Here is a 331,531-nt window from a genome sequence, read left to right on the forward strand (position 1 = left end):
CAGTCCGGCGAATCCAGGGCAATCACCGGCACGTCCAGCGACGGCAGACCGGCCAGCAGCGCCTGCTGGGTCAGCACCGCCACGGGCGCGCTGTCGCTCAACAGGTAGGCAATGCGCTCATCCGGGTGCGCCGGGTCCACCGGCACGTAGCCCACACCGGCCTTGAGCACCGCCAGCAGGCCGACCAGGGTATCCAGGCTGCGGCGAGCGACCACGGCCACGCGGTCATCCGGGCGCACGCCCAGGCCGATCAGGTGATGGGCCAGCGCATTGGCCTGGCGATTCAGCTCGCGGTAGCTCAGGCGCTGGTCGCCCACTTGCGCGGCAATGGCATCAGGCTGCGCAAGTGCCTGACGCTCGATGCGCTGGTGGATCGTCAGCACGGTTTCCTGATCGAGGTGATAGTCATTGAAGCGTTCCAGCAGCCGCGTGCGCTCCTCGACGGGCAGGATGTCCACACGCTCGACCGGTGTCTGCGGTGCCTGCTCCAGTGCTTCCAGCAAGTGCTCCATGGCACGGTTCAGGTAGGCACAGATATGCAGCGGGTCAAGGCCCGAGGTGGTTTGCGCGGTAAAACTGAAGGCTTCGCCCAGATCGTCGACGCTCACCACCAGCGGGTAGTTGCTGCGCTCCCGCGCATGCAGGACTTCGATGCCCTGCCAGGTTTCGCCGCCCGTCTGCGGCGCGCTGTGGCGGTAATTGAGCAAGGCATTGAACAAGGGCGTGGGTGCCGCAACACCGCTGCATCGCTGGGCCAGAGCCAGCGGCGCATGTTCATGACGCATCAGCGTGGTCAGGCGTTGGTGGGTTGCGCGGACGGCACTGCGCACGTCCTGTGCGTCCACATCCAGACGCAACGGCAAGGTGTTGATGAAGATGCCCAGCGCCCGCTCGGTGGCCTCGGCTCCCAGCAGACGCCCCATCAGCACCGTACCGAATACCACACGCTGGCGTCCGGTCAGGCCGGCCAGAACCCGTGCCCATCCCAGGTGGAACAGGCTGGCCACACTGATCCCGAGCGTGCGCGCCTGGCTGCGCAGACGCCGGCACAGCTCCAGGTCCAGCGTCAGGGTGTATTCCTCGATGTCGTCGCCGTCACCGCTGAGGTCTTGCAGATCATAGGCCAGGGTCGGTTCATCGACGTCGCCCAGCATCTCGCGGAAGAACGCCTCGTGCTCCTGCTCGCTGACACCCAGCAGGGCCTGCCCCACGTAGTTGCGAAACGGCACCGGGGTGCCCAGCAGACCGGCCTGGCCACTCAGGCAGGCCTGTATTTCATGACGTACCACTTCCAGGGCGCTGTGGTCCATGGCGATGTGGTGGAATTGCAGGGTTGCCCTTACCCCCTGCTGACTCTCGGTTTCGTCGAAGACCAGACGAATCAGCGGTGCCTGGCCGAGGTCCATGATGGCCTGGGCGCTTTCAGACAATGCGCCGACCTTGAGTCCGGCATGCCGCCAGACGACCTGAACCGGGGTTTCAACCCCTTCCCAGTGAACCGAAGTACGCAGGATGTCATGCCGTGCGATCACGGTTTGCAACGCCACGGCAAAGGCGTCCAGACGCTCGCGGTCGGCAAAGGCAAACTGCACGTGCATCACATAGGGATCGCCATGGCTGGCCGTGACATGGTGATAGAGAATGCCCTGCTGCAGGGGGGCCAGCGGATAGATGTCCTGCACATTGGCTGCGCCGCCGGGAACATGGGCGACCAGACGGTCGATGGCGTCCTGATCCAGCGATACCAGCGTCAGCATTTCGGGAGTGATTCGTGTGCAGCCCGAAGGAATGCCGTTTTCCGGCAACGTCGGGGCGCCACGCTTGCTGCTCAGGCACTCGCCCTGCTCGATCAGCTCGATCAATGCCGGCTTGTGCTCGCGCAGATGCTCCACCAGGCCTTTGTCGGTCAGTGCGCGGCGGTTGCCCTGCACCACCAGCTGCCCGTCCTTGACCGACAGGTTGATGTCATTGGCCTTCAGTGTCGCCAAGAGTTCGTTGATGCTCACAGGATAATCTCCATGCTCTCTGTGATGGCTGCATAGCCGGCCAGCGTAGGTTGTTCGAACAGCGCCCGGACATCGGCTTCGATGCCTTCCTGGCGCAGTCGGGCGGTCAGGCTGACCGCCAGGAGCGAATGACCGCCCAGTTCAAAGAAGTTGTCGTGCCGCCCTACCCGCTCGACACCGAGCAGCTCGGCCCAGAGCTGTGCCAGCAGTTCCTCCATCTCACCCTCAGGCGCTTCGTAGGGACGTGTCAGCACCGCGTCGGCACCCGGCGCTGGCAACGACTTGTGGTCCACCTTGCCGTTGGGGCTCAGGGGGAAGGCGTCGATGTGTACATACAGGGCCGGGACCATGTAGTCCGGCAACTGCGCCCGCAACGCTTCGCGCAGCGTCTCGACCGGCAGCAAGGTACCGGTGTAGTAAGCCACCAGCCTCTGGCCGCCCGGCTGCTCGTCGCGCGCCAGCACCACGGCCTGATGGATACCCGGATAACGGGCCAGGCATGCCTGGATCTCGCCCAGTTCGATCCGCAAGCCATGGAGCTTGACCTGATCGTCGTTGCGCCCCAGGAACTCCAGGTTGCCGTCCGCGTGCTGACACACCAGGTCACCGCTGCGGTACAGGCGGTCACCGGCCACGAACGGGCTGTCGATGAAGCGTTCAGCCTGCGCCTCCGGCAGGTTCCGGTACCCTCGGGTGACACCTGCGCCACCGATGTGCAACTGACCGATCACACCCAGCGGCACCGGCTGATCGTGTTCGTCCAGCACGTACAGACGGGTGTTGCAGATAGGACGCCCGATCGGCAATACGGTCTGCGGCACCGGCGCCTCCGGCTCCAGGGTCCAGACGCTGCAATCCACGGTGGCTTCGGTCGGGCCGTAGACGTTGTGCAGGCGTACCCCCGGCAGGCGCTGGCGCACGCGCTCGGCCAGGGCCATGGTCAATTCGCCACCACCGCAGAAGACATCGGTCAGGCTGGTGCACTGACTGCTTTCTTCCAGATCGAGGAACTGTTGCAGCAAGGCCGGTACGAACTGCACCACACTGACCTGCTGCTCGCGGATCACGTGCATCAGGTAAGCCGGATCGCGGTGCCCGTCAGGACGGGCCAGCACCAGCGGCAGGCCCGCGCACAGTGGCCAGAACAGCTCCCACACCGAAGCGTCGAAGCTGATCGGTGTCTTGTGCAACAACGCACCCTGTGCTGTCGGCGGGCACAGACTGGAACTCCAGTGGATCAGGTTGCCGACGCTACGGTGCTCGACCATCACACCTTTGGGCTGCCCGGTAGAACCGGAGGTGTAGATCACATAAGCCAGGTGATCCGGCGTCAGGCCGTCGATGCGTGGATTTTCGGCGCTCTGCAGGTTCCAGGCGTGGTCGTCGAGGTCTACACGCGGTGTGCGTTCCTCATTGAGCAGCGTGCGGGTCGCGGCCTGGACCAGTACCGCGACAGGTGCGCTGTCCTCGAGCATGTAGTGGATACGCTCGCGAGGGTAGCCCGGGTCCAGCGGCACATAGGCACCGCCCGCCTTGAGGATGGCCAGCAGGCCGATCACCATGGATGCACCGCGTTCGACGCAGATCGCCACTCGATCATCGGGTTTTACCCCCATGCCGATCAGGTGATGAGCCAGACGGTTGGCCTGCTCGTTGAGGGCCTGATAGCTCAGTTGTACGCCTTCGGCACGCAGCGCCACGGCCTGGGGCATACGGGCGACCTGTGCCTCGAACAGCCCATGAAGCGTGTGCTCCAGGTCGTAGTCCTTCGCCGTTTCGTTGAAGTTGACCAGCAACTGCTGGCGCTCGTCGTCATCCAGTACCGGCAGGTGTTGCAACGACAGGCCGGACGAAGATTCCAGAGCCTCGACCAGCCCGCTCAAGGTCTGCTGCACGTAACGGCAGATTCTCCGGGCGCCGACCTGAGGCGTCACCGTCACGGACAGGCGCAGTTGCTCGCCCAGATCGTCGACGTTCAGGCTCAAGGGATAGTTGGTGTTTTTCTCGCTGGCGAGAATCTCCAGACCACGCCATGCATCACGTTGCGCATCCTGACGGGCCTGCCCGGCGCTGTGGCGGAAATTGAGGATGGCGCTGAACAGCGGCAGAGGCGCGGCAACACCGCTCCAGCGCTGCGCCTGGGCCAGAGAGGCATGTTCGTGGCCGAGCAGTGCCGCAAGCCGTGCATGGGTGGTGCGCGCCCCTTCCCGCACGTCGATGTCAGTCAGATCGACCCGCAGCGGCAGGGTATTGATGAACATGCCCATGCCACGGTCCGCACCTTCCCCGCCCTGCAGACGGCCGATCAGCACCGTGCCGAACACCACCCGGTCCTTGCCGGTGGTCGCGGCCAGCACCCGGCCCCAGGCCAGATGGAACAGGCTGGCAACGCTGACACCCAGTTGCCGGGCCTGGCTGCGCAGACGCAGTACCAGGTCGTCGGGCAAGACCTGTTGGGCCTCTTCGATGCCCTGTCCATCGCCCTGAACGTCATGCAGGCCGAATGGCAGGGTCGGTTCGTCGATATCGCCCAGTTGCTCGCGGAAGTAGGCTTCGTGCTCCGCCTCACTGACACCCAGACATGCCTGGGCCACGTAATTGCGATAAGGCACGGAAGGTTGTGCTGGCTCCGCTTCACCCCGCAGGTGGGCAAGGATTTCCTCACGCATCACTTCCAGGGCCGTGGCATCCACCACAATGTGATGGAATTGCAGCGTGGCCTGCAGGCGCGGGCTGGCAGGCTCCCGGCTGTAGATCAGGCGGATCAGCGGTGCCTGGCTGAGGTCGATACGTGCCGAACGGGCTTCGGCCTCGATCTGCGCAAGCGACACCTCTTCAAGAGGCAGTTCGGCATGACGCCAGACCACCTGCTGCGGGACTTCCAGGCCATCCCAGACCACGGCGGTACGCAGGCTGTCATGACGTGCAATGACCTTGCGCAGGCCTTCGGCAATCGTGTGCAGACGCTCCAGACTGTCGAAGGTCATGCGCAATTGCAGCAGGTAGGGGTCGCCCTGATCCGCCGTCAGGTAGTGATAGAGAATCCCTTCCTGCAAGGGGGCCAGCGGGTAGATTTCCTGCACATTGGCAGCACCGCCGGGGACCGTGTCGACAATCCGGTCAATGGCGGACTGCTCCAGTTGCGACAGGCTCAACATGTCCGGCGTGATCCGCGTGCAGCCTGCCGGTACGAGGTTGGCCGGCACCGCGATTTCGCGCCCCGTGCCGACGGAGGCCGCCAAAGCCGCCACGGTCGGTTGCCCCAGAAGTACCCGCACGTCGGCGCTCAGACCGGCGTTGCGCATGCGCTCCACCAGGCTGACGGCCAGCAGGGAATGACCGCCCAGTTCAAAGAAATTGTCATGCCGCCCGACCCGGTCGACACCCAGCACCTGTGCCCAGAGTCCGGCGATGGTGGTTTCCGTTTCGCCTTGCGGCGCTTCATAGGCCTGACGGGCCAGATCTTCCTGGGCCGGGTCCGGCAGTGCACGGCGATCGAGCTTGCCATGGCTGGTCAGTGGCAGGGTTTCCAGGCGGATGAAAGCCAGCGGCACCATATAGCCCGGCAAACGTGCCGTCAGAGCCTCGCGCAGTGCATCCACCAGCACCGCAGCGCTCTCGGTGAACCACGCCAACAGGCGTTCGCCACGCACCAGCACCACCGCATCCTTCACGCCGGCCTGAGCCGCAAGGGCCGCCTCGATCTCGCCCAACTCGATGCGCATGCCGCGGATCTTGACCTGATCGTCGTTGCGACCCAGGTAATCCAGGGTGCCGTCGGCATTCCAGCGTACAAGGTCGCCGCTACGGTACATGCGCGCCTGCGCCTGGCCACTGAACGGATCGGTGACGAAACGTTCACGGGTCAGGTCCGCCTGATTCAGGTAACCCCGGGCAACACCCGAGCCGCCGATGTACAGCTCACCGCTGACACCCACCGGCACAGGCTGCAACTGCTCATCCAGCACATAGATATGGGTGTTGGAGATTGGCCCGCCGATGTGCAGCGACCCGCCGACCTGAACCTGCCCCGAGGTCGCGACCACGGTGGTTTCGGTCGGGCCATAGTTATTGATCACGGCAAAGCCCGGATCACGGTCGAACTGACGCAGGCGGTCACCACCGATCAACAAGGTGCGCAAGGTCGGGTGCTGGCGCGACCGCCGGAACGCCTGCTCGGCCACCGGCGTGGGCAGGAAACTGACCTGAAGCGGCTGCTCCAGCCACCAGTCGAGCAGTTCATCCACATGCTCGTTGCCTACATTGGCCGGCGGCAGATGCAAGACCGCGCCCACACAGAGCGCAGGCCAGACTTCCCAGACCATGGCATCGAAGCCGAAACCGGCCACGCTGGCGGTGTGGCTGCCTGCATGCAGATCGAACGCCTGGCAATGCCAGTGCACCAGATTGTTCAGGGTGCGGTGTTCGACCATCACCCCCTTGGGTTGCCCGGTGGAGCCGGAGGTGTAGATCACATAGGCCAGATGCTCGTCGTTCAGGCCCGGCACCTGCGGATTGCTGTCGGCTTCCTGATGCCAGGCGGCCTGATTCAGGTTCACCTGGGGCACGTCCCCGACCAGTGCCTGGGTCGCATCATCGACCAGCACCACACGCGGTGCGCTGTCCAGCAGCAGATAGGTGATCCGCTCGCCCGGATAGGCAGGGTCCACCGGCACATAGGCCGCACCGGCCTTGAGTACCGCCAGCAGGCCGACCAGACGGTCCGGGCTGCGGCTCAGGCACAAGGCGACACGCTCGTCCGGCTGCACGCCCAGGCCGATCAGGTGATGAGCCAGTCGGTTGGCGCGGCGGTTGAGTTCGGCATAGGTCAGGACCTGAGCGCCCTGGACAACGGCCTGGGCTTCGGGTCTGAGAGCGGCCTGGGCCTCGACCATCGCATGTACGGTCTGCCCCTGCGGAAAGGCTTGTGCGCTGGCATTGAAATCGACCAGCAACTGGCGGCGCTCGTCCTCCTTGAGGATCGACACACCGGTCAGGGGCACGGGAGCGGCCTTTTCCAGAGCCTGAATCAGTTGCGCCAGCGTGTGCTGCATCCAGCCCACCACGCGCCCGGCACCGATACCCTCCAGCGCCAGCACGTGCAGGTCAAAAGCGTCGCCCATGTCGTCAACGCTCAGCGTCAGGGGGTAGTTGCTGCGTACGTCGCCACCCAGCACCCGTACGCCCTGCCACGCGCCTTCACCGTCGAGCGGTTTTACATTGGCGCTGTGGCGGTAGTTGAGCAAGGCACTGAACAGCGGAGAACCCGCCGCAACGCCGCTGCACCCTTGCGCCAGCACCAGCGAAGCATGCTCGTGGGCCAGCAGGGCCGACAGGCGCGAATGCACGCTCTTCACGGCTTCGCCTGCGTCGGTCCCCGTATCGACCCGCAATGGCAAGGTGTTGATGAACACGCCAAGCGCCCGGTCGGCCCCCTCGCCGCTCTGCATGCGGCCCAGTAGCACGGTGCCGAAGACCACGTCACGACGGTTGGCAAGCACACTCAACACCCGCGCCCAGGCCAGGTGCATCAGGCTGGCCGCACTCACGCCCTGCTGACGGGCCTGCTCACGCAAGCGCAGGGCCAGGTCCTTGTCGAGTGTCAGGCGGGCTTCTTCGATACCGCTGCCATCGGTCCTGACATCCTGAAGACCGAAAGGCAGGGTCGGCTCGTCAATGTCTCCCAGCATCTCACTGAAAAACGCCTTGTGCCGGGCATCGTCCCCCATCCGCACACGGGCCACATAGTTGCGGTAAGGCACCGGCGCTTCCAGATCGGCCTGCTGACCGAACAACAGCGCCTGCATTTCAGCGCTGACCACCTCCATGGCCGCGTTATCCAGCACCAGATGGTGAAACAGCAGGATCGCCACGACCTGACGATTGTCCGGGTCATCGGCATGCACCAGACGCATGAGCGGTGCCTGGGACAGTTCCAGCCGATGATGGCGGGCATCGAATTGCCGATGCAGGCGCTCAATGACCGAGATCTGCGGATCATGAGCCTCGAAACTGACCGGCTGCACGGTCAGCCTGGCCTTGCGCCAGACCACTTGTTGCGGTTTTTCCAGCCCTTCCCAGACCACGGAAGTGCGCAGGATGTCGTGACGGTCAATGACCTGTTGAAGCGCATCGGCCCAGGCTTGCAGGCGCGCCAGGCTGTCGAAGGCCAGACGCCATTGCAGCAGATACGGATCGCCCTGGGTGGCCGTCAGGTGGTGATAGAGAATGCCTTCCTGCAACGGTGCCAGCGGGTAGATTTCCTGGACGTTGGCGGCACCGCCCGGCACGGTGGCGACAATGCGGTCGATGGACGACTGGTCCAGATCGGTCAGGCTCAGCAATGCCGGGGTGATCTGCGTGCAACCCTCAGGTACGCGATTGGCAGGTACCGTCACGTCCTGAGCGTTGCCTTTGCAGGCGGCCAGAGCGGCCACGGTCGGTTGACCGAGCAGTACATGCACATCGGCCTGAAGCCCGGCCTTGCGCAGGCGGTCCACCAGGTTGATGGCCAGCAACGAATGGCCGCCCAGCTCGAAGAAGTTGTCGTGGCGGCCTACCCGCTCCACGCCCAGGACTTGCGCCCAGATGGCGGCCATGGCGATTTCCACCTCGCCCTGTGGCGGCTCGTAAGCCTGCCCGAGCAGCGCCGCCGGATCAGGGTCCGGCAGCGCACGGCGGTCGAGCTTGCCGTTCGGGGTCAGCGGCAAGGCCGTCAGGTACGTAAAGGCACGGGGCACCATGTACCCCGGCAAACAGGCCCTCAGGGCCTGACGCAATGCTTCGGAGTCTACGGCATCGCTTTCGGTGAACCAGGCCAGCAATTGTTCATCGCGCACCAGTACCACGGCCTCTTTCACGCCGGGCTGGCTGGCCAGCACCGATTCGATCTCGCCCAGTTCGATGCGGATACCGCGGATCTTCACCTGATCGTCGTTGCGTCCCAGGTAATCCAGGGTGCCGTCGGTGTTCCAGCGCACCAGGTCACCACTGCGGTACATCCGAGCCTGCGGAGCCGGGCTGAACGGGTCGGCAACAAAGCGCTCCTCGGTCAGTTCGGGACGGTTCAGATAACCACGGGCGACACCTACGCCACCGATGTACAACTCACCGGTCACGCCCACCGGCACCGGTTGCAGGTGCTCATCGAGCACGTAGGTCAGGGTGTTGGCAATCGGGCCGCCGATGTGCAAAGTGCCGTCGACCAGCACCCGGCCCGAGGTCGCGACCACGGTGGTTTCGGTAGGGCCATAGTTGTTGATCACGGCAAAGCCCGGATCACGGTTGAACTGGCGCAGGCGGTCACCGCCGATCAGCAGAGTCCGCAGGGTTGGATGAACGTCGTCCTGGCTGAACGCGTATTCGGCCACCGGCGTGGGCAGGAAGCTGACATCCAGCGGCTGGGAACGCCACCAGGTCAGCAAGGCGTCAATGTCTTCCCCGCCCTCCAGGACCGGCGCCAGATGCAGGGTCGCACCGGAACACAGGGCCGGCCAGACTTCCCATGCCATGGCATCGAACCCGAAACCGGCCAGGCATGACGCATGCCCTCCTTCGCCCAGTGAGAACGCCTCACAGTGCCAGGTCACCAGGTTGGCAAGCATCCGGTGCTCCACCATGACCCCTTTCGGCTCACCGGTGGAGCCCGAGGTGTAAATCACGTAGACCAGATTGTCGCTGCTCAGGCCTGAAACCTGTGGATTGGCAGGGGCACCGTACTTCCGGTCGCAATGATCCAGCTCAATCACGGGCTGGGACAGCGACGGCAAGCGCTCGATCAGAGCGGACTGGCTCAGCACCACCACCGGCTTGCTGTCACCCAGCAGATAGGCCAGTCGCTCACGCGGGTGCGCCGGATCGACCGGTACATAGGCGGCACCGGCCTTGAGAATGGCCAGCAGCCCCACCAGTGTTTCCAGCCCTCGGCGGGACACGATCGCCACCCGGTCGTCCGGGCGCACGCCCAGTTCGATCAGGCGCAACGCCAGGCCATTGGCGCTGTGGTTGAGTTGCGCGTACGTCAGGCGTTGCCCCTGATGTATCGCGGCCACGGCGTCCGGGCGAACCAGAGCCTGATGTTCGATACGCTGGTGGATCAGTTGCCCGCCGTCGAAAACGGCCTCCGTGCTGTTCCACTGGCTCAATTCTCGGCGTTCGACGGGAGTCAGCAGGTCAAAGTCAGCGACGTGCAGGTCGGGGTTTTCAAGACCCTGCTCCAGCACCTGCAACAGACGCTCGGTAATGGCCTCGACTTCGACGCCCTCGAACCAGGCGCGGTGATAGACCATGTGCAGGCAGGCGGTGTCGTTGTAACGGTTGGTACGCATGTGGATGGCCAGCGGGGTCGCTTCATAGCCATTCGAGACCTTCACCGTCTGTGCCTGAGCCTCACCGTAACCGTAGTCATGGTCTTCCTGTTCGTAGGAAACCGAAACCTCGAACAATTGAGGCCGCTCTTCCCGCGAGACGCCCAGCGAACGGTTCAGCTCGCTCAAGGGGAAACGTTGATGGCGGAAATCCCGCTTGAGCGAATCCCGCACCTCACCGATCAGCGCCTCGAAAGTCAGCCCCCGGGAAAAGTCCATCCGCACTGCGCTGACCTGGGCGAAGTGGCCCAGCGTAGCCTTGAAACGTGCGCCGATACGGTTGAGCAACGGCAGACCGACCACCCAGTCGTCGCGTTGGGCGGTACGAGAGAAGTAGACATGCAAGGCCGCCAGCAACACATGAAACGCCGATGATCCCGAACGCTCGGCCAATTGCTTCATGCGCGTGTGCAGCGTCGCCGGAAAGCTCTGGACCCAGATGTGGGACGGAGCCGGGTCGGTGATCCGGCGATTGTGATAACGGGACACCAGCAGCGGTTCCGGCAAGTCACGATATTTTTCCAGCCAGTAGGCCTTGTCCCGCTCGTAACGGGGCGAGTCGTGATAACGCGCATCGTCTTCGATGAACTCGCTGTAGGACGGGACTTCGGCCTCAATGCTCTCACCACGGACCAGCGCCGTGTAATGCTCGCCCAACGCCTTGAGCATCTGCCCGAAAGCCCAGCCATCCATGATCAGGTGATGAGCCATGCAGATCATTCTGTGATGATCGGCGGCCAGACGAATCAGGCAAAAACTGAAGAGAGGACTGCCCTCCAGTGCATAAGGACGCTGCATGTACTCAAGAATCAACTCATCGGCAGCGCCTTCCGGGTCGGGGCGGTCGCTCAGGTCATGCACCGGCATCGGTACTGGCATCGATGCTGCATATGTTTGCAGAGGCAAGCCGTCAGCTCCGGCTCCCGGCAGCAATACGGTGCGTAATCCATCATGGGCTGCTACCAATTGTTCCAGGGCACGCTGCAGCAGAGTCGGGTCCATCGGGCCGGTGAGTTTCAGGTAGCCGCCAATGTTATAGAGCGGCGAATCCCCGCGGCTGATCTGGTCAAGCCAGATATCACGCTGGGCAGCGGTTAGGGGGAAGACGTCAGCGGCTGACATGGGTCCAGGTCCTTCTTGGCAGTTAAGCCGCGGATTCAAACATTGCCCCGGTAACCTGTATGTCCCCTGAAACCCGGACAATTCCCTGCGGCCCTCCCCTGTAAACACGCTTCGCCCCCGGCCCTGCTGGCTCCGACCTTTCCATTCAAGTCGCTGGCTAAACGCCACCGTCCGGTTGCGTGGCACTCTTGTCCCTGTTTTCCGCTACAGACGTAGGACAAAGCCCTGAGGTTGAATAGCTGATACCCTTACTGCGACTTTCGCTTGCCAATAACCAACAAAGGACTCGGCCACGGGACAACCCTTAGTACGGTCAGAATCAAGGAAGATAAACACATGAAGCTGAAGTACAGCCTCGATCCACGCTTCTACGTGCAGTTGGGCCACCTGATCTCCAGCACGGGCAGCGCTGACTTTGCCGGACAGATGCTGCAACTCATCAACGGACTGATGCCGATCCACGGTCTGGACCTGAGCGAATGGACCCTGGACATGAGCCGGGCCAGCGTCAGCCGGATAGACCGCCTCGGCACGGCCGGCCAGCCACATGACTCGGCTGCGGCGAACGACCTGCGCCATCCGCTGCTGCCCAGCATCATGCAAATGGAAGCCCCGCTGCTGATCCAGCTCAAGGCCTCCCTGAGCAAACAGAACCCACAGGACAGCGCTCACCAGTGCAATCTGGTTTCAAGCAGCGGCGAACGTCGCTGGGTCATCTGTTTCTATCGTCTGCCAGGGGTAAAAGCCTTCTCGCTGGCCGAACTGTCCATGCTTAAAAGCCTGTCCGATACCTTGTTGCCTCTGGTCGAGCATCATGCGCAGCTCATGGCCCTGCCCACGCCCCCAGGGAGTGGCGCAATACAGGACGAACTCGACACGGGCTCCTTGCATCAGGCATTCAGCGGGCGCCTGGCACAGGACGCCATCACCCTTTCGGCACGGGAACAGGAGGTCTGCCTGGGCCTGTTGACTGGCGGCACCGTGCCGGAAATGGCGCAACGCCTGAAGGTCAAGAACAGCTCGGTGGAGACCTACCTCAAGCGTGCGACCGCAAAACTGGGGATCAGCGGGCGGCATGGTCTGGCCCGCTGGATGGCCGGGGCGTGACGGCTCAGGCGTCGCCTTCGGCCAGCAGACGAAGATCCACCACACGAGAAAGATAACGCAGCGCCTTGAACCGGCGCTCATAGTGATCTTCGTTGCCATAGATAAGCTCGACATACAGGCTGTCGATGATTGCCATGTAGCTTTCCGTCAGGATGCCACTGGCCCTGGGGGAAACCTGAGGGGATGACCTGGCAAGGGCAGCCTGAAAGGCATGGCGGATACTGGCCAGATAACTCTCGAACCCGCTCATCACCGGCTGCCTCAGGGTCTGCGGCGGATAGAACGCCGCTCGAAGCAGGAACCGCAAGGCGTTGCTGGTGGTGTAGCGCGTCTTCAGGTTGGCTAGGTATTCCTGGCCGGCCGTTGTGGATTTCTCGCCTGCGAACTGTGCCTCGACGTAGTGATGCTCGGCTTCCAGTGCCAGCACCAGAACCACGCCAAACAACTCGTCCTTGCCCTTGAAGTGGGCATAAAGCGAAGCCTTCCGGATACCTGCCCCGATGGCGATATCGTTCAGCGATGCCGCGTCGTAGCCGTGTTCGGCAAACTGCTCCAGCGCAATCAGGGCAACGCGCTCGGCTGCCGGGCTGAGGGAAAGGTTATCCGGGGTTGTCGCTGTCATCAGTGCCCTGCCAGTTGAAACGATGCGTGGGGATTATTATGCAGACTGAGCCGGGTCAGACCGAGAACGACCAGTGCGCAGAGCGTCAACAGCGCAGCCCATGCCGTCGGCCCCTGAACCAGAACCAGTGCCGAAACGGGTGTGGCACTCGAAGACACTGAAAGTTGAATGGCCCCCAGAAGTGCCGCCGTGGAACCCAGGGATGTCTTTTGCGATGACATCACCAGCGACATGAGCGTGGACTCGGCAATCCCCAGACCAAACAGGGCGACGGCCATGCCCAGAGCAATCCCCGTCAGGCCAACGCCGCTCAGGACCGCCCCCAGCGCAATGACCGCACCTGCCGCCATGCAGCCAACCCCGATCAGACTCAACCGGCTCAGCCCCATACGACCTGCCAGCCTGCCTGCTGTCATCGCCCCCAGCAGCACGGCGATCCCGGTCGCGCCGAACAGGATACCAAAGGCTTGCGGAGCCAACTCGTAAATCTCTTGATAGACAAAGGTCGCGCCACCAATGTAGGCAAACAGAAAGAAAAACACTGCGGCCACGGCCAGTGTGGGCCTGAGGAAACACGGATCCCGGGCAATCGAAAGGTACGTGCGACAGACTGAACGGAAGCACAGGGGTTCACGCTTCTGTGCCGGGAGTGTTTCCGGCAGGTTCAGCCAGCTGTTGCACAGCACCGCCACGCCACATGCGGCCAGCGTCAACATCACGGCACGCCAGCCGGACCAGGCATCTATAACCCCTCCCAGGGCCGGTGCCAGAATGGGGGCAATACCCTCGATGGTCATCAACAGCGCGAACAATCGGGTGGCCGTGACCCCATGGCTGACGTCACGCACCATGCTCATGATCACCACCAGCGTCAAGGCACTGCCCAGGCCCTGGGCAAAACGAAAGGCAATGAGGGTTTCAAGGGTCGGGGCTGCGGCAGCACCCAGTGAGCACAGCACGAACAGCAATAACCCGGCGAGCAGAGGCTTGCGCCGACCATACGCATCGACCACCGGGCCAAAGAGTAATTGCCCCGCCCCCATTGCCAGCAGGAAAAAGGTCAGGGTCAGCTGAACACGGGTAAAGCTGGCCTCGAAGTCCCTGGCGATCTCGGGGAGGCTGGACAAATACATGTCGACGGCCGAAGGCCCCAGAGCACCAATGACACCCAGCCCGATGGCCAGCTTGAGAGGAATGCGATCCGACGTTGAAGGTTCCATAAGTATCTCGATCTAGCTACCTACCGGTCGGTAGGTTTGCGATAAAGCCTAATGACTCGAACCCCCTACGTCAACTCAGGTAGACTCGCCCCTTTTTGGGGCAGAGCTGATACATGCACATCAAGAGCGAACGGGCCGCCACGGCATGCGGATTAGCCGCCATCCTCTTGTGGAGCACCGCTGCGGGTCTGATCAGAAGTGTCAGCGAACATTTTGGCCCGCTCGGTGGAGCCGCCCTGATCTACAGCCTGGGCTCGATATTGTTGGTGACGCTGCTGGGACGGCCACGTCTGCGCTCGACCCCCAGGCTTTATCTTGTGCTGGGAAACGCGCTGTTCGTTGCTTATGAAGTCTGCCTGTCGCTCTCGCTGGGCTTCGCCCTCGACAGCACCCAGGCGATCCAGCTGGGCGTGGTGAATTACATGTGGCCCTGCCTCACCGTCCTGCTCGCCATTGTGATGAATGGCCAGCGAGCACGCTGGATCATCGTGCCCGGCACCGCCCTGGCGTTGGCCGGGCTCGTATGGGTCGTGAGCACCAACGGGGTTTCCCTGCCCGGCATCGTGGCCAACGTCGAGTCCAACCCGCTGAGCTACAGCCTCGCGCTGGGCTGCGCCATCACTTTTGCGCTGTACTGCAATGTCACCCGCCGCTATGCAAGCGGCAAGAATCTGGTCACCGTGTTTTTCATCCTGACGGCCGCCGTGCTGTGGCTCAAATATGGCTTGAGCACGGAAACACTCCCGCCCTTCAGGCTGAGGAGCAGCCTGGAATTGCTCGCGGCAGGCATCGCCATGGCAGGCGGCTACGCCTTGTGGAACATCGGGGTTTTGAAGGGAAATCTGACACTGATGGCTACAGCGTCCTACGCCGGGCCTGTGCTGTCGTCAGCCTTTGCCGCAGTCTGGCTGGGCGCCACATTGACGGCCCAGTTCTGGCAAGGCGCCCTTCTCGTCACGACAGGCTCGCTGCTCTGCTGGTACGCGACCCGCCCCACTGCAAACAAGGAATGAGCCACAACGGGCAAGACGACAATCAAGCCCCCTTGCCCTTCACCACCTTGTCAGTGTCAGCAGGTGGCTCGATGCCCCAGTCGCCGTGCAGGTACCAGTCCTCACCGAACATCTCCGCCGGGTGCATCGTACGATCAGAACCGTTGCCACAAGCCAGAGCGTGGGCTGCGCAATACTGATCACAGCCCCAGCAGATACGCTCGGGGTGTCTGGGGTTCAGAGGAAAGGGTTTGGCCATGGCATCGTTCCCCAGCCTGCAGATGGGAGGGATCTTCACATTACATGACAAAGAGAGCGGCCCCTTGACCGGGATCAAGAGCGAACCACTCTCAGGCCGGTCACGCATCAGCCAATGGGGTATCAAACTTTTGCAGGAAAGGTCTGCCTTACAGCAAGAACACGTCTTGCTTATTAACTCCGTTAAAGATGAAAGAGGCTTTTGACACCCCTTTCACTTTAATTTGACTTCTGCCCCGATAACGTTATGTCCATGGCCTTTTCATGGGCACTTGGGGCTGTGCCCGTGTAGAAAAAACATTTCCGGCGCATGCCTATGAGGTATTACCGGACAGGCCAAAACTACCGGAGTGATCGGAAATATCCAGCCAGCTGCCACGGGTTTTAAACCATAAGAATCGAGAGTTCCGTCATGCGCATACTGGTTATCGAAGACCACAAAGACATTCTCGCCAATATCACCGAGTACTTTACCCTTAAAGGGCATGAAGTCACCGGTGCGCTGGACGGACTGACAGGCTTCCATCATGCCGTCACCGGCCATTTTGACGCGATCATTCTGGATCTCATGCTGCCTGGCATGGACGGGATTCTTGTGTGTAAAACCCTGAGAGAAAACACCCGGCACCAGGTCCCCATTCTGATGTTGACCGCTCGTGATGCGCTGGATGATCGCATCACCGGCTTCAATGTGGGGGCCGATGACTACATCGTCAAACCCTTTGCATTGTCCGAACTGCTGGCCCGCGCTGAATCCATTTCACGGCGTTTTACCGGCATGAAACAACGCATGTTGAAAATACATGACCTGACGTATGACCTGGACACACTGGAAGTCAGACGAGCAGGCAAGTTGCTCAAACTGAACCCCCACAGCATGACACTTCTTGAACTGCTCATGCGCAAAAGCCCGGCGGTAGTAAAGCGTCAGGAATTCGAGCAGGCCATCTGGGACGGCAATACACCTGAATCGGACAGTTTAAGGACCAACATTTATATGCTTCGCAAGATCATCGATAAATCCTTCGATGTCCCCTTGCTGCATACGGTTCATGGCATGGGTTACAAGTTGCAGGGGCCAAGAGCGCTATTGCCCGGTCCCACGCCTGAGAAACGTCAGCACTGACAGACATTAAAACCCGCAAACCTCCGAAAAAACATCATTTGACGCCCTTCTGAAGCCCCCTAGACTTATCAATCAAGTCGCTCGACCATTTTCAAGAAACAGAGACAACCATAAAACCATCCATTATTGATTCATCGCTGGGCATGCTGTTTTGTTATTCCTTTCGTTCTTCAGGAAAACAAATTCCAGAAACGAAGGAAATGACAATGAAGCGCGTGCTTGTGGTCTATTTCTCACAAACGGGCCAATTGAAACAGGTGGTAGATGCCTTCATTCGCCCCGTTCTTGAGAGTGTGCACGTTCGGGTAGACATTGAAAGACTCGACCCGCTCATTCCTTATCCGTTTCCCTGGCCATTCATACGGTTTTTCGATCAGTTTCCGGAAACCGTCCATTTGTGCCCGACGCCTCTGCACCCCTTCGGGTTCGATATCGATACGAAGTATGACCTTATCGTCCTTGCCTACACCGTCTGGTTTCTCTCTCCCAGCCCACCGGTCACCGCCTTTTTGAAGTCCCGGGAAGGACAGATCATCTTGAGAGGTACCGCCGTCATCACCCTGATCGCCTGTCGAAACATGTGGTTGCAGGCGCAGGAGCAAGTCAGGCACCTGCTGCTTCAGGCCGATGCCCGCCTTCTGGACAATGTGGTCATCACCGACAGGGGAAGCACACTTAAAACACTGGTCACGACACCTCGCTGGATGTTGACGGGCAAACGAGAAGCCTTCTGGAGAATCTTTCCGCGGGCCGGTCTGAGAGACGAGGACATCGCCGACATGCAACGGTTCGGCAAGGCATTGCTTCCCGCCCTGCTACGAGGCGATACAGAAAGGAATCACCCCCTGCTGGAAGGCCTGAAAGCCGTATATGTCGACCCACGATTGATCGGCAGCGAGAAACTGGCCCGACGATCGTTTCTGATCTGGGGAACGTTATTTCAACAAGCAGGACCTCAAGGACATCCCCTCAGGAAACTGACAGCCCTGTCATATGGCATTTTCATGCTCTTGATGGTGGTCACGGTCATTCCTGTCATGATCGGCTTCAGGTCACTGATAAAACCCATGCGCCAGCCCGCACTCGAGAAGCAATGCCGCTACTTTGAAGCGCCTTCCGGCTCCAGCGACTTTCGCATGAAGGAGCGGTCATGAACGCATCTGTCTACATCAACCGTGTGGCCACCTTTCTGCCTGGCGCCCCTGTCTCGAATGATGAGATGGAGGGAATTCTGGGCCTGGTAGACGGAAAAAAATCACGCATCCGGGAAAAGATACTGCACAGCAATGGCATCCAGAACCGTCACTATGTGATCGACCGCGCGACAGGGCTACCCACCCTTAACAACGCACAACTGACAGCCGAGGCCGTACGCAATCTCTCGCTTGAAGAAGCCACATCACGACCACTGGAACTGCTGTGCTGTGGAACCAGCACCCCAGACCAGATATTGCCGAGCCATGCGTCCATGGTGCATGGCGAACTGGGTAACCCACCCTGCGAAGTGGCCTCTTTCAGTGGCGTTTGTCTGTCCGGGCTGTCGTCCATGAAATACGGCTATACGTCCATCCTCTCCGGCCTTGTGCATCGGGCTGTTGCCACCGGCTCCGAACTGAGTTCCACGTTCATGCAGGGGAAACACTTCCAGGAAGAGTCCGAGTCCGCCATTCTCGAACTGGACGCCCGTCCGGAAATCGCCTTTGAAAAGGACTTTCTGCGCTGGATGCTATCGGACGGGGCCGGGGCCGTTCTGTTGAGCGACCACCCTGATCCACAGGGCATATCATTGCGCATCGACTGGATCGAGATGATGTCCTATGCGAATCTGCTTCCGGTCTGCATGTATGCAGGCGCAATAAAAAATGAAGAGGGAACTCTCACAGGATGGCGGGAGTTCGACTCATATAAAGCACTGGGAGAGCAGTCGGTATTCTCCATCAAGCAGGATGTGAAACTGCTCAATGAACACGTGGTGAATATCACGGTCGCCCGGGGTCTTCAGGACATTCTGAAAAAACGGGCTCTAACACCAGACGAAGTCACCTGGTTTCTGCCTCATTACTCCTCGAACTTCTTTCGCAAGAGAATCTATGCCTCCTTGCAATCGGTGAACTTCGAGATTCCCGAAGCGCGCTGGTTTACAAACCTGGAGCGCATCGGAAACATTGGCGCGGCCTCCCTTTACTTCATGTTGTCGGACCTTATCAACAGCCATCGACTGGACCGTGGAGACGTCATTCTCTGCTTTGTCCCCGAAAGCGGACGATTCTCGACAGGGTTTGCAAAAATGACCGCTGTTTGAATGGGCCAGTGAGCGCACAGACAAGGAGATGACATGAACAAGCCCCCTTCCACAGCAACGGGAGAACAGACCGATATCTCCGGTATACCGCTATTGAATATGATCACCGGCGCCTGGACAGCCCAACTGATCCATGCAGCCCTACAGCTGGGTGTGATCGACGCCCTGCACGGCGGCATTCGCAGCAAGAGCGATCTGGCCATCGCACTCGGTACAAAAGAAGAGAAACTGTATCGTTTGCTGGGTGCGCTCGAAGCCCTGGGACTTGCCACCGGGTGCGCCGAAAATGCGCTCGAACTGACCGAGACGGGCCACTTGTTGCGATCCGACAGGGTCGATTCACTGCGGCCGCTGGCTCTCCTTTTTGCTCAGGACTGGCATGTCAGCACCTGGGAGCATCTGGCTGACGGACTGACCCTGAATGAACCGGCATTCGATCATTTCATGGGGATGCCGTTATTTGAATATCTCCAGAACTCCCCGAATGACAGGGTTCTGTTCGACCAGGCGATGGACAGCCTCTCCACACTCTGGGGGCCGACGCTCGCCGGGCATCTGGACCTTTCCCGGGCGACCTCCGTTATCGATGTCGGGGGCGGGAGAGGTTTGTTTCTGGCTGAAATTCTGCTGCGGCACCCTCAATTGAAAGGCTGCCTCTTCGACCTGCCCGAAGCCATCGAACAAGCCCGAAAGGCCCCCAGCCTGCAAAATGCCATATCCCAGGACCGCTGCGAGTTTGCTGAAGGCTCATTTTTCACCGGATTTCCCGCCCAGGCCGATGCCCATGTCATGAAATTCATCCTGCACGACTGGGGCGACGAAGAGGCCCTGAAGATTCTTGAAAACAGTCGGCAGGCACTGGAAAAGGGCGGCGAGCTTTTTATCGTCGATCAAGTCATCGATCCGACGCGAGAGTCCCCCCTCACCCGCCTCAGCGATATTGAAATGCTGCTTTTTGGCAGCGGGAAGGAACGTACGGCTGAGGAGTTCACCCGACTGCTCGAACGTGCCGGTTTCATGCTGGAGGCCATCTGTGAGACCGCCACGCCCTTTTCAATCATCCAGGCAACACCGGCCCCGGCAGGCCCGTCAACAGAAACGATCGGAAGACAAGGAGTGCTCACGGGCTGAACAACCCTTCTCAATCGGCACATTAAAAACGCAAAAAAAAACGCCACTCGTTTGAGTGGCGTTTTTCTGTATTTGGAGCGGGAAACGAGACTCGAACTCGCGACCCCGACCTTGGCAAGGTCGTGCTCTACCAACTGAGCTATTCCCGCTTGGTGATGGCCGCCATTCTATACGGTATCTTTTATTCGTCAAGCCCTTGATTCAAAAAAGTTATTTCTTTTCGGCAGTGGTCTTCAAATGAGGCCATGCGGCTTTCAGGTATTGCACCATTGACCACAGCGTCAGCCCTGCCGCGATCAGCAACAATGCATAGCCGATGACGACCCAGAATGTGACGGCAGGCGGGTTGGCCAGAAGGATAACCAGTGCCAGCATCTGGGCGGCCGTTTTCCATTTGCCCATGTTGGACACCGCAACCTGCGCACGGGCGCCGATTTCAGCCATCCATTCGCGCAGCGCCGAAATGACGATTTCGCGACCGATGATCACGGCAGCCGGCAGTGTCAGCCACAGGTTGGCATGCGTCTGTACCAGCAGCACCAGCGCCACGGCCACCATCAGCTTGTCCGCCACCGGATCGAGAAAGGCACCGAACGGCGTGCTTTGCTCAAGACGGCGGGCCAGATAACCATCGAGCCAGTCTGTCGCAGCGGCAAACGCAAAGACGGTACTGGCCGCCATGTAGCTCCAGTCATACGGCAAATAGAACAACAGGATGAAGATTGGAATCAGTACAACGCGCAGAACGGTAATCAGATTAGGGATATTCATCGGCACAACTGGCTACGAGGTGAAGGGGCATTCTACTCGCTGTGCAGGTTTGCATAAATCGACTCTGCCAGCTTTTTGCTGATTCCGGGTGCTTTTGCTATTTCATCGATGCTGGCACGGGACAATTCCTGCAATCCACCGAAATGTTTGAGCAGGTCGCGACGCCGTGTCGGCCCCACACCGGCGACCCCTTCAAGGGTCGATGTGCGACGCGTCTTGCCACGCCGGGCGCGGTGCCCGGTGATTGCAAAACGGTGCGCCTCGTCCCGGATCTGCTGGATCAGGTGCAAGGCGGGCGAATCCCCCGGCAAGGTGAATTCATGGGCGGCATCATTGAGGTACAGCGTCTCGAATCCGGCCTTGCGGGTGGTGCCCTTGGCAACCCCCAGCAGGATCAGGTCGGGTACCGCCAGTTCGTTCAGGACATCACGTGCCATGGCCATCTGCCCTTTGCCGCCGTCCACCAGCAGCACATCGGGTAACTTGCCCTCACCATCCTTGATCCTGCTGAAGCGTCGGGTCAGCGCCTGGTGCATGGCCGCATAGTCGTCCCCGGCCGTGACACCCTCGATGTTGTAGCGTCGATAATCCGACTTGAGCGCACCTTCCGGCCCGAAGACGACACAGGACGCCACCGTCGCCTCGCCACTGGAATGACTGATGTCGTAGCACTCGAGACGTTGCGGCGGCTCATCGAGCTTGAGCACCTGTGCCAGCGCCTCGAAACGCGAGGCCACATGCTGACGATTGGCCAGACGTGCCGTCAACGCCTGCTCGGCATTGGTGACGGCCAGTTGCTGCCAGCGCGCCCTCGTTCCTCGTACCCGATGGCTGATGGTCATTTCGCGCCCTCGAGACGCTTCGATGGCCTCGATCAGGGTTGGAAAATCCTCATGGACGACATTGACGATGACTTCGCCAGGCAGCTCACGGTCGACGCCTCCCAGAAAGTACTGGGCCAGAAAGGCGGACATGACTTCTCCCACCTCCTCCTCGATGCCGACCTGCGGGAAGAAGTTCTTGCTGCCCAGCACCCGCCCGCCCCGCACGCTGATCAGATGCACACAGGCGCCCCCCGGATTCACGAACGCCGCGACGACATCCACGTCCCCTGTCCCGCCTTCCATGCTTTGCTGATCCTGAACCCGACGCAGCAAGGCAACCTGATCCCGCAGCTCGGCAGCCCGCTCGAACTCCAGAGACATGGCCGCCTTTTCCATCGACGCATTCAGTTCATCGGTCAAGGCATTGCTGCGCCCTTCGAGAAACATCACCGAATGGCGTACATCCTCGGCGTAGACCTCCGGTTCCACCAGCCCGACACAGGGGGCCTTGCAGCGTTTTATCTGATATTGCAGGCACGGCCTGTTGCGGTTCCTGTAATAACTGTCTTCACACTGACGAACCAGAAAGGTCTTCTGCAACAGACTCAGGCTTTCCCGGATGGCTCCGGCGCTCGGATAAGGGCCGAAATACCGACCCTTGGCCTTTTTCGCTCCGCGATGAATGCTCAGGCGCGGAAATGCCCCTTCCGACATGAAGACATACGGATAGGACTTATCGTCGCGCAGCAGGATGTTGTAAGGAGGCCGCCACTCCTTGATGAGGGTCTGCTCCAGCAGCAGGGCCTCGGTTTCGTTGGCCGTGATGGTGGTTTCAATCTGGGCGATACGGGCAACCAGGGCGCTGGTCTTGGGCGCGTGCCCGGTCTTGCGAAAGTAGCTGGCAAGGCGTTTCTTGAGGTTCTTGGCCTTGCCGACATACAGGAGCCGTGCCTCGGTATCGAACATGCGATACACACCGGGACGGCCACTGCATGTTGCAAGAAACGCACTTGAATCAAAAGGTTGGGTCATGTTCAGGCGCTGGCATCAACCATGCCGTGACGTACAGCCAGTAAAGCGAGTTCAACATCACTGCTGATCGAAAGCTTCTCGAAGATACGGTAACGGTAAGTATTGACCGTCTTGGGTGACAAGCACAGCTTGTCGGAAATGGTCTGGACCTTCTGGCACCCGACGATCATCAGGGCAATCTGGATTTCGCGTTCGGACAGCAGATCGAACGGCGAGTTGTTGACTTGCGGCTGAAAGGACTTCAACGCCAGTTGCTGAGCGATCTGCGGGCTGATGTAACGCTGCCCGGCAAAGACCAGCCGGATGGCCTGGACCATTTCCGACAGCCCTGCCCCTTTGGTCATGTATCCGGCGGCCCCGGCCTGCAGCAATCGGGTAGGAAAAGGATCTTCCTCACACACGGTCACGGCCACGACCTTGATTTCCGGGTGGCTGCGCAACAACTTGCGAGTTGCCTCGAGCCCACCGATACCGGGCATCTTGACGTCCATCAGGACGACATCGGGCTTCAGTTCCCGGGCTTTCTTCAGAGACTCTTCACCAGACTCAGCCTGACCGACAACCTGCAAGCCATCTATATCGGACAGCATGCGTGTGATGCCTGTCCGAACAAGATCATGGTCATCGACAACTAGCACCCTAATCAAGCAGACACCTCGCCCAACAGTCATAACGAATGCCAGACACCATAACAAAAACCATGAGTCAGACCTAGTGCGCTGTCTCGACACGAACCGCGCCACTGCGCGCCTGGGCGATGCGACAGGCACGGTTGCACTGAAACGTTAATGACAATGACACTGGATATGAATGACTCGTGATCGACAGGTGGACAGCGTTTCCCACAAACTATCACTAACCTCTTAAGACACCAGCATTTTTTCTCGAAAACGCTCAATTGGCAGATATGCCGTCAGTTCTTCTCACCGTCCAGCGTTTTATTGTGGACTGTGTAGGAAGCCGACAACTCCGCCATGGTGGTCGTCAACCGGCTGATTGCATCCTGATCCTCCTTGAGCAGTGTTCTATAGCTGCCCAGCACCTTTTCCTCTGCGGTGCTGAGATTGTCGAGCGGCGTCGGCGTCGGTGTTCCGGTCAGGATATAGAGCACATCGACGCCCTTGGCAGCGACGGCAGCAAGATAATCGGCCTTGGGCGCGCGATCGCCACTCTCATATTTCCCTTGCGCATTCGCCTCCACGCCACCTATTTCTCCGAAGGCACGCTGAGAAAGCCCCAGACGTTCTCTTTCTTTCCTTAAGCGAGACCCAATTCCACTCATTTGAATGCGCAACCTTATTGACCCTATCCTTACGAATGGTAAAATTCAGACAAATTTAAACTTATTTGAACGGTTTTGAACTATGCCCGGAATACGCACCGCCGCACAAGCCAAGGCCTGGCTCGATCAACAGGGAAAATCGGTTCAAGAATTTGCCAGGGAAAACAACATTGATCCGGCAACCACCTACCAGGTACTGGCCGGGCGCAAGAAGGGACGTCGTGGTGAATCCCATAAAGTAGCTGTTTTACTGGGGATGAAGGTTGGCGTGATTCCGTCACAAGACAGCGAAAAAGAACAGCCGGCAGATTAAGCAAGCATCGGCCACTCCAGAAAACCTCAATCGCTACCAAAGCAATCCGACCTCAGCCGTCTACTTTTCCGACAGAGCCTGTCTACGCATAGATAACGATTTAAACCACCACATCAGTGGCCTGAGCGTTTTCAATGTTTACAGGTTACACCGCGTTCAATCCCGCCGATTGAATTTTCCAATTGAATCAGAGCATTCGCCTGCGGTAAGCTCCGATTCACTTTCTGGAGACACCTCATGTTGCCATTCGCGTCATCACAGCCCTTGCAGACGTCCAGCGTTGATCGCCTGGCCGCGGGCATTGCTGTGCAGGCCGGGTCGGTTGCTGTCTGTCTGCCAGTCAATTTTTATTATGGGTATTGGTTTAGCCACTGGCGCGCCTGATACCCGAAAGGCGCCCGGATTCAAGGGACGCCAACCAGAGAACTCTCTACCCCCGGTCGGCTCCCCGACCGGGGGTTTTGTTTTTCCGGGCCACTGAAACCCGAATGAATCCACTTGAGGACTACGACATGAACAACACTTTCTATTACCGCAACGACATCGACTTCGCCTGGCGATTTAGCAACCTCCGTTCGGGACAGCCAGCCGCCTCCGATCGGTCACTGCCAGGTGGCAATCTCAAACGCATGGCCAGTCAGGCCAATTGTCGAACACCCCAATAGGGTCTTGAGCGGGAAGATGCCCGCCAGCCCAGGAAACCCGATCATGAATTCGTCCGTTGCCGTAAAACCGTCCGACCTGTCCAGCGCCACTGTCACCCTGCTCGACAACACCCCGGCCCCCACGCGCCTGCCCAGCACCCTTGAGCTGAAAAATCGCCTGCCACTGAGCCCGGCCCTGACTGAACAGGTCGCCGCCCATCGTCGTGCCGTGCGTGCGATTCTCAACGGGGATGATTCCCGTCTTCTGGTCATCGCAGGCCCTTGCTCCCTGCATGACCCACGCTCGGCGCTCGAATACGCCGAACGTCTGGCCAGCCTCTCAGCCGAAGTCAGCGATCAGATGCTGCTGGTGATGCGCGCCTACGTCGAGAAGCCCCGCACCACGGTAGGCTGGAAAGGCCTTGCCTACGACCCTGCGCTCGATGGCAGCGATGACATGGCCGCCGGCCTCTCGCTTTCACGCCATCTGATGCGCGAGATGCTTCTCATGGGGCTGCCGATTGCCACGGAGCTGCTGCAACCCATGGCTGCCGGCTACTTCGATGACCTGCTCAGTTGGGTAGCCATTGGTGCCCGGACCACCGAATCCCAGATCCACCGGGAAATGGCCAGCGGCCTGCCCATGCCGGTCGGCTTCAAGAACGGTACCGACGGCGGCGTGGCGGTCGCCAGTGACGCGATGCGCTCGGCCGCCCATCCGCATCGCCATTTCGGCATCGACCGTCAAGGTCACCCGGCGATCATCGAGACACAAGGCAACCCGGACACTCATATCGTCCTGCGCGGCGGCCATCGCGGCCCCAACTACGACAGCCAGAGCGTCGCCCTGGTCCGCGCCAGCCTCGAGAAACATCGCATTGCGTCAAGGATCATGGTCGATTGCAGTCATGCTAACAGCGGCAAGGACCCGTTGCGCCAGCCTCAAGTCTTCAATGATGTGCTTGAACAACGCTTGCAGGGCGACACATCGCTGATCGGCATGATGCTGGAAAGCCACCTCTTCGAGGGCTGCCAGCCACTGAGTGAAACGCTTCAGTACGGGGTTTCGGTGACCGACGGCTGCCTGGGCTGGGAAGGCAGCGAGCAACTGTTACGTCAGGCAGTGGACCGGTTGCGCTACAGGTAATCGGTTCGCGATGAACTTTTATCAGGAAATGCAGCCTTGATTCCGGTAGGCTCTTTCTTTTTCTGACAGGAGACACTTTCCCATGGCTAAAGCCACTGCCCGCCACATCCTTGTTTCGAGCGAAGAGAAATGCAACGAACTCAAGGCTCAGATCGAAGGCGGCGCTGATTTCGCCGAGATTGCCAAGGCCAACTCCAGCTGCCCTTCGAGCCGTCAAGGCGGCGACCTGGGCTCGTTCGGTCCAGGCCAGATGGTCAAGGAATTCGACACCGTCGTGTTCAGCGCACCCGTCAACGTCGTGCAAGGCCCGGTCAAGACGCAGTTCGGTTACCACTTGCTGGAAGTGACCAGCCGCCAGGACTGATTCCGGCGCGCTGATCAAGTACATCGAACGGCTCATCTTCGGATGGGCCGTTTTCATTTGCGCAGTCAATATTTGCGGTTACAAAGCCTGCTGCTATCCGGTACCTTGGCGAGCGATCGTGAAAAGACCCAGAAGCCGAGCGCTGTCTGGCATCCCCCTCTTCAACCCTGATATTCGCTCGCGGACATCAGTCAGGATTCGAGTCATGCGTTTTGTCCGCTCACTGCTGATCGCTCCGATAATGGTGCTGGTCACGGGACTTCAGGCCTTGTCTGCCGCACCCCAGCATGCCTTGACCGTGTACGGCGAACCACCGCGCTATCCTGCCGGCTTCCAGCACTTCGACTACGTGAACCCTGATGCCCCCAAAGGCGGCAGCATGCGCCGCTCGGCCCAGGAAATCGGGCAGTTCGATCACCTGATGCCGTACACCGACAAGGGCATCGGCGTCTCGCAGATCAACGGCATGCTGTACTCCCCGCTGGCCGTCAAATCACTGGATGAGCCCTACACGGTATACGGGCTGGTCGCGCAGCAGATGGAACGCTCGGCGGACGGCATGTCCTTGCGCTTTTATCTTGATCCAAGGGCACGCTTTGCCGATGGCACCCCCATCACCGCCAACGACGTGAAATACACCTATGAGTTGCTGATGACTCAGGGCAGCCTGCAATACCGCACCCAGTTCGACGCAGTCAAAGGCCTGGAAGTGGAGTCCGAGTCCCGGATCCGCTTTGACTTCAAGCACAATGAGAACCGGACCCTGCCCCTGGACCTGGCCTCATTGCCGGTGTTTCCCGAGCACTGGTGGAAAACCCGCGACTTTGCCGGTGGTGCGGGCTTCGAGATCCCGCCGGGCAGTGGCCCCTACAAGATCGCCCATGTCGATCCGGGACGCAGCATCACCTTCGAGCGCGATCCGGACTGGTGGGGCAAGGACCTGCCGGTCAGCAAGGGCCTGTACAACTTCGACAGGTTCAGCATCGAGTACTTCGGCGATACGGATGTCGCCCGCCAGGTACTCAAGGGCGGAGCCTACGACTACAACCGTGAATACTCGGCCACCGGTTACTCGATCCGCTATGACGGCCCGGCAATGGAGGAAGGCCTGCTGCAGAAGGCTCACCTGGCCAGGGGCGCGGTCCAGAATTCGCAAGGGTTCGTGTTCAACCTGAACCGCCCCATGTTTCAGGACCGGCGCGTGCGTCAGGCGCTGTCGCTGCTCTGGGATTTCGAATGGACCAACCGGCAGATGATGCGCAACATGTACATCCGCCAGAACAGCTATTTCTCGAATTCGACACTGGCCGCCACACAACCGCCCACAGCCGCCGAACTGAAGATTCTCGAACCCTTGCGCGGCAGCATTCCCGACGAAGCCTTTACTACGGTCTTCAAGAACCCGAAAACCGATGGCACCGGGTTCATTCGCGACAAGCAATTGCAGGCACTGGCCTTGATGCAGGAGGCCGGCTGGAAACCCAAAGGCGATCAACTGGTCAACGTCCGGGGAGAACCGTTCCGCTTTACCTTCCTCAACGGTCAGCCGGGGTTCGAGCGTCTGTTGCTGCCTTACAAACGCAATCTGGCGCAGATCGGCATTCAGTTCGATGTCCGCCGCATCGATGCGGCCCAATACTTGAACCGTGTCATGGCCCGTGACTACGACATGATCGTCACCGGCTATACGGTCTCGACATCGCCCGGCACGGATCTTTACAACAGCTTTGGCTCCGGGGTCGCCAACGACCCGGGGTCCACCAATTACATGGCCTTGCAGGACCCGGCCGTGGACACCTTGATCGACGGGCTGACCAAGGCCGCCGACCCGGTGACGATGAGCAATTACGCCCACTGCCTGGATCGGGTCCTGCAATGGAACTACTACTGGATTCCCAACTATTACCCGCCCGGCGCCTCGACCGTCTGGTGGAATCGCTTCGGTATTCCCAAGGTCCAGGCCAGCAACAGCGAAGCCATCGAAACCTGGTGGGAAGTCAGCCCGACACCGCTGAACAACGAGCAATTCGCCGCCAGACGCGGCGCTTCGGCACTTGTTTCGGAGATGAAGTGAATGCTCGGTTATATCCTGCGACGCCTGCTCCTGATCGTGCCCACGCTCCTGTGCATCCTGCTGGTCAATTTCTTTATCGTGCAGGCCGCCCCCGGCGGGCCGGTGGAGCAAGCCATTGCCCGCCTGCAAGGTCTGGGTGGTGTCAGCGCAGGCATGACGGCAGCCGAAACGAGCGGCACTGGCCAGTCCAGAGCGTCCCGTGGACTTGACCCCAGACTGATCAAGGAAATCGAGCGCCAATACGGTTTCGACAAACCGATGCATGAGCGGCTATGGCTGATGCTCAAGAACTACGCGCAACTGGACTTCGGCAAGAGTTTCTTCCGGGGCGCGACGGTCACGGACCTCATCCTGCAAAAGATGCCGGTGTCCATTTCCCTCGGCCTCTGGGCGACACTGCTGACGTATCTGGTGTCCATTCCACTGGGCATCCGCAAGGCCGTCCGCCATGGCAGCCCGTTCGATATCTGGAGCAGCACCGCAATCATCATCGGCTACGCGATGCCGGCCTTTCTGTTCGCCATGTTGCTGGTGGTGGTGTTCTGCGGCGGAACATCACTGAACTGGTTCCCGGTACGCGGCCTGGTATCGGACAACTTCGACCAGCTCTCGACCCTCGGCAAAATGGCCGACTACTTCTGGCATCTGGTGCTGCCCGTCTCGGCACTGGTCATTGGCGGGTTTGCCACCCTGACCCTGCTGACCAAGAACGCCTTTCTCAATGAAATCACCCGCCAGTACGTCACGACCGCCAGAGCCAAGGGCATGAGCGAACAGCGCGTGCTGTACGGCCACGTCTTTCGCAATGCCATGCTGCTGGTGGTGTCCGGCATCCCTCAGGCGTTCATCAGCGTGTTCTTTGCCGGTTCACTGTTGATCGAGGTCATTTTCTCCCTCGACGGCCTGGGGCGCATGAGTTACGAAGCCGCCGTATCGCGGGACTATCCGGTGGTGTTCGGTTCGCTGTTCATCTTTACCCTGTTCGGCTTGCTGATAAAACTGGTGGGCGATATCGGCTACACCCTGGTTGATCCTCGAATCGACTTCAGTGCGAGGAATGCCTGATGCCCGGTCTTTCTCCTCTGGCTCGACGTCGCCTGGAACGCTTTCGCGCCAACCGCCGGGGCTGGTGGTCGCTGTGGCTGTTCTGCGCCCTGTTTGCACTGACCCTGGGAGGCGAGCTGATCGCCAACGATAAACCGCTGGTGATGAGCTATCAGGGCGAACTCTACTTCCCCGCCTTCAAACGCTATACCGAGCAGGATTTCGGCGGAGAACTGCCCTTTCAACCCGATTACCGCTGCGAATACGTGCAGAACCTGATTGCCGGTGGCCAAGGCTGGATGCTGTTTGCACCGATTCCATTCAGCGCCGACACCCCCAACTATGAACTGTCGGTCCCGGCCCCGAGCCCGCCTTCGTCCGTCAACTGGATGGGCACCGACGATCAGGCACGCGACGTATTGGCGCGGGTCATTTTCGGGGCACGGGTTTCGATTCTGTTCGCCCTGATCCTGACGGCCATCAGCGCCTTGATCGGTATCGCTGCCGGAGCCTTGCAGGGTTATTACGGTGGCTGGGTGGACCTGATCGGCCAGCGCCTGCTGGAAGTCTGGTCAGGCTTGCCGGTGCTGTACCTGCTGATCATCCTTTCAGGTTTCGTCGAGCCCGACTTCTGGTGGCTGCTGGGCATCATGGCGCTGTTCTCCTGGCTGACGCTGGTGGACGTGGTACGTGCCGAGTTCCTGCGCGGGCGCAACCTGGAATACGTCAAGGCCGCTCGTGCCCTGGGGTTGAGCGACCGTACCGTCATCGTGCGCCATATCCTGCCCAATGCCATGACCGCGACCTTGAGTTACCTGCCCTTCATCCTGACCGGCGCCATCTCGACCCTGACTGCACTGGACTTCCTGGGCTTCGGTATGCCGGCCGGCAGCGCGTCGCTGGGCGAACTGATCGCCCAGGGCAAACAGAACCTGCAAGCCCCCTGGCTGGGACTGACAGCCTTCTTCGCACTGGCATTGATCCTGACGCTGCTGGTGTTCATTGGCGAAGCGTTGCGCGACGCCTTTGATCCCCGCTCCTGAACCGAGGCCTTGAGATGTCCGAAAAGTTGATTGAGATCCGGGACCTGAACATCGCGTTCAGCGGGCAAAAGGCCGTCAGTAACCTGAGCCTGGACATCCGGGCCGGCGAATGCCTGGCACTGGTGGGAGAATCCGGTTCGGGCAAGTCGGTGACGGCACACTCGATACTGCAACTGCTGCCCTCCTCCGGCACGACCACGACCGGCAGCATCACCTACCGGGGCCAGGAATTGATCGGGGCCAGCGGGCAAACATTGCGCGAGCTGCGTGGCAATCGCATCGCCATGATCTTTCAGGAGCCCATGACCTCCCTGAACCCCTTGCACACGGTTGCCAGACAGATCGGTGAAACCCTGCTGCTGCACCGGGGCATCAGCGGCCGCGAAGCTCAGGCACGCATCATCGAGCTGCTGGAAATGGTCGGTATCCAGCATCCGCAAAAACGCCTCAAGGCCTATCCCCACGAACTGTCCGGCGGCCAGCGCCAGCGCGTGATGATTGCCATGGCCCTGGCCTGCGAACCGGAACTGTTGATTGCCGATGAACCCACCACGGCGCTGGATGTGACCGTACAGCGCAAGATTCTGTTGCTGCTCAAATCACTGCAACACCGTCTGAACATGTCGCTGCTGCTGATCAGCCATGACCTGAACCTGGTTCACAGCATTGCCCAGCGCGTATGCGTGATGTGCGCCGGAGAAATCGTCGAGCAGTCCGATTGCCAATCCTTGTTCAAGTCGCCGCAACATCCTTACAGCCGTCTTTTGCTCGATGCCGAACCGGCGGGTGAACCGCTGCCACGGGATACCCGTGAAAAGGTGCTGGAGGTCGAGAACCTGCATGTCTGGTTCTCGCTGGCAGGTGGCATTCTGCGTCGTCACAGGGAGTACCTGAAGGCCGTCGATGACATCAGCCTGAGCATCGAACGCGGCAAGACGCTGGGCATAGTGGGAGAGTCCGGCTCGGGCAAATCGACACTTGGTCAGGCCATCCTGCGCTTGCTGGAGTCTCGTGGCAGTATCCGCTTTCAGGGGCAGGCACTGGACGGGTTGAGCCAGAAGCAGATGCGCCCCTGGCGCAAGGAGATGCAGGTGGTCTTTCAAGACCCCTACGGCAGTCTCAGCCCGCGCATGTCCGTGGCGCAGATCATTGCCGAAGGCCTGGAAGTCCACCGGCAACTGGATTCGCAGCAGTGCGACGAAGAAGTGATTCGTGCCCTGGAGGATGTCGGCCTCGACCCTGAAAGCCGCCATCGCTATCCCCATGAGTTTTCCGGCGGTCAGCGCCAGCGTATTGCCATCGCCCGGGCGCTGGTGCTCAAGCCTGCCTTGATACTGCTCGACGAGCCGACCTCGGCGCTGGACCGTACCGTACAGAAACAAGTCGTTGCCCTGCTTCGCGAACTGCAGGAAAGACATGGCCTGACCTACCTTTTCATCAGCCATGACCTGGCCGTGGTCAAGGCTCTGGCCCATGATGTCATCGTCGTCAAGGATGGCAAGGTCGTCGAACGGGGTGCCAGTCACGATGTTTTCGATGCGCCCCGGCATCCGTACACCCGAGAGTTGCTGGCGGCAGCGCACCCAGAATAACAACAGGCATTCCCTCAGGCCGTACGCCGGGGCCAAATGACGGAACATCCCCATGAAAGACAACACGCTCAGCGATTACCGAAACATCCAGCGTCTTGCGACCCGCTCACTGTTCGAGATCATCGAACAGTGCAGTGAAGGCACCGTGATTGTCGATAAAGAGGCGCGCATCGTCTGGATCAATGAGCGCTATGCCCGTCGATTTGGCCTGCAGGATGCCAGCCTTGCCATTGGCCAGCCCTGCGAAAGCGTGATCCCCGGAAGCCTGTTGCGTCAGGTTGCCAGCAATGGTCAGCCAATCCTGCTGGACATGATGGACACGGCAAAGGATCCACTGGTGGTCATGCGTCTGCCGATTCATGACAGCGCAGGTTCCGTGATCGGTGCCATCGGCTTCGCCCTGTTCGATCAGTTACAGACGCTGTCGCCCTTGCTCAAGCGCTACCTGAGCATGCAGCAGGAACTGGCCACCACCCGCTCGCTGCTCAAGGCCCGACAGGCAAAATACAGTTTTGCGCACTTCATCGGCATCGGCGAAGCCACGCTGGAAGTCAAACGCCGGGCCCGACGCAGCGCCAGCACCGAATCACCGGTCCTGCTGCTGGGCGAGACCGGCACCGGCAAGGAATTGCTGGCCCATGCCATCCATAACGCATCGCCACGATCCGACAAACCCTTTGTCAGCATCAATAGCGCTGCCATCCCTGAAGCACTGCTCGAAGCCGAATTCTTCGGTACCGCTCCCGGAGCCTTTACCGGCGCGGTGCGCACAGGCCGGTCGGGCAAGCTGAAAATTGCCCAGGGCGGCACGCTGTTTCTTGACGAGATAGGCGACATGCCACTGACCTTGCAAAGCAAGTTGCTGCGGGTGTTGCAGGAAAAGGAATACGAACCCGTCGGTTCAAATGAAGTGTTCCAGAGCGATGTGCGCTTCATCGCCGCCACCTCCATCGATCTGGAGGGTGCGATCAAACGCGGCGAGTTTCGCGCCGATCTCTACTATCGCTTGAACGTGCTGCCCATTCAGGTACCGCCCTTGCGCGAGCGCCTGGAGGATTTGCCCGTCCTCAGTGAAAGCATTCTCGAAGAGCTGCACAGCCAGCATGAGCTTGAAGACGCCGCCCTCAAACTGCTGGCGCAGCATGCATGGCCCGGCAATATCCGCGAACTGCGCAATGTCCTGGAGCGTGCAGCGCTGCTCAGCGACGATCTGCAACTCTCCGCACGGGACATTCACGCGGCCATCGGCACCCTGCTCCCGATCGGCAGCGGAAATGGTCGGGAAACTCGCCCCCAGGTCCATGAAACCTTCAGCCAGGCCCGCCAACGCTGTGACCGGCAATTGATCGAGACAACGTTGCTGCAATGCGAGGGTAATGTGGTGCAAGCGGCCAGCCAGCTCGGGCTGGGGCGTTCGACGCTCTACAAGAAGATGGCCGTGCTGGGGATTGCCGAGTCTCCATAGAGAGACAGGCGTCTCTGGCTGGAGACACCTGCCTTTCAGCGGAATTTATCCGGCTCTGAACGAAATGCCTTGCCTGTGGGACCGGATTTATCCGGGAAGGGCCATGCATCTGCATCGTCAGGAAGAATGTCTTCCCGGATAAATCCGGTCCTACAGGTCTCCATTTCGGGACACCAGCTGACCCACAACCTTTAAATTTTCTTATATTTCAATAAGTTGCTCATATGGCACGAATCCCGCTATAGCTCTGCGGCGGCCTGACCGCGCCCATAAAACAATAACAACAGGAGACACCCATGAGCGTACTCATTGCCCTGGCGGCGCTCGCGCTATTGATGCTCGCGGCATACCGAGGCTACAGCGTCATCCTCTTTGCCCCCATCGCCGCCCTCGGTGCGGTATTGCTGACCGATCCTTCGGCGGTGGCACCGGCGTTCACCGGGCTGTTCATGGACAAGATGGTCGGTTTCATCAAACTCTATTTCCCGGTGTTTCTGCTTGGAGCCGTGTTCGGCAAGCTGATCGAACTTTCCGGGTTTTCCCGCGCGATTGTGGCGGCCGCCATCGGCGTCCTGGGCACGCGCCAGGCCATGCTGGTGATTGTGCTGGTCTGCGCCCTGCTCACCTATGGCGGGGTTTCACTGTTCGTCGTGGTGTTCGCGGTCTATCCGTTCGCTGCCGAAATGTTCCGCCAGAGCAATATCCCCAAACGCCTGATTCCGGCGACCATTGCGCTGGGCGCATTCTCCTTCACCATGGACGCCTTGCCCGGTACGCCGCAGATCCAGAACATCATTCCCACCACCTTCTTCAACACGACCGCCTGGGCCGCGCCATGGCTGGGCCTGATCGGCACCCTGTTCGTGTTCGGTGCCGGCATGCTCTATCTGCAACGCCAGCGCAACAAGGCCATGCGCGCCGGAGAAGGCTACGGCCAGGTGTTGCGCAACGAGCCGGAAACGGCCGCCGATATCAAGCTGCCAAATCCGTGGCTCGCGCTATCGCCCCTGGTGGTTGTCGGGGTCAGCAACCTGCTGTTCACGGGCTGGATTCCACAGTGGTACGGCAAGACCCACACCCTGGCACTGCCGGGGATGACGACACCCATTCAGAGCGAAATTGCCCGCCTGACCGCGATATGGGCCGTTGAGGCGGCCCTGCTGACAGGGATTGCCATGGTGCTGGCATTCGGTTTCGGTGCCATCCGTACCCGGCTGGCCGAAGGCAGTAAAAGTGCGGTCAACGGAGCGCTGCTGGCCGCCATGAACACGGCCTCCGAATATGGTTTCGGTGCCGTTATCGCCTCATTGCCCGGTTTTCTGGTGCTGGCCAACGCCTTGAAGGGCATCCCCGACCCTCTGGTCAATGAAGCCATTACCGTCACGCTGCTGGCCGGCATCACCGGTTCGGCCTCGGGCGGCATGAGCATCGCCCTGGCCGCCATGTCAGACAGCTTCATTGCGGCCGCCCATGCCGCCAACATCCCGCTGGAGGTCCTGCACCGGGTGGCCGCCATGGCCAGCGGCGGCATGGACACCCTGCCCCACAACGGCGCGGTCATCACCCTGCTGGCCGTGACCGGGCTGACCCACCGCGAGGCCTATCGAGACATTTTCGGTATCACCCTCATCAAGACACTGGCGGTTTTCGTCGTGATCGCAACGTTCTACGCCACAGGCATCGTGTAAGGAGCCGATTATGAATCTGCAAGGCAAAACCGCACTGGTCACCGGATCTACCAGCGGCATCGGCCTGGGCATTGCCCTGTGCCTGGCCAAGGCCGGTGCCAACCTGATCCTCAACGGTTTCGGCGACGTTTCGACAGCCGTCGGCCAGGTGCAGACGGCGGGTGGCCAGGTCGGCTATCACCCGGCGGATGTCAGTGACCCGGCACAGATTGCCGACATGGTTGCGTATGCCGAGCGCGAATTCGGCGGGGTCGACATTCTGGTCAATAACGCCGGGATTCAGCACGTCGAGGCCGTGGAAGACTTTGCGGTCGAGCGCTGGGACGCAATCATCGCCATCAACCTGTCCTCGGTGTTTCATACCACGCGCCTGTGCCTGCCCGGCATGCGCCGCAAGGATTGGGGGCGAATCATCAATATCGCCTCGGTGCACGGGCTGGTGGGATCAAGCGGCAAAGCCGCGTATGTGGCAGCCAAGCATGGCGTGCTGGGCCTGACCAAAGTGGTGGGCCTCGAAACGGCCCGCAGCCAGGTCACCTGCAATGCCATCTGCCCGGGCTGGGTATTGACGCCGCTGGTGCAGCAACAGATCGACAATCGCCAGGGCGATCCGGATCAGGCTCGACAGGACTTGCTGGCCGAGAAACAACCTTCTCTGGATTTCGTCACCCCGGAACAACTGGGGGAACTGGTGCTGTTCCTGTGCAGCGAGGGCGCCGTTCAGGTGCGGGGAGCCGCCTGGAACATCGATGGCGGCTGGCTCGCCCAGTAGGAGCGAATTCATTCGCGAAAAACCAATCCACCCAACACAACCCAGTGCCCGAGAAACCGCCTTCCCGAATAAATTCGGTCCCACAAAAGATGCGCCACCCGTAGGAGCGAATTCATTCGCGAAAAGCCAATCCACCCAACACAACCCAGCGCCTGAAAGACCATCTTCCCGAATAAATTCGGTCCTACAAAAGATGCGCCACCCGTAGGAGCGAATTCATTCGCGAAAAACCAGTCCACCCGACACAACCCAGCGCCTGAAGACCGCCTTCCCGAATAAATTCGGTCCCACAAAGGTCATCATTCGTCCTTTTCGTCCACCAACCCCCAATCCGACATCTTCGCCGAACTGGTCCCCACTGGCGCAGGCGGAGGTGTTGTCACCTGGGTCACGCCTTCACCGTGCAACTTGAGACGCAGGCGTACGTTGTTCTGCGAATCGGCATTTTTCAACGCCTCTTCTTCGCTGATCGCGCCTTCCACTGCCAGGTTGAACAGTGCGGTGTCGAAGGTCTGCATCCCCAGGCTACCGGACTTCTCCATGATGCCCTTGAGCTCCGTCAGCTGGTTACGCTGGATCAGGTCGCGGATCGTCGGTGTGCCCATCATCACTTCCACCGCGGCACGTCGCTTGCCATCCGGGGTCTTGACCAGACGCTGGGAAACGAACGCCTTGAGGTTGTTGCCCAGGTCGTGCAGCAGTTGCTCGCGGCGCTCTTCGGGGAAAAAGTTGATGATCCGGTCCAGGGCCTGGTTGGCGTTGTTGGCATGCAGGGTCGAAATGGCAAGGTGCCCGGTATCGGCAAAGGCCAGCGCATGCTCCATGGTCTCCCGGTCACGAATTTCGCCGATCAGGATGACATCCGGTGCCTGACGCAAGGTGTTTTTCAGCGCAGCGCGGAAACTGCGGGTATCGACCCCGACTTCGCGCTGGTTGACGATGGATTTCTTGTGACGATGGATGAACTCCACCGGGTCTTCGATGGTGATGATATGCCCGCTGGCATTGCGGTTACGGTAATCGATCAAGGCCGCCAGCGAAGTGGATTTGCCCGAGCCGGTCGCACCGACGAACAGCACCAGCCCGTGCTTCTCCATGATGACGTCGAGCAGGACCGGCGGCAGGTGCAGGTCCTCGAAACGCGGGATATCCAGTTTGATATTCCGGGCAACCAGCGAAACCTCGTTGCGCTGCATGAAGATATTGATCCGGAAACGTCCGATACCCGCCAGCGACACCGCCAGGTTCATTTCCAGCTCACGCTGGAATTCAAGCTTCTGCTCCTCGTCCATGAGCCCCTGGGCAATCACGGCGACCTCGCCGGGCTTCAGGGTTTCAGTGCCCAGCGGCTTGAGCACGCCATTGAACTTGGCGCACGGCGGCGCTCCGGTGGAAAGATAAAGGTCCGATCCGTCCTGGCTGGCCAGAATCTTCAACAACGCCGGAAAATCCATAATCAACACCGCACAAAAATAAGAGAAAACACGTGGCTGCCTAAACGTGACGACAAGGACATAATGGCAGCCTTTTTCGACAGGTGATAATGCGACATGAAAGCCCAAGCCCGCCACATTCTGGTGAAAACCGCCGAAGAGGCCGAACAGCTCAAGCTGCGTATCGCCAAGGGTGAGGCCTTCGATGTGCTGGCAAAGAAGCACTCCACCTGCCCGTCAGGCAAGCGTGGCGGCGATCTCGGTGAAGTACGGCCCGGCCAGATGGTCGGAGCCATCGACCAGGTGATCTTCAAGAAACCGCTGCGCACCGTACACGGCCCGATCAAGAGCAAGTTCGGCTACCACCTGGTCCAGGTGTTCTACCGGGATTGATGCACCTCCGGGCTGCGCTCGCTCAAGGCAAGCGTAGCCCGGATGCCCGTGCTGTCACTTCGGCGCAATCGCCTCATCCACCAGCACCTGGGCTTCAGCCACCAGACGCTTGAGATGATCTTCGCCGACAAAGCTTTCCGCATAGATCTTGTAGATGTCCTCGGTGCCTGACGGACGTGCTGCGAACCAGCCATTTTCGGTCATGACTTTCAGGCCGCCAAACGACTGATTGTTACCCGGCGCGTGGCTGAGAATGTTCTGGATCTTCTCTCCGGCCAATTCCGTGGACTTGACCTGATCCGGCGACAGCTTGCTCAACAGCGCCTTCTGCTGCGGGTTGGCCTTGGCATCGACACGGGTCGAGAACGGCTTGCCCAGTTCCTCGGTCATGGTCGTGTACAGCTCGCTCGGATCACGTTCTTTGCGCGCCGTGATTTCGGCCGCCAGCAGGGCCGGGATCAAGCCATCCTTGTCGGTGGTCCAGACCGTGCCGTCGCGACGCAGGAACGAAGCACCCGCGCTTTCTTCGCCACCGAAGCCCAGCGAACCCTCGAACAGGCCGTCGGCAAAGAACTTGAAGCCCACCGGGACTTCATACAGGCGACGCCCCAGACGGGCCGTCACGCGGTCGATCATGCCGCTGCTGACCACGGTCTTGCCCACGGCCGCATCAGCGCGCCAGTCCGGGCGATTCTGGAACAGGTAGTCGATGGATACGGCGAGATAGCTGTTCGGCGTCATCAGCCCGCCGGTCGGGGTCACGATACCGTGGCGGTCATGGTCCGGGTCGCAGGCAAAGGCCACCTGATAGCGGTCCTTGAGGCCGATCAGGCTCTGCATCGCATGGCTGGAAGACGGGTCCATGCGAATCTGCCCATCCCAGTCCACGCTCATGAAGCGGAAGGTTGGATCGACGAACTTATTCACCACGTCCAGGTTCAGGCCGTAGTGTTCGCCAATCGCCGACCAGTAGCTGACCCCTGCTCCGCCCAGCGGATCGACACCCAGACGCAGACCGGCATTGCGGATGGCGTCCATGTCGATGACGCTCTTGAGGTCCGCCACATAGGTGTTGACGTAGTCATGGCGATGAGTGGTATCGGCGCGCAGGGCCTTTTCATGGCTCATGCGCGACACACCAACGACCTTCTCGGCCAGCAACTCGTTGGCCTTGTTCTCGATCCACTTGGTGACGTCGCTGTCGGCCGGGCCACCGTTGGGCGGGTTGTACTTGAAGCCACCGCTTTGCGGCGGGTTGTGGGACGGCGTGATCACGATGCCGTCGGCCAGCCCGGACGTACGGCCACGGTTGTAGCAGATGATGGCATGGGACACCGCCGGGGTCGGCGTGTATTCGTCACCGGCGGAGATCATCACCTGCACGCCATTGGCGGCCAGCACTTCAAGGGCCGTGGCGGCGGCAGGCGTAGACAGCGCATGGGTGTCGGCCCCCAGGAACAGCGGGCCATGGATGCCCTTGGCCTGACGATACAGGCAGATGGCCTGGCTGATGGCCAGGACATGCCATTCGTTGAAGCTCAACTCGAACGAGGTGCCACGATGGCCGGACGTGCCGAAAGCCACGCGCTGGGTTGTAATCGATGCATCAGGCTGCCCGGTGTAATAAGCGGTGACCAGTCTCGGGATATCGACCAGTAACTGCGCAGGAGCCAGCTTGCCGGCGAAAGGACTGAGACTCATACAACCTCCACGGAAAGGGGGACAGGAAATTCGGTTATGGCGAAAACGCCCATGGTGCGGCAGTTTACTGGCAGTTTGACCGGAATGCTTGGCTATCGCTCCCTAAGTGACTGAGTTTTCTGGCTGCCACCAGGCCGGAAGCAGACGTTGCACCTTGCGTTCGGCAAAACGGTCATCGATCAGCATGACTACTCCACGGTCACTCTGACTGCGGATCACCCGACCGGCAGCCTGCACAACCTTCTGCACTCCCGGATACAGGTAGGTGTAATCGTAGCCACTGCCGAACAGAGCGGCCATGCGCTGCTTGAACTGTTCGTTGACCGGATTCAACTGGGGCAACCCCAGAGTGGCGATGAACGCCCCGATCAAGCGCTCTCCCGGCAAGTCGATGCCCTCTGCGAACGCCCCGCCCAGGACGGCAAAGCCAATTCCCTTGCCGGTCAGGGTAAAGCGTTCGAGAAAGGCCTGACGCTCGCTTTCGCTCATGCCCCGCTCCTGTTGCCAGAGTTCGATCTGCGGCCAGCGCTGACGCATCAGCCCGACCACGTGTTGCAGGTAATCGAAGCTGCTGAAAAAGGCGAGGTAATTGCCCGGCCGGGCCAGAAACTGCTCGCCCATCAGCGCAACGATGGGGGCCAGCGAAGCCTGACGGTGGGCGAAACGGGTCGAAATCCGGCTGACGATACGGACATCCAGTTGCTCGGGATGAAACGGCGACTCGACATCGATACAGACCGTCTTGTCCGGCAATCCGAGAAGATCGGCGTAGTAGCGTTGCGGCTGCAGCGTGGCCGAGAACAACACCGAGCCAAGTGCCGCGCTCAGGCGTGGAGCAATGAACCGGGCCGGCACCACATTGCGCAGGGTCAATCGGGAAAAACGGCGCCTGGCACCTGGGTCCCGCAGAGTGATATCGAAAATGAAATGCTCATCGAACAGCTCGGCAATGCGCAGAAAACCGATGGCATCGAAATAAAAGCCTTGCAGCGCACTGTCCACGGCCTGTGGGTGGTCATTGAAATAATCGCCCATGGCCGCCACGCACAGGTTCAGGCTGTTGAGGAATTTTTCCGGAAGGTCGGCACAGGACCGATAAGCCCCCTCCTGCTCCTTGTGCAAGGCATTCCATTGGCGATTGAGCCGTTGCAGGGCCTTTTGCAGAGGCTGCGGTGCGCTTTGACGCAGGCTATGGAGTTGCTGCTGATCGAAACCGGCGCTGTACATGTGGCGGGCGCGTTCGACCATGTTGTGTGCTTCGTCCACCAGCACCGCGACACGCCACTGATTGAACTGCGCCAGACCGAACAGCAAGGCACTCAGGTCGAAATAGTAGTTGTAGTCGGCGACCACCACGTCCGCCCAGCGCGCCAGCTCCTGGCTGAGGTAATACGGACAGACCTGATGGGCCAGCGCGACTCGGCGGACGCCCTCCCGGTCCAGCCATGGAGAATTCAATGCCGCGCTGCGTGCGGCAGGCAAACGGTCATAGAAGCCCTTGGCCAGCGGACAGGAATCCCCATGGCACGCCTTGTCCGGATGCTCGCAGGCCTTGTCGCGTGCGACCAGTTCCAGCACGCGCAACTGGAGCTCAGGCAAGCGGCGCCCGATCACCTGCAAGGCATCCAGCGCCAGCTGGCGGCCTGGCGTCTTGGCCGTCAGGAAGAACACCTTATCGAGCCGCTGATTCGGCATTGCCTTGAGCATGGGAAACAGCGTGCCGACGGTCTTGCCGATGCCGGTCGGAGCCTGAGCCATCAGGCAGGAACCGGTGCTGACCGCCTTGTAGACCGACTCGGCCAGTACACGCTGGCCGGTGCGGAACGCCGGGTAAGGAAAGGCGAGCGTCTTCAAGTGCCGGTTACGCGATGCCGTGTGCGCCAGCTCCTGCTGCGCCCAATACAGAAACATCTCGCACTGCTGCTCGAAGAACGCGCCTAGCGCTTCGCGGCTGAACACCTCGCGAATCACGGTTTCCTGCTCGCTGACGACATTGAAATACACCAGCGCCAGCGCGACCTCGTTCAGCTCCAGTTGCCGACACAGCAGCCAGCCGTAGATTTTCGCCTGCGCCCAGTGCAATTGACGGTGATTGGCAGGCAAGGCATCGAGTTCGCCCCGGTAGGTTTTCACTTCATCCAGTTGATTGAGCGCAGCGTCGTAGCCATCGGCCCGGCCCCTGACCGTCAATTCCCGATACTCGCCGCTCAGTGACAGCTCAGCCTGATAGGCCGCCCCACGACGCCCCGCCACGGTACGGTGCCCGGCAATACCCTCCTGGGCGGTAGGCGAAGGCGTGAAGCGCAGGTCCAGATCCCCGGTCTTGGCCGTGAACTCGCACAATGCCCGCACGGCCACGACATAACGCAATGGCTCTGCGTCGGCTGGAGCGGGTTCGAGATGGGGGCCGGGAGGTGTTATCAGGGTCACTGCGCAACAGCTATGGGTTACCGATACTGGATAGGCATACAGATAGCAGCCTTTAGCCTCCCCTGGCAAATACAAATGGATCGACGGCTATTGCCGCGCCTGCCTCAGGGCTTCGGCCAGGCAGTCGAGCGCACGGGGCACGTCCTGGTTCCAGTCGACGGCATAACTGATGCGCAGGTTTTGCCGATGCAGCCCGTGCAGGCTGAACAGCTCGCCCGGAGCAATGACCATGCGCTGTTGCAGCATGTTGTCGAACACCTGGCGCATGTCCACAGGGTGCACGCTGTGAGCCCATATGCCACAGCCCCCTTCAGGTTGCTCATGGCACAGCAACGACCCCAGGTGCCGGTCCAGCAGTTGCCTCAGCATGTGCATGCGCTGCATCAGCAATGCCTTGAGTTCAACCAGATGAGTATCCAGACGTCCGCCATTGAAGAGTCTGGCAATGGCCTTCTGGCGAATGGGTGCCAGCTCGAACGAGCGCAGCAGAAAGGCCTGTTGCCACTGATGATCAAGCGCCTTGCACAACAGATACCCGTAGGGCGCCTCCGGCCCGAGCAGCTTGTCGAAGCTGCCCAGAATCAACAGGCGCTGCGGGTCGATCAAGTCACGCAAGGGGGGTGGCCTCGAGATGAAATCCAGCTCACCCTGGCTGTCGTTTTCCAGCACCCAGACCCGATAACGATTGAGCAACCGGGCCACGGCCTGAAGATTGTGAGCGGGCAAGCGGCTGCCCCGTACCGGATTGAATTGTGACGACATCAGGGCCAGGCTGATGTTTTCCGTCAACAGCACTTGATCCAGCTCGGTCAGGTTGATGCTGTCCGCCTCGCCCAACGGCATTTCAACGACCCGGATCCCGGAAGCCTGCAACAGACGTAACAGGTTCCAGGCGCAAGGCGACTCCACCAGTACGGTCGTGTCCCGCAGTTGCAGCACATCAATGATCGCCATCAACACGCCTTGCATGTCCGACCCGACATACACGTTTTCAGGGTGCCAGCAGCGCTGGGCATCCCGGGTATAACGAGCCGCCAGGGCCGCGCGCAGCTCAATGTCACCGAACGGCTGAAACCCGAAATTCAGCGGCCTCGGATAATGCCGGGACACATCGCGCTCCATGCCTGGCAGCGGACTTTCCATCGACTGCAGCAAGGTCGGGTCGTCATGGGCCGAAACCCATACGCCACTGCGCCGGGCATTGCGGTAAAACGCCTCCAGCAGGTTGCCATCATCCAGTGTCGACGCCTGAAAGGCATCGCCGTTGCCACGGGGCAAGGTGTAGTAACCCGATTTGGAGACGGAGCACACCCGCCCTTCCTTCTCAAGCAGCGAATAGGCGCTTTGTACCGTGGAAATCGAGACGCGAAGACGCCTGGCCAACTGGCGCAGGGAAGGCATTTTCGTCGTGGAGTCGGTCTGAACCTCATCGATCAGACGAACGAGATAGCGGTAGACCGCCTGATAGGCAAAATCCGTTTTTTTCATGGGAAACAGTCCGGCGCTTGGCCAAAGGATTTTCCTGGCAATGGCGACAAGGCCGATACCGGTCCATCGGTACCGCCATGTCGCCGAACAGAGGACTCAGCGTCCGGAGAGCACTTCAGCCACGGCTTCACCCGTTTCGGGGTCGACCGTCATGATCCGGCGCTTGTCCGGATCTGCGGCGCGAACCCTGGCGATGAGTGATTGTTCATCGTTGAAATCCACCCGCTGCTTGCCGTACAAGCTTTGCAAGCCCTTGAGGCTCAAGCCACTGATATCGACCAGCCACTGGGTGATCTGATCGGGCGCCGTCAGGCCGGAGAGCACCTTATGCAGGTCCGGCAAGGCCACCAGCATGCCCGGGTGGCAATACCGCAGAAACGTTTCCAGACCCCGTCCGCGATCCACGAAAGGCGAAAAGATCATGCAGATCAATTGCGCCTCGCTCAGGCCAAAACCTTCCTGGGCGTAACCTGCCGCCAGCTCACGGCGCGACTCGATACGCTCATAGCCCTCATATGCGCTCATCGCCTTGTCGATCAGCCGGGCCGGCATCTGTTTCCTGCGCATCAACAGGCGGGCCAGCCCCAGGTATTCGGCAATACCGTCGGCATACCGGCGCTCTTGCAGGTATTGAGCCTTGAGGCCCCGCATATGGGCCATCAGCAGCGGGTTGGCGCAATCCGACTCACTGAAGCCGAATGCCAGATCATCGAAGCGGAACCCCAGAAACTCGGTCAGCAGGCTCCAGTGGTCCTCGACCTTGCAACTGATCAGGTCACAGATGCTGATAAACGCAGGCACGATGGACTGGCCGGGATAAGCGATGGAACGGGTCGAGCGGGTGACTTCCTCCCCCTCACCATACAGCTCGTGATAATAAGCCTGCCCGATCGTGTCGATGGAACGGAGAACGCCATTGAGGTTCTGACCGGCCCAGTTGCCCTTGCCCTGGCCCGTTCGCTGGGAAAGCCGCATGACCCAGGTGGTGTAGTGCTTCTGCTCCTTTCGGGAGTCGCCACTGACCACGGCATCCACCCCACCGTCCCAGCTGGAGGCCCGCCCCAGAAACTCGGCAAGCTCCAGGTAACAACGGTTGCAGAAGGTCGTCCGGCCATCGCCAGCCGATAGATGGCCCGCCAGCAGCATGTCTGAACGGTTCTGCTCACGACCGGCACTGGAAAGCGGCAAGTCCGGCTCGAATGCCTGGATGTACTGATTGTCGACCACCAGCATTTCGACGCGAGGGTCGTCATACAGAAACAGGGCCGAATACGTGCGATGAATGTTGTCCATCACGGCCTGCGTCATGCCCACATGGCGCATATTGGCCACGCGCAGATTGAAGGTGCCAGGCGAACGGCCTGCAATGCTCAACTGCGCCGCTCTCAGGAAAGCCAGTGTATAGGCACTGTCCTTGCCCCCCGAAAAAGCGATCAACACCTTGAAACTGGAGATTCTTTCTATACCGCCCGCCGCGACGATCAATCGTTGAATCAACAGTTGCAATGCCGTTCGTTCGGCCCGCGAGAAATAACCCAGCAAGCGTTGCAATACTTGCTGATAGACATAATTCATTGCTTGTTCGTGAATGGAACTCATGCTGTTTCACCCACCCGACGATCAAGGCATAACATCATGCACGGGAGGTATTGGATATCAGGCTGGCAAGCGCACTTATAATCGACCATGACTCATTCCCTGAGTAAGAATTACCCCGTCATTATGAGTTTCGGAAAAACAATTACAAGGTACAGATCCCTGTTGAAATCGAGACACAGAAGCCCGACAAGTGAGTCGGATAAACATAACGTTTAAAACATCAAATTCGAGCAACGCCCCATAGCGCTGCGGGCTTCAAGACCGGAAAGGCAGCCCCCCATACAACCGGCATGCCTTGCCACCTCAAAAGACAATCGAGATTAACACGCTAAAAACAGCACCTTCCAATACCTGAACTTAGACAGTGAAATTAAACATCACGAATAAACACGAGCCTGAATCAAACAACACTTCACGAAACAAAATGTGCACTTATTTCGATGATGAATACCGCGCCCCTTTCAACCCGTTATCTTCCCGTTACTTTCTTGACCCTCAACAAAAAGCCTTCCTGAAAAGGAAGGCTTCATGGCTACGACTGTCGGACTTTCTCTGCAACTAGGCGGGTTCAATCTCCAGCACCGCACGACCGCCAATAGGACAGCCATCCATGTAACGGTGAGCCTGAACCACTTGCTCGAACGGGAAATTACGGGTCTGCAATGGCACCAGCACCCGGTCCGCCGTCAACTGGTTGATCTCGCGCAAGGCACGCTGCAAGGCCTCGGCGTCCGGCATGATGCCCAGTTCGGGCTTGCCGGTGAAATTGCCCAGGCAATGCACGAAGAACTGAATGTTCTTCTGGAACGCCGCACACGCCGGGAACGGTGTCTGGTTGCCGCCTTGCAGGCCATACAGCACCAGACTGCCACGTGGCGCCAGAACGTCGCCCATGATCGACATCTGCGGGCCGCCAAGCCCGTCGAATACGGCATCCACGCCACGGTTGTCGGTGTACTTGTTGATGGCCATCAACAGGTCCTGCTCCTCGGTGACCACCACCTTGTCGGCCCCTTGAGCCAACAGGTAATCGCGTGCATCGGCGGTCTTGGTCGCCGCGATGACGCGAGCCCCCAGCGCCTTGCCAAGCTGGACGAAACACGGCCCGGCACAATGACTCGCATCGGTGACCAGCACGGTCTGACCGGCCTTGATCCGGGCCAGATCGACATACGCAAAGTAAGCGATCAGGAACGGCGTGTAATGCACGCTGGCTTCAACGGGGCTCAGCACATCCGGGTAACAGGTCAATGCCGAACGCGGCAATACGATGGACTCGCCATAGACCGGATGCCGGTTGGCATCGGCCGCCGGAAAACTGGCGACCTTGTCGCCCACGGCCAGATCAGTGACGCCGTCACCGAGCGCCGTGACGATACCGGCCATTTCATAACCCAGGCCGGCAGGCAGACGCGCCTGGGTGGAAGCAAGATTTTGCCGCCAGAGAACGTCATACCAACTGACACCGATCGCCTGGACACGCACCTGCACCTCGCCGGGTGCAGGCAACGCGTCTGGATGCTCTTCGACCTTGAGCACCTCAGCCGGGCCAAACTGGTGAAAACGGATCGTGCGGGACATTTAGAACCTCGCCTTGTATACCTTGATGCCGTGAACTCTATCCGGGCTCTGCCGACAACACTATCAGTGGCTATTAATAGTCGACATGCCTGTCATCGATTGTGCTTCATGGGCCGTACGATATCGCCGATGTCCATGAAGGCTCATGTACTCATGGGCGGCCATTGTTGGCATGTAGGCGAAACATTGCAACCTGTGTGGGCATTTTGCCCGTCACGATGAATTTTCAATGCGTGAACCCGGCGTTTGCCCGTACTATCGCACCCTCTCAAAGTCTCTCATCGACACATGGACCGAGATCTTCCGTATGAATCGCAATGACCTGCGCCGCGTCGACCTCAATCTGCTCATCGTTTTCGAAACCCTGATGCATGAAAGAAGCGTGACGCGCGCGGCCGAAAAGCTGTTTCTCGGGCAACCAGCCATCAGCGCCGCGCTCTCACGCCTGCGCGGGTTGTTCGACGATCCATTATTCGTGCGCACAGGTCGCAGCATGGAGCCCACCGCCCGTGCCGCCGAAATCTTCGAGCTGCTCTCCCCCGCGCTGGACTCGATCTCCACCGCCGTCAGCCGTGCATCCGAATTCGACCCGGCGACCAGCACCGCCGTGTTCCGTATCGGCCTGTCCGACGATGTGGAATTCGCCCTGCTGCCGACCCTGCTCAAGCGCCTGCGCTCCGAAGCGCCAGGCATCGTGCTGGTGGTGCGACGTGTCAACTACATCCTGATGCCCGCCCTGCTGGCCTCGGGCGAAATCTCCGTTGGCGTCAGCTACACCCAGGACCTCCCCGCCAACGCCAAGCGTAAGGTACTGCGCCGAAGCAAGGCGCAACTGTTGCGCGCCGACACGATACCCGGCGCCCTGACCCTGGACGACTTCTGCGCCCGCCCCCACGCCCTGGTGTCATTCGCAGGCGACCTGAGCGGCTTCATCGACGAATACCTGGAAGCCATGAACCGCAAACGCCATGTCGTCCTGGCCGTCCCGCAGTTCAACGGCCTCGCCACCCTCCTGACCGGCACCGACATCATCGCCACCGTCCCGGACTACGCCGCCCAGGTACTGACGGCAGCCGGTGGGGTTCGTGCAGAGGATCTGCCTCTGGAAACCCGCACATTCGAGCTGCACATGGCCTGGCGCGGCGCGCAGGACAATGATCCGGGGGAACGGTGGTTGAGGTCGCGGATTCAGATGTTTTTTGGGGATCCGGACAGCCTTTGAAGATTACTCAATGTGGCGCAGCAGGAGCCACTCGCTAATTTCTCACTCGGCGCTACTCTTTTAAAAAAGAAAATGCGCTCTTCAGTGAGCCTGCCAAAAAGCACTTTCAGACGTCATTCACGTAGTGAGAGGCTTCATTCATGAATCGCAAATTGCGTGTGTTGTTTATCTGCCCGACCAATGCGGCTCGCTCCCAAATGGCAGAGGCACTTCTGCGCCATGCTGACCCGGAACATTTCGAGGCTTTCAGCGCCGGGATTACGCCCACAGAAATCGATATCAGAGCACTGGCGGCCCTTCGGGAAATCGATATCCATGATCCAGACTTACGTAGCAAATCGGTCGATGAGTTCGCAGGCGTCCCATTCGATTACGTCATCAATTTGTGCGAAAACTCAGCTCATGAGTGGAAAAGTACCCGTGATATGGCAGAGCAGTTGACCTGGCATTTTGAAGACCCTGTCACAAGCGAAAAGCCGAATGCCTTTAGAAGTGTGCGCATTGAAATCAGTGAGCGCGTCAAGATGTTCATACTGGTGAAATCCAAGAAAGCCTGAGCACAGGAAACAGGCCATTCATTGCGGGCTGTTCGACGGCATCAGCAACTGCTCACGCACCTGGCGAGCCAATGACGCAGGCAAGGCAACGTAGCCCAAATCGCGCGCGCTGTTTTGCCCGTTGGCCAAGGCCCAGGCAAGGAAAGCACGAGCGCGCCGGTCTCCACTTGATCGGGCTTGCCCATTCAACAAGGCCAATACCGTGGCGACAATCGGATAACTGGCCTCGCCCGGTGCATCGATAAACGATGGTTGCGTGTCCTGACCGGCCTGCCAGGGCACTGCTTGCGTGGCCGCTTCGACGGACTTCGCACTGGGCGTGACAAAGTATCCGTCACGGTTCTTCAATTGGGCGAGCTGCAGCCCGCTGGCTTCGGCCTGCACCCGATCGAGATAGCCAATGCTGCCAGGTGTAGAAACCAGTGCCTGCGTGACACCGCTACTGCCCCTCACGGCAGAACCGACTGGCCAGCGTACTACCGCGTCCACGCCGACCGAATTACGCCATTCGGCGTCCTGTGTCGCGAGATATCGAGTCAATGTGTAAGTGCTGCCTGAGCCTTCGATGCGATGGATGGGCTGAATGGCCTCGTCGGGTAATCCAATGCCGGGGTTCAGTACGGCAATAGCTGCGTCGTTCCAGCGGACGATACGACCACGGTAAATGGCAGCCACTGTCACGCCATCAAGCCGCAATGCACCGTTCAGTCCGGGCACGTGGGTAACGATGGCGATACCACCTGACACGACGGGAATCTGGATCAGGCCATATCGGGCAAGGTCTTGCGAAGAAAGCGGCAATTCACTGAGAGCGAAGTCCACGGCCTTGGCTTGTAGACGCAGTAGACCACCCAGAGAGCCAATGGCCTCGTAGTCCAGTGCAGCACGCCCCAGCAGGTCACTCTCGAGTCCGGTATTGCCTGAGTAGAACTCTGCGCCTACCGATGCGCCACGGTACAGTTTGAGCCACTGCTGGACCAGCGGAAGTACGAAAGTGGAACCGGCCCCCTTTAACAGCGCCTGCCCGAACGCATCCTGTGCCAGGACCTTCGGTACTGCGTAGCCACTTGAGACGACGAAGCCTGCCCATTGCAAGAACCGGCGACGTGTAACCCTTTGCTTGCGACAGGCATGCATGACGGGCCTCAAACAGGCTTGGCGAATACGCCAGCCGATTCATGATCAACGTTCTGTGCCGCCTCGGGATAATCCTGCTCTCGCGAGACGGACAGGCGTTCGTCAGCGATGCGCTGCACCAGATTGAGGGCACGCTCTGCGCTGCCCAGCAAGGTCAGAATGACACCCCGCTCGTCCCAACCCAGCCTTTGCTCTTCCTGCAAGCAGCGCTCACGCAACTCGGCAATTGCCCCCGCATGGGTCTGTGCCAGGCGGGCATCTTGAGGCCTGTTCTTTACAGCGGGCTCTACGATATCGAGGATCGACGTGACAATGGCCTGCCCGTTGCCAGAAAACAGTTGGCGTTCAATACGGCGCGTGATCTGCGACAGGGTCTCCGTCAGACTTGCACTGAAATCCTGCTCCTCGATCAGGCTCGCAAGCAGGCGGGTCTGATGGGCACTCAAGTCGTTCTTGAACATCTGCGCCGTGTAAGCGCGGATTTCCTGACTCAGGCTGTCAAGTGCCTGCTCATGTTCAGCCACGTTCTTCAGCGCACTGTGTTCGCCCCGGGCAGCGATCAACAACAGGCCTGCGCCTTGGGTATAGCGCGCCAACTCCTTGCTTGCGGCCGCCACGCCTGTGCTTACATCATTCAACGCGGCACGTTCAAGGTAACGCGGCATGGAATAGTCTTCTTCGTCGCTGCGACTGGCACCGATACGGGAAAGTATGCGATCGAACACCCCGATGAACGGAAACATCAGGGCCGTATTGAACAGATTGAAACCAATGGAGTACAAGCCTACGGCCACCGGCACGAGCGGGAAGCTCTCCTTGCCATCAATCATCACCGACCTGGCCACGTCCATACCAAACAGGCTCATTCCCCACTGCAAGAGATCCACCGACAGAAAGAACAGCGGAAACATCACTGCCACGCCAATGAAGTTGAATGAAATATGCGCATAAGCCGCACGCTTGGCATTCTTCGACAGGTTCAACGACGCCATCCAGGACGTGACGGTCGTCCCCAGATCCGCGCCCAGTGAAAAAGCCACGGCCGTTTGCCAGTCCAGAATACCCGCCGCCCCCAACCCCATGACGATGCCGATGGTCGCCGAGGACGAGTGGATCATTGCCGTAATCCCTGCCGCCGTGAGCACGCATACAGCCAGACCTGCGTAACTGTCGGCCTGAAGGCTTGAAATGACCGCCATCACCTCGGGCAGGTTACGCAAGGGCTTGAGGCCACCGGTCAACAGGTTCAGCCCGTAAAAAATCAACGCAAAACCGATGACGGCAAGCGCGATATTCCGGGTCTTTTCGCTCTTGCCGAACACGTAAACCAGTGCAAACAGCCCCGCAAAGATCAATCCCAGGGGGCCAAGGGGCATGGCAATCAGCCCATTTCCCAGAGTCGTCCCGATGTTGGCTCCCATGATGACACTGATCGCGGGACGCAACCCAACGACACCGGCGTTGACCAGACCGACCACCATGACCGTCATCGCAGTGCTCGACTGCAAAACACCGGTGATCATTGTGCCAGCGGCAAGCCCTTTTACAGGGGTGCCCGCCAGCTTCGCGAGCCAGGCCCGCATACGGTTGGCTGCCAGATTGTTTATCCCGTCGGACATGAACTCCAGTCCGAGCATGAAGATACCCAAACCGCCAATGACGGGTACCAGCAGTTCCTTGAAGATGTCGATTTCCAAGACAGTTCTCCAATAGACGAACACTTGCCGGCGCAGACCTCTGCCCACCGGACAGCCAATACCGGCAGGTGCGCAGGGTTCAGTCTTGAACGCTAGAGGCAGAATGTGACGTATCGGTGACACTCACCCTGACGTTTCAGCCAGGGCGATAGCCGGTCTTCAACGCCCCGTCACAAGAGCGTATGCCGAGACATCCCGCAGCAGCATTCAACCCCGTATCCATTGGATATTTGCAATGCTCACGAGCGAAGAAGAGGCAAGGCGAAAACAGACGAGAAACGGTCAACACCCACGATCAAGCAGAAAACGACTTACGCCCACCAACCAACCTTCGCCACCAAGGCTCTCGTGCCGAATCAGCTGGCACCGGAACCAGCTCAGGCAAATCACGCAACTTCACCCATAACTCGCCATGCCATTGCAGCGCACCCAACACATGGCCCTGCCAACGCATCTGATACAACTGAGGCTGGTCGCCAGCATCCATCATCCGGGCATCGAGCGCTGGCAGCACTTCCTGAGCCAACCAACGACGCAACGCCCTGTTTTCCGGGACGTAGTGATGCACCAGCAGCGCAAAGACACCCGACTCGCTGATCATCAGGCATTTCTCCCACTGCCCATGGGTCAATAACCAGGCCGTACGACGCTGGTCGGCATCGAGTTTGAAGGTGGCGCGCTCGTCCAGTTGCTTGCCCATCAGACGAGCCAGATCCGACAAGGGAAACCAGACCTGAGCGTCCAGCATCACGGCACGCAGCATGCGATGGTGACGAATAAAGACCGTGGGCTCGAAGTGATCTGTGCAGGGAGGTGACGGGTATGGAAGGTCCATGGTGTGAAAGCTCCTTGTGAGAAAAAGAGCTGCCAGAGACGTCGCTAAACGAATGTGGGTGGCAGCTGTGCGAAGGTTAGCGAACCGGCCTTTTACTCGCACACACCGGCAGACCCGAAGGTCTCCGACGCACAGCCGCCATGAAACAACCTCGTGCCTGAAAGGCATGAAAGTCGTATGACGCATATTGCGAGTACAGGTTCGGATCGCTAAATCCGGTCACTGATTTGGCAGCGACGCAGCACCCTAAACCTCTGAACGGGCACTCGCAAGCGGTCAGGATTTTCTAGGAAATTTCACTCAAGGGAAAGGGAATATGCTTGGGGGTAGAAGTCTTTTGGACTGCGTGAGGGCGGGAGAATTGCAGGGATTGAGAGTACGTGAGGCTTTTCAGATTGGGATGTTTTTCGGCTTTGGTTGAAGGCAGGAACGCGCAGAGCCTACCTTTTCATCGGTTAATGTCAGCAGACTTTTTCAACAGAGTCGGCTGGGAACTGACGCTTGCCAATGACCATAATCGACCCATTGAGGTCTTTCGTTTTTACCCAGATAAGAGTTTATATAACCTTATGAACCTATCAGCAATCTTGCTCTCAGGATTTGGGATCACTTATGCGTACTGACCAGACAAAGCTACTCGCGCTTACACTGCTTGAAATCAAGACGTTGCTTGCCGATTACCTAGGCAGAGATGTGGATGCTCCTATGAGCGTCCGTGTCGCGGCGCATATGGCCTATGCGCTCCACAATGAGGCGGAGGCTGTGTACAACAACGCAGATTTTGAGATCGCCGATGCAAGCTTGAAAATTTATGCAATCGATCAGATTCTGGGCGTCACTGATGGTGCCTCATTGTTGGACAGGTTTAACGTTGATACCAAAAACATTTTGAATAGCGGTCAACCCAGATGACCGCTTCTGGCCAAAAGCTGCCTATAGCAACGCTTAGGAGTGACTATAAATTGCAGCTACCGCACTTGAAATACACCAACAAGATTACAGCAGCGGTTTGCATGGCCTCACGCTTACCGTAGCACCGCTCCAGGCAATTAACTCCCTGATATCGTGAATCATCTGGAGTGTCTTCTTTAACCATCTGGACATCATTCCACGCACTTTTTGGGGGTGATACGGATATCTTCAGGCAGGTTTTCACTATTTTGCACTTCGGTGCTCAACACTGGTTCTTTGCGTGCGCTCAGCTCGATAGGGTATGGCCCGGTATGCGCTAGAGCAGCTTGTGTTTGAGCGATAAAAGCTTCGTCGCTTCGTGTATAGAAGATCCACTCCCGTTGGTGTCCACCAGTCACCGTGCACACCCACTTCGCTAGCCCTTTATCCTGCACCGCCAGCAGTATCAGCCTCTCCATTTCATCCATCCGGACACGGTCTCTGGGCGCCGGTATGACGCCCTTGGAGGAGTATTTCCAGGTGACCCTGATTTTGAAAGGTAGCGCCCGTTTATCAGTCGCCGATATCGAATCAACACCCTTATAGGCCATAGGAATGGGTGTATCTGGAAAATCAGATGCCTGGTAAGTATTGTCGTCAAATTCGGCTATTTGCACCTGTCGGGAATAAACGCCGGTATCGTCGAGAAGTGCTCGGAGAGCCTCCCTCTTGCTGGCTTCTCGATCAGCCACACAGTTATCGTATGCCACGCTTTTAGTCGGCCCCGCATCCAGGCATGGGTCGCGCTCGACCGGTGGGAGCGAATTGGATTTGGAGCTGGAGCAACCAGAGATGAGTACACTTGCTAGCGCCAACAACCAGAGCCGGTTATGGACGCCCATCTTGCGCCCCAAGCCCAGAGGCTTTGGGCCGGAGAGTTCACAGCCTTGGCGTTGTTTGCAAAACTTTGCTGTGACGTACCGCATGCCATGGCCAGACTCCATCAAGGAGCGCTCGGACTTTTCAGTGACCATCGGTGTTTTTCCTTCAACTCGTGACCTCGTCCTGAAGACCGGTCTTGCCAACTAAATGCTAAGCCCGCGCAAGGTGCAATGGCTCATTTGTGGCCCCGATTCTGCCAGAGGGCTTCAGTGGTGGCGATAGAATTGCAGGAGGTGAGAAGCAAGTGAGGCTTTTCAGATTGGGATGTTTTTTCGGCTTTGGTTGAAGGTAGGAACGCGCAGAGCCTACCTTTTCATCGGTTAATGTCAGTAGACTTTTTCAACAGAGTCGACCGGGAACTGACGCCCGAGCTAGAGATACCTGACGATTGCCCTAACCTATCTTCCGAGTCTTTTGAGAGTTGACATAAGCTAGATCCTAACCCAGCCTGCAAAGGCGAACAGGGATCGCTCGCATCAAAAGGAGTCGTAATTTATGAAGAAAATGCTTGGGATACACTGCGGCCTCGAATTCATATGCAGTACAAACCCCCACCTCAGGAGAGAAACCATTGCCAGTCGCTGCCAATGTCGGTGACAAGCTCGATACCAGCCCACTCACAACTCGCCTTGCCTCAAGCGGTAGTTCAATGGTGGTAGCTTATTCGACGTACGATCCGAGCTGTGTAGGGATGCCTGCTCACGGCCCTAACTTCTGGTACACAAACTAATTTAAATAAAACACAAGTGCGGATGATACCCATCCTTATGCGAGAGCTATTAATCAATGAGATCAACATGGATGATTTATCTGTATATAGGGACAGGATTAAGTTCAGCAACTTGAATCGTCAACTTTTTTGGGAGCGAAAAGATGTCGGCGAGCTGAAGGTAACGACTCTAAAGTCCGCAATCAGCAATCGATTTGAAAGCGTGACGGTAGACACTCATTCACAAGAGATGGATATTAATGCCTTAATCCCACTTGCTAAACGCCACGCTAGCGGGGTCGCGGTTACTGCAGACAGCCCTGGAACTCTAGCATGGGATGCAAACAGAGTCTGTCGGGAAATAAATATCCCGGTCGTCAGCGGCGGCTACTTTCACCAATACTGCGTTGCAAACTACTTCTGCCCCTTTACTGAGACTGACTTTGAAACTGACGATGAACTGGCGTCCAGATGGACTCGTCTTCCAAGCTCCGTAATGCCCAGCTATGGGCCTACAAACATGGCTCTCGCCTCCATTCTTTGCTCAGCTCTTATCTCGGGTTTAATAGGCACCATGCCAAAAGGCAACAAGATTATGCAGTGGAACTCTTCTGTCCACCCTCATGAAATAAGGCTGTCTGCATGAACGACTGTATCTTTTGCAAAATTGTTGCGGGAAGCAGTCCTTGCCACAAAATTTGGGAAGACGAAAAACATTTAGCATTCCTTTCAATCTACCCTAACACGCCAGGCTTCTCAGTAGTTATTCCAAAGGCCCACTGCTCTAGCTATGCTTTTTCAGCATCTGACGACGACCTTTCCCAGCTAGTACTGGCGTCCAAAAAAGTCGCCCTGCTACTCGACGCCACTCTGGAAGGAGTTGGAAGAACTGGGTTTATCCTGGAAGGGTATGGGATTGATCATTTACATGCCAAGCTTTTCCCTATGCATGGCACTGGAAGTACAAGCGACTTCAAGCAAATCAGTTCAAAAGTCGATAAGTACTTCGATAAATATGAAGGCTATATTTCCTCTCATGACTGGCAACGGGCCGATGATAACGCCCTTGCGGCGCTGGCAGCCAAAATAGCAGCAAAACGAGAGTAATTATGCCCTCTTGCCCCTAATGGTTGGATTCCGGTGCTTAGGCTCTGTACGAAAAGTCGGCGAGCGAAGGTCAGGCAAGGCAAAAACAGGCGAGGAAGCGGAATTTACGGGTTGTAAATGAGCATTCCGAGACCGTTTCAACGCAGCATCACCGAGTATCAAGACATTTCGTACAAAGCCTAACCCGCATCAGAAGCGCCTCATCGAGTCTCACTTGCTGCTGTGCCTCCGAACGATTGAGGGCTCTTTTACGGTTCCTCACGAAAACCGAAAGCACCTCAATCACCCAGAAAGCTCGCCTGTAATGCTTTGCCGCAAGATTCTGGAAATCCCCCCCATAAACACTGAGCCTATGCCCCCCTCTCATCATTCCCAATGATAATAACCTTCGGTTTATTCGATTCGTTAATAGAACCCCCTCACAACAGAATCCGCCCATCTCACATTACCGGCGGATTTTTTCATGTCTCAGTCTTTTTCTCATTTGCGCTATCCCCTCACCGCCCTTGCCTTGATTGTGATAAGCGCCTGTGGACGTGCGCCTGAGGCCACCATGGCCCCGGCTGCCGCCAAGGTGAGTGTCGCCAAGGTGCTGGAGCAGCCGATCAACGAGTGGGACGAGTTCACCGGCCGCCTTGAAGCACCGGAAACCGTCGAGGTGCGTCCACGGGTGTCCGGGCAGATCGATCAGGTCGCGTTTACCGATGGTTCGCTGGTCAAGAAAGGCGATCTGTTATTCCAGATCGACCCGCGCCCGTTCCAGGCCGAGGTCCGCCGTCTTGAAGCCCAGTTGCAGCAGGCCCGCGCCGTCGCCACCCGCAGTGAAAACGAAGCCCAGCGTGGCGAGCGTCTGCGGACCAACAATGCGATTTCCGCCGAGCTGGCCGACTCGCGTACCACGTCGGCACAGGAAGCCAAAGCCGGTGTCGCGGCGATTCAGGCGCAACTGGATGTGGCCAAGCTAAACCTGAGCTTTACCCGTGTCACGGCACCGATCAACGGTCGCGTCAGCCGTGCGGAAATCACCGCCGGCAACATCGTGACCGCCGATGTCACGGCCCTGACCAGCGTGGTGTCCACCGACAAGGTCTATGCCTATTTCGATGCCGACGAGCGTGTGTTCCTCAAATACACAGAACTGGCGCGCAAGGGCCAGCGTGGCCAGACCACACCGGTCTATCTGGGCCTGTCCAACGAGTCCGGCAACCCTCACCTGGGCCAGATGAACTTCGTGGATAACCAGGTCAACCCGAGGACCGGCACCATTCGTGGTCGTGCCGTGTTCGACAACACCGACGGCAGCTTCACACCGGGCCTGTATGCACGCCTGAAACTGGTCGGCAGCGGCACCTATTCGGCCATGCTGATCAACGACGAAGCCGTCGGCACCGATCTGGGCAAGAAGTTCGTGCTGGTGATGGACAAGGACAACAAGCCGACCTATCGCTTCGTCGAGCTGGGGCCGAAGGTCGAGGGCCTGCGTATCGTGCGCAGCGGTCTCGGCAAGGACGACACCATTGTCGTCAAGGGCTTGCAGCGCGTTCGTCCCGGCCAGCCGGTGGACCCTGAAGTCACGCCCATGGCCTCCAGCGAAACACTGGCTGCCCTGCTCAAACAACGCCAGGCCCTCGAAGCCAGCAACCTGCCACAAGTGACGCCCAAGGCGGCCGTCAAAATCGCCAGCGCAACTGCGCCTCGCGGCTAAGGTATTCGTCCGATGAACTTCTCCAAATTCTTTATCTCGCGACCGATCTTCGCGGCAGTGTTGTCGCTGTTGATCCTGATCGCCGGTGCGATCTCGCTGTTCCAGCTACCGATCAGTGAATACCCGGAAGTGGTTCCGCCCACCGTCGTGGTACGGGCCAACTTCCCCGGTGCCAACCCCAAGGTGATCGGTGAAACCGTGGCTTCGCCACTGGAACAGGCCATCACCGGCGTCGAGAACATGCTGTACATGTCCTCGCAGTCCACGGCCGACGGCAAGCTGACCCTGACCATCACTTTCGCGCTGGGCACCGACCTGGACAACGCTCAGGTGCAGGTGCAGAACCGTGTGACCCGGACCGAGCCCAAGCTGCCCGAGGAAGTGACCCGCATCGGTATCACGGTGGACAAGGCGTCTCCGGACCTGACCATGGTTGTCCACCTGACCTCTCCGGACAACCGTTACGACATGCTGTACCTGTCCAACTATGCCGTGCTCAACATCAAGGATGAGCTGGCACGTCTGGGCGGTGTCGGTGATGTGCAACTGTTCGGCATGGGTGACTACTCGCTGCGTGTCTGGCTGGACCCGAACAAGACCGCTTCACGCAATCTGACGGCCACCGATGTGGTCAACGCCATTCGTGAGCAGAACCGTCAGGTCGCAGCCGGTCAACTGGGTGCGCCGCCCTCCCCGAGCGCCACCAGCTTCCAGATGTCGATCAACACCCAGGGCCGTCTGGTCAGCGAGGAAGAGTTCGAGAACGTCGTGGTGCGCGCCGGTGCCGATGGCGAGATCACTCGCCTGAAGGATGTTGCCCGCGTGGAGCTGGGTTCCAACCAGTACGCCCTGCGCTCGTTGCTCAACAACAAACCGGCCGTGGCGCTCCCGATCTTCCAGCGCCCCGGTTCCAACGCCATCGATATCTCGAATGACGTACGCAGCAAGATGGCGGAGCTGAAAAAGGGCTTCCCTGAAGGCATGGACTACAGCATCGTCTACGACCCGACCATTTTCGTGCGCGGCTCCATCGAAGCGGTGATCCACACCCTGTTCGAAGCGCTGATTCTGGTTGTACTGGTGGTGATCCTGTTCCTGCAGACCTGGCGCGCCTCGATCATTCCGCTGGTGGCTGTACCCGTCTCGCTGATCGGTACCTTCGCGGTCATGCACATGTTCGGCTTCTCCCTGAACGCCCTGTCGCTGTTCGGGCTGGTGCTGGCCATCGGGATCGTGGTGGACGATGCCATCGTCGTCGTGGAAAACGTCGAGCGTAACATCGAGCTGGGGCTGAACCCGGTGGAGGCCACCCACAAGGCCATGGGCGAAGTGACCGGGCCGATCATTGCCACGGCACTGGTGCTGTGTGCGGTATTCGTACCGGCGGCATTCATTTCGGGCCTGACCGGTCAGTTCTATAAGCAGTTCGCCCTGACCATTGCCATCTCGACCGTGATCTCGGCGTTCAACTCCCTGACCCTGTCGCCTGCCCTGGCCGCCGTTCTGCTCAAGGGCCATGGCACGCCAAAGGACAAGTTCTCGCTGTTCCTCGACAGACTGCTCGGTGGCTGGCTGTTCCGCCCGTTCAACCGCTTCTTCGAGAAAGCCAGCCATGGCTATGTCGGCACGGTTGCCCGCGTCATCCGCAGCAGTGGCATCGCGCTGCTGGTCTATGCCGGCCTGATGGTCATGACCTGGATGGGGTTCTCCAGCACGCCGACCGGTTTCGTACCGAGCCAGGACAAGCAATACCTGGTTGCCTTCGCGCAACTGCCGGACGCTGCCAGCCTTGACCGCACCGAAGAAGTCATCAAGCGGATGTCCGACCTGGCGCTGCAACAGCCGGGCGTGGAAAACGCTATTGCCTTCCCGGGCCTCTCGATCAACGGTTTCACCAACAGCCCCAACAACGGCGTGGTGTTCGTGGCGCTCAAGGATTTCGACCAGCGCAAGGACCCGAGCCAGTCGGCCAATGCCATCGCTGGCGCACTGAACGGCAAGTTCGCGTCCATCCAGGAAGCGTACATGGCGATCTTCCCGCCTCCACCGGTACAAGGTCTGGGCACCATTGGCGGTTTCCGTCTGCAGATCGAAGACCGTGGCAACCTGGGGTATGACGAGCTGTACAAGGAAACCCAGAACGTCATCGCCAAAAGCCGCAGCGTGCCGGAACTGGCCGGCCTGTTCACCAGTTACACCGTGAACGTGCCTCAGGTCGATGCCGCCATCGACCGCGAAAAGGCCAAGACCCACGGCGTTGCGATCAGCGACATCTTCGACACCCTGCAGGTGTATCTGGGTTCGCTGTATGCCAACGACTTCAACCGCTTCGGTCGCACCTATCAGGTCAACGTCCAGGCTGAGCAGCAGTTCCGTCAGGATGCCGACCAGATCGGTCAGCTCAAGGTGCGCAACAATCTGGGTGAAATGATCCCGCTGGCGACCTTCGTCAAGGTCAACGACACGGCCGGTCCCGACCGCGTGATGCACTACAACGGTTTCATCACCGCCGAGATCAACGGTGCCGCCGCGCCAGGCTACAGCTCCGGGCAGGCCCAGGCCGCCATCGAGAAACTGCTCAAGGCCGAGTTGCCGAACGGCATGACCTACGAGTGGACGGACCTCACCTACCAGCAGATTCTGTCGGGCAATACCGCGTTGTTCGTCTTCCCGCTCTGCGTATTGCTGGCGTTCCTGGTACTGGCCGCCCAATACGAAAGCTGGAGCCTGCCACTGGCGGTGATCCTGATCGTACCGATGACGCTGCTGTCGGCCATTGCCGGGGTGATCATTGCCGGTAGCGACAACAACATCTTCACCCAGATCGGCCTGATCGTACTGGTGGGCCTGGCGTGCAAGAACGCGATCCTGATCGTCGAGTTCGCCAAGGACAAACAGGAAGAAGGCATGAGCCCGCTGGCTGCGGTCCTGGAAGCCTGCCGCCTGCGTCTGCGTCCGATCCTGATGACCTCGTTCGCCTTCATCATGGGGGTCGTGCCTCTGGTGATCTCCAGCGGTGCCGGTGCCGAGATGCGTCATGCCATGGGTGTCGCGGTGTTCTCGGGGATGCTGGGCGTGACCTTCTTCGGTCTGCTGCTGACCCCCGTGTTCTATGTGCTGATCCGTAACTTCGTCGAACGCCAGGAAGCCCGCAAGGCCGCCAGGGCACAGAAACTGAACACCTTGTCCGCGGAGATGCATTGATGAGCGCACTGAAACTCTTCGCTCCGAGCCTGCTGGTACTGGCGCTGACGGCCTGCGCCGTCGGCCCTGACTACAAGGCTCCCGAGACGGCACCGGCAACACTCGCTTCGGCAGCACAAGGCAGCTACGACCATGCCAAGGTCGATACCCTGTGGTGGCAGCAGTTCGACGACCCGACCCTCAACAAGCTGGTCGCCCGGTCGCTCAATGGCAACCGGGACCTGCGCGTAGCCTTTGCCCGCCTGAAATCGGCACGGGCGATTCGCGACGACGTCAGCAACGATGCCATGCCGGTGATCACCAGCCGGGTCAGCAGCGCCCAGGGCAAGGGTCAGCAACCGGGAACGACCGAGCGCCGCGTCAACAGCGAGCGTTACGACCTGGGGCTGGACATGGCCTGGGAACTGGACCTGTTCGGTCGCATTCAACGCCAGCTGGAGGCCAGCGAAGCCGATCAGGAAGCTGCCGAAGCCAACCTGTATCAGCTCCAGGTGACGTTGATCGCCGAAGTGGTCGACGCTTATGGCCAATTGCGCGGCGCTCAACTGCGTGAAGCCATTGCCCGGGACAACCTGAAGAACCAGCAGGACTCCCGAGGCGTGACCACCCAGTTGCGCGATGCCGGTGTCGGCAACGAACTGGATGTGGTGCGCGCCGACGCCCGGCTGGCAGCCGTCGAGGCCAGCGTGCCTCAATTGCAGGCCGAGCAGGTGCGTCAGCGTAACCGCATCGCAACCCTGCTGGGCGAGCGCCCGGAAAGCCTCAGTGTGGACTTGAGCCCGGCAAAACTGCCGGCCATTGCCAAGGCCTTGCCGATTGGCGATCCGACTCAGGTCTTGCGTCAGCGTCCGGATATCCGGGCTGCCGAGCGCCAACTGGCCGCCTCTACCGCACGAATCGGCGTGGCGACGGCCGACCTGTTCCCACGGGTCAGCCTGAGCGGTTTCCTGGGCTTTACCGCCGGACGCGGTTCGCAGATCGGCTCGTCAGCCGCCAGAGCCTGGTCGCTGGGGCCGAACATCACCTGGGCCGCTTTCGATCTGGGCAGCGTCCGGGCACAGATCCGTAGCGCCGATGCCGATGCCGAAGGCGCGCTGGCCAACTATGAGCAGCAAGTGCTGCTGGCGCTCGAAGAGTCGGAAAACGCTTTCAGCGACTACGACAAACGCCAACAGCGCCTGCTGGCCCTGATCCGTCAAAGCGAATCGAGCCGTGCGGCGGCGAAGCTGGCGTCGGTGCAGTACCGCGAAGGCACGGCAGACTTCCTGGTGCTGCTGGATGCCGAGCGGGAACGTCTGGCAGCCGAAGACTCCCAGGCTCAGGCAGAAATCGAGATGTACCGCGGTATCGTGGCCATCTACAAGGCCCTGGGCGGCGGGTGGCAGCCGCAGGCCTGATCCCGCCTGCCATCGGCTCGATCAGCCCCGTCCTCCATGAGGGCGGGGCTTTTTTCATCCCGAGCATCCCGGTTCCGCATGATTGACGTTTGACAGCAGCCGGTCACTGTCCGAAGCTGCAAGCCGCCAAGCATTGGATACCGGTATGCCCAGACTGCCTTTACAGGGCTCATCGCCTTCCCCTACTTCTAATCGACGTCGCACCCTGATCGGCATTATTGCCGCCCTGTCGCTCGTGGCACTGTCATTGACCTTGTGGTCAGGGCGCAACCCGCCTGCCCAGCCTGCGGCGAAGCTGAGCCACACCTATGCCCAGGCACTGGAGCAGGCCCATGCCGGCAAACCCGGTGCGGCCCGCATGCTCTATCAGCAACTGGCGCGCAAGGACCTCTCGCCGCCACACCGGATCGCCCTTCTGGCCGAACTGAGCAATTACCCCAGTCCCCAGGCACTCAAGCTGCTGGATGCCAGTCTCAAGAACTCATCGGCCCAGGTGCGTCAGGCCGCGATTGAAACGAGCGTAAAACTGATCCCCGACGGGCAACGCAGCCTGCTGCTCGGCCCACTGCTCGAAGACAGCGAGCAATCCGTCAGATTCAGCGCAACCCGTGCATTGCTGGGGCTTTCGCCGGATGACCTGGGGTTGTACTTCGCCGTACTGCAACAAAGCGCCGAAGCCTATCAGGAAGCCTTGAAAACCCAGCCCCAGACCGCGCAGAACCAGTTGCAACTGGCCAGGCTCTACCTGCAGACCGGTGATCTGGAACCGGCCATGTCCGCCTTGCAGCGGGCCATTACCCTGGAGCCCGACAACCTGGAAGCGGCCCTGGCGCATATTGAACTGCTGGACAAGAAAGGCCAGGCGGATCAGGCCCGAAGCCTTTTCGCCAGACTGTTGGAACGCCATCCGGAATCGGCCCTGCTCCAGCATGCCCTGGGCATATGGCTGCGGGATCATGGACAAGACGAGTTTGCATTGCTGAGTCTGGCCAAGGCCTCCGAACTCGAGCCTGCCAATAGCGATTACCGCTACGATCTGGCGGTAGTCCTGCACAATCTGGATCAATTGGAAGCGGCACAAAAACAATTAGTGCAAATACTCCAGAACGATCCCGCCGACCGACGGGCACGCGTGCTATTGATTCAATACTGGAAAGAAAACGGCCAGCTACAGAATGTACAAGTCCTGCTCGCAGAGCTTGAACAGCAGAACCCTGACGATCCAGCTCTGCAACAGGGCCTGTAGCTCTTCACCTTCAAAACAGGCCTGAAACGCTCCTTTTCGACGAGAATGAATGAGCGTTTCAGGCCTGTTTTCAACCCGATCCCGACAGTTTCAGACACTCTTCGCACATCGCCTAATATCAGAAATAACTTACAGTGCTTTGCGTTTGATAACACAACGCGTGATAGACATCGCCAACAGATGAATGCAATTTCATTTAATGATTTTCAAGAAGAGTGTTTTCTAACTCGTCAAAAACGTGCATCATTTACCGGCGACCTATTATAACTACCCATGCCACCGGCCTCACGGACTGACTGGAACACTTAGTTTCATCATTGAGTACGCCGGGTGGGGTAGAGAACCGAATGAGCGAATCGACCAAACGTTTTTGTCTTATCGCTTTATTGGGCTGCCCACAGCCATAACACCGTTGGAGTATTTTATTTGTCCAGACTTGCCGAGTTTCGAGCAGCAGAAAAGGCCCTTCAGGAACAGCTGGCCCAGCTGGAGTCCCTGAAGAACGACGCCGGATTGAAAAAGGAGATTGAATTCGAGCAAAAGCTCCAGGACCTCATGGCCAGCTACGGCAAAAGCCTGCGCGACATCATCGCCATCCTCGACCCTGCCAGCTCGACCACACTGGTTGCAGCAGCAGGCCCCAAGCGCCGCCGCGCACGCGTCGTGAAGGTCTATCAGAACCCGCACACCGGTGAACTGATTGAAACCAAAGGTGGCAATCACCGCGGTCTCAAGGCCTGGAAAGAACAATACGGTGCAGAGACTGTCGATTCCTGGCTGCGCGCCTGATCGCATTTTCTCGCTGTACAAGCCCTGCACCTGCAGGGCTTTTTTATTACCCGACCGACACACTCAACATTATTCCAATTCTTGCAAAAGCGAATCCACGTCTCTGCATGAATCGGTATAAACCTGTCGAATTCATATACATGATATCTACTTTAGTGGGGGCTCCCACTAACAGGTCGTATTCCACTTCCCTCTTGCACGTTAAAATAATGACGCCAATAAAAATGCCCTCACCACTCAAAGCGGCGTACAGCACACCGTGATAACTTGAAAAATCTGATGATTATTCAGCATCCCGACAGCCTGCATGTTGACCTATAACAAAACATTAAATTTTGTGAAGTGTGTCACTGCCCTGCAACACTTTTGTACGACATGACAACGATTCGGAAAGCGCCCTTTGCACTCCCGGGCTGCTGTTTGGAAGATCCCTTATTCTTGAATTGTGTATGGCATGTATCGGCGCTCAACGCGACATGACCCCGGCTTGCGGACAGCGCTGGCGACGGGACGACGCAACGCTTCACATTTTTTTCACACACTTTCTTACAAGATGAAGGCCGCTAAAGGAATAGCGCCCCATGCCCGCTTCGGCGGGCTTCTTTATGCCCGCCAGAAAATCAGCCCTTACGGAGCCACATCGAGCTTCAGGCTGTCACGAATACGCAGCGCCTCATCCTTGTTCGCCGCATAGCCATCAGCCGACCCTGCATAGGACAACGACCAGGCCATCTCCTTGCTCGCAGCCGCCACCAGCGTCTGGGTCAACACATGGACGCCGTTCTGGGTGACCGTGCAGGTCGTTTCCAGCGCAGGAACGACACTGAGCTGGCTCTCACGCACATGCGTGCACACACTCTGCAAGCCGCCGCGTGCGAAGTTGACCTGAACGGACTTGCGCATCTCCAGCAACACCGCCTGGACATTCACCTCATGCCCCGGTGCCAATCGAGACTGCGTCAGCTCCATGACCATGCTCGGATTACCGGCCTGATCGTTTTTCACGGCGCGCTGTCTGAGTTGCACGGAAGGCTGATCGGCCTGAGCAGTAGCCGGAAGCGATTCGACCTCCCATCCCGCCGGCCAGACAATCATTGCATCGGCGGCATGCACACCTGACGCCCCTGACAGCAGGCACAGGCTTATGAACAGGGATCGGCATGGCGAGAAAATCATGGTGAAGCTACCTGGCAAAGAGGGCCGGAAATTCTGAGCCTGCCGGCAGCCCGGGGCAAGAGGTGAATCGCGATCGACTGACCGGATCAAGGGAAGGTTTGGCACTCGCCGCCCTGCCCCGTATCATTTGGCATTAATTTGAACACTCTGTTGGAGATCCCCATGAGCCTGCAAGCACTCAACACCTTCCCTGGCGTAACAGCCACCCCAGAAGCAGCCACCCAACGTTTCGTGTTCAACCACACCATGTTGCGCGTCAAGGACGTCACAGCCTCCCTGGATTTCTACACCCGCATCCTGGGCTTCAGCCTGGTTGAGAAGCGTGACTTCCCGGAAGCCGAGTTCAGCCTGTATTTCCTGGCCCTGGTGGACAAGGCTCAGATCCCTGCCGACGATCAGGCCCGCCATGAGTGGATGAAATCGATCCCGGGCATTCTGGAACTGACCCATAACCACGGCACGGAAAACGATCCGGCTTTCGCTTACCACAATGGCAACAGCGACCCGCGCGGTTTCGGGCATATCTGCATTTCCGTGCCGGATGTACACGAAGCCTGCGAGCGCTTTGAAAAACTCGGCGTGGACTTCCAGAAACGCCTGGCCGACGGCCGCATGAACAACCTGGCCTTCATCAAGGACCCGGATGGCTACTGGGTGGAAATCATCCAGCCAACCCCGCTGTAACGGCAATCCATCGCGGGCAGGCGCGGCTGCAGGAGCGAATTCATTCGCGAAGAAGCCGTCTATTCGCAACATCTTCATCGCCGGGAAGAATGTCTTCCCGGATAAATCCGGCCCCACACAGCACAACAAAAAAAGCCCCATGATCGCTCATGGGGCTTTTGCTTTGCTCAAACCCGATCAGGCCGGAGCGGAAGTGCGGATCAAGTGATCGAAGGCACTGAGCGATGCCTTGGCACCCTCACCCAGCGCAATGATGATCTGCTTGTAAGGCGCAATCGTGACGTCACCGGCACCGAAGATGCCTGGCACCGACGTCTCTCCCCGCGCATCGACCACGATTTCGCCACGCGGCGACAGCTCGATCGTGTCCTTGAGCCATTCGCTGTTAGGCAGCAGACCGATCTGCACGAAGATGCCTTCCAGCTCGACCGTCACGTCCTCGCCATTGACGCGGTTCTTGTAGCGCAGGCCGTTGACCTTCTCGCCGTCGCCGGTCACTTCGGTCGTCTGGGCGCTGGTAATCACGGTCACGTTCGGCAGGCTGTTCAGCTTGCGCTGCAAGACCGCATCGGCGCGCAGTTGCACATCGAACTCCAGCAGGGTCACGTGGGATACGATACCCGCCAGGTCAATGGCCGCCTCGACACCCGAGTTACCGCCACCGATCACGGCAACGCGCTTGCCCTTGAACAGCGGGCCGTCGCAGTGCGGGCAGTAGGCAACGCCCTTGTTCCGGTATTGCTGCTCGCCTGGAACGTTCATCTCCCTCCAGCGGGCACCGGTGGCGAGAATCACGGTCCTGGCCTTGAGGCTCGCACCGCTGGCGAACTTCACTTCATGCAGCTCGCCGGCCTTGCCTGGAATCAGCTTGTCGGCACGTTGCAGGTTCATGATGTCGACGTTGTATTGCTTGACGTGCTCTTCGAGCGCCACGGCCAGTTTCGGGCCTTCGGTGTGCTGTACCGAGATGAAGTTCTCGATGGCCATGGTGTCCAGCACCTGACCGCCGAAACGCTCGGCGGCCACGCCGGTACGAATGCCTTTGCGAGCGGCATAGACCGCAGCCGCCGAACCGGCAGGGCCACCACCCACCACCAGAACGTCAAAGGCATCCTTGGCATTGAGCTTTTCAGCCTGACGGGCACCGGCACCGGTGTCGATCTTGGCGAGGATTTCTTCCAGGCCCATGCGGCCCTGACCAAACAGCTCACCGTTGAGGTAGATGCTTGGAACCGACATGATCTTGCGTTCGGTCACTTCATCCTGGAACAGCGCGCCGTCGATGGCGACGTGCTTGATGTTCGGGTTGAGCACCGCCATCAGGTTCAGGGCCTGCACGACGTCCGGGCAGTTCTGGCAGGACTGGGAGAAGTAAGTCTCGAAATGGAACTCGCCTTGCAGGGCGCGAACCTGTTCGATGGTTTCCGCGCTGACCTTGGGTGGGTAGCCGCCGGTTTGCAGCAACGCCAGGACCAGCGAGGTGAATTCGTGCCCCATCGGGATGCCTGCGAAACGCAAGCTGATGTTTTGACCGGGGCTGTTCAACGAGAACGATGGCGTGCGCGCATCGGTGCCGTTGTCTTGCAGGGTGATGTCTTTGGAAACACTGAGTACATCGTTCAGCAGGGCCAGCATTTCCTGGGATTTGGCGCCGTCATCAAGGGACGCGACGATCTCGATGGGGCGAGTAACCCGCTCCAGGTATGACTTCAACTGGGCTTTAAGATTGGCGTCCAACATGTGGCGACTTCCTTTTTACGAAGATAGAAAAAACAACGCCCAGGCGATGACCGCCCGGGCGTTTTTTGGGGCGATGCGGTTTACTTGCTCAAGAGCTCATGGCCCCTAGCCGATTCATGCGACTTAGATCTTGCCGACCAGGTCCAGCGAAGGAGCCAGAGTGGCTTCGCCTTCTTTCCACTTGGCCGGGCAGACTTCGCCTGGGTGAGCGGCAACGTATTGAGCAGCCTTGATCTTGCGCAGCAGCTCGGAAGCGTCACGACCCACACCACCGTCGTTCAGTTCGACGATCTTGATCTGGCCTTCAGGGTTGACCACGAAAGTACCGCGATCCGCCAGACCGGCTTCTTCGATCAGCACGTCGAAGTTGCGGGAGATTTGCAGGGTCGGGTCACCGATCATGGTGTATTTGATCTTGCCGATGGCTGGCGAAGTGTTGTGCCAGGCAGCGTGGGCAAAGTGGGTATCAGTAGAAACGCTGTAGATTTCAACGCCCAGTTTCTGGAACTCGGCGTAGTTGTCAGCCAGGTCTTCCAGTTCGGTCGGGCAGACGAAGGTGAAGTCAGCCGGGTAGAAGAATACGACAGACCATTTGCCTTTGAAGTCAGCATCCGAAACGTCAACGAAAGCACCGTTCTTGAATGCGGTGGCTTTGAACGGTTTTACTTGGCTGTTGATGATAGGCATCGGTAAATCTCCTGATGGGTTGTGAATTCGATGGAGTGAAGCTTACGCACGATTAGTGACAAAGGCTCATTGGCAAACCTGATGCCACTCATTACTTTTCGCTATGAGCGCAGCTTATTAATAGAAGAAACCTTCAAGTCGCTCATGTCATCGAGGGTGCCGATGAACGGCACCGAGTCAATGTAGCGCATTGCAGACTTCATGTCCTTCCAGCCTACATAGGCCATGAGCGATTTAAGGTCCCACCCGCTGCGATGCGCCCAGGTTGCAAAACCGCGGCGCAGCGAATGGCTCGTGTAGTGATCGGCGGCGATGCCAGCGCGCTCAAGGGTCTGGCGCAACAGTGGAATAATGCTGTTGGCGTGCAGCCCCTCCTCCCCCAGATTGCCCCAGCGATCGATTGCCCTGAATACCGGCCCGCGCACCAGAGCCGAGCAGTTGATCCACTCGATATAGGCCTGCACCGGGCACAGGCGCTGCAAGGCCGGGGTCTGGCAGGTTCGCCCGAGATTGTCCCGGTCGCCCTTGCTGCGAGGCAGGTAAAGACTGATCCCCGAACCGGCAACGGCCTTGATGCCCTCGACGTGCAGACGACATAACTCATCACTGCGAAAGCCGCGCCAGAACCCCAGCAGTATCAGTGCCGCATCACGACGACAGCGCAACAGTCGAGGCTGGTCGTGACCCGCCTCAGCGTTGGCGGCTTCGGCGTTCAACCAGTCGATCACCCGCTCCAGGTCTTGCAGCTGCAAAGGCTCTGCCTGCTTCTCCTGGGCAGGATGCAGGGCACGAATGCCTTTGAGCACCTTGCGCACCACCGGAGCCTTGGTCGGATCGGGAAAGCCCTGGCTGTTATGCCACTGCGCCAATGCAGACAGCCGCAGCTTCAAGGTATTCACCGACAGCGTCGCTGCATGAGCCGCCAGATAACGGGCCACACTTTCGCTGGTGGCAGGCAGGAAACCGCCCCAGCTCACCTCGAAATGCTCGATGGCGGCCCGGTAACTGCGTCGGGTGTTGTCCCGCGTCGCCGCTTCGATGTACCGATCGACATCACTCATGGCCTTGCACTCTCCCCTGTACTGCCCGGAACGCCCGAACAGGTCTGACAGGCGCATGACACGGGATAATACGCCAATATCACAGGTTAATTAATTCAGGATTTTGCTCTTTTTCAAAGCCAACTATAGTATGTAATTACAGAGTACATACCACAGTACGAAATCGTAGGAGAAATCATGGCTCGCGGCGGCGTAAACAAGGCCTTGGTGCAGAAGGCAAGGCTTGCACTGCTGGCTCGGGGCGAGCACCCCAGCATCGATGCAGTCCGTATCGAAATGGGCAACACGGGGTCCAAGACGACCATTCACCGCTATCTGAAAGAGCTGGGCGAAACCGACACGCCGCCTCCCTCCATCAATGACGAATTGAGCGAACTGGTCAGCCGGCTGGCTCAACGCCTCGAAGAACAGGCCCAGGAACGTCTCGATCACGCACAGGCCGGACACGACGCCCGCCACAAGGCCATGCAACAGGAACTGACATCCGCACAGCAGCGCATCGATGACCTGCAGGTTCAACTGGCACGACAGGCAGAAGCCCTGGAACAGCAAGACGCCACCCTGCTCCATACCCGACAGACACTCCAAGGCGAGCAGACTGAAAACATCAGACTGCGGCAAGCCAATCAAGACCTGGAATCAAGGCTGCAAGACAAGGACGAACAGATTCGTTCGCTGGAAGAAAAACACCGGCACGCCCGCGAGGCGCTGACCCACTATCGCGATTCGATCGCGCAACAGCGCGCGCAGGAACAACAACGTCACGAAGGCCAGTTGCAGCAGGTTCAGGTGGAACTGCGCCAGGCACGACAAAGCCTTGTGCTGCACCAGGAAGACATCACGCAACTGAACCGCGACAACGAGCGGCTACTTGCAGAAAGCCGGAACGTGACAAGGGAGCTGGACAACCACAAGGACCAACTGAGCAAAGCCACTCATCAGGCCGCCAACAGTCATGAACAGTACCAGCACTCGCATAACCGCTGCACCGTGCTAGAAGAACGACTGCGCACCAGCCAGGACGAAAACGCAGAACTCAAGCAAACCCTTGTCGACACCCGACAGCAGAATCGCATGCTGGAATTGCTGTTGATCAAGAAGGAAGTCGCGCTGGAGAACCTGCGCGAAACCACGGAAAAACCGAAGGCCGAATAAAAAGGCTCGCCCCTGCCGCCGACAGAGGCGAGCCTTCAAAATCGGCTACCAGTTATAGGTCGCCCGAGCGTAGTAGAACGCGCCGCTATACCCATACGGCGAGAAGGTGCTGTAAGCCAGGTTGCCGCCACTGGACGCAAACGCGTTCAGCTTCTCCGGGTAGACATCGGTCACGTTGTCGCCGCCCACCGTGAACACCCAGTTCTTGAGCTTGTAGTCCACGGCCAGATCCAGCAGCCAGGCCGCACTGAAGGTCTGATCGTTGACCTTGTCGGCCTGATAGCTGGTGAACTCGCCATAGCGCACCAGATTCGAGTGCAGCGTCCAGTTGCCGAACGTGAAATCGTTGGCCAGGGTGAGTTTGTGTTGCGGCGTGGTATCTCCCAGCAGACCGATGCGCTCGCGACGATCCACCCGGACAAGGTTCACGCCCAGTTGATCGAGTACCGCCGGATTGGCTTTGACGTCGGTCACCTTGGTGTGGTTGTAGTTGTAGCCCAGGGTGCTGCTCCAATCCACGCCGTTATCGAACTGGTAGCGGTAATTGGCAACCAGGTCGATACCGTCGGTGCTGGTATCGGTGGCATTGGTGAAGTAACGGACGCTGGTGTAGTTGATATCACCGACACCATTGGCCTGCAGATAGTTGATCGCAGCGTTGTTGAGCACCAGGTTGGAAGACAGCGAGATACGGTCACGGATATCGATACGGTAGACATCCGCCGTCACGGTCAGATGGTCCAGCGGCTTGAGCACCAGCCCCAGGCTGTAGTTGCGCGACTTCTCCGCCTTGAGGTCTTCTGCGCCCAACAGTCGGGCCACATTGCTGCTGGCCGGGAAAGTACCCGCCTCCTGAATGGTGCTGCCGATCAACTGCGACGAGGTGTAGGTGAAGTTCTGCTGGGCCAGGGATGGCGCACGGAAACCTGTCGAGATACTGCCGCGCAAGGCAACCTGCGGCGTGAAGTCGTAGCGCGCCGAGAGCGAGCCGCTGACATTGGAGCCGAAATCACTGTAGTCCTCATGACGCACGGCCGCCGAAACACCCAGCTTTTCCGTGAGATTGGTTTCCAGGTCCAGGTATTGGGCAAAGTTATGCCGCGAGTAGCTGCCCGCATCCGCCGCCCGGAAGCCGCCCAGCCCGGAACTGCCCGTCTGGAAATAGGATTCCGCCTGCCCTGCTTCGATCTGATAGCCCTGGCGCAGGTACTCGGCACCAAAGGCCACCGACACCGGATACGGCAACCAGCTGGCGCTGAACTCACGCGACAGATCCAGGCTGAGCTGCTTCTGATCGTTGGTCAGGGTGCCGTTATAGAACGAGCGCGGCGTGTTCAGGCCCAGCGAGGTATTGATGGTCTTGGTACGCAGTTCGTAAGAGTTCTTGCCGTAGTTGGCCGACAGGTCGTAATGCCATTCGTTGGCCAGCTCGCCACGCAGACCGGCGACCAGCGAGGTGTCTTCCAGGGTGCCGCGAATCAGCGGCAAGTAACCATTGGGGAAAATGGCCGGATTGTTGTTCGAGGCATTGCTGGCCCGATAGAACGCCGCCGTTTCGCCACGACGCTTGCTGTAGCCACCGAAGCTGTAGAACTCGGCGGCGTCGCTGAAACTGTACCCGCCATTGAATTGCAGCTTGCCCTCTTCGGTTTCCGGTTCGCCCTGGCGGAACACGTGCTGGCCGTAGGTGGTGGAGCCGACACTCGCAGCCCGGAAGTCATTGCCGGCCCGATCGGTGTAATCGTTGTTGGCACCTTCGCCGGACAGATTGAGAAACCCGTTCTCGCCCAGAGCAAAGCCGGTGTTGCCCGACACGTTGCGCTTGATCCCGTCACCCTTCTTGTACTGGCCGTACTGGGTAGAGATCGAGCCGCCATGGTCGCCCTCTTTCAGAATGACGTTGATCACCCCGGCAATGGCATCGGAACCATAGCGAGCCGAGGCCCCGTCGCGCAGCACTTCGATGTGATCAATGGCCGACAGCGGAATCGCGTTCAGGTCGGCAGGTGCCGAACCACGCCCGACAGCGCCCCCCAGGTTGACGAAAGCCGACGTGTGACGGCGCTTGCCGTTGACCAGCACCAGTACCTGATCCGGCGACAGACCACGCAATTGCGCAGGCCGGGTCAGTTCGGCACCGTCGACCAGGCTGGGGCGTGGAAAGTTGATGGACGGAATCAGCCGCGCCAGCACCGCTCCCAACTCCCCCGAGCCGGAACTGCTGCGCAGGCTGTCGCCTGAAATGACATCGATAGGAGACAGGGATGCACTGGCAGTGCGCTCCTGAGCCCGGGTACCGGTCACGATGACCGTGTCGAGCGTCTTGCTGTCGTCTGTGGCCTCTTCGGCCAGCGCTGCTGCACTCCAGGTTCCGGCAGTCAGCAAATTGGCTGACAAAATGGCCGAACCCAGCACGTGTCGTTTAAAGCTCCCCATACCGCTCCCCTTTAAATCCCTGACCCGAGGCGTCTCTGCCTGGGTGACAACGAGCGATCCGTGCGGTGGACGGTGGCGATCATCGATATGTAATTAAGTACCTCGGTGGCCCGATGCCTTATAGCTTAAGGCCATTAAGTGTAAGTTTTTAAATACCAAAATTGCATAAGAAGCTACAAATGCGTTTGCATGGGCAAATGACAATTCACTCTGCCCGCTCTACCCGACAAAGCGCAAATACATGAATTGAAAAGTATTTTCTGGAGGACTTGATCGGGTTGCGCTTCGCTTATCCGGGAAGACATTCTTTCTGACGGCGCAGATGTTGTGAATGTACAAGCCTCTTCCCGGATAAATCCGGCCCTACCCGACCGACAGCGCAGTGGGCAAGTCTTCAGGGCGCAGGGTTTGGTTGTCCGACGTGAATCGCTTCGATCCCGGCGATGACTTCATCGGACAGCGACACATCGATGCTCGCCAGGTTGACGGCCAGTTGCTCAAGGGTGGTTGCACCGATGATATTGCTGGTCACGAACGGGCGACCGGTCACATAGGCCAGGGCCATCTGTGCCGGGTCCAGGCCATGCTGACGTGCCAGCGCCACGTACTGCGCAGTAGCCCGCACGGCCTGAGAATTGTTGTAACGCTGGAAACGCTCGAACAGCGTCAGGCGGCCGTCGGCCGGGCGTGCGCCATCGAGGTATTTACCCGCCAGCACACCGAACGCCAGTGGCGAATAGGCCAGCAGCCCGATCTGCTCGCGAATGGCGATTTCCGCCAGGCCGACCTCGAAGCTGCGGTTCAGCAGGTTGTACGGGTTCTGGATGGAAACCGCACGCGGCAGGTCGTGGGTTTCGGCCAGATGCAGGAAGCGCTGGGTGCCCCACGGGGTTTCGTTGGACAGCCCGAAATGGCGGATCTTGCCCGCCTTGACCAGATCGTTCAGCACCGACAGCGTTTCTTCGATCTCGACCGCCATATCATCCGGGTCATGCTGATAGCCGAGCACACCGAAGAAGTTGGTCTTGCGATCCGGCCAGTGCAGTTGATACAGGTCCAGATAATCGGTGTTCAATCGCTTGAGGCTACCCTCCAGCGCAGCCGTGATATTGGCACGGTCCAGACGCGGATTGCCGTCGCGGATGTGCTCCATGCGGCCCGGCCCGGCCACCTTGCTGGCCAGCACCCAGTCCTTGCGATCGCCGTACTTCTTGAAGTACTCACCGATGATGCTCTCGGTTTTGGTGTAGGTTTCTCCGCGTGGCGGCACCGGGTACATTTCGGCGGTGTCGATGAAGTTGACTCCAGACTCCTTGGCCAGGCGAATCTGCTCGAAAGCCTGAGCCTCGGTGTTTTGCTCGCCCCAGGTCATGGTGCCCAGTGCGATGGCGCTGACCGAAATATCGGTCTTGCCCAATGAACGAAATTGCATCGATGACTCCGTTTTATCCAGGTGAAAACAAACGCACTCCGGCGCCCGGCAAAGAGGCCCTATAAAACGCCCTCAGACCAGGTGCCGCAAGTGTTTTATTGAGTGAGTCCATTACCGATAACCCTGGGCCTGAAGGTCGAACAACGCGGCATAGTGCCCGTTCGCAGCCATCAGACCGTCGTGATCGCCCCGCTCCAGCACTCGTCCCTGCTCCAGCACGACGATATGTTCGGCGTTGCGCACGCTGGAAAAGCGGTGAGAGATCAACAGGGTCATGCGCCCTTTGGCGTATTCGCGAAAACGATCGAACACTGCTGCTTCGGCTGCCGCATCCAGTGCTGCGGTCGGCTCATCGAGAATCAGAATGTCGGCGTCGCGGCGCATGTAGGCACGGGACAAGGCGATCTTCTGCCATTGCCCGCCGGACAACTCCTGCCCGCCCTTGAACCAGCGCCCCAGCTGGGTTTCGTAACCCTTGTCGAGTTGCGCGATGAACGAAGCCGCCATGCCTTGCGTTGCCGCATCACGCCAGCGCGCCTCGTCATGAAACGCGTTGATATCCCCCACACCGAGGTTTTCGCCCACCAGAAACTGATAACGGATGAAATCCTGAAAGATCACGCCAATGCGTGTGCGCAAGGCGTCTTCATCCCAGAACTGCAAGTCACTGCCGTCGAGCAGGATACGCCCGTGATCGGGCCGGTACAGGCGGGTCAGCAGCTTGATCAGCGTGGTCTTGCCCGAGCCGTTGGCCCCCACCAATGCAACGCTGCGGCCAGGCGCGAGGTGCAGGTCGATATTCTCCAGCGCCGGATGACTGGCCCCCGGATAGGTGAACGTGACCGCCTCGAAGCGCAGCCCATCCCCCGACAGGACACCGGCCGTCAAGGTACCGGAAGGTGCCTGGACCGGCTGCGCAAGGTATTCATAGAGATCCGCCAGGTACAGACCGTCCTCATACAGGCCGCTGATGGCCATCAGACTGCTGCTCACCGCTGTCTGCCCTTGCTTGAACAGCACCAGGTACATGGTCATCTGCCCCAGGCTGATACGCCCGTGCACGGTATCGACAATCACCCAGGCATAGGTCAGGTAGAACGCGGCGGTGCCCAGCAACCCCAGCAGAAATCCCCAGCCGTCGCGGCGCACCGTCAGTTGACGGTCTTCGGCATACAGACGCTCGAACGTGTCCCGATAGCGCTTGAGCAAGAGCGGCGCAAAACCGAACAGCTTGACCTCCTTGATATGCATCTCATTGGAGAGCAACGCCTCGATGTAATTCTGCCGACGGGTTTCCGGAGCGCGACGGGCAAACAGACGGAAGGCATTCCCTGAAAAGTGCGTCTCGGCAAAGAACACCGGCAACGCCCCCAGCACCAGAATCACCAGAGCCCAGGGCGAAAAATGAACCAGCAGGACAGCGAAACTGATCAGGGAAATCAGGTTCTGGATCAAGCCGAGGGATTTGGTCACCAGCGCCAGCGGCCTTACCGAAGCCTCACGCCGGACCCGGACCAGCTTGTCGTAGAACTCCGAGTCCTCGAACTGCAACAGCGAGAGGGTCTGGGCCTTTTCCAGAATCAGGGTATTGACCTTCTGCCCCAGTTGCACACGCAGCAAGGACTGTTGAACCGACAAGGCCCGCTGCGCCCCGGCCAGAAGCGCCAACACGCCGGCTTCGAGCAGAACATAGTGCAGAACCGGCCAGAGTGGCGCATCGCCCATGGCCGCATTCACCTGTATGGCCGCGAGTACCGAATCGACGATCCGCTGCCCCAGCCAGGCCGCCAGTGCAGGCAATAACCCCGCAATCAGAGTCGCCAGCACAAGGCCCAGGGACAAGGCTCGGGATGTGGTCCAGACTAGCTGCGAGGCACGGATTGCCTGTTGCAGGAATGAAGTCAAACGACGGGCAAGAGACATGCGTAAAAGAACCCTTGAAACAGGAAGGGTCGAGACAGGCCTGACATCATGAAACAGCCCGATCCCACCCGTGAAAGACAGGAGGCACAGCATGCACGACGCTTACGACCTGCAACGATTCGTCGAGGCCCAGCAGCCGCTTTTCCAGCAAGCCCTGAGCGAGCTGGAGGCCGGAAAAAAACGAAGCCACTGGATGTGGTTTGTATTTCCGCAAATCAAAGGCCTGGGGCGAAGCAGCATGGCGCAGCGCTATGCTATCAGCGGCCTCGCCGAGGCACAGGCTTATTTACAGCATCCTCTGCTGGGGCCTCGCCTGCTGCAATGCGCCAGGGCCATCGCACCTCAGGTACAGCGTTCGGCACGGCAGATCTTCGGCTCCCCGGATGACCTGAAACTGCACTCCAGCATGACCCTGTTCACCCTCGCGGCGCCGGACCAGCCCGTCTTCAGGGACGTTCTGGACACCTTTTTCGATGGCGAACAGGACGCCATGACACTGGAGAAACTGAAAGCCTTCCCGTGACGTATCAGACACCTGCCGAAGACCTCTGGATGCAGCGCTCACGCCGCTCATCGACCCGCTCGGCGAACCAGGCTGTCGTCAGCTTGCGGGTAATTTTCGGGCTCTTCAGGACAATACCGGGCAAGACCGCACGCGGCAGTGTCTTGCCCTCCTGCTTCTCGGCCAGGGCAAAGACCCGGGTGTACAGCCGGGTCTCCTCGAACTCGAAGCTGTCTCCCTGCTTGAGCTGATTCCATATCTGCGAGTTGCTCATGTCCAGGCGCGCGCCCAGCGTCCGGACCGCAAGTTCCGTAGAGCCCGGCGAAGTCGAATCGTAGCGGATCAGGTCGCCGTCGAGCGCCAGCTCTATGCCCGAAGTGATGCTGACCGCATTCTGAAAGGCGGCATTGCGACTGGCGTACCAGCCTGCATTGAAATCCGCAAAACGGTAGATCGATTGCGTGTAGCTCGCCGGATACCCCAGCAGATGGGCAATACCGAAATACATACCTCCCCGGCGGGTAAACACTTCACGCCGGATGGAACCGTCCACGGGATAGGGGTAATGGGCCGTCTGCTTTTCAGCGAAGGCAATGCTGACCTGCATCGGGCCGCCGGTGCGCACAGGGTTGAGGCTGCCGAACAGCGTTTGCCCCAAGGGCACCATGCCGATGAAATCATCGAAAATGGCGCTCAGCTCCTTCTCGGTCCGTGCCGTTTTCAGCCGGGCAGCATAGGTCTTTCCGTCCGGCGAGCGTATCCGCAGCGCCGCATTCACCAGTGCTGCCGGAATATGCAGCCGGGAAGCGCGTCGATCGATCTCTGCACGGGCGATTTTCGCCATTCCCGGAACCGTCGGGTCGACCTGATAAGTGGACTCTTGCTCGGTTACCGCCAGCACGGAACACAGATTCTCGGTACTCAGATCAATCCGCTGCGCCACAAAGGCCGCGTAAATGTCGCTTGCCCACCCCTGACGATCCGGGGTCTTGGCCGGCATCAGACGCAGGATCTGCGCCCGCGCCTGATCCGGGCTCAACTCGGGGTGTTGAGCCCGCTGGCTGCTGCAACCTGCAATCGCCAGCAATGCCATGCTCATCATGAGCGTTCCAGACTTCATTCCATTCAATAGCCAACCCTCACACTAGAACACAGACCACTCGATCCTCGCGCTCAGTTTTTCCAGCGCAGCCATACCGACCAGTGAATTGCCTGCTGCGTTCAATTCCGGGGACCATACACAGACAGAAAAACGCCCGGGCACGACCGCGACAATACCGCCACCCACGCCGCTCTTGCCCGGCAGCCCGACGCGGTAGGCAAAGTTGCCGGCCTCGTCGTACAGGCCGCTGGTGGCCATGATCGAATTCAGTTGCGTGGCCTGACGGGCCGTCAGGATCTGCTCACCGCTGTGCGCACAGAACCCCTGGTTGGCCAGAAAGCCAAAGGCACGGGCCAGATCGATGCAGTTCATGCTCAAGGCGCAATGATGGAAATAGCTGCGCAACACGTCCTCGACGTCACCATGGAAATTGTCGAAAGACTTCATCAGGTAGGCTGCGGCCGCATTGCGTGAGCGGTGCTGGTATTCGGACTCGGCGACCTTGGCATCGGAAATGATCGAAGGGTTGCCACACAGGCGTCGCACGAAATCACGCATCGACAGCGCCGGAGCAGCGAAACGTGCCTGGTTGATATCACAGATCACCAGCGCCCCCGCGTTGATGAACGGGTTACGCGGCCTGCCCCGCTCGAACTCCAGTTGCACCAGCGAGTTGAAAGGCTGGCCGGAAGGCTCATGCCCCAGGCGCTTCCAGATGTCTTCCCCGGAATGCCCGATCGCCTGCACCAGGCTGAACACCTTGGAAATGCTCTGGATCGAAAACGGCGTGGCGGCATCGCCGGCAGAGAACACCTCGCCGTTATTGCTGTAGACAGCGATCCCCAGTTGATCGGGGCGAACTTCACCCAGTGCGGGGATGTAATTGGCAACCTTGCCTTGCCCCAGCAGGGGCCTGACTTCATCCAGAATCTCGTTCAGCAGGTCTTGCATGTACGCACCCCTTGTTTTGGGTGCGCACACTACACCAACCATCGAAAACGAGCATCCCTCACGAGGGTCAACGCACGGTGATTTCCGCAGGCGGCAAAAACACGCCCTTGTCCACCAGATCCGCGACCTTGACGGCATGGGGAAATATCTTCTTTTCCACGAACAGGTCATCGACCGTCTGCAAGGCCTGGATGTCCCTGTCTTCGACCGGCACCAGGGATTCCTGCCCCCAGGCCTGCAAGCGTTGTGACACGGGCAAGGGAATATCGTTGACCCGGGCGAAGACCTCGGCATAACGATCTGTATTGTGACGAGCCCAATCGAAGGCCTTGGCCAGGCGTTGCAGTACGTCATTGATCGCCTGCCTTCTGAGGGGATCACCCAGGACTTCATCGGAGGCGGTGATAAACGTCAGGCCGGTATTGATGCCTTCGCCACTGAGCAAGACCCGCGCGCCCTGCTCTTCGGCAAAGGCCTGATAGACCCCGAATGTCGCCCACGCCTCGATCTTGCCTGCGTTGAAGGCGGGCAATGCATCGGTGGGCATCACGAAACCGATATTCACGTCAGCTTCATTGACGCCGGCATTGGCCAGGGCACGAATCAACAGGTACTGGGAAATGCTGCCGCGGGCCGATGAAATCACCACATTGCGCCCTTTCAGATCGGCCACGGTGCGGATCGGAGAATCCCTGGGCACCAGAATCGCAATGCCCCGTGACTGACTGCGTCGCACACCGACAATACGCAATGGCGCGCCTCCCGTTGCTGCCGCCAGCACCGGTGTGTCGCCCGCCGGAGCCAGGTCCACCGCGCCTGCACGCAAGGCCTCGAACAAAGGCGCAGCCCCCTGAAAGTTGGCCCATTCCACTTGGTAGGCAATACCGTCGAAAGCCCCGGAAGCCTCGACCACCGTACGCAGCCCCTTGGCCTGGTCGCCCAGTACCAGCTTCACTTTTGACACGTCCACCGTCGCAGCTGAAACCGCCGGTTTGTCATGGTCATTACCGCAACCGGCCAGCGCACTGACAATCAGCAAGGCCATCAAACCTCGAAACCACTGAGCAAACCTCATGGCACATCAATCCTTGAGCAATATGGGCGGGGAAAACTCAGTGTCTGTAGTCGGTATCACTGCGTTCAAGCTGACGGATCAATGCATTCCAGTGCCTCGCTATACCGGGGCCATGGCCATCCTTGAAGACCCTGGCTTGGGCCTCCACCGTGGCGACCACTACGGCAGGCGGAAAGATCAGCTCGGCATTGCCGGCAGCCTGGGCTGCGATCTGGATGTTGCAGGCATACTCCAGCGTATGCAGTTGATGAAAGGCGTGCTCGACGCTCACCCCGGCAGCCAGCAGGCCGTGATTGCGCAGAATCATCACGCTCTTGTCACCCAGATCGGCCACCAGCCGTTCACGCTCGTCCAGGTTCAGCGCCACGCCTTCATAACCGTGATAGGCCACCCGCCCCGAGAACCCCAGCGAATGCTGGGAGATCGGCAGTAACCCGTCCTTCTGCGCCGAAACCGCAATGCCGTCGCGAGTATGGGTATGCAGCACCGCCAGCAGATCGGGACGCGCACCGTGAATGGCACTGTGGATCACGTAGCCGGCGTAATTGATGCCCAGCCCGGTGGGGTCATCGACGATGGTGCCGTCTATATCGACCTTGACCAGATTCGAGGCGGTGATTTCATCGAACAGCAGGCCAAAGGCATTGATCAGAAAGTGTTCGTGCGGCCCTGGCACCCGTGCGGAAAAGTGCGTGTAGATATGGTCGGTCCAGCGCTTGAGCGCGGCCAGGCGATAGGCCGCCGCCAGCTTGACGCGCACTTCCCACTCCTCGGGCGAAACCCGATCCCGGACACTGGCTGATTTTTCCGCAGCCCCTGGCTGGACGGGTAACGCGCTGACGTTGCTCATGGTGTCGCTCCTGAATGGCATTGAAACCTGTCGGGCCAGACTAAGCGCATAGCAAAATCATTAAAAAGCACATTTTCTTCTAAGCTAATTATTAAAAAATAGAATATTAAAAACGATCTTTATGCTTCCATTCACGCTCAAAGCCTTGAAAGGATGCTGCCCCCATGAGCACAACGCCACCGAATGGATTGTTCAATCGACGCCGCTTCCTGAGCGTCGGAGCCATGACGCTTGGAGCTGCAAGCCTGGGCATTGCACCCCGGTTGTTCGCGCAAAACGACGCGTTGTCCGGCCTGACCCTGGAAGTCGCCACCTATCGAGGGGGTGATTCGTATTTCAATGAAGACGCCGGAACCGACAGGACGCCTTACAACGTTCGTTTCTCGGAATTTCCCGGTGGCAACCTGATCGTTGAAGCCCTGGCTTCGGGCAGCCTGGATATCGGCTCGATGAGCGAAATTCCGCCGATCTTTTCGATACAGAGCCACCGCCAGCCTCGACTGATCGCGGTGATCGAAGGCGACGTCAACAGCCAGGTATTCCTGATTCCCAAGAACTCCCCCGTGGAAAATGTCGCTCAGTTGCGCGGCAAGCGGGTCGGCTATATCAAGGCCACCACCGCCCACTATTTCCTGATCAAGGCCCTCAAGGAACAAGGCCTGACCATGGCCGATATCAACGCCATCGCTCTCACGCCACAGGACGGTTTCACCGCCTTTCAGAGCGGCCAGCTGGATGCGTGGGTGACCTACGGGACCTTCGTGCAACTGGCGAAATTTCGCAGTGGTGCCAGGGTCTTGAAGACCGCGCTGGGCTACCTCTCCGGCAACTACCTGATGGCCGCACGCCCCGCCGCCCTGCAGGATCCGTTGCGCAGGCAGGCGATCGGCGATTATCTCCAGCGCCTGAGCCGGACACTGGAGTGGATCAACGAGCATCCACGGCAATGGGCAGAAAAATCCGCACGCCTGCTGGGAGTCGATCAGGCGATCTTCCTCGACATGGCCGAAAACCGCAGCCAGCCCTGGAAATTGCGGGCCATCGACGACCAGGCCATCGCCTCGCAACAGGAGGTGGCGGATGTGTTCTTCAATGCCGGGGTCTTGAATGAGCGGATCGATGTCAGACCGATCTGGGACAGGGAATTCAGGCTGGTGTAGCCCTTGCGGCAACCCCTGCGCGGGCAAGACAAGCCTGCCCGCGACAGAGACAACTCAGCGCGACACTGGCGTGCGCATCGTCACGAACTCTTCCGCAGCGGTCGGATGTACACCGATGGTGTCATCGAACACCTGCTTGGTCGCACCGGCTTTCAGGGCAATCGCCAGACTCTGGACAATCTCGCCCGCATCCGGCCCGACCATATGGCAACCCAGCACGCGATCGGTGCTGGCATCGACCACCAGCTTCATGAACGTGCGTTCCTGATCGTCGGTCAGGGTCAGCTTCATGGGCCGGAAGCGGCTCTCGAAAATCTGCACCTGATACCCGGCCTCGATGGCATCTTCTTCAGTCAGGCCGACCGTACCGATATTGGGCAGGCTGAACACGGCGGTCGGGATGTGGTTGTAGTCCACCGGGCGATACTGATCGGGCTTGAACAGGCGTCGTGCGACCGCCATGCCTTCGGCCAGTGCCACGGGCGTGAGCTGCACACCCCCAATCACATCGCCGATGGCCAGAATCGAAGGCTCGCTGCTCTGGTAATACTCATCGACCTCGACATAGCCATGCTTGTCCAGCTTGACGTCGACGGTTTCCAGACCGAGGTTGTCGAGCATCGGACGACGCCCGGTGGCATAGAACACACAGTCGGTTTCCAGGGTGCTGCCATCCTTGAGAGACAGCAACAGGCTGCCATCGGCCTGCTTTTCGATACGCGCGATATCGCTGTTGAAACGGACGTTCATGCCCCGCTTCACCAACTCTTCATGCAAGTGGGTGCGCACACCGCCATCGAAACCGCGCAGGAACAGTTCGCCGCGGTAGAGCAGCGAGGTGTCGGCGCCCAGGCCATTGAAGATCGAAGCGAACTCTACGGCGATGTAGCCGCCGCCCACCACGACGATGCGCTTGGGCAGCGTCTTGAGGTAGAACGCCTCGTTGGAGGTAATCGCATGTTCGCGTCCCGGTACGTCCGGCACCTGCGGCCAGCCACCGGTCGCAATCAGAATGCGTTCGGCACTGAAGGTCTGACCATTGACCTCGACACGTTGCGGTCCTGCGATGCGAGCGTGGCCTTCGAGCAGGGTGACGCCACTGTTGACCAGCAGGTTGCGATAGATGCCGTTGAGGCGATTGATTTCACGGTCCTTGTTGCCGATCAGCGTGGCCCAGTCGAATGTCGTCTCGCCCACCGACCAGCCAAAGCCTCTGGCCTGCTCGAAGTCTTCGGAGTAATGCGCTCCGTACACCAGCAGTTTCTTGGGAACACAGCCCACATTGACACATGTGCCGCCCAGATAGCGGCTTTCGGCCACGGCCACCCGCGCACCGAAACCGGCAGCGAAACGCGCCGCCCTGACGCCGCCGGAACCGGCGCCGATGACAAAAAGATCGAAGTCGTAAGCCATTACTGTCTCCTTAGCGATGGAACAGCATAACCGCTGGGTTCTGCACGTAAAGTGGCTACGCTCGGTCATGCGGCGTTAAAAACCGGCTCGTGCGCGATAGAAATGACAAAGCCACCCGAAGGTGGCCTTGTCCTGCAGCATGAACGAGCGTGAATCAGTAAGCCTTGCCCGTCTTGTAGAAATGCTCGAAGCAGAAGTTGGTCGCTTCGATATAGCCTTCGGCACCGCCGCAGTCGAAACGCTGGCCCTTGAACTTGTAGGCCAGAACGTTACCTTCGGCAGCCTGTTTCATCAGGGCGTCGGTGATCTGGATTTCGCCGCCCTTGCCTGGCGCGGTCTGTTCGATCTTCTCGAAAATGTCCGGCGTCAGGATGTAACGACCGATGATCGCCATGTTCGATGGCGCGTCTTCCGGCTTTGGCTTCTCGACCATGTCGGTGACACGGAACAGGCCCGGCTTGATTTCGTCACCGGCAATGACGCCGTACTTGTTGGTTTCCTGCGGATCGACTTCCTGGATCGCGATGATCGAGCAGCCGTAGTGGTTGTGCAGCTTGACCATCTGGGCCAGTACACCGTCGCCTTCCAGGTTCACACACAGGTCGTCCGCCAGCACCACGGCAAATGCTTCCTTGCCGATCAGGGGACGACCGCTGAGGATCGCGTGACCCAGGCCTTTCATTTCAGTCTGGCGAGTGTAGGAGAAGCTGCACTCATCGATCAGCTTGCGAATGCCGACCAGGTATTTCTCTTTATCCGTACCCTTGATCTGGTGTTCCAGCTCGTAGCTGATGTCGAAATGGTCTTCCAGAGCACGCTTGCCGCGACCGGTAACGATGGAGATCTCATTCAAACCAGCGGCGAGCGCTTCTTCCACACCGTATTGGATCAGTGGCTTGTTGACCACCGGCAGCATTTCCTTGGGCATGGCTTTGGTCGCTGGCAAAAAGCGAGTACCGTAACCGGCTGCTGGGAACAAGCATTTCTTGATCATAAAAGTCCTTGGTAAGGGCTGTGGGTGTTAGCGGCGCAGTCTAATCAGGCGGCGGTCACCTTACAATGCCCCGCCACTGGCCGTCCGATGCCATGGTAGAGGAATCCATGGGCAGATAGTTCCGCAAAATCATAGATATTGCGACCATCGAACATCACCGGCATGCGCATCAGACCGCGCACCCGGATGAAATCGGGCTGACGAAACTGCTTCCATTCGGTCAGCAGAACCACTGCATCCGCCCTCTCGACACAGCTGTACAGCGATTCGCTCAAGCGTAGCTGACCGCTGTGCACCGCGCCGGAATAATATTCGGCCACCGGTCCCATGGCCGCGGGGTCCGTGGCCTGGATCTTCGCCCCCGCCGCCAGCAAGGCATCGATCAGCACCAGGCTGGGCGCTTCGCGAATGTCATCGGTGCCCGGCTTGAACGCCAACCCCCACAAGGCAATCGTCCGTCCGTGCAGGTAGCCGCCAAAGTGTTGATGCAATGCCTGGAACAGCAAGGTCTTCTGCGTGGCATTGCGCTGCTGGACGGCGCGCAGTATCTGCGGCTCGAAGCCCTGTTGCTCGGCCGTGCGAATCAATGCCCGTACATCCTTCGGAAAACAGGAGCCGCCATAGCCGCAACCGGCGTAGATGAAATGCGTGCCGATGCGCTTGTCGCTGCCGATGCCGCGACGCACCTGTTCGATGTCCACACCGAGATGGGCACACAGGCCGGCCATTTCGTTGACAAAGGATATCTTCGTCGCCAGAAACGCATTGGCGGCGTATTTGCTGAATTCGGCGGCGCGCACATCCATGACCAGCGCACGCTCGCGATTGCGCAGAAAAGGTCCGTACAGGCGCTGCAACAGCTCGGCGGACTCCGGCTCCGAGCACCCCAGGATGACACGGTCCGGCCTCATGAAGTCTTCGATGGCCGCCCCTTCCTTGAGGAACTCGGGATTGCTGGCCACCGCGACGCGCGCCTTCAACCCTCGACGAGACAAATGACCATTGATTCGCAAGGCCACGGTTTCAGCCGTGCCGACCGGCACCGTCGACTTGTTGACCACCAGACAGGCCCGGCTCAGGCAGTGCCCCAACTGGTCCGCGACCGTCAGGACATGGGACAGATCCGCTGTGCCGTCCTCATTGCTGGGCGTCCCCACGGCAATGAAAATGATCTCGGCTTGCCGGACGCCCTCTTCCAGGCTGGCGGTAAACCCCAGCAAACCACTGTTCATATGCTCCCTGAGCATGGGCTCCAGGCCCGGCTCGTAAATGGGACATTCTCCTCGCCGCAAGGCGGCCATTTTCGGCAGCCGGGTTTCGACACACATCACCTGATTGCCCATTTCGGCAAAACAGGCCGCCGTTACCAGCCCTACGTATCCGGCACCGATGATGCATAGACGCATGTGTCGCCCCTCCTCCACTGGGATTCGCGACAATTGCAGCGCAAACCGATTGCAGCCCCGTGATGAGATGGCGACAGACACATGACAGAGGATTTATCATGCAATGCATGGCGGAACGATGGCACGCACCGTCAGTCCAACCCTCGTATTGCACACTCCCCCAGCCTTATCTTGAAGCGAAAAACATGATCAGAGTTCTGTCCATTATTGCTGTACTGGGCTTGACCGGCTGCGCGACCGCCTCCAATACCTACCTGAAGGATGGCAAGCAAGGCTTGAGCATCGACTGCTCGGGCGAGGCCATGTCATGGGCCAGTTGCTATGAAAAGGCCGACGCCTCGTGCGCGGGCACCGGCTATGAAATCGTCGGCACCGATGGCACGCCACGTCCATCGGAAAGCGAGAAAACCCTCGGGCTGGACGTCGGCAACTACAAGAGCCGCAGTGTCCTGGTGGTCTGCAAGTAAGCGCCGGACTCAGCCCGAGATACAGGCTTCGGCGGATTCCTGCACATCCCGGAAACGGACAGGCAGGTTGGACAGGCGCTCATAGACCTTGATCGTGCTTCCGCCGGAGCGCTTCTCGACATCGACGACCGCCGCCGGGGCGCTGTTGAGCTTTTGCGCGACGATCAGCCGCAAGCCGTCGTGATGACGCTCAATAATCGGTGGCTCGCGGCTGTCGCCTATCTTGCCCACGAAACAATCGGCGTATTTCTGAGGGTTCTTTCCGGAAATCACGTTCAGGGTCGCAGGCGAATGCTCGATATCTTCGACGGTTGCGCATCCGGTCAACGCCAGCGCCAGGACTACAAGGGCCAGTTTCATGGCATCGCCTCCAGATTCAAAGGTGCTACGACAAGCACAACCGCAATTAGATCCCTGCTGGCACACTTTTTATGAAAAAGACGGCAATTAACATGCAATCAAGGGTAAATAGCGTGCCCCTCATGCTATCGTTTTGATTTTGCAGAAAAAGCCTCACTTCGGAGACACCCATGAAATTCGTACACCAGCGCGAGCACTTGAACGAGGACGATCTGGTCGTCATCGAATGCTCGCAAACGTGCAATATCCGCCTGATGAACGATGCGAACTTTCGCAGCTTCAAGAACGGTGGACGCCACACTTATCATGGCGGTGCTTTCGACAAGTTTCCGGCCAAGATCACCGTCCCCAGCACGGGCTTCTGGAACATCACCATCGATACAACCGGGCGCAAGCCAGACACCAAAGTGGTGCGCAAGCCGCAATTCACTCATTCGATCAAGATCGTCCGCCGCTCGGCCTCGCGCCTGAGCTGATGCCCAAGGAGTCCCTGTGACCAGTCCTGCCAGAACGACCAAATACGCCATCAGCTACAAACTCAATGGCGAACGCCGTTTCGAGTTCGCCCACTTGCAGTCCGCCTCGGTCGAGGAAGCCAGGGCTGAACTGGAAAAGATGCATGGCCAGAGCGGCGACCAGATCACCGACGTGAAAGTCAGCAAGGCGCTCTGAGCCTTGCCCGATGCACCTGACGGCCTGTCAGAGACAGCCGTCAAGGCCTCCTGAAGTACGCGATTTGACCGGACAGACCGCACGGTGCAGGTTCAGTGCGGTATTGATGATGCCAATGTGGCTGAATGCCTGGGGGAAATTACCCAGCATATGCCGGTGACGCGGGTCGTACTGCTCGGCCAGCAGCCCCACGTCGTTGCACAGGCCACATAACCGGCCGAACAATGCCTCGGCCTCCTGCTCCCTCCCCTGCAAGACATACACATCCGCCAGCCAGAACGAGCACACCAGAAAGGTCCCTTCCTCACCCGAGACGCCATCGTCACTGCGCTCGCTGTCATAGCGCAGCAACAGGCCATCCTGCATCAGTGTCTGCTCGATACGGTCCACGGTCGCCACGACCCTGGGATCGTTGGCAGGGAGAAACCCCGTCAGGGCGATCTGCAACAGGCTGGCATCCATCTCGGTCGCGCCATAGGTCTGCACAAAACAGCCCAGTTGCGGGTTGAAGCCATTGAGACAGACATCGGCATGGATCTGGTCCGCCACGCTCCGGTAATGCCGCGCCAGCTCCTGCTCCTCTTCCGTGTCGGCGGCGTGGGCCATTTGCGTGGCATTACGGTCGAAGGCCACCCAGGCCATGACCTTGGAATGGGTGAAATGGCGCGGCTCGGAGCGGATCTCCCAGATACCGGCGTCCGGCAAATGCCAGACACGCTCCAGAAAAGGCATCACCACCTTGGAAATCGCAATGCTGCGGGGATGCCGGGGCATGCCGCCCTTGAGCGCCTGAATCATGGCATCGGCCACTTCGCCGTAGACATCCAGCTGCCTTTGGGTCGAGGCCGCATTGCCGATGCGCACCGGTTGCGAGCCTCCGTAACCGCTCAGCCAGGGCAACTGATGCTCCATCAAGCGCCGCTCACCGCCCAGGCCATACATGATCTGGATCTGCTCGGGATTACCGGCCACCGAACGCAGCAACCAGTCGCGCCACTGTGTCGCTTCCTCGAAATACCCCAGGTTCATGAACGCCAGCAGCGTCATGGTCGCGTCTCGCAACCAGCAATAGCGGTAGTCCCAGTTACGCTCACCGCCCAGTTGCTCGGGCAATGAAGTCGTCACTGCCGCGACAATGCCGCCCGTGGGCTGGTAGGTCATGGCCTTGAGGGTAATCAGCGAGCGCTTGACCCGGGCCGTCCAGGGACCGACATCGGGGCAGCGGTCGGAAAACGTGCGCCACCAGGCTTCCGTCTGCTCCAGCGCCTGCTCGGCATCGACGCCGGGCAGTATGGGGTCGTATGACGGCTGATAAGCCAGGGTGAACACCTTGCGTTCCCCGGCCGAAACCTGAAAGTCACTGCCGGTGTGATGGTCATGGGGCCGCAGGGAAACCGGGCTGCGCAACACCAGCATTTCAGGCCCGGCCACCGCTGCCAGAGTATGCGGGTCCTTCTTTTCGACCCAGGGCACCGTACTGCCGTAATCGAAACGAATGGCCAGATCCATGCCGAACCGGACCTGCCCCTCGAGACCGGCCACGATCCGCACGACCTGATCGCCACCGCCCATGGGCATGAAGTCGATCAGCAAAGCGCTGCCGGTGGCAGTCTTGAACAGCGTTTCCAGGATCAGGGTTCCGTCACGGTAACGTCGCTCGACAGACTTGACTTCACCCTCCGGCGCGATCTTCCAGCGGCCATTGTCGCTGTCCCCCAGCAATGCCGCGAAACAGGCCGCCGCGTCGAAACGAGGGAAACACAGCCAGTCCAGCGAGCCATCCCGTCCGACCAGGGCAGCCGTCCGGCAGTTACCCAGCAATGCGTAGTCTTCAATCAGTGCAGCCATCCGAAAATGTCCGTCCTTACCGTAAACCTGTATGCCGGGTGCAGCCGGTCTCAACGTGCCAGGATGTAACGCTCGACAGCCAACGCCCAGCCGTCCTTCACATTGCTTTCGGTCACCCGGTCTGCCTGCCGTCGCACACTGGCATCGGCCTGCCCCATGGCGATGGACAACCCCGCCCGCTGGAACATCGCAACATCATTGTCGCCATCCCCCATGGCGGCCGTATGAACAAGCGCCACGTCCAGATAGTCGGCCAGGGTCGCCAGGGCGTCGCCCTTGTTGGCCGCCAGAGCCGTGACATCGAGGTAATAGGCCTGGGAGCGTGTTCCCTGGGCCAGCCCTTCGATCAACGGGTTAAGCTGCCCCTCCAGAGCCTCGATCAACCCGAAATCGGTGCCGGACGCCACGATCTTGTCGATGCGGTCCAGATACGGCTCGAAACTGTCGACCTGCACCGGCGCATACCCCAGGGCATGCCTCTCATGTGCGACATAAGCGCTGTCGGGGTCGAGCAGCAGCCATTGATCGTCGGCAAAGACCCAGACCGCAACGTCGTGACGGGCAAACAGTTCCAGACAAATGCGCGCAGCCTGCGGGTCGATGCGGTAGGCCGCCAGCAGGCTGCCATCAGGCTTGACGATCGCCCCGCCATTGAAGGCCACCGTGGGCAAGTCGAGCGCCAGGGCTTCGATGATGTGCCGCATCGCCCTCGGCGGACGGCTGCTGGCCAGCGTGAAATGCACACCGGCCTCACACAGCCGCCTGACCGCCTCGACAGTGCCCGGACTCAGGCTGTGATCGGGTTGCAACAAGGTGCCATCGATGTCGGACAGCAGGAAGCGAACGGAAGGCAGTGGACGTTCAGTCATCGATCTGCCGCCATTCACGCCCGTCGCGGGCCAGCAGGTCTACCGCGGCGGCAGGCCCGTCTTCTCCGGCCTTGTACAGCTGCACGGCGGGCGCTTCGGCCCAGGCATCCAGAAACGGCTGCACAGCGCGCCAGCCATTCTCGATATTGTCGGCTCGCTGAAACAGCGTCTGATCCCCGGTCAGGCAGTCGTAGATCAGGGTTTCGTAGCCGGTCGAGGGTTGCATCTCGAAAAAGTCCTTGTAGGCGAACCCCAGCTCGATGTCTTCCATTTCCAGGGTCGGCCCCGGACGCTTGGCAAACAGGTCGAACCAGACACCTTCGTTCGGCTGGATCTGGATCCGCAGGTAGTTGGGCTTGAGCCGGTCAACCTCGGTATCGCGGAACTGCGCATAGGGCGCAGGCTTGAAGCAAATGGCGATTTCGGTATCACGCGAACTCATGCGCTTGCCGGTGCGCAGATAGAACGGCACACCGACCCAGCGCCAGTTGTCGACCATGACCTTGAGCGCCACATAGGTTTCGGTCGTACTGTCGGCGGCGACACGGTCCTCTTCGCGATAACCGACAACGTCCCGGTCACCCATACGCCCCTGGGTGTACTGGCCGCGTACCGAATTGGCCAGAGCCTCTTCCCGGCTCCATGGACGAATCGCGCCGATGACCTTGGCCTTCTCTCCACGTACCGCATCGGCACCGAATGCCGCGGGAGGCTCCATGGCAACCATGGCCAGCAACTGAAACAAGTGATTGGGAACCATGTCCCGCAGAGCACCAGTGTGCTCGTAAAAACTGCCGCGGGTTTCGACACCCACGGTTTCGGCAGCTGTGATCTGTATGTGATCGATGTAATGGTTGTTCCAGAAAGACTCGAACAAGCCATTGGAAAAGCGGCTGACCAGAATATTCTGTACCGTTTCCTTGCCCAGATAATGGTCGATGCGATAGATCTGCTTTTCGCCCATCACCTTGAGCAAGCAGGCATTGAGCTCAACGGCGCTGGCCAGATCGGAGCCGAACGGCTTTTCGATCACGACACGCCGAAAAGCGCCCCCGGTTTCCGCCAGCAGGCCGGCAGCGCCGAGCCGCGTGGCAACCTCGCTGAAAAAGCGAGGTGCCGTAGCGAGATAGAAGACAGCATTTTCAGAGCCGGAGCTCTTGATCTTGCTGGCGATATCCCGATAAGTCGAATCATCGAGAAAATCACCCTGAACATAGCTGATGCGCCCGGCCAGCTTCCCCCAGAGTTCGGGGTCCAGCGCTGGCGCACCCTCTTCGGCCACCTTGCCGGCGGCCTCGTCGCGAATGAAATTCTCGAGCTTTTTTGCAAAGTCGGTGTCACTGATCGCATTGTGATCGACACCGACAATGTGCAGCCCTTCATCCACCAATCCGTCACGCGCCAGGTTGTAAAGCGCTGGCATCAGCAGGCGCTTTACAAGGTCACCATGAGCACCGAACAGAAACAGTGTCGTGGCCGGGGCAACCTCCGCCTTTTGCGCGGCCTTGCCGCGTGACAGACCCATTACTTGGGTTCCTTGTGACCACCGAAACCGAAGCGCATGGCAGAAAGCATCTTGTCTGCGTAAGAACTGGTCTGACGCGAACGGAAACGTGCAAACAGCGCACTGGACAACACCGGTACCGGCACGGCCTGCTCGATGGCAGCCTCGATGGTCCAGCGACCCTCGCCACTGTCAGCCACGGAACCGGAGAACGCATCCAGTTGCGGGTCCTTGGCCAGCGCATCGGCTGTCAGGTCCAGCAACCAGGACGACACCACGCTGCCGCGACGCCAGACTTCGGCGATATCGGCAGTGTTGAGGTCGAAGCGCTGCTCGGGCGGCAAATGCTCGGAGTTCTTCTGCTTGAGCAGATCGAAGCCTTCGGCGAAGGCCTGCATCATTCCGTACTCGATGCCGTTATGGATCATTTTCACGAAATGCCCCGAACCGGCCGGGCCTGAGTGGATATAGCCACGCTCGGCGCGGTCATCGTCAGACTTGCGATCACGGGTGCGTTCGATCGAACCATAGCCCGGGGCCAGGGTGGCGAACAACGGGTCCAGGCGTTCGACGATGGCGCTTTCGCCGCCGATCATCATGCAGTAACCACGCTCCAGGCCCCAGACACCGCCGGAAGTGCCGACGTCGACGTAGTGCAGACCTTTTTCAGTCAGCTCCTGGGCACGACGGATGTCGTCCTTGTAGAAGGTGTTGCCGCCGTCGATGATGACATCGTCGGCTTCCAGCAACTGGCTCAGCGCCTGAATGGTTTCTTCGGTCGGAGCCCCGGCCGGGAGCATGACCCAGACAGCACGTGGTTTTTCGAGTGCAGCCACCAGTGACGCGAGGTCATCGGCTGCCGTCGAACCTTCGTTGGCCAGGGCAGTGCGCGATGCTTCGTCGCGGTCATAGACCACAGTGGTATGGCCATCAAGCATCAATCGCCGTGCGATGTTGCCGCCCATGCGGCCCAGCCCAACAATCCCAAGTTGCATTAAAAGGTGCTCCTCATCTGTAAAAAGTTGCCTCACTTTCTTGATCCGGCACGCGATCCAGTGACACATGCAGGTTAGTCAAGAAAGGTCAGACATCGGTTCCCCAATGAAGGGGAGGCAGCACTCAGACCGCCGTTGTCGTGCATTTTGTCGCTAACGGGAACGGTTCGCGACAATTAAAAATAAAAAAGTTCCATTTCCGGGCAAAAGAATTCAAAATCGGTGCCGATAGAGAGGCAAGCAGCGGCGAGTCGGGGATCGATAGTCATTGCCAAGGGCCTTTCTGAGGTTGAATCCGCCATTTGCGAGGTGAGCAATGGGCACTGTACTACCAGCACTTGCACCACAAACCCTGTACGTCACTATCCGTCGCGACGAACTGCGCGCCCTGAAAGAAGAGCGTGAGCAGTTGCAGAACAAGGTCGCTCACTTGAGCCTGCTCCTGCAACAAGCCCAGCTGGCCGCTCCCGGCACAGCCCTGCAAGCCTGACAGGCTCGCATCCCCGTACTTCCCCGCCCAGTGGCAAGCCAGATCTCCGGCTTGCCCGCAGCAAGTCTCCCTTAAAGCGTTTTTTGCCAGAACATCGCACGGCCCATGTCAGGGTTCAACTGATAGCCGTCGAAGCCCTGCTTTCTATAAACGCCCTGCGCAGCCTCGTTGCCTTCGAGCACTTCCAGTGTCAGCTTGCAGCAACCTCGTTGACGGGCTATTTCCTCGACCTTGGTCAGCATTTTCTGACAGATACCCAGGCCACGGTAGTCGGACAGAACCACCACGTCATGAATGTTGACCAGTGGGCGACAGGCAAAGGTCGAGAAACCTTCAAAGCAGTTAACCAGCCCGACAGGCTCACCGGCAATGAACGCCAGTACGCTGAAAGCATGGGGACGCTTGGCCAGTTCGATGGCGAGCTGCTGACGAGTATCGACCGATAACGATTCACCACCCCCCATCACATCTTCGGCATAGTGATTCAAGACGAACCCAATCGCATCGGCATGGACCGGATTGGTGTAGCTCGCTTGCAGTACCAGCACCTCTGGGGCTTCCATTTCCAACCTCTTTATACGTCGACACAGTGTGATTCCATAAGGCAAGCACGCAGACAGGCAAGCCAAAGGCGTTCGATTCTATCGCGCCTTGGTCCAAAATGTTCCAGCGGTCACGTAGGAAATTTCTACCGCCGCCCAACGATAGAACGCCCCTCGCCCTCGGAAGAGGCATACAGCTCTTTCTTCGTCGTGAAAATGCGCAAAACCATTGCATTTTTCTTCCCGTTTTCCTGAGCCGATGACCGCTCATCGAACAATCCGACGACCGGTCACCCTCCTCTTTTTCCTGCCTGCCAGACGCACCAAAAAAACGCACCCTTATATCTTCAGGCTCATAAGGCCATCAGCAATTTGTCGCGAACGCCCATGCCAGACATTTCCCCGTAAAAAAGTCGAAACTTCTCCAAAACGGGTGGGTCATCTCCATAGAGCGCCTATGCTATGGGCTGACCATTGGCATTGGACTCATCCGTCCGATCTATCACTGCGTAAATCATAAACGGGTACTGATCTTGCGTAGTGCTTGTGTCGTCAGCCATAGGAAATGGCCAATAACAACGTCAAGTGCTGCACCAACACTGTGTTGAATGGGAGAAAACGATGATTAGCGCCGCGGTCAAAACCCAGAAGGGAGAGAGTTTTAATCAGCTGGCCAACGAGCTGACTCATCTGTCGTCATTAGCGGGTCCTACTGTTCCACTGCTGCAACTGCCCACCTCAACGTCACAACCCACTCTTTCCCAGGTCAACAGACGCAAGGTGCTGTTCGTGACCTCGGAACTGGCCGACCTGGTGAAAACCGGCGGGCTGGGCGACGTATCGGCGGCACTGCCACGCGCCATGCGCCATCTGCATGACGTTCGCGTGCTGATCCCCGGTTATCCGCAAGTGTTCAATAGCGGCAACCCGATCCACGTCATCAGTGAACTGGGGGGCTATGCCGCCTTGCCATCGTGCAAGATCGGGCGCATGGACATGAAGGACGGGCTGGTCATCTACGTCCTGATCTGCCCGGAGCTCTACGAGCGTGAAGGCACGCCTTATGGCGACAACAACGGCCGCGACTGGTCCGACAACCATATCCGCTTCGCCCGCCTGGGGCTGGCAGCTGCAGATTTCGCGGCCGGTGCCGTCAAAAGCCAGTGGTGCCCGGAGCTGGTCCATGCACACGACTGGCCGGCAGGCCTGGCCCCGGCCTACATGCGCTGGCGCGGACAGAACACACCCAGCATTTTCACCATTCACAACCTGGCCTACCAGGGCACGGTCAGCACCGCTTCAAGCCGCGAGCTGGGCATCCCCGACGAAGCCTTGAGCAGCAATGGCATGGAGTTCTACGGCAAGCTGTCCTTCATCAAGGCCGGCATGGCCTATGCCAGCCACATCACGACCGTCAGCGCGACCTATGCCAGGGAAATCACGACCCCGGCCTTTGGCTGCGGCCTGGAAGGCTTCCTGCAAAGCAAGGCCGACAAGGGCCAGCTCAGCGGAATCCCCAACGGCATCGACGCCAGCTGGGATGCCACCACCGATGAGCACCTGATCTGTCACTTCGCGCCCAATGAATGGCTGCGCAAGGAAATCAACGCCGATTACGTTCGCGAGCTGTTCGAGCTTGATCCCTCGACCGGCCCCCTGTTCGCCGTGGTTTCGCGACTGGTGTACCAGAAGGGACTGGACCTGACCATCGGTGTGGCCGAACACATCGTCAATCAGGGCGGACAGATCGCAATCATCGGGCGCGGCGAACCGGAAGAAGAAGACGCCATGCGCGCATTGGCCAGCCGTTTTCCCGGACGCATCGGGGTGCGTATCGGCTTCAATGAAACCGATGCCCGCCGCATGTTTGCCGGCAGCGACTTCCTGTTGATGCCCTCTCGCTACGAGCCATGCGGCTTGAGCCAGATGTACGCCCAACGCTTTGGTTCTCTGCCGGTTGCCCGCAATACCGGCGGTCTCGCCGACACGATTGAAGATGGCGTCACCGGTTTCCTCTTCAACGACTCCACCATAGAAAGCTACACCGAAGCCCTGAATCGCTCATTCAAGGTATTCGCCAATCCGGAGCTGCTCAACGCCATGCGCTGCCGTGCCATGGCCGCGCCATTCAACTGGCAGCAGGCTGTCGAACCCTATGCCGAGCTTTATCAGGACCTGTTGAAGAAGAATACGGCGGCTGCGGCTTACTACTGAGGAGAAGGGGCCACTGGATGCCTTTGCGTACAGACGATAACAGGTGCCACGGCGCCGTTCTGTTAGACCCTGAACACACGCGGTTTTCGATCTGGGCACCCGATGCCGGCCACGTAAGCGTCGAACTGGAAAATGGCCAGTCACTGGCCATGTCGGCCAGGCCCGATGGCTGGTTCGTGCTCGAAGCCCGCTGCAAGGCGGGCACTCGTTACCGTTACAGGATCGACAAGGGTCTGGAAGTTCCAGACCCCGCTTCCCGTGCACAGGCCGATGGCGTGCATTCGCACAGCATCGTGATCGATCATGGGGCCTATCAGTGGCAGCACGATCAATGGCAGGGCCGTCCCTGGCATGAGGCCGTGATCCAGGAACTGCATGTGGGCGTGCTGGGCGGTTATGCCGCCATGGAGAAATACCTTCCACGCCTTGCAAGGCTGGGTGTCACGGCCATAGAACTGATGCCACTGGCTCAATTCCCCGGTGATCGCAACTGGGGGTATGACGGCGTGCTGCCCTATGCGCCGCAGTCCTCCTATGGCACACCGGAACAACTCAAGCACCTGATCGATACGGCCCACGGCCATGGGTTGATGGTGATTCTGGATGTCGTCTACAACCATTTCGGGCCAGACGGTAACTACCTGGGCTGCTACGCCAAGGACTTCTTTCGCAGCGATGTGAAAACGCCCTGGGGCGATGCCATCGATTTCCGACGTCCACAAGTGCGTGACTACTTCATCGACAACGCCCTGATGTGGCTGCAGGACTACCGCTTCGACGGTCTGCGTCTGGATGCGGTACACGCCATCAACGATGACACCTTTCTTCCGGAGTTTGCCCGGCGGGTGCGGCAACGCATCGACAGGGAGCGGCATGTCTGGCTGACCCTGGAAAACGAATTCAATCAGGCCAGCCTGCTGGAGCAAGGCTTCGATGCCCAGTGGAACGATGACGGCCACAATACCCTGCATGTGCTGTTGACCGGCGAAACCGATGCCTACTATTCGGATTTCGCCCAGGAGCCGACGCAAAAGCTGGCCCGCCTGCTGAGCGAAGGTTTTGTCTATCAGGGTGAGGCGACCCGGCACGGGCATTGTCGGGGTGAGCCCAGCGGTCACCTCGCACCCGGTGCCTTCGTCCTGTTTCTGCAGAATCACGATCAGATCGGCAACCGCGCCCTGGGTGAGCGCCTGTCACAGCTTTGCCCGGCCCCGGCCCTCAAGGCGGCAACGGCTCTGCTCTTGCTATGCCCCATGATCCCCCTGATGTTCATGGGTGATGAATGGGCAGCGAGCGAGCCCTTCCTGTTCTTTACCAGCCACCACGGTGAACTGGCCGACGCGGTGCGCGAAGGACGACGCAACGAATTTGCCGACTTCGCGGCCTTTGCCGACCCCGAGCGCCGTGAGCACATCCCCGATCCCAACGACCCTCAGACCTTCGCCGACTCGCGCCCGGCCCTGGATGCACTGGAACTGGAAACCGACAAGGGCAACGACCACCGTAACTGGCTCGCTCTCTATCGGCAGTTGCTGGATATCCGCCATGACAAGATCGTTCCGCGTCTGCCGGGCAGTCGCGCTCTGGGCTGTGAAGTGCTGGGCCAGGGGGCCATCAGCGCTCGCTGGCTCATGGGAGACAACTCCGTTCTGCGCATCGACCTCAATATCAGCGGGCATCCGGTAGTGGCGCCGCGATGGGATGGCGCTACGCTTCTATTCGCCAGCCTGCCACATTCGGCAGAACTTTCCAGGCAAGGCACCCTCAATCCTTACTCGGCCATTGTCAGCCTGGCAGCAAGTGATGTTCTGGAGAAACGGGATGAGTAATGAGCAATTGGAGAGACTGGCCAGCGAAGCTGGCATTTCGGTGCATTGGGTCGATGCCAATGGTCGTCCGCAGGTCGTCAGTGACCAGGTGCTGCGCAAGGTGCTCGAAGCACTCGGCCATCGGACAGACAGCAGCGAAGCCATCGATGCCAGCCTGCAACAGTTGCAGAACGCCCTGCACGGTGCCAGCGCCCCGCCACTGCTGACGGTCGATCATGGCAGCAACCTGGACCTGTCGACATGGTTCGAGCCTGAAACCCCCTTTGTCCTGCACATGGAGGATGGCTCGCGACTGGCCGCCCGACTGACCGGCAATGCCGAACTGCCCGCCCTGGCGAACATCGGCTATCAACAGCTGGATATCGCCGGCCAGCACCTGACCATTGCTGTCGCCCCCAAAACCTGTTTCAGCATGGCCATGGCCACCGATGCCCACACCCCGCGTGCCTGGGGCCTGACCGTGCAGCTGTATGGCCTGCGTCGCGAAGGCGACGGCGGATTCGGCGATACCCAGGCGCTGGAAACCCTGGTGCGTTCGGCTGGCGAGCGAGGCGCCGATGCTCTGGCAATCAGCCCCATACACGCCATGTTTGCCAGCGACCCGCACCGCTACAGCCCCTACTCCCCCTCAAGCCGCCTGTTTCTCAACAGCCTTTACGCCTCACCGGGCATGATCCTGGGCGAGCGCGCCTGGCGTCAGGCCATTGAAGAGGCCGGTGTGGGCGATGAACTCAAACGCCTGGAAGACCTTCCCCTGATCGACTGGCCTGCGGCGGCCAGCGCCAAGTGGAAAGCCTTCCACACGCTGTACGAATCGTTCAGCTCCGGCGCTCATCCGCTGTTCGAGGACTTCAACAGCTTCCGCCACAGTGGCGGCGAAGCGCTTGAAAATCATTGTCGCTTCGAGGCCTTGCGCGCCGAATGCCCGAACATGGGCATCAGCGACAATTGGCATGACTGGCCGGACGAACTGAAAAACCCTCGCAGCGATGCGATTGCCCTGTTCGCCGCAGCCCACGGCCCGCAGATCGGCTTTCATGCCTTTGCCCAATGGCTGATTGCGCGCAGCCTGGAGCGTGCCCAGATCGCCGCCCGCAGCAGTGGCATGAGCGTCGGCCTGATCGCCGACCTTGCGGTGGGCGCAGACGGTGCCGGCAGCCAGGCCTGGAGTCGACAGGACGAGTTGCTGTCGGCCCTCACCGTCGGCGCACCGCCGGACATCCTCAACCGCGCCGGGCAAAGCTGGGGCATCTCGGCCTTTTCTCCCGAAGGTTTGAAACGCAATGGCTTCCGGGCTTTCATCGAGATGCTGCGGGCCAATTTCGCCCATGCCGGCGGCCTGCGCATCGACCATGTCATGGGCCTGCAACGCCTCTGGGTCGTTCCTCTGGGGTCGCCCCCCAGCGAAGGGGCCTACCTCAACTACCCTCTGGACGACATGCTGCGCCTGCTGAGCCTGGAGTCCTGGCGTCACAAGGCAATCGTGCTGGGCGAGGACCTGGGCACCGTTCCCGAAGGCCTGCATGACAAGCTGTCGGCCCGGGCGATTCTCGGGATGCGCGTTCTGCTGTTCGAGCAGCACAACGGGCACTTCAAACCTATCCTGGACTGGTCCAGCGAAGCCCTGGCCACCACCAGCACCCACGACCTGCCGACGCTGACCGGCTGGCTGAGCGAACTGGACATCGAGTGGAACGCACGCCTGGGCCATCTCGACGAACAAAGCGAGCGCCATTGGCGCGAAGAGCGCGCCCGTGAATACGATGGCCTGCGCCGGGCCTTGAGCCAGAACAACGACAACCTGCCCGCCGACACCGATGACTTCACCCGGATCATCGATGCCTGCATCCGTTATCTGGGCCACACCCGGGCACCGCTGGTCCTGTTGCCCCTGGAAGATGCCCTGGGCGTCCATGAGCAGGCCAACCTGCCCGGCACCATCGACAGCCACCCCAACTGGCGGCGTCGCCTGCCCGGCGACAGCGCCTCGCTACTCGACCATGAAGACGCTGCACGACGACTGGAGCTGCTGTCCCAATCCCGGCTGCAGGCTGCGGAGCGTGACCGATGACGATCCATGCAGGACCACTGCGGGCCACCCAGCGCCTGCAATTCCACAAGGACTTCACCCTCGACGATGCCGTCCCGCTGGTCCCCTACTTCGCCAGCCTGGGCATCAGCCACCTCTATGCATCGCCGCTGCTCAAGGCCCGCGCCGACTCCATGCACGGCTATGACGTCGTCGACCCGACCCTCATCAATCCCCAACTGGGCGGCGAACCGGCGTTGCGCCGTCTGGTGCAAGCCCTGCGCGCCAACGGCATGGGGCTGATCCTCGACATCGTGTCCAACCACATGGCCGTCGGCGGCTCGGACAATCCCTGGTGGCTGGACCTTCTGGAATGGGGGCGCGGCAGCCCTTATGCGAACTTCTTCGACATCCAGTGGAATTCGCCCGACCCGTTGCTCGAAGGCCAGTTGCTGCTGCCGTTCCTGAGCAGCGACTACGGGGCGATGTTGCAGGCCGGTGAGATCCCGTTGTGCTTCGATGCACAACATGGCGCATTCCATATCGAGCACTACCAGCATCACTTCCCCATCAACCCCACGACATACGGCCCTCTGCTGCATGCCTGCGCCCACCCGCAACTGACCGAGCTGGGCCAGCGTTTTTCTGCACTCAATCAATATCCCCAGGCCTATGAGCGTGCCCGTCAGGCCAAGGCCGAGCTGGCAGAACTGGCCAGGACGCCGGAAATCCTGCACGCCATCGAACAGGGCATTGCGCAGTTCGACTCGCGCCAGCCCGAAGGTTTCGAGCGATTGCATCATTTGCTGGAGCGTCAGCATTATCGGCTGGCCAGCTGGCGTACCGCAGGCGACGACATCAACTGGCGGCGCTTCTTCGACATCAATGAGCTGGGTGGCCTGCGGGTCGAGCAGCCGGTGGTCTTCGAGGCCACCCACGGCAAGATTTTCCAGCTGATCGCCGAAGGCCTGGTCGACGGCCTGCGCATCGATCATATCGACGGCCTGGCCGACCCGCGTGGCTACTGCCGCAAGCTGCGCCGCCGGGTGCAAGGCTTGCTGAGCCAGCGCCCGCCCCATGCGGCGCTCGACCACCTGCCGATCTTCGTCGAAAAGATTCTGGGCCCCGACGAGCCATTGCGCGATGACTGGAGCGTGGACGGCACCACCGGTTACGAATTCATGAACCAGGTGTCCCTGCTGCAACACGATCCCAGGGGCCAGCCCCCCCTGGCCGATCTCTGGAGCCAGCAGACCGAACGCACCGCGGACTTTACCCAGGAAGTCCTGCAAGCCCGCGATCTGGTCCTGCACGGCAGCCTTGCAGGCGATTTCGAGAATGTGGCCCAGACCTTGTTGCAAGTGGCGCGCAGCGACCTGATGAGCCGCGACCTGACCCTGGGCGCCATACGCCGCGCATTGCTGGCCCTGGTGGTGAACTTCCCCATTTATCGCACCTACATCAGCGTCTGCGGGCGCTCGGAACAGGACGAGCATTTTTTCCGGCAGGCCATGCAGGGCGCACGCTCGACCCTGAACGAAGGTGACTGGCCGGTTCTGGACTACCTGCAACGCTGGCTCGGTGGCGAACCGTGGCGAAAGCGACCCCGCGGACACTTGCGCACTCTGCACCGAACCGTCTGCACACGCTTTCAGCAACTGACCTCCCCCGTGGCTGCCAAGTCCGTAGAAGACACCGCCTTCTACCGCTCGGCCGTGCTGTTGTCGCGCAATGACGTGGGCTTTGACCCGCAACACTTCAGCGCGCCGGTGGAAGCCTTCCATCAAGCCTGCCAACAACGTCACGAGAAATTTCCGGACAATCTGCTGGCAACGGCGACCCACGACCATAAACGCGGCGAAGACACTCGCGCACGTCTGGCCGTGCTCAGTGAATGTGCGGGCTGGTACGTTGAGCAGGTCGAACGCTGGCGACAGCTGGCGATCCCGCTCAAGGGCGAAGAGCCCATCATCAGTGCAGGCGATGAGCTGATGCTCTATCAAGCGCTGCTGGGAAGCTGGCCACTGGAGATGGAAAGCGGGCAGGAATACGAAGCCTATGCCCAACGCATGGTGCAATGGCAGGAAAAAGCCCTGCGTGAAGCCAAGCTGCAAAGCAGCTGGAGCGCGCCCAACAGTGCGTATGAAGGCGCTTGCCGGGACTTTCTCCAGAACCTGTTGCTCGCTCCCGAAGCCCTGGCCCTGCGTCAGTCACTGGGAGCGACCGCCAATCGCATTGCCACGGCGGGTGCCCTCAACAGCCTGGCACAGACCCTGCTCCGTCTGACCGTGCCGGGCGTACCCGATCTGTATCAAGGCACCGAATTCTGGGATTTCAGCCTGGTGGACCCGGATAACCGCCGTCCGGTGGATTACGCCGCACGCCGACAGGCACTGGCTGAAGCCGGGGACATGGCCGGGCTGCTGAACCACTGGCAGGACGGCCGGGTCAAGCAAGCGCTGATAGCGCAGGTACTGAACCTGCGCGCCAGACATTCAACACTGTTCAGCCAGGGGGAATACCTGCCCCTGCAGGTGGCTGGCAGTCATGCAGAGCATGTCGTGGCTTTCGCTCGTGTATGGGAGGGCGAGCGCGCCATCGTTGTTGTACCACGCACAAGCAGTGAACTATTGGGCACTGCGCAAACTCCATTCATTACTGCTGCCAATTGGGGTGATACACGAATCATTCTACCGTTCGCTGATTCATATCCAGAATGGAAGGGCCTCTTTTCTGACGTCGTAGTTATAAATGACAGGGAAATACAGCTCCGTTCAGCGCTCAAGGAATTTTCTGTGAACCTGCTTATTCAAACTATGTAATACCTGGGAGTGTCGAGATGAGTGCCGACGAAAAAAGAATTCGCGAATTTGCTTATCAGATATGGGAATCGGAAGGAAAGCCCGCCGGACAGGAAAAGCGCCATTGGGAAATGGCCCGTAAACTGGCAGAGGCCGAAGCACTGGCCCCGGACAAGACCATCGCCAGCAAGGCCAACAAACCCAAGCTGCCCAAGGTCGATGCGGCCCCCAAGACCGCCTCGCCGAAACCGGCCGTAAAGGCAGCCCCGGCAGCCAAACCCAAGGCAGCGCCGAAACCCAAGCCCCCTGCGGCGTCCACCCAGGCAGAACAACCGCCCAAGCCTGCGGCGAAGAAACCACGAAAGCCATCGGCAACCTGAAACAGCAAAAGCCTGTTACTTGCTTACTGCCGCAGGCACCGCGCCAGACACGCGCGCGCCCTGCGGCACATCCGGCATCTTTATTCCGCAGTATTGAGGCCGTCAGGCTTCGATAGCGGTTCTGGCTGCCCGGAAAAACCATCGGTCAGGAAACGTCATGAATACAAAGTCCAAAACCGTTAAACGCGACACGTCAGCGACTCATGAAACACCGACCGGCCCCACTTCACGCATTCGCGAAGGACTGCCCTTCCCCCTCGGCGCCAACTGGGACGGTCTGGGTGTCAACTTCGCACTGTTTTCCGCCAATGCAACCAAGGTGGAACTGTGCCTGTTCGATTCCAGCGGCGAAGAAGAACTGGAGCGTATCGAGCTGCCGGAATACACCGATGAAATCTTCCACGGCTACCTTCCCGATGCACACCCCGGCCTCATCTACGGTTATAGGGTCCATGGCCCTTATGACCCGAAGAACGGTCACCGCTTCAACCCCAACAAGCTTCTGATCGACCCTTATGCCAAGCAACTGGTCGGCAAACTGAAATGGTCCGAAGCCCTGTTCGGCTACACCATCGGCCACCCGGATGGCGACCTGAGTTTCGATGACCGCGACAGTGCGCCTTTCGTGCCCAAGAGCAAGGTCATCGATCCGGCCTACACCTGGGGCCGCGACCAGCGAGTCGGCACCCCATGGGACAAGACGATTATCTATGAAACCCATGTGCGCGGTTTCACCATGCGCCACCCCTCCGTGCCGGACGAGCTTCGGGGTACGTTTTCCGGGCTGATGGTTGAAGAAGTGATCGAGCACGTGCGCAAGCTGGGCGTGACCTCGGTCGAACTGCTGCCCATCCATGCCTTCGTCAACGATCAGCATCTGTTGCAGAAAGGCATGACCAATTACTGGGGTTATAACAGCATCGCGTTCTTCGCCCCGGACCCACGCTACCTGGCCCACGGCAAGATCGCCGAGTTCAAGGAGATGGTCGCGCACATGCACCATGCGGGGCTGGAGGTCATTCTCGATGTGGTCTACAACCATACCGCCGAAGGCAACGAACTGGGTCCTACCCTGTCCATGCGCGGCATCGACAACGCTTCCTATTACCGGTTGATGCCCGATGACAAGCGCTTCTACATCAATGATTCCGGTACCGGCAACACACTGGACCTGAGCCACCCCTGCGTGTTGCAGATGGTGACGGACTCCCTGCGTTACTGGGCTTCCGAGATGCATGTCGACGGCTTCCGCTTCGACCTGGCAACCATTCTGGGCCGCTATCACGATGGCTTCGACGAACGTCACAGCTTTCTGGTCGCCTGCCGCCAGGACCCGCTGCTACGTCAGGTCAAACTCATTGCAGAACCCTGGGATTGCGGCCCCGGCGGCTATCAGGTCGGCGGTTTTCCACCGGGCTGGATGGAGTGGAACGACAAGTTTCGCGATACCGTGCGAGCCTTCTGGAAAGGCGACGACAATCAACTGGCCGACTTTGCCGGCCGCATGACCGCCTCGGGCAACATGTTCAACCAGCGCGGACGCCGTCCTCAGGCGTCGGTGAACTTCATCACCGCCCACGACGGCTTCACCCTTCACGATCTGGTGTCCTACAACGACAAGCACAACGAGGCCAATGACGAAAACAACCAGGACGGCAGCAATAACAACCTGTCCTGGAACCATGGCGTCGAAGGCCCCACCGACAACCACGAGATCAACACCCTGCGGCTGCGCCAGATGCGCAACTTCTTCGCCACCCTCTTCCTGGCTCAGGGCACCCCCATGATGGTGGCCGGCGACGAGTTCGCCCGCACCCAGCATGGCAATAACAACGCCTACTGCCAGGACAGCGAGATCGGTTGGGTCAACTGGGATCTGGATGCCGATGGCAAGGCGCTGCTCAAGTTCGTCAAGCGCGTGATCAAGCTGCGCCAGAACTATCCGATCCTGCGTCGAAGCCGTTTTCTGGTGGGTGATTACAACGAAGAAATCGGTGTCAAGGACGTCACCTGGCTGGCCCCTGACGGTAACGAAATGAGTGTCGAGCAATGGCATGACGGGCATGCACGCTGCCTGGGCATGCTGATGGACGGGCGCGCCCAGGAAACCGGCATTCGTCGCCCAGGAGCCGATGCCACCTTGCTGTTGATGGTCAATGCCCACCATGAGGGCGTCAACTTTACCTTTCCACAGGTCCCTGAAGGCACCCACTTCACCTGCCTGATCGATACGTCCCAGGAAGACCTGCGCAGCAAGGAAACATTCGACTTCGGCTCCCGATACACCGTCACGCCACGTTCCCTGTTGCTGTTTGAACTGCAGCGCGAAGACCCGTCATGACCCTGACCCTCAGAGAGTTTCTCGACTGGCGCAAGCACGGTTATCCCGGCACACGGGCACTGGGTGACGGTCTGCAGGCGCTGGTGAACGAAGGCCTGGACCGGCTTCCCTTGCCAGCCGGTGGCAGAACCCTGGAGCGCTGGCAGGCTCTGGCCTGCGTGGCGGCCCATGACCTGGGACTCTGCAAACTCTATGAGGGGCATACCGACGCCCTGGCCATCATGCAGGAATTGAACGCCCCGGCCGTGGAAGAAAAGACGACCTGGGGCATGTGGGCAGCCGAACCGCCCAATGCCAGGGTCGGCCTTCAGTGGCAGGAGGGCTCGCTACGGCTGGAGGGACGCAAGGCCTGGTGCTCGGGAGCGGCCGTACTCAGCCATGCACTGATCACCGCCTGGGATGAGCACGATCGGCAGCAACTGGTGGCGGTCCCTCTCGATCAGCCCGGCATTCATGTCACCGCCGAGGGATGGCAGGCCATTGGCATGGGCGCAACCGGCAGCGTCGACGTTCAATTCAGCCAGGCCTCGGGATGGCTCGTGGGCGACCCCGGCGCCTACACCGGGCGCCCCGGCTTCTGGCACGGCAGCCTGGGCATTGCGGCATGCTGGTACGGCGCCTCATGTGCCCTGGCACAACGCCTGTTGTTGCAGGCCGGCAAGCGGGAAGACCCCCATGCACTGGCGCATCTGGGGGCCATCGATGCCGCCTTGCACAGCGCCGGTCAGGCGCTTCACTGCGCAGCCGACCACCTGGACCGGCTGCCGGGCGAGCATGCCGAACACCTGGCCCGGCGTTGTCGTGCCACGGTCGAACACTGCGCCGAACAGGTCATTCTGCATGTCGGTCACGCCCTGGGAGCAAGTCCGTACTGCCGGGACGCACACTTTGCCCGCCTGATGGCCGACCTTCCGGTCTTCCTGCGCCAGAGTCACGCCGAAAAGGATCTGGCCACCCTGGGCAGACTGACCGCAAAAGCCTTGAATGCCCCCTTGGGGAAAGCCTGGCGACTATGAGACAGAAACTGATCACTGGCCGTGGCACCAGCCTGCGAGCCTGGAACGCCTCACAGAAACTGGCCGCCGTGCCGGCCATCAGCGCCGACCTGCTGGTGCCCCCCCACGCCAGGGCAGTCATCGTGGCGCCCCACCCGGATGATGAAGTGCTGGGTTGTGGCGGTCTGATGCACCAACTGGCCCAACTGGAGCGCAGCCTGAAACTGATTTCCGTCACCGACGGCAGTGCCAGTCATCCCGGTTCGACACTCTGGCCTGTCGAGCGCCTGAGTGTCATCCGCCCCCAGGAAAGCGCCGAGGCCCTGCATCGCCTCGATCTGCCCATGCACAGCCTGAAATGGGTACGGGGTGGCTTCACGGATGGCAACGTCGCCGATCAGGAAGAGCGACTGGCGAATTTCATCCAGCGCCACCTGTTGCCCACCGATGTGGTGTTTACCACCTGGGCCGGCGACGGGCATGCCGATCACGAAGCCGTCGGGCGCGCCTGTGCCCGTGCCTGCGCCGTGACAGGTGCCCTTCTTCACGAAGTGCCGATATGGGCCTGGCACTGGGCGAACGCCGAGGATGAGCGCCTGCCCTGGGAGCGCGCCCGAAAGGTCCTGCTGGACCCCATGACCATCGCTCGCAAGCGTCATGCCGCCCATGCCTTTGCCAGCCAGTTGCAAGGCGACCCGCTGATCGGACTTGAGCCGATACTGCCTGCCGGCGTGCTGGAGCGCTTGCTGCAACCTTTCGAGGTGGTCTTCCTATGAGCGTCACTTCTCACTATTTCGACGGGCTTTTCCAGAACAGCGACGATCCCTGGGCGTTCAGACAGCGATGGTATGAACGACGCAAGCGGGCCATGACGCTGGCAGCCCTGCCCCGAGAGCGATACACCGCGATTTTCGAGCCCGGTTGCGCCAATGGCGAACTGAGCGTCGAACTGGCCGGTCGTTGCGAGCACCTCGTGTGCTGCGACACTTCCCGCCGGGCCGTGAACCTTGCCCGCAAGCGGCTGGCTTCGCTCAGCCACGTCGACGTACTGCACGCCAGCCTTCCACAGCAATGGCCTGCGGGACAGTTCGACCTGATCGTGTTCAGCGAGTTGGGCTACTACCTCGACAGGCAAGACCTGCATCGATGGATCGACCGGGCCCTGGCCTCGCTCACCCCGTCCGGCCAACTGCTGGCCTGTCATTGGCGACCGGCCATCGACGGCTGCCCGCTGAATGCCCGGCAGGTCCATGGCATTCTGGCCGAGCGCCTGCAGATGCACCGCTTGCTCACCCATCGTGAAGATGATTTTCTGATGGACCTGTGGAGCCATGACGCCACTTCCGTGGCCGCGCTGGAGAAACTCGGATGATTGGCATTCTGTTGCCCGTGCATAACGAGGAAAGACGGCTGGGTGCCTGCCTTGAAAGCCTGCTGCAAGCCAGCAGGCACCCCGGCCTGAACGATGAACCCGTGACGATTCTGGCCGTGCTGGACAGCTGCACCGATCACTCGGCCGATATTGCTCAGGAATACGGTATCGCCACACTTGATCTGAGGGTACGCAATGTCGGACGGGCACGGGCGGCGGGCGCTCGTTACCTGCTCGCACAAGGTGCCCGCTGGCTGGCCAGCACCGATGCCGACAGCAGCGTGGCCACCGACTGGCTGGTGGAGCAACTGGCCCTGAACGTCGATGCCGTCTGCGGCACGATCACTTTGTCAGCCCGGGACTGCGACCTGTCTGCCGCGACACAGGCGCTTTTTGAACGGGACTATCGGCATCAGGACGGGCATCGACACATTCACGGTGCCAACCTGGGGGTCAGTGCTTCGGCCTACGTGCGGGCAGGCGGTTTTCCCTTCTTGAGCTGCCATGAAGACGTACAGCTTGTCCGCCAACTGGAACACAGCGGCGCTCGTATCGCCTGGAGCTGCAAGCCGCAGGTCACGACCAGTGCCCGTCTCGATGCCAGGACCCGAGAAGGATTCGGTGCCTATCTGCAATCTCTCGAGAAAATCGCCGACAAGCCCTCTCATTGATGATGTGCCGTCTGCATGCCGGCATGATCGTAGTCGTCCACACCCAGGGTGCTGGAGAAGAAACGCACCGCTTCGGCGCTGAGGTTGCGATGGATATCTTCCCGATCCACGCCCTCGCGATCGGTACAGAGCGCCGCCATGGTCGCGCGCTGCTCATCACTGCAGGGTGCCATGAAGACAAAATGCCCTGCTCCGGCCAGCAGTTTGTAGTCCAGGACTTTCGGCAGCTTGCGCGCCAGGGCCTCGGCATTCCTGTCGATGGCCAACAGCTGGTCGTCATCCCCCGCATACATCAGCACCGGCACCTGAACATCACTTAATGTGTGACGGCCAAACATCAGGCTCAACGGGGCCATGAGCATCAGGGCACCGACGCGCGGATCGGCCTGGGGGTGCAGGTCATCGCGGTCGGCAACCAGCTCGCCCTGAGTCTTGCAGGCATCGCGGTCATCGGGACGTTCCAGGCAGTACTGGCGCAGGCGCTTGAGGTCCGGCTGTGCACCGGCCAGGATCAGGGCCGTTTCACCGCCAGCCGAATAGCCGATCACGCCGACCTGACGGGCATTGAGATAAGGCGACAGCATCGGATCAAGCAGCACGGCGCTGATGGCTTCGGAAATCTGCAGCGGACGGCCGTAGAGATTGCTCAGGCTGCCAAGGCGGCTGTGATCCCGGTAGTTGTCGCCTGGATGCATCACGGCCACCACCACAAACCCTCGGCGGGCCAGCGAAGTCGCCAGATCATGCATGCTCAGTGGGTTGCCGGTATTGCCATGGGACAGCAACAGCAGCGGAAAACGCCCCATGGCAATCGGCGCTTCCTCCCCGGCCTCGACCCGGTAGCCCTGAAGGTCACTCATCTGCTCCGGCCCGGTGGACGGATAGAAGGCAATGGCCTGCATCAACTGCGAATCCAGAGGATCGGGAAAGCTCAGCTCGTGAAAGCCTGCGCTCCACTCCTCGTCGGCCCGCGCCTGCACCGAAATCAGGCTGTTGAGCAGAAAAACCAGCATCGTTGCACAAAGACGTACCATTGGCAGGTTCATCCTTTGTCGTCCTGAGTCATCCATTTCTGCGCACATGACGAGCTTCATGCTCCCGCGCCCCCCGCTCTCGCCAATAGTGAGAGTCTTGCAATGCAAAATAGTGCATAAGCCGGGCCAGACTATTTACCCAAGGCTGTGACCGACTGAGGGCCATCTTACTGCCGGTCGCTTCCCGCAACCTGTAAGGAAGCTGTCAAGGTTTCAACTTGCTGCGTATGAAAAACACAAAACCCCACGACCTGGCGCACACCGGTGCGCAGGTCGTGGGGTTCAGGGAACGCGCGGGGCGATCAGGCAGCAGCGAACAGATCTTGCTCGATGTGCTGCTGCGCAGCCGTCATGGCCTTGGCGCGAGGCTCTTCGCCATAGGCCAGACCGTGAGCACGCACGAACTGAATATCGGTCACGCCGATGAAGCCGAACAGCACCTTGAGCAGGTCTTCATGGCCTACACCGCTTGGCTGACCGGCATGCAAGCCACCCGCGGTGGACACAATGATGACCTTTTTGCCACCGCACAGGCCTTCAGGGCCGGCTTCGCTGTAGCGGAACGTGCGACCGGCAACCGTGATGCGGTCAATCCAGGCCTTGAGCTGGCTTGGAATCGTGAAGTTGTACATCGGTGCGCCGATCACCACGACATCGGCCTTCAGAAACTCCTGCAAGGTCGCCTCGTTTGCCGCAACTTCCTGCTGTTGCGCAGCATCGCGAGCTTCAACCGGCGTGCCAGCGGCCGCCAGGGTCGCGGCCGAGAAATGGCTCAGGGCCTCGCTGGCCAGATCGCGATAAATCACCTGGCTGTCGGCGTCGGTCGCCTGATAGGCCTGAACGACACTACGGCTGAGCTGACGTGAAGCGGAGTGGTCGCCAAGAATACTGGAATCGATGTGCAGAACATTCATAACGGACTTCCCTAATTGAGAATCGCCACACGGCGATCAATGGCGAGAATCCTATACACAATCTCAATCATCGATTAGTCGGCAAAAACGCGATGCTTCGTTCTATTTTCAGAACAGCGACTGTCTCCCAGCTCGTTCTGCAACGTCTTGAATGTCTCATCCAGGGCATCCAGCAACCCTCTGACGGCAGGCAACAGACCGCGACGCGAGGCAAATACGGCATGCACGATGCCGCACTTGGGCGGGTATTCGGCAAACAGCTCTACCAGCCGCCCCTCCTGCAACGCCTCTCGCACGAGAAGCTCCGGAAGCTGCGCAACACCGACGCCATGCAATGCGGCCTGGCGAATGACCTCAAGATCGGAACTGACCAGCCTGGGCGTATGCCGCACCTCCGCATACTGATCCGGCCCGGTGATCAATACCCAGCGATGTTCATGGGTCGATGAAGGAAGGTCCAGGCTGGGCAAGGCCTCCAGTTCGTCCAGAGTGGGCGTGGCGGACAACCGGCTGGCCAGTGCCGGGTGCGCAACCAGTCGCTGGGCGCTGTGCCCGAGGATCTTGACCACCAGCCCCTCATCCTCCAGCGGCGGAAAGCGCACGCGCAAGGCGATATCGATGTTTTCCGCCAGCGGGTCGACACGCCGGTTGGAGCTTTCGAGGTGCACATGTACCTTGGGGTGTTCCACCATGAAACGGGCGATGGTTTCACCGACACCCATGGCCGCCAGCCCTGGCGGGCAACTGATGGCCACCCGCCCCTGAGGCTCGGCTCTGGAGCGCGCAATGGCCTCTTCGGCCGCCTCGGCTTCCACCATCATCGCGACACAGTGGCCGTAGTAATCGCGCCCGCTGTCGGTCACGGCAAACTTGCGCGTGGAGCGCTGAATCAACCTGACACCCAGACGCTCCTCAAGCCCGGCCACCCGGCGACTGAGCTTGGACTTGGGAATGCCGAGCTTGCGGCTGGCAGACGCAAACCCCTGGCACTCGACCACCTGGACGAAATAAAACAGATCGTTGAGATCAAACACCCGGCCATCCTCGGTATTGCAGGGCCGCCAGTATGGCAGCGGTCCACTGGCCGGGACAGCCCGCGGCTTACTCCCCTGTCAGGAACGCCAGCACCGGTCGGGTAAATGCCTCACCCGCCTCGACACTCGACAGGTGCGCGGCATGCAGTTCGATCATCTGTGCGCCCTGGATGCGCTCGATCAGGAAACGTCCGTCCGCCGGAGTCGTCACCTCATCCTGAGTCCCGCACACGACCAGCACCGGCAGTTTGATCGAGGCGATCTCGTCACGGAAATCGGCATCGCGCACCGCTGCGCAGTTGGCGGCATAACCCTGGGGCGAAGTCTGTGACAGCATGCTGACAATGGCCTCGACGGTGACCGGTTCGGCAACGGCAAACCCGGGCGTGAACCAGCGGACAATGGAGGCATCACGCAATGCAACCATCGCGGCCTTGCCATCGCGCAGGACGGTTTCGATACGCGGGTTCCACACTTCAGGCGTGCCGATCTTCGCCGCTGTATTGCACAGCACCACCCGCTCCAGACGCTCCGGCGCATGGATGGCCAGCCACTGGCCGATCAGGCCGCCCATGGACAGACCGCAGAAATACGCCTTGTCGACATGCAGCGCATCCAGCAACGCCAGGACATCGCGGCCATTGCGCTCGATGCTGTAAGGGCCTTCACTGACCTGAGAGCGGCCATGGCCCCGCGTGTCGTAGCGCAATACGCGGAAATGCCGGGTAAATGCCGGCATTTGCGTGTCCCACATGTGCAGATCGGTGCCCAGCGAGTTGGACAGCACCAGCACCGGCGCATCGGCCGGGCCTTCCAGCAGGTAATTGAGTTCACCTTCAGCGAGTTGCACGGCAGACATTCCAGGCTCCTGACCAGATAAAAGATGCACAGTAGTCACAGAGGCAGGCGTAAACAATCCGCTTATCGATTATTCGTGCGAATATCGAACAACTTGAAACGAGGGTTATCACCACCATGCAAACCGAAGACATTGCACGTTTCTGCCTGGACCTGCCGGGCGCGCGGGAAGATTACAAATGGGGCGGCGTACGGGTGTTTTCCGTGGCTGAGAAGAAGATGTTCGCGGTGATGGACCTGGCAGGCCAGGGGTTGTCCTTCAAGGTCGGGCCGGATCTGTTTCTGGGGTACGTCGATCGCCCTGGCATACGCCCGGCCCCTTATCTGGCCAGGGCCTACTGGATCAGTGTCCAGCAGCCCCATGCCCTGAGCGACGAGGAAATCAGGGACCTGCTGACCCGCTCCCATCAACTGGTGGTCAGCAAGCTACCGAAACGTCAGCAGGTAGCGCTGAAGCTGTGAAAGCACAGGCTTGAACCAGCCCTGTTCAAGAAAGAGCCAGTCGACCCACAGCACCTGATGCACCAGTACGATCAGCCAGAACAGCATCTGGAAAGACAGCTTACGGGTCTTGTGCCGGAAAACCTGCTGCGCCAGCAAGGCTCCCGGCCAGCCGCCCAGCAGCTCGGAGGCATGCAGCACGTTCTCCGGGGTACGCCAGCCACCATTGCCGGCCTGACGCTTGTCATGCCGGTACAGCAGAAACGCCAGCAGGCTCATCACCGGATAAGCCGCCAGCGCCACGAAGAGGCCAGCCTTGAGCCAGAGCATGAACGCGCCATAGGCAGGCAGTGCGCACAGCAGCAACAGAATGCACAGCTTCAGGCGCAGCGACTGGATCGGCGCCCTGCCCCGGTTTGCCGCCTGCGTCCCGCCCCGCTGGCGCCTGGACGTCATGCCTTGGCTGCCGCCCAGTCGATCCAGCCGAACTGCCAGGTGGCCAGAATCAACAAGCCAAAGCCGATGCGATACCAGGCAAACACGGCATAACTGTGCGTGGCGATGAACTTGAGCAGGCCGCGTACGGCAATCATGGCGAAGATGAACGAAACGACGAAACCGACCGCGAACACCGCAAAATCATCGGGGCGGAACAGTTCACGGTACTTGTAGCCCGAGTACACGGCGGCACCCACCATGGTCGGCATGGCCAGGAAGAAGGAAAACTCGGTCGCTGCCTTGCGCGACAGCCCGAACAGCAGGCCACCGATGATAGTCGAGCCCGAGCGCGAAGTGCCCGGAATCATGGCCAGACACTGTGCGCAGCCCACTTTCAAGGCATCGCGCCAGGTCATGTCATCGACCGTTTCGGCACGTATCACATGCTCACGGCGCTCGGCCCAGAGCATGACAAAACCGCCGACAATCAGAGCCACCGCCACAGTGATGGGGTTGAACAGGTAGTGGTGAATCAGGTCGGCAAAGATGACGCCCAATACCACGGCCGGAAAGAACGCGATCATCAGGTTGATGGTGAAGCGTTGCGCCTGTTGCTGTTTTGGCAGGCCAACGACCACATCGAGGATCTTGCGCCGAAACTCCCAGACCACGGCCAGGATGGCACCGAGCTGGATGATGATATTGAATGCCATGGCCCGTTCGCCGCCAAAACCGATCAGGTCGGCCACGATGATCTGGTGCCCCGTACTGGAAATCGGCAGAAACTCCGTCAGCCCTTCCACAACACCCAATATCAATGCCTGCACGGCAGTCCAAAGATCCATCATTCCCCCATGAAGCGATGCCTGCGGCTCGCCCGTCAGTGTTGTTGTGCAAAAAAGGTTGTCACTATGAGCATCCAAACCTGAACAATGCTTGAAGAGGATGCGTAAAAACGCCGAGATGCTAGCAGACCTGCGCGTGCAAAGGCTCCCTGTCTTGCGCATAAGCGCTTACAATCCCGCGCCCGCCCACCACAACCACTTTCAGGAAGCCGCCATGTCCGGACTTGAACTCTTCGCCGCCGCCCTCGGCGTGATAGCAGTCTGGCTTACAGTGAAGCAGAACCCATGGTGCTGGCCCATCGGTCTGGTGATGGTGGTGATCTATATCTGGATCTTCTTCGACGTGAAGCTCTACTCGGACATGCTGCTGCAGGTGATCTACGCCGGCCTTCAGGTTTATGGCTGGCTGCAATGGACCCGGCACGGCAACGGGAGGCCGGTCCGGGCCGTGACGGTTCTGCAGGGAGGGCCAGTGCTCGGCGGCCTTGCGATCGGGGCAATCATCAGCCTGGCACTCGGTGCCTCCATGTCTCACTTCACGGATGCGGCACAACCCTGGCTCGATGCGGCCCTGACCGGCTTCAGTCTGGTGGCTCAGGTGTGGATGGCGCAAAAGCGGGTTCAATGCTGGCCGTTGTGGATCGTGCTGGATGTCATTTTCGTCGGCCTGTTCATCTACAAGGGGCTGTACCTGACCGCAGCCCTGTATGGGCTTTTCACCCTGCTGGCGGTTCAAGGCTGGCGTGAATGGCGCAACGATCTGGTGCTGGCGCGATGAAAGTCCTGGTACTGACCGGCCCCGAGTCCAGTGGCAAGAGCTGGCTGTCGAACGAAATCAGAAACCGTTTCGGCGGGGTGCTGGTGGGCGAATACGTCCGTTACTTCATTGAGCAGCAAGGCCGCGACACCTTCTACAGCGATATTCCCGACATCGCCCGTGGCCAGCTGGCCTGGGAAGATGCCGCACGGGCAACCGCCCCGCCACTGCTGATTCTCGACACACACCTGCTGAGCAACCTGCTCTGGAGCAAGGCTCTGTTCGGTGATTGCCCGCCGTGGATCGAGCAGCAACTGCTCGGCAGGCACTATGACCTGCATCTGCTGCTGTCTCCCGAAGGTGTCGACTGGGTCAATGACGGGCAACGCTGCCAGCCGCAATTGAGCGAGCGCCAGGCTTTTTTCGAGGACAGTCGTCAGTGGCTCGACTGCCATGCGCAGAGCTACCAGATCATTGGGGGCAACTGGACAGAACGCCGCGAACAGGCACTGGCTGCCGTCAGCCAGTTGCTGACTGGCTCAACGGATCTGATGCTTGTGCAACAACCGGTAGAAGGTCGGCCGCGAAATGCCTAGCACCTTGGCAGCCACACTGAGGTTGTCACTGTGCCGGGTCAATACATCGCACAACGCCTGCCGCTCGGCGCGCGACTTGTAGTCATCCAGCGTCCCCATGCTGCTGGCAATATCCTCTTCCCCCAGCAATCCCAGGTCGGCCGCTTCGATCTGTCGCCCTTCGGCCAGTACCAGCCCACGTCGCACCCGATTGGCCAGCTCACGGACATTGCCCGGCCAGTCATGCTTGCCCATGGCGATCAGGGCATCCTGGCTGAAGTTGCGTGCCCGCCTTCCGGTTTCCTGACTGTAGAAATGCGCGAAATGGTTGGCCAGCATCGCCAGGTCTCCATGCCTTTCCCGCAACGGTGCGGTGCCCACCTGCAAGACATTGAGCCGGTAGTACAAGTCTTCGCGAAAGCGCTTTTTGCGGATGGCCGTTTCAAGGTCCACATGGGTGGCGGCCAGTACCCGGACATCCACGGCAATCGCCTCGTTACCCCCGAATCGCTCGATATGCCTGTCCTGCAACAGGCGCAGCAGATGAGCCTGGGTCTCCATGGGCAGGTCGCCGATATCGTCCAGGAACAAGGTTCCGCCATCCGCTGCTTCGATACGTCCGATCTTGCGCTCCAGGGCACCGTTGAAAGCGCCCTTTTCATAACCGAACAGCTCGGCGTGCAGCAGATGCTCGGCAATGGCACCGCAATTGACGGCGACAAAGGGTTTGTTCTTGCGCTGAGACTGCATGTGCAATGTTCGTGCAACCAACTCCTTGCCTGTGCCGCGCTCTCCCCGGATCAGCACAGGAGACTCGGTAGGTGCCAGCTTGCCCAGCAAGCGTCGCAGCTCCCGGATCGGGCGGCTTTCACCGAGCATTTCATGATCGGCACTCGACACCTGTGTCGCCCCCTGCGCCCGCAACCGCGCCATGCCATACGCCCGCCCCAGGGTGACCTGCATGCGGGCGACATCGAAGGGCAAGGTATGGAAATCGAAAAACCACTCGCAGACAAAGTCCCCGATTTTCTCGCGACGCAAATCATCCGGAGCCAGAACGGCAATCCATTGGGTATTGCTGCGGCTGATCAGCTCCTTGACCACTTCGGGATGATCGAAGTGGTCGGGCATGAGACGGATCAGCCCGACATCACAGCGCATGTTCAGGGCCGCTTCGAGCGAACTGCTGTCTACGGCCCATCCGGCCGCGTGCAGGACGGGGATCAACTGATGGCAATCGTCACTGGGATCAACTATCAACAAACGTCGTGTCGGGGGCGATTCATGCATATAAGGTTCCTTGGCGCCCGGCGTCTGGTTTTATTTATAAAAATGTTTATAAACAGTGTGTTGACGAGCCCGAATGTTACGTTAGCAAATATTTGACACACCCTTGTATCGATTGAGTCTATGTTCAATAACGGAAAGGAATTAGTCCTGGTTCATCGGTTTAACCTTTCCTCTTAGTTCCCTCGATATTTCACGGAACCCCGTAAAAGTTGCCGCAGATCAACCCCGTTAAGTCCTGGATGTAAAAAAATTGAAAATATCGAACAAGCGGTGTGACTCAGGCCACCCTGTTTGTCATCAACACAGGTAACCAGCCGAACGGTAAAGCCCGCCGACGTGACTGAAACTGATATGGGCATTTTGAGGAATTGAAAATGAACGCCCCCCTGCGCTTCAACGATGCACTTCTGATCGCTGGACACGCTTTTGAACCTTTCCAGTGTGTTGCCTGGGCAGCCCAGGCCGGTGGAGAACTCAGCCTGACCGTGATCGATCGCACCAGCGCATTGATCGGCCGTAAACAGATCCCGAGCAGCACCTATTCCGACCCGGCCCAACTGGCCAGTGCGCTGGAACAGGCCCGCGCCGAAATCAGCAATGACGGCTACAGCCTCAAGCCGTGGACCATGCCGGCCTGATAGCGTCGCCTTTCGCGAGTGAGTTCGCTCTCATCAAATCCGTGGGAGCGAATTCATTCGTGAGAGCCTCGTGAAACTGAAGAAAATCTATCGCCTCCAATGACGTCTCGCGAATGAATTCGCTCCTACAGTTTGCGTGCCGAGGGAGCCAATTCATTCGCGAAGCTCTTCATCGATATGCCGATAACCGGCACCCAGCCTGTTCGCCAACGCCCGCGCACGTCCCAGCCTGATCGGCCCCTTCTCGATATCGATCAACAGACTCTCGCACTCGAAACCTGCACAGGGCGGCATCTCCTTGACCCGGCCATCGGTCAGGATCAGCACGCGCTGGTGCTCGGTGGGATAGCGCTTCTTACGCTGCTCCAGCCATGTGATCGCCTGTTCGATGGCGGCAAAGAGTGGCGTTCCACCGCCAGCGCCAAGCGCATCCAGCCAGGGCTGCAACGCCGCCGAAGCCTTGAACCCCTGATACTGCCAGCGCGGAACATTGCCGCTGGCCGTCAGCAGCGCCAGTCGTGTGCGACGGCGGTAAGCTTCGTCGAAGGCCTGGGCCAGCACGCCCTTGGCCTGACTCAAGGCCTGATGACGCAACGTCGAGGCCGAGGCATCGACAATCACCAGCAACAATTCCATGGGACGGCTGCTGCGAGGCTGACGCACCAGATCGTGACGACGTTGCGGACGTCCGCGTAATAACGTGGAGGCCCAGACGATGACTCCATCCATTCCGGAGCCTTGTGCGCCATGTCGCCCCGAACTCAGCCTGCCTGGACGGGGGCTGGCATCCGCCCCCGGCGCAGAACGAGGGCGGATGCCTAGGGCTTTTTTGGCCAGCTCGGCACTTCACGACGCTCCCCGGTCGGCACGGGACGAGCCGGTAACTCCCCCCAATTCCCCTGCCCGCTTTCAGGCCGTGGATCTTGCCGAGGGGCCTGGCCGGAAGGCGGCGTCTCAGGGCTTTGTGCCGGTGGCGTGGCGTTACGTCGCCGATGACGCAGGGCAAACTCGGCCACGGCATCGATATCCTGCGCCTCGATCTCACTCACGCCACGCCACGCTGCATGTGCACGCGCCGCACGCAGCCAGACCAGATCGGCACGCATGCCATCGACACCCGCGGCAAAGCAACGCTCGGTAATCAGGCCCAGCGCCCGATCATCCAGCTCAATCGCGGCCAGACGGGCACGGGCCTGTTCGCAGCGCTGTTTCAGAGCCACTTGCTGCGCTTGCCACTGCTGGCAGAAAGCCTGGGGATCGGCATCGAAATCCAGACGGCGGCGGATGATCTGACTGCGCTCGGCCGGCAGCGTTTGCCCGCTCAGCGCCACGTTCAAACCAAAACGATCGAGCAGTTGCGGGCGCAATTCGCCCTCTTCCGGGTTCATGGTGCCAATCAGCACGAAACGCGCCGCATGCCGATGAGAGATACCATCGCGCTCGATCTGGTTGATACCACTGGCAGCCACATCCAGAAGCAGATCGACGAGATGGTCAGGAAGCAGATTGACCTCATCCACATACAGGACGCCGCCGTCGGCCTTGGCCAGTACGCCGGGCGAGAACTGCGCACGCCCTTCGGACAATGCCGCATCCAGATCCAGCGTGCCGACCAGGCGCTCTTCAGTCGCGCCCAGTGGCAGAGTGACGAACTGACCACTGGCCAGCAGATCCGCCAGACCACGCGCCAGCGTTGACTTGGCCATACCCCGCGGCCCCTCGATCAGCACACCGCCGATGCGTGGATCGATGGCCGTCAGGCACAACGCCAGTTTCAGATCGTCGGCGCCCACCACAGCCGCCAGGGGGAAATGCGGAGTGTCGGTCATGCTTGGGTCAGGCACAGTCATCAGTTCTCTTCTATATCCAGCAACAGGTCTTCCAGCGCTTCACGATAATCGCCCGGTTCCTGCCAGAGCCCGCGCTGCTGAGCCTCAAGCATGCGTTCGGTCATGTCCCGCAGGGCATCGGGGTTGTGTTGCCGGATGAATTCGCGGGTCGACGGATCAAGCAGGTAGGCATCGGCCAGCAATGCATATTGATGATCATCGATCAATTCGGTGGTGGCGTCGAACGCGAACAGAAAGTCCACCGTCGCCGCCATTTCAAAGGCGCCCTTGTAACCATGGCGTTTGACGCCTTCGATCCATTTGGGATTGGCCGCACGGCTGCGTATGACGCGGTTCAGTTCCTCTTTGAGGGTACGAATCCGTGGCAGGTCCGGCTGGCTGTGGTCGCCATGATAGCTGGCGGTCTTCTGACCGCCGAGGCTTTCGGCAGCCGCCAGCATACCGCCCTGAAACTGGTAGTAATCGTTGGAGTCCAGCAGATCATGCTCGCGGTTGTCCTGGTTCTGAACCACCGCCTGAACCTGCGACAGTCGCTGCGCAAACTGCTGCCGGGCCGGCGTGCCTTCGTCGGCCGCACCATAGGCATAGCCGCCCCAGTTCAGATAGACCTCGGCCAGATCTTCGCGACTCTGCCACAGACGTCCGTCGATAGCGCCCTGTACACCCGCGCCATAAGCACCGGGCTTGGCACCGAAGATGCGCCAGCCTGCCTGCCGTGCCGCTTCTTCCTCGCTGAGCCCAGCGTCCTGAAAGCTGCGGCGCTCTTCACGCACACGGGCGGCCAGCGGGTTCTGGTCGTCCGGTTCGTCAAGAGCCGCCACGGCCTGCACCGCAGCATCGAACAGACGGATCAGGTTGGCGAAGGCGTCGCGGAAGAATCCGGACACCCGCAGGGTCACGTCTACACGCGGACGGTCCAGCAGGCTCAGCGGCAGAATCTCGAAGTCATCGACCCGCTGGCTGCCCGTCGCCCAGACCGGTCGCACGCCCATCAAGGCCATGGCCTGGGCGATGTCGTCGCCACCGGTGCGCATGGTTGCCGTGCCCCAGACCGACAGGCCGAGCTGACGCAAGTGATCGCCATGGTCCTGCAAATGACGCTCCAGCAGCAGGTTTGCCGACTGGAAACCGATCCGCCAGGCCGTGGTGGTCGGCAGGTTGCGAACATCCACCGTGAAGAAATTGCGGCCGGTGGGCAGCACATCCAGCCGTCCGCGACTGGGCGCGCCACTGGGGCCGGCGGGCACGAATCGCCCGCTCAGGGCATCCAGCAGGCCGCGCATTTCGCCGGGGCCGCAGGCATCGAGACGAGGCGCGACCACTTCTCGCAAATGCTCAAGGATCAGCTCCAGCTCTTTATTGGCTGGCACCTCTTCCATGACGTCGCCCCGGACAACACGCTCGATCAGGGCAAAGGCATAGAACTCCAGACGCTCCCGCGTATCGCCCGCCGTGCGCCATGGGTCGGCACTGACGGCCTGTAAAGCCGCCGGGCGCGTTCCGGTCCAGGGCTCGGACAGCTCGCAATCCAGCGGATCGAAGCCCAGCCCGAAAGCCTTGGCCAACGCCCGCAGCAGACTCGACTGTGCACCGCGCCCGTCACCTCGAGGGATACGCAACAGCGCCAGCAGCGTGTCGATCCGCAGACGCCCCTCCGGTGACTGACCGAAGACATGCAGGCCATCGCGGATCTGCGACTCCTTCAAGTCACACAGGTAAGTGTCCAGGCGCGGCAACCAGATGGCGGCATCAGCGTCGCTGTCGGTTCCTTCATCCAGAGCCAGCTCGCGATCGAGATGGGTCTCGCGCACCAGCTTGAGGATATCGCGCTGCAGTTCGATGGCCCGACGCGGGTCGAGCAACTGGGCTTCGTAGTATTCGTCCGCCAGCAGTTCAAGATTGCGCAGCGGACCATAGGTTTCGGCGCGGGTCAGCGGCGGCATCAGGTGGTCGATGATCACCGCCTGGGTACGACGTTTGGCCTGGGCACCCTCGCCCGGATCGTTGACGATGAACGGATAGATATTCGGCATCGCGCCCAGCACGGCATCGGGCCAGCAGTCCTGCGACAGGCCGACGCCCTTGCCCGGCAGCCACTCCAGGTTGCCGTGCTTGCCCACATGCAACACCGCATGCGCACCATAGGCCTTGCGCAGCCAGAAGTAGAACGCCAGATAACCGTGTGGCGGCACCAGATCCGGGTCGTGATAGACCGCGCTGGGATCGACCTGATAACCACGCGCCGGCTGGATACCGACAAAGGTCAGGCCGAAGCGGATACCGGCAATCATCATTCGCCCGCTGCGGAACATCGGGTCGCTCTGTGGCATGCCCCAACGGACATTCACCGCCTCGCGACTGAACGGCGGCAAGGCGTTGAACGCTTCCAGGTATTCATCCAGTGCCATGCTTTGCTGGCAGGGCCGCAGATCGAGGCTGTCCAGATCGTTGGTGACACCGCCCAGCAACTGATGAATCAATGCCGTGCCGCTTTCGGGCAAGGGTGCCAGCGGATACCCCTCGGCCTGCATGGCGCGCAGGATATTCAGCGCCGCCGCCGGGGTGTCCAGCCCGACTCCGTTACCGATCCGGCCATCGCGGGTCGGGTAGTTGGCCAGAATCAGGGCCACGCGCTTGTCGGCATTGGGCAGGCGCGCCAGTTCGATCCAGCGCCGGGCCAGTTGCGCGACAAAGTCCATGCGCTCGGGATGGGCGCGATAGCACACCACATCCGACTGGCTGCGCTCACTGCGCCAGGCCAGATCCTTGAAACTGACGGGCCGACTGATGATTCGCCCGTCCAGCTCCGGCAAGGCGATGTGCATTGCCAGATCCCGCGCACCAAGGCCTTGCTCGCTGGCTTGCCAGCCGGGTTCGTTATCCTGGGCGCAAATGGCCTGAATCACCGGTACATTGCGACGAAACGGACGCAAATGTGGCGCTTCCGGGCTGGACTGGGCAAACCCCGTGGTGTTGAGGATCAGTTCGGCTTCGACCTCGTCCAGCCAGTCCTCGACCTTCGTCAGGCAACCCGGCTCCTTGAGGCTGGCCAGCGCAATGGGCAAGGGATTCAAGCCTTCGGCCTGCAAGCGCTCACAGAACACATCGATGAAACCGGTGTTGGCTGCCTGCAAGTGAGAGCGATAGAACAACAGCGCCACCACCGGCTGCCCGGCGCTCCAGTCGGCCTGCCAGTCCGCGAGTTCCGCACCCGGCTTCTGCGGATGGTAGATCGCCGTACGCGGCAAGGGCGCAGGTTCTGACCATGGGTAATCGCGCTCAAGCCAGGTACTGGCCAGACAGCGATACAGGTCCAGCGCATTTTGCAGACCGCCCTGACGCAGAAACTGCCAGAGCCGGTCCCGTGCGTCGGCAGGCACCGTGCTCAGATCGCTCAGTTCAGGGTCGGGACGGTCGTCGCCGGGCACCAGAATGACCTGCACGCCACGGGCCGCCAGTTCCATCAGGCGTTCGACGCCATAACGCCAGTAGCCGATGCCGCCGTGCAGGGAAATCAGAATGACTTTGGCGTGACGTAGCACGTCATCGACATACAGATCCACCGAGGCGTGGTTCTGCACCTGCATCGGGTTGGCCAGTCGCAGGCTCGGGTAATCTTCGGGCAACTGCTGCGCGGCCTCGGCCAGCAGCGCCAGACTCGAATCGCCGCTGCAGAGAATCACCAGCTCGGCCGGGGTCTGCCCCAGGTCGGCAATGCTATCGTCGGGTACGAAACCGCCCGGCTGGGTTCTCAGCAGGTGCATGGATCAACCGGCAATCGCAGCATTGAGCTGGGCTTCCAGCGCCGCGGCATCCAGTTCCTGGCCAATCAGCACCAGATTGGTGATGCGCTCTTCATCGGCACGCCATGCACGGTCGAAATGCTTGTCGAAACGTGTGCCCACACCCTGGATCAGCAGGCGCATCGGCTTGCCGGGAATCGCAGCGAAGCCCTTGACCCGCAGAATGCCGTGCTTCACCACCAGTTGCGTCAGGGCATCGAGCAGCAGGCTTTCATCGGCTTGCGGCAGTTTGATGGAAATCGAGTCGAAAGCATCATGATCGTGGTCGTCATGATCATCATCGTCGTGATGGTCATGGTGAGTCTTGCGACCATCGATATGCAGTTCCGACTCGGCACCGACGCCCAGCAGCACATTGATCGGCAGACGGCCGTTGCTGGCTTCGATGACCTTGACCGCTGGCGGCAGTTCTTCGGCCACTTCGGCGCGCACGGCTGCAAGGCCGTCGGCATCGATCATGTCGGCCTTGTTGAGGATCACCAGATCGGCGCTGGCCAGTTGATCAGCGAACAGTTCATGCAACGGGGATTCATGGTCCAGATTCGGGTCAAGCTTGCGCTGGGCATCCACCTGATCGGGGAACGCGGCGAAAGTGCCTGCCGCGACCGCCGGGCTGTCCACAACGGTAATTACCGCATCGACGGTGCAGGCATTGCGGATTTCCGGCCACTGGAAAGCCTGAACCAGCGGCTTCGGCAGTGCCAGCCCCGAAGTTTCGATCAGAATGTGGTCCAGGTCGCCGCGACGTGCCACCAGCTCGCGCATCACCGGGAAGAACTCTTCCTGCACCGTGCAGCACAGGCAGCCGTTGGCCAGCTCATAAACCCGGCCGGTCGCCTCCTCTTCAGTGCAGCCAATGGTGCATTGCTTGAGGATTTCGCCGTCGATGCCCAACTCACCGAACTCATTGACGATCACGGCGATACGACGCCCTTCGGCGTTATCGAGCATGTGGCGCAACAGCGTGGTTTTGCCCGAGCCCAGAAAGCCGGTGACGATGGTGACGGGAAGTTTGGCCAGTGTTTTCATCGGATGCCCTTTGGCAATACGGCGGGCAAGCAGGACGAGAGCCGGGCACAAGGCACGGATCGAATCGCCACCGGATCACCCCGCCCGGTTGTAGTGAGAATTCGTGGGCCTGTGGCCCGGTTCGAGGCAGGTCTCCTGGCTCACGGCGGCGTGTCGACAGCATGGCCGACCGGCATTCATCGCGCCTTCCCGCTTGCGCAGTGGCCGTGCGATAAAGATCACCGTTTACAGTTGCGGGGGCAGCTGCGGCTTGGACCGCATTCCCGTCTTAGGCTTTGTACGAAAAGTGGCTGTGCTCGGTGATGCTGCGTTAAAAACAGGCTCGGAATGCTCATTTACAACACGTAAACTCCGCTTCCTCGCCTGTTTTTGCCTTGCCTGACCTTAGCTCGCCGACTTTTCGTACAGAGCCTAGCTTTACCTTCTTCGCGGGTAAAGAACCTCAAGTGCGCAAGGCTACGCAGTGGTCGCAGGCAGGTCAATCGTTCAGATTGACGTTCAGTGGCCGCCCATGCTCTCCTACACAACTTGTTACGGGTGCCCCTCACGGGGTGAAACGGGAAACCGGTGCGCTCAGAACCCTGAGTCAGTCCGGTGCTGCCCCCGCAACGGTAAGCGAGAGAAGGCCAGAACCACTGTGCTGCGGCATGGGAAGGTGGCCTTGAAGGTGAACTCCACGCCCCTCGCGAGCCCGGAGACCGGCCCGCTACTGACTCAATGACAAACCCGCGGTGGGCGGGCGCAGTTGAAGCCTTCTGACCGTCGTCAGCAGGCTTTTGTGCGCATGGCCATCTGCAGAAACCAGAGGGAAGCGCCATGTCGACCATCAGCAGCAGCCATTCGGCCAGCACCACGTCCACCCAGACCCAACGCCTGACCGCCGCCCTCAGCGCCGCGATCCTTGGCGCCTGCCTGGTGTATTTCGCCGGTTTCTCGCACATTGCCGCCGTTCACAACGCCGCCCACGACACACGTCACAGCGCCGCCTTCCCCTGCCATTGAGACCTGACGCCATGTTCAAGCGAATCGCCCAGACGGCAGGCTTCACCGGCCTGTTGGCGGCCCTGCTGTTGACCCTGCTGCAAAGCTTCTGGGTCGCGCCCCTGATTCTTCAGGCTGAAACCTACGAAAAGGCTCCCGCCGAACATCTACACGAGCATGCCGAAGGCACCGCCGCGCACAGTCACGACGATGAAGCCTGGGAACCGGAAGATGGCTGGCAGCGCGTACTCTCCACCACCGGTGGCAATCTGGTGGTTGCCGTCGGCTTTGCCCTGATGCTGGCCGCCCTCTACACCCTGCGTGCGCCGGGCCGCACCTCTCAAGGCGCGCTCTGGGGGCTGGCCGGTTTTGCGGTATTCGTCCTGGCCCCTACGCTGGGCCTGCCACCCGAACTGCCCGGCACGGCAGCCGCCGACCTGAACCTGCGTCAATACTGGTGGATCGGCACGGCCGCCTCCACCGCCGCGGGTCTGGCCTTGCTGGTGTTCGGCCAGAACGGGCTGCTCAAGGTGCTGGGCGCAGCCATTCTTGTCGTACCTCATCTGATCGGCGCGCCACAGCCTGCAACCCATGAGAGCCTGGCTCCCGAAGCCCTGGAGTCGCAGTTCATCCTGGCGTCGCTGCTGACCAACGCACTGTTCTGGATTGCTCTGGGCCTGATCAGCGCCTGGTTGTTCCGTCGCAACAACACCGACCTGCATGCCTGAGTCTCTGGTAGCGGGGATCGGGTGCCAGCGTGGCTGTACAGCCACGCTGTTGCTGGAGCTGATCGAGCGCAGCTTGCAGGCCCATGGCCTGGATATCAGCGCCATCACCGCCCTCGCCTCCACTGATATCAAGCAGGACGAACCGGGCTTGCTGGAGCTGGCTGAAAGGCTGTCAGTCCCGCTGATCTTTTTCAGCGCCGACCAACTGGCAGCTTACGAACCTCAGCTCACTCATCGTTCGCCCAAGGCTTTCGAGCATACGGGTTGTTACGGCGTTGCTGAAAGTGCGGCCCTGGCGCTGGCCAGCCAACCGGGCAAAGGCCCGGCCACCCTGGTGATTTCACGCCAGAAAAGCCCACAAGCGACATTTGCCTTGGCATCCGGCCCTGCTCCGGGTTGATAATCCGCCGCTCATTCACCGCGCCCGACACTGGAGAACCCATTGACCGTCTTTTTCATCGGTGCAGGTCCTGGCGACCCGGAGCTGATTACCGTTAAAGGCCAGCGACTGATCCATTCCTGCCCGGTCATTATTTATGCTGGCTCATTGGTTCCAGTGGCCGTTCTGGAAGGCAATCGGGCCGTTCAAGTGGTCAATAGTGCCGAGTTGCACCTGGAACAGATCATCGCCTTGATGAAATCTGCTCATGCACAAGGCCAGGATGTGGCCCGCGTCCACTCCGGCGACCCGAGCCTGTATGGCGCCATCGGTGAGCAGATTCGCTGCCTGCGCGAACTGGGTATTCCCTTTGAAATCATCCCCGGTGTGACTGCCACTGCCGCCTGTGCGGCGCTGCTCGGCAGCGAACTGACCCTGCCGGATATCTCCCAGAGCGTGATCCTGACTCGCTACGCCGACAAGACGTCAATGCCGGCAGGCGAAGAACTGGCGAGCCTGGCTCAGCATCGAGCCACCATGGCCATTCATCTGGGGGTCAAGAATCTGCAGAAAATCGTCGATGAGTTGATACCGCATTATGGTGCGGACTGCCCGATAGCCGTGGTTCATCGTGCCAGCTGGCCGGATCAGGATTGGGTTCAGGGGACGCTGACCGACATTGGCGAGAAGGTACAGGCGAAGGGGTTCAAGCGTACGGCGCTGATACTGGTGGGACGTGTGCTGGCCAGTGACACGTTCAGCGAGTCATCGCTGTATCGTGCGGGGCATGCGCATTTGTTCAGACCGTAGGACCGGATTTATCCGGGAAAGCATTTTTTCTGCCAGCGCAGATGCGGCGAATGTATCAGGCTCTTCCCGGATAAATCCGGTCCTACAGGTTCCGCCCTACTGCGGGCTTTTCGTGTTTGAAAAGCGAAAGAAGGCTCTTTGCCACGATGGTACAGACACCGCAGAACAACACGCTCCTCGTCAGGAAACATATCCGGATTTTGTTGTGTGGCGAGTATCGGTTCCGCCTTTACGGCGGGCCCCTTTGTTTCGGCAAAGGGGCGAAACCATTGGCTCCGGTTCGGCCCCGCCTGACGGCGGGGTTCCCTTGCTCCGGCGTTGTTACATGGGGCCGCGCCGATGGACCATTCCTGGCCTGGCGGCGCTTGCTCGGCTCCTGCCTCGCACCCCACTCCACAACACCTCCACTCGGCCTTCACCAGCGTCGCAGCCGGTGGCGTCTGGGCTTTGTGTGTTTGAAAAGCAAAGCAAATAAGAGCCAAAGAATGCTCTTTACCACGATAGTGCGGACACCGCAAAACGCGACGTTGGTGACGGCTGAGTGGAGGCGGTGATCCGGTGGGAATTCTGCAGGGATGCAGAATTAGCCGCACTGGGCCATGGATGGCCCATTGTGGCGACCGCCGGATCAGCGCCGGAGCGAAGGGACCCTGCCGTCAGGCAGGGCCGAACCCGGAGCAATGGTTTTGCCTACTTTGTCCGAAAACAAAGTAGGGCGCCGTAAAGGCGCAAGGCGGCATCAAGCCGAACGAACCATCCAAGAACAGGTACGTTTCTCTACTGTGGGCATATCCGGATTTTGTTGTGTGGCGAGTATCGGTTCCGCCTTTACGGCGGCCCCCTTTTGTTTCGGCAAAAGGGGGGAAAACCATTCGCTCCGGTTCGGCCCCGCCTTGGGGCGGGGTTCCCTCGTTTCCGGCGTTGTTCCATGGGGCCGCGCCGATGGGCCATCCCTGGCCTGGCGGCGCTTGCTCGGCTCCTGCCTCGCACCCCACTCCACAACACCTGCACTCGGCCTTCACCCACGTCGCAATCGGTGGTGTCTGGGCTTTCTGTGTTCAAAAAGCAAAAGCAAAGAAAAGCTAAAAAGCTCTTTGCCGCGATGGCGTGAACACCGCCAAACGCGACGCTGGTGACGGCTGAGTGGAGGCGGTGATCCGGTGGGAATTCTGCAGGGATGCAGAATTAGCCGCACTGGGCCATGGATGGCCCATTGTGGCGACCGCCGGATCAGCGCCGGAGCGAAGGGACCCTGCCGTCAGGCAGGGCCGAACCCGGAGCAATGGTTTTGCCTACTTTGTCCGAAAACAAAGTAGGGCGCCGTAAAGACGCAAGGCGGCATCAAGCCGAACAGACGATTCGCGGATAAATCTGCTCCCACACAATCCGCTCCTACAGAAACAACTTAGTAGTAGGCGTTTTCTTTCTGGGTATGGTCAGTCACATCGCGCACGCCAGACAGCTCAGGAATACGCTCCAGCAAGGTACGCTCGATACCTTCCTTCAGGGTGACATCCGCCTGACCGCAACCCTGGCAACCACCGCCAAACTGCAACACGGCGATATTCTGGTCGTCTTCCTCGACCACATCGATCAGCGTGACCTGACCACCGTGGCTGGCAAGCCCAGGGTTGATCTCGGTTTGCAGGTAGTAGTTGATACGCTCGTTGATCGGGCTGTCGGCATTGACCATCGGCACCTTGGCGTTAGGGGCCTTGATGGTCAACTGGCCACCCATGCGATCCGTGGCGTAGTCGACAACGGCATCGTCCAGAAAGGCTTCGCTGAAGCCGTCGATCCAGGCGGTGAAGCTCTTGAGGCCGATGGCCTTGTCTTCAGGTTTTTCTTCGCCCGGCTTGCAATAGGCAATGCAGGTTTCAGCGTACTGGGTGCCAGGCTGGGTGATAAACACGCGGATGCCTATGCCCGGGGTATTCTGCTTTTCCAGCAGATCGGCCAGATAATCGTGGGCAGCATCGGTAATAGTAATAGCGGTCATGTACGTTCCTCGCAGACTTGTCGGCAGTTTACGCCAATCGGGTGCGCCATACAAAGTCCCAGTATTTTTGTCAGGAAAGAACCACCGATGGCCGTTCCGCCTGCCGAGCCTCCAGGCTGCGCCTCATTCGACGGTACAGCCCCTTCTCGATCCACTCATAACTGCCCCACGCCCCTATGGCGATGATGGGGACGCAGAACGCAAATACCAGATACGGACTCAAGGCAAAACGCTGCGCCATGAGCAAACCGCCATACAGCACCAGCACATGCAGCAGGTACACCGAGTAGGAACAGTCACCCAGCGTCTTGAGCAATCGACTATTGCGCATGTATGGCTCAAGCGAGATGGCGCACAACACGATCAGGGCGCTTGGCAGTCCCCAGTTCAGCAGGCGCTGATCGTTGCCCAGGTGATGAATCGCAAGCAATGCCGCCACGATCCCCGCCACGGGTAGCCATAGCCCTTCCTTGATCAGGCCCCGGCGATAAAGCATGCCAATGCCGATCCCCAACAGGAATTCATAGACGATATCGTTGCCGTAGAACCGGCTGATCAACCCGCTGCGGGCCAGGATCTCGGTCACGACAAACAGGGCAGCAGCAATAATCAATGGCCGGTGGCGCTGCTCGAACAGAAAGACCATGGAAAACAGCACGTAGAACAGCATCTCGTAATTCAGTGTCCAGCCAACGTTCAACGTGGGATACAGGCCATAACCGCCGGGGTTTTCCGAAGGGATGAAGAACAGCGACAGCAGGAAGTTCTGCCAGCCGATGACCTGATGCGGCAGCCAGGGTGCCGCTACCAGCAGCAATAGCCCCATGGCGGCGGTATACAGCCAGTACGCCGGAACGATGCGGATCAGGCGGTGCAGGATGAAACGCCCGGCAGGCATGTCGCTGTTGTGGGTCGAGAGGAAAATCACCAGCCCGCTGATGACAAAAAAGATATCGACGCCCACCGCACCCTTGGAAACAAAGAATTCGCCAACCGGACCGCTGGCCTTGAAATCGAAAAAAATCTGCATGAAGTGATGACACACCACGACCCATGCGGCAAATGCCCGCAAAGCCTGAACCGAAATCAACATCCACGAACCTCTTGTCACCCGCCTTCAACCAACGTCCGGTCCCGAAGCGGGCCAGACACGCATGAGGTCGGACAGTGGGATGACCAAAAAGATCGGAGAAACTTCGTTTCGTTCAGGAAACAGTAGTGGCTGCAGGCCACGTCGTACGTGGCCTGCAACGTGATCTACAGGTTTTCGTAGCGGTTCATGTCCAGCACACCGGCTTCTCTCGGCTCGGTTTCCTGGATGTAGCGATTGAGGTCATGGAACCAGGTCCAGAACATCGGATGGGTGCGACGCACACCCCAACGCTGGACGATCCGTTCAAAGCTGGCCGGGTCACGCGCCTGCTGCATGGACTCGACAAACGCTGGCACTTCGCTGGCCGCGATATTGAACATGAAGTTCGGATAGCTGCTCAGCACACCGGGATAAATGGTCAGGGTGTCCAGCCCCGGCTGATAGCGATAGGACTCGCCCAGCAGGAATGCCACGTTGCTGTGGGCCCGGTTGCGCAACATGCTGTAGACCATGCGCTTGCCGGTAGCGTCTTCGATACGCAACATCGTCGCTTCGGACAACTGGTCAATGACCTTGAGGCCTGCGGCGGGTCTCGACACCAGACGACTGAGAGCCTGTTCGGCCTGAGCGAAGCCCGGGCTGATACCAGCGCGCGAACAGTAAGCGCCCTGACAGCGATTGATCGGATCAGGCGCAGCATTGAGCGTGCCGGCACGCTGGATCAGCTTCTGCGCGAAATCCTGACGGGGGCGATGTTCGTCGAGCTTCAGACCGCTGGGCGTATCGTCATCGATATGCTGGTAATCCAGCCACATCTTGACCTTGCCAGAGTTCTGATACAGGTCGTCGAGCATTTTCTCGCGCTTGTCGGCGGGCATCAGACGCAGGAAGTTGATCTCGGCACCGTTGCGGATCAGGTCGAAATACAGCCGGGTCTGGGCCTGATGGGAAATATTGCCGTAGACATCGAAGTTCACCGCCAACTGGTAATAGGTACGCTCCAGCAACGGGAAATCGAACAGCCACAGTGAATGCGGCACATCACCGATCAACCCCTTGTTCACCGAGGCGCTGTCAAAGTGCCGGAACACGGTCAGCAGGGAGTTATCGTTGCCGGACCAGAGCGTGGACCAGCTTGGCGGCGTCATGCTGGCATAGCTGTCGCGGCGCAGGTTTTCATAGGCATTGCGACGGTCCCGGTAGGACAGCCACAGGCTCAGGATGCTACCGACTTCATCGTTCTGCCCCGGCATGGCCAGCAGTGGCGTTGCACGTCCACGGTACTGGGCATCGACGATGTAACGATCATGACCCGGCTCCTGGAACAGTACCCAGAAATGATCGCGAATCACGTCGGTCGCAATCTGGCCACGGCACACCGGGCCACGAATGAAGGTGCGCACGAAGTATTCGGCGTTATCGAGCATGAACTGATAGCGCGCCTGCGCCGGAATGGCCTCGAAGGTCAGGAACGGGTTGGCACGATGCCCTGGCCCGTAACCGGGCAACGAATCGACGTGCCAGTTGGCGGTATAGAACAGCTCCTTGACCCGTTGCAGCTTCTGTGGGCCCAGCGCGTAGGTGATATGAGTCTTGTGGACGATCACGCCCTGCACCGGTATCAACCGGTAATAGAAGTCATTGCCCGGATCGTCATTGGGACGACGGGTAGCGATCAGGTCGACCGGTTTGCCGCTTGGCGTACGGGATCGCACCCACTGGAAGAAATGCCCGGTATCGCCGCCTTCAAAATAGACGTGCGCCAGAAACAGGTGCTCGTACAGCCAGCGCCCCACCAGAGTTTCCTTGGCACCGGAACGGTTGAGCAAGGCTTCCCACTCGGCAATCTGTGCCGCTTCGGCGACAGTGGGCATGACGGGCTGTTGTTCCACCGGAGCACCGGCCGACAGCCAGCGCTGCAAGGTCTGATACTCGGCGTCGGTCAGCCCTGTCACCGCCAGAGGCATGCCCCCGGTGGGATGCGCCTTGGCGTAGGCATTGAACTCTCCCGGCAGCGGACACAGGTTTTCCCGGTTCAGGCCCAGCACGATATCGTCGGGGATCTTGCTGTTGGGCGGTAATGGCGCACTGCGCCCCAGTTCCAGCATGCGTGCCATCAAGGCCGCCTGGCTGCCCTGGGCATCGAGCACCGAATAGAAATCCTTGCGCCGCCAGGCCTCGGTGCCACTGGCATCGTAGAACAGCCGCGTAGGGGCCATTGCCGTGCTGCGCTCCCCCTGATAGACCGGGATCTTGTTGGCCCCGCGACTCACCCCTTCTCCACTGCCCAGATTCAACTGACAGGGTGCATCGTTGCAGGCATGGCAGGCCACGCACTTCTGGGTCAGGATCGGCTGGATATCCCGCACGTAGGAAATATTGGGCTGAGGGGGCGACGCGACGCCCTGTGCCTGGACAGCGCAGCACCATAACAGCAGAACGAGGCTTAGCAATGAGCGGTGCGGCATATCCTGGGCCTTGAAATGAAAAACGCGCAATTCTACAGCGGATAACGGGCACCAACATGAGCTATTTTCATGAAGGAACCCCATCAACACCAAAAGCGCTCCGGTTTGATATGATTCCGGCCTTTCTGTATCGGCTTTTCAAGGTAGCCCCATGTCTGACCGCAGCGCCCGCCAGCAAGCTTTTCTCGACGCACTGAAACAGAGGATCCTGATCCTCGATGGCGGCATGGGGACCATGATCCAGAGCTATCGGCTCGAAGAAGAAGACTATCGTGGCAAACGCTTCGCCGACTGGCCAAGCGATGTCAAGGGCAACAACGACCTGCTGGTGCTCACCCGCCCGGATGTCATCGGTGCCATCGAGAAAGCGTATCTGGACGCAGGTGCCGACATTCTCGAAACCAACACCTTCAACGCCACCCAGGTTTCCCAGGCCGATTACGGCATGGAATCGCTGGTCTACGAACTGAACGTAGAAGGCGCGCGTCTGGCCCGCAAGGTCGCCGATGCAAAAACCCTCGAAACCCCGGACAAGCCACGCTTCGTCGCCGGCGTTCTGGGCCCGACCAGCCGCACCTGTTCCCTGTCGCCTGACGTGAACAACCCCGGCTACCGCAACGTGACCTTCGATGAGCTGGTGGAAAACTACACCGAAGCCACCCGCGGCCTGATCGAGGGCGGTGCCGACCTGATCCTGATCGAAACCATCTTCGACACCCTCAATGCCAAGGCCGCGATCTTCGCCGTGCAAGGGGTATTCGAGGAAATCGGCTTCGAACTGCCGATCATGATTTCCGGCACCATCACCGACGCCTCTGGCCGGACCCTGTCGGGCCAGACCACCGAAGCGTTCTGGAACTCGATCAGCCACGCCAAGCCGATTTCCGTGGGTCTGAACTGCGCCCTGGGTGCCAGCGAGTTGCGCCCCTACCTGCAGGAGTTGGCCACCAAGGCCAACACCCATGTTTCCGCACACCCGAACGCCGGCCTGCCCAACGCCTTCGGTGAATACGACGAACTGCCCAGCCAGACGGCAAAGATCATCGAAGAGTTCGCCCAGAGCGGCTTCCTGAACATCGTCGGCGGCTGCTGCGGCACCACCCCAGCCCACATCAAGGCCATTGCCGAAGCGGTGGCCGGTTACGCCCCGCGCCAGATCCCCGACATTCCGCGCGCCTGCCGCCTGTCGGGCCTGGAACCGTTCACCATCGATCGCCAGTCGCTGTTCGTCAACGTCGGTGAGCGCACCAACATCACCGGTTCTGCCCGTTTCGCCCGCCTGATCCGTGAAGACAACTACACCGAAGCCCTGGAAGTCGCCCTGCAACAGGTCGAAGCCGGTGCCCAGGTGATCGACATCAACATGGACGAAGGGATGCTGGACTCGAAGAAGGCCATGGTGACCTTCCTCAACCTGATCGCAGGCGAGCCGGACATCTCTCGCGTGCCGATCATGATCGACTCCTCCAAGTGGGACGTGATCGAAGCCGGCCTCAAGTGCATCCAGGGCAAGGGCATCGTCAACTCCATCAGCATGAAGGAAGGCGTCGAGCAGTTCATCCATCACGCCAGGCTGTGCAAACGCTATGGCGCGGCCGTGGTGGTGATGGCCTTCGACGAAGTGGGCCAGGCCGATACCGAAGCGCGCAAGAAGGAAATCTGCAAACGCTCCTACGACATTCTGGTCAATGAGGTCGACTTCCCGCCGGAAGACATCATCTTCGACCCGAACATCTTTGCCGTCGCCACCGGCATTGAAGAACACAACAACTACGCGGTGGACTTCATCAATGCCTGCGCCTACATCCGTGACGAGCTGCCTTACGCGCTGAGTTCCGGCGGCGTCTCCAACGTGTCGTTCTCGTTCCGTGGCAACAACCCGGTGCGCGAAGCCATTCACTCGGTGTTCCTGCTGCATGCGATCCGCAACGGCCTGAGCATGGGTATCGTCAACGCCGGTCAGCTGGAGATCTACGACCAGATCCCGGTCGAGCTGCGTGAGCGGGTCGAGGATGTGGTCCTCAACCGCACCCCCGAGGGTACCGACGCCCTGCTGGCCATTGCCGACAGCTTCAAGGGCGATGGCAGCGTCAAGGAAGCCGAAACCGAAGAGTGGCGCAGCTGGCCGGTGAATCAGCGCCTTGAGCATGCGCTGGTCAAGGGCATCACGACCCATATCGTCGAAGACACCGAAGAATCCCGCCTGTCGTTCTCACGCCCGATCGAAGTGATCGAAGGCCCGCTGATGTCCGGCATGAACGTGGTCGGCGACCTGTTCGGCTCGGGGAAAATGTTCCTGCCGCAGGTGGTGAAATCCGCTCGCGTGATGAAACAGGCCGTGGCGCACCTGATCCCGTTCATCGAGCTGGAAAAAGGCGACAAGCCCGAGGCCAAGGGCAAGATCCTGATGGCCACGGTCAAGGGCGACGTCCACGACATCGGCAAGAACATCGTCGGCGTGGTACTGGGCTGCAACGGTTATGACATCGTTGACCTGGGCGTCATGGTGCCGGCCGAGAAGATTCTTCAGGTGGCCCGCGACGAGAAGTGCGACATCATAGGCCTGTCCGGCCTGATCACGCCGTCCCTGGACGAGATGGTCCATGTGGCCCGTGAGATGCAGCGCCAGGATTTCCATCTGCCTCTGATGATCGGCGGTGCGACGACCTCCAAGGCACACACCGCCGTCAAGATCGAGCCCAAGTACAGTAACGACGCAGTCGTCTATGTCACCGACGCCTCCCGTGCCGTGGGTGTGGCCACGCAGTTACTGTCCAAGGACCTGAAAGCAGGCTTCATCGAGAAGACCCGTCTCGAATACGTCGAAGTGCGTGAGCGCACCTCGGCCCGCAGCGCCCGCACCGAACGCCTCAGCTATGGTGCAGCGGTGGCGAAAAAGCCGCAGTTCGACTGGAGCAGCTACGAGCCGGTCAAACCGACCTTTACCGGGACTCATATCCTGGAAGACATCGACCTGGACGTACTGGCCGAGTACATCGACTGGACGCCGTTCTTCATTTCCTGGGATCTGGCCGGCAAATACCCGCGCATCCTGACCGACGAAGTGGTTGGCGAAGCGGCAACCACACTGTTTGCCGACGCCCAGGCCATGCTGCGCAAGCTGATCGACGAAAAGCTGATCAGCGCCCGTGCGGTGTTTGGCTTCTGGCCAGCCAATCAGGTCAACGACGACGATCTGGAAGTCTACGGTGACGACGGCAAGCCTCTGGCGAAGCTGCATCACCTGCGTCAGCAGATCATCAAGACCGACGGCAAGCCGAACTTCTCCCTGGCCGACTTCGTGGCGCCCAAGGACAGTGGCGTGACCGACTATGTGGGCGGCTTCATCACCACCGCCGGCATCGGTGCCGAAGAAGTGGCCAAGGCCTACCAGGACAAGGGCGACGACTACAACTCGATCATGGTCAAGGCTCTGGCCGACCGTCTGGCCGAAGCCTGCGCCGAGTGGCTGCACCAGCAGGTGCGCAAGGAGTATTGGGGTTACGCCAAGGACGAGCACCTGGACAACGAGGCGCTTATCAAGGAGCAATACGTGGGCATCCGCCCTGCTCCAGGCTACCCGGCCTGCCCGGACCACACGGAGAAGAGCACCCTCTTCGCCCTGCTCGATCCGCTGCCCGAAGGCACACCGGCCCACACGCCGGGCAAGAGCGGCGTGTTCCTGACCGAACACTACGCGATGTTTCCGGCAGCTGCTGTCAGTGGCTGGTACTTCGCCCATCCACAGGCGCAATACTTCGCCGTGGGCAAGGTCGACAAGGATCAGGTCGAAAGCTACACCGCTCGCAAGGGTCAGGACCTGAGTGTCACCGAGCGCTGGCTCGCACCAAACCTGGGTTACGACGAGTAATCCCCACGCAAAACTGTAGGAGCGAATTCATTCGCGAGAGGCCCGTGAAGCTGAAGGAAATCTATCGCCTTCAATCGGTTCTCGCGAATGAATTCGCTCCTACACGCTTTACTTCGTGGCAGGCGGAACCTGCGGCAACATGTTCTTCAGGGCGAACGGCGAGTCATCATCGCTCGACGCCCTCTTGAACGCCTGCATATCGAGGTGATAATTCTCGACTTTCGCCGCCTCCAGAAAACGCCTGGTATCCGCCGGCTCGACCAGCTGTAACACCCGCACGCTGCGCTCACCGATTCCGGCGCGAGTCCGGACGTCGGCCGTGTCGTAGTCATGCAGCAGAAGCATGGCCCAGCCTCCGATGGTGAAATGCCCGGTCGCCACTGCGCTCAAGCGACCATTCAACTGCGCCTGAAGCGAAAGAGTCGTGCCATTGATGGCGCTGAAGAAAACATCCTTGCCCGGCTCACCGCCCTGTTCGCGCAATGCGTCCATGGCCCCAAAAGCCATCTGCTCGTTCGCGGCCCAGATCAACCGGATATTCGGATAACGCTTGAGCAGCACCCTGGCCTGCTCCTGCGCCCGGTCCCGACGCCAGCCGCCCAATACGATCTGACGCAGGTGAATGTGCGGATATTCGGCCAGCGCCCGCCGCATTCCCTGCTCGCGCGCCAATGAAACGGGGGTGGAGTTCGTACCGGAAAAGGCCAGCATCTCGACAGGCTGACCATCGGCCCGCTCGGGATAAAGGCTTATCAGGCGCTTGGCCGTCAGGTAACCGCCCTCTTCGTCATTGCCCACCAGACTGCCGATGAAATCCGGGTATCGAACCGACATGTCGCCCAGTATCCGCCGCTGATCCCCCGTCAGCGTATTGTTGACGGCCAGCAGCTTGACCCCGCTCCCCACGGACAAACGCAGGATCTCGGGCGCTACATTCAATTCATTGGAGAACACCAGATAATCGGGGCGCGCCCTGGGCCCCTGAAGCGTTTCTCGCGCCATATCCAGCAGCTTTCGGGTGTCACGATCGGTGTACAACACCTTGAGTGACATGCCGGTGGCTCCGGCCGCCGACTGCATGACCCGCTCATAGCTTTGCCAGTAGCCATCGGAAGCAAAGCCAGGGCTGAGAAAGACAACGGAAGCGGCCAGGAGCGAGCCACTCCATAAACCGCCGAAAACGGTCAGGCAGAAGAAGACAAAACCATTCATATGCATTGAGCCTTGAACAAAACTGCTCTCGATATGAATGGCTATCGGCTGCCCTCCCCAAATACTGGAGAGCAGGACCTTCAAACCTGGCTACAGGACTATTGCCCACTGACCCAGAAGACAGCGGCTCCTACCGCCAGAAGAATGAGAAAGAAAATGGCCCAGGCATCCACATGGCTATCGGTTCGGGTGGTTTTCGGGTGTTTGCTCATCGCATCGCCTCTTGTCGGTTTTATAGGTGATTGCATATGAAAAGACAGGTCGCGCCCCTCATCGGACAACGATCAGCAGTCAGTAAAGTCCACACTTGACCACACATCAAGCAGGGATTTGCTCAAAGGCCGACTTGCTTATCGCTTTTAACGATTTGCATATATATAAACATCACTTTTACCGATATCCGCAAACTGGTATCTTCGCCACCGCTCCGCCGGGAGTGCGCGGCCGTGCGCGCAGAATTGTCTAGATGACGCAAGGCTTCGTCGCGAACTAGTGACGCGATCACTGACGCAGCAACCCTTGCTTCATTACGAAGCCTGAGAACAGGACCTATATGTACGTATACGACGAGTACGATCAGCGGATCATCGAGGACCGCGTCAAGCAGTTCCGTGACCAGACCCGACGCTACCTGGCGGGTGAACTGAGCGAAGAAGAATTCCGCCCTCTGCGCCTGCAGAACGGCCTTTATGTCCAGCGTTTCGCACCGATGCTGCGCGTTGCCGTTCCTTACGGCCAACTGACGTCGCGCCAGATGCGCATGATGGCCAAGATCGCCCGCGACTTCGACAAGGGCTACGCCCACATCAGCACGCGCCAGAACGTGCAGTTCAACTGGCCTGCACTGGAAGACGTGCCGGATATCCTTGCCGAACTGGCCACCGTGCAGATGCACGCCATCCAGACCAGCGGCAACTGCCTGCGCAACGTCACCACCGACCAGTTCGCCGGTGTGGCCGCCGACGAAGTCGTCGACCCGCGCCCATGGTGTGAAATCGTGCGTCAGTGGACTACGTTCCACCCGGAATTCGCCTACTTGCCGCGCAAGTTCAAGATCGCCATCAACGGTTCGACCAGTGACCGCGCTGCCATCGAAGTGCACGACATCGGCCTGGAGCCGGTGCGTAACGCTGCCGGCGAGCTGGGCTTCCGCGTACTGGTCGGCGGCGGCCTGGGCCGTACGCCGGTCGTGGGCTCCTTCATCAACGAGTTCCTGCCCTGGCAGGACCTGTTGAGCTACCTGGACGCGATCCTGCGGGTCTACAACCGCTACGGTCGTCGTGACAACAAGTACAAGGCCCGGATCAAGATTCTGGTCAAGGCCCTGACACCTGAAGTCTTCGCCGAGAAGGTCGAAGCGGAAATGGCTCACCTGCGCGGTGGCCAGACCACGCTGACCGAAGCTGAAGTCCAGCGCGTCTCGAAACACTTCGTCGATCCGGACTACAAGGCCCTCAGCGATCAGCACGCCGAGCTGGCTGCCCTGGATGCACAGCACCCTGGTTTCGCCCGCTGGCGTACCCGCAATGTCCTGGCCCATAAGAAGCCTGGCTACATTGCCGTGACCCTGTCGCTCAAGCCAACCGGCGTGGCCCCTGGCGACCTGACCGACAAGCAGCTGGACGCCGTTGCCGATCTGGCCGACCGTTACAGCTTCGGCCAGTTGCGCACCTCCCACGAGCAGAACATCATCCTGGCCGACGTCGAGCAGTCGCAGTTGTTCACCCTCTGGAGCGAGCTGCGCGAAAACGGCTTCGCCACCCCGAACATCGGCCTGCTGACCGATATCATCTGCTGCCCTGGCGGTGATTTCTGCTCCCTGGCCAACGCCAAGTCGATCCCGATTGCCGAGTCGATCCAGCGTCGCTTCGACGACCTGGACTACCTGTTCGACATTGGCGAGCTGGACCTGAACATTTCCGGCTGCATGAACGCATGCGGTCACCACCACGTTGGCCATATCGGCATTCTGGGCGTGGACAAGAAAGGCGAAGAGTTCTATCAGGTTTCACTCGGCGGCAGCGCCAGCCGTGATGCAAGCCTGGGCAAGATCCTCGGCCCGTCCTTCGCCCAGGAGGCAATGCCGGACGTGATCGAGAAACTGATCGACGTCTACGTTGAAAAACGTACCGAAGACGAGCGTTTCATCGACACCTACCAGCGTATCGGCATTGACCCTTTCAAGGAGCGCGTCTATGCAGCGAATCATTAAGAACAACGAAGTCATCGACGAAACCTGGCACCTGCTGCCCAAGGACACGACCTTCGACAGCCTGTCCAACTGCGACGACCTGATCGTTCCTCTCGCGCTGTGGCGCGAGCATGGTCATGCACTCAAGGCCCGCGACGGCGGCCTGGGCGTATGGCTGGACAGCGATGAAGAAGCCGAAGAGATCGGTGCCGATGTCGAGCACTTCCAGGTCATCGCCCTGAACTTCCCGGCCTTCACCGACGGTCGAAGCTATTCCAACGCACGCCTGTTGCGTGATCGCTATGGCTACAAGGGCGAACTGCGGGCGATTGGCGACGTGCTGCGCGACCAGTTGTTCTACCTGCGCCGTTGCGGCTTCGATGCGTTCGCCGTCCGTGCCGACAAGGATCCCTACGATGCCCTTGAAGGCCTCAAGGACTTCTCGGTGACGTACCAGGCGGCAACCGACGAGCCTTTGCCGCTGTTCCGTCGTCGCTGATACAGCCAACGGTCTGAAACGAAAAAGCCCGGCCCTCTTCTGAGGGCCGGGCTTTTTCATGCCTGCATGAGTCAAAGCGTATTTCTGTGGAAGCGGATCGAGTGGCGCATTATTTCCGACAGCACAGATGCCGTGAATGTACGAGCCTCTTCCCGGATAAATCCGGTCCTACACCCTCACGAAATATCACCAGAACCGTTGCTGAGTCAGGCGATTCCACCAGCCCGTGACCAGACGGTCCACCGAGGACTCTGCCGCCAGCCCGACACGCTCCTGCAAGCTCTTGCGCTGGGCATAGTGCAGGTGAAACACCTCGGCATCCCTGGCACGTTCGGCCAGGTACTGGTCACTGGTCTTGAGCTCGTCGATCAGTTGCTTCTCGAGGGCCGCCATGCCCAGCCAGACCTCACCGGTTGCCACTTCATCGATGGACAATTGCGGGCGATAGGTGGCGACGAAACCTTTGAACAGGTCATGGGTGATGTCCAGATCCTGCTGGAATTTTTCACGACCCTTTTCGGTGTTTTCGCCAAATACGGTCAAGGTGCGCTTGTATTCGCCAGCGGTCAGCACTTCAAAGTCGATATCGTGCTTTTTCAGCAGGCGGTTGACGTTGGGCAACTGGGCCACGACGCCGATGGACCCCAGAATCGCAAACGGGGCGCTGATGATCTTGTTACCGATGCAAGCCATCATGTAGCCGCCGCTGGCCGCCACCTTGTCGATGCATACGGTCAGCGGGATGCCCGCCTCACGGATACGCGCCAGTTGCGATGAGGCCAGGCCATAGCTGTGAACCATGCCGCCGCCGCTTTCCAGACGCAGCACCACTTCGTCCTTGTCGGTGGCCAGGGTCAGCAGCGCGGTGATTTCATGGCGCATGCTTTCAGTGGCCGAGGCCTTGATGTCACCATTGAAATCCAGCACGTAGACCCGTGACTTCGGCTCGGGCTCGGCCTGCTTCTTTTCTTTCTTCAGGGCCTTGCCCTGCTCCTTGCGCAAGGCTTTCAGGCGAACCTTGTCCAGCAGCGACTGCTCCAGATGCTCGCGCAAACCTTTATAGAAGTCATTGAGTTTGGTGACCTGCAATTGCCCGGCGGTCCTGCGACGACCTTTTCCACGTACGGATGCGATGGCGACCAGTACGATGACAATGGCGACGACCAACGTGACCGTCTTGGCCAGAAAACTTGCGTAATCGGCAACGAAATCCACAGATACTCCTCACTTGCGTTGCGCCCTTTCCAGTCAAGGGCCGCGATGGCCCAAGCATACCGAGGCGCCTGCCCGATCACCAGCACACGGCTTGATGAGACTGTGTTGCAAAGCATTAAAACGCCAATTTCAAACGCCCGTATGTTTTTTCGTTGACAGGTCCCGGCCATCCCTCATAACCTCGCCAGACCTTCAACGTACCGAGACGACACGGACGTGGGCAGCATTTACCTGATACGACATGGCCAGGCTTCATTCGGTGCAGACGATTACGACGTCCTGTCGCCTGTCGGCATTCGTCAGGCTCAGGTACTCGGCAATCATCTGGCGCAACTGGGGCTGAGCTTCGATCGCTGCCTGTCGGGCAACCTGAAACGTCAGAAAGACACTGCACACACCGCTCTCGCACAACTGGCCGAAGCCGGCCTTGAGCCCCCAGCCCTGGAAATCGACAGCGCCTTCAATGAATTCGATGCCGAAGGTGTCGTTCGTGCGCTGATACCGGCCATGCTGCCCGAAGAGCCCGAGGCGCTGAATATCCTGCGTAACATTGGCCACAACCCAGCCGAGTTCCAGCGCCTGTTCGCGCTGATCATCAGCCGCTGGCTCGGTGGCGAACACGACATGCCGGGCATGCAAAGCTGGCTGGCGTTCGTCGCAGATGTACAGGCAGGTCTGAACCGAATCATCGAGGCAGCAGGCAAGCATGAACGCATCGCCGTGTTCACCTCCGGCGGCACCATCACCGCCTTGCTGCACCTTGTTACCGGAGTGCCTGCACATCAGGCCTTCGAGCTTAACTGGCATATCACCAATACCTCGCTGCACCAGCTTGAATTCAGTGGCAGCAAGGTGACCCTGGCTTCCTTCAACAGTTACACCCACCTGCAACTGCTGAAGGCGCCGGAGCTCATCACTTATCGCTGAGCCCGGCACACCGCGCCCCGACCGGCGCCAGAACCAACCACAAAAGGATAAAACCATGACCTCAGTAGCCGACGCCGTCCAAACCATGAAAGCCAAGTTCAACCCAAGCGCCGCTTCGGGCCTGGATCTGGTTTTCGGTTTCAACATCACTGACGAAGACAAGCACTACGCCCTGATCGTCAAGGACAGCACCTGCGAACTGCAGGAAGGCGAAAACCCTGACGCCAACGTGACCCTGGTCATGGACAGCGAAACCCTCAAAGGCATCGTCAGCGGCGAGACCGATGGCATGCAGGCATTCATGGGCGGCAAGCTGCGCGCAGAAGGCGACATGATGCTGGCCATGAAACTGAGCGAGCTGTTCCCGGTTTAAACCGACGAGAGCACGTCAGCGCCGCACATGAAAAACCGAAGCTTCAGGGCTTCGGTTTTTTTTCGCCTGCAATCAAACCGGCTGATCGAATGGCAACACGCTAGCCTATAAGGCGGCCGCAGGGTTGTTCAGGAACACCTTGCTCATTAGATTGGCCAATGATGCTGGCAGACCATAATAAGCAGAAGGGACCCGCATGACACTCACCGACCAGTCCACTGATGTCCGCCCCGGTGAAGAGCTGGACGCACGCCTTATCGATCCCTGCCTGAAAAGCCATATACCCGGCTTGAGCGGCCTGCCCGTGATCAGCCAGTTTCCGGGCGGAGCCTCGAATCTCACCTACCTGATACGGTATCCCGAACAGGAATTTGTCCTGCGCCGCCCCCCCTTCGGGCACAAGGCCAGGTCGGCCCACGACATGGGCCGCGAGTACCGCATTCTCAATGGCCTCAAGGATGCGTTCCCCTACTGCCCCAAAGCCTATCTGCACTGCACCGATGACACCCTGATCGGCTCCGATTTCTATGTCATGGAACGGGTCAAGGGCATCATCCTGCGCTCGGACCTGCCTCCAGCATTGAACCTGAATGCCGGGCAGACTGAAGCATTGTGCAAAAGCTTCATCGACAAGCAGGTGGAACTGCATCAAGTCGACTACCAAGCCTGCGGTCTGGCCGATCTGGGCAAACCTCAGGGCTATGTCGAGCGGCAGATTCTGGGCTGGAGTGATCGCTATGAAAAAGCCATGACGCCCGATGCTCCGGCCTGGGAAAGGGTCAAGCACTGGCTGGCGGAAAAGAGGCCTGCCGATCACCCGAAACCCGCCATCGTCCACAACGATTACCGCTTCGATAACGTGATTCTCGATCCGCAGAATCCCATGCGCATCATCGGTGTGCTGGATTGGGAGATGACCACACTCGGCGACCCGCTGATGGACCTGGGTAACACCCTGGCCTACTGGATACAGGCTGACGACCCTGCCCCGGTCCAGTTGATGCGCCGCCAGCCCAGCAATGCCCCCGGCATGCTGACCCGTCAGCAGTTCGTCGACTACTACGCCGAACGTTCAGGCATCCGTATCGATAACTTCGATTTCTATTACACCTACGGCCTGTTTCGTCTCGCTGGCATCGTGCAACAGATCTACTACCGGTTCTTTCATGGCCAGACTCAGGACAAGCGCTTCGCGTCGTTCATTCACATGAACGCGCTACTGGAGCGCATGAGTCTGCAAGTGATCGATAACTCCAGCCTTTGAGTGCAGTGACCCAAGGAAACCACCATGTCCAGAACCCAGTTATTCGATCTTGACGGCAAGATTGCCTTTGTCTCCGGGGCCAGCCGTGGCATCGGAGAAGCCATTGCCCGGCTGCTGGCCCGACAAGGTGCCCATGTCATTGTTTCCAGCCGCAAGCTTGACGGGTGCCAGCAGGTCGCCGAAGCCATTATCGCCGAAGGCGGCAAGGCGACAGCGATGGCGTGCCATATCGGCGAGATGGAGCAGATACAGAGCACCTTCGCGCAGATCCGCCAACAGTTCGGCCGCCTGGACATTCTGGTCAATAACGCGGCCACCAACCCACAGTTCTGCAATGTGCTGGACACCGACCCCGGTGCCTTTCAGAAGACGGTGGACGTGAACATTCGCGGTTATTTCTTCATGTCGGTGGAGGCCGGCAAGCTGATGCGCGACAACGGTGGCGGCAGCATCATCAACGTGGCTTCGATCAATGGCGTGTCACCGGGCGAATTCCAGGGCATCTATTCGGTGACCAAGGCAGCGGTCATCAACATGACCAAAGTCTTCGCCAAGGAGTGCGCTGCCTTCGGTATTCGTTGCAATGCCTTGCTGCCCGGCCTGACGGACACCAAATTCGCCTCGGCACTGGTCAAGAACGACGCCATTCTCAACATGGCGCTGGCACAGATCCCCCTCAAGCGCGTGGCCGATCCCGAGGAAATGGCCGGTGCGGTGCTGTATCTGGCCAGTGAAGCATCGAGCTATACCACGGGCGTGTCGCTGAACGTCGATGGCGGCTTTCTTTCCTGAAATACCACGCTGTCACCGTAGGAGCGAATTCATTCGCGATGACGTCATTGAAGGCTATAGATTTTCTTCAATTTCACGGGTCTCTCGCGAATGAATTCGCTCCTGCAGGGCTGCTCTCAATACAAATAGAGAATTAAATTTCCATAATTTGAATTTGTAGAATATATTTTCCGAAAACAATAATCCTTCATGGAGACTGTCATGCGGAAAACCCCTCTCGCTGCGCCACTGGGTATTGGTCTGATCGGCACCGGCTTCATGGGACGCGCCCATGCCCTGGCCTTTCGCAATGTCAGTGCCGCCTTTGAACTGCCCGTTCAGCTCCGCCTGTCGGCACTGGCCGATGCCGACAGCACACGTGCCGAACAATGCGCCCAGGCCTGGGGGTTCGACCGCAGCCATGGCGACTGGCAACAACTGATCGATGATCCGCACGTCCAGATCGTGGCAATCACCACACCCAATCATCTGCATTACCCCATGGCCATGGCGGCCATCGCTGCGGGCAAGGCCGTGTATTGCGAAAAACCGCTGGCGGTCAGCCTTGAGCAGGCCACGGAAATGTATCGCAGCGCCAAGGCGGCCGGTGTCGTGACCCAGGTGGGCTACAACTACCAGCACAACCCGATGATCGGCCTGGCCAGGGACATGATCGAAGCTGGAGAACTGGGAGAGATCATCAGCTTTCAGGGCGAATTCAGTGAAGACTTCATGGGCGATCCGGCCTCTCCGTGGTCATGGCGCTGCGAAGCCGGGCATGCCGGTGGCGCACTGGCCGATCTGGGCAGTCATCTGCTGGCCATGGCCCGCCACCTGCTGGGCGATGTCGAAGCGGTATGCGCCGACTCGAATACCGTGCACCGCCAGCGCCCGGCCACCTCCGGCAGCCGCGAACTGCGCCCCATTGCCGTGGACGATCAGACCCACGCCCTGCTGCGCTTTGCCAGCGGCGCACGGGGCACCTTCAGCAGCAGTTGGCTCAAGCATGGCTACAAGAATCATTTGAGCTTTGAGATCAGTGGCACGAAAGGCACGCTGGCCTTCGATCAGGAACGCTTGAACGAACTGCGCCTCTATCGCCCGGGAGCAACCGGTCGCGATGGCTTCCAGACACTGCTGGCTGGCCCGTCGCTGCCGGGTTATGCCGCCTTCTGCCCCGCTCCGGGCCATCAACTGGGTTACAACGAACTCAAGGCACTGGAAGTGCATGCGCTGATTCAGGCCGTGTGCGGTCAGGGCCAGCGCGGCCCGGATTTTGAAGAGGCCTGGCAGATCGAGCGACTGGCCGCCGCGATTCGATTGTCAGCGCGTGAGCAGCGCTGGGTCGGGTCAGGGGAGATTTGAAAAACCCCCTTCGACCATTGTCTGAATCGGGGCACACATAGGGTAGAATGCGCGGCCTTCGGGCAGCCATTCTGCCCCCCTGCCCTATAAGCCGTCCCGACTATGCCTTTTGAACTCAGTGTCGACCTGACCACCCTCGCTGTTCTGATCGTTGTTGCCTTCATCGCCGGTTTCATCGATGCCATTGCCGGCGGTGGCGGCCTGCTGACCACACCCGCCCTGATGACGGCCGGGCTGCCGCCGCACATGGTACTGGGCACCAACAAGCTCAGTTCGACCTTCGGCTCTGCAACAGCCAGCTTCACGTACTACCGGCGCAAGCTTTTTCACCCTCGCCAGTGGGTCCACGCCTTGGTCGGCACGGCCGTGGGGGCCGCGCTCGGTGCGGTGATCGCTCACTATATGCCCGCCGAATGGCTGAACCAGATGCTGCCTTTGATCGTGTTCGGCTGCGGCCTGTACCTGTTGTTTGGCGGCACGCCCAAGGCGCCGCTGGACAGCGATGCCCCGATCAGGAAGAAATGGCAATGGCCCCAGAGCCTGACCCTGGGTTTCTATGACGGCGTGGCAGGCCCCGGCACCGGCGCCTTCTGGACCGTCAGCACCCTGCTGCTGTATCCGGTGGACCTGGTTAAGGCCAGCGGCGTGGCGCGCACCATGAACTTCGTCAGCAATGCCGTGGCCTTGTCGGTGTTCATCTTCTCGGGTCAGGTAGACTTCGTCATCGGCCTGTGCATGGGTCTTTCGGTGATGCTGGGTGCCTACTTTGGCGCAGGCACTGCGATCAAGGGCGGGGCCAAGTTCATCCGCCCCGTCTTCATCATCGTCGTACTCGGCCTGACCGTCCGCCTAGCCTGGCAGCACTGGTTCGGGGGCGCCTGATCGCCGGGCCAGGTACAACTCGATCAGATAGCGCGCAATCGAACGATTGGCTGGCAAGGGCGGCAGGTCGTCAATGCGGAACCAGCGCGCATCTTCGATCTCGTCGGCCTGGGGCACGATGTCGCCACTTTCATACTCGGCATGAAACCCCAGCATCATGGAGTGCGGGAACGGCCAGCACTGGCTACCCACGTAGCGAATGTTCCTGATACGGACCTGCACCTCTTCCATGACCTCCCGGCGCACACAATCCTCGGCCGACTCGCCGGGCTCGGCAAAACCGGCCAGGGTGCTGTAGACGCCCGTGACGAAGCGCGGTGAACGAGCCAGCAGGATTTCATCGCCCCGGGTAATCAGCACGATCATGCTGGGTGAAATGCGCGGGTAGAACCTCAGGTCGTCATGCTCGCAGTACATGGCACGCTCGCCGGGAATCTGCACCGTGGGCCGACCACAGGCCCCACAAAAACGATGTTCCCTGGCCCAGGTGCCGATCTGCGCGGCATACCCCAGCATCCGGTAGACCGCAAAATCGCCTTGCAGCATGAACTGGCGCAACCCCTGCCAGGTACATCCCTCGACCTCGACCGCCTGCTCAAGCACCACCACATACACCGGCTCGCCATCGAAGTGACCGATGCCATGCTCGCTCTGTACCGGCAGTTCCAGACGCCTGACCCACTCTCTGGGAAACATGACGCCGTTGTCGTCTAACAGGAAGCCCTGACGGCTGTAGACCACGGCACAGCCACCTTCAGCTCCCGTATCCAGAACGGCGGTTGTCCAGCGCTCGGGGCGTGTCATGAAAAAACTCCTCTGGTCACTCGCAAGACTCTTTGCTCTTCAATTGTCGAAAACCGGCTTCTGCTTGCTCATGTGTGCAGCCATGGCCAGCTTGAGGTCTGCCGATTGCAGCATGGCCGAGTTCCAGATGGCAACGTGTTCAAGGCCATCATCGATGCGATGGTCGCGCATGTAGTCGATCATTTTCTTGGTGCCCTCGATGGCGATGGGCGACTTGTCGGCGATGTCACGGGCAATCGCGAAAACGCCCTCCAGCAGGCTTTGCGCGTCGGCAAAGGTGCTGTTGACCAGACCGATACGCCGGGCCTCTTCGGCATCGACGTTACGCCCGGTATAAGCCAGCTCCCGCATCATCCCGTCCCCGATGATCCGGGGAAGACGTTGCAGGGTGCCGACATCGGCTGCCATTCCCATATCGATTTCACGAATGGAGAACAGCGCATCCTGAGCCGCATAGCGCATGTCACACGCGGCTATCAGGTCGATGGCCCCGCCCAGGCAATAGCCATGAATCGCTGCGAGCACCGGTTTACGGCACTTGTCCACGGCGGTGAATGACGCTTGCATCTGCTGGATCTTGCGCCTCAGCAAGCGGGCATTGCGTCCGACATCCGCCCCCATCCGGGCAGCCAGCGACGCCAGCAGCGCAAGATCGATACCCGAGGAAAAATGCTTGCCCGCACCACTCAGGACAACGACACGAACCTCGTCGTTATCGTCAATCCACTGAAAGACCTCGATGATCTCGCGCCAGAAGGCCTCATTCATGGCATTGACCTTTTCGGGCCGGTTGATCTGCACATGGGCGACGTGATCGGTCAATTCCACGAGAAATGTTTGGTAATCGGACATGGCATTCTCCTCAGGCATGCTTCTTGTTCGGGTGGCCGGACTATAACAAGCCAATAATGGCTCTCGTAGAAGGCTTTTATGACATTTAGCGGACCTTGAGGCCGATGTCCTGCCCTCTGGCCGTTGAAAAAGTATGAACCGCCACACTCGGCTGAGGTCCAGATTCACTGCCTGTCATTCGGAATCAAGAGGGCATGTTTTGGATAACTTAAAAGCGGCAACCGGCATCGAAGGCCTGGATGACATCCTTTCGGGAGGCCTTTCACGCAATCACGTTTTTCTTCTCGAAGGGGAACCGGGAACCGGCAAGACCACCGTCGCATTGCAGTTTTTGCAAGCGGGTGCAGAAGCGGGCGAAACCTGCCTTTACATCACGCTTTCGGAAACCGAACGAGAGCTGCGCGAGGGTGCCCGCTCCCATGGCTGGAAACTGGACGAACATATTGAAATCTTCGAGCTGGCCCCACCCGAAAGCCTGCTCAATGCCGAGCAGCATCAGAGCCTGCTGTACTCTTCCGACCTCGAACTCGGGGAAGCGACCCGGCAAATATTCGAGGTGGTCGAACGCATCAGACCCTCGCGTGTGGTCATCGACAGCCTGTCGGAGATCCGCTTGCTGGCGCAGAGCTCGTTGCGATACCGACGCCAGATCCTGGCGATCAAACATTACTTTGCACGCTATGACGCCACGATCATGCTGCTCGACGACCTGACGACAGAGTCGCTGGACAAGACCGTACACAGCATCGCGCACGGCGTCATTCGACTGGAAGAGCTGACGCCGAACTACGGTGCCGAACGACGACGCCTGAAAATCGTCAAGTATCGCGGTCAGAAGTACCGTGGTGGTTTCCATGATTTCACCATCCTGGAAGACGGTATCCATGTCTTTCCCCGGCTGGTCGCGGCCGAGCATCGCAACGAGTATGTCCGCTCGCAGATCAGCAGCGGCATCAAGGAGCTCGATGACCTGCTCGGCGGTGGCATAGACGGCGGTTCCAGCACGCTGATTCTCGGCCCGGCCGGCACAGGCAAGACACTGATTGCCCTGGTGTTCGCAGCCGAAGCCGTGACCCGTGGTGAGCGGGTCGGCCTGTTTATCTTCGATGAAGAACTGAGCCTGCTGTTCGACCGGATGAAAAAGATAGGAATCGATCTCCAGGCCCTTCAGGACACCGGCAGCCTGTGGATCGAGCAGGTCGACGCTGCCGAGCTGTCTCCAGGCGAGTTCTCCCATCGGGTCCGGCGTTGCGTGGATAAACAGCAGATCAAGACGGTGGTCATCGACAGCATCAACGGCTATCAGGCTGCAATGCCAGAAGAGAACTCTCTGGTTCTGCACATGCATGAACTGCTGCTGTACCTCAACCGCCAGGGTGCCTCTACCTTCATGACAGTGGCCCAGCATGGACTGGTCGGCGACATGCAGGCCCCGGTCGACATTACTTATCTGGCCGACACGGTGATACTGTTGCGCTATTTTGAAGCGCTGGGCCAGATTCGCCGTGCCATCTCCATTATCAAGAAACGCACGGGCACCCATGAATCAACGATTCGTGAGTACCGGATCAGCAGGAATGGCTTGAAAATAGGCCATCCACTTGCCGCCTTCCAGGGCGTCCTGCGCGGTGTTCCCAGTTATTTTGGTGAAAGCCAGCCATTGCTCAAGGATGAAGACGAGTGAGCACCAGCCGGTTGTTATCGGAGCGGGCAATCATCCTGGCTCCCCGAGGGCGAGACAGTCAGATCGCCGTGATGATCCTTGAGGAAGCGGGGTTTCGCTCCGCTGTCGCTCGTGACCTTCATGAGCTGGCCCAGGAGCTGAGCACCGGGGCAGGACTGGCCGTCATCGCCGATGAGGCCCTGCGGGGTGCGGATATCGACACTCTGGTCAGCCTTCTGGCCAACCAGCCAGCCTGGTCCGACCTGCCCATCGTGCTGCTGACGCACCATGGGGGGCCGGAGCAGAACCCTTCGGCACGACTGGGCAACCTGCTGGGTAACGTCACCTTTCTGGAACGTCCTTTTCATCCGGCCACACTGGTCAGCCTTGTGGCCACGGCCATACGCGGTCGGCGACGACAATACGAAGCCCGGGCGCGCATGGAAGACCTGCTGGAAAGCGAGCGACGCCTGCAAAACGCACTCAAGGCGGGTCGCCTGGGGTCCTGGCAGCTGGAAGCCGGTTTTCTGGTCCTGACCTGTTCGGCGATCAGCAAGTCTCACTATGGCCGTCATGAAGACGAAAGCCTCACCTATGACGACTGGCTGGAAGCGGTCTACCCGGACGATCAGCCCCGGATGCAGTCCACCTTGCAGCGCAGCCTGGATACCGGGGTCGATTTCATCATCGAATACCGCAATGTCTGGCCTGACGGCTCGATAAAGTGGGTCGATGTCCGGGCCCGGGCGATTCGGGCCAGAAATGGCCAGGTCAGCTCACTGGTCGGCGTGACCTCTGACATCTCCGAACGCAAGGAAGCGGAGACCCAGTTGAGGCGCCTGAACGAAACCCTTGAACAGCAAGTCGAGGAGCGTACTTCGCAGCTGCGCCACAAGGAAGAAGTCCTGCGCCAGTCACAGAAAATGGAAGCCGTCGGCCAGTTGACCGGCGGCATCGCCCATGACTTCAACAACATGCTGACCGGCATCATCGGCAGTCTTGAACTGATCCGCAGACGCCTGGCACGAGGCCGTACCGAGGACCTGGACAACCTGATCGACCTGGGCGTGACCTCTGCCAATCGCGCCGCCGCCCTCACCCATCGCCTGCTGGCCTTTTCCCGTCGCCAGTCACTGGACGCCAAGCCGGTGGAAATGAACCAGCTGGTCAGCACCATGAGCGAGCTGATTCAACGCAGCCTCAACGAAAGCATTCGTCTGGACATGCAACTGGACGAACAGCTCTGGGTTGCCGTGGCCGATCACAATCAGCTGGAAAATGCCCTGCTCAATCTGGTGCTCAATGCCAGGGATGCGATGCCCGACGGGGGGTTGCTGCTGCTGGAAACCTTCAATCAGCGGCTGGACAAGGCCTTCACCAACGCCCATGAAAACCTTCTGCCGGGCGACTACATCGTCCTGAGCGTCAGCGATAACGGATGCGGCATGCCTGAAGCGGTGGTCAGCCGCGCCTTCGATCCGTTCTTCACCACCAAACCCATCGGCCAGGGTACGGGGCTGGGGTTATCGATGATTTATGGCTTCAGCAAGCAGTCCCACGGTCATGTCGCCATAAAAAGCGAAGTCGGCCGGGGCACGACCGTGCAACTGTTCCTGCCCCGTTTCCAGGGCGATCAACCCGAACAAGAGCTGCAGTACCAGAGTGATGCCGTCTATGCCAGGGACGGCGAAACCGTCCTGATCGTCGAAGATGACCCGGCCGTGCGGGCCCTGGTCTGCGAAGTGCTCAGCGAACTGGGCTATGCCTATGTCGAAGCAGGCGATGCACGCGGCGCGGTACCGGTCCTGGAATCAGGCCAGCGCATCGACCTGCTGATCAGCGACGTGGGCCTGCCCGGCATGAACGGTCGTCAACTGGCGGAAATCGCCCGTGAACTGCGGCCTGAACTCAAGGTGTTGTTCATCACCGGCTATGCCGAACATGCCGCCGCACGTTCGGGCTTCCTGGACACCGGAATGCAGATGATCACCAAGCCTTTTGCCTTCGACCACCTGACGTCCAAGGTGAGGGAAATGATCGAGGCCTGATCGGGCCATACCGCCGCTCAGGCCAGCAGGTCGTGGATCTGCGATTGCAGGCTTTCCATCGTGAACGGCTTGGCCAGGATCGGTGCCTTCGCCGTGATCGGGCTGCCTGAATCGAGGATTTCCGCCGGATAACCGCTGATGAAAATCACCTTGAGTTCAGGCCGTAGCCTGACTGCCGGCTCGGCAATCATGACCCCGGAAATCCCGCCTGGCAGACGGTAGTCCGTGATCATCAGGTCCAGATGGGGTTTGGTCGCCAGGATCTCGAACGCCTGCTCACCGTTTTCCGCCTGCAAGACCCGATACCCCTCGCCCGACAGATAGTCGGCCAGCAACATCAGAATCAGGGGTTCGTCTTCGACGATTAGTACGACGTTTTCTGCATCAGCGCTCATGAAACTGCCTTTGATCTTTAAATAGCTGCCAATACGACCACGGCACTCTCCAGAGGTTGCGCACATTTGCGCAAAACCTGTGGGACCGGATTTATCCGGGAAGACGGCGGCCTGGGCGATACCTTTCTGCCGGGTGTACGGCCTCTTCGCGAATGAATTCGCTCCTACCGGGGTGGGACCGGATTCATCCGAGAAGGCGGCCTGGACGATACCTTTCTGCCGGGGGTACGGCCTCTTCGCGAATGAATTCGCTCCTACCGGGGTAGGACCGGATTTATCCGGGAAGGCGGCGGCCTGGACGATACCTTTCTGCCGGGGGTACGGCCTCTTCGCGAATGAATTCGCTCCTACCGGGGTAGGACCGGATTTATCCGGGAAGACGGCGGCCCAGGCGATACCTTTCTGCCGGGTGTACGGCCTCTTCGCGAATGAATTCGCTCCTACCGGGGCAGGACCGGATTTATCCGGGAAGACGACGGCCTGGGCGATACCTTTCTGCCGGGTGTACGGCCTCTTCGCGAATGAATTCGCTCCCACCAGGGTGGGACCGGATTTATCCGGGAAGGCGGCGGACCGGACGATATATTTCTGTCGGGCATACAGCCTCTTCGCGAATGAATTCGCTCCCACCGGGGTGGGACCGGATTTATCCGGGAAGACGGCGGCCCGGGCGATACCTTTCTGCCGGGTGTACGGCCTCTTCGCGAATGAATTCGCTCCCACCGGGGTGATCAGGCGATATGTCCTTACAGAGGCAGGCAGATCCGGAACATCGACCCCTTGCCCTCTTCGCTTTCAACCAGGATCCGACCGCCGTGGGCAATGACGATCTGCTCGGAAATGAACAACCCGAGCCCCAGGCCGGCCACCGCATGGTTGGCGGCTACCCGCTCGAACTGCTGGAAGATACGCGTCTGGTTTTCCTCGGAAATCCCGATCCCCTGATCGCGCACGTCGACCCGGGCCTCGCCATCGACACAGTACACGCGCATCTCGATCGGCTTGCGGGCGCCATAGCGCAGAGCATTGGTCAGCAGGTTGGCCACGACCTGCTCGATACGAAATTCGTCCCAGACGCCAATGACAGGCTCATCGGCCAGCAGGGTGACCGTGGATTCCGTTGCCGCAATCTGGGCAGAGAAATTTTCCAGCAACTGGGAGACCAGCTCGGTCAGGTCAAAGGGGTTGGGCCGGATCGACAGCTTCCCGGTACGGATGCGCGATACGTCGAGCATGTCCTCGATCAGGCGGATCAGGCTCTGGATTTGACGCTCATCACGCTCGACCATGCCGCGCAGCTTGTCCAGCGTGAACGCGGCAGCGTTGTCCTTGGCCAGATGCAACTTGCGCAACTGGGTTTCCAGGATCAGGCCGTTCAGAGGCGTACGCACCTCGTGGGAAACGATGGACATGAAGTCATCACGCATGCGGATGGCATGCTCAAGTTCCCCCTGAGTCACCTGCAGGCGCTTGAGCAAGGTTTCCTGCTCCAGACGGCTCTGCTCCAGCGCCTCGACCTGTTGCTTCACGGCCTTGCGCTGACGGTACAGATCGACGAACACATTGACCTTGCTTTTGACCGCGTGGATATCCAGAGGCTTGTGCAGGAAGTCCACTGCACCGCTTTCATAGCCCTTGAAGGCATAGTTGAGCTCACGCCCCGCAGCGCTGACGAACACGATGGGAATGCTTTTGGTCTTCTCGGTGCCGCGCATCATCTCGGCCAGCTCGAAGCCATTCATGCCGGGCATCTGCACATCGAGGATGGCCAGAGCGAATTCGTGTTGCAGCAGCAGAGACAAAGCCTCGTCGGCAGACAAGGCCTTGAACACCACGCGGTCCTCGCGCTTTATCAGCGCTTCCAGCGCCAGCAGGTTTTCCGGCAAATCGTCGACGATCAGCAGTTTTGCCTGAATTTCATTTAGCATGCGCTTCGTTCCAGCTCGACCAGCAGTTGGCCTATGTCATTCAAGGACAGAAGGTAATCCGGCGACTGCAACGCCAGAGCCGCCTGCGGCATGGTGCTCGCCAAGGCCTGTTCGGGATCCTGAATCACGGTGAAACCACCGTGCTTCTTTATGTTTGCCAGACCACTTGCACCATCGTAATTGGCACCGGTCAGCAGTACGCCAGCCAGACGCGAACCAAAGGCATCGACAGCCGAATCGAACAGGATATCGATGCTGGGGCGCGAATGAAACACGCGCTCTTCCTGGCTCAATGACAAGCTTCTGTCCGTCTCGACCGACAGGTGATACCCGGCCGGCGCAAAATACAATGTACCGGGCACAATGGCTTCCTTGTCTTCGGCTTCCTTGACCGGTATCGCCAGACGATTCTGGAACACATGGGCCAACTGGCTGCGCCGTTCCTCGGGCAGATGCAGAACGGTGATGATCGGCAGACCGAAGCCCCGCTGCAAGGCGCCGAATATGTTCAACAACGCCTCCACGCCCCCTGCCGAAGCCCCGACCACAATGGCATCCACACGGGGCAAGTCGCTATCGGTCGACGCGCCACTAAAAGTCGTTCTCATGATTTTCGGTAGATTCGCTCAGGTTTGACCAGCGTCTCGAAAGCATCGCTATAGGCGGAAAAATCCAGGGTTTCCTTGCTGCCCAGCGCCAGGAAACCGCGATGGCAGAGGGACTCATGAAACAGTCCAAAGGTCCGATCCTGAAGCTTCTTATTGAAATAAATCAATACGTTACGACACGAAATGAATTGTGTCTCGGAAAACACGCTATCGGTCGCCAGGCTATGGTCGGCAAAGGTGACATTCTCGCGCAGGGTCTTGTCGAAAATCGCGTAGTCGTAGGCCGAGGTGTAGTAATCGGAAAGATCGCGCAAGCCACCGGACTTGCGGTAGTTTTCGCTGTAGGTACGCACGCTCTCCATGGAAAAGATACCCTGCTTGGCTTTCTCCAGAGAACGGGGATTGATGTCGGTCGCATAGATGATCGTACGCTCCAGCAGGCCCTCTTCCCGCAACAGGATCGCCATGGAATACACCTCCTCCCCCGTGCTGCACCCCGCAATCCACACCTTGATCGAGGGATAGGTTCTGAGCAGCGGCACGACTTCCTGGCGAATCGCCAGAAAATGCGAAGGGTCCCGAAACATCTCGCTGACCGGAATCGTCAGGAACTGCAGCAATTGCATGAACGCCGCCGGGTCGTGCAGCACCTTTTCCTGCAAGGCCGAGATGGTGCCGCAATCGAACTGACGCAAGGCGTGATTGACCCGGCGCTTGATCGAGGCGCCGGAGTAATCACGAAAGTCATAACTGTATTTCAGATAAATCGCATCGATCAGCAGTCGCAGTTCGATTTCAGCATTTCGATCAAGAACCATGACAAGACCTGAAAGGGTAAAACGATTGGGCCACTTTCACTCAGATACGTTCCATTTTCGGTAGCCAGACACGAATCAGCGAAAACAGTCGGTCCAGGTCGATCGGTTTGGCCAGGTAGTCATTGGAACCCGCCTGCAGGCACCGCTCCTGATCATCCTTCATCGCCTTGGCAGTGATCGCGATGATCGGCAGCTTGCGCCAGCGAGGGTCCTTGCGGATCTCGATAGTCGCTTCGTAACCGTCCATCTCCGGCATCATCACGTCCATCAGGACCAGATCGATATCTTCCACCTCGTTGAGCCTGGCAATGGCCTCAAGACCGTTACGGGCAATCTCGACCACCGCGCCCTTGTGCTCCAGGGCGCTGGTCAGGGCAAAGATATTGCGTACATCGTCATCGACCACCAGGATCTTGCGCGCCTCGAACACCTTGTCGCGGCTGCGTGCAGTCTTGAGCATTTTCTGGCGTTCGTTCGACAACTGCGACTCGACCTTGTGCAGGAACAGGGTCACTTCATCGAGCAGGCGCTCCGGCGAACGGGCTCCCTTGATGATGATCGAGCGCGAATACTTCAGCAGCTCGGCCTCCTCGTCCCGGGTCATGTTGCGACCCGTGTAGACGATCACCGGCGGGAAGGAACGGATTTCCTCGGTGGACATGCGCTTGAGCAGTTCATCACCCAGCATGTCCGGCAACTTGAGGTCGATGATCATGCAGTCGTAGACGTTTTCGCGCAGCAGGTCCAGAGCCTCCTGGGCAAAGCCCACGGCCGTGATCTCGATGTCGTCGTCGCCGATCAGCCGTGCAATGCTGTCACGCTGCAAGGCATCGTCTTCCACCAGCAGGATGCGCTTGACCTTCTGGGTCAGTTTGGCTTCGAGCTTGGCGAAAACGTCCTTGAGTTCTTCGCGGGTGGTCGGCTTGATGGCATAACCGATGGCCCCCATGTGCATGGCGGCTTCCTGACGGTCCTCGACAGAAATCACATGCACCGGGATATGGCGGGTGGGTGCCAGTTCCTTGAGCCGTTGCAATACGGTCAGCCCCGAATGATCCGGCAGGCGCATGTCCAGCAGGATCGCGTCAGGCGTGAAACGGGCTGCCAGGTTGAAGCCTTCGTCGGCAGCGTGTGCGACCAGGCACTGGTAGCCCAGTTCATGGGCCAGGTCATAGAGAATCTGCGCGAACTGCACTTCATCTTCGATGACCAGAATGCAGCGCCCGGTAAAGGGAGCCTTGTCACGGTCGTCGGCAAAGGGCGGCGGCGGTGTGAAGGGCAAGGGTTCGGGCACAGGCGGCGTGACCACCGGCAACGTGACAATCGGCGATGACACGATGGAGGTTCGCTCGCCGCCCTCGTCCTCGCCTTCCTGCTCGACATACTGCTCCGGCAGCACCAGCGTGAAGATGCTGCCCTGTCCCGGTGCGCTGGTGACGCTGATGGAGCCCCCCAGCAGCGCGGCCAGATCGCGGGAAATCGACAACCCCAGACCGGTGCCGCCATAACGGCGGTTAGTGGTGCCGTCAGCCTGGCGGAAGGCCTCGAAAATGCTTTGCTGGTGCTCCTCGGCGATACCGATCCCCGAGTCGCGCACGGTAAAGACGATCCCGGCTCCCGGCTGGCGGGAGACAATCATGCTCACGGCACCGCTTTCGGTGAACTTGATGGCGTTGGACAGCAGGTTCTTGAGGATCTGCTCCAGCCGCTGACGGTCGGTGAACAGCATGGTCGGCGCACCGGGTTGCAGCTCTACGCTGAAATCCAGGGCCTTTTCTGCGGCCAAAGGCTGGAACAGGCTGCGCAAGCCTTCCACCAGACGCTGCACGTTGCTGTTTTCCGGGCGGACTTCCAGCTTGCCGGCCTCGACCTTGGAAATATCGAGAATGTCATTGATCAGGTTCAGCAAATCATTGCCGGCCGAGTAGATGGACTCGGCGAACTTGACCTGCTCTTCGGTCAGGTTTTCTGTCGCGTTTTCCGACAGCAGCTTGGCCAGGATCAGTGAGCTGTTGAGTGGCGTACGCAACTCATGGGACATGTTGGCCAGGAATTCGGACTTGTATTTGCTGGAACGCTGCAACTCATCGGCACGGGCCTGCAATTCGACCTGGGCCTGACTCAGCTCTTCGTTTTTCTGGTCCAGGGCATCGCGCTGATCCGCCAGTACCTGGCCTTGCTCGGCCAGTTGCTCATTGGTCTGCTCAAGCTCTGCCTGCTGGGTTTCCAGGTGAGCCTGGGATTCCTTGAGGATTCGCGATTGCTCTTCGAGTTCTTCGTTGGCCGTGCGCAACTCTTCCTGCTGGACCTGCAATTCTTCATTGAGCTGCTGGGTCTCGGTCAGTACCTCCTGCAGACGCTGGCGGTAACGGGCCGCTTCAATGGACGTGCCGATGTTGTCAGAGACCAGTTCAAGGAATTCAATGTCCTTCTCGGTCAAAGGCCTCAAGAAGCCCAGTTCGACTACGCCATTGACCTGATTGTCATTGCTGGTCGGCACAATCGCGACGCTCTGCGGCAAGCCCTCGCCCAGCCCCGAGCTGTACTTGAAGTAATCGGCGGGCAGGTCATCGAGCCTGATGATCCTGTCCTGCTGCACAGCCTGCCCGATGACGCCTTCGCCACTGTAGATCGTCTGTTCCTGCTGTTCGTGCTCACGGGAAAGACCATAGGTCGCGACGCGCACCAGGCCGCCATGCTCCTGACGCATGTAGACCGCTGCCACCACAGTCCCCAGGTACTGGGCGAAGAATTGCAGGATATTGCGCCCCAGGGTATTGAGCGTCAGTTGTCCCAACACCTGCTCGGCCAGCTCACTCTGGCCATTACGCAACCAGGCGACCTTGTGCAAACGCTCGGCGTTTTCTTCAATCTGCTTGATGTTTGAACTGTAAGTATTTGAAAGAGAAAGTAAATCACGCCGACCGACATACGCCAGAATGCCGCTGACCGTCAGGATGAAGAACAGGTACAGAGCCACCGACCAGATGGTCGTACGGGTCACGTCGGCATTTCGGGCCAGGCGCAGTTGCTGTTCCATGGCGACCGCCTGATCGTACTCGATACGGATTTCATCGGTAATACGCTTGCCACGCCCGGATCGGGTCGCTTCCAGATAATCACCGTTCTGGCGGCGCAGCTCGATCATTTCCTGTGCAAAGCGATCCCATTCCTGCTGCAGGGCGGAGAGACGCCGGAAGCGGTCAAGCTGAGTCGGGTTATCGGCCACCAACCCTTCCAGCCCCTTCAGCTCGGCCCTGAGTACCGGTCTGGCGACTTCATAGGGGTCGAGAAAGTGCTGTTCGCCGGTCAACAGGAATCCCCGCATGCCGGTTTCCATGTCGATGGACAGTTTCATTGAGCGGTTGGTGCTGTTGATCACCCGATCCGTGTGCTCGACCCACTGGATCACCGAAAGCAGGTAGCTGATCAGCAGCGCAAAGAACACTGCGCTCAAAACGCCAACCGCCAGCGGCAGACTGATGTTACGGGTCAATAACTTGCGAAAGCGCTGCTCATCGACAACAGACGTCCGGATCATGAAAAGTCCCTGGCGATATCTCAAAACGATAGAGTTTGCCGCAATGGCAAGAAAAAGACTCAGTTTTCTCACATAGAGGATTGAAATTTCACACATAAATAGGCGATAAGCTCGCCCATATCTAGCGAGTAAAGCCTACTGGCAAAGGATAGCTATTCAAATCGATGTCAGATGGAACTTCTGGTTGTGTTTTATTTACTGATGGAAGGAACGGGCAAAAGGTCGACGGGGATCGGTCAAGCGAGTCATCTTCTCGGGACCGCATGATCCGGACACCGTGACTTTTCGTACAAAAGCCCGCAGGCCGCGCTCATGCGCCGCCTTCACTACCATTTTTTAGGAAATCGCCATGCCTGACGCAGCCAACACCATTCTTGTGGTCGAAGATGACAGTATCGTGCGCATGCTGATTGTCGATGTTCTTGAAGAACTGGAGTACCACGTCATCGAGGCTTCCGATGCTCAGGAAGCTCTGGTTCATATCAAGGACGAGGCCATCCGTATCGACCTGCTGATGACCGACCAGGGCCTGCCCGACATGAGAGGGACCGAACTGGCCAGGCAGACCCGGCAACTGCGCCCGCACCTGCCCATCCTGTTCGCCAGCGGCTACTCGGAAAACATTGAAGTCCCGGCGGATATGCACGCCATCGGCAAACCCTTTTCCATCGATGAATTGCGCGACAAGGTAAACAGCATCCTTGATCAAGAATGACGTTCCACACCAGCAGACGCTACCGCAAGCAAAAACCCGACTGTTGATCATTGGCTATGTCTGGCCCGAACCCCGTTCCTCGGCGGCCAGCGGCCATGTCATGCAATTGATCCAGTGTTTCCTCGAACACGACTGGGAAATCACCTTTGCCAGCCCGGCTTCGGAAGGCGAGCACAAGGCCGACCTGAAGAGCCTGGGGATCGAAGAAGTCCCCATCGAACTCAACAGCAGCAGTTTCGATGCCTTCGTCAGCGAACTGCAGCCTGACGTCGTGCTCTTCGATCAATTCCTGATCGAGGAGCAGTTTGGCTGGAGGGTCGAAAAACATTGCCCTAATGCCTTGCGGGTGCTGGAAACCTCAGACTTCCAGAGCCTGCGTCACACGCGCCACCAGATTATCAAGGATCACTTGAATTCATCACCAGAAGCCGATGATTTCAAAGACATTTTCGAGATGGATAATAGCCGTCTTTTTGAGCAAATTGCCGTCAGCGACCTGGCCCAACGCGAAGTGGCCTCCCTGTATCGCTGCGACCTCAACCTGATGATCTCGGATGTAGAGATCGAGCTTCTGAGCAGCCAGTTCGGCGTTCCAAAGTCGCTGTTGCACTGGTGCCCGCTGATGATCGATGGCGTGCCGGACAACCCGATCCCCTTCGAGCAACGGGAACACTTCCTGTGCATCGGCAACTTCCGTCACGCGCCCAACTGGGACGCCGTGCTCTGGATGAAGAACGCCATCTGGCCCCTGATCCGCCAGCAACTGCCCGGCGCACAATTGCACATTTACGGTGCCTACACGCCGCCCAAGGCCACGGCCCTGCATAACGCATCTCAAGGTTTTCACATCATGAACTGGGCGGAAGATGCCCTGAAAGTGATGGCCGATGCGCGCATCTGCCTGGCACCGCTGCGCTTCGGCGCGGGCATCAAGGGCAAGTTGCTGGATGCCATGTTGTGCGGCACACCGTCCGTCACGACCCCGGTGGGTGCCGAAGCCATGAGCGGCAACCTGCCCTGGCCCGGCACTGTCGCCAGCAGTGCGACCGATATCGCCCAGGCGGCGGTACGCCTGTATCAGGACCAGAACCTGTGGAACGAAGCACAAGCGGCCAGCCGGACACTTCTGCAGGAGCGCTTTCAGCACCGGCAGCACTGCAAGAGCCTGATCGAGCGCATCGAAACCCTGCGTCAGGACTTGCCCCGGCATCGGGTCGCGAACTTCACCGGGGCCATGCTGCGCCACCATCAACACAAGAGCACCCAGTACATGGCCCAGTGGATCGAGGCCAAGAATCGCAAGGACTGAACTACAGCGGCTTGCGCAACAGATAAGTGTCCATGATCCAGCCCTTGCGACTGCGCGCTTCGTGGCGTAGCCGCTTTATCTGTGCGCACAGCGACTCATCAAGCCTGCCGGACAGCACCATTTCGTCCGGCGTGCCCAGGTAAGCGCCCCAGTAGATATCCAGTCCCTGATCGACAAAACGCTCGAAGGTGCAATGCGCATCGAGCATGACCACCACGTTCTCCGGTTCGTCCCGGGCCATGTCGGCCAGTCGCCGCCCGGTGGTGATCCGGATCGGTTCGCCAATACGGTTCAGGGGTATCCGGTGCCGTGCCACCAGCGCCTGAACGCTGGTAATCCCCGGAATCACCTGATACTCGAAAACTTCCCGCCCCGACTCCAGCACCTGATCGAGAATTCTGATCGTGCTGTCGTACAACGCCGGATCGCCCCAGACCAGAAAGGCACCGACCTCTCCTTCCTGCAGCTCATCGGCAATCAGGCGCTCGAACAGTACGGCCCGCTGTTCATGCCAGTGTTCGATCCCCCGCGCATACCCCTGAGGATCATCTTCGCGCTGAGGATCGCGGACCTGTACCAGCCGGTACTCATCGTTCCGGATATAACGCTGACAAATGTCCGTTCTCAGACGCAGCAGGTCATCGTCGGCGTAGCCCTTGTCCAGCAGAAAGAACACCCTGGCGCGGTTCAAGGCGTTGATGGCCTGTACCGTGATCTGTTCGGGATCTCCGGCACCTATACCGATCAGCAGGATCTGTTTCATCGGGCAGCGACTCCGGGTGTTTGTGCAAAGCGACTGGGCATGAGCGGGACACTTGAGGCACATTAGCAGGCTGGCACCTTCTGGAAACAGCCAAACCATGACAAAAACAACAAGAATCACGGACCCTTCCTACGAACTGATGGACGACCATAACGGCCTGTCGATCATCTATCGCGAACATGGTTTCCCCTGCCCGCTGGTGCGCTGGCATTTTCACAAGGAATACGAACTGCACCTGATCGTCGCCAGTTCCGGAAAGGTGTTCATTGGCGATTACATCGGCAACTTCAACCCCGGCAGCCTGTTTCTCACTGGCCCGAACCTGCCCCATAACTGGATCAGCCAGGTTCATGAAGACGAAGTCGTGCCCCGGCGCGACATGCTGGTCAACTTCACTGACGAGCTGCTGGAAAGTGGCAATCAGGTGTTTGCCGAACTGAAAAGCCTGACCCCGCTGCTGGAGCGCGCCCAGTACGGCATCGAATTCCGTTGCAAGCGCACGATCCGGCAGGCCATGAAACTGATGCAGAAGATTGCCGACTCCAGCGGCCTCACCCGGCTGGGGCATTTCCTGATTCTTCTGGAGTTGCTGGCCGCCACCGATGACTTCCAGTTGTTATCGGGCACACCCGCCTCGCACCTGGCCGACGAACACAGCGTAGACCGAACCAACCGCGCCGTGGATTACATCTTTGCCCATTACGCCCGGGAACTGCCCCTGGAAGAAGTCGCCGATTATCTGGGCATGAAGCCCACGTATTTCTCACGGGTGTTCAAGCAGGCCACCGGGCGATGCTTCGTGGAATTCGTCAATCGCCTGCGCATCAGCAAATCCTGCGAACTGCTGGCCGATGGCGACAAGCCGGTCACCGATGTCTGTTTTGAGTCGGGTTTCAATAACATTTCCAACTTCAATCGCCGCTTCCAGCAGCTTAAAGGCATGACGCCATCCCATTACCGGCGTCTTGCCGTCCAGCGCCTCACCGAGCAAAACCTGTACTGATTCACCCTCCCGGCTGCCTCGTCGTCTACGCTGAATCTGCATTGCAGCTTGGCCGAACGTCGTTGCTGTGCGTTTTTCAGTATCGTTCCACTGCAAGAAAGTATCAGTTGCAGTGCGGTGCAGGATTTGTCATCGCACGCCGGGGCCGTTGTAATCAGCCCACATCTTCCCACCTCCGGAAGAGACAAAAACAATAACTGACCTTCTGTAGCTCTCCGAGCATGGAAGAGGAGTGATCAATGAAGACCCCAGCAAAATTTCTGATTGCCAGTTCCGTCCTCAGTACCTGTTTCATGCTCGGCGGCAACGCCGTAGCAGGGACCGTGACCATCGCCACGGTCAACAACAGCGACATGATCCGCATGCAACGCCTCTCCAAAACCTTTGAAGAACAGCACCCTGATATCAAGCTCAACTGGGTCGTACTGGAAGAAAACGTTCTGCGTCAGCGCCTGACCACGGACATTGCCACCAAAGGTGGCCAGTTCGACGTGCTGACCATCGGCATGTACGAAGCCTCACTGTGGGGTGCCAAGGGCTGGTTGACCGAGATGAAGGACCTGCCTGCCAGCTACCAGCTCGATGACGTATTTCCGTCCGTGCGCGACGGCCTGTCCGTGGACGGCAAACTGTTCGCCCTGCCGTTCTATGCAGAAAGCTCGATCACTTATTACCGCAAGGACCTGTTCCAGAATGCGGGCCTGACCATGCCCGAACGTCCCACCTGGACCCAGATTGCCGAGTTCGCCGGCAAGCTCACCGACAAGTCGAAGGAGCAATACGGCATCTGCCTGCGTGGCAAGGCCGGCTGGGGTGAAAACATGGCCCTGATCACGACAGTGGCCAATGCCTACGGCGCCCGCTGGTTCGATGAACAATGGAAACCCCAGTTCGATCAGCCCGAGTGGAAAGAAGCCCTCAACTTCTACGTCAACACCATGAAACAGTCCGGGCCACCGGGCGCATCCAGCAATGGCTTCAACGAAAACCTGGCGCTGTTCAACAGCGGCAAATGCGCCATCTGGGTCGATGCCAGCGTGGCGGGCTCTTTCGTGACCGACAAGAGCCAGAGCAAGGTCGCCGACCATGTCGGCTTCACGTACGCACCTCATCAAGTGACGGACAAAGGCGCATCCTGGCTTTACTCCTGGGCACTGGCGATCCCGACCAGCGCCAAGAACAGCAAAGACGCTGCCGCCTTCACCCAATGGGCCACATCCAGGGAATATGCCGCTTTGGTCGCCGAAAAAGACGGCGTTTCCAACGTACCGCCAGGCACCCGCGCATCCACCTACACCGATGAATACAAGAAAGCCGCACCGTTTGCGGACATCACCCTGAAATCCTTGATGGCCGTCACCCCCAAGACGCCGACCCTCAAGCCGGTGCCTTACGTGGGTATACAGCTGGTGACCATTCCCGAGTTCCAGGCCATCGGCACCAGTGTCGGGCAACAGTTTTCGGCAGCCCTGATCGGCCAGACGACGGTCGATAACGCCTTGAGAACCGCACAGAGCGCGACAGAGCGAGACATGAAGCGGGCCGGTTACGCGAAGAAGTAGTCCTCACGACTCAAGCCGAGGGGCCATGCGCCCCTCGACTCCCGCTGACAGGCGTATCAAGGTTCGGAGCTCTTCATGAAAACCTCAGCCACTCAACCTCGCCCGGAGCTGTCCGGCGAAAACCCTACAGCCAGAAACCGTCGGCTCAAACCCGGCTGGTTTCTGGTCAGCCCTTCGGTGGCGCTATTGCTGGTCTGGATGATCGTGCCGCTGGGCATGACCCTCTATTTCTCGCTGATTCGCTACAACCTGCTCAGCCCCGGTGAAAACGAATTCGTCGGGCTGGAGAATTTCGAGTATTTCGTCACCGACAGCGGCTTTCTGCCCGGCGCCGGCAACACGCTGCTGTTGGTGGGCAGTGTGCTGGCCATCAGTGTGATCCTTGGGGTGCTGATTTCAGCCCTGCTGGAAGCCAGCGACTTCTTTGGCCGTGGCATCGTCCGGGTTCTGCTGATCTCGCCGTTCTTCATCATGCCGACGGTCAGTGCCCTGATCTGGAAAAACCTGATTTTCCATCCTGTTTCCGGCGTATTGGCTGCCGTATGGAGATTTTTCGGGGCGCAGCCCATCGACTGGTTCGCCCACTACCCCATGCTGTCGATCATTATCATCGTCTCCTGGCAGTGGCTGCCCTTTGCCATCCTGATCCTGATGACCGCCATGCAGTCGCTGGACCAGGAGCAGAAGGAAGCCGCACGGCTCGACGGTGCAGGCCCGATTGCGATTTTCTGGCACCTGACCCTGCCCCATCTGGCCCGCCCGATTGCCGTGGTGGTGATGATCGAGACGATTTTCCTGCTGTCGGTGTTCGCGGAAATCTTCACCACCACCAACGGGGGGCCGGGGTTCGCATCGACCAACCTGGCCTATCTGATCTACATCCAGGCGCTGCTGCAATTCGATGTGGGCATGGCCTCGGCGGGCGGTCTGATTGCCGTCGTCATCGCCAATATCGCGGCGATCGTCCTGATCCGGATGATCGGCAAAAACCTCACCGACAAGTCATGAGGGCCTTGCCATGATGACGCTCAAACAATCACGCCGCCTGCAAAGCCTGCTGCTCGGAGCCTTGTGCTGGCTGATCGCCGCACTGATATTCTTCCCGATCTTCTGGATGGTACTGACCAGCTTCAAGACCGAGATCGACGCCTTCGCGACACCGCCGCAACTGTTCTTCACACCGACCCTGGAGAACTACCTGCACATCCAGGAGCGCAGCGATTACTTTCACTTCGCCTGGAACTCGATTCTGATTTCCTTCAGCGCCACGACCCTGTGCATGCTGGTGGCCATTCCGGCGGCCTATTCCATGGCCTTCTTCGAGACCAAACGTACCAAGAGCACCCTGTTGTGGATGCTCTCGACCAAGATGCTGCCGCCGGTGGGCGTGCTGATGCCGATCTATCTGCTGGCCAAGACCTTCGGCCTGCTGGATTCGCGTCTGGCGCTGATCATCATCTACACCCTGATCAACCTGCCGATCGTGGTCTGGATGGTCTACACCTACTTCAAGGACATTCCGGGAGAAATCCTCGAAGCCTCGCGCCTGGACGGTGCCAGCACACGTCAGGAGATATTTCGAGTGCTGATGCCGATCTGCAAGGGAGGCCTGGCATCGACGGCGCTGCTGTCCCTGATCCTGTGCTGGAACGAGGCCTTCTGGTCCCTGAACCTCACCTCTTCCAGTGCTGCGCCGCTCACCGCACTCATTGCCTCGTATTCAAGCCCCGAAGGGTTGTTCTGGGCCAAGCTCTCGGCCGTTTCGACCCTGGCCTGCGCGCCGATCCTGATTTTCGGCTGGATCAGCCAGAAACAACTGGTGCGCGGCCTGTCGTTCGGCGCCGTCAAATAATCCGGATTCAAGAATAAAAACGGAGTTCGTCATGGCTAACCTCAGCATCAGAAATCTGCAAAAAGGCTTCGACGGTCACCAGATCATCAAAGGCATCGATCTGGAGGTGAAAGACCGGGAGTTCGTGGTCTTCGTCGGTCCCTCGGGCTGTGGCAAATCAACCTTGCTGCGCCTGATTGCCGGGCTTGAAGAAGTCACGTCCGGAACCATCGAACTCGATGGCCGCGAAATTACCCAGGTCACCCCGGCCAAGCGCGACCTGGCCATGGTGTTCCAGACCTATGCCCTGTACCCGCACATGACGGTCGGCAAGAACCTGTCTTTCGCGCTGGACCTGGCAGGAGGCAACAAGGCCGAGATCAAGAAGAAGGTCGATGAAGCCGCACGCATCCTGGAACTGGGTCCCTTGCTGGAGCGCAAGCCCAAACAGCTTTCCGGTGGTCAGCGCCAGCGGGTCGCCATTGGCCGGGCCATCGTGCGCAATCCCAAGATTTTCCTGTTCGACGAACCGCTCTCCAACCTCGACGCCGCCCTGCGGGTGCAGACCCGGCTGGAGCTGTCGCGTCTGCACAAGGAATTGCAGGCAACCATGATTTACGTGACCCACGATCAGGTCGAAGCCATGACCTTGGCCGACAAGGTGGTGGTACTCAATGGCGGCAAGGTGGAACAGGTCGGCTCGCCACTGGAGCTGTATCACCACCCGGCCAACCTGTTTGTCGCGGGTTTTCTCGGCACACCGAAAATGGGCTTTCTCAAAGGCCGGATCAGCCGTATCGACAGCCAGGGCTGCGAGGTCGAACTGGAGGCTCGTACGCGTATCACCCTGCCGGTCATCAGCAGCGGGCTGAGCGTGGGCGACCCGGTCACGCTGGGGGTTCGTCCCGAACATCTGGACATCGCCCGTCACGGCGACTGCACCTTGCAGGTCATCGCCGATGTGAGCGAGCGCCTGGGCAGCGATACCTATTGCCATGTGCGCACCCGCTCGGACGAAGCCCTGACCATGCGCATCCGTGGCGACCTGGCCAGCCAGTACGGCGAAACCCTGAACCTGCATCTCGACAGTGCCCACTGCCACCTGTTCGACGCCCGGGGTCTGGTGATTGCCAAAGCCTTGCAGGCTGCCGCCTGAGTATTGGAGAACCCTGCCATGAAACTGAACAAACAGAACCTGTCGCAACTGGCGGCCGATATCGCCCGTCCCGTCTACTCATCCGAAGACACCCGGCAAGGCATTGCCCATATCGGTGTCGGCGGTTTTCACCGGGCGCATCAGGCGTTTTACACCGACGCCCTGATGAACAGCGGCGAAGGCCTGGACTGGAGCATCTGCGGCATCGGTCTTCGCCCTGAAGATCGTGGCGTACGCGATGCGCTGGCGGGCCAGGACTATCTGTACACCCTCTATGAACTGGGTGATACGCCGGACACCGAAACCCGGATCATTGCCGCCATCAGCGGCATGCTGCTGGCCGAGGACGACCCTCAGGCCCTGATCGACAAACTGTCCAGCCCCGAGATCCGCATCGTCTCACTGACCATTACCGAAGGCGGCTACTGCATCGACGACAGCAATGGCCAGTTCATGGCTCATCTGCCTCAGATACGCCACGACCTTGCTCACCCCAACGAACCTCGTACAGTGTTCGGTTTTCTCTGCGCCGCCCTGGCCCGACGCCGTGCAACCGGCATACCCGCGTTCACCTTGATGTCCTGCGATAACCTGCCCCACAACGGTGCCGTGACCCGCAAGGCATTGCTGGCCTTTGCCGCCCTGCGCGATGCCGACCTGCATGACTGGATTGCCGGGCAGGTCAGCTTCCCCAATGCCATGGTCGATCGCATCACGCCCATGACCAGCTCGGCCCACCGCCTGAAACTGGCCGACGAGAAACAGATCGACGACGCCTGGCCGGTGGTGTGCGAACCCTTTGTGCAGTGGGTGCTGGAGGACAAGTTCGTCAATGGCCGACCGGCCTGGGAAAAGGTCGGCGTACAGTTCACCGACGACGTGACACCTTACGAGGAAATGAAGATCAAGCTGCTCAACGGCAGCCACCTGGCCCTGACGTACCTGGGCTTTCTGAAGGGCTATCGCTTCGTCCACGACACCATGAACGATCCGCTGTTCGTCCGTTACATCCGCGCCTACATGGACCTGGATGTCACACCGCAACTGGCCTCCGTGCCGGGCATCGACCTGGAGGGCTACAAGGACACGCTGATCGAGCGTTTCTCCAACCAGGCCATTGCCGACCAGCTGGAACGCGTGTGTTCGGATGGCTCTTCAAAGTTCCCCAAGTTCACCATTCCGACCATCAACCGTCTGATTCTCGACCAGGGCAATCTGGAGCGGGCTTCGCTGGTGGTGGCCGCCTGGGCCTTGTACCTCAAGGGGGTGGACGAGAACGGTACGACCTACAGGATTCCCGATCCACGGGCCGAGTTCTGCCAGGCACTGGTGGCCGATGACGTGCTGCTGACCCAGCGACTGCTGGACGTGGAAGAAATCTTTGGCCTGGCCATCCCCCGCTCTGCCGAATTTGTCGCCGCCTTCGAGCAGAACCTCAATAACCTGCGGGATCTGGGCGTCAGCGGTACGCTGGAAAAAATCCTGGCCAAAGTCCCTTGAGAGGCTGCCATGTTTCTGGGAATCGATTGCGGTACACAAGGCACCAAAGCCATTGTGCTGGACAGCGACAGCGGCCGGGTTCTGGGCGAAGGCTCGGCTCCCCACAGCCTGATCAGCAACGCCCATGGCCGGCGCGAACAGGATGTGCAGCAGTGGATTGACGCACTGGAGCAGGCCACCGGCAGCGCACTGACTCAAGCCGGTATTTCAGGCCAGCAGATCAAGGGAATCGGAGTGTCCGGCCAGCAACACGGCCTGGTGTTGCTGGACGCCGACGGTCAGGTACTGCGCCCGGCCAAACTGTGGTGCGACACGGAAAGCACACCTGAAAACCAGCGCCTGCTGGACTCTCTGGGGGGCGAACAAGGTTCGCTGCAACGGCTGGGGCTGGTCATTGCGCCGGGCTATACGGTGTCCAAGCTGCTGTGGACCCAGGAGCAGCACCCGGATCTGTTCGAGCGCATCGACAAGATCCTGCTGCCTCACGATTACCTCAACTACTGGCTGACCGGACGTTGCTGCACCGATCATGGCGATGCCTCGGGAACAGGGTATTTCAATGTCCGCAGCCGGGAATGGGACCTGCCGCTTCTGGCGCAGATCGACCCCACGGGGCGCTTGAGCAAGGCGCTTCCCGAACTGCTTCCGGCTCACCACAAGGTCGGCACACTTCGGGACGACGTCGCCCGGCGTCTGGGACTGAATCCGGACGCGGTGGTCTCCAGCGGCGGTGGCGACAACATGATGGGGGCCATCGGCACCGGCAATATCCAGCCGGGGCTGATCACCATGAGCCTGGGTTCGTCCGGCACCGTCTATGCCTTCACAGATCAGCCAAAAGTCAGCGAACAACCCTCCGTGGCGACCTTCTGCTCCTCGTCCGGCGGCTGGTTGCCACTGATCTGCACCATGAACCTGACCAACGCCACCAGCGCCATCCGTGAACTGTTCGCCCTGGATATCAACGGTTTCAATCAGGCCATCGCCCAGTCCCCCATCGGTGCGGACGGCGTGCTCATGCTGCCGTTTCTCAATGGTGAACGCGTCCCTGCCCTGCCCGATGCCACCGGCAGCATCCTGGGCCTGAACAGCACCAACCTGACCCGGGCCAACCTGTGTCGGGCCGTGGTGGAAGGTACCAGCCTGGGCTTGCGCTACGGTCTGGACCTGCTGAGAGCCAGCGGTATCAAGAGCCAGACCATCCGCCTGATCGGCGGCGGCTCGAAAAGCGCGATCTGGCGCCAGATCATTGCCGACATCATGAATACGCCAGTCATCTGTACCGAATACGCCGAAGCGGCAGCATTGGGCGCGGCGATTCAGGCGGCCTGGTGCTGGTCTGGCGAGAACGGATCGGCAGCGGACCTGCAAACGCTGTGCGAACGCTGCGTGAGGCTCGACCCTGACAGCGAAACCCGTCCCATTGCCGAAAATGTGGTCGCTTACGAGCGGGTCTATGCCCATTATCAACAACAATTACGAGCAGTCTGACCCTGCCTTTTCATGGAGCACTTATGTTTCTCGTCTGTGGTGAAGCCCTGTTCGACCTGTTTACCCGAGCGGACAGCAATGGCCCGCTCAACAAACTGGGTCTGGAAGCCATTGCTGGAGGCTCACCGTTCAACGTGGCGATAGGACTGCGCCGTCTGGGGGGCGATTCGGCTTTTTTTGCCGGCCTCTCTACTGACTACCTGGGCCGGCGGCTACGGGCCGTGCTGGAACAGGAAACGGTCGCCCCCGACTACCTGATCGATTTCGACGCCCCGACAACCTTGGCCATGGTCGCAGTAGGGTCTGATGGCTCGCCCACCTACAGCTTTCGAGGCGAAGGCTGTGCCGACCGGCAGTTGCAACTGGAGCACTTGCCAACGCTCAATGAGCAGGTACGCGGGATTCATGTCGGTTCGTTCTCGCTGGTGGTGCAGCCGATTGCCGATACCCTGCTGGCACTGGTCGCCCGGGAAAGCAGTCGCCGCCTGATTACCCTGGACCCAAACGTGCGACTCAACCCCGAGCCGGACATAGAGCGCTGGCGCACCCGGATCCGGGCCTTTGCCGATCATGCGCATATCATCAAGGTCAGCGACGAAGACCTCCATCTGCTCTATCCAGGCCGCGACCCGCAAGACATTGCACAGGACTGGCTGAGCCAGCGTTGCCAGTTCGTCGTGCTGACCCGGGGTTCACAAGGCGCCAGCATTTTTACCCGTCAACATGGGAGCTGGTCGGTTCCGGCACAGAGCGTTACGACGGTCGATACGGTGGGGGCAGGCGATACGTTCCAGGCCGCTTTGCTGACGTTCCTTATCGAGCGTCAGCTGGACAGCCCGGAAAGCTTGCCGTCTCTGTCGCGGGAGACGCTTGATGAAATGCTTGGGTTTGCGGTCAGGGCAGCGGCGTTGACCTGTACGAAAGTGGGTCCGGATTTGCCGTATCGGCATCAGTTGTGATCCTTGAGACCGCCTTGCGCGATGGACATCGGTAGGAGCGAATTCATTCGCGAAGATTCTCCGGCCAATCCGAATATGCTCTCTGACGAGGAGCGTGTTTGTTACTGGGTGAATCGTTCGGCTTGATGCCGCCTTGCGCCTTTACGGCGCCCTACTTTGTTTTCGGACAAAGTAGGCAAAACCATTGCTCCGGGTTCGGCCCTGCCTGACGGCAGGGTCCCTTCGCTCCGGCGCTGATCCTTCACCAACGTCGCGTTTGGCGGTGTCTGCACTATCTCCGCAAGAAGCTTTTCTCGCTTTTGCTTTTCAAACACAAAAAGTCCAGACACCGCCGATTGCGACGCTGGTGAAGGCCGAGTGCAGGTGTTGTGGAGTGGGGTGCGAGGCAGGAGCCGAGCAAGCGCCGCCAGGCCATGGATGGCCCATCGGCGCGGCCCCATGGAACAACGCCGGAGCAAGGGAACCCCGCCGTCAGGCGGGGCCGAACCGGAGCCCATGGTTTCGTCCCTTTGCCGAAACAAAGGGGCCCGCCGTAAAGGCGGAACCGATACTCGCTACACAGCAAAATCCGGATATGTTCCCTGACGAGGAACGTATTTGTTACTGGGTAGATCGTTCGACTTTATGCCGCCTTGCGCCTTTACGGCGCCCTACTTTGTTTTCGGACAAAGTAGGCAAAGCCATTGCTCCGGGTTCGGCCCCGCCTGATGGCGGGATCCCTTCGCTCCGGCGCTGATCCGGCGGTCGCCACAATGGGCCATCCATGGCCCAGTGCGGCTAATTCTGCATCCCTGCAGAATTCCCACCGGATCACCACCTCCACTCAGCCTTCACCTACGTCGCGTTTGGCGTTGCTCACACCACCGCGGCAAAGAGCCCTTTTCGCTTTTCTTTGCTTTTGCTTTTCAAGCACAAAAAGCCCCGACACCACCGATTGCGACGTGGGTGAAGGCCGAGTGCAGGTGTTGTGGAGTGGGGTGCGAGGCAGGAGCCGAGCAAGCGCCGCCAGGCCATGGATGGCCCATCGGCGCGGCCCCATGGAACAACGCCGAAACGAGGGGACCCCGCCGTCAGGCGGGGCCGAACCGGAGCCAATGGTTTCGCCCCTTTGCCGAAACAAAGGGGCCCGCCGTAAAGGCGGAACCGATACTCGCTACATAGCAAAATCCGGATCTGCTCCGCCTCATGGACGTCTTCGCGGATAAATCCGCTCCTACACATTGGTTTCGGTAGGAGCGGATTTATCCGCGAAAAAGCCCCGTCCAATCCGGACATGTCCACTGCAGAAAAATGCCTTCCCGGATAAATCCGGTCCTACAGGAGTGTGGCTGACGGAACGACAGCACAGCATCAGCCATTGACTGTTTCCCTCGTCGATGGTCAGATGCGCGCCAGTTTCAGGTGTCCCCTGCCGCCGAGCACGGGATTAAACGGGAAGCCGGTGCGTCACACCCCAAGTGATCAGTCCGGCGCTGCCCCCGCAACGGTAAGCGAGCGAAGCATTCGACACACCACTGTGCCACGGCATGGGAAGGTGAATGCCTCATGACCCTCGCAAGCCCGGAGACCGGCCTGCAACCTTGTTTGGCAAACCCGCGGTGGGCGGGCGCAGGCCGGTCTTTGCGGGCTTCATTGTGCCTGCAATTCCCTATGCGTTGTTCCCTCCGGGATTCATTCATTCCTGTCTGGCTGGAATCGCATGTCCCGTTCTTCCCTGCTTCACTCCCTGGCGACTCACTCGCTCCGTATCAGTCTGCTCCCCTGCCTGGCGCTTTCGTCACAGGCACTGGCCGCTGACGAACAGCCTCTGGCCCTGCCCTCTGTGGCAATCACCGACAGCGCCGATGCACCGGTGACCGATCTGGCGACGCCGACACCCGCCGGCTCACGCCTGAAACTCACGGCCCTGAAAACACCGGCCAGCACCAGCAGCCTCGACAGCCAGGTCATTGAAAACCGCAACAACCTCACCGTCCAGGAAGCTGTCACCCGCTCCCCCGGCATCACCAGCATCGCCACGCCCGGCGATGGCAATACCGCCTTGTCCGCACGCGGTTTCACCGGGCATTCGTCGGTCATGACCCTGTTCGACGGTTCGCGGCTGTACACCGGTTTCGGCAGTCAGACGTTCCCGGTCGACCCATTCATGGTCGAGCGCATCGACGTGATCCGTGGCCCGGCCTCGGTGCTGTACGGCGAAGGTGCCACGGGCGCAGTGATCAACGTGGTGCCGAAAAAGCCGTTCGAGGGTGAAATCCGCAATCGCCTGCGCCTGGGCTACGGCTCCAATGACCGCCAGCAACTGGGCCTGGACAGCGGCGGCTCGCTGAGCGATACACTGAGCTATCGCCTCACCCTGAATCAGCAGGAAAGCAATGGCTGGGTCGATAACGGCAACTCCCGCAGCCTCGCGATGAGCGCAGCCTTGCGCTGGCAAGCCACTGATGACCTGAGCTTCACCTTCGCCCACGAGCGTGGCGACAGCGAGCCGATGAGTTACTTCGGCACGCCACTGATCGACGGCAACTACCGCGACAGCCTGCGGGACAAGAACTACAACCTGCGCAATGCCGTACAACGCTATAACGATGAATGGACCCGCCTGAACACGGATTGGGTCATCAGCGACACCGTCAGCGCCAGCAACCAGCTTTATTACATCAAGAGCCGTCGCCACTGGCGCAACGCCGAAGTCTATAGCTGGGACAGCGCCCAGGGACAACTGCTGCGCAGCGACTATCTGGAAATCAAACACGATCAGGAACAGGTCGGCGACCGCCAGAGCTTCACCTTCAATCATTCGCTGTTCGGCCTGGACAGCCGCACGGTGGTCGGGGCCGAATACAACCGGATTCGTTTCGACGTCTCCAACAACTCGCCTTACAACGATGTCGGCGGCGATTTCATCGACCCGTGGAATCCGGCACCCGGCGATTTCCAGAGCCAGTCGCCGTTCCTGCCGCTGAGCGAAAGCACCACGCGCACCTTTGCCATGTTTGCCGAAAACCGCCTGCAACTGTCCGAGCGCTGGTCGCTGGTCACGGGTATCCGCCGTGATCAGAACCACATCGACCGTACCGCCATGCGTACCGACACCCGTAGTGATCGCAGCCTCACGGGCGGTAACTGGCGCGCCGGGCTGGTGTTTGCCGTGACCGACCAATTGTCTCTGTATGGCCAGTATTCAACCAGTGAAGACGGGGTCAGCAACCTGATCAGCATGACTCCGACCCAGCAGCAGATGGACCTGACCGAAGCGAAGCAGACCGAGTTCGGTCTCAAGCAGCAATTCTGGGACGGCCGTGGCGAATGGACCCTGGCGGCGTATCACATCGTCAAGAAAAAGCTCCTGACCCTCGACCCGATAACCCGCGTGACGCAACAAGTTGGCCAACAGTCGTCCGACGGTCTGGAAGCCTCGCTGGAACTGGCCCTTGCCCAGGGCTGGCATGTGTCGGCCAACGCATCGGTGGTCCGCGCCGAATATGACGATTTCGACGAAAGCGTTTCCGGGCAGGTCGTGTCCCGCGCCGGCAATCATCCGACCGATGTTCCGCGCCGCACTGCCAATCTGTGGGTGAGCAAGGCCCTGAGTGAGGACCTGGACGCCGGCATGGGTCTGCGTTATGTGGACGAGCGCTATGCCAACACCGCCAATACGACTACAGTGCCGGGCTACACGGTACTGGACGCCAATCTGGGCTGGCAGGTGCGACCTGACGTGCGTCTGGGCCTGCAACTGAACAACCTGCTGGATCGTCGCTATGCCGCGTCCCAGTACAACAGTGGTCAGCAGTGGTTGATGGGGCAACCCCGCTCGTTCTTCGTCACGGCTGACTACAACTTCTGATCCGAGTGGCGACAGGCACAACGCCTGTCGCCAGTCTGTCTGGAAACCGAGCATGTCTACATTCCATATCGACCGCCTGCACTGGACGCCCCCGCATTGTCAGGGCCAGCCCTGGCAGCTCGACGGTATCGAACTGCGCATCGAGGAAGGCGAGTTCGTCGGTCTGATCGGCCCCAATGGCAGCGGCAAGACCAGCCTGCTGCGTTGCGCCTACCGGTTCAACGAACCGGACAGCGGCTCGCTGCAACTCGACGGACAGGATATCTGGCGGCAGACACCACGCTGGAGCGCACAGCACATTGCGGTGATGTTGCAGGAGTTTCCGCAGGAGTTCGGCCTGACCGTGCAAGACGTCGTGGCCATGGGGCGCACGCCGCATCAAGGCTGGTTCGACAGCGAAAGCGCCGGTGATCTGGCCCTGATCAACGAAACCCTGAGCCAGGTCGGCCTGCAAGGGCTCAGCGAACATTCGTTCGCGTCCTTGTCGGGTGGCGAGAAACAACGGGTATTGCTGGCCCGTGCGCTGGTACAGCAACCGGGGCTGCTGATTCTCGACGAGCCGACCAATCACCTCGATCCCCGCTACCAGCTGGAACTGCTGCATCATTTGCGGCAATTGAAACTCAGCACGCTGGCCAGTTTTCATGACCTCAATCTGGCCGCAGCTTTCTGCGACCGGCTGTATGTCATCGACCACGGTCGGATCGTGGCCAGCGGCACCCCGACCGAAGTCCTGACCGAACAGAGACTGCTGAACGTGTTCGGCGTCCATGCGCTGGTGGATACCCACCCACTGGCCCCTCACCCACGCATTACCTGGATCAGCCCATCATGATTCGAGTCCTGGCCTGCCTGATGCTGCTTGCCGCCCTACCCCTGTATGCGGCAGCCGATGCCTTCCCCCTGACCGTGCAAAGTTGCGGGCGCGCAGTGACGTTCGATCATCCCCCTCAACGGGCCGTCAGCCACGATATCAACCTGACCGGCATGCTGCTGGCCCTGGGTTTGCGCCAGAACATGGTGGGCTATACCGGCATCACCGGCTGGAAAACCCTTGATCCGGCCCTGCGCGAAGCGTTGAACGGGCTGCCTGAACTGGCCGAACGTTACCCCTCGGTGGAAAACCTGCTGGACGCCAATGCCGACTTTTTCTTCGCCGGCTGGAGCTATGGCATGCGCGTCGGCGGCCCGGTGACGCCGCAAACCCTGCAACCATTCGGCATTCCCGTCTATGAACTGAGCGAGTCCTGTTCGCGGATCATGGCCCAGCGTGAAGCCAGCCTCGATGACCTGTATCGCGACCTGCATAACCTGGGGCAGATCTTCGCCGTACCGGACCGTGCAGAAGCTTTGATCAAGCAGTTGAAACAACGTGTGGCACAGGTCACGGCCCGGCTGAGTCAGGTACAGCAACGGCCACGGGTGTTCGTGTATGACAGTGGCGAAGACCGCCCTGCTACATCCGGCAAGCTGGGCATGCCTCAGGCTCTCATCGCGACCGCTGCCGGCAAGAACGTCATGGACGATGTCGAGGCCAGCTGGACGCAGGTCAACTGGGAGAGCGTGGTGGAGCGCAATCCGCAGGTGATCGTGATCGTCGATTACGGATCGACCTCCTGGCAGCACAAGCGCGACTTTCTATTACAGAACGCAGCCTTGAGCAGCGTCGAGGCCATTCGTCAGAAGCGCTTCGTGGTGCTGCCTTATGTCGCCGTTACACCTTCGGTCAACAATGCCGAAGCCATCGAAACGCTGGCGGCTGCGTTGCACCCCGAACTGTTCAATGGGAAAAAACAGTGAAGCCGATCCGCAATGTGATCGGCTATCGCTGGCTCATCGCTGGCCTTCTCGTTCTCTTGATAGTGTCGTGCCTGCTGGCTCTGGGCTTCGGTCCGGCGCGAGTGCCGCTGGGCAAAGTGCTGGGGATTGTCCTGCATCAGAGCGGATTCGATGCTGTGGTGGACTGGAGCCAGGGGCAGGCACAGATCATCTGGCTGATCCGGGCGCCTCGGGTATTGCTCGGCGCTTTAGTGGGGGCCGGCCTGGCGCTGGTCGGTACAGCCCTGCAAGCCGTGACCCGCAACCCGCTGGCCGACCCGCACCTGTTGGGCGTCAGTTCCGGCGCGGCCCTTGGGGCGGTGATTGCGGTGCTGTATCTGGGAGAGTTTGTCGGCGCATTCAGCCTGCCGCTGGCCGCCTTCATCGGCGCGCTGGGCAGCATGTTGCTGGTGTTGACGGTCGCCAGCCGGCATGGACGCCTGGAGAGTGAACGCCTCTTACTGGCCGGGGTTGCGGTGTCTTTCGTGTTGATGGCGCTGGTCAACCTGCTGCTCTACACCGGCGACCAGCATGCGGCCAACTCCGTGATGTTCTGGATGCTTGGCGGTCTGGGGCTGGCACGCTGGGAGTTGCTGTGGCTGCCAGCGGCTTGCGTGCTGGGCGGATTCATTGTCCTGTTGTGCCTGACACGTGCACTCAACGCCTTGATGAGCGGTGAACAGACAGCTGTGAGCCTGGGCTTCAACACCCGGCATGTGCGCTGGCAGGTGTTCGTCAGCACCTCCCTGCTCACCGGCGTTCTGGTGTCGCTCTCCGGGGCCATTGGCTTCGTCGGCCTGATGCTGCCGCACATGGCCCGCCGTCTGGTGGGTGCCGAACACCGCAGACTGCTACCGGTCAGCGCCCTGCTCGGAGCATTGTTCATGATCTGGGTGGACGTCGCCGCCCGCTCGCTGATTGCCCCGCAGGACCTGCCCATCGGTATCGCAACGGCAGCGATCGGGGGCGTTTTCTTCATTGTGTTGCTGCGCAAGCGACAGTGACACTCGGACACCTGCCTGTCATCAAACCAGACAATCTCTCCTCTGGGCTCCAAAAAACAACAGAGTCTTCCAGGTTCATGACACGGCTCAACACATTGGTACCAAACACTCTGCAAACGCAGGATGTTTGATACCTCCATATTCAGTTATGAAAGAAGAGGCTGTAGCATCCTGTGGCACGCAGGTAATCGAAACTGCGCAATACTCCAGTTGGCGTATCGTGGCGGAGATCGATAGATATGGCACATTCACTTCAGTACCAGGTGTCAGACTCCATTCGTAACATTGAAGTCGAAGTCGGCAAGCTGCTTGATCTGGTCATCATGCTTAAAGAAGCTGGCAACGAAGATCTGTCGACAAAAGTCGGATTCCAGGCCCACAAGCTGCTTGAAGTGGCTGTGGCGCTGAGGATGGCGCTGTCGGATTGAATTGCAGGGACCGCAAATCCCTTCTTTTACCCTCAAGAGAACTCATCGTTCAGGAGCACATCTGCCCGACAAGGCGGAGTGGCTGCTCTATTGCTGTCATCGGTCAACTGTCTCTTTTTCTTCCTTGAAACTGTTTGTATAAAAATTGACGCAAACATCACTTTGCCATTACTGTTGCCGCCTCAGGCAGCATCATGCTTAGCCAACGGTTTGAATTTTCAAGGGAATGTCTAGCATGCAGGGCGCGCTGCTTCGTACGGGTAAAAGTGACGAATTCATTGCTGTAGGCGAAACCGGGCAATCGGTATACAAAACAGCCTTGCAGCTCATCACTGCTCTCACTCGTAAAGACCCCTCCCTTGCCAGATTCCTTGCCGTGCCAAAAAGCAACGAGCAAGGCAGCATCATTGACTGGTATAGCCCGGTTCCCGGCGATGTAGTGCCCTGGACCTCGGCAAGCGCAGAAGAACGCGACGACGCACGGGTTCAATTGCTTCGTATAAAGGACGTGATCGCCGAGATGAGCCAGGCCTTGGTACAGGCCGGAAACAAGGTTGAGCAAAGAGATCAGATCATCTTTGGCAAATTGCTGGGACTTGTCCCGCATGTACCTGCCGAAAGCTATCTGTATCTGGTCCAGACCACCCGGACCAATACCAATGGCAATAACGAACTCTATATGCAGCCTGTGCTGACCTTTTGGGGGTTCGTAGAAAACGAAGCTGATCGACACCGTGAACCGCTGCACTTTCTGACAGCCAATACGACGCCCCCTACCCAATCTTCCCCCTTGTCGGGTCAGACATCCGCCGCAAGTGGCGCGTCATTGCAGAGGCCACCCGCAACCGGTACATCCAGTCCCCAAAGTGCGCTGCTTCGTACTGGCAAAAGTGATGAGCTCATCGCGCTGGGCGAAACCGGCCAACCGGTCTACAAGTCCGCCTTGCAGCTTATTTCAGCCCTCAACCGCAAAGATCCCGATCTGGCCAGGTTTCTTGCTGTGCCGAAAAGCAACGAGCAAGGCAGCGTAATTGACTGGTATAGCCCGGTTCCCGGTGATGTGGTGCCCTGGAGTGCGGCCAGCGAGGACGAACGTAACGCAGCACGCGCTCAACTCGCGCGTTTCAAGGAAACCATCGCAGGGATGAGCCAGGCTCTGGTGCAGTCTGGAAGCAAGAACGGCCAAAGCGATCAGATCATCTTTGGCAAATTACTGGGACTGGTTTCCCACGCGCCTGACGAAAGCCATGTGTATCTGGTCAAGACCACCCGCACCAATGCCAACGGCGATACAGAATCCTATATGCAGCCAGTGCTGACGTTCTGGGGGTTCGTGCGCAGTGAATCTGACCGGCAACGTGAGCCTTTGTACTTTTTGGCTCCGCGACCTGCAGGTACGTCTCCTTTACCAGACTCGCCTTCCCCTGCAAATCTGGCCACACCACAGATAACAGCATCGCCCGTTGTCCCCACCCTCCCATGGTGGCGTCGCTTCTGGTGGCTATGGCCACTGCTGTTGTTGACGCTGGCCCTGCTGCTGTTCGGCCTGCTGCGCGGTTGTGTGCCAGCTGCAACGCTGCAAACTGGTGGTCTGACACCTCTTGGTACGGACACTTCCACGACAACCCATGACATCAGTTCGGGTAATCTGCCTGCGGGTAATGTCATCACCAGCGGCGCGACACTGCCTGCCTCCGGGGCAGCCGTCGGTAACCCGCTGCCGCCAGTGCCACCCGTTGAACCCGCATCAACCACCGCGCCAACATCACCAACACCGCCAGCGTCCGAACCGGCTGTCAGCGACCCCGTTGCGCCCGAATCAGCAGCAAAACCGGAACTTCCGGCCGAGCAGCCAACCGCCGGCAGCGCTCCGACACCACCGGGCATACCTGGAGAACCGCTGAGCATTCCAGCGGATGTAGCCGAAGGCCCTGCCTCGTTCCTCAACGGTAATTACCGTGCAGGTGCCGGCATCATGGACGCCAAGACCTCAAAACCATTGCGTCTCCAATATGCCTTCGAGAAAGGCAAAGGCAACGTCACGATCCGTCGTCCTGATGGCGTGTCCTGTACAGGCGCGGTCAATGCGGCGATGAATGGCGGCAATCTGGGCATCAACAGCCAGGATCAGGCCAGTTGCACCGATGGCAGCCGCTATGACATGCCTCAGGTTTCCTGCAAGCCGGGCGCCCAAAGCATCGCTGATTGCCAGGGCAACTACGGCAACACTCAATTTCCCATGTCCATGCGGCGCGAATAAAGGCTGGACCCATGCTGCCAGAACTTACGCAATTTGAAGAAACCGTCCATTTGATCAATGACAGCGGACTCCAGTTCATGGACTTCGCCGTCAAGCTTGATCTGCGTAACGAGCCCGCCGGGCGCTTTGCCAGGATGGGCAATACACTGATCGCACGCCTGCTGCAGAATCAGGAAACCAAGCAGTATTTCCATTTCGGGCCAGTGGGCACAGCCAGTCAGTCTGGCGAGCGACTGGCACAGTCACAGGCGCAGGAGCGTCTGGTCAGCGAAGTCGATGACGAAGACCTGACCTTGAGCATGCAAACCAGCCTCAAGCTGCTGGATGGGCTGTGGCTGCCCGTACCGTTTTTCCGCTTTCTGCCGCCAGAACGCTATGACGAAGGCCCGACCAACTGGGCCCGGGCGCGTCTGGTCGAACTGGAACAAGCCGATGTAGACGGCAATACTCACCGCCTGACGCTGGCGTTCGACACCCGCGCCATGGCATCCGCCGCCGGCATGCAATACCTGGCCCCCACTCGGGACGATATCAATGCCGGTTCGTCTTTCCGCCTGGCGTGCCATGCTCGTCAGAGCCGCTGGTTTCTGGACCAGAAATGGGTACAGGACTGGCTGGCGGAAATCTATCGTGAAGGCAACAAGCACCGCCCCACGGAAGACATCGACGAAGAGCTGGTCGAGCAGCGCCATATTGGCCACTACCTGAACCTGTTGAGCCTCATGGCCCGACCGATTCCCGAGCAACGCACCAGCGAACCGGCCCGCATCGAAATACCCGAGGTCAAACTCACCGCCAATGGCGTCGACTCCATCGATCCGCCCATTCCGGTGGATCTGGTGCTGGACGTGGGGAACTCACGCACCTGCGGCATCCTGATCGAGAATCACGGGCAATCCGGCGACGGGATGAAGCACAACTACATCTTGCAGATCCGCGATCTGGTACGTCCGGAACGGGTTTACAACCAGCCGTTCGAAAGCCGGGTGGAGTTTTCACAGGCCGCCTTCGGCAAGGAAAACTTCTCGGTTCAGAGCGGTCGCCATGATGCGTTTCAATGGCCCACCATTGCCCGTGTCGGTGTGGAGGCCGGGCGTTTGTCCGGGCGTCGTCGTGGTACTGAAGGCTCTACCGGCCTGTCCAGCCCCAAACGCTATCTCTGGGATGAGAACGCCTACACACACGGATGGCGCTTCAACAATTCCTATGTGCAGAGCGACAGTGAACCCAAAGCCACTGCTGCTCCCTTCTCGCACAAGATCACCAAGCTGGGCCAGGCATTTTACAAGCTCAAGAACGAGGACGACCGACTGCCCGCGTTCTCCCCGCAATACTCGCGCAGCTCGCTGATGACGTTCATGCTCGCCGAGGTCTTGACTCAAGCCCTGTCGCAGATCAACAGCCCGGCGCAACGGACCCGTATGGGTCACACTCAACGACCGCGGCAGTTGTCCAGCATTACCCTCACCGTGCCGCCGGGCATGCCGCAAGTCGAACGCTGCCTGCTCAATGACCGGTTGTTGCAAGCCCTGGCACTGGTCTGGAAATGCATGGGCTGGCATGAAGGCGACCTCGACCCGAGCAAAGCCAAAGGTCTTAATTCGTCGGTGCCTGCCCCACGCGTTCCCCTGCCACGTGTGAAAGTGGAATGGGATGAAGCCACCTGCGGCCAACTGGTCTACCTGTACACCGAAATCCGCGAGAACTTTGCCGGCCATGCCCAGGAGTTCTTCGATACCCTGGCGCGCCCAGACAAGGCCGATCGGGAGCGGATCACACTGGCCAGCATCGACATCGGCGGCGGAACCACGGACCTGGTGATCACGGATTACGCACTTGAGCGCGGTGCCGAACAGGCGAGCGGCAGTAACGTTTCGATCATTCCGGAACAACGCTTTCGCGACAGTTTCAAGGTTGCCGGGGACGACATCCTGCTGGATATCATTCAACGCTTCGTACTGCCTCCGTTGGAACAGGCCCTGAAAGACTTTGGCGTGGTATCGCCCCGCTCGCTGCTTTCACGCCTGTGTGGCGATGAAAGCACCAGCGCCCAGGACGCGATCCTGCGCCAGCAACTTAACCTGCAAGTCTTCGTGCCTCTGGGGCTGCGCCTGCTCAAGGATTACGAAGCATACGACCCGGAACTGCCAAGCCCGGCTCATGACTACAGCTTCGCAGAGCTTCTGGAAAAAGACGCGATCAGCGAGCGCATCCGCGAATACGTGGCCGGTGGCGTACGTCGTATCGACGGCGGTCGCGATGGCTTCGATCTTGGTCAGGTCATATTGCGCATCGACTTGCCAGCCATTCATCAGGCCTTCCTCAAAGGCCAGATCAACCTGATCAAGATTCTCGATGCCCTGTGTGAAGTGGTGTTCCAGTACCCCTGTGACGCATTGTTGCTGACGGGCCGCCCTTCACGCCTGCCAGGCGTTCAGGCTTATATCCGCCGCAAGGTGCCACTGCCGCCAGGGCGCATCGTGCCCATGAACGGTTATCGCACCGGTGGCTGGTACCCGTTCCACCGCAATGGCCAGATTGACGACCCCAAGAGCACCGCAGCCGTGGGAGCCATGCTGTGCCTGCTCAGCGAGCAGCGCAAAGTGTCGAACTTCTACTTCAGCGTTGGCCGCCTCAAGCCGTACTCGACCATGCGCCACATCGGCAAACTGGACGAAAACAACCTGGTCATCGACCACGACCTGCTCTATCGGGACGTGATCAGAACAGACTCGCAGGGCAATGAATCCCTGCAACTGCACGACCCGCAACTCGACGGCCCGCAACTTCGGGTCCTGGGCAAGACCCGACTGGGTTATCGCCAGTTGAATGCCGAGCGCTGGGTCGCCGCACCGCTGTACCTGATCGAGCTCACCGAACGAGGCACTCGCAAGCTGGTCGGTAAGCCGACCACTGACGGCAAGGAAGCCTGTCTGCTCTTGCGCTTCCGCGTAGAAAGCGCGGACGCAGACCGCAGCGACGCCGACATCATCGCCGAAACGCTGGTGATAGACGACAACATCGAAAGCAACGTCCTGGACCAATCCTTCGACCGCAAGGACGTGAGGCTGCAGCTCTACACCATGTTGAGCGCTGAAGGCGGTGCCTCCAACTATTGGCTCGACAGCGGGAGCGTGAGTCCGAAATGACTACCCTGACCAGCGAACAGATTCAACTCGCACACGCATGGACCTCCGTACACAAGGGCGCAGGCCTGGCCTTGGACTGGGTGGCGGAAGTCGCCGAAAAAGTCGAGGAAGTGGCGAATAAGGCCGACTCCCTCAGCCGTGATCTGTACCGTGCCCGCAATCTGGCCCGCAGCCTTGGTCGCGTGTCCGCCACCCCTATGGGCATTGGCTTCTTCGGCTTGTCCCAGGCCGGCAAAAGCTACCTGATTTCGGCTCTGGCAGCCGACAGCAAAGGCCAGCTCCTGACCCAGTTCGGCACTGAGCCACTGGACTTCATCAAGCACGTGAACCCGGTCGGTGGCGGCAAGGAAGCCACAGGGCTGGTCACTCGCTTCACCCGCCGGGCAGAACCGAGCCAGGATCCACAATTCCCTGTGGAACTGCGCCTGTTCCGCGAGGTGGAAGTTGCCATTATTCTGGCCAACGCCTGGTTCGAGGACTTCGACCATCAGCGCCTGAACAGCCAGATTACCGATGCGCAGATCGACGCCCTGCTGCAACGTTTCGAAGAGCACTCGGCGGCCGCTCCGACCCCGGGCGTCAACAGCGATGATGTGGTCCTGCTATGGGACTACCTCGAACACAACTACCCTAACGCTGTGCGTCCGTTGAATGCCCGCTACTGGCCTCGTGTGGTCAAGCTGGCACCGCGTCTGTCGGTTCGTGAACGAGCCCAGTTGTTTTCCCTGCTGTGGGGCGGCATCAACAAGATGACCGAAACCTATGAGCAACTGGCAACCGCCCTGCATCGCCTCGGCCTGGCCGAAACGGTTTTCGCCCCCCTCACCTCGCTGGTCAGCCAGCGCGATGGGCAGATGGTCCAGACCAACAGCATTATCAACGTGGACATCCTCAGCCGCCTGGGTGGTAGTGGAGATGGTGCACTGGAGGTCCGCCCCGCCGTTGAAGGCAGCCTGCGCGCCCCCGTATCGGTCAGCAGGGCCGAACTGGCAGCGCTTACCAACGAGCTGATTTTCCGATTGGACAACGAGCCGGCCAACGCCATCGTCAACAGCGTCGATCTGCTGGACTTCCCGGGCTATCGCAGCCGCCAGAAGCTGATGAGCATCGATGAAGCCAGCGAAGTGGACAGCAGCGGCGCAACCAACAATCCGGTTGCCAAACTGTTGCTGCGCGGCAAAGTGGCTTACCTGTTCGAGCGCTACACCAATGAGCAGGAAATGAACGCACTGGTCATGTGTACCAGCAGCTTCAAGCAGAGCGAAGTGGTCAGCGTAGGCCCCGTGCTCAAGAGCTGGATCGACAAGACCCAGGGCAGCAGTGCGCAGCAGCGCGATGGTCGCAACGGGTTGATCTGGGCACTGACCATGTGCGATGGCTTCATCGGCGGCGCGCTCAACGGCGAGACCGTACAGTTCCCGGAATCCTGCGACAACATGCTCAAACTGACCATGATCGAGCGCTTTGGCAACGAAGAATGGATGAAACAGTGGGGCAGCGCGCCGTTCAAGAACACCTACCTGGTTCGCAAGCCACGCTTCAAGACGAACTTCATCGATCTGGCAGCGGATGGCGAAGAGATCGGCTTCAACGAGCCGTCACAGTCGGCCTTGCAGGCCTTGCAAAAGGCCTTCGGCAACAGTGAACTGGTCAGACGCCATGTCGCCGAACCGCTGGATGCCTGGCAAGCGATGCTGAAGATCAACGATGGCGGCATGAGCCGTTTCAGCTCGGCTTTCACGCCTGTCGCCAATATCGACTTCAAGCTGGATCGTATCAGGGAGCAACTGGACGACCTGATGGTGCAGTTGCTGCCACGACTGGAAGAGTATTACGAAGCCGGTGGCGAAGATGAACGCGCCAGGAAAAAAGCCATTGCCAACCTGATCGTCCGCCCCTTCGCCACCACCAAGAACGGTAAATACGTACTGGGTGAACTGCTCGCCTACATGGCGGTGCCTGAAGAGCAACTGCGCGATCTTTACCTGAACGGCGACTTTGACAGCCCGGCCACCGAAACCGCTGAGGCAGCCCCGGTCAACAACGAACCGGAAGTCGAATACGACATTTTCGGAGAGGCCGTTGCCCCTGCCGCCGATACGCCGCCTGCGGCTGTGGCTCCACCCCAGCACCAGAGCCATGAACACCGCTTCGCCCGGGCAGCGTTCAACCTGTGGGCGACACACTTGCGCGGCCTCAGCCGTCGCCAGCATTTGCTGGACATGCTGGAGTTGCCCGCTGAAGCCATTGCCTTGCTGGTCAAGGAGCTGGTGGTCTGCGCAGAACGCCTGGATCTGCCGCTGCAACTCAGCCAGGCCTTGCTCAAGCGTGCTCAGAGCGGTGTGCGCAGGGAAAACCTGGTTCAGCGTCAGGTACTGACCGCACAACTGCTGCTCAATGATTTCGCGGCCTGGTTCGGTCACACCGCAGAGCCTGCCAGCCAGCGACCGACAGGTCTGCTGGGCACGAAACAGCCGCTCTTCTCTTTCTACCAGAAGGAAATGCCAGGCCGCTTCCCGCTTCTGGCACCGCAAGCCGACGATCAAAGCGTCATTTTCGCCGACGACTGGATTTCCGGCATTGCCATCCACACCCAGAACAACGTGGGCCATCGCAAGGGCAAAGAAATCACACCCGAGCAGAATGAGGCCCTGGGCCGTGTCATCCAGGCCTTCAAGACGAGATAACTCATGTCCATCACGATCAAACTTTCTCCACTGGCCACTCCCGTTCCCGGACATGCTTTTCTCCAGGTGCGCGGCTGGGAACAGGATGCTGGCAATCTGGAATTTGCTATCCAGCGCAATCAGGATGACTACTACCTGCAACACGACCGGCAATGGGGCAATGCTCCCTGCTGGTTCGCCCAGCACTTTGTGGAAGATGCCGATGGCGACTCGATCAGCTATCAGGCAGGCCCGGAAATCGTCGATCCGCTGCTGCTGAGCTCGGTTACCAGTATTTTCAATTTCCGCCTGCGCAGCCCTGACGGCAGCGTTGAAGATGAAAACCCAATGCGCCTTGCGGCCGGGTTGAACTCATCTCTGGCGGGCAGTTCGACAGGCGCGGGTGCCGCAGAAAGCACCGTCAGCCTGACACCGCCTCAAGAGCCGCCACCGCCGGTTATCGAGCCTGTCGAAGCGGAGCCGCTGCCAGAGCCCATGGCCGAGCCAGTGCCGCCCCCACAGCCTGCAGCAGCCAAAAGCCGGACAGGCCTGATACTGATCGGCATCCTGGTGTTGCTGGCCATCGCCGTCGGTCTCTGGTTCTGGCTCAAGCAACCGGCAGCCCCTGAACCCGTCGCCGCCCCGGTTGCCCCTCCTCCCGTTGCGGCCCCCACACCTCCTGTGAGCGCAGTGCCTTGCAGCGTCGAAGCATTGAGCAGCGAAACTGAACTGAACTTTGTCCAGGCCTGCATCAAACAGGCACCGGACAGCGCCACGCTGCTCAAGGTCATCGATCTGGCCAAGACCAACAAGCAGTGCGGTGTGGCCCAGCGGCTGTACGCCAACCGCGCTCAGGCCGGCAATATCGAAGTCGCTCAGGCCTATGCCCGCGAGTACGACCCCAAGTACCTGCAACCCAGTGCCTGCTTCACGGCCCCGGATAATGCCACCGCCGCTTACTGGTACGAGACCATCCTCGGTTATCAGGCCGACAATGCCGAAGCCGCCGAACGTCTGAAGGAGCTCAGGCCGTGACCCTGCGCCACGTTTCCCTGAGCCTCGCCGCCTGCCTGTGCCTGAGCACAGGCTACGCCATGGCCGCTGACAAGCCACTGCTCCAGGAGGGCAAGAAAACCCTGTTCCAGCGGGTACTCACCACGCCGGGATGCCATTTGAGCCCGGCCGCCGGTGCCGCCCCGGGAGCAGAACAACCAGCCTTCAGTCGCTTCTATGTCTATGAACATGCCACTGCCGGTAACGCAGAATGGCTCAAGGTCGGACCAGACAGTTTCGGCAAGACATCCGGCTGGCTGCCTGCGGCCTGCACCGTGGACTGGAAGATGCAGTTGACCCTGGCTTTCACCAATCCGGCCAACCGCGACCGCCTGATGTTCTTCAAGGAACGCAAGACCCTTGAAGGCATTCTCGACGCGCCGGACCCGGTCAGTCATGTGGCCCCGTTGCGCGCCAAGCTCAAGCAGAACACGCTTGCGCCGGGCGTACTGGCCCAGGAGCCGGAATACTTCATCGACATGCAGAAGCAGTTCTATCTGCTGCCAGTGCTCAGTGGCGAAGAAGTCATGACCGAGGCCGGTTTCCGGACCCGTATCCTCAATGTGGCATCGGTCAGCAAGGCAGATTCCGCGACAGCCGGGCAACCGGGACAGACAACCGCTTCCCAGAGTCAGGGACCAGCCGCCGCCAACGCCGCCAGCCAGCTCAAAGAGTTCAGTGCCGCCGTGGTGTTCGTGATCGATTCGACCATTTCCATGGACCCTTATATCGAGCGTACCCGTGAGGCCATCAGCAAGGTTTACGCTCAGATCGCCAAAGAGAATCTCGGTCGTCAGGTAAAGTTCGGTCTGGTGGCATTCCGCTCCAGCACTAAAGCGGTGCCGGGGCTGGAATACGTGACCAAGATGTACGCCGACCCCAACACCGTGAAGGATGGTGACGACTTCCTGGCCAAGGCCGCCGACCTCAAGCAGGCGAAAGTATCGAGCAAGAGCTTCGACGAAGACTCGTATGCCGGTGTCATGCAGGCGATCGAGCAGGTTGACTGGAGCCCTTTCGGGGCTCGCTATGTGGTCCTGATTACCGATGCTGGCGCTCTGGAAGGCGACGACAAGCTGTCCAAGACTGGTCTGAATGCCGAGCAGGTTCGTATCGAAGCCAGCAACCCTGGCGTGGCCATCTACACCTTGCATCTGAAAACCCCGGCCGGGGCCAAAGACCACGCCAAGGCCGAAGCCCAGTATCAGGCACTGTCCACTTACACCGGGACCAACACATCGCTGTACTACCCGGTAGACGCCGGTGATGTGAACACCTTTGGCAACAAGGTCGATGCACTGGCCGGGGCCATTACCCAACAGGTGAAGGCCGCTTACATGGGGGATGATGCCATTGGCAGCGCCATGAACGCCAAGGCATCCCCCGCCGAGCAGAAGATGCTCGATGACGCGGCCCTGATTGGCCATGCCATGCGTCTGGCCTATCTGGGCGAGAAGACCGGCAGCCAGGCTCCTCCGGTATTTCAGGCGTGGATCGCCGACCGGGACCCGATCAAGCAGAACGTCCCGACCACCGATGTCCGGGTATTGCTGACCAAGGCGCAACTCAGTGACCTCAGTGACGTACTGAAGAAAATCCTTGATGCCGCCAACGAAGGGTTGATCTCGCCCAGCGAGATGTTCGATCGCCTGCGTTCGGTTGCCGCCACCATGGGCACCGACCCCAATCAGCTCAAGCAGAACGGCACGGCCAAGCTCTCCGAACTCGGCGTGCTGGGGGAATACCTGGAAGACCTGCCCTACCACAGTGAAGTGCTGAATCTGGATGAGGAAACCTGGAAAAGCTGGGACGGCCTGGCGCAGGAGAAATTCATCCGCACGCTGTCGACCAAACTCCGCCATTACCAGGTGTACAACGCGGATGTCGATCGCTGGGTATCCCTGGCCGAAGGCAGCGACGCTCGTGAGAACGTTTATCCCGTACCGCTGGAAATGATGCCCTGACATGCTTCGGATCAAGGGACTGAAAGTACAGCGAGGAAGCGGAGCCGATGCACACCGCGTGCATCTGCCCGAACTGACACTGGCGCGTGGCTCGGTGCTGGCCATTACCGGCGAAAGCGGTTGTGGCAAAAGTACACTGCTCGAAACCCTGGGCCTGTTGCTGGCTCCCGAAGCACTTGAGCAGTATCGCCTGGGGGGCCAGGATATCGCCGCCCTGCTGGCCGCCGATGATCAAAAGGCACTGGCCGATGTGCGTGCCCGGTCACTGGGGTTCATCCTGCAAAATGGCGGGTTGCTGCCATTCCTCAAGGTGAGGGACAACATCAGCCTGCCAAGACGCCTGCTGGGTTTGCCGCACGAAAGCGACCATGTGGAACAGGCCATCGCCGCCCTGCACCTGGGGTCCTTGCTGGACAAGCTGCCTCAGCAGTTGTCCATCGGCGAACGTCAACGAGTAGCCTGTGTTCGCGCCATCGCCCATCAACCACAGCTCCTGCTGGCCGACGAACCCACCGCAGCCCTGGACCCGCACAATGCCCGACAATTGTTCGAGTTGCTGCTGGGGCTGGTGGACGAATTGGGCCTCAGCGCATTGGTGGTGTCCCATGACTGGGAACTGATAGACAGCTTTGGCCTGCCGCGCCTGACAGCCACCAACCTTCCAGGAGAGGCATGCTTTGAACCGGCCCGCTAAGCGTCTGGGCCTGTTGGCAGGGCTGGCGTTGGCCGACCTCTGGCATGACCGCAAAGTGTCCCTGTGTATCGCTGCATCGCTGGTGGCCGTGATTGCCCCGCTGTTATTACTGTTCGGGCTCAAACATGGCGTGGTCAGCCAATTGCAGGATGAACTGCTGCGCGACCCACGCAATCTGGAAATCAAGCTTCTGAGCAGTGGCAACTATAACGAGCAATGGTTGCACGAACTGAAACAGCGCCCCGAAACGGGCTTCGCCATCGGCCTGACCCGCTCACTCAATACCCAGGCCGACCTGATCGGTACCCAGGGCCGTTTTGTCGAAAATGCCGAGACCATCCCGACACGTGAAGCCGATCCGCTGCTGAACATGCCCGCCAGCGCCCTTGCACCCGGTCAGGTGATTCTCAGTTCGGCCGCTGCCGAACGCCTTTCCCTGGGCATCGGCGACACTCTGCGCCTGAGGGTACAACGACGTCTGGACGGAGCCTCTGAAAGGGGCGAAACCGTCCTGACCCTGACCGCGATTCTTCCCGCCGCCAGCTTTTCGCGCCCAGCCGCCTTCATACATCCCGACCTGCTGCTGCAGCTGGAGCGTTTTCGCGATGGTTATGCCGTCAATACGCTCGGCGCGACTAGTGGTCAGCCGACAGATCAACTGGTGCCCCGTTATGCCCGCGCCCGCCTGTATGCACGGGATATCGACAGCGTTGCTCCGCTGGAACGCTGGCTGAACGCACAACACATTGAAACCGGCAGCCGGTTGGCCGATATCGAAAATGTCAAAGCGATCAACCACGTATTGGGCGTGATCTTCGGGGTCATTGCCGGAGCAGCCTTGCTGGGTTGTGTGGCGTCTCTGGTCGGAGCCTTTCTCGCCAACATCGACCGCAAGCGCCGCAGCCTGGCCCTGTTGCGACTCCTGGGGTTCACCGGCCCGGCCGTTGCAGGCTATGTGGTCCTGCAGGCTGTCGTGCTGGCACTGACAGGCTATATCGGCGGCCTGTGCTGCTACCTCGTGGGCAGTCAGACCTTCAATCAGTTACTGGGTGGTCAACGTATCACCGGCAGTTTCGTTTGCCATATCACCCCCTGGCATGGCCTCGCAGCGCTGGCGCTCGCCCTTGTGGTGGCGGCACTGGTCGCACTGGTCGGCGCCGCCCGGGCCATCAGAATCCAACCTGCGGAGAGTCTGCGTGAACTCTAGACACTGGCGCCACCTGCTGTTTGTGCCACTGGCACTAGCCAGCCTCCAGGCTTCGGCAGCCTGGGAGGAAAAACTTTACAACCCCATGCCTGAAGCCGAAGACGTGGTGTTGCCCATGCCTTGCGATGGCTCCATGGTGTTTCGCAAAGTCTTCATTCCTCTGGCAGGCCCTCTGGACGACTACCCCATCAATATCGGGGGAGACAACAGCGAATGGGGCTATGTGGAACAGACCCATCCGGCCTTCATTGCGGGCAGTTTCACCGCCGAGAAAGCGGCCAAATCGCGCTACTACCTGTTGGCCAAATACGAGATGACCGACCTGCAGTATCGCGCCCTGACGCAGGCAGAGTGCCCGACGCCCTCGAACAAGCAACGGCTTCCGGTCGTGTCTCTGAGCTGGATGCAGGCCATGGAAGCCGCCGACAAATACAACCTGTGGTTACGTCAGAACGCAGCCGACAAGCTGCCGAAGGAAGACGGCGTGGCCGGGTTCGTGCGTCTGCCGACCGAAGTGGAATGGGAGTTTGCCGCGCGGGGTGGCCTGAATGTCAGCACGGCAGAATTCCGTGACCTGCGCTACCCGATGCCGGACGGGCTGAACGCTTACGAATGGTTCGCCGGCGCGCAATCATCCAACGGCCAACTGCAACTGGCCGGCCTGCTCAAACCCAACCCGCTCGGGCTGCACGACATGCTCGGCAATGTCGATGAAATGATGTTCGAGCCGTTCCGGCTGAACAAACTTGACCGCCAGCACGGTCAGGCCGGTGGCTATGTGGTGCGCGGGGGTGACTATCGCACTGCACAGGGTGAATTGCGCAGCGCCTTGCGCAAGGAACGCAACTACTACGAAAGCAAGGCGGCGGCCACCAGCAAGACCACAGGCCTGCGCCTGGCACTGGTGTCCAGCACCCTGACCTCCCGCGAGCGGGTCAGCAGTATCGAGAGCAGCTGGAAAAAGCTCGGCACCGGCAGTGGCGAGTCCACTCAGGGTAACGACAAGAATACCGTACAGGCACTTGGCACCCTGGCTTCGGGCGTGGCCGACGAAGGTTTGAAAGAGCAGCTCAAGGCGCTGGAAAACCAGTTGCGTGCCAGTAACCAGCAGCAGGAAGAAACCCGTGATCAGGCAATACGTGCCAGCCTCAATCTGGGCGCTTTCCTGTGCACCAAAATGCTCGATGACGGCAAATACCTGGACTTCCTGCAGAAAAACTACGACCTCAACTGCTCAGCCAGCGAGCAGGACAGCAGTTGCCCGATGCGCAAGGCCAAGCTCGACGAGCAGAAAGACCGTCTTCACAAACTCAGCCGTTACTACGCCAGCAGTCTGGTGGACTCCGGCACGCTCTATGGCGAACCGCTACTGGCCAGACAAGTTCCGGTCATGGGTGAAATCGTCGCCCGTAACGAACAACTCAAAGAACTGAAACCTTACCTGCAGACCCATTGGGTCAATCAGCAGGCCTTTCTCAAGACACAGAAAATCGACACCGATGCCTGGCTTGGCCGCTGCAAAGCCGTCAGTCAGTGATCCGAAGCGCGTTTACCACCAGGAGCAGCAGCATGAAACAAGTATGTGATTATCTCCCCAAGGCCATTGCGGGCCTGTTCTTGTCCGTCAGCCTGGTGCTGGGCGGTTGCGCAAACACCGGCAGCAGCATGCTGGGGTCATCCGGCCCCGCACCTGACCCGCGCCTGACCCAGAGCACAGACGCCAAGTTCTTCTCCACTTCGGGCCTGACAGCCTGTGCTGGCGGTGCCGGGGTCGGCATTCTGGCTTGTGCCGTGGCCAGCCCCAATGACAAGGTCAAATGCATGGTGGTCGCAGGGATCGCGGCCTGCGGCGTGGCCATGGGAGCCAACTATTACTACGACTATCGCCGTAGCCAGTACTCCGACACGGCACAGCGCCTGCAACTGATGAATGACGAAGTGAAAGCCGATACCGAAAAAGTCGCCGTGCGTACCGCCACCCTGCAACAGGTGATCAGCGACGACAAAGAGCGTATCGCGAGTATCCAGAAATCCATTCAGAACAAGACGGTGGACAAGGCCAAGGCACAGCAGGAAATCGCCAGCATCGACAGCAACCTGACGCAAATGCGCAAGGATCTGGATGGCATGCGTACCAAAGTGACCGAATACCAGAAGACTGCGCAGCTTGAGCGCACCAATGGCGGCGGTAACAAGGTCACTGAAATCGACGGCGAGATCGCCAAGATGAACACCAAGGTCGCCTCCCTGCAGAAAGAAGTGGATGGTCTGTACAGCCAGCGCTCTGCTATCACTCTGGGTTGAGGTGAAGATGATCATTCGAGCATTGCTGATCAGCTCGGGTCTGCTGCTGTTGGGTGGTTGTGCCACCCAACCGGGTAGCTGCGACTCGAACAATACCGAAGCCAGCCTGATCACCAAGATGAACTGTGATCACTCCGGTGGTTACAGCGATCAGATCCGCCAGCGTGAACAGGCTCTGGTGGCCGCACGCAACGAAAACGCGGCTTTCCATGAGGTGTACGACAATCTGGTGGCCCAACAACAGGCCACGAGCAAAAGCCTGGCCGAGCAACAAAGCAGGCAGGCCGCGTTGAATACCTCCATGAGCAAACTGCTGGGCCAGCTCAAGGCTCGTCACGCCAACAAGACTCAGGTCCAGCAACAGATAGGCGATCTGGAAAAACAGATGGCTGCCCAGAAAAAGCTCACCGCCAGTGCAGACCCGGCCGTGCTTGAAGCACGCAAGCAGGAACTCAAGGCCCTGCAACAAAAGGTCTCCAGGCTGCAACTCAGCCTCGGCTACGAATGATCCTTTCTTGAGGCCCTTCGGGGCCTCGTCCTGTTTTGGACCCGTGCCATGCAACGCATTACCCGCGACGCCACATCCGCGCCTCCAGAGCAGCTACGCGATCTGGAAAGCAAGGTCGAACTGCTGCACCGTCACTTTCCGCCCAGTGTTGCCAGCCTCTATGCCATCCCGCGCACAGGCCCTCAGGACTCGTTGCAATGGTGGTCAGAACTTGGCGGCCAGCCGCTGCCCTATCACAGCCTTGATATCACGGCACAACAGGCATTACTGGCTCGCTACGAACAGCGCCAGCAGGCTATCCGGCGTCTGGTCGATGAACTTGGGGCACGTGGCAAGATCGACGAATCCCGGGCTCTGGAGACATTGATTGCGGCTCCGGACCTGAACAACCTCTATAGCCTGAACGACGAACCGGTGGTTGTCCGCTGGGGGCTGTCACCTCAATTGCCCCCCGTCGCTCCCCTCTCCCCGGCAGCGTCTCCGGTGCCTGCGCCGTCCCCCCGGACACCATCGCGTCACTGGTGGTTGCGCATTCCCTTGTGGCTACTGCTACTGCCTTTGTTGCTGCTGTTACTGTGGTTGCTCTGGACCTGGCGTGGCAGCCTGTGGAATCTGATTTACCCGAGCCGGATGGAAAGTTACGCCTGCACGGCAGGGGCTCCGAAACCGGACTTTGTCGTCGTGCTGGATACCTCTGGCTCGATGAACATCAACATCAACGCAACGGCTGAAGACGAAGAATGGCTTTTCAAGGTCGGTGACAACCTGCCGGACAACAATCCGAGAAAGGCCCGGCTGATGGCCGAACCGACCCGCATGACGATCGCCAAGCAATCCTTTGCGAGCATGATCGATCAACTGCACCCGGACATCGATACTCGCCTGATCACCTTTCAGGGCTGTAACAGCACGGTCGACCAGGGAGTGTTCAGCCACAATGCCCGCCCCCGACTGATTGCCGGGGTCAACCGGCTTCAGGCGGATCAAGGCACACCGCTGGCGGCCAGCCTTGCACAGGCTGCCAGCAAGGTCGATGGACGCTTCAAGGATGCGGTCGTGGTGATGTTTGTCGATGGCGAAGACGGCTGTGAGCAGAATGCTTGCGAGGTGTCTGCACGTATCGCCAGCCAGCAGCCCAGATTGCGAGTGAACGTGGTCAATATCAGCGACAGCGCCCTGTCCAATTGCATCGCAGAGAACACGGGGGGCCGTGTTTACGCTGCCAAGGAGCCTGCCGAGGTTCAACGCATGCTGCGTGAGGCCATGGATGAAGTGTCCAGCCAGCCGAACTGCCAGAACGAACACAAGCCATAACGCCCCAGGCAGACCTGAAGCGGCTCACACCGCTTCAGGCTGCTCCCACCTCAGCTCCTGACGTCGAAACGATCCAGATTCATCACCTTGGTCCAGGCCGCCACGAAGTCGCTGACGAACTTTTTCTCGGCATCGGCGCTGGCATAGACTTCCGCGATGGCTCGCAATTGAGCGTGTGAGCCAAAGACCAGATCGACACGTGTGCCGGTCCATTTCACTGCACCGGTCTTGCGGTCACGTCCCTGGAAGGTGTCGTTGGCGCCCGAGGTGGCATTCCATACTGTCCCCATGTCGAGCAGGTTCACCAGAAAGTCATTGGTCAGCGCCCCTGCACGCTGGGTCAATACCCCATGCGGGCTGTTTCCGGCGTTGATGTCCAATACCCGCAAACCTGCCAGCAGCACTGTCATTTCCGGAGCGGTCAGGGTCAGCAGTTGCGCCTTGTCCACCAGCAGCGCTTCGGCCGATACCCTGTAATTGCCCTTGAGGTAGTTGCGGAAACCGTCGGCAACAGGTTCGAGGAAACCGAAGGACTCCACGTCCGTCTGTTCTTGCGAGGCGTCGGTTCGGCCCGGCGTGAACGGCACCTCGATCATATGCCCGGCCTTGCTGGCGGCCTGTTCGACGCCTGCATTGCCCGCCAGCACGATCAGATCCGCCAGGGAGATTTTCTTGCCGCCGGATTGCGCACTGTTGAATCCGGCCTGGATCCCCTCAAGGGTTTTCAGCACCTTCGCCAGTTGCTCGGGCTGGTTGACAGGCCAGTCCTTCTGCGGAGCCAGACGAATGCGTGCGCCATTGGCGCCGCCGCGCTTGTCGGAGCCCCGGAAGGTCGAAGCCGATGCCCATGCCGTGGACACCAGTTGCGACACCGACAGGCCTGAAGCCAGGACCTTGCTCTTGAGTGAGGTCACGTCAGCCTCATCGACCAGGGCGTGATCGAGTGCAGGCAACGGGTCTTGCCAGAGCAGTTCTTCGGTGGGCATTTCCGGCCCCAGATAACGCGCCAGCGGCCCCATGTCACGGTGGGTCAGCTTGAACCAGGCACGGGCAAAGGCATCGGCCAGTTGATCCGGGTTGGCCAGAAAGCGCCGGGCGATCGGCTCGTAGATCGGGTCGAAGCGCAATGCCAGGTCGGAGGTCAGCATGGTCGGGGCATGACGTTTCGAGGGGTCATGGGCATCGGGGATGGTGCCCGCGCCTTCGCCGTTCTTCGGTCTCCATTGATGTGCGCCTGCCGGGCTCTTGGTCAGTTCCCACTCGAAGCGGAACATGTTTTCCAGGTACTCGTTGCTCCAGCGTGTCGGGGTCGAGGTCCAGGTCACTTCCAGACCGCTGGTGATGGTGTCGCCGCCCTTGCCGCTGCCAAAGGTGTTCTTCCAGCCAAGGCCCTGCTCTTCAAGACCTGCCGCTTCAGGCTCGGCCCCTACATGATCCGCAGGACCTGCGCCATGAGTCTTGCCAAAGGCATGACCGCCCGCGATCAGGGCGACGGTTTCTTCATCGTTCATGGCCATGCGGCCGAATGTTTCGCGAATATCCTTGGCCGACTCGACCGGGTCCGGATTGCCTTCCGGGCCTTCCGGGTTCACGTAGATCAGGCCCATCTGCACCGCTGCCAGCGGGTTTTCCAGATGACGCCCTTCGCTGTCGGTCCGCTTCTGTTCGCGGCCATGCAGGTCAGGCTCGGCCACCAGCACGCCTTCGCCTTCCGGTTGCGCCTCCTTGCCATAGCGCGTGTCGCCGCCCAGCCAGGTTTTCTCGGCGCCCCAGTAGACATCCTCTTCAGGCTCCCACACATCCGGACGACCGCCGGAGAAACCGAAAGTCTTGAAGCCCATGGACTCCAGCGCAACGTTGCCGGTCAGGATGATGAGGTCGGCCCAGGAGATCTTGCGGCCATATTTCTGTTTGATCGGCCAGATCAGGCGACGCGCCTTGTCCAGGCTGACGTTGTCCGGCCAGCTGTTGAGAGGCGCAAAACGCTGCTGACCGGCACCCGCGCCGCCACGGCCATCACCGGTGCGGTAGGTGCCAGCACTGTGCCAGGCCATACGTATGAATAAAGGACCATAGTGGCCGAAATCCGCTGGCCACCACTCTTGCGAGTCCGTCATCAATGCCAGCAAATCCTTCTTCACTTCAGCCAGATCGAGGCTCTTGAACGCCTCTGCATAATCGAAGGCCTCTCCCATGGGGTCAGACAGGGATGAGTGCTGGTGCAGGATCTTCAGATTGAGCTGGTCCGGCCACCAGTCGCGGTTCGTGGTTCCGCCACCGGCAGCGTGGTTGAACGGACATTTGGATTCAGTTGTCATGTCTTTTCTACCTCGAGATCTTCTGCATCTTTCTATCAGGGCGCAGCCTTGACAGGTGATGTCTATGGCATAGGCAAGACCCGACCGGGCCCCGCTCTCACGGCGAAACATGCTGCGATTACAGTTACCACAGCAACACTTAAGCCTAGACGACTACTGAAGACAATCTTTTGATACTGATCTGACAGACAACAAAAAACCCGCTGCCACCTTCATCAGGCGACAGCGGGTTCGGGGTGATGCCGCTTACTGGTTGTCAGGCAACGCGTAAGCGATCACATAGTCGCCACGATCGGGCGACTGACGTGCACCACCGGCGGTGATGACGATGTACTGCTTGCCGGTCCTGGGCGAAACATAGGTCATAGGACCACCCTGGCTGCCCACTGGCAGACGGGCTTTCCAGGCTTCCTTGCCGTTGGAGGAATCAAAGGCGCGCAGGTAGTAATCCTGTGTACCGGCAATGAACACCAGACCACCCTGAGTCGACAGCGTGCCGCCCAGGGTCGGCATGCCGATCGGCAAAGGCAGGTTCATCTTGATGCCCAGCGGGCCGGTGTCTTCGACCGTGCCCACTGGCACTTGCCAGGCGACTTTCCGGGTCTTCATGTCGATGGCACTCAAGGTCCCGAAAGGCGGAGCCTGGCACGGAATACCGGCGACCGACAGGAAGCGGTTCTTGTTCACGGCATACGGCGTGCCCTTGAGCGGCACGGCCCCCATGCCCGTGTTCAGCGCTTCACCGCCGGACGAGGCCTTGGCATCCTTCTCTTGCGGAACCATCTGGATCCACAGCCCCAGACGCATGTCATTGACAAAGATGAAGCCGTGCACCGGGTCAGTCGAAATGCTGCCCCAGTTCAGCCCGCCCAGCGACCCCGGGAAGCTCAGCGAAACATCAGTGCCCGGCGCGGTGTACAGGCCCTCGTAACGCATTTTCCTGAACGAGATGCGGCACAGCATCTGATCGAATGGCGTGGCTCCCCACATGTCCGATTCCGTCAGGTGTGGCGCGCCGATCTGTGGCATGCCGACCGACAGCGGTTCGGTCTTCGAGTACGGCTCGTTCGGGATATTGGACGGTTTGACCGGGATTTCCTCAACCTTGGTCAGTGGCTGGCCTGTAGCGCGGTCCAGCACGAAGATCTGGCCGGCCTTGGTGCCGATCACCACCGCAGGCACCTTGCTGCCATCGGCCTTGGTGAAGTCGATCAGGCTTGGCTGCATCGGCAGGTCAAAGTCCCACAGGTCATTGTGGACGGTCTGATAGACCCACTTCTCTTCGCCTGTGGTCGCGTTCAGGGCCAGCACGGAAGCGCCGTATTTGTGATCCAGCGCGGTACGTTCCACACCATAGATGTCGGTGGACGAACTGCCCATCGGCAGGAATACAGTGTTCATCGCCGGGTCATAAGACATCGGTGCCCAGCTGTTAGGGGTGCTGCGCACATAAGTACTGCCGGCCGCGGGTGCGTTCCTGTCTTCAGGGTTACCCGGGTCGAATGCCCAACGCATCTCACCGGTCACCACGTCAAAACCACGAATCACACCACCCGGCATGTCCGCCTGAACGTTGTCGGCCACGCGACCACCGACCACGACAGTGGTACCCGCCATCAGCGGCGCGGAAGACAACTGGTAATACGCATCGGGAACATTGCCCAGACCGGCTTTCAGATCGACCTGACCGTTGTTGCCGAAGCCCTGGCAGAACGCGCCGGTATCGGCATCGACGGCAATCAGGCGTGCATCAATGGTATTGGTCAGGACGCGACGCTGGCAATTGGCACCCGCCGCCACTGCCACAGCCTTGGCAGGCGTACTGCCATCTGTTGGCTGAACCAGAGCTGCAGTGGCGTCGAAATAGGCCAGGCCACGGCAACGCTGCCAGACCGCCGCCTTGGCGTTGATCTCGTTCTTCCACAGTTGTTTGCCGGTGTCGGCATCCAGCGCGATGATGTTGTTGTGCGGCGTGCAGATGAAGACCTTGTCGCCCACCTGTAAAGGCGTCATCTGATCTTCCGCACCATTGCCATTACTGATCGCAATGTCACCGGTGTTGTATGTCCACGCAGGCACCAGTTTCGAGACGTTGCTGCGGTTGATCTGATCCAGCGCCGCAAAGCGGCTGCCGCCTTCGTCGTTACCGTAATGCTCCCAGTTCTTCTGGGCCTTGGCCGGATCAACGCGGGTCAGGCCCGGGCCGTTCCCGGTCGGCGAAACCGAGGCATGGGGTACGAACATACCCGCACCGCCGGCAATCACAGCAATAGCCAGTACGCCACTCAGGACATAACCCGCACGGCCGCCCTTCAGGCCATTGGCCTTGCGCAGAGTCGGGTACACCAGTGCCACCAGCAGGCTCAGAACGCCCAGGGCGAACAGCCGGGAAATCAGCGGCCAGAACACCAGCCCGGCGTCGGCCAATGCCCAGATCACGGTGAGCACCATCACCGCCGCGAACAGCCAGGCACCGGCCAGATGCTGTTTGAAAAGCAGAATGCCCGATGCGATCAGAGCAATACCGGTCAGCAGGAAGTACCAGCTGCCGCCAAGAGTGACGAGGTAACTGCCACCGGCTCCGAAGAGCAATCCGAATAACAGCACGCCGAAAGCGACGACCCAGAGGGGCCAGCGACTGACGGATGCCGAAGGTTGAGAGTTAGTCATGTTGCATGATCCTGCTGACGCATGAGCGCATGTGGGGAAGTTTGAAAACAATCGGGGGCAGAGTCTTTCAAGCCGCATTCAGGACTCAGGTCATGGGCAGGTTTGCAAGAACTGTGCACCGTAGCGGCATGTCATCGAGGGCCGCAGAAATTATTAACTAAACGGTTAATTTACTAACGATAACAAAAAAAGGACGACCTGCGTCAAATTGTCATCCTTTCCAAATGAGAAAGACTCTTACCCAAGAAGCAACAATCAAGGCGAAACTACTCAGTCCGCTGACAAGAAGTGCGCAATCAGACTGATGTCTACATCGATAAAATACATCACGTCATGATATAAAAGCCGCCCCTTCTCTTCACCGATGAGACGCCGCTTCCATGGCCGACGCCCTCCCCAAGCAGGATTTTGAAACCCTGTCCGAATTCCGCTATCAGTTGCGGCGTTTTCTGCGCTTTTCCGAAGAAGCTGTGCAAACCTGCGGTGTGACGCCACAGCAATACCTGCTCATGCTGCACACCCAGGGGTTCAGCGGACGTACCTGGGCCACTGTCGGCGAGCTGGCAGAACGCTTGCAGATCGTGCCTCATGGGGCCGCAGCCTTGGTCAAGCGCTGTCAGAGCCTGGGCCTGGTTCAGAGCCAACGCAGCGAAGAAGACCGCCGCGAAATGCAAGTCAGCCTGACCGAAAAGGGAAACGAGGTTCTGACGCAACTGGCCTTTCTCCACCGGGAAGAACTCAAATCGGCGGACAGGCGTTTCCGCGTCCCTTTCGAGCAGGAGTGAGCCGTGTCAGCCCCCGAGCACACCTCCCTTTCGGCACGCTTACGCTCGCTCTGGCCTGCTCCCCACGTCATTGATGCCCGAGAGAAATTACGGGCCAGTGTTGGCGCGGCGCTTGGCGTCCTGCTGGTTGCTTCACTGGCAGCCCTCTGGCTGCACGACGCAATCGCCATGCAGCACAACCTGCTGGCCATGGCCATCGTCGCCCCCATCGGGGCCAGTGCGGTGCTGATATTCGTGATGCCCTCAAGCCCCTTGGCACAACCCTGGTCCGTGGTCGGAGGCAATACGATCTCAGCGTTTGTGGGCATTGCCTGTGCCAAATGGATTCCCGATGCCACTCTGGCCGCGGCCCTCGCCGTCAGCCTGGCGATCATCGCGATGCTGGCAACCCGCTGCCTGCATCCACCGGGGGGCGCAGCGGCCTTGCTGATGGTCATCACCGGCTGCGATCAATTCAAGTACGCACTGAGCCCCGTGATGCTCGACTCGCTGTTGCTGATAGTGGCAGGCGTGCTCTACAACAACCTGACCCGCCGCCCATGGCCTCATGTCCAGCAGGTGAAAAAAGATACCCCTGTCAGCCGTTTCAGCGAAGCGGATCTGGACGCGGCTCTGGCCCACTACAATCAGGTGCTGGACGTCAGTCGCGACGACCTCCATGCATTGCTGGAACATGCAGAAGCATCAGCCTATCAACGGAAGATGGGAGAAATTCGTTGCTCGGACGTGATGAGCCCTGCACCCATTGTCGCTCGCCAGGAAATGACCCTGCGTGAAGCATGGGCACTGATGCGCAAGCACAAGATCAAGGCATTACCCGTGATCGACCGCCAGCGTCATCTGATGGGGATCGTGACCGTAGCGGACTTCATGAAGCAGATTGATCTGGATGCTCACGAAGGTGTGAGCTGGCACTTGCGTGCTCTGCTGCGCCAGACACGCAGTAAACAGCCAGCGAGCATCGTCGGGGAAATCATGAGCCGCACCGTGCGAGTTGCCAGCGTCAATCGTCTGCTGACCGACCTGGTGCCCGTTTTTTCAGAGAGCGGTCACCGGCATGTCCCGATCATCGACGAGCAGCGGCATCTGGTGGGCATCATCACCCAGTCTGACTTGATCAAGGCGTTGTATACGGCGGTACGCGCCTAGGCTTTGTACGAAATGTCTTGATACTCGGTGATGCTGCGTTGAAAACGGTCTCGTGCGCGAGTCCGATCGGAATGCTCATTTACAACCCGTAAAGTCGAGCGCGACTCCGACCGTTCCTCGACCGTTTTCGCCTTGCCTGACCTTCGTCTCAAAACTTTTCGTACAGAAGCCTAGCTTCAAGTCAGATGGGCAACGTCGTTCAATTCGAGTTTTGATTCACAAAACTGCTGACTGCACGTACCACCGAGTTCGCCCCTTCCTGAATATCCTGGATGACCTGGTCGGCATTATTGGCGAGTGTCAGGGCTTCATTGGCCTGCTCTGTGCTGCGAACGATCACGCCCACGGCACCTGAAGCGAGGCTCTGGTTTTCCTTGACCACGCTGACAATCTCTTCCGTTGCCTTGGTCGTACGGGACGCCAGTTGACGAACCTCATCGGCCACCACGGCAAAACCTCGTCCCTGCTCCCCAGCACGAGCCGCTTCGATGGCTGCGTTGAGAGCAAGCAGGTTGGTCTGCTCGGCAATACTGCCGATGGTTTTGACGATGGCACCAATGACCTGGCTCTGAGAATCGAGCGCCTCAATACCCTTGGTTGCCTCCTGCATGGACTGGGTCAAACGGTTCAGGACCTCAACCGTATTCTTGATGACTCCACGCCCTTGCTGGGCCGTACCGTCGGTCTGGACAGAGGTCCGATAAGCCATATCCGACGCCTCGGACACTGCCTTTTCACGCTCGACCTGATCAGTGATGACCGTTGCGAACTTTGCAATCTTGTACAGTTTGCCGTTCGCATCGGTAATGGGGTTGTAAGACGCTTCAAGCCATACGTCACGCCCATATTTGTCAACGCGCTGGAAGCGATCGACGATGAACTCGCCTCGCCGCAACCTCTCCCAGAAGTTTTTATACGCATCCGAAGCTGCCTCTTCAGGCAGGCAAAACATGCTGTGATGTTTGCCTTTGATCTGCGCCAGCTCATACCCCATGGTCTTGAGGAAATTTTCATTGGCGCCGATCACGATCCCTTCGAGGGTAAAATCGATCACCGCAGTAGAACGGTGCAGCGCATTGACGAGCGCCTCGTTTTCCCGCGAAGCCTCGATCGTGCGCGTCAGAACGCTCGAATAGAGAGTGACCTGCTCAATGCCACCCGTCTCATTTCTGAAAGGCACGACAATCGTTCTGAGCCAGACCTTGGCGCCCTGCTTATGATTCAGCCGCAGCGTGCCGCTAAAATGCTTCCCTTCCCGAATCGCAGTAAGCGCCCGCTTCTGATGAGCGTCATTGCTCAGCTCTGGCGGACTCAGGTCTATAAGACTGCGCCCAAGCACTTCGCTTTGTGAATAACCAAGCTCAGCCTCAAAGAGAGCGTTAATGGATTGCACCTTCCCTCGGCCATCCAGTACAGCTGCGACAGTTTCCAGATCCAGAACCTGGCCTGCTTGCTCATGCATCGCGAGGCGAAGTTCCAGTGCCTTGTTGGCCTTTTTCAAATGTGAGTTAAACATGATGTGTATCCGAGGAGGGTTACCAAATGCATCGGGTGCCAAGCAAGAATCTTTAGAGGGTCAATAGTGAAGAAATCCGGTATCCGACACAAAGAAGCCAGGCGTTTTTCCTGGCTCAAAGAAGGTCAGAATCTGACTATACGGTTCCATTCACCAGACCGCCCGAATCACTCTCAAACGCTGGTCTTGTGTCCTGTAAAAAGGGTCAGTCGAGCTCGTCGGCCAGCGTCAGAAACGCCTCGGCAAGCTCTCTCAAGAAGTCGGCATCCAGCGGAAGCTGAATCCGGTTCTTGGCAACGTTTGCCGCCTCACCGCCATACATGATGCTGATCGCTTGGTGATCAGACATCACCGCAAGCCTGTCAACCGGGATCTCTATTGGCTTCCCTTTATCTCGAACGGCCCAGAACATCTCTGGCTCTGAAAACTCAAGCCGGAATCCAGGCGGCTGCCTTTTAGGTCCCATAAATCGCTCCATCGATTTTTAGAAGCCGCGAGTGTATAGGATTTGATGGGGGACGGCATGTGCCTGCCAGCTCAGTTTTTACACATGACCTGTGGAGCTGCTGCTGGCTCGAGTTTTCTGGGGACGACAATTGGAATGCCAGGAAAAGAGACGAGCTCGATAACGCCGAATACACACATGGGCGCTTCGCCGCCTTCCCCATTGGATCGAGTGCCGACCCCGACCAGCGCTTCGTAGTCCTTTCCTGGCTCCAGCTTGAATACCTGTGCCTGACTGCTGCAAACGGAGTACGTGCTGCCATAGCCACCAATGCTTGCGCCCCACGTTGCCAGCTGAAATGGCACATCCGCTCTGACGCGATACTCCGTCACAACTTCCTTATATACACCCTCGCCCATCCGAATCGAGGGAACGTACTGAGCCAGACCGGGTGCAACTCTTTTCGGCATACCTGTATCCGCCGATTTCAAGGGGTACTGAGGGTAATTGATGTTCGGCGCCCCACTGCTCACAAAACGCCCGGCGCTCGCCATTCTGTGACGGGTAACAGGCGCACAACTGCCCGTTATGCTGTCGCCGGACACAGAGGAATTCGTGATCACTCGAAGACGTGCAGTGCTCTCTGACGGAGCTGGCTCTTCATAGGGAACAGAAGGTGTTCCGGAGCAACCGGCAAGTGTTACAGCAGCAAATGATGCAAAAGCAATAATCCGCATGACGGTGTCCTTCGTGCTCACGCATTCTCCTTCCCCCCGAAAACCGGCGCCATGTCAGGCCAGCGATCGATCAGGGCCCATAAATCACACGCATGAAAAAGCCCAACCTTTTCAGATTGGGCTAAGTCATTAAAAATATGGTCGGGACGGAGTGATTCGAACACTCGACCCCTAGCACCCCATGCTAGTGCGCTACCGGACTGCGCTACGCCCCGACTAGGCGTGAAACACCTTCGCAAGCTGCGAAAGCGATGAGGAATATACCCTAAGCTTTTGAATTATGGAAGTATCTTGATTCTTCGTTTTATGCACGAAGAATAACCAGAACCTCTTCCAGCTCGGCAATCATCTGCCGGATCATCTGCTTGTTGTGCTGGGTATCGTCCTTGACCTCTCCACTGGAAAGGCGCAACCGGGCTCCACCGATGGTGAAGCCCTGATCGTACAGCAAAGCGCGGATCTGACGGATCATCAGCACGTCCTGGCGCTGATAATACCGGCGGTTTCCGCGTCGCTTGACGGGGTTGAGTTGAGGAAACTCCTGCTCCCAATAGCGCAGAACATGCGGTTTTACCGCACAGAGCTCGCTGACTTCACCAATGGTGAAGTAGCGTTTGCCCGGGATAGGCGGGAGCTCGTCGTTATGACTTGGTTCCAGCATAAGCCTCAACTCGGGCCTTCAACTTCTGCCCTGGACGAAAGGTGACCACACGGCGAGCAGTGATCGGAATCTCCTCGCCGGTCTTTGGATTTCTACCAGGCCGCTGGCGTTTGTCGCGCAGGTCGAAATTGCCGAATCCGGACAGTTTCACCTGCTCGTTGTCTTCCAGAGCGTGCCTGATTTCCTCAAAGAACAGCTCAACCAATTCCTTGGCTTCTCGTTTATTCAGGCCTAGCTCTTCGTACAGACGTTCGGCCATCTCAGCTTTCGTCAGAGCCCCCATACGCGCTACTTCCTTAACGTGGCGTTTAACCTTTCCTCAAGCGAAGTGAGGATTGCAAGTGTTGTTGCGTTTACCTCATCGTCAGTAAGAGTGCGCGATGGATGCTGCCAGGTCAAGCCAACTGCAAGGCTTTTTCTATGCGGATCAATGCCTTTACCCTGATAAACGTCAAATAGCCTGAGGTCCGTAAGCCATTCGCCTGCATTTTCACGGATAACGTCAAGAACTGCGCTTGAATTGACATCACGATCAGCCAGCAGAGCCAGGTCACGACGCACTTCGGGGAAGCGCGAAAGCTCATGGAACTTCGGCAGGCGGCCTTTGGCCACTTCACCCAGTACCAGCTCGAACACGAACACGGGACGATCAAGCCCCAGTGCCTTTGCCAGTTCAGGATGGATGGCGCCCAGGAAACCGACTTCACGACCGTCACGCTCGATACGGGCCGTCTGGCCAGGATGCAGGGCTGGATGCTGGCCCACGGAGAACGTGAACTCATCCAGTGCACCGGCAAAACCAAGAACCGCTTCAACATCCGCTTTCACGTCGAAGAAGTCGACTGCATCACGCCCTTGCGCCCAGCCTTCGGGCAGACGGCTGCCACAGACCACACCTGCCAGCATTGGCTCCTGCTTGAGACCTTCAAGCTGGCCGACGAAACGCAGACCGCTTTCAAACATGCGGACGCGATCCTGCTGACGATTGAGGTTGTGTTGCAGCGCCTTGACCAGACCCGGCCACAGCGAAGAACGCATGGCTGCCATGTCGTTCGAGATCGGATTGGCCAGCAACAGCGGCTCTACGCCAGGGTTGAACTGCTCGAACAGCTTCGGATCGATGAAGCTGTAAGTGATCGCTTCCTGATAGCCACGTGCAACCAGCAGACGACGCAGTTCTGGCAGATCGCCACGCGCTTCAGCCTTGGCCTGAGGGGCCAGACGAGCTTGCGGGTAACGAACCGGCAGATGGTTGTAGCCATACAGACGGGCCAGCTCTTCGATCAGGTCGACTTCAAGGCTGATATCGAAACGATGGCTTGGTACTTCGACAGCCCACTGCCCTTCGGCTTCGCGGCTCAGTTTCAGGCCCAGCGCCGTCAGAAGACGTTCGATTTCAGCATTTTCAATCACCAGACCGAGCATCTGCTCGACACGGCTTGCGCGCAAGGTGACGGTGGCAATCGAAGGCAGGTGCTGTTCGCTGACAGCTTCAATGACCGGACCGGCTTCGCCGCCAGTGATTTCCAGCAGCAGGCCAGTGGCGCGCTCCATGGCTTCACGGGCCAGTTGCCAGTCCACGCCGCGCTCGTAACGGTGCGACGCATCGGTGTGCAGGCCATAGGAACGAGCCTTGCCAGCAACCGAGATAGTGTCGAAGAAAGCGCTTTCAAGGAAGATATCGCGGGTTTTGGTGGTGACACCGCTGTGCTCGCCACCCATGACGCCGGCAATGGCCAGAGCGCGCTGGTGATCGGCAATGACCAGAGTGTCGGCACGCAGGCTGACTTCCTGACCATCGAGCAGGACAAGCTTCTCGCCCTCCTCGGCCATGCGCACACGAATCCCGCCATTGATTTCGGCCAGATCGAATGCATGCAGTGGCTGACCCAGCTCCAGCATGACGTAGTTGGTGATATCGACAGCCGCATCGATGCTGCGCACGTCCGAACGACGCAGGCGCTCTACCATCCACAGCGGAGTAGGACGCGACAGGTCGACGTTACGGATCACACGACCCAGGTAGCGCGGGCACGCCGCCGGAGCCAGCACTTCGACAGGGCGGACTTCATCATGCACGACAGCAACAGGAGCCACGTATGGACGAGTGACTTCGGCAGCATAGAGCGCACCGACTTCGCGAGCCAGACCGGCCACCGACAGGCAGTCACCACGGTTGGGTGTCAGGTCGACTTCGATGCTCGCATCGTCCAGCTCAAGGTAAACGCGAATGTCCTGGCCGACAGGCGCATCGGCAGCCAGCTCCATCAGACCATCATTGCCCTCGCCCGCTTGCAGCTCGGCCGCGGAACACAGCATGCCGTTGGATTCGACACCACGCAGCTTGGCCTTCTTGATCTTGAAGTCGCCCGGCAGCTCGGCGCCGATCATCGCAAAAGGAATCTTCAGGCCGGGACGCACGTTCGGCGCACCACAGACGACCTGGAAGGTCTCGGTACCATTGCTGACCTGGCAAACGCGCAGCTTGTCAGCGTCAGGGTGTTGCTCGGTGCTCAGGACTTCGCCCACCACCACACCCGAGAAGACACCGGCGGCCAGCGTGACGCTATCGACCTCAAGACCGGCCATCGACAGACGAGCAACCAGCTCGTCGCGGGAAACTTGCGGGCTTACCCAGCCACGCAGCCATTGTTCACTGAATTTCATCCTGCTCTCCTAATAGATTCGTTACGGGCATGCGACCTAGCGAAATTGCGCCAGGAACCGCAGGTCGTTGTCGAAGAACAGGCGCAAATCATTGACGCCGTAACGCAGCATTGCCAGACGCTCGACACCCATGCCGAAAGCAAAGCCCTGGAACTCTTCAGGATCGATGCCGGACATGCGCAATACGTTCGGATGAACCATGCCGCAGCCCATGACTTCCAGCCAGCCAGTCTGCTTGCAGACACGGCAGCCTTTACCGCTGCACATCACGCATTCCATATCGACTTCAGCGGACGGCTCGGTGAACGGGAAGAACGAAGGACGGAAACGTACAGCCAGCTCCTTCTCGAAGAAGACGCGCAGGAACTCTTCGATGGTGCCCTTCAGATCCGCGAAGTTGATGTCGCGATCGACCAGCAGGCCTTCGATCTGGTGGAACATCGGGGAGTGGGTGATATCCGAGTCACAGCGATAGACACGACCCGGACATACGATACGGATCGGCGGCTGTTGCGACTCCATGGTCCGTACCTGCACCGGCGAGGTGTGGGTACGAAGCAGCATGTTCGCATTGAAATAGAAGGTGTCATGCATCGCACGGGCCGGGTGATGGCCTGGGATGTTGAGCGCCTCGAAGTTGTGGTAATCGTCTTCGACCTCAGGGCCTTCGGCAATGCCGTAGCCAATATGGGTGAAGAATTGTTCGATACGTTCCAGAGTTCGGGTGATCGGGTGCAGACCGCCAGAGGTCTGACCGCGGCCCGGCAAGGTCACGTCAATGCATTCGGCCGCGAGCCTGGCAGTCAGTTCTGCCTGCTCAAACGACGCCTTGCGGGCATTGAGAACCTCTGTGACACGCTCCTTGGCAACGTTGATCAGGGCACCGACTTGCGGACGCTCTTCTGCCGGCAGGTTCCCCAGGGTCTTCATCACCTGAGTCAACTCGCCTTTCTTGCCGAGGTAGTGAACCCGGATTTGCTCCAGGGCATTGATATCTTCAGCGCTTTGCACAGCCTCAAGAGCTTGCGAGACCAGCGCGTCCAGGTTTTCCATGTACAGACTCCAGATACGAAATAGGGGAAGAGCCAAAGGCTCTTCCCCTATTTATGACGTTCAATACCGGACCCGGAAACCGGAGCCGGTGATTGTCGGGGACTTAGGCCAGAGTGGCTTTAGCTTTCTCGACAATCGCAGCAAACGCCGCTTTTTCGTTCACTGCCAGATCAGCCAGAACCTTACGGTCGATCTCGATGGACGCCTTTTTCAGACCAGCGATCAAACGGCTGTAAGACAGACCGTTGGTACGAGCACCAGCGTTGATACGAGCGATCCACAGAGCGCGGAACTGACGTTTTTTCTGACGACGGTCACGGTAGGCGTATTGGCCTGCCTTGATTACCGCTTGCTTGGCAACACGGAATACGCGTGAACGCGCGCCGTAGTAGCCTTTAGCAAGTTTCAGAATTTTCTTGTGACGCTTACGGGCAATGACGCCACGCTTTACACGAGCCATGAGTTACTTCCTCTATTCTTGATCAAAATTAACGAAGGCGCAGCATGCGCTCGACTTTTGCCACGTCAGACGGATGCAGCAAGCTGCTACCGCGCAGTTGACGCTTACGCTTGGTCGACATTTTGGTCAGGATGTGGCTCTTGAAAGCGTGTTTGTGCTTGATGCCGTTAGCAGTTTTCAAAAACCGCTTAGCTGCACCACTTTTAGTCTTCATCTTTGGCATGTTCGGATACTCCGCATTCAATTGATAAACATAACCGCAAGGCCTGCCGTGCCCTGGTGGTTACTTCTTCTTTTTCGGGGCGATGACCATGATCAGCTGGCGTCCTTCCATCTTAGGATGCTGTTCGACGGAACCGTATTCGGCGAGGTCAGCTTCAACCCGCTTCAACAGATCCATACCCAGCTCCTGGTGGGCCATCTCACGACCGCGGAATCTCAACGATACCTTGGCCCTGTCCCCGTCACTCAGGAAACGTACCAGGTTGCGTAGTTTTACCTGGTAATCCCCTTCCTCCGTCCCTGGACGAAACTTGATTTCTTTAACCTGGATCTGCTTCTGGTTTTTCTTCGCCGCAGCAATCTGTTTCTTCTTCTCGAAGATCGATTTGCCGTAGTCCATGACACGGCAGACCGGAGGTACTGCGTCGGCAGAAATTTCTACCAGATCCAGCTTCGCCTCTTCGGCGATACGAAGCGCTTCATCAATGGAGACGATGCCAATCTGCTCGCCGTCAGCGCCAATTAACCGAACCTCGCGGGCCGAGATATTCTCATTGATCGGGGCCTTGGGTGCAGCTCGTTTATCTTGTCTCATTTCACGCTTAATAATAATTACTCCGAATCTTGGCGACCACGCCGGGAAACCGCTTGTGCGAGGAATTCAGCGAATTGGGCGACCGGCATTGAACCGAGGTCAGCGCCTTCGCGTGTACGCACAGCGACAGTTTGCGTTTCAACTTCCCGATCTCCGATGACGAGGAGATAAGGAACCTTGAGCAAAGTATGCTCGCGGATTTTAAAGCCGATCTTTTCATTTCTCAAGTCAGACTTGGCACGAAATCCGCTTTGAGCCAGAGTTTTTTCGACTTCGAGAGCAAAATCTGCCTGTTTATCAGTGATATTCATGATCACCGCCTGCGTCGGAGCAAGCCAGGCCGGGAATGCGCCTTCGTAATGCTCGATCAGGATACCGATGAAACGCTCGAAGGAACCCAGGATGGCACGGTGCAGCATGACCGGATGCTTGCGGCCGTTGTCTTCCGAGACGTATTCGGCGCTCAGGCGGATCGGCAGGTTGAAGTCCAGCTGCAAGGTGCCGCACTGCCAGACACGGCCCAGGCAATCCTTCAAGGAGAACTCGATCTTCGGACCATAGAAGGCACCCTCGCCCGGCTGCAGGTCATAAGGCAGGCCTGCGCTGTCCAGAGCGGCAGCCAGTGCAGCCTCGGCGCGATCCCACAACTCGTCGGAACCCACGCGCTTTTCAGGACGTGTCGACAGTTTGAGCTCGATATCCTTGAAGCCGAAGTCGGCATAGACATCCAGGGTCAGCTTGATGAAAGCCGCCGACTCGGACTGCATCTGATCTTCTGTACAGAAGATGTGCGCATCGTCCTGGGTAAAGCCACGCACACGCATGATGCCGTGCAGCGCACCCGAAGGCTCGTTACGGTGGCACGCACCGAACTCGGCCAGACGCATGGGCAACTCGCGGTAGCTCTTCAGGCCCTGATTGAACACCTGCACGTGGCAAGGGCAGTTCATCGGCTTGATCGCGTAGTCGCGGCTCTCGGACTCGGTGGTGAACATGTTGTCGGCGTAGTTGGCCCAGTGCCCGGACTTCTCCCAGAGGGAGCGGTCGACCACCTGTGGAGTCTTGATCTCCAGATAACCATTCTCGCGCTGCACCTTGCGCATGTATTGCTCGAGCACCTGATACAGGGTCCAGCCTTGCGGATGCCAGAACACCATGCCCGGTGCTTCTTCCTGGGTATGGAACAGGCCAAGGCGCTTGCCGATCTTGCGATGGTCGCGTTTTTCCGCTTCTTCAATGCGCTGAATGTAGGCAGCCAGCTGCTTCTTGTCTGCCCAGGCGGTGCCGTAGACACGCTGCAACTGCTCATTCTTCGCATCGCCGCGCCAGTAGGCGCCGGACAGCTTGGTCAGCTTGAAGGATTTGAGGAAACGGGTGTTCGGCACGTGCGGACCGCGGCACATGTCGACGTATTCTTCGTGGTAGTACAGGCCCATGGTCTGTTGGTCAGGCATGTCCTCGACCAGACGCAGCTTGTAGTCTTCCTGGCGAGCCGTGAACACTTCGATCACTTCGGCACGCGGAGTCACCTTCTTGATGACGTCGTAATCTTTCTCGATCAACTGCTGCATGCGCTGCTCGATCGCCGCCATGTCGTCAGGCGTGAACGGGCGCTCGTAGGCGATATCGTAATAGAAGCCTTCGTCGATGACAGGGCCAATGACCATCTTGGCGGTCGGATACAGCTGCTTGACCGCATGCCCGACAAGGTGAGCACAGGAGTGGCGGATGATTTCCAGGCCTTCCTGATCCTTGGGGGTGATGATCTGCAGGCTGGCATCGCCCTCGATGAGATCACAGGCATCGACCAGTTTGCCGTCGACCTTGCCGGCCACGGTGGCCTTGGCCAGGCCTGCGCCAATGGAAAGCGCGACATCGGCTACGGAAACCGGATAATCGAATGAACGTTGACTGCCGTCGGGAAGAGTAATAGTGGGCATGGCGCCTCCTCTCCTAGTGGTGACCCCTACCAAAGGTCACGTGGGTTGGGATGAGCCAGTACGTGATTCGGTGGTATGCCTGCCTCACAGTGGCAGGAGCCTTCAGGCCAACCTTCAACCGAACCAGATGACTGGATTGTACAAAAACCTGCCTGTATCACGCCGATGACCAACAGGGTCACAGGCTGCGAAAAAGCGACAGGAGGCGCATCCTAGCACAGCTCGCCCACTTGACACGTACATCCTGCCCTCATATTCCAAAAACAGGGCAAATTTGCAGGCTGGCTGAACTGGAGCCTTTCAAGACCGTCTGAATAAGTCGAGTTCCTGTATGAACCTTCCAGTAAAGGAGAACACCATGAAGCGCTTACACCTTTTGCCTGCCCTGTTTGCCTGCGCTGCCCTGACGGGACCGTTGACGGCCCAGGCAGCCATGGACAATGCGACACGTGCGACCTTCACTCAGGAATGCGTCAACGCCGCGAAGCAGCATAATCTGGACGACAAGACGGCCAAGACCCATTGCGAGTGCGGCGCACGCCAGGTCGATGCTCATTTCTCGGACAAGGAAATCGCGACCCTCAACTCAAATGCCGCGCAAAACCCTGCATTGACGTCGAAACTCCAGAAACTGGTCGCCGAAAACTGCAACCAGGCAAAAAAATAAATCGCCCATAGGCAGATTCAAGCGCCCTCATCGATAACGAACAGAATATTCGACACCGATCCCTGAAAGCCCCATGAAACGGGGCTTTCATCACGAATCAGGCCTCTTCTCCCTCCGCAGCCGGTTACGGCATATCGACGCAAAAGCAATATGATGCCCTGCATCTTCTCGACGTTTATTCAAAGTTCCTACCTAAACAGCTCTCTTTTCTTACATTTCGACTATTATGCCTCTGTGTGCCCAGTTGGCCTGAGCAGCACGTTCTACTGAAAATTATGTTCTTGGAGATACACCATGTCTAATCGCCAAACCGGCACCGTAAAATGGTTCAACGATGAAAAAGGCTTCGGCTTTATCACTCCACAAGGTGGCGGTGACGATCTGTTCGTGCACTTCAAAGCAATCCAGGCCGACGGTTTCAAAAGCCTGAAAGAAGGCCAGACCGTTTCTTTCGTTGCTGCCAAAGGCCAGAAAGGCATGCAGGCAGAAGAAGTCACCGTGGTCTGAACCACCTGACTTGAAAAAAACCCGTCATCGACGGGTTTTTTTATTGCTCGAAGAAATACCGGCATCACCCGCAATTGACACGGACAACCTTGCCAGTGGCGTCTGTATTGATATTCACCCGCTCAGACCGGTATTCCAGCGTAACCATGTCGTTAGGCCCGATGATACGAGCCTCCTGCGATCCGGACTTGTTACGCACCTCGGAGAGCAATCCGGCTGACGCCTGCTGACCGACAGCGAACTGCGCCTGCGCTGCATCACATCGACCATGCCCGGCATGAGTCCCGGAAGCCGGGGCCGCTTCAGGCTTGTCCCCTGATGACGAAGTGCTGCATCCTGCCAGCAGCGTCGTCGCGACGGCAAAAGCCAATGTTGCAAATTTCCGGGGCATATCGCCTCCTCTCCCAATGAATGAATCAGACCTTGTGCGACCGCATCCCACTGCATTGGTTGCAGAAACAGGGTAAAACACGCCGAAAGTCTGCCCCAGAGAGGGCGTACATGCGCAGCCGAATCGTCACAAAACGTTTATTCGCACAGGCTATTAATAAATCGGCATGATGCGTAAGTAGAAGTGCCAACAGGCACCGGGAATGGTTTACTGGATACCGCGTCCGGGCATTCGGCAACGTTCAGGACGATACGTTGCTTTTCACACAAGGCGAGACAGACATGACAGTCATATCCATCGATGCGGACATCAAGGCCAGATGGCCTCAGGGACACTGTTCACACAGCCCGGGCACGGCCGAAGAACTGGCGATCATTGCCGTCGATCTCTTGATCAAGGAACTGGGCACCGAGGGTGCCCGAACCTTTCTCGGCCAGGTGCTCAGCAGATACTCGACGGAGGACGTGCCCGAGGTATCTTCCTGACGCAGCCCGGCTCGCACAGGCGCCTTATTTCAAGCGCGCCAACCGACTGGCCAGCAGATCGAAAAAGCCCTGGGCATCGCCGTTCTCGACCCAGAACACATTCGGCGACTGCTTCAAGGTCCCGTACCAGTCGGCGACCGTCTGACCGAAGCCGATACCTTCACGACTGTCGATTGCAAGATGGATGGAGCGGCCCGAGAACAAGTCGGGCTTGAGCAACCAGGCAATGACGCTCGCATCATGGACAGGCCCGCCGGGCAATCCGTAATGCTCCATGTCCAGTTTGACGTACTCATCGAGAATACCGCCCACCAGCTTGCCCGCCTGATTCCCCAGGGCGGCGATCTTCTGGAGTCGCTGTTCGCTGGTCAGAATCTTGTGGGTCACGTCCAGCGGCACATACGTCAGCTTGACCCCGCTGGCCAGTACGATCTGCGCAGCATGAGGGTCGGCGAACAGGTTGAACTCGGCAACCGGGGTGATGTTGCCACCATTGAAGTGCGCCCCGCCCATGATCACGACTTCCTTGATGCCCTGCGTGATCTCGGGAGCCTGCACCAGCGCCAGCGCAAGGTTGGTCTGTGGCCCCAGCATCGCGATGGTGATGCTGTGTGGTTCGGCCTTCTTCAAGGTGTCGATCAGGTAATTGACAGCACTCCCCTCGGCCAGCCCTTTTGCAGGCTCATGAATCGGCACACCGGGCAAGCCTTCCTGACCGTGCACGTTTTCGGCATAGATCGGTGTGCGCACCAGAGGTTTTGGCGCACCGGCATAGACCGGCACATCCTCACGCCCTGCCCATTCGCGGGCAAGCCGGGCATTGCGCGAGGTCTTGTCCAGACGCACGTTGCCGGCCACCGTGGTGATCCCAAGCACGTTCAGCTCTTCCGGAGACGCCAGCGCCAACAGCAGCGCCACCACGTCGTCAGCCCCCGGATCGGTATCGATGATCAGGTTACGTCTTTCGGCTGCCTGTACGGCAGCAGCACCTAGAATGGCCATAATCGACAGACTCCACAGTAACTCTCTCGTCAGCTTCAATAACTGCATCGTTGACTCCCTGTTCAAGACTTCCTTTTTAAAACACTACGCCCGCCACCAGAGCAACATTGCTGTACGGCTGGCATTCCCCGCTGCGAACGATAGCCTTGGCCTTGCGGCTCAAGACCTTCAACTCTTCATGACTGACCCAGTGCTGCTGCCCCAGCTGCGCATCGAGCGCCAAGGCTTCGATCACTTGCAGCCCTGGTGGCTGGACTTCAAGCATTTCACTGGCCAGCACATGGCTTTCGACCTGCATTTCCGTCAGCACGACATCCAGCACACTGGCAAAATCCGGCACGCCCTGGGTCAGTGCCAGGTCGATCAATTCGACACCCGCAGGCACGGGCATGCCGGCATCGACGATCATGAGAATATCGCCATGCCCCAGCGAGGCAATTACACGGGACAAGGCGATATTGAGGAGCGGTGTCTTTTTCATGTGTGTTTGAATCCCTGCACGTCATGGATCGTCGGTATCGAAGGTTGAGCACCGGCGCGGGTTACAGACAGCGCAGCGGCAGTCTGAGCGAAGCGGATTGCATCGGACTCACTCTTGCCTTGCGCAAGGGCCGCTGCAAAACCACCGACAAAGGTATCACCTGCTGCCGTCGTATCAACCGCCTTCACCCGCAAGGCAGGCATATGCTCAAACCCTCGCGCACTGGCCAGCAGACTGCCCTGCTCGCCCAGCGTGATAATGACGTTGCGCGCTCCTGCCGCCAGCAACGCTGTCGCCGCCTTCTGCGCCGAGGCGGGAGAATCCACGGTCATTCCCGTCAGCCCCTGGGCCTCGCTTTCATTGGGGATCAGGTAGTCAATCAAGCCATACCACGCTTCAGGCAGTGCTGCTGCGGGTGCCGGGTTGAGAATGACCGTCTTGCCCAGCTCACGGGCACGATAGAGGGTGTAATGGACTGTTTCCATCGGAACTTCGAGCTGGCAGATGACCACCTCGGCAGCCATCAGCAACTCGTCGAAGAGCTCGACCCGGGAAGGCGTCAGCTGCGCATTGCCACCCGCAACGATGATGATCGCATTCTGGCTGCTGTCATCGACCACGATCGACGCAATGCCGGTGGACACCCCAGAAACCGAAGTGACCGCCCGGCAATCGATGTCCTCGGCCAGTAATGCATCGCGCAGTTGCTCGCCATAGGCATCGTCACCCACGCACCCCACCATCGCCACACGCCCGCCCAGACGCGCCGCCGCCACGGCCTGATTGGCACCCTTGCCGCCGGGCACCGTGACAAAGGTTTCACCCGAGAGTGTTTCGCCGGGACGCGGCAAGCGTGGGGCGCGAATCACCAGATCCATGTTCAGACTGCCGACTATCACTATTTTTGCTTGCATGGCTCATTCGCTCGGCGCTGCATGTCAGCGCATTTCATTGAAAGCAGGGTTCGGTGGTGCCGTGGACTCGCGCACCACGACATCGGGGGTTACCAGGCGCTTGCAAGGCGTAGCAACCGAAGGGCCGACGATTCTGGCCAGCAACATGTGCGCCGCCGTCTCGCCCAGTTGCATGATCGACTGCCCGACAGTGGTCAGCGCCGGGTAGACATAGCGGCTCATCTGGATATCGTCGAAGCCGATGACCGAAAGATCCCGAGGCACCGAAATGTTTCGCTCTGCCGCTGCGCGCAATACGCCAATGGCAATCACATCGTTACCGGCAAAGATGGCGGTAGGCCGCGAGCCGCTCAGTAGGCCGACAGCCGCTTCATGGCCTGCCGAACTGGTGAAGTCACTGTGTCGCGCCCACTCTGGCACAAGCGTGATGCCGGCCTCCTGCATGGCCCGTCGATAGCCGGCAAAACGCATACCGGCAACCGCCGCATTCGCCGGCCCGCCGATGCAGGCAATACGGCGATGCCCCAGTTCAAGCAGGTGCCGGGTCGCCAGATAGGCCCCCTGCTCATGATCGATACGGACCATATCGGCAGCGATACCCTCAAGCTCGCGGTCGACAATCACCAGTGGCGTGCGCACCTCAGCCAGGCCACCAGCAACACTCACATCGCCTTCTACCGAAGAGACAATCAGACCGTCGACGCGTTTCTCCAGTAAAACACGCAGGTAATTGCGCTGTTTTTCCGGGTTGTCGTCCGAATTGCAAAGGATCACGCAAAAGCCATTGCGCTCGCAGTGATCCTCGATCCCCCGCGCCAGCTCGGCGAAATAAGGGTTGATGCCATTAGGGATCAACAGTCCGATGGTCGAGGTGGTCTTGGCCTTGAGCGAACGGGCAACGGCACTGGGCACGTAGTCCAGCTGTGCAATGGCGGCCTCGACCTTGAGCCGCACCGGATCGCTCACCGGACGGGTCTTGTTCAGCACATGGGACACCGTGGTATAGGAGATCCCCGCCAGCGCAGCGACATCTTTGATGGTTGCCATGTCAGCCCTGCCGCCGTGCCCGATGACTGCGATAGGTATCCAGCACCACCGCAATCACGATCACCGCCCCTGTGATGATGCGCTTGGTAGGCTCTGTCGCACCGATCTGCGCCAGGCCTGCGGCCAGGACGGATATGATCAGGACGCCAAAGAAGGTGCTGATGATCGAACCGCGCCCGCCCATCAGGCTCGTGCCGCCAATCACCACTGCCGCGATGACCTGCAGCTCCAGCCCGGCTCCAGCATTGGGATCGGCCGCTTCAAGGCGGGATATCTGAAACAGCGCGGCCACACCGGCCAGCAGACCCATCAACGAAAACACCAGAATCTTGTAAGGCTTCGGGTTGATCCCCGCCAGACGCACAGCCTCTTCATTGGTGCCGATGCCAATCAGGTAACGGCCGAACACTGTCCGGGTCAGTACCGCCTGAGCGATGAAGATCACCAGCAATGCGATGATGAACGAAGGCGATATGCCGAAAGCGACAGGGTTGGAAAGCCAGGCGAAGGCATCCCCGATATAGGCCGTGCGCGAGTTCGTCATCTGGTACGCCACGCCTCGCGCCATCTCCAGCACGCCCAGCGACACGATGAATGACGGAATACGCCATGCCACGGTGATCGAACCGGTAATGCTGCCCGCCAGGGTGGCACAGGCGATACCCAGCAGAGCAGCGGGAAACACGCTCCAGCCCCACCCCAGAATCGCGACGCTCACCGCCGAGGCGGCCAGCGCCAGAACCGAGCCGACCGACAGGTCGATACCGCCGATGATCAGCACCAGTGTCATGCCGACCGCCAGGACCATCAGGTCCGGGATCTGGTTGGCCAGGGTGCTGAAGGTCTGGTACGACAGAAAGTGATCGCTCAACAGCGAAAACAACACAATCATCGCCAGCAAGGCACCCGCCAGACCAAGGTACGTGCCGAGGCCGAAATAATTGCCGCCACGCCGGGCCGGTAAAGGCAGCGCCTGGGAAATAGAGCTTTTCATGGGTCATTCCTGGGCGCTGCTTCGGTCAGCAACGCATCACGTTTTTGATAGCCGGCAAAAGCGGCGGCAAGCAATTGATCCTGAGTCCAGTGATCGCGCTCGAAAGTCTCGATCAGGCGACCGGCCGACAGCACGCCAATGCGGTCACAGATCAACATGAGTTCCCGCAGGTCGCTGGACACGACGACCAGCGCCCGCCCCTGGCGTGTCAGTTCGCCCAACAACGCATAAATATCGAACTTGGCCCCCACATCGATACCGCGTGTGGGTTCGTCGAAGAGCATCACCGGGCAGTCCCGCTCCAGCCAGCGGCCTATCACCACTTTCTGTTGGTTGCCACCGGAAAGCTCCGAAACCGGCTGTGCAGGGCTGGAGCTGCGGATACGCATGGCTTCGACCTGCCGCTGCGCCAACGCCAGTTCGTCACGGGCGCTGACCACTCCGCCCCGGGCGATGACCGACATATTGCCCAAGGCAATATTGGCGCTGATCGACTGCGACATCAGCAGGCCTTCACCCTTGCGATCCTCCGTGATCAGTGCAATGCCATGCTCCACAGCATCCGCCGGTGAGCGGATGTCTGCCTTGCGCAGCGGCTGCCCCACCTCGATGCTGCCGCTATCGGCCTTGTCAGCCCCGTAGATCAGTCGCAGAAGCTCGGTTCGCCCAGCACCGATCAGGCCGGAAATGCCAAAGATTTCACCTCGACGCACCTGGAACGAAACATCCTGCACCTTGCCAGCGCGTCCCAGCCCCTTGACCGACAACGCGACCTCGCCGATCTGTCGAGGCCCCATGTCGATATGTTCACCCAGCTCACGCCCCACCATCAGGGTGACCAGTTGTTCGCTGTCATAACGGGCCATCGGCTCGACACAGACCAGCTTGCCATCACGCAATACGGCAATGCGCTGGGCAACACGAGCCAGCTCTTCCAGGCGGTGAGAGATGTAGATGATCGAGACACCACGCGCTTGCAGACGACTGACCTGCTTGAACAACATCTCGACTTCCCGCGACGTCAACATCGCAGTAGGTTCGTCAAGAATCAGCACATGGCAGTCGCCTGTCAGGTTACGGGCGATTTCCACCATCTGCTGATGACCGATTCCCAGATCGCCAACCAGCGTATCCGGGTCGATGGCTTCCAGCCCGACCTGAGCCATGGCTTGAATTGCCTTTTCCCGCAGGCGCTTGCGATCGATCCAGCCCAGACGCCGCGGCATGTCGTCCAGAAACAGGTTCTCGGCCACGGTCAGTGTTGGCAGCAGATTCAGTTCCTGCATGACCATGCGTACACCCAGCTTTTCGGCCTGTGTGCGGTTTGCCGGCTGATACGGTTGCCCCTGAAAATGCATGGCTCCCGCATCCGGCACCACCAGCCCGCCAATGATCTTCGACAAGGTGCTCTTGCCTGCGCCGTTCTCACCGGTCAAGGCCAGTACTTCACCGCGCATCAGTGCCAGGTCAATATCGCCAAGCACCGGCTGGGCGTAAGTCTTTCCGACACCGCTGACCGACAGAACAGCATCCTGAGCAGGTGCTGACATAGCGTTCTCCCAGAGCCCGCCGCAACCGGACGGGCACGTCATTGAGCGGATATCAGGGTTTGGTAACCAGCTCGACAGGCGTTTCGATCACGCCATTGACGCTGTCGACCGGCTGTTTCCTGACTTTCTTCAAGGCCGCCTCGATACCGAAAACTGCCTGTCTGGCCGCAAACTGATCCGCAGTGGCCAGCACACGACCATCCTTGAGCATCGGCTTGATGGCATTGATATTGTCGTAACCGACCACCATCACCTTGCCAGCCTTGCCCGCTGCGCGGACTGCCGACACCGCGCCCAGTGCCATGCTGTCATTGCCTGCCAGCAAGGCCTTGAGGTTCGGGTACTCATTGAGCATGGCCGAGGCCACAGCGTTGCCCTTGTCGATCTCCCAGTTCCCGGACTGCACGGAGACAACCTTCATCTGCGCAGCTTCCATGGCGTCCTTGAAACCGGCAGAGCGCTGCTGGGCATTGGTGGTGGTCGGCACACCTTCAATGATCCCGACTTCATCGCCCGCCTTCAGTTGTCTGGCCAGGTACTCACCCACCAGACGAGCCCCCTTGCGGTTATCCGGGCCTACGAAGGGCACTTCGATGTTCTTGCTTTTCAACACGGCCGCATCGAGCTGGTTGTCGATATTGATGACCTGGATACCGGCGTCCATCGCTTTCTTGATCACCGGCACCAGCGCCTTGGAGTCGGCTGGCGCAATGACCAGAGCGTCGACTCTGGAAACGATCATCTGCTCGACGATGCGAATCTGGCTGGCCGTATCGGACTCATCCTTGATGCCGTTGGAAATCAGGTCGAAATCGTTGGCGTGTTCTTTCTGATAGGCCTTGGCCCCGTCTTCCATGGTCAGGAAGAATTCGTTGGCCAATGACTTCATGACCAGGGCGACCTTGGGCTTTTCGGCCTCCTGGGCCTGTACGGAAGAGAGAGGGGTGACCATCGTGGCAGCAGAAAAAATGGCGGCGGCGAGAAGACGTCCAGCAAATGGCAGCTTCATGGGTTCATCTCCGATCTTGTGATTATTGTTCGGGCGAACGACGCAGGGTCGATCAATCCGGATCGACACGCAAACGTTTGCGAGAGAGAACTATGGGAAAGCCTTCAGGTTTTGTCAATGAAGGCAAAAGCTGTCATTGCCGATGGCATGCGGGCAAAAAACTCATGGAAAGCCAGACATTACGCCGGTTTATATACAGAGCGTGATATATCGCTGAACTCAAGTAATTGATCCTACATAAAAAGTTGCGAAAGATCAGACAGTGAAATACTGTATATCCGAACAGCAAATCAAGGGGTCTTTTTCGTGGCAAAACAATCCGCAACAGCGTCCCCCGAACTTCCGGGCTCCTACGAACGCCTCGGCACCCGGATACAAAAGATCATCAATTCCCCTACAGCACAGAAAGCCAAGGCGGCCTTGATATTCCGACTTCCCGACGAATCGGAAGAAGACTGGGCTCAGCTTCTGGAAGAGATCGCAGAGAACGATAATGTCACCCTCGCCTGGCGCGATGACGGTGGCGTGCAAATATTCTGGACTGTGCCGAAGGAAGACTGAAGGCATGACGATTCGATTTTCCGCCCTGCTCTGCACCACCCTGCTCACCCTCGTTCCACTGACCGTACACGCCGATGCACCTCGCACCTTCAGCGAAGCCAAGAAAGTCGCCTGGGGCCTGTATGCCGCTCAGGCGACTGAGTTTTATTGCGGCTGTAAATACACCGGTAACCGGGTCGACCTTGCAGCGTGCGGTTATGTGCCACGCAAGAACGCCACTCGCGCAAAACGTATTGAATGGGAACATATCGTGCCGGCCTGGCAGATCGGCCATCAACGCCAATGCTGGCAGAACGGTGGTCGAAAGAACTGCGCCAAGAATGACGACAGCTATAAGCGTGCCGAGGCCGATCTACACAATCTGGTGCCCAGCATCGGTGAGGTCAACGGTGACCGGAGCAATTTCAGCTTTGGCTGGCTACCCGAGCAGAAAGGCCAATATGGCTCCTGCCTGACCCAGGTGGACTTCAAGGCGAAGAAGGTCATGCCGCGCCCTTCGATACGCGGAATGATTGCACGGACCTATTTCTACATGAGCAAACATTACAACCTGCGTCTGTCACGCCAGGATCAACAGCTGTATCAGGCCTGGGACAAGACCTATCCGGTTCAGGAATGGGAGCGTCAACGCAACCAGCGTGTAGCTTGTGTGATGGGACACGGCAACGAATTCGTCGGTACGGTCAACCTCAAGTCCTGTACCTGAATCACTCATTCGGACAGTTTCCGACGCTGTTTTCCTGCATATGGATAAGGCTGCTGGCCATCCGTCGGACAACTGTTTTTTTGGATCCAAAACGATGTAATTTTCTTCTGCGCGCACTGCCTGAACACTGTGTTCTACAGCCTTTCAATGCCTGGCTTCACGCAAAGGACATTGACGGTTTTCAGGCAACGCCCAGAGACGGCTGTCCGATCCAGAGCCCCATGAATTGATTGCAGACCTGTATCGATCTCGAAATGAAGTAGCACTACTCCGTGCATGAAGCACATCCAGGCTACCGGTACTTCACAAGTACTCATTTTCCAGATGGCGTACCTTCGCGCCCAACAGGCAGGCAAGCATGAATACTCAAACGGAATTTGAAATCCACTATCAGTTCGAGGGCGAAGCCCGCCACTTTCTGCATCAGGCCCTCAGACTCAGCCAGAGCGACGCCTTGCATTTCGCCACGCTGCATGCCGGCGTAGGCACGGTCAGCGACAATGTCGCAGCAGGCCCCTTGCGGCTCGCGACCTTGCAGGCACAGGGTTTTGGCGTAACACAGGTGCACTGGAAAAAATGCTCTGAAAGCATTTAGGCATCAGAACGATGCCAACAGACCGACAGCCCTTTCAACAGGCATCTGAATGAAAAACCGGCCCTGATGGGCCGGCCTCATACATCTCAAATGGCAGCATACTCGCCTGTGCCGTCAGGCCAGGGTGTGAGCAGCTCAAAACCTGTATCGGTCACGGCCACCATGTGCTCCCACTGAGCCGACAATGACAGATCGCGGGTCAACACCGTCCAGCCATCCGCCAGGGTCTTGGTGCCCGGTTTTCCGGCATTGATCATTGGTTCGATGGTAAACACCATGCCCGGCTTGAGCTTGAGCCCCTTGCCCTGAACGCCATAGTGCAGCACCTGCGGTTCTTCATGGTAAGTACGACCGATGCCATGCCCGCAATATTCACGTACCACGCTGAAGCCTTCGCGGTGAGCCACCGTCTGGATGGCATGCCCGATATCGCCCAGCGTTGCGCCGGGGCGCACGGCATGAATACCGGCACGGGTCGCTTCGTAAGTGGTCTCGACCAGCCGCCTGGCCAGCGGGCTGACCTCACCCACCAGGTACATGCGGCTGGTGTCGCCATACCAGCCGTCCTTGATGACAGCCACGTCGATATTGACGATATCGCCGTCCTTGAGAATGTCGGTCGGCGAAGGAATGCCGTGGCAGACGACTGCGTTGGGAGAAATGCAGGTGGTCTTGGTGAAACCGTGATAGCCCACATTCGCCGGGATGACTTTCAGCTCCTTGACGATGTACTCGTTGCAGATGTCATCGAGGGCTTCGGTGCTGACACCGGCCTTTACATGGGGCGCGATCATGGCGAGTACATCCGCAGCCAATCGACCAGCGATACGCAACTGAACCAGATCCTGCTCGGTCTTGAGCGTAATACCGCGACTCATGAAGCCACCTTCTCAACCGAAGAAATATCGAAAACCTGACGCGTCAGTACAGTGCCGCCCGCAGCCTCGGCCCGAATCAGCATCTGACAGATTTCACTGTAATCAAGTGTTGGATGAAGTTCGGCCAGCATGCCGATCCGCATCCAGTGCTCGGCCTGAGCGTTGATGGAACGGCTCAAGGCCACGCTGGCCGAGCGGACATTGGCATGCATGTGTTCGGAAATCTTTACCAGCCCCATGGATCACCTCATATGGAATATACGAAGCATATATGTTTCATATATTCACAAGCAACCCTGGAAGCCTTCTGCCATGAATCGTCATCAGGCAATGACGGCAGCCCGGTGATCATCGCCACAGTGAGTTTCGGCATTGATCATCGCCCCTTGCGGCTCATCGAAATGGAACTGACGCAAGGCTGCGGCCAGCGCAAGGAAATCTTCACGCTGCATCTCGTTGGCCAGGCTCGCATTGAAGAATTGACCGGACATTGAACCGTGTAGTGCGTTCAGGGACATGACGACCTCTATTTATATACTGTTGTTATATACAGTATTCGCATCACCGCCCTGGGCACAAGACTGCGGGCGACGAGCGGTCATGCTCACCGTACGGAAATCAGCCCCCGGCCAATGCCTGCAGGCGCTGCCAGTCGTGCAGAGGAATGTCGATGCCGACAGACAGACTCTGGACGCGCCGGGCGTATCGGCGCTCACCAGGCATTCTGGACTGTCCTGCACCGTGCAATTGCCTGACAAGTTCTTCGCTACGCTGCGCGAACGACTGACCCGCTCCCCTGTCGGGATCGATCACGATCAGCAACTGCCCTGTCCAGGGTGTCTGGGCTCCGGGGTGTCTGGACCAGTCGAACTCGAACGAAAAATGCCCTCCCGTCAGCCCCGCCGCCAGCAACTCCACCATCATGGAGAGTGCCGATCCCTTGTGACCGCCGAATGGCAGCAGTGCCCCGCCATCGAGAATGGCCCTCGGGTCCTCGGTAGGCTTTCCGCTGCGATCCACCCCCATCCCTGCGGGCAGCATCCGCCCTTCCCGCGCCGCGATCTGAACATCGCCATGGGCAATGGCACTGGTGGCCAGGTCGAAGACGATTGGATCACCGTCTGCACGGGGAGCCGCAAAAGCAATAGGGTTGGTACCGAACAATGGTTTTTCAGCGCCATGGGGCACGACGCAGGTCATGCTGTTGACGAGACTCAGCGCGACAAGCCCCTCTCGGGCGAATGGCTCGACATCCGGCCATAACGCGGCGAAATGGTGAGAGTTGCGGATGGCCAGGATTGCGATACCGGCCTTCCGGACCTTTTCAATGAGCCGTGAACGGGCCGCAGCCAGGGCTGGCTGGGCAAATCCGTTCGCGGCATCGACCCTGATGAAAGCATCAGCGACGTCCTCGACCACAGGCACAGCCTGACCATCGACCCAGCCACTGGCCAGCGACGAAAGATAACCCGGAATGCGAAAGATCCCATGGCTGTCGGAGCCATCGCGCTGTGCACTGGCACAGTTCTCGGACAGCACGCGGGCGACGTCTGGCGAGGTCCCGTGCTCAAGAAATATCCGGCGCAGCAGATCTACCAGTTGTAGGTATGAAACTGTTTGAACCTGTTCATCGCCACGCGCTTCAGACATCTGGAACTCCGCTATCAGGATTGAAAAGGGCCGCTTCATGACAACTGGAAACCGTGCCAAGTGCAACGCCGGAAACATTGATGGTTGTCTGACATCAATGAGAGCCGATCACATTCACGATGAAATAAGCCTCTGTCTGATACTCAATAGCCATACATTGTTCTCTCCAATGGAGATCAAGAGGTAGAATGCGTCAACGGTAAAGACCGGAGAGCCAATGAGCGCCCCAATCCTCAGCGAAGCAGAATATGACGCAATCACCGATGCCGCCGCGCACTGGTGCATGCGGCTGCACGCCGATGACTGCACGGACGCCGAGCGAAAGGTCTTTGCCCACTGGTTCAACGCTCATCCCCAGCACGCCATCGAATATGAAGCGATGCTGGAGATATGGGACATTTCCGAACAGGTCACGCCTGTCAATCCGGCACCTGTGATCGAGCTGAAACCCCAGACACCAAAACCGGCGCCCTACCGTTCACGCTCCCGGCGCCACTATGCCGTTGCTGCTGCCATTGCTGTCCTGGCCATTCCTCTGGCAGGCATTATCGGCTGGAACCAGGGCTGGCTGCCCAACGCTTACGACACTTATGAAGCCCAGGACGCCACCCGGGTCGTCACCATGGCCGATGGCAGCCGTGTGGAACTGAACCTGGGCACGCAACTGACCTACGCCAACTACAAGGATCGACGCAGTGTCACCCTGAGCAAGGGCGAAGCGTTCTTTGAAGTCAGCCATGACAGCACTCACCCGTTCGTGGTCAGCGCCGGTCAAGGCAGTGTCAGGGTGACAGGTACCCGCTTCAACGTCTGGATGTATCAGGAACAGGTGCGGGTCATGCTCGTGGAAGGTTCTGTTCAGGTCACCAGCGATCGCACCCTGCCCGGCACCGGTTATCCTCTGGCACCTGGCATGCAGGCCAGTTACAAGCCCGGCGACTCTCAGCCAAGAATCAGCGAAACCCGTGCAGGCGATACCAGCCTGGCGTGGCGTAATGGCAAGCTGATCTTCAATGACATGCCATTGAGCCAGGCACTGCCCCTGATAAACCGCTACCTGCCGACACCGATCCTGCTGGCCGACAACGCCACAGGCACGATTCGTCTGGGCGGCAGTTACAACACGCGTGACATGTCGAGCCTGCTGGCCTCCCTTCCCAAGGTGTTGCCGGTGTTCATCACGCAGAATCAGGAAGGCAAGCCGGTCATCAACAGACGCCAGTCGACAAGCCCCAGCAGTTGATTCCCTCCGAAACATGATGACTTCTTAATGTAAATGCGAAGCATTTTCACATTTTTTTGAGTAATCTCTCGCTATTATCCCGCCCGACTCACGAGAAACGCCCCAAAACAGGGCGTTTTATCCGAAATATCCGCGACGTCGACACGATCACATCGCTGAAAGGGCGCCCTCTCTACTCCATCGATATTAAGTTTTTATGTTTTTTTTCCATATCGATATGAGTTTTTTTAACGCTCGTTCGTCCTAGTAAATGAGTCTCGTTCAAAAATCCAATGAGTCGCGCTTGAAAAAGCCTGAAAAGGAGTTTGCGCATGTTCAATCGGCAAGGAATTACAACCCGCACGATGCTTCGGCAGACGGCCGTCTCTGCCCAGGCAGAATCCGCCACCCCGGAGACGGATCGCCCCAGCAATGAACATATAAGACTGCTGCTGAAAAGCTTCGGGTTGCGCACAAGCCTGGTCAGGCTCAAGGTGCTGGATGCCCTGCTCGCGGCCAATGACGAAGGTCAGCCGCTGGGGGTCCGGGGTGTACACAGCCAGTTATTGCGCCTGGATGTTCCGCTGTCGTTTCTCAGCGTGCGTGAAGTGCTCAAGCGTCTGTGCGACGAAGGTGTGATCAATCTCAACTCCGACAAGACCTACAGCCTGCACCCTCGCGCCTGGGAATGGTTGAACGAATCGAACAAGGATGACGTTCAGTGATTCCTGACGCGAGGAGCGCCACGATCAGCGCTTGACCTTACGTCGCAGAATGCCGTTCAGAATCACCACGACGACAGCGACGCTTATCGCGATGTACTGGAAGGTCTTCTCGCTAAGCACTCCACTGTTCTGCAAATGCGTCAGGCCCAGCATGATCGCCAGCACGGTCAGGGCAATCAGAATGGAGTAAATCAAACGCTGCTTGTTGGTCATAACGGTTTCCTGAATTCTTCATGGACAGCATCGGCTCTGCGCAAATGCGTGCATATGGTACGCCGATGAACCGTTTCTGGCACCGCCCCCCACTCTCTCCTGCGGTCTCTCTGACAGACACTCGGCACATTTGAACATTGCCGTGTGGATTTCACATGGTTTAATGCCGCCCTTAAACGTCGTTTAACGACCGTTCATGACTTGCCAAGGAGTTTCAACATGCCCCATGAAGGCAGCCTTTTACAGGCCGCAGTCGTGTTCCTGCTCGCCGCTGTATTGACCGTTCCACTGGCCAAGCGCCTGCAACTGGGTGCAGTGCTTGGCTATCTGTTCGCCGGAGTCATCATCGGCCCTTCGGTGCTCAAGCTTATCGCCAACCCTGAAAGCGTCAGCCATATTTCCGAGCTCGGGGTGGTTCTGCTGCTGTTTATCATTGGTCTCGAGTTGTCCCCCAAACGCTTGTGGGTCATGCGCAAGGCGGTCTTTGGCGTCGGCATGGCGCAGGTTCTGCTGACCGGCCTGATCATTGGCTGCGTAGCATTGCTGGCGTTCGAGCAGCCCTTGAATACCGCCGTGGTCCTGGGGCTTGGCCTGGCGTTGTCCTCCACCGCCTTTGGCCTGCAAAGCCTTGCCGAACGCAAGGAGTTGAACAGCCCGCACGGGAGACTGGCCTTTGCCATTCTGCTGTTTCAGGACATCGCGGCCATCCCGTTGATCGCCATGGTGCCGCTGCTGTCCGGCACCACCCACGAACATGACCTCAGCAGCCACGAGAGCCTGCGCCACGGCCTGCAGGTACTGGGCAGTATTGCGATCGTGGTCATCGGCGGCCGCTATCTGCTGCGCCCGGTGTTCCGCATCGTGGCCAAGACCGGCATCCAGGAGGTCTCGACCGCCACCGCCCTGCTGGTGGTGATTGGTACGGCCTGGCTGATGGATCAGGTGGGCGTGTCCATGGCTCTGGGAGCCTTCCTCGCCGGTCTGCTGCTGGCCGACTCGGAATACCGGCACGAACTGGAAGCCCAGATCGAACCCTTCAAAGGCCTGTTGCTCGGGCTGTTTTTCATCAGTGTCGGCATGGGAGCCAACATCAGCCTGTTGCTCAGTGAGCCGGTGCTGGTGATCGGGCTGACCCTGCTGCTGATTGCACTCAAGTTCCCGCTGCTGTTTTTCATCGGCCGCATGGCGGGCGGGCTGAACAAACAGAGCGCCCTGAGCCTGGGTCTGGTATTGGCGGCAGGCGGTGAATTCGCGTTCGTGGTGTTCAAGATCGGCAACGATCAGGGCCTGTTCGAGGCAAACCTGTACGACACGCTGGTGCTGACCATCACGCTGTCCATGGCCTTGACGCCCCTGCTCTTCATGGCGCTGGAACGCTGGATCAGGCCGAAGAAAAGACCGGTCGATGTACCGGACGAATATCGCGATATCCAGACCGATACCCCGCGTGTGGTGATTGCCGGCATGGGGCGCATGGGCCAGATCGTGGCGCGTATTCTGCGGGCGCAGAATATCTCCTTCATCGCACTGGATACCGCAGTGGAATCCATCGAGTTCTCGCGCAGCTTCGGCAATGTGCCCGTTTTCTATGGCGACCCGCTGAAGCCGGAAATCCTTCGGGCTGCCAAGGTCCATGAAGCGGAGTTCTTCGTCATCGCTACCGATGACCCCGACACCAACATCAAGACAGCCGAACTGGTACGCAAGCTGTACCCGGACATGAAGATCATTGCACGGGCCCGTAACCGGCAGCACGTTCACCGCCTGATCGACGTAGGTGCCCATGCGGTACGGGAAACCTTCTACTCCAGCCTGGAAATGAGCCGTCAGACCCTGGTGGGCCTGGGCTTGAGCCAGGCCCAGGCCGATGCCCGCATCAGCCGCTTCAAGCGCCACGACGAACAGGTACTGGCTGCGCAACATCTGGTGTATGACGACGAAGCCAAGGTCCTGCAAACCGCCCGGGAGGCCAGGGCGGAACTGGCGCAACTGTTCGAGGCGGACCGCAAGGACGAGGAATCGGAAAAACCTCTGGCCTGACGCGTTACCAGCCACCGCCCAGGGAGGCATACAGCCCGACCAGGGCCTGAGCCTGGGTGGTGGAGCTTTGAACCCATTGTTCCTGAGTGGCCAGCAGCGTGCGCTGCACACTCAGGACATTGAGGAAGTCCACCGCCCCTTCGACATACTGGCGTCTGGCTGTGCTCAGGGCGATACGGTTCTGATGCACCGCCTCTTCCAGCTTGCGCTGCTGCAACTGGCTGGCGTTGTACAGGCTCATGCTGTCATCGATTTCCTGCCAGGCTCGCAACACGGTCTGCTGATAGGCCAGCGCCGCTTCCTGTTCCTGCGCCTGACGCAAATGCAACATGCCGCGCAAACGCCCTCCTTCAAAGATCGGCAGACTGATCTGTGGGCCGATGCCGAACTGGCGCGAGCCCCAATTGCCAAAATCCGACAACTGCAAGGCCTGCATTCCGACATTGCCCGACAACACGATACGCGGATAGAAGTCCCCTTCGGCCACTCCGATACTGGCAGTGGCGGCATGCAATCGGGCTTCGGCACGACGGATATCCGGGCGGCGCTCGGCCAGTTCGGAAGGCAATCCCACCGGGACACTGGCAGGAACGGCCATCATCGGCACCGGCTTTTCCAGTTCGGCCTGAAGGGCACGGGGTGTTTGCGCCAACAATAAACCCAGGGCATTGATCAATTGCGCCTGTTGCTGCTCAAGAACAGGCAGGCGTGACTCGACGGCCGCCACTTGTGCTGCCGCTTCAGCCACATCCAGATCTGTGGCAACGCCGCTGCTCAGACGCACTTGTGACAGTTCCAGGCTGTTGCGCGACAAGTCCAGATTCTGACGGGTCACGCTCAGGGTGTTCTGCACGCCCCGCAGTTGCAGGTAGTCGCGTGCCACTTCCGCCTGCAAGGCCAGCAGTGCCGCACGCCGGTCGTTTTCCGCAACCTCGACGGTGGCATCCGCCGCCTCGACTTCACGCCTGACACGCCCCCAGAGGTCGATCTCCCAGCTGGCACTGATGCCGCCATCCCACTGACTGAAAGCCGACTTGCCTTCGTGACCCGAAGGATCGTTCAGGCCTTCACCGCTATTGCGCTTGCGTTGATAGCCAAGGTTGCCCCCGACATTGGGTACCTGTTCGCCCGCAACCACCTGCCGGGCCGCCCGGCTCTGGGCCAGACGTGCCCCTGCGATTTGCACATTCAGGTTGGAGGCCGAGGCACGGTCAATCAGGGATGACAACTGCGCATCCTGAAAGACTTCCCACCAACGAGCCTTTACCGGCGTCGCTTCAACCCGGCTGGCCGCCGTCTCGCCCTGCACCGGCAGCCACTGGACTTCGCTACTCGACGGACGCTGAAAGTCCTGTCCGACCTGACACCCCGCCAGGGCCATGCAGATCAAGGCCAGACGGCTTACCGTCATTGAACGACTCATAAGGCACTCACCTGCTTGTCCTGCCCGACTGACTGCGTATCGATACTCGCTTCCACGGACATACCGACACGCAGGTGTCCCGCCAGCACCTGGCCGGGGTCCAGCACAATCTTCACCGGAATGCGCTGCACCACCTTGGTGAAGTTGCCGGTTGCGTTGTCAGGACGAATCGCGGCAAAGGTGACACCGGTGGCCGGCGCGATACTCTCGACATGCGCCTTGAGCACTTCGCCCGGATAGGTATCGATGCGCACCTCTACCGCCTGGCCCACCGTGACGTGGGTCAACTGGGTTTCCTGGAAGTTGCCCACGACATAGGCATCCTCCAGCGGCACGATCGAAAGCAGCTTGCTGCCCGGATTGACGTAGTTGCCGACCCGTAGCGCACGCTCACCCACCATCCCGTCCACCGGCGCAACGATACGGGTATAGGACAGTTGCAGACGCGCCTGATCACGGGCGGCCTGTGCACGCTGCAAACCGGCTTCGGCACTGTGCTGCTGAGCCGTCAGAATATCGACCTGCTTGCGCTCGGCCGCCAGTGAGGCGGCAGCGCTGGCATGCTGGGCATTGGCGGTATCGATGCGATTGCGAGCCTGCTGGGCGTTCTGCACGGTCCCGGCTCCGGCACCGGCCAGGTGCTCATAACGGGTTCGCTCCTGCTCGGCGAACTTCACCGCAGCATTACTGGCGACCAGTGCGGCCTGAGCCTGGGCAATCACGGAAGTCTGACGCTGCAACAAGGCCGAGGCCTGTTCAAGCTGCGCCGCTGCCGTCAGAACACCCGCCTCGGCAGACGCCAGAGCGGTCTGTAAATCCCGGTCATCGATCTGCGCCAGTAACTGCCCGGCCTTGACCCGCTGGTTGTCCTCCACCAGCACCTGGCTGATGAAGCCCGAAATCTTCGGCGCTACCACGGAGTAGTCGGCAGAGATGAACGCATCGTTGGTGGTCTGCCGCGAGCCGTTTCCCGTCAGCGTATAAATGCCGAGACCGGCAAGCAGAATGGCAACGCCGCACAAGGTCAGGGTCTGTTTCGAAGTCATGTTCATGAAAGTGTTCTCGACGTTGAATTCAGTTCAAGGCACGTGGCGGATAGACCCGTGTCGGCATCAACGGGATCAGCAGGATCAGCGCGAAAGCCAGCCAGCCCATGCAGAAATAAAGGTCGGCGCTGGTCAACACCACCGCCTGTTCGTGCAGGCGATGGCTCAGGGAAGCGATCGAGTCGTCCGTAGCCAGCCACGGCGAATTACCCAGCCGGTCGACCAGCATGCTGGAGTGAAAATGCTGACGGGCGGTGGTCAGTGCCTCCAGCACACCGGTCGCCACCACCGCTGCCAGACCTCGCACGGTGTTGAACCATGACGAAGCAAAGGGACCGTCGGGGGGCGCGATACCACCGGTTGCCTGCATCAGCAGCGGCAGTACCGCCATGGGCTGAGCGACGATCTGCAACAGCTGCAAGGCATAGAAATTGTCGCGAATCCACTCCGACGTCATGTGAGTGGCCAGCGCGCAATACAACGCCAGCAATCCCAAACCGATCGCCAGAACCCAGCGGCAATCGACCCAGCGGATATTGCAGAGCGCGGCCACCAGAGGCAGCGCGAGCAATTGCGGCAGCGCCACGATCAGCATGAGCGGCGCCGTCTGCAGAGGACGATAACCATGCACCTGGGCCAGATAGGAAGACGGAATCGAAGCCACCGCCGTCAACACCACCAGCACACCGCCCAGCGTCAGCAAGGCGTGAGACAGATTGCGACTGCCCAGCATCTGCAGCTTGAAGAACGGCACGGGCGTGAACCATTCATTGATCATGAACGCCACCAACAGCACCAGACCGCCACCCAGCAAGGCACAGATCAGGTCGGACTCGAACCAGTCCAGCCGGTTGCCTTGCAGGATACCGATCACCAGAGCGGCAATCGCCGGTCCACCCAGCACAAGGCCGCGCCAGTTGAATTCCCTGAAACGCTCCAGACGCATGGGGTCCTGAGGAATCCCGTGAGCGACAGCCAGCATCGCGACCAGACACGGCGGGATGACTTGCCAGAAGGTCCACTGCCAGTTGAAGTGCTCAGTCCACAATGCCGCCAGCGGGGTTCCGAGGCTGGGACCAAAGGTGGCGGTCAGCGCATAACCGGCCAGGCCGTAGAGTTTGATGTTCGGCGGCAGAAAACGCAGCGCCACGGTCATCAGCATCGGCGGCAGGCAACCGGACGCCAGCCCTTGCAGAATGCGCAATACAAGCAGGCTGGGGTAATTCGGTGCCAGCGGGCACAGCAGCGCCAACACCACAAATACGCTGATGGCCCCGAGAGTAAAACGGCGCAGGGACAGGGTGACTGCAAACCAGGGCGCAAAAGCCATTGCCGCCACGGACGTTGCCGAATACCCGGCAATCAGCCAGGTCGCCTCATCCGCGCCAATGAACATGGCCCCCCGGATGTCCGCCATGGCCGTACGGGTAACCCCTTCGTTGATCCCCGCCACCAGCACGGCCAACAGAACCCCGACCAGACCGATCACGACCTGCAGACCGAAAGGGGCCGCAACAGGCCTTGCGGCCTGCGTTGTGATTGAGGAAAGGGATGACATAAAGCGGAGATTCCGGAGCGATTGAAAACCCCGGCAGTTTAAAAAGGACCGTCGCTCAGGAAAATTGACATTTCGGCAGCGTATAAATGCGCTGGACGCACGAATGCATCTGCATCACTGCGCGAATGTAGATTATTCAGGGAGGCTTCCCGGATAAATCCGGTCCTGCACAGAGCGTACAGCGCTATTCAGCGTAGGGGCTGTCCCAATAACGTTTGTGCATGCCGAGCTTCTTCTTGAGGCCCTTGGGCAAACGTTTTTCCTGCTTGCTCAACTTGTAGGCCAGCAACTTGAGGGCGTTGCGCACGAAGGACAGGGGCCACAACAGGAAACGTCGCTTGCCCAGAAAGGCCAGCTCCGACTTCACGTAACGCATCCCCTCACCCGCAATGCCACCGAAGGTTTCATAAATCCAGGACTCGCGAGACTGGAACACGCCAATGTCGAAGTACCGACAGAACTCCTCGCGCAGGCTGTAATTGTGGGAATGCCGACACACCGCCGAGCCTTCGTAAGCGACCTTCCAGCCATCGATCAACATCTTGGCGGTGACATACATGTCCTCGGACAGGATCACGTGCCGAGGGAAACCGCCAATCGCCAGCAACGCCTCACGGCGGTACGCCGCAAAGGAGTTCGACATGAACGGGGTCTTGATCCCCAGCCTTGCGGCATCGTCCAGGGTCTTGATCTGCGAGGTCGGCGGGTAGTTGAACAGCCGTGCGTGCTGCGCCAGCAGGTTGGCATCCTTGTGGGGCAATTGCCGCCCGCACACGGCTCCGACCCTGGGGTCAGCGAAAGGCAGCAGGATATTGGCGATGGCGTTGACGTCTTCCACGTAGGCGTCCTGGGTCATGTAGACGTAGACGTCATAGTCGGGGTTGAGCTCGACCATCATCTGCCGGGTGCCGCCGTGGTTGAAGTCCTTGCTGTCGATGCGGATCACGTTGGCGCATCGCGACCGCGCCAGCTCCAGCGTGCCATCCGAGGAGCTGGAATCGACGATCAGGGTATCGAACACAGCGGTCTGGGTAACCAGCGAGTCCAGCAGGCGCTCCAGATCCTTGCGCCCGTTATAGGTCGGAATGACACACGCCACTCTCAAAGACGGCATAACAATACTCCAGAGCAAAATCCCGATGCCCAACCTGTCAGCGTGTTTGAGGGTAGCTCATGGCTCGCCGGACGACCATTTGAATGAATGTGCTCAGCCCAGCACTTCGCTCAAGGGGATGAAATTGACCCAGTCACCCTCAGCAACGGTCGTGCCCTCCCGAACCTCGATCAGGCCGTCCGCCCAGGCCGCGCTGCGCAACACACCGGAGCTTTGATTGCTGTAAGCCACGGCACGGCCCTGCTCCAGACGCCCGCGCAGGTATTCGCGGCGATTGCCGGGCTTGTGCCAGACAAACCCGGCCGGGACCGGAAACTGCATGGGCGTGACGTCCGCGACGCCTTGACGACGCAGCAGATAGGCTCGTGCCAACAGCGCGAAAGTGACCAGCGTGGAAGCCGGATTACCGGGCAGACCGATCACCGGCACGCCACGGAAATGGCCGAAGGTCAGGGGTTTGCCCGGCTTGATGGCCAGCTTCCACAAGGACAGCTCACCCTCTTCACGCAAGGCGTGACCGAGAAAGTCCGCCTCACCGACGGAAACACCGCCCGTGGACAGAATCAGATCGACGCCCTTGAGCCCTGCCAGTGCGGCACGGGTCTTGTCCAGGTCGTCCGGCAGGATGCCGGCATCCACCACCTCACATTCAAGGCGCTTCAACCAGCTGCACAGCAGCACACGATTGCTGTTGTAGATCTGCCCGGGCCCCAGGGGTTGACCAGGCTCGATCAGTTCGTCGCCCGTGGACAGCACAGCCACCCGGACACGGCGTACAACCTCCAGCCCATCAAGACCCAGAGATGCCGCAAGTCCCAGCTCGATAGGCCCCAGACGAGTCCCGGCCGCCAGCACTTTGTCGCCCGATCGTGTTTCCTGCCCTTGAGGACGGATGTTCTGCCCGGCCTTCAATGGCTCGGTAAAGCGGACTCGCTGATCCGGCAGGACTTCCGTGTTTTCCTGCATCTCGACGCAATCGGCCCCCTCCGGCATGGGAGCGCCGGTAAAGATACGCGCACAGGTTCCGGCAACCAATGGTTCGGGAGCCTGCCCGGCAAAGATGCGCTGGCTGACCGGCAGCGGCTCGCCCGTCCAGTCGGACAGGCGCAGGGCATAGCCATCCATCGCGCTGTTGGGCCAGGGCGGCAGGTCAAGGGTGGACACCAGATCCACCGCCAGCACGCGGCCTTGGGCCTCTGCCAGCGGGACCCGCTCACGCTCGGTGATCGGTGAGCTTTCGGCCATCTCCATCAAGCGTGCGATGGCCTGTTCGACAGGCATCAGGGCCTTTGGCGCGCTGTTCATGCCCGCTTACCCTCGGGTCGCGCAGGGTTCGGCCTGCTTGAGGTGAGGCACGAAGTTGCACGGGCGGAAGCGCGAATCCAGTTGCTGGGACAGAATCCCGTCCCAGGCCGTGCGCACGGCATTGGTGGAACCGGGCAGACAACAGACCAGCGTACCGTTGGCCAGACCGGCCAGCGCACGGGACTGAATGGTCGACGTGCCGATATCCGGCACGGAAATCTGCCGGAACAACTCACCGAAGCCATCGACCTGCTTGTCCAGCAGGCAGCTCACCGCTTCGGGCGTACTGTCGCGCCCGGTGAACCCCGTGCCGCCGGTAATCAGCACCACCTGGACTTCATCATCGGCAATCCAGGTCGCAACCTGGGCGCGGATCTTGTACAGATCGTCCTTGAGCAATACACGCTCGATCAGGCTGTGACCGGCTTCGGTCAGACGATCGACGAACATCTGGCCCGAAGTATCGGTTTCACGGGTGCGGGTGTCGCTGACGGTCAGGACGGCAATATTCAGGGGTACAAAAGGTGTGTCAGCCTTGGCTTTCATGGCCTCGATCCGGTTGTGAAGGAAACAGGCCGGTGTTATATCACAGCACTCCTTTTGACTGCCCGGTGAGTCTTCCATGAATCTGTGTTCCACCCTGCCCTCGTGCTCGATTCTGTTGCTGGCCGGAGGCCGTGGGCAGCGCATGGGCGGGCGTGACAAAGGCCTGGTCGAATGGCAGGGCGAGCCCCTGATTCAGCACCTGCATCGCCTGACACGGCCTCTGACCGACGACCTGATCATTTCCTGCAACCGCAATCTGGAGCGTTACGCCGCGTATGCCGACCAACTGGTTCAGGACGATGACAGCGAGTTCCCGGGACCGCTGGCCGGCATCCGCGCCGCCCTGCCTCTTGCCCGGCACCCTCACCTGCTGGTACTGCCCTGCGATGCACCACTGATCGACAGCGACCTGCTGCGAGCCCTGCACAAGAGCGCACTGGAACACCCCGACCAGCCGGTCATGGTCCGCGAAGGCGAGCACTGGCAACCGTTGCTGTGCATCATCCCCACCGCCCAGGCCGCCGTTCTGGAAAGCGCCTGGCAGAACGGTGAACGCAGCCCGCGTCGGGCCATGCAGGCACTGCATCCTGTGGCTTTGCAACTGGAAGCGGGCGACCCGCGCCTGGCCAACCTCAATACACCCGATCTGCTGAGCCAGATCAATGATTCCCGATGCATGTGACTATTCATGGAACTTGCAGAAGGTGTATACGTCTGAGTGTCATTAACCAAGAATCCATCTGGAGACACAGTAATGAAACAACGCACCCTTCCTGCTGCCTTTCTGCTTGCACTGGGTATTGCCTCACTTGCCGGCTGCGCATCCCCCACTGTGATCACCCTGAACGATGGCCGTGAAATCCAGTCCGTGGATACGCCTCACTACGATGAAGATTCAGGCTTCTACGAGTTCAAGCAACTGGACGGCAAACAGACCCGAATCAACAAGGACCAGATCCGTACCGTCAAGGACCTGTGATCTGAACCCCTGAAATACAAAACCCGCCGTCGGCTCGCCAGGCGGGTTTTTATTGCCCTTCTTTTCAGGCTCTACCACTCCAGGCGCAGCCGACTCTCGAACTCACGGGGCTCTTCCGTAACCGGATCGATGAAGCGCAGCCCTTGCGCCAGCAACTTCAGCGGTTTGTCGTAATCATCGACCGCATCCCTGATGACGTCAGGATAGAACGGATCATTACAGATCGCCGCCCCCAGCGCCGCCATGTGCACCCGCAACTGGTGCTTCTTGCCTGTCACCGGGTACAACCCGTAACGCCATAATTCCCCGTTGCGCTCGCAGACTTCGATGCGGGTCTGGGTGTTGCTGGTGCCCGGCCCTTCCTGCATGCGGAAAAACGGCTCGCCATCCACCAGCCGGCTCTCATGCACACGAGGGAACTCAAGACCGGGCAACGCAGGCGCAATGGCTTCGTAGCGCTTGTCGATCCGTCGGGTGGGAAACAGTGCCTGATAGGCCGAGCGGCTTTGCCTGTTGGCCGAAAACAGCACCAGCCCCGCGGTATGCCGATCGATGCGATGCAGCGGCACCAGGTCCGGGTTGCCCAGCCGGTGAATCAAGCGCCTCAGCAGCGTTTGCTCGACGTATTCGCCCGCGGGTGTGACAGGCAAGAAGTGAGGCTTGTCGGCCACCACCAGATGTTCGTCCGCGTAGAGAATCGACTCCACGACCGGAATCGGCGTTTCGTTCGGAACTTCGCGAAAATAGTGGATCTTCAGCCCTTCACGATAAGCCAGGTCAGGCGCGATAGGCTGGCCATCGGCGTCCAGCACCCTGGCCCTGGCAATGCGATCCAGCCATTGCTCGCGGCTGATGGCGCTGAACCGTGCGCACAGGCAGTCGAGCACTGTCGTCCAGGGGCCGGGCGGCAGGTAAAGGGTGCTGGCCTGGTTATGTGCAGCGACGAAAACGGACTCGGACATGCGCGGGGCTGAACCTTCATCAATCGGGAAAAGACAGGTCGGCATTATCCCTCAAGGGCCTGCCGCCTGCTATCAGGGCGATAACCGCACAAAATCACCGCAACGCTTGCGATAGACACTGCGCCACTTTTAACCATCTGGTACATTTTGCCGAAAATATGCCCGCCACGGGCAATGGCGCCAAAACAAGAGACATACCGTCATGACCCAGATTGAAAGAAAGTCCGTTCTCGCCGGCCTGATCGGCTCGGGCATCCAGGCCTCGAGAACCCCGTCGATGCACGAGCATGAAGGCGATGCCCAAGGGCTTCGCTATCTGTATCGACTGATCGACCTCGACGCACTCAAGCTGGATATCCATGCCCTGCCCCGTCTGCTGGAAGGCGCCCGGACCAGTGGCTTCACCGGGCTGAACATCACCTTCCCTTGCAAACAGGCCGTCATTCCTCTCTTGGACGAGCTGTCCGATGAAGCCCGCGGCATCGGTGCCGTGAACACCGTGGTCTTCAAGAATGGCAAACGCATCGGGCACAACACCGATTGCCTGGGTTTTGCCGCAGGTCTGCAACGCGGGCTTGTCGATGCGTCACGCCGGCATGTGGTGCAGATGGGGGCTGGAGGTGCCGGTGCAGCGGTGGCCCATGCCTTGCTCAGTGAAGGCGTAGAACGCCTGAGTGTCTTCGAGGTGGAACCCGAGCGTGCTCAAGGGCTGGTGGACAACCTCAACCGGCATTTCGGTGCAGGCCGGGCGCAGGTGGGACTCAATCTGGCGGCGGCGATGGCCGAGGCCGACGGTCTGGTCAATACCACTCCTGTGGGCATGGCCAAACTGCCAGGCACACCGCTGCCGGTAGAGCTGCTGCGCCCGGAACTGTGGGTGGCGGAAATCATTTATTTCCCGCTGGAAACCGAACTGCTCAAGCATGCGCGAGCCTTGGGCTGCCGCACGCTCGATGGCTCGACCATGGCCGTGTTTCAGGCCGTGAAGGCGTTCGAGCTGTTCAGTGACCGCCCCGCCGATGCCGAACGCATGATGGCGCACTTCCACAGCCTGTGAAGATCAGCGCTTGAGGTAACGCAGGACAGCGTCGCAGATCATCGCCTTGTGACGCTGTTTGACTTCATCGCTCCACAGTTCGATCTGGAAGATCTCGCTGAAGGTATGGCGGTTGGAGATGCGGTAGAAGCAGAACGAGCTGACCATCAGGTGCAGGTCCACGGGATGAACCCCTTCGCGGAACAGCCCCATGGACTCGCCACGGCGCAGAATATCGTCCAGCGCCTGAATGATGTTCTGGCTTTTCGCCTGGATCGAGTCGGACTGCTTGACGTTCTCGCCGTAGTGAATGTTTTCGATGCAGACGATCCGCACGAAATCGACGTTGCGGTCATGGTGGTCGAAGGTGAACTCCACCATCCGGTGGATGGCCTCCACCGGATCGAGCTCGCCCAGGTTCAACTGGCTTTCGGTCGTGCGGATATCGCCGTAGAGTTTTTCCAGCACCTCGACGTACAGCTGCTCCTTGCTGCCGAAGTAGTAATAGATCATCCGCTTCGAGGTCTTGGTGCGCTCGGCGATGGCATCGACACGCGCACCGGACAGCCCATAGGCCACGAACTCGACGATCGCCGCCTGCAGAATATCCTCGCGGGTCTTCTCCGGATTGTTCTTGCGGCTCTTGCGCAGCACATCGACAGGTTCGATGGCCGCGGAGTCGGCAGTTTTTTTCATTATTCGCTCACGACCACGGTTTAAACGCGGATTATGAAGCTCGTAATGGATAGAGGGAAGCTGCGAAACACTCATGTGCCGCGCAGCCTGGCATCCGGATCAGAGACGCGCCTGACGCACCGCCACGTTACGGGCCTTGGCCATGGCCGCCAGCCGCACCGGAACGTTGGCCGCGCCATAACCGACGTAACCGTTCTTGCGTTGCAGTATCTCGAAGAAGAAACGCCCGTCGAAGGCATCGGTATAGACGTGGAACAGCTCTCCGCCCTGGGCATCGCGATCGTACAGCACGTTGTAATACGCCAGCTCGCTGAGGAATTCGTCGTCGAAATCGAAGCGCGCGGCCAGGTCGTCGTAGTAGTTGAGCGGGATGTCCAGCAGAGGCACACCCGCCTCCTTGGCACGCCGAACCTCGGCGAAGATGTCTTCGCACGAAAACGCGATGTGATGCACGCCCGAACCACGGTAACTCGACAAGGCATGGGAAATCGCCGTGTTACGGTTTTCCGAAATGTTCAACGGCAAGCGGATCGTGCTGCAACGGCTGCGCAATGCACGACTCTTGACCAGCCCGTAAGGGTCCGGCAGCACCACTTCGTCGTCGGCCTCGAAGTCCAGCAGGCTCTTGTAGAACAGCACCCAGCTGTCGAGGCTGTCTGCCGGAATCGCCATGGCCATGTGGTCGATGCGTTGCAGGCTGCCCTGCCCTCTGGTCTGCGGATCGACGACAAAATCGATGTCGTAGATCGACTGGCCCGGCTCGGCGTTTTCGACCAGATAGATCAGGCTGCCATCGGGCGCGCGCACCGACGGAATCTCCCGCTCGTTCGGCCCGACCAGCCCGCGATAGGGCTGCCCCTTGAATGCCCGTGAGCGCTCCAGCGCCTTGTGGCCATCCTCGACTCGCAACGCCGTGGCGCACACCGAAGGCCCGTGAGCCTCGAAAAAACCGTGAGCGAAGGAGTACGGCTCGGCATTGAGCACAATCTTGATATCGCCCTGCCCCAGCAGGCTCACGGCCTTGGAGCGGTGCTGGCCCAACCGGGCAAACCCGAGTCGTTCCAGCCAGCCGGACAAGCGGGCGCCTTGCGTTTCATCCACCGCGAATTCAAGGAACTCGACACCGCTGTAAGTGCTGGCGGGCGGCGGGTTGAACAGAATCTCGGACGCCACCGGCTCTGCCTCCCGGGCCAGTAGCTGGCGGGTTTTCTCTTCCAGATAAAGCAGAGAGCGGAAGCCGTCAGCGGCATTGGCACGGGTCGGGGCGGCCCGAAAACCGTCGTTGAACACTTCCAGCGACAGAGGACCGGTGTAACCGCTGCGCAGGATCGGTGCCAGGAAGCCCGGCAAGTCGAACTCGCCCTGTCCCGGGAAACAGCGGAAATGCCGGCTCCATTCCAGCACGTCCATGGCCAGGATCGGTGCATCGGCCATCTGCACGAAAAAGATCTTGTCGCCGGGAATCTGCGCAATGGCGCTCGGATCGCCCTTGAGCGAAAGCGTATGGAAGCTGTCGAGCAATACCCCCAGCGCCGGATGATCGACCTGACGCACCAGGTTCCAGACCTGTTGCCAGGTGTTCACGTGACGCCCCCAGGCCAGGGCTTCATAGCCCACCCGCAAGTTACGCGCACCGGCACGCTCGGCCAGCAGGCTCAGGTCATCGAGCAGAATGTTTTCATCGCCCACCGAGTCGGCGGCGGCATTGCTGCAGACCAGGACCAGATCGGTCCCCAGTTCCTGCATCAGGTCAAACTTGCGCTCAGCCCGATCAAGGTTGCGCGCCAGGCGGTCGCGGCGGCAGCCTTCAAAATCACGGAAAGGTTGAAACAGTGTGATGGCAATGCCCAGGTCGGCGCAGATCTGCCTGACGTTGCGCGGGCTGCCGTCGTAATACAAAAGATCGTTCTCGAAAATCTCGACACCGTCAAAACCTGCGGCGGCAACGGCTTCTAGCTTTTCCGGCAGAGTACCGCTCAAGGATACGGTGGCAATTGAACGCTGCATGCTTTCTGCTCCTGGATGAGCACAACCTCTTCGGGTCGCGACTGGATAGCACCGCATTCTCGGCCTGACTCGGCCTCATTCAGGGGTGCGAGTAAAGTATTTCCCTGTCAAAATGCCAGATCAACATAAAGTGTACGAACCGGTTAGTTTTGCGTTCGATTATCGCACACAAGCCATATTCCTCGATTGACGCTGTTTCGATCAGTGCTCACCATCTGCCACACATTGCAGGATGACCCCGTGGTCAAGACATTGCCCGTTTCTCGTTTTACAGCAACAAACCCATAACAATTTCAAGAACAGGAATATTGCTCATGTACACCCTCCTTGCGCGCTCCATCTTTACCCCGCCCTGTCACATCCGGCCTGCGAATCGACGATCCCCGTCGGTCGTGCCCACGACCCGATCCACCGACGCCTGAATTAATCCAGCGCACTCGAAGGGCTCAAACCTGTAAAATTGCCGGCCCGTCGAATCGTCCAGAAGAAGCCAGCCTGTCAATGGCTCAACGGCAGAACGATTCAACGACCCCGATTTACACGTACAGCGCCTGAGTCGAGTGGACTTCAAGTCCGACTGTAGCGAACTGCACAGTCTAGGAACGGATGGTTAGAACATCATGATCAACACCCAAACCAACCCTATCGTCCGGGCGGCCCGGGCGGGCATCGGCGAAAAGATTCGTGGCGCCATGGCGGTGGGCAAGACCCGCTGGGGCATGCTTGCCCTGGTCTTCTTCGCCACGACCCTGAACTACATCGACCGCGCAGCCCTCGGTGTCATGCAGCCGATCCTGGCCAAGGAAATGAGCTGGACGGCGATGGACTACGCCAACATCAACTTCTGGTTCCAGGTCGGCTATGCCGTGGGCTTCGTGCTGCAAGGCCGGTTCATCGACCGGGTCGGCGTCAAGCGCGCCTTCTTCCTGGCGGTCCTGCTGTGGAGTCTGGCCACAGGCGCCCACGGTCTAGCGACCTCCGCCGTCGGCTTCATGATCTGCCGTTTCATTCTGGGCCTGACCGAAGCCGCCAACTACCCGGCGTGCGTCAAGACCACTCGCCTGTGGTTCCCGGCGGGTGAGCGCGCCGTGGCGACCGGTATCTTCAATGCCGGGACCAACGTCGGTGCGATGCTGACCCCGGCCCTGTTGCCCCTGATCCTCACCGTATGGGGCTGGCAGGCGGCATTCGTGGCCATGGGCTCGCTGGGCCTGCTCTGGGTCATCATCTGGCGCCTGAAGTATTACAACCCGGAAGAGCACCCGACCGTCCGCAAGAGCGAACTGGACTACATCAATCAGGAAGCCGAGCCCGAGCCGGTCAAGGTGCCCTTCTCGAAGATCCTGAAAATGCGCGGCACCTGGGCGTTCGCAGTGGCGTATTCGCTGACGGCACCTGTGTTCTGGTTCTACCTGTACTGGCTGCCGCCGTTTCTCAATCAGCAATACAACCTGGGCATCAGCGTCACGCAAATGGGTATCCCGCTGATCCTGATCTGGCTGACCGCCGACGTCGGCAGCATCGGGGGCGGCATCCTGTCTTCCTGGCTGATCGGACGCGGCGTCCGTGCAACTACTGCACGTCTGGTTTCGATGCTGATTTTCGCCCTCACCATCTGCAGCGTGGTATTCGCGGCCAACGCCAGCGGTCTGTGGATTGCCGTACTGGCCATTTCCCTGGCCGTGGGTGCGCATCAGGCCTGGACAGCCAACATCTGGAGTCTGGTGATGGACTACACGCCCAAGCACATGATGAGCACCGTGTTCGGTTTCGGCGGGATGTGCGCAGCCATCGGCGGGATGTTCATGACCCAGCTGGTCGGTGCCGTGCTGACCGCCACCACCAACAACTACAACGTGCTGTTCACCATGATCCCGGCCATGTACTTCATTGCCCTGACCTGGATGTACTTCATGGCTCCACGCAAGGTGCCCAAGGTCAGCGAATAATCCTCTTCGCGATCCTTGGTGGGACCGAATTTATTCGGGAAAGCGGTCTTTCAGGCACTGAGTTGTGCTGGATGGACTGGCTTTTCGCGAATGAATTCGCGCCTACGGGTGGGGTGTCCTTGGTGGGACCGAATTTATTCGGGAAAGCGGTCTTTCAGGCGCTGAGTTGTGCTGGATGGACTGGTTTTTCGCGAATGAATTCGCTCCCACCTGTGTATCGCGATTGCTATCCCGCCTTGCGTTGCTGCCAGGCCGCAGCCAGCCCACTGAGGCAGATGATTGCAATACCGACCTGAGCAATAGGCGCAGGTACATGTCCGAACACCAGAAAACCCAGCAACCCGGCAAACACGATCTGGCAGTAACTGAAAGGTGCCAGTATCGCCGGTGCCGTGACACGGAATGCCTGGGTCAGCATCAAATGCGCCCCCATCCCACAAGCCCCCAGTGCCAATAGAAGCGGTAAGTGCTTGAGTTCCGGCGTCTGCCAGAAGAAAGGTATCAAGGCACTCATCAATACTGTATTGAACAGACCTGCAAAGAAGTTGCTGGCCGTCGGGCTGTCATATCGGCTGACCAGACGAGTCAATAGCTGGTACAGCGCAAAGCATGAGGCCGAAGACAGCGGCAAGAGAATCGCCGGGGTAAACAACTCCCCGCCGGGGTGGACGATCACGATCACCCCCACAAAGCCCAGAATCACGGCAACCCACTGACCGCGAGTGACCTGCTCACGCAATAACGGCACCGACAAGGCCGTCACCAGCAACGGAGCGAGAAAGTTGACAGAGGTCGCTTCGGCCAACGGGATAAACATCAGGCTGGTGGTGAACAGCAAGCTGGTGCCCAACAATGCCAATGCCCGTATCACCTGAATCCCCGGTCGCCTGGTACGCAACCCCCTCAATCCGGCCGATGGAATGAAAATGAAGGCCATGAGCAGCGTATGGACCAGATAACGCGCCCAGACCACCAATGCGATCGGATAAAACCCGGACAGATACTTCGATAGCGTGTCATGGCTGGCGAACAGAAAGGTCGCCAACAGAATCAGGCCAATCCCCTTGAGTGGCTGGTTGACGCCAGACAGGGGCGTACTGGTAGTGCTCATCGGGCTTCCTTACTCAGGCATTGGGCTGAAGAATATTTCGGCGCGTTCCGCTTGCACAGGAGATGCAACCAGATTTCAGGAAGCATTGCAGCCCCCACTGAAGCGTCTCGAAAAAAATGTTCTAACCAGTTAATTTATGGTCGATAATCGCACCGATTTGCGTTTCCCCAATTGCAGCCACTGCCTTGGCCTTTCACTATCAGAGCCAGCTTTACTGCCCAAATAATGATAAGAAGGCTCTCTCATGCGTTTGAAATCTCACTGCAAAATCCTTTGCGGCCTGTCTGCGGCCATCACCTCCAGCCTCACGCCAACACTCACCCATGCCGCTGGTTTCGTAGAAGATGCCAAGGCTGGCTTGAACCTACGCAACTTCTTTATCAACCGCAACTTCGTCGACCCGGACAACGCCCAGCACGGCGCTCAGGAGTGGACCCAGAACTTCATTCTCGATGCTCGCTCCGGTTTTACCGAAGGGCCGGTCGGCTTCGGAGTGGACGTATTGGGAATCTACTCCGTCAAACTCGACGGCGGTAAAGGCTCCGGCGGCACCCAACTGCTGCCGATCCACGACGATGGTCGTCCCGCCGATGATTTCGGCCGACTGGGCGTGGCTGCCAAGGCACGCTTTTCCAGAACCGAACTGAAAGTCGGCGAATGGATGCCCGTACTGCCTATCCTGCGTTCCGACGATGGCCGCTCCCTGCCCCAGACCTTCCGCGGCGGACAGATTACCTCGAAGGAAATCGACGGCCTGACACTCTACGGCGGCCAGTTCCGGGGCAACAGCCCACGCAACGATGCCAGCATGGAAGACATGTCCCTCAACGGCCGGGCAGCCTTCACTTCCGACCGCTTCAACTTCGGCGCGGCCGAGTACAGCTTCAACGAAAAACGCACCATGGTCGGCGTCTGGTACGCCCAGCTCGAAGACATCTACCACCAGCAATACTTCAATCTGGTCCATAGCCAGCCACTCGGCAACTGGGTGCTGGGTGCCAACCTCGGCTACTTCAACGGCAAGGATGACGGCCAGTCACTGGCCGGCGACCTGGACAACAAGACCTGGTCGGCCATGCTCTCGGCCCGCCATGGCGGCAACACCTTTTACATCGGCCTGCAGAAAGTCACCGGCGACAGTGCCTGGATGCGTGTCAATGGCACCAGCGGCGGCACCCTGGCCAACGACAGCTACAACTCCAGCTTTGAAAACGCCAAGGAGAAATCCTGGCAGTTGCGTCATGACTATGACTTCGCAGCACTGGGTGTGCCCGGCCTGACCCTGATGAACCGCTATATCAGCGGCGAGAACGTGCATACCGGCACCATCACCAATGGCGAAGAATGGGCTCGGGAATCGGAACTGGCTTACGTGTTTCAGGAAGGCTCGCTCAAGAACCTGTCCGTCAAATGGCGCAACTCCACCATGCGCCGTGACTTCAGCACCAATCAATTCGACGAAAACCGCCTGATCGTCAGCTACCCGCTGTCGCTGCTCTGACAGAAAAGGCTGCCGGGGATCATGTCTCCGGCAGCCCGCCCCCTCACGCCTTGTTCAAGGACTCCACACCCATCTCGTCCCACACCTCTTCGGCCAGATGGAACGTCGCATTGGCGGCCGGAATGCCGCAATAGATCGCACTCTGCATCAGCACTTCCTTGATTTCCTCACGGGTCACGCCATTGTTCTTGGCGGCCTTCAGGTGCAGACGCAACTCGCCTTCGCGGTTCATGCCGATCAGCATGGCAATGGTGATCAGACTGCGGGTATGACGCGGCAGGCCAGGACGGGTCCAGATATCCCCCCAGGCATGGCGGGTGATCATTTCCTGAAACTCTTCGTTGAAGGGGGTCAGCTTCTTCAGGCTGTTATCGACATGGGCATCGCCCAGTACGGCACGACGAACCTGCATGCCGGCCTGATAGCGTTGTTCTTCGTTCATTGCGTGATCCTTGTGTGTTCAGCCACGGCACGTTCGACCCAGCGTCGAGCCTGGCCCAGGTAATGGGCAGGATCGAGCAGGCGATCCAGTTCCCGGGAAGAGAGTTGCGCGGTGACCTGCGGGTCCTCGCCCAGCACCTGGCGCAGATGTACGCCCGACTGGACGGCACGTCGGCAATTCTGTTCGACCAGATGATGGGCGGCATCGCGCCCGATACGTTGAGCCAGTGCGATACTGACGGCTTCGGCCAGCACCAGCCCCCGGGTCGACTCAAGATTCGTCAGCATCCGCTGCTCGTCGACTTCAAGCCCCGGCACGACAAGCAACGCCTGTTGCAACGCACCGGACACCAGGCAGCAGAGTTCGGGCAGGGTTTCCCATTCCGCATGCCACAGGCCAAGGCTGCGCTCGTGTTCCTGAGGCATGGCCGTCAGCATGGTGGCGACCAGCCCCGGCGCACGGGTCGCGGCACCGATCATCACCGCGGCACCCACCGGATTGCGTTTATGAGGCATGGTCGAAGAACCGCCCTTGCCAGGTGCAGACGGCTCGAATACCTCTCCCACCTCAGTCTGCATCAACAGGCTGATGTCACGGCCGAGCTTGCCCAGACTTCCGGCAATCATGCCCAGCAGACTGGCGAACTCCACCAGACGATCACGCTGGGTATGCCAGGGCTGCTCCGGCACATTCAGTTGCAGCTCTTCGGCCAAGGCTTCTGTGACGGCAAAAGCCTGATCGCCCAGCGCCGCCAGACTGCCGGAAGCGCCTCCGAATTGCAGGCACAGCAAGCGCGGTCTGATTTCCGTCAGACGCTGGCGGTGACGGGTTACAGCCCCCAGCCAGCCCGCGATTTTCATGCCCAGCGTCACCGGCGTGGCCTGCTGTAGCCAGGTCCGCCCGGCCAGAGGCGTCTGCGCATGACGCTGCGCCTGCCCGGCCAGTTTTTCGGCCAGTTGCCCGAGGTCACGTTCCAGCAGTTCGAGGGCACGGCGTACTTGCAGAATCAGCCCGGTGTCCATCACGTCCTGGCTGGTAGCGCCCATATGCACATAGCGCTCGGCTTCGGGGTTACCCGCGGCAATCTGCTTGCCCAGAGCCTTGACCAGAGGAATCGCGGAGTTGCCCGCATTGCCGATCGCGAGCGCCAGCGCATCGAAATCGAACAGTTCGGCACGACAACTGGCCACGATATCGGCCACCACGTCCTGAGGAATCATCCCCACTCGGGCCTGCGCCTTTGCCAGCGAAGCCTCGAAATCCAGCATGCCCTGTACTCGCCCGGCATCGGAGAAAATCCCGCGCATGTCGGCCTGAGTGAAACAGGCATCGAAAAGTTGATTGCTCGGTCTGCTCACATCACCGCTCCAGAATTGAAAAATCAGGTGGCATCCGCATGGCTGACCCAACCCTTGATCACGATTGCCAATGCCGCCAGGGCAGCAGGAATGACCAGCGCGGTCAGGACCTGCTCGAAGTTCCAGCCCAGCCCCAGCAGGGTTGCACCGGCCCAGGCCCCCAGGATCGCGCCAAAACGACCAATGCCCAGCATCCAGGAAACGCCCGTGGCACGGCCCTGGGTCGGATAGAACCGGGCAGCCAGCGAAGGCATTGCCGATTGCGCACCATTGATGCACATCCCGGCCACCAGCACGAGGCTCGCCAGCAACGCGACATTGCCCAGGCTTTGCCCGACCAGCCAGGCAAACACACCGGCCAGCGCATAGGCCGCTCCAATCACCTTATGGGGATTGAAACGGTCCATGGCCCAGCCGACACCCACCGCACTGAGCACGCCGCCAAACTGGAACAGGGCGCCAATGAACGCCGACTGCTCCATGCTCGCGCCGCTGTCGCGCATCAGGGTCGGCAGCCAGCTGGTCAGCAGGTACACGATCACCAGCCCCATGAAATAGGTCAGCCACAACAGCAAGGTGCCTGCACTGTAGGTGCCGGAAAAAACCACTTTCAGCACATTGCGGCTGCTGACGCTCTTTTGCTCCGGAACACTGAACTCCCCTGCTCCCGCCACTTCCAGAGGTGCGATGGGCGACAGCACCTGGCGAATCCGCTCGACGCCCCGATTGCGCACCACCAGAAAGCGCGCCGACTCCGGCAGCCAGAGCATCAACACCACGGCCAGCAGCAACGGCAGAATCCCGCCAAGCATCAGCAGGCTGTGCCAGCCCAGGCTGGGAATCAGTTTTGCCGAGACAAACCCGCCGCACGCCATGCCCAGGTTGAAACCGCAGAACATGCTGGTGACCAGCAAAGACTTGAGGCGTTCCGGGGTGTACTCGGACAACAGCGTCGTCGCATTGGGCATGGCCGCGCCAAGTCCCAGCCCGGTCAGCAAACGCAGAATCAGCAGTTGATCGATATTCGTGCTGTAAGCCGAAAGCAGGCTGAAAAGCCCGAACAGAAAGACCGCGCCCACCAGCACGATCTTGCGTCCGAAACGGTCGGCCAAGGGGCCTGATCCCAAGGCACCGAACACCATGCCGATCAAGGCTGCGCTCATCACAGGTCCGAGGCTGGAGCGTTCGATGCCCCAATCCTGACTCAAGGCCGGGGCAATGAAGCCCATGGCCGCCGTATCCAGACCGTCGAGAAAAACGATCAGAAAGCACAATGCAACAATCCGCCACTGATACCCCGACAGCGGCTGGCTGTTGATGAGAACCTGCACGTCGAGCGTGCCCGTGGCGGGCCCGCGAGCTGAAAGCGTCATGGATGTTTCCTTTTATTTTTATAGAGTCGCCAGTCAATGCTGGCGCCATGCAACGCACGCAAGGAGCTGGATCAGAAGTCGAAGAACACGGTCTCCCCTTCACCTTGCACATGAATATCGAAGCGGTAGGCCAACTGACCGTCGACGCTGCAACGCCGGGCAATCAGGGTTTCCCGACGTGACGGCTGCTCGATCAGGTTCAGCACGGGATCGACCGCATTGGCCTGCGGCTCGTCATCGAAATACAGCCGCGTCTGCAGGTGAATATTGATCCCGCGTGCAAACAGCGAAACGTTGATGTGGGACGCCATCGGCACACCCGCGGCATTGCACACGACGCCAGGCTTGATGGTCTTGATCGTCCATACGCCATCGTCCCCTGTCGCCGTGCGGCCAAAGCCGTTGAACAGCTTGTCCGGGTCATAGGCGCTGTCATAGGCCCCCGTGTGATCGGCCTGCCAGAACTCCAGAAAGGCATCGCGAATCAGGTGGCCATTACCGTCGTAGACATTTCCCAGCAATAGAATGTGTTCGCCTGGCGCGCCGGGCCTGGCCATCTCGTTCCAGATTTCCAGTTCGCGGGTCGGGTTACCGGCGATTTCCAGCGCCAGACCGATATGGACGTAAGGGCCAGCGGTCTGCGAAGGGGTTTCCTGCAACAGTTGAACGGGCATGTCAGGATCTCCTCAGCGGTTTTCGAAGTGAGTCTTGCGCTGGCCGCGCAGAACGATGTCAAAGCGATAAGCCAGACAATCCATCGGATTGCCCATGCCGAGGTCGAGTCTGGCAATCAGGCTCTGGACCGCGTCGGGATTGGCAATCGACTTCACGATCGGGCAGATCGGGATCAGCGGATCGCCCTCGAAATACAGCTGGGTAATCAGGCGGGTGGCAATCGACGGACCGCTGACCGAGACGTGGATATGCGCCGGACGCCAGTCGTTGGGGCCGTTGCGCCATGGGTACGGGCCGGGTTTGACGGTGCGGAAACTGTAATTGCCATCACTGTCGGTCAGGGTACGCCCCACGCCGCCGAAATTGGGATCGATGGGTGCCAGATAGCTGTCGCGCTTGTGGCGATAGCGGCCACCGGCGTTGGCCTGCCAGATCTCCACCAGCGTGTTCGGGACCGGTTTTCCGTACTGGTCACAGACCCGGCCAGCCACGATGATGCGCTCACCGATGGGCAAGCCGCCATGGTTGAAGTTGAGCAGCAGATCGTTGTCGTGATGCCCGAACTTCAGGTGCGAAAAATCCGGACCACTGGCTTCGGAAACCGACTGAGGAATGCTCACCAGCGCCTGACGCGGTGAACGGACGATCGAGGTTTTGTAATCGGGTGTCAGGGCCTTGGGATGCCAGTTACGGTCCCGAGTGACGAAGCGGCTATTGTCCGCGACAGACATGGCGTTCTCCTTGTTCTTTTTATGGAGGGCGCAAGCGTCGATCACTTGCGCTACAGGCTGCGGCGAAGTGTCGCGTGACAGTAAACAATCGAAAATTGAAAATAATCGCAACATCCATAACCAAATGGTTATGTGTAACGTCCTTCGCGATAGGCCTCCCCGACCACGCGCAACTCATCGACGCACCACTGGGCAGCCCGGGACAGCGGCAAGGCCGGATTGCTGCACAGCCCCACGGAGCCGCCGGGCTCGCGAATCCCCATGTCCAGCTCCACCAGTGTTCCACTCTGCAACTCCTGCAGCACGGCATCCAGCGGAGCAATCCAGATCGCATTGCTGCACTGCACGTAACGTCGGCTAAGGCTCAGTGACAGGGTTTCCAGGCGCTGCCGCGATGGCTGGATGCCGTATTGCACAAACAGGCTGTCGGCGAACTTGCGGATGGTGGTGCCGGCCAATGGCAGAACCAGCGGGAAATCCTCCAGGCTTTCGCGCCTGAGCGGTGCGGCCAGCAAGGGATGATCGCTGCGCACCACCAGCGTCATCGATTCGTTGTACAGATGCTCGAAGGTCAGGCCCTGGATCTGTGGGCTGTCGGTCATGCGGCCGACCACCAGATCCAGCTCCCCGACCCGGAGCTGCGACAACAGATAAGCGCTGGGGCCTGTCATCACACTGACGACCAGAGCCGGATGCCGCTCATGCAAGCGGCCGATGACTTCCGGCACCAGCAGGCTTTCGGCGGTCGACAACACGCCCAGGCGGGCCGTAACGGTGTCGTGTTCACCCGAACGCAGGCTGCTGACGCCCTCGCGCAAGGCCTGCACGCTCGGCCCGGCAAAGCGCATGAATGCCACACCGGCTTCGGTCAGGGCCGCACCGCTCTTGCTGCGCACGAACAAGGTGGTTTCCAGCAGGGTTTCCAGCTCCTTGAGGCTTTTGGACAAGGCCGGCTGACTGATTGCCAACACATCGCAAGCCCGCGCCAGACTCCCCTGACGCGCCACTTCAAGGAAGCACACCAGATGACGAAACTTGATTCGGGTATCGATATTCAACGCACGACGGGCCTTCTGCAAAGGGAAATGAGCAGGTTCACTGGCTCAGGAAAAACGCGACCTGCTCACTGTCGAAAGGCCAGTCCAGTTCCGCACCGGTATCGATACGCCGCAGTACGGGAATCCGCAGGCCATAGTCCTCGAACAGGGACTCGTTTTCAGCGATGTCCACCAACTCGACCAGCAGGCCATGCTCGACCAGTGGAAGCAGAATCGCTTCGGCGACTTCGCACAGATGGCAACCCAGGGTTCCGAACAATTGGCATTCGGGAGGCATGAAAACATCCTCTGGAACAAAAAATGAAATGGGTAACAGACGGGCCATTCTAGGCGCTACATGAAATGTTTTCGAGCGACGCGAAGGAAGCGGCTACTGCAATGACCGGGGCTGCTGTCGCCAGTCGGGCTGCCTGAAGGCCTCTTGCGCCCCGGACATTTTCATTGAAATCCGGTCGAGCAGCTTCTCGGCATTGTATTGGGTGGTCGTGCTGCTGATGGCGATGAACAACAGGCCCGCCACAACGGCCGCAGAAGGAATCCGTGCGCTGGCATGACTCTCCAGACAGATCAGGAACACGCACGCGGCAAGAGAGCCCAGCAAGGCACCGGCGACGGCTTCGGCCAGAGGGTGAATGAAGGGAGCAACGCAGTAGAGGCTGAACAGCCAGCCGAGCAACAACCCCAGCCCGGCGGCAGGCCAGCGTAATCGGTGATGAACCTGCCTGGCCAGCAGGCTTGCCCCTACGGTCAGGACCAGGCTGGTATTCATGGCGTGGCCACTGAGGACATAGATCCCCAGGCTGTCCAATGCAACGCCCCAGCCCTTGAACAGGATTTTGCTGGCCACCACGATCGAGTACGTCACCAGCAGGGTCAGGCCCCACAACAAGGCGGCGGCTCTGGATCGAGTGGTCCACAGCCAGCCTCCAATGACCAGAGCGGCCGGAAGCATGACGCTAATCCCGCCATAAGGCGTCAGCGCCTGTAGCCCCATCGGCACGTCTCCTGATCATGACCATTAAATAGACGGCACATCACACCAGAAACCATGCCCGGTCGCCAGACATGATTTTCTATGACCCCACCATCCGGGCGTCGGATCTGAAGCGCCGTTTAGCGAACGCATTGGCACGGTCGAGCACCGGTTTCTCGAAACAGCGATAGCCCACCCAGCCGTAACACACCACGGCCGCCATCATCAGCGAAGCGAAGAACAGGTTATCCAGATAGCTTTCGGGCCAGGCGCCCACCATGCCCCAGACACGACCTATCACGCCCAATACCAGCAAATGCGAGAGATAGACGGTGTAGGACATGTCGCCGACAGCAATCAGGAATCGGGGCATTGAGATCTTCTTGCGTCGCTCCAGCAAGGCCAGCGTCAACACAAGAGCGCCGAAGGTGATGCCGACGGCGAACATCCGGAACAGCCCCTGGCTGTCGTATAAGCGGTAGACGCCGATCAACGGAATCCCCACCAGCAATGCAGCACCCAGCAAGGCCCAGACACTCGAAGTCGGTAGCTTTGCGCTGTGCGGCCCGTAAAAGAACAGCGCCAGCGCCACGCCGATGATGAACTCCAGGGAATAGGGATGCAGGATGATTTTCAGCGCCGGGGAATAGTCCTGCCAGTCATCCAGGGCATTGAAGACAACGATGATCAACGCCCAGATCGACAGCATCAACGGCAGGCTGCGCTCCCGGAACAGCAGAAACCCGGAAAACACCAGATAGAACCACAGCTCGAACAACAGCGACCAGGCCACCATCACCAGCAGAACCTTCTCGTTGGGCAGCAACAGGAAGGACATCAACAGATTCGACGAACCATGACCGCTGTTGACCATGCCGGGCATCACCAGATAGACACCCAGCGTGATAAAGAAATACAGCCAGTAGGTGGGATAGATCCGCGAGACACGGTTGAACAGGAAACGCTGAGCTTCGACGCCATTCTGAAAACGCCCGCGGCTGACGATCACCATCACGAAACCGCTGATGACAAAAAACAGGTCGACGCCCAGTTGAAAGAAATCGATAAAAGGCGGCAGAAGAATATCGCCCCCGGAAAACCTCGCCTCCAATGACATCATATGGAACAGAACGACGCCCAACACCGCCACGCCCCTGAGCCCTTGCAGGGAATACAGCCGCTCCATGCCCTTCTCCATCACTGACCGACACTGCCGCCCGGTAACGCAACATCCCATTACCGAGCCTACGATTCGATAGAGAGCATAGCCAAGCGTTTCAATTATGAAACCCTTCGGCCTCTCTCCTGCACGGCAATAGAGAAGCCAGTCAACGGAAAGAAGGCACAATCCACCCAGATCCTCGACAATGCATGATCTTGAATGACGGTCCATCGCGCACCAACATAAGTCAGACGCTATGCTCATTCGCGCCGGGCAAGTGCAACAATTGAAATGAACCTTCGGGAATTCACTGTACTCGAACCCCTATAACGCCACTGACGGAGAAAACCATGGCTCGCCAAACAGCACAGAGTGCCCAGGAAATATTGATGGCCGACTTTCAGACCCTGGTCGCCGACACCGAGAAGCTGCTTGAGCACACCGCTACCCTGGCAGGCGATCAGGCAGACGAACTGCGCAGCCAGATTCACGAAAGCCTGCTGCGTGCCCGGGAAACCCTGAAGCTGACCGAGGAGTCCCTTCGCGAGCGTGGAAAGGCAACGATTGTCGCCACCGAAGATTACGTCCAGAACAACCCGTGGCAGTCGGTGGGAATCGCGGCAGGTGTCGGGTTCATTCTCGGTCTGCTGGCGACAAGGCGCTGATCCCATGAGCCTCGGAACCGAATCGGAATCGCCCAAGGCCAACCAGAGTTCTTCGCCACGGCGTCTGGGTGCCGCCTTCCTCGGCCTGTTGCACAGCCATGTCGAACTGTTCGGCATCGAATTGCAGGAGCAGAAAGCCCGCACCCTGTCACTGCTGCTGTTCGCCGGGCTGGCGCTGGTGTTTGCCCTGTTGCTGCTGACCGGGCTGTCGGCCCTGTTACTGATCATCCTCTGGGACAGCTACCGCCTGGCCGGCATCATCGGCCTGTGCTGTTTCTATTTCCTGGCGGCGCTGTTCTGCGGCCTGCGCCTGAAAGAAGCCATCTTCGACGAGTCTTCGCCTTTCAGTGCAACACTTGAAGAACTGGCCAACGACCGCGAGCGACTGATGCCATGAATGAACCGAAGTCGCACAGCGGCAATACCCGACGCGAATTGCGCAAGGCGCTGATCCGGCTGCGCATGGAAATGCATCGTCAGGAAATACGCCATGAATCGGCGCACCTGCTGCAACCCTTGCAACGGGTGCGCGGTCTGAAAAACGACTGGCAAGGCGCACTGGGCATCAAGCATGCGCCATTGTGGGGAGTCGGTGCCGTCGCCCTGCTCGGTTTCCTCGGCGGCAAAGGGGCCAGAAGCGGACGAGTCAGTACCTTGAGCCGCATGATCAAACTGGGTGTCACCCTGCTGCCACTGCTCAAGGTGGCCTTGCAAAACCGCACAGACAAGCCCTGACCTCTTCTTTGGCTGCATTCTTGCAAACGGCGACAAAAGGCCTCCCCGGTATATCCGGGGCAGGCCTTTGTGCTGCAGACGTGATGCCACTAAGGAGGGCCATGTGATAAAGGGGCAACCACTTGCCTGCTTTCAGCCATTCATCGATACCGCGACTGGCCGTATTGCGGGTGTTGAAGCGTTGGGACGACTGTCCAGGAGCGATGGTCAGTTACATTCGGTCGGTCCATTGTTCTGTGATCCGAAAGTGCCTGCCGCCGATCTGCGTCGCCTTGACCGGCTCATCCGTGACAATGCCCTGAGCCGTTTGCACGAAGCCCCCGACGACTGGTTTCTGAGCCTGAACATTTCACCCCGCTGGATCAGTCGCCTGCGTCCGGGTCAGGCGCTTCCCAGCCTTGAGCAACTGCATCAACACAACATTCCTCCCGAACGGATCGTGTTTGAAATCACCGAAGTCGACGGCGACCCTCAGCGCCTGGCCGATGTCGTGAAACGCTATCGCGAAGCCGGTGCCCGCATCGCCATCGATGATTTCGGAGCCGGTTACTCGCAACTCGATCGCGTCCTGGCCCTGCAACCGGACATTCTCAAACTCGACATGCGACTGTTTCAGGCAGCAGCAAGGGGCGGCCCGAGCAGTGATGTCGTCAAGGCCCTGGCCCTGATGGCAGAAAAGACTGGCTGCTGGATCATCGCAGAAGGTGTGGAAACCGAAGCCGAACTGGATTTTGCCCTGGAATGCGGCTCACGCTATGTCCAGGGCTACCTGTTCGCCAGGGGCGAGCCGGATTTTTTTGCCGCCGATGCCTTCGTCCGGCAATTTGCCGGACTGCGTGATCGCTATGTGCTGCAAAAGGTCGCCGAACGTGCCCGGCTGATGACACTGCGCAAGCAGTTGGTCCAGCTGATGCACCTGCTGCAACACTGGGCAGAGAAGAAACTGCCCGTCAGCGAGTTGCCACAGTTGCAGGACTATCCATGGCTGTTGCGCTTTTATCAGTGTGACCGTCACGGCACCCAGCTCACCCCTAATCTGGAGTGGCTCAATGGTGGCTGGCATGCCGACAGCCGCTACCTGGGGCATAACTGGTCATGGCGTCCGTATTTCTACCATCTGCTGGCAGAAGGCTGGGACGAACGGCGGCTGACCCTGTCCAACACCTATCGCGACGCGACCAGCAACCAGTATTGCCTCACGGCCGGCCAGTTCTTCGACAACGGCAATCGCCTGTTGCTGATCGATATCGATGCCGCCGGGATGTGACAGGCCTTGCGGTCAGGGTGCCGAACCGGGAAGCTAGGCCTGTCTCAAGAATAACGGAGTGACCGCCTTGGATTGGCAGACCCTGCTTAACCGCGAACGACTTGGCAAACCGCTGCACAGTCCTGAAGAACTGGGCCGCAGCCCTTTCCACAAAGACCATGACCGCATCATCTTTTCGGGTGCGTTCCGACGGCTGGGGCGCAAGACACAAGTCCATCCCGTGTCGAGCAACGACCATATTCATACGCGCCTGACCCACTCGCTGGAAGTCAGTTGCGTCGGCCGTTCCCTGGGCATGCGCGTCGGAGAAACCCTGCGCAGCGCCCTGCCTGACTGGTGCGACCCCAGCGATCTGGGCATGGTGGTGCAATCAGCCTGTCTGGCCCATGACATTGGCAACCCGCCATTCGGCCATTCGGGCGAAGACGCGATTCGCAACTGGTTCAATCAGGCGGCCAAACGCGGCTGGCTCGATGCCATGAGCGAGACGGAGCGCAACGACTTCCTCAATTTCGAAGGCAATGCCCAAGGGTTTCGTGTCCTGACCCAACTGGAATACCACCAGTTCGACGGCGGTACCCGCCTGACCTACGCCACCCTGGGCACCTATCTGAAATACCCCTGGACAGCCCGGCATGCCGACTCTCTGGGCTACAAGAAGCACAAGTTCGGGTGTTATCAGAGCGAACTGCCGATCCTTGAGCAGATCGCCCACAAACTGGGCTTGCCACAACTTGAAGATCAACGCTGGGCACGCCATCCGCTGGTTTATCTGATGGAGGCGGCCGACGACATCTGCTACGCCCTGATCGATCTGGAAGACGGCCTGGAAATGGAGCTGCTGGACTACGCCGAAGTGGAGTCACTGCTGCTTGGTCTGGTCGGCGACGACCTGCCCGAAACCTATCGCCAGTTGGGTCCGACCGACTCGCGCCGTCGCAAGCTGGCCATTCTGCGCGGCAAGGCCATCGAACACCTGACCAATGCGGCAGCCCGTGCGTTCGTGGAACAACAGGACGCCTTGCTGAGCGGCACGCTGACGGGCGATCTGGTGGAACACATGCACGGACCGGCCAAACGCTGTGTATTGAGCGCCAAGGACATGGCCCGCAAGAAGATTTTCCAGGACAAGCGCAAGACACTGCATGAGATCGGGGCCTACACCACGCTGGAAATCCTGCTGAATGCCTTCTGCGGGGCGGCTGTCGAACAGTTCGGCGGTCGCACGCCTTCGTTCAAGAACCGGCGCATCCTTGACCTGCTGGGCAACAGCGCACCGGACCCCAAGGCGCCCTTGCACACCTCGTTCCTGCGCATGATCGACTTCATCGCCGGAATGACCGACAGCTACGCCACAGAAATGGCCAGGGAAATGACCGGACGCTCGGGGCAGATCTGATCACTGGCGAACCGAACACATGACTCAAGGCCGGGTCATGTGTTCACCACTCAAGCGCACACAACAACTTCAGAAACGCCCTACATATCAGCCAAAAATGTCCTATCGCCCACTTTCCTCAAAGCCCCTAATAATCCCGGCACTGTAACGGCCGTCCCGGCCCCTTATCCCCCAGCCCACGAGGCTCTCTGCCGCCTTGCCGGAACCCCCATGTTTAAAAACGACCTGCGAATCCTGCTGGTAGAGGATCACCCCTTTCAGTTGATCGCCACCCAGATCCTGCTGAACAACCAGGGGTATTTCCTGCTGACACCCGCACTGAATGCCCTGGAAGCCATGACGGCCATGGAGCGCAGTCTGGAGCCCTACGACCTTCTCCTGTGCGATCAGTGCCTGCCCGACCTCATGGGGTTCGAGCTGATCGAGCGTGCCTGCCTCAAGGGGTTCATCCGGCAGGCCATTCTCCTGAGCGGGCTGGACCCGCTGCAGTTGCAAGAGCTGGAAGCGCAGGCCCTGCAGCGCGGGCTTCCTCTACTCGGCTGTCTCAGCAAGCCCTTGCATGGCCCGGATCTCTCCCGACTGCTGAAAAAGTTGCCTGCCGGGCACTGACAACCAGCCCCTTCAGATGGAACTACACGCCTTCACCAAAGAAACAAGCGGCCCTGTGCCGCCCAAAACGCCTTCAACCTGTAGGTTAAAGATGTTTCCGGTGAAGGATAATTCCCAAACAGAATAAACAACATGAAACTCGATAACCAACTCACACACTAGTACAGGCTGCACTTTTTAATTACCTGAAGCCCGGCGTGGGCTTTTACGTACTCCGATACTCTAATTACTGTAGGAACTTTCCTATATATAGCTGCCGACCGGGTCTATTCATGTGCCTGCCCGAACATCTGAGCTAAGGTGCGCGCTTTATTCGCTGCTTGTATGGATTGAAATATGAACTCAGTTTTTATCATCGACGATCATCCCATTATTCGCCTGGCCGTCAGGATGCTGCTGGAAAACGAAAACTATGAAGTGGTCGGCGAAACCGATAATGGCGTGGACGCCATGCAGATGGTTCGCGAATGCACACCCGATCTGATCATCCTCGACATCAGCATTCCCAAGCTCGACGGGCTGGAGGTGCTGGCCCGCTTCAACAGCATGGGCCTGTCATCGAAGATTCTCGTACTGACCTCACAGACCCCCAACATCTTCGCGATTCGCTGCATGCAGTCCGGGGCCGCGGGGTATGTATGCAAACAGGAAGACCTGAGCGAACTGCTCAGTTCGGTGAAGGCGGTATTATCCGGCTACAATTACTTTCCCAGTCAGGCATTGACCCCGGCCATTGGCGAAGATGGCCAGCCCAGCGAAATCGAACTGTTCAAACTGGTAAATGATCGCGAACTGATGGTACTGCAGTTATTTGCCCAGGGCCGTTCCAACAAGGAAATAGCCAAAGGCATGTTTCTCAGTAACAAGACCGTCAGCACTTACAAGACGCGACTCATGCAGAAACTTAAAACGAAGACCTTGGTAGAACTTATCGAGATGGCAAAACGCAACGCGCTAGTGTGAGAACCCGGATGCCCAAGCGCCTTAAACATTTTCTGATAATGGCAACAAGCATATGCCTGGGCTGGAGCTTCCATTCCGACCTCGAGGCAGCAGTCCCCTACACCCTGCTCGGCCGCTCCAGTCCGGCTCACATGGACGTGAAGCTCGACAACACACAGTGGCAATGGATTCGCAACAAGCGCGAGCTGGTGCTTGGCACCTCGGCACCGGACTACCCCCCCTTCGACATCACCCTTTCCGGCAACGACTATGAAGGCGTTACGGCCGATTATGCCGGCATCCTCTCCCGGGCACTGGACGTGCCTGTCAAGGTCCAGCGCTTCGACAGTCGTGCGGCGGCAATGGACGCCCTTACCCAAGGCCGAATCGACCTTCTGGGCAGTGCCAACGGTTTCGAGGCGATGGACAGCAACATCAGGCTGTCACAACCCTACGCTGTGGACCAGCCTGTCCTGGTGACCCGCACAGGTGAAACACGCCCGCTGACCGAAGGGCTGAAGGGCATGCGCCTGAGCATGGTCTATCACTACTTGCCGAACGCCGCTGTCGAGGCGCTGTACCCCGACGCCATCCTGCAGACATACCCTTCTTTCCAGAGCGCGATCAATGCCGTGGCTTTCAATCAGGCCGATGTCTTTCTCGGCGACACCATTTCCACCCGGTATGTCATCAACAAGGGGTATCTGAACAATGTGCAAATGGCCAATTTCGGCAAGCACGAAGCCAATGGCTTCAGTTTTGCCGTCAACAACGACAACACCCCCTTGCTGGACATCGTCAACCAGACACTCAAGGCCATTCCGGTCGATGAGCGTATCGACATAGCCAAGCGCTGGAACGCTGGCAGCGACCTGATGCCGACCGATCAGAAGCTGCAACTGACGCAACGCGAGGAGCGCTGGATTGCCCGGCACCCGACCGTGCGCGTGGCCGTCAACGAAACCTACGCCCCGCTGACATTCTTCGATACCGGTGGAAACTTTCGCGGCATTACCGCCGACCTTCTGGAGCTGATACGCCTGCGCACGGGCCTGCGCTTCGAGGTCGTACGCGCCTCCGGCTCAAGCGACATGATCAATCAGGTCATCCAGGGGCATGCGGACATGATCGGAGCCATGGTGTCGAGTGATGCACGCGAGGCGCAGCTGAGGTTCAGTCGCCCCTATATCGACAACTCGTTCGTCCTGATAACCCGCAAGGCACCGGATGCCCCGTCCTATCTGGAGCACATGAACAACAAACGTGTTGCGATCACCCAGGGCAGCCCGCTGTTGCCGTGGTTGCAGCGCGAGTTCCCCGGGATTGCCGCCGTGGAGATCGACAACCCTTTCCAGGCGCTGGACATGCTTGCCATGGGCCGGGTGGACGGGGCGATCACTTCATTGCTCAGCGCCAACTACTTCCTGTCTGCCGGGATATTCGAGGATAAGCTGCAAATCACGGCAACGGTGGGTGAAGATCCGGCGCTGATCTCCATGGCGGCTTCACGCGATGCCGTCGAACTGAACTCGATTCTCGACAAGGCCCTGTCCAGCATTGCGCCACAGGATATGGCCGTCATCAACAATCGCTGGCGTGCCTACCCTCCGGCCGGGGTCGACTGGCACCACTATCAGGGGCTGATCTATCAGATCCTGATCGGTGCCAGCCTGATCCTGCTGGGCCTGCTGGCCTGGAACGCTTACATGCGACGCCAGATCAAACAGCGGGAAGCGGCAGAACGGGCCCTGAACGATCAGCTCGAATTCATGGGCGCCCTGGTCAACGGCACGCCCCACCCGATCTATGTCCGTGACCGCCAGGGCCTGCTGCGCATGTGCAATGACAGCTACCTCGACTCGTTCTCGGCACGCAAGGAAGACATCATCGGCAAGAGTGCGACCGAAGGTGTCCTGAGCAATGAATTCGAGGCACGGGAATACGCCGCCGATTACCAGCGCGTCATGGCCAGCAACACTGCACTGATTCTCGACCGGTCCCTGCATATCGGTGAACGCCAGTTGACCATTTACCACTGGATCCTGCCGTTCCGTGACTCTCTGGGCGAAGTGCAGGGCATCATCGGTGGCTGGATCGATATCAGTGAACGCCGCCAGTTGATCGAGGAGCTGCAGGCGGCCAAGGAACAGGCTGACAATGCCAGCCGGGCCAAGAGCACTTTTCTCGCTACCATGAGCCATGAAATCCGCACCCCCATGAATGCCGTGATCGGCATGCTGGAACTGGCCCTCAAGCGTGCAGACCAGGGCGCTCTGGACCGTTCCGCCATCGAAGTGGCCTACAGCTCGGCCCGAGACATGCTGGAGCTGATCGGGGACATTCTCGACATCGCCCGCATCGAATCCGGACGGCTGACCCTCAGCCCCGAACGCGCCAATCTGCGGCAACTGGTGGAGTCGGTCACCCGTGTATTCGATGGCCTGGCGCGGCAAAAGAACCTGAGTCTGCAACTGGCGCTCGACAGCCGGATCAATACCGATGTGCTGATCGATCCCCTGCGCTTCAAACAGATTCTTTCCAATCTGATCAGCAATGCAATCAAGTTCACCCATGAGGGCACGGTCACGATCACCCTGCTGGCCGAACATGATGCAAATGCACAGCAGTTGCTCCTGAACGTGACCGTTCAGGACAGCGGCATCGGCATCGACGCCGAAGACCTGCAACGCCTGTTCGAGCCTTTTGCACAGGCCGACAACAACAGGCAGATGGCCCGTGCGGGGGCAGGCCTGGGGCTGGTCATCTGCCGCAGCCTCTGTCAGATGATGGGCGGGGCACTCACCCTGAGCAGCGAGCCCGGCCAGGGCACGCAGGCACACATGACACTCAGGCTGACCACTCTGGAACCGCTGGCTTCCTCCCCTCCTCCGGCTGAAGAACCATCCCGGCTTTCCGAAGCCCTGCATATCCTGATCGTCGACGATCATCCGGCCAACAGGCTGCTGCTCTGCCAGCAACTGGGCTTTCTCGGGCATCGTTGCGAAATGACCGAACAGGGGGCTCAAGGGCTTGAGCGCTGGCTTGCCGAGCCATTCGATCTGGTGATTGCCGACTGCAACATGCCGGTCATGAATGGTTACGAGCTTGCCCGTGCAATCAGAGCCCGCGAACAGGCAGAAAACCTCTCGCACTGTACGGTCTGGGGATTCACTGCCAATGCCCAGCCTGAAGAAATCCAGCGCTGCCTCCAGGCAGGAATGGATGATTGTCTGTTCAAGCCCATCAGCCTGAACGCCCTCAGCGAGCGACTGGACAACGTGCCCCGTCTCCCCCCCTCTTCTGCCACGCTGCCCTTCAGCATGACCAGCGTCAGCAACCTGACCGCAGCCCGTCCGGAAATGGTCCAGCGTCTTCTGGAGCAACTGCTGCGCAGTAGCCAGGAAGACCGTCAGTCACTCGCGGATCTGATGCTCGAAGGCAACGGCAAGGAGATTGGCGAGATGGCACACAGGATCAAGGGCGCTGCGCGAATCATCAGCGCCTCACAGGTCATCGAGGCCTGCGAAGCGCTTGAGGAAGCCTGCAAGGTCGCCAGTGACGTCGTGGTGCTCGAAGCCTGTCACCGGGAGGTCGACAGCGCCATGCTGGCCCTTGAGAACGCATTGATCAGACAGCAGAGCCTGGACTCGGAAGCTCAAGCCTTACACGACTTGCGTCGCTCATAAGTGCTCCGATAACTTCCAGGCGCAGCATTGAAGAAGTCGCGAAACCGTTTCTGAAAATGGGGAAGGCTGACGAATCCCGTGGCCATGGCGATTTCCGTTATGGACCTGTTGGTCTGCAGGACCAACTGCCGGGCCCGGGTCAAGCGCAGCTCAAGATAGTATCGGGAGGGCGTCGCGCCCACGAAGCGGAAGAAGCGGCGCTCCAGCTGACGTCTGGAAATCCCGGTGCATGAAGCCAGCTCCGGAATGCTCAAGGGCTCCTCGATGTTCTGTTGCATCAGTTCCAGTGCCAGTTTCAGGGATTGCGGCAAGGTCGGGTCCTTATCGACCGAAACCGAGGAAATACCGGTCACCAGTGGATGCTCATCACACCCCAGAACCTCTTCAATGGCTTGAGTCAGCTGATTGCCCTTCAGAAGACGGACAAGCTCCAGCATCATGCGCAGAGAACTGCTCGCCCCTGCACATGTCGCCCGGTCATGATCGATGACATGACTGCGGTCGCAGATCCGCACATTGGGAAAAGCATCCGCCATGGCAGCGCGTCCGTCCGGGTGAAAGGCGCATGCATACCGATCCATCAACTGTGCGTCCGCCAGAAAGTAGGCACCGTTCCACAACCCGCCCAGAATCGCCCCGCCAGCTACCGCGGCCTCAAGCTTGCGTCGCAGACAAGGGCTCATCGTCAGATCCACCCGCAATCCGCCGACAACCATCAGCAGGTCCAGCCGCCCGCGTAACGCTTCCAGCTCCAGATCGGTCGGGATGGCAATGCCGAGATCACTCATGGCGCTCTGCCCCGCCAATCCGACCCTGACGATGTCAAACACGGGGTCATCACTCATCAGGTTTGCAGTCACAAGCACATCCATCGCGCCCGCAAAAGACATCATCGAAAAATTGTCCATCATGATGAACGCCACGCGAATGGCCTTACGCCTGCCGGCCTCTCCTTTCTCCGGGGATGAATAAAGCCTGTTCTGACTCTTGAGCACACTTTCAAAAACATAGGTCATGACTGAAAGCCTTAAACCGGGCGGTGAAACGTCAGCATCCCTTGCCTGTCAGAGAGGTGACAGCAACAAATCCAGCAATGCGGCGCAATCGGCGCGGCCAGCCAGACCTGAAACACACGCCTCCAGCGCTCGACTTCGGGTCATGCCCAGGCTGTACTGGCTATAGGCGCGGTACTTTTCAAGAAGCTCTTCTGCAGAAAGCGGGTTTTCCGGGTCGCCTTTCGCGGCGGTCGTCGGACTGGTGAAACATGTGCCGTCCTTGAGCCGGACCGTTACTCGCGACAGAATTTCCTCGGGGAACCTGGCGGAAAGGTCCGTGGCCTCACCAATGACGATGCGATCGCTGATGCTCAGGATATCCGGGGCATGAATGGACGCTCCCGTGACCTCTCCCGCACTCAGGCGTCCTCGCGCAATCAGCGCCGCCAGCGGAAAAGCCAATGCATATTGAGCCTCGTCGGCGGATTGCGGGCGATGCCCCTGCAAACGCATGGACTCATGAAAGGTTTCGACCTCAACCGCTTCGACAGCTTCAGGGATGATGTCCGGGTGCGCGCCCATCAATGCCGTCATGGCGGTCAACGCAGGTTGTGCCCACCGACAGACCGGCCAGGGTTTGAAGTATTGCCGATCGATTTCCCAGCGTTGACCGATATCCTCCCAGAACCGGGCGACATTGCCCGATGCCACGGTTGCAGCCGGAGCGCCGGTCACTCCGGCACGCGCCATCAACAGCGCACTGATGCCCGCATAGGCACCCGCACCGTGGGCATCTCGCAGCATCGACGGATGATCGATCAAACGCATCATGGGACACCGAGGGCCAAAGTATTCGGCGATGCCCAATGCATGATGAAAAGTGTCTTCATCCAGACCGAGCAGCCTCGCCCCCGCACAGACGACACCGATGCCTGAAAAGGCGCCAGACGCATGGTATTCCGGCGCTGTCGCCATGAGCGACTGACCCGCCCTCAATGCCGTCTCATAACCGATGGCCAGCACACTCGACAATTCCTCGCCACTGATCGTCTTGCCTTGCGCGCGGAACGCATCGACCAGCGCAATGATCGCGGGAACCACCGTTGCGCCAGCGTGGCCTTTCGAGGTGAAGTGGCCTTCATGGGCGTCCAGGCTATCGATACTGAATCCACCGGCGTAACCCGCGCCATGCGGATGCACGGCCCGGCCATCGAACCACAGACGACTTGCCAGCGAAGTGGCCGGAAAATGCTCAACAGCAAAGTCCTTCAACATCTTGCTGGTCTGGTTTTCTCTGGCTCCGGCCGCAACACCGATGATATCCAGCAGACAGATTTCAAGGCGCTTGCGCGTCTCGATGGGGGCTTCGGCGAACTTGAACTGCTGAACAAACGAGTAAAGTGACATGCATGCTCTTCCATCAGGGATGCAAGACAAAGGTTGCCCGTACAGAGCAACCTCTCGCCGGTGGAAAGGGAGGCTATTTCTTCGCTGCCTCCCGGGCATCCGCCAGCCAGCCGTCATAGGCCGCACGATGCGCAGCAATCCATTCGGCCGCATGCCGTTTGATATCGGCCGGAGTATTTTCACCCTTGTGCATTTTCAGGTTCTGGGCACTTTCGTCTTCGGTCGTGATTTGCATCTCGGAGAGAAACTTGACGGCCGCCGGGTTCTTTTCGGCAAACTCCTTGCTCAGAACCGCACGAATGGTGTCGATCGGGAACCCCAGATTCTTTCCCTTGTAATCGGTGTCGACATCGTTCTTCCCGCCAGGAAGATCCGTGTAAGGAACACTGAGCCAGACGACATCCCTCCCCTCGACCAGCACCGTCGAGATCCATTGCGGCACCCAGGTGAAGTAGAGAATGGGTTTACCTTCCTGATAACGGGAAATGGTGTCGGCCATCAGCGCGAAGTAAGACCCCCGATTATCCGTGACGGTCTTTTCCAGGCCGTATGCCTTCATGTGATGCTCGACCATGACCTCGCATCCCCAGCCCGGGTTGCAACCGGTCATGTCAGCCTTGCCGTCGCCGTTGCTATCGAACAGCTTGGCAATTTCCGGCTTTTTCAGATCGGTGATGGACGTGATGTTGTATTGCTCTGCCGTTTTCTTGTCGATCATGTAGCCCTGCAACACACCCGGCATGATATTGCCGACCTTGACCAGAGTGTCGTCACCTCCCGCCTTGGCATAAAAGGCGGCATGCAGTTTCTCCCATTCATGCACGGTAAAGTCGGCATCGCCATAGGAGAGCGCCAGCATCATGGCCGGGTAGTCGGTTTCCTTGGGCTGCTTGACGTCATAACCCAGTTCCTTGAGACCGGCCATGGCGACCTCGCCCCGAAAACGCTCTTCGGCAATCGTCGGGAAAATAGGCGTGACGGATGTGCCTTTACCTGGATTCTGTACGGGAGCGGCAAACGTGAAGACAGGGGCCAGAGCCATGGCGAGCAGCGCCGTCAAACAGAGTTTTCTTGCTTTGGAATTGCAGCGTTCGGAACTCATCGTCATCTACCTTGCATGGTTGAATAAGGGCAGGTGCTCAGCGTGGAAGTCATTACTTCCGGACCTCTCAACTTTCTTTTAAACGCGCTACAGGTGAGGAGGTTTCAGTCTTTTTTTTAAGTTTGAAAAGCAGCCCTATCGGCCCGGTCTGATACCAGTGCTCACCCTTGACGGCTTTATTGCTGCGCTCGCCCATGGCCTGGGTCAGGCGATCAAGGAAGATGGCCAGCAGCACGAGTCCCAGGCCTCCCACGGTCGCAAGCCCCATGTCCAGACGACCGATGCCGCGCAGTACCATCAGGCCAAGCCCTCCCACGGAAATCATCGATGCGATCACCACCATTGACAGCGAGAGCATCAACGCCTGATTCAGACCGGCCATGATCGTGGGAGCCGCCAGCGGCAACTGCACCTTGACCAGCATTTGACGCCGGGTGCACCCAAAGGCCCTGGCCGCTTCCACCTTGTCCTCCGGGACTTGCCGGATACCCAGGTTGGTCAGCCTGACCAGAGGTGCAATCGAGAAAATGATCGTGACCAGCACGCCCGGCACGTTGCCGATACCGAACAGCATCACGACAGGGACGAGATAGACAAAGGCCGGTAGCGTCTGCATCGCATCCAGAGCGGGACGCAGCAGCTTTTCCAGTCGATCGCTGCGGGCGCAGAGAACCCCCAGGGGAACACCGATCACCACGCAGAAGACCAGTGACGTGAGCACCAGAGCCAGCGTTGTCATCGCGTCGTTCCAGACCCCGATCAACCCCAGCAGCGTGAGCGTGGTGAAACACAGGACACCCACCCTCTTGCCCCCGATCTGCCAGCCCAGCAGTGCGGAAAAGACTATGAACACGGTAGGCGGGATGGAGAGCAGGCAATACTGAATGCCATTGAGGATCTGATCCACGGGCCACCGGATGGACCTGAAGACCTCCCGGAAGTTGTGAACCATGTAGTTGAGAACGACCTCAACCCACTGACCAAGAGGGACAGTGAAGGTCTGGAACGGATCTAGAACATTGAAATCGGACATATTGGATACCTGAGTTTCCGAGCCTGACAAAGCGCACAGCGGGCACTATGAATGGCGGCTCATTGTCTGCAGTAACTGACTCTTGGAGATGGTGCCCTTGAATACGCCTTGCTTATCCAGGACCGCCACGGGGTGTGGCTCATTGGCAACGATATGAAGCACATCCTGCAGAGGCGAATCGGCGCGCAATGTCGGCCGGGCTCTGTCGTCGTGACGGGGATACTCGTCGCTGATGCGTGCAACGTCGCCGGCCCGAAGGATCTTCGAGGCATCGAACCCCTTGAAGAACGCCCTGACGTAATCATTGACCGGATTGCACAACAGTTCCTGGGGCGAGCCGATCTGCACAACGCGACCACCTTCCATGATCGCGATCCGATGCCCGATCCGGATGGCCTCTTCGATGTCATGGGAAATGAAGATGATGGTGCGATGCTGTTCGGCCTGCAGCCGGATCAGCTCGCCCTGCATCTCGCTGCGAATCAGCGGGTCAAGCGCCGAAAAGGCTTCGTCCATCAGCAGAATCGCAGGATCGTTCGCCAGCGCACGGGCCAGGCCGACACGCTGCTGCATGCCTCCGGACAACTGATGCGGGTAGCTGTATTCATGTCCGGTCAGGCCCACCTGCTTCAAGGCATCACGTGCCCGGGCATGTCGCTCTTCCTGACCGACACCGGAGACCTCCAGGCCAAAGGCGGCATTGTCCAGCACACTCATGTGCGGCATCAGCGCAAAGGACTGGAACACCATACTCATGTCCTTGCGCCTGACATCCAGCAGCGCTTCATCCGAAAGGCCGGTAATTTCCTTGCCATTGAGATGAATCGTGCCGGAAGTGGGCTCGATCAACCGGTTGAAGAGTCGAACCATGGTCGACTTCCCGGAGCCGGACAGCCCCATGATGACGAAAATCTCCCCTCGCATGACGGAAAATGTCGCATCGAAAACACCGACCACCTGCCCGGTCTTATTGAAAATCTCGTTCTTGTCGGCACCCTGCCCCAGCATATCCATGGCGAGTTTTGGCTGCGGGCCAAAGACTTTATAGATATTCCTTACCGAGAGTATTTCGTCAGCAAGACTCATAATCCCTTCCCTCTGCGAACGCTATGAAAGACCTGAAAACAGACATGGCTGTGTTCAGGTCAATGTAAGAACCTGTAAGAGCGGCAGTTGGAAGTTCTAGAAAAGAAAAGATAGGACATTAAAAACAACCTCTTATTATTATTTATAATTCGTTTTTTTCTGTGGCCAGAGCCTTGATTACAAAGTTATTACCTTCATCCCGGGACGTCTAACAACATTTCGTCCAGTCAATCAATAACCTTACGTTATCGATAATCACGACGCAGTCTCCCACACAACCGCCCCCCTTCGTCCGGCCTGACACAGCCCGTTGCTGTCATCGGGCCTGACCATCGGCTATTCTAGGGCCGCCGGATGCCTGACGCGCCCGCCTTCAACGTCCAGACCCGCCTGCCGTACTCCTAGAGATTCGATACCCTACGTTATGGTTAAGCACATAGATCCTGACAACACATTGCTGAAAATGCCTTCTCTCAAGGCCGTCAAATCCTTTGTTGCTGCGGCCAAATACCAGAGTTTCACCCGGGCTGCCGAAGCGCTGTGTGTCACCCAGGCCGCGATCAGCCGTCAGATCCGGGAGCTTGAAACCTATCTGGGCGTCGAACTGTTCAGAAGGGTCGGTCGGGCCGTGGAGCTCACCGAAGCCGGTTCGACCTTCTTCGATGCGGCCCAGCTGTCGTTCGTCAACATTTCCCAGGCAGCGAAACGCGTACGGACTTACAAGGAAGGAAAATCCGAACTGACCCTGTGCTGCTCCCCGGCCTTTTCGGCGCTCTGGCTGTCGTCCAAACTTCCCGCGTTCTTCAGTCAGAATCAGGACGTTGACCTGAACCTGATCAGCACCCAGAACTTTCTTTCAATGGAACCGGGTGTCGTCCCCGACATTTTCATCACGAAATTCGCCACCCTGAAGAACGGTTACCGCAACTACCCCCTCTTCCACGACCTGATCTACCCGGTCTGCACGCCCCGGTTCCGGGATGAACACCCGGAACTGGCCACTCTGGAAGGCTTGCGTGATGCCGCGCTTCTGAACCTGAGCCCTTATGGACGATCCCAGGTAGCGGAGCATATCGACTGGGGCGTATGGCTGGCCTTTCATGACATGGACATCGAAAAGCGCCTGAGCGACCGCCCTCATATATTCAGTGCAAACGACTATAACGTCGTCATCAACATGACCCTGGCCCATCAGGGAGTGGCGCTGGGCTGGAATCATCTGGTCGCCGACCTGATCGAACGCGGCGCGCTGGTTCGCCCCATCGAGCATGAGTTCGTTCACAAGGACTCCCAGCATTACCTTGCCTTCAAGGAAGACAAGGAAAGCGACCCTGCCTGCTGCAAGTTGCGGGACTGGCTGCTTTCGCAGTTCGCCTGAACGGCTCTGCCCAAGGCGTTTGCGGTCTTCAGCGCACATTGACGAGCAGAATGACTGCCTTGATCAATAACATTTGTTTATGCATTGCCGTACATAAATGTTTCTTGTTGCCACGCCTTTTCTACACGTAACCTTCATAAAAGCCTTGAAGAGCTCACCATCGCCCCGAAAAAGACTTGCCTGGCGACAAATCAAGCAAGCAATCGATACCGGGACGAACCGTATACGTTGCGCTCTCATGCACATGCCTAAACACAATGATTATTAATGGCTGCCATGGCTTCGGTCTGACCGACCCGGCAAATCGCTAATGGAGTGCGTGAAACGTGAATACTCATTCAGTCATTTCGAAACTCATCGCGCAACGTAAACCCCGTCATGCCTTACCCGGCGCGCTGTACAGTGATCCGGATGTCTACAAGAAAGACCTGGACCTGTTATGGCATCGCGACTGGATCTTTGCCGGGCATACGTTCGAGCTGGAAAAGACAGGCCAGTACCTGTCGCTTCAGATCGGCGAATACCCGGTGGCCGTGGTACGCAGCGCCAACGGCCAGATTCAGGCGTTTCACAATGCCTGCCGGCATCGCGGGGCAAAAGTCTGTGCAGAGCCCAAAGGCAAGGTCGCCAAACTGGTGTGCCCTTATCACAAGTGGACATTCGAACTGGATGGTCGCTTATTGTTTGCCGGTAACATGGGCGAGGATTTCGACAAGTCCCAATATCACTTGAAGCCGGTGCACTGCGAAATCGTCAACACCTATATCTATGTGTGCGTTGCCGATGTCGCGCCAGATTTTTCCGCCTTCAGAAATGCCGTCACCCCCTTCCTTGACCCGCACCTGCTGGACGACTGCAAGGTTGCGTTCGAGTCGAACCTGATCGAAAAAGGCAACTGGAAGCTGGTCTTTGAAAACAACCGCGAATGCTACCACTGCGACGGTACGCATCCCGAACTGATGAACTCCTTCGTGGAAAACCTCTCGGTGGCGGGTGTCGGCGGCGCTGATGATCCGGAGCTGACAGCCCATTGGGATCGCTGCGAAGCGGCAGGCTTGCCGAGCCGGCTGGTCATGGATGAGAACGGTCGTTTCCGCATCACCCGTATCCCCCTTTCGGCCGGAGCCGTGAGCTACACCATGGACGGCAAGCCCGCCGTTACCCAGCGGCTCGATAACAGCGGCGAACCCGATATTGGCGCCTTGCTGTATTTCAATTACCCCTCCACCTGGAATCACTTTCTGGGTGACCACGCATTGAGTTTCAGAGTGCTGCCGCTCGGTCCGAATGAAACCCTTGTCACGACAAAGTGGATTGTCAAGAAGACCGCTCAGGAAGGCGTCGATTACGACCTGGAACGACTGACCAAAGTGTGGCTGGCCACGAATGACCAGGACCGTACATTGGTAGAAGGCGCACAAGTCGGTGTCAATTCGCCCGCTTATGTGCCCGGCCCCTTTTCTTCCCAGGCTGAAAATGGTGTCTGCCAGTTCGATGACTGGTATTGCGAAACAGTACAGAACAGGCTGGGCGAACACATTGAATTGAAGTCGGTTATCTGATCAAGTTTCCGGCTCGTTAGTAATTAAAGTAGAGGTTCTATCAAGGGTCTCTAGGCTCTGTACGAAAAGTCGGCGAGCGAAGGTCAGGCAAGGTAAAAACAGGCGAGGAAGCGGAGTTTACGTGTTGTAAATGAGCATTCCGAGCCTGTTTTTAACGCAGCATCACCGAGCACAGCCACTTTTCGTACAAAGCCTAAACACCCGCATCACATGTTGTTTTCTTCGACTTGGCTTATTCAGGTTTACCCACACGGTCATTAACAGACCGTCTTATATAAACATCACACTTAATGGCGTTATAGAGCCGTCAGGTTCATGCGCCCGTTGATCTTCAGATCACTTATATTCGGAGACATTGTCTTGAGATTCGAAGGTATCTACACGCCCGCGGTAACACCGCATACATCCTCAGGTGAAATAGAGTGGAGCGTTTTCGGAGAAGTTCTGGAGTCGCTGATCGAAGCTCAGGTTCACGGAATCATCATTGGTGGTTCAACAGGTGAATACTACGCCCAGACAACGGAAGAACGCCTCAAGCTGGCCGCCTATGCCAAAGACGTGATCGGTTCACGTGTACAACTGATCATCGGCACCGGTGCCATCCGCACAGAAGATGCCGTGTTGTTCGCTGAAGACGCCAAGGCGCTCAAGGCCGATGCCATTCTGGTCACCAGCCCGCCCTATGCACTGCCGACCGATCAGGAAAACGCAATCCACGCCCTGACCATCGATCGTGCAGCCAACCTGCCAATCATGCTTTACAACTACCCAGGCCGCATGTGCGTCCAGATGAACGAGGAGTACCTCGCTCGCGTCGGCAAATCGAAAAATGTCGTCGCCATCAAGGAAAGCTCCGGCGACATGGGCCGCGTGCACTTACTCGCCCGCGAATTCCCGCATATCGGCCTCTCCTGCGGCTGGGACGATCAGGCCCTGGAATTCTTTGCCTGGGGGGCCAGAAGCTGGGTCTGTGCCGGCTCCAACTTCCTGCCCAGGGAACATGTGGCGCTGTATGAAGCCTGCGTGCTGGAAAAGGACTTCGACAAGGGCCGGAAAATCATGTCGGCCATGATGCCGCTGATGAACGCCCTCGACGGTGGAAAGTTCGTGCAATGCATCAAGTTCGGCTGCGAATTGAACGGCCTGAAGGTCGGTGACGTACGCGCGCCTCTTCGCCCTCTGAACGAGGATGACAAACGCAGCCTGCAAACCATTATCACCAACGTCAAACGCACCGTCGCACACATCACATCGGGAGCCAGCCATGCGTGATCTTCTTACAGCGGCTGAATACGCTGCCATTGCCCAATCGATTTCATTGCCGACCAATGCCTTCATCAACGGCGCTTTCAAACCTGCCATCAGCGGCAATACCTTCACCACCACCAATCCCGCAACCGGCAAAGCGCTGACGGAGGTGGCAGCCTGCTCATCCGAAGATGTCGACTATGCCGTCAGCAAGGCAAAGGAAGCGTTTGAAGACGGGCGCTGGCGCCTGCTCTCCCCCGGCGAGCGCAAGGCCGTTCTGCTGAAGTTCGCAAAACTGCTGGAGCGCAACCGTCACGAGCTGGCGGTGCTGGAAAGCCTGGACAGCGGCAAGCCGGTGCGTGAATGCCAGCTGGTCGATGTGCCGGACACCGTTCACACCCTGCGCTGGCACGCCGAGTTGATCGACAAGCTCTACGACCACACAGCGCCAGTGGGCAACGACGCACTGACTCTGGTGGTACGCGAGCCTATCGGTGTCGTGGGTTGTGTCCTGCCCTGGAACTTCCCGCTGCTGATGCTGGCCTGGAAGATCGGCCCGGCGCTGGCGGCCGGTTGCTCGATCATCGTCAAACCTGCCGAACAAACCAGCCTGACGACCCTGCGTGTCGCCGAACTGGCCTTCGAGGCGGGCGTGCCCGCTGGCGTGCTCAACATTGTGACCGGCACAGGCAAGGACGTCGGCGAACCGATCGGCCTGCACAAGGATGTCGACATGGTGAGCTTCACCGGCTCCACGGCAACCGGCCGCCGCTTCCTGCACTATGCCGCCGACTCCAACCTGAAACGGGTGGTGCTGGAATGTGGCGGCAAGAACCCGGCAGTCGTGATGCCGGATGCCGAAGACCTGGACCTGGTGGCCGAACATGTGGTCAACGGCGCGTTCTGGAACATGGGGGAAAACTGCTCGGCGACGTCACGGCTTCTGGTCCATGAGTCCGTGAAGGACGAACTGCTCCAGCGCATGGGAGCCTATATCCGTGAATGGAAAATGGGCGACCCGCTGGACCCGCAGAACCGTGTAGGCGCTCTGGTTAGCCCGGATCATTTCGAGAAGGTGAAGTCGTATCTCGACCATGCGACCTCGACAAGCCTCGATGTCGTGTATGGCGGCGATACTCAGGACGGTGCCTTCGTACAGCCCACCGTGATTGACGGCGTCGACCGTGACAGCCGGTTGTTCCAGGAAGAAATCTTCGGGCCGATCCTTTCGGTCACCGGCTTCACGTCGCTTTCCGAAGCCATTGCCCTGGCCAACGATACGGCCTATGGCCTGGCTGCCTCCGTCTACACCGGCAATTTGCGCAACGCCATCAGGCTGGGCCGCGAAATCCGGGCCGGGATTGTCACCGTCAACTGCTTTGGCGAAGGCGATGCCTCGACGCCTTTCGGTGGCTACAAGGAGTCGGGGTTCGGCGGTCGCGACAAGTCGGTGTTCGCTCACGACCAGTACACCGAAATCAAAACCATCTGGATCGATGTTTCCGATCGGTCGGTTGACGAGACAGTAAAATGAGCACCCATACCATCAGGCGCCTGCCAGTAGACACTGGAGTATCAGGCTGGGAAGCGATTTCTGGACGCACGACTGCGGTGCACAGGCTTGATGGAAACGTGTCGGCGGACTGGCTGATCATCGGTGCGGGCTTTGCGGGTCTTTCCGCAGCCCGCAGGCTGTCTCAGCTACGGCCGGATGACCGGATCGTCGTGGTCGATGCCCATGAGATTGCCAAGGGGCCGGCGGGCCGGAACTCGGGCTTCATGATCGATGTGCCCCACAGCCTTTCTACAGGGGAATACTCGGTGGCCGGCGAGTCGGCGACAGCGCTGGAGATCGCGCAAAACCGTTTCGCCATTGGCTTTGCCAGGGAGGCTGCACAGGAGTACGGCATGTCTGCCGAAACCTTTGACCCATCGGGAAAGATCAATGCCGCTGCGACCGAGCGCGGAATGAAGCTGAACCGCAACTATGCTCAGTCGCTCAATGGCATTGGTGAACCCTATCAGTTGCTGGACGCGAGCCAGATGCGCGAAATAACCGGCTCGACGTACTACCACGGAGGGCTTCATACCCCCGGTGCCGTGATGATTCAGCCAGCCCAGTACATCCGGGATCTCGCCAGAGGTCTGGGCGACAGGATCACCCTGTACGAGCGCTCGCCCGTGGTGGAGCTGTCGCGCCAGGGCAACACCTGGCTGGCCCGCTCCCATCGCGGTCGGGTCAGCGCGCCCAAGGTGATTCTGGCAGTCAACGGGCATATCGAGGATTTCGGGCATTTTCAGGGCCGGTTGCTGCACGTCTTCACCTATGCCTCGATGACCGCTGCCTACAGCCACGACGAGTTCAGCCGGGAAGTGACGGGAAAGCCTCACTGGGCCTTGCTGCCGGCCGATCCGATGGGTGCGACGCTTCGCAAGATAACGTCGAATGGTCTGTCGCGCCTTGTCATCCGGACCCGGTTCACGTATGACCCCAGCATTCAGGTCACCCCGCGACGGGTCACCGCGGTGGCTGAAGAGCAACGGTTATCGCTCGATGCACGGTTTCCCGAACTGAAAGGCCTTCCCATGGAGTTCAGCTGGGCCGGACGGCTTTGCCTGAGTCGCAACAATGCCCCGGCATTCGGTGAAATAGAGGAAAACCTCTACTCGGCCTGCTGTGAAAACGGTCTGGGGACGGTAAAAAGCACGCTGGCCGGGGTCATGGCTGCCGAGCTTGCCACGGGAACGGCCTCGCCCTTTCTGGAACGCTTCAGTCAGTCACCCGGCCCCAGCAAGCTCCCGCCGAAGATTCTGACGCGCCTGGGCGTAAACTCGGTTATAAGCTGGCAGGCATTGCGCGCAGGACGAGAAGGTTAGGCCCTTCCAGGCCTGTCATGATCAAGCGGCCATGAGGAATGCATGGCCGCTGCATCGATCTGGAGCAAGATGATGAACGGATCCGGTTAATAGAGTGGATGAGACAGACTGTGACTGAAAGACGTCAATTCAGCAGCGCAATGCGGGGCAAGAACCTGCGCTACACAGGCGAGATCGGTAACGAAGAAAAACAACAGACACGTGTCGCCTTCCTGCTGCTGGAGCATTTCTCGCTCCCGGCCTTCACGCAAGCGCTGGACATCATTGTCACGGCCAACCTGCTTCGTCCCGGACTGTTTTCCTCTCGCACCGTCGGGCTGAGTGGTGAAGAAGTCGTCAGCGACCTGGGCCTGGTGATACGCCCCGATGAAAGCCTCAGTGCCTCGATCACCCAGAACACCGATCTGTTGATCGTATGCGGCGGCTATCGCACGGAACTGAAGGCCTGCAGTGAACTTATCGAGACCTTGAAAGCTGCCGCCGAACGGGGTGTCACCCTGGCCGGACTCTGGAACGGTGCCTGGTTCCTGGGCGCGGCGGGCCTGCTCGAAGGGTATCGCTGCGCCATTCACCCCGAGCACCGCCCGGCATTGGCGGAGATTGCCAAACTGAGCCACGTCACGAGCGAAGCCTATGTGCTGGACCGCAATCGCCTCACGGCGTCCAGCCCCAACGGGGCCTTCAACATGGTGCTGGAGTGGATCAAGGGCCTGCATGACAAGGCACTGGTAGAGGGCATCGAAGACATCCTGGCCTTTGAAGAGTCCCGTTACAGACGCGTCAAGCCGACACGACACCTGTCGGTGAGTGCACCGCTGCGGGAAGTGGTAAAGCTGATGGAGGCCAACCTGGAAGAGCCCCTGGAGCTGGAGCAACTGGCCGTCTACTCAGGAAGGTCCCGCCGCCAGGTGGAGCGTCTTTTCAAGGAGCAACTGGGCACGACGCCGCAACGCTACTATCTGGAACTGCGCATCACCGAGGCCCGCCGCCTGCTTCAGCACACCGAACTGTCACAGCTGGAAGTGCTGGTGGCCTGTGGGTTCGTCTCGCCGAGCCATTTCAGCAAATGCTACAGCTCGTTCTTCGGGTATCGCCCCTCCCGGGAAAAACGCCTGATCAAGTGATGAGTCCATGGTTTCCGGACCAGCCAGGGTGGGCTGAGCGGTAGGAGCGAATTTATTCGCGAGAGGCCAGTACATTCCATGCCGATCCAGCGTCTGGAACAATGCTTCGCGAATGAATTCGCTCCTACAGAAGTGAAAAACCACGCCTCCATTCCGTCATTACGGCCCGAAAAGCCCGCAGAATCAGCCATACCGCAGCACAGTATCAAGAAAACTGATGCTGTGAAGCCGGTTGCTGTTTTTGTGATTCTGCCGCCATAGACTCCATTCGTGCCCGACCCCAGGGTCGGTTCCAACAACTATAAAAAGCAGGTGGATACACGAATGAGCAAGCCAGTATCGTTCGAGGACCTCCCACTGGGCCGTTTTCATATACGGACCGTATTGAGTGGTACGGGAGGCCAATTCAGTGATGGTTTCGTGCTTGGAATCATCGGCATCGCCGTCAGCATGGCGGCCGGCCCCTTGCAGCTCAATGCCCTGTGGATGGGGTTGCTGGGCGCCGCATCATTGGCGGGCCTTTTTCTGGGCAGCCTGATTGCAGGCCCTCTCGCAGACAAATACGGACGCCGGACCATTTTCGCCTGGGACATGCTGCTGTTTGCGATCATTTCAGCCTCCCAGTTCTTCGTCAGCTCACCGGAACAGTTGCTGGTGCTGCGACTGCTGCTAGGCCTTGTGCTCGGCTTCGACTACGTCGTCAGCAAATCGCTGGTGACCGAGTTTGCACCTCGCCGCTACCGTGGCCGGTTGCTGAGTATTCTTGCCGTGGCATGGGCCGGTGGTTATGTGGCGGCGTATCTGGTGGGCTTCGCTGTCCGGGATATCGGGCCTGACGCCTGGCGCATCATGCTGGCCCTCAGCGGTATTCCAGCCCTGCTCATCCTGCCGCTGCGTCTGGGTGTACCTGAATCCCCCATCTGGCTGATGGCCAAAGGGCGTACGGAAGAAGCGGTAGCGATCGTTCGCAGCAAGTTCGGGCCGAACGTGAGCCTGCCGGAACCGGTTGCCGTGCAGCAGAAAAAAGGGGGCAACTGGGCTGATCTGTTCAGCAAGCGCTGGCGCAGGAACACGTTGGTAGGCGGCGTCTTCTATACCTGCCAGGTCATTCCGTTCTTCGCCCTGGGTACTTTTTCCCCGCGGGTACTGGAAGCCCTGAACGTGGGAGACAAGTTCGTCGGCGGCCTCGTGTACAACGTCCTGTTGATGCTGGGCGCCCTCCTCGGTCTGATGTGCATCGACCGGGTTTCGCGCCGCGCCTTTCTGGTGGGCACCTTCTACTTGAGCGCCTTGGGGCTGGGTGTGCTGGCGTATGGCGGTTTCGGCCCGATGGGCACCATCCTGGCCTTCGGATTCTTTGCCTGCGTGCTGGCTGCCGCCGTCAACCTGGAGTTCGTCTACCCCCCTGAACTGTTTCCGACACACCTTCGTGCCTCCGGGATCGGTCTTGCCGTGGCGTCGAGTCGCTTCGGCTCAGCCTTTGCCACCTTCCTGCTGCCCATTGCCATGCAGCACTTCGGTGTACAGGCCGCCCTGGGCGTCTGCATCGCGGTGCTGGTTTTTGGCGGGGTGTTCTGCCATCTGTTCGCTCCGGAAACCAGCAAGGACGACTTGTCCAGCGTCACCCCGGAGACCGTCAGTGCAGATACTGGTTTTACGGCGGCGTTCACAGCCTCGACAGTCGCCCAGGAAGGGAAGAAATGATCGACAATCGAGCCTTCCCGACCTGCTAGCGAGCCCGGACCAGAATGCCATCCAACACACTCATCGACATGTACGCCGTTCAAGTTTTCATTGCCGTCGCAGAGGAAGGCAGCATGTCCGGTGCGGCAACGCGGATGGGCATCTCACAGTCCGGCGTTTCGCAAATGGTCAGGCAACTGGAGGAGGAACTGGGTGTGATCCTTGTCGATCGCTCCACTCGCCCCTTGACGCTTACACCGTTCGGCGTTGCGTTGCGCAATCGGGGCTCGGTGCTGAATGAGGAGATTCTGCACCTCAAGGCCCAGGTCGTCGATGCCGGTCGCGGTGTGAAGCCGGACCTGAAAATCGGCCTGGTGGATTCGTTCGCCGCCACCTGTGGCTCGGCCTTTACCAAAAGGCTGCTGGGCAAGGTATCGCAACTGTCGATCCGGACCGGTCTGAGCCCGCAACAGGGGGAATCCCTGTTGCGGCGCGATCTGGACCTCATCGTGACCAGCGACCCGCTCATGGATGCCAACGACGTGATCCGTTACCGGCTGTTTTCGGAAAAATACTTTGTCATCACACCTGCCGAGGTGCACCGGAACATCGCCAGCATCGATGACATTCGAGCAATGGCCAACGCGCTGCCGGTGGTGCGCTTCAACCGTGGTTCTCAGGTGGGGCAGCAGATCGAGCGGCATCTTCGCAGCCTGAAGATCCGGGTTCCCAATCGCCTGGAACTGGATAACGCGGACGCCCTGACGTCCATGGTTGCAGAAGGGATCGGCTGGGCCGTGACCAGTCCGATGTGTTTTCTCCAGGCCTCGGCCTGGTGGGACAAAGTGAATGTACACCTGACACCTGAACTCGGGCTTGAGAGGTCGCTGTACCTGGTCGCCCGTCGAAACGAATACGGCGCTTTTTTCACCGACGCCTGTGAAACAGCGCGCGAAGTCGTTCTCAACTCCTTTCTGCCAAGGCTACAGGCCATGGGCAATGGCGTTGAGACGTTAGTCTCTTTTGATGAAGGAAATCCCCATGAATACTTTTGAACACAACGATGCCCGACAAGAACGTGACTATGTGGGCAATGTGCAGATCCCGGGCGACAAGCTCTACGGCGTCAACTCGGTGAGGGGCTTCGAGAACCTCGGCGTTTCGCCCCTGAGCGTTGCCCACTACCCAGCGTTTCGCGATGCCTTTGCTCAGTGCAAATGGGCGGCGGCCCTTGCCAACCTCGACAGTGGCATCCTGAACAGTGAAACATCCAGTGCAATCATCCAGGCGTGCAAGGATGTCATTGACGGGAAATGCGACGACTCACTGATTGTCGACCTTATGGAGGGTTCCGGTGGCACCTCCACCAACATGAACTTCAACGAGGTCATTGCCAACCGTGCGCAACAGGTATTGGGCCACCCGGCAGGCACGTATGAAGTGGTCCATCCCAACGACCACGTGAACATTTCGCAGTCCACCAACGACGTGTATCCGGCTGCGATGAAGATCGCCACCTACGCAATGATGGGACCACTGATCACCGAGGTCGAAAAACTGGCCGGGCAGTTCGATCAGCAAGCCGAGCAATTTGCCGACGTGCTTCATCTGGGGCGAACCTGCCTGCAGGATGCCCAGCCCATGCGTCTGGGCCAGCTGTTTTCCGGCTATGCCGCGTTGACCCATCGTCTGGCGGCAGAACTGCGTCATGTACGAGACAAACTGCGCACACTTCCCCTGGGCGGTACAGCCATCGGTACAGGCTTCGGTGCTCCGGCGTCCTACAGAGCCTCTGCCTTCCAGCATCTGGGAGCCATCACCGGTGTCGAATACCTGGCCCCCTCGAACTCCTTCGACGCCATGCAGAACATGGACGTCTTTTCACGGGTCTCCAGTGAACTGCGCACCTGCTCGGCCTCCCTGGCGAAAGTTGCGGCCGACCTGACCGTCCTGTCATCGGGACCGGTGGGCGGCATTGGCGAATTGAAACTGCCCGAGGCCCAGGCCGGGTCTTCGATCATGCCAGGCAAGGTCAACCCTGTACTGCCCATGGCAATGATTCAATTGAGCTTTGCCGTGATCGGCAACGATGTGGCCGTGGCACAGGCCGTGCAATATGGCGAACTGGAGATCAACCATTTCGAGCCTGTCGTGGCCTCGCGAGTCTTCGACAGCATCACGCTGCTGACCAATGGCATTCAGCGTTTCCGCGAGAAGTGCGTGGCAGGCATTACGGCCGATGCCGCACGCAACGCGCAACACCTGACCGAATCCATGGCGGTCGCCACGGCGCTGGTGCCCACGCTGGGGTATGCGCAGGTCAGCAAGCTCGCTCGCCAGTCCGTAGCGGAAGGCCGCTCCTTGCTGGCCATTCTGGAAGAGTCCGGCGTCCTGTCCCGTGCCGACGCGATGGCGGCCATCGATAAAGCGTCCTACCCGGTCTTCGATCACTGACGCCGGTATCAGGCGGTAGCCCGTCGGCTACCGCTTTCCGTGAGTTACCTGACCCGAGACACGTCATCGCCTTTCATTCAGTGCTATCGAGCCGGCGTTAAAACGCTTTTTTCGATTACTGGATATTTCACAGGCAGTGTATGACTTGATGTAACCGAATTAATTCTGATATCAACACGCCGCTTCGAGTGCCAGCGGAATGGCACTCATGTTTTTGATGACTGAGGGAAAAGATGAAAGTATTGAGAAGCCCGTTGTTTGCAGGAATGCTGTCCTTGTTGTCCATGTCGGGTACCGTGGCACAGACACAGGCTCAACCTGAACTGCCCCATGTTGCAGTCCTGGCCACAGGCGGCACGATTGCAGGAACGGCTGAAAGCTCGACCCAGACCACCGGCTACAAGCCCGGTGTTCTCAGCGCAGAGGCCCTGCTCAAGTCCGTTCCATCGCTGGGCAAGGTCGCCCAGGTGACGGGCGAGCAAGTCGCCAACGTAGGCAGCGACGACATGGACAATGAGATCCTGTTGAAACTGGCCAAACGCGTCAATGAACTGTTGAGCGACAAGGAAGTGTCGGGCGTCGTGGTCACCCACGGGACCGATACCCTCGAGGAAACCGCTTATTTCCTCAACCTGGTGGTCAAAAGCGACAAACCCGTTGTCGTGACCGGCTCCATGCGCCCTGCGACAGCCATTGGTGCCGACGGACCCAGCAACATTCTCCAGGCTGTCACCGTTGCCGCCTCCCCCGAAGCCCGTGGCCGGGGCGTGATGATCGTCCTGAATGACCGGATCGGATCGGCTCGCTACACGACCAAGAGCGACGCCAATGCTCTGGACACCTTCAAGTCCGTGGGCAGCGGTTATCTCGGCACGCTGGTCAACCAGCAGCCTCTCTTTGAAATGCGCCTGGCCAAAAAGCACACCACCGATACGCCATTCGACGTTTCAAAGCTGAACGCACTGCCGAAGGTCGACATCATCTACGGCTATCAGAACGACAACGGCTACATGTTCGATGCCGCCGTCGAGAACAAGGCCAAGGGCATTGTCGTCGCCGGCGTGGGTGCGGGCAGCGAATCGCGCTTCATCCGTCCCGCCATCAAGAACGCAATCGACAAGGGTGTGGTCGTTGTACGCTCCACCCGCACCGGCGGCGGCTTCATCCCTGAAGATGCAGCCTACTTCGGATTGCTCGGCGACAGCCTGAACCCGCAGAAAGCGCGAATCCTGCTGATGCTGGCCCTGACTGTCAGCAGCGACCCGGCCAGAATCCAGGAAATGCTTCACACCTATTGAGTCGGGACGGGGCGACATGTCACGCCGTGAGGCAGGCAGAACCACCGCTTAACTGGTAGACTGCGCCCCGAAATTACCTAAGAGGATTGCTTCATGGCCACTAACCGCTCCCGTCGTCTGCGCAAAAAGCTCTGTGTAGACGAATTCCAGGAATTGGGCTTCGAGTTGAATCTGGAGTTCAAAGAGGGCCTGGATGACGAGGCAGTTGATGCCTTCCTCGATGCTTTCCTGGCTGAAGCCATGGACGCCAACGGTCTGGATTACGTCGGTGGCGATGACTACGGTCTGGTCTGCCTGGCAGAGCGTGGCTCCGTCAGCGAAGAGCAACGCGCTGCTGTAGAGGCGTGGCTCAAGGCTCGCAGCGAAGTGACCAAGGTTGAAGTCAGCCCGCTGCTGGACGCCTGGTATCCGGAAAAGCCGATCAACCCGGCTGCCTGATATCGATGTTCCGAAAGTGCCCCGATTCGTCGGGGCATTTTTTTGCGTGCAATGTCAGTGCCCATCCCTCTCTGCCAACCTGTCTGCAGCCTTTCCCTCCCGCAAAAAAATCCTGTTACAACCTTCTGCCACACCCCATGCAAGTCCGGCTTCGGGCATAATGCCGCCTTATGACAGCGCGGGCTCTGTGTTATTCGCCTTTGATCTTTATGCGCTCTATATTTTTTACCGAGGGAATTCATCCATGCCCTCTTTGTGTTCCCCTTCTTTGCTGTAGGGTGTCATTTGATGATCAAATCCTTGCGTCCCTTGTTGCTTGCTTCATTTCTCCTGCCGCTGGCACTTCCTGTTCATGCCGCCGCCATCAACACCACCCTTCCGCCCAAGGTTCAACAGGCCCTCAAGGCCAGCAAGCTCAACGACAACGCGTTATCGGTAGTCATGCTGCCGCTCAACGGTCCAGGCACGCCGACCGTCTTCAATGCCGACGTTTCCGTGAACCCGGCATCGACCATGAAACTGATCACCACCTATGCCGCACTGGAAATCCTGGGCCCGACTCACCAGTGGAAAACCGAGTTCTTCACCGACGGCACCCTGAGCAATGGCGTCCTGCAAGGCAACCTGTACCTCAAGGGCGGCGGCGACCCCAAGCTCAACATGGAAAAACTCTGGCTGCTGATGCGCGACCTGCGGGCCAATGGCGTGCAGCAGGTGACGGGCGATCTGGTCCTGGACCGCAGCCACTTCGTGCAGCCTCAGCTCCCGGAGTTCAACGATGACGGCAATGACGACAACAAGCCTTTCCTGGTCAAGCCCGACTCGCTGATGGTCAACCTGAAAGCCCTGCGTTTCGTCACCCGCAACGATGACGGCAAGATCCGGGTTTCCGTCGAGCCTCCTATCGCCACTATCCGTATCGACAATCAGGTCAAGGCGCTGCCCTCCAAACAATGCACGGGCGATGTACGCTACAACCCGGTTCCGCAAGCCGATGGCAGCGTCAACGTGACCGTCAGCGGCCAGTTGGGCAATGGTTGCAACTCCCAGACCTACCTTTCACTGCTCGACCATCCGGCCTATGCCGCCGGTGCCGTACGGGCCATCTGGCAAGAGCTGGGCGGCACTATTCAGGGCAGGGATCGGGTCGATGTCGTCCCTGGCAGCGCCAAGTTGCTGGCCAAGGCTTTCTCGCCGGATCTGGTGGAAGTCATCCGGGATATCAACAAGTACAGCAACAACACCATGGCGCAGCAGCTGTTCCTCAGCCTTGGACAAGAGTTTCGCAATGACGCCGATGGCGACGATGCCAGAGCCGCGCAACGGGTGATCCGCCAATGGCTGGCGAAAAAAGGCATCACTGCACCGCATCTGGTCATGGAAAACGGTTCGGGGCTGTCACGGGCCGAACGGGTCAGCGCCCGTGAAATGGCAATCATCCTGCAAGCCGCATGGCGCGGTCCGTATGCTGCCGAATTCATGAGTTCCATGCCCCTTGTCGGCATGGACGGCACCATGCGCAAACGCTTGAAACGCACGCCACTGCTGGGTCAGGCTCATATCAAGACCGGTACGCTGAACACTGTCAGGGCCATTGCCGGTTTCAGCCGCGACAGCAATGGCAATACCTGGGCCGTCGTGGCCATCCTCAACGACCCACGCCCGTTCGGTGCCTCGTCGATTCTGGACGAAGTGCTGGTCGATCTCTATCGCCAGCCCAAGTTGACCAACAACACGGTCTCGATCCTTCAGCCCTGAACATAAAGGCCCGTCTTGAGGACGGGCCTTTACTCAACGATCGCAAGCTCCGGCTCTACCCTGTCCCTGCCCGCCTGCTTGGCGGCATAGACACCGGAGTCGGCGCGCACCAGCAGCGCATCGATCCCCTCTCCTTTCTGCCAGCTGGCAATCCCGAAACTGGCCGTGACCTGACCCACGACATCGACGGGCTGGTTGCGCAAGGCTTCACGCAATCCCAGCGCCAGTTGATAGGCCTGAGCCGCCTGGGTGCCGGGGCACAGCACCATGAACTCCTCCCCGCCCATGCGACAGAACACGTCGTCGCAACGCAAACGCTGGCTGATTCGTCGGGAAATGGCCTGGAGTACGGAATCCCCCACCGCATGCCCGTACTTGTCGTTGATGCGCTTGAAGTGATCGATGTCCAGCATGATGACCGACAGGTCCCCGCCATGCCGGTCGATGCGTGCCAGCTCGGCATGCAGCCGCTCCTGTAGATAGCGGCGGTTATAGGCCCCTGTCAGCACATCGGTCACGGACAGTGCCCGCAGTTCCTGCTCGACACGCTTGAGATCGGAGATATCCGAAATGAATCCGTGCCAGAGCGAGCCGCCATCGGGCAGACGTTCCAGGGTGGCAGCCCCCCTCACCCAGCGCAGCCCCTTGCCGGGCAGCTCGACACGGTATTCCTCGCTCCAGGGCGTGGACTGCTCGGCGCTGATACGGATCGAGTCCCGGAGCCGCACGATATCGGCCGGATGGGTACGCCTGAGCAACACCTCGGCATCCTGCAGCAAAGCCTCCTCGCTCAGCTCGAACAGTTCGCACATGCCCACACTGGCATAGGTGAAACGCGAACTGCCATCGGCAGCCTGCTGGTACTGATAGATACCGCCAGGGACCTGTGAACTGAGCTTTTTCAGCAATTGGTCCCGTGCTTCAAGGGCTTCGTAGACACGCTTGTGCTCCGTGATATCAATGCACACGGCCAGGTAACCGATCCATTGGTCCTGATCATCGCGCACCGCCGTGACCAGCATGTTGACGACCAGCGTACTGCCATCCTGGCGCTGGAACGTCCACTCACGGGAAAGATGGTTGCCCTCTTCCGTCGCGTCGACAAACATAACTTGTGCCGCCGGGATCGTCTGGCCAGAACCTTCACTCAACTCCCGGGCGCGGGCCTCCAGCTCGGCGGGTCGATGCATGTCCTTGAGACAGAGCTTCCCGAGTACCTCCTCATCCGAATAGCCCAGCATTTTCTGTGCGCCGACGTTGAAGGTACTGATGACCCCGTTGAGGTCAGTGGCAATGATCGCCACCTCCGTTGCAGCGTTGAGCACATTACGCAATTGCCCATGGGTGACCCGCAATTGCTGCTCTCGCACACGCAGCTCGCGGGTACGCTGGTCCACCAGCAGCAAGGCCCGCTGGCGCTGGCTGATCAGGCTGTACAGCAAGGCACTGAGCATCAGGCTCAGAAGCCCGCCCAACAGCGCCACGCTACCCGCCATGGATTGATTGCTCTGCAGAAACGCTTCGGTAGGCCGTACTTCCAGCAAATAATCACGATCCCCCATGCTCAGCAAGGTGCTGACATGCAGTTCACTGTCCGCCGCCACACTGGGAGACTGATACAACAGATCGGGATCCCCCTGCGAACTCAGGTCGAGCATGCTCATGGCCAGGTTGTCCTGGCTCGGCAATCCCTCATTCATCATCTGGTCAAGGCTGATGATCGCCATGACAAAGCCCTTCAGCTCGGAAGGCGGCCCGCCAGCCACAGGCTTTGGCAAAGAAACCGGAGCCATCAACAGAATGCCTCGGGTATCGGACCGGTTCAGACTCACCAGCTCGACACGCGGGGTGGCGACGATCCCGCCCAGCATGCGCGCCCGCTCGATGGACTCGTGCCGGATCTGTTCGGAGTACACATCAAAGCCGAATGGCGGGGGTTTCCTGCTGATGGTCTGAATGAATAGCACGGGGAAATATTCATCGCGCGCGGCAGCCGGCCTGAACTGGCCGTTCTGATCCAGCTCGCGTATGGAAAAGCCACTCGGCCCGTGCTTGCGCGCACGCTCTTCGAACGCTTCGCGCTCGGCCTGTGTGACCCGCGGAGTCCATGTATAGGCCTGGGTGCCCACCAGCATGGGTTCGACGAAACCGTCGAACTCGGAGCGAAGCACCTCATCGGAATAGAGAAAGAAGCGACGCAACGCCTCAAGCCTGTTGGTCTGGCCGTCCAGCCGCTCCTGAATGCGACTGAAGCGTTCGCCCGCCAGCAGATCGAAGCGTTGGCGCAACTGGCGCTGGTACAACTCGAAATTGGCCAGCGCCAACATGATCGTCAGTGCGGCACCGGCGGCAAACGCCAGCACCGCAACCAACCATGCAGAGGCCTGTTCACTGATAAAACCCAGAATCCTGGGCCGGAACTGCTTGGACGCCATACCTAGAACCCGTGACGCTGGCCGTGGTTCTCTTATAGCTATTCGCTAGTAGTTTGCCTAGCCCGAATAAGAGAATCAGCTCACACGCGTCATGATCTTCCAGGCACGGTGGATCTTGCTGTTACGGGCAAAATCCTGATCAATGGTCTGGGCGGTGATTTCCTCGATGGCATAGCGTTGCCCCAGATTCTCGTCCAGGACGAACTTGCGGAAGTTGTTCGAGAAATACAGCACACCCCCTGGTGCCAGACGCGCCATGGCCAGATCGATCAGTTCGACCTGATCGCGCTGCACATCGAAAATGCCTTCCATGCGCTTGGAGTTCGAGAAGGTCGGCGGATCGATGAAGATCAGGTCGTACTCTTCACGGCAGCTCTGCAACCAGGCCATGACATCACCCTGCTCAAGCCGGTTCTTGTCGGAGAAACCATTGAGCGACAGGTTGCGCCGTGCCCAGTCCAGATAGGTCTTGGAGAGGTCGACACTGGTGGTGCTGCGCGCACCGCCCCTGGCCGCATGCACGCTGGCCGTTGCGGTATAGGAAAACAGGTTGAGGAAACGTTTGCCTGCTGCTTCACGCTGAATGCGCATGCGCATCGGGCGGTGATCGAGGAACAGACCGGTATCCAGATAATCGGTCAGGTTCACCAGCAGCTTGACTCCGCCCTCGTTGACCTCCTGGAACTGGCCCTGGGCACTCTGACGCTCATACTGCTTCGTACCGCTCTGACGCTCACGGCGCTTGATCACCACCCGGCTCTTGTCGACATTCAGCGCCTGAGGGATAGCAGCCAACGCATCGAACAGGCGGGCCGAGGCCTTTTCCGGGTCAACGGATTTTGGCGCAGCATATTCCTGGACGTGAACCCAGTCGTGATACAGGTCGATGGCCAGGGAGTATTCGGGCATATCGGCGTCATACACGCGATAGCAGTCGATCCCTTCGCGACGCACCCATTTGCTCATCTGTTTGAGGTTCTTTTGCAGACGATTGGCGAACATCTGCCCGCCTTCACTCAAACGAGCCTGTTCGACCACCACCGGAGCCGGTTTGATCGGGTTGCCATTCTTGTTGAGCTTCCTTTCGACGGGCGCTTCAACCTGCGCCTCGCGCTCGATCTGACGCTGCTCGGGGGTACGACGCTCGCCCGTGACGAACTGATCCGGCAAGACCTTGATGAGCAACAGCTTGCAGGGCAAGGCACCGTTCCAGAACGAGTATTGCTTGTGGCTGCGGATGCCCATGCGCTTGCCCAGGTCAGGCGCGCCAGTGAACACCGCGGCCTCCCAGTTCAGGCAGGACTGACGCAGACGCTCGCCCAGGTTCTGATAGAGATACAGCAGGCTTGCTTCATCGCCCAGACGCTCGCCATAAGGCGGGTTGCAGATCACCAGGCCTTTCTGGTTCTGATCCGGACGCGGCTCGAAAGTCGCCACCTCGCCCTGATAGACCTTGATCCAGTCACTGAGACCGGCACGCTCGATATTGTTGCGGCCCGGCTGGATCAGACGCGGGTCGGCTTCGTAGCCACGAATCCACAACGGCGGCTTCGCAAGCCCTGCCGCCGCACGCGCCAGCGCCTCATCGTGCAGCTTGCGCCACAACGCAGGGACATGGCCCAGCCAGGCCGAGAACCCCCAGCGCTCGCGCTTGAGGTTGGGCGCGATGTCAGCGGCAATCATCCCGGCTTCCACCAGGAAGGTGCCTACACCGCACATCGGGTCTGCCAGCGCGCCACCTTCGGCGGCGATACGGGGCCAGCCGGCACGGATCAGAACCGCTGCCGCCAGGTTTTCCTTGAGCGGAGCCGCGCCCTGCTGCAGTCGATAACCGCGCTGGTGCAGACTGTGGCCGGAAAGGTCCAGGGACAGAATCGCCTCGCCACGATCCAGACGCAGATGCACACGCAGGTCAGGGTTGATCTTGTCCACCGACGGGCGCTGGCCGTCAGGGGTACGCAGCTTGTCGACAATCGCATCCTTGACCTTCAACGCACCGAAATGGGTGTTGTCGATGCCCGAACCATGGCCGCTGAACTCCACAGCCACCGTGCCATCGGCTTCGAGGTGGTCCTGCCAGTCAACGTGCAGGACACCTTCGTAAAGATCATCGGCGTTTTTCATCGGAAAACGCTTGAGCACCAACAGCACCCGGTTCGCCAGACGCGACCACAGGCAAAGCCGGTAGGCGGTCTCCATGTCGGCCATGCCACGAATGGCGGATGTATGTTCGCGTGTTTCCTGCAGACCAAGCGCGGTGGCTTCCTCAGCAAGCAGGCCTTCGAGGCCTTTGGGGCAAGTGAGGAAAAGTTCGTAGCGATCCGACATGAGTATTCCAGGGCCTGAGCCGTCAGCGGCGGGCAACGCATTGCCCGACCAGATTTAAAACAGGCGCCTTTCATGGAGAACGCCTGCGTGGCACATGATTTGTGCCGATCCACCGTATAACCTGTCATGTCATGACGGCAGTTATATCTTTGTAAAAAGTGAATATTGGACCCTACGGCGTAGGTAATAAAAAGTCACATCATGACCCTTCGTCGAATAGAGCCCCTATGCATTACGCCATCACTCGCATTGGCGAGACTGTCTCACGCCAGCCTGAAACCCGCGGGTCAGTAGGGTTGTGAGATGAATCAAATTTGTAACACGCACGCCCTTATCGCTCTACAGACCTAAATGTGACGTGCTTATGACAAAACGATCATTCACACCATCATGCACTTTGGTTAGAAATCACCTCAGGTCATCACTGCAACGGTAATGACACCAAGGCCCGCGACGCCGGCAGCGGGCACCAACGGCAGAACATTCTGCCCGACCTCGACATGAGGTCTTCAGGGATATAACAGTCAACAGACGAGGGCAATACCCTATGAGAAGACTTAAGCGTGATCCGTTGGAAAGAGCATTTTTACGCGGATATCAATACGGCGTTCATGGTAAATCCCGTGAGCTTTGCCCTTTTACTCTACCGTCAGTACGTCAGGCATGGATCAATGGCTGGCGAGAAGGACGCGGCGACAACTGGGACGGTATGACCGGCACTGCGGGAATCCACAGACTCAACGAACTTCACGCGGTCGGATAAGGTAATCTCCGACCAGTCCATCAAAATTTTCTACTGACCATTTACACCTATACCATGCGCGCCCTATCCGGGCGGCGGGCTACGGCCCAGGGGCTTCTTTCCGAAGCCCCTTTTTTTCGTCGTCAATCCGCGCGGGGCATCGCCGCAATCGCATCCACCGACTCACGAATGAGCGCAGGCCCCTTGTAGATGAAGCCGGAGTAGATCTGCACCAGACTCGCGCCAGCAGCGATCTTTTCCGCCGCGTGCCGACCTTCGGTGATACCACCGGCAGCAATGATCGGCATGCGCCCGGCCAGCTCGCCAGCCAGTATCTTCACTGTATGCGTGCTCTTTTCCCGAACCGGCGCGCCGGACAACCCACCGGCCTCATCGGCATGCGGCAGGCCTTCAACGCCTTCACGGCTGAGCGTGGTGTTGGTGGCGATGACGGCATCCATGCCCGACTCGATCAGGGCAGAAGCCACCAGAACGGTTTCTTCGTCGGTCATGTCCGGGGCAATCTTGATCGCCAGCGGTACACGCTTGCCATGCACCTGTGTCAGTTCCTGCTGACGCAGGCTCAGCGCTTCGAGCAACTGCTTGAGCGAATCGCCGAATTGCAGGCTGCGCAGGCCCGGCGTATTCGGTGAGCTGACATTGACGGTGATATAGCTGGCGTGGGTGTAGACCTTGTTCAGACAAATCAGGTAGTCATCGACCGCTCTCTCGACGGGTGTGTCGAAGTTCTTGCCAATGTTGATGCCGAGCACGCCCTTGTATTTCGCAGCCTCAACCCGGGAAACAAGGTTGTCCACGCCCAGGTTGTTGAAGCCCATGCGATTGATGATGGCCTCGGCATGGGGCAGGCGGAAGATACGCGGTTTGGGATTGCCCGGCTGCGGACGCGGAGTTACGGTCCCGATCTCGACGAAGCCGAAACCCAGTTGCGCAAAACCGTCGATGGCTGCACCGTTCTTGTCCAGCCCTGCCGCCAGCCCCACCGGGTTGGGAAACTCCAGCCCCATGACCGTCACCGGCAACTGCGCCGGTGCCTTGCTCAGCAGGCCATTGAGGCCCAGTCGACCACCGGCACCGATCAAGTCCAGAGACAGGTCGTGGGAGGTTTCCGGAGAAAGTTTGAAGAGTAACTGGCGGGCCAGGTTATACATGGGCGGGCAAGGCTCGTGGGAAGCTGAATTCAGGGCGCAGATTATAGACATGTGCCAGCCTGCACGCGAGGCAAGCTTGCATTTCCAGCGCAGGATTGTGCTGCCATCCCGGCCAGCTCGCCCTCGATCTGTGCGCTCCGCTTCAAGGCAGTGCACAAACCGCCCCTTCCTGTGCTTCAAAAGCCCGAAACGACCCCGTCCGCGACTTGGCACAGCCGCTGCATGACGCTGCACAGGTAATTTCACAAGGTGACAGCCCTCAACGACGAAGGCTGCACTTCCCGAGAGAACGGGACCGGACAAAGGCGTCCTCGTCAGGCAACTGACGGGACGCCTTTTTTGTTTGCGCAGCATTTATCGAGCACGACCCTGTCGTTCACTCGGAGGCAACATGGCGAAACTCAAACTGGTGATGATTGGCAACGGCATGGCCGGGGTGCGAACCCTTGAGGAACTGCTGAAGCTGAACGAAGCACTTTACGAGATCACGGTCTTCGGAGCGGAACCACACCCCAACTACAACCGGATTCTGCTTTCGCCGGTACTGGCGGGCGAGCAGACCTTCGACGACATCGTGCTCAACGACCTGGACTGGTACACGGAACACGGCATCCAGCTAAGGCTCAACCGCCGGGTCGTGAAGATCGACCGATCCAGGCGTGTCGTCACCGCAGACGATGGCACCCAGGCCCACTATGATCGCCTGCTGATTGCCACCGGCTCGCGCCCTTTCATCCTGCCGATCCCCGGCAACACACTCCAGGGCGTGATCGGCTATCGCGACATTGCCGATACCCGGTTGATGATCGATACAGCCACCACCCACAGGCGCGCGGTCGTCATCGGTGGCGGGCTGCTGGGACTGGAAGCAGCCAACGGCCTCAGGTTACGCGGCATGGACGTGACCGTGATCCATAACGGCCAATCGCTGCTGGAGCGACAACTGGACAGAACCAGCGGCCAGATGCTGCAGGCCGCCCTGGAACAACGCGGCCTGAAGTTCCGCCTCAACGAACAGACCGAAGCCCTTCTGGGTGACGAGCAAGGCCAGGTTCAAGCCGTGCAATTCAGGAATGGTGACGTGATTGCTGCCGACCTGGTGGTCATGGCCGCCGGCATCCGCCCCAATATCGAGCTGGCCATGCAGTCGGGCCTGCCGTGCGATCGCGGTATTCTGGTCAACGACACCTTGCAGACCTATGACCCCCGCATCTATGCCATCGGTGAATGCGCCAGCCATCGGGGCATCGCCTATGGCCTGGTGGCACCGCTGTTCGAGCAGGCCAGGGTCTGTGCCAATCACCTCGCACAACTGGGCTTTGCCCGTTATCCGGGTTCGGTCACCTCAACCAAGTTGAAAGTCACCGGTATCGACCTGTTTTCCGCGGGAGATTTTCTGGGCGGCGAAGGCACCGAAAGCATCACGCTTTCAGACCCCATCAGTGGCGTCTACAAAAAGCTGGTCATCAAGAATGACGTGCTGATCGGCGCCTGCCTGTATGGCGATACCGCCGACGGCAGCTGGTACTTACAGCAGATCCGGGAAAACCGTGAAATCGGTGCCATTCGCAATCATCTGATGTTCGGCGAACAGGTCCGCGACGAGGCCGCATGCGCATGACAGCGATCGAACCACTGGCTACGCAAATCACCGCCTCCACCTGCTGTTACTGCGGCGTGGGCTGCGGCGTATTGATCGAGCACGACGGGCAGAACATTCTCGGCGTCAGCGGCGACCCGGACCATCCGGCCAACTTCGGCAGATTGTGCAGCAAAGGCTCAAGCCTTCAGCTCACCGGTGATCTGGCGGCCCGGGCACTCTACCCGGAACTGCGCCTGGGCAAGGGACTGGCACGCAACGTCACCGATTGGGACACGGCACTGGAACACGCTGCCAGCCAGTTCGCCGACGCCATCGAGAAACACGGCCCCGACAGCGTGGCGTTCTACATCTCCGGCCAGCTACTGACGGAGGACTACTACGCCTTCAACAAGCTGGCCCGTGCCCTGGTAGGCACCAATAACATCGACAGCAATTCCCGACTGTGCATGTCATCGGCCGTGGTCGGTTACAAGCGCAGCCTGGGCGCCGATGCCCCGCCATGCAGTTATGAAGACATTGAACTGAGCGATTGCGTGATGATCGTCGGCAGCAATATGGCCTACGCCCACCCCGTCCTGTTTCGTCGCCTGGAAGAAGCCAAAAGCCGTCGCCCCGAGATGAAAATCATCGTGATCGACCCTCGACGCACAGACACCTGTGAGCTGGCGGATCTGCATCTGGCAATCCAGCCGGGAAGCGACGTGGCGTTGTTTCACGGCCTTCTGCATGTACTGATACGCGAAGGCCTGATCGACCGGCCCTTCATCGAGGCACACACCCAGGGCTATGCCGCTCTGGAAGACCTGATTCAGGATTACTCCCCGGCGAGCGTTGCACACACCTGCGGCATCACGATCGAACAATTGCAGACCTGCGCACAATGGATCGGTCAGGCACCGGGTTTTCTGTCGCTGTGGTGCATGGGGCTGAACCAGTCCACGGCGGGCAGCGCCAAGAACAGCGCGCTGATAAACCTGCATCTGGCCACAGGGCAAATCGGCCGCCCCGGCGCAGGTCCCTTCTCCCTTACCGGCCAGCCCAACGCCATGGGCGGTCGCGAAACCGGCAGCCTGTCCAATCTGTTGCCAGGCCACCGCGAAGCTGCCAACCCACAGCATCGCGCAGAAGTCGCCGCGTATTGGGGTATCGACACATTGCCAGCGACTCCGGGCCTGTCCGCCATCGAGCTTTTCGAGCAAGTGCAGGCAGGCAAGATCAAGGCACTCTGGATCGCCTGTACCAATCCAGCACAATCGCTGCCCGACCAGCAGAAAATCAGACAGGCCTTGAATACCTGCCCGTTCGTGGTCCTTCAGGAAGCCTTTCGGACCACCGAAACGGCGACCTTTGCCGACCTGTTGTTGCCCGCCGCCAGCTGGGGCGAAAAAGAAGGCACCGTCACCAACTCCGAGAGGCGCCTGTCCAACGTACGCAAGGCCATTCCCGCTCCGGGCCAGGCACGTCCGGACTGGGCGATCACGATCGATTTCGCCCAACGCCTGGAACGCAGGCTACGCCCCGATGCGCCCTCCCTCTTCGACTTCAGCACGCCACGGCAATTGTTCGACGAGTACAAGGGGCTAACTCAAGGACGCGACCTGGACATGTCAGGAATCGACCGGGCACTCATCGACCGTAACGGCCCGCAACAATGGCCCTTTCCTTCGGGAGCCAGCACAGGCACCGCAAGGCTGTATGCCGATGGTGTATTTGCAACGACATCAGGCCGTGGGCAATTCATCAGTGATCCTTATGTGGCCCCCAAGGAATTGCGTGATGAGAAATACCCCCTGACCCTCAATACGGGGCGTCTGCGCGATCAGTGGCATGGCATGAGCCGCACCGGCACAGCGGCACGCCTGTTCGGGCATGTCGGCGAAGCCATGCTGGACCTGCACCCTGAAGACATGAAGAGGTACAACCTGCTGACAGGTGATCTGGTCCATTTGAAAAGCCGGCGTGGCAGTCTGGTCCTGCCCGTAAGCCGCGATGATCGGGTTCAGCCAGGCCAAGCGTTCCTGCCCATGCATTGGGGAGACCGGTTTCTCAAGGGCGGAATCAATGTATTGACCCAACCGGCATTCGATCCGCTGTCCAGACAACCGGAACTCAAACACTCCGGCATAAGCATTGAAAAAGCGCACTTGCCCTGGCAGTTCTTCGCCCTGGTCGAAGGTGACGTGCAAACACGCCTGACAGCACTGCGCCCGCTGTGTGAGGCATTCGAGTATGCCAGCCTCGGGCTGATCGGCCGCGAGCGCCCTGCCCTCGTGATACGGGCCGCCCACGCCCATGCCCCCGAACAGGCACTCCTGCGGGACATCGATCGTTTACTGGGACTCGATGAAGGCCCGGTGATGAGCTATGAAGATGCCAGACGCTCTATCGGCAAACGGATCCGCCTCGATGACGGCCGTATCACCGCCCTGCGCCTGGCCGGCGAAACCCTGGCGCAGCACTGGCTGCAGAACCTATGGTTGCAAGGCCGGGTCGATGAACAGCTCAGGCGCTGGATGCTGGCTCCCATCAGCACGGAGCCGGGCAAAGACAGCTCTCGACGCGACAGGATCCTGTGCAACTGCAAGAACGTCAGCCAGAACGCAATCATGGAAGGTATCGACCGAGGCCTGGACCTGATTCAGCTGAAAGCTCAACTGGGCTGCGGCACGCAATGCGGCTCCTGCGTGCCGGAAATAAAAAGGCTGATCAGCACGGTAATGGTCACCGAGTGAGACCGCCCTGCCAAATTGCAGGCAAAGAAAAGCCCGGCCTGAGCCGGGCTTTTCAGTCAAGCAGGCTAATTACTTAGCTTGTGCTTCAACTTCTGCTTCTACGCGACGGTTTACTGCGCGACCAGCTTCAGTTGCGTTGTCAGCAACTGGACGGGATTCGCCGTAGCCAACCGAGTTTACGCGGTTAGCACCAACACCGTACTGGTTGACCAGAACTTGTTTAACGGCGCTTGCGCGACGCTCGGACAGTTTCTGGTTGTAAGCGTCAGGACCGACGGAGTCAGTGTGACCTTCAACAGTGGTGGTGGTTTGTGGGTACTGTTGCATGAAGTCAGCCAGGTTCTTGATATCACCGTAGCTGTTAGGCTTGACGACAGCCTTGTCGAAGTCGAACTTGACGTCCAGCTCGACACGAACGACTTCAGCAACTGCCGGGCAGCCATCAGCGTCAACAGTTACGTTGGCTGGGGTGTTAGGGCACTTGTCGACGTTGTCGCACACGCCATCGTTGTCGCTGTCGGAGCAGACTTCAGCAACTGGAGCAACAGGAGCTGCTTCAACTTTCTTGCTGCCGCCACCGAAGTTCACGCCGATACCGACGCTAGGAGCCCACTCTGTCTCGCCCTGGTCGATGTTGTACTGGGCTTCAACGCCAGCACGAGCATAGAAGTTGTCGGTGAAGTACAGCTTGGCACCGCCGCCAACGTTGGCGAAGGTGGAACCGTTACGACCGCCACGGCCAGTCTGACCGATGCTTTGATCGGAGAAACCTGCAGACACGTATGGACGCAGCATGTCGCCTGGGTTGTTGAAGTGGTACAGAGCGTCCAGGGCGGTGTTGGAGCCCTTGATGTTCTTGCCATCATTGCCACGTGCGTTGTGAACTTCGTCGTAGCCCAGACGCAGTTCAACGTCGTCGGTCAGGAAGTAACCGATCGAGCCGCCGAACAGGTTGCCGTCGTTTTTGAAGTCACGAGAGCTGTCGAAGTATTGCTTCTTGGCAAAGCCCTCGATCTCGACTGCGCCTTGGCCTTGTGCCAGCACGCCGAACGAAGTCGCGGCAACGATAGTACCAATGGCCAAGCCCAAGGTGTTTTTCAGTTTCATCCGTTAAATCCCCATCTGGTGATTGTAAAGCAGACCCCTGTGTAGCCGGGGCAATTCGTCGGCAAGTCTAGCAGACCCTGCCAGTTCGTTAGAGATATTTGCTCCGAGTTAAGTTTCGGCAATGCCCGCAAATTTCTCACGCAATTTATCCAATGCCCGCTTGTAGCGCATTTTCGTTGCGCTCAAGCCCATGTGCATTATGTCTGCGATTTCCTGAAACTCCAGTTCTGCGACAAAACGCAGTACAAGGATTTCCCGGTCAATCGGGTTCACATGCACAAGCCAGCGATCAAGACCGCCCCGCTCTTCGGGTTTGGGCGTCTTTTCTTCAGACGCTTCCTCAAGCGGGTCCAGACTCAAAGCGTCCATCAAGCGACGCTTACGCCGTTCCTTTCTGTACTGAGTGATGCATTCGTTGTAGGTAATGCTGTAAAGCCAGGTTTTGAATTTCGATTTGCCCTCGAAATTCTTCAATCCATACAAGACCTTAAGCATCACCTCCTGACAGACATCATCAGCATCGCGATCGTTCCCTAAATAACGTGCACAGACGTTAAAAAGTGTTCTCTGGTAACGACGCATCAACTCTTCGTAAGCCCGCGTCACGTTGAAAAGCTCAACGTGGGCGCGCGCGACCAGCTCCTCATCAGAGAGCTCGCGGGGGTCATAGCGCGTCGAAAGCGGTAGGGGTTTATTCAAAACGAGTCTTGCCGACAGTCAGTTCAATGTCCGCCACTGCCCGGGTCCCGGCAATTTGTGGCGGCATAGATTAGCAGGTTCGCCGATTAACGGCTGCTTACTCTCTGCTCGAGAAGAATTTTGTTGGAAAACGAAACCAACTCCCCCTCGTCCGTCAGCAGTGTAGTCTTGACCGTACCGATTTCCTCGATTTGCCCCTCTATTTCGCCCACCTGCACCTGCTGGCCGACCTGATAGAGCTCACGCACATAGATGCCAGCCAGAATCTGACCCGCGATTTCGCGGCTTCCCAGACCCAATGCCAGCGCAATCGCCAGACCAACGGTCAACAGACCGATCACGATCACGTGATTGAGCAGGTCCGTCTTGACCTCAAGCTGGCTGATCGCGACAGAAATACTGATGATGATGACCAGGCCCTGAGCGATTCGCCCAAGCCCGGACGCATAGTCGACGCCCACACCCTCGGCAGCGCCACGCACGACACCATTGACCAGTTGTGCCAGAAGCACGCCCACCAGCAGCACCAGAGCCGCGCCAAACACCTTCGGCAGATACAGCGCCAGCATGTCCAGAGTGGCCGAGACACGCTGCAGGCCAAGGGACTCCGCGGCAGACACCAGGAAAATCAGCAGCACGAACCAGTAGACGATCTTGCCGATCAGGGTGGAAATCGGCACTTTCACGCCGGCACGGCTGATCAGCTTTGTCAGCCCGGTGCCGCCCATGAGGCGATCGAGACCGAGCTTGGCCAGCAATTTCGATAGCAGGGCATCAAGCAGCTTGGCGACCACAAAACCCAACAGCACGACCACAAGGGCACCGAACAGGTTGGGGATGAAGTTTGCGACTTTGGTCCACAATGCAGTCATTGCAGCAACCAGGCTCTGGGTCCAGAGATCCAATTCCATGTTCAATCAGCCTTATCGACAGTGCGGGCAGCAGGTTTGGGACGGCGGGAAACAGGCGAGACGTGCGCGGAGCCGTTATTCAGGGCAATCATCATGGCCTGGGACCAGCGCCCAAGCAGCCCGAACAGCACACCGGCACCCACCTGACGGTTGGCGGTTTTCAGGACACGCCCAAGGCAGGCGTCATCATCCCGGCTTGAAGAGGATGATTTGAGCATGTCACGCAAAGATTCTTCGAACGGATCGTGCATCAGGCACCTCACGCAATGTCAGTGAGAGACGCCACCCGTTTCGGGCGAGTCACAGGTGACAGGGGACTGGCGTTAAAAAATTCTGCCGTCATAGCCAGCGCAAGCGTCTGAACAACCACCACTGGCCCACGGCGACCAGAACGATCAACAAGCAGGCAAGCAAAAAGCCATAAGGATTGTCGGAGCCGGGTATGCCGCCCACGTTTATTCCCAGCAACCCCGTCAGAAAACTCATGGGCAGAAAAATACCGGTAATGATGCCGAAGCGGTACATGGTGTGATCCATGCGCTCACGCAGACGCCGGTCTTCGGACTCCAGCAACAGCCCTACCCGTTCGCGGGTCAGCTCAAGCTCTTCCAGGTAGCGGGTCAGGCTGTTGTTCAGCTCATTCCAGTAATCGCCATCGTCATCGACAAACCAGGCCAGCCTGATACGCGACAACTGACCATAGATATCGCGCTGAGGAGCCAGAAAACGGCGCAACCCCGCCGCGCGGCGACGAATCTGCAATAGCTGGCCATGTTCAGGGCTATACCGCTCATCGGCGTCGGTCTTTTCTTCTTCGTCATCCACCGATTCGGTCAGGTCGCCGACCAGATCCTGCACCTTTTCGGTCAGGTACTGCGCCAGATACAGCGTCAGTTCCGAAGCTGTTTTCGGCCCCTTGCCTTCGTTCAGCAGCTCAATCAGCTCCTCGGTGGCACGCAGGGGGCGAAGGCGCAGGGAAATCACCCGCTGCGCGGCGGCAAAGATCCGCACCGAGACCATGTCCTCCGGCTCGGCTCCCGGATTGAGGTTGACTCCACGCAGGAACAGCAGCAGCTCCTGATCCGGCAAGGACAGCAAGCGCGGCCGGGTGTTTTCCTCAAGTAACAGTGTGCAGGCAAACTCGCTCAAGCCACTGGAATTACGCAACCATGAGTGGGTCTGCGGATGACTGCGATCCCAATGCAGCCACAGGCTTTCATGGGGCTGTATCTGAAGTTCATCGAGCTCGGTCCGGGCAATGAAACGCGCCCCACCTTCACCATCCAATACGAGGGCATGGACCAGCCCCCACTGCGCGTTGGCTTCATCGAACATGCTTGCTTCGCTTATTCCGGCATTTTCAAGGGGGATGGAGAGACGATCACGCCATTGTTATCGGCATACAGGTAATCGCCCGGTCGAAACGTGACGCCCGCAAAGGTCACCGGCACATTCAAGTCACCGATGCCGCGCTTGTCGGTCTTTTTCGGATGACTGGCCAGCGCCTGAACACCCAGGTCGGTCTGTGCGATGACATCGACATCGCGAATGCAGCCATAGACCACGATACCTTCCCAACCGCTCTTGGCCGCCTTGTCGGCCAGCAGGTCACCCAGCAAGGCACAACGCAGAGAACCGCCGCCATCGACGACCAGCACCTTGCCTTTGCCGTCGAGCGCAACCTGATCCTTGACCAGCGAGTTATCTTCAAAGCACTTGATGGTCACGATCTCGCCACCGAAGGAATCCCGGCCACCAAAACTGCTGAACATGGGTTCTACGACTTGTACCTGTTCCGGATAGGCATCGCACAAATCGGGGGTCGAATAATGCATGGCTAACTCCTGTCAGTGAGAAAACGGAATGAGAACACTTTGATGCTCAAGGCAGCATAGTGGCTTTGATCCCGGTCGCCTCCCCATACAAACACAAAACCAGACTATTGCCCTACCGCTTCCTGCAATGAAGGAAGCTCGCCGGATACGGAGCGCTCCTGCAACCAGTCGAGCACCCGCGGCCAGACCTGTTGCTGTGCGCCCTTGCTGACCAGCATCTGCACATGACCGAAATCTTCGTTGAACCCATGCTCACGACCCAGGCACAAAAACTGTCGATGCTCCGACCCAAACTGATCGAACAGCATCCGGCAGGCCCAGACCGGATCCTGGTGGTCTCCCACCGCTGCCACGGCCAACAGTGGCACATCGACCTTGGGCAACCCGGCCCACCAATTGGTCTCGCGATCACCGAAACGCCCGAACAGACCATGCCAGCGCATGCTCTCCAATACGACGCCAATGGGCTCGTCTTCCGGCCCCCGCTTGAAACGCGGCCCGGAGATGTGCTCAAAAGGCTTGAGCAGCAAACGCCCGGACCATTGCACCGGCGGAATCTTCAACGGCCAATAGGTACGACTGACCTGGCTGCCGAAAAGCGCCACCGAGGCTGCACCTTCCGACCCGAGATACTGGCCACCCAGAGCGGCCGCCAGTGTGGTGCCTCCCAGCGAATGACCGATCCAGTGCGGCACCTGCCCGCTCTGCTCTCGAACGAACGCTGCAATGGCCGGTAGATCGTACCGGGCATAATCGGCCACACGGTTACGGCGGTAATTCTGGTTGCGAGCGGAAAGACCGTGACCACGCATCTCGGCAATCCAGACGTCATAACCGGCACGCGCCAGAAATGGCCCAAGACCGATCCCCTTGGGCGAATACCAGAAACGGCGGTTGGAAAAGCTGCCATGCACCAGAATGACCGGAACACCACGTACATCGGGCTGGTTGACCAGCCCCAGACGGGTAACAGCCAGTTCTACGCTGGGATCGGGGCTGTTGGCGGGCTTCAAACGATAGACATCCTCGACCAGATCACCACGACGCTCGGCACTGATCAAGGCAACGGGAAAAAGATTGCTGCTGCTTTGCATATTGCTCTTTATCTAAGGTTCAAAGGCATCGGGTCGCCTCTGACAGACTGGGTGAAACTGCAGGTTCGGATGTTTTACGTAAAAAGGGCGGTTTCCGAAAAAACCGCCCTTTCCGAAACGCCTGAAAACCTGGGTTCTGTACGAAAAGTTTTGAGACGAAGGTCAGGCAAGGCGAAAACGGTCGAGGAAGCGGAGTTTACGGGTTGTAAATGAGCATTCCGAGACCGTTTTCAACGCAGCATCACCGAGTATCAAGACATTTCGTACAAACCCTAGACGGCTCAAGACGCTATTTCATCACATCAACAACCTCTCAGGCAGAAGCCTGCCCTTCCGCGAGGAAGAACCAGGTTTCCAGCACCGAGTCCGGGTTCAGCGAAACGCTCTCGATCCCCTGCTCCATCAGCCAGCGAGCCAGGTCCGGGTGATCCGAAGGGCCTTGACCGCAGATACCGATGTACTTGCCAGCCTTGTTACAGGCCTGGATGGCATTGGACAGCAGTTTCTTGACCGCCGGGTTGCGCTCGTCGAACAGGTGCGCAATGACCCCGGAGTCACGGTCCAGCCCAAGCGTCAGCTGGGTCAGGTCGTTGGAACCGATGGAGAAACCGTCGAAATACTCCAGGAACTCTTCGGCCAGAATCGCGTTGGACGGCAGTTCGCACATCATGATGACGCGCAGACCGTTTTCACCGCGTTTGAGGCCATTGGCCGCCAGCAGGTCGATGACCTGACTCGCCTCGCCGAGGGTACGCACGAACGGCACCATGATCTCGACGTTGGTCAGGCCCATGTCTTCGCGCACACGCTTGAGCGCACGGCACTCCAGCTCGAAGCAATCGCGGAAATTCTCGCTGATGTAGCGTGAAGCGCCACGGAAGCCCAGCATCGGGTTTTCTTCTTCCGGCTCGTACAGCTTGCCGCCAATCAGGTTCGCATATTCGTTGGACTTGAAGTCCGACAGACGAACAATGACCTTTTTCGGTGTGAAAGCCGCCGCCAGGGTGCTGATGCCTTCGACCAGCTTGTCGACGTAGAAATCGACCGGGTCGCTGTAACCGGCAATGCGCTTGTCGACGCTGTCCTTGATCTCGGGCGGCAAGCCGGCGTAGTTGAGCAACGCCTTGGGGTGCACGCCGATCATGCGGTTGATGATGAACTCCAGGCGCGCCAGGCCGACACCGGCGTTGGGCAACTGGGCGAAATCGAAGGCACGATCAGGGTTGCCGACGTTCATCATGATCTTGAACGGCAGCTCAGGCATGGCGTCGACCGAGTTGGTCTTGATGTCGAAGCCCAGCTCGCCTTCAAAGATGTAACCGGTATCGCCCTCGGCACAGGATACGGTGACGCCCTGCCCGTCCTGCAACAACTGGGTGGCATTGCCGCAACCCACAACGGCAGGAATGCCCAGCTCGCGAGCGATGATCGCTGCGTGGCAGGTACGGCCACCCCGGTTGGTGACAATGGCGCTGGCACGCTTCATGACCGGCTCCCAGTCCGGGTCGGTCATGTCGGAAACCAGCACATCTCCCACCTGGACCTTATCCATCTCGGACACGTCCTTGATGATCCGGACCTTGCCCGCACCAATGCGCTGACCGATGGCACGGCCTTCGACCAGGACTGTGCCGGTTTCCTTGAGCAGGTAGCGCTCCATGACATTGGCCGAGGTGCGGCTTTTCACGGTTTCAGGACGCGCCTGAACGATGTAGAGCTTGCCGTCGTCACCGTCCTTGGCCCACTCGATGTCCATCGGTGCCTTGTAGTGCTTCTCGATGATCATCGCCTGCCTGGCCAGTTCGCTGACCTCGGCGTCGGTCAGGCAGAAGCGCGCGCGTTCGGCAGCGTCGACATCCACGGTCTTGACCGAACGACCAGCCTTGGCTTCGTCGCCATAAATCATCTTGATGGCCTTGCTGCCCAGGTTGCGGCGCAGAATGGCAGGACGGCCAGCGGTCAGCGTGTTCTTGTGGACGTAGAACTCGTCCGGGTTGACCGCGCCCTGCACCACGGTTTCACCCAGACCATAGGCACCGGTGATGAACACCACGTCACGGAAGCCGGACTCGGTATCGAGGGTGAACATGACACCCGCCGTGCCGGTCTCGGAACGAACCATGCGCTGAACGCCGGCCGACAGGGCCACCAGCTTGTGGTCGAAACCCTGGTGCACACGGTACGAAATGGCGCGGTCGTTGAAGAGCGAAGCGAACACTTCCTTGGCCGCACGGATCACGTTATCGACGCCGCGGATATTGAGGAAGGTTTCCTGCTGGCCGGCAAAGGAGGCATCGGGCAAGTCTTCTGCAGTGGCCGAAGAACGCACGGCCACCGCCAGATTCGGATTGCCTGCCGACAAGGTGTCGAACGCAGCACGAATCTCGGCATTGAGCCTTTCGGGGAACTCGGCTTCCATGATCCACTGACGAATCTGCGCGCCGGTTCTGGCCAGTGCGTTGACGTCGTCGACATCCAGAGCGTCCAGGGCGGCATGGATCTGATCGTTCAGACCACTCTGCTCAAGGAAATCACGGTAGGCCTGGGCTGTCGTAGCGAAACCGCCGGGCACCGAAACACCAGCGCCTGCCAGGTTGCTGATCATTTCGCCGAGGGATGCGTTCTTGCCTCCCACGTGCTCTACATCATGGACGCCGAGCTTATCGAGGGAAACTACGTACTCTACCAAGGTGATCTCTCCACTAACGGTGTGTGTTGTTGGGAAAAGCTCATGCACCCGGGCCACGGCAGTGTGGCGACGGGCATTTTTTGGCCGGACCTGAAGCCGGAACCTTGAAAAAAGGTGAGAATGCAGACCATCAGGGCCTGCAAGCGCGCCTATGATATCCAAGAATCGTCACTAGCTTAAGGCCAAAGGCGCAAATGAAACGATCCGCTTTCTTCATCTCAGACGGTACAGGCATCACGGCTGAAACGCTGGGCCAGAGCCTGCTGGCACAGTTTGAAAACATTACGTTCAACAAGTTCACGCGCCCCTACATCGACAGCGTCGAAAAGGCGCTGGCGATGGTACAACAAATCAACAATGCCGCCGACAGGGACGAGGTACGGCCGATCATCTTCGATACCATCGTCAATCAGGAAATTCGCGAGATCCTGGCGACCTCCAACGGGTTCATGATCGATATCTTCTCGACATTCCTGGCCCCGCTGGAACAAGAGCTTAGTTCACACTCCTCCTACTCGGTGGGCAAATCGCACTCCATCGGTCACAACTCCAACTACATGGAGCGCATCGAGGCCGTGAACTTCGCCCTCGACAACGACGACGGCGCACGCACTCATTACTACGACAAGGCCGACATCATCCTGGTCGGCGTCTCACGCTGCGGCAAGACCCCGACCTGTCTGTACATGGCCATGCAATTCGGCATCCGCGCCGCCAACTACCCGTTGACCGAAGACGACATGGAGCGCCTGCAACTGCCGGACGCCCTCAAGGCCCACCGTAACAAACTGTTCGGCCTGACCATTGATCCAGATCGGTTGACAGCCATTCGTCATGAACGAAAGCCCAACAGCCGCTACTCCAGCTATGCCCAGTGCGAATTCGAGGTGCGGGAAGTGGAAAGCCTGTTCCGCCGGGAAAACATCGCACACATCAATTCCACGCATTTCTCGGTGGAAGAAATCTCGGCCAAGGTGCTGGTGGAAAAAGGCATGGAGCGCCGATTCAAATAGCCGGGCCACCGAGCACATGCCCGACACCCCCGTCGCAAAACGCAAAACGCTCGCTGACATTGCTGGCAGCGAGCGTTTCTTTCAAGGTCCAGTGGCGTTAGCCACATGAGTCACTCACAGACCGACCGACTTCAAGCCTTGACGAAGGCCTTCACCAGCATCCTTGCACCAGGCTTCGACCCCCTGAGGGACATTGCCTTCAAGGGGAAGATATTGCCCGTCACCGCCATGAACCTTGCCTTCCCGGCCATAGGCTTCAAGCTTGTCCCCGCCAGTGGTATCGACACCCCCTGGCACACCTGCGACATACGCCACCATCTTTTTGGCGTTTTCGCTGCTATCGGCTTTCAGGAAGCCTTTATCGACGCAGTAATTCACAAGGCCTGAGGTATTGCGGGCTGTGTCATACATCTGCTTGATCGCCGCAGCGTCAGGGCCTTCGGCCTGTGCCAGGTTGAATACGCCAAGAGTGCCCAGCATGATGAACATTGATGCGGTGTTTTTCATATTGATTCCATTCAATAGTTAACATAACAAAATCACAAACGCCTACCCCCTAAAGCGCAGGCAACTCAATATTATTCTTGGACAGTACAGAAACCGCCTTATCTACAAAGCCAAGCGGAAGATCAGTTGGCGCCCCATACATATCAACTATTCCAACTTCCACAACACAATCCACAAGATAAGAGAACTCCTCTATATCCTGCACGGGTATTGACGCAGCAAGATCCGGAGGCATTTCATCCCCTCGTCCATTCAGCGCCAACAATGCTCCATTCCGCTCCCACTCACCAAGGTTACCGCTCTCCGGGTGGCTAACAAGATGGGCTATCAGCTCATCAATCGACTCATGTCGAATCAGCTTTGCATTGCAATAGGTTTGCAAACATTTTGAAGCATATAGCTGCAAATCTCTCGCAGACAGTTTGGAAAGCCTTTGAGAAAGCTCTAAATTTTTCATTCGCTCCCACACGCCCCCATTACACTCAAATTGAATTTCTTTACCAAGGGATTACAAACAGAACAAGGTGGCTTATGTGTCCCGTGTATACCGCTCTTGCTACCTCGTCCACGCACATTTGCCACCGATATTTCAGCGCCATCGAGATTCAAACCTTTATTTCTGGCTCTTGCGATTGCATTTACCTCAGCGCATTGAGCATCGAATTCATTTGGAGGTATATCCTTCAGCGCATTAGAAACCTCTGAGTTTGAAACACCGCCTTGGTTTCGTCCAACGACCATACGACCGTCTTTCGTTTTTATGACTGCAACAGTGTTTGGGCGCTGAGACGCTGGCAAACTTTGCGCCTTGTCGGCAAGACGGCTTGCAGGAGTTCTAACTACCCGGGCTACTCGGGCTAACACACCCGTCAACCCCAGCGGATCAACCCACCCTGTAGGGTCAGGAGCATATTGATAGAGGTTGATTCCCCCCGCATACCCAATCGGATCCTTGCTGACAAACCGCCCCACCCTCGGATCATAGTACCGATAGCGGTTGTAGTGCAGCCCCGTCTCGTGATCGTGGTACTGACCCTGGAAGCGGATCGGGTTGGTCAGGCCGAGTTGTTGTGCGCTGGCTGAACGCTGTTCCTTGATCTCACCCCATGCCTTGTACTGAGCGCTCCAGGCGATATTGCCGTCCTGGTCGGTGAGTTCCTGAGGCGTACCCAGGTGGTCGCACTGGTACCAGGCCAGGGCGTCGAAGGGCTGGACCTCGGGTTTGTGGTGCCACAGCGGGTCGTCGTCGAAATCGTACGGGCCGCTGTAGTCCGGCAGGTCGAGCAGCTGGATCGGGCTTTGGCGCAGGGCCTGGGCCACGGGGATGAAGCTGCCCGGTTCGTACAGGTAGTGCACGGTGCGACCGGTGCCGCTTTCGTGCTGCGCCGGGCTGCTTTCCCAGGCCAGGGTGTCGCCGTCCCAGCCGTACAGGGTGAAGCCGCAGCCCAGTTCCCGCTGTTTACGGCCATATTCGTTGCGGTTCCACTGGGTGCCCGCCTCGGGACGGTTCCGGGTGTGGGCGGTCGAGTGCTTGTACAGGCGTCGGCCCAGGGCGTCGTAGGCGTAGTCCACCGCCAGGCGAGCGTCGTCGAAATGCACCAGGCGGTCGAACAGGTCCCAGGTCAGGCGGCTGTAGGCACCGTTGTGCCAGCGTTGCACCTGGTTGCCGCGGTCGTCGTATTCGTAGTGGGTGCCGGCGTATTCACGCAGCAGGTTGTCGAGCAGCTGGCTGCGTTTGGGGTCCTGGTCCAGCGGGCGGCGGATGTCGGCGACGGTGTCGTCCAGCAGGTTACCGGCCGGGTCGAAGGCGAAGGTTTCCACGCCCTGACGGCTGATGGCACTGAGCAGGCGGCCCACCGGGTCGTAGCGATAGGCCAGCGGGCCGCGGCGGCTGTCGTTGATGTCGGTCAGTTGCCCGGCGGCGTCGTAGGTGTATTCGCGCTTGAGCAGCGTGGACTTGTCGTCCGGACGGCCCAGCAGTTGTTCCGTCAGGCGCCCGGCCGGGTCCCATTGCTGGGTCTGCAGCAGGCGGTTGCCCTGATGGCGGGCGATCTCGCGGTGCAGGTCGTCGCGTTCGTAGCCGATCAGTTCGTGATCGTCGAGGCGCAGGCCCAGCAGGTGGCCGCTGCCATAGGTCAGCCAGCTGACCCGGTGCCCGTCCGGACGCACGGTGGCGATGCGCTGGTTGAGCACGTCGTATTCGTGCTGCCAGATGGCGACTTGCGGTTTGTCCAGACCCAGGTAGTGCTGGTGTTCGCGCAGCAGGTTGCCCGCCGGGTCGTGGAACCATTGCAGGCGGCTGTCGGTGTTGCGGGCCTGGATCAGGTTGCCATTGCCGTCGTAGGCAAAGGTTTCGGTCTGGGTCTGGTCGCCCAGGCGCGCCGTGCGCTCGATCAGGCGGCCCATGGGGTCGAAGCTCAGGTCGATGGCACGCTCGCCGGTGACGGTACTGGCCAGACGCCCGGTGGCCGGGTCGTACTGGTAGCGGGTCACCCGACCGTCGAAACCGGATTCGTCCAGCAGACGCCCCACCGGGTCGTAGTGGAAGTGGGCGCGGCGTTCGTTTTCGTTTTCCAGGGTGGTCAGGCGGCCCAGCAGGTCCCAGCGGTAGCGCAGGGTCTGTTCGGCGGCATCGACCCGTTCGGCGATCAGGCCCGCCGCGGTGTAGGTCCAGGTGGTGCAGCGTTCCAGGGCATCGACATGGGCCAGCAGGCGGCCTTCGGCGTCGCGCTCGAAACGTTCTTCGGTCGTGTCCGGGTGGACGATCAGCGCCAGCTGCCCGGCCTTGTACTGGTATTCGATGGTGTTGCCGGCCGCGTCGGTGAAGGCGACCAGTTGCCCCAGGTCGTTGTATTCCCAGGCGCTGGTCTTGCCGGAGCAGTCGGTGTATTCGACCAGTTGCCCGGCGTCGTTGTAGGCCAGGGCCTTTTCGTTGCCGTGGGCGTCCTTGATGGCGGTGGGCTGGCCGTTGCCGTTGTAGGCGTATTCGGTGGTGTTGCCCAGCGGGTCGACGGTTTCCACCAGGTTGCCGCTGTCGTCATAGGAGCGCTGCCACTGCCCGCCTTCGGCGTCGCTGATCTTGATCAGCTGATCCTGGTCGTCGTAGGCGTAGTGCACCACGGTCTGGTCGGCGCGGATATGTTGCAGCAGGTTGCTGCGTTCGTCGTAGGTGTAGCGGTCGGTGCTGCCGTCGGCGTGGACGTGGCGCACGACGTTCTTGGCGTCGTCGCGGAACAGCCATTCGGAGCGACCATCGGGGTGGCGGATGCGGTAGGTGTAGCCCTTGATGTCGTAGTAGTGCCAGGTTTCATGGCCCAGGGCATCGGTGACGTAGGTCAGGCGGATGTTTTCGTCCCACTCCAGGCGGGTGTCGAAGCTGCCGTCGTCGGCCCATTCGCGCACGGCCCGGGCGTCGGCCCCGCTGCCATCCCACTGCAGGTTCAGGCCCCGGCCGGTGCGGTCGGTGTAGCGCACGATCAGGTGGGACTGGTAGTGATACTGCCAGGCGGCGCCGTGTTCATCCTGGGCCTGGACCAGATCGCCATAAGCGTCGTACTGGTAGCGACACAGCTGGCGCAGGGGCTTGCCGTCCTTGATCTCCCACAACCCGATCAGGCGGCCCTGTTCGTCGAGCATCGTGCCCAGGTGCAGGTGCACCTTGCTGATGTCCCCTTCCTGGTAGGTCAGGATATCCGACAGGACGCGGGCGTCGCCGTGACGGTGCTCGTAATGCAGCATGACGCCGGTGCCGTTGCGCAGTTCGATGCGGGTCAGGCGGTACTGGCGACCGTCGCGGACGTAGGTTTCCTTGCGTTCGAGGCCCCGGCACAGCACCAGTTGGTCCTCGGCCGCACGCACCACGGTGAAGTCTTCGATGGCGTCGTAGTGGAACAGGCCCACTTCGGGCAGCGGGCAGGCATGGCTGCGGCCGTCGGCGTCGTGGAACAGCAGGCCGTCGCGCTCCTGGGTCAGGTCGAAACGGGTGGTGAATTCGGTGACCCAGCGAGCGCCCAGAATGCCCTGATCGTAGGCGGACAGGCGTGAGTTGTAGAGGCGGGTCCAGATGATCGGAAACGGACCGGGCAGGCTGAAGTCGGTGTGGTTGAAGGTTTCCGACCCCAGGGCGAAGCTGATGCTGTTGCCCGTGAGTGCACAGACCTGGTTTTTCTGGCAGTTGGGGTGACCAGTGGCGGCGGCCTGTCTGTTGGTGGCCCCCATCTGACCATCCGGTAGCTGATGACGCGCCTCGGAAGTGCTATTGGCCTTGACGCTGCTGCTCTGGCCATGGGATTTGCGTTTGCGGAACGCCTTGACCGCCAGCGACAGGTTGCTCAGCAGCCAGCCAATGGAGTGCTTCGCCCCCACATCGCCCAGCTTGTTCAGCTGGGTGCGGATTTCCGGTGCCATGGTCCGCAGGGAAGCCGTGTGGGTGAGCACCAGTTTTTTGGCATCCTCGGGCAGCAGGTTCTTCGCGGCGCTGTTGGCCATGCCCTTGGCGACGGATTTATAGGCGCTGGACATCGCTCCGAAGATATTGCTGAAAGCAGCCTTAGGATCGTTGAGTACCTGACTGGCCGCTGCACTGGCCTGCTGCCGGGCGGCCTTGCGGTCCCCCTGGGTATCCAGCTTGCCGTTGACCAGCGCCTCCAGGCCATCGGCGATTTCACCGACGACCTTGGCCCCCATGTCACCGACATCGCTCAGGATACTGCTCAGCTTGGCCTGCGCCTGGGTCACGAAATCATCGAGGGTGCCGACGATGGTGGCGTTCAAGTGCCCGATGATCACTTCGATGAGCGAATCGCCCAGCAGGGCCTTGGCGCTGTTGCGCAGTTCCTGACGCACCAGGAACAGGGTCGGCCGCAGGCTCATGCGCGCCGCCGCCATGGTCGGGGGTGCAGGCAGCACACCGATCAGGTTGATGCCCAGGCTGGCCCACATGAACAGGTCGCGCTGCTTGCTCTGGCTCAGGGTGATGATGTCGCCCACCGCGTCCACCAGCGCCATGATATTGCCCACCACGGGCAAGGAGCCTGCAACGGTCTTGAGTCCTTCCAGGGTCACCGTACCGCCGCTGATGGATTGCAGCCAGGCATCGAAGACCGCAGCCCCTGTCCCGACGTCCTTGATGTCGATGGTGTTGAGCGGTACCACCGCCACCTGGGCTTCGCGTTTTTGAGCGGCCTCGGTCATGACAGCACCTCAGTCATCAGCAGGCCAGAGACGTTCAGGGTATTGGGTACCTGAAGACTCACGCCATTGAACGTCAGTCTGAAACGGGGCTGATAGGCCGGTGAGAACATCCCTTGTTCCTCTTGCATGACGAGAACATAAACGTACAAGGATCGTCATCCAGACTGTCCAGGCACGCCAAAATACTGAATATGAAAATCCTGTCGGCCACTGCTCTGAATGACCGACAGGAAAAAGGGTGATGCATCAATCATGCTGCCCAGGCAGCAGGCAAGTGCACGAGACTGATCGGTATACTGTTTACCGCGCGTAAAGTCGAGCGCGATTGTAACCGGGCCTCATGTTTTTTCCGACCTGCCTGATCGATGCTCATCGGGTTATACAAGAAATGTCAGGTCACGATCTCAGGAACCCCAACTGTAGGTACCGGAAGTCCCGCAGATTTCGTGGGTCCAGCTGATATCGCGATAGTTGAAATGCACCTCTTCCATGTGCATGGATTGCTCAGTCGTCGGGTTCTGGATGTCGTGCATGTAATCCCTGATAGAGACAATGACGGCATCTTTCAGAACCGTGGTGTAGTAGTGCTCCTTATCACTTGTCCGTGTCGGACGATACCAGCGGAGCACGACTTCAGTGAGGCGTTCTCCTGAGCTCAAAGCCTGCTGCAACAATGGGGAAGACTTGTCGAAGGTCTTGGTGATGATCAGTGGCTTGGGCAGTTTCTGTCCCGCTGGATGACCGGAATTCAGGTTATACGCCGTGCTGATTTCGTGTTGAAAGGACTGGACAACGATCTTGTCCTGAAATATATCCTCGAAATCGTTGCCCATGGATTCCACCGTGGAGTTACCTTTGGTGATCTCGCCTGATTTGGCACCGATAATGGACATGTACACAGATGCGGCCATAAAAACACTCTCATGATTGAAAAATACAGAACCGAAAGGCGCAATTGCACCTGACGGGCGTCCATGAGAGTCAAAAGCTATGCCACATAAAAAATATCAATACAAATCAATAAGTTAATAAGATATCACGTCTCTTCTGACGATTTTTCCCTGGAAAAACCACCTGATGTGCGCAAGCCACTGCGCACCTCTGCGCAATATCCTGTACGACCGTTTCAGCGGTTGAACCCAAAGGCCTGCATTGAAACAGACAAGATCGTATTTGCTTTTAGATGAGCAACTTTTTGCACACACCGACAAGAGTAAAAAACTTCATCGCGAACATGTTTTTGTTCACGGTGAAGTTATTCAGGGCGTAAGGAAAGTATCAGGCGTGTCAGGGCTTCAAGGATCAACCATGCAGCCCTGGAAGGCAGCGACGCCACCAGGAAGCCTGTCCGCCCAAAGCCTCGCGCAAACCCTGGGAGGTCACGGATCGCGTCGAAGGGTCGAAGGCCAGGGCTGACCGCAAGGCTGGCCAGCAATGCCTGGGGAGATGACGAGGAATCGACAGTTGCCGGTCCAGCTGTTCGTCGCGGGCCTGGGTAGAAGGCAGCCGCTTGAACGGATGCTTGCCGCCTGCAAGCTCATAGATCAGACAAGCCACGGCATACACATCGGCCGAAGCCGACAGCGGTTGCCCTTCAAGCAGCTCCGGTGCCGCATAGCTGGGTGTCCAGGCGTTGAAACGGCTGCGGCTCAGGTGCGGAAGACCGGGCAGAACACCCTCCTCTGCCTGGCTGAGCCCGAAGTCGAACAGACGCACACCCTCCTCGCTCAACATGACATTGCTGGGTTTCAAGTCGCCATGCAGGACACCCCGCGCATGGCTGCACGCCAGGGCATCAAGCAATGGCAACACGATTTCTCGCAGCTCACTCCAGGGAAGTCCGGTGGGCCGCTCACACAGCAGTTTGTCGAGGGTAAGCCCTTGCATCAATTCCATGGTGATGAAACTTCGCTGGCACCCGGTATCGACCTCGAAGCTGTGGACACACACCACATTGGGGTGACGCACCCGCCGGGTCAGGGCGAATTCACTGTAAAGCAAGGCACTGGCATCCGGGGACTCGGCAAACTCCTCGCTCAGGATCTTGAGCGCAAGATAGGGCGACGCATCGCCGAACTGCTCATGCAAAAGGTCCCGGGCGCGATAGACAACCCCCATCCCGCCAGCCCCCAGAAGCCGCTCAAGACGATAGCGCCCCGCCAGGACTTCGGGCACACCGCCGACCGGAGCCATGGGCACGTCAGGCCTGGAGCGGCTTTTCCGGGTACGGCCTTTTCCTCGAGACCGTGTTGCCGGTTGCGGTGCCTGGGCGTTGGCATTGGCGAACGCGAAGTACGTCAGGTTGTTCGCCTGCTCCTCGCTCATCAGGATGCCGTCCAGCTCTGACTTGAGATCACTCATTGGCGGATGACCACTGCGGTAAGATTGTCCCGTGCCGAACCGCTGAGCGCACCGTCGAACAGACGCTCCAGGGCCACATGAGGTGACGCCAGACTCAAAGCGTTGCCCAGTGCATCGCTGGTCAAACCCTGATACAAACCGTCGCTGCACAACAGGAAGGCATCGCCGGGATAGACCTCCAGCTCCAGCACATCCAGCGTCAGCTGTTCGCTGGCACCGACCGCCCGTGTCAGGGCGGCAGCCGAAGGATGAGCCCGCGCCTCTTCGGCACTCACCTTCTGCTCATCCATCAGCCTCTGTTGCAATGAGTGATCCCGGGACAGTTGATACAGGCGCTGCCCACGCCACAGGTAGCAACGACTGTCACCGGCCCAGATGCAGGCCCCGCGATTACCGTCGATCAGGAGCGCCACCACCGTACTGCCCATGACGGTGTCCTGCTGCCCGGCAGTCACTGTCAATTCCAGCCCCAGCCTCCGGTTGACCCAGTGCAGGCACTGACGCAACGAGGTGAGCCGGTCGTTGAAGCTGGCCTGGTGCTGAAGCTCTGCAAGGCTGGCAACAATCAACTGACTGGCGACATGGCCTCGTTGATGGCCGCCCATGCCATCCGCCACGACCCAAAGTCCCTGCTGCGGGGAGTCAAGAAAAGCATCTTCGTTGCGCGACCGAACCTTGCCAGGATCGGTGCGCGCAGCACTGCGCCATGAACCGGTCGCCTGCATCAAAGTTGCACCGGCATACGGAAGCTGCGCAGGACACCCATGTCGAACGGATTGGGGGTCCGCTGGCTCAACAGCAGGTAGTTGGCGCGCAACCCACCCACATCGGCCTTGAGTACCAGCACGTCACGCCCTGTCAGGTATTCGGTCTGCATCAGATCGAACAGACGGAACAGGGACCATGGCCCGGTATCCTTCTCGATGCCGATGGGACGTCCGGCCATTTTCTCCAGTACCAGGCTGGCACGCCCTTCCTGTGCATCGGTCGGCCACTTGAAGGTCATGGGGATGATCGGACCGTGACGGTAATCCATCTGCTGATTGCCGAAACGGAACTCTGCGCGGCTCACGGAAGTGTCGAGCGTATAAGGCTCAAGCTTGAACTGGACTTGCGGCTCGGCCGGGTTCTCCGAGAAGAAGCTGCGGCGAATCACCTGCACCGCTCCCATCTGGTCGAGATAGACCTTGGAAACCGGCAGGCTGTGACCGTCGATGCTGCGCAGGCGATAGCTGCCCGGATCACCACTGACGAACGGACGCATGTAAGTCTCGAAGAAACGCTCGACAACCCCCTGGGTCTTGAAGAAGTCACGGAAATCGTTGATCGCCACATCGCTGGCACTGTGTGCGTTGAACGGGTAACGCTCGTTGATGGTCTTGTCGTAGACGCTGTACAGCTCGTTCTGATAACGCTGGCTCAGGTAGTCATAGGAATCATTGAGCACCATGCGCCAGGAGTCCTCGGCCAGCAGGCTGAACCAGGCGCTCACTGGACGCGGCAGCCGTGTCGCAGCATTGCGCAGATTGCTCAAGGCATCGCGCTGGCCGGTCATGCGGGTTTTCGCCATCTCGAAAGCCAGCTGTTCCGGCTGACTGGCTCGCGCCAGGCTGGACAACTGCAATTGCAGCTCATTGAGCGACTGCAAGACCGGTGTCAGATCCGCTGCCGGGCCATTGTTCTCATCCAGCAGACGATGCAGAGGCTCGAAACGGCGTTGCAGCGATTTCTTCGCAGTATCCGGCAGGTTCTTGGCCAGAGCATCCTTGGCCTTGCTGGTGGCCGCCGCAGCGACCTTGCCCAGTGCGCCGCCCTTCTCTGCCACCTTATCGACGGCATCCGTTACGTCACCAGCCGCCTCGACGATCGCAGGGAAGCGGGTGTTTTCGCGGACTTCCATCAGCAGTTGCAGCACAGGCGAATTGGACGATGTCAGACCGGCCACCAGATCGGCCGCTTCACCGGCATCGTTGAAAGGCAACAACCCGACCTGACCGACCGCTTCACTCCAGTAGTTGGCGTAATCCCGGAAGTAAAGCTGCTCCAACTCCACCATCAGGCGACGCATGTCCATGTCGCTGATACCGGCGCCTTCGCCCAGAACCCAGTTGTCACGCAGGATATCGTTGACCAGGACATTGCCCTGTACAGAGAAGTACTGCTGATAACCCTGCTGGGTATAGAACCCCGGAATCACATAGTCGGTCCCGAAGAACAGCCCGCCCTGTGGCCCCATGTGCTGGCTCAAGCGGTAATCGGGCAATGTCCGGGCCTGTTCGCGCAGGACACGATAGACCACCGCCGCCAGCGACTCGCTGCGCAACACGCGACGGGCCTGCTCGACCAGCGTTTCATTGAGCGGATAGCTGAAAGGCAAGGCCAGCAGACGCTCAAGATGCGCGTTCAAACCATTTTGCAACGCGGTATTGCCGGCATGACGTACCGACCATTCGGTGGCCACCCAATCCTTGAGCCAGGCGGCGTCCCGACGGTCCTTCATGCCCAGCATCAGGTAGGCTCGCAGGCTGTTCAGCAGGCGCTCACGGTCGCGGATGCTGGCGTTGATCTTGCCTTCCAGCAGCGACGCAACCCGAGGCAACAATTGCGCTTCGAGCTCACGCTCGTAAGCCTCCTGCACAACAGGACTGCTCTCCTCCCCCTGATACAGACCGACACGCTCATGAAGCGATACATCGCCCTTGGGCGGGAACACCCGGGTGGCTTCGTAGCGGGTGTCCAGGGTATTGAGAACCGCGGCGGCGTCGTTGCGCGAAGCAAGTACCGAACGCTGCTGTTTCCAGGTCTGACCGAGGTCGCGCAGGCTTTCCAAACGTTCATAGTTGGCCGAGAACCCGCCCGCCCAGGCAATGCCGAACAAGGCCAGGGCGCCCAGTGCTCCCACGTACATGGCACGCTGCCCCCAATGAATCCGGCTGCGCTCGCGCTTGTCCAGACCGGCCAGATCGGCTTCAGGGAAGATCACCCGGCTCAGCAGATGATGAATGAAACGGGCACGCCCCGTTCTCAGGGTCGGCAGGACACCCGAGGACATGCCGAGGCTCGCACCGATGCTGGCGGTATTCGGATCAAGGCTTTCCGTCAGATAAGGTGCGCTGGTCAGGTAGAACCCGCGCAACTGGCTGGCTCGCTGATAGCGGTTGCCGGTGAAGGCCATGTCCACGAACAGGCACAGGTTTTCGCCGATCAGCCCGAGCTGATGCGGGAAATCGAGAATGCGGCCACGACGCTGGGTATCGCGCTCCTGGTGCATTCGCATGATCACCTGGCTGTTCAGGCGACGCAGAAGCTCCTCGAACTCCTGACGCAACACGGCCACGTCAGTACCGTTCTGCTCCTTGCGAAAGCTCGTCCCCAGAACCTGATCACTTTCTTCACGGCTCAACTGGTCGAAGAACTCATCGAAGCCCAGCAGTTTGTCAGCCTTGCTCAACACCAGATAGACCGGCACATCCACGTGCAACTTCTGATGGATTTCCTGCAGGCGCGAACGCACTTGACGCGCCAGTGTCTCGAGGCCCTGCTCATCGCCGGCCAGCAACATTTCCACAGGAATCGTGACCAGCACGCCATTGAGCGGACGACCGCGACGGCGCTTGCGCAACAGACCCAGCAAGGTATTCCAGGCACTGCCGTCGACTTCGGCATCCTGCTGGGTCAGGTAACGTCCTGCCGTATCGACCAGCACACCATGATCGGCAAAGTACCAGTCGCAATGACGGGTGCCGCTGGTGTCGCGGGTCAGCTTGCGCTCGAACTTGTTGAGCGGAAACTCAAGCCCGGAAAAATCGAGCAGACTGGTCTTGCCGCTGCCCTGCGGGCCGATCAGCAGATACCACGGCAGATCGTTGCGCCACCGCTCGCTGCGGCCACGGTACAGGCTTGAAGCCTTGAGGGTACGCATCGCTTCGTTGAAGCGGCTGCGCAACTCCTTCTGCTCCTCATCGATCAGCTCTTCGCGGCGCAGTCGCTCCTGACCGTCTTCGGTCTCCTCGACTTCCTTCTTGCGGATCCCGGCACGCCAGCTGACAAAGACCATGGTCAGGCCCCAGCCGAGGAACAGAACGCTGATGGTCAGCAGGCGCGAGGTCGCGCTTTCCCAGAACTTGTAATCATTGACCGCCAGCAACGGGCCTGCGAACCACACCAGCAAGGCCACGAACATGACCAGCAGCAGCGTCCAGACCCATGTCTGGCGCAGGAATGCACCGGTTTTCTTGAAAAAGTTTTTCATCACACATCCCTGTATTACGGCTTGGGCTGGACCACTGGCAGGTCAAGTTGTTGATAGGGTTGCAGAACCGTTTCGCGTTGCTCGCCCAGCACCCACGCGAAGCCCGAATACATCACAACCAGACAGACGAAAGTGAACAAGGCAACCATCCACCAGGGCACGATGCGTACCAGGCTGTGGCGCTTGTCAACGAGCCCTTCCCAATGCGGCGACAACTCACGGGGCGCGTCGCCCCGCAACTGACGAATCTGTCGATACAGCGCATCGCGAATGCCTTCCAGGTCGAGCATGCCGCGTGCCATCACACGGTATTTACCCTCGAAGCCCAGGGACAGGCACAGGTACATCAGCTCCAGCATCGGCAAGTGCTTGACCGGGTTTTTCGACAGGCGATCCAGCAACTGGAAGAACTTTTCCCCACCGAAGGTTTCATTGTGAAAACTGCTGAGCAGGCTCATCTGTGACCATTCGCTTTCGTCGCCCCATGGTGTGGTGACGACCGCTTCGTCGACGACGGTGCACAGCACGTAACGCGCCGTCATGACCTGGCTGCTTTCCGCACCGTTGTGCAACGCCCGCACTTCAAACATTTTCAGGCCGTTGCTCAGGCGCTCATTGAGGCTGTACAGGTCTTCTCGCGTTTCGCTGTGCTTGAGACGCACCACATGCGACAGCAGATCCGAAGCCGCAGCCACCAGTGCATTGAGACTGACATTGAAGGCTTCGGCCGGTCGCAGGCGTGCCGCGTAGATCATCCGCTCTTCCAGTTGCTCGAAGCGCGGCGGCGCAGCGAAATCCGTCAGAGGCGTCTGCGCCGGCCCGTGGCCCTGGCGATCGAGCAGGACGGTCTTGTCATCCTGAGAGTGTTCCATGTCCTTGATCATGTCGGTCAGTTCCTGATGGCCCAGAATTTCAGTTCAAGCTCGGCGAATTCACCGGACATGTGGAAGGCGAAGCCACCGGAACGCTCCAGTTGCTCAACGTCATCGGAACTGAGTTCGAGGATGAAATAGGTTTTGTTCGAGTGAAACGGGATCTGCCGCGGCGCGACGGGCAGCGGCTTGACCTTGATGCCCGGCAGGTGCAGGTTGACCAGTTGGCGAATGCGCTCAACCGGCCCCACCTTGAGGTGCGCAGGCAGGCGATGACGCAGCTCTTCGGAATCGCAGTTGGCGCTGACCGCCAGCACGAACGAAGCAGAAGCCAGCAACTTGTGGTCGTGCAGAGGCGACACGATGATCCCGTACTGACGGGTCTGAAGCACCAGCTCCAGCGCATGCTGTTCGAGCACCATCGACAGCACCTGGCGAATGGCATCCATGAGCTTGCGAAAGCTCGCGCCCTGATCACTGTGCTGATAACGGCTGTCCAGACGCGGGCGCTTGTTGTCGCCGAACGTGGCCAGATCACCGAGCATGGTCAGCAGCGTGCGGTACAGCTCTTCGGGGTGAACCTGATCCAGCCCCAGGTAATGCCGAAGCAGCATTTCGGTCCGGTTGATCAGTTGCAGCATCATGAAGTCACCGACTTCCGCGCCGCCCACCTTGCCGTTGGAGCGAATCCGGTCGGCAATGGTGTCGCCCCGGTGACCGAGCATGCTGATCACTTCCTTGAGGCAGGACAGCAGATAGCCGGACGCATGGGTATGAATGAAGGTCGGGACAAAGTCCTGATCCAGGGTAATCACGCCATCGGGCGTGGAATCCAGGACCTCACAGATCTTGAGCTTCACATAGGCCTGATCGCTCTGCTGCTCACCCAGCAACAGCTTGAAATCGGGGCGGCCGCAACGGATCTGACTGCTGGAGTCATCGCCGGCATTGGAGTCTGCCACTTCGGCTTCATAGGCGGTGTAACGGGCCAGGACGTCGGATTGTTCCGGGCGACGCGATTCGATGTGATTACCGGTCACCAGCGGCAATGCCAGGTAAATCGGCGTGTTGCCTGTATTCGGCGGAACGTCCAGAGCCAGAGGCTCGATATTGCCGCTGAGCTCGAAGAGGCTGCCGTCGGGCAGCACGCCGGAAGCCTGGCTGATGACCAGCTTGCCCATGTTGAGAAACTGAAGGTCGATTTCCAGGCCCAGAAATCCCCAGTTGTAGCTGCCCAGCAACTGAGTGCGCGTCTTCATCTGGTAGTCGTAATAACGATCGTTGTGCTGGAAGTGCTGCGGGCGCAACAGCATGCCTTCCTGCCAAATGACTTTATGTACATTCATGATTATCGGGCCGCCTTGGCGAGTGTCGCGCGGGTGCTGCGGATACCGGCCTGATCGAATGTCAGGTCGGCCTGGGTCAGTTCCATCGGAGCAATGTTCAACACAAAGCGCCATTGGGTTTCCGACAGATCACGGTAGGCCGCCAGCACACCGACGTAACGCCCCTCTTCGATGTTGAGCTTGAGGTCGACGGTTTCGCCCGGACGCAGCTCCAGCTCTTCGCTGACCAGCAGATCCGGTGCCAGGGACTCCTTGGCGCGGTCATAGATGCTGAAAAAGTCGGCGTTCTCGAACGCTACCGGGTGCTTGAGCTCATACAGGCGGACCACCACCGGCGAAGGACGGCCATTGAGGTCCGGGTTGAGCCGGTCAGTAGCCGTCAGCCGCAGGTCCAGCTTGGTCATGGTCGAGTACGGCGACATCGAAGAACAACCTGCCAGCAGCACCAGGGCAGTCAACGCAGCCAGCGTCTTGAGCAGCAGGTTTGAGCAACGAGACATGTGAATCATCCTTGGTGTTCCGTGTGTAGGGTTGAAATCAGGCGGATCTGTTCTTCATAGGCCTGGGCGAAATCACGGGCGAGCAGACGTTCGCTCCAGTCATCGTCCTGGCGCAGAGCCTGGTGGTAACGCTTGTAGGCTCTCCAGCGGCTGCCGGACGTCGCCAGCAGGGGCTTCGCATCACGCTCGAAGCGCAGCGCCAATTGCTGGGGGGCGAAGTGTTCGAGGGTGCCGCGCACCGCCGCACGGCTGGCGCTCAGCAAGGCCACCTGATGGGCCTGCAGATCGCGGAAAGCACGCGAGACGGCCTGCTCGGCCGGAAGCTGGCCCGGCTTGTGGTCCTGCAACAGAATGCCCAGCGCTTCACCGGCATCGATTGCAAACTTCAAGGGGTTCTTGCTGCCGCCCTGAACGGTGGTCAGGGCCAGACGCAGTTCATTCTTCAGTTCGCTACGGGTACGCAGGCTCTGTTGCAGGCCACCGATGCTGTGCTTGAGCAAACGGGCCGCCTGGATGGCCAGCGCCTCGCGACCGTCATGGTCCATGTGCTTGAGATCGACGCCCAACGCAGCACCGAACTGCTCCCAGAACACTTCGCTCTGACGCGTGACCTGGGCAGGCTGCACGGGTTTCGGTGCCTCAGGCTGGGGGACCAGCTCCGGAACCATCAGCCGCTCGGTATCGATCTGTGCATAGTCTGCGCGCTGACGAGGCTCATGAACGGGCTGGCTGAGAGCGGCCAGGTCATCGATCTCGAAAGAACCTCTTTCCTGCTGGCTGAGGGCAACCAGCGGGTCCAGATCCAGGAAGGCATCATCGGGAATGATGCTGCCGGCAGGCTGCGGCTGCCCGACTTCAACGCTGTAGCCGACAGGGTCGCGAACCAGCCGGGCGCGAATCTCGAAATCGCCCAGGACGTAGACACTGCCATGTTCGATGCGCTGGGGGACGCCCTTGCGCAAGCGTGCGCCGCTCTCGCTGTCCTGAATGCCGTTGCTGCTGGTGTCGGTCAGGTAGAACGAACCTTCCTTGAAGCTGATCAGCGCGTGATGACTGGACAGATGACGCTTGCGGTCCGGGATGACCCAGTCACAGTCCTCGCTGCGCCCGATGACACCACCCGCCGCATTGAACGTCTTGCTGCTCGATTCGGTAGGCACGAACTGTTTGGTATTCAACATTTCGAAAACCAGTTCCATGATGATGCTCCTTGCGGTCACTTCCCGCGGTTGGCCGCCTGCGGATCACCCAATGGGCGATAGGTGTTGTCGTTGAATTTGTAATTGCCGCCACAGCCGTAAAGGCCGCCGCAGACGACCAGAATCAGCAGGATGGCTTGCCAGGGACGAACAGACATCAGAGGAACTCCATGGATAGACAATGCATGAAGCCTCGACACCCTGGAGGGGTCGGGGCTCGCATGAACGAAAGAAAAAAGGGGAAAGTCATGCCTGGCTAGCTCTCGAAATCACCGAGGTTGATATTCAGCCGCCCCAGGCGATACAGCAGCGTGCGTCTCGGCAGACCCAGCTCACGGGCGGCCAGGGTCTGGTTGCCGTCGTTCTTGCGCAGACAGTCGAGCAGCAGATGGCGCTCGACCTTCTCAAGACGCTCACGCAGATTCAGGCCCGACTCCTCGGGCGAGGCTTCCGGATTCAACGAAAAATGCTCGGCCAGCAACTTGCCGCCTTCACACAGCAGAACCGCCCTTTCCACCAGCCCCTTGAGCTCTCGCACATTGCCGGGAAAGCTGTAACTGCTCAGGTGATTGAGCGCTGAATCGCTCCAGGTCACGAAGTCACGCTGCAGAAAGGTGCAGGCCTTTTCGGCAAAGTGGCGAGCCAGTTCCAGAATGTCGCCCTCGCGCTGCCGCAGGGCCGGCAACTCGATGGGGAACTGCGCCAGACGGTAATACAAGTCCTCGCGGAACTTGCCTTCGCTGACCATCACGGCCAGATCGCGGTGGGTCGCGGCGATGATGCGCACATCGATCTTGTAGGTGTCATTGGAGCCCAGCGGGCGAATCTCGCCCTCTTGCAGCACCCGCAATAACTTGGCTTGCAGGGACAGCGGCATATCGCCGATTTCATCCAGCAGGAGTGTGCCGCCGTTAGCGGCATCGAAAAGCCCTGCCCGGTCGCGGTCGGCTCCGGTGAAGGCCCCTTTGCGATAGCCGAACAATTCGCTTTCCAGCAGGCTCTCCGGAAACGCCGCACAGTTCTGCACAATGAACGCCTTGGAGCGACGCGGGCCGTAGTCATGAATCGCACGCGCCACCACTTCCTTGCCGGTACCGGTTTCACCACGCAACAAAACGGTATAGGGGCTGTGCAGCACCTTGCTGATCAACTGATAGGTCTTGCGCATGACCGGGCTGCTGCCGATCAAGCCATAACCACTGGTGCTGATCCCCGTACCGGTCAAGGGTGCAGGCTCGCCCGCCGGACGACGCAGGCGTTGGAGCAGGTCCAGCTGGGTGAGGACGAATGTTCCCAGTTGTGCCAGCGAGTCGGCAAACACCTGCAAGTCCACATGGTCGCGGCTCGCACACAGCAACAACCCCTCGACCTCCTTGTTCAGGTTGACCAGAGGCACGCACAGCAGCGATTGCCAGGGCTCGCCATACTCCGGCAAGAAGCTGGTTTCGTGCAGGCTGCCGCTCAACTCCATGAGGCTGATCACACGGTTCTGGCACAACGAGAATTGCAACAGTTGTTCACCGTTGTAATCGGCCGACAGGCTGGAGGCGGCCCGTGGCTGCACAACACCGGCCAGGCACTCCGCACTCAGGCCTAGGCAGGTGTGAGTCGCATCGAGCAGATACAACTGGGCGAGTTCGCATCCGGCCAGCTCAGCCACGCCGCGAACGAAATCGTTCAACAGCGCTTCTCTGTCCGCAGCACGGGACAGGCAGGCAAACTGCGCCAGCAATGCCTCGGCATAGATCAATGGCTGAGGGATTCGTGTGAACATCACGCCCACCTCAGACGAACTCACAGGTCACGCTGGAGTCGCTGTCGAGGGTAGCGTGGACGTGCTTGATCTCCTCTCCCCGGGCCATGGCTTCAAGCAAACGGTCGGCCACCAGTGGCAGCAGGTGCGAGTCCAGCAAGTGGTCAATCAGGCGTGCGCCGCTTTCACTCTGGGTGCAACGCTCGGCCAGATGATCGACCAGTGCCTGGCAATGACTGAAAGCCAGTTGCCGACGTTGCAGGCGCTCGCCCAGTCGCTTGAGCTTGATCTCGATCAGCTCGCGCAGCACGGGCCCGCCTACCGGGTAGTAAGGCACCACACGCATGCGGGCCAGCAAGGCCGGCTTGAAGTGTTTGCTCAGAACCGGGCGAATGGTTTCTTCCAGGGTTTCGGCGCTTGGACGCTCGCCGTTTTCGCACAGCGCACTGATGCGATCACTGGCCAGGTTCGAGGTCATCAGAATCAGGGTATTGCGGAAATCGATCTCGCGCCCTTCCCCGTCATTGGCCACGCCCTTGTCGAAGATCTGATAGAACAGGTTCAGTACATCCGGGTCTGCCTTCTCGACTTCGTCGAGCAGCACGACCGAATAAGGCTTCTGCCGCACGGCCTCGGTCAGCATGCCGCCCTCGCCATAACCCACGTACCCCGGAGGCGCGCCGATCAGACGGGAAACCGTGTGTTTCTCCTGGAACTCGGACATGTTGATGGTGGTGATGAAACGGTCGCCACCGTACAGAAGATCGGCCAGCGCCAGCGCCGTTTCGGTCTTGCCCACGCCGCTCGGACCTACCAGCAGGAACACACCGACCGGTGCATCCGGCTTGTTCAATCCCGCTGCGGTGGCACGCATGGCACGGTCCAGACTGCGGACAGCCTGCTCCTGGCCACGGATGCGCTCCCGCAGGTCGGCGGCAAAGCTGGCAACCTTGACGTTATGCTCACGGGCCAGCTGGGAGAGCGGCACCCCGGTCCAGGCACTGATGACTTCGGCGACCAGACGCGGACAGACTTCAAAGCTCACCAGGCGCTCATTGACCTGGGCAGCGCCAAGCGCGCGATGGGTTTCGCCCAGCTCGGCTTCGAGTGCATCGATGTCTGGTACATCAGAGACAGGAAGCTCCAGACCTTCTACCGACTCACCCTCGTCCGGCGCGGAAGCGGCTGATACAACCTGCCTGGCTTCACGGGCCCTGGCCAGTTGCTGGCGCAGATCCAGGACACGCTCGGCCAGCTCACGCTGCTCTTTCCAGAGTGCCGCCAGAGCGGTTTCCTCCTGCTCTGCCTCCAGCAAACGGGCTTCCAGTGCCTCCAGAGCCTGCTGATCGATCGCCAGCCCCGACTCCGCGTCACGACGCAAGGCCTGACGCTGACGTCCACCTTCGGCCAGCTCGCCACGCAAACGCTCAAGGCTTTCCGGGGCGGCGGCCAGGCTGATACGAACCCGTGCACAGGCGGTGTCCAGCACATCGACAGCCTTGTCCGGCAACTGGCGACCGGCCAGATAGCGTGCCGACAGTTCGGCAGCGGACACCACGGCATCATCGCGCAGATAGATACCGTGGCTTTTCTCGTAGACCTGCGCCAGGCCGCGCAAAATGGTCACCGCTTCCTGCACGGTCGGCTCATGCAACTGGACCGGCTGGAAACGACGGGCCAGCGCCGGGTCCTTTTCGAAATACTTCTTGTATTCGCTCCAGGTAGTCGCGGCGATGGTGCGCAACTCACCTCGCGCCAGCGCCGGCTTGAGCAGGTTCGCCGCATCGGAGCCACCAGCCGTGCCACCGGCACCGATCAGAGTGTGCGCCTCGTCGATGAACAGGATGATCGGTTTCGGCGAAGCCTTGACCTCATCGATCACACCCTTGAGACGACGCTCGAATTCGCCCTTGACGCTGGCACCGGCCTGCAACAGACCCATGTCCAGAGACAACAGCTCAACACCCTTGAGCACCTGCGGTACTTCGCCCGCGGCGATACGCGAGGCCAGGCCTTCGACGATGGCGGTCTTGCCCACACCGGCCTCACCTACCACGATGGGGTTGTTCTTGCGGCGGCGGGCCAGGATATCGACCATCTGACGGATCGCACTGTCACGGCACAGCACCGGATCGATCTTGCCGTCACGGGCCTGCTGGGTCAGGTTGTGAGTGAAGCGCTGAAGCAGCGATTCCCCGGAAGCGACGGGCTTGTGATCGGTCGATTCCGGTTTCTGCGACAGCGCAAAATCCTTGAGACGGTCGATATTCAAACGGGCCAGCATCGGCTGGTAACGGCTTCCGGCGTAACGCATCGGGTTGCGCAACAGTGCGAGAATCATCGCGGCCTGCTCGACCTGCGTCTGGCCCAGCTCGAGGTTGGCCACCAGCAAGGCGTCCTGCAGCCACTGAACCAGCTCAGGGGCAAATACCGGGTTGCGCGAAGCCGTGTGTTCGACCCGGGACTGCAAGGCCGCGCTGAACTCTCCCGCATCCACTTCGGCATCCTGCAGCGCGCGGGCCAACAACCCTTGTGGACGTTCCAGCAAGGCCAGCAACAAGTCTTCGACAAGAATCTTGCTGCCTCCACGGGCCACACAGCGCTCGGCGGAGCTTTCCAGATCCCGGCGGGTTTCGGCGTCCAGCGCCCGAATGAGTTGTTGCAGGTCTACATTGATCATGATCATCGATCCTTAATGAATTTTGCTGCCCAGGGTGACAACGCCGTCGGCCTTTTCACGGCCAAGCCAGCTGGTCCAGCCCAGGCGACAATCGTTCTGCTCACCGATGCGCAGCTCGCGGATTTCTTCATGCCGCAATACCAGGCGGATGTCGTAATCCAGAGGGTCGCGCAGCGTGAAGCGCACCAGCGCGCACAACGGCTGGTAGCCAAAACCGATTGGCAGAAACTCGTGAAAACGTTGCCAGTCCAGCTGGCTGATATGAATGCGGAACTTGCCGCTGCGGTCGCGAACCGCCTCGCCCAGCACCAGGTCTTCGCCCAGCAGACTGTTGGCCAGCCCCAGGCGGTTGCGCTGTTCTTCGAGAATGTCCACCCGGCGCTCGATACATTGCTCGATGACCAGGTCCGCGTGCTTGAAGTAATACCGCAGCACCGCTTCGATGAGCGCCGCCGAGTGAGCCCGCAGGCTGAGCAGGCCCAGGTACGGCAACAGACGTTTCCAGTTCAGCTCCTTGGCCTTGCGGATGTCTTCGCCACCCAGGCCGATCAGGGCGAACAGGTGCGAGGAAAACGGGTCGAGTGCGCCACTCTTGAAACGTGCCCGGTAGCGGTACTTGCGCCAGATCGGCAGCAGCAGGCGCTGCAGGCGATGGTGGAACAGGTCCAGGAAGTTGCGGATGGGATTGCCGTCTTCGTTGTCTCCCAGAGCCTCTTCGCCATAAAACGCAGGCAGAGGCGAACCCGAGCCGAACAGCCCGATCAGGTTGAAACGCAGGCGCGCATGCATCCGGCCGCGCTCCTCGAAGAACTCCACGCGATCGACATCGCTGCCAGGAAAGCCCAGGCTCGGATTGGCCTGAAACTCCACATGGTCATAGAGATCGTCCTCACTGAGTTCCGGATGCCAGTCGCGCAGCCGCTCGATCACCAGCAGCACGGCCTGGAACAGTGAGTACTCGCGTATTACACGGGACAGCCCGCTCAAAGCAGGGGCTGCAACCCCATACGTGGCGTCCATTGGTACACCTCTCCCTGGGTGCTTTTCACGCGCAGCTCGTGGTACGAGTTGAGACTGGCGTAAAGAGCAAAAAACTCGTTAAGAACCGATGCGAAGACGAACAGGTCACCCTCTCCGATGTAGCCTTCCGGATCGATGGTCAGTTCGGTGCGAAGGCCTCGCAGTGGCAGCCCCCGATGCAGCCTGTCCACATGCTCGTGACGGATGGACTTGAGCCCGCCCAGCAGACGCTTGCTGACCTTCTCGGCGTGCTGGTCGTAGTAGCGCGGCAAGTCATAGGTTTCGAGAATGACTTTCAGCGCATCGACGTTGGCCAGCGACAGGTAGTTGAGCGACATGTTGCTGATCAGCTTCCAGAGAAAGTCGCGGCTCAGGGGCGGCGCGTAACTGGAAGTGACCGGCGTGATGTTGCGAAAGCCAAGAAACTCCGGCGTTTCTTCCGAAGGCTGGTCGATGTCCCCCAGCTTGAGTCGGCGAGCCAGGTTCTGGTTGGTGCAGGTCAGCTCGATGGACAGCGTTTCATGGGTTTCGGTGTCGCGGATACCGAAGCTCAGGTAGGTGTCGAGCCCGTCATGCAGCAGCGAGGAACGCTGACGGATGCTGTAGTGGGGACGGCTTTCAGGCACATCGAAACTGGGATCATGCTCGAATGACTCGAACGGTACATATTCCTGATACCCCAGCCCGCCCGGCTTCCATCCGGTCACGGTTTCCACCGAAAACACACCGCAGTTTTCAAGGTCGTACTCGGCGGGCAACAACAGGTATTCGTCCTGCTTGCCATCCAGACGGATCGGCAAGGCATCGTGCTTGAACAGATTGACGATCGGCGTGCAGTACAGCTTGACGTTGTCCAGTGTCGGTCGCAGACGCTGGATACCGCTGTTCTGGATATCGAAACGTATTTCCAGGCCACGGATCTGCTTGAGGGTTTCTTCCGGCAAGGACTGAAGCAGTTCCAGGCCATTGAGATCGACAAACAGGAACTTGTCCTGGAAGGCAAAGTATTCCTGCAGGTAGCGGTAGCCCCGGAACGTGTTCAACGGGTAAGGGATCAGGGCTTCCTCTTCGGCGAACCCCACCGGCTGCACACGGTTGCCCGGCAGGCTGAAAGACATCGCATCGCCGTTGGCCGCCGTGAACGGCTTGCCGCCGCTGCCCAGCGGCACCAGCTGGATACCGCCCAGATTGCGCAGCAGGCTCACGTACAACATCTGGCTGATGTAGCGTTCGCCCGCCAGATGCAAACGCAGACGACTCAGGTCCAGCTCACCGAGATGACCGTCACAGCTCATTTCCAGACGCAGGCTCAGCAACGCCCCGTCGCCCTTGACCGAATAATTCAATCCGGTCAGGTCCAGCGGCAACACTTCGGTGGGGTAACAGGTACGGAACCGGCAACGCACGTCGTCGATGGGCTTGCTTTCCACCGGCGTGTCGCGCTTGACCAGCATGGCCGGGCCGGACTGCATCAGCGGGTCGAACTGCAGGATGCTGAACGCCGGCAGCGGCCGCATGTAGTTCGGCCACAGCAAGTGCATCAGGGAATGACTCAACTCCGGCAATTCATCGTCGAGCTTCTGACGCAGGCGACCGGTCAGGAACGCAAAGCCTTCGAGCAGGCGCTCCACATCCGGGTCCCGACCGGCCTGCCCCAGAAACGGAGCCAGGGCCGGACTACGCTCGGCGAAACGGCGACCCAACTGACGCAGAGCGGTGAGTTCGCTTTGGTAGTAGTGATTGAAAGACACTGCGGGCTACCTGTTTATCGTATTGGCGATGTTGTAGGCATCGTTGAAAAATCCATTGGGCACCATCGTCGGGATCAGCGAAATCGAACCTGAAACCCTGTCCGGGAAGCGGACGGGCTGCAAGCGACGATGAGAGTTCCCGTTATATGACGTCGTCTTTCCCTAGCTGACCCTGACTTGACCGCTGCCATCCAGGCGTGCGGAGAAACTGACCTGACGCTTGATTCCGTCCACCTCAAGCAGGCCTTCGATATTGAAAGCAAGCTTGAGCTGATCGTGATCCCGCGGCAGAGAAACGACGCGTACGTTCGAGAGACGCGGCTCGTAGGCTTCGATGAAGACTTCGATGGCCTGACGTGCCTGGCTCAAGGCATCGTGCAAACTCAGACGCATGTCGTTGAGATCGGGCAGCCCGTAATCGGACAGCGTTTGCACGCTGCCCGCACGGGTGCTGAGCATCTTGCCCAGATGGGCAGCCACCGAAGACATGGCGGAGACTTCACGACTCCAGCCAGCGCGCTTGTCGGCTTCGCCGCTCAAGCGTTCAAAAAGGCTGCCGTATCCTGGCATGGCTCAGCTCCTGCTTACTCTTTGTCCAGCTTGCCGACCAGCGACAAGGTGAAGTCAGCGCCCATGTACTTGAAGTGCGGACGCACGTTCAGGTTCACGCGGTACCAGCCCGGCTCGCCTTCAACATCGCTGACGATGATCTGGGCGGCACGCAGCGGACGACGGCCACGCACTTCGGCACTCGGGTTTTCCTGGTCGGCCACGTACTGACGGATCCACTTGTTCAGTTCCAGCTCGAGGTCGGTACGCTCTTTCCAGGAACCGAGTTGCTCGCGCTGAGCACTTTCAGGTAGTGAGCCAGGCGGTTGACGATCATCATGTACGGCAGTTGGGTGCCGAGCTTGTAGTTCAGCTCTGCCGCCTTGC

271 protein-coding genes, 2 tRNA genes, 3 pseudogenes and 3 riboswitches are annotated in these 331,531 nt (G+C 59.4%); of the genes and pseudogenes, 130 read left to right on the forward strand and 146 right to left on the reverse strand.

Annotated elements, in window-relative coordinates:
- Together ACIPY9_RS09500 and ACIPY9_RS09505 are read right to left on the reverse strand one after the other, a co-directional pair.
- Nucleotides 1-2,006: condensation domain-containing protein (locus tag ACIPY9_RS09500; protein ID WP_400699866.1), on the reverse strand; the 2,006-nt coding region annotated here is incomplete at its 3' end.
- Nucleotides 2,003-11,494, reverse strand: coding sequence for an amino acid adenylation domain-containing protein (locus ACIPY9_RS09505; RefSeq protein ID WP_400699867.1), 9,492 nt, complete (start codon nucleotides 11,492-11,494; stop codon nucleotides 2,003-2,005). The genes ACIPY9_RS09500 and ACIPY9_RS09505, both read right to left, overlap by 4 nt.
- Before the next feature lie 336 nt (nucleotides 11,495-11,830).
- On the opposite strand from ACIPY9_RS09505, the gene ACIPY9_RS09510 reads away from it, so the two are divergent.
- Nucleotides 11,831-12,601: a helix-turn-helix transcriptional regulator gene (locus ACIPY9_RS09510; RefSeq protein WP_400699868.1), complete on the forward strand. Its 771-nt coding sequence runs from the start codon at nucleotides 11,831-11,833 to the stop codon at nucleotides 12,599-12,601.
- A 4-nt stretch (nucleotides 12,602-12,605) separates the two neighbouring features.
- Here the strand turns inward: ACIPY9_RS09510 and ACIPY9_RS09515 are convergent, their stop codons facing one another.
- Entirely contained in the window at nucleotides 12,606-13,223 is a 618-nt protein-coding gene (locus ACIPY9_RS09515; RefSeq protein WP_400699869.1) for a TetR/AcrR family transcriptional regulator, read from the reverse strand.
- Complete coding sequence (locus tag ACIPY9_RS09520; protein ID WP_400699870.1) at nucleotides 13,223-14,443, reverse strand: multidrug effflux MFS transporter; 1,221 nt, start codon at nucleotides 14,441-14,443, stop codon at nucleotides 13,223-13,225. Before ACIPY9_RS09520 ends, ACIPY9_RS09515 begins: the two co-directional genes overlap by 1 nt.
- A 113-nt stretch (nucleotides 14,444-14,556) precedes the next feature.
- Between ACIPY9_RS09520 and yddG the strand changes: the two genes are divergently transcribed.
- Nucleotides 14,557-15,456, forward strand: coding sequence for an aromatic amino acid DMT transporter YddG (gene yddG / locus ACIPY9_RS09525; RefSeq protein ID WP_400699873.1), 900 nt, complete (start codon nucleotides 14,557-14,559; stop codon nucleotides 15,454-15,456).
- A 22-nt stretch (nucleotides 15,457-15,478) separates the two neighbouring features.
- On the opposite strand, the gene ACIPY9_RS09530 is transcribed toward yddG, so the two are convergent.
- Entirely contained in the window at nucleotides 15,479-15,694 is a 216-nt protein-coding gene (locus ACIPY9_RS09530) for a DUF3079 domain-containing protein (RefSeq protein ID WP_400699876.1), read from the reverse strand.
- Between the two features lie 411 nt (nucleotides 15,695-16,105).
- On the opposite strand from ACIPY9_RS09530, the gene ACIPY9_RS09535 reads away from it, so the two are divergent.
- From ACIPY9_RS09535 to ACIPY9_RS09550, 4 genes are all read left to right on the forward strand, one after another.
- Nucleotides 16,106-16,819, forward strand: a complete 714-nt coding sequence (locus ACIPY9_RS09535) for a response regulator transcription factor (RefSeq protein ID WP_400699878.1) — start codon at nucleotides 16,106-16,108, stop codon at nucleotides 16,817-16,819.
- Between the two features lie 143 nt (nucleotides 16,820-16,962).
- A complete protein-coding gene (locus ACIPY9_RS09540) occupies nucleotides 16,963-17,973 on the forward strand; it encodes a dialkylrecorsinol condensing enzyme (RefSeq protein ID WP_400699881.1) in 1,011 nt (336 codons plus the stop codon).
- The gene (locus ACIPY9_RS09545) at nucleotides 17,970-19,121 is read left to right on the forward strand and encodes a beta-ketoacyl-ACP synthase III (RefSeq protein WP_400699883.1); all 1,152 of its coding nucleotides are present in this window, start codon (nucleotides 17,970-17,972) and stop codon (nucleotides 19,119-19,121) included. Before ACIPY9_RS09540 ends, ACIPY9_RS09545 begins: the two co-directional genes overlap by 4 nt.
- A gap of 153 nt (nucleotides 19,122-19,274) precedes the next feature.
- A complete protein-coding gene (locus ACIPY9_RS09550; RefSeq protein WP_400699886.1) occupies nucleotides 19,275-20,252 on the forward strand; it encodes a methyltransferase in 978 nt (325 codons plus the stop codon).
- Between the two features lie 73 nt (nucleotides 20,253-20,325).
- Here ACIPY9_RS09550 and ACIPY9_RS09555 read toward each other — a convergent pair.
- The 5 genes from ACIPY9_RS09555 to ACIPY9_RS09575 form a co-directional block, all read right to left on the reverse strand.
- Nucleotides 20,326-20,401, reverse strand: a tRNA-Gly gene (locus tag ACIPY9_RS09555).
- Between the two features lie 61 nt (nucleotides 20,402-20,462).
- Complete coding sequence (pgsA, locus tag ACIPY9_RS09560) at nucleotides 20,463-21,023, reverse strand: CDP-diacylglycerol--glycerol-3-phosphate 3-phosphatidyltransferase (protein ID WP_400699888.1); 561 nt, start codon at nucleotides 21,021-21,023, stop codon at nucleotides 20,463-20,465.
- A gap of 32 nt (nucleotides 21,024-21,055) precedes the next feature.
- Nucleotides 21,056-22,879 (reverse strand): excinuclease ABC subunit UvrC, encoded by a 1,824-nt coding sequence (uvrC, locus tag ACIPY9_RS09565; RefSeq protein WP_400699890.1) that lies wholly within the window; start codon nucleotides 22,877-22,879, stop codon nucleotides 21,056-21,058.
- A gap of 2 nt (nucleotides 22,880-22,881) precedes the next feature.
- The gene (uvrY, locus tag ACIPY9_RS09570) at nucleotides 22,882-23,526 is read right to left on the reverse strand and encodes a UvrY/SirA/GacA family response regulator transcription factor (protein ID WP_400699892.1); all 645 of its coding nucleotides are present in this window, start codon (nucleotides 23,524-23,526) and stop codon (nucleotides 22,882-22,884) included.
- Nucleotides 23,527-23,792: 266 nt separating this feature from the next.
- Nucleotides 23,793-24,161 carry a helix-turn-helix domain-containing protein gene (locus ACIPY9_RS09575; protein WP_400699894.1) on the reverse strand — a complete coding sequence of 123 codons (369 nt, stop codon included), beginning with the start codon at nucleotides 24,159-24,161 and terminating at the stop codon, nucleotides 23,793-23,795.
- A gap of 82 nt (nucleotides 24,162-24,243) precedes the next feature.
- Between ACIPY9_RS09575 and ACIPY9_RS09580 the strand changes: the two genes are divergently transcribed.
- The 10 genes from ACIPY9_RS09580 to ACIPY9_RS09625 all read left to right on the forward strand — a co-directional run bounded on the left by ACIPY9_RS09580 (nucleotide 24,244) and on the right by ACIPY9_RS09625 (nucleotide 36,307).
- Entirely contained in the window at nucleotides 24,244-24,474 is a 231-nt protein-coding gene (locus ACIPY9_RS09580) for a DNA-binding protein (RefSeq protein WP_400699896.1), read from the forward strand.
- Between the two features lie 708 nt (nucleotides 24,475-25,182).
- Nucleotides 25,183-26,265, forward strand: coding sequence for a 3-deoxy-7-phosphoheptulonate synthase (locus tag ACIPY9_RS09585; protein ID WP_400699898.1), 1,083 nt, complete (start codon nucleotides 25,183-25,185; stop codon nucleotides 26,263-26,265).
- Between the two features lie 82 nt (nucleotides 26,266-26,347).
- Nucleotides 26,348-26,629: a peptidylprolyl isomerase gene (locus ACIPY9_RS09590; RefSeq protein WP_117165564.1), complete on the forward strand. Its 282-nt coding sequence runs from the start codon at nucleotides 26,348-26,350 to the stop codon at nucleotides 26,627-26,629.
- Between the two features lie 205 nt (nucleotides 26,630-26,834).
- The gene (locus tag ACIPY9_RS09595) at nucleotides 26,835-28,703 is read left to right on the forward strand and encodes an extracellular solute-binding protein (RefSeq protein WP_400699900.1); all 1,869 of its coding nucleotides are present in this window, start codon (nucleotides 26,835-26,837) and stop codon (nucleotides 28,701-28,703) included.
- The gene (locus tag ACIPY9_RS09600) at nucleotides 28,704-29,768 is read left to right on the forward strand and encodes a microcin C ABC transporter permease YejB (protein WP_400699902.1); all 1,065 of its coding nucleotides are present in this window, start codon (nucleotides 28,704-28,706) and stop codon (nucleotides 29,766-29,768) included.
- The gene (locus ACIPY9_RS09605; protein WP_400699904.1) at nucleotides 29,768-30,790 is read left to right on the forward strand and encodes an ABC transporter permease; all 1,023 of its coding nucleotides are present in this window, start codon (nucleotides 29,768-29,770) and stop codon (nucleotides 30,788-30,790) included. Before ACIPY9_RS09600 ends, ACIPY9_RS09605 begins: the two co-directional genes overlap by 1 nt.
- 14 nt (nucleotides 30,791-30,804) lie before the next feature.
- A complete protein-coding gene (locus ACIPY9_RS09610; protein ID WP_400699906.1) occupies nucleotides 30,805-32,382 on the forward strand; it encodes an ABC transporter ATP-binding protein in 1,578 nt (525 codons plus the stop codon).
- 52 nt (nucleotides 32,383-32,434) lie between these two features.
- Nucleotides 32,435-33,847 carry a sigma-54 interaction domain-containing protein gene (locus ACIPY9_RS09615; protein WP_400699908.1) on the forward strand — a complete coding sequence of 471 codons (1,413 nt, stop codon included), beginning with the start codon at nucleotides 32,435-32,437 and terminating at the stop codon, nucleotides 33,845-33,847.
- A 296-nt stretch (nucleotides 33,848-34,143) separates the two neighbouring features.
- Complete coding sequence (locus ACIPY9_RS09620) at nucleotides 34,144-35,535, forward strand: GntP family permease (protein ID WP_400699910.1); 1,392 nt, start codon at nucleotides 34,144-34,146, stop codon at nucleotides 35,533-35,535.
- A gap of 10 nt (nucleotides 35,536-35,545) precedes the next feature.
- Nucleotides 35,546-36,307 (forward strand): 3-hydroxybutyrate dehydrogenase, encoded by a 762-nt coding sequence (locus ACIPY9_RS09625; RefSeq protein WP_400699912.1) that lies wholly within the window; start codon nucleotides 35,546-35,548, stop codon nucleotides 36,305-36,307.
- Between the two features lie 299 nt (nucleotides 36,308-36,606).
- On the opposite strand, the gene ACIPY9_RS09630 is transcribed toward ACIPY9_RS09625, so the two are convergent.
- The gene (locus tag ACIPY9_RS09630) at nucleotides 36,607-37,761 is read right to left on the reverse strand and encodes a PilT/PilU family type 4a pilus ATPase (RefSeq protein ID WP_400699914.1); all 1,155 of its coding nucleotides are present in this window, start codon (nucleotides 37,759-37,761) and stop codon (nucleotides 36,607-36,609) included.
- Between the two features lie 96 nt (nucleotides 37,762-37,857).
- Between ACIPY9_RS09630 and ACIPY9_RS09635 the strand changes: the two genes are divergently transcribed.
- The gene (locus tag ACIPY9_RS09635) at nucleotides 37,858-38,133 is read left to right on the forward strand and encodes a peptidylprolyl isomerase (protein ID WP_025260390.1); all 276 of its coding nucleotides are present in this window, start codon (nucleotides 37,858-37,860) and stop codon (nucleotides 38,131-38,133) included.
- A gap of 54 nt (nucleotides 38,134-38,187) precedes the next feature.
- Here ACIPY9_RS09635 and pgm read toward each other — a convergent pair whose 3' ends face one another.
- From pgm to ACIPY9_RS09660, 5 genes are all read right to left on the reverse strand, one after another.
- Entirely contained in the window at nucleotides 38,188-39,834 is a 1,647-nt protein-coding gene (gene pgm / locus ACIPY9_RS09640) for a phosphoglucomutase (alpha-D-glucose-1,6-bisphosphate-dependent) (protein WP_400699916.1), read from the reverse strand.
- Nucleotides 39,835-39,936: 102 nt separating this feature from the next.
- Nucleotides 39,937-42,255 carry an ATP-dependent DNA helicase gene (locus ACIPY9_RS09645; RefSeq protein WP_400700353.1) on the reverse strand — a complete coding sequence of 773 codons (2,319 nt, stop codon included), beginning with the start codon at nucleotides 42,253-42,255 and terminating at the stop codon, nucleotides 39,937-39,939.
- A gap of 96 nt (nucleotides 42,256-42,351) precedes the next feature.
- Nucleotides 42,352-43,752, reverse strand: coding sequence for a PLP-dependent aminotransferase family protein (locus ACIPY9_RS09650; RefSeq protein WP_400699918.1), 1,401 nt, complete (start codon nucleotides 43,750-43,752; stop codon nucleotides 42,352-42,354).
- 96 nt (nucleotides 43,753-43,848) lie between these two features.
- On the reverse strand, nucleotides 43,849-45,351 hold the full coding sequence (locus ACIPY9_RS09655; protein ID WP_400699920.1) for a hypothetical protein: 1,503 nt from the start codon (nucleotides 45,349-45,351) through the stop codon (nucleotides 43,849-43,851).
- A 558-nt stretch (nucleotides 45,352-45,909) separates the two neighbouring features.
- Nucleotides 45,910-46,932 carry a zinc-dependent alcohol dehydrogenase family protein gene (locus ACIPY9_RS09660; protein ID WP_400699922.1) on the reverse strand — a complete coding sequence of 341 codons (1,023 nt, stop codon included), beginning with the start codon at nucleotides 46,930-46,932 and terminating at the stop codon, nucleotides 45,910-45,912.
- 307 nt (nucleotides 46,933-47,239) lie between these two features.
- Between ACIPY9_RS09660 and ACIPY9_RS09665 the strand changes: the two genes are divergently transcribed.
- Complete coding sequence (locus ACIPY9_RS09665; RefSeq protein WP_400699924.1) at nucleotides 47,240-48,154, forward strand: LysR substrate-binding domain-containing protein; 915 nt, start codon at nucleotides 47,240-47,242, stop codon at nucleotides 48,152-48,154.
- 140 nt (nucleotides 48,155-48,294) lie between these two features.
- Complete coding sequence (locus ACIPY9_RS09670) at nucleotides 48,295-48,711, forward strand: arsenate reductase ArsC (RefSeq protein WP_400699926.1); 417 nt, start codon at nucleotides 48,295-48,297, stop codon at nucleotides 48,709-48,711.
- A gap of 18 nt (nucleotides 48,712-48,729) precedes the next feature.
- Here the strand turns inward: ACIPY9_RS09670 and pstS are convergent, their stop codons facing one another.
- From pstS to ACIPY9_RS09685, 3 genes are all read right to left on the reverse strand, one after another.
- Nucleotides 48,730-49,848, reverse strand: coding sequence for a phosphate ABC transporter substrate-binding protein PstS (pstS, locus tag ACIPY9_RS09675; protein WP_400699928.1), 1,119 nt, complete (start codon nucleotides 49,846-49,848; stop codon nucleotides 48,730-48,732).
- Nucleotides 49,849-49,856: 8 nt separating this feature from the next.
- Nucleotides 49,857-51,545 (reverse strand): Na/Pi cotransporter family protein, encoded by a 1,689-nt coding sequence (locus ACIPY9_RS09680; RefSeq protein ID WP_400699930.1) that lies wholly within the window; start codon nucleotides 51,543-51,545, stop codon nucleotides 49,857-49,859.
- Between the two features lie 295 nt (nucleotides 51,546-51,840).
- Nucleotides 51,841-52,380, reverse strand: a complete 540-nt coding sequence (locus ACIPY9_RS09685; RefSeq protein WP_400699932.1) for a Bro-N domain-containing protein — start codon at nucleotides 52,378-52,380, stop codon at nucleotides 51,841-51,843.
- Nucleotides 52,381-52,992: 612 nt separating this feature from the next.
- On the opposite strand from ACIPY9_RS09685, the gene ACIPY9_RS09690 reads away from it, so the two are divergent.
- Entirely contained in the window at nucleotides 52,993-53,292 is a 300-nt protein-coding gene (locus ACIPY9_RS09690; RefSeq protein ID WP_400699934.1) for a hypothetical protein, read from the forward strand.
- Nucleotides 53,293-53,483: 191 nt separating this feature from the next.
- Here the strand turns inward: ACIPY9_RS09690 and ACIPY9_RS09695 are convergent, their stop codons facing one another.
- Nucleotides 53,484-54,305 (reverse strand): DUF695 domain-containing protein, encoded by an 822-nt coding sequence (locus ACIPY9_RS09695; protein ID WP_400699936.1) that lies wholly within the window; start codon nucleotides 54,303-54,305, stop codon nucleotides 53,484-53,486.
- 705 nt (nucleotides 54,306-55,010) lie between these two features.
- Between ACIPY9_RS09695 and ACIPY9_RS09700 the strand changes: the two genes are divergently transcribed.
- The 7 genes from ACIPY9_RS09700 (at nucleotide 55,011) to ACIPY9_RS09730 (ending at nucleotide 64,370) form a co-directional block, all read left to right on the forward strand.
- A complete protein-coding gene (locus tag ACIPY9_RS09700; protein ID WP_400699938.1) occupies nucleotides 55,011-55,568 on the forward strand; it encodes a ThiF family adenylyltransferase in 558 nt (185 codons plus the stop codon).
- The gene (locus ACIPY9_RS09705; protein ID WP_400699940.1) at nucleotides 55,565-56,029 is read left to right on the forward strand and encodes an HIT family protein; all 465 of its coding nucleotides are present in this window, start codon (nucleotides 55,565-55,567) and stop codon (nucleotides 56,027-56,029) included. The genes ACIPY9_RS09700 and ACIPY9_RS09705 overlap by 4 nt, the downstream gene beginning before the upstream one ends.
- A gap of 463 nt (nucleotides 56,030-56,492) precedes the next feature.
- Nucleotides 56,493-57,734, forward strand: coding sequence for a multidrug efflux RND transporter periplasmic adaptor subunit MexE (gene mexE / locus ACIPY9_RS09710; protein ID WP_400699942.1), 1,242 nt, complete (start codon nucleotides 56,493-56,495; stop codon nucleotides 57,732-57,734).
- 12 nt (nucleotides 57,735-57,746) lie between these two features.
- Nucleotides 57,747-60,938: an efflux RND transporter permease subunit gene (locus ACIPY9_RS09715; RefSeq protein ID WP_400699944.1), complete on the forward strand. Its 3,192-nt coding sequence runs from the start codon at nucleotides 57,747-57,749 to the stop codon at nucleotides 60,936-60,938.
- The gene (locus ACIPY9_RS09720; RefSeq protein ID WP_400699946.1) at nucleotides 60,938-62,335 is read left to right on the forward strand and encodes an efflux transporter outer membrane subunit; all 1,398 of its coding nucleotides are present in this window, start codon (nucleotides 60,938-60,940) and stop codon (nucleotides 62,333-62,335) included. The genes ACIPY9_RS09715 and ACIPY9_RS09720 overlap by 1 nt, the downstream gene beginning before the upstream one ends.
- 145 nt (nucleotides 62,336-62,480) lie before the next feature.
- Nucleotides 62,481-63,581 carry a tetratricopeptide repeat protein gene (locus ACIPY9_RS09725; RefSeq protein ID WP_400699948.1) on the forward strand — a complete coding sequence of 367 codons (1,101 nt, stop codon included), beginning with the start codon at nucleotides 62,481-62,483 and terminating at the stop codon, nucleotides 63,579-63,581.
- A 426-nt stretch (nucleotides 63,582-64,007) separates the two neighbouring features.
- Nucleotides 64,008-64,370 carry a histone-like nucleoid-structuring protein, MvaT/MvaU family gene (locus ACIPY9_RS09730; RefSeq protein WP_400699950.1) on the forward strand — a complete coding sequence of 121 codons (363 nt, stop codon included), beginning with the start codon at nucleotides 64,008-64,010 and terminating at the stop codon, nucleotides 64,368-64,370.
- Between the two features lie 627 nt (nucleotides 64,371-64,997).
- Here ACIPY9_RS09730 and ACIPY9_RS09735 read toward each other — a convergent pair.
- Nucleotides 64,998-65,546, reverse strand: a complete 549-nt coding sequence (locus ACIPY9_RS09735) for a DUF4946 domain-containing protein (protein WP_400699952.1) — start codon at nucleotides 65,544-65,546, stop codon at nucleotides 64,998-65,000.
- 162 nt (nucleotides 65,547-65,708) lie between these two features.
- Between ACIPY9_RS09735 and gloA the strand changes: the two genes are divergently transcribed.
- Nucleotides 65,709-66,230 (forward strand): lactoylglutathione lyase, encoded by a 522-nt coding sequence (gloA, locus tag ACIPY9_RS09740; RefSeq protein ID WP_400699954.1) that lies wholly within the window; start codon nucleotides 65,709-65,711, stop codon nucleotides 66,228-66,230.
- Nucleotides 66,231-66,407: 177 nt separating this feature from the next.
- On the opposite strand, the gene ahpF is transcribed toward gloA, so the two are convergent.
- From ahpF to ACIPY9_RS09755, 3 genes are all read right to left on the reverse strand, one after another.
- On the reverse strand, nucleotides 66,408-67,970 hold the full coding sequence (ahpF, locus tag ACIPY9_RS09745; protein ID WP_400699956.1) for an alkyl hydroperoxide reductase subunit F: 1,563 nt from the start codon (nucleotides 67,968-67,970) through the stop codon (nucleotides 66,408-66,410).
- Nucleotides 67,971-68,093: 123 nt separating this feature from the next.
- On the reverse strand, nucleotides 68,094-68,657 hold the full coding sequence (gene ahpC / locus ACIPY9_RS09750; RefSeq protein WP_400699958.1) for an alkyl hydroperoxide reductase subunit C: 564 nt from the start codon (nucleotides 68,655-68,657) through the stop codon (nucleotides 68,094-68,096).
- 101 nt (nucleotides 68,658-68,758) lie between these two features.
- Nucleotides 68,759-69,718 (reverse strand): site-specific integrase, encoded by a 960-nt coding sequence (locus ACIPY9_RS09755; RefSeq protein ID WP_400699959.1) that lies wholly within the window; start codon nucleotides 69,716-69,718, stop codon nucleotides 68,759-68,761.
- Nucleotides 69,719-69,895: 177 nt separating this feature from the next.
- On the opposite strand from ACIPY9_RS09755, the gene ACIPY9_RS09760 reads away from it, so the two are divergent.
- A complete protein-coding gene (locus tag ACIPY9_RS09760) occupies nucleotides 69,896-70,873 on the forward strand; it encodes a DNA-binding protein (protein WP_400699961.1) in 978 nt (325 codons plus the stop codon).
- Nucleotides 70,874-70,918: 45 nt separating this feature from the next.
- Here the strand turns inward: ACIPY9_RS09760 and ACIPY9_RS09765 are convergent, their stop codons facing one another.
- From ACIPY9_RS09765 to ACIPY9_RS09775, 3 genes are all read right to left on the reverse strand, one after another.
- Nucleotides 70,919-73,309 carry a TonB-dependent receptor plug domain-containing protein gene (locus ACIPY9_RS09765; RefSeq protein WP_400699963.1) on the reverse strand — a complete coding sequence of 797 codons (2,391 nt, stop codon included), beginning with the start codon at nucleotides 73,307-73,309 and terminating at the stop codon, nucleotides 70,919-70,921.
- A gap of 394 nt (nucleotides 73,310-73,703) precedes the next feature.
- Nucleotides 73,704-74,741 carry an NADP(H)-dependent aldo-keto reductase gene (locus tag ACIPY9_RS09770; protein WP_400699965.1) on the reverse strand — a complete coding sequence of 346 codons (1,038 nt, stop codon included), beginning with the start codon at nucleotides 74,739-74,741 and terminating at the stop codon, nucleotides 73,704-73,706.
- Nucleotides 74,742-74,852: 111 nt separating this feature from the next.
- Entirely contained in the window at nucleotides 74,853-76,664 is a 1,812-nt protein-coding gene (locus tag ACIPY9_RS09775; RefSeq protein ID WP_400699967.1) for an ABC transporter ATP-binding protein, read from the reverse strand.
- A 91-nt stretch (nucleotides 76,665-76,755) separates the two neighbouring features.
- Between ACIPY9_RS09775 and ACIPY9_RS09780 the strand changes: the two genes are divergently transcribed.
- Nucleotides 76,756-77,187, forward strand: a complete 432-nt coding sequence (locus ACIPY9_RS09780; RefSeq protein WP_400699969.1) for a DUF1810 domain-containing protein — start codon at nucleotides 76,756-76,758, stop codon at nucleotides 77,185-77,187.
- Nucleotides 77,188-77,191: 4 nt separating this feature from the next.
- Here ACIPY9_RS09780 and ACIPY9_RS09785 read toward each other — a convergent pair whose 3' ends face one another.
- The 4 genes from ACIPY9_RS09785 to ACIPY9_RS09800 form a co-directional block, all read right to left on the reverse strand.
- Complete coding sequence (locus tag ACIPY9_RS09785) at nucleotides 77,192-78,268, reverse strand: DUF1615 domain-containing protein (protein ID WP_400699971.1); 1,077 nt, start codon at nucleotides 78,266-78,268, stop codon at nucleotides 77,192-77,194.
- A 42-nt stretch (nucleotides 78,269-78,310) separates the two neighbouring features.
- On the reverse strand, nucleotides 78,311-79,219 hold the full coding sequence (gene glsB, locus ACIPY9_RS09790) for a glutaminase B (protein ID WP_400699972.1): 909 nt from the start codon (nucleotides 79,217-79,219) through the stop codon (nucleotides 78,311-78,313).
- Nucleotides 79,220-79,286: 67 nt separating this feature from the next.
- Entirely contained in the window at nucleotides 79,287-80,294 is a 1,008-nt protein-coding gene (locus ACIPY9_RS09795; RefSeq protein WP_400699973.1) for an ABC transporter substrate-binding protein, read from the reverse strand.
- Nucleotides 80,295-80,331: 37 nt separating this feature from the next.
- On the reverse strand, nucleotides 80,332-81,144 hold the full coding sequence (locus tag ACIPY9_RS09800; protein WP_400699974.1) for a class II aldolase/adducin family protein: 813 nt from the start codon (nucleotides 81,142-81,144) through the stop codon (nucleotides 80,332-80,334).
- A gap of 164 nt (nucleotides 81,145-81,308) precedes the next feature.
- Between ACIPY9_RS09800 and ACIPY9_RS09805 the strand changes: the two genes are divergently transcribed.
- On the forward strand, nucleotides 81,309-82,304 hold the full coding sequence (locus tag ACIPY9_RS09805) for an ABC transporter substrate-binding protein (RefSeq protein WP_400699975.1): 996 nt from the start codon (nucleotides 81,309-81,311) through the stop codon (nucleotides 82,302-82,304).
- 54 nt (nucleotides 82,305-82,358) lie between these two features.
- On the opposite strand, the gene gorA is transcribed toward ACIPY9_RS09805, so the two are convergent.
- The 3 genes from gorA to ACIPY9_RS09820 form a co-directional block, all read right to left on the reverse strand.
- Nucleotides 82,359-83,717 (reverse strand): glutathione-disulfide reductase, encoded by a 1,359-nt coding sequence (gene gorA, locus ACIPY9_RS09810; RefSeq protein WP_400699976.1) that lies wholly within the window; start codon nucleotides 83,715-83,717, stop codon nucleotides 82,359-82,361.
- A 154-nt stretch (nucleotides 83,718-83,871) separates the two neighbouring features.
- Nucleotides 83,872-84,711: a UTP--glucose-1-phosphate uridylyltransferase GalU gene (gene galU / locus ACIPY9_RS09815; protein WP_117180864.1), complete on the reverse strand. Its 840-nt coding sequence runs from the start codon at nucleotides 84,709-84,711 to the stop codon at nucleotides 83,872-83,874.
- Between the two features lie 44 nt (nucleotides 84,712-84,755).
- The gene (locus tag ACIPY9_RS09820; protein WP_400699977.1) at nucleotides 84,756-86,117 is read right to left on the reverse strand and encodes a UDP-glucose dehydrogenase family protein; all 1,362 of its coding nucleotides are present in this window, start codon (nucleotides 86,115-86,117) and stop codon (nucleotides 84,756-84,758) included.
- Nucleotides 86,118-86,302: 185 nt separating this feature from the next.
- Between ACIPY9_RS09820 and ACIPY9_RS09825 the strand changes: the two genes are divergently transcribed.
- A complete protein-coding gene (locus ACIPY9_RS09825; RefSeq protein WP_400699978.1) occupies nucleotides 86,303-86,584 on the forward strand; it encodes a hypothetical protein in 282 nt (93 codons plus the stop codon).
- 9 nt (nucleotides 86,585-86,593) lie between these two features.
- On the opposite strand, the gene ACIPY9_RS09830 is transcribed toward ACIPY9_RS09825, so the two are convergent.
- Complete coding sequence (locus ACIPY9_RS09830) at nucleotides 86,594-86,944, reverse strand: hypothetical protein (protein WP_400699979.1); 351 nt, start codon at nucleotides 86,942-86,944, stop codon at nucleotides 86,594-86,596.
- A 170-nt stretch (nucleotides 86,945-87,114) separates the two neighbouring features.
- Here ACIPY9_RS09830 and ACIPY9_RS09835 point away from each other — a divergent pair, with 170 nt between their 5' ends.
- Nucleotides 87,115-87,420, forward strand: a complete 306-nt coding sequence (locus ACIPY9_RS09835; RefSeq protein ID WP_400699980.1) for a DUF1883 domain-containing protein — start codon at nucleotides 87,115-87,117, stop codon at nucleotides 87,418-87,420.
- 16 nt (nucleotides 87,421-87,436) lie between these two features.
- Nucleotides 87,437-87,616: a hypothetical protein gene (locus tag ACIPY9_RS09840; protein ID WP_400699981.1), complete on the forward strand. Its 180-nt coding sequence runs from the start codon at nucleotides 87,437-87,439 to the stop codon at nucleotides 87,614-87,616.
- A 27-nt stretch (nucleotides 87,617-87,643) separates the two neighbouring features.
- On the opposite strand, the gene ACIPY9_RS09845 is transcribed toward ACIPY9_RS09840, so the two are convergent.
- The 4 genes from ACIPY9_RS09845 to gnd are packed head-to-tail and all read right to left on the reverse strand — an operon-like array spanning nucleotide 87,644 to nucleotide 92,832.
- Complete coding sequence (locus tag ACIPY9_RS09845) at nucleotides 87,644-89,464, reverse strand: glycoside hydrolase family 15 protein (protein ID WP_400699982.1); 1,821 nt, start codon at nucleotides 89,462-89,464, stop codon at nucleotides 87,644-87,646.
- A 50-nt stretch (nucleotides 89,465-89,514) separates the two neighbouring features.
- The gene (locus ACIPY9_RS09850; RefSeq protein ID WP_400699983.1) at nucleotides 89,515-90,333 is read right to left on the reverse strand and encodes an HAD family hydrolase; all 819 of its coding nucleotides are present in this window, start codon (nucleotides 90,331-90,333) and stop codon (nucleotides 89,515-89,517) included.
- On the reverse strand, nucleotides 90,326-91,858 hold the full coding sequence (gene zwf, locus ACIPY9_RS09855) for a glucose-6-phosphate dehydrogenase (RefSeq protein WP_400699984.1): 1,533 nt from the start codon (nucleotides 91,856-91,858) through the stop codon (nucleotides 90,326-90,328). The genes ACIPY9_RS09850 and zwf overlap by 8 nt, the downstream gene beginning before the upstream one ends.
- Nucleotides 91,858-92,832, reverse strand: coding sequence for a phosphogluconate dehydrogenase (NAD(+)-dependent, decarboxylating) (gene gnd, locus ACIPY9_RS09860; RefSeq protein ID WP_400699985.1), 975 nt, complete (start codon nucleotides 92,830-92,832; stop codon nucleotides 91,858-91,860). The genes zwf and gnd overlap by 1 nt, the downstream gene beginning before the upstream one ends.
- A gap of 316 nt (nucleotides 92,833-93,148) precedes the next feature.
- Here gnd and ACIPY9_RS09865 point away from each other — a divergent pair, with 316 nt between their 5' ends.
- Nucleotides 93,149-93,322, forward strand: coding sequence for a DUF6026 family protein (locus ACIPY9_RS09865; protein WP_400699987.1), 174 nt, complete (start codon nucleotides 93,149-93,151; stop codon nucleotides 93,320-93,322).
- Nucleotides 93,323-93,393: 71 nt separating this feature from the next.
- On the opposite strand, the gene ACIPY9_RS09870 is transcribed toward ACIPY9_RS09865, so the two are convergent.
- Nucleotides 93,394-93,885, reverse strand: coding sequence for a GNAT family N-acetyltransferase (locus ACIPY9_RS09870; protein ID WP_400699989.1), 492 nt, complete (start codon nucleotides 93,883-93,885; stop codon nucleotides 93,394-93,396).
- A gap of 600 nt (nucleotides 93,886-94,485) precedes the next feature.
- On the opposite strand from ACIPY9_RS09870, the gene glgA reads away from it, so the two are divergent.
- The 10 genes from glgA to ACIPY9_RS09920 all read left to right on the forward strand — a co-directional run bounded on the left by glgA (nucleotide 94,486) and on the right by ACIPY9_RS09920 (nucleotide 108,496).
- Nucleotides 94,486-96,078 (forward strand): glycogen synthase GlgA, encoded by a 1,593-nt coding sequence (glgA, locus tag ACIPY9_RS09875; protein ID WP_400699991.1) that lies wholly within the window; start codon nucleotides 94,486-94,488, stop codon nucleotides 96,076-96,078.
- A 17-nt stretch (nucleotides 96,079-96,095) separates the two neighbouring features.
- The gene (gene treZ, locus ACIPY9_RS09880; protein WP_400699993.1) at nucleotides 96,096-97,907 is read left to right on the forward strand and encodes a malto-oligosyltrehalose trehalohydrolase; all 1,812 of its coding nucleotides are present in this window, start codon (nucleotides 96,096-96,098) and stop codon (nucleotides 97,905-97,907) included.
- Nucleotides 97,900-99,978: a 4-alpha-glucanotransferase gene (gene malQ, locus ACIPY9_RS09885; RefSeq protein ID WP_400699995.1), complete on the forward strand. Its 2,079-nt coding sequence runs from the start codon at nucleotides 97,900-97,902 to the stop codon at nucleotides 99,976-99,978. The genes treZ and malQ overlap by 8 nt, the downstream gene beginning before the upstream one ends.
- The gene (locus ACIPY9_RS09890) at nucleotides 99,975-102,758 is read left to right on the forward strand and encodes a malto-oligosyltrehalose synthase (protein ID WP_400699997.1); all 2,784 of its coding nucleotides are present in this window, start codon (nucleotides 99,975-99,977) and stop codon (nucleotides 102,756-102,758) included. The genes malQ and ACIPY9_RS09890 overlap by 4 nt, the downstream gene beginning before the upstream one ends.
- Nucleotides 102,759-102,775: 17 nt before the next feature.
- Nucleotides 102,776-103,117 carry a DUF2934 domain-containing protein gene (locus ACIPY9_RS09895; protein ID WP_400699999.1) on the forward strand — a complete coding sequence of 114 codons (342 nt, stop codon included), beginning with the start codon at nucleotides 102,776-102,778 and terminating at the stop codon, nucleotides 103,115-103,117.
- Nucleotides 103,118-103,274: 157 nt separating this feature from the next.
- Complete coding sequence (gene glgX, locus ACIPY9_RS09900) at nucleotides 103,275-105,458, forward strand: glycogen debranching protein GlgX (RefSeq protein ID WP_400700000.1); 2,184 nt, start codon at nucleotides 103,275-103,277, stop codon at nucleotides 105,456-105,458.
- Nucleotides 105,455-106,474 carry an acyl-CoA dehydrogenase gene (locus ACIPY9_RS09905; RefSeq protein ID WP_400700002.1) on the forward strand — a complete coding sequence of 340 codons (1,020 nt, stop codon included), beginning with the start codon at nucleotides 105,455-105,457 and terminating at the stop codon, nucleotides 106,472-106,474. The genes glgX and ACIPY9_RS09905 overlap by 4 nt, the downstream gene beginning before the upstream one ends.
- Nucleotides 106,471-107,229 (forward strand): PIG-L deacetylase family protein, encoded by a 759-nt coding sequence (locus ACIPY9_RS09910; RefSeq protein ID WP_400700004.1) that lies wholly within the window; start codon nucleotides 106,471-106,473, stop codon nucleotides 107,227-107,229. The genes ACIPY9_RS09905 and ACIPY9_RS09910 overlap by 4 nt, the downstream gene beginning before the upstream one ends.
- Nucleotides 107,226-107,825, forward strand: coding sequence for a class I SAM-dependent methyltransferase (locus ACIPY9_RS09915; protein WP_400700006.1), 600 nt, complete (start codon nucleotides 107,226-107,228; stop codon nucleotides 107,823-107,825). The genes ACIPY9_RS09910 and ACIPY9_RS09915 overlap by 4 nt, the downstream gene beginning before the upstream one ends.
- Nucleotides 107,822-108,496: a glycosyltransferase gene (locus ACIPY9_RS09920; RefSeq protein ID WP_400700008.1), complete on the forward strand. Its 675-nt coding sequence runs from the start codon at nucleotides 107,822-107,824 to the stop codon at nucleotides 108,494-108,496. Before ACIPY9_RS09915 ends, ACIPY9_RS09920 begins: the two co-directional genes overlap by 4 nt.
- Here the strand turns inward: ACIPY9_RS09920 and ACIPY9_RS09925 are convergent.
- The 4 genes from ACIPY9_RS09925 to pcaD all read right to left on the reverse strand — a co-directional run bounded on the left by ACIPY9_RS09925 (nucleotide 108,490) and on the right by pcaD (nucleotide 112,337).
- Nucleotides 108,490-109,530 carry an alpha/beta hydrolase family protein gene (locus ACIPY9_RS09925; RefSeq protein ID WP_400700355.1) on the reverse strand — a complete coding sequence of 347 codons (1,041 nt, stop codon included), beginning with the start codon at nucleotides 109,528-109,530 and terminating at the stop codon, nucleotides 108,490-108,492. The two genes, ACIPY9_RS09920 and ACIPY9_RS09925, sit on opposite strands and share 7 nt — an antisense overlap.
- Before the next feature lie 302 nt (nucleotides 109,531-109,832).
- Nucleotides 109,833-110,444, reverse strand: coding sequence for an FMN-dependent NADH-azoreductase (locus ACIPY9_RS09930; RefSeq protein WP_400700010.1), 612 nt, complete (start codon nucleotides 110,442-110,444; stop codon nucleotides 109,833-109,835).
- Between the two features lie 74 nt (nucleotides 110,445-110,518).
- On the reverse strand, nucleotides 110,519-111,478 hold the full coding sequence (locus ACIPY9_RS09935; protein ID WP_400700012.1) for a LysR substrate-binding domain-containing protein: 960 nt from the start codon (nucleotides 111,476-111,478) through the stop codon (nucleotides 110,519-110,521).
- Nucleotides 111,479-111,545: 67 nt separating this feature from the next.
- Nucleotides 111,546-112,337 carry a 3-oxoadipate enol-lactonase gene (gene pcaD / locus ACIPY9_RS09940; protein WP_400700014.1) on the reverse strand — a complete coding sequence of 264 codons (792 nt, stop codon included), beginning with the start codon at nucleotides 112,335-112,337 and terminating at the stop codon, nucleotides 111,546-111,548.
- A gap of 116 nt (nucleotides 112,338-112,453) precedes the next feature.
- On the opposite strand from pcaD, the gene ACIPY9_RS09945 reads away from it, so the two are divergent.
- Nucleotides 112,454-112,798 carry an MmcQ/YjbR family DNA-binding protein gene (locus ACIPY9_RS09945; protein ID WP_400700016.1) on the forward strand — a complete coding sequence of 115 codons (345 nt, stop codon included), beginning with the start codon at nucleotides 112,454-112,456 and terminating at the stop codon, nucleotides 112,796-112,798.
- Here ACIPY9_RS09945 and ACIPY9_RS09950 read toward each other — a convergent pair.
- Complete coding sequence (locus ACIPY9_RS09950) at nucleotides 112,763-113,233, reverse strand: DUF1294 domain-containing protein (protein ID WP_400700018.1); 471 nt, start codon at nucleotides 113,231-113,233, stop codon at nucleotides 112,763-112,765. The genes ACIPY9_RS09945 and ACIPY9_RS09950 overlap by 36 nt on opposite strands.
- A complete protein-coding gene (locus ACIPY9_RS09955) occupies nucleotides 113,230-114,060 on the reverse strand; it encodes an undecaprenyl-diphosphate phosphatase (protein ID WP_400700020.1) in 831 nt (276 codons plus the stop codon). The genes ACIPY9_RS09950 and ACIPY9_RS09955 overlap by 4 nt, the downstream gene beginning before the upstream one ends.
- Before the next feature lie 214 nt (nucleotides 114,061-114,274).
- On the opposite strand from ACIPY9_RS09955, the gene pnuC reads away from it, so the two are divergent.
- On the forward strand, nucleotides 114,275-114,838 hold the full coding sequence (gene pnuC / locus ACIPY9_RS09960) for a nicotinamide riboside transporter PnuC (protein WP_400700022.1): 564 nt from the start codon (nucleotides 114,275-114,277) through the stop codon (nucleotides 114,836-114,838).
- Entirely contained in the window at nucleotides 114,835-115,413 is a 579-nt protein-coding gene (locus ACIPY9_RS09965) for an AAA family ATPase (RefSeq protein ID WP_400700357.1), read from the forward strand. The genes pnuC and ACIPY9_RS09965 overlap by 4 nt, the downstream gene beginning before the upstream one ends.
- On the opposite strand, the gene ACIPY9_RS09970 is transcribed toward ACIPY9_RS09965, so the two are convergent.
- Nucleotides 115,357-116,682, reverse strand: coding sequence for a sigma 54-interacting transcriptional regulator (locus ACIPY9_RS09970; RefSeq protein WP_400700026.1), 1,326 nt, complete (start codon nucleotides 116,680-116,682; stop codon nucleotides 115,357-115,359). The genes ACIPY9_RS09965 and ACIPY9_RS09970 overlap by 57 nt on opposite strands.
- A 374-nt stretch (nucleotides 116,683-117,056) precedes the next feature.
- Between ACIPY9_RS09970 and ACIPY9_RS09975 the strand changes: the two genes are divergently transcribed.
- Nucleotides 117,057-117,320 (forward strand): hypothetical protein, encoded by a 264-nt coding sequence (locus ACIPY9_RS09975; RefSeq protein ID WP_400700028.1) that lies wholly within the window; start codon nucleotides 117,057-117,059, stop codon nucleotides 117,318-117,320.
- A 153-nt stretch (nucleotides 117,321-117,473) separates the two neighbouring features.
- On the opposite strand, the gene ACIPY9_RS09980 is transcribed toward ACIPY9_RS09975, so the two are convergent.
- The 4 genes from ACIPY9_RS09980 to cobW are packed head-to-tail and all read right to left on the reverse strand — an operon-like array spanning nucleotide 117,474 to nucleotide 124,002.
- Complete coding sequence (locus tag ACIPY9_RS09980; protein WP_400700359.1) at nucleotides 117,474-118,085, reverse strand: VWA domain-containing protein; 612 nt, start codon at nucleotides 118,083-118,085, stop codon at nucleotides 117,474-117,476.
- A gap of 53 nt (nucleotides 118,086-118,138) precedes the next feature.
- Nucleotides 118,139-119,170, reverse strand: coding sequence for an ATP-binding protein (locus ACIPY9_RS09985; RefSeq protein WP_400700030.1), 1,032 nt, complete (start codon nucleotides 119,168-119,170; stop codon nucleotides 118,139-118,141).
- Complete coding sequence (cobN, locus tag ACIPY9_RS09990; RefSeq protein WP_400700032.1) at nucleotides 119,170-122,934, reverse strand: cobaltochelatase subunit CobN; 3,765 nt, start codon at nucleotides 122,932-122,934, stop codon at nucleotides 119,170-119,172. The genes ACIPY9_RS09985 and cobN overlap by 1 nt, the downstream gene beginning before the upstream one ends.
- 3 nt (nucleotides 122,935-122,937) lie before the next feature.
- Nucleotides 122,938-124,002, reverse strand: coding sequence for a cobalamin biosynthesis protein CobW (gene cobW, locus ACIPY9_RS09995; protein WP_400700034.1), 1,065 nt, complete (start codon nucleotides 124,000-124,002; stop codon nucleotides 122,938-122,940).
- A 107-nt stretch (nucleotides 124,003-124,109) separates the two neighbouring features.
- Nucleotides 124,110-124,312, reverse strand: a riboswitch (cobalamin riboswitch).
- A gap of 208 nt (nucleotides 124,313-124,520) precedes the next feature.
- Nucleotides 124,521-124,724: riboswitch (cobalamin riboswitch) on the forward strand.
- A gap of 94 nt (nucleotides 124,725-124,818) precedes the next feature.
- On the opposite strand from cobW, the gene ACIPY9_RS10000 reads away from it, so the two are divergent.
- The 4 genes from ACIPY9_RS10000 to cobM are packed head-to-tail and all read left to right on the forward strand — an operon-like array spanning nucleotide 124,819 to nucleotide 126,900.
- On the forward strand, nucleotides 124,819-125,004 hold the full coding sequence (locus tag ACIPY9_RS10000; RefSeq protein ID WP_400700036.1) for a CbtB-domain containing protein: 186 nt from the start codon (nucleotides 124,819-124,821) through the stop codon (nucleotides 125,002-125,004).
- Between the two features lie 11 nt (nucleotides 125,005-125,015).
- Nucleotides 125,016-125,711 (forward strand): CbtA family protein, encoded by a 696-nt coding sequence (locus ACIPY9_RS10005; RefSeq protein WP_400700038.1) that lies wholly within the window; start codon nucleotides 125,016-125,018, stop codon nucleotides 125,709-125,711.
- A complete protein-coding gene (locus ACIPY9_RS10010; protein WP_400700040.1) occupies nucleotides 125,704-126,111 on the forward strand; it encodes a cobalamin biosynthesis protein in 408 nt (135 codons plus the stop codon). Before ACIPY9_RS10005 ends, ACIPY9_RS10010 begins: the two co-directional genes overlap by 8 nt.
- A gap of 42 nt (nucleotides 126,112-126,153) precedes the next feature.
- Entirely contained in the window at nucleotides 126,154-126,900 is a 747-nt protein-coding gene (gene cobM, locus ACIPY9_RS10015; RefSeq protein WP_400700042.1) for a precorrin-4 C(11)-methyltransferase, read from the forward strand.
- Between the two features lie 1,405 nt (nucleotides 126,901-128,305).
- On the opposite strand, the gene nfuA is transcribed toward cobM, so the two are convergent.
- The 3 genes from nfuA to ACIPY9_RS10030 all read right to left on the reverse strand — a co-directional run bounded on the left by nfuA (nucleotide 128,306) and on the right by ACIPY9_RS10030 (nucleotide 132,289).
- Entirely contained in the window at nucleotides 128,306-128,899 is a 594-nt protein-coding gene (gene nfuA / locus ACIPY9_RS10020) for a Fe-S biogenesis protein NfuA (protein WP_400700044.1), read from the reverse strand.
- A gap of 70 nt (nucleotides 128,900-128,969) precedes the next feature.
- A complete protein-coding gene (locus ACIPY9_RS10025; protein ID WP_400700046.1) occupies nucleotides 128,970-129,992 on the reverse strand; it encodes an acyltransferase family protein in 1,023 nt (340 codons plus the stop codon).
- A gap of 164 nt (nucleotides 129,993-130,156) precedes the next feature.
- Nucleotides 130,157-132,289 carry a fatty acid cis/trans isomerase gene (locus ACIPY9_RS10030; RefSeq protein ID WP_400700361.1) on the reverse strand — a complete coding sequence of 711 codons (2,133 nt, stop codon included), beginning with the start codon at nucleotides 132,287-132,289 and terminating at the stop codon, nucleotides 130,157-130,159.
- Nucleotides 132,290-132,611: 322 nt separating this feature from the next.
- Here ACIPY9_RS10030 and metH point away from each other — a divergent pair, with 322 nt between their 5' ends.
- Entirely contained in the window at nucleotides 132,612-136,331 is a 3,720-nt protein-coding gene (gene metH, locus ACIPY9_RS10035; protein WP_400700048.1) for a methionine synthase, read from the forward strand.
- A gap of 108 nt (nucleotides 136,332-136,439) precedes the next feature.
- Here the strand turns inward: metH and ACIPY9_RS10040 are convergent, their stop codons facing one another.
- The gene (locus ACIPY9_RS10040) at nucleotides 136,440-137,543 is read right to left on the reverse strand and encodes an ABC transporter substrate-binding protein (protein ID WP_400700050.1); all 1,104 of its coding nucleotides are present in this window, start codon (nucleotides 137,541-137,543) and stop codon (nucleotides 136,440-136,442) included.
- A 553-nt stretch (nucleotides 137,544-138,096) separates the two neighbouring features.
- Between ACIPY9_RS10040 and ACIPY9_RS10045 the strand changes: the two genes are divergently transcribed.
- Both ACIPY9_RS10045 and ACIPY9_RS10050 read left to right on the forward strand, forming a co-directional pair.
- Nucleotides 138,097-139,755, forward strand: a complete 1,659-nt coding sequence (locus ACIPY9_RS10045; RefSeq protein ID WP_400700052.1) for a nitrite/sulfite reductase — start codon at nucleotides 138,097-138,099, stop codon at nucleotides 139,753-139,755.
- A complete protein-coding gene (locus ACIPY9_RS10050) occupies nucleotides 139,739-140,233 on the forward strand; it encodes a DUF934 domain-containing protein (RefSeq protein WP_400700054.1) in 495 nt (164 codons plus the stop codon). Before ACIPY9_RS10045 ends, ACIPY9_RS10050 begins: the two co-directional genes overlap by 17 nt.
- Nucleotides 140,234-140,419: 186 nt before the next feature.
- On the opposite strand, the gene sohB is transcribed toward ACIPY9_RS10050, so the two are convergent.
- Nucleotides 140,420-141,448 carry a protease SohB gene (gene sohB / locus ACIPY9_RS10055; protein WP_400700056.1) on the reverse strand — a complete coding sequence of 343 codons (1,029 nt, stop codon included), beginning with the start codon at nucleotides 141,446-141,448 and terminating at the stop codon, nucleotides 140,420-140,422.
- A 216-nt stretch (nucleotides 141,449-141,664) separates the two neighbouring features.
- On the opposite strand from sohB, the gene ACIPY9_RS10060 reads away from it, so the two are divergent.
- The 6 genes from ACIPY9_RS10060 to ACIPY9_RS10085 all read left to right on the forward strand — a co-directional run bounded on the left by ACIPY9_RS10060 (nucleotide 141,665) and on the right by ACIPY9_RS10085 (nucleotide 147,030).
- Nucleotides 141,665-142,375 (forward strand): histidine phosphatase family protein, encoded by a 711-nt coding sequence (locus ACIPY9_RS10060; protein ID WP_400700058.1) that lies wholly within the window; start codon nucleotides 141,665-141,667, stop codon nucleotides 142,373-142,375.
- 55 nt (nucleotides 142,376-142,430) lie between these two features.
- Nucleotides 142,431-142,748 (forward strand): SCP2 sterol-binding domain-containing protein, encoded by a 318-nt coding sequence (locus ACIPY9_RS10065; protein WP_400700060.1) that lies wholly within the window; start codon nucleotides 142,431-142,433, stop codon nucleotides 142,746-142,748.
- Between the two features lie 196 nt (nucleotides 142,749-142,944).
- Nucleotides 142,945-144,012, forward strand: coding sequence for a phosphotransferase family protein (locus ACIPY9_RS10070; protein ID WP_400700062.1), 1,068 nt, complete (start codon nucleotides 142,945-142,947; stop codon nucleotides 144,010-144,012).
- 24 nt (nucleotides 144,013-144,036) lie between these two features.
- Nucleotides 144,037-144,804, forward strand: a complete 768-nt coding sequence (locus ACIPY9_RS10075; RefSeq protein WP_400700064.1) for an SDR family oxidoreductase — start codon at nucleotides 144,037-144,039, stop codon at nucleotides 144,802-144,804.
- A 201-nt stretch (nucleotides 144,805-145,005) separates the two neighbouring features.
- A complete protein-coding gene (locus tag ACIPY9_RS10080; RefSeq protein ID WP_400700066.1) occupies nucleotides 145,006-146,148 on the forward strand; it encodes a Gfo/Idh/MocA family protein in 1,143 nt (380 codons plus the stop codon).
- A gap of 102 nt (nucleotides 146,149-146,250) precedes the next feature.
- Nucleotides 146,251-147,030 carry a TSUP family transporter gene (locus ACIPY9_RS10085; protein ID WP_400700068.1) on the forward strand — a complete coding sequence of 260 codons (780 nt, stop codon included), beginning with the start codon at nucleotides 146,251-146,253 and terminating at the stop codon, nucleotides 147,028-147,030.
- Here the strand turns inward: ACIPY9_RS10085 and nudC are convergent.
- Together nudC and ACIPY9_RS10095 are read right to left on the reverse strand one after the other, a co-directional pair.
- The gene (gene nudC / locus ACIPY9_RS10090) at nucleotides 146,998-147,834 is read right to left on the reverse strand and encodes an NAD(+) diphosphatase (protein WP_400700070.1); all 837 of its coding nucleotides are present in this window, start codon (nucleotides 147,832-147,834) and stop codon (nucleotides 146,998-147,000) included. The genes ACIPY9_RS10085 and nudC overlap by 33 nt on opposite strands.
- 39 nt (nucleotides 147,835-147,873) lie before the next feature.
- Nucleotides 147,874-148,686 carry a crotonase/enoyl-CoA hydratase family protein gene (locus tag ACIPY9_RS10095; RefSeq protein ID WP_400700072.1) on the reverse strand — a complete coding sequence of 271 codons (813 nt, stop codon included), beginning with the start codon at nucleotides 148,684-148,686 and terminating at the stop codon, nucleotides 147,874-147,876.
- Between the two features lie 199 nt (nucleotides 148,687-148,885).
- Between ACIPY9_RS10095 and ACIPY9_RS10100 the strand changes: the two genes are divergently transcribed.
- Nucleotides 148,886-150,370 carry an ATPase domain-containing protein gene (locus ACIPY9_RS10100; protein WP_400700074.1) on the forward strand — a complete coding sequence of 495 codons (1,485 nt, stop codon included), beginning with the start codon at nucleotides 148,886-148,888 and terminating at the stop codon, nucleotides 150,368-150,370.
- Nucleotides 150,367-152,397, forward strand: a complete 2,031-nt coding sequence (locus ACIPY9_RS10105; protein WP_400700076.1) for a response regulator — start codon at nucleotides 150,367-150,369, stop codon at nucleotides 152,395-152,397. Before ACIPY9_RS10100 ends, ACIPY9_RS10105 begins: the two co-directional genes overlap by 4 nt.
- Before the next feature lie 17 nt (nucleotides 152,398-152,414).
- Here ACIPY9_RS10105 and ACIPY9_RS10110 read toward each other — a convergent pair whose 3' ends face one another.
- From ACIPY9_RS10110 to ACIPY9_RS10130, 5 genes are all read right to left on the reverse strand, one after another.
- Nucleotides 152,415-152,792 carry a response regulator gene (locus ACIPY9_RS10110; protein WP_400700078.1) on the reverse strand — a complete coding sequence of 126 codons (378 nt, stop codon included), beginning with the start codon at nucleotides 152,790-152,792 and terminating at the stop codon, nucleotides 152,415-152,417.
- Nucleotides 152,793-153,538: 746 nt separating this feature from the next.
- Nucleotides 153,539-154,720, reverse strand: coding sequence for an ATP-binding protein (locus tag ACIPY9_RS10115; protein WP_400700080.1), 1,182 nt, complete (start codon nucleotides 154,718-154,720; stop codon nucleotides 153,539-153,541).
- Nucleotides 154,714-155,328, reverse strand: a complete 615-nt coding sequence (locus tag ACIPY9_RS10120) for a chemotaxis protein CheB (RefSeq protein ID WP_400700082.1) — start codon at nucleotides 155,326-155,328, stop codon at nucleotides 154,714-154,716. The genes ACIPY9_RS10115 and ACIPY9_RS10120 overlap by 7 nt, the downstream gene beginning before the upstream one ends.
- Nucleotides 155,325-156,146, reverse strand: coding sequence for a CheR family methyltransferase (locus tag ACIPY9_RS10125; RefSeq protein ID WP_400700084.1), 822 nt, complete (start codon nucleotides 156,144-156,146; stop codon nucleotides 155,325-155,327). Before ACIPY9_RS10125 ends, ACIPY9_RS10120 begins: the two co-directional genes overlap by 4 nt.
- 40 nt (nucleotides 156,147-156,186) lie before the next feature.
- Nucleotides 156,187-159,687, reverse strand: a complete 3,501-nt coding sequence (locus ACIPY9_RS10130) for a response regulator (protein WP_400700086.1) — start codon at nucleotides 159,685-159,687, stop codon at nucleotides 156,187-156,189.
- A 349-nt stretch (nucleotides 159,688-160,036) separates the two neighbouring features.
- Between ACIPY9_RS10130 and ACIPY9_RS10135 the strand changes: the two genes are divergently transcribed.
- Nucleotides 160,037-160,402 (forward strand): response regulator, encoded by a 366-nt coding sequence (locus tag ACIPY9_RS10135; protein ID WP_400700088.1) that lies wholly within the window; start codon nucleotides 160,037-160,039, stop codon nucleotides 160,400-160,402.
- On the forward strand, nucleotides 160,389-161,711 hold the full coding sequence (locus ACIPY9_RS10140) for a glycosyltransferase (RefSeq protein ID WP_400700090.1): 1,323 nt from the start codon (nucleotides 160,389-160,391) through the stop codon (nucleotides 161,709-161,711). Before ACIPY9_RS10135 ends, ACIPY9_RS10140 begins: the two co-directional genes overlap by 14 nt.
- 1 nt (nucleotide 161,712) lies before the next feature.
- Here ACIPY9_RS10140 and cobF read toward each other — a convergent pair whose 3' ends face one another.
- Nucleotides 161,713-162,474, reverse strand: coding sequence for a precorrin-6A synthase (deacetylating) (gene cobF / locus ACIPY9_RS10145; protein ID WP_400700092.1), 762 nt, complete (start codon nucleotides 162,472-162,474; stop codon nucleotides 161,713-161,715).
- A gap of 97 nt (nucleotides 162,475-162,571) precedes the next feature.
- On the opposite strand from cobF, the gene ACIPY9_RS10150 reads away from it, so the two are divergent.
- From ACIPY9_RS10150 to ACIPY9_RS10265, 24 genes are all read left to right on the forward strand, one after another.
- Nucleotides 162,572-163,477 (forward strand): AraC family transcriptional regulator, encoded by a 906-nt coding sequence (locus tag ACIPY9_RS10150; RefSeq protein WP_400700094.1) that lies wholly within the window; start codon nucleotides 162,572-162,574, stop codon nucleotides 163,475-163,477.
- A 293-nt stretch (nucleotides 163,478-163,770) separates the two neighbouring features.
- Complete coding sequence (locus ACIPY9_RS10155) at nucleotides 163,771-165,039, forward strand: ABC transporter substrate-binding protein (protein WP_400700363.1); 1,269 nt, start codon at nucleotides 163,771-163,773, stop codon at nucleotides 165,037-165,039.
- Nucleotides 165,040-165,114: 75 nt separating this feature from the next.
- Complete coding sequence (locus ACIPY9_RS10160; RefSeq protein ID WP_400700096.1) at nucleotides 165,115-166,047, forward strand: carbohydrate ABC transporter permease; 933 nt, start codon at nucleotides 165,115-165,117, stop codon at nucleotides 166,045-166,047.
- Between the two features lie 10 nt (nucleotides 166,048-166,057).
- On the forward strand, nucleotides 166,058-166,891 hold the full coding sequence (locus tag ACIPY9_RS10165) for a carbohydrate ABC transporter permease (RefSeq protein ID WP_400700098.1): 834 nt from the start codon (nucleotides 166,058-166,060) through the stop codon (nucleotides 166,889-166,891).
- Between the two features lie 31 nt (nucleotides 166,892-166,922).
- Nucleotides 166,923-168,026, forward strand: coding sequence for an ABC transporter ATP-binding protein (locus tag ACIPY9_RS10170; protein ID WP_400700100.1), 1,104 nt, complete (start codon nucleotides 166,923-166,925; stop codon nucleotides 168,024-168,026).
- An 18-nt stretch (nucleotides 168,027-168,044) separates the two neighbouring features.
- A complete protein-coding gene (locus ACIPY9_RS10175) occupies nucleotides 168,045-169,526 on the forward strand; it encodes a mannitol dehydrogenase family protein (RefSeq protein ID WP_400700102.1) in 1,482 nt (493 codons plus the stop codon).
- Nucleotides 169,527-169,535: 9 nt separating this feature from the next.
- Nucleotides 169,536-171,017: a xylulokinase gene (xylB, locus tag ACIPY9_RS10180; protein ID WP_400700104.1), complete on the forward strand. Its 1,482-nt coding sequence runs from the start codon at nucleotides 169,536-169,538 to the stop codon at nucleotides 171,015-171,017.
- Between the two features lie 23 nt (nucleotides 171,018-171,040).
- A complete protein-coding gene (locus tag ACIPY9_RS10185; RefSeq protein WP_400700106.1) occupies nucleotides 171,041-171,976 on the forward strand; it encodes a carbohydrate kinase in 936 nt (311 codons plus the stop codon).
- Nucleotides 171,977-173,358: 1,382 nt separating this feature from the next.
- Nucleotides 173,359-173,567: riboswitch (cobalamin riboswitch) on the forward strand.
- Between the two features lie 108 nt (nucleotides 173,568-173,675).
- Nucleotides 173,676-175,826, forward strand: coding sequence for a TonB-dependent receptor (locus ACIPY9_RS10190; RefSeq protein WP_400700108.1), 2,151 nt, complete (start codon nucleotides 173,676-173,678; stop codon nucleotides 175,824-175,826).
- A 52-nt stretch (nucleotides 175,827-175,878) separates the two neighbouring features.
- The gene (locus ACIPY9_RS10195) at nucleotides 175,879-176,661 is read left to right on the forward strand and encodes an ABC transporter ATP-binding protein (protein ID WP_400700110.1); all 783 of its coding nucleotides are present in this window, start codon (nucleotides 175,879-175,881) and stop codon (nucleotides 176,659-176,661) included.
- Nucleotides 176,655-177,626: an ABC transporter substrate-binding protein gene (locus tag ACIPY9_RS10200; RefSeq protein WP_400700365.1), complete on the forward strand. Its 972-nt coding sequence runs from the start codon at nucleotides 176,655-176,657 to the stop codon at nucleotides 177,624-177,626. The genes ACIPY9_RS10195 and ACIPY9_RS10200 overlap by 7 nt, the downstream gene beginning before the upstream one ends.
- The gene (locus ACIPY9_RS10205; protein WP_400700112.1) at nucleotides 177,623-178,648 is read left to right on the forward strand and encodes a FecCD family ABC transporter permease; all 1,026 of its coding nucleotides are present in this window, start codon (nucleotides 177,623-177,625) and stop codon (nucleotides 178,646-178,648) included. The genes ACIPY9_RS10200 and ACIPY9_RS10205 overlap by 4 nt, the downstream gene beginning before the upstream one ends.
- A gap of 239 nt (nucleotides 178,649-178,887) precedes the next feature.
- A complete protein-coding gene (locus ACIPY9_RS10210) occupies nucleotides 178,888-179,076 on the forward strand; it encodes a hypothetical protein (RefSeq protein ID WP_400700114.1) in 189 nt (62 codons plus the stop codon).
- Between the two features lie 235 nt (nucleotides 179,077-179,311).
- Nucleotides 179,312-181,336, forward strand: coding sequence for an SrfA family protein (locus ACIPY9_RS10215; protein ID WP_400700116.1), 2,025 nt, complete (start codon nucleotides 179,312-179,314; stop codon nucleotides 181,334-181,336).
- Between the two features lie 11 nt (nucleotides 181,337-181,347).
- Nucleotides 181,348-184,485 (forward strand): virulence factor SrfB, encoded by a 3,138-nt coding sequence (locus ACIPY9_RS10220; RefSeq protein ID WP_400700118.1) that lies wholly within the window; start codon nucleotides 181,348-181,350, stop codon nucleotides 184,483-184,485.
- On the forward strand, nucleotides 184,482-187,172 hold the full coding sequence (locus ACIPY9_RS10225; RefSeq protein WP_400700120.1) for a putative virulence factor: 2,691 nt from the start codon (nucleotides 184,482-184,484) through the stop codon (nucleotides 187,170-187,172). The genes ACIPY9_RS10220 and ACIPY9_RS10225 overlap by 4 nt, the downstream gene beginning before the upstream one ends.
- Nucleotides 187,173-187,175: 3 nt before the next feature.
- Nucleotides 187,176-188,186 (forward strand): hypothetical protein, encoded by a 1,011-nt coding sequence (locus ACIPY9_RS10230; RefSeq protein ID WP_400700122.1) that lies wholly within the window; start codon nucleotides 187,176-187,178, stop codon nucleotides 188,184-188,186.
- Nucleotides 188,183-190,168: a vWA domain-containing protein gene (locus ACIPY9_RS10235; RefSeq protein ID WP_400700124.1), complete on the forward strand. Its 1,986-nt coding sequence runs from the start codon at nucleotides 188,183-188,185 to the stop codon at nucleotides 190,166-190,168. The genes ACIPY9_RS10230 and ACIPY9_RS10235 overlap by 4 nt, the downstream gene beginning before the upstream one ends.
- Before the next feature lies 1 nt (nucleotide 190,169).
- Nucleotides 190,170-190,862, forward strand: a complete 693-nt coding sequence (locus ACIPY9_RS10240; protein WP_400700126.1) for an ABC transporter ATP-binding protein — start codon at nucleotides 190,170-190,172, stop codon at nucleotides 190,860-190,862.
- Nucleotides 190,846-192,069 carry an FtsX-like permease family protein gene (locus ACIPY9_RS10245; RefSeq protein WP_400700128.1) on the forward strand — a complete coding sequence of 408 codons (1,224 nt, stop codon included), beginning with the start codon at nucleotides 190,846-190,848 and terminating at the stop codon, nucleotides 192,067-192,069. Before ACIPY9_RS10240 ends, ACIPY9_RS10245 begins: the two co-directional genes overlap by 17 nt.
- 28 nt (nucleotides 192,070-192,097) lie before the next feature.
- Nucleotides 192,098-193,606, forward strand: coding sequence for a formylglycine-generating enzyme family protein (locus ACIPY9_RS10250; protein WP_400700367.1), 1,509 nt, complete (start codon nucleotides 192,098-192,100; stop codon nucleotides 193,604-193,606).
- 32 nt (nucleotides 193,607-193,638) lie between these two features.
- On the forward strand, nucleotides 193,639-194,373 hold the full coding sequence (locus ACIPY9_RS10255; protein WP_400700130.1) for a hypothetical protein: 735 nt from the start codon (nucleotides 193,639-193,641) through the stop codon (nucleotides 194,371-194,373).
- Nucleotides 194,374-194,380: 7 nt separating this feature from the next.
- Nucleotides 194,381-194,881 (forward strand): hypothetical protein, encoded by a 501-nt coding sequence (locus ACIPY9_RS10260; RefSeq protein WP_400700132.1) that lies wholly within the window; start codon nucleotides 194,381-194,383, stop codon nucleotides 194,879-194,881.
- A gap of 48 nt (nucleotides 194,882-194,929) precedes the next feature.
- Nucleotides 194,930-196,195: a hypothetical protein gene (locus tag ACIPY9_RS10265; protein WP_400700134.1), complete on the forward strand. Its 1,266-nt coding sequence runs from the start codon at nucleotides 194,930-194,932 to the stop codon at nucleotides 196,193-196,195.
- A 50-nt stretch (nucleotides 196,196-196,245) separates the two neighbouring features.
- Here ACIPY9_RS10265 and katG read toward each other — a convergent pair whose 3' ends face one another.
- Both katG and ACIPY9_RS10275 read right to left on the reverse strand, forming a co-directional pair.
- Nucleotides 196,246-198,513 (reverse strand): catalase/peroxidase HPI, encoded by a 2,268-nt coding sequence (katG, locus tag ACIPY9_RS10270; RefSeq protein WP_400700136.1) that lies wholly within the window; start codon nucleotides 198,511-198,513, stop codon nucleotides 196,246-196,248.
- A gap of 246 nt (nucleotides 198,514-198,759) precedes the next feature.
- Nucleotides 198,760-201,183, reverse strand: a complete 2,424-nt coding sequence (locus tag ACIPY9_RS10275; RefSeq protein ID WP_400700138.1) for a glucose/quinate/shikimate family membrane-bound PQQ-dependent dehydrogenase — start codon at nucleotides 201,181-201,183, stop codon at nucleotides 198,760-198,762.
- 380 nt (nucleotides 201,184-201,563) lie between these two features.
- Here ACIPY9_RS10275 and ACIPY9_RS10280 point away from each other — a divergent pair, with 380 nt between their 5' ends.
- Complete coding sequence (locus tag ACIPY9_RS10280) at nucleotides 201,564-201,968, forward strand: MarR family winged helix-turn-helix transcriptional regulator (protein ID WP_400700140.1); 405 nt, start codon at nucleotides 201,564-201,566, stop codon at nucleotides 201,966-201,968.
- Between the two features lie 3 nt (nucleotides 201,969-201,971).
- Nucleotides 201,972-203,117 (forward strand): HPP family protein, encoded by a 1,146-nt coding sequence (locus tag ACIPY9_RS10285; protein ID WP_400700142.1) that lies wholly within the window; start codon nucleotides 201,972-201,974, stop codon nucleotides 203,115-203,117.
- A 199-nt stretch (nucleotides 203,118-203,316) separates the two neighbouring features.
- Here ACIPY9_RS10285 and ACIPY9_RS10290 read toward each other — a convergent pair whose 3' ends face one another.
- From ACIPY9_RS10290 to thrS, 13 genes and pseudogenes are all read right to left on the reverse strand, one after another.
- The gene (locus tag ACIPY9_RS10290) at nucleotides 203,317-203,826 is read right to left on the reverse strand and encodes a methyl-accepting chemotaxis protein (RefSeq protein WP_400700369.1); all 510 of its coding nucleotides are present in this window, start codon (nucleotides 203,824-203,826) and stop codon (nucleotides 203,317-203,319) included.
- 30 nt (nucleotides 203,827-203,856) lie between these two features.
- Nucleotides 203,857-204,633 (reverse strand): annotated as a pseudogene (locus ACIPY9_RS10295) (PAS domain-containing protein); the annotation flags it as partial.
- A 205-nt stretch (nucleotides 204,634-204,838) separates the two neighbouring features.
- Nucleotides 204,839-204,982: a hypothetical protein gene (locus tag ACIPY9_RS10300; RefSeq protein WP_400700144.1), complete on the reverse strand. Its 144-nt coding sequence runs from the start codon at nucleotides 204,980-204,982 to the stop codon at nucleotides 204,839-204,841.
- Between the two features lie 188 nt (nucleotides 204,983-205,170).
- Nucleotides 205,171-205,815 (reverse strand): hypothetical protein, encoded by a 645-nt coding sequence (locus ACIPY9_RS10305; RefSeq protein WP_400700371.1) that lies wholly within the window; start codon nucleotides 205,813-205,815, stop codon nucleotides 205,171-205,173.
- 138 nt (nucleotides 205,816-205,953) lie between these two features.
- Nucleotides 205,954-206,030: transfer RNA gene (locus ACIPY9_RS10310), tRNA-Pro, on the reverse strand.
- Nucleotides 206,031-206,119: 89 nt separating this feature from the next.
- A complete protein-coding gene (locus tag ACIPY9_RS10315; RefSeq protein ID WP_400700146.1) occupies nucleotides 206,120-206,476 on the reverse strand; it encodes a MerR family transcriptional regulator in 357 nt (118 codons plus the stop codon).
- A complete protein-coding gene (gene ihfA, locus ACIPY9_RS10320) occupies nucleotides 206,457-206,759 on the reverse strand; it encodes an integration host factor subunit alpha (protein ID WP_002553164.1) in 303 nt (100 codons plus the stop codon). The genes ACIPY9_RS10315 and ihfA overlap by 20 nt, the downstream gene beginning before the upstream one ends.
- A 5-nt stretch (nucleotides 206,760-206,764) precedes the next feature.
- Entirely contained in the window at nucleotides 206,765-209,143 is a 2,379-nt protein-coding gene (gene pheT, locus ACIPY9_RS10325) for a phenylalanine--tRNA ligase subunit beta (RefSeq protein WP_400700148.1), read from the reverse strand.
- A gap of 36 nt (nucleotides 209,144-209,179) precedes the next feature.
- Nucleotides 209,180-210,196 carry a phenylalanine--tRNA ligase subunit alpha gene (gene pheS / locus ACIPY9_RS10330; RefSeq protein WP_024685429.1) on the reverse strand — a complete coding sequence of 339 codons (1,017 nt, stop codon included), beginning with the start codon at nucleotides 210,194-210,196 and terminating at the stop codon, nucleotides 209,180-209,182.
- Between the two features lie 103 nt (nucleotides 210,197-210,299).
- A complete protein-coding gene (gene rplT / locus ACIPY9_RS10335) occupies nucleotides 210,300-210,656 on the reverse strand; it encodes a 50S ribosomal protein L20 (protein ID WP_016963673.1) in 357 nt (118 codons plus the stop codon).
- Between the two features lie 28 nt (nucleotides 210,657-210,684).
- Nucleotides 210,685-210,879: a 50S ribosomal protein L35 gene (rpmI, locus tag ACIPY9_RS10340; protein ID WP_002553160.1), complete on the reverse strand. Its 195-nt coding sequence runs from the start codon at nucleotides 210,877-210,879 to the stop codon at nucleotides 210,685-210,687.
- Nucleotides 210,880-210,939: 60 nt separating this feature from the next.
- Nucleotides 210,940-211,491 (reverse strand): translation initiation factor IF-3, encoded by a 552-nt coding sequence (gene infC, locus ACIPY9_RS10345; protein ID WP_183133906.1) that lies wholly within the window; start codon nucleotides 211,489-211,491, stop codon nucleotides 210,940-210,942.
- On the reverse strand, nucleotides 211,491-213,413 hold the full coding sequence (thrS, locus tag ACIPY9_RS10350) for a threonine--tRNA ligase (protein WP_400700153.1): 1,923 nt from the start codon (nucleotides 213,411-213,413) through the stop codon (nucleotides 211,491-211,493). The genes infC and thrS overlap by 1 nt, the downstream gene beginning before the upstream one ends.
- A gap of 358 nt (nucleotides 213,414-213,771) precedes the next feature.
- On the opposite strand from thrS, the gene ACIPY9_RS10355 reads away from it, so the two are divergent.
- Complete coding sequence (locus ACIPY9_RS10355; protein ID WP_400700155.1) at nucleotides 213,772-214,080, forward strand: hypothetical protein; 309 nt, start codon at nucleotides 213,772-213,774, stop codon at nucleotides 214,078-214,080.
- A 294-nt stretch (nucleotides 214,081-214,374) separates the two neighbouring features.
- Nucleotides 214,375-214,587 (forward strand): cold-shock protein, encoded by a 213-nt coding sequence (locus ACIPY9_RS10360; protein ID WP_400700157.1) that lies wholly within the window; start codon nucleotides 214,375-214,377, stop codon nucleotides 214,585-214,587.
- 64 nt (nucleotides 214,588-214,651) lie between these two features.
- Here the strand turns inward: ACIPY9_RS10360 and ACIPY9_RS10365 are convergent, their stop codons facing one another.
- Nucleotides 214,652-214,978 (reverse strand): I78 family peptidase inhibitor, encoded by a 327-nt coding sequence (locus ACIPY9_RS10365; protein ID WP_400700159.1) that lies wholly within the window; start codon nucleotides 214,976-214,978, stop codon nucleotides 214,652-214,654.
- A gap of 281 nt (nucleotides 214,979-215,259) precedes the next feature.
- On the opposite strand from ACIPY9_RS10365, the gene ACIPY9_RS10370 reads away from it, so the two are divergent.
- Complete coding sequence (locus ACIPY9_RS10370; RefSeq protein WP_400700161.1) at nucleotides 215,260-215,463, forward strand: hypothetical protein; 204 nt, start codon at nucleotides 215,260-215,262, stop codon at nucleotides 215,461-215,463.
- 24 nt (nucleotides 215,464-215,487) lie between these two features.
- On the opposite strand, the gene ACIPY9_RS10375 is transcribed toward ACIPY9_RS10370, so the two are convergent.
- The 7 genes from ACIPY9_RS10375 to ACIPY9_RS10405 are packed head-to-tail and all read right to left on the reverse strand — an operon-like array spanning nucleotide 215,488 to nucleotide 222,460.
- Nucleotides 215,488-216,513, reverse strand: coding sequence for a nucleoside hydrolase (locus ACIPY9_RS10375; protein WP_400700163.1), 1,026 nt, complete (start codon nucleotides 216,511-216,513; stop codon nucleotides 215,488-215,490).
- 28 nt (nucleotides 216,514-216,541) lie between these two features.
- Nucleotides 216,542-216,946: a D-ribose pyranase gene (gene rbsD, locus ACIPY9_RS10380; RefSeq protein WP_400700165.1), complete on the reverse strand. Its 405-nt coding sequence runs from the start codon at nucleotides 216,944-216,946 to the stop codon at nucleotides 216,542-216,544.
- Nucleotides 216,943-217,860 carry a ribokinase gene (rbsK, locus tag ACIPY9_RS10385; protein WP_400700167.1) on the reverse strand — a complete coding sequence of 306 codons (918 nt, stop codon included), beginning with the start codon at nucleotides 217,858-217,860 and terminating at the stop codon, nucleotides 216,943-216,945. Before rbsK ends, rbsD begins: the two co-directional genes overlap by 4 nt.
- A 24-nt stretch (nucleotides 217,861-217,884) precedes the next feature.
- Nucleotides 217,885-218,907, reverse strand: a complete 1,023-nt coding sequence (locus ACIPY9_RS10390; protein ID WP_400700169.1) for a LacI family DNA-binding transcriptional regulator — start codon at nucleotides 218,905-218,907, stop codon at nucleotides 217,885-217,887.
- Between the two features lies 1 nt (nucleotide 218,908).
- The gene (locus ACIPY9_RS10395) at nucleotides 218,909-219,901 is read right to left on the reverse strand and encodes an ABC transporter permease (protein WP_400700171.1); all 993 of its coding nucleotides are present in this window, start codon (nucleotides 219,899-219,901) and stop codon (nucleotides 218,909-218,911) included.
- Nucleotides 219,898-221,451 (reverse strand): sugar ABC transporter ATP-binding protein, encoded by a 1,554-nt coding sequence (locus ACIPY9_RS10400; protein ID WP_400700173.1) that lies wholly within the window; start codon nucleotides 221,449-221,451, stop codon nucleotides 219,898-219,900. Before ACIPY9_RS10400 ends, ACIPY9_RS10395 begins: the two co-directional genes overlap by 4 nt.
- A 52-nt stretch (nucleotides 221,452-221,503) precedes the next feature.
- Nucleotides 221,504-222,460 carry a sugar ABC transporter substrate-binding protein gene (locus ACIPY9_RS10405; RefSeq protein WP_400700175.1) on the reverse strand — a complete coding sequence of 319 codons (957 nt, stop codon included), beginning with the start codon at nucleotides 222,458-222,460 and terminating at the stop codon, nucleotides 221,504-221,506.
- Nucleotides 222,461-222,766: 306 nt separating this feature from the next.
- Between ACIPY9_RS10405 and ACIPY9_RS10410 the strand changes: the two genes are divergently transcribed.
- The 3 genes from ACIPY9_RS10410 (at nucleotide 222,767) to ACIPY9_RS10420 (ending at nucleotide 224,322) form a co-directional block, all read left to right on the forward strand.
- Nucleotides 222,767-223,021, forward strand: a complete 255-nt coding sequence (locus ACIPY9_RS10410; RefSeq protein ID WP_400700177.1) for a DUF1654 domain-containing protein — start codon at nucleotides 222,767-222,769, stop codon at nucleotides 223,019-223,021.
- 4 nt (nucleotides 223,022-223,025) lie between these two features.
- Entirely contained in the window at nucleotides 223,026-223,727 is a 702-nt protein-coding gene (locus ACIPY9_RS10415; protein ID WP_400700179.1) for an endonuclease, read from the forward strand.
- Between the two features lie 358 nt (nucleotides 223,728-224,085).
- Nucleotides 224,086-224,322, forward strand: coding sequence for a DUF6555 family protein (locus ACIPY9_RS10420; protein WP_400700181.1), 237 nt, complete (start codon nucleotides 224,086-224,088; stop codon nucleotides 224,320-224,322).
- Between the two features lie 86 nt (nucleotides 224,323-224,408).
- Here ACIPY9_RS10420 and map read toward each other — a convergent pair whose 3' ends face one another.
- The 4 genes from map to ACIPY9_RS10440 form a co-directional block, all read right to left on the reverse strand.
- A complete protein-coding gene (gene map, locus ACIPY9_RS10425) occupies nucleotides 224,409-225,200 on the reverse strand; it encodes a type I methionyl aminopeptidase (RefSeq protein ID WP_400700183.1) in 792 nt (263 codons plus the stop codon).
- Nucleotides 225,197-225,439 (reverse strand): ParD-like family protein, encoded by a 243-nt coding sequence (locus ACIPY9_RS10430; protein ID WP_400700185.1) that lies wholly within the window; start codon nucleotides 225,437-225,439, stop codon nucleotides 225,197-225,199. Before ACIPY9_RS10430 ends, map begins: the two co-directional genes overlap by 4 nt.
- Before the next feature lie 84 nt (nucleotides 225,440-225,523).
- The gene (locus ACIPY9_RS10435; protein WP_400700187.1) at nucleotides 225,524-225,718 is read right to left on the reverse strand and encodes a hypothetical protein; all 195 of its coding nucleotides are present in this window, start codon (nucleotides 225,716-225,718) and stop codon (nucleotides 225,524-225,526) included.
- A gap of 100 nt (nucleotides 225,719-225,818) precedes the next feature.
- A complete protein-coding gene (locus ACIPY9_RS10440; protein ID WP_400700189.1) occupies nucleotides 225,819-226,850 on the reverse strand; it encodes an Ldh family oxidoreductase in 1,032 nt (343 codons plus the stop codon).
- Nucleotides 226,851-227,067: 217 nt separating this feature from the next.
- On the opposite strand from ACIPY9_RS10440, the gene ACIPY9_RS10445 reads away from it, so the two are divergent.
- Both ACIPY9_RS10445 and ACIPY9_RS10450 read left to right on the forward strand, forming a co-directional pair.
- Nucleotides 227,068-228,093, forward strand: a complete 1,026-nt coding sequence (locus tag ACIPY9_RS10445) for a FecR family protein (RefSeq protein ID WP_400700191.1) — start codon at nucleotides 227,068-227,070, stop codon at nucleotides 228,091-228,093.
- A gap of 311 nt (nucleotides 228,094-228,404) precedes the next feature.
- Nucleotides 228,405-228,797 (forward strand): Fe2+/Zn2+ uptake regulation protein, encoded by a 393-nt coding sequence (locus ACIPY9_RS10450; protein WP_400700193.1) that lies wholly within the window; start codon nucleotides 228,405-228,407, stop codon nucleotides 228,795-228,797.
- Nucleotides 228,798-228,821: 24 nt separating this feature from the next.
- On the opposite strand, the gene ACIPY9_RS10455 is transcribed toward ACIPY9_RS10450, so the two are convergent.
- A complete protein-coding gene (locus ACIPY9_RS10455; protein WP_400700195.1) occupies nucleotides 228,822-229,010 on the reverse strand; it encodes a hypothetical protein in 189 nt (62 codons plus the stop codon).
- 219 nt (nucleotides 229,011-229,229) lie between these two features.
- On the opposite strand from ACIPY9_RS10455, the gene ACIPY9_RS10460 reads away from it, so the two are divergent.
- Entirely contained in the window at nucleotides 229,230-231,050 is a 1,821-nt protein-coding gene (locus ACIPY9_RS10460; RefSeq protein WP_400700197.1) for a monovalent cation:proton antiporter-2 (CPA2) family protein, read from the forward strand.
- Nucleotides 231,051-231,054: 4 nt separating this feature from the next.
- On the opposite strand, the gene ACIPY9_RS10465 is transcribed toward ACIPY9_RS10460, so the two are convergent.
- The 6 genes from ACIPY9_RS10465 to moaB form a co-directional block, all read right to left on the reverse strand.
- Nucleotides 231,055-232,473: an efflux transporter outer membrane subunit gene (locus ACIPY9_RS10465; RefSeq protein WP_400700199.1), complete on the reverse strand. Its 1,419-nt coding sequence runs from the start codon at nucleotides 232,471-232,473 to the stop codon at nucleotides 231,055-231,057.
- Nucleotides 232,470-233,519 carry an HlyD family secretion protein gene (locus tag ACIPY9_RS10470; RefSeq protein WP_400700374.1) on the reverse strand — a complete coding sequence of 350 codons (1,050 nt, stop codon included), beginning with the start codon at nucleotides 233,517-233,519 and terminating at the stop codon, nucleotides 232,470-232,472. Before ACIPY9_RS10470 ends, ACIPY9_RS10465 begins: the two co-directional genes overlap by 4 nt.
- A 28-nt stretch (nucleotides 233,520-233,547) precedes the next feature.
- Nucleotides 233,548-235,077 (reverse strand): MFS transporter, encoded by a 1,530-nt coding sequence (locus ACIPY9_RS10475; protein WP_400700201.1) that lies wholly within the window; start codon nucleotides 235,075-235,077, stop codon nucleotides 233,548-233,550.
- A gap of 184 nt (nucleotides 235,078-235,261) precedes the next feature.
- The gene (locus tag ACIPY9_RS10480; RefSeq protein WP_400700203.1) at nucleotides 235,262-236,191 is read right to left on the reverse strand and encodes a glycosyltransferase; all 930 of its coding nucleotides are present in this window, start codon (nucleotides 236,189-236,191) and stop codon (nucleotides 235,262-235,264) included.
- Nucleotides 236,192-236,284: 93 nt separating this feature from the next.
- Nucleotides 236,285-237,496: a gephyrin-like molybdotransferase Glp gene (glp, locus tag ACIPY9_RS10485; protein ID WP_400700205.1), complete on the reverse strand. Its 1,212-nt coding sequence runs from the start codon at nucleotides 237,494-237,496 to the stop codon at nucleotides 236,285-236,287.
- A gap of 6 nt (nucleotides 237,497-237,502) precedes the next feature.
- Nucleotides 237,503-238,042, reverse strand: coding sequence for a molybdenum cofactor biosynthesis protein B (moaB, locus tag ACIPY9_RS10490; RefSeq protein ID WP_400700207.1), 540 nt, complete (start codon nucleotides 238,040-238,042; stop codon nucleotides 237,503-237,505).
- 76 nt (nucleotides 238,043-238,118) lie between these two features.
- Between moaB and mobA the strand changes: the two genes are divergently transcribed.
- Together mobA and ACIPY9_RS10500 are read left to right on the forward strand one after the other, a co-directional pair.
- Complete coding sequence (gene mobA / locus ACIPY9_RS10495) at nucleotides 238,119-238,724, forward strand: molybdenum cofactor guanylyltransferase MobA (protein ID WP_400700209.1); 606 nt, start codon at nucleotides 238,119-238,121, stop codon at nucleotides 238,722-238,724.
- Nucleotides 238,725-238,796: 72 nt separating this feature from the next.
- Nucleotides 238,797-239,021, forward strand: a complete 225-nt coding sequence (locus ACIPY9_RS10500; RefSeq protein WP_400700211.1) for a YgdI/YgdR family lipoprotein — start codon at nucleotides 238,797-238,799, stop codon at nucleotides 239,019-239,021.
- A gap of 71 nt (nucleotides 239,022-239,092) precedes the next feature.
- Here the strand turns inward: ACIPY9_RS10500 and ACIPY9_RS10505 are convergent, their stop codons facing one another.
- Nucleotides 239,093-239,983 carry a pseudouridine synthase gene (locus ACIPY9_RS10505; protein ID WP_400700213.1) on the reverse strand — a complete coding sequence of 297 codons (891 nt, stop codon included), beginning with the start codon at nucleotides 239,981-239,983 and terminating at the stop codon, nucleotides 239,093-239,095.
- Nucleotides 239,984-240,185: 202 nt separating this feature from the next.
- Between ACIPY9_RS10505 and ACIPY9_RS10510 the strand changes: the two genes are divergently transcribed.
- Complete coding sequence (locus ACIPY9_RS10510; protein ID WP_400700215.1) at nucleotides 240,186-241,040, forward strand: shikimate dehydrogenase; 855 nt, start codon at nucleotides 240,186-240,188, stop codon at nucleotides 241,038-241,040.
- Nucleotides 241,041-241,043: 3 nt separating this feature from the next.
- Here ACIPY9_RS10510 and ACIPY9_RS10515 read toward each other — a convergent pair whose 3' ends face one another.
- Both ACIPY9_RS10515 and quiC read right to left on the reverse strand, forming a co-directional pair.
- Nucleotides 241,044-241,715: a TetR family transcriptional regulator gene (locus ACIPY9_RS10515; RefSeq protein ID WP_400700217.1), complete on the reverse strand. Its 672-nt coding sequence runs from the start codon at nucleotides 241,713-241,715 to the stop codon at nucleotides 241,044-241,046.
- Nucleotides 241,716-241,814: 99 nt separating this feature from the next.
- Nucleotides 241,815-243,722 (reverse strand): 3-dehydroshikimate dehydratase QuiC, encoded by a 1,908-nt coding sequence (gene quiC, locus ACIPY9_RS10520; protein WP_400700219.1) that lies wholly within the window; start codon nucleotides 243,720-243,722, stop codon nucleotides 241,815-241,817.
- 620 nt (nucleotides 243,723-244,342) lie between these two features.
- Between quiC and ACIPY9_RS10525 the strand changes: the two genes are divergently transcribed.
- Entirely contained in the window at nucleotides 244,343-245,671 is a 1,329-nt protein-coding gene (locus ACIPY9_RS10525; protein WP_400700221.1) for an MFS transporter, read from the forward strand.
- A 226-nt stretch (nucleotides 245,672-245,897) separates the two neighbouring features.
- Here ACIPY9_RS10525 and ACIPY9_RS10530 read toward each other — a convergent pair whose 3' ends face one another.
- Nucleotides 245,898-246,782, reverse strand: a complete 885-nt coding sequence (locus ACIPY9_RS10530) for a DMT family transporter (RefSeq protein WP_400700223.1) — start codon at nucleotides 246,780-246,782, stop codon at nucleotides 245,898-245,900.
- A gap of 244 nt (nucleotides 246,783-247,026) precedes the next feature.
- Between ACIPY9_RS10530 and ACIPY9_RS10535 the strand changes: the two genes are divergently transcribed.
- Entirely contained in the window at nucleotides 247,027-248,283 is a 1,257-nt protein-coding gene (locus ACIPY9_RS10535) for an OprD family porin (RefSeq protein WP_400700225.1), read from the forward strand.
- Nucleotides 248,284-248,326: 43 nt separating this feature from the next.
- Here ACIPY9_RS10535 and pcaC read toward each other — a convergent pair whose 3' ends face one another.
- From pcaC to ACIPY9_RS10580, 9 genes are all read right to left on the reverse strand, one after another.
- Nucleotides 248,327-248,725, reverse strand: coding sequence for a 4-carboxymuconolactone decarboxylase (gene pcaC / locus ACIPY9_RS10540; RefSeq protein WP_400700227.1), 399 nt, complete (start codon nucleotides 248,723-248,725; stop codon nucleotides 248,327-248,329).
- Nucleotides 248,722-250,083, reverse strand: a complete 1,362-nt coding sequence (locus ACIPY9_RS10545; protein WP_400700229.1) for a 3-carboxy-cis,cis-muconate cycloisomerase — start codon at nucleotides 250,081-250,083, stop codon at nucleotides 248,722-248,724. The genes pcaC and ACIPY9_RS10545 overlap by 4 nt, the downstream gene beginning before the upstream one ends.
- A gap of 23 nt (nucleotides 250,084-250,106) precedes the next feature.
- Nucleotides 250,107-251,456 carry an MFS transporter gene (locus ACIPY9_RS10550; protein ID WP_400700231.1) on the reverse strand — a complete coding sequence of 450 codons (1,350 nt, stop codon included), beginning with the start codon at nucleotides 251,454-251,456 and terminating at the stop codon, nucleotides 250,107-250,109.
- Between the two features lie 71 nt (nucleotides 251,457-251,527).
- The gene (gene pcaG, locus ACIPY9_RS10555; protein ID WP_400700233.1) at nucleotides 251,528-252,130 is read right to left on the reverse strand and encodes a protocatechuate 3,4-dioxygenase subunit alpha; all 603 of its coding nucleotides are present in this window, start codon (nucleotides 252,128-252,130) and stop codon (nucleotides 251,528-251,530) included.
- A 12-nt stretch (nucleotides 252,131-252,142) separates the two neighbouring features.
- Nucleotides 252,143-252,862 (reverse strand): protocatechuate 3,4-dioxygenase subunit beta, encoded by a 720-nt coding sequence (gene pcaH / locus ACIPY9_RS10560; RefSeq protein WP_400700235.1) that lies wholly within the window; start codon nucleotides 252,860-252,862, stop codon nucleotides 252,143-252,145.
- A 128-nt stretch (nucleotides 252,863-252,990) separates the two neighbouring features.
- Nucleotides 252,991-253,920 (reverse strand): pca operon transcription factor PcaQ, encoded by a 930-nt coding sequence (gene pcaQ / locus ACIPY9_RS10565; protein WP_400700237.1) that lies wholly within the window; start codon nucleotides 253,918-253,920, stop codon nucleotides 252,991-252,993.
- Between the two features lie 37 nt (nucleotides 253,921-253,957).
- Nucleotides 253,958-254,197: a glutaredoxin family protein gene (locus ACIPY9_RS10570; RefSeq protein ID WP_400700239.1), complete on the reverse strand. Its 240-nt coding sequence runs from the start codon at nucleotides 254,195-254,197 to the stop codon at nucleotides 253,958-253,960.
- A gap of 93 nt (nucleotides 254,198-254,290) precedes the next feature.
- Nucleotides 254,291-254,914 carry a hypothetical protein gene (locus ACIPY9_RS10575; protein ID WP_400700241.1) on the reverse strand — a complete coding sequence of 208 codons (624 nt, stop codon included), beginning with the start codon at nucleotides 254,912-254,914 and terminating at the stop codon, nucleotides 254,291-254,293.
- Nucleotides 254,915-254,993: 79 nt separating this feature from the next.
- Nucleotides 254,994-256,079 carry an acyltransferase family protein gene (locus ACIPY9_RS10580; protein ID WP_400700243.1) on the reverse strand — a complete coding sequence of 362 codons (1,086 nt, stop codon included), beginning with the start codon at nucleotides 256,077-256,079 and terminating at the stop codon, nucleotides 254,994-254,996.
- A 326-nt stretch (nucleotides 256,080-256,405) separates the two neighbouring features.
- On the opposite strand from ACIPY9_RS10580, the gene ACIPY9_RS10585 reads away from it, so the two are divergent.
- The 8 genes from ACIPY9_RS10585 to ACIPY9_RS10620 all read left to right on the forward strand — a co-directional run bounded on the left by ACIPY9_RS10585 (nucleotide 256,406) and on the right by ACIPY9_RS10620 (nucleotide 265,358).
- On the forward strand, nucleotides 256,406-256,720 hold the full coding sequence (locus ACIPY9_RS10585; RefSeq protein ID WP_400700245.1) for a YqjD family protein: 315 nt from the start codon (nucleotides 256,406-256,408) through the stop codon (nucleotides 256,718-256,720).
- Between the two features lie 4 nt (nucleotides 256,721-256,724).
- A complete protein-coding gene (locus tag ACIPY9_RS10590; protein ID WP_400700247.1) occupies nucleotides 256,725-257,117 on the forward strand; it encodes a phage holin family protein in 393 nt (130 codons plus the stop codon).
- On the forward strand, nucleotides 257,114-257,455 hold the full coding sequence (locus ACIPY9_RS10595; RefSeq protein WP_400700249.1) for a hypothetical protein: 342 nt from the start codon (nucleotides 257,114-257,116) through the stop codon (nucleotides 257,453-257,455). Before ACIPY9_RS10590 ends, ACIPY9_RS10595 begins: the two co-directional genes overlap by 4 nt.
- 103 nt (nucleotides 257,456-257,558) lie before the next feature.
- The gene (locus tag ACIPY9_RS10600; protein WP_400700251.1) at nucleotides 257,559-258,722 is read left to right on the forward strand and encodes an EAL domain-containing protein; all 1,164 of its coding nucleotides are present in this window, start codon (nucleotides 257,559-257,561) and stop codon (nucleotides 258,720-258,722) included.
- 67 nt (nucleotides 258,723-258,789) lie between these two features.
- Nucleotides 258,790-260,121 (forward strand): deoxyguanosinetriphosphate triphosphohydrolase, encoded by a 1,332-nt coding sequence (locus tag ACIPY9_RS10605; protein ID WP_400700376.1) that lies wholly within the window; start codon nucleotides 258,790-258,792, stop codon nucleotides 260,119-260,121.
- Nucleotides 260,122-260,331: 210 nt separating this feature from the next.
- Nucleotides 260,332-260,730 carry a response regulator gene (locus tag ACIPY9_RS10610; protein ID WP_400700253.1) on the forward strand — a complete coding sequence of 133 codons (399 nt, stop codon included), beginning with the start codon at nucleotides 260,332-260,334 and terminating at the stop codon, nucleotides 260,728-260,730.
- A 336-nt stretch (nucleotides 260,731-261,066) separates the two neighbouring features.
- Entirely contained in the window at nucleotides 261,067-261,693 is a 627-nt protein-coding gene (locus ACIPY9_RS10615) for a response regulator (protein ID WP_400700255.1), read from the forward strand.
- 38 nt (nucleotides 261,694-261,731) lie between these two features.
- Complete coding sequence (locus ACIPY9_RS10620; RefSeq protein ID WP_400700257.1) at nucleotides 261,732-265,358, forward strand: transporter substrate-binding domain-containing protein; 3,627 nt, start codon at nucleotides 261,732-261,734, stop codon at nucleotides 265,356-265,358.
- On the opposite strand, the gene ACIPY9_RS10625 is transcribed toward ACIPY9_RS10620, so the two are convergent.
- The 5 genes from ACIPY9_RS10625 to ACIPY9_RS10645 form a co-directional block, all read right to left on the reverse strand.
- Complete coding sequence (locus ACIPY9_RS10625) at nucleotides 265,328-266,374, reverse strand: GlxA family transcriptional regulator (protein ID WP_400700259.1); 1,047 nt, start codon at nucleotides 266,372-266,374, stop codon at nucleotides 265,328-265,330. The genes ACIPY9_RS10620 and ACIPY9_RS10625 overlap by 31 nt on opposite strands.
- Before the next feature lie 48 nt (nucleotides 266,375-266,422).
- A complete protein-coding gene (locus tag ACIPY9_RS10630) occupies nucleotides 266,423-267,760 on the reverse strand; it encodes an MmgE/PrpD family protein (protein ID WP_400700261.1) in 1,338 nt (445 codons plus the stop codon).
- 73 nt (nucleotides 267,761-267,833) lie between these two features.
- Nucleotides 267,834-268,862 (reverse strand): glycine betaine/L-proline ABC transporter substrate-binding protein ProX, encoded by a 1,029-nt coding sequence (proX, locus tag ACIPY9_RS10635; RefSeq protein ID WP_400700263.1) that lies wholly within the window; start codon nucleotides 268,860-268,862, stop codon nucleotides 267,834-267,836.
- A gap of 67 nt (nucleotides 268,863-268,929) precedes the next feature.
- Entirely contained in the window at nucleotides 268,930-269,895 is a 966-nt protein-coding gene (gene proW / locus ACIPY9_RS10640; protein WP_400700265.1) for a glycine betaine/L-proline ABC transporter permease ProW, read from the reverse strand.
- Between the two features lie 45 nt (nucleotides 269,896-269,940).
- Complete coding sequence (locus ACIPY9_RS10645) at nucleotides 269,941-270,981, reverse strand: glycine betaine/L-proline ABC transporter ATP-binding protein (protein ID WP_400700267.1); 1,041 nt, start codon at nucleotides 270,979-270,981, stop codon at nucleotides 269,941-269,943.
- A 424-nt stretch (nucleotides 270,982-271,405) separates the two neighbouring features.
- Between ACIPY9_RS10645 and ACIPY9_RS10650 the strand changes: the two genes are divergently transcribed.
- From ACIPY9_RS10650 to dacB, 12 genes are all read left to right on the forward strand, one after another.
- Nucleotides 271,406-272,359, forward strand: a complete 954-nt coding sequence (locus tag ACIPY9_RS10650) for a LysR family transcriptional regulator (RefSeq protein ID WP_400700269.1) — start codon at nucleotides 271,406-271,408, stop codon at nucleotides 272,357-272,359.
- A gap of 326 nt (nucleotides 272,360-272,685) precedes the next feature.
- Nucleotides 272,686-273,921, forward strand: coding sequence for an SRPBCC family protein (locus ACIPY9_RS10655; protein WP_400700271.1), 1,236 nt, complete (start codon nucleotides 272,686-272,688; stop codon nucleotides 273,919-273,921).
- A 360-nt stretch (nucleotides 273,922-274,281) separates the two neighbouring features.
- Entirely contained in the window at nucleotides 274,282-275,193 is a 912-nt protein-coding gene (locus ACIPY9_RS10660) for a dihydrodipicolinate synthase family protein (RefSeq protein ID WP_400700273.1), read from the forward strand.
- On the forward strand, nucleotides 275,186-276,703 hold the full coding sequence (locus ACIPY9_RS10665; protein WP_400700275.1) for an aldehyde dehydrogenase: 1,518 nt from the start codon (nucleotides 275,186-275,188) through the stop codon (nucleotides 276,701-276,703). Before ACIPY9_RS10660 ends, ACIPY9_RS10665 begins: the two co-directional genes overlap by 8 nt.
- Nucleotides 276,700-278,046, forward strand: a complete 1,347-nt coding sequence (locus ACIPY9_RS10670; protein ID WP_400700277.1) for an NAD(P)/FAD-dependent oxidoreductase — start codon at nucleotides 276,700-276,702, stop codon at nucleotides 278,044-278,046. Before ACIPY9_RS10665 ends, ACIPY9_RS10670 begins: the two co-directional genes overlap by 4 nt.
- Before the next feature lie 98 nt (nucleotides 278,047-278,144).
- Nucleotides 278,145-279,170, forward strand: a complete 1,026-nt coding sequence (locus tag ACIPY9_RS10675) for a GlxA family transcriptional regulator (protein WP_400700279.1) — start codon at nucleotides 278,145-278,147, stop codon at nucleotides 279,168-279,170.
- A 324-nt stretch (nucleotides 279,171-279,494) separates the two neighbouring features.
- On the forward strand, nucleotides 279,495-280,874 hold the full coding sequence (locus tag ACIPY9_RS10680; RefSeq protein WP_400700281.1) for an MFS transporter: 1,380 nt from the start codon (nucleotides 279,495-279,497) through the stop codon (nucleotides 280,872-280,874).
- Nucleotides 280,875-280,918: 44 nt separating this feature from the next.
- A complete protein-coding gene (locus ACIPY9_RS10685; protein ID WP_400700283.1) occupies nucleotides 280,919-281,908 on the forward strand; it encodes a LysR family transcriptional regulator in 990 nt (329 codons plus the stop codon).
- On the forward strand, nucleotides 281,895-283,307 hold the full coding sequence (locus tag ACIPY9_RS10690; protein ID WP_400700285.1) for an aspartate ammonia-lyase: 1,413 nt from the start codon (nucleotides 281,895-281,897) through the stop codon (nucleotides 283,305-283,307). The genes ACIPY9_RS10685 and ACIPY9_RS10690 overlap by 14 nt, the downstream gene beginning before the upstream one ends.
- A 233-nt stretch (nucleotides 283,308-283,540) precedes the next feature.
- Nucleotides 283,541-284,605 carry a type II asparaginase gene (locus tag ACIPY9_RS10695; protein WP_400700287.1) on the forward strand — a complete coding sequence of 355 codons (1,065 nt, stop codon included), beginning with the start codon at nucleotides 283,541-283,543 and terminating at the stop codon, nucleotides 284,603-284,605.
- Between the two features lie 93 nt (nucleotides 284,606-284,698).
- Entirely contained in the window at nucleotides 284,699-285,043 is a 345-nt protein-coding gene (locus ACIPY9_RS10700; RefSeq protein ID WP_400700289.1) for a YggL family protein, read from the forward strand.
- Between the two features lie 288 nt (nucleotides 285,044-285,331).
- On the forward strand, nucleotides 285,332-286,801 hold the full coding sequence (dacB, locus tag ACIPY9_RS10705; protein WP_400700291.1) for a D-alanyl-D-alanine carboxypeptidase/D-alanyl-D-alanine-endopeptidase: 1,470 nt from the start codon (nucleotides 285,332-285,334) through the stop codon (nucleotides 286,799-286,801).
- Between the two features lie 29 nt (nucleotides 286,802-286,830).
- Here dacB and ACIPY9_RS10710 read toward each other — a convergent pair whose 3' ends face one another.
- Together ACIPY9_RS10710 and rlmKL are read right to left on the reverse strand one after the other, a co-directional pair.
- Complete coding sequence (locus tag ACIPY9_RS10710; RefSeq protein ID WP_400700293.1) at nucleotides 286,831-289,236, reverse strand: diguanylate cyclase; 2,406 nt, start codon at nucleotides 289,234-289,236, stop codon at nucleotides 286,831-286,833.
- A 75-nt stretch (nucleotides 289,237-289,311) separates the two neighbouring features.
- On the reverse strand, nucleotides 289,312-291,564 hold the full coding sequence (gene rlmKL, locus ACIPY9_RS10715; RefSeq protein ID WP_400700295.1) for a bifunctional 23S rRNA (guanine(2069)-N(7))-methyltransferase RlmK/23S rRNA (guanine(2445)-N(2))-methyltransferase RlmL: 2,253 nt from the start codon (nucleotides 291,562-291,564) through the stop codon (nucleotides 289,312-289,314).
- Nucleotides 291,565-292,111: 547 nt separating this feature from the next.
- Here rlmKL and rmf point away from each other — a divergent pair.
- The gene (gene rmf / locus ACIPY9_RS10720; protein ID WP_002553055.1) at nucleotides 292,112-292,327 is read left to right on the forward strand and encodes a ribosome modulation factor; all 216 of its coding nucleotides are present in this window, start codon (nucleotides 292,112-292,114) and stop codon (nucleotides 292,325-292,327) included.
- 122 nt (nucleotides 292,328-292,449) lie between these two features.
- Here the strand turns inward: rmf and ACIPY9_RS10725 are convergent, their stop codons facing one another.
- Complete coding sequence (locus tag ACIPY9_RS10725; RefSeq protein WP_400700378.1) at nucleotides 292,450-293,478, reverse strand: quinone-dependent dihydroorotate dehydrogenase; 1,029 nt, start codon at nucleotides 293,476-293,478, stop codon at nucleotides 292,450-292,452.
- 391 nt (nucleotides 293,479-293,869) lie between these two features.
- Between ACIPY9_RS10725 and ACIPY9_RS10730 the strand changes: the two are divergent.
- A pseudogene (locus tag ACIPY9_RS10730) lies at nucleotides 293,870-295,069 on the forward strand (NAD(P)/FAD-dependent oxidoreductase); the annotation flags it as partial.
- 26 nt (nucleotides 295,070-295,095) lie between these two features.
- Nucleotides 295,096-297,813 (forward strand): molybdopterin-dependent oxidoreductase, encoded by a 2,718-nt coding sequence (locus ACIPY9_RS10735; RefSeq protein ID WP_400700300.1) that lies wholly within the window; start codon nucleotides 295,096-295,098, stop codon nucleotides 297,811-297,813.
- Between the two features lie 69 nt (nucleotides 297,814-297,882).
- Here ACIPY9_RS10735 and ACIPY9_RS10740 read toward each other — a convergent pair whose 3' ends face one another.
- The 8 genes from ACIPY9_RS10740 to ppsA all read right to left on the reverse strand — a co-directional run bounded on the left by ACIPY9_RS10740 (nucleotide 297,883) and on the right by ppsA (nucleotide 306,148).
- The gene (locus ACIPY9_RS10740; protein WP_400700302.1) at nucleotides 297,883-298,920 is read right to left on the reverse strand and encodes an OmpA family protein; all 1,038 of its coding nucleotides are present in this window, start codon (nucleotides 298,918-298,920) and stop codon (nucleotides 297,883-297,885) included.
- Nucleotides 298,921-299,028: 108 nt separating this feature from the next.
- The gene (gene sigX, locus ACIPY9_RS10745) at nucleotides 299,029-299,619 is read right to left on the reverse strand and encodes an RNA polymerase sigma factor SigX (RefSeq protein WP_400700304.1); all 591 of its coding nucleotides are present in this window, start codon (nucleotides 299,617-299,619) and stop codon (nucleotides 299,029-299,031) included.
- 86 nt (nucleotides 299,620-299,705) lie between these two features.
- Nucleotides 299,706-300,530 carry a mechanosensitive ion channel domain-containing protein gene (locus ACIPY9_RS10750; protein ID WP_400700306.1) on the reverse strand — a complete coding sequence of 275 codons (825 nt, stop codon included), beginning with the start codon at nucleotides 300,528-300,530 and terminating at the stop codon, nucleotides 299,706-299,708.
- Nucleotides 300,531-300,532: 2 nt separating this feature from the next.
- Complete coding sequence (locus ACIPY9_RS10755) at nucleotides 300,533-300,781, reverse strand: CrfX protein (protein WP_400700308.1); 249 nt, start codon at nucleotides 300,779-300,781, stop codon at nucleotides 300,533-300,535.
- 88 nt (nucleotides 300,782-300,869) lie between these two features.
- Nucleotides 300,870-301,865, reverse strand: coding sequence for a zinc transporter ZntB (locus ACIPY9_RS10760; RefSeq protein ID WP_400700309.1), 996 nt, complete (start codon nucleotides 301,863-301,865; stop codon nucleotides 300,870-300,872).
- A gap of 11 nt (nucleotides 301,866-301,876) precedes the next feature.
- Entirely contained in the window at nucleotides 301,877-302,365 is a 489-nt protein-coding gene (gene rraA / locus ACIPY9_RS10765; RefSeq protein WP_400700310.1) for a ribonuclease E activity regulator RraA, read from the reverse strand.
- 104 nt (nucleotides 302,366-302,469) lie between these two features.
- Nucleotides 302,470-303,459, reverse strand: coding sequence for an alpha/beta fold hydrolase (locus ACIPY9_RS10770; protein ID WP_400700311.1), 990 nt, complete (start codon nucleotides 303,457-303,459; stop codon nucleotides 302,470-302,472).
- Nucleotides 303,460-303,772: 313 nt separating this feature from the next.
- Nucleotides 303,773-306,148, reverse strand: coding sequence for a phosphoenolpyruvate synthase (gene ppsA, locus ACIPY9_RS10775; protein WP_400700313.1), 2,376 nt, complete (start codon nucleotides 306,146-306,148; stop codon nucleotides 303,773-303,775).
- 194 nt (nucleotides 306,149-306,342) lie between these two features.
- On the opposite strand from ppsA, the gene ACIPY9_RS10780 reads away from it, so the two are divergent.
- On the forward strand, nucleotides 306,343-307,161 hold the full coding sequence (locus ACIPY9_RS10780; RefSeq protein ID WP_400700315.1) for a pyruvate, water dikinase regulatory protein: 819 nt from the start codon (nucleotides 306,343-306,345) through the stop codon (nucleotides 307,159-307,161).
- Between the two features lie 114 nt (nucleotides 307,162-307,275).
- Here ACIPY9_RS10780 and ACIPY9_RS10785 read toward each other — a convergent pair whose 3' ends face one another.
- From ACIPY9_RS10785 to ACIPY9_RS10875, 19 genes and pseudogenes are all read right to left on the reverse strand, one after another.
- Nucleotides 307,276-307,668, reverse strand: a complete 393-nt coding sequence (locus tag ACIPY9_RS10785) for a hypothetical protein (RefSeq protein WP_400700317.1) — start codon at nucleotides 307,666-307,668, stop codon at nucleotides 307,276-307,278.
- A gap of 49 nt (nucleotides 307,669-307,717) precedes the next feature.
- Nucleotides 307,718-308,125, reverse strand: a complete 408-nt coding sequence (locus tag ACIPY9_RS10790) for a hypothetical protein (protein WP_400700319.1) — start codon at nucleotides 308,123-308,125, stop codon at nucleotides 307,718-307,720.
- Nucleotides 308,122-312,861: an RHS repeat-associated core domain-containing protein gene (locus ACIPY9_RS10795; protein ID WP_400700321.1), complete on the reverse strand. Its 4,740-nt coding sequence runs from the start codon at nucleotides 312,859-312,861 to the stop codon at nucleotides 308,122-308,124. Before ACIPY9_RS10795 ends, ACIPY9_RS10790 begins: the two co-directional genes overlap by 4 nt.
- Complete coding sequence (locus ACIPY9_RS10800; protein WP_400700323.1) at nucleotides 312,858-312,989, reverse strand: hypothetical protein; 132 nt, start codon at nucleotides 312,987-312,989, stop codon at nucleotides 312,858-312,860. The genes ACIPY9_RS10795 and ACIPY9_RS10800 overlap by 4 nt, the downstream gene beginning before the upstream one ends.
- A 276-nt stretch (nucleotides 312,990-313,265) precedes the next feature.
- Entirely contained in the window at nucleotides 313,266-313,772 is a 507-nt protein-coding gene (locus ACIPY9_RS10805) for an Hcp family type VI secretion system effector (protein WP_400700325.1), read from the reverse strand.
- A gap of 391 nt (nucleotides 313,773-314,163) precedes the next feature.
- Nucleotides 314,164-315,222, reverse strand: a complete 1,059-nt coding sequence (locus ACIPY9_RS10810; protein ID WP_400700327.1) for a serine/threonine-protein kinase — start codon at nucleotides 315,220-315,222, stop codon at nucleotides 314,164-314,166.
- Nucleotides 315,219-315,947, reverse strand: a complete 729-nt coding sequence (locus ACIPY9_RS10815) for a PP2C family protein-serine/threonine phosphatase (RefSeq protein ID WP_400700329.1) — start codon at nucleotides 315,945-315,947, stop codon at nucleotides 315,219-315,221. The genes ACIPY9_RS10810 and ACIPY9_RS10815 overlap by 4 nt, the downstream gene beginning before the upstream one ends.
- Nucleotides 315,947-319,474 (reverse strand): type VI secretion system membrane subunit TssM, encoded by a 3,528-nt coding sequence (gene tssM / locus ACIPY9_RS10820; RefSeq protein WP_400700331.1) that lies wholly within the window; start codon nucleotides 319,472-319,474, stop codon nucleotides 315,947-315,949. The genes ACIPY9_RS10815 and tssM overlap by 1 nt, the downstream gene beginning before the upstream one ends.
- A 14-nt stretch (nucleotides 319,475-319,488) precedes the next feature.
- Nucleotides 319,489-320,358, reverse strand: coding sequence for a type IVB secretion system protein IcmH/DotU (icmH, locus tag ACIPY9_RS10825; RefSeq protein WP_400700333.1), 870 nt, complete (start codon nucleotides 320,356-320,358; stop codon nucleotides 319,489-319,491).
- Between the two features lie 5 nt (nucleotides 320,359-320,363).
- The gene (gene tssK / locus ACIPY9_RS10830) at nucleotides 320,364-321,692 is read right to left on the reverse strand and encodes a type VI secretion system baseplate subunit TssK (protein ID WP_400700335.1); all 1,329 of its coding nucleotides are present in this window, start codon (nucleotides 321,690-321,692) and stop codon (nucleotides 320,364-320,366) included.
- 2 nt (nucleotides 321,693-321,694) lie between these two features.
- Nucleotides 321,695-322,192, reverse strand: coding sequence for a type VI secretion system lipoprotein TssJ (tssJ, locus tag ACIPY9_RS10835; protein WP_400700337.1), 498 nt, complete (start codon nucleotides 322,190-322,192; stop codon nucleotides 321,695-321,697).
- 5 nt (nucleotides 322,193-322,197) lie between these two features.
- Entirely contained in the window at nucleotides 322,198-323,391 is a 1,194-nt protein-coding gene (gene tagH, locus ACIPY9_RS10840; RefSeq protein WP_400700339.1) for a type VI secretion system-associated FHA domain protein TagH, read from the reverse strand.
- 17 nt (nucleotides 323,392-323,408) lie between these two features.
- Nucleotides 323,409-323,549, reverse strand: coding sequence for a type VI secretion protein (locus ACIPY9_RS10845; protein WP_400700341.1), 141 nt, complete (start codon nucleotides 323,547-323,549; stop codon nucleotides 323,409-323,411).
- 98 nt (nucleotides 323,550-323,647) lie between these two features.
- Nucleotides 323,648-325,165: a sigma 54-interacting transcriptional regulator gene (locus tag ACIPY9_RS10850; RefSeq protein WP_400700343.1), complete on the reverse strand. Its 1,518-nt coding sequence runs from the start codon at nucleotides 325,163-325,165 to the stop codon at nucleotides 323,648-323,650.
- A gap of 10 nt (nucleotides 325,166-325,175) precedes the next feature.
- Nucleotides 325,176-327,830: a type VI secretion system ATPase TssH gene (gene tssH, locus ACIPY9_RS10855; RefSeq protein WP_400700345.1), complete on the reverse strand. Its 2,655-nt coding sequence runs from the start codon at nucleotides 327,828-327,830 to the stop codon at nucleotides 325,176-325,178.
- Between the two features lie 6 nt (nucleotides 327,831-327,836).
- Entirely contained in the window at nucleotides 327,837-328,844 is a 1,008-nt protein-coding gene (tssG, locus tag ACIPY9_RS10860; protein ID WP_400700347.1) for a type VI secretion system baseplate subunit TssG, read from the reverse strand.
- On the reverse strand, nucleotides 328,808-330,595 hold the full coding sequence (tssF, locus tag ACIPY9_RS10865; protein WP_400700349.1) for a type VI secretion system baseplate subunit TssF: 1,788 nt from the start codon (nucleotides 330,593-330,595) through the stop codon (nucleotides 328,808-328,810). The genes tssG and tssF overlap by 37 nt, the downstream gene beginning before the upstream one ends.
- Nucleotides 330,596-330,757: 162 nt before the next feature.
- Entirely contained in the window at nucleotides 330,758-331,165 is a 408-nt protein-coding gene (gene tssE / locus ACIPY9_RS10870; protein ID WP_400700351.1) for a type VI secretion system baseplate subunit TssE, read from the reverse strand.
- A gap of 14 nt (nucleotides 331,166-331,179) precedes the next feature.
- Nucleotides 331,180-331,531: pseudogene (locus ACIPY9_RS10875) on the reverse strand (type VI secretion system contractile sheath large subunit); the annotation flags it as partial.

The organism is Pseudomonas sp. NPDC089734, from assembly GCF_044748865.1.
Lineage (GTDB): Bacteria > Pseudomonadota > Gammaproteobacteria > Pseudomonadales > Pseudomonadaceae > Aquipseudomonas.

Bases quoted from the DNA above. Each gene is read 5' to 3' on its own strand.
- ACIPY9_RS09510 (WP_400699868.1), top strand. From the start codon at position 11,831: ATGAAGCTGAAGTACAGCCTCGATCCACGCTTCTACGTGCAGTTGGGC.
- ACIPY9_RS09650 (WP_400699918.1), bottom strand. From the start codon at position 43,752: ATGAAAAAAACGGATTTTGCCTATCAGGCGGTCTACCGCTATCTCGTT.
- ACIPY9_RS09505 (WP_400699867.1), bottom strand. From the start codon at position 11,494: ATGTCAGCCGCTGACGTCTTCCCCCTAACCGCTGCCCAGCGTGATATC.
- ACIPY9_RS10120 (WP_400700082.1), bottom strand. From the start codon at position 155,328: ATGAGAACGACTTTTAGTGGCGCGTCGACCGATAGCGACTTGCCCCGT.
- malQ (WP_400699995.1), top strand. From the start codon at position 97,900: ATGAGTAATGAGCAATTGGAGAGACTGGCCAGCGAAGCTGGCATTTCG.
- ACIPY9_RS10505 (WP_400700213.1), bottom strand. From the start codon at position 239,983: ATGTCCGAGTCCGTTTTCGTCGCTGCACATAACCAGGCCAGCACCCTT.
- ACIPY9_RS10780 (WP_400700315.1), top strand. From the start codon at position 306,343: ATGAAACGATCCGCTTTCTTCATCTCAGACGGTACAGGCATCACGGCT.
- ACIPY9_RS10265 (WP_400700134.1), top strand. From the start codon at position 194,930: ATGCAACGCATTACCCGCGACGCCACATCCGCGCCTCCAGAGCAGCTA.
- ACIPY9_RS09830 (WP_400699979.1), bottom strand. From the start codon at position 86,944: ATGAAACTGGCCCTTGTAGTCCTGGCGCTGGCGTTGACCGGATGCGCA.
- ACIPY9_RS09520 (WP_400699870.1), bottom strand. From the start codon at position 14,443: ATGGAACCTTCAACGTCGGATCGCATTCCTCTCAAGCTGGCCATCGGG.
- ACIPY9_RS10150 (WP_400700094.1), top strand. From the start codon at position 162,572: ATGACAAAAACAACAAGAATCACGGACCCTTCCTACGAACTGATGGAC.
- ACIPY9_RS09775 (WP_400699967.1), bottom strand. From the start codon at position 76,664: ATGTCTCTTGCCCGTCGTTTGACTTCATTCCTGCAACAGGCAATCCGT.
- ACIPY9_RS09515 (WP_400699869.1), bottom strand. From the start codon at position 13,223: ATGACAGCGACAACCCCGGATAACCTTTCCCTCAGCCCGGCAGCCGAG.
- ACIPY9_RS10390 (WP_400700169.1), bottom strand. From the start codon at position 218,907: ATGGCAACCATCAAAGATGTCGCTGCGCTGGCGGGGATCTCCTATACC.
- ACIPY9_RS10125 (WP_400700084.1), bottom strand. From the start codon at position 156,146: ATGGTTCTTGATCGAAATGCTGAAATCGAACTGCGACTGCTGATCGAT.
- ACIPY9_RS10240 (WP_400700126.1), top strand. From the start codon at position 190,170: ATGCTTCGGATCAAGGGACTGAAAGTACAGCGAGGAAGCGGAGCCGAT.
- ACIPY9_RS10580 (WP_400700243.1), bottom strand. From the start codon at position 256,079: ATGGAGCGGCTGTATTCCCTGCAAGGGCTCAGGGGCGTGGCGGTGTTG.
- ACIPY9_RS10530 (WP_400700223.1), bottom strand. From the start codon at position 246,782: ATGAGCACTACCAGTACGCCCCTGTCTGGCGTCAACCAGCCACTCAAG.
- ACIPY9_RS10615 (WP_400700255.1), top strand. From the start codon at position 261,067: ATGAACTCAGTTTTTATCATCGACGATCATCCCATTATTCGCCTGGCC.
- mobA (WP_400700209.1), top strand. From the start codon at position 238,119: ATGAATCTGTGTTCCACCCTGCCCTCGTGCTCGATTCTGTTGCTGGCC.
- ACIPY9_RS10095 (WP_400700072.1), bottom strand. From the start codon at position 148,686: ATGTCCGATTACCAAACATTTCTCGTGGAATTGACCGATCACGTCGCC.
- ACIPY9_RS09595 (WP_400699900.1), top strand. From the start codon at position 26,835: ATGCGTTTTGTCCGCTCACTGCTGATCGCTCCGATAATGGTGCTGGTC.
- ACIPY9_RS09845 (WP_400699982.1), bottom strand. From the start codon at position 89,464: ATGGCTGCACTGATTGAAGACTACGCATTGCTGGGTAACTGCCGGACG.
- ACIPY9_RS10025 (WP_400700046.1), bottom strand. From the start codon at position 129,992: ATGTTGATTTCGGTTCAGGCTTTGCGGGCATTTGCCGCATGGGTCGTG.
- ACIPY9_RS09955 (WP_400700020.1), bottom strand. From the start codon at position 114,060: ATGGATCTTTGGACTGCCGTGCAGGCATTGATATTGGGTGTTGTGGAA.
- tagH (WP_400700339.1), bottom strand. From the start codon at position 323,391: ATGGAACTGGTTTTCGAAATGTTGAATACCAAACAGTTCGTGCCTACC.
- ACIPY9_RS10700 (WP_400700289.1), top strand. From the start codon at position 284,699: ATGGCCACTAACCGCTCCCGTCGTCTGCGCAAAAAGCTCTGTGTAGAC.
- ACIPY9_RS10755 (WP_400700308.1), bottom strand. From the start codon at position 300,781: ATGCACGATCCGTTCGAAGAATCTTTGCGTGACATGCTCAAATCATCC.
- ACIPY9_RS09635 (WP_025260390.1), top strand. From the start codon at position 37,858: ATGAAAGCCCAAGCCCGCCACATTCTGGTGAAAACCGCCGAAGAGGCC.
- ACIPY9_RS10260 (WP_400700132.1), top strand. From the start codon at position 194,381: ATGATCATTCGAGCATTGCTGATCAGCTCGGGTCTGCTGCTGTTGGGT.
- rraA (WP_400700310.1), bottom strand. From the start codon at position 302,365: ATGCATTATTCGACCCCCGATTTGTGCGATGCCTATCCGGAACAGGTA.
- ahpF (WP_400699956.1), bottom strand. From the start codon at position 67,970: ATGTTGGACGCCAATCTTAAAGCCCAGTTGAAGTCATACCTGGAGCGG.
- ACIPY9_RS09820 (WP_400699977.1), bottom strand. From the start codon at position 86,117: ATGCGTCTATGCATCATCGGTGCCGGATACGTAGGGCTGGTAACGGCG.
- ACIPY9_RS09620 (WP_400699910.1), top strand. From the start codon at position 34,144: ATGAGCGTACTCATTGCCCTGGCGGCGCTCGCGCTATTGATGCTCGCG.
- ACIPY9_RS09590 (WP_117165564.1), top strand. From the start codon at position 26,348: ATGGCTAAAGCCACTGCCCGCCACATCCTTGTTTCGAGCGAAGAGAAA.
- pgsA (WP_400699888.1), bottom strand. From the start codon at position 21,023: ATGAATATCCCTAATCTGATTACCGTTCTGCGCGTTGTACTGATTCCA.
- ACIPY9_RS09735 (WP_400699952.1), bottom strand. From the start codon at position 65,546: ATGATTTTCTCGCCATGCCGATCCCTGTTCATAAGCCTGTGCCTGCTG.
- ACIPY9_RS10710 (WP_400700293.1), bottom strand. From the start codon at position 289,236: ATGGCGTCCAAGCAGTTCCGGCCCAGGATTCTGGGTTTTATCAGTGAA.
- ACIPY9_RS10515 (WP_400700217.1), bottom strand. From the start codon at position 241,715: ATGAAAAAAACTGCCGACTCCGCGGCCATCGAACCTGTCGATGTGCTG.
- ACIPY9_RS10215 (WP_400700116.1), top strand. From the start codon at position 179,312: ATGCAGGGCGCGCTGCTTCGTACGGGTAAAAGTGACGAATTCATTGCT.
- ahpC (WP_400699958.1), bottom strand. From the start codon at position 68,657: ATGCCTATCATCAACAGCCAAGTAAAACCGTTCAAAGCCACCGCATTC.
- ACIPY9_RS10405 (WP_400700175.1), bottom strand. From the start codon at position 222,460: ATGAAGCTGCCATTTGCTGGACGTCTTCTCGCCGCCGCCATTTTTTCT.
- ACIPY9_RS10040 (WP_400700050.1), bottom strand. From the start codon at position 137,543: ATGAATGGTTTTGTCTTCTTCTGCCTGACCGTTTTCGGCGGTTTATGG.
- ACIPY9_RS10360 (WP_400700157.1), top strand. From the start codon at position 214,375: ATGTCTAATCGCCAAACCGGCACCGTAAAATGGTTCAACGATGAAAAA.
- ACIPY9_RS10440 (WP_400700189.1), bottom strand. From the start codon at position 226,850: ATGTCTGAAGCGCGTGGCGATGAACAGGTTCAAACAGTTTCATACCTA.
- ACIPY9_RS10160 (WP_400700096.1), top strand. From the start codon at position 165,115: ATGAAAACCTCAGCCACTCAACCTCGCCCGGAGCTGTCCGGCGAAAAC.
- rpmI (WP_002553160.1), bottom strand. From the start codon at position 210,879: ATGCCAAAGATGAAGACTAAAAGTGGTGCAGCTAAGCGGTTTTTGAAA.
- ACIPY9_RS10550 (WP_400700231.1), bottom strand. From the start codon at position 251,456: ATGACGCTTTCAGCTCGCGGGCCCGCCACGGGCACGCTCGACGTGCAG.
- yddG (WP_400699873.1), top strand. From the start codon at position 14,557: ATGCACATCAAGAGCGAACGGGCCGCCACGGCATGCGGATTAGCCGCC.
- ACIPY9_RS10365 (WP_400700159.1), bottom strand. From the start codon at position 214,978: ATGCCCCGGAAATTTGCAACATTGGCTTTTGCCGTCGCGACGACGCTG.
- ACIPY9_RS10480 (WP_400700203.1), bottom strand. From the start codon at position 236,191: ATGCCGTCTTTGAGAGTGGCGTGTGTCATTCCGACCTATAACGGGCGC.
- ACIPY9_RS10800 (WP_400700323.1), bottom strand. From the start codon at position 312,989: ATGCAAGAGGAACAAGGGATGTTCTCACCGGCCTATCAGCCCCGTTTC.
- ACIPY9_RS10570 (WP_400700239.1), bottom strand. From the start codon at position 254,197: ATGCCTCCCGAATGCCAATTGTTCGGAACCCTGGGTTGCCATCTGTGC.
- ACIPY9_RS10770 (WP_400700311.1), bottom strand. From the start codon at position 303,459: ATGCAAAGCAGCAGCAATCTTTTTCCCGTTGCCTTGATCAGTGCCGAG.
- ACIPY9_RS10255 (WP_400700130.1), top strand. From the start codon at position 193,639: ATGAAACAAGTATGTGATTATCTCCCCAAGGCCATTGCGGGCCTGTTC.
- ACIPY9_RS10190 (WP_400700108.1), top strand. From the start codon at position 173,676: ATGTCCCGTTCTTCCCTGCTTCACTCCCTGGCGACTCACTCGCTCCGT.
- ACIPY9_RS09760 (WP_400699961.1), top strand. From the start codon at position 69,896: ATGGCTCGCGGCGGCGTAAACAAGGCCTTGGTGCAGAAGGCAAGGCTT.
- ACIPY9_RS09540 (WP_400699881.1), top strand. From the start codon at position 16,963: ATGCTGTTTTGTTATTCCTTTCGTTCTTCAGGAAAACAAATTCCAGAA.
- ACIPY9_RS10590 (WP_400700247.1), top strand. From the start codon at position 256,725: ATGAGCCTCGGAACCGAATCGGAATCGCCCAAGGCCAACCAGAGTTCT.
- ACIPY9_RS10435 (WP_400700187.1), bottom strand. From the start codon at position 225,718: ATGTCCCTGAACGCACTACACGGTTCAATGTCCGGTCAATTCTTCAAT.
- pcaG (WP_400700233.1), bottom strand. From the start codon at position 252,130: ATGCCCGTTCAACTGTTGCAGGAAACCCCTTCGCAGACCGCTGGCCCT.
- ACIPY9_RS10685 (WP_400700283.1), top strand. From the start codon at position 280,919: ATGCCATCCAACACACTCATCGACATGTACGCCGTTCAAGTTTTCATT.
- ACIPY9_RS09770 (WP_400699965.1), bottom strand. From the start codon at position 74,741: ATGCAATTTCGTTCATTGGGCAAGACCGATATTTCGGTCAGCGCCATC.
- nudC (WP_400700070.1), bottom strand. From the start codon at position 147,834: ATGACACGCCCCGAGCGCTGGACAACCGCCGTTCTGGATACGGGAGCT.
- moaB (WP_400700207.1), bottom strand. From the start codon at position 238,042: ATGAAAGCCAAGGCTGACACACCTTTTGTACCCCTGAATATTGCCGTC.
- ACIPY9_RS10115 (WP_400700080.1), bottom strand. From the start codon at position 154,720: ATGCTAAATGAAATTCAGGCAAAACTGCTGATCGTCGACGATTTGCCG.
- rlmKL (WP_400700295.1), bottom strand. From the start codon at position 291,564: ATGTCGGATCGCTACGAACTTTTCCTCACTTGCCCCAAAGGCCTCGAA.
- ACIPY9_RS10610 (WP_400700253.1), top strand. From the start codon at position 260,332: ATGTTTAAAAACGACCTGCGAATCCTGCTGGTAGAGGATCACCCCTTT.
- ACIPY9_RS09670 (WP_400699926.1), top strand. From the start codon at position 48,295: ATGAATCGCAAATTGCGTGTGTTGTTTATCTGCCCGACCAATGCGGCT.
- ihfA (WP_002553164.1), bottom strand. From the start codon at position 206,759: ATGGGGGCTCTGACGAAAGCTGAGATGGCCGAACGTCTGTACGAAGAG.
- ACIPY9_RS10460 (WP_400700197.1), top strand. From the start codon at position 229,230: ATGCCCCATGAAGGCAGCCTTTTACAGGCCGCAGTCGTGTTCCTGCTC.
- pnuC (WP_400700022.1), top strand. From the start codon at position 114,275: ATGTCCGGACTTGAACTCTTCGCCGCCGCCCTCGGCGTGATAGCAGTC.
- ACIPY9_RS10065 (WP_400700060.1), top strand. From the start codon at position 142,431: ATGACCTCAGTAGCCGACGCCGTCCAAACCATGAAAGCCAAGTTCAAC.
- ACIPY9_RS09530 (WP_400699876.1), bottom strand. From the start codon at position 15,694: ATGGCCAAACCCTTTCCTCTGAACCCCAGACACCCCGAGCGTATCTGC.
- rbsK (WP_400700167.1), bottom strand. From the start codon at position 217,860: ATGCAAGCAAAAATAGTGATAGTCGGCAGTCTGAACATGGATCTGGTG.
- icmH (WP_400700333.1), bottom strand. From the start codon at position 320,358: ATGATCAAGGACATGGAACACTCTCAGGATGACAAGACCGTCCTGCTC.
- metH (WP_400700048.1), top strand. From the start codon at position 132,612: ATGTCTGACCGCAGCGCCCGCCAGCAAGCTTTTCTCGACGCACTGAAA.
- ACIPY9_RS10525 (WP_400700221.1), top strand. From the start codon at position 244,343: ATGATCAACACCCAAACCAACCCTATCGTCCGGGCGGCCCGGGCGGGC.
- tssK (WP_400700335.1), bottom strand. From the start codon at position 321,692: ATGAATGTACATAAAGTCATTTGGCAGGAAGGCATGCTGTTGCGCCCG.
- ACIPY9_RS10225 (WP_400700120.1), top strand. From the start codon at position 184,482: ATGACTACCCTGACCAGCGAACAGATTCAACTCGCACACGCATGGACC.
- pgm (WP_400699916.1), bottom strand. From the start codon at position 39,834: ATGAGTCTCAGTCCTTTCGCCGGCAAGCTGGCTCCTGCGCAGTTACTG.
- ACIPY9_RS10585 (WP_400700245.1), top strand. From the start codon at position 256,406: ATGGCTCGCCAAACAGCACAGAGTGCCCAGGAAATATTGATGGCCGAC.
- ACIPY9_RS09700 (WP_400699938.1), top strand. From the start codon at position 55,011: ATGGATGATTTATCTGTATATAGGGACAGGATTAAGTTCAGCAACTTG.
- ACIPY9_RS10075 (WP_400700064.1), top strand. From the start codon at position 144,037: ATGTCCAGAACCCAGTTATTCGATCTTGACGGCAAGATTGCCTTTGTC.
- proW (WP_400700265.1), bottom strand. From the start codon at position 269,895: ATGTCCGATTTCAATGTTCTAGATCCGTTCCAGACCTTCACTGTCCCT.
- ACIPY9_RS09685 (WP_400699932.1), bottom strand. From the start codon at position 52,380: ATGGACCTTCCATACCCGTCACCTCCCTGCACAGATCACTTCGAGCCC.
- ACIPY9_RS10725 (WP_400700378.1), bottom strand. From the start codon at position 293,478: ATGTATAACCTGGCCCGCCAGTTACTCTTCAAACTTTCTCCGGAAACC.
- ACIPY9_RS09910 (WP_400700004.1), top strand. From the start codon at position 106,471: ATGAGACAGAAACTGATCACTGGCCGTGGCACCAGCCTGCGAGCCTGG.
- ACIPY9_RS10210 (WP_400700114.1), top strand. From the start codon at position 178,888: ATGGCACATTCACTTCAGTACCAGGTGTCAGACTCCATTCGTAACATT.
- glsB (WP_400699972.1), bottom strand. From the start codon at position 79,219: ATGCAAGACCTGCTGAACGAGATTCTGGATGAAGTCAGGCCCCTGCTG.
- ACIPY9_RS09665 (WP_400699924.1), top strand. From the start codon at position 47,240: ATGAATCGCAATGACCTGCGCCGCGTCGACCTCAATCTGCTCATCGTT.
- tssG (WP_400700347.1), bottom strand. From the start codon at position 328,844: ATGGACGCCACGTATGGGGTTGCAGCCCCTGCTTTGAGCGGGCTGTCC.
- ACIPY9_RS09975 (WP_400700028.1), top strand. From the start codon at position 117,057: ATGAACGCCCCCCTGCGCTTCAACGATGCACTTCTGATCGCTGGACAC.
- ACIPY9_RS10470 (WP_400700374.1), bottom strand. From the start codon at position 233,519: ATGACTTCGAAACAGACCCTGACCTTGTGCGGCGTTGCCATTCTGCTT.
- cobF (WP_400700092.1), bottom strand. From the start codon at position 162,474: ATGAAACAGATCCTGCTGATCGGTATAGGTGCCGGAGATCCCGAACAG.
- galU (WP_117180864.1), bottom strand. From the start codon at position 84,711: ATGATCAAGAAATGCTTGTTCCCAGCAGCCGGTTACGGTACTCGCTTT.
- ACIPY9_RS10785 (WP_400700317.1), bottom strand. From the start codon at position 307,668: ATGAAAAACACCGCATCAATGTTCATCATGCTGGGCACTCTTGGCGTA.
- ACIPY9_RS09660 (WP_400699922.1), bottom strand. From the start codon at position 46,932: ATGTCCCGCACGATCCGTTTTCACCAGTTTGGCCCGGCTGAGGTGCTC.
- mexE (WP_400699942.1), top strand. From the start codon at position 56,493: ATGTCTCAGTCTTTTTCTCATTTGCGCTATCCCCTCACCGCCCTTGCC.
- ACIPY9_RS09985 (WP_400700030.1), bottom strand. From the start codon at position 119,170: ATGACTGTGCCTGACCCAAGCATGACCGACACTCCGCATTTCCCCCTG.
- xylB (WP_400700104.1), top strand. From the start codon at position 169,536: ATGTTTCTGGGAATCGATTGCGGTACACAAGGCACCAAAGCCATTGTG.
- ACIPY9_RS10475 (WP_400700201.1), bottom strand. From the start codon at position 235,077: ATGTCATCCCTTTCCTCAATCACAACGCAGGCCGCAAGGCCTGTTGCG.
- ACIPY9_RS10070 (WP_400700062.1), top strand. From the start codon at position 142,945: ATGACACTCACCGACCAGTCCACTGATGTCCGCCCCGGTGAAGAGCTG.
- ACIPY9_RS09630 (WP_400699914.1), bottom strand. From the start codon at position 37,761: ATGGATTTTCCGGCGTTGTTGAAGATTCTGGCCAGCCAGGACGGATCG.
- ACIPY9_RS09965 (WP_400700357.1), top strand. From the start codon at position 114,835: ATGAAAGTCCTGGTACTGACCGGCCCCGAGTCCAGTGGCAAGAGCTGG.
- ACIPY9_RS09835 (WP_400699980.1), top strand. From the start codon at position 87,115: ATGAAATTCGTACACCAGCGCGAGCACTTGAACGAGGACGATCTGGTC.
- ACIPY9_RS09950 (WP_400700018.1), bottom strand. From the start codon at position 113,233: ATGACGTCCAGGCGCCAGCGGGGCGGGACGCAGGCGGCAAACCGGGGC.
- ACIPY9_RS09800 (WP_400699974.1), bottom strand. From the start codon at position 81,144: ATGAGCAACGTCAGCGCGTTACCCGTCCAGCCAGGGGCTGCGGAAAAA.
- ACIPY9_RS10620 (WP_400700257.1), top strand. From the start codon at position 261,732: ATGGCAACAAGCATATGCCTGGGCTGGAGCTTCCATTCCGACCTCGAG.
- ACIPY9_RS09890 (WP_400699997.1), top strand. From the start codon at position 99,975: ATGACGATCCATGCAGGACCACTGCGGGCCACCCAGCGCCTGCAATTC.
- ACIPY9_RS09850 (WP_400699983.1), bottom strand. From the start codon at position 90,333: ATGACTGAACGTCCACTGCCTTCCGTTCGCTTCCTGCTGTCCGACATC.
- ACIPY9_RS09930 (WP_400700010.1), bottom strand. From the start codon at position 110,444: ATGAATGTTCTGCACATCGATTCCAGTATTCTTGGCGACCACTCCGCT.
- ACIPY9_RS09720 (WP_400699946.1), top strand. From the start codon at position 60,938: ATGAGCGCACTGAAACTCTTCGCTCCGAGCCTGCTGGTACTGGCGCTG.
- pheS (WP_024685429.1), bottom strand. From the start codon at position 210,196: ATGGAAAACCTGGACGCGCTGGTCTCGCAAGCTCTTGAGGCTGTGCAA.
- ACIPY9_RS09765 (WP_400699963.1), bottom strand. From the start codon at position 73,309: ATGGGGAGCTTTAAACGACACGTGCTGGGTTCGGCCATTTTGTCAGCC.
- ACIPY9_RS10420 (WP_400700181.1), top strand. From the start codon at position 224,086: ATGAATACTCAAACGGAATTTGAAATCCACTATCAGTTCGAGGGCGAA.
- ACIPY9_RS09690 (WP_400699934.1), top strand. From the start codon at position 52,993: ATGCGTACTGACCAGACAAAGCTACTCGCGCTTACACTGCTTGAAATC.
- ACIPY9_RS10805 (WP_400700325.1), bottom strand. From the start codon at position 313,772: ATGGCCGCATCTGTGTACATGTCCATTATCGGTGCCAAATCAGGCGAG.
- ACIPY9_RS10230 (WP_400700122.1), top strand. From the start codon at position 187,176: ATGTCCATCACGATCAAACTTTCTCCACTGGCCACTCCCGTTCCCGGA.
- glgX (WP_400700000.1), top strand. From the start codon at position 103,275: ATGAATACAAAGTCCAAAACCGTTAAACGCGACACGTCAGCGACTCAT.
- tssH (WP_400700345.1), bottom strand. From the start codon at position 327,830: ATGATCATGATCAATGTAGACCTGCAACAACTCATTCGGGCGCTGGAC.
- ACIPY9_RS10760 (WP_400700309.1), bottom strand. From the start codon at position 301,865: ATGTTCGATGAAGCCAACGCGCAGTGGGGGCTGGTCCATGCCCTCGTA.
- ACIPY9_RS09615 (WP_400699908.1), top strand. From the start codon at position 32,435: ATGAAAGACAACACGCTCAGCGATTACCGAAACATCCAGCGTCTTGCG.
- ACIPY9_RS09805 (WP_400699975.1), top strand. From the start codon at position 81,309: ATGAGCACAACGCCACCGAATGGATTGTTCAATCGACGCCGCTTCCTG.
- ACIPY9_RS10695 (WP_400700287.1), top strand. From the start codon at position 283,541: ATGAAAGTATTGAGAAGCCCGTTGTTTGCAGGAATGCTGTCCTTGTTG.
- ACIPY9_RS10735 (WP_400700300.1), top strand. From the start codon at position 295,096: ATGACAGCGATCGAACCACTGGCTACGCAAATCACCGCCTCCACCTGC.
- gnd (WP_400699985.1), bottom strand. From the start codon at position 92,832: ATGCAACTTGGGATTGTTGGGCTGGGCCGCATGGGCGGCAACATCGCA.
- ACIPY9_RS09610 (WP_400699906.1), top strand. From the start codon at position 30,805: ATGTCCGAAAAGTTGATTGAGATCCGGGACCTGAACATCGCGTTCAGC.
- pheT (WP_400700148.1), bottom strand. From the start codon at position 209,143: ATGAAATTCAGTGAACAATGGCTGCGTGGCTGGGTAAGCCCGCAAGTT.
- ACIPY9_RS10500 (WP_400700211.1), top strand. From the start codon at position 238,797: ATGAAACAACGCACCCTTCCTGCTGCCTTTCTGCTTGCACTGGGTATT.
- ACIPY9_RS10130 (WP_400700086.1), bottom strand. From the start codon at position 159,687: ATGATCCGGACGTCTGTTGTCGATGAGCAGCGCTTTCGCAAGTTATTG.
- ACIPY9_RS10175 (WP_400700102.1), top strand. From the start codon at position 168,045: ATGAAACTGAACAAACAGAACCTGTCGCAACTGGCGGCCGATATCGCC.
- ACIPY9_RS09920 (WP_400700008.1), top strand. From the start codon at position 107,822: ATGATTGGCATTCTGTTGCCCGTGCATAACGAGGAAAGACGGCTGGGT.
- ACIPY9_RS10430 (WP_400700185.1), bottom strand. From the start codon at position 225,439: ATGGGGCTGGTAAAGATTTCCGAACACATGCATGCCAATGTCCGCTCG.
- ACIPY9_RS10675 (WP_400700279.1), top strand. From the start codon at position 278,145: ATGAGACAGACTGTGACTGAAAGACGTCAATTCAGCAGCGCAATGCGG.
- quiC (WP_400700219.1), bottom strand. From the start codon at position 243,722: ATGCAGCGTTCAATTGCCACCGTATCCTTGAGCGGTACTCTGCCGGAA.
- ACIPY9_RS10790 (WP_400700319.1), bottom strand. From the start codon at position 308,125: ATGAAAAATTTAGAGCTTTCTCAAAGGCTTTCCAAACTGTCTGCGAGA.
- ACIPY9_RS09715 (WP_400699944.1), top strand. From the start codon at position 57,747: ATGAACTTCTCCAAATTCTTTATCTCGCGACCGATCTTCGCGGCAGTG.
- katG (WP_400700136.1), bottom strand. From the start codon at position 198,513: ATGACAACTGAATCCAAATGTCCGTTCAACCACGCTGCCGGTGGCGGA.
- ACIPY9_RS09925 (WP_400700355.1), bottom strand. From the start codon at position 109,530: ATGGTACGTCTTTGTGCAACGATGCTGGTTTTTCTGCTCAACAGCCTG.
- ACIPY9_RS10465 (WP_400700199.1), bottom strand. From the start codon at position 232,473: ATGAGTCGTTCAATGACGGTAAGCCGTCTGGCCTTGATCTGCATGGCC.
- ACIPY9_RS10280 (WP_400700140.1), top strand. From the start codon at position 201,564: ATGGCCGACGCCCTCCCCAAGCAGGATTTTGAAACCCTGTCCGAATTC.
- ACIPY9_RS10300 (WP_400700144.1), bottom strand. From the start codon at position 204,982: ATGTCTGATCACCAAGCGATCAGCATCATGTATGGCGGTGAGGCGGCA.
- ACIPY9_RS10455 (WP_400700195.1), bottom strand. From the start codon at position 229,010: ATGACCAACAAGCAGCGTTTGATTTACTCCATTCTGATTGCCCTGACC.
- ACIPY9_RS10595 (WP_400700249.1), top strand. From the start codon at position 257,114: ATGAATGAACCGAAGTCGCACAGCGGCAATACCCGACGCGAATTGCGC.
- map (WP_400700183.1), bottom strand. From the start codon at position 225,200: ATGAGTCGCGGTATTACGCTCAAGACCGAGCAGGATCTGGTTCAGTTG.
- ACIPY9_RS10850 (WP_400700343.1), bottom strand. From the start codon at position 325,165: ATGTTCACACGAATCCCTCAGCCATTGATCTATGCCGAGGCATTGCTG.
- ACIPY9_RS09605 (WP_400699904.1), top strand. From the start codon at position 29,768: ATGCCCGGTCTTTCTCCTCTGGCTCGACGTCGCCTGGAACGCTTTCGC.
- ACIPY9_RS09755 (WP_400699959.1), bottom strand. From the start codon at position 69,718: ATGAGTGATGTCGATCGGTACATCGAAGCGGCGACGCGGGACAACACC.
- ACIPY9_RS09725 (WP_400699948.1), top strand. From the start codon at position 62,481: ATGCCCAGACTGCCTTTACAGGGCTCATCGCCTTCCCCTACTTCTAAT.
- ACIPY9_RS10510 (WP_400700215.1), top strand. From the start codon at position 240,186: ATGACCCAGATTGAAAGAAAGTCCGTTCTCGCCGGCCTGATCGGCTCG.
- ACIPY9_RS10795 (WP_400700321.1), bottom strand. From the start codon at position 312,861: ATGACCGAGGCCGCTCAAAAACGCGAAGCCCAGGTGGCGGTGGTACCG.
- ACIPY9_RS09970 (WP_400700026.1), bottom strand. From the start codon at position 116,682: ATGCATGAATCGCCCCCGACACGACGTTTGTTGATAGTTGATCCCAGT.
- ACIPY9_RS10165 (WP_400700098.1), top strand. From the start codon at position 166,058: ATGATGACGCTCAAACAATCACGCCGCCTGCAAAGCCTGCTGCTCGGA.
- rplT (WP_016963673.1), bottom strand. From the start codon at position 210,656: ATGGCTCGTGTAAAGCGTGGCGTCATTGCCCGTAAGCGTCACAAGAAA.
- glgA (WP_400699991.1), top strand. From the start codon at position 94,486: ATGATTAGCGCCGCGGTCAAAACCCAGAAGGGAGAGAGTTTTAATCAG.
- ACIPY9_RS09705 (WP_400699940.1), top strand. From the start codon at position 55,565: ATGAACGACTGTATCTTTTGCAAAATTGTTGCGGGAAGCAGTCCTTGC.
- glp (WP_400700205.1), bottom strand. From the start codon at position 237,496: ATGAACAGCGCGCCAAAGGCCCTGATGCCTGTCGAACAGGCCATCGCA.
- ACIPY9_RS10395 (WP_400700171.1), bottom strand. From the start codon at position 219,901: ATGAAAAGCTCTATTTCCCAGGCGCTGCCTTTACCGGCCCGGCGTGGC.
- ACIPY9_RS10415 (WP_400700179.1), top strand. From the start codon at position 223,026: ATGACGATTCGATTTTCCGCCCTGCTCTGCACCACCCTGCTCACCCTC.
- ACIPY9_RS10665 (WP_400700275.1), top strand. From the start codon at position 275,186: ATGCGTGATCTTCTTACAGCGGCTGAATACGCTGCCATTGCCCAATCG.
- ACIPY9_RS10810 (WP_400700327.1), bottom strand. From the start codon at position 315,222: ATGAGTGATCTCAAGTCAGAGCTGGACGGCATCCTGATGAGCGAGGAG.
- ACIPY9_RS09945 (WP_400700016.1), top strand. From the start codon at position 112,454: ATGCAAACCGAAGACATTGCACGTTTCTGCCTGGACCTGCCGGGCGCG.
- ACIPY9_RS10195 (WP_400700110.1), top strand. From the start codon at position 175,879: ATGTCTACATTCCATATCGACCGCCTGCACTGGACGCCCCCGCATTGT.
- ACIPY9_RS10000 (WP_400700036.1), top strand. From the start codon at position 124,819: ATGTCGACCATCAGCAGCAGCCATTCGGCCAGCACCACGTCCACCCAG.
- tssE (WP_400700351.1), bottom strand. From the start codon at position 331,165: ATGCCAGGATACGGCAGCCTTTTTGAACGCTTGAGCGGCGAAGCCGAC.
- ACIPY9_RS09915 (WP_400700006.1), top strand. From the start codon at position 107,226: ATGAGCGTCACTTCTCACTATTTCGACGGGCTTTTCCAGAACAGCGAC.
- ACIPY9_RS10005 (WP_400700038.1), top strand. From the start codon at position 125,016: ATGTTCAAGCGAATCGCCCAGACGGCAGGCTTCACCGGCCTGTTGGCG.
- tssM (WP_400700331.1), bottom strand. From the start codon at position 319,474: ATGAAAAACTTTTTCAAGAAAACCGGTGCATTCCTGCGCCAGACATGG.
- ACIPY9_RS10355 (WP_400700155.1), top strand. From the start codon at position 213,772: ATGAAGCGCTTACACCTTTTGCCTGCCCTGTTTGCCTGCGCTGCCCTG.
- ACIPY9_RS09895 (WP_400699999.1), top strand. From the start codon at position 102,776: ATGAGTGCCGACGAAAAAAGAATTCGCGAATTTGCTTATCAGATATGG.
- uvrC (WP_400699890.1), bottom strand. From the start codon at position 22,879: ATGACCCAACCTTTTGATTCAAGTGCGTTTCTTGCAACATGCAGTGGC.
- ACIPY9_RS10135 (WP_400700088.1), top strand. From the start codon at position 160,037: ATGCCTGACGCAGCCAACACCATTCTTGTGGTCGAAGATGACAGTATC.
- ACIPY9_RS10290 (WP_400700369.1), bottom strand. From the start codon at position 203,826: ATGGCTTATCGGACCTCTGTCCAGACCGACGGTACGGCCCAGCAAGGG.
- ACIPY9_RS10750 (WP_400700306.1), bottom strand. From the start codon at position 300,530: ATGGAATTGGATCTCTGGACCCAGAGCCTGGTTGCTGCAATGACTGCA.
- ACIPY9_RS10625 (WP_400700259.1), bottom strand. From the start codon at position 266,374: ATGACCTATGTTTTTGAAAGTGTGCTCAAGAGTCAGAACAGGCTTTAT.
- cobW (WP_400700034.1), bottom strand. From the start codon at position 124,002: ATGAAAACACTGGCCAAACTTCCCGTCACCATCGTCACCGGCTTTCTG.
- pstS (WP_400699928.1), bottom strand. From the start codon at position 49,848: ATGCATGCCTGTCGCAAGCAAAGGGTTACACGTCGCCGGTTCTTGCAA.
- ACIPY9_RS10370 (WP_400700161.1), top strand. From the start codon at position 215,260: ATGACAGTCATATCCATCGATGCGGACATCAAGGCCAGATGGCCTCAG.
- ACIPY9_RS09825 (WP_400699978.1), top strand. From the start codon at position 86,303: ATGATCAGAGTTCTGTCCATTATTGCTGTACTGGGCTTGACCGGCTGC.
- ACIPY9_RS10010 (WP_400700040.1), top strand. From the start codon at position 125,704: ATGCCTGAGTCTCTGGTAGCGGGGATCGGGTGCCAGCGTGGCTGTACA.
- thrS (WP_400700153.1), bottom strand. From the start codon at position 213,413: ATGCCCACTATTACTCTTCCCGACGGCAGTCAACGTTCATTCGATTAT.
- ACIPY9_RS10275 (WP_400700138.1), bottom strand. From the start codon at position 201,183: ATGACTAACTCTCAACCTTCGGCATCCGTCAGTCGCTGGCCCCTCTGG.
- ACIPY9_RS09600 (WP_400699902.1), top strand. From the start codon at position 28,704: ATGCTCGGTTATATCCTGCGACGCCTGCTCCTGATCGTGCCCACGCTC.
- cobN (WP_400700032.1), bottom strand. From the start codon at position 122,934: ATGCACCTGCTGAGAACCCAGCCGGGCGGTTTCGTACCCGACGATAGC.
- pcaD (WP_400700014.1), bottom strand. From the start codon at position 112,337: ATGTCTGCCGTGCAACTCGCTGAAGGTGAACTCAATTACCTGCTGGAA.
- rbsD (WP_400700165.1), bottom strand. From the start codon at position 216,946: ATGAAAAAGACACCGCTCCTCAATATCGCCTTGTCCCGTGTAATTGCC.
- ACIPY9_RS10400 (WP_400700173.1), bottom strand. From the start codon at position 221,451: ATGTCAGCACCTGCTCAGGATGCTGTTCTGTCGGTCAGCGGTGTCGGA.
- pcaC (WP_400700227.1), bottom strand. From the start codon at position 248,725: ATGAACGAAGAACAACGCTATCAGGCCGGCATGCAGGTTCGTCGTGCC.
- ACIPY9_RS10815 (WP_400700329.1), bottom strand. From the start codon at position 315,947: ATGCAGGCGACCGGTTCATGGCGCAGTGCTGCGCGCACCGATCCTGGC.
- ACIPY9_RS09870 (WP_400699989.1), bottom strand. From the start codon at position 93,885: ATGGAAGCCCCAGAGGTGCTGGTACTGCAAGCGAGCTACACCAATCCG.
- proX (WP_400700263.1), bottom strand. From the start codon at position 268,862: ATGAGTTCCGAACGCTGCAATTCCAAAGCAAGAAAACTCTGTTTGACG.
- ACIPY9_RS10155 (WP_400700363.1), top strand. From the start codon at position 163,771: ATGCTCGGCGGCAACGCCGTAGCAGGGACCGTGACCATCGCCACGGTC.
- ACIPY9_RS10690 (WP_400700285.1), top strand. From the start codon at position 281,895: ATGAATACTTTTGAACACAACGATGCCCGACAAGAACGTGACTATGTG.
- ACIPY9_RS10050 (WP_400700054.1), top strand. From the start codon at position 139,739: ATGCAGCGAATCATTAAGAACAACGAAGTCATCGACGAAACCTGGCAC.
- ACIPY9_RS09580 (WP_400699896.1), top strand. From the start codon at position 24,244: ATGCCCGGAATACGCACCGCCGCACAAGCCAAGGCCTGGCTCGATCAA.
- ACIPY9_RS09535 (WP_400699878.1), top strand. From the start codon at position 16,106: ATGCGCATACTGGTTATCGAAGACCACAAAGACATTCTCGCCAATATC.
- ACIPY9_RS09545 (WP_400699883.1), top strand. From the start codon at position 17,970: ATGAACGCATCTGTCTACATCAACCGTGTGGCCACCTTTCTGCCTGGC.
- rmf (WP_002553055.1), top strand. From the start codon at position 292,112: ATGAGAAGACTTAAGCGTGATCCGTTGGAAAGAGCATTTTTACGCGGA.
- ACIPY9_RS09785 (WP_400699971.1), bottom strand. From the start codon at position 78,268: ATGATGAGCATGGCATTGCTGGCGATTGCAGGTTGCAGCAGCCAGCGG.
- nfuA (WP_400700044.1), bottom strand. From the start codon at position 128,899: ATGACCGCTATTACTATTACCGATGCTGCCCACGATTATCTGGCCGAT.
- ACIPY9_RS09795 (WP_400699973.1), bottom strand. From the start codon at position 80,294: ATGAGGTTTGCTCAGTGGTTTCGAGGTTTGATGGCCTTGCTGATTGTC.
- ACIPY9_RS10185 (WP_400700106.1), top strand. From the start codon at position 171,041: ATGTTTCTCGTCTGTGGTGAAGCCCTGTTCGACCTGTTTACCCGAGCG.
- ACIPY9_RS10575 (WP_400700241.1), bottom strand. From the start codon at position 254,914: ATGGGGCTACAGGCGCTGACGCCTTATGGCGGGATTAGCGTCATGCTT.
- ACIPY9_RS10450 (WP_400700193.1), top strand. From the start codon at position 228,405: ATGTTCAATCGGCAAGGAATTACAACCCGCACGATGCTTCGGCAGACG.
- ACIPY9_RS10740 (WP_400700302.1), bottom strand. From the start codon at position 298,920: ATGAAACTGAAAAACACCTTGGGCTTGGCCATTGGTACTATCGTTGCC.
- ACIPY9_RS09625 (WP_400699912.1), top strand. From the start codon at position 35,546: ATGAATCTGCAAGGCAAAACCGCACTGGTCACCGGATCTACCAGCGGC.
- ACIPY9_RS10085 (WP_400700068.1), top strand. From the start codon at position 146,251: ATGCCTTTTGAACTCAGTGTCGACCTGACCACCCTCGCTGTTCTGATC.
- ACIPY9_RS10845 (WP_400700341.1), bottom strand. From the start codon at position 323,549: ATGTCTGTTCGTCCCTGGCAAGCCATCCTGCTGATTCTGGTCGTCTGC.
- ACIPY9_RS09585 (WP_400699898.1), top strand. From the start codon at position 25,183: ATGAATTCGTCCGTTGCCGTAAAACCGTCCGACCTGTCCAGCGCCACT.
- ACIPY9_RS10630 (WP_400700261.1), bottom strand. From the start codon at position 267,760: ATGTCACTTTACTCGTTTGTTCAGCAGTTCAAGTTCGCCGAAGCCCCC.
- dacB (WP_400700291.1), top strand. From the start codon at position 285,332: ATGATCAAATCCTTGCGTCCCTTGTTGCTTGCTTCATTTCTCCTGCCG.
- ACIPY9_RS09655 (WP_400699920.1), bottom strand. From the start codon at position 45,351: ATGAGTTCCATTCACGAACAAGCAATGAATTATGTCTATCAGCAAGTA.
- ACIPY9_RS10315 (WP_400700146.1), bottom strand. From the start codon at position 206,476: ATGCTGGAACCAAGTCATAACGACGAGCTCCCGCCTATCCCGGGCAAA.
- ACIPY9_RS10080 (WP_400700066.1), top strand. From the start codon at position 145,006: ATGCGGAAAACCCCTCTCGCTGCGCCACTGGGTATTGGTCTGATCGGC.
- gorA (WP_400699976.1), bottom strand. From the start codon at position 83,717: ATGGCTTACGACTTCGATCTTTTTGTCATCGGCGCCGGTTCCGGCGGC.
- ACIPY9_RS10650 (WP_400700269.1), top strand. From the start codon at position 271,406: ATGGTTAAGCACATAGATCCTGACAACACATTGCTGAAAATGCCTTCT.
- ACIPY9_RS09575 (WP_400699894.1), bottom strand. From the start codon at position 24,161: ATGAGTGGAATTGGGTCTCGCTTAAGGAAAGAAAGAGAACGTCTGGGG.
- ACIPY9_RS10445 (WP_400700191.1), top strand. From the start codon at position 227,068: ATGAGCGCCCCAATCCTCAGCGAAGCAGAATATGACGCAATCACCGAT.
- tssJ (WP_400700337.1), bottom strand. From the start codon at position 322,192: ATGTCTCGTTGCTCAAACCTGCTGCTCAAGACGCTGGCTGCGTTGACT.
- ACIPY9_RS10110 (WP_400700078.1), bottom strand. From the start codon at position 152,792: ATGAGCGCTGATGCAGAAAACGTCGTACTAATCGTCGAAGACGAACCC.
- ACIPY9_RS10680 (WP_400700281.1), top strand. From the start codon at position 279,495: ATGAGCAAGCCAGTATCGTTCGAGGACCTCCCACTGGGCCGTTTTCAT.
- gloA (WP_400699954.1), top strand. From the start codon at position 65,709: ATGAGCCTGCAAGCACTCAACACCTTCCCTGGCGTAACAGCCACCCCA.
- ACIPY9_RS10670 (WP_400700277.1), top strand. From the start codon at position 276,700: ATGAGCACCCATACCATCAGGCGCCTGCCAGTAGACACTGGAGTATCA.
- ACIPY9_RS09865 (WP_400699987.1), top strand. From the start codon at position 93,149: ATGGGCACTGTACTACCAGCACTTGCACCACAAACCCTGTACGTCACT.
- ACIPY9_RS10045 (WP_400700052.1), top strand. From the start codon at position 138,097: ATGTACGTATACGACGAGTACGATCAGCGGATCATCGAGGACCGCGTC.
- ACIPY9_RS10220 (WP_400700118.1), top strand. From the start codon at position 181,348: ATGCTGCCAGAACTTACGCAATTTGAAGAAACCGTCCATTTGATCAAT.
- zwf (WP_400699984.1), bottom strand. From the start codon at position 91,858: ATGGGTCTGTCACGCGGCAAGGCCGCGCAAAAGGCGGAGGTTGCCCCG.
- ACIPY9_RS10535 (WP_400700225.1), top strand. From the start codon at position 247,027: ATGCGTTTGAAATCTCACTGCAAAATCCTTTGCGGCCTGTCTGCGGCC.
- pcaH (WP_400700235.1), bottom strand. From the start codon at position 252,862: ATGTCTGTCGCGGACAATAGCCGCTTCGTCACTCGGGACCGTAACTGG.
- ACIPY9_RS10305 (WP_400700371.1), bottom strand. From the start codon at position 205,815: ATGCGGATTATTGCTTTTGCATCATTTGCTGCTGTAACACTTGCCGGT.
- ACIPY9_RS10170 (WP_400700100.1), top strand. From the start codon at position 166,923: ATGGCTAACCTCAGCATCAGAAATCTGCAAAAAGGCTTCGACGGTCAC.
- treZ (WP_400699993.1), top strand. From the start codon at position 96,096: ATGCCTTTGCGTACAGACGATAACAGGTGCCACGGCGCCGTTCTGTTA.
- ACIPY9_RS10375 (WP_400700163.1), bottom strand. From the start codon at position 216,513: ATGCAGTTATTGAAGCTGACGAGAGAGTTACTGTGGAGTCTGTCGATT.
- ACIPY9_RS09695 (WP_400699936.1), bottom strand. From the start codon at position 54,305: ATGGTCACTGAAAAGTCCGAGCGCTCCTTGATGGAGTCTGGCCATGGC.
- ACIPY9_RS09780 (WP_400699969.1), top strand. From the start codon at position 76,756: ATGCACGACGCTTACGACCTGCAACGATTCGTCGAGGCCCAGCAGCCG.
- ACIPY9_RS09905 (WP_400700002.1), top strand. From the start codon at position 105,455: ATGACCCTGACCCTCAGAGAGTTTCTCGACTGGCGCAAGCACGGTTAT.
- ACIPY9_RS10645 (WP_400700267.1), bottom strand. From the start codon at position 270,981: ATGAGTCTTGCTGACGAAATACTCTCGGTAAGGAATATCTATAAAGTC.